The organism is Agromyces atrinae, from assembly GCF_013407835.1.
Taxonomy (GTDB): domain Bacteria; phylum Actinomycetota; class Actinomycetes; order Actinomycetales; family Microbacteriaceae; genus Agromyces; species Agromyces atrinae.
In genome coordinates this window covers 2,346,240-2,797,947 of sequence record NZ_JACCBI010000001.1, presented here as the reverse complement: position 1 = coordinate 2,797,947, position 451,708 = coordinate 2,346,240, and the positions used below count along the sequence as shown (strand labels likewise).

Sequence of the window (451,708 nt, the reverse complement as noted above, 5' to 3'; positions counted from 1 at the left end):
GGCGTCGGTCGGGCCGACCTCGACGATGCGACCGAAGTACATGACGGCGATGCGATCGGCGATGACGCGGAGGCCCGAGAGGTCGTGCGAGATCATGAGCAGCGCGACGCCCTGGGCCGTCGCCGTCTCCGAGAGGAGGCCGGCGACCTGCAGGCGCGTCGAGGCGTCGAGCGCCGAGACGGGTTCGTCGGCGACGATGACGCGCGGCTCCGACGCGAGGGCCCGCGCGATCGCGATGCGCTGGCGCTGGCCGCCCGAGAACTGGTGCGGGAAGCGCGCGGCGGCCGATGCCGGCAGGCCGACCGATTCGAGCAGTTCGGCGACGCGCGCCGCCCCGCCGCGACCGGCGATCGCGTCCTGGATCTGACGCCCCACCCGACGGCGCGGGTTGAGCGAGGAGTACGGGTCCTGGAAGACCATCTGCACGGCGCGATCGGCGACGGGGCGTGCGCGGCGACCGAGCGGCGAGATCGGGCGGCCGTCGATGAGCACGCGGCCCGAGTCGAGCGGGTTGAGACCGACGATCGCACGGCCGAGCGACGACTTTCCGCAGCCCGATTCGCCGACGAGGCCGACGACCTCGCCCGCGGCGACCGTGAGCGAGACGCCCGCGACGGCGCGCACGCTCGGCTTTCCGGGCACGCGGTACTCGACCACGGCGTCCTCGACCTCGAGCGGATTCATGCCGAGACCTCCGTATCGGGCAGCGCGTCGACGAGCGAGCGCGTGTACTCGTGCTGCGGGTCGGCGAGCACGTCGCGCGTCGCGCCCGACTCGACGACCTTGCCCGTCTTCATGACGTAGAGCCGGTCGGAGACGACGTTCATGACGGCGAGGTCGTGGGTGATGAAGAGCATCGCCATGCCGAGTTCGGTGCGCAGACCGTCGAGGAGGCGGAGGATGCCGGCCTGCACCGTCACGTCGAGGGCCGTCGTGACCTCGTCGGCGATGAGCAGCTCGGGCTCGCACGCGAGGGCCGAGGCGATCGCGATGCGCTGACGCATGCCGCCCGAGAACCGGTGCGGGTACGAGCGGATCGCGAGGTGCGGGTCGGGGATGCGCACGCGGTCGAGCAGTTCGATCGCGCGTTCCTTGGCCTGCTTCTTGGTGAGCGACCGGTGCACGCGCTGGTGTTCGGTGAGCTGGCGTTCGATCGTGAGCATGGGGTGCAGCGCCGTCATCGGGTCCTGGAAGACGACGGCGACGCGGTCGCCGCGGAGCGCGCGCAGGTCGCGGGACGAGAGGTCGAGCACGTTCCGCCCGTCGAAGAGCACCTCGCCCGTCGCCGTCGCGCCGCTCGGCACGAAGCCGAGCGCGGTGAGGGCCGAGAGCGTCTTGCCGCTGCCGCTCTCACCCGCGAGGCCGACGACCTCGCCCGGGGCGACGGTGATGTCGACGCCGTCGACGAGGTTGCGCCCGCCGAGAGCGAGACGCAGGTCACGGATGTCGAGGAGGTTCGTCATCAGAGCTCCATCGCCTGCACGGCACGCGAGGTGCGCGGGTCGAGGGCGTCGCGCAGCGAGTCGCCGATGAAGTTGAAGGCGAGCACGACGCTCAGGATCGCGAGACCCGGGAAGAGCGCGACCCAGTAGTTGTAGAACACGCGCGAGCCCTCCGAGACCATGGCGCCCCACTCCGGCGTCGGCGGCACGGCGCCGAGTCCGAGGTAGCTGAGGCCGCTGAGCAGGAGGATCGCGTTGCCGAGTTCGAGCGTCGAGATGACCGCGATCGGGCCGAGGATGTTGGGCGCGATGTCACGCCCGAGCGTGCGCGCCGACGAGGCACCGATAAGGCGCGACGCGGCGATGAAGTTCGCGTCGCGGAGGCCGAGCACGAGCGATCTCGTGACGCGCGCGTACGCCGGCCACGACACGACGACGATCGCGAGCACGGCGTTCACGAGCGACGGGCCGAGGGCCGCCGACACGGCCATCGCGAGGATGATCGCGGGGAAGGCGAAGAAGAGGTCGACGATGCGCATGAGCACGGCGTCGACGACGCCGCCGAAGTAGCCGGCGATCGCCCCGACGGTCGCGCCGACGATGAGCGAAAGCACGACGAGCATGACCGCGATGGGAATCGAGATCTGCGCGCCGTAGATGACGCGTGAGAGCACGTCGCGGCCGACGCCGTCCGTACCGAACGGATGGGCGAGCGACGGCGGCAGGAACCGCGCCGAGTCCTGCGCGAGCGGATCGTACGGCGCGAGGAGCGGCGCGAAGACGATGACGAACGCCCAGAAGGCGATGATGATGATGCCGACGACGGCGAGCGGGCGACGCCACGCGGCGGGGAGCCTCCACCGCGGCATCCATCGCCGACCGTCGGCCGCGCTGATCGGATCGACCGTGTCGAGGGCCTTCTCGGTGGTGTTCATGCGCGTCGGATCCTCGGGTCGATGATTCCGTACAGGATGTCGGTGGCGAGGTTCACGAGGATGTAGATGAGGGCGACGAAGATCGTCACGCCCACGATCGCCGAGAGGTCGAGCGTCGACGCCGCGCGATACGCGTACGAACCGATGCCCGGCCACGCGAAGATCTGCTCGACGAGCACCGTGCCGGCGAGGAGCGACGCGAAGGCCGTGCCCACGACGGTGATGACGGGCACGAGGGCGCCGCGCAGCACGTGACCGAAGACGACCGACGGGCCGCTCAGGCCCTTCGCCTCGGCGGCGCGGATGTACTCCTGCCCGAGCACGTCGAGCACCGACGCCCGCGTGAAGCGCATGAGGAGGCCCACCATGGGGGCCGAGAGCACGATCGCGGGGAGGATCAGGTGCCCGACCGCTTCGGCGAAGAGTGGGAGGTTGCCCGCGAGGAGCGAGTCGATCGTGTAAAAACCGGTGACGCGCGGCGGCGGTATCGCTCCCGCGTCGAGGCGGCCCGACGAGGGGAACCACCGCAACTGCGTCGAGAAGATCGCCGTCGCGATGAGCGCGAGCCAGAAGATCGGCACCGAGACGCCGCCGAGGCTCACCGCGCGCAGCACGTTGTCGATGGGGCGGTTGGCGCGGAGGGCCGCGATGATACCGAGACCGCCGCCGACGACGACCGCGATGATCGTCGCCGTGAGCGCGAGCTCCGCCGACGCGGGGCCGAAGAGCTGCAGGTCGGTCAGCACCGCGCGCGACGTCTGCACCGACTGACCGAGGTCGCCCTGGAAGAGGTTGCCGAGGTAGATGGCGAACTGCTCGTAGAGCGGCCGGTCGAGCCCCATGCTCTCGCGCATCGCGGCGACGATCGCGGGGTCGGCCGCGGCACGCTCGCCGAGACGGGCCGTCGCGGCGTCGCCCGGCAGCACCGCGGTGAGCAGGAACGCCACGAGCACCGTGCCGATGACGAGGAGGAGCGCGGCGCCGAGGCGCTTGGCGATGAACAGTGCCACGCGTCATCCTCTCTGTCGGGTCGGTCGGGCGGGGTTCTGCGGAAGCGAAGTGCCGCTCCGGGGAGGGTACCCCTCCCCGGAGCGACTGTCGTGGATCAGCGCCCGATGGCCGCGATGTCGAGCGAGAACACCGGGTCGTAGAGCACCTCGCCGACCGCGGAGGTCGAGACGACGGATGCCGCGGGCTGGAAGAGGGGGATGATGACGCCCGCTTCGTTGTGGAGCTTCTGGAACTCCTGGTAGAGCTCTTCACGCGTGGCGGCGTCGGTCTCGGTCGAGACCTCGGCCATGACCGCTTCGAGCTCGGGGTCGCTACCGGCGGCCCAGCCGGCGCGGAGTCCGACGATCTCGCCGGGTCCGAAGGCGAGGTAGTCGGCGGAGTCCGGGTAGTCCGGGTTCCAGAGCCAGAGGCCCATCTGCTCGGTGCCCGCGCGGTAGCTCTCGAGCGTCGTGGCGATGGGGCCGGGCGTGAGGTTCACCGTGATGCCGACCTCGGCGAGCTGGGCGGCGATGCGCTCGGCGAACGGTCCCATGCTGAGGCCGTTGCTCGAGAAGTCGCTCGCGTACTCGAGGTTGATCGTCGGGTTCGGTCCGAGCTTCGCGGCCGCAGCGGTCGCCCGCTCGACGTCGCGCTCGGTCGCACCGTCGGCGCCGAGGGCTCCGAGGTAGGACGAGGGCACGATGCCGTAGGCGCGCTCGGCGCCCTCACCGGCGAGCTCGAGGATGCCGTCGTAGTCGAGTCCGTACTTGACGGCCTCGCGGAAGTCGGGCGACGACGTGATCTCGGAGACACCCGAGTTGGCGTTCGCGAAGAGGAAGAAGATCGTCGGCGACGAGCTCGTGCTGACGATCGTGTCGCCCGAGAGTCCGGCGATCTGGTCGGAGCCGAGGTCGAGCGCGACGTGCGCCGTTCCGCTCTGGATGTCCATGAGCTGGGCCTCGGCCGTCGTGTTGCGGAGCACGACGCGGTCGTAGACGGGAGCCTCGCCCCAGTACTCGGGGTTCGCGACGAGCACCGTCTCGGTCGTCGTGTCGAACGACTCGAGCATGTACGGGCCGCTGCCGGCCGACGTCTCGTTGAGGAACGCCTCGGCCGTGTCGGAGTCGGCTGCACCCTCGGCATCCGTTCCGCCGTTCTCGGTCACGAGAGCGCTGTTGACGATGCCGAGCGTGGGGCTCGTGACGATCGCGGGCACGGCCGTGTTCGGGGTCTCGGAGGTGATGACGACGGTCGACTCGTCGGGCGAGGCGACCGAGAGGCCGTCGAGCAGGAACGAGCCGTTGCCCTGGATGTTCTTGACGCGGTCGAGCGAGTAGACGACGTCGGCCGCGGTGAGCGGCGTGCCGTCGGAGAACGTGATGCCGTCGCGGATGGTGAAGGTGTACTCGGTCGCGTCGGCGTTCACCTCCCATTCGGAGGCGACGCTCGGGAGCGGCTCCTCGGCGTTGCCGTCGGCGAAGGTGAGGAGGCTGTCGTAGACGGCGTGGAGGACGATGCCGCCCGTCGTCTCGAACATGCGGGCCGGATCGGCCGTCACGAGGTCGAACGACTTGTCGATGACGAGGGATTCGACGGCGGGGGCGTCGGCGTCGTCCGCGGGAGCGGAACAGGCGCTGAAGACGAGTGCGGCTGCGGCAGTGACTGCTGCCGCTCCGACCAACCTGGCAGAGCGCTTCACGGTGGATCCTCTTTCTCGGGGCTGTGTATCGGGGGGATGTGGGTGGTGCGGGTACTACTCGGGCAGGACGTCCTCATGGTTGTGCACCATGAGCCAGCGACCGTCGCGGCGCTGCCAGACACCGGTGTTGCGCACCCGCTCGGGGCGGGCCTCCGGATCGACGAATCGTACGGTGAACGTGTGACGTGCGAGGGCGATGTCGCCCCAGACGTCGACGACCGGATCGGTCGTGACGTCGACACCGGCGACGGAGGCGACGCTCCCCGCCGGTCGGCTGTCGCGCAGGTCGTTGAGACCGGAGAGGCCGTAGACGAGAGGCTCGTGCTCGGTGTCCCAGAGGGTGACGTCGTCGGCGATGTAGCTGTTGGCCCGCTCGCGGTCGGACTCCATGTACGCGTCGTACATGTCGTAGACGGCTTGACGAATCCATGCGGCATCCGTCGTCGACTGATCTACCTCGGCCATCAGGCCTCCTCACTGCGTTGTGTGGAACACTACCGACTGAACGTCACATGAAAAGTCTCAATATGTTACAACCATGTTTTAACAAACTGAGACTGTCTCTGGATTTACATTTGCTATTAAATCCTCACACCACCCTGACAACCGCGCAACCGCCTCCCCTCCCCGCCCCCTCCTGCCGTCTCGGCGTCACGAATGTGCTGTTCGACGTCGCCGAGCAGCACATTCGTGACGCCGAGACGGGGGAAACGGGGGCGGGGCCGGGCCAGGGACGGAGGCGGGCGCGGCGCTAGCGGAAGGAGCGCTCGGGAACCGTGCCGTTCAGCAGATAGTCGCCGATCGCGGCCTTCCGAAAGATCGCCGGGTTGTGCGAGGCGATCGTGCGGGCGTTGCGCCAGTGCCGGTCGAGCCCGCTCTCGGAGAGCACGGCCGACGCACCGCCGACCTCGAAGAGCTCGGTCGTGACCTTCAGGATGTCGGAGACGGCGATCTGCTGCGCCTCGAACTGGCGCACCTGCAGTCGCACGTAGTCGGCCTCGCGTTCCTCCGGCGTCGCGTGCTCCCGGTCGCGCACGTCGGCGTAGTCGCGTGCCACGTCGCGGACGAGCGCGACGACCGAGGAGACACGGCTCGAGAGCTCGCCGATCACCGTCTGCACGCGCGGATCCTCGCGCGGGCTGCTCTCGCCGGGTACTCCGAATGCCCGCGAGCGGGCCCTCACGAAGGCGATCGTGTCGCGGAGCGCCGCGATCCCGATGCCCGCCATCGTCGCCTGCAGCAGGAGGTGCAGGAAGACCCGATAGTCGACGGGGTACCACGCGGGCTCCTCATCGATGCGATACACCTGATCGGCCGCGAGGAGCACGTCGTCGAAGACCGTCGTGCCGCTGCCGGTGAGCTTCTGCCCGAAGCCCGACCAATCATCGATCACCATGACGCCTGCGGCATCCGTCGCGACGAGCGCGCCGTACTTCTCGCCCGTCGCATCGACCGCACCCGTCCAGGTCCACGATCCGTAGAGGGTGCCCGTCGTGTAGAACTTCCGCCCCGTGAGCCGCCAGTCGTCGCCGTCGCGCTCGAGCCTCGTGTCGGTCGCCGTCGCCGCACCCTTCTCGGCCTGCGAGTTGCCGACGAGCGCGCCGTCGACGACACGTCGCAGCCACTCGTGATCGCGGGCGGTGTCGCCGACGAGCAGGCGCTCGACGAGAGCGAAGTGCCCGCGGAGCGCCTGGGGCAGGTTGGCGTCGGCCGCTCCGAGCTCGATGAGCAGGTCGAACACGTCGGGCAGCGTGGCCCCTCCGCCGCCGAACTCGCGCGGTACGCGCACGGCGGTGAAGCCGGCCGCGACGAGCTCGGCGATCTCGTCGGTGAGCAGCGTGCGCTCGCGGTCACGCGCACCCGACCCCTCGGCGATCGTCGCGAAGAGCGCGAGGAAACGCTCGCGGTCGGCGGCGGCGAGAGTCACGCGCCGTCCTCATCGCTGCGGAACGCCCCGCGCCACGCGCGCCCGGGGTGACCGTCGGGAAGCTGATCATGACCGAAGAGCTTCCGCCGCAGCGTGCCCTCGTCGTACTCGCGCTGAGCGAGGCCGCGCTCCTGCAGCACGGGGATCACGTCGTCGACGAACTCCTCGAAGCTGTCGGGGAGGATCCAGTTCATGACGTTGATGCCGGTCACACCGGCATCCCGCCACTCCTCGAGACGGTCCGCGATCTGTTCGGGCGTGCCGACGACGCGCCCGCGGAGCTTCGCGGCCAGGGTCGCCAGATCGCGCACCTTCGGGTCGGGGTCGGGCGAGAGTTCACGCATCCACTGCAGGTGCGAGACGTTCGTGCCGGTCGAGAGCTGGGAGAGCGGCGTATCGGGGTCGAGCGCCTCGCCCGTCTTCGGGTCGAAGCCGAGATTGGAGTGCAGCAGGAATCCGTCGCTTGAGAGGTACTCATCGAGCTCGGCCTCCTTGCGCTTCGCCTCCTCCTCGGTGCCGCCGACGACGAACGACTGACCGAGGAAGAACGACAGGTCGTGCGGGTCTCGCCCGGTCGCCGCGACCTGCGCACGCGTCGACTCGATGAGCGCGCGCGTCTTGTCGAGTCCCGACGTGAGGATGAACTGCCCCTCGGCATGACGTGAGGCGAAGGCCTGCCCCGCGGGCGACGATCCTGCCTGGAAGATCACCGGTGTGCGCTGAGGCGACGGCGCGGAGAGATGGGGGCCGGCGACGTCGTAGCGCGGCCCGTGGTGGTCGATGCGGTGGATGCCGCGGGCGTCGGCGTACACGGATCGCGACGGATCGTTCACGAGCGCGTCGTCGTCCCACGAGCCCTCCCAGAGCTTGTAGACGACTTCGAGGTACTCCTCGGCCCACCGGTAGCGCTCGTCGTGCTCTTCGAGCCCGTCGAAGCCGAAGTTGCGAGCGGCGCTCTCTTGCGCGCTCGTCACGACGTTCCAGCCGACACGGCCGCCCGAGAGGTGGTCGAGCGTCGATACCCGCCGCGCGAACTCGAACGGGTGAGCCTGCAGCACCGACGACGTGAACACGAGCCCGAGGTGCTCCGTCACAGCGGTGAGTGCGCCGAGCAGCACCGACGGGTCGTTGTTCGGGAACTGCAGACCTTCGCGCGCATTGACCGTGTAGTCGCCGTCGCCCGGCCCGTAGAGGCCGAGCACGTCGGCGAAGAAGATCGCGTCGAAGCGCCCTCGCTCGAGTGTCTTCGCGAGGTCGGTCCACAGCGAGAGCGACGTGAACTCGCTCTGGCGAGCCGCCGGGTGCCGCCACAGTCCGTGCTGGATGTGCGAGTTCGTGTTCATCACGAAGGCGGCGAAATGCAGTCGGCGGGGCTCGGAACTCACGACGGGGTTACCTCCTGGTCGGTGTCGGCGGATGTCAGGTGCAGGCGCCGCGCGCCCGGCACGGCGGCGATGAGTGCGCGCACGTACTCGGTCTGCGGAGCGTCGAAGATCTGGGCGGTCTCGCCCTGCTCGACGACGCGGCCGTCCTGCATGACGACGATGCGGTGCGCGATGCGCCGCACGACCGAGAGGTCGTGCGAGATGAAGACGAACGACACGCCGAGCGTGCCCTGCACCCGGGCGAGGAGGTCGATGACGCTCTCCTGGGTGATGACGTCGAGTGCGCTCAGGGCCTCGTCGAGGACGACGACGGACGACTCGGGCGCGAGTGCTCGCGCGATCGCGACGCGCTGCCGCTGCCCGCCCGAGAGAGCGCCCGGGCGCTTCGCCGCGGTGCCGGGCGGGAGCGCGACGGCGTCGAGGACGGCGGCGACGCGGTCCTGGATGCCTCGGCGATCCAGCGCTCCCGCGGTGCGAAGCGGTTCGGCGACGATGCGCTGCACCGTCCAGCGCGGATCGAGTGCGGCATCCGGGTTCTGATAGACCATCTGGACGTCCCGCCAGTAAGCGCGGCGCCGACGCCCCGAGACGGTCGTGACGTCGTCACGCGAGAACAGGACCGAGCCGCCGGTCGGCTCCTCGAGCCGCAGGATCATGCGTGCGGTCGTCGACTTGCCCGAACCCGATTCGCCGACGAGGGCGAGCGTCTCGCCGCGACCGAGCGTGAATGAGACGTCGTCGACGGCGGTGTGCGGCGCCCCTCCACCGGCACCCGCGAAGACCTTCGTGAGGTTCCGCACCTCGAGCAGCGGCTCGCCGTCGTCGACGCGCGGCGCCGCGGTGCTCTCCGTCGCGCGGGCGTGGTGGAGGAGCTCGGCCGTGTACTCCGTCTTCGGCGCCCGGAGCACGTCGTCGACGGGGGCGTCCTCGACGAGCCGGCCGCCTCGCATGACGAGGACGCGGGAGGCGTGGTCGGTGGCGACGGCGAGGTCGTGCGTGACGAAGAGCACGCTCGTGCCGTGATCGGCGGCGAGTCGGTCGAAGGTGCGGAGGATCTGCTTCTGCACCGTGACGTCGAGCGCCGAGGTGGGCTCGTCGGCGACGAGGAGTTCGGGGTTCAGGCCGAACGCGATCGCGATGAGGATGCGTTGCTTGAGGCCGCCCGAGAGCTCGTGCGGGTACTGGTCGAGACGCTGCGGCGCCCGCGATACCTCGGCCGCCTCGAGCAACTCGATCGCCCGAGCCCGGCGCTCGGCTCGGCCGAGGCGCTCGCCGCGGATGGCGGCGATCTCGTCGATCTGGCGACCGATCGTCGTCACCGGCGTGAGGCTCTGGCCGGGGTCTTGCGGGATGAGTCCGACGCGGCGCCCGCGCAACCGGCTCCACGCCCGCTCGCGAAGCGCGGTCGTCTCGATCCCGCTGAGCGCGATCTCGCCGCCCGTGATGCGCGCCTCCGGCGGCAGCAGGCCCGTCACCGCGCCGACGAGCGTCGACTTGCCCGAGCCCGATTCACCCACGACGGCGGCGAACTCGCCACGGCCGATCGTGAACGAGACGTCGTCGAGCGCGGGGACGCGAACGCGATCGACCTGATACTCGACGGCGAGCGAACGGATGACGAGGGGAGCGGTGGTCTGTTCAGACACGCGAGGCCTTCCCGACGTAGCGGCCGAGCACACCGAGCGCGATGACGACGAGCAGGATGAAGATTCCGGGCAGCGTCGTCATCCACCACGCGTTGGCGAGGTAGTTGCGCCCCTCGGCGACGATGAGGCCCCACTCGGGCGTCGGCGGCGGCGTGCCGAAGCCGAGGTAGCCGAGAGCGGAGACGGCGAGCACGGCCGCGCCGAAGTCGACGACGGCGAGCGCCAGCACCGAACCGGAGATGTGGGGCACGATGTGACCGGTGAGCACGCGCCAGTACCCCGCGCCGGCGAGCTGACTGGCCTCGATGAAGTCGAGGGCGCGCACCCGGAGCACCTCGGCGCGGGTGACGCGCGCGAACAGCACGATCGAGCCGATTCCGACGCCGATGCCGAGCGAGAGCGGCCCCGCACCGTAGAGCGAGACGACGAGCAGAGCCACCATGAACGACGGCAGAGCGATGAGCGCATCGACGACGCGCATCGAGACGGCGTCGGCCGCTGGCCCGAGCGTCGCCGACGCGATGCCGACGATCACTCCGAGGACGAGGCCCACGACGACGGCGAGGCCTGCCGTGAGCGCCGTCTGCGTCGTGCCGTAGATGACGCGCGCGAGCACGTCACGGCCGAGGTGGTCGGTTCCGAACGGGTGCGCGAGCTGCGGCGGCTGGAACACCTGCGCGGAGTCGCCCGTGATGGGGCTGTACCCCGTGAAGAGCGAGGGCCAGACGAGCCACGCGAGGACGAGCGCGATGAGCGCCGCCGAGACGATCGTCGCGAGACCGAGGCGCGGCAGGCGCGCCCGCGCGGTGATCGGGGCGGATGACGCGGTCGGAGCGACATCGGTCGCGAGAGCATCATGAGGCAAGGCGAGGCACCCCCGGGCTGAGACGTCCGCGAAGCACCCTCGGGTCGATCACGGGAAGCAGGACGTCGACGATGAGCGAGACGATCACGACGACGAGGGTCGAGAGGAAGACGAGTCCCTGCACGAGCGGGATGTCCTGCGCGACGACGGCCTTCAGCAGCACCGAGCCGAGGCCCGGTCGTGCGAACACGGTCTCGGTGATGACGGCTCCGGCGACGAGCACGCCGATCGCCGTCGACACGACGGTGACGGCCGGGCCGAGCGAGGAGCGCAGCACGTGCGAGCGGAACACCCGACCGGGCGCCGCTCCCTTCGCACGCGCCGTCTTCACGAACGGCAGCTCGGCCGACTGCTCGCCGCTCGTGACGAGGACCTGTGCGATCGGCGCCGACACGGGGATCGCGAGGACGGCGGCGGGGATGACGAGGGAGAGGAACGAGCCGTCGGGGAAGAGCGACAGCACGCGCAACTGGAACGAGAAGAAGCCAAGCGCGATGATTCCGAGCCAGAACACGGGAACCGCCGAGAAGAACGACGGGATGGCGACGATCGTGCCGTGGATGCGGCGCGAACGCAGCAGGTAGGCGCCTGCGGCGATGAGCAGCGAGAAGATGATCGCGATGAGCAGCGCTGTTCCCGCGAGAGCGAGTGTGCTGCCGATGACGTCGCCGATCCGCTCGAGCACGGGCTGCCCGCTCGAGAGCGAGAACCCGAAGTCGCCGCGCAGCAGGTTGCCGAGCTGAACCGCGTACTGCTCGTACCAGGGCCGGTCATAGCCGTAGTAGCTGCGCAGTTGTTCGATGAGCTCGGGGTCGCCGCCGGCGTCGGTCGCCAGGTAGATCGTGACGGGGTCGGAGGGCAGGCTCGCGATCGCGAGGAACACGATCGTGAAGGTCACCCAGAGCACGAGGATCGCTTGCGCGAACCTCAGCACGAGGTATCGGGCGAGCTTCATGCGCGCCTCCCTTCAGTGACCGTACGGTCTACTCGGAAACCCACGACTCCTGAAGAACGGGGGCCGTGCCGCCGTCGACGACGAGGTGCACGCCCGGTGCGACCGCGTGGACCTGGACCTCGTCCCACAGCGGGATGAGGAGGTTGGTGCCGAGCACGAGTCGACGCTGCTCGTCGCCGAGGATCTCGGCGCGCTCGGCGGGATCGGTCGCCGCACGGTCGGCGGCGAAGAGCTCGTTGAGCTCGGGGTCGGTGAAGTACGTGTTCGTGTTGCCCTCGGCGCTGAAAAGCGGGGCAAGACCGCCCAGGTAGAACTGACGCGACCCGACGGCGGGATAGGTGGGCTCACCGAGCGCGGTCGCGAAGATCGTGCTGTCGCCCGCGTTGTTCGTCAGGGCGACGCCGAGCTTGCGCCACTCCGACTCGATGAACTCGAAGGCGGGCTTGATGACGACGCTGCGCGAGCTCGCCGCGACCGAGATCGCCAGCTTCTCGCCGTCCTTCTCGCGGATGCCGTCGGAGCCGACGACCCAGCCCGCTTCGTCGAGGAGCGCCGCGGCCTCGTCGGCGTCGTACGCGATGTCGTCGGACAGGTCGACGAAGCCGGGAGCCGACCGGTTGAGGACCGACCCTGACAGCGGGTAGCTGTCACTCAGCACGGTCGCCTTGAGCGCATCTCGATCGAAGCCGATCTGGAGGGCGCGGCGCACGTTCTGGTCGTCGACGATGGGGGCGTTGCCGCGGAAGGCGAGCCAGTTCGCGGTGAGTTCGGGCGCCTCGGCGACGAGGAGCTCCACGCCCGACGACGCAGCGACGGCTTCATCGGTCGGCTGGATGCCGCGCGCGACATCCGCTTGGCCCGACGCGACCGCGCCGACCCGCAGGCCGACCTCGGGGATGGCGCGGAAGACGATCTCGTCGAGGTAGGCGGCACCCTGGTTCGTCGAGTTCGCCGGCGCCCAGGCGTAGTCGTCGCGCTTCGTGAAGACGAGCTCCTGGTCGGGCACCTGGGACTCGAAGACGAACGGGCCGGAACCGACGACCTTCGAGATGTCGGCCTGACCCGCGTAGTCGAGAGCGAGGGTCGAGAGGCTCACGAGGCTCGAGGTCGCTGCAGCCGTGGCCTTGAGGAAGTCGGCGTTCGGCTGGTCGAGCGTGACGACGACGGTGTCGCCGCCGACGACTTCGGAGGAGACGTAGCCGACGAAGTCACGGTTCTTGACGATCTGCGCGTCGGGCTTTCCGAGACCGAGCTGGTCGAGGTTGGCCTTGACCGCCTCGGCATCGAGCGGCGTGCCGTCGGAGAAGGTGACGTCGGGCCGGATGACGAAGGTGAACTGCGTGTTGTCACCGTTGGCGCTGAACTCGCTCGCGATCCACGGCACGAGCTCGCCCGACGTCGGGTCGAACGCCGTCAGACGGTCGAAGACGTTGCGGAAGACGTTCGACTGCGTGTAGTTGAAGCCCTTCTGCACCTGGAAGTCGGACTGCGTCTCGATGTCGGCGAAGATGAGCGTTCCGCCCTCGACGGGCGACGACGACGTCGCGGTCTCGGCGGCCGGCTGAGCGGCGGCGCATCCCGTGAACGCGATGAGGCCGACGGCTGCGGCTGCGACGCCGATGAGGACTCGGCGGCGAGTGGATGACGAGGTCACGATGCTCCTGCACGTTGAGTGGCGGTGATCGTGACGACGCTAACCACTTCGTTACGAACATCCGAAACGGCCCGTAACCTGACGCCACATCGCTAGAATCGTTGCGACCGCCGGTTGGTTCTGACCGGGCAGGGCGGCTCCGATCTGGGCCGTGGGTCTTCCCACGTTCGCCCTGCCACCGGAGGTTCCATGTTCCGCCGTCGTCTCCTCACGACATCCCTCGCCGCTCTCGGCATCGTCGCCCTCGCCGGCTGCGCCGGATCGCCCGCCGCCGCGCCCTCGCCGACGCCCACCGCTGACGCCGAACCGGCGCGCACGAGCTATCCGCTCACGATCGACAACTGCGGCACCGAGGTGACCTTCGAGTCGGCGCCCGAGCGCGTGCTCACGATCAAGTCGACGACGACCGAGCTGCTGCTGGCACTCGGCCTCTCCGAGAAAATGGTCGGCGCGGCCTTCCTCGACTCGCCGCTGCCCGAGTTCGCGCCACCCGTCGAGATCGTCTCCGACAAGGTGCCCGGCCAGGAGGCGACGCTCGCCCTCGAACCTGACCTCGTCTTCGCCGGTTGGGAGTCGAACCTCACGGCCGAGGGCGCGGGCGACCGCGACCTGCTCGCCTCACTCGGCGTCAACACCTACGTCGCCCCGTCGGCCTGCAAGGAGCCCGGCTACCAGCCCGACCCGCTCACGTTCGAGGCCCTCTTCGAGGAGTTCGACGAGGTCGGCGCCATCTTCGACCTGAGCGACGTCACGAACGTCATCGTCGAGGACCAGCAGGCGATGCTCGACGCGATCACGCCGCTCGAGGGCGCGCCGACCGCGCTCTGGTACAGCTCGGGAACTGACACCCCCTACGTCGGAGCCGGCATCGGCGCCCCGCAGATGATGCTCGACGCCGCGGGCCTCGAGAACATCGCGGCCGACGTCGACGACACGTGGTCGGCCCTCAGCTGGGAGGCCGTCGTCGACGCCGACCCCGACGTCATCGTGCTCATCGATGCCGCCTGGAACACGGCCGACTCGAAGATCGCGCTCCTCGAGTCGAACCCCGCGACCGCGGCCCTGCCCGCCGTGCAGCAGAAGCGCTACATCGTGGTGCCGTTCGCGGCGGGCGAGGCCGGAATCCGCAACGTCGAGGCCGTCCAGTCGATCGTCGATCAGGCGACATCCCTCGGCTTCTGATGCCCACCACCCGGGGCCGCATCGGCGGGCGGGCGTGGGCCATCGGGCTCACGCTCGGCGCCGTGCTCGTCGCGTCGATCGTCGTCGCGATCGCGATCGGGCCGGCGGGGCTCTCCCCCGCCGAGGTGTGGTCGTCGGTGCTCGCGCGCTTCGGCATCGGCGAGTCTCCGCTGTCGCCGCTGCGCGACGGCATCGTGTGGGAGCTCCGGATGCCGCGGGTGCTGACCGCCTCGGCCGTCGGAGCGGGCCTCGCCCTCTGCGGCGCGATCCTCCAGGCGCTCACGCGTAACCCGCTCGCGGACCCCTATCTCTTGGGGCTCTCGGCGGGCGCATCGCTCGGCGCCTCGGCCGTACTCGTGCTCGGCATCGCGATCGCCCTGCCCGTCGCGGCCTTCGCGGGCGGCCTCGCAGCCCTCGTGCTGACGCTCGCCCTCGCCGGGGCGGGCGGTCGCCTGACCCCGACGCGCACGGTTCTCGCGGGTCTCGCCGTCGCTGCGGCGTTCGGAGCGCTGACGAGTCTCGTCATCTTCTGGAGCGCGACGGGCGACAGCTACCGCGAGATCCTCGGCTGGCTGCTCGGCTCGCTCGCGGGCGCCGACTGGCCGGCGGTGCTCCTCGCGGGAGGGGCACTCATCGTCATCGGCCTGCCGCTGCTCGCGAGCGCGCGCACCCTCGACGCCTTCGCGTTCGGCGACACGACGGCGGCGACGCTCGGCGTGCACGTCGGTCGCACGCGTTGGCTGCTGCTCGGCGCAACGGCCCTGCTCACGAGCGCGCTCGTCGCGGTGAGCGGTGCGATCGGCTTCGTCGGCCTGATCCTGCCGCACGCCGTGCGCCTGCTCGTCGGTCCCGGTCACCGCGCACTGCTCCCGCTCTCCGCCCTCGCGGGAGCCGTCTTCCTCGTCTGGGCCGACACCGCGGCGCGTACGGTCTTCGACCCGCGCGAGCTGCCCGTCGGCATCATCACGGCCCTCATCGGGGCCCCCGTCTTCGCCGTCATCCTCTTCAGGAATCGGAGCCTCACATGACCCTCTCGCTCTCTCGCGTGGCGTTCTCGCGCGACGACCGCCTCATCATCGACGGAGTCGACTGCACGGCACCCACGGGCGCCGTCACCGCTCTCGTCGGGCCGAACGGCGCCGGCAAGTCGACGCTCCTGCACCTCATCGCGGGCGTGCTCGGCGGAGAGGGCGACGTCACGTTCGGCCCCGCCGACCTGAAGCGGATGCCGCGTCGAGCGCGAGCACGCACCCTGGCGCTCGTCGAGCAGCAGGCCGACACCGAGCTCGACCTCACCGCGGCCGACGTCGTCGCGCTCGGCCGCACGCCCCACCTCGGAGCCTTCGCCGCCGCGGGCCCGCGCGACGTCAGCATCGTGCGATCGGCCCTCGAGGCCGCGGGCGTCACGGCCCTCGCCGACCGGCGGTTCCGCTCGCTCTCGGGCGGTGAACGCCAACGCGTCGCCCTCGCCCGCGCCCTCGCGCAGGAGCCCGCGCTCCTCCTGCTCGACGAACCCACGAACCACCTCGACGTTCGCGCCCAGCTCGACACCCTCGCCCTCATCAACGAGCTCGCACGGGGAGGCCTCACCGTCATCGCGGCCCTCCACGACCTCGGTCACGCCGCCGCGCACGCCGACCACGTCATCGTGCTCGCCGAGGGCCGCGTCGTCGCGGCGGGCGACCCCGCCGTCGTGCTGACGCCCGAACTCATCGAGACGGTGTACGGCGTGCGCGCCGCGCTCGTGTCGAACCCCCTCACGGGCCGCCCGATCCTCGCATTCGCCGCGGCCCTCCCAGTTCCCTCCCCCGCCCCCGCCAAGGCACACGCATGAGCGCGGCTCCGCACATTGTCGTGCTCTCGGGCGGCGTCGGCGGCGCGCGCTTCACGCGCGGCCTGCTGCACCACCTGCACGCGGCCTACCCCGACGGCGTCGGCGGCACGGCCGCCCGGATGACGGTCATCGCGAACACGGGCGACGACGCGTGGGTCGCGGGCGTGCGCGTCTGCCCCGACCTCGACTCGATCACGTATACGCTCGCGGGAATCTCCGACGACGAGCGCGGCTGGGGCCGTCGCGACGAGTCCGAGCGCGTGAGCGCCGAGCTCGCGGCGTACGGCGTCGGCTGGCCGTGGTTCACGCTCGGCGACCTCGATCTCGGCACGTGCATCGCCCGCGCGGCCTGGCTGCGCGAGGGAGTCGGCCTCGGAGAGATCACCCGCCGCATCACCGACCGCTGGGGCGTCGACATTCAGTTGCTGCCCGCGACCGAGCACGAGGCCGAGACGCTCGTGCGACTCGACGATGACACCGAGATTCACTTCGAGGAGTGGTGGGTGCGCTACCGCGCGAAGCGCCCCGCGCTCGCATTCCGTCAGGAGAATATCGACGAGGCGACGCCCGCCCCGGGCGTGCTCGACGCCATCGCGAACGCCGACACGATCATCATCGCGCCCTCGAACCCCGTCGTCTCCATCGGAACGATCACGGGCTTCAGCGGCCCGGGCGGCAGTGTTCCGGGAATCCCCGGAATCCGCGATGCCGTGCTCGCGTCATCCGCCGCCGTCGTCGGTGTCGCCCCCATCATCGGAGGTGCCGCCGTGCGCGGAATGGCCGAGGCGTGCCTCGCCCCGCTGGGAGTCGAGACGAGCGCGGCCGCCGTCGCACGCGCACACGGTTCGCGGCTGAGCGGCGGTCTGCTCGACGCGTGGCTCGTCGACGATGCGGATGCCGCGTCGGCGGGCGACACCGGCGTGCCGACGCGCGCTCGCCCGCTGTGGTTCACGAGCGTCGACGAGACCGCGGCGATCGCCGCCGACGCGCTCGAACTCGCGGAGTCAGTCCGCCGCTGACGCGCGGAAGACGTGCGCCATCCACCACCAGGTGAACGCGCCGACCGCAGCCGTCACAGCGAGCGAGAGCAATCCCGACAGGGTCGTCACGGCGATCGCGACACCGGGGTCGACCCACGCGACCCAGCCGAACATCGACCCGATGAGTCCGCCGAGCGAGCCGACGATCGACCCCGCGACGAGGGCGATGCCGATGCTCGACCACGTCACGGCGGTCGGCCGGTTCACGCGTCCGCCGCGCAGGATGCCCTGGCTCACGAAGAACCCGACGATGAGCAGGATCGACGCGAGCAGGAACCCGCCGACGATGACCCATCCCACGATCGACCCGTCGATGCCCTCGACCCACTGCACGAACCGCAGCGTGCCGCGATCGACGGGGCCCTGACGCGCGAGGCCCACGACGAAGCTGAAGATCGCGACGAGCACCGTCGCGATCGCGCTGAACGCCAGGAGTGCGAGGCCCCACGAGAATACCGAGAAGCCCACCGCGCCCGCGACGAGCGCACCCGTGCGCTGCGCCCGGGTGAGCGGAGGTCGTTTCGGAGGTGCGGGAGGGACGGCGTACGGCTGCCAGCTCATGCGTTCGAGCCTAGAGCGCTCGCAGTCGGGGTGCGAGGTCGCGCTCGAAGAGCTCGAGGAAGCGGCGCTGGTCGTGTCCGGGGGCGTGGAAGACGAGGTGGTTGAAGCCCGCGTCGACGTACTTCGCGATCTCGGCGACGGTCTCGTCGGGGTCGGTTCCGACGATCCAGCGCTTCGCGATCTGCTCGATCGGCAGGGCGTCGGCCGCCTTCTCCATCTCGACGGGGTCGGTGATGTCGTGCTTCTGCTCCTTCGAGAGCGAGAGCGGCGACCAGAAGCGCGTGTTCTCGAGCGCGGCCTCGGTGGTCTCCTCGTACGAGAGCTTGATCTCGATCATGCGGTCGACCGAGTCGTAGTCGCGCGAGCCCGCTTCGGCGCCGGCCTTCACGGCGGGGATGAGCTGCTCGGTGTAGAGGTCCCAGCCCTTGCCCGACGTGCAGATGAAGCCGTCGCCCGCGCGGCCCGCGTACTTCGCGACGACGGGTCCGCCTGCCGCGATGTAGACCGGCACGCCGCCCTCAGGCACGTCGTAGATCGAGGCGTCGTGCGTCGAGTAGTACTCGCCCTCGAACGAGACGCGCTCGCCCGTCCACAGCTCGCGCATGAGGCGCACCGACTCGCGGAGGCGCGCGAAGCGCTCCTTGAACTCGGGCCAGTCCTGCTCGCCCGCGCCGCGGAAGCCCGTCGCGATCTCGTTGAGCGCCTCACCCGTGCCGAAGCCCGCGATGACGCGCCCCGGGTAGAGGCAGCCGAGCGTTGCGAACGCCTGCGCGAGAACGGCCGGGTTGTAGCGGAACGTCGGCGTCATGACGCTCGTGCCGAGCTTGATGTGCTCGGTGCGCTCGCCCACCGCGGAGATCCACGACAGCGAGAAGGGAGCGTGGCCGCCCTCGTGGCGCCACGGCTGGAAGTGATCAGAGGCGAACGCCGATTCGAAGCCCCGTCGCTCCGCTTCGACGGCGAGTTCGACGAGCTCGCGCGGCCCGAACTGTTCGGCGCTGGCCTTGTATCCGAGTGTCAGAGAAGTCATGGTTCGATCCTTTCATGCGACAGGGGCACGAGGGCCGATGCCAGCCGATTGGTGCTAATTGAGAGCCCGAGCATGGCGGCGTCACGCAGCGCGTCGACGCCGTCGACGTCGCGGCGGGCCCGCGGGGGCGCGTCGCCTGAGATGTCCACGGCCCCGGCCGCGAGGTGCGCCGCGGCCGACGGACCGCCGAACACGGGCACGTAGTCGACCCCGGGCTGCACGGCGAGGGTCGTCGTGCCCTCGCCATCGGCATCGCGAACGAACGCGAGCGGATGACGGTGGGCAGCGGTCAACACGGCATCGAGGTCGTCGCCGCGGAGCGCGGGCAGGTCGCCGAGCAGCACCGCGACAGGAGAGTCGGGGTGCTGCTCGCGCACGACGGCGAGACCGTAGGCGAGCGCGGGGTTGAGCCCGTCGGGCGCGCCGCCGAGCACACGGACGCGCGCGTCAGAGAGAGCGAACTCGTCACTGACGACGTGCACGGCCTCGACGAGCGTCGCCTCGGCGGCGGCACTCACCGTGTCGAGGGCGAAGGCGCGAGCGAGTTGCTCGCGAAGGTCCGGGGCGACGTCGGGGGCGAAGCGCGACTTACCCGCTGCCGCTCGCTTGACGGGAACGATGACGTGCCACTTCTGCACGACCACTCCTCTCACCGCCCCGCACCATTCTGCCGCCTCAGCGTGCGAGCGAGGTGTACAGCTCGGGCCGGCGATCGCGGAGGAACGGTCGGGTGCGACGCGTGCGTGCGACGAGGTCGCCGTCGATGTCGGCGATGGCGATGCCGTCACCGTCATCCACCTGCGCGAGGATCTCGCCGCTCGGGCCGTAGACCGCGCTCGTGCCGAAGTAGTCCTTCGCGACCTCGAGCCCCGAGCGGTTGGCGCACACGACGTACAGTCCGTTCGCGACGGCCTGGGCGCGCAGCTCGAGCTGGAAGACGTCCTTCATCGGCGCGCTCGCGCACGCGACGGGGACCGCGAGCACGGTGCCCCCGTCGAGGGCGACGGCGCGGCCGAGCTCGGGGAAGTGGCGTTCGTAGCAGATGATCGTGCCGACGCGACCGGCGGTCGTGTCGACGGCGCTCGGCGCCTCGTCCCCCGGGCGGAAGTAGAACTTCTCGGGGAACCCGTTCGAGAACGGCAGGTGCGACTTCCGGTAGACCTGCACGAGCTCGCCGTTCGAGAACGTGCACGCCGTGTTGGCGTAGACGCCCGCGACCTCGCGCTCCTCGAAGATCGACGAGACGACCGTGATGCCGCGCCGCTTCGACACCTCGGCGGCCATCGCGTTCGACGGGCCGTCGAGCTTCTCGGCGTACGCGAAGTAGTCGGGGTCGGGCTCGGGCTGCACGAACGGCGCCGCGAAGATCTCGGGCAGTACGACGAGGCCGGCGCCCTCGTCGGCCGCGCGCTCGATGAGCGACAGCGCGAGCGCGATCGCGTCGGCGGGAGCGTGTCCGACCGACAGCTGGACCGCTGCGGCTCGTGTGGTGACCGTCATCGGCCGTCCTTCCTGCGTGCGTCGGCTGCGCCGATGACCTCATCGAGGATGACGAGGGCGAAGTCGATCTCGTCGTCGGTCACGATGAGCGGCGGCGTGAGCCGGAGCACGTTGTTGTTGGCGCTGATGTAGAGACCACGCTGCCACGCGTCGGCGACGATGCGCTGCATCGGTGCCGCGGCGGCGCCGGTGGCGTTGAACGGCACGAGCATCTCCTTCGTCGTGCGGTCGCGCACGAGCTCGACGCCGTAGAAGAGGCCCTTGCCGCGCACGTCTCCGATGATCTCGTAGCTCTCCGCGATACGGCGCAGACCGGCATCCAGTCGCTGACCCTGCCGACGCACGTTGTCGAGGATGTTCTCCTCCTCCATGATGCGGAGCGAGGCGAGTGCGCTCGCGGCGGCGAGCGGGTGGCCGGCGTACGTCTGGCCGCCCCAGAACTTGTTCTCGACGAGCCAGTCGCGCGAACGCTGGCCCACCGTCATCGCGCCGAGCGGCACATAGCCCGAGTTCAGGCCCTTCGCGCTCGTCACGATGTCGGGCACGACGTTCCAGTGGTTCACGGCGTACCACTCGCCCGTGCGGCCGTACCCGGCCATGACCTCGTCGCAGATGAGGAAGATGCCGTACTTGTCGCAGATGTCGCGCACCGACTGCAGGTAGCCGTCCGGCGGCACGAGGATGCCGTTCGTGCCCGTCACGGTCTCGATGATGATCGCGGCGATCGTCGTCGGGTCTTCGTACTGCAGCACGTCCTCGATGTGGGGAGCGCCGAGGCACACGGGGCACTCGTCGGCCGGCCGGCCCGAGGGCGTGCGGTAGACGTAGGGGTCGTGGAAGCGCACGACTCCGGGCACGCCCGGACCGTTGTGGTGGTGACGCGGGTCGCCCGTGAGGCTCAGGGCCGCCGCCGTCGCGCCGTGGTACGAGCGGTAGCGCGCCATGACCTTCGGCCGACCGGTGATGTGCTGCGCGAGACGCAACGCGTTCTCGTTCGCCTCGGCACCGCCCGTCGTGAAGAAGCTCATGTCGAGGTCGCCCGGCGCGAGCTGGGCGATGCGCTCGCCGAGCTCGCCGCGCACGCGCACAGCGAAACCGGGGCCCATGTACGCCATCTGCCGCACCTGGTCGACGATCGCCTCGACGAGCTTCGGATGCTGGTGCCCGAGGTTCAGGTTGACGAGCTGCGACTGGAAGTCGAGGTACTTGCGCCCGTCGGTGTCCCAGAACCAACTGCCCTCGCCGTGCGAGATGGCGGCCTGGGCGGGCTTGCCCTGCTGCGACCACGAGCGGATGACGTAGCGCTGGTCGGCCTCGAGGATGCGTTCGGTGTCCCAGTCATCCGTCGTGACGACGGGATCGACGAGCGTCACTTCGCCACCTCGGCACCGAAGGTCGCGAGGCGTGCGAGCGGGCGGCCGGCGTTGGCCGCGACGCACGCCACGAGGATCTCGCGGGGGCGGGGCGCGTCGGGCACGACGATCGTGATCGTCTGGTGGTGCGAGCGCGTTTTCGAGTCGAGCTTGTGCTTGAGCGGCACGTCGATCGGGCCGCCCGTGATGCCGACCTTCTCGGCAGCGGGGAGGAGCTCGGTACCGCCCGCAGCGTTGCGGAACTCGTTACCGAAGCGGAGGTTGTGGATGAGCGCGGAACCCTGCTCGAGCTCGCCGCCGAGGCCCACGAGGGCGGCCTTGCCGAAGGCCTCGACGGGCTCGCCGAGCAGTTCGACGCACGCGGGGCCGAGGAGCGCCCCGATCTCCTGACCGATCTCGTCGGCGATCGTGACGAGGTCGGCGACGTACCCCTCGGGGTACGGGTTGTCGATGACCGCGGCGACCCACGCGACGACGTGCGTCGTCGGCACGTCCTGCCCGTTCTCGCGCAGCGTCTCTTCCCGGTGCCGGACGATCTTTCGGACGGTGATGCTCATGGTTACCTCACTTGCTCGATGTGTATGCCTCGGGGCGGCGATCGCCGAGAGGACGGTTGAAGGGGTTGTCGGCGCGATCGGTACGGGAGCCGATCGGGTCGATGACCGCGGTGATGATCGCTTCGGTGGCCGGGGCGGGGCCCGCGAGGAGCCAGCCCTCGTGGTCGACGATGACGCTCGAGCCGATGAACGGCTGGCCCCGTTCGACGCCGACGCGGGAGCTCGCGGCGACGTAGACCTGGTTGGAGTGCGCCGCCGACATCGTCATGATCTGGGCGAGCGAGGGGCCGGGCTGCTGGCGCGGGTTCGGCACCCAGTCGCTCGGCGCGAGCACGAGGTCGGCGCCCTGGAGGGCGAGGCTGCGCACGCTCTCGGGGAACCACGCGTCGTAGCAGATCATCATGCCGATGCGCCCGAGCGGGGTGTCGACGACGCCGAAACCGCGGTCGCCGAGCGTGAAGGCGTCGTTCTCGGTGTTCCAGAGGTGCACCTTGCGGTAGACGGAGGCGACGCCCTCCGGACCGATGAGGGCTGCGCTGTTGAAGACGTGATCGCCGTCGATCTCGCCGAAACCTCCGCACACCCAGACTCCGAGCTCGGCGGCGAGCGACGACCAGGCTTCGATCGTCGGTCCGTCGTCGACGCGCTGAGCGGCGCGGCGCGACTCGTCGATGTCGGTGAAGGCCCAGCCTCCGCTCGCGCACTCGGGGAGGACGACGAGCGAGGCGCCGAGACCGGCCGCCTCCCGGATCGCGCTCTCGGTCATCGCGATGTTCGCGTCGATGTCGCCGATCACCGGATCGGTCTGCGCGCACGCGACCGTGAACGCCGTGCTCTCCGTCATCCGTCTCTCCTTATCGATGTCGAGTGAGCCCGGGACCCCGCACTCGGCGGGGCCCCGGGCAGGGGACTACTTGCCGCCCTCGGTGAGCTCGACCGTGGCCGGAGCCCAGTCGGAGCCGAGCGGGTCGACGCCGCGTTCCTCGAGCAGCGCGAGGGCCGCGTCGTTGAGGTCGGTGCGGTAGGCGCCGTCGTCGGGGGCCGAGGTGAGGACCTCACCCTCGATGGCGGACTCGATGGTCGCGTCCCACGCGGAGGCCTCGAGCGTTCCGATGCCGTTGGTCGACGGCCAGATGAGCTTGTTGACCTCGTTCATCATCCAGGCCTGGTGGCTGCGACCGAGCGCGCTGCCCTTCGAGACCACGAGGTCGACGCACGCGTCGGCGTCATCGCGGCACGAGGCCCAGCCTTCGTAGGTCGCCGCGAGGAACCGCGTCGCGATGTCGGCGTTGTCGCCCTCGTCGAGCCACTCGCCGCGCGCGTAGATGCCGTCTTCGAGCGTTCCGAAGCCGAGCTCCTGGAGGTCGAGCACCGAGAAGTCCTCGGGCGTGTAGAGCTCGCCCGTGTCGGGGTTGATCGTCTCGAGCAGCTGGGCGAACTCGTTGTAGGTCTTCGCCTGCACGCTGTCGGCCTCACGGTTCAGCAGCATCGACATGTCGAACGGCTGCTGGACGACGGTGATGTCGGTCGCGGGGTCGACGCCCGACGCACGCAGCGCCGAGTAGAGCGTCAGCTCGTTGCCTCCGCCCCACGAGCCCATCGTCGTGCCGGCGAGATCGCTCAGTTCGCCGATGCCCGAGTCGGCCCACGAGACCTGGAGGTAGGCGCCGCGCTCGAAGACCTGGCCGATGTTGACGATGTCTGCGCCCTCCTGGCGGGAGGCCATGCTCTTGACGACGTGGCTGACGGCGAACTGGGCGTTGCCCGAGGCGAGCACCTGCTGGGGGACGACGTTCGTGCCGCCCTCCTGGATGGTCACGTCGAGGCAGTAGTCGGCGTAGGTTCCGTTGTCGACGGCGGCGTAGTACCCGGCGAACTGCGCCTGGGTGACCCACTGCAGGACGACCGTGACGTCGTCGACGGTCTCACAGTTCTCGTTGACGGCGGCGGGCTCGGTGGCCTCACCCATTCCGCCGCACGCGGTGAGTGAGAGGGCGACGCCGGCTGCTGCGAGGGCTGCGGCCGAGCGGCGCATCGTGAAGTGCTTGTGCATGAGACTCCTCGGGGGGTGATGTGTGGTGAGCAGGGGTGGAGCGTTCAGGAACGAGCGGCGAAGCGCCAGGGCGCCACGATCCGCTCGAGGAGGGTGACGGCGCCGTAGATCGCGAGTCCGAGAAGACTCGCGACGACGACACCAGCCCAGGTGTCGGCGAACTTCGAGAGCGCCGCGGTGTTGGCGATGTACACGCCGAGCGCGTTCGTCGTGCCGCCGAAGTACTCGGAGACGATGACGCCGATGACCGAGAGGGTCGCGCCGATGCGCAGACCATCGAACAGCGAGGGCACGGCGCCGGGTACGCGGAACCAGATCATGAGCTGCACGCGGGAGCCCGAGAGCGACTGCATCAGTTCGCGGTGGAGGGGATCGACCGCGAGGAGGCCGCGCGTGGTGTTCACCATGACAGGGAAGAACACCATGATGCCCGCGACGGCGACCTTCGACGTGAGGTTCGTGCTTCCGAACCACGCGTTGAAGATCGGGGCGAGGGCGACGATCGGTGCACAGCTCAGCACGGCGACGAGGCCGAGCATGACCTGCGCGACGCCTTCGAAGAGGGCGACGACGAAAGCGGCGAGGATGCCGGCGATCCCGCCGAAGATGACGCTGAGCACGACCGCGAGGGCCGTGACCTGGGCGGCCGAGAGGATCGCCGGGGCGCTCTGCACGAGCGCCGCGAGGATCGCCGACGGCGCGGGCAGCAGGTAGCTCTGCACGCCGCCGACCTGCACGACGAGCTCCCACAGCACGATGAAGACGACACCGAACCCGAGGGCGGGGGCGAGCGCACGGACGACGTGGCCGCCCGGGGCGAGGCGCACCGGCGGCAGGGCCGCGACCGGGGGGATCGCTGTCTGCGTCACTGCTGCACCTCGCCCTCGGGCGCGAGCACGGAGTGAAGGATCTCCCTGACTTCGGCCTCTGCACGGTAGAACTCGGGACTGACGCGCGTCTCGTCGACCCGCGGATAGCCGAGGTCGATGGGCACGCGAGCGGCGATGCGGCCGGGTCTCGGCGACATCACGACGACCTCGGTGGAGAGGAAGACGGCTTCGGGAACGCTGTGCGTGACGAAGACGATCGTCGTTCCCGTGCTTCGCCAGATGCGGAGGAGCTCACGCTGCAGGTACTCGCGGTTCATCTCGTCGAGCGCGCCGAGCGGCTCGTCCATGAGGAGGATCTTCGGCTGGATCGCGAGCGCGCGGGCGATGGCGACGCGCTGCTGCATTCCGCCGGAGAGCTGGCGCGGACGGTGGTCGGCGAATGCGGTCAGTCGCACGAGGTCGAGCATCTCGTCGGCGCACTGGCGACGTTCGGCCCGCGGGACGCCGAGTACCTGCATGGGCAGCTCGACGTTGCGGCGGACGGTCCGCCAGTCCATGAGGCCGGGCGCCTGGAACGCCATGCCGTAGTCGCGGGCCTTCCGCGCCTCGGCGGCGGTGCGTCCGCCGACGAGCACCTCGCCGCTCGTCGGCTTGACGAGGTCGCCGATCACGCGGAGCAGGGTCGACTTGCCGCAGCCCGACGGGCCGAGCAGCGACACGAAGCCTCCGGGCTGGATGTCGAGGTCGATGCCGTCGAGGGCGAGCACGGTTCCCGTTCCGGTCTCGAACGCCTTGCTGACGTTCGAGAGCGAGATGGCGGCGGATCCGACGTCGGTGAGAGTGGTCATCGGTTGTTCCTCTTCCTGAGAGCGACCCATTCGAGCGCGGTGATCGCCTGGACGAACAGCACGCCCGCGAGCGAGGCGACGAGAACCGCGGCGAACAGGTTCTCGGGCTGGATGGAGAAGTAGTAGGCGGCGGTGAGGATCGCGCGGCCGATGCCGAGACCCGTTCCCGCCGAGAGTTCACCGACGATGGCGCCGATGACGGATGCCGTGGCTGCAAGGCGCAGGCCCGTGAAGAGGCTCGGCAGCGCGGCGGGCATGCGGACCCGCACGAGCGTGCTCCAGCGCGAGGCGTTGATCGACTGCATGAACTCGATGTGGATCGGGTCGGCCGAGTTGAGGCCCGTGAGCACGTTGACCGTGACGGGGAAGAACGACAGGTAGGCGGCGATGACCGAGACGGCCACCCAGCTCGGGAAGCCGGCGCCGCCGACCCACACGACGATGATCGGCGCGAGGGCGACGAGCGGGATCGTCTGCGAGATGACGAGCCACGGCAGCACACCCCGCATGACGAAGCGCAGCTCCCGCAGCACGACGGCGAGCACGACGCCGATGATCGAGCCGGCGATGAGGCCGTAGGCGGCCTCGCGGAGCGTCACGCTCGTCTGCTCGAGGTAATAGGAGAGGAGCGTCTGGCTGCTCGCGGCGCTCGCGGGTTGGAAGAGCGCCGAGACGATCGTCCAGACGTGCGGCATGGCCGAGTCGGACGTCGAGACCGGCAGGGGGATGTCGGTGAAGGGCCAGACATCGCCCGTCGCCTGACCGAGGGCCTTGTAGCCCTCCCACAGTGCGATGAAGACGACGAGCACGGCGGCGGTGATCCCCGCCACGCGCACGAACGAGACGGTCGAGCGACTGGCGCGTCGGCGGGTCGATGACCGTGGCATGGCGCTCGGCGGTGAGACGCTCCTGCTGACGGTTCCTGAAAGAGCCACGTGTTGCCCTCCTGGTTTGTTGAGTGAACCAGTGTTTCACTCATCGATATGAACATACTCCGCGAAGGGCATTTCGCGGGAGTGCCGGAATTGTTAAAACCGTGTTTCGGGACGAACGGCCCGCACCACGGTCGGTGAAAAAGGGTCGACGAAGCGACCCGTGACGCTTCAGTTCACGCGCTCAGTCGTCAGTGACTGAGGATGCCTGCACCGATCGCGTCGACATCGGCGACTCCGTCTCGGGAGCCGCCCTGCTCGAGCACTCTGCCCAGTCGCGCCGCAGCGTCGCGGAGCTCCGAGGCCGTCTCGAGAACCTGTTCGTCGTTCATGCGATAGCCGGGGCCGCTCACCCAGAGGGCGTACGGCGTTCCGTCGCCGACCCGCACGGGGGCGGCGACAGCGGTGAGCCCGTCTTCGAGCTCGGAGCGCGTCACGGCATAACCGCGCTCACGCACCTCGGCGAGCGAGTCGGCGAACGCCTCGAAGCTCGCGAAGGCCGACACCGGGGGTCGCCCGGCATCGCGTTCGAAATCGGCGCGCACGACTTCGGGGTCACCGAAGGCGAGCAGCGCACGACCGGTCGACGTTCGCCACGCCGACAGACGCCGAGGCACGGGCCGCGGCGCATGACCGATGAGGTGCGGGCCCTGGACCTCGGCGAGCACCATCACCTCCGACTCGGCGAGCCGGTCGATGCCGGCCGTCTCTCGCGTGCTCTGCGTGAGATCACGCAGCACGCGGAAGGTGAAGCGGGCGACCGATCCCTCGGAGATGAGCGACTCCGCCATGAAGACGAGGTCGAGCGAGAGTCGGTAGCGCTTGCCGAGTGGGTCGAGCGCGAGCCATCCCTCTCGTTCGAGCGAACCGAGCACGCGGTGGCACGTCGCCTTCGAGATGTCGACCTCGCGAGCGAGATCGGAGAGCCCGATGCCGTCGGGGTGCGCCGCGACCGCGCGCACGATGGCGACGGTCTTCTGAACCAGGCCGAGATCCCCCGCCATGTCTACCCCTCCGATTTCGTGTCGATGTTAGTGGAACGCTCGGGCGAGCGATTCGATGGTCTCGAGCTTCCGACCGCCGAGCGGGTTGAGCACGGGGACGCGCACCCCCGCCTCGTGGTACTCCTCGAGCTTCTCGACGACATCCGCCGTCGTGCCCGCCGCCGCGACCCGCAGTACAGCCTCGTCGGGAAGCAGCACCATCGCGCGCTTGATGTCGTCGGGTGTCGCGGGCCAGCCCGCGACCTGCTTGATGCGGTCGACGAGCTCGGGCTCGACGCCGCAGTGCTCGGCGATGTGCGGCTGTTGCATGAGGTAGAGCGTGAGGAACGCCTTGCACGCGTCGATCGCGCTGCGCGGGTCGTCGTCGTCGACCGCGACGGCGATCGCCTGGGTGATGTCGATCGAGGTGCGGCCGTCGGCGCGGGCGGCGAGGCCCTTGTCGATCGACGCGCGCGCCGACGTGAGGTAGTCGACGGGCAGCAGGAAGTCGAGGTAGACGCCGTCCATCGTCTCGCCCGCGAGCTGGAGCATGCGGGGGCCCACGGCGCCGGCATAGATGGGGATGTCGACCTCGACATTCTCGGCGTACATGCGGTCGAACCGCACGCCGTCCATGTGAACGAACTCGCCGTCGACCGTGACCTCTTCATTGCGGAAGAACGCCTGCAGCACGCCGACGTACTCGCGCATCGCGACGACGGGCTTCGAGAGCGGCGTTCCGACGCGGCTCGCGAGCGGCTCCCACCACGCGCCGATGCCGAGCACGATGCGGCCGGGCGCGATCTCGTCGAGCGTCTTGAACGTCACGGCCATGAGCGCCGCATTCCTCGACTTGTTGTTGACGACGCCCGAGCCGATGCGCACGGTGTTCGTGCGCTCGGCGAGGAGGGCCATGATGCTGACCGCGTCGCGCGTGAGCCGGCCTTCGGCGACCCACAGCGAATCGAATCCGTGGTTCTCGGCGATCTCGGCCGCCGCCCACGTCTCCTCGAGGGTGAAGCGTTCGCCGAGGTGGATGCCGAGGGGAATACGCACGGTCAGTTGCCCTTTCGTTCGGTGATGGGGAGCGCGGGCAGGGCCTCGCGCTTCCGCCGGAGGTAGGTTCCGCGACCGGCGATGCCGTCGACGGGTTCGCCGTTCTCGGCGATCAGTTCGCCGCGTGAGAAGACGAGCCGGGGTGAGCCCGACACGGTCATCCCCTCGTAGACGCTGTAGTCCGAGCGGCTGTGCGCCGTCGCGACACCGAGGGTGCGCGCGTCGGCCGGGTCCCAGACGAGGATGTCGGCGTCGGCGCCGGGCACGAGCGCGCCCTTCCGGCCCTCGAGGCCGAAGAGGCGCGCGGGGGCCGTCGCGGTGAGCTCGACGAAGCGTTCGGGCGAGAGGCGACCGGATGCCACGCCGGCCTCCCACATGACCATGAGGCGCTCCTCGATACCCGGCACGCCGTTCGGCGCCGCCGTGAAGTTTCCGCGGCCGGAGGCCTTCTGCGGCGGGAGGTCGTCCTGATGCTCGAGCGTGAAGGCCGCGTGGTCGGTGCCGATCGTGTCGATGACGCCGCGCTCGATCGCGTCCCACAGGTCGGCCTGGTTCGAGCGCTCGCGGATCGGCGGCGAGCAGATGTAGCCGACGGCGGGGAAGCCGAGGTCGCGGTAGTCCTCGTAGGCAACCGTGAGGTACTGCGGGCAGGTCTCGGCGAACACGCGGGCGCCGCGGGCGCGGTGCCGGGCGACCTCGCGAGCCGCGGCTCCGGCCGACACGTGCACGATGAAGACGTCGCTGCCGACGCGCTCGGCGAGGAGCACGGCGCGGTTGACCGCCTCCTCCTCGGCGATCGCCGGGTGGGCGGCGAGGTGACGGTGCTCGGCGACGTCGTCGGTGGAGACGAGCTGCTGGATGGCGTCGGCGACGAGGTGGCCGTTCTCGGCGTGCACGATCGGCAGCACGCCCTCTTCACGACCGAGCGCGAAGCCGCGGAGCAGCACGTCGTCGGTGACCATCGAGCCGGGGTAGGCCATGAAGAACTTCCAGCTCGCGACGCCCTCCTCGCGGGCGAGTCGCACGAGCTGGTCGAACGAGTCGTCGTCGGCCGCGGTCGGCGGCACGATCGGGTGGAACGAGAAGTCGACGGCGCTCGCCTCGTCGGCGCGGGCCCGTCGCTCGATGAACGCGTCGTAGATGCCGACACCGGCGGGGGCGCGCACGAAGTCGATGATGCTCGTCGTTCCGCCGCACGCCGCCGCGATCGTGCCCGACTCGAAGTCGTCGGCCGTGCGGGTGTGACCGCTCGCGACGCGGTGCTCGAGGTGGGTGTGGGTGTCGATGCCGCCGGGCAGCAGCAGGCACCCCGTCGCGTCGATGATCTCGGTGTCGGCGAGGTCCCACTCGGCCGAGTCGCCGATCGCGGCGATGACCCCGTCGACGACGAGGATGTCGGCGCGGAAGCGCGCGCTCGCGGTGACGACGTCGCCGTGGAGGAAAGCGCTGCGCATGGGGCCTCGGTTCACTCAATGAACAATTGGTTCACTGAACATACCAGCGTTGCGTTTCGCGCAGGTTTCTTTTTTGCCGGTCGTCCCGGCCGTCATCCCCGCCGGCGGTTCTACGCCTCGGCGCGACCCTCCGAGAAGCCGTCGGCGTACCCCTCGGCATAGCCCGCCTCGCGTCCCTCGGCGATGGCCTCGTCGGTCCCGAGGCGGAACATGTCGCGCTCGGCGGGCCGCACGATGCTCGACGCACCCGGTAGATCGAGCTCCCCGACGATGCGCGCGAGTCCGCGCACGACCGCGACGGGACGACCCGAGGCCTTGCCCTTCACGAGATCGGTCGCGGCCGCGAGCTCGTCGGCGAGGCACGGCTGCGTCACGGCGAGGGGCTTGCCGCTCGCGTCGACCGTGCCGCGCAGGTCGTCGAAGACATGCACTCCCGCGGCGCCGATCGCGACATCCGTCTGCCCCTCGCGCCAGGGCCGGCCGAGGGTGTCGCTCACGATCACGCCGATCTCGCGGCCCGTGAGAGAACGGATGCCGGTCGCGATCTCGCGCGCCGAGGCATCCGGGTCGAGCGGGAGGAGCAGCACGGTGCCCTCGTCGGTGTTCGACGCATCGACGCCCGCCGCGGCGCCCACGACGCCGAGGCGGTTCTCGACGATGCGCGTCACGCCGCCGGGGTACTCGCGGCGCGCGACGAGCCGCACGGTCTCGGCCGTGATCGCGTCCTCGCGATCGGCCGCGGCGACGATGCGCCCCTCGGCCTTCGAGATGATCTTCGACGTGATGACGAGGATGTCGCCGTCGTCGAGCGAGTCGGCGACCGCCGCGCCGATGAGGGCGACGAGATCATCGCCCGCGCGCACCTCGCCGATTCCGTCGAGAGCCCAGATCGAGAGAGTCATCGCACCACCTTCGGAAGCACATCGCGCCCGTACACCTCGATGAACTCACGCTGATTGCGACCCACGTTGTGCACGTGGATGCGATCGACGCCGAGGTCGGCGAAACGCTGCAGATGCGCCCGGTGCGCATCGGGGTCGGACGAGATGAAGACGTTGCCGACGAAGTCGTCGACACGGACCATGCGCGCCATCTGCGCGAAGTCGAAGGGCGAACGGATGTCGGCGGTGGGGAATCGCAGGGCCGCATCGGCACCCTCGGCGAGGGCGTTGCGTGCCGCCTGCTCGTCGGTCTCGGCCCACGACACGGCGACCTGCAACACCTTGGTCCCGGGAGGTCGCCCGGCTTCGCGGCATCCCTCGTCGAAGCGGCGGAAGAGGGCGTCGAGACGTTCGTCGGGGGCCTCGACCGTGACGATGCCGTCGACCGTCTTGCCCGCGCGCTTGGCCGTGACCGGCCCCGACGTCGCGACGAAGAGCGGAGGCGGGGTGGCCGGCATCGTCCACAGGCGTGCCGACTCGAGCGAGAAGTACGGGCCGGCGTGCTTGACGTCGCGGCCCGCGACGCCGCTCGCGAAGAGCTTCTTGATGACGTCGATCGCCTCGAACATGCGCGCGATGCGCTCGGGCGCCTCGGGCCAGTACTGGCCGACGACGTGCTCGTTGATCGCCTCACCGGAGCCGATCGCGAGCCAGTGCCGACCGGGGAACAGTGCGGCGAGCGTCGCCGAGGCCTGAGCGACGACCGCGGGATGCATGCGGTAGCCGGGCGTCGTGATCGCGCCGATGCCGCCCGTCGTCTGGGCGCCGAGGGCTCCGAGCACGCTCCACGCGAACGACGCCTCGCCTTGCGCGGGCACGCGCGGCTGGAAGCGGTCGTTGGCGACGGTGCCGTCGAATCCGTGCTGCTCGGCGAGCACCGCGAGCGCGACCGCTTCGGCCGGGGCGAACTGCTCGAGGCGGGCTGCGTAGCCGATGAAGGGCGTGGTCACCCGTCGATTCTCTCAGCCGTGCGGGTGGGCGCGCCGCCGGATCACCTGAATCACGAGCCCGATGACGATGAGCGCGAAGAACGTCATCGACCCGATGAACACCGCGGGGCTCGGCAGGAAGACGACGGCGAGCGACGCGATCGTGAGCCCGGCGAGCAGACCCACCATCCACCACACCCGACGATTCGACGGGGTGGGCTCAGCTGGTTCGTCGTCCATGTCGCGAGCGTAGCTCCGCGGTGTGACAGGCGGCAGCCCGCGAGATGGGGGTGGCGTCGGCGGTGTCGTCGGTGGTGTCGTCCTAGGCTGGGGCCCATGCGCATCGCCACCTGGAACGTCAACTCGATCCGCACTCGAGTCGGTCGCGTCGTCGACTGGCTCGTCCGCGAGGACATCGACGTGCTCGCCATGCAGGAGATCAAGTGCAAGCCCGAGCAGTTCCCCCTCGAGGCGTTCGAGGAGGCCGGTTACGAGCTCGCGATCCACGGCCTCAACCAGTGGAACGGGGTCGCCATCGCGAGTCGTGAACCGCTCTCCGACATCCAGGTCGACTTCCCCGGCCAGCCCGGATTCCTCAAGGGCCAGGAGGGCCCCGACCTGCCAACCGAGGCGCGCGCGATCGGCGCGACCGCAGGCGGCGTGCGCGTCTGGAGCCTCTACGTGCCGAACGGCCGTGCGCTCGGCGACCCGCATTATGCGTACAAGCTCGACTGGTACCGGGCGCTCACCGACTACACGCGCGCCGAGGTCACCGCGAACCCCGAGCTGCCGTTCGCGCTCGTCGGCGACTTCAACGTCGCGCCGCTCGACGCCGACATGGGCGACCCGAGCTTCGTGCTCGGCGAGTCGACCCACGTGTCGGAGCCCGAGCGCGCGGCGTTCGCCGCCCTCGAAGCGGCTGGCGTCGCGGATGTCGTGCGCCCCCTGGTTCCCGAGGGATACACCTTCTGGGACTACAAGCAGCTGCGCTTCCCCCGCAACGAGGGCATGCGCATCGACTTCGTGCTCGGCTCCCCGGCCTTCGCCGACGCCGTCACCGGGGCGTCCATCCACCGCGAGGAGCGGAAGGGCGATGCGCCGAGCGACCACGTTCCCGTCGTCGTCGACCTCGAGCTCGACGGGGATGACGATGATCGGCCGATGATTTTCTGAGTTGGGTTGCGGCCCCTCTTCCCGAGCTCTCGCCTTCCCTTTCCCTTTCCCCTTCTCCTCCCCTTCCCCTTCCCCTTCCCGTCGGGCAGCCGTGCGCGCGGATGCTGCAGACCGACGCGAACGCCGCGTTTCGCCCGCGACGCGCCGAAGCAGCACTGATTCCGCAGCATCCGTGTACGTGACGGATGTCGATTGAGACCCATCTCCCCCTCAAATCCCCGTGGTTCGGCGAGTTATCCACAGGGGGTCGGCGGGGTCGGTCGGATGTCGGTGGTTCGAACTAGCCTTCTAATGTGATCGAATCGACGGGCGAGGCGGGCGGTGGCCCCGAGGGTGCTGATGGTGCGCTCGATGGCGCCTTGGACAGTGCTTCCGGCGCTCCCGATCATGCGGCTGGCCCGCGGGGCGTGACGATCTCGCAGGCCGAGCTGCTCGACATGGTCATGACCGATGCCGAGCAGTTCGCGTTCGAGACGAACCGCATTGCCGCACGTCGTCTCGCGACGATCGGTCGGGCGATTCGGATGGCGCGGGAGAACCCGAGCATATACGTGCTGCCCGAGTTGCTGTCTCGTGCCGAAGCTCGGGACTGGGCGGTGCGGGCCGCGGCGACCGAGCTGTCGATGCGGTTGCTCATCCCGACAGCGACGGTGTTGAACGAAGCCGCCGAGGCACACACGCTCACGGCACGACTGCCGAAGCTATGGCTCGAGTTCCTCGACGGTGCCACGTCGTACCCGATCGTGCGTGCCGCCGTCGAAGCGATCACCGGGTGGGACGACGACGACGCCGTCGCCCGGTTCGATACCGAGCTCGCCGGAATCGCCGGACGTGTCACCGTCGCATCGTTCCGATCCCGGGCGAAGCGCCTGCGCGACCGCCTCAGCGCCGCAACCCTCGCCGAACGCCACCGGCGTGCGCTCACCGAACGACGGGTCGTGTTCGAGGACGCCCCCGAGGGCATGATGTGGCTCCACGCCCTCATCCCGGCCCTCGACGGAGTCAAGATCCGCACCCGGTTGAACGCGACCGCCAAGCAAGCCTCCCGGGTTACCGGTGAGACCCGCACTCGCGATCAGCTGCGCGCCGACCAGTTCTCCGCCTGGCTCACCGGCGCCGGAACCCCCACTGCCGTGCAGACGCGTGTGCTCGTCACGGTGCCGCTCATCGCGGGACTCCTGGAGAAGCCCGTCCGTGATGCGCGCACCACTCCCACACCGCCACCCACCGCATCAGGTCTGCCCGAGCACCCCTGGCTCGACGTCGCCACGATCGACGGATACGGACCGATCAGCACCGAGACTGCCCGCCAGATCTTCGACACCGCGACCGCGTTCCGTCGCCTCATCGTCGACCCGATCACCGCGGAACCGCTCTACCTCGACCGCACCCAATACCGACCATCACAGGCACAACGCGACTGGCTCACCCTCACCTACCAACGCTGCAGCCGCCCCGGATGCAACAGCTTGGCCGCCACCTCGGATATCGACCACATCCACGACTGGGCTCACGGCGGCAGAACCGACATCGACAACCTGGCACCACTCTGCCCACCCGACCACACGCTCAAACACACCACGTCGCTCGGGCCAGAACAGACACCCGAACCGAGACCCGAACAGGCACCCGAAACGAAGAAGAGCGCCGACGTTCGAGCAACTCTCGAGCACCTCCTCACCTCGAGCGCGCCCCCAGACGGACCCGATTCAGACCGCGCCACCCGCGACTGGCCCGACGAGAACCTCACCCTCGACCCGAAACCGCCCCGCCGCCGCTGGACCAGCCCCACCGGCTACATCAGCGACACCGAACCGCCACCCTTCTGACGCCCGTCGCGCCCGCAGCGCGCCCCCTGCGTACCCACAAGCACGCCGCACCGTTACCAGCGCGTGAACACTCGCACAAGCCCAATCGCGAAATTAGTTAGACGATCTAGTTACTTCTAGTCTCGAAGGGTGCCGACCGCCAGGATGAGAGAGCAGAGAGGCTGACATCCATGAACACTGCAGCGCAGTTCAACACCGACAACGGGTGCTACACCGTGAAGAAGATGAGCGACACCCTCTTCGCCGTCTCTGCCGGAGAGAAGGTGCTCGGCTTCGTCGAGCGCGCGGGCTCCGTCTGGGTCGCCTCGCGCGGACGGTACCTCTCCAAAGCCGTCGAGGTCGCCCAGTCGCCCGACTTCGACCTCGCCTTGCACCGCCTCGAAGCCTGAAGACCAGAAACTCCGAACTCCCGCACCACTCACCTTCCCTCCCCAACGAACGGACCCCCATGACGTCGACCCCCTACCCGCTCGGTGTCACCCTCCGCGAGGACGGCGCGAACGTCGCCGTGTACTCCGAGACGGCAGAGTCGATCACGGTGTGCATCCTCGGCGACGACGGGCAGGAGACCCCGACGGTGCTGCGCCGCCGCACGGGCCACGTGTTCCACGACCACGTGCCGGGTCTCGTTCCGGGCACGCGCTACGGCCTCCGCGTCGACGGCCCGTGGGACCCGGCGAACGGCCTGCGGCACAATCCCGCGAAGCTGCTGCTCGACCCGCACGCGCGTGCGATCACGGGCGAGTACACGTGGGGGCAGGCACCGTTCGCGTACACCCTCGGCGAGCCCGACGAGCGGGATGACACCGACTCCGCGTCATCCGTCGCCCACGCGATCGTGACCGATCCGCACTCCTTCGACTGGGAGGGCGACACGTCGCCCCTCACACCCCTCGCCGACACGATCGTCTACGAGGTGCACGTGAAGGGCTTCTCGCAGCTGAACCCCGACGTGCCCGAGGAGATCCGCGGCACGTACGCGGGGCTCGCGCACCCGGCATCCATCGCCTACCTCAAGGACCTCGGCGTCACGGCGGTCGAGCTGCTGCCCGTGCACCAGTTCGTGCAGGACTCGCACCTCGAGGAGAAGGGCCTCCGCAACTACTGGGGCTACAACTCGATCGGATTCTTCGCGCCCTACGGCCCCTACTCGTCGGCGGGCGACACGGGCGGCCAGGTCGACGAGTTCAAGGCGATGGTCAAGGCGCTCCACGCTGCGGGGCTCGAGGTCATCCTCGACGTCGTCTACAACCACACCGCCGAGGGCAACCACCTCGGCCCCACGCTCTCGTTCAAGGGCATCGACAACGCGTCGTACTACCGTCTCGTCGACGAGGACCGCGAGCACTACTTCGACACGACGGGCACCGGCAACAGCGTCAACGTCGGCCACCCCGCCGCGCTCGGCCTCATCATGGACTCGCTGCGCTACTGGGTCACCGAGATGCACGTCGACGGCTTCCGCTTCGACCTTGCGACGACGCTCACCCGCCAGGACGGCTCGGCCGAGATGCACAGCGCGTTCCTCTCGCTCATCGAGCAGGACCCGACGCTCGCTCCGGTCAAGATGATCGCCGAGCCGTGGGACACCGCGGGCTATCAGGTCGGCGGCTTCCCGGCGAGCTGGTCGGAGTGGAACGGGAAGTTCCGCGACGACGTGCGCGACTTCTGGAACGGCGCCGACAGCGTGCTCGGCACCCTCGCGCAGCGCATCCTCGGCAGCCCCGACGTGTACGAGTCGTCGCGCCGCTCGCCGCTGTCGAGCGTCAACTTCGTCACGGCTCACGACGGGTTCACCCTCGCCGACCTCACCGCCTACTCGCGCAAGCACAACGCCGCGAACGGCGAGGACGGCAACGACGGCGAGAGCGACAACCGCTCGAACAACAACGGCGCCGAAGGGCCGACCGAGGATGCCGCGGTCAACGCCCGACGCGACCGGCAACGTCGCAACCTGCTCGCGAGCCTGCTGCTCTCGGCGGGTGTTCCGATGATCCTCGGCGGCGACGAGATCGCCCGCACCCAGGGCGGCAACAACAACGCCTACTGCCAGGACAACGAGGTGTCGTGGTTCGACTGGGCGAACGCGGATGACGCCCTGCTGGCGTTCACCCGACGGCTGATCGAACTCCGCCGCAGCGAGCGCGCGCTCCGCCCCTCGTGGTTCCGCCAGGGCCCCGAGTCGTCGGCGAAGGCACGCGTCGGTCTCTCGCGCTCCGACGGCGAGGAGTTCGCCGACGAGGACTGGGACAACCCCGACGCCCGCTCGATCGCGTTCGTGTTCGAGCACGACGGGTCGGCCTCGTTCGCGCTGCTCCTCAACGCCGCCGAGAACGGCGTCGAGTTCGCCGTTCCGCCGGCTCCGGGCGAGGCATGGACGTTCGAGCTCTCGAGCGACCCCGAACAGTCGTACGACGAGGCATCGGAGACGACGATCGTGCGCGGGACGTCGTTCACCCTCCTCCGGTCGGCGGCGTGATGGCTGTTCCGACCTCGACCTATCGGCTGCAGATCACGGCCGACTTCACGCTGCACGACGCGGCGGCGACGGTGCCGTACCTCAGCGCACTCGGCGCGGGTGCGGTGTACCTCTCCCCGATCCTCGCGGCGCACGCCGGGTCGACGCACGGGTACGACGTCGTCGACCCGACGCGCATCGACCCCGACCGCGGCGGACCGGAGGGTCTCCGCGCGCTCTCCGAAGCGGCCCACGCGCACGGACTCGCGGTCGTCGTCGACATCGTCCCGAACCACATGGGCGTCGAGGATGCCGGTGAGAACCGTCTCTGGTGGCAGATGCTGCTGCACGGCGAGGGCTCCGATGCCGCGCGCTACTTCGACGTCGAGTGGGATGCCGCCGACGGCCGCATCCGACTGCCCGTCCTCGGCGACGACGACGGGCTCGACGACCTGCGTATCGAGGGCGATGAGCTGCACTACTTCGATCACCGTTTCCCGATCGCTCCGGGCACGGCCGACGACGGAGCCGATGCCCGCACGGTGCACGACCGTCAGCACTACGAGCTCGTCGACTGGCGTCGCGCCGACAGCGAGCTCAACTACCGCCGCTTCTTCGCCGTCACGACGCTCGCCGCACTGCGCGTCGAAGACGAGCACGTGTTCGCCGAGACGCACATCGAGGTCGCGCGCTGGTTCGACGAGGGCCTCGTCGACGCCCTCCGCGTCGACCACCCCGACGGACTCCGCGACCCCGTCGACTACCTCGAACGCCTCCGCACCCTCACGCACGGCGCCCCCGTCTGGATCGAGAAGATCCTCGAACCGGGCGAACGCCTGCCCGTGACCTTCGCGACGGCCGGCACGACGGGCTACGACGCGCTCTCGGCCCTCGACCGCGTCTCGATCGACCCGACCGGGCTCGGCACCCTCGCCGAGGCGACGGGCTCTGCGGCGAGCGCCGACGACTGGCACGAGCAGACGCGCGATTCCCGTCGAGTCGTCGCCTCCGGCATCCTGCGCTCCGAGGTCAATCGACTCGCCCGCCTGCTCCCCGACGAACCGGGCATGACCGAGGCGCTCATTGAGACGCTCGCGTCGTTCGGCGTGTACCGCTCCTACCTCCCGATCGGTGCGCAGTACCTGCGGGCCGCGCTCGAGGCGGCTGCGACGTCGCGCCCCGATCTGACGCGCGCGCTCGGCATCCTCGGCCCGCTCCTCGGCGATGCCGAGCACCCCGCGGCGATCCGCTTCCAGCAGACGTCGGGCATGGTGATGGCGAAGGGCATCGAGGATGCCGCGTTCTACCGTTTCGCCGCGCCCGCCTCACTCGCCGAGGTCGGGGCCGACCCCGCCGACATCGGGGGTGTCGACGCCTTCCACGAGGCGCAGCGCGAGCGCCTGACCTCGTGGCCCGACGCCATGACAACGCTCAGTACCCACGACACGAAGCGCAGCGAAGACGTGCGCGCACGCATCAACGCGCTGAGCGAGAGCCCTGAGATCTGGCTCGATGCCGCGGCATCCCTCGGCACCGAACTCGGCGCGGGCGACGTCACGCTCGCGGCGCTCATCGGCCAGTCGCTGATCGGAGCGTGGCCGCTCTCGCGCACCCGCGCCCAGGACTATGCGCTCAAGGCCGCGCGCGAGGGCGGCGTCGTCACCTCGTGGACCGACGCCGACGAGGCCGCAGAGGCACGCATCTGCGCCGCCGTCGACGCCCTGTTCGACGACGACGCGCACCGCGCCGCGCTCGAGACCGCGGTCGACTCCGTCGTCACGGCCGGCCGCATCACGAGTCTCGTCGCCAAGGCCCTGCAGCTCGCCTCCCCCGGTGTGCCCGACGTCTACCAGGGCAGCGAGCTCTGGGATCTCTCGCTCGTCGACCCCGACAACCGACGACCGGTCGACTTCGCGGCGCGCATCGACCTGCTCGAACGGCTCGATTCCGGCTGGCTTCCGGATGTCTCCGACGACGGTGCGGCGAAGCTGCTCGTCGTCTCGCGACTGCTCCGGCTGCGCCGCGATCGGCCCGAGGCGTTCACGGGCTACGAACCGTTGCACGCCACCGGAAGCGCGGCCGACCACGTCATCGCCTTCTCCCGCGGCGGCGTCACGATCGTCGCGGCGCGGCTTCCGCTCGGGCTTGCCCGACAGGGCGGCTGGGGCGACACCGTCATCGCTCTTCCCGGTGCGGGTCGCGCCGACATCCTCACGGGCGAAGCCGTGCCGGACGGCGAGGTGCTCGTCGCCGACCTGCTCGCGCGCTACCCCGTCGCGGTGATCGCATGAGCGGCGTCTTCTCGGTCTGGGCACCGCACGCGAGCGTCGTCGAGCTCGACCGCGGCGGCGACCGGTCGGTGCTCGCGCGCGACCTGACCCGACCCGGATGGTGGCACGCACCGCACCTCATCGCCGAACACGGCGACGAGTACGCCTTCGTCGTCGACGGGCAGGGTCCGTTCGCCGACCCGCGCTCGCGGCGTCAGCCGCACGGCGTGCACGGTGCGTCTCGCATCGAACGCTCCGAGCCCGCGAGCGACACCGACTGGGCCGGGCGCGATCTCGTCGGAGCCGTCGGCTACGAGCTGCACATCGGCACGTTCACGCCGGGCGGCACGCTCGATTCGGCGATCGAGCGGCTCGACCACCTCGCCGGCCTCGGCGTCGACTATGTCGAGCTCCTTCCCGTCAACGCCTTCAACGGCGATCGCGGCTGGGGCTACGACGGCGTGTTCTGGTTCGCCGTGCACGAGGTCTACGGAGGCCCCGACGCCTACCGGCGCTTCGTCGCCGCGTGCCACGAGCGCGGACTCGCCGTCGTGCAGGACGTCGTCTACAACCACCTCGGCCCGAGCGGCAATGTGCTCGGCCGGTTCGGCCCGTACCTCTCCGACGGCGACGGCCCGTGGGGCTCGGGCGTCAACCTCGACGGGCCCGACTCCGACGAGGTGCGCGCCTACATCATCGACAACGCGCTCCTCTGGATCGAGGAGTACGGGGTCGACGGCCTCCGGCTCGACGCCGTGCACGCACTGCACGACTCGCGCGCCGTGCACCTCCTCGAAGAGCTCGCCGAACGCGTCGACGATGCGGCGTCCCGCCTCGGCCGACCCGTGACCCTCATCGCCGAGTCCGACCTCAACGACCCGCGCATGATCACGGCGCGCGAGCCCGGTGGCCGCGGCGGCCATGGCCTCGGAGCGCAGTGGGACGACGACGTTCACCACGCCCTGCACGTGGCCCTCACCGGTGAGACGAGCGGGTATTACGCCGACTTCGCGAGCCTCGACTCGCTCGCGTACGTGCTCGAGAACGGGTTCTTCCACGACGGCTCGTACTCGAGCTTCCGCGGTCGCCACCACGGCCGACCGATCGATCGATCGACGACCCCGCCCTCACGACTCGTGGTCTCGAGCCAGAACCACGATCAGATCGGCAACCGTGCCGCGGGCGACCGCCTCACTGCGACGGTGTCCGAAGGTCGCCTCGCGATCGCCGCAGCACTGACCCTCCTCGGTCCCTTCTCCCCCCTGCTCTTCATGGGTGAGGAGTGGGCGGCGTCGACACCGTGGCAGTACTTCACGTCGCACCCCGAACCCGACCTCGGCCGCGCGGTCGTCGAGGGGCGCACGAACGAGTTCGCGCGCATGGGGTGGGACCCGGCACTCGTGCCCGACCCGCAAGACCCCGAGACGTTCCGTCGTTCGACGCTCGACTGGTCGGAGCCGGGCGGCGAGAATCACGCCCGCATGCTGGACTGGTACCGCCGACTGACCGCGATCCGTCGCGCCGTGCGCACCGCGCCGGGGTTCCGCGACGACTTCGCGGCCGTGCGGGCGGAAGTCGACGCGTCATCCGGTCTCGTCCGCCTCGAGTTCGGCACCGTGCGCGTGCTCGCCCACCTCGGTGACGACGAACTCGCGATCGGCAGTGAGCCCGCGGCATCCATCGAGGAGTTCTTCGGAGCCCACCGCACGGGCGACACCCTCGTGCTCGGCCCCGACGGAGTCGCGATACTGGTCTCATGACCGACAGCACGCCGCGCCGCGATTCGACCGACCTCGTCGCATCGATCCTGCTGCTCGTGGTGCTCGTCACGGCGGCGCTCATCGCCTCGACGTTCGGCCTCTTCCTCGGCTTCGCGAGCGATGCGTGCGGCACGGGCACGTGCGACTACGCGCTCCTCAACGCGGGCGGCGCGCTCGCCCTGTTCGGGCCGCTCGTCGTCGGTCTCGTGGGCATCATCGTCACGATCGTGCGACTCGTGCGTCGCCGCCGCGCGTACTGGGTGCCGCTCGCCGCGATCATCACGATCGCCGCGGTGTGGGGGAGCGGTTTCGGCGTCGTCGAGCTCGCCGTGCAGGGGTCGGTGAGCTGACTCTCGGTGCGCTGACTCTCAGCGCCCCGTGAAGCGCTCCATCGAGCGGTAGACGCCGAGGCCGTTGCCGACGACGCGATCGAAGACGCGCGTCGGCAAGACGGCGCGCAGCACGCGGGAGAGCCCGACGCTCCAGGGCAGCTGCACGAGCGGGGCACCGCGCAGCATGGCCTTCCAGACGCTGTCGACGACGACGTCGGGGTTCAGGATCGGCGCGAGGAACGGCCCGCGCGCACCCTCGAACATGCCCGTGTCGATGTACGACGGCGTCACCGTCGTGACGCGAACGTTCGTGTGCTCGGCCTGCTCGAGCTCGAGCCGGAGCGACTCGCTCCAGCCGATGAGAGCCGCCTTGGATGCCGCGTAGACGGCCATCCGCGGATTGCCGAGCGTTCCCGCGGCCGAGGCGATGTTGACGATGCGCGCCTCGCGGTAGGCATTCGCGAGCATGCCGGGCAGGAACTCGCGCGTGATGTACATGGGCGCGAGCGCGTTGACCTGCATCGTCGGGCGGGTGTCCTCGCCGTTGTCGGTGGCCCAGAAGTACGCGTTGCCGCGCACGATGCCCGCGTTGTTGACGAGGATGTCGGGGTTGCCCACCTCGCGGCGCACCTTCTGCGCCGACTTCGCGATCGCGCCGAGGTCGGCGACGTCGACGACGAACGAGTGGATGCGGGTGCGACCGCGCGACCGCGATCCGAGCTCCTCGACCGTGCGGCCGAGCGACGCGGCATCCCGATCCCAGAGGATGACAGCCGCAGCGCCCTCGTCGATCGCGCGAATCGCATAGAGACGCCCCATGCCGCTCGCCGCGCCCGTGATGAGGACTCGCGCTCCGCGCACTGTTCTGGTCATCCCTCCATTGTCGCAACTCGCGCCAGTGTTACGCCGTGTATCGCCCCGATGTGATGTGTTACGCGCTGCTCGCTACCGTCGTCGTGACGCCCCTACGCTTTGGAGTTTCCATGTCCTCGACCGCCAGCGCGCACGTCGCCACCGCCGATCAGGCGTTCGGCGTGTCCTTCGACGGCGTCGGCCGGGCGTTCCCGTCGGGCAAGGGCGAGAGCCGCACGGTGCTCCGCGACGTCACGATCGACGTCGAGCCGGGCGAGATCCTCGCGATCCTCGGCACGAGCGGCTGCGGCAAGTCGACGCTCCTCCGCATGGTCGGCGGGCTCGACGCGCCGACGGCGGGCTCCGTGCGCATCGACGGATCCGCCGCGGCGACCTACGACGCGCGCTGCGCCGTCGGCTTCCAGGAGCCGCGCCTGCTGCCGTGGCGGTCGATCGCCGAGAACATCGCCCTCGGCCTTCCGAAGCGCACGCCCGCGTCATCCGCTCGCGACACCGTCGCCCGCCTCATCGATCTCGTCGGCCTCTCCGACTTCGCGGGGCACCGCCCCCGCGAGGTGTCGGGCGGCATGGCGCAGCGCACCTCGCTCGCCCGCGCCCTCGCCCGCAACCCCGGCGTGCTCCTGCTCGACGAACCGTTCGGCGCCCTCGACGCCCTCACGCGCCTCAAGATGCAAGACCTGCTGCTCGACGTGCACGCGGCCGCGCCGACGACGGTGCTGCTCGTCACGCACGACGTCGACGAGGCCCTGCAGCTCGCCGATCGCATCATCCTGCTCGGGCGCGAGGGCGACACGGCGGGCGCGACGATCCGCGAGACCATCGTCGTTCCCGGCCACCGGCCCCGCGACCGCGGCTCGGCCGAACTCGCCGAACTGCGCGGGCGTCTGCTCGCCGGTCTCGGCATCGATCGCCACGGTGAGGCCCGCGGCATCGAGAGCACCCGCACCATTCCGCACTACCCCTACTAGTCCCTCCCACCGAGAGAACCGGATTCCATGTCACGCACAGCATTCACGACGGCGCTCGTCGCCGCGACGGCAGCCGCCACCCTCCTCCTGACCGGTTGCGTCGCCGGCGAGAACGCCGCAGCCCCGGCCGCGACCGAAGGCGCCGGAACCGAGAGCGTCGAGGGCCAGTCGCTCACGCTCGACTTCGCGACCTACAACCCGCTGAGCCTCATCATCAAGGACCAGGGCTGGCTCGAGGATGCCGGCGTCGACGTCACCTGGGTGCAGTCGGCCGGCTCGAACAAGGCCAACGAGGCGCTCCGCGCCGGTGCGATCGACGTCGGCTCGACCGCCGGTTCGGCCGCTCTCCTCGCGCGCTCGAACGGTTCGCCCATCCAGGTCATCGACATCTACTCGCAGCCCGAGTGGGCCGCGATCGTCGTCGGGCCCGACTCGACCACGACCGACGTCGCCGAGCTGAAGGGCAAGAAGGTCGCCGCGACGAAGGGCACCGACCCCTACTTCTTCCTGCTCCAGTCGCTCGAAGAGGCGGGCCTCTCGCCCGAGGACGTCACGGTCGAGAACCTGCAGCACGCCGACGGCTGGTCCGCCCTGCAGAGCGGCGCGGTCGACGCGTGGGCCGGACTCGACCCGATCATGGCCGGTGCCGAAGAAGCGGGCGCGAAGCTCATCTACCGCAACGTCGACTTCAACAGCTACGGCTTCCTGAACGCCCGCGAGGACTTCATCGAGTCGAGCCCCGCGCTCGCGCAGCTCGTCGTCGACGCGTACGAGCACGCTCGCGCCTGGGCCGCCGAGAACCCCGAAGAGACCGCGCAGATCCTCGCGGATGTCGCGGGCCTCGAGCTCCCCGTCGCGCAGAAGGTCATCCTCGAGCGCTCGAACCTCGACGTCGACCCGGTTCCCGGCCAGGCGCAGATCGACGTGCTCACGACCATCGGCCCGATCTTCGTCGAGCTCGGTGACGTGCAGACGCAGGAGCAGGTCGACGAAGCCCTCGCGACGATCGTCAACGACTCGTTCGTGACGCAGGCCGACCCGAGCCGCTTCAACTAGCAATCGAGAATCGCCGTTTGTGCTGAGAATCGCCGCTCTACCGGACGATCTCGACACGAACGGCGATTCTCGCCGACACACCGTACGAAAGTGAGTGGTTCACGTGACTGATGGGGATGGCACCGCTGGCCTGCCCGACGGCAGCGTCGACGGTTCGTTCGCGGCTCCCGTCGTCGGGGGTGGGCGGGCCGTCGCCGTGGCGGGCTCGTACGGCCCGTCCGGCATCGGCCCCCTCACCTCACGCCGCTGGTTCCGCATCCTCGGCGGACTCGTCATCCCCGTCATCCTGCTCGTCGTCTGGCAGATCGCCTCGACGAGCGGCGCTGTCCCCATCTCGCAACTGCCGTCGCCCGAGATGGTGTGGCTGTCGGCCGTCGACCTCGCCGAGCGCGGACTGCTCGGCCTCTACATCGCGATCTCGACGCAGCGCGTGCTCATCGGCTTCGCGTTCGGCGCCGTGATCGGTCTCGCGATGGGTGCGATCGTGGGGCTCTCGAAGCTCGGCGACATCTTCTTCTCGCCCATCCTCGGCGGCATCCGCGCCGTTCCGTCGCTCGCGTGGGTGCCGCTCCTGCTGCTCTGGATCGGCATCGGCGAAGACTCGAAGGTCACGCTCATCGCGATCGGCGCGTTCTTCCCCGTCTACACGGTCGTCGCCGCCGCGCTCCGGCACGTCGACCAGCACCTGCTCGAGGCGGGCCGCGCGTTCGGCTACCACGGCCTCTCGCTCTTCACCCGTGTGCAGCTGCCGGCCGTCGTGCCCTCGGTCATCTCGGCCCTCCGCCTCGCCCTCGCGCAGGCGTGGCTCTTCCTCGTCGCCGCCGAGCTCCTCGCCTCGTCGATGGGTCTCGGCTTCCTCCTCCTCGACTCCGGCCAGAACGGCCGCATCGACCGCATCTTCCTCGCGATCATCCTGCTCGCCATCCTCGGCAAGCTGACCGACGCGATCCTCGGACTCTTCGAACGGTGGGCCATCAAGAAATGGGCGTGAACGACTTCGCGAACGACGGAACGATCGCGTCGCTCTCCGACGAGCTGCGGCGCTACCCGGCACCGGCGGGCTTCGACGGCAACGTCGACGCCGACGAGTACGGCATCGCCGCGGCCGACCCCGTCGCCTTCTGGGAGCGTCAGGCCGAGCGCCTCGACTGGGCCGAGCCGTGGCACACGGCCCACACGTGGGAGCCGACGGATGCCGACGGCTCGCGGGTTCCGCGCGCCGAGTGGTTCTCGGGCGGGCGCCTGAACGTCGCCGTCAACTGCGTCGACCGGCACGTGGACGCCGGCCGCGGCGAGAAGGTCGCCTTCCACTTCGAGGGAGAACGGGGCGACCGTCAGAGCCTCACGTACGCCGAACTGCAGCGCGAGGTGTCGAAGGCCGCGAACGCCCTCACGGCCCTCGGCATCGAGGCCGGCGACCGCGTCGTCATCTACCTGCCCGTGCTGCTCGAGACCGTCATCGCGACCCTCGCCGTCGCGCGCATCGGCGCCGTGCACTCCCTCGTCTTCGGCGGCTTCTCTGCTGAGGCGCTGCGCTTCCGCGTCGAAGACACGCGCGCCAAGCTGCTGATCACGACCGACGGGCAGTTCCGCCGCGGCGCAGCCGTCGCCGTGAAAGAAGCGGCCGACGCCGCCGTCGACGGTGTGCCCTCGATCGAGCACGTGCTCGTCATCCGCCGTACGGGTGACGAGACCCCCGACATCCCCTGGACCGACGGTCGCGACGTCTGGTGGCACGACGTCGTCGACACCGCGAGCGACGTCCACACGCCGGAGTACTTCGACGCCGAGCATCCCCTCTTCATCATCTACACGAGCGGCACGACCGGTAAGCCGAAAGGGCTCGTGCACTCGAGCGGCGGCTACCTCACGCACACGTCGTGGAGCCACTGGGCCGTGTTCGACGCGAAGCAGGACGACGTCTACTGGTGCACCGCCGACCTCGCGTGGGTCACGGCGCACTCGTACGTGCTCTACGGACCGCTGTCCAACGGCATCACGAGCGTCATCTACGAGGGCACGCCGAACACCCCGCACGCCGGCCGGCACTTCGAGATCATCGAGCGTTACGGCGTCTCGACGTACTACACGGCGCCGACGCTCATCCGCTCGCTCATGACGTGGTTCCCCGCGGGCGTGCCGTCCGAATACGACCTGTCGAGCATCCGCCTGCTCGGTTCGGTGGGCGAGGCGATCAACCCCGAGGCGTGGGTGTGGTTCCACGAGCAGATCGGCGGGGGCCGCGCCCCGATCGTCGACACGTGGTGGCAGTCGGAGACCGGCGCCGCCGTCATGGCCCCGCTGCCCGGCGTCTCGACCCTCAAGCCCGGCTCGTCGCTCACCGCGCTCCCCGGCCTCCGCACGCGTGTCGTCGACGACAGTGGGCGCCAGGTGCCGCGCGGCTCGGGCGGTTACCTCGTCATCGACGGAACCTGGCCGGGCATGGCGCGCACCGTGTGGGGCAACCCCGAGCGCTACCGCGACTCGTACTGGGCGAAGTTCGCGGCGCAGGGATACTTCTTCTCGGGCGACGGCGCGAAGTACGACGCCGACGGCGACATCTGGCTGCTCGGCCGGGTGGACGACGTCATCAACGTCGCCGGCCACCGCCTGTCGACCATCGAGATCGAATCGGCCCTCGTGTCGCACCCCGCGGTCGGCGAGGCCGGAGTCGTCGGAGTGTCCGACGCGACGACGGGCGAAGCGGTCGCGGCGTTCGTCGTGCTCTCGTCGGAGCCCGACGAGTCGACCATCGCGGCACTCCGCGATCACGTCGCTCACGCGATCGGGCCCATCGCGAAGCCCAAGCGCATCGTGCTCGTGCCCGACCTGCCGAAGACCCGCTCGGGCAAGATCATGCGGCGCCTGCTCGTCGACCTCGCCGAGGGACGCCCGCTCGGCGACACGACTTCCCTGCAGGACGAGTCCGTCCCCGGCCGCATCGCAGAGCTGCTCGTCTAGATCCGCTTGCACCCCGTAGTCTCGGCGTGTGCTGCGGGCACGCGGCGGATGACGCGTGTGCACGGATGACGCGTGTGCGCCGTTGCTGCGAAATGCGCGGCGCGTCGGCGTGTCGAGGCGCTGACGCGGCGTGGCGCGTGGATCTGCAGCATCCGTGTACGCGCGGAGGCCCCGGGCTGCGCGGCGGATAAGGAGATCTCGGGCGACACGCCGGTGCGCGGGTGTCGACACGCCGCTCGGGGCGGGAGATCTCCTCATCCGCCAGCGTCGATCACGGGATGACGCGTGCGTGGGGGTCAGGCCTTGGGGGTGGAGGGGTCCTGGGTGGGGGCGTCAGCGTCGGGCTCGTCTACTGCGGGCTCGGCCACGACGGGGGCGGGGGCGATCGCCTCGGCAACGGCGGGGCGCTCAGCAGTGCGCTCCGCAGGCTTCTCGACCGGCTTCTCAGCGGGCTGCTCGACCGGCTTCTCCGCGAGTTCCTCGTCGAGGTCGTCGACGTCGTCGATGAGGTCGAGCTCATCGAAGACGAACTCCTCCTGCACGGGGGCGCGGAAACCGCCGACACCGGCGAGCACGCCGATCGCGGCGAGGGCGACGATGACTCCGAGGATTCCGGCACCGAGCACGGCGGCGTAGACGACGATGATCGACTGTCCTCCGTAGACGTCGGTCGCCGTCGCGGTGCCCGCGTCGAGTGCGGCGTTGAGCGAGGTCACCGCGGCCGACGTCGAGGTGGCGCCGTAGATCAACGCTCCGAGCGCGACGACGAGCGTGACGAGCGGAACGATGAGCTTCGCGACGGAAATCGGACGGGACGGGCGTGCAGCCATGGAAGGACCTCAATATCTCGTGATTCAGGGACCTCGTCACTGTAGGAACGAACCCTATGGACCAGCCCTGTGCGCACTGTGCAGGCTCTGAGTGAGCGGGTGGACGCTGTCGAGGGATGTCGATAGCGTCGAACGATGATGTTCTACGACTACACCTGGACTCTGCTCATCGTCTTCTATGCGCTGATCCTCGCCGCAGCCGTGGTGGTCGTCGTCATCCTCGTGCGGCTCGCCCTCGCCGGCACGCGTGCGCTCAACGCCTACACCGAGCGCACGAAGATCGAGACGGCGATGATGCTCGCCTTCGACGGGGACGACGCCGAGTCGGGTGACAACGCCGAGCCGGGCGCGACGCCCACCGCCTGACTCAGCGCGGCCCGTGCGTCACGCGGCCGCCGGGCGCCGCCCCGCCGAAGAGCCCCGACACGCTCGCGAAGTCGAACCCGCGACCGCGGAGCCCCGTGATGATCTCGGGCACGGCGGCGACGGTCGACTCGTGGGTGTCGTGCATGAGCACGATGCTGCCCCGGTCGGGGCCGCCGACGGCGCGCTCGACGAGGAGCGCTCGACCGGGATCGGCCCAGTCCTTCGTGTCGATGTCCCATGTGACGAGCGGCATGCCGACGAGAGCGACGATGCGGTCGTCGTAGTCGCCGTAGGGCGGGCGCATCGTCGTCGGCACGACGCCCGAGGCCGCGGCGATGGCCGCCTGAGTGCGCGCGATCTGGTCGACGACGTCGGGGTCGGGCAGGGTCGTGAGCGCGGGGTGCGCCCACGTGTGGTTGCCGAGCTCGTGCCCGAGCTGAGCGGTGCGCAGCACGGTCGCCGGGCGGTTCTCGACGTATCCGCCCTGCAGGTAGAACGTCGCGCGCACGTTCGCGGCGCCGAGCGTGTCGAGCAGGCCGTCGGTGAGGCCCGTCGGCCCGTCGTCGAAGGTGAGCGCGACGCACGCGACGAATCCGCAGTCGACCGCCGTGAGGCCCGCCGTCTGCGGGGCGAGCACAGCGTCGGCGTCGAGGGCCGCGACGATGCGCTCACCGAGATCGCTCAGGATGTCGGCCTCGGCGTCGATCAGGACGGGAACCGCTCGCGTGCCGCGGCCATCGGCGCCCGGTGCGGTCGGCGCGTGCACGAGCAGGTCGCCCGAGGCGAGCACGACGGCATCCGCGAGCAGCACCCCGCGGTTCTCGGGGAGCACCGCGACGAACGGCCCCGTCGGTGCGGTCGGCGCCGGTTCGGGCAGCGGAGTCGGCGCGGCGGATGTCGCGGTCGGGCGTGATCCGCGAGGCACCTTGCCGATCGGCGGCCCGGGCGTCTTCTCGGCATCGACGATCGCCTGGGCGACGAGCATGAGTGCATAGGCCCGCCGACTCGGGTCGATGAGCGCCGTGCCATCGCCGATGACGTTGCCTGCGGCATCCGCGTAGATCGCCGTACGCGTCACGGGCTCGGGCTCGGCGGGCTCGGTGACCGTCCGCACCCCGACGAGGTCGCCGTGCGCGAGCACGAGTTCGCACCCGACCGTGCGCGGAGCCGACGCGATGCTCGGGCACGCTGCTCCCGTGCCGCCCGGTGCGACGTCGACCCCCGGCGCCCATGCGGCTCCGAGCGACGCCGCGAAGGCGTCGGCCGCGGCCCGCGCCCGTGAGGCGAGGAGAGCATTGAGGGCGTTCTCGCCCGGAAGCGTCGCCCAGCGCACGGCGATCGAGGCGTCGCCGACCTTCATCGCGGCAAGGCGCGACTGCAGCACGGCACGCGACGCGTCGGAGATCGCGGGCGCGACGGCCTTCCGGTCGACGCGCGCGGGCAGCGGCGGAGGCGGCGGCTCAACGGTGGGTGTCGACGTGGGCGGGGCGGTGCTCGCCGCGACGGGGTCGAGCGGGTCGAGCCCTCCCCCGTCGGCCCAGAACGGCGGGCCGGAGCACGCCGTCAGGGCGAGCACGACGGAGGCCATCACGAGCGCGCACACAGCACGCTCCCTCCCCCGACTTCCCATGGCGCCAGACTAGGCGAGACGTCCGACGAGACGGCGGCGATGCAGATTTTCGGCGGGTCACCGCGAATGCACGCAAAAAAGCCGCGCACGGCCACAACACATCATCGAGACTGCGCGCATAGCCTGGGATCGACGCCCGACCGGGCGTCACCGCACACGCGGTCGACCCCGGGGACGGAGGTTCCGATGTCACAGATCACTGCACACGCAATCGTGGGAGAACCCGAGGTCCTCGAAGACGAGCTGCACCCCGCGTGGCTCGAGCTGAAGGCCGCCGCGACCGCGATCCAGCCGCTCCAGGCGAAGGACGGCTCGGTGTCCGAGGTCGACCGGCCCGCGGCATCCGCTCTCGTCGACACCATCGTCGGTGCGATCGAATCCCTCGCCCCGCGCTTCCCGCACGACGCCGAGTACCTCGAGGCGCTCGTCGTCGACTTCCGGCGCTGGCAGGATGACGGCCTCGGCGTACCCGACTTCCTCGACTCGCTCATCGCCTTCCAGCCGCAGCGGCACCGGGTCGACGGCCTCCGCCACCTCGTCGTCTTCCCCATGTACACGCAGAACGGCTCGAGTGACCGCCACGTCGAGGCCCTCCTCGTCGAGGTCATCTGGCCCGAGTTCATCGCGGCGCTCGAGGCCGGCGACTACGGCAACACGCTCTTCGTGAGCCTCCGCCTCGTCGACTTCACCCCCGGCTACGACACGAACTCGGCCGTGCTCTTCCCCGAGACGGTCGCGATGCGCGAGATCCCGACGTTCACGTGGGGCGCGATCTTCCAGGACCGCGAGGCGGCGCGCTACCGTCGCGTCGTGCGCACGGCCGCCGCGATCACGAAGCTCGACCTGCCGCCGGCGGCCGCCGCGCTGCTCGACGACCAGGCGCTCGCGGAGCGCACGTTCGTCATGTGGGACATCATCCACGACCGCACCCACATGCGCGGCGACCTGCCCTTCGATCCGTTCATGATCAAGCAGCGCATGCCCTTCTTCCTCTACTCGCTCGAAGAGCTGCGCTGCGACCTCACCGCCTTCCGCGAGTCGGTGAGGATCGAGCGAGCGCTCCGCGCCCGAGCGGATGACGGTGACGAGCTCACTCCGATCGAGGCCGAGACCCTCGACCAGGCGGGGCTCGTGCAGTACGCCGTGATCTTCGACCGCATCTTCCGGTTCGCGATCACGGGCACGCGCGTGCGCAACTACGACGGGCTCGGCGGTCAGCTGCTGTTCGCGTGGCTGCACCAGCGCGGCGTGCTGCACTGGACCGACACGCAGCTCGCCTTCGACTGGGAGGCCGTGCCCGACGCGGTCGTCGCCCTCGGCGACACGATCGACGACCTGTACTGGAAGTCGATCGATCGCCCGAAGACGGCGCACTGGCTCGCCGCGTACGAGCTCGTCGCCTCCGTACTCGCCCCCAACCCGGCATCCGTCTGGGCCGAGGGTCTGCCGCGCGAGGTGCTCGCGGGACCGCCGAAGGGCTACACCGACCTCGTCATGGACGACGAGTTCCCGCTCTCGATGTTCTACGAGGCTCTCGACAAGAAGATGAAGGACGTCATCGCGTCGACCGTCGGCATCGTCGGCTCCGATGACTGACGTCACGGGTCGCACCGTCCTCATCGCCGGGGCGACGAGCAGCGCGGGCCGTGCGGTGGCCCGCGCCCTCGCCGCCGCCGGCGCGCAAGTCGTCTCGGTCGGCTCCAACTCCGAGCGGCTCGCCGAACTCGAAGCCGACGTCCCGGGCATCCTCACCGAGCGGTGCGACCTCACCGACGAGAGCGACGTCGCCGAGCTCGCGCTGCGCGTGCGTGCTCGGGTCGGGCACCTCGACGGCCTCGTGCACCTCGTCGGCGGCTGGCGCGGAGGCGGCGGAATCGCGGGGCAGACCGAGGACGACTTCCGGTTCCTCGAGGGCTCGCTCACGGCGCTCCGCCACGCGACGCGGTTCTTCGTCGACGACCTCGCGGCGTCGGACGCGGGCCGGCTGCTCATCGTCTCGTCGACGAGCGTCGCCCGGCCGACCGCGAGCAACGCCAACTACACGGCGGTCAAGGCCGCGAGCGAAGCGTGGACGCTCGCCGTCGCGCAGGCGTTCTCCGCGAACGAATCGGGCGATGCCGCCGCCGCGATCGTACGGGTGCGCGCCCTCGACGGACTTGAGGACGCCCTCGCCGAGCACGTCGTCGGCCTGTGGTCGACGCCCGCGGCCGACGTCAACGGGCGCATCGCGACGCTCAGCGCGTGAGCGCGTAGCGCGGCGCAGCTCCCCCGTTTCCCCTCGAAAGGTCAATCCCTCGGGGTCCCGCGCGTCGCGGACCCCCTCGGATTGACCTTTCGGCGTGGGGCGGGGCGCCCGGCATCCGTCGTGAGGCGGATGACCGCCCGCACCGCCCCGGGTACCGTGAGGGGATGACCGCAGCGAGCCTCGACGACACCGAATGGGTGCGCCCGAAGCCGGGCCGGGCCGGGTATCGCCACGACGCGATCCTCGCGCTCGTGCTCGCGGTGTGCGCGACGGGCAGCCTCGTGCTGTACCGCACGACGGGCCTCTTCGACGAGTCACCGTTCTGGCACTCGCTCATCTGGGTCGTCGCGATGACGCTGCCGCTCGCGTTCCGGCGACGGTGGCCCGAGATCGCCGGCGTGACGGTGGCTGCGGCCTTCATCGTCGGAGCCGAGCTCGGCATCATGGAGCTGCTCTTCAGCAACATCGCGCTCTTCATCGCCATGTACTCCATCGGCGCATGGAGTCGCAGTCGCCGGCTGGCCACCATCGTGCGCTCGCTCATCGTCGGCGTGATGTTCGCCTGGCTGTTCTGGTCGACGATCGTGCTCTCGAACGTGCAGATCGAGGCGACAGGATTCTCGGCCGACGGCCCGTTCTCGGAGTACGTCGCGTACAGCCTCATCAACGTCATCACGGACCTGCTCTACTTCGGCGGGGCCTGGTTCTTCGGCAGTTCGGCGTACCGCTCGGCGAAGTCCCGTGCCCAGCTCGAGCAGCGCACGGCAGAGCTCGCCGCCGAGCGTGAGCGCACGAAGGCGCAGGCCGTCGCGCTCGAACGCGTGCGCATCGCCCGGGAGCTCCACGACGTCGTCGCCCACCACGTCTCGGTCATGGGCGTGCAGGCCGGTGCCGCCCGCCGCGTGCTGAGCCGCGATCCCGCCGCTGCGGCCGACTCGCTCTCGGCGATCGAGTCGAGCGCGCGCGAGGCCGTCGACGAGCTGCATCGCCTGCTCGGCACCCTGCGATCCGAGAACGGTGAGGATGCCGGTGCCGACGCCCCGGCGGCCGAGGGTGCTTCCACGCGCGGGGTCGCACGACTGCCCGATCTCGCCGCCGACGCGGGGCTGCCCGTCTCGTTCGAGGTCATCGGCGCCGAGCGCACCATCCCGCCGCTCGTGAGCGTGAGTCTCTACCGCATCACGCAGGAGTCCCTCACGAATGTGCGGAAGCACGCGGGTGCCGCGGCGCAGGCCGACATCCGGCTGCGTTACCTCGACTCCGCCGTCGAGCTCGAGGTCACGAACACCGGGTCGGTTCCGGGCACCGCGCGCTCCGGCGGGCTCGGCGTCATCGGCATGCGCGAACGCGTCGCCGCCGTCGGTGGCACGATCGAGATCGGGCCGCGCCCGCGCGGCGGTTTCCGAGTGCGAGCGACGTTCCCGACCTCCCGCGCCGAAGGGGCAGCATGAGCACCAGCACCGACATCCGTGTCCTCGTCGTCGACGACCAAGATCTGGTTCGCGCCGGATTCCGCACCATCCTCGCCTCGGAGCCCGGGATCGTCGTGGTCGGCGAGGCATCCGATGGCGCAGCGGCCGTCACGGCGGCGCGCGACCTCCGCCCCGACGTCGTCTGCATGGACGTGCAGATGCCCGGCATGGACGGCCTCGAGGCGACGCGACTGCTCACGGCCGACCCGTCCGTCGACGCCGCGGTGCTCGTGCTCACGACCTTCAACCGCGAGGACTACCTCTTCACCGCGCTGCAGGCCGGGGCGAGCGGGTTCCTGCTGAAGAACTCGTCACCCGAGAAGCTCATCGAGGCCGTGCAGATCGTCGCGCGCGGCGATGCGCTGCTGTCGCCCGACGTCACGCGACACGTCATCTCCGCGGTCGCCGCGACCCGCGGGCAGGGTGCGGCGAGCGCTCCCCCCGCCGCGCAGAACCCCGAGCTCGACTCGCTCACCGAGCGCGAGCGCGAGGTTCTCGAACTGCTCGCCGAGGGTCTCTCGAACGCCGAGATCGCCGCGCGCATCTACGTCGGCGAGGCGACCGTCAAGACCCACGTGTCGAAGGTGCTCATGAAGCTGGGCTTGCGCGACCGCATCCACGCGGTCGTCTACGCCTACGAGAACGGCGTGGTGCTGCCCGGGGCGTGATCCCCGTCAGGCGACCGCGAAGGGCGGACGTTCGAGCTCGGCGATGAGTACCTCGGCGGCATCCGTGCCTGTCGCGACGATGCGGTTCGACTCGTCGACGTGCACGATGCTCGGCCGGAACGAGCGCGCCTCGGCCTCGTCGAGCTGCGCGTACGAGATGACGATCACGAGGTCGCCCGTGCCGATGAGGTGCGCGGCCGCACCGTTCACGCCGATGACGCCCGACCCGCGCTCGCCCTCGATGACGTAGGTCTCGAGGCGGGCGCCGTTCGTCACGTCGACGACGGCGACCTGTTCGCCCGGCAGCAGGTCGGCGGCGTCCATGAGGTCACGGTCGACCGTCAGCGAGCCGACGTAGTGGAGGTCGGCGTGGGTGACCGTCGCACGGTGGATCTTGCCTTTGAGCATCGTTCGCAGCACCGCACCAGCGTAGCCGGGCGTCCGCCTCGCGGCGGAGAGCGAGGCCGAGAACCAGCCGCACGGCGGATACCGCGCGGCACACGTCGGCAATAGCGTGAAACCATGCTCGAACTCAACGGAATCGACAAGTCGTACGGCACACGAAAAGTGCTCGACGGGGTCACGTTCACGGTCGGAGACGGCCGCATGACCGGCTTCGTCGGCGGTAACGGCGCCGGAAAGACCACGACGATGCGCATCATCCTCGGCGTGCTCTCCTCCGACGCGGGAACCGTCACCCTGCAAGGCTCCCCCATCACCGCGGCCGACCGCCGTCGCTTCGGCTACATGCCCGAAGAGCGTGGCCTGTACCCGAAGATGAAGGTGCTCGAGCAGATCGTCTACTTCGCCCGGCTGCACGGGTGGAAGGCGGATGCCGCGAAGAAGAACGCCACCGAGCTGCTCGAACGCCTCGGCCTCGGCGAGCGCCTGAACGACACCGTCGAGAGCCTCTCGCTCGGCAACCAGCAGCGCGCGCAGATCGCCGCGGCCCTCGTGCACCGCCCCGAGGTGCTCGTGCTCGACGAGCCGTTCTCGGGCCTCGACCCGATCGCCGTCGAGACGGTGCAGTCAGTGCTCACCGACTACGCCGCCGGCGGTGCCCCCGTGCTCTTCTCGTCGCACCAGCTCGACATCGTCGAACGCCTCTGCGACGACCTCGTCATCATCGCGGGCGGCCAGATCCGCGCCTCCGGCTCGCGCGACGAGCTGCGCGACGCGCATGGTTCGACGCGCTACGAGCTGCTTCTCAACGGCGACGCCGGCTGGCTCCGCGAGCAGCCCGGCATCACCGTCATCGACTTCGACGGCGGCTACGCGGTCTTCGAGGCCGACTCCGCCGAGGCGCGCCAGCAGGTGCTGCGCGCCGCCGTCGCCCACGGTGACGTCGTGAGCTTCGGCCGCGAACGCACCACCCTCGCCGAAATCTTCAAGGAGGTCGTCCGATGAGCACCACTGCCCCCGAGCGCCGCACCCCGCGCTTCGCCGACAGCGTCGGACTCGTCGCGGGACGCGAGATCGTCACGCGCGTGCGGTCGAAGTCGTTCATCATCTCGACGATCATCCTCATGGTCGCCGTACTCGCCTCGATCATCCTCGGCAGTGTGCTGAGCGGCACCGGCGAGAGTGCGCCCAAGGTCGCCGCGATCGGGTCGAGCGCGTCATCCGTCGCCGAGAAGGCGGGCTTCGAGCTCGAGACGGCGAGCGATCAGGCCGCCGCCGAGACGATGCTGCGCGACGGCGACATCGACGCGATCATCGTCGACGCGCCGAGCGACCCGACCGGGGTCAGCGTTATCGGCCTCGACTCGACGCCCTCGAACGTCGTGCAGTCGCTCGCGATCGTGCCGAGCGTCGAGCTGCTGAACCCCGACGCTCCGAACCCGTTCCTCATCTACATCGTCGCGCTCGGCTTCGGCATCGTGTTCTTCATGTCGGCGATCACCTTCGGTGGCACGATCGCCCAGTCGGTCGTCGAAGAGAAGCAGACGCGCGTCGTCGAGATCCTGCTGTCGACCGTCTCGGCGCGTTCGCTCCTCACCGGCAAGGTGCTCGGCAACTCGGCGATGGCGTTCGGTCAGATCGTCGCGATCGCGGGTCTCGCTCTCGTCGGCCTCGTCGTGACGGGCCAGCGCGTGCTGCTCGGCGGGCTCGGCTCGTCGGTCATCTGGTTCGTCGTGTTCTTCGCGATCGGCTTCGTGATGCTCGCGGCACTGTTCGCGGCGACCGCGGCCCTCGTCTCGCGCGCCGAAGACGTGCAGTCGGCGACGTCGCCCGTGACGATGCTCGTCATGGCGCCGTACATCCTCATCATCGTCTTCAACAACAACCCGACGGTGCTCTCGATCATGAGCTATGTGCCGTTCTCTGCTCCGGTCGGCATGCCGATGCGTATCTTCCTCGGCACCGCCGAGTGGTGGGAGCCGCTGCTCTCGCTCGCGATCCTCATCGCCACGACGGCCGTCGTGATCCTCATCGGAGAGCGCATCTACTCGAACTCGCTGCTCCGCATGGGTGCACGGGTGAAGCTCTCCGAGGCGATCAAGGGCTAGTCACGCCAACCGGGGAACGACCCGGGTGATGAGGGCGGCGAGCTCGTCGGATGACGGCGGCTCGTCGCCCTCGGCGTACGCCGACGCGAAGCACTGCCCCTGGTGACGGATGACGGCGGTGAGCACACTCGTGATGAGGGCGGCCTCGGCGGCGTCGCTCTCGCCGAACTGCGTGGCGAGGCGTTCTCCGACGATCTCCTGCAGCTCGCTCTCGAGCAGCGTGAACTTCTCCATCTGCCGTGTGAGCAGGGCCGGGTTCGACGCGATCGCGCGCACGCGGTCGACGAAGAGCCGCTCATGATCGGCGAGCGCCGCCTCGTCGAACGAGACGAGGTGCACGGCCTCGGCCAGCAGCGGGCCGGTCGAGGCGACGAACGCGCGGGCGGCCTCGCGGTCGACGTGCGGCACGGCACTGCCGAGGAGCGCCGCCTCCTTCGTCGCGAAGTAGTTGAAGAAGGTGCGCTGCGAGACCCCCGCCGCGTCGGCGATCATGTCGACGGTGACGTTGTCGTAGCCGTGCTCGAGCACGAGCGAGATCGCGGCGGACTCGAGCGCCGCCGCGGTGCGGGCGCGTCCCTGCTTCATCTCAGCCACGCCCCTATCCTGTCACCGACGGGCGTGCCGACTCGGCGCAGAACGAGGGAGGATGGAGGGGTGAACACTCTGCATGACATCGATTCCCGCGGCTTCGCCTCCGACAACTACAGCGGAGTGCACCCCGACGTGCTCGCTGCTCTCGGGGCGGCGAACGGCGGCCACCAGGTCGCGTACGGCGGGGATGTCTACACGGAACGCCTGCAGGAGGTCATGAAGTCGCACTTCGGCGATGCCGCCGAGGCGTTCCCCGTCTTCAACGGAACGGGTGCGAACGTCACGGCGCTGCAGTCGATGCTGCCGCGCTGGGGCGCCGTCGTCGCGGCGTCGACCGCTCACATCAACGTCGACGAGGGCGGCGCGCCCGAGAAGGTCGGCGGGCTCAAGATCCTGAACGTGCCGACGACCGACGGCAAGCTCACCCCCGAACTCATCGACCGCGAGGCCTGGGGCTGGGGCGACGAGCACCGCGCGCAGCCGCTCGTCGTCTCGATCACGCAATCGACCGAACTCGGCACGGTGTACTCGATCGACGAGATCCGGGCGATCGCCGACCACGCCCACGCGAAGGGCATGCGCCTGCACGTCGACGGGGCCCGCCTCTCGAACGCGGCGGCCGCCCTCGACGCCCCCTTGCGGGCATTCACGACGGATGCCGGCGTCGACGTCGTCTCGTTCGGCGGCACCAAGAACGGGCTCATCTTCGGCGAGTCGATCGTCGTGCTCGACCCCGCGGCGGCCGACGGCCTCGTCTACCTCCGCAAGCTCAACATGCAACTCGCGTCGAAGATGCGCTTCGTCTCGGCGCAGATCATCGCGCTCCTCGAGGGCGACCTGTGGCTCGAGAACGCCCGCCACGCGAACGCCATGGCGACGCGTCTGCGCTCGGGCCTCGAGGCGGGCATCGCCGACGGCGGCTTCCCGGGCCTCGGGTTCACGCAGCCCACGCAGGCCAACGCCGTGTTCGCGACCCTGCCCGCCGGTGTCGCCGATCGCGTCCGCGAGCACGTGCGCTTCTACGACTGGGACGCCGCAGCCGGCGAGGTGCGCTGGATGTGCGGCTTCGACACGACGGCAGATGACGTCGACGCGTTCATCAGCGTCATCCGCCGCGAGCTCGGGGAATAGACCGCACGCCGCGACGTTGACTCCCACGGGTCATCGTTGCCCCGCCTCCCTCTGAAATCCTCGAGAAAGCCGCCACGATGACGCTCATCACCGACATCACCTCACGCCGCGCCGAGACCGACGCCGCCCTCATCCCCGCGCTCGTCGAGCGCTTCAGCCCGCGCGCGTACGACCCCGACGCCGTCATCTCCGACGAGACCGTCGCGACGATCCTCGAGGCCGCGCGCTGGGCTCCGTCGGCGAGCAACACGCAGCCGTGGCGCTTCGTCGTCGCACGCCGCGGCACGCCCGAGTTCACCACCGTGCACGACGGACTGCTCGGCTTCAACCAGGCATGGGCCGATTCGGCAGCCCTCCTCATCGTCAACATCATCCAGACGACCGACGCGAACGGCGCCGAGCTGCGCTGGGCCGAGTACGACCTCGGCCAGGCAGTCGCGCACCTCTCGGTGCAGGCTCAGCACGAGGGGCTGCACACCCACCAGATGGGCGGCATCGACGGCGACAAGCTGCGTGCGGCGTTCGGACTCGACGACAGCTTCCGCGTCGTCTCGGTCTCGGCGATCGGCGTGCTCGGCGACATCGACGCGCTCCCCGAGAAGCTGCGCGAGCGCGAGTCCGCGCCGCGCACGCGCCTCTCGCTCGACGAGATCGTCATCGCGGGCGCGTAGCGCTCGGCGCACCCCCAGACACGCGGATGCCGCGGGCGAATGAATCGCCCGCGGCATCCGTTCTCTGTTGCGGTTCTAGCTCTTCGTCTCTCGCGGCAGTGCCGGGACGATGGCCCGGAGCGCCCAGCCGAAGAGGAGGAAGAGGGCTCCGACGCCCGCGGCGAAGACCGCGATGCCGTAGGAGACGACGGACGTGAAGAGGGATGCCCGCAGGAAGGACGCGTTCATCACGGTCGCGCGCACGGGGTCTTCGCGGTCGAGCTCGGCGTAGGTCTTGCCGCCGCTCATCTCGAGCGCGTGGTGGTTGATGATGTCGGCCTGCACATACGCGGTGAGCGGGTCGCCGACGATCTGGCCCTGGAAGGCGATCGCGTCGTCGGGGATGACGATCTCCTCCGCTCGCAGCTGCGACGTGATGGCGATCCAGACGACGAGACCCGTGATGATGAGGAGCACCCCTCCGATGAGACCGGCGAGGCCGACGAGCCTGATCGCCTTCACCTGCCCGCCGCGGAGCACTGCAGTGCCGGTCTCGAATGTCGCGTTGTTCATGGTCGCCAACCCCTTATCTGGATAACTCCTGTGAGAGTTACTCTACAGCGTGTAGAGGAAGTTTCGCTACCACCGTCACCCCGGCACGACGAATCTCACGACCCCCAGGACGGCGCTGCGGGGAACGGCTCCGCCGCCCTCCGACGAGAGCTCGGTGCGCGAATCGTGCGACGCCGCACGGTTGTCGCCGACGAGCCAGAGCGACGAGTCCGGCACCGTGAGGTCGAACGGAATGGACCCGCCCGGGCGCTCGGCGTCGAACACGTAGTCCTCGTCGACCGGCTCCCCGTTGACGAGAAGGCGCAGCGTGCCGACCTCGCAGCACACCACGCGATCGCCGCCCACGGCGATGACGCGCTTCACGAGGTTCGCATCCGACGTCGTCGACCAGTCGGACGGGTCGGCCACGACGACGACATCCCCGCGCTGGGCGGGGAGCAGACGGTCGAAGACGACGGTGTCGCCCGACTCGAGCGTCGGCCGCATCGACTCGTGGTCCACGCGGCCCGTGCCGAACGAGAGGATGACGGCGAGGGCGATGACGGGCGGCGAGAGCGCGGCGATCAGACGCCCGACCCTCACTCGAGAGTCCCCGCGCTCAGGTCGTCGAGCATCGAGCGCATGGCCGTGATCTCGCGGTCCTGCTCGATCATGACGTGCTTGGCCGACGCTCTCGTGAAGAGGTTGTCGCCCTCCCGGACGACGAGCTCGGCCATCTCGAGCGCACCCTCGTGGTGCACGATCATGAGGTCGAGGAAGAGTCTCTGGGCGGCATCCCCCTCGGCGGCGCGCAGCTCGTCGAGCTGCTCGGGGGTGGCCATGCCCTTCATCGCGGAGTGGTCGGCGTGCGAGTCGCAGCCCGTGGGCGCATCGACCGTGACCGTCGTGGTCGACGTGCCGTGACCGGCGTGCGAGCCGGAACCCGCGGCCGGGACGGTGATCGTGCGGTCGGCGGCGACCCATGCGTCGCGCCACGCGAGCATCGCCGTGATCTCGCGCTCCTGGTCGACGATGATGAAGTCGGCGAGCGCGCGGAGGCGATCGCTCACGGCGGGCTCCTCGAGGATGATCTCGCTGAGCAGGAGCGCCTGTTCGTGGTGGGGCACCATGGCGTCGACGTAGCAGTAGTCGGCAGCGGCCGGGAAGGCGGGCGTCGACGCGACCGTACCGGCGCCCGAGGCCTGGACCGACGAGACATCCGGTCCGCCGATCATCGCGCGACCCACGACGACGGCGCTCAGGGCGGCGATCGAGAGGGCGATGACGGCTGCTGCGGCGGCGAGTCGGGGGCGTCGTGCCATGGTGTGCTCCGAGTTCGAAGAAGAGGGGATGCCGCGGGCGGGCGTGGCGGGGGAGGCCACGACCGCCCGCGGCGGATTCATCAGGCGGAGACGGTGGGGCTGTCTGCCTGGCGGCGACGCAGTCCCGCGAAGCCGAGGCCGGCTCCGGCGAGGAGCAGCAGAGCCGCGATCGACGCGAGGATGTTCGCGTTGGTACCCGTGGTGCTGAGCGATCCGATCACTCCCGCGACGGTCGCGCCGACGACGGTGAAGCTGCCCTCGGCGACCGTCGATGACGTCTGACCCGTGAGCACGAGCGAGTGCGAACCGGTCTCGAGCGAGGCGGGAACGACGAACTGGAACACCACGTCGCCGTCTTCATCGGCGATGTAGGTGCCGACGTCGATCGGGTCGGAGTGGAGCACGGCGCTCACCGACTCGCCGGGCGTGAAGCCCGATGCGGTGACCGACTGCGTTCCACCCGCGGTGACCTCCGACTGGCCGAACGAGACGGTTCCGGTCGGCGCGGGCGGCGTCGTCGGAGTGCCGGTGGGCGGCGTCGTCGGGTTGGTCGGGGTGGTCGGACCGCCGGTCGGCGGCGTCGTCGGGGTGTCCGTCGGCGGGGTCGTCGGCGTGCCCGTGGGCGGCGTCGTCGGCTCGGTCGTCGGGGTCGGCGTCGGGGTCGCGGTCGGCGTCGGGGTGACGACGGGGATGTTCGGGTTCGGAACACCACGCATGTCGCCGTTGACCCACTTGCGGCCCTCGGGAACGAGCGGGTTCTGAGCCGTCACGTCACGCGGGTAGAGCTTGAATCCCTGCCAGTGGATCGGCATGGGGCTCTGGTCCTCATCGCGGTTGATGTGGTGGAAGCCCACGTTGACCCAGGCGACGGGCTTCTCGAGGGTCTCGCCATCGGCGATGTAGTCGGTGACGCTCTGGTTCGCCTTCTGGGGAACCAGGTTGTACGACGCGTGGACCTCGTCGGGCTTCGCGCTCGTGAACGCGATGTCGTAGTCGGTCTCCGGGTTCAGGTTGTAGGCCTGGTCGCGGTTCATGATGATCTCGTACGAGCGCTCGTGGCCGTCGGCGTTGAGGCTCGACGGGTTCACGACGCGGTACGTCTCACGGTTCGCGACGAAGACCTTGCCCTCGGTCTCGACGGGGGTGACCGTCGTGTCGAGGATCGGGGTCTTGCCCGTGTCACCCGTCGTTCCGTACTCGCCGGTGAAGTTCGTGGCGAACTTCTCGACACGGTGCGACTCGGCGTTGTCGACGGCGAACTGCACGCGCCAGAAGGCGGAGTGGTAGTGGCTCACCGAGTAGTCGGTCGCCCCTTCGCCGATCGGCCAACCCTGGTTGACGACGTTCGTGTAGTCGTTCGGCGAGAGGTCACCCGTCGCGCCGAGACGCACGTCGATCTCGCCGTCGTCGTGGAAGCGGTACTCGGTGATGTACTCGTACCAGCCGATGCGCGACGTCGAGTGCAGCACGAGATCGGTGCCCTGAGCCGCGTAGAGCGCGTCGTTCGTGATGTTCGAGCGGTACGCGATGCCCGAGTCCTCTTCGCTGATGCAGACGGCGGGGATGACGCCGCGGTTGGCGTCGACCCACGAGGTGCGGATCTCACCGGTGGGGCAGTCGACCTGCTGAAGGGCCTGCAGGCGACGACCGCCGACCTGGTAGGTCGTGACGTCGTTGTACTCGGTGACACCCGTGTCGTAGGGCACGTTGAGCTGTCCGAGCGTGATCGAGTCGAGCACCATCATGGGTGCCGACTCGTCGCGGGGCTGGTAGGCCACCTTGTCGAGGACGAGTCCACGGTAGGTGTCGATGCGCCAGCACATCTCCCACGCGGAGCCGGCGACGAGGGTCTTCTTGACGAGGGAGCCGCCGGAGCACGATGCCTCGGTGACGGTTTGCGCGCTCGCGGCCGTCGGCACCATCAGCAAGCCTGCTGCGGCGACGACGGTCGCCGTGGCGAGCGTGGCGAAACGTTTGATCATTGATGTCTCCTGGGTCATCGGACGGGAAGAACGGTCTGGGTGGACAGGTTGACGACGAACATGCTCGTCGTCAGGTACGGACCGCCGGTCACCTGAGCGAGCACCTGGACGCAGCGGTCGACACCGCACGTCTCGGCGCCGAACGAGGCGGCGTCGGTCGTGAAGGAGTGCGCGGTCAGCTCGACGGCACCGGGGACGTTCGTGAGGGGCGTGCCGGTGACGGCCTCGTACTCGCCACCGAGAGCGGCGGCCGCTTCGGCGTCGGCGAGCATGAGCTCCCACGCGAGGTTCGTCTCGGCGTCGGTCGGAGCGGGCTGCGAGTTCGACCCGCGCTGCACCTCCTCGACCGTTCCGGCCGTGACGTTGACGACGAAGTTGACGAGTTCGTTCGTCGCGTAGTCGTAGTACAGCAGCGTGAGTCGGCGCTGGCCGTCGGAGTAGAACGTCGGGTCGGCGACATCCGTCGAGAGGTACTGGAGGCCCGCTCCACCGAAGACGTCGGCGCCCTCGGTGAAGTCGGTCGTGAGGCTCACGAGGTGACGGACGTACGAGACCTCGTCGCCCGACAGCTGGTCGTAGGCGGCGGGGATCGCGGCGGGGGCCGCGACGCTCTCGACCTTCTCGGGGGCGTTCTCGTCGGTCGACTCGGCGGCGATGACACCCGTGGGTGAACCCTGCCCCGAGTCGCCGGTCGCCTGGACGGCGACCTGCGTGGCGACGGCGAGGATGATGACGGCGCCGGCGGCCGAAGCGGCCGAGGCGATGCCGAGTCCCTTGGCGGTCAATCGCGATCGCGATCGACCCTCGGCCGTTTCGGCGGCCTCGGAACCGGGCGGGGGTTGCTGTGTTCTTCTCACACGGCATCCTTTCGGTGTGGTGCGGGTGGGCGACCGGAAGACCCGGCGATGTGAGGCCCACTCAATCGACGGCGTGTTTCAGGCCGATTGCCGAGCCGGAAAGTTCGTGAACGATTCTGTGGACGCCGTGAGACGAACGGCCGTTCGGTGTATCACCCCGCGTCACACGGCCGAAATACGGGCGACGTGGCACGGCAACGACCTCTCCCTAAGGTGTGGGAACGAGAGAGGAGGGACGCGTGACGGCACTCGAACGGGCCATCGCCGAGCGCACCCCGCTCCCGGGTCTCGCGACCACCTCTCCGCTGCACGGTCTGCGCCGGCGATCCGTCGGGTCGTGGGACGTCGTCGCGCAGTCGGTCGCCGCTGTCGCCCCCGCGGGCGTCGTGCTCGTCAGCCCGGCATCCCTCGGTCAGACCGCCGGCTCGTTCGCCTTCCTCGATCTCGCCGTCACGGTCGTCATCATCGTGCTGCTCGCCGCGACGATCTCGGTCTTCGCGAGGCGCATGGCGAGCACGGGCTCGCTCTACACCTTCGTCTCGCGCGGCCTCGGACCGACGCTCGGCATCATCGCGGGCACGGCCCTCGCGCTCGGCTATGCGGCCATCGCCATCTCGACGCTCGTCGGGGCGTCTCGGCGCACCGTGGGCCTCATCGGTCGAGCGACCGGCGACGCCCCACCGACGTGGATCCTCCCCGTCGTCATCGCCGTCTTCGCGATCCTCATCGGCTCGGTGATCGTGTGCGGTCTGCGCCCCTCGACCCGCATCATGCTCGTCATCGAGATCGCCGCGGTCGCCACGATCCTCGCCCTCTCGATCGTCGTCTTCATCAGTACGGGCTGGAACGTCGGTGCCCTCGTGCCCGACGTGAGCGAACCGTTCAGCGTCAGCACGGTTCTCTCCGGCGTCGGTATCGCCCTCATCGCCTTCGTCGGCTTCGAGAGCGGCACGGCACTCGGCCCCGAGAGCAAGCGCCCGCTCGCGACCATCCCGCGTGCGCTCATGTGGACGGTCATCGCCGTCGGCGTCGTCTATCTCGTCGGCGCCGCGGCCCAGATCTCGGGCGATGCGGCGATCGAGGGTTCGGGGGCCGAGGGCGAACTGCCCCTCGCGCGCCTCGTCGAGTCCGCCGGCTTCGCGGGCGCCGCTCCCCTCATCGACCTCATCATCGCCCTGTCGTTCCTCGCGTGCTCGCTCGCGACGACGACGGCGCTCGTCCGCCTCTGCTTCGCGCTCAGCCGCGAGGGTCTCCTGCCCGACGTCTTCGGTCGCACGTCGATGCGGTTCGGCACACCGGCTCCCGGTGCCGTCATCCTCACGACGGGTGTCGCCGCCGTTCCGCTCGTCTGGATCGTCGTGTCGGGCAGCGCCGACGGCATCCGTTCGTTCACGACTCCCTCGGCGATCGTCGGGTACGTCGGCGCCTACGTGCTCGTGTGCATCGCGACGCCGGTCTTCCTCGTGAAGATCGGTGAGTTCACGTGGCGCGCGGCCCTCCCCGCGATCCTCGCGGGCACGGCTCTCGGTGCGGCCCTCGTCCACGACGTGGCGACGAAGATGACGACGGATGCCACGGGCGCGGTCATCGGTCTGGCCATCGCGATCGTGACGGCGACGATCTGTCTCGTGCGCGTGCGACGCCGCCCCGAGCTGCGTGCCCACCTCGGCCTGTACGACAGCCCCGTGGCCTCGGACTCGATCGGCGGCGTCCCCGCCGCGCCGAAGAAGTGAGCCGGTGATGCCTGCGATCGAGTCCGACAACGCCGCCCCGACGCTTCCCCGCGCAAACAACATCGCCCTCGCGCTCGAGATCCTGGAGCAAGTCGCCCGCTCACGCACGGGGGTATCGGCGAACGACATCTCCCGCGCCCTGTCGGTGCCGCGCGCGACCGTCTACCGCGTCGTCAACTCGCTCGTGCAGGACGAGTTCCTGCTGCGCCGCCCTGATCTGCAGGGGTTCATCCTCGGTGCGCGGGTCGTCGAACTCGCGCACCTCGTGACCGTGCCGACGCAGCCGTCGCGGCGCGAGAGCGTCATCTCCGACCTGCGGCGCACGACGGGCGAGACGATCCACGTCGCGCGTTTCGACGACACCCGCATCCGCATCGTCGACGAAGACCCGGCGCGGCCGCTCTCCGACTCCGAACGCGTCGCGAGCGAGCCCGGCGTCTCGGCCATCGGACACCTCCTCCTCGCCGAGCTCCCCCGTCGCCGTGCGGCGACGCTCGGCCGCCTGCCCGCCGACGAGATCGACGAGATCGCCGCGGCTCTCGCCGTGCGCGACTACACGCAGCAGATCGGCCTGCTCGCCCCCGATCGCGCGTGCATGGCCGTCGCCGTGCGCGAGGGCGACGGCACCCTCATCGGGGCGATCGCCCTCTCGACGAGCGTCGCCCGCATCTCGACCGCCGTACGTCACCTCGCCGCGCTGCGTCAGGCCGCGGCATCCCTCGCGGAGTCCGTGCCGAGTCGGTGAGGCGGGCACGCCATCGTTCTTCATACAGTCTCCGGCGCACGGCGACATGGCTATGCTGTGGAGGATTTCCTACTCCGCCGCAGGGATGTTCGTGCGGCCTTCGCCTGAAAGGTCCCGACGGATGCCTCGATCACGCGCGCTGAGAGTCACGCTGCTCACCGGAACTCTGGCCGCGTTGCTCGTCGCCACAGGCCTGATGCCGATCGCGCCGAGCCCCGCAGAAGCCTCCACGGGCGGGCTCACCATCAGCGGACGCATCGTGGCAGCGCCGTCATCAACGCAGGCCGTCGAGCACTATGACTTCTCTGTCAGCCTGAGAGGTGGCGGCACGGACGAGTACGTCGCGTACGAGCAATTCCGCGGCGCCGACTTCTCGATCAACGCGCCAAGGGCCGGAACATACACTCTCAGAATCGGCTCAGTCTCGACCGACGAACCGTCGCCGTGGGTCGGCGCGTGGTTCGGTGACACCCCGTTCTCCTGGCACGCCACCGCGATCACCGTCGACGGTACGACGCCGGTCACGGGCCTCGTCGTCACCGTCGCCCAGGCGTCGTCGGTGAGCGGCGAGATCACCGCGCCCCCGGCGGGCCTCAACTACGGCCTTACGGCCTCCGCGTACCTGCACGACCCGGTGACAGGCGGATATGAGTTCGTCACCATGGCTCAGCGGGACTTCAACGGCCCCTACACGATCCACGGCCTACCTCGAGGAAAGTACCTGATCCACTTCAGTCACTCCGGCGAGGGAGGTGCCAGCGGTCAGCGGACAGCGTATCCCTCGGAGTTCTACCCCGGGTCGCGGTATCTGGACAAGGCCCGACTCGTCGACGTGGGTGCCGCGAGCGACGTCACGGGCATCGACGGCGCACTCGACTACTGGTCGTTCGATGTCGGGCGCACGGCTGGTGCGACTCGCTACGAGACCGCGGTCCGACTGTCAGCAGCAGAGTTCACACCGGGGGTCGCCGCCGTCTACCTCGCCAGCGGCACCGCCTGGGCCGATGCCCTGAGCGCGGCCCCGGCGGCGGCGCACCGCGACAGCCCTCTTCTCCTGACCGCACCGAACGGTGTGCCGACCGTCGTCCTGTCGGAGCTCGCCCGCCTGAGGCCCGCAGAAGTCGTCGTCGCGGGAGGACCGGGCGCGGTGTCGAACTCGGTGGTGACCTCTCTCCGAGCGGAAGGCTTCGCCGTGCGCCGTGTCGCGGGCGCGGATCGCTATGAGACGTCTCGCAGGCTCGCGGCGGACGCGTTCGCGAACGCGCCGAAGGGCCGGCAGGTGTGGCTCGCGACCGGCCGTGGTTTCGCGGATGCGCTCAGTGCAGCCGCCGATGCCGGCCGTCGTGGCGGCCCACTGGTCCTCGTCGACGGAGAGTCACGGGCCATCGACGCGGCGACGCTGAGCACGCTCACCGATCTCCGCGTCGCCGAGTTGTCGATCGCGGGAGGACCGGCTGCGATCAGCGAGAGATATGCGGCGTCTCTGCCGCCCGCATTCCGCGGTGTATCGGTGCATCGTTACGGAGGCTCGGACCGGTACGAGACGAGCCGCCTCATCGCCGATCAGTCCTTCTCGTCGACCTTCTCGTCTCCCGGGCGCGCGTTCCTCGCCATGGGAACCGACTTCGCTGACGCACTCGCCGCAGCTCCGATCGCGGGTTCGTCGGGCTCGCGTCTCGTGTTGGTTCCCGGAAGCTGCATTCCCGCCGCCACCCGCACGACCCTGATCGAGCGCGGCTCCTACAACATCCGACTCGTCGGCGGCCCGGGCGTCCTGGGCGAGGGCGTGCAGAACATGAGCACGTGCTGAACCGATAGGAGCGAGGGGCGCGTCGTCGGCTCAGCGACCCGCACGACGGCGGCGCGCTCGCGCGGCGAAGGCGTCGAGCGCGGTGAGGATCTCGCTCGCCTGCCAGATGCGGTTGCGGCGCCCGGCGCTCGTCTGAGACAGCACGCCTGCCTCGACGAGTCGCCCGATCGCCGTGTCGGCTGCCTGCTCGCTCACGCCCAACTCGCGCGCGACCCGGCCGACCGTGACGACAGGCTGGCGCAGCAGGAGCCGCTTGAGGCCGTGCGCGGACGAGTCCGCGCGGGCTCGGACGACGGCATCCCAACGCTCGGCGATCGCCGTGATGTCCTTCTCGAGCGCCCGCCCGTTGCCGACCGCCGCGAATGCCGCATCCGAGAGCGCTTCGACGATCGGCGCGGCGTCACCGGCTCGATACGACGTCAGCGCGCCGAAGTACCCCTCGGTATCACCCAACAGGCCCGCCGAGACGGGCACCGTGACGTTCGTCGTCACTCCGGTCGCGCGCAGCATGCCCTGCACGAGCGCACGACCGGTGCGGCCGTTGCCGTCGGGGAACGGATGGATGGTCTCGAACTGAGCGTGCGCGATCGCGATCTGAGCGATGACGGGCAGATCGGCGCGTCGTGCGAACTGCATCACGTCGTCCATCAGAGGCGGAACCCGATCGTGATGCGGAGGGACGAAGACGGCGCCGTGCGGTGAGACGGCGCCGCCGCCGATCCACACCTGCTCGTCTCGCCACCGCCCGACGATCTCGGGTCGGGAGCGTTCGAGCAGCGCTCGGTGCATCGTGAGCACGGCCTGGGTGTCGAGGTCATCCGCGAGCGCGATCGCAGCCTCCATGGCGGCCACGTTGTCGACGACGAGGTTCGCGTTGATCGACGTCGAACCACCGATCTCGGCGAGGGCGACCTGCTTGGCGCTCGAGGTCAGGTTCTCGACCTCGGAGCTCGAGGCGCTCTCACTCCGGAGCAGGATCGGCGCGAACGCTGCGAGCATGGTTCCCGCCTCGGCGTCGAAGCGGGTCAGTTCCCGGCCAGCGTCCTCCGATGCGGCGAGGAGATCAGCGGGCAGCGCAAAGCTGCGCTCGGCGATGAGGGGTGGCACTGCGGCATCGTATGGGCCGGATGCCGCGCGCAACCGCCGACGGGAAGCGACCTCGTCACCGGATCGTTCCCAGGGGCGCGGTTCATACGTGGTCACCGGCCATTCGACGCGCATCTCCGAACGATCAACGTTGTCCATGACTCCTCCATACCCAAGGTTAGCGCTTTATCCTTGGGTATGGACGAGCGGCGGCACCGCTTCGGTGCCGCCGCCCGCGCAGATCACGTGTACCAGGTGGGCTCCGGAACCTCGTTGAGCAACGTGTAGACACCGACCTCGCGCCGCTTGTACGGCAGCGGGTCGTGCAGGCTGTGCGTGCGCAGGTTGCGCCAGTGGATGTCGAGGCCGACGGCGTTCGCCGACGCACGAGCACCCGTCAGTTCGAAGACCTTCGTCGCGAGTTCGAGGCCGTCCTCGATGATGCGCGCCTTCGCCGCGGCGATGCGCACCGCGACATCCCCTCGAGCACGCGCCGTGAGCTCTTCGCGCGGGGCGTGCAGGAGCGCCGAGATCTCGTCGCCGACCTGGTCGATGAGCGCGGCATCGGCCCACAGCTTCGACTGCAGCTGACCGTAGCCCTCGAGGATGTACCACTCGTCGGTCGCGCGCGCCTTGTCGTCGCCGCCGTACGGCCACGCCCGCGTGTTCTCGCGGGTGTACGACGCCGCCCGCTCGAGCGCACCCTCGGCGATGCCCAGGTAGAAGTTCGTGAAGACGAGTTGGATCGCCGGCACGTTGAGCGTGTTGTAGACGAGCGGCTGGAAGACGCGGTCGACGAACCCGGCCGCCGCCTCCCACGGCACGCGCACGCCGCGGATCTCGACCGAGCCCGACTCGGTGAGGCGCTGGCCGAGGCTGTCCCAGTCGTGCCCGAAGACGATGCCCGGCTGATCGGTCGGCACGATCGCGAACACATGCGTCTCGGTGCCGTCGAGCACGCCCTCGAGCACGGTCAGGTCGCTCACCACACCGCCCGTCGAGAACGACTTCGACCCCGTGAAGACGAGCTCGTCGCCGTCTTCGGTGATCACGAGGTCGGAGTCGCGCGGGTTCACCGCGCCGCCGAAGAGCAGGTTCTGCTCGGTGTAGAGCTGCTCGACGGCGCTGATCTGCGCGTCGGTCGCGACGAGCCGCGCGGCCCACGCCCACAGGTAGTGGTACCCGAGCAGCTGCCCGATCGATCCATCGCCGCGCGCGACGATGCGGATGACGCGGTACGCCGTCGCCCAGTCCTGCCCGCCTCCGCCGTGCTCGGTGGGCCCGAGCAGCGTAACGAGACCCGAGGCCTTGAGCAGAGCGACCTCGGCGTGCGGCGGAGCCCCCGCACGGTCGCGCTCGACGGCGTCGGCGGCGAGGATGTCGGAGACCTCCTCCGCGCGCAGGATCCAGCCCGCGCTATCCTGTGGGCGGGTTGCGTCTCGCCAACGGTCGGTGACCGTCTCGGATGTCGCTGATGTCAGAGTCATGATGTTCCTTTCGGTGTCGCTGGCGGGTGATGCTGTCGTCTCGACGGGTCCAGCCGTCGAGCGGGTTCGGTTCTCGCTCACACGGAAGCGGGGCGCAGCCCTTCTCCCGTGCGATCGAGTTCGGCGTCGAGCTCGGCTTCGAGCTCGCGCACGATCGGGATGACGTCGGTGCCGAAGCGCTCCACCTCTTCGATGAAGTGCAGGAATCCGAGGAGGAAGAGGTCGACGCCGCGCTTCTTGTACTCGATGATCCGACGAGCGACCTGCTCGGGGTCGCCGATGAGCTGGGTGCGGAATCCGTCGTTGTACTGCACGAGGTCTTCGAAGGTCGAGTCGGCCCACATGCCCTTCTTGTCGGCCGTCGCCGGCCCGGCCTGCTGCACCGACTTCCGGAACCCTTCGACGGATGCCTCGTCGGCCTGGGCGATGATCTCACGCAGCTGTTCGCGCGCCTCGGCCTCGGAGTCGCGCACGATGGCGAAGCCGTTGAGACCGAACCGGACCGTGCGGCCGTGCTCGGCGGCGACGCTCGTGACGTCGTCGTACTGCTCGGTGAACCCGTCGAAGTCCTTGCCGTTCGAGAAGTACCAGTCGGAATGCGCGCCGCCGTTGAAGCGTGCGGCGGTCGAGTTGCCGCCCTGGAAGATCTCGGGGTGCGGACGACCCTCGACGGAGTAGGGGCCGGGGCGCAGGCTGAAGTCGTTGACGCGGTAGAAGTCGCCGGCGAACTCGAAGTTCTCCTGCGTCCAGAGGCCGCGCAGCACCTCGATGAACTCGGCCGACCGACGGTAGCGCTCGTCGTGCTCGAGCCACGGCAGGCCGAGCTTCGTGTACTCGTCCTTGAACCAGCCCGACACGACGTTGACGGCGGCCCGGCCCTTCGAGAACTGGTCGGCGGTGAGGATGAACTTCGCGAGCACGGCCGGCTCCCACAGGCCGGGGTGCACGGCGGCGATGACCTTGAGCTTCTCGGTCGCGAGCAGCAGGGCGAGGCTGATCGACGTCGACTCGTGCTGCTGGGCGGCACCGTAGCTCGAGAGGTACCGCACCTGGCTGAGGGCGTACTCGAAGCCGACGCGCTCGGCGGTCTGCGCGAGCTTCACGTTGTAGTCGTAGTCCCACGACGTGCGCTGCTCGATGTTCGAGACGACGAGGCCGCCCGAGACATTGGGGACCCAGTAGGCGAACTTCAGGGGTTCGCGCGAGATGCGCGAGGTGGGCGAATCGGACATGAGAGCTCCTCAGGACGAACGACAGTGAGCATCAGCATGAGCGAACGCGCATCGGATCGGAACAGTCGTTACGCGCCATGACTTCTTGTTGCGCGCAACCGCCCGTTCGGGGGCATGACGAGGCGTTCTGCGCGCCAGTACTCTGAAACGTTCTATGCGCCATGGAGGCGTCGTGAGCACATGATTCGGGGAGGAATCCATGGAGTTCTGGAGCGCCGCGGTACTCGCGGCCGGGCTCGCGATAGCGCCGATCGGCGCTGCGCACGACGCCCCCGCAGCAGTAGCCGCAGCCGCCGAGGCCAGCGCGTCGATCGCCGTCACCGCACCCGCGGGCACGACCGAAGCCTGGATCGACATCGACGACACGGCCCTCACCCTGAGCGACGTGCGTCTCGAGGTCACCGACGGTTCGGGCTGGCGCAGTGTGCCGCTCTCGGCGACGGCCTTCGGCGTCGGCGCCGTGACCGGTGCCGCCGAGGGCTCCTTCGAAGCGCGCGTCACGAGCACCGTCGCGACCGACGCCGACGTGGCGATCAGCTTCGCGGCAGCCGGCGAACTGCTCGACGAGTCGAGCGTCCGCCTCGACCTCGTGCCCGGCGAGATCGCCCCGAGCCCGACGCCCGTCGCCCCGGCTGACCCGGATGACTCGGCCACGGCCGGTTCCTCGCGCGATGCGCTCACGAACACCGGCATCCCCGCGCTCTCGATCGCGGCCCTCGCCCTCCTGGTCGCCGCGGCCGGAGCCATCCTCGTCGCCGTTCGTCGTCAGGCGGTGAAGCGATGAGGGCCGCACTCGGCGCCGCCGTCGGCCTCGCCACGACCACGGCTCTCGTCATCGGGCTCGCGTCGCCCGTCGCCGCCGAGCCCGAACCCGGCTTCATCGTCGACATCCCGGATGCCGCGGAGACGAGCATCTCGGTCGGCGGGCTTCCCGAGATCGAGTCGCAGCTCGGCATCGGCGCAGCACTCGGAACCGATCCCGCCGCCGGTCTCGCCGTGCCGGGACTCGACGATGCGACCGCCGCCCTCGTGCGGGTCTCGGTGCTGAGCGCACCGGCCGACCTCACGCTCCTCGCCGCCGGCGCCCCCGCGCTCACGGTCGCCGCGGGCGGTTCGGGATCGACGACCCTGCCGCTGCGGGTCTACTCGGGCCGTCTCGCCCTCGCCGCGACGACGGCGGCGCCCGTGCGCATCGAGGTCCTCGCCGAACTCGAGGGCGACGTCGACGTGCCGGGTTCCGTCGTCGTGCTCGACGAGGTCATCGCCCGTGCCGACACCGCGATCGGCCTCGCCGGACCGACGCTCACCCCGGGCGACGAGCGCCGCATCGGCGTCGTCGGCGGCACCGTCGGCGTGCACGAGCAGGGCCACGACGAGCAGGTCGTCGCGGTCGGCGTTCGTGCGGCGTTCGTGACCGCGACCGTGGACACCGACACCGCGACCGTGCTGCACCTCGACGACCAGACCCTGCCGGTCCCGGCGGGCAGCACGAGCATCACGACGGTCGTCACCCCGTCGGTCGACGGCGACATCGTCGCGTCGCTCCAGGACGGATCGGGCGACCTCCGCCTCGACATCCGCGCCTGGGTGCCCGAGGCGCCCGCGAACGCCGAGTCGACGACGGTCGACGGTGCGTTCGTGCCCCTCTCCCAGGAGGTCGAGCCGCACGCCGTCGCCGTGAGCGACGACACGCGGCCCTCGGCCCCGGTGTCGACGACGGCGGATGCCGAGTACAGCCTCACACTCGTCGATGCACGTCCCACGGGCGAGACGACGGTCATCGACGTCGGCCCCGGCCACGACGGCCGCGGACGCGGAGCCGTCATCGACGCCGAGCGCGGTGCTCAGCCGCAGCTCATGCTGACGGCCGTCGACGGGTCGGAGGCCGTGCTGCAGCTGCGCCGCGGCGAGACGACCGCGCACGTTCAGCCCGTGGGCGACTTCGTCGCCGCGGCGAGCGCCGACGCCCGCTTCTCGGCCTCGGCGGTCGACGACGCGGCCGCGCCGACGATCGACTCCGACGAGGCCTCGGCCGAGATCGCTCTCGACTCGACGGGCACGTTCACCCTCACGGGAACGGCGACGACGCCCGACGTCATGATCGATCGCATCGAGATCCGGGCTCGCGGCGAGAAGTCCGGCGACCAGGGCGTCGTCGGCACCGCGACCGCGCGCTTCGGCGAAGACGGACTGACGTGGGAGTGGGTGTCGAGCGCCCCCGAGAGCGACGACTACACCTTCGAGATCACCCTCGTCGACCTCGCGGGCGCGAAAGCGACGACGATCGTCGAGCGCCGCATCACCCTCGCCGAGGTCGACGACGTGCTCGTGCACGCCGACACCTGGGTCGTCAGCGACCAGGGCTTCGTGCGCGCCTTCGACTCGAGCGTCGTACCCGGCTCCGCCGACACGATCGTCTCGATCGACGCTCGCACCGTCATCCTCGCCGTCCAGCCGCCCTTCGCCCCCGGCGACCTCGTCGTCGTCGATGCCACCGCGGATGCCCCGGAGGGCTTCATCGGACGCGTCGACTCGATCGATCGCGTCGGCGACACGTGGCGTGTGCAGACGATCGACGCCAAGCTCACCGACATCCTGCAGCAAGCCGACATCGACGAGACGCTCACGCTCGACGAGGCTCCGGGGACCGAGGTTCCGGATGCGGCCCCGTCGGCCGAGGACACGGTCGCACCGGGCGAGGGCGACGAGCCGACGGCGACGTTCGTGCCGCTCGACAGCGTCGACCTCTCACCCGTCGACGACGACATCATCGAGGTCATCGACGGCGTCGTGGTCGACGGCATCGACGAGACGTCGGGCGAGCGCCGCGCCGAGACGGCCGTCGCGGTCGGCCCCCGCCCCGCCGCGAGCCGCAGCGAGAGCGTCATGAAGACGTCGAACCTGTACGGCTTCGACTGGGGCTACAAGCAGCAGGAGATCACCGACTCCCCCGGCTTCGAGGACCACTCGGCGAAGAGCGAGCCCGCGAAGAAGGAGTTCCTGCAGAAGGTGGGCGTCGGCGGAGGATTCGCCCTCGCCATCGACTCGGAGATCCGCACCGTCGTCGATGTCGACATCGACGTCGACATCCGCTGGCGGTGGACCGGCCCGCGCATCGTCGTCGAGAAGATGGACCAGATCGTCACGACGACGTCGAAGACGACGAAGAAGTTCACCGTCGGAATGAAGGTCGCCGCGAAGGAGATCCGGGAGAAGAAGCTCTCGAAGACCCTGTACGAGTTCAAGAAGGTGTGGGCGTTCGCCGCCGGCCCGATTCCCGTCGTCATCACCTTCGGGGTCGAGATCGAGGCGAAGGCGAACCTCAGCCTCTCGGGCAGCTTCACGGCCGAGTACCGCACGCAGAACGTCACCGTCCGCGGATACACCTACCGCGAGAACGAGGGGTTCCGCTGGGTCGACCGCTCGACCTCGACCGTCGATACGTCGAAGCTCGGCGCCGGTGACGGCTGGACGGGGGACTCGATCTCGTTCCAGGCGAGCCTCAAGGCCTCGGCCGGCCTGGGACTCGAACTGTCGCTGCTGCTCTACGACGCGGCCGGCGTCGTCGCCGAGGTCAGCCTCAAGCTCGCCTCGGGCCTCACGCGCACGTGGGACGGCGTCGCCCGCGTGAGCAAGTGGAAGGGCAGCCTCGACATCGTGATCGCTGCGGGCATCTCGGCGAAGCTCCGCATCCCCATCATCGGCATGGAGCTCGCGAGCCACGAGATCATCGGGGATGAGAAGAAGGTGCCGCTCTGGAGCGGCGAACACGTCACCCCGTGGGACGACCCCGTGACGACGATCGGCGAGAGGCGCCGCGACGCGGTCATCCTCGCGTGAGGCGAGCGGGCGCGGTCAGGGACGCAGCAGCACCTTGACCGCGCGGCGCTCGTCCATCGCGGCGTAGGCCTCGGCGACCTCCGCGAGAGGAAGTTCGAGGTCGAAGACGGCACCGGGCTCGATCGCGCCCGAGAGCACGTCGGGCAGGAGCTCGGCGATGTAGCCGCGCACGGGGGCGACGCCGCCGTTGACGCCGACGTTGCGGCCGAAGAGAGCGCGCACGGGAAGCTCGGGGCCGCCGTTCGGAACACCGACGTAGCCGACCATGCCGCCGGGGCGCGCCGAGCGGATCGCCTGGTCCATCGATTCCTTCGTGCCGACGCACTCGAGCACGCGGTCGGCACCGATGCCTCCGGTGAGCGCCTGCACGGCCTCGACGCCCTCGTCGCCGCGCTCGGCGACGATGTGGGTCGCGCCGAAACGGCGTGCGAGCTCCTGACGGTCGGCGTGACGCGACATCGCGATGATCGTCGTCGCACCGAGGCGCTTCGCGGCGATCACGGCGCAGAGGCCCACGGCGCCATCACCCACGACGACGACCGAGTCGCCCGGGCCGACACCTGCCGAGACGGCGGCGTGGTGACCGGTGCCCATGACGTCGGAGAGCGTGAGGAGTCCGGGGACGAGTGCATCGTCGACCGGTCCGGGAACGACGAAGAGCGTGCCGTCGGCGAGGGGCACGCGCACACGCTCGCCCTGACCGCCGTCGGCGAAACCGCCCTCACGGTCATCCGCTCCCCACCACCCACCGGTGAGGCACGACGTGCTCACGCCGTTCAGGCAGTTCGCGCACGTGCCGTCGCACACGTAGAACGGCGCGATGACGAAGTCGCCCACGGCGACCTTCTCGACACGATCGCCGACCGCCTCGACGACGCCGACGAACTCGTGCCCGATGCGGTGCGCCTGCTCCGTCTCCGTGACGCCGCGGTACGGCCACAGGTCGGAGCCGCAGACGCACGCCGCGACGACGCGGACGACCGCGTCGACGCCCGACGAGATCACCGGGTCGGCGACCTCCTCGAGTCGGATGTCACGTTCTCCATGGATGACCGTTGCACGCATGCACCGAGCCTACGCTCGCTCGACCGTGAGGCTCTCTCCGTCATCCGCGAGGGCCACCATCACCGTGTCGCCGTCGTGCACGCGACCGCCGAGGATCGCGCGGGCGAGCCGGTCGTCGATCTCGTGCTGCATGAGGCGACGCAGCGGCCGGGCTCCGTAGATCGGGTCGTAGCCGCGCTCGGCGAGCCAGGCGCGCGCGTCGGGCGTGACGCCGAGGTCGAGCCGACGTTCGGCGAGGCGCGCCCCGAGACGATCGATGTAGAGGTTCACGATCTCGCCGAGCTCGTTCTGCGAGAGCGCCGAGAACACGACGATGTCGTCGAGACGGTTGACGAACTCGGGCTTGAACGCCTGCCGCACGGTCGCGAGCACCGCCTGCTCCTTCTCGTCGGCCGAGAGCTTCGGATCGACGAGGTACGCCGAACCGAGGTTCGACGTGAGGATCAGGATGACGTTGCGGAAGTCGACCGTGCGCCCCTGACCGTCGGTCAGCCGACCGTCGTCGAGCACCTGCAGCAGCACGTCGAACACCTCGGGGTGCGCCTTCTCGACCTCGTCGAGGAGGATCACCGAGTACGGCCGGCGACGTACGGCCTCGGTCAGCTGACCGCCCTGCTCGAAGCCGATGTAGCCGGGAGGGGCACCGACGAGACGGGACACCGTGTGCTTCTCGCCGTACTCGGACATGTCGATGCGCACCATGGCGCGCTCGTCGTCGAAGAGGAACTCGGCGAGAGCCTTCGCGAGCTCGGTCTTGCCGACACCCGTCGGGCCGAGGAAGAGGAACGATCCCGTCGGCCGATTCGGGTCGGAGATGCCCGCGCGCGAGCGCCGCACCGAATCGGCGACGGCCGCGACGGCCTTCTTCTGACCGATGAGGCGTCGGCCGAGCTCCGACTCGAGGTGCAGGAGCTTCTCGGTCTCGCCCTGGAGGAGTCGACCGACGGGGATGCCGGTCCACGCGGCGATCACCGCGGCGATGTCTTCGTCGGTGACCTGCTCGTTGACCATGCGGGGCTCATCGGACGTCGCTTCGGCCTGCTCGGCCTCGACGAGGTCGCGCTGCAGCCGGGCGATCGTCTCGTACTCGAGCTTCGACGCCTTCGCGTAGTCGGCCTCGCGCATGGCACGGTCGCGAGCGGTCTTGGCCTCGTCGAGCTGCTTCTTCAGATCGCCGACGCGGGTGAGGCTCTGCCGCTCGCGCTCCCAGCGCACCTGCAGGTCGGCGAGCTCGCGCTCGCGCTCGACGAGGGTCTCGCGGAGCGTGGCGAGTCGCGCCTTCGACGCGTCATCCTTCTCCTTCTTGAGCGCGAGCTCTTCGAGCTTCATGCGGTCGACGGCTCGCTTGAGCTCGTCGATCTCGACGGGCGACGAGTCGATCTCCATCTTGAGGCGACTCATCGCCTCGTCGATCAGGTCGATCGCCTTGTCGGGCAGCTGACGGTTCGAGATGTAGCGATTCGAGAGGGATGCCGCCGAGACGAGCGCCTGGTCGGTGATCGTCACTCCGTGGTGGGCCTCGTAGCGCCCCTTGAGCCCGCGCAGGATCGCGATCGTGTCTTCGACCGACGGCTCGCCGACGTACACCTGCTGGAAGCGGCGTTCGAGGGCGGCATCCTTCTCGATGTACTCGCGGTACTCGTCGAGCGTCGTCGCACCGATGAGGCGCAGTTCGCCGCGCGCGAGCATGGGCTTCAGCATGTTGGAGGCCGCGACCGACCCCTCGCCGCCGCCCGCGCCCATGAGCAGGTGCAGCTCGTCGACGAACGTGATGATCTCGCCCTCGGCCTCGTTGATCTCTTTCAGGACGGCCTTGAGGCGTTCCTCGAACTGGCCGCGGTACATCGCGCCGGCGACGAGGGCCGAGATGTCGAGCGAGACGAGCTGCTTGTTCTTGAGGGACTCGGCGACATCGCCCGCGACGATGCGCTGGGCGAGGCCTTCGACGACGGCGGTCTTTCCGACGCCGGGCTCGCCGATGAGTACGGGGTTGTTCTTGGTGCGGCGCGTGAGCACCTGGCTGACGCGGCGGATTTCGGCGTCGCGGCCGATGACCGGGTCGAGCTTGCCCGCACGGGCGATCTCGGTGAGGTTGACACCGTATTGTTCGAGCGCCGACTTCTGCTCTTCGGTGGAGTTCGGCGCCCCCTGCATGTTGGCCATGGGGGTTCCTTTCAAAGTTGAGTCTATGTAACTCAACTTTACTGCACGCACCCCACTCGCACCATCCCCCACCGCCCCCAAAAACCCGTCTCGGCGTCACGTTTGTGCTGTTCAGCGCGAGCGAACAGCACAAACGTGACGCCGAGACTCGAGACGGAAGAGAAGGGGGCGCGCGGTCAGGTTAGGGGGTCGAAGGTGGAGCGCTTGTTCGAGAAGGCCTCGAGACGCTCGGCGGGAGTCATCCGCTCGAGCACGACACGGGCCGACTCGGGGAAGACCGAGACCTCGGGCGCATCGACGAGCGGCACGGTCGAGTGCACGAGCCGATCGGCGTAGACGTGCACGAGGTCGAACGACTGACCGCCGTCGACGCCCGAGAGCAGGCGGCCCGGCGCCGCGAGGTCGAGCGTGTAGCACGACGCCGACGCGACCGACACGGGAACGCCCGCGAACGTCGAGTGGGTCGAGTAGTGCAGGTGCCCACCGAGGATGCCGCGCACGTCGGTTCCCCGGATGACATCGGCGAGCCGCTCCTGCTCCTGCAGCTCGAGGATCGCCATCGCTTCGAGCAGGGGCGTCGGGATTGGCGGGTGGTGCATCGCGAGGAGCGTGCCATGCGGCGCCTGAGTCTGCAGCTCGTCGGCGAGCCACGCGAGCTGAGCGTCGGAGAACTCGCCGTGGTGGTAGCCCGGCACGGTCGAGTCGAGCGCGATGATGCGGAGCCCGTCGAACTCGTGCACGCGGTCCTGAGGCGCGTCGAGATCGCCGTCGGCGTCGAGCAGCAGTTCGGCGAACGGCGCGCGCTCGTCGTGATTGCCCATGACCCAGACGACCTCGGCGCCGAGCCGACTCGCGACGGGCTCGACGGTCTCGCGCAGACGCACGTACGCGTCGGGCTCACCGAGGTCGGTCAGATCGCCCGTGAAGACGATCGCGGCGGGCCTCACCCCCGTCGCCTCGAGTGTCGCGAGGGTGCGATCGAGGTTGGCGTACTGGTCGACGGCGCCATGCAGCGGCCGCGAGCCGCCGAGGAAATGCGGGTCGCTCAGATGCGCGATGACGTGCGATGCCGGAGGGTGCTGACCGAAGGGGCTCACACGCCCAGCCTAAAGAGCCGCGGTACCCCCCGAAAGTGTGGTTTTCTTGGACGGGGAAGGGAGCAACATGCCACTGGAAGGCGAGTACGCACCGAGCACATCCGAATGGGCTCGTGAGCAGGCTGAAACGTTCGAGGCGACGAACGGTCAAGAGGCCAACACCATGCGCGGTGTGCCGATCATCGTGCTGACGAGCGTCGGCGCCGCGACCGGCAAGCTGCGCAAGACCGCTCTCATGCGTGTCGAGCACGAGGGCCAGTACGTGGTCGTCGCTTCCAAGGGCGGCGCCCCCGAGAACCCCGCGTGGTACCCCAACATCACGAAGAACCCGCACGTCGAGCTGCAGGACGGCGCGGTCAAGCGCGACTACCACGCCCGTGAGCTCGAGGGCGAGGAGCGCGCCCTGTGGCTGGAGCGCGCGGTCGCCGTCTGGCCCGACTACGCGAACTACCAGAAGAAGACCGACCGTCTCATTCCCCTGTTCCTCCTGACTCCGTTCGAGTGAGCTCCGAGCTCCTGCCGTTCCAGGTCGACCTGCGCGGCGTCGTCGATCTGCTGAGCCGACACATCTACTCGAGCCCTCGCGTGTTCCTGCGCGAACTCCTGCAGAACGGTCGCGACGCCCTCACGGCACGCGCCGAGTTCGACGGGGGAGACTCCGCCCGCGGCATCCGGATCACCCCGCTCGACGCGGGTGACGGCGAGTTCGTGCTGCGGGATGACGGCATCGGCCTCACCGCGAGCGAGATGACCGAACTGCTGTCGACGGTCGGCCGCTCGTCGAAGCGCGACATCTTCGACCTGCCGCGCAGCGACTACCTCGGTCAGTTCGGCATCGGCCTGCTCAGCTGCTTCATGGTCGCCGACCGCATCGTCATCCGTTCGCGGAGCGCGCGCGGAGGCGCCGCGGTCGAGTGGGTCGGCCTCGGCGACGGCACGTTCAGCGTGCGCGAGGTGACCGACGAGCTACCGATCGGCACGAGCGTGCACCTGACGCCCCGGTTCGACCAGTCCGATCTGCTGACGACCGCCTCGGTGCTGTCGCTCGCGACGACGTTCGGCGAGTTCCTGCCCGTTCCCGTGCGCGTCGACCTGCCGGGCGGCGGGGTCGAGGTCATCACGCGCGACGCCCCGTTCCTCGGCGGATCGCCCGACGACACGCTCGCGTACGGTCGCGACCTGCTCGGCGCCGAGCCGTTCGACGCGATCGAGATCGATGTGCCGGCGACGGGGACGCGCGGATACGCGTATGTGCTGCCCTTCTCTCCCCCGCCCGGTGCACGGCAGGCGAGCCGCGTCTATCTCGGGCGCATGCTCCTCGGTGAGCGCATCGACGACGTGCTGCCCGAGTGGGCGTTCTTCGTGCGCACCGTGATCGACTCGACGGGCCTCAGCCCCACCGCGAGCCGTGAGTCGCTCGTCGACGACGAATCGCTCGAGTACACGCGCGCCGAGATCGGAGCGACGCTCCGCCGCTGGGTCATGGAGCTCGGCCTGCAGGCCCCGCACCTGCTCTCGCAGTTCGTCGCGACGCACGACATCGCCCTCAAGGCGCTCGTCCTGCACGACGACGAGCTCGCGCGGTTCATCACGAAGTGGCTCTCGGTCGAGACGAGCGCGGGACGCATGACGATCGACACTCTCGTGCGCCGCTTCCCCGAAGTGCGCTACGCCGAGACGGTCGACGAGTTCCGGCAGCTCGCGAGCTTCGCCCGCTCGGACCGACCGATCGTCAACGGCGGCTACGTCTACGACAGCGAGATCGCCCGCCTCCTCCCCACCCTGTTCGAGGGCGTCACCGCGCAGCGCGTGGATGTCGCCGACGAACTCGACCGCCTCGCCGAGCCTCCCCTCGCCGAACGCGACGCCGCCGTCCGGCTCGAAGACCGCGCGACGCTCGCCCTCGCGTCCGTCGAGTGCCGCGCCGTCGTCCGCGGGTACGAGCCGCACGACCTGCCTGCGCTCTACGTCGCCGACGACGCCGTGTTCCGTCGCATCGACCGCTCGCGGGCGCGCGGCGCGAGCAGCGGCCTGTGGGGCGGCGTGCTCAGCCAGGTCGACGACTTCGTGAACGCGTCGCGCGCGGCCGAGAACCGACCCGACGCCGTCGCACGCCTCTGCCTCAACTGGAACACGCCCGTCGTGCGCCAGCTCGCGGCCGTCGACGACGACGCCGTGTTCGCGCGTTCCGTTCACCTCCTCTATGTGCAGGCGCTCCTCGCCGGGCACCGCCCCCTCGCCGTCGCCGACCGCGCCCTCATGACGACGGCGCTCGGCGATCTCATCCAACTGAGCGTGGGCCTCACCGAGCCCGCGCCGTCCCCCGATACAGACAGGCCAGCATGAGCAAGACGACCCGCCGCATCAAAGAGCTCTTCGAGGAGATCGACCAGACGCCGTTCGGCCCTGCCGAGCGCGCCCTCGTCGACGAGGCCATCGCCCTCGCGGTCGAGGCGGGCGACGAGAAGCTCGAGTACCGCGCGCGCATGCGCCTCACGGGCTCGGCAAACCAATCGGGCGACACCGATGCGATGCTCGCGTCGTTCGCGTGGTGCCTCGCGAAGCACGACTCCGATCCCGAGCGGTTCCCCCTCGACATCGGCAACGGCGGCGCCGACCTGCTGTGGCAGTACAAGTGGATGGCGGGCACCCTCGGCGCGTCGCCGATCTTCTCGCGCGAGCAGATCGATGCCGTGCTCCACGACATGCACGAGCACTACTCGCGCGCCGGCGTGAGCCAGAGCGGCGTGATCATGTCGCGCTTCGAGGACGCGTGGGTCAACGGCCGCATCGACGAGGCCGAGAAGTGGCGCGTCGAACTCGCCGGAATGCCGCGCGACGAGTACAGCCACTGCGACGCGTGCGTGCGCAGCCAGTCGAGCGGCTTCTTCATCGAGACGAACCGCGACGCCGAGGCGATCACCCTCGTCGAGGAGATGATCGAGGGCGACTTCAGCTGCGGCGACGAGCCCGAGCACGCCCTCTCGCGCGCGATGCTGCCGTACCTGCGCGCGGGCCGCGATGCCGATGCCAAGCAGGCGCACGTGCGCAGCTACCGACTCGCGCGCGACAACCCCGACAAGCTCGACATCGTCGCGAACCACCTCGTCTTCTGCGCCGTCACGGGCAACGAGGCCCGCGGACTGGCCCTGCTCGAGCGCCACATCGGGTGGCTCGCCCACGACGGACTGAACGCCGCAGGCCACTTCTCGGCGCTCGTCGCGATCGGCGTCCTGCTCGATGCTGTCGAGCGGGCGGGCCACGGCGATGCCGTCGTTCGCGGCGCCGACGCTCCGGGCCTCGTCGCCTTCTTCGGCGAACACGACGGCACGTGGACGGCCGCCGATCTCGGCGTCGCCGCGTGGGCAGCCGCCGCACGGCTCGCTGACGCGTTCGACGCCCGCAACGGCAACGACTACTTCGCCGGGCGCATCTCGGCCGCGAAGGCGCTCGCCGAGACGACCTACGACGTGCCGATCAACACCGACACCTTCCTTCCCGCCCCCGTCTCGCGCCCCGAACCGACGGATGCCGCGGGCTGGACCGATCGCGCCCGCGACCTCGCCATGGCGGGCCTCGGTGTGCCCGCGATCGAGGCCGCTCGCCGTGCACTCGAGGGTGCGACGGGCCGCGACCGCGACGAGATGCACTCGCTCACGATCGGGTACCTCGTGAACTCGGGCGACCTGGAGGCCGCCGAAGCGGCTCTGCCCGCCCGCATCGCGTCACTCCGCGACAACGGGCGCGAGCACCAGGCGGCACTCGAGGAGCGCGTCGGCCTCGCCGTCTTTGGCCGCACCGAGCCGAGTGACCGTGCCGCGCTCGAACACGAACTGGCGAACATCGCACCCGAGACTCCGCCCGACGTCGTCGCCGACATCCGTCTGAGCCTCGCCATGCTCCTCGTCTCGACGGGCGAGCCCGACGGAGCCAAGCGTCTCGCCGGGGCCGCGGCCGACGGGTTCTTCGCGGGCGAGTCGCCGCGTGGCGTGCGCGCCTCCCTGCACTTCCTCGCGCGCTGCGAGGTCGCCGACGACGACATCGAGGCCGCACTCGCGACCCTCGACCAGCTCGATGCGCTCGAGCCGGGCGACGGCGAGCGCGGCCTCTCGCTGCTCACGCGTGCCCGCATCCTCGGCGGCTCGGGCGACTTCGCGTCGGGCGCTCGCGCGGCCGATTCGGCGACGCGCATCTTCACCGAACTCGACATCCGCCCCGCCGTCGTCGACGCGACGGCCCTCGCCGCTGCCCTCTGGACCGATGCCGGCGAGCCCGACGAGGCCGTCAACCGCTTCCGTTTCGCGGTGCGCCAGTCGGAGCTGCTCGACCAGCCGGCGACCGGTCTCGGTTTCGCATTCGGCCGCTCGCTGCTCGGCGCGGGTCACGCGGCCGAGTCGATCGAGGTGCTGCAGGACGTCTACGAGCAGGAGACCGAGGCCGGCATCGAGGCCGCGTCGCGCGGCGAGACGCTGCTGTGGCTCGGTCAGGCGCTGCACGCCGATGAGCAGTACGGCAACGCCGTCGGCGCCTGGGGCGCTGCGGTCGAGCTCTTCACCGAGGGCGGTGATTCACGCGGGGCGGCGCGCGCCGGCGCGATGCAGGGGCGACTGCTCGGCCGCTTCGGCGAGACGGATGACGCGCTCGAATCGCTCTCGGCCGCGGCCACCGCCGCGCGTGAGACGCCCGAGGACGCAGGACTCCTCACCGACGTGCTGCACGGCTACGGCATCGCGCAGGCGAGTGCGGGGCAGGAGGCCGCGCTCGAGACGTTCGACGAGATCGAGCGGATCGCCGCCGAGCACGAGGCGCACTGGCTCATCGCCGACGTGACCGACTCGCGTGCGCGCGCACTCAGTTCGCTCGGCCGCGTCGACGAGGCGATCCCGGTCGCGCTCACCGCGGCCGACCGGTACGCGCAGGCGGGCGACCCGGCGAGTGCGGCGGGCGCCGAGCTCACGGCGGCCCGCATGCTCGCGCAGTCCGATCGCGTCGCCGACGCCGTGCCGATCTACCGTGCGGCGCTCGAGCGCGAGGAGGCGATTCCCGAGTTGCGCGGCGTCGCCGCCCTCGAGCTCGGCGATGCACTCGAGTCGCTCGGTCGCCTCGACGAGGCCGCCGAGGCCCGCGCGATCGCCGAGCAGGCCTGACACGCACCCCTCGCATCGAGAATCGCCGTTCGCGTCGAGATGACCCGATAGAGCGGCGACTCTCGACACGAACGGCGATTCTCGGTGGAGCGACGTACGCTCAGCGATCGTCGAGCAGGCCTGAGCTCTCGGCTCAGCCGAGCAGACGTGCCTTGGCCGCGGCGAACTCCGCGTCATCCAAGAGGCCCTGCTGGTGCAGGGCGCCGAGCTTCTGGAGTTCGGCGACGATGTCGACTCCCCCGGCAGCCGGGGCGGCAGCGGCAGGCGCGGGCGCCTGCGCATACTGCTGCTGCTCGTACGCGGCGGCCTCGGCCTGCTCGGCCGCTCGGCTCTGCTGGCGACGGGCCATGCCGCCCGAGACGGCGGTCGCCGTTCCCGCGACGACGGCGGTGCGGGCCGCGAGGCCGATGAGTCCGGGGCGTCCTACCCTGCGGAAAAGCGGCATCTCAGTCCTCCTGCTCGGCGTCGCTCGCCTCGGCGAGGACGGCGTTGACGATGGGCGCGGGGATGCGCTCGGTGCTCAGCACGACGGCGCCGGACGCGGCGAGCGTCGAGGCGAGCTGCTTCGCCCACACGAGCTCGAGCGCGACGATGGCCGCCGACGATCCCGGTTCGATGAGCGGGGCGACCTCGTCGATGTCCTCCTCGCCGACGAGACCGCCGGCTTCGAGTTCGAGCACCTCGATGTCGACCTCGTCGCCGAGGTCTTCGATCTCGACGACGGTGACGTCGCCCTCCGCGCTCTTGGAGACGATCACGAGATCGAGGAGGCGCACGAGGTCGCCGTCGATGAGGCGTGCCAGCTCGGCGAACGTCGCATCGTCGGGTCTCTCCCCCTCCGTGGCGATGACGTAGATCTCAACAGGTCCGTACTCGAAGTCGGCCATCAGTCGTCCGTTCTCGTGGTGGGGCTCGGGGTCTCTGCGTCGGACGCTAGCACCGGCGGGGCTGGAGCGACAGGGTCGGGCGGGTGAACGTCGACGCGGTCGCCCGACAGCCAGCGCAACCAGCGGGCGTCGGGATCGCCCTCGAGCACGAGCGCGCGCACGAAGAGCGTGAGCGGAATCGAGAGGATGGCGCCGAGCGGGCCGATCACGAACGTCCAGAAGATGACCGAGAAGAAGCTCAGTGTGAGGCTGAGGTTCACGGCGTCGCTCACGAACTTCGGCTGCACGAGGACCTGCAGCACAACGTTCACGACGCAGTAGATCGCGATGACGGCGAGGGCGAGCGGCCACCCGCCGACGACGAGGGCGAGGATGACGGGAGGAACGAGACCCAGCACGAAGCCGATGTTCGGGATGAAGTTGGTGACGAATGCGAGCACGGCCCACACGGCGGGTGCAGGCACACCGATCGCCCAGAGCGCGAGTCCGTCGATGATCGCCACGACGGCGCCGAACGAGGCGTTGACGACGAAGTAGCGGCGTACGCCCGAGTTGAACCGGCCGAAGCGCTCGAGCGTCGGGCGGCGCTCCTCACCGAAGACCTCGCTCGCGCGGTCGTAGCGCGCACCGTCGGCGGCCATGAAGATGACGTAGGCGAGCACGAAGAAGAAGGCCGTCGCGACGGCGAGCACGGCACCGCTGATCGAACTCGCGAGGCCGAGCAGCGTCGAGGGTTGCAACCAGGATGCCGCGGCGTCAGCCCCCTGCTGATCGAAGCCGATCGTCGCGAGCCACGCGATGACGTCGTCGGCGAGACGCTGCAGGTCGTCGACGTAGTCGGCGACGAGGCGGGCGAACTGGAATCCGGCGAAGGCGAGCAGGGCGGCGAGCGCGGCGAGGATGACGTAGGCGACGACGATGACGGCCGTCGTGGCGGCCCAGCGCGGCCAGCCCCGTCGCTCGAGAGGGCGCCGCACGGGGTGCACGATGATGACGATGACCGCGGCGAGCGCGAGCGGCCCGACCACGTCGCGCGCGACGTGCAGACCCGCGAGCGCAACGACCGCGGCCGCGAGGCCGAGCAGGGTGCGGAGCGTCGGCGAGATCAGAAGCTCCCGATGCCCTTGCCGATGACGACGACGCCGATGACGAGCAGCAGCACCGACATCACGGTCGCGTTGTTGTGCACGAGCCAGCCGCGGAGCGACTCGAGGGGCGCCGCCATCTTCTGCGCGGCGACGAGGTAGGCGATGACGGGCAGGGCGACTGAGCTCGCCGCGATGAGCGTGAAGATGACGATCGCCACGGTCGACGCGCCCGCGCTCTCGCCCGCCGACCCGATGACGATGCCCGCCGACGCCGCCATCAGGAGGTTCTTCGGGTTGACCGCCGCGAGGAGGAACGCCAGCAGGAACGCCCGCACCGCCGTCATCGAATCGATCGCCGACATCCATTTCGGAAGGGCGGGTTCGCTGTCACCGTGAGGCCGCGAACGCCACTGCTTGAGCGCGAGGAGCAGGAGGAGGAGACCGAGCACGATCTTGATCGCCCCCGCGATGGGCTTCGACGCGTCGTCGTCGGTCGCGGGGAGGATCGCTCCGAGGAGCGTGAAGACGACGATCGCGACGACGATGCCGATGACCCAGCCGGCGAGGAACCCGACGCTCGTTCCGCGCGCCTTCGGCGAGAGCAGCATGAGGATCGCTGCGATGATCGGGATCGGACTGATCGCGATGCCGAGCGCGAGCGGCAGGATGTCGCCGATGATCGATCCCATGACGTGCCCCCTACGCCGCAAGCGCCGCGAGTGCGGCCCGGTTGGTGTCGTACACGCGTGCGTCACCGCGTAGCCCCAGACTATCGAGACGAGCGAGGGCCTCCGGGCGGACACGGCTGAACGCGAGCGAGATCTGCTGATCGGTGAGCCACCGCGTGAGCGACTCGAACGCCTCGGCACCCGTCACGTCGATGTCGGTGACCGCCTCCATGTCGATGACGAGGTGGTGCACCTGGCCCGCGGGAGCGGCGCCGATCGCGGTCTTCACCGCATCGGAGAAGACCGATCCGTTGGCGAAGAACAGCGGAGCGGCAAGGCGCACGACGATGACGCCGGGTGCCGTCGTCTCACCCGTGGGCGCCTGCTCGAGCAGGGAGTCGCCCGGTTCGCCGTCGCCGCGCAGCACGTCGATCGCGGGGTTCGCCGCGCGCTTCGCGAGGTTGATGAGAGCGAGCACGAACGCGACGACGATGCCGGGGATCGAGCCGACGAAGAGCGTGACGAGGAAGCACACGGCGCCGATCGCGAACTCGAACCGGTCGACGCGCCACAGCATCGCGAAGTCGCGGATTCCGAGGAGCGGCAGGATCGCGACGCCGACGATCGCCCCGATGGCGGGCGAGGGGATGTCGGCGAGGAGCGCCGTTCCGAAGAGCAGGAGCAGCAACGTGCCGACGGCGAGCACGAGCGAGGGCAGCTGCGTGCGGGAGCCCGCCTGGTCCATCGCGGCAGTACGTGAGGTCGACGAGCCGACGGCGAACGAACCGCTCGCACCCGCCGCGATGTTGCCGAGCCCGAAGGCGAAGAGGTCACGATTGGGGCTCGTGGGGTAGCCGCGCTTCTCGCCGTACGACCGCGAGACGAGGAGGCCCTCGGCGGTCGTCACGAGCGTGAGCGCGATCGCCGACGGGATGAGCAGCAGCCACGTCGCCCAGTCGATGACGGGCCACGTGAGTGCGGGCGGGCCGGCGGGTACTTCTCCGAGAACGGAGACGCCCGCGTCATCCAGATCGGCGAGGACGACCGCGATCGTCGCCGCGACGAGCACGACGAGCGCCCACGGGATCGCCCGCGCGAACCGCTTGCCGAGGAGGAGGATGACGACGGCGACGACGGAGATCGCGAGCGAGATGAGGTTGGTCGTGCCGAGGCCCGTGACGAGCCCCACGACCTTGTCGACGAACTCGCCCCCCGAGTCGATCTTCACCCCGAGCATCTTCGCGATCTGGCTGACGAGGATGTCGAGGGCGAGGCCGCCGACGAAGCCGACGAGGATCGGCTTCGAGAGGAAGTTCGCGAGGAAGCCGAGCTTGAAGAACGCGAGGAGCAGGAACATCGCGCCGCAGAGGATCGCCTGCGCGAGCGCGAGGGTCGCGTAGTCGGCGCTGCCCGCGGCGGCGAGGCCACCGATCGACGACGCGACGAGAGCCGCGGCCGCGGCATCCGGCGATGCGACCACCTGACGCGACGAGACCACGAGGGCGTAGACGATCGTCGGAACGATAAGGGCGTAGAGGCCCGCCGTCGGGGGCAGCCCGGCGATCTGGGCGTACCCGATGTTCAGAGGTATAGCGATCGCGAGGAGAGTGACCCCGGCCGTGAGTTCACGGCCCACGTTCTTCCGTGTCAGACCCGCGAGTGGCTTCTGCACCAGGTCCCCTCCTTCAGCTGGCTCGAGTGACTGTCGGCGGGTCAGGGCGTCATGATCGCGAACGAGGGGTCGCCGGGCTCGAGCACGCCGAACAGGGTCGGCAGCACGGTCGCGTCGCCGGTGATGTCGACACCCGGGGATGTCACGTCGCCGCCCAGCAGCGCGAGCAGACGCCCCTTGGTCGTGCGCACCGTCGCCTCGGCGCCGTCACTCGCGGGCTTCTCGATCGCGATGAGCACGCCGTTCTTCAGGGTCACGCGGTAGTTCACGTCGAGGTCGGTGAACGAGACGTCGAGCGCGAGGTCGAGATGCCAGGCCGCGGGTCCGTTCACCGAGATCGCGAGCGAATCCCACAGCTGATCGGCGGTCAGCTGAGCGAGGATCGTGGGAGCGGAGGTCGACGTCGGCGTTCCGAAATTCTCGCCGCGGAGTTCGGTCGCACCCGACAGGAAGAAGTTGCGCCACGTGCCGTTCTCGGCGCCGTACGCGAGCTGCTCGAGGGCCTCCGCGTAGAGGTGCCGCACCTCGTCGCTGTCGAAGCCCGCGAAGACCGCGTGGTCGAGCAAGGTCGCGGCCCAGCGGAAGTCACCGCTCTCGACCGCGGCGCGGGCGATCTCGACGACGCGGTCGATGCCGCCGATGGCGTCGACGTAGCGCGTCGCGAGCGCTTCAGGCGGATGCGGCCAGAGTCGTGCCGGGTTGCCGTCGAACCAGCCCATGTAGCGCTGATAGATGGCCTTGACGTTGTGACTGATCGAGCCGTAGTAGCCGCGAGCGTTCCACGCATTCTCGATCGCGGGAGGCAGTTCGATGAGTTCGGCGATCTCGGCGCCCGTGTACCCGCGGTTGAGATAGCGGAGAGTCTGATCGTGGAGGTAGGCGTAGAGGTCTCGCTGCGTCGAGAGGAAGCGCACGATGTCGTCGGCGCCCCACGTCGGCCAATGGTGCGACGCGAACACCGTGTCGGTGCGACCGGCGAAGGTCTCGATCGCCTCCGTCAGGTACGTCGACCAGATGTGCGGATCGCGCACGAGCGCGCCGCGCAGCGTGAGCAGGTTGTGGAGTGTGTGAGTCGCGTTCTCGGCCATGCAGAGGGCGCGATACCGCGGGAAGTAGAAGTGCATCTCGGCGGGCGCCTCGGTTCCGGGCGCCATCTGGAACTCGATCTCGACTCCGTCGATCGTGTGGCGTTCGCCCGTCGTCGTGATGTCGAGGGTCGGGACGATGAGTCCCACTTCGCCCGTGGACGTCGTCTGCCCGAGCCCGGCGCCCACCGCGCCGCGTGGTCCTCTCTCGAGTGCCGCACCGTACATGTACCCCGCACGTCGGGCCATCGCGGTGCCGGCGTAGACGTTCTCGGCGACGGCGTGCTCGACGAATCCCTCGGGCGCGACGATGAGCACGCGACCGGCGTCGACATCGGCCTGGGTCGTCACCCCGAACACCCCGCCGAAGTGATCGATGTGGCTGTGGGTGTAGATGACGGCGACGACCGCGCGATCGCCGCGATGCTCCCGGTAGAGCGCCAAGGCAGCGGCCGCCGTCTCGGTCGAGATCAGGGGGTCGATGACGATGACACCCGAATCGCCCTCGACGAAGGTGATGTTCGAGAGGTCGAGACCACGCACCTGATAGATGCCCTCGACGACCTCGTAGAGCCCCTGCCGAGCGACGAGCTGAGACTGCCGCCAGAGACTCGGATGCACGGTCGTCGGCGCGGGCGCATCGAGGAAGCCGTAGCTGTCGTTGTCCCAGACGACGCGGCCGTCGGCCGCGCGCACGACCCCGGGCACGAGAGCCCCGAGGAAGCCGCGATCCGCGGCGGCGACATCGCCGTCGTCGTCGAAGGGGAGGGAGTCGAGGAGCGCTTCGTGCGCCTTCTCGACCGAATGCGATGCCGATGTGCTGTTCATGACGCCCCCGTCTGAGTGCATGTGTCGTTCGCTACGAACGACTATGGCCCTCGGCGGCGGCGCTGGCAAGGATTACGAGATCGCGCTCTCATGAAGCGATGCGCGGTCGGCATCCGTCTTCGGGTTGTCGGAGGCCATCGCGCTCGACGTGCGGATGAAGACGATGATCCAGCTGAAGATGAGCACGGCCGCGACGAGTTCGACCGCAGTCAGGTTGTAATAGCCGACGGCGAAGAAGACGCCGAGCACGGCGATCGTGACCATGAAGGCCCAGCCGAGGATCACGAACGGGCGCGGAACGGAGGGCAGGATCCACGGCAGCGCGATGACGAGCGCGGCGAACACGACCGCCATCCCCGTCGCCACCGTGTTGTGGATGAGGAAGAACTCGCTCACGGGGAAGATGCCGACGCACGCGAGGCAGATGCCGATGATGACAAGGGCGATCCGCACCAGTCGGATGCCGCGCACCTCCGCACGATCGACTCGCTCGAGGTCGGCCGTGGCGTAGCGCGCGATCGTCGTGACGATGGCGCCGCCGACGATGAGCGTGATGTTGAACGCGAACGCCGAGAGGTCGTTCGTGATGCCGAGGGCGGAGAGGTTCTCCTTCCACCAGAACGGGTCCTGCGCCGTGAGCATGCTCGCGAAGGCGCCGACGACGAGGAAGACCGCGAGCACGGCCGAGAGCATGAGCGGGTTGAGGTTCACCGACGAGAGGAAGACGAAGTACGCCGACAGTGCGGCGGCGACGCCCGCGAGCACGATCGCGGGGAGCGCGTAGACGACCGCTCCCTGGAAGGCCCGCTCGAGCGCATCGGCGACGACGACCCACAGCAGCAGGCAGATGATGGCGTGCGCGAAGGCGACGGCGGCGAGGTCGAGCAGACGGAGCGCCCAGTGCCGCTTCGCTCCCCGGATGCCGGGGATGAAGTCATCCTTCAGCGAGAACTGCCGCCCGAAGACGAACGCGACGACGGCGGCCGCCGCGCTCGCATAGGCGACGAACTGACCGAGCGAGCCGGGGCCCGCGATGGGCATGTCTGTGAAGCCGACGTAGAAGAGAGCGATGACCCCGACGACGATGAACGCCCCCGTGCCCACGTAGAGTGCAACGTTCTCGACCGATGTCGCACTCGAATCGAGGCGTTGACGGAAGCGCGAGAGGGTGGCCGACAGTGACATGTACGCTCCTCCGTAGGAACTGCCCGGGGTCGCAGGTGAGCCCGGTGCCCGAACTCTATCGGAAGGCAGAACGATGACCGTGGAACACGACCTCGCCGCAGAGGCCTACGTCTACTACTTCCCGCTCGTGTTCGATCTGGGAGAGGTCGAGCGCTCGGTCACCGTCGGTTTCGGCGCCCTCGCCGCAGCACCGTTCAACACGTTCGCGCACGGCGACCGCCTCTCGACCGACAACGAGAAGTTCGTCTCGGTCAACAACGACACGATCTACTCGATCGCGCAGCTCGACCTCTCGAACGGGCCGCTCCTGCTCTCGGTCCCGCCCACGGGAGACCGGTACTTCGTCCTGCAGTTCGTCGACGCATGGACCAACAACTTCGCCTACGTCGGCACCCGCGCGACGGGCAACCAGGGCGGGGACTTCCTCATCGTGCCTCCCGGAGCGGGCGGAGAGACGGATGACGGCGGCCCGCGCCGCATCGAAGCACCGACGACGATCGTGTCGATCGTCGGTCGCTTCGCGTGCGACGGCACCGACGACATCCCGGCCGTTCGCGCGCTGCAGGAGCAGCTCACCGTGACGCCCGTGCTGCGCTCGCTCGTTCCGCCGCGCGGCGTCGTGGAGCCGGCCGCCGTCGACGCCGACCTCGCCTTCTGGGAGAAGGCCCGCGCGTTCTCCCTCGCCTATCCGCCCGCGGAACGCGACGTCCAGTACGCCGCGCGCTTCGCCGAACTCGGCCTCACCGACGCGGAGTCACCGTTCGTCGAGGCATCCTCCGACCTCCGCGAGCGCCTCGTCGCCGGAACCGCCGGGGGCGAAGCCCTCATCGCCGCGGCGAGCCGAGCGGGCGCGCCGGGCGAGAGCTGGTCGAGCCTGCCGCACGCGTTCGACTACAACGTCGACTTCTTCGGCGTCGGCACGATCGACTCCCCCGAGTGGACGATCACCGACCCGACCCGGCGATTCCTGACTCGGGCCTTCGCCGCGAAGGTGGGTCTCTGGGGCAACCACGGCTACGAGGCGACCTACGCGCAGACCTTCCTCGACGCCGACGGCGACGCGCTCGACGGCACGAAGGCCTACACGATCCGCTTCGACACCCCTCCGCCCGTCGACGCCTTCTGGTCGATCACGATGTACGACCTGCCCGACTACTACCTCGTCGCGAACCCGATCGGCCGCTACTCGGTCGGCGACCGCACGCCGGGAATCGTTCGCGCGGCCGACGGCTCGATCACACTCACCCTGTCGCACGACGAGCCGACCGACGCCGATGCTCGCGCGAACTGGCTGCCGGCGCCCGCCGCGCCGTTCCGGCCGATGATCCGCCTCTACTCGCCGCGCGAGTCCGTGCTCGACGGAACGTACCGACTGCCGTCGATCGAGAAGGCCTGAACCTGCTCAGACGGCTTCGAGCACCTCGAGCATCGATCCCTGGATGAAGCCGGCCCACTCGTAGGCGCCGAGGAGGGCATCTTCGGGGTCGTCGGCCTGCGAGTTGCCCGACTCGTCGAACTCGAGACGCTCGGCGAGGATGAGGCGGAGGTCGGTGAGGAAGCGCAGCCACACCCACGCGTCGTCGCCGACGAGGTCGATCGTGAGGGGGTCGTCCTGCTCGTCGTCGATCGACGAGGCGTCGCGCACGGCCCGTGCCGCACGTCGCTTCGACTCGACGATGCCCTCGCGTGTGTACCGCGAGAACTCGCGTGACGCCGAGACGTCGTCGCGGTAGGCGTCGGGCAGCAGCCGGTCGAGCGCGGGGTCGCCGTCGGTGATGAGAACCGTGTCGACCTGTTCGGCGAGTGTCGCGAGCATCATCGCCTCGACGGGTTCGACCGTCAGCCGCACCCCACCGTCGTTCTCGGCGACGATCATGAATCGGCCTTCGCGAGCGACGCCTGCAGGCCGTAGCCGTGCATCGCCTCGACGTGGAGCTCCATCTGTTCGCGGTTGCCCGTCGCAACGACGGCGCGCCCCTCGGTGTGCACCTGCATCATGAGGCGCTCGGCCTCGGGCTTCGAGAACCCGAAGTACGTGCGGAAGACGTGGGTGACGTAGGTCATGAGGTTGACCGGGTCGTCCCACACGATCGTGATCCAGGGCGTCGCGAGCGAGGCCGCCTGCGCGGTCTCGACTGATTCGAGCGTCTGGGTCACACCTCAAGCCTCTCACGCCTCTCCGACACGGTCACGGTGAACTTCGTGTTCCGAGCGACTTGCCGGGTAGGACCGACGAGGTCGTTGAGTGCGGCGCGATACCCCATCGGCGTGTTCCACACGGCCCACAGCTGACCGCCGGGAGCGAGCACGCGCCCGGCCTCGGCGAAGAGCTTCGGAGCGATCTCACCGGTCACCGCGGCGCCCACGTGGAAGGGCGGGTTGAGCACGATGAACGACTCGCTCGCGTCGGCAAGGAGAGAGAGCCCGTCGTCGCGCTCGACCGTCATCCGCCCCTCGAGGCCGTTGGCCGCGACGGTCGCGCGAGCCGACACGACGGCGGCGGCCGACTGGTCGCTCGCGACGACGACGAGAGATGGATGCCGCAGGGCGAGCGCCGCACCGATCACTCCCGTACCGCACGCGAAGTCGACCGCCCGGTCGCCCGGGATCGTCGTCGGCAGGTTCTCGAGGAGGAAGCGCGTGCCGATGTCGATCGAATCGCCCGCGAAGACCCCACCGACGGCGCACACCTCGACGGGGCCGAGCGGAGAGTCATGGTGCGCCGTTCGCACACGCTCGTAGGGGTCGAGTTCACGCGGCTCCCGGGCAATGAGCACGCGCGACTTCTGCCGTGCGAGCGAGACGTCGAGTCGACCGAACGAGCGCTCGAGCACCTCGTTCATGGCGATCGTCATGTGCTTGAGGCGACCGCCCGCGATCACGACGACACCGGGTGCCGCGTGCCGCGCGATGAGATCGGCGATGTCGGCGAGCGCGTCGAGCGAGCGCGGCAACCGCACGAGGACGACCTCGGCCCCCGCGACGAGCTCGGGCACGAGGTCGAACGATCGATACCGGTCGTCGAGGTCGGCGGCGTACGCGTTGGCGTCGAGGGCGCCCTCGCCCGAGAGCGCGTCCTGGTGCACGCGGATGCCGGTCGCACCGTCATCCGCCGCCCCCAGCGTCAGCGCGCCGTACGAATCGCCGATGATCGCGAGCGCTCCGTCACCGAGCCCGGCTCGGAACGGCGCCGATTCGTCGAGGATGAGGCGGTCGGCGGCATCGCTCGCGAGGAGGTCGGGCGCCTCGACGTCGGGCCACCGGCGCAGGCTGTCGAAGTCGAGGGGCATGTGTCGATGCTAGGCGGATCGGTCGCCGGGCGTTCACGCCCGCGTCACCCGCCGGCCCTACGGTGACCGGATGCGCGCACTCGTGTGGGGGTTCATCGGGCTGCATGCGGTCTACGCGATCGCTCTGCTTCCGCTCATCCTCGCGGGCGGGGTGGAAGGCGACCTTCCTCTCTACCGCGAGTGGGCGATGCGCGCGCTCGAACACGACGTGTGGATCGGGCTCGACGCCCCGTGGGTGTACCCGCTTCTCGCGCTCTTGCCGATCGTCGTGCCCGCCCTCCTCGGCCCGTACCTCTATCAAGCGGTGTGGCTCGCGATGCTCACGGCAGCGAACGGCGCGGCCCTTTGGGTGCTGACCGAGGGCGGTCGGCGACGGTCCGCGTACCCCGCGGCGTGGTTCTGGCTCGCGACAGTGTTCCTCCTCGCACCGGTCTCACTGCTGCGGCTCGAAGGCGTCACGGGCCCGCTCGTCGTCGCGGCCTTCGCGCTCCTGATGCGGAAGCCCGCCGTCGCGGGAGTGCTGCTCGCGGTCGCCACATGGATCAAGGTGTGGCCCGCGGCCGTCATCGCGGCAGCCCTCGTCGTGCTCGCGCGCGCCCGATCGGTGCTCGCCGCGGGCGCGGCCGTCACGGTCGTCATCCTCGCCGTCGCGGCGTCGCTCGGCGGGCTCCGCCAGATCGCGACGTTCCTCACCATCCAGGGCGACCGAGCACTGCAGGTCGAGGCACCCATCGCGACGCCGTGGCTGTGGATGGCGATCCTCGGGGTTCCCGGTGCGTCGGTCTATCAGAACGAGGCGCTCGCGACGCGTGAGGTCGTCGGTCCGGGCGCGCATCTCGCCGTCGCCGCGTCGACGCCCGCGCTCGTCGTCGCGTTCGTGATCGTCGCCGTGCTGCTCGTGCTCGCCCGGCGCCGTGTCGCCTCGGAGACCGAGCGCGCGCATCTCGTCGCCCTCGGAGCGTTCGCCCTCGTCGGCGCGCTCATCGTCTTCAACAAGGTGGGATCGCCGCAGTACCTCTTGTGGCTCGCGCCGGTCGTCGTCGGCGGGCTGCTCGTCGCGCGGGATCGGTGGATGCGCGTCGCGATCGCTCTCGCGGTGGCCGAGCTGCTCACGACGATCGTGTTCCCGATCCTCTACCTGCCGCTCGTCGACCTCGAGCCGGTCCCCGCCGTCGTGCTGCTCGCGCGGAACGCCATGCTCGTGGCGCTCTTCGCATGGTCGGTGCTCGCGCTCGCCCGGATCGCGTTCGCCCGGGTCGCGGCCGAGGTCAGGCCGCGCGGCGGAGCGCCGCGCGCGACTCGTGCACCGGAGCCGTCACCTCGGGCTCGCTGACCTCGACGGTCGGCGCAGCGAGCTTCATGACGAGGTCGCCCTTGAGGTGCCCGACGGGCAGGAAGCCGAGGCGTCGCGCGAGGGCGATCGAACGGTCGTTCCGCACATCCATGACGGCGCTGACCCAGCGGGCGCCGAGCTGATCGAAGGCGACATCGAGCAGGGCGTTCGCCGCTTCCGTCGCGAGACCCCTGCCCGCGACATCCGGGCTCACGACCCAGCCGATCTCGGCCGAGCGCTCGTCGCTCGCGACATCACGCAGGTGGAGCGAGACGTCGCCGATGAGGCGGCCCTGGTACTCGACCGCGAGGGCGAGGAAGTCGTTGGTCTGCAGCAGACGCGTGTGGCGCGTGCGGTCTCGGAGGTGACGGCGCGACTGAGCCTTGGTGCGCTCGGGCCAGTCGAGGTACTGCGTCACGGCGCGGTCGGACTGCAGGGCGAACCAGGCGGCGGCGTCGGCGCGACGGTGGGGTCGCAGCACGAGGCGGTCGGTCGTGATGACGCGAGCCACGACGGCGCGTTCGATGCGGGGCCCGCGGAGGAACCGCGGTCGGCGGAAGCGGCCGCCGAGCGTCACGGCGGAGCGCAGGGCCGTGCGCAGAGCGTCGCTGATGCTCTCAGAAGACGGAGCCACGATGTGCGATCGTGTTCCGAGTCGTGCCGAAGTCGTGGTCATCGTCGGCTCACCGCGCCTCGTCCCCCGACCGATGCATCAATGAGCGGTACGGCGTGGTTCCCGTTCATGAAGGAGACCATACGCACACCCCACATGTGTGGGATAAGAGAACATGTGAGTCTCTTATGAGAGTGGCTCTGAGCTATACGGAATAGGGGTGTGACCGGGATAATACCCCAGTGGACATTCCCGATCTGGTCGCGGACTCCGGCCGGCGACGGGCGGTCCTCGCCAAACTACCCCGCATTCACCGGCCCGACGGCTCGCCCGTCAAGGTCCTCCTCGTCGACGACGAACCGGCTCTCACGAACCTCGTGAGCCTCGCACTCGGCTACGAGGGCTGGCTCGTCGACACCGCCGCGACCGGCCGTGAGGCGATCGAGCGGTACCGTGCCGACCGCCCCGACGTCGTCGTGCTCGACGTCATGCTGCCCGACACCGACGGCCTGAGCGTGCTGCGCACGCTGCGCCAGTACGACGACGGCACGCCCGTGCTCTTCCTCACCGCCCGCGACTCGGTCGACGACCGCATCATCGGCCTCACGGCCGGCGGCGACGACTACATGACGAAGCCGTTCAACCTCGAAGAGCTCGTCGCCCGCCTCCGCGGCCTCTTGCGACGCCTCGCCAACACCGCGGAGGAGAGCGACGAGAGGCTCGTCGTCGGCGACCTGTGGCTCGACGAGTCGAGCTACGAGGTGCAGCGCGGCGGCGAGGTCATCAACCTCACCTCGACCGAGTTCGAGCTGCTGCGCCACTTCATGCGGAACCCCCGCCGCGTGCTCACGCGCGCTCAGATCCTCGATCGGGTGTGGAACTACGACTTCGCCGGCAAGGCGAGCATCGTCGACCTCTACGTCTCGTACCTGCGGAAGAAGATCGACGCCGACCGGCCCCCGATGATCCACACGGTGCGCGGCGTCGGCTACCTGCTGCGATCGAGCGACGGATGACGGGCACGCGCGCTCCCTGGACGCTGCGCCGTCGCATCGTCGTCGGCACGACGACTCTCGTCGCCGCGGTGCTCGTCGCCGTCGGCGCCATCTCGGTCGTCACCCTCGGCGCGAGCCTGACGAAGGTCGTCGACACGCAACTGACGGGCTCGATGAACGCACTCGACTACTCGGTCGAGAAGTACATGCCCATCGTTCCCGACCCGAACGCGAAGTACCCGAAGAAGGAGCTCGCCGACTTCATCGGGCACGCCCCGAACACGATCATCGCGCTCATGCAGGATTGCGAGATCGTCGACTCCGCGCGCTTCACCGATGGCGGCGCCTCACCGCTCCGCGGCGAGGTCGTCACCCAGCTCGAGACCACCGTGCTCGACTCGGGGCCTGCGATCTCCGGCCGCACCACCGTCGAACTGCCCGACCTCGGCCCGTACCGGGTGCAGACGACGATCAACGAGTCGGGGCAGGTGCTCATCGCCGGTGTCTCGCTCGCGACCGTGCGTCAGGCCGTCTTCGACGAGACCGTGCTCATCTCGATCCTCTCGGTGCTCGCCCTCGCGATCACCGTCGCGGGAGTCATCCTCGTCGTCCGGCTCGCCCTGCGCCCGCTCTCGCGCGTCGCCGTCGTCGCCGCCGACGTCGCGAAGCTGCCGCTCGAGCGCGGCGAGGTCGTCATCACCGACCGCGTCGACCCCGCCGACACCGACCCGCGCACCGAGGTCGGCCAGGTGGGCGAAGCGCTCAACCACCTGCTGCACCACGTCGACCGCGCGCTCGCCGTGCGCGCCGCGAGCGACAAGCGCATGCGCCGCTTCGTCACCGATGCGAGCCACGAGCTGCGCACGCCCCTCGCCTCGATCCAGGGGTACGCCGAGCTGACGCGGCAGGAGGCCGCGCAGCTGCCCGACATGACCGAGCACTCGCTCGCGCGCATCGAGTCGGAGGCGCGCCGCATGAGCTCGCTCGTCGACGACCTGCTGCTGCTCGCGCGCCTCGACGAGGGCCAGGACCTGCACATCGACGACGTCGACCTGTGCGAACTCGTCATCAACGCCGTGAGCGATGCGCGAGCCGCCGACGGCACCCACACGTGGCTCGCCGACGTGCCCGACGACTGCCGCCCGATCGTCGGCGACCGCGAGCGACTGCACCAGCTCGTCGCGAACCTGCTCGCGAACGCGCGCGTGCACACCCCGAGCGGCTCGTCGGTGACCGCCCGGCTCACGCCGGGCCGCGGCACGACGGTGCTCGAGGTCATCGACGACGGGCCCGGGATCGACCCCGAACTCGTGCCCGAACTCTTCGAGCGCTTCGCGCGGGGGGATGCCTCGCGCTCACGCCACTCGGGCAGCACGGGCCTCGGCCTCGCGATCGCCGCCTCGATCGTCGAAGCCCACGAGGGCCGGATCTCGGTCGACTCGCGGCCGGGTCGCACGGTGTTCCGCATCGAGCTGCCGAACGAACTCGCCGCACCGTCATCCGTCGCCGAGCCGCGCGGCGCACCCGTGCCTCCCGTGCAGTCGTCGCAGAAGACGCACTGACGGAACCCAGGCAGCGGTGTTAGCCTCTCTGCCGCATGCGGAACGCACCCTCCACCACACCGCGGCGACGACCGGCTCGCGCCCTCGTCGCCCTCGCCGTGGCTGCCCTCGTCGGCAGCCTCACGGTCGCGCCCGTGCTTCCGCCCCTGTCGACGTACGCGAACGGCGAGGTCGCTGAGGCGCCCACGACCGATCTGCAGTCGATCTCGGTGTCGTCGGAGCTGACCGATCCGACGGTCTCGCGCGACAGCTACGCGGCGTCGACCGGGCCCGAGACGCTCATCGCGGGCGGCACGAACCACGACTGGGCTCGGCTCGTGCTGTTCTTCGGCGACTGGCCGACGACCGACGAGAACGTCAACGTCGTGCTGCGCTGGATGCGGCAGGAGAACGGCCCCGACAACTGGTGGAACCGCAACAACCCGCTCAACAACGGCTACGGATCGGGCGGCGGCAGCGGTCTCGGCAGCTACGACAGCCTCGTCACGGCGGCGAAGTACGCGGCCGACAACCTGAAGGCCCGCTCGTTCTACACCGACATCGTCGCCGGTCTCGAGGCGGGCACGTCGGCGGATGCCACGGCGCGAGCGATCTGGGCCTCGCCGTGGGCGTCGAGCCACTACGGCAACGGCACGCACTGGAGCACGTCGCCCGTGCCCGTCATCGAGGCGCCGGCCGACTCCTGGTGATTGTTCGTAATTCAGGCTGGCGCGCGCGTCGCACCCTTCTCTCGCCACTCAAGAACCCGACACGCCGCACCGCAACCTGAATTGCGAACAGTGTCGGCACGCATCACTCAGGTAGGTGGGGCGGAGTAGTCACTCGCTGTCGAGGGGACGCCAGACGACGACGGCCGTCTCGCGGCGCACGCGCGTGCCCGAGCGGAGCGAGATGACCTCGCCCTCGGAGCCCGCGGCGAAGACGCGGCGGCCCGGGCGGTTGAGCATCTCGTCGGCGAGCGCGCCCTCGAGTTCGCGCACGCGCGCTTCGAGCGTCGTCACGCGGTTCTCGAGCTGCAGTACGCGGCGGATGCCCTCGAGGCTCACGCCCTCGGCCGACAGCACGGCGATCTCGCGCAGCTGCACGACGTCGCGCATCGAATAGCGGCGCGACTTGCCCGCCGTGCGGTCGGGCGAGACGAGGCCGAGGCGGTCGTACTGCCGCAGGGTCTGCGGGTGCATGCCCGCGAGCTCGGCGGCGACGGAGATCACGAAGATCGGGCTCTTCTCGTCCATGGGTCGCCTCAGTCGCGTGCGGCGCGCAGCAGCTCACTGCGCGGGTTCTCGTCGGGCAGCTTCGCGGCGAATGCCTCCAGCGCTTCCTGGGCATCCTTCGAGAGGTGGGCGGGAACGGCGATCTGCACGACGGCGAGGAGGTCGCCCGTGCCCTTCGACGTCGTGACGCCGCGACCCTTGACGCGCAGCACGCGGCCGCTCGGTGTGCCGGGGGCGACACGGAGTTTGACCGGTGCGCCGCCGAGGGTCGGAACCTCGATCGTGGCGCCGAGCGCGGCTTCGGCGAAGGTCACGGGAACGGTGACGCGCAGGTTCAGGCCATCGCGCTCGAAGACGGGGTGCTTCCGCACCGAGACAGTGAGCACGATGTCGCCGGGCTCGCCGCCGTCGGGCGAAGGCTGGCCCTTGCCGCGCAACTTGATCTTCTGCCCGTCGGAGACGCCCGCGGGGATGCGCACCGTGATCGGCTTGCCCTCGGAGGTCTGCAGGGTGATCTGGTCGCCCTGCGTCGCCGTGATGAAGTCGAGGGTCGTCGAGGCGGTCACGTCGCGGCCGCGGGTCGGCCCGCCGTAGCCGCGGAAGCCGCCGGTCGTCTGACCGAAGCGCCCGCCGCCGAAGAGCCCGCCGAGCAGGTCGTCGTAGTCGGCGCCGCCCTGCTGGTAGCTCGTGCGCTGGCCGGCACCGCCGCCACCGAACATGCCGCCGAAGACGTCCTCGAAGCCGCCGGTGCCCTGCCCGCCGCCGGGGGCGGTGAAGCGAGCGCCCGAACCCATCGCGCGGATCTGGTCGTACTCCTTGCGCTGCTCGGGGTCGGAGAGCACCGAGTGGGCCTCGCTGATCTCCTTGAACTTCGCCTCGGACGCCGCATCGCCGGGGTTCGAGTCGGGGTGGTACTTACGGGCGAGCTTGCGGTACGTCTTCTTGAGCTCGGCCTCGGAGACGTCCTTGGAGACGCCGAGGACCTTGTAGAAGTCCTTGTCGAACCAATCCTGGCTGGCCATGGACGCCTCCCTCCTGTGGTGCATCGAAAAGTGAATGGGGATGACGCGGGCCGGACCCTCGAGGATCCGGCCCGCATCGTGCGCGTTACGCGGGTGTCTGGACGACGACCTTCGCCGCGCGCAGCTGGGTCGATCCGAGCGTGTACCCCGTCTCGACGACGTCAGCGACGGTGTCGACCTCGACGTCGGGCGAGGGCTGCTGGAAGATCGCCTCGTGTCGCTGCGGATCGAAGGCTTCGCCCACGGCACCGAACGGCTCGAGGCCGAGCTTCGCGATCGAGCCGCGGAGCTTGGCCGCGATGGCCGCGAAGGGCGTCTCGGCGACGAGGTCGCCGTGCTTCTCAGCACGGTCGAGGTCGTCGAGCACCGGCAGGAGCACGGCGACGGCTGAGCCGATCGCGCGCTCGCGCTCGACCTCGCGGTTGGCCTCGGTGCGCTTGCGGTAGTTCGCGTACTCGGCGGTCACCCGCTTGAGGTCGGCGAGGTGCTCGCTCGACGGATCGTCGATCTCGGCGTTCGCCGCGTTCAGGATGTCGTCGACCGTGAGTTCGTCGTCGACATCGATGACCTCGGCGTCGATGGCCTCCTCGGGGGCATCGGCCTGGGGCGAGTCGGTCGACTCGGCCTCGGGCGTCACCTCGTCGGCGTCATCCGGCTTCTGGTTCTCGTCAGTCATGACTACTTCTTCTCGTCGTCCTCGTCGATGACCTCGGCGTCGACGACGTCCTCGTCGGTGGAGGCCTGCTCGCCCGTGGGCGCCTGGTCTTCACCGGCCGCGGCGTCGGCCGCCTGGCCCTGGGCGTAGATGGCCTCGCCGAGCTTGCCCTGCGACTGCGAGAGCTTCTCGAACGCGGTCTTCACGGCCTCGTCGTCGTCACCCGCGAGGGCCGACTTGAGCGCGTCGACGTCGCCCTGAACCTCGGACTTGACGTCAGCGGGGAGCTTCTCGTCGTTGTCCTTGATGAGCTTCTCGATCGAGTAGACGAGCTGCTCGGCGGAGTTGCGCACCTCGGCCGACTCGCGACGCTTCTTGTCTTCGGCGGCGTTCTCCTCGGCCTCGCGCACCATGCGCTCGATGTCTTCCTTCGGAAGCGACGAGCCGCCGGTGATCGTCATCGACTGCTCCTTGCCGGTGCCCTTGTCCTTCGCGGACACGTGCACGATGCCGTTGGCGTCGATGTCGAAGGTCACCTCGACCTGCGGGATGCCACGAGGGGCCGGGGCGATTCCGGTGAGCTCGAAGGTGCCGAGCGGCTTGTTGTCGCGGGTGAACTCGCGCTCGCCCTGGAAGACCTGGATGGCGACCGACGGCTGGTTGTCGTCGGCGGTCGTGAAGGTCTCGCTGCGCTTCGTGGGGATGGCGGTGTTGCGCTCGATGAGCTTCGTCATGATGCCGCCCTTGGTCTCGATACCGAGCGACAGCGGGGTGACGTCGATGAGGAGGACGTCCTTGCGCTCGCCGCGCAGCACGCCGGCCTGGAGTGCGGCGCCGACGGCGACGACCTCATCGGGGTTGACGCCCTTGTTCGGCTCCTGACCGGTCTCGCGCTTGATGAGCTCGCCCACGGCGGGCATACGGGTCGATCCACCGACGAGCACGACGTGTGCGACATCGGCGATCTTCACGCCGGCCTCACGCATGACGTCGTCGAAGGGCTTCTTCGTGCGGTCGAGCAGGTCGCTCGTCATGTTCTCGAACTGGGCGCGCGTGAGCGTCTCGTCGAGGTTGGCGGGGCCGTTCTCGGTGAGCGAGAGGTAGGGCAGCTGGATCGACGTCGAGGTCGAGCTCGAGAGCTCCTTCTTCGCCTGCTCCGCGGCCTCCTTGAGGCGCTGCTGAGCGATCTTGTCCTTCGAGACGTCGACACCCGTCGACTCCTTGAAGCGCTTGGTGAGCCACTCGACGACACGGGCGTCCCAGTCGTCACCACCGAGGCGGTTGTCACCCGAGGTGGCGCGCACCTGGATGGTCGAGAAGTCGTCGTCCTTGCCCACTTCGAGGAGCGAGACGTCGAACGTTCCACCACCGAGGTCGAAGACGAGGATGAGCTCGTCTTCCTTGCCCTTGTCGAGGCCGTACGCGAGAGCGGCGGCAGTCGGCTCGTTGATGATGCGCAGCACGTTGAGGCCCGCGATCTCGCCGGCTTCCTTCGTGGCCTGGCGCTCGGCGTCGTTGAAGTACGCGGGAACGGTGATGACGGCGTCGGTGACGGTGTCGCCGAGGTACTGCTCGGCGTCGCGCTTGAGCTTGCCGAGGATGCGTGCCGAGATCTCCTGCGGCGTGTACTTCTTGCCGTCGATCTCCTGCGTCCAGTCGGTGCCGATGTGGCGCTTGACGCTCGAGATCGTGCGGTCGACGTTGGTCACGGCCTGGCGCTTGGCGGTCTCGCCGACGAGCACCTCGCCGTCCTTGGTGAAGGCGACGACCGACGGGGTCGTGCGGAAGCCTTCGGCGTTCGCGATGACGGTGGGCTCGCCACCCTCGAGAACGCTGACCACCGAGTTGGTGGTTCCGAGGTCGATTCCTACTGCACGGGACATATCTTGTTCTCTCCTTGATGGTGTGGCTGACGATGGTGCAGCCGATCGGTGCCGGCTGAAGTCGTTATGTCAAGACTTGAGTCCTGACGAATCAAGTTTCCCGCGCCGACGGAATGGTGTCAAGTTCAGATCACCAAAGTTGAGCGTCATCCACTCAACTCTCAGTTTCGACCGCCCGAACCGGCTCGTCGCGGATGACGCGAGAGAGGATCCATCGCTCGCCGAGCGTCCACGTCACGGTCGTCAGGAGGTACAGCGATGCCGCGAGCGGCACGAACGCCGCGATGACCGCGGTGATGAACGGGGCGAATGACAGCACCCCCGTCATCCGTTGGAGGGCGGGCGGCGCGTCGGCCGCAGCCACCGCCGGGTCGCCCATCAGCTTGAGCTGGAGCATGCGCGAGAACCACGCGATGATGCCGATGCCCACGATGATGAGCCCGAAGACGAGGAGCGACGCCCCGCTCACCGACGCCGTGACGAGACCGTGCGCGAACGACGACCCGAGCGGCACTCCGGCGAGGCTGAAGTCGAGCAGCGCGTTCGCGTGGCCGTTGATCGTCGGCAGGAGGAAGATGCCGTACACGAGCGAGATGACGGGTGCCTGGAGGAGAAGCGGCAGGCAGCCCGCGAGGGGATTCGCACCCTCTTCCGAATAGAGCTCCATCGTCTTCCGCTGCAGCACCTCGGGCTTCTTCTCGTACCGGCGGCGCAACTCGGCGAGCTTCGGGGCGAGACGCTTGCGCATGCGTTGCGCCTTCGCCTGCGAGATGCCGACGGGCACGAGCAGCACGCGCACTCCGAGGGTGAGAAGGATGACGGCGAGCGCCGCCGCGGCACCGCCGGCGACGGGCTCGATGAGATCGGTCAGTGCCATGACGAGCGAGTACGCGCCGTCCAGCAGGGCCGCGATGGGCCCGAATTCATAGGGGTTCACGAAAGACGTCCTTGTGGGTCAGAGGAGGAAGGGTTCTCTTCTGGCCACACGTCGCGCACGCGACGAGGAGGTCGCCTAGGCGAGGGTGCGCACGGTGGCCACGAGGGCCGAACCGGGCGCGCGAGATCTCGGCTTGCCGGGCGCTTCGGGGTCGCTCACGACCGAGCGCGGCGGGGCGTCGATGCGTCGTTCGACGGCGGCGCGCGCCGAGATCGGGGCGTTCGCGGCCTGCGCGACGGCGATGGTGCGCACCGCGGCGAGCGCGACGCCTCCGACGAGGAGGGCGACACCGGCGATGAGCACGATCCCGCTCGCGCCGTCGACCGCGGTCGAGGCGCCGAGAAGGCCGGTGACGAGCGCAAGTGGTGCGAACACGCCGACCCTCCTTCTCTCCGGAATCCCCTCCCACCTTAGACCGAGCGGTTCGTGACTCGTTGATGTCGTTGCGCTCGAGCGCGGGGCGGGGGCTTAGCGTGGAGGCATGAGCACCTCCACGAGACTCGCCCGAGCGGCCGCCGTGGCCGCCATCGCCGCCCTCGCCCTCGCGGGGTGCACGCCCGCCGACGAGCCCGCGCCGTCGCCGACCGCGACGCGCACGCCCTCACCCACCGCGACAGCTACGCCCACCGAGACCGCGGAACCCACGCCGACCGAGACGCCCGTGCCGACCGCCGAGGCGACGACGTGCGAGAACGTGCTGGATGACGAGACGAACGCCTCACTCGCGGCCGACGGCGTCACGCTCGGCGACGAGGTCGTGTCGTACTGGCCCGCGCTCGACCGGATCATGACCGAGGGCGGCTTCGCCTGCCAGTGGAACAGTCCGAACGGCGACGTGTCGGTCTGGTACGGGCAGCTCGACCTCGATAGCGCCGGTTGGGGCACCGAGCGCGATGCACTCCTCGCCGAGGGGTACACGCAGACCGACGACCCGTTCCCGGGAACGCTGCAGGCGCCCGACACCGACCCGAACTACATGCCCTCGATCGCCTACGTCGACGGCACGATGTACTTCGCGACGTACGCGGCGTTCTTCAGCTCGGTGCGTTCGCTCCCGTAGGCGGCGTCGTGCTCGCGCGCACGTGCATGCGTTCGCCGTGGGTGCCGAAGAGGCTCAGCACCTCGACCGGTTCGCCGTCGGCGCTGCCGAACGCGTGGGGAACACGCGTGTCGAACTCGGCCGCCTCGCCGGGTGAGAGCACGAGGTCGTGCTCGCCGAGCAGCAGGCGCAGCCGCCCGCTCAGCACGTAGATCCAGTCGAACCCCTCGTGGGTCTTCTGGGTCCACGTCGACGCGTCGCTCCGCGTGATGATCTGCTTGAACGCCTGCAGACCGCCGTGCGGCTTGCCGAGGGGGACGATCGTCGACCCGGACTGCGTGAAGGGGCGCTGGATGACGCGCGGATCGGCCGTTGCCGGAGCATGCACGAGCTCGTCGAGGCTCACTTCGTAGTACCCGGCGAGCGCCAGCAGCATGTCGAGCGTCGCCTTCCGCCCGCCCGACTCGAGCCGCGAGAGCGTGCTCTCGGAGATGCCGATCGCGGCCGAGAGCTGCGCCTGCGTCACGTCGCGGCTGAGTCGCAGGGCGCGGAGTCGCGCACCGAGTTGGGCGGCGGGTGAGGGCGTCATGACCCCATCTTGCCAGATCGGCATGATTTCTTGCTGATCACTCTCGCCGACGTCATCCTCGATCTCATGACCCTCACACACGACGTCCTCATCATCGGCGGCGGCACCGCCGGCCAGAGCGCCGCCCTCATGCTCACCCGCGCGGGCCGCCGCGTCGCGATCATCGACGCGGGCGAACCGCGGAACGGCGTGGTGGAACACATGCACGCCGTGCTCGGCCACGACGGCGTGAAGCCGACCGACCTGCTCGCCCGCGGCCGCCGCGACATCGAGGGATACGGCGGCGAGTTCGTCGACGGCCGCGCGGTCACGGCGGCGCCCGTCGACGGCGGATTCGCCGCGACCCTCGACGGCGGCGACACCCTCACCGCGCGGCGCCTCATCGTGACGACCGGACTCCGCGACGAGCTCCCGGCGATCCCGGGCCTCCGCGAGCAGTGGGGCCGCGGCGTCGTCACGTGCCCGTACTGCGACGGCTACGAGGTGCGCGGTCGGCGCATCGGCGTGCTCGCGACGAGCGCGGGCGGGGTGCACCAGGCTCAGCTGCTGCGCCAGTGGTCGCCGCAGGTCACGTACTTCGAGAACGCCACGGGGATGCCGGAGGCCGAGGTCGCCGCAGGATTCGCGGCCCGCGGCGTGACCGTCGAGCCGGGCCCGGTCGCCGAGGTGATCTCCACCGACGGTGTGCTCACCGCGGTCGTGCTCGCCGACGGCCGGAGCGTCGCGATCGACTCGATCTTCACCGCGCCGACGCTCGTGCCGAACGGCACCCTGCTCGCCGACCTCGGCGCCGAGCTCACCGAGTCGCCGATCGGCACGGTCGTCGCCGTCGATGCCTTCGGCGCGACGAGCGTGCCGGGTGTCTGGGCAGCCGGCAACGTCGTCAACCCGATGGCCAACGTTCCCGTCTCGATGGGCGCGGGATCGATGGCGGGCGCCGCGGTCAACGCGAACCTCGTGCAGGACGACATCGCGCGCGCCGTCGCGTCGGGACACCCGCCGTTCACCACTCAGGGCTAGCCTGAACCCATGAGCGAGCCCGAAGGCGAAGGCGCCCCGCGCAACTTCCCGCCCACACCCCTGACCCGGGCGGATGGCGCGGCAGCGACCATCGGCATCGACACCGCTCAGGTCGAGGCCGTCGCGGCGCAAGGCGCGCGCAAGGGCAGGATCGTCGCGTGGGGTCTGTGGGACTGGGGCTCCGCCGCGTTCAACGCCGTCGTCACGACGTTCGTCTTCACCGTCTACCTGACGAGTTCCGGATTCGGGAACCCCGAGGAGTCGAACATCGCGCTGAGCATCGCGATCGCCGGTGCGGGCATCATCGTCGCCGTGCTCGCACCGGTGATCGGGCAGCGCAGCGACACGTCGGGGCACCGCAAGCGCTGGCTCGCGGTCAACACGTTCATCGTCGTCGTCGCGATCGCGCTCATGTACTTCGTGTACCCGGCGCCCGAGTTCCTGTGGTTCGGCCTCGGGCTGCTCGCCGTCGGCACCGTCTTCTTCGAGCTCGCGAGCGTCAACTACAACGCGATGCTCGCCCAGGTCTCGACGCCGCGCTCGATCGGACGCGTCAGCGGCCTCGGCTGGGGACTCGGCTACGTCGGCGGCATCGTGCTGCTGCTCATCGTCTACTTCGGCCTCATCCAGCCGGATGTCGGCGAGGACGGCTTCGCGGTGCGCATGTCGATGCTCATCGCGGCGGTCTGGTTCGCCCTCTTCGCGCTTCCCGTGCTGTTCGCCGTGCCCGAGTTCACGCCCCCGCCCAGCGCGGCTCGTGAGCGCGTGGGGATCGTCGATTCGTATCGTCGCCTCTTCCGCGACATCCGTCGTCTCTGGAAGGACAGCCGCCAGACGGTCTGGTTCCTGCTCGCGAGCGCGGTGTTCCGCGACGGCCTCACCGGTGTCTTCACCTTCGGCGGCGTGCTCGCCGGCACGGTCTTCGGCTTCACGCCCGGCGAGGTCATCATCTTCGCGATCGCCGCGAACGTCGTCGCGGGTATCTCGACGATCACCGTCGGCCTCCTCGACGACAAGCTCGGCGCGAAGCCCGTGATCATCACGGCCCTCATCGGCCTCATCATCTCGGGCATGCTCGTCTTCCTGCTGCACGACGGCGGCCAGATCGTGTTCTGGACGGCGGGCCTCGCGCTCTGCATCTTCGTCGGCCCCGCCCAGTCGGCGAGCCGCACGTTCCTCGCGCGCCTCATCCCGGCCGGGCGCGAGGGCGAGGTGTTCGGCCTCTACGCGACCACGGGTCGCGCGGCGGTGTGGATGTCGCCCACGATGTACGGCCTCTTCATCGCGATCTTCGGCGGCGCGCACTTCGGCATTCTCGGCATCGTGCTCGTGCTCGTCGTGGGCCTCGCGCTGCTCATCCCGGTGCAGGCGAAGCAGGCGCAGCTGCGCTGATCTCCTACGCTTCGGCGCGGCCCGCGGCGAAGCGCGCGAGGAGGTCGGCGAACTGCTCGGCCTCGGCGGGGGTGAAGCCCGCGAGTCCGTTGCGCACGGCCCCGCGTCGCGACTCGCGTGATTCGTCGAGCGCCCTCTCGCCGGCGGCGGTCAGTTGGATGACGCTGCGACGCGCATCACGCGGATCGACCGTGCGCCGCACGAGCCCCTCGCGCTGAGCGCCCTGCACGAGGCGGCTCGCACGCGGCTGATCGACGCCGATGAGCGCCGCGAGTTCGCTGATCGAGGGGGCCGGAGCGTCGGTGGCGCCGCGCGCGTCGAGCACCTCGAGCAGCCGGATGCGCGCCATGTGGCGGAAGGCCGCAGGGCCCCGGCCGTGATGCTCGTGCGCGTGGTTCGCGTGGTCGTGCGACGTGTCGCCGCCGTCGGCTTCGCCGTGTTCGTGCTCGCCGCGGCCACGGCCGAACCCGGGACCCCACGCTCCGCCCCGGGGGCCCGCGCCGCGCATCCCGAAGCCGCCGGGTCCGCCGAAGCCCGGCCCGCCGAATCCGGGGCCGCCGAACCCGCCCGGGCCACCGCGTCGACGGTCGTGCCGGAGCGCGATGAGCGCCTGCTCGATGCGCGCGATGGTCTCGGCGGGGATGCCCTCACCTGGGAGCCCGCCGTGAGCGGCTTGACGTTCGTCCGACATACATGTCATCCTACATATACATGTAACAGTGCATGCAATCGATCGATGGGATCGATCACGAACTCACAAAGGACTCCCTCACCATGAACACCACCGACAACACACCTGACACCCCCTCCTCCGACCGCCCGCTCGGCTACTGGCTCCGCGCCGTCGACCGCTCGCTCGAGCGTGCGATGAACGAGCTGTTCGCCGCCGAAGACCTCACCCGACGCGACTGGCGTCGACTCTCGATCGTCGAACGCGGCGCCGAGCACCCGCTCGCCGCTCGTCTCGACGCCCGCCCGGGCAAGCTCAGCCACCTCATCGACCTCGGATGGGTCGAGGGTGAGCCCGGGGCCTGGGTCCTCACGGAGACCGGTCGAGCCGGTCACGACGCCCTGCTCGAACGTGTCACCGCGCTGCGCACCCGCGTCGCCGGCGCCGTCTCGCCCGAGGACTTCGCGACGACCGTCGCCTCCCTCGAGGCGATCGCCCACGAACTCGGCTTCGACGAGAACGAACGGATGCCGCGCGGCAAGCGCCGCGGTCACGGCTTCGGTCACGGACGAGGCTTCGGTCATGGACGCGGATTCGGTCACGGGCGCGGCGGATTCGGTTTCGGCCCCCGCCCCGGCTTCGACCCGCGATCGGACTTCGGACTCGACTTCGACCCGCGCGAGGCGCACGAACACCCGCACGACAGCGAGAAGGGCCACCCTCACGGGCACCGCGGCTTCGGGCCTGGCTTCGGCCCTGAATTCGGCCCCGGCCACGGCTTCGGCCCCGAGCGCGGACACCGCCGAGGCTTCGGCCGACGCGCGGCCTTCGCGCAGGGCTTCGCCTACGGCCGAGGTTTCGAGCAGGGTCGCGCGGCTGAAGCTCGCGGCATCCACCCCGACGCCGCCTGACGCACACTCTGCGTCATCCCACCCGACCCCGCAGAGCCCGCCGTCATCGTGACGGCGGGCTCTGCGCCATGTCGGCACTCACGCGGCGCGCGGCCCGACCGTCACGACGGGCGCACGTCGCCCGGCGAGTTCGCGGCGCACTCCGCGCACGAGTTCGATGAGCGCGAGAACGGCGACCAGGATGAGCGCGAGGCGCGTGACGCCGTCGGCATCCGCGTTGACGAACACCGGGCCGGAGGCGACCCACCACACGCACACCACGATCCAGGCGGCGTCGATCACCAGGGCGATGCGCCGGGTCGTGCGACTCCAGCGCCCTGCGGCGAGCACGACGATGCTGAGCGCGAGAAGTGCGAGCCACAGCGGCAGCACCCACACGGCACGCCAGGCGAGGAACTCCGCGTCGAACGCGAACACGTCGATCACCGGCTGCGGCAACCAGGTCGCCCAGACGGCGAGCCACGGCAGCGAGATCACGATGCTCGCACCGACCACGCCGAGGGCGATGTAGAGCACGTACAACCCGCGATTCACGCGGTCACGGTCGACGACGCGCGGCGACCAGACTCGCTCACCCCGTTGCGAGCCGACCCACCCAGCAATGAGCGTCATCGTCACGAGGAAGCCGGGCCACCAGAACGCACCGAGCCCCCACGACAGCCACCAGGCGGCGAGGCGTCCCCACGGTTCATCCGCTCCGATGAACACGCCGGGCAACGTCAGCGCCCACTGCGCGGCGACGCCGATGAGGGCGATCCAGGCGAACGCCGGGGCGTCGGCGGGGCGGATGACGGTGAAGCCGGCCGGCCGGTAGCGATCAGCCACCTCGTCAGGTGCTCCGAACGACCGGAGGAGGTCGAGCACCATGGCCTCGTCGGCCGGTCGGCCCGAGTCGGCAGCCCGGCCCTCGAGCTCGTCGCGCAGAAGCGAGCGCAGCTCGGCCGCGACGTCGGAGCGCTGCCGCCGCGGAAGACGCCCCGCGACGTCATCCGCGTAGGTGTCGATGATCTCGAACGGGTTCATATCAGTCGTCCTCCTGCAGCCGCACAGTAAGGCAAGAACGAATCAGCGCACGCGTCGCCGGTACAGCAGCGTCGCGATCGAACTGGCGGCGATGAGGATGCCGACGAGCCACGCGAGGGCCACCCCAATCTCTCCCCCGTCGGGCTGCCCCGCGAACAGCGCGCGGATCGTGTCGACGATCGACGTCACCGGCTGGTTCTCGGCGAACCATGCGACGGGCGCGGGCATCGACTCGGTCGGCACGAACGCCGAACTGATGAACGGCAGGAAGATGAGCGGATAGCTGAACGCACTCGCGCCGTCGACGGTCTTCGCCGAGAGTCCGGCGATCACCGCGACCCACGTGAGAGCGAGGGTGAAGAGCACGAGGATGCCGGCGACGGCGAGCCACGCGGCGATCGATGCACCCGTGCGGAACCCCATGAGCAGGGCGACGCCCGTGACGAGAGCGATCGAGGCGAGGTTCGCCGCGAGCGACGTGAGCACGTGCGCCCACAGCACGCTCGACCGCGCGATCGGCATCGACTGGAATCGTTCGACGATGCCGCCCTGCAGATCGAGGAAGAGGCGGTACGACGTGTACGCGACGCCCGACGCGATCGTGATGAGCAGGATGCCGGGCAGCAGGTAGTCGACGTACGAGACGCCGGCGCCCGTATCGATCGCCCCGCCGAGCACGAAGACGAAGAGCAGCAGGAGCGCGATCGGCGTGACCGCCGTCGTGATGATCGTGTCGGGGCTCCGCAGGATGTGCCGGAGCGATCGGCCCGTGAGAATCCGGGTCTCCCCGAGGGCGTGCAGACTCATGATCTGTCCTCCTTCGTCGATTCGTCGACGGATGACGCGGGCGAACGACCCACGAGAGAGAGGAAGACCTCTTCGAGCGAGGGCTTCCGTTCGACGTACTCGACCCTCGCGGGCGGCAGCAGGGCGATGAGCTCGGCGAGCGTGCCGTTCTGGATGATGACGCCCTCGTGCAGGATCGCGATGCGATCGGCGAGCTGTTCCGCCTCGTCGAGGTACTGGGTCGTGAGGAGCACGGTCGTGCCGTGCGAGGCGAGCTCGCGCACCGTCTGCCACACCTCGATGCGCGCCTCGGGGTCGAGGCCCGTGGTCGGCTCGTCGAGGAAGATGACCGCCGGGTCGCCGACGAGGCTCATGGCGATGTCGAGACGTCGGCGCATGCCGCCCGAGTACGTCGCGACGCGGCGCCCTCCGGCTTCGGTGAGCTCGAAACGGGCGAGCAGGGCGTCGGCGATCGTGCCCGGATCGTCGAGGTGACGGAGGCGCGCGACGAGCACGAGGTTCTCGCGACCGCTCAGCACGTCGTCGACGGCCGCGAACTGACCCGTCAGGCTGATCGCGCGGCGTACCTCATCGGCATCCGTCGCCGTATCGAACCCGACGACCGTCGCCGCACCACCGTCGGCGGGCAGGAGGGTCGAGAGGATGCGCACGAGCGTCGTCTTGCCCGCGCCGTTCGAGCCGAGGAGAGCGAAGATGCTGCCAGCAGCGACATCGAAGTCGACCCCGCGCAGCACGTCGACCTCACCGAACGACTTCGCGATGCCGCGCACGCTGATGGCGGGCCCGGTCTCGATCGTCATGACGGTTCGCCTCCCGAGGCATCCCCGACGGCCGCGTCGATGGCAGCGGTCAGGCGGGCGCGTTCCTTGTCGATCCACTGCGCGCCGGCGTATGCTCGCGCGAACGACTCGGCGAACTCGACGGGATCGTCAGCGACGATGTCGCGGACGGGGGTCTCGTCGACGGCCGCGCGCTCCCACAGGTCGGCGTGATCGAGGAACATCGTCACGATCGTGTCGCCGTCGGTCACACCGCCGTAGTACATGAGGTAGCGGTTGAGCGCCTTCGCGGTCTCGCGGTAGGGCGTGGGGAGGGCCTCGATGCGGGCGACGGCCTGCTTGTACTGCTTCTTCTGCTCGAGCGATCCGGTGAGCGCTTCGATCCATTTCGCTGCCATGGTCATTCTCCTTCTGTCTCGGTGGCTGCGACCTCGCCGCGGAGGTGTTCGATGCGGTCGGCGAGGAACGCCCAGGTCTTCCAGAACTCGTCGAGGTACTCGGCGCCCGCCGCGTTGAGCGAGTAGACCTTGCGGGGCGGGCCCTTCTCGGAGGGGACCTTCTCGACGTCGACGAGCCCGCGCTGCTCGATGCGGATGAGGAGCGCGTAGACGGTGCCCTCGACGATGTCGGTGAAGCCCTGGTCGCGCAGCCGCGCGGTGATGTCGTACCCGTAGGCCGGCTTCGTCGCGAGGATCGCGAGCACGACGCCCTCAAGGGTTCCCTTGAGCATCTCGGTCATCTGTTTCGCCACGACGCCTCTTTCACTATTCGGTGTTACTGACTACCGGTAGATAGTAACGCCGAGTACCGGTAGATAGCAAGACTGAATAGTGGATGTCGCGGGCGTGCGCCACTTCATCGCGTTTGCGCCAGCCGGAGTGGCGCAAACGCGCAGGAAGTGGCGCAGGCGTGGGCAGGGTGCTGGGGTGCGGACAGGGTGCCGCGGGTGCGAGCGCGGGTCAGCGCAGGCGGGTCGCCTCGACGTGGTCGGTGTGCACCCACGTGCGGCCGTCGTCGTGCGAGACCCAGCCGTCCCACGTGTAGGTGTCGTCGGTGATGCCGCTGAAGTTCCAACGGATCGGCAGGCCGTCGGTGCGCGTTCCGTCTTGGCGGATTCCGTCGCGGTACGACGTCGCGACGAGGGTGCAGTACTCCCCCGTCTCGGGTGAGAAGAAGCTCACTCGCCAGGCGCCGGCCTCGGGGTCGTAGACACGCACGGCCGTCGCGATCGATCGGCGCGCGTCATCCGTCGTGATCTCGAGGTCTTGAACCGCGCGCCCCTCGAGCACGTACTCGACGACCCACTCGAACGTGCGCTCACGCCACTCGCCGGAGCCCTCGTCGAGGCGTCGCCCGCGGGCATCCCACCGGCCCACGAGTCGGGCGAACTCGCGCATGCGCACCGGGTATTCGCTCGTCGGCCCGGCGGCGATGAGCGCTTCGGCGAATCGGTCGGTCATGCGGGGATGGTAGCCGACGCAGGTTTCGGCGGTGAGTCCTGTCAGCCGACCGGGTCGAAATGCCCGACCGCGAACGAACGGATCTCGGCGGCGACGAGTTGCGGAGTCTGCCAGGCCGAGAAGTGGCCGCCTGTGGGAAGATCGGCCCACTGACGGATGTCGGTGTACGTGCGTTCCGCGTAGCTGCGGGGGAACCCGCGTTCGCCGTGCTGCACCGCGACGGCGACCGGCACTGAGACGAGCGGAAGCTCGGGCTGCAGTCGATAATCGCGGTACGCCGCGAACGACGAGCCGATACTGCCCGTGAACCAGTAGAGGGATGCCGTGGTCAGAAGCTCGTCATCGGACCACCAGTCGCCCGGGCCCGACCACGCGAGGAGTTTCTCGATGATCCACGCGGCGAGGCCCGCCGGTGAATCCGAGAGTGCGACGGCGAGCGTCTCGGGCCGTGTCGATTGGAGCGCCGCATACGCCGATGCGCGCTTCCATTCACCGTCGTGCCAGTCGACCCACCGTTGCTCGACGGGCGTGAGGTCGTTTGCGCGCGACGGCGGAGGGAACGCCGCGTGGGTCGCGATGAGCCCGGCCACGGATTCGGGGTGGAGCGCAGCGAGGAAGTCGCTCGTCGTCGAGCCCACGTCTTCGCCGTAGGAGAGGTACCGCGAGTAGCCGAGTACATCGGTCATGAGCGAGTGCATAAGCTCGGCGACGACGGGCCCGGTGAACGGCGCCCCGTCGAGCGCTGCGGAGGGCCCGTAGCCGGGGAGCGAAGGCACGACGACGTCGAAGACGACGCCATCGACCTCAGTGCCGGCGAGCTCGATGGCCAGCGGCAGCATCTCGATGAACGAGTACGGCCAGCCGTGGAACACGATGATCGGAACGCGCCGGGCACGAGGGGTACCGACACCCTCGATGCGAGCGAAGTGAATGAGCTGCCCGTCGATCACCGTGGTGAACTGAGGCACCTCGTTCAGGCGCCCCTCGACCGCTCTCCAGTCGAAGTCGCCGCCCCAGCGCGCGACGAGCGCTTCGAGCCGATCGAGCGTAAGCCCGCTCTCGGCCGCCGCATCACCGATCGGCCGAGGGAACCGAGCCTCGCGGGCGCGTCGCCTCAGCTCGTCGAGGTCGGCCTCGCCGACCTCCCATCGAAACTGCTCCATGCCGGGAGCGTAACGACGACAGCCGACACTAGCGGCCGGGCGATCCCGCTTCGGTCGTCGAGACATCCGTGCGGTGGAAGTTCTGGAACGAACGCGATGCCGTCGGCCCGCGCTGCGCCTGGTAGCGCGAGCCGTACGCGGCCGAGCCGTACGGGTTCTCGCTCGGCGACGTGAGGCGGAAGAAGCACAGCTGACCGATCTTCATGCCCGGCCACAGCTTGATCGGGAGGGTCGCGACGTTCGAGAGCTCGAGCGTGACGTGCCCCGTGAAGCCGGGATCGATGAAGCCCGCGGTCGAGTGCGTCAGCAGCCCGAGCCGGCCGAGCGACGACTTGCCCTCGAGGCGCGCGGCGACGTCGTCGGGCAGGCTGACCGCTTCGAACGTCGAGCCGAGCACGAACTCCCCCGGGTGCAGGATGAACGGCTCGTCAGGCTTGACCTCGATGAGGTGCGTGAGGTCGGGCTGGTCCTCCGCCGGGTCGATGAAGGGGTACTTGTGGTTGTCGAACAGCCGGAAGTACCGGTCGAGGCGCACGTCGATCGACGACGGCTGGATCATCGCCGGGTCATACGGCTCCAGCTGGATGCGCTGCTGATCGAGTTCGGCACTGATGTCGCGGTCGGAGAGAAGCACGCTGTCATCGTAGTGCGGAGGGGCCTTGCTAAGCTGGCCGAATCGGCGCCGGTTACGCCCCGGGATGCCGCATGCGGATGTAGTTCAATGGTAGAACTTCAGCTTCCCAAGCTGATAGCGCGGGTTCGATTCCCGTCATCCGCTCTGGAATGTCGACGAGGAGCGGACGCCTCGAGCCCGCGTCAGCGCTCGAGGAGGCCGACGCGGATCTTCTCGGCGACGGCTTCGCGGAGGGGCCGGACGGAGTCCACATCCCAGGCCTCCGGGTTCGGGAACGACCAGTGGAGCACTTCTCCGCGCGGGACGGCCGGCAACGGCAGACCGGGCTTCATGAGCACGACGATGTCGGCTCCTTCGAGGTCTGCAGTGGTCACGGATCGCGGGACGCGGCCGGAGATGTCGACGCCGAGCTCGGCGACCGTGGCGGCGACGGCCGGGTTGACGACCTCGGCGGGGTCGAATCCGGCCGAGGTGACGGAGAACCGATCGGCGGCGAGGTGTTCGAGCAGCGCTGCGCCGAGCTGGGAGCGCCCGGCATTGTGCTGACAGAGGAACAGGACGACGGGCTTCGTCTCGATCATGGCGTGTTCGGCTTTCTGGTCAGGAGGCGAGGAGTCGCGGAGCGAGACCGGCGATGCGGCGCTCCAGGTCGGTGAATGCGGCGTCGAAGGCGTCATCCGTGCCGATACGCACCGGATCGGGGATCGACCAGTGCAGATCGCCTCGCACGCCCAGCTCTTCATGGGCGTTGTCGCACACCGTGATCACGAAGTCATCGTCGTTCAGGACATCGGCGAGCGCGGTCGGGACTGATCCGGGCAGGGTGATCTCATGTCGGGCGGCGGCGGCGATCATGCCGGGTGCGACCTGCGCCGCCGGGCGCGTGCCACCCGATGCCGCGGGAATGGTGCTCTGCCGCTGCCACAGCGCCACCGCGAGCTGCGATCGCGCGGAGTTCGCCGAGCACGCGAACACGACACGGCTCGCGGTGCGCACGGCGCCCGGCACCAGATCGGTGAAGGCACCCGGCGCGAGGTGCACGTAGCTGCGACGCTTGTCGCCTTCCGATGCGGAACGGGTCACCAGACCGACGGATTCCAGCACGTTGAGGTGGTGGGTGACGAGGTTCGCCGGGGCCCCGAGGGATACACGGATCTCGGTGGGCGAGAGGTCGCCGAGCGTGAGCAGGTCGATGATGTGCAGGCGTGCGGGCTCGCCGAGCGCCGCGTGTCTCGCGGCCCGCGCTACGACACCCTCATGATGTTCAGTGTTCATTGGTTCAATCTTGACTGAACTTGTTTCGTGAGTCAAGATGGCCCCGAACTCTTCGAAAGGGCACCATGCACCTCGCAGTCATCGGCGGAAGCGACGCCGGCATCTCCGCAGCTCTCCGAGCCCGTGAACTCGACCCGTCGGTCGACGTGACGGTCGTCGTCGCCGACGCCTACCCGAACTTCTCGATCTGCGGAATCCCCTACTACTTCTCGCGCGACGTCCACCCCTGGCAATCGCTCGCTCACCGCACCCACGCCGACCTCGAGGCGACAGGTATGCGTCTGCGCCTCGACACTCTCGCCACCGGCATCGATGTCGCCGGGCGGAAGCTCACCGTCGTCGACGAGCGAGGCACCGAGTCGACGATCGCCTACGACGAACTCATGGTCGGCACCGGAGCCTCGCCATCGACCGCCGGCATCGCAGGTCTCGACGCACTCGGCGCCGCCGACGGAGTACACCTGCTGCACTCGATGGGTGACACCTTCGCTCTCGAGGAGTACCTCGATGCGCGACAGCCCGACACCGCGGTCATCGTCGGCGCCGGCTACGTCGGGCTCGAGATGGCCGAGGCACTGACCACCCGAGGCATTCGGGTCACGCAGGTGCAACGCGGCCCCGAGGTGCTCTCCACTCTCGACCCGGAGCTCGGCAGCCTCGTGCACGACGAACTCACCCGGCATGGGGTCGACGTCGTGACCGGCACCCGCGTAGAACGCGTGTCGAAGACAGGCGGGACTCTCACCGTCTTGGGACTGCGCGACGGGGCCACTTTCGAGCGCACCGCAGACCTGGTGCTCGTCGTCGTCGGCGTCCGACCCAATACGAGCCTCCTGACCGACGCGGGCGCTCGGACCGGAGCCGGCGGAGCCGCCGTCGTCGACGAGCAGATGCGCACCGGACTGCCCCATATCTGGGCGGCCGGCGACGGAATCGTCACCCACCACCGGTTACTCGGCGTGACCTACCTTCCGCTCGGCACGACCTCGCACAAGCAGGGCCGCGTCGCCGGCGAGAACGCCATCGGCGGAGATGCCCGATTCACCGGGAGCCTCGGCACCCAGGTCGTGAAGGTCTTCGATCTCGTCGCCGCGCGTACCGGTCTGCGCGACAGCGAAGCGCGTGCCGCGGGGTACGCGCCGCGCAGCAATACGGCCGTCGCCGATGACCACAAGGCGTACTACCCGGGGGCGACGCCCATCAGCATCCGCATCACGGGCAATACCGACAACGGCGTGCTGCTCGGCGCACAACTCGTGGGCTCTCGCGGGGCCGAGGTCGCGAAGCGTGTCGACACCTACGCCACCGCCCTGCACCACGGCATGACCGTCGACGCGATGAGCGATCTCGACCTCTCGTACACCCCGCCGCTCGGCTCGCCCTGGGACGCCGTGCAGGTCGCCGCGCAGTCCTGGGTGCGGAGCACGGCATGACCGACAGGATGACGGCCGCACGGCTCAGCACCACCGACCGGTTCCTTCCCGTCTGGATCGTGATCGCCATGGGTGCCGGGCTGCTCCTTGCCGCCTTCGTCCCCGCGGTCGGTGAAGCGCTGCACGCGTTCCAGATCGGCTCCGTCAGCGTGCCCGTGGCGATCGGCCTCCTCGTCATGATGTACCCGGTGCTGGCGAAGGTGCGGTACTCCGACGCCCGTGCGGTCGCCGGCGATCGAAGACTCCTCGTCTCATCGCTCGTCATGAACTGGCTCGTCGGCCCGGCACTCATGTTCGCGCTCGCCTGGCTGCTGCTTCCCGATCTGCCCGAGTACCGCACCGGACTGATCATCGTCGGACTCGCCCGCTGCATCGCCATGGTGCTCATCTGGAACGACCTCGCGTGCGGTGACCGCGAGGCGGCCGCGTTCCTCGTCGCCGTGAACTCGGTCTTCCAGGTCATCGCATTCGGTGCGCTCGGCTGGTTCTACCTGCAGATCCTCCCCGGATGGCTCGGACTCCCCACGACGAGCGCCGACTTCTCCTTCTGGGCGATCACCGTCTCCGTGCTGGTCTTCCTCGGCATCCCCCTGCTCGCCGGGTACCTCTCGCGACGGATCGGCGAAGCGACCCAGGGGCGCACCTGGTACGAGGAGCGCTTCCTGCCGAGAGTCGGACCGTTCGCCCTGTATGGCCTGCTCTTCACGATCGTCATGCTCTTCGCCCTGCAAGGCCAGCAGGTCATCGATCGACCACTCGACGTCGCTCGCATCGCATTGCCGCTCCTGATCTACTTCGTGGTCACGTTCCTGCTCGGATTCGGACTGGGAAGAGCCATCTCGCTCGGCTACGAACGGACGGCGACACTGGCGTTCACAGCGGCAGGCAACAACTTCGAGCTCGCGATCGCCGTCGCCATCGGAACGTTCGGAGCGACATCCGGCCAGGCCCTCGCTGGCATCGTCGGGCCTCTCATCGAGGTGCCCGTGCTGGTTGCCCTGGTCTACGTGGCGCTCTGGCTGCGGCCGCGGCTCTTCCCTTCCGAACGCGACCCCCTCGACGCCCAGCGACGCCCGTGACCGGGCTCCACTCAGGCTCATCGGCTAAAATGAGCGGATGACTTTCGGATGCTCGACGACTGCTGAGGGCTTCACGCCCACTCGGTGGCTTCCGTCGCACCCGGGCACGAATGGCTACGTCTCGACGTGGGGCGCCATTCTGGCAGGCTCATCGCCCTGCACGATCGACGCATAGGCGTCGGTCCGAGCTCTTCTCGCGCGTAGCGCAGCTGAGCGTTCTCGCGATCGGTTCGACGCCCTCACTCGTCGATTCGATCCGAAAGTGGACTGATGCTGCTTCTCTGCATCGCACTCGTCGCGGGCGCCTGCCTCGCGGCCATTGCGCTTGGCCGATATCTCGGCCGTGATCTCGGTTTCCTGCTCGCCGCGCCGCTTCTCGCGGCCGCCGCGATGCTCGTCGTCGCCTCCTCGACGAGCGCCACCGAGGAGTCGTGGGCGTGGATCCCGTCGCTCGGAGTGAACCTCGCCCTCCGCCTCGACGGCCTGGGGCTCGTGTTCGGGCTTCTCGTCACCGTGATCGGTGCGGGCGTGCTCCTCTATTCGACCCGCTACCTCGCACGGGCTCGGCAAACGTCGTTCTACGTCCTGATGACGCTCTTCGCCCTCGCGATGCTCACTCTCGTCCTCGCCGACGACGTGATCCTGCTCTTCGTCGCGTGGGAACTCACGACGCTCTGCTCGTTCTTCCTCATCGCCCGCTCGGGCCCGGCTGCGCGAGAGCCGGCCATTCGCACACTCCTCGTCACCGCCCTCGGCGGGCTGGCCCTCCTCGCCGCGGTCGTCGCGATGTCGGTCGCCGCAGGAACGACGCGATTGAGCGTCATCCTCGACGCCCCGTTCTGGACGACGGACGCCGCGGCGACGACGGGGATCGCCGTGCTGCTCGCGGTCGCAGCGTTCACGAAGTCGGCGCAGTTCCCCTTCCACGCATGGCTGCCCGACTCGATGGCAGCGATCACGCCGGTGAGCGCCTACCTGCACGCTGCGGCGATGGTGAAGGCCGGTATCTACCTGATGCTGCGGTTCTCCCCCGTACTGCACGATCACGCGGTGTGGTCGACGCTGCTCATCGCGGCGGGTGCGACGACAGCACTACTCGGGGCCGCAGCCGCGATCCGCCGTACCGACCTCAAGGAACTGCTCGCCTACTCGACGATCAGTCAACTCGGACTCATCACCGTACTCATCGGTGTCGGCACGCCCGAAGCGCTCACCGCTGCGGTGGTGCACACGATCGCGCACGCACTCTTCAAGGCGACACTCTTCATGGTGGTCGGCATCATCGACATCCGGGCCGGCACGCGCGACATACGCGAACTCGCCGGCCGTCGCGTGCGCCTGCCCGTCACCCTGACCGCTGCCGTACTCGGCGCCCTATCGATGGCCGGCGTGCCCCCTCTGCTCGGCTTCGTCAGCAAGGAGGGGATGTTCGCCTCACTCATCGAGGCACCGGGCCCGGTCGGACTCACGGTTCTCGTGGCGACTGCCGTCGCGCTGACGACGGTACTGACCTTCGCCTACTCGGGACGCTTCCTGATCGGAGCATTCGGGGGCCGTGCAGGCCCGAGCGTCACGGAGGGAAGTGCCCCGTTCTGGGTGGTGCCGGCAGCCCTCGCCCTCGGCGGCCTCATGCTCGGCGCACTCCCGTTCCTCCTCGACGGACTGGTGGGCGCGGCGAGCACGAGCGCCGTCGGCGCGACGGTCGACGCCCACCTCGAGCTGTGGCACGGCGTCACCCCCGCACTGATCGTGTCGGTCATCGTGCTCTCACTCGGTACAGCACTCGTCGCGCTGCGCCGCCGCACCGACTCACTGGTCGCTCGCATGCGCTTCCCGTTCTCCGCGCTCGCACTCGTCGATGCGATCCGGCTCGGCGTCGTCCGTCTCGGCGCACTGACCGGCAGGATGACGGCAACCGATGCACCTCGTCGGCACCTCCTCGTTCCGATCCTCTGCCTCCTCGTGCTCGCCGCGGTGAGCGCGCCGCACCTCACCAATCTTCCGCCCATCGTGGGTGATCCGACGCGACCGCTCGATGGGGTGCTTGTCGCGTTGATCCTGGCGGGAACCATCGCGGCCGTGCTGGCGCACACGCGCGTCGCCGCGATCGTCGTCATGGGGATGATCGGCTTCGCGATGACACTGTGGTTCTTCTGGCTCGGCGCGGCGGATGTCGCACTGACGCAGCTTCTCGTCGAGATCCTCACCGTGTGCGTGCTGGTCCTCGTGCTGCGCCACCTGCCTCGACGGTTCCACCGCGACCGGATGTCGCGACGGGTACTGTCGGCGACGGTCGCGGTCGCGGCGGGCGTGGCGACCACCGCCGCTGTGCTCGCCCTCACCGGGCGGCGCGAGCTCTCGTCGGCGGCGGGCTACTTCCTCGGGAACGCCGAGGAGGAAACCGGCGGCGCGAACATCGTGAACACGATCCTCGTCGACTTCCGTGCCCTCGACACCCTCGGGGAACTCACGGTGCTCGGCATCGCCGGGGTGGCGATGGCCGTGCTCCTCTCGGCGCGACGCGTGACGTCGCTCGCCGAGGACGACTCGCCGTACCGGACGACGTCACCGCTCGCCGACGCGCGCGCCAACGCCGTCTTCACCCGCACGCTGACGCGATGGGCCGTGCCGGTCATCATCGTGCTCTCGCTCACTCTCCTGCTGCGCGGACACCAGGAGCCGGGCGGCGGGTTCATCGCCGCCCTCGTCGGTGCCGCCGGTTTCGCGCTGCTCTACCTCGCGGCACCGAGTGACCGCGAATCGCGCATCCGGTGGCCGTACCTCGCCCTCATCGGCCTCGGTATCGCGATCGCCACCGTGACCGGGCTGGCGGGCTACGGCGACGGATCCTTCCTGCGGCCGCTGCATGTCGACGTCCTCGGCGTGAAGCTGACGACGGCGCTCGTCTTCGACGTCGGCGTCTACCTCACCGTCGTCGGCGTCGTGCTGGCCGCCCTCAACCTGCTCGGCGTCGACCGTCGCTCGCCCGCCGTGCCCGCCCTGACAGAGAGGAGCGCGCGATGACCGTCGCGATCTCAGCCGGAATCCTCGTGTGCGGCGCCGTCTATCTGCTGCAGCGACGTGAACTGCTGCGCGTCATCCTCGGGTTCATCCTGCTCGGCAACGCCGTGAACCTCATCCTGATGGCGGCGGGCGGCACGTCGGATCGAACGCCGCCGTTCGGCACGCAGGATGACACGACCGGCTACGCCGACCCGCTGCCCCAAGCCTTCGTACTCACCGCAATCGTCATCGCCTTCTCGATCACGATGTTCCTCCTCGCGCTGGCGGTCACCGGGCGACGCGACGATGACACCCTCGACGAGGCATCCGACGACTCACCGGCCGAGACGGAGGGCGCCGCATGAGCGCCGCCCCGCTCCTGCCGCTGTTCGTGGCCGGTCCGCTCCTGCTCGCGAGTCTGCTGCTCGCCCTCGGGGGCCGCCCTCGCATCCGATCCGGTCTCCTCCTCGCTGCCTCGCTCGCGACGACCGGAGGTGGCGCGGCGCTCGTCGCCGTGGTGCTCGATGACGGACCGGTCGCGCACGGCGTGGGCCTCTGGCCCGCAGGCATCGCGATCCCGTTCGCCGCCGACATGCTGACGGCGCTCATGGTGACGGCGACGGGCCTTCTGACGACGGTGTGCTCGATGTTCGCGATCGCCGCGGGCGCGGCCGCGAACCGCTTCTTCGCACCTCTCGTGCTCGTGCTCATGGCGGGAGTGAGCGGCGCCCTGCTGACTGCCGATCTCTTCAACCTCTTCGTCTTCATCGAGGTCATGCTCCTCCCCTCCTACGCTCTGCTCGTACTCGCGCCGCCGGGTGGCGGCGGGGTCGAGCAGGTGCGCGGGGCTCGTCTCCACGTGACGGTGAACCTGCTGACGTCGACGGTGTTCCTCGCGGGCGTCGCCTTCGTCTACGGAACGACGGGCACGGTCAACCTCGCCGAACTCTCGGGAGCCGCACACGAGTCGACAGAGGTCGCCGTCGCGGCGGGAATCTGCCTCTTCGCGCTCATGATCAAAGCCGCCGTCGTACCGGTCTACGGGTGGCTCGCCCGCACCTACCCGTCGACCTCCGTCGCAGTGACGGCGCTCTTCTCCGGCCTGCACACGAAGGTCGCGATCTACGCGATCTACCGCATCTACGCGCAGCTCTTCGACGGCGATGACCGGTTCCTCCTCGTGGGGATCATCGTCTTCAGCATCACGATGGTCGTCGGGGTCTTCGCGGCGGCCGGCGAGACCACGACACGGTCGATCCTGTCGTTCCACATGGTGAGCCAGATCGGCTACATCCTCATCGGCGTCGCACTCTTCACCGTCGCGGGCCTCGCCGCGGGCATCTTCTATCTGATCCACCACATGATCGTGAAGGCGGCGCTGTTCCTCAGCACCGGTGCCATCGAGGTGCGCTACGGCACAGGTGCACTCTCACGGCTCGGCGGGATGGCGCGGCGCGAGCCGGTCATCGCGGGCGCGTTCCTCGTCGCCGCGTTCTCGATGGCCGGGCTCCCGCCGTTCTCGGGGTTCGTCGCGAAGCTCGCCCTCGTCATGGCCGCCCTCGAGGTCGGCCAGGTCGTGCTCGTCGTCGTCATGCTCGTCGTCTCGCTCATCACGCTCCTCTCGATGCTGAAGATCTGGTCGGGCGTCTTCTGGGGCGAGATGCCGGGCGAGAACACCTCCGTGGCGTCCTCCGGCGGATCGATCGCGCTCGCCGCCCCGCCGCGGTCGCGCGTCGGCATCGCACTCGCCGCGCCGGCCGTGATCCTCGCGGCGCTCACCCTCGCGCTCGGCATCGGGGCGGAAGGGCTGCTGAGCCTCGCCGACATCGCGGCCGCGGGGCTCATCGATACCGCGGCCTATACCGAGGCGGTGATCGGCTCATGACCTGGTTGACGTGGCCGCTTCGGCTCGCGGCCTTCATACTCTGGTTCGCGCGGGAGATCGTCATCTCTAACGTCGCCATCCTGCGCGACAATCTCACCGCAGGGCAGGACTCCACCCCCGGCATCGCGCGCTTCCGTTCTCGCTGCCGCACCGACGCCGAGATCACGGCGCTCGCCTCGTTCGTGACGCTCACCCCGGGAACACTCACTCTGGGCACGATTCGCGTCGACGCTGAGCAGGATGACAGCGACGATGCCGAACCGTGGGCGCTCATCGTGCACGGCATGTATGCGGCTGACGCCGATGATCTGCGAGCGGCCCTCGCCGACATGGAGACGCGGATGCTCCGCGCATTCCGCAGGAAGGGACTCAGCACATGATCGGTCTCGACATCGGCATCATCATCATTGCGATCTCCTGCCTCGCGGCGTCCTACCGGATCCTCAGGGGCCCGAGTGAAGCCGACCGCGCGATTGCGGGCGACCTCCTGCTCTTCGGGATGGTCGGCCTCGTCGCCCTCTTCGGCGTTCGCGCGGCGATGACGGCGACCTTCGATCTCGTGCTCGTCGCCGCCCTGCTCGGCTTCCTCAGCGCACTCTCCCTCGCCCGTGTCCTCACGAGAGGAAAGCGATGACCTTCGCCTTCGACATCATCGGAAACGCACTGATCGTGGTCGGCGCGCTCATCTTCGCATCGGCAGCCCTCGGCGTACTCCGGTTCCCCGATGCCTACACGCGCATTTCGGCCGTCGGCACTGCGGGCGGCCTGGGCATGGTGTTCGTCGTGATCGGAGCGCTCGCTCTGCAGCCGAACATCCTGGACGCGGTGAAGGTCGTGCTCATCGTGGCGCTGCAGCTCGCGACATCCGCCATCGGCAGCATTGCGATCGCGCGCTCCGCCTCACTCACCGGGGCGCCGATGCGCCGCGCCCGGTACGACGAGCTCGAGGACGGCACGTGAGGGGCCGCCATCCGACCGCGCACGTGCGCCGGTGGGCGCGGTGGATGGTGGATGGGCGCTACCGCTGGGGCTACGCGGTCGCTCGCACCGGTCGATACGGCACGCAGTCGATCGGCGTGCACATCTTCGCTCCCGGCACGTCTCGGGCGTTGCGGCGCTGCGCCCACCTCGCCCGCATGTGGACTCCCGTCTCGGCGGCCGGCACCGTCGCGACGGCGCCGGTCGTCGTGGCCGTGGCGGACGTGTCAGTCGCGATCGCCGGCGGCGGCCCGCTCGCACTGTTCATCGCGACCGGGATCGCACTGCGGCGAGCGTCTGCGCCGGCGCGCTCACACGCCGTCTCAGCGCACGCGCGGCGACGCGTGTCCGCCGCGCCGACGCTGGCAGATGCTCGCTTCGACGAGATCACTCGCACGATTGAGCGACTACATGACGCAGAAGAGCGGCGGGATGACGGCAGCCTGAGCGACCGCGACTACCTGGCCCAGTGGAACATCGAGTTCGAGCGCCTCGAGAAGTAAGAGCGCGGCATGCGCTCCGCGCACACGCTCGGGCAGTACGGGAGCAACGGACCGTTCGGTCGCCTCACTAGGCTTGGAACTGGTGCGAGCGTGCGACGGCACGGCACGCATGGAACAGGCCTGAGATGTCGCATCTCATTCTGAAGAGTCGACGCCGCAGGGGGTGACGGTGAGCAGCACGATGCCCTGGACGACGCGACGGATCTACTTGCCGGGCGGCGTACGCGCGATCCTGCTGCTCGCGCCGATGCTCGCGGCGGTGTTCATTCCCCGCGAGTTCGCGGATCCTGACGGCAACCCGTGGCTACTGGTTCTCGTCTTCGTCGTCATGATGATCTGCATGTGGCCCCTGTCGTGGGCCTGCCACCGGGTCGACGGTCAGGCCGACGGGCTGAGGCTCAGATACTGGCCGTTCCTGACGAGACGCATTCGATACGCCGACCTCGCGTCGGTGGAGTTCCGCGAGAGTGCTTCGCCCGCGGAGTTCGCCGGCGTCGGTCTTCGGCTCGCACCGGGCGGCGTCCTGGCGTTCGTGAATCGTCGGGGTCCCGGCATCGGCCTGCGCACGACCGAGGGCCGGGCATACTTCGTGATCCTCGCGGATGCCGACGAGCTGACGATGGTTCGAGACCATGTCGCCGGCGCGCGGCCGGATCTGGCGCAGCGCATCGACGTCTCCGAGTAGCTGAGGAGTCGCCCTCGCCCTACGGCAGTACGGGGCCGATGGCGAACATCGCACACATGATGAGCACGACCCACAGCGAGTAACGGAAGTTGCCTCGTGCCCACTGTGCGTCATCCGTCGCGCGGAGGCCGCGGATCGCGATGACGATCCAGACGAGGCTGACGATGCCCATGACGACGGTGTAGGTGATGCCGACGCCGCCGAAGAGCGGCAGCGCGAGGGCGCTCGCGGCGAAGAGCACGGTGTAGAGCAGGATCTGGCGCTTCGTGTGCTCGATGCCGCGCGAGACCGAGATGACGGGAACGCCGGCGGCCTTGTACTCGTCGCGGCGGTAGATGGCGATCGAGTAGAACTCGGGCTCCTGCCAGAGGAACATCATGAGGAAGGCGATGAGCGCCGTCCCATCGAACGCACCCGTCACGGCGACGTAGCCCGCGAGCACGGGGATCGCCCCCGAGATGCTGCCGACGAGGGTGCCGTGCACCGACATGCGCTTCGTCCACATGCCGTAGAGCACGACGTAGACGAGGAACCCGGCGACACCGATCGCGGCGACGAGCGGGCTCGACAGGAAGAGGAGCACGAGAAGGCCGGAGACGCCGAGAAGGATGGCGAAGATCGTCGCCGCCCGAGCGGAGATCGCCCCCGTGACCGAGACGCGCTTCTTCGTGCGCGCCATCGACTGATCGATGTCGCGGTCGAGGATGTTGTTGACGACGCACGCCGCGGCGATCACGAGCGTGGTACCGAGCGTGACCCAGCCGAGCGCGGCGAAATCGAAGACACCCGCGCTCGCGAGCGCGAAGCCCGCGATGGTGGTGAGCACGTTGCCCGCGAGAACGCGCGGCTTCGTGAGCGAGATGTAGCGCGCCACGTTGTTCAGCGGCCCGGCGCCCTGCGCGCGCACGGCGATTGCGACATCGGTGCCGTCGAGGGGAGACGGCTCAAGGGAAGACAAGTGGCAGCTTTCGCGACGGGATGTATGGAGTGATGAGAACACTCACTTTCGATTGTATCCGCCGGCATGTCGCTCCATCGACTCGCCCGCGCACGCCACGTACACGGGATACCCGTGCAAATACGGGTACCCCCCGAACGGGGCTCTTCGTACTCTCGAAATCACCAACAGGTGCGCCCGACCCGCGGCGCAAAGAGAGTGGAGACGACTATGTCTGTGTCGATTCGTGGACTCGCAATCAAGTCGGCAGCGGCCATCGGCCTCGCCGGCGGACTCACGCTCGGGGCCGCCAGCATGGCGTCCGCCGACGTCGTCATCGTGGATGACGGCACCCAGTGCACCGCCGTCTGGCAGAACGCCGACGGCAGCTACACGAACTGGTGGAACCAGTACAACACGTGGGTCGCTCGCTGATCCCTCGCGCACGACGAGAGCCCGCCGGAGTGATCCGGCGGGCTCTCGTCGTTGATGAATGAACCTACGGCGACTCAAGCTGACGCGGCTCAGCGTCATCCGCCGGCCCCGCGTCATCCGCCGCATCGCCACCGTCATCCACCGAGTGGATGCGGTAGACGATCGGCTCGGCGGGGGCCGCTGACGCCGTTCCTGCTTCGCCGCCGATCGCGCGATCGGCGGGGCGCGTGGAGCCGCCCACTGCGATCCGGCTTGCCGCGCCGGGCAGACCTCGCGATCCGCCCCACCGGGCGAGAGAGAGATACCCGTCGAGGCTCTCGTCTTCGAGCTCCTCGTCGGTGAAGGGCTTCGTCGCGTCCTTGCGTGCGCGTTCGTTCGCACGCTCCTGCTCACGCGGGTCGTCGATGTTCAGACGCCGGTACTCACGACGCGCGCCGAGACCGAATGCCACGAACCCGATGACGGCGAAGATCGGCCACTGCACCGCGTAGGAGTAGTGCATCGCCGCGTCTTCGCGGGGAGCCTCGGTCTGGATGGGCGTGAGCCCCGCGTCGCCGGGCGGCTGCTGCGTGTCGAGGAGGCCGTAGGCACCCGTGTAGAGCTCGCCGTCGACGGTCTCCCCGATCGTCGAGAGGGTGATGGAGCTGACCGTGCTGCCCGCGGAGACCGCCGATCCCCGCGGAGCCTCCGTCGGCCGCAGGCGTACGACGACGTCGACCTCACCCCGGGGCGCGGCCGGAATCGCCTCGGGTGTCGTGTCGTCCGCCGCCGACGCGGCGACCCACCCACGGTTGACGATGAGTGTGGTGCCGTCGCTCAGATCGAGCGGGGTGATCACCTCGAATCCCTTGTTGCCTTCGTGGAACCGGTTGCGAACGAGGAGTTCATCGCCAGAGCGATACACACCCGTCGCCTCGACGCGCTGCCAGTTCACGGTGGCGTCGTAGGAGTCGAGCTCGGGCAGAGCTTCGTCGATCGCCACCGGAGTCGCGTCGAAGTTGGCCGAGGCGATGGCGTTGTCGGTCGAGACCTGCTGGCCGCGGCTGAACTGCCAGTTCGCGAGGAACATGCAGATCACGGCGAAGAGGATCGCTGCGGCGAGGTAGGCGATCCAGCGCCCGGTGCGCAGGAACCGCCAGCCCGTCATCCCCTCGGTGACCGTGTCGTAGACGGCCGCCGGTCGGGGTTGTTGCGCGAGCGGCGTGACGAGCTCCCCGCGCCGTTTCGGCTCGAGGTCTGCTCCCGGAGATGCGACGCCAGTCGCAGTTCCTTCGGTCATCGCCCTCTATCGCTCTCTATGAATCGCACGCCAGTCGACTCCCTGCATAGGGTACCGAGTTCGCCTGGGAACCGCGGGGTCTCCATTAGCCAGTTGTGCACAATATGATTGCGTGCAATGCTTGTGATCATGGCCGACAACCCGCTCGACGACATGCTGTGCTTCTCGCTCTACGCGGCATCCCGTTCGGTCTCGCAGGCGTACCGCGCGGTGCTCGCCGAGCACGACATCACCTACCCGCAGTTCCTCGTGCTCGTCTCCTTGCACCAGTCGGGCGAGGCGAGCGTGGGCGAGCTGGGCGCCATGATGCACCTCGACTCGGGCACGCTCTCACCGCTCCTGCAGCGACTCGAATCCCGCGGCTACCTCACGCGCGAGCGGCGCCCCGGCAACGAACGCGTCGTCGTCGTCGCGCTGACGCCCGAGGGGGTAACCCTCCGCCGCGAGGTCATCGCCGCCGTCGATTGCCTCGCTGCGGCGTACGGCATCGAGCCCGGCGAACTCGGGGCGCTTCTCGCGACCCTCCAGCGCATCACGACCAACATGACCGAACTCACCGCAACACGAAAGGCAGTTTCATGACCATCCTCTACACCGCCGAAGCACTCTCCACGGGCGGCGGCCGCGACGGCCACGTCTCCACGACGTCGGGCCGCGTCGACCTCGACATGACTCCCCCGAAGGAACTCGGCGGAGCGGGCACCGGCTCGAACCCCGAAGAGCTCTTCGCAGCCGGCTACGCCGCGTGCTTCCACTCGGCGCTTCAGGCCGCAGCCCGCGCGAAGAAGGTCGCGATCGCGAACACGTCGGTCGGCAGCCAGGTGCACATCGGCCCGAACGGCGAGGGCGGCTTCGTGCTCTCGGTCGACCTCGAGGTCGTCATCCCCGAGCTCGACCCCGAGACGGCCCAGCAGCTGGCGGATGACGCACACCAGCTCTGCCCGTACTCGAACGCCACGCGCGGCAACATCGTCGTGAACGTCACGGTCTCCGACGACTAACCCTGTCCCACTGGGGGCGTCAGGGGTCAGTAGATCCGGGTAAGCAGCTGCTTTTCCCGTATCTACTGACCCCTCACCGCGTGGATGGGTGCAGTGGGGCGTCCTGCATGATCAGCAGGCCGGATCCGACGGGCTGACCCCGGGTGCGATCTCGACCGTGTCGATCGTGAACCCCGACCCCTCTTCCTGCAGCACGACGGTGCCGATCCGGGCACCGTCGACACCGACGGCTTCGACCGTGACCGTCTCTCCCCGATGCGTGTCGAGTCGACTGACCTCTCCTGCTCCGCTGCCGTCGAGAGCATCGAGCGCAGCTCCAGTCATCTCGAGTTCGGGCGCTCTGCTCGGTGAATCCTGGCGCTCGGGCTCGCGACTCTCGTTCGCGACGACACCTGTCAACCAGTCGAGGCGACGCGCCAACGCCTCCTCCGCGGACGGAAGACCCGAGGTGCCATCCGGTTCGTAGATGATCGTCGCTCCACACTCGGGCCACAACTGAGTGCTCTGCACGTACGACACCGATTCGGAAGAAGCCGCCGGCGCACACCGGCGAGTGACGCGGCGATCACGACGAACAGCACCCGCGGTACCTCGACCATGCGATCACCCTTCTTCACAGACTGTGTCGCGTGTCGACGCATTCATTCAAGCGCGCGACCCCACCAACCCTGGTGCACCCGCCGACTCGCCGCGCTCGACGGCCACGACTACTCGTTCGAGTTCAGCGCTGACGCCGGGCGAGCGTCGCGCTGAAGGCCCGCCCGACGCCTCGAACATCAGGAAGCATGAGTATCAGCCGTGAAAGATCCTCACGAGGCATCCGTCGTTCATCGCGACCCTGTACAAAGAGAGAGTGATCCTTCTCAGCGCTGACGCCGACTCCGACCACCATAAACAGACCTGCGGGTTCTCCGATCGAGGGGGCTCGCAGGCGTGATACCCGCATTGCTCACTCTTCTCGTGGGCATTCTGCTCACGCTGGCCATCATCGTCGCGTGCGGATTCTTCGTCGCGCAAGAGTTCGCCTACATGTCGGTCGACCGATCGCGCATCGCGGCTCAAGCCGAGAAGGGCGACGCGCAGGCGAAGCGCGTCCAGGCCATCACGAGGCGCACGTCGTTCATGCTGTCGGGCGCCCAGCTCGGCATCACGGTGACGGGCCTCCTCATCGGTTACGTCGCCGAGCCGCTCATCGGTCAGTCGCTCGGCACGCTGCTCGGCGGCACGGGGCTCGACCCGGCCGTGAGCGTCTTCATCGGAACGGCCGGCGCGCTCATCCTCGCGACGATCGTCACGATGATCTTCGGCGAGCTGTACCCGAAGAACCTCGCCATCGCGAGCCCCGAGCCGCTCGCGCGCGCGCTCGCCCTGCCGACGCGCCTCTACCTGCTCGCCTTCGGCTGGCTCATCACGGTCTTCGACAAGGCGGCGAACGCCCTGCTGCGACTCCTCCGCATCGAGCCGCTCGAAGACGTGGATGCCAGTGCGACCGCCCGAGACCTCGAGGCAATCGTCGAAGAGTCGCGCGCGAGCGGCGACCTGCCCGACGAGCTCTCGCTCATGATCGACCGCATCCTCGACTTCCCCCAGCGCGACGTCGAGCACGCGATGGTGCCGCGTTCGCGCGTCGACTCGGTCACGCCCGAGACGACGATCGGCGAGGTCCGCGCGCTCATGGCCTCGGCCCACACGCGCTACCCGATCGTCGGGCCCGAGGACTCCCCCGTGGGCGTCGTCGAGCTCATCGACCTGCTGCGCGGCCCGCACCCCGACGACGAACCCGTCTCGGCGATCATGCGCGACGCCGTCGTCATCCCCACGTCGATGCCGCTGCCCGAAGCGCTCGCGCGCATGCAGCGCACCCGCAACGAGCTCGCGTGCGTCGTCGACGAGTACGGCAATTTCGACGGCATCCTGACCCTCGAAGACCTCTCGGAAGAGGTCATCGGCGAGATCTCCGACGAGCACGATCTCGACATCCACGAGGCCGTGAGCGTCGGCGATAACCAGTGGACGCTCCCGGGCGACATCCACCTCGACGAGGTCGAGCGCCTTATCGGCTTCGACCTGCCGTTCGACGACGCCGAGACGATCGCCGGGCTCGTGATCAGCCTGCACGGCGACCTGCCCGCCGAGGGCACGACGATCCGCGCCGACCTTCCCGCGAAGCCGTCCGAGACGATCCAGGGCCTCGAGATCGAGCGCTGGCTCGAGATCGTCGTCGAGACGGTCGAGCGGCACGTGCCCTCGCAGCTCATCGTGCGCCTCTGCACGAGCGAACCCGAGACGGATGACGATGCCGACCCCGCGCACGACATCGAACGAGACGAGGTGAACCGATGAACGGTTGGTGGGTTGCCCTCATCACGACGGCCCTGATCGTCGCGAGCGCCTTCTTCGTCATCGTCGAGTTCGCGCTGCTCGCGGCGCGGCGCCACCGCCTGGAGGAAGAAGCCGAGAACAGCGCGTCTGCGCGCGCGGCGCTCCGCGGCATGAACGAGCTCACGATCATGCTCGCCGGTGCGCAGCTCGGCATCACGGTGTGCACGTTCCTGCTCGGTGCGGTCACGAAGCCGGCGATCGACTACGCGCTGTCGCCCGTGTTCGAGCAGTGGGGCCTGCCCTACGTGCTCGCCGACGTCATCGCGTTCATGATCGCGCTCATCGTCGTCACGTTCCTGCACCTCGTCATCGGCGAGATGGCCCCGAAATCGTGGGCGATCGCGCACCCCGAGGTCGCGGCGAAGGCCGTGGCTATCCCCGCGCGCGCATTCACGTGGCTGCTGCGCCCGTTCCTGTTGTGGATCAACCACATCGCGAACCGACTCGTCGCGGCATCCGGCGTCGAGCCCGTCGAGAAGGCTGCCGCCGGCGGACAGGACGTCGACACGATCCGCGAGCTCGTCGCGCACTCCCGTGCCGCGGGCGTGCTCGAGCCGCAGTTCTCGGCGCCGATCTCGAGTGCGATCGAGCTCAGCACCCTGACCGTCGGCGACATCGTGAATCGCGACGAGGTCCCGACGTCGGTTCCGACCGACGCCACGGCGGCCGATGTGCAGAGCGCTGCGGCCGAGTCGGGTCACCTGCGCATCCTCGTCGGATCCTCCACGGACTGCCAGGTCGTGCACGTGCGCGACACTCTGCTCATCGATGCGTCGACACCCGCGGTCGACATCGCCCGCGACATCCTCATGGTCTCGCCCGCCTCGTCGGTCTACGACACCCTGACGCGCATGCGGAACGAACGCATGCACCTCGCGGCCGTCGTCGAGGATGACGCGCTCGTCGGCGTCGTGTCGCTGAGCGAACTGCTCGGCGAGGTGCTGCCCGGCCCCGCCGACCCGATCACGGTGGGTGCTCCGGCCTGAGCCTCATCACCCTTCGCCTCGAGGCAATAGCCTGGAAGGCTGGTCACTCGGCCTGCGCACACACCCACGTGGAGAGACACCATGACGACCATTCGTCGCGCTCACGACGACGACGTGACACCGGCGGCGGCCGTGCTCGCGGCCGCATTCGATGAATATCCGTGGACCCGCTGGTCGATTCCGACGGAAGACTACGCCGACCGCCTCGAGCGCCTGCAGGAGCTCTACCTCGGCCACGCCCTGCGCACTGGCCTCGTCGTCGTCGACGACTCGGTGAGCGCCGTCGCGGCGTTCTTGCCGCCCGGAGCGCCCGACCCCGACGCTGACATCCAGTCGGAGATCATCCGACTTCACGGCTCTCGCATCGACGCGCTCGGGGCGCTCACACTGCCGCCGACCGATCCCGCCGCGTGGAGCTTGGCCACCGTCGGTGTCCACCCATCGCGACACGGTCTCGGACTCGGTACGCGGATCATCGCGGCGGGACTCGACATGATCGGTGCCGCGCCGGTCGCCCTCGAGACGTCGAGCGATCGCAACGTCACCTTCTACGAACGGCTCGGCTTCACGACGATTGAGGTGACGCGCCTACCCGACGGCCCGACCGTCCACTCCATGCTGCGTCGCGCGCAGCCGTGAGGGGTCAGTAGATGCGCTTCTGCAGCGCGGATAGCCGTGTTTACTGACCCTTCACCGACCAGGGGTAGCGTTCTCCGCATGAGCCAGAAACCCGTCGTCCTCTTCGTATGCATTCACAACGCCGGCCGCTCGCAGATGGCCGCGGGGTACATGCGCGCTCTGTCGGGCGGCGCCGTCGAGGTGCGCTCCGGCGGATCGGAGCCGGGAACCGAGATCAATCCGATCGCGATCCAGGCGATGGCCGAAGAGGGCATCGACATCTCGCAGGCCGTGCCGCAGCTCATGACGACCGAACAGGTGCAGGCTTCCGACGCCGTCATCACGATGGGCTGCGGCGACGTCTGCCCGATCTTCCCCGGCAAGCGTTACGAGGACTGGGACCTCGTCGACCCGCGAGGCAAGTCGATCGACGAGGTGCGCCCTATCCGCGACGACATCAAGGCTCGCGTGCAGGCGTTGCTCGCCGACATCCTGCCGGGGTCGCAGCCCTAGGGAGATCCTCCGCGGGAGGTACGCGGATGCGCCTCGAGACTGACGACGCGGCCGAAGCCGCGAACCTAGCGTCGAGGGATGCCCCGCCTTTCGCTGCACCGCACCGCGACCGCACCCCTGCTGGCTCTCGGCGCTCTCGCTCTCCTCGTCCTGCTGCTGCCGTTCCCCGGCAGCCTGAGCGTCGTCGCGACGCGCACGATCATGGCGGGAGGTCTCGCGATTCCCGGCATCCCCGTCGCCTCGGAGGTCGCACTCGTCGCACTCGCGATCACCACAGTGGCGGCGATCGCGATCACGTGGTTCCGCGAGCCGGCACGGCGCACCACCCTCGTCGGAGCGGTGGCGGGCGTCGCGGTCGCCTACGCACTCAGCGAACTGACCAAGCTGCTCGTCGGTCAGGCGCGCCCGTGCTCACGCTGGGCGTCCGCGGATGACTGCCCTCCCCTCGGTGACTGGTCGTTCCCGTCGAATCACGCCGTACTGGCCGGAGGTGCGGCGATCGTCATCGCCGTCGCCGCGGATCGGGCGTGGTTGGTCTGGGCGGCCGCGATCACCGCTCTCGTGGTCGCCGCCGGCCGGGTGGCACAGGGCGTGCACTACGTGCACGACGTCGCGGCGGGTCTCCTGCTGGGCTTCGGTGTGACGATCGCACTCGCGTTCTTCGCTGCCCGGTTCCGCTCGAGCTACGAGCGCGGCGCCCGGCGATAGCTCTCGATCGCGCTGCCGCCCGCCGCGACCGCCCCGAACAGCACCGCCCCGATGGGCCAAACGATCCACGAGATGCTCCAGGCGTTTCCGATGAAGCTCCACGCCAAGAAGACGGCCGTCAGGAGGGGCCAGTAGATCGAGGCGATCACGCTCACGATGCTGCGCTCGTCGTCACTCGCGTCAGCGCTGTCGCCGCTCCCGATCTCGTCTGCAACGGTGCGCGCCCAGTTCTGAGGCAGGAAGATTCCGAGACCACCCGCGACGAAGACGAGCACGAGCACGACTCCGATACCGACCCGCACCTCGGCCTGCGGTGAGCCGTCGGAGAACAGGGCGAATGCGATGAGCGGCACGGGGGCCAGGATCCAGAGACCGATAGCGACCTGCAGTGCGCGCGTGCGCACGCGTTCCTGCGAATCGGCGAGCGCCTCGGCCCATCGCACGGTGTCGGGATCCGCGGTGAAACGGTTCTCGGTGATCCGGGTGAATCGAGCGGTCTCTCGCGTCGCAGAGAGCACGAGCATCACGCCACTCGCGACGAAGACGAACAGCACGAGGAGACCGACGAAGACGGCGGCCGAGTCGGCGACCATCACAGCACCGGCGCTCGCGGCCATCGGCAGGACGATCAGCACGGCGGGCGAGAGCACGAACATCACGACCGCGATGCTGAAGCGGAAGCGGACGCGACGCAGCGCGTCGGCGTAGGCGCGTGCATCGTCGAGGGTGACCACGGGCGGCAATGGGGATGCGGCGACCGGACTCGGCGATGCTCCTTCCGCGGCCGGCTCCGGCGCGATGTCGGAACTGATGCCGAGTAGCGGAGCCACTTCGTCGAGATTGCCGAAATCGCGAATGACCTGGCCGACCGCCTCGTTCTCAGAGCGACCCGCTGCGATGAGCGCCGAGTAGGCGTCCTCCATCATCCCCTGCAGTTCGACCTTTGCCTCGAGCAGGCGCGGGGTCTGCGGGTAGGGGCTGAACATGGTGTCGAGATAGCTGATGATGACGTTCACGGTGCGACTCCTTCGATGAATCTATCGACGACGGACTTCGTGCTGCGCCATTCCTCGACCTTGAGGTCGAAGTAGGCGCGGCCGGCGTCCTCGATGCGGTAGTAGGTGCGGGCCTTACCCGAGTCGGACACGCCGGCAAAGGAGCTGACGAGCCCGCTGCCTTCGAGGCGCTTCACGGCCGAGTACAGGGTGGTTTGTTTGATCGCGTAGTCGTCGCCGCTGATGGCCGTGATGCGCTGGGCGAGCTCGTAGGCGTAGGACGGCGCTTCACGGAGGAGCGAGAGCACCATGAGGTCGACGTATCCGCGAATGGCGTCTGCACTGATCACGATTGACCTTCCTCTCCTCGCGCAAACTAATACTACGTCAGACATACTATGCCAGACAAAACTACCGCGTGAGGGGGCAGTAACTCGGCGAATGGCGGCCCGATAAGCCGAACTGCTGCCCCCTCACGGACGTCGTGGGGAGGAAGACAGGGGCAGGGGCAGGGCAGGGATGCCGCGAGCGGCCGCCGCACTCAGGCCGGCGCGGGCCCCGTCGAGGCGCGCCGCGTGAGCTGAGGCGTGGAGTCGAGGTGCGCCGCGGGCGGCTCGCCGTCGACGAGGTCGAAGAGACGCCGGGCGACGTGCGATCCGAAGCCGATGACGTCGTGCGAGAGCGCGGTGAGCGCAGGGAACGTGTGCTCGCAGAGCACCGAGTCGTCCCACGCGATGATCGACAGGTCGTCGGGCACCCGCAGGCCGAGCTCGAGGGCGACGGTGAGGCCAGCGACGGCCATGATGTCGTTGTCGTAGATGAGGGCCGTCGGCCGGTCGGGGCCCGAGAGCACGGCGCGCGTGGCATCCGCTCCCGCCTTCGGCGTGTAGTCGGTGCGCTCGAGGACCGTCTCGAGCCCCCGCGCGTTCATCTCGTCGACGAACGCATCGTCGCGGATCTTCGTGTGCGCGAGCGACCCGGGCCCCGAGATGCGGCCGATGCGACGGTGCCCGAGCTCGGCGAGGTGGCTGACCGCCGCGCGCACCGAGCTCGCGTCGTCGGTCCACACCGTCATGAGCCCGTCGGCGATGCTCGGGTCGCCGACGACGACCGTCGGCAACGCTCCTTCGCGCGACGCGAACTCGATGCGCGGGTCGCCGACGACGAGGTCGACGAGCACGATGCCGTCGACGCGCGAGGCCCGCCGCCATTTCGTGAGCGTCGCGAGTTCGTCCGCCGGGGTCGGCACGACCTGCAGCAGCAGACCGTACGACCGACTCGAGAGCCCGAACTCGAGACCCGCGAGGAACTGCATGTAGAACGACTCGACTCCGAGCGTTCGCGGGTCGCGCGCGAGCACGAGCCCGAACGTCTGCGTCTTCGATTCGGCGAGCGACCGGGCGGATGCCGCGGGTGCCCAGCCGAGCTCGTCGGCGACGCTCAGCACTCGCGCGCGGGTCTCGTCCGAGACGCCCTTCCGCCCGTTGAGCGCGAACGACACGGCACCGATCGAGACCCCGGCGTGCAGAGCGATGTCACTGATCGTGATGCGGCTGCGGGGCGTGGGGCTCACACCCAAACTCTATTCCCGCACCGATGCGCGCCAGTCCGCATACGCGGAACGCAGGTACTCGCCCGCGGGCTTGCCGTACGGGCAGTAGTCGTCGTTGCCCGCGGCATCCTCGAGCGCGTAGAGATCGGCCGGCCAGTCCCACAGCATGAGACCGCCGACCCACGGGCGTTCGCGGCACGCGTCGAGCATGACCTCGTAGTACCGCAACTGCTCGGCGCCCGAGGGCTCGCCCGGCAGTGCCCAGTCGTTCGGCAGGTCGGCCGAGCCGGTGCGCGACGGGCAGCCGGCCTCCATGAAGAAGAACGGCTTGCCCGAGGCGACCACGACCTTCTCGATGCGGTCGAGGTGCTGCTGCCACGTGTCGATCGGGTAGTAGCCGCTCGACGAGATGACGTCGACGGCGTCCCACCACGTGACGTGGTCCTCCTGGTACTTGTCGCAGTTGTACGTGACGAGGCCCGAATAGACCTCGCGCACGCGCTCGATGAGCCGTCGCCAGTGCGCCTCCTGCCCGTCGGCGCGCACCATCTCGCAGCCGATGCAGAGCATCTCGCAGCCCTCGGCCTCGGCGAGCGCGGCGGCGTGCAGGATGAACGCCGTGTAGGAGGCGAACCAGTCCGACCAGCTCGGCTCGTTCGGCACATCCCAGTCGAAGAAGCCGATGTGCGCGCGCCAGGTGCCGTCGGCGCAGTTGACGACGGGCTTCAGCACGACCTTCATGCCGAGCGCCTTCGCCGAGCGGATCGCCCCGACGATCTCGTCGTCGGTCACCGTGGGCGACTGATCGAAGGGGATGTCGGTCGAGAACGCCGTCGCTTGCTCGGCCGCATACGCGATCGCCGTCCACGTCACCGCGTGATCGGCCATGGCTTCCATCGAGGCTTGAGCCTCGGGCGTCGCCCACGTCCCGCGCGTGCCGACCCAGCCCCACGTCATGCCGCACACGGGTTCGCCGAGCAGGTCGATGAGCGTCACGTCGTCACCGGCTCGCGCACCGAGACGAGCTCGTTCGCCGTGCGCGCGATACGCGCGAGCGCCGCGGCATCCACCCCCGACAGTCCCGAGACGTGCACCGTGCGGCTCTCGCCCGGAAGCAGGAACAGCAGCGCCTCGGTCGCGACCGCCTCGGGGGCGAGCTTGTCGACGAGGAACGTCAGGTCGCGGACGAGCGATCGTGCGGTCACCGTCACGTCGACCCCGTCCCCTGCGTCGGCGACGTCGAGGTCGAACTCCGCGGCGGGTAGGGCGCTGTCACGCGGCTCGGTGAAGAACCACGTGCCGCGCACACCGGTGAGATCGGCGACGAGCAGCTCGCCGCCCGCGTCATCCGCCGCCCCCACTCCCGCGTCGACGGGCACCTCGAGCGTGCCGCGCGCCGCGAGGTCGATCGAGACGCTCTGCGACGCGATCGCGACGCCGTCGAATGCGCGACGCGTGACGGTGAGCTCACCCGACCACGGCTCGGGCGAGTCGTTGACGAGCACTGCGGCGAGCGCGGCCCCCCGCGGCTGGATCGTCACGAGCCGCGGCGCGAAGGCGTTGCGCATCGCGTAGAGCAGCGGCTTCGGCCGTTCGTCGCCGTCGACGGCGGCCCACGACGTGACCGGCCAGCAGTCGTTCAACTGCCAGACGATCGCCCCCATCGTGTGCGGCGAGTGCGAGCGGAAGTGCTCGAGCGCGACCGTGATGGCGTTCGCCTGGTTGAGCTGCATCGCCCAGTGCCACGACTCCATCTCCTCGGGCATCCGGTAGTGCGGGATGAGGCCGTTCGTGAGCTTCTTGTTGCCCTCCATCGCCTTCTGGTGCACGATCATGCCGGGCGATTCGGGGGTCAGCGGGTCGTCGCTGATCGACCGCGTGAGCGTCGACCACGCGGGCGGCCCCTGCCAGCCGAACTCGGCGACGAAGCGCGGCCGATAGTCGCGGTAGTGCGGGTAGTCCTTGTCGTTCCAGAGATCCCAGATGTGCATCGTGCCGTGGTGCTCGTCGTTCGGGTGCTCGCCCCCGGGGCTGAACGGGCTGCCCGGCGCATACGGCACGTGCGGCGCGAGCTCCTCGATGAGGGCGGGGAACAGCTCGTAGTAGTAGTACGCGCCCCACGTCTTGCCGTCGAGGCGCAGCTTCCAGCCCCAGTCCTCGTAGCCCCAGAGGTTCTCGTTGTTGCCCGTGAGCAGCACGAGCGACGCGTGGTGCGCGAGACGCACGATGTTCTCGCGCGCCTCGGCCTCGATCTCTCCGCGCAGCGGCTCCTCCTCGGCGTACGCCGCGCACGCGAACAGGAAGTCCTGCCACGTGAGCAGCCCCTTCTCGTCGCACAGTTCGAAGAAGTCGTCGCTCTCGTAGATGCCGCCGCCCCAGACCCGGATGAGGTTGAGGTTCGCGTCGAGCGCCTGGTCGAGCCGGCGCGCGTATCGGGCGCGGTCGACGCGTACGGGGAACGCGTCGTCGGGAATCCAGTTGGCGCCCTTGACGAAGACGGGCACGCCGTTGACGTGCAGCGTGAAGGGGGTGCCCTCGGCGTCGGGCCGCGTGTCCCACGTGATGGTGCGGAAGCCGACGCGGCGCTCGACCGAGTCGAGCACGGCACCGGATGACTCGAGCGAGACGGTCACGTCATACAGGGGCTGCTCGCCATAGCCGGCGGGCCACCACAGTTCGGCGTCGGGCACCTCGACCGAGACGTGCCCCGAACTCGCGCCCGCGGCGACATCGACGCTCGACGACCGGCCCGCGACGTCGACGCGCACGGTGAGAGGCGTCTCGGCCGCGCGTTCGAGGTCGACGACGACATCCACCGACCCGCCGCCGCCCTCGGTGACCGACGCGACGACGCGCGTCTCGGCGAGCCGCGCGGTCGACCAGCTCTCGAGGGCGACCGGGCGCCAGATGCCGCTCGTCGTGGTCTTGATGCCCCAGTCCCATCCGAAGCTCGACGCCGACTTCCGCATCGCCTCGTAGGGGAAGGGGTACGGGCGCTGCCGCACACCGAGGGCGACGCTCTGCTCGTTGGCGTACTTCACGGGGCTCGCGAAGCTCACGACGAGGTCGTTGTCGCCCGCGACGAGGCGCGAGGAGACGTCGATGCGATAGCCGCGGTGCTGGTTGGCGGTCTCGGCGACGACCTCGCCGTTGAGCGACACGGTCGCGACGGTGTCGAGGCCCTCGAACACGAGGTCGTGGCGCTCGGCCGCGGCGAGCTCACCGGCATCCACCACGAGGGTCGTACGGTACTCCCAGTCGACGAGCCCGATCCACGCGAGCGCCGACTCGTTGTCGTCGAGGTAGGGGTCGGGGATCGCGCCGACCCGCATCAGGTCGAGGTGCACGCACCCGGGCACGACGGCCGCGACGGGCCCCGCGCCGATCGGGGCGTCCGAGAGAGCGCGCACGCTCCAGCCGTCGGTGAGTGCGCGGGAGGAGAGAGAGGTCACTTGACGGCTCCAGTGGTCAGTCCGCTGTAGATGAATCGCTGCAGCAGGAGGAAGGCGACGAGGGTGGGCACGATGACGAGGATCGTTCCGGCGGCGATGGTCTCCCAGTGCGCGCCGTACGGACCCTTGAACGCGAACAACGACGTCGAGATCAGCGGGTTGGACGGTGAATAGAGGAACGGGAGGTAGAACTCGTTGTAGATCGCGATGCCCTTGATGATCACGACCGTGGCGATCGCGGGCTTCAGGAGCGGCAACACGATGCGCCAGTAGATCGACCACCGGTTCGCGCCGTCGATCATCGCGGCCTCGTCGAGCGAGATCGGGATCGACTGCATGAACTGGATGAAGATGTAGATCGAGATGATGTCGGTGCCCATGAAGAGCAGGATGAGCGCCCACATCGAGTCGTAGAGTCCGAGGCCGTTGATGATCTGGAACGTCGCGACCTGGCTCGTGACGCCGGGGATGAGGGTCGCGACGAGGAACAGCCCGACGACGAGGGTCTTGCCGCGGAACGTGAACCGGTCGAGGGCGTAGGCCGCCATCGTGCCGATCGCGATCGTTCCGGTGAGCGAGATGACGAGTACGATCGTCGTGTTGAGGAAGCCCTCGACCATGCCCCCCTTCTCGAACGCGGTGATGTAGTTCTCGAGGTTGAACCAGTTCTCGGGGGCGACGAACGGGCCCGTCGAACCGAACTCGGCGCTCGTCTTGAAGCTCGCGAAGAACACGACGGCGAGCGGCAGCAGCGTCGCGACGCAGCCGATGATGAGCGATGTGTACTTCGCCGTGGCCGAGACGTTGCCGGCGGCGCGGGCACGCGCGGGGGAGATGGTGGTCATGTCAGGTCGACCTTCTCGTCGGGGAATACCTTGCGTTGCACCCACGTCACGATGAGCACGATCGCGAGCAGTACGACGGCCATCGCCGAGGCGAGTCCGACCTGCCGGAAGTTGAATGCGGTCTGCAGCGTCTGGATGACGAAGGTGCTCGTTCCGTTCGCACCGCCCGTCATGATAAACGGGATCTCGAACACCGAGAGGCTGCCGGCGATGGCGAGGATGAACGAGAGACCGATGATGCGACGGATGCCGGGGAAGATGATGCTCCAGAACTGCTGCCAGCGGTTCGCACCGTCGATGTCGGCGGCTTCGTAGAGCTCCTTCGGGATCGACTGGATCGCCCCGAGGAAGAGCACGAAGTTGAGGCCCGTGTAGCGCCAGACCGAGGTGCCCGCGAGCGAGAAGTTCGCGACGGTCGGGTCGCCGAGCCACTGCCGCTGGAGCGACTCGAGGTTGAAGAAGGACAGCAGCGAGTCGAGAGTTCCGCCCGGCTGGAAGAGGTAGAGGAACACGAAGCCGATCGCGACGCCGTTGATCAGGTAGGGGAAGAACAGGATGCCGCGGAAGAGGTTCGAGAACCGCGTCGAGAAGCTCAGCAGGGCGGCGAAGTAGAGCGCGATCGCCATCTGCATGAACGACGCGGCGAAGTAGTAGAGGCTCACCCCGAACACCGAGAAGATGCGCGGGTTCGTGAAGACCTCGATGTAGTTGCCGAGCCCGATGAAGTTCTTGTCCTTGTCGAGGCCGTCCCAGTCGGTGACCGAGTACCACAGCATGTTCGCCGCGGGCAGGTAGGTCAGGAGCAGCAGCAGCGCGACGGCCACGACGATGAAGAGGTACGGCGTCAACTTCTGCGAGAACCTCTGGCCGGCGGGGCCGCCGGCGGGCAGCGGGGCGCGGCGCTTCGAGCGTCGCCGTCCCCCGCCGGAGGCGGCGGGCGCCTCCGGCACGGTGGTGAGCGGACCGGGCACGCCTGTCGGCTGCGGCCCCGCTGTCGAGATCGACATCAGTGTCTCCTTAGGGCAGTGCCCGGTCGCTCAGTCAGCCGACCGACGCGATGGCGTCAGCCCACTGGGTGTTCAGCTGGTCGAAGTACGAGGCCTCGTCGCCGTCGGCGGCACCGCGAGCGATGTCGACGAGCTTCTGGCGGTAGATGTTGCCCCAGATGTCGATCTGCGCGGTGTCGGCGATGTTGTTGACGAGCGACTCCTTGCCGGCCTCGGCGGGGTTGAGCTCGATGAGCTCGACGCCCGCGTCACTCAGCCCGGCGAGGTTCGTCGGCAGCTCGCTCGAGGCGAGCGACGAGACCATGCCCTGCGTGTCGGTGAAGCCCGAGTCCTCGATGAGGTAGTCGATCCACGCCTTCGCGGCGGCCTTGACCTTCGAGTGCACGTTGATGCCGAGCGAGTAGTCGCCGCCGATGACCGCGTACTGCTTGCCATCGGGCGCCGTGGCGGGGAATGCCATGTAGCCGACGTCGTCGGGCGAGGTGCCGGCATCCGTCGCCGCTCCCTGGAACTGCGAGATCGCCCACGAGCCGAGCGCCATGACGCCGATCTTGCCCGTCGCGAAGTCGACCTTCGACTGCTCCCAGTTGGTCGTCAGCGGGTCGGGCTCGGTGAGGCCCTCGCTCACGGCGTCGTACACGAGCGCGTCGATGGCCTCGATGTCGGTGCCCTCCGTCCAGGGAGCGTCATCCGTCGCCATCTTGTTGACCGCGTCGGGGTCGCCGCTGATCGCGCCGAGGTTGCCCGTCCACTGGCTGAGCGGCCAGCCGTCCTTGTAGTTCGTGTACAGCGGGATCGCGTCGGTCTTCTCGTCGACCTGCTTGAGCGCGTCGATGAACTCGTCGTGCGAGGTGGGCAGCTCGGTGATGCCCGCGTCGGCGAAGACCTTCTTGTTGTAGACGAGGCCGTTGGCGTTGCCGCCGAGGGCGAGGCCGTACTGGGTGCCCTCGAAGCTGCGCGGGGCGAGGAAGCGGTAGTCGGATTCGAGGTCGGCGGTCTCGCCGAGCGGCTCGAAGAAGTCGGCGAGCTGGTCGGGCTGGACGGAGTTCGGCACGCCGAGCACGTCGCCGTAGTTGGTGGTGCTGAGGCGGGTCTTGAGCTCGCCCTCGTAGTCGGTGATGCCCTGGAACTTCACGGATGCCTCGGGGTACTTCTTCGTGAACTCGGCGGCGTACTCGTCGAACGTTCCGTCGGTGATGAGATCGGTGCGCCAGGTCACGAAGGTGACCTCGCCCTTCACGTCACCGTCGATGCCTTCGTCACTGCCCGTGTCGCCTCCGGCGCAGCCCGCGAGAAGAAGGGCCGAGACTGCCGCGAGGCTCACCGCGACCACTGCGTTGCGTGATGCCATGTGATTCTCCTTGTGTCGTTCACCCTTGAACTCGACGGACTCCTCTGCCCGCGACACCGGGGGTGGTGTGATGACGGTACACACAGCTATAGCGCTTTAGCAATAGGTGTTTGTCAGCGCTGTCTCGCGTGTCACGCTCGTTCTGCCCGCCGATAAATCGGTGTGATCGGGCATTTGTGCACCGTGAAGTGTGCCCGATGTCCACTCCGAGACATTTCATGTCCCACGTGGTCATTGACAGACTTCGCTCGCGAACGTGCATACTTGACCCTCATCGGGGCCCACATCGATCGAGAGGAGTCCGCCATGACGATCCAGCAACGCGCGACCCTCGACGACGTCGCGCGCCTCGCCGGGGTGAGCGCGAAGACCGTCTCGCGCGTCTTCACGATGCGCGACAAGGTCGCCCCCGACACCGTCAAGCGCGTGCTCTCGGCCGCCACACGCCTGCGCTTCCGGCCCAACACGGTCGCCCGAAGCCTCCGCCGCGGAGGCGCGACGAACGCCGCGGGCTTCATCATGGGCGAGCTGAGCAACCCGTTCTACTACAAGGTCGCCTCGGGCATCGAGCGCACGCTCGCCGCGCGCGGCATGAGCCTCGTCGTCGCGACGACCGACGACTCCCCCGCCGCCGAGGAGCGCGTCGCCGACGCCCTGCTCGCCCAGCGCGTCGGCGTGCTGCTGCTCATCCCCGTCGCCGGCGACCAGTCGTACCTCGAGGGCGAGCGCCAGCTCGGTACGCCCGTCATCGCGCTCGACCGCCCCGCGCAGAACCTCGTCGCCGACTCGGTCGTGCTCGCCAATCGCGAGGGCGCCTACCGTGCGACCCGGCACCTGCTCGACCATGGACACCGCCGCATCGGGTACGTCTGCAATCCGGCATCCGTCTACACGCAGGCCGAGCGCGTCGGCGGCTACCGCGCAGCCATGGCCGAGGCCGGCATCAGCGACACGTCCGCGCTCGAGAGACTCGAGGACGACCGCACCGTGCCGCCGAGCACGACCGTCGATCGCCTCCTCGGCGAGAGCGAGCCGCCGACCGCGATCGTCTCGGGCAACAACCGGATGACGATCGGAGCGCTCCGGGCCCTCCGAGCCCGACGCGACGAGACGACCGCGCTCGTCGGCTTCGACGACTTCGACACGGCCGACGTCATCGGCGTCACCGTCGTGAGCTACGACCCCGTCGAACTCGGCCGTCAGGCCGCCGAACTCGCCCTCGAACGCATCTCCGACCCCACGGGCTTCACGCGTGAACTCGTCCTGCCTACGTGGCTCATCGAGCGAGGAACGGGCGAGCGCCGGCCCGGGTAACACCCGCCCGCGTCATCCCCCACTCCCGACACCCCCTCACTCCCGACACCCCCTCACTCCCGACATCCCCACCCCGCAGGAGTGCCGGTGCTGCGCGCGAGTGCCGCCCGACCGGCACTCGGGCGCGCGAACGGCACTCCGACGTGCTCGCTGCATAATGGAAGCGCTTACGAGGGGGGGCAAGCATCGACACACCAGTACGTCATCACACAGGGCCGTCGACCTCGACGGTGATTCTCTCGACCTGCGCCGGCTACCTCGTGGCCATCGCAATCGGTTGCCTGCCCCTGTCCTTGGCCCTTCTGCCGATGTTCGGCAGAGCCTTTCCGACGATCTTCGGATACGCCGGGATAGTCGCATTTCCACTGCTCCTCGTGCTCGGCCTCCCCCTCGGTCTGATTCTCGCCCGGCATCAGAGAGTGGGCACGGTAGCGGCCTACGTCATCCGCGGCTTGCTCGGACCTCTCATCGGCGTGACCGGCTTTACCCTTGAGGCGCTCCTTCCTGCAGAGGCACTCCTGCCGGGGGTGTACGCCTGGGTGGGGGTGTCCGTCGCCGTCGTCAGCGGCGCACTCATCCCGCGTCTTGAACGCGCTTCACGCGCCACACTCATCGCCACCTGCCTCGCGATGTCGATCATCGGAGCAGTGGGGGTCACGCTGTCGCTCGCATGGTGGTGACGAAGCACACGAAGTCGCCGTTCCATCCCCCACTCCCGACATCCCCACTCCGCAGGAGTGCCGGTGCTGCGCGCGAGTGCCGCACGATCGGCACTCGGGCGCGCGAACGGCACTCCTGCGTGAGGGTGCGGGTGTGAGAAAGAGAGGGCGAGGGGATGCCGCGCGCCTACGCCGCGCAGCCGCAGCTCGCGCGCACGACGAGCTTGGTGCCGAGGCGCACGACGGCGGGCTCGGCCGAGGGCGAGCGCGACGAGTCCATGAGCAGTCGCGCGGCGGTGCGACCCATGGCCTCCATGGGCTGACGCACGGTCGTGAGCGACGGCGTCGACAGGCGGCCCGCGAAGATCCCGTCGAAGCCCGTGACCACGACGTCGTCGGGCACGCGCACACCCTCGGCGGCGAACAGATCGAGCAGCGGAAGGGCGAGCTGGTCGCTCGCGCACACGAGCGCGCGCGGCAGCGTTCCCGCCCGCAACGCCTCGATGACGGCGGTGTACCCGAGGTCCTCACCGAGGAGGCTGTCGTCGAGGGGTTCGTCGGGCGCGGCGACGCCCAGGTCGGTGAGCGTCTCGCGGAACGCCTCGAAGCGCTCGCGGTAGTCGGCGACGCGCAGGGCGCCGACGAAGCCGAGGCTCGTGATGCCGTGGTCGGTCACGAGGTGCGTGACGAGCTCGCGCATGCCACCGGCGTTGTCGGCGAGCACGCGGTGGTGGCCGTCTTCGCCGGGCGGGGTGCTGAAGAGCACGATGGGCATCTTAAGCGAGACCTGCGCGAGGGTCGTCGCGGCCGATGGCCCGGGGAAGATCGCGAGACCGTCGACACGGCCGGCCGACTCGGCGACCGACGTCGTCGTACCGCTTCCGCTCGAGAGCATGATCGGCCGCCCGTTGGCGCGGCATTCGAGCTCGAATCCGCGCTGCACCTCGTCGACGTAGAGCGGGAAGGCCCGGGGGTCGGCGAGGAACTCGTCGCCCGCGTCATCCCACGGCACGAACGATGCACCGGGGTCGGGCGCCGCGCCGCCCGCCTCGCCGACGGGGTCGACGGGTTCGCGTGTCTGCGGCCGCTCGATGAGCAGGTCGAACGAGTGCAATCCGAGCGCGCCCGTCTTGCCACGCGCAAGGCCACGGGCCGATGCGCTCGGCATGTATCCGATCTCGCGCGCGATGCCGAGTACACGCTCGCGGGTCGTCGCGCTGATCTGGTCGGGCCGCGTGAAGGCGAACGACACGGTCGCGATCGATACCTTCGCGCGTTCCGCGACGTCGTACACCGTCGGGCGTCGAGCAGTCATAGCCGCCGAGCCTAACGCAGGGCGGCCGGGCCGTGCAGGCTGAGGCCGTAGTGCAACGGGTACACGGGGTTCTCGGTATCGGACGGCGCATCCTCGCGCGACGCACGTACGGCGTCCATCGAGCGGGGGATCTCGACGGGCAGGCTGCCGCGAGGGGGGATGACTCCGGCGAGCGCATCGAGCAGAGCCGCGTCCGAGCTGCCGTAGTCGACGGCGAGCGCCGACACGAACGGCACGAGCGGCGTCATGATCGCGGGCCGGTCGAGGTTCACGACGACGACGAGCGGGCAGTGGTCGGCGATGCGCAGCAGCCGGTGCACGAGACCGGGCGGGAACTCGAGAGACCCCTGGTGGAACCACGCCTCGAGGAAGAGGTCGTCACGCGGTTCGAAGGGCGCGCCGAGGCGCACGATCGCGACGTCGGCGTCGGCCGGGTCGGTGACGCTCGTGCCCCAGGCCGCGAGCGCATCAGCGCCGACGTTCTCGCTGTAGATCGCGACCTTCTCGGGCCCCGCGAAGAGCGGCAGGGTCGGCACGCCGTCGCGCTCGACGTTCTCGAGGATCGTGATCGACTCGGCCTGCGCGCGGTGGCCCTGCTCACGGAAGTCGGCCCGACCGACGAGCGCCTCGGCGGCATCGACGTCGACGTACGGGTCGTCGAAGAGCCCGAGCTGGAACTTCACGAGCAGGATGCGGCGGGCGGACTCGTCGATGCGCTCCTCGGTCACGCGCCCCTCCGCGACGAGATCGAGGAGGATGTCGACGCACTCCTCACCGCCGAACTGATCGGCTCCCGCGTGCAGGATCTTCTCCATGCGCTCGGGCGGCGTGAGCGACTCAACGCCCCACGCCCGGGCCGGGAGTACCTGGTCGCCGACGTGGTTGTCGTTGACGAGCTCCCAGTCGGTGACGACGACGCCGTCGTAGCCGAGTTCGCCGCGCAGCAGGTCGGTGATGATCTGGCGGTTGTAGCCGAAGCCGACCTCCTCGATCGCTTCACCGTCGCGCTCGAGGCCGACGGGCATGCCGTAGTACGGCATGATCGCCGCGGTGCCGCGGCGGATCGCCTCCTCGAAGGGGCGCAGGTGGTAGTCGAACATGCCCGCGGGGTAGACCTGCTCGCGGCCGTACGGGAAGTGCGCGTCCTCGCCGTCCTTCTGCGGACCGCCACCGGGGAAGTGCTTCGTCGTGCACGCGACGCTCGTCGCCCCGAGCACGTCGCCCTGGAACCCCTCGAGATAGGCGGCCGTGAACTCGGCGACACGGTCGGCGTCGTGGCCGAGCGACTGCGCCTGACGGCCCCACCGCGGCTCGGTCGCGAGGTCGATCTGCGGGTGCAGCGCCGCGCGTATGCCGACGGCGACATATTCCTGCCGCGCGATGTCGGCGAAAGCTCGGATCGCGTCGACGTCGTCGATCGCGGCGAGCCCCATCGGCTCGGGCCACTGCGAGAACGGGCCCGCCGAGAACGCGACGCCCGAGTTCTCGACGAACGCGTGCCGGGGGTCGGTGCTGATCGTCACGGGAATCCCGTGCGGCGTCGACTCGGCGAGCTCCTGCAGGTTGTTGTTCCACTCGGCGGCCTGGCGGGCCGTCTGGATGTGGTGCACGTTGAAGTGCGACATGTTCTTGCCCACGACGACCTCGGTCGTGGCCGACTTCGAGATGCGTCCCGGTGCCTCGAGCAGCTCACCGTCATCCCCCACCTCGATGACGGTCTGGAACATCAGACCCACCTTCTCCTCGAGGCTCAACCGGCCGAGCAGGTCGTCGGTGCGTTCCTCGGGCGACAGGCGCGGGTCTTCGTACGGGTCGAGCACGCCGTTGCCGTTCAGGTCGCGGAACGTCGTGCCGTCGGGCGCGGTCAGGAAGGAGCGAGTCATACGTGTCTCTCGGAGTTGCGGCGGACTACTTGAGGCCCGCGGTGGCGATGCCCTGGATGAAGTAGCGCTGGAGCACCACGAACAGGGCGAGGATCGGCGTGATGACGAGCACGGAGCCCGCGAGGAGCAGGCCGTAGTTCGTCGCGTTCTGGCCCGTCGAGTACAGCGACAGGGCGACCGGCAGCGTGTACATCGACTCGGTCTGCGCCGAGACGAGCGGCCAGAGGAAGTTGTTCCATGAGGTGAGGAACGTGAGGATCGCGAGGGTCGCGAGCGGCGGTCCGCAGAGCGGCATGACGACGCGGGCGAAGATGCGCAGTTCACTCGCCCCGTCGATGCGCGCGGCTTCGATGAGCGCCTCGGGGATGCCGAGCATGAACTGCCTCATGAGGAAGACGCCGAGGGGCGCCGTGATGAACGGCAGGATGAGCGCGGCGTAGCTGTTGACGAGGCCGAGCTTCGAGACCATGACGAAGAGCGGCACGAAGGTCACGACGCCGGGCACCATGAGCGTGATCATGACGACGGCGAAGAGGATCTTCTTGCCGGGGAACTCCATCTTCGCGAGGGCGTACCCGACCATCGAGCAGAAGATCAGGTTGCCGAGCACCGTGACGACGGCGACGACGAGGCTGTTCGTGAAGAACGTGCCGAAGTCGAGCGGCCCGAACCACTGGGCGAAGTTGTCGCCCGTCGGGTTCTCGGGCCACCACGTCGGCGGTCGCTGCAGGATCTCGCTCTGCGTCTTGACGGAGCCGAGGGCCATCCAGGCGAACGGCACGAGCCAGACGAGGAGGCCGATGGTGAGGATGATGAACGAGAGCGCGCGGCCCGACAGGCGACGGCGCGGACGCCGGGTCGTCGGAGGCGTACCCGTGGCGGGGCGCACGGCGGTGGTCGATGACATGGTTCTCCTCAGTCCTTCGAGCGCAGCAGTCGGAACTGCAGGAGGCTGATCAGCGCGATCGCGAGGAACAGGACGTAGCTGGCGGCGGAGGCGAGACCGTACTCGCCGAAGCCGAACTGCTGGTACGTGTAATAGGCGACCGAGAGGGTCGAGTCGAGCGGGCCGCCCTTCGTCATGACGAAGGCCTCCTCGAAGAACTGCAGGTAGCCGACCGAGATGAGGATGGCGCCGAGCAGGAGTGTGGGGCGGAGGAGCGGCAGCGTCACCGAGCGCAGGCGTCGGAACGGGCTCGCGCCGTCCATGACGGCGGCCTCCTGCACCTCCTCGGGTACGGCCTGGAGGCCGGCCAGGAAGATGACCATGAGGGTTCCGACGTTCCGCCAGACCGCCATCATGATGAGCGACGGCAGCGCCCAGCTCGGGTCGTTGAGCCAGTTGGGCCCGTCGATGCCGACGACGGCGAGTGCGCTGTTGAGCAGCCCCTCGGGCTGCAGGATGTAGCGCCAGACGACGGCCACGGCGACGATGCTCGTGACGACGGGCGCGTAGAAGCCGACGCGCAGGAACGAGACGAACTTGCCCTTGCTCATGTTGAGCGCGAGGGCGAGACCGAGCGCGACGGCCATCGTGACGGGGATGCCGACGACGACGAAGATCGCGGTGACGCCGAGCGACTTCACGAAGCGCGGGTCGCTGAAGAGGGCGCCGTACTGCTCGAGCCCGGTGAAGTTCACCGAGAAGGGCGAGGGGATGTCGCGGGCGGTGAAGTCCGTGAACGACATCGCGAACGAGCCGACGAGCGGCACGACCATGAAGATTCCGAACACGATGACGAACGGAAGGCAGAAGCCCCACGCGATGAGTGCCTGTCGTCGCTTCTGGCTCGACGGGCCCGTGGAGCGTCGGCCGTTCGAGGGCCGGCCGGCGGGGCCGGGGCGCACGCGCGCCCCGACCTCACTCAGTGCGGGAAGGGCCACGATCAGCCCATTCCGATGGAGTCCGCCTTGGCCTGGAGGTCGGCGAGGGCCTCCTCGACCGTGGCCTGTCCGCGGCGCAGCAGTTCGAGCGCCTGGTCGGCGGCGGCGCCCACCTGAACCCACGTCGTGGTCACGGGCGTGGCCTTCGCGGTCTCGAGCTGGGTTCCGAAGGTCGTCAGGCTCGCGTCATCCGCGATGGACGGGTCCTTCCACGCCGACTGCGCCGAGGGCAGGTCGCCGGAAGCTTCGTACCAGTCGACCTGGGTCTCGGGCTGGCTGAGCCACTGCGCGAGCTTCCACGCCGAGGTCTGGTTGTCGCCGTTGTTGAAAACGACGAGGTTCGCGCCGCCGCTGAACGAGACGGACGATTCCTTCGCGGGGATGACGGCCGTCGCGTACTTCTCGTCGAAGCCGTCGCCACCGAGCGTCGCGAGCTGGCTGCGCATGAACGGTCCGTCGATGAGCATCGGCGTGCTGCCGTCGACGAACGCGGCTTCCTGGGCTCCGGCCGACACGTCGGCGTCGGGGTCCGAGAGCCCCTCGGTGAAGAAGCTCTGGTAGTACTCGTACGCTTCGACCATCTCGGGGGTGTCGAGGGTCCAGGCGTCACCGTCGGTGAGCTCGGCGCCGTTCGACCACGGCATCCAGAGCGTGCCCTGGAACGAGTCGTTGCCGGCGGGCAGACGCATACCGAAGTCGGCTCCGGCCTTCGACTGGTAGTCGGCGGCGAGCTGCTTCAGCTCGTCCCACGTCTCGGGGGCCTTGTCCCAGCCGGCCTGCGCGGCGAGGTCGGTGCGGTAGTAGAGCACGCGGGTGTCGACGTACCACGGCACACCGGCGACGCGGTCGCCGACCTCGTTGGTGCTCATCGAGCCGGGGAAGAAGTCGCTCGTGTCGAGGTCGGTCGGCACCGTGCTGAACGCATCGGTGAAGTCGGCCATCCACGTCGAACCGACCATGGCGATGTCGGGGGTGTTGCCCGCGGCGATCGCCGTCTGGAACTTGTTGTACGCGGCATCCCACGGTATCGCGGTGACTTCGATCGAGACGTCGGGGTTGGCCTCTTCGAAGGCGGCGACGAAGTCGGGCAGGAGCTCGCCTTCGGTTCCCATGGCCCACATGGTGAGCGTTCCGGTGGCGGGGCCGTCACCGATGGTTCCCGCAGCCGCGGGGCCCTCGCCGGTGTCGTCGGCCCGGCCGCAGCCGGTGAGGGCGAGGGTCACGGCGACTAGGCCGGCGACCACGCCGAGACGGGTGGTGTTCTTCACGAGTTCCTCCTCGAACTCGGCTCCGCGGGGGCGGAACCGCTGTGCTGTGTGTCTTATGCGCATAACTTATGCGCATAAGAACGTGACGGCTCGAGTATCACACGCGCCGGGCGCGCAGGCAAGTGTGTCGTTCAGAAGGGAGCGATCACGGCGACGATCGCGCCGGCGATGGCGAGGTACCAGAGCACGACGATCACCGCTCGATTGCGGGCGATGAAGCGCCCGACCCTCCGACCGCTCGCGCCGAGGGCGTCCTGCCCGCCCAGCGCTTCGCCGAGCACCGTCACGACGAGCAGGATCGTCACGGCCCACACGAGCATGCACCACGCGCACAGCGTGCCGATGACGACGATGCTCTGGACCTGCATCCCCGTGATCGCGACGGCGGCGAGCACCATGCCTCCGGCGAGCGCCCGCCAGACCCATGCGGGCAGTCGGACGCGCGAGACGAGGAGCACGCCCAGCGTGAGGATCACGGTGAACGCGACGACACCGATGAGCGCGTTGGGCACGCCGAGCACGCTCGACGCGGGCGACGTCATGACGGGTCCGCACGCGATGAACGGTCCGATGTCGCACGCGAGCACGGTGTCGGGGTCGCGCAGCAGCCGCAGGAGGTCGACGACGAGTACGAACGATGCGACGAGGCCCGCGACGCCGCAGACGACGAACGTCCAGCCGCCGCGCGCGGCGCGCGCCTCAGTCATCCGTCGCGAGGATCGCCTCGACGGCTGCGGTGAGCGCCTCCGCCGAACGGATGTCGGACGCTTCGCCGTTCACGAGCAGGGTCGGTGTCGCGGTGACGCCCTCCGCCGCCGCGACGCGGGTGTTCTGCTCGATCCAGGGCGCGTACCGACCCGACTCGATGCAGTCGAGCGTCGCCTCGTCGGTGACGCCGAGATCGGCGACGAACCCGCGCAGGTCGGAGTACGACCACGCGTCGGAGGCGGCGTCATGGGCTGCGAAGAGCGCCGCGTGCACCGTCATCCAGTTCTCGGGCGAACCGACGGCGACGCACGTCGCCGCACTGCCGGCGCGCGTGCCGAAGTTCGTGACGACGCGCATCGGGTGGTACTCGACGGCGACGTCGCCGCTCGCGATCAGCTCGGGGAGCACGGGCTCGATTGCTGCGTCGAGGTCTTGGCAGTGCAGGCACGAGAAGTCCTCGTAGATCGAGAGCTCGACAGGCGCGTCGGGCTCGCCGATGCGCACCGTCGAACCCTCGACGACGAACGGCACGGCCGCTGTGCCCGCGACCGTGACCGTCGTCCGGATCGACGGTGTGCTCGCCTCACGCGCCTGGCTGGACAGACCCGTGACGGCGAGCACCCCGCCCACGACGATGAGCGCACCGCCGACCACGACACCGATCTGTACGAGAAGGCGCCGTCGCCTTCTCAGAGCCTCGTCTCGGCGTCGTTCCTCGTTCGCGCGGCGTCGGATCGCCTCAGTACGTGTGCGGTCCTTCGTCGTCATGAGGCCCTCCGAGCTACGCGAACGTCACGAGGCTAGATCGGAGGGCGCATCGCCGGTCGGGCCGGACGACGTGAAAAATCGCGAGGCTATCGCGCCGCCGCGCGCTGTGACACGGTGGAGTGATGGGGAAACGACATGGGGTGCTTCGATCGACCGTGCTCGGCGGGCTTCTCGCGGGCAGTCTGCTGATGCTCACGGGGTGCGTCGGCGGTGAGGGCTTCGCGGTGCTCGATCGCGAGGCGACGGCCGACGACGTGATCCGCGAGGCGGTACTCGTCGATTTCGGCGACGATATGGACCCGGACAGCGCCCGCTTCGTCGGAGAGCACAACGGCAACCGGCTCTATGTGCTCAGGGGAGAACCCGATCTGCACTGCATTCTCATCGATCCAGGCGAGCAAGAGGACGGAACCGAGAAGTGGGGCGCCGGCTGCGGAGCGACAGGCCCGATGACGACAGGAACTCGGTCGGGTCAGTACTCCCTCGTCCCCGACAACCACCCCATCCCGAGCGGGGCGACGCAGATCTCCGAGAACGTCTACACGCTTCGGTGATCTGCGCCGCCCGTCGAGTTCGTCCCTACTCGTAGCGCAGCGACTCCACGGGGTCGGCCTTCGCGGCCCGTGCCGCGGGCAACGTTCCGGCGAGGAACGCGATGCCCATGACGACGAGGATGATCGTCGCGATCGACAACGGATCGAACGCGATGAGCGTGAGACCCGGCAGGTCAGCGAGCAGCGCGCCCGAGAGCGCCGAGCTGATGCCCGTTCCCGCGAGGATCGCGAGCACGACGCCGATCGCGCTGCCGAGGAAGCCGATGAACACCGCCTCGAGGCTGAAGAGCCCGAAGACCTTGCCGCTGCCCATGCCCATGGCCTTCATGAGACCGATCTCGCGGGTGCGCTCCTGCACCGACATGAAGAGGGTGTTGACGATGCCGAAGCTCGCCGCGAGCAGGGCGATGACCGCGAACGCGTTCAGCACGAGCACGATCGCGTCGATGATCGTCGTGAAGGCACCGAGCTGATCGGCGACCGTCGTGCCCGTGAACCCGGCGTCGGCCAGTCGGTCCTTGAGCGCCGCGATCTCCTCGTCGCTCGCGTCAGGGTCGAACCACACGCTCGCCGTCGCGTAGCGCTCCTGCTCGGCGGCCGCGAGCCCGCTCGACTGGGTCGTGTACAGCTCGTCCGTCAGCGCGCGGTTCGGCACGAGGCTCGCTCCGGTCGGCGCGGCGATGCTCGTGTCGACGACGCCCACGACGGTCGCCTCGATGAGGTGCTGCACCCGATCGGCATCCGTGATCGCGATCGTGACGGCCTGCCCGATCGCCGCCGCGTCATCCGCGAACCCGAGCGGTTCGACGAACGAGACGGGCAGGGCGACCTCGAGCTCGCTCGAGGAGTCGTCGGGGGCGGCGCCCTCGGCGAGCTGCAGGGTCTGACCCGCGACGAGGTTGCCGACGCTCGCGACGAACTTCGTGCCGTCGCCGGCCACGACGTAGTCGGGCGAGATCGTCTTCGTGGGCTGCACGTCGAGCACACCGTCGATCGCGGCGATCGTGTCGAGGTCGTCGGGGGTGATGGCGACGACCGTCGCCCCGGGAGGGCCGGGCTGCCCGCTCGCGACGGCGTCGGGGTTGTACTCGGTCGGTCCGCTGCTGACACCGAGCGGGGAGTCGGATGTCACGGTGACGGTCATGACGTCCTCGGCGCCGATCGACGTGACGGTGTCGTCGATGTACCGGTTGATGCCGGTGCCGAGGCCGCTCGTCAGGGCGAGCGTGAAGGCGCCGACGAAGATCGCGAGGATCGTCAGGATCGTGCGCGTCTTCGAGCGGAAGGTGTTGGCGACGGCCGAGCCGACGAGGTCGGAGGTCCTCATGCGGCCACCTCCGCCGTCGTGTCGACGAGGAGTCCGTCGCGGATGACGAGTCGCCGGTCGCAGCGCGCGGCCAGTTCGTCGTCGTGCGTGACGACGATGAGCGTGATGCCGTTCTCGCGGTTGAGACCGAAGAGGATGTCTTCGACGACCGCTCCCGTCGCCGAGTCGAGGTTGCCCGTGGGCTCGTCGGCGAAGATGATGCGCGGGTTGTTGACGAGGGCGCGCGCGATGACCGTGCGCTGCTTCTGACCTCCCGAGAGGTTGAGCGCCTTGTTCGACGCCTTGTCGTCGAGTTCGAGCTGCTCGAGGGCGGCGTGGCCGCGGCGCTTGCGCTCGGCGCGGCCCACACCGGCGATCTTGAGCGGCAGGATCACGTTCTCGAGCACCGACGTGTTCGCAGTGAGGAAGAACTGCTGGAAGACGAACCCGAACGTCTTGTTGCGGGTGCGGTTGAGGCGCGCTCCGGTGAGCGTCGTCGTGTCGACGCCTTCGAGCTCGATCGAGCCGCTCGTGGGGGCGTCGAGCAGGGCGAGCACGTGCATGAGGGTCGACTTGCCCGAACCGCTCTTGCCGACGATCGCGACGCTCTCGCCCTCGAAGATGTCGAAGCTCACTCCCTTCAGGGCGTCGAAGCGGTTGGGGCCGCGGCCGTACGACTTGCGCACGTCCTTGACCGAGATGATCGGGGCGTTCATGGGAGCTCCTGAGACGGGATGACGGGGGGACGTTTCCACCCTCGCCGCCCGAGCCCGTGACCGCGTCACCCCCGGGGTGGCACCTCGATACCGCGTCCGCGGTACGGCGTATGCCGCGTGGGGGTGACGCGTCGGAGCGCGGCTCACCGCAGACTGGTGTCATGAACGCCGATCCGATGGCGAATCCCGCCCACCCGCACCCGCGGTTCGCGCCGTGGATCGGCGACCTCGTCGCGGCTGCGCTCATCATCGTCGCGGCGATCGTGCCGTTCCCCGAGGCGGAGTTCCACGCCGAGGGTCTCGCCGAGATCCTCCTCGTGGCGGCCCCGGCCGTGATCCTCCCCTTCCGCCGTCGCTGGCCGATCCCCGTGCTCGCGATCTGCCTCGTGCTCTACGGGATCGCCGCGGCCTGCGTCATCCTCTCGCCGGGCATCGTGCTCGCGACGGCCATCGCGATGTTCGGCGTCGCGAACCGATCGACGCGGCGCGTGACCCTTATCGTCGCGAGTTCGGCGGTCGTCGCGGTGCTCGTGCTCAGCCTGCTCGCGACGATCGGGGCCGTCTTCGACCCGCGCACGTTCCAGTTCGCGGTCGTCATCGCCTTCGCCTCTGCGGCCGGCGATGCGACACGCTCACGCCGCGAGTACATCGTCGCGATCACCGAACGTGCGGTGCGCGCCGAGGAGACCCGCGAGGCGGAGGCGAAGCGCCGCGTGACCGACGAGCGGTTGCGCATCGCGCGCGATCTGCACGACGCCGTCGCGCATCAGATCGCGGTGATCAGCCTGAACGCCGGGGTCGCGTCGTCGGCCGTCGACGCTCGACCCGAGCAGGCTCGAGCGGCGCTCGCGACGATCCGCTCGGCGGCGCGCACGGTGCTCGGCGAGATCGGCGACCTCCTCGAGGTGCTGCGAGCCGAGACGGATGACGGCGAGCGGCCGCGATCTCCGCAACCGGGCCTCGACCGGCTCGACGACCTGGTCCGGCAGTTCGGCGACGCGGGTCTCACCGTCAACGTCCGCGTCGACGGCGACATCGGGCGACTCGACGGGGCGAGCGGTCTCGTCGCGTATCGCGTCATCCAGGAGGGGCTCACGAACGCCCACAAGCACGGCGCCGAGGCGCGCGCACATGTGCTCGTGGATGTCGGCGACGACGCCGCGCTCGTCGTCGTCTCGAACCCCGTGCTGCCCGCTGCCGCGCGACTGAACGCCGCCGAGGCGCGCAGCGGTCACGGCCTGCTCGGCCTGCGGGAGCGCGTCGCCTCCGTGCGGGGCTCGATCGAGACGGGCCTCACCCCGGGCGGCTATCGGCTCGCGGCGACACTGCCGCTCGCGTCATCCGCCCTCGATACCCGCCGGGAGAACCCATGACGACCGTGCTCGTGGTCGACGACCAGTCGCTCATCCGACAGGCGGTGAGTGAGATCCTCACGCACGAATCGGGCATCTCGGTCGTCGGTGAGGCCGTCAACGGACGCGAGGCGATCGCCCTCGCGACGTCGCTGCGGCCCGACATCGTGCTCATGGACATCCGCATGCCGGAGGTCGACGGCATCGAGGCGACGGCCGCGATCTGCGCCGATCCCGACCTGTCCGAGACGCGCGTGCTGATCCTCACGACGTTCGAGGAGGACGAGTACCTCGTCGCGGCGCTCCGAGCCGGGGCGAGCGGCTTCATCGGCAAGGGCGCTGAACCCGACGAGATCGCCCGTGCCGTGCGGTCGGTGCACGCGGGCGATGCGCTGCTCTCCCCCACGGCGACGCGCGCCCTCATCTCGAAGTTCCTGCAGCCGGCGTCGTCGCTGCCGACGCCTCCGGAGCTCGCGATGCTCACCGATCGCGAGCGCGAGGTGCTGCTGCTCGTCGCGCGCGGGCGGTCGAATCAGGAGATCGCCGACGACCTCGTGATCTCGCCGCACACGGCGAAGACGCACGTCAACCGCATCATGTCGAAGCTCTACGCGCACGATCGCGCGCAACTCGTGATCCTCGCCTACGAGAGCGGGCTGCTCGCGCCCGGGGCGTGAGAACGCGCCTCCCACTCCGGACGGAGAATCGACATGACGATCGCATCGATGCGCTCGCCGTCGAAGACGAAGGCGTCACGGCGAGTGCCCTCGACGACGAATCCGCTGCGCTCGTAGACGTGTCGGGCGCGGGGGTTGAAGGCGAAGACCTCGAGCTCGATGCGGTGGAGCGGCAGCGTCGAGAAGGCGTGGTCGAGGAGCAGCGAGGTCGCCTCGGTGCCGAGTCCGCGGCCGCGACCGCGCGGGCCGATGAGCACCCGGAAGTTGCACGACTCGTCGTCGGACGACCAGTCGTTCAGCACGACCTCGCCGACGCACTCGTCGGTCGCGCGATCGATCACGGCGAGGTCGAGGCGGTCGGTCTGGTCCGCGCGCGAGGAGTACCAGTCGCGCGCCTTCTGGTCGAGTTCGGGGCTCGTGCCGAGGGTGTCGGCCGTCGAGTTCGCCGAGCCCGTGAGGCGGATGACCTCGGGGTCGGCGAGCACCGCCCCCATCGCTTCGATGTCGCGCGGAGTGAAGGGGCGCAGGGTGACGGATGCTCCGTGCAGAGTCGGCTTGTCGGCGAAGGTCACGTGGTCGAGTGTAGGGCGGGTGTGGATAACCGGGTAAAGCGGTGTCACTCTTTGGTGCTGATGAGAGGAGGTTTTTGTGCGCAGGCGGCGAGTTATCCCCAGGCTTGTCCTCGGGGCGAGCGGATGTCAGTGGTTCGAACTAGTCTTCTAATGTGATCGATTCGACGGGTGGGGCGGGCGGTATGCCCGAGGGTGCTGATGGTGCGCTCGAGCCTGCTGGCCCGCGGGGCGTGACGATCTCGCAGGCCGAGCTGCTCGACATGGTCATGACCGATGCGGAGCAGTTCGCGTTCGAGACGAACCGCATTGCCGCACGTCGTCTGGCTTCGATCGGGCGGGCGATTCGGATGGCCAGGGAGAATCCCCACATCTACGTCTTGCCCGAACTCATGTCGCGTGCCGAAGCGCGTGACTGGGCCGTGCGTGCCGCGGCGACCGAGCTGTCGATGCGGTTGCTCATTCCAACGGCGACCGTGTTGAACGAAGCGTCCGAGGCCCACACGCTCGCGGCGCGACTGCCGAAGCTGTGGCTCGAGTTCCTCGACGGGGCCACGTCGTACCCGATCGTGCGTGCCGCCGTCGAAGCCATCACCGGGTGGGACGATCACGACGCCGTCGCCCGGTTCGATACCGAACTCGCCGGAATCGCCGGACGCGTCACCGTCGCATCGTTCCGGTCTCGGGCGAAGCGGCTCCGGGACCGTCTCAGTGCTGCGACCCTCGCCGAACGCCACCGGCGTGCGCTCACCGAACGGCGGGTCGTCTTCGAGGATGCACCGGAGGGGATGATGTGGCTCCACGCCCTCATCCCGGCCCTCGACGGGGCCAAGATCCGTGCCCGCTTGAATGCGACCGCCAAGCAAGCCTCCCGGGCGTCGGGCGAGACCCGCACTCGTGATCAACTGCGTGCCGACCAGCTTTCCGACTGGCTCACCGGCGCCGGAACCTCTACCGCGGTGCAGACGCGCGTGCTCGTCACGGTTCCGCTCATCGCGGGACTCCTGGAGAAGCCCGTCCGTGACACACGTGTCGCATCCACCTCGACTTCGACCTCGACCTCGACCCCGACCGATCACCCCACCGCATCAGCTCTCCCCGCGCACCCCTGGCTCGACGTCGCCACCATCGACGGATACGGCCCCATCAGCACCGAGACCGCCCGCCACATCTTCGACACCGCGACCGCATTCCGACGCCTCATCGTCGACCCCATCACGGCCGAACCGCTCTACCTCGACCGCACGCAGTACCGACCATCACAGGCACAACGCGACTGGCTCACCCTCACCTACCAACGCTGCTCCAGACCCGGATGCAACAGCCTCGCCGCCACCGGAGATGTCGACCACATCCACGACTGGGCCCACGGCGGAAGAACCGACATCGACAACCTCGCACCACTCTGCCCACCCGAGCACAAGCTGAAACACGTCACCCTTCTCCGACCCGAGAAGACATCAGAGCAGAGACCCGAACAGCCACCCGAATCGACGAAGAGCGCCGACGTTCGAGCAACTCTCGAGCACCTCCTCACCTCAAGCGCGCCCTCAGACGGACCCGACTCGGACCGCGCCACCCACGACTGGCCCGACGAGAACCTCACCCTCGACCCGAAACCACCCCGCCGGCGCTGGACCAGCCCCACCGGCTACACCAGCGATACCGATCCCCCACCCTTCTAGGCACTGCGGCGAGCGCTGACTCCTTCACCCCACTCCTCCCCGCGCGCGCCCGCGCACCGCTGTCGGAGGCATCATGCAGACTGTTCTCCATGCCCCTCGACCTCGCGCCCCGCTCCGGTGCGCAGTCGACGGTCGCTCCCGCGAGACCCGTCGCGACCTCCCCCATCCCCGCGACCCCCGGCCCCGAGACCCCCGGCCCCGAGACCCCCGCTCAGGTCGCGCGCTTCCCGCGTCTGCGCTACATGGGCTCGAAGTACAAGCTCGTCCCCGCGCTCAACGAGGTCTTCCACGAGATCGGCGGCACCCGAGCGCTCGACGCGTTCAGCGGCTCGGGCGTCGTCTCGTACCTCCTCAAGGCACGCGGTTTCGAGGTGACGAGCAACGACTTCCTGACATTCCCCACGGTCATCGCTCGTGCCACGGTCGCGAACTCGACGACGACGCTCGGCGACGACCTCGTCGAGACGATCTGCGGCCCGGCGGCCGACGACCGCGACTTCATCCAGCAGAAGTTCGACGGCATCTTCCTGAGCGCCGCCGACCGCCGGTTCCTCGATTCGGCGTGGTCGCACATAGATCGCCTCGACGGCTTCCAACGCGACGTCGCGATCTCGGCGCTCGTCCTCTCCGCGGCGCGCAAGCAGCCCCGCGGCGTCTTCACCTTCACGGGCACGCGCTACGACGACGGCCGCCGCGACCTGCACCTGTCCATGGCCGACCACTTCCGCGAGCGCGTCGCCGACTACAACGCGACCGTGTTCGACAACGGTCGCTCGAGCCGAGCCGTCACGGGCGACGTCGCCGATCTGCCTGCCGACGAGTACGACATCGTCTACCTCGACCCGCCCTACGCTCCCCCGCGCGACGACGCCGACTACATGAAGCGGTACCACTTCCTCGAGGGCCTCTCGGTGTACTGGCGCGGCCAGGTCATCATGGAGGAGACGAAGACCAAGAAGATCGCCAAGAAGTTCACGCCCTTCGCCTACAAGCGCACGATCGACGACGCCCTCGCGCGCACGTTCGACCAGTTCCGCGACTCGGGCGCGATCGTGCTCTCCTACTCCTCGAACGCCGTGCCGGGCCGCGAGCGCATCGCCGAGTTGCTCGGGCAGGTGAAGAAGCACGTCGAGGTGCGCGAGTTCACGCACACGTACAGCTTCGGCACGCACGCCACTGCGACGCGCACCGCCGTCTCCGAGTACGTCTTCATCGGTCGCGACTGATGCCGATCCCCACGTTCGACGAGTACGTCGCATCCCTCGGCCAGATGACCCCCCACGTCGATCCGCTCGCCGCGTCTCCGGCGACCGCGAGCCTGAAGTCGGCCGCGGCCAGCCTCGCCGCCCTGCCCGTGGTCGACCGCCCGGCACTCACCGCGTGGATCACCGCGTCTCCCGAGTGGGTTCCCGCCCTCGGCCTCGCCGTCGGCCTCTCGCAGGAGCGACTGAAGAACCAACTGCGTCACGCGCTCGGCAGTTCGGGTTGGGTGTCGCTCGCCCGCGCCGACCCGGCGGGCCTCATCGACTACCTCGACGACACCTTCGCCCTCGTGGCGATGCTCGAGCAGCAGCGGTCGCGCACCTACGACTTCGGCGACCTCCTCGTCGCCCGCGCCGGCACGCGCACCTCGGCGATCCGCGCCGGGGTGTCCGGCCGACGACTCGAAGACGAGATCGAGGCCATCGCGCGCGACCTCGGGCTCGAGTGCGAGACGCGCACCAAGTTCCACGGCCGGCACAATCGGCTGGCGCCGTGCGACCTCGTCATCCCGAGCGGGCGCGACGCCGAGATCGTCGTCGCCGCGAAGGGGTTCGACTCGACGGGCTCGAAGCTCACCGACGCGGTGCGCGAGATCGAGGAGATGGCCGATGTGCGGCTGCCGCGCCAGGTGGTCATCGCCGTGATCGACGGCATCGGCTGGAAGAGCCGGCAGGCCGACCTCAAGCGCATCCACTCGCTGTGGGAGAGCCGCCAGATCGACGGCATGTACACGCTCTCGACCCTCGACCGATTCCGCACCGATCTCGCCGAGGTCGCACATCTCCGCGGTCTCGGCACACGAGCGGCCGACTGAACGACGCCGACTGAACGACAAGGGCACACCGATGACGACACTGCGTCCCGTTCTCGCCGACACGACATCAGGGCGCTTCCGCGGCCGCGACGACGGCACGGTCGCGGTGTGGAAGGGCATGCGCTACGCCCAGGCCCCGACGGGTGACCTGCGCTGGCGCGCCCCCGTCGCCGCATCGGCACCCGCCGACGCCATCGACGCTGCGGCGTTCGGTCCCGTCGCACCGCAGCAGCGCAGCCCCGCGATGCAGCTCGGCCCCGGCGCCGTCATCGACGAGGACTGCCTCTTGCTGAACGTCTGGAAGGCCTCCGACGCCGCGCCCGGGCGACCCGTCATGGTCTGGCTGCACGGCGGCGCCTACACCTTCGGCTCGAGCAGCCAACGGATGTTCGACGCGACGCACCTCGTCACCGAGGGCGACGTCCTCGTCGTGACCGTGAACTACCGGCTCGGCGCCCTCGGCTTCCTCGATCTCAGCTCCTTCTCGAGCGACGAGTCGACCTTCGACTCGAACCTCGCCCTGCGCGATGTGCTGCTCGCCCTCGAATGGGTGCAGCAGAACGCGGCGGCGTTCGGCGGCGACCCCGCCAACGTCACCGTGTTCGGCGAGTCTGCGGGCGGCGGACTCACCACCGCGCTCCTCGCGACACCGAGCGCGAGCGGACTCTTCCACCGCGCGATCATCGAGAGTTCGCCGGCGACGTCGATCTACGACTCGAATCGCGCGCGCCTGGTCGCCGAGCGATTCCTGTCCACCGTCGGAGTCGCCGCGAGCGACGTGGCAACGCTCCGCTCCCTCGACGTCGACACCATCGTGGATGCCGGCACGGAGGTGTACGCGGATGTGCCCTCCGACGCGCCCGGCAACCTCGCGTTCGCGCCCGTCGTCGACGGAGACCTCCTCCCCGAGCATCCGGTCGAGGCCATCCGCAACGGGCGCGGCCTCGCCGTGCCCCTCATCATCGGCACGAACCGCGACGAGGCGACGCTCTTCAAATTCATGAAGTCGCCGCTCATGCCCATCACGGGCCCGGCCATCACGACGATGCTCGAGAACCTCGCCTCCGAGAACCCCGACCTCGACCTGCCCACGCGCGCGCAGGTGCTCGGAGCATACGAAGGCGTCCGCAGCCGCGTGCTCGGCCTCGGGATCGCGACCGACATCGGCTTCCGTATGCCCACCGTCTGGCTCGCCGAGGGGCACTCGGCCGTCGCACCGACCTACCTGTACCGCTTCGACTTCACGACCCGGGCCCTGAGCCTCATCGGTCTCGGCGCGGCGCACGGCACCGAGCTCCCGTACGTCTGGGGCAACCTCGACGGCGGCCCGAAGGACCCGACCTTCAAGCTCGGCGGTCGTCGCGAGGGTCGAGAGCTCTCGCAGCGCATGCGCTCACGGTGGACGGCATTCGCGCACACCGGCATCCCCTCGACCGACGATCTGCCGTGGCCGACCTACGACACCGCCGCGCGCGAGGTGCTCGTCATCGATCGCGCCGATCAGGTCGTCGCCGACCCCGATGCCGCACTCCGGCGCGGCTGGGGCGATTCGGTGCTCGCGTTCCGCTGAGGTTCTGCACAGAGTGCCGTCAACCCCCTGTCGGCCGGGGGCACCCGCGTGCCTAGACTGACCCATGACCGTCACGCTCAGATCCCTCCAGACCGCCGTCCCGTCGACGGTGCTCATCCAAGACGAGGTGCGTGACGTCTTCGCGGCGCAGCCCGGACTCAGCCGCCTCGCGCAGCGCATCGTCGCGACATCCTTCAACGTCTCGGGCATCGAGACGCGTCACACGGTCATCGAAGAACTCACTCTCGCGCCGCACGAGGGCGAGCCGCTGTTCTTCGATCAGGCGAGCGGCGAGCTGCTCTCCCCCGGCACGAAGGCCCGCAACGAGGTCTACGCGCGGGCCGCGACCGAGCTCTTCGTCGAGGCCGCGCGCGCGGCGGTCGACGCGTGCCCCGGCATCGAGGCCTCCGACGTGACGCACGTCGTCACCGTCTCGTGCACCGGTTTCTACGCGCCCGGCCCCGACTTCATGATCGTGCGCGAGCTCGGCCTCCGCCCCGACGTGCAGCGCTACCACCTCGGATTCATGGGCTGCTACGCCTCGATGCCGGCCCTCCGCGCCGCGCGGCAGTACGCCCTCGCCGACGAGAACGCCGTCGTGCTCGTCGTGAGCGCCGAACTCTGCACCCTGCACCTGCGCTCGTCGGACGACCCCGACACGATCGTCGCGTCATCGCTCTTCGCCGACGGCGCCGCCGCCGGCATCGTCTCGCAGCGCCCCCTCGCACCCGGCGAGCGCGCGCTCGACCTCGATCGTTTCGAGACCGTCATCACGCCCGTCGGCGAGGGCGACATGGCCTGGAACATCGGCGACCACGGTTTCGAGATGGTGCTGTCGACGTACGTGCCCAACATCATCGACGAGCACATCGTCGGCGCCCTGCGGCCGCTCTTCCGAGAGGATGACGGTGCGTCCGCCGCGCTCGAGGCCGGAACGATCGGTGACACCGTCGCGCACTGGGCGATCCACCCCGGCGGGCGCAGCATCCTCGACAAGGTCGAGGCGAAGCTCGCACTCACCGAGGCCCAGCTAGTGCCGGCGCGCGACACCCTCCGCGACTTCGGCAACATGTCGAGTGCGACGGTGCTCTTCGTCATCCGCCACATCCTCGACGACGACGCGACCGCCGATGGAGACCGCGTCGCGGCGATGGCGTTCGGCCCCGGCCTGACCGTCGAGACGGGCCTCATGACGGCCCGCATCGGCTGATCCGTGGCGCCCGATCTGCGCCGTCGCGCCACGACGGCGACGGAGCTCATGGATGACCCGAACTGCGACGCCGAACTACTCGATCGCACCTACGCGCAGTTCCCGCTCGTCAACCGTTTCGTCGCGGGCTGGCGGGGGATCTATCGCCGCGACATCCGCCCGCTGCTCTCGGCGGAACGGCCGTCGCGCCTGCTCGACATCGGGGCCGGCGGTGCCGATGTGCCGCGCGCACTCCTCGCGTGGGCCGCGCGCGACGGGTTGCTGCTGCGGGCCGTGGCCGTCGATCCCGACCCGCGCGCTTATGCGTGGGCCTCCGCGCGCCCCACGACGGGGCTGCAGGTGAGCCGCGCACACAGCAGCGAGCTCGTGGCCGACGGCGAGCGCTTCGACGTCGTCATCTCGAACCACGTGCTGCACCATCTCGATGATGCCGAGCTCAGCACGGTGCTCGCCGATTCGGAGGAACTGCTCACGCCCGGCGGCATCGCCGTGCACAGCGACATCGCCCGCAGCCGGTTCGCCTACGCGGCCTTCGCGGCGGGAACCTGGCCGTTCCAGTCGACGCTCCTCCGCCGCTCGTTCATCCGCGCCGATGGGCTCACGTCGATCCGCCGCTCGTTCACGCCGGGCGAACTGCGGAGCGTCGCGCCCGCCGGCTGGGTCGTGCGCACGGGCGTGCCGTCGCGACTCGACCTGTCGTACCGGAGAGCCGCATGACCGATGCCGTCGAACGCGCCGGCGGAGTCGTCGTCGTGGGCGCGGGGCCCGTCGGACTCCTCACCGCGATCCTGCTCGCCCAGCGCGGCGTGACCGTCGACGTCTACGACTCCCGCGACGCGCCCGTCGACTGGTCGCGGGCGATCGGCATCCACCCGCCCGGCCTCACCGCCCTCGCGCGCGCGGGCCTCGCCGAACGCGTGCGTGACGAGGGCGTGCTGCTCGATGCGGGCGTCGTCTCGAGCGCGGGAGTCGATCTCGCTCGTGTGGAGTTCGGCGGCGCGACTCCCGTCGTAACCCTTCCGCAGGCCCGCACCGAGGCGATGCTCACCGAGCGGCTCGCGGCGGTGGCCCCGGGTGCGCTCCACCGCGGCGTGACGGTCGAAGCCGTTCACGATCGCGGCGATTACGTCGAGGTCGCGCTCGGTGCCGCAGGCTCGCGCACCGCGGCACTCGTCATCGCGGCGGATGGCGTGCGCAGCGGCATCCGTTCGGGGCTCGACATCGGGTGGACGGCGCGACCGGGCCGAGCGCGGTATCTCATGGCCGATGTTCCGGGCGGCGACCTCGACCCCGCGACGGCCCTGCTGCACCTCGAGCCGGGCGGCGTCGTCGAGTCGTTCCCCCTGCCCGGCGGACTGCGGCGCTGGGTCGCGTTCACTCCCCCGCCATACCCGGAGGCGACGGCGGGCGCACTCGCGCGCATCGTCGAGGAGCGGCTGGGGGCGACGCTCGATCCCGCGACGGCGAGCGAGACGCGCGCGTTCGAGGCACGACAGCATCTCGCGGAGCGGATGGCGGTCGGCCGGGTACTCCTCGTCGGCGATGCGGCCCACGAGGTGAGCCCGATCGGCGGGCAGGGCATGAACCTCGGCTGGATCGACGCCGTCGCCGCGGTGCGCGTCGTCGAGGCCGCACGTGTCGGCGCGTTCGACGCGGAGGCCGGGCACTACGACCGCACCCGGCGACGCGCGGCTGCGGCGGCGACGCGGCGCGCGCTCTTCAACATGACCATGGGATCGCCGCTCGGACCAGCGCGTGCCTTCGCCCGCGATTCGGCGGTGCGTCTGCTCTCGTATCCGCCGTTCCGCGGCGCGATCACGGGGGCCGTGACGATGCGGGGGCTCTGAGCCCAGCCCCGCGGATGTCAGTGCGGGGCGAACGCGGAGTGGAAGAGCGCCCACGCGCGAGTGGCGACCGTGCGGCGCTCGGAGGCATCGGTGCGCACGAGCATGCTCGCGAGCATCGAGATCGCGAGCAGCACGTCTCCGGCGACGACGTGGGTGCCGATGCGACCCGCCGCCTTCTCGCGGTCGAGGACGCTGCCGATGATGGCGTCCATGCGCGTCTGCAGGTGGAGAAGACGGTCGTCGTGGCGTTCGAGCGTCATCATGTCGATGATCGTCGTCGAGACGAGCGCCTGCTCGATGACGCGCTCGAGCAGGTCGTCGAGCGTCGTCTCGGGCCGCGCGACCTCGACCTCGAGCTCACCGAGGTTCTCGTCGAAGACGGCGACGGCGAGGTCGACGCGCTCGGGGAAGTGGCGGTAGAGACTCCCCTGCCCCACTCCGGCACGCTTCGCGATGGCGCTGAGGGGTGCGGTGACGCCCTCCGTCGCGAAGATCTCGCGCGCGGCGTCGATGAGCGCACGCCGATTGGCGGGGCCGGCACTCGGCCCGCGGTTGGCTTTCGCTGTCGACGGCACGGGTGTAGCGTACTACCGGACAGTGTTGTCCGGTAACCCACGACGAAGGAGACACCATGGCCGCGAACGGCGCACCCCTCACCGGAGACTCATCGGTCGGCACGTGGATCGACGACCCCATCGGCGGGCCGATCATCCGCGAACTGCTCGCGCGCGGCGGCCAGACACCCGATGTCATGCGACCCGTGCGACGCCTCGCCATCAAGCGCCTCGTGAAGCTCAGCAAGGGCTCGTTCTCGGCCGACATGCTCGACGAGCTCGTGCGCCGGGCGGCGGCGGGAGAGGTGCCGGCGGGTGACGATGCAGCGCCCGTCGCGGAGGCCGTGCAGGAGGTCGCGACACCGGTGCGCCCCGAATGGACCGAGCGACTCGACGCCGGCCGCTTCACGGGCTCGACGGTCATCGTCACGGGAGCCGGCTCGGGCATCGGTCGCGCCACGGCATCGCGCGTGGCCCGCGAGGGCGGCCGCGTCATCGCCGTCGACATCTCGCAGGAGCGCCTCGACGACTTCATCAGCGAGACCCCCGGGGCCGAGATCGTCGCCGTGCAGGCCGACATCACCGACGACGCCGCGATCACGCGCATCATCGCGGCCGCGGGCGATCGCATCGACGCCCTCGCCAACGTCGCCGGCATCATGGACGACATGACGCCCGTCGGCGAGGTCACCGACGCCGTCTGGAAGCGCGTCTTCGCGATCAACGTCGACGGAACGATGAAGCTCATGCGGGCCGTCATCCCTACGATGCTCGCCCAGGGCCAGGGATCGATCGTCAACGTCGCCTCCGAGGCCGCGCTCCGCGGATCGGCGGCGGGCGTCGCCTACACCGCGTCGAAGCACGCCGTCGCGGGGCTCACGAAGTCGAGCGCGTTCATGTACGGCCCGAGCGGCATCCGCGTCAACGCCGTCGCCCCCGGCCCGACCATCACGAACATCGAAGCGACGTTCGCCTCGCCCCTCGGCGCCGAGCGCGTGCGCGCCGGCATGGCCGTCATGCCCGAGGCCGTTGAGGGCGATGCCCTCGCCGCGTCGATCACGTTCCTGCTCTCGAACGACGGCGTCAACATCAACGGCGTCATCCTCGCCTCCGACGGAGGCTGGTCCGCCGCCTGAGCGCCAAGTGGGTGCGCGTCGAGCTGCGCGCCATCAACCACGGCGTGATCGTCGCGCGTCACACCGCGACCGTGCCGCCGAACAAGAACTACGGCTGGCGCGTCAAGGTCGCCTTCAACGGATTCGGAGCCAAGTGGCTTGACACCCGCGCGCTGATCGCCCACGCCCCTGCCGCTCGTATGGAAGAGTTGCAGGGGCGTTCGGCGAGAAGAGGCGGTTGACCGATGCGATACCAATCGACACGAGGACACGCGGAGCAGCGCACGTTCTCCGAGATCCTCCTGGCCGGGCTCGCACCCGACGGCGGCCTCTACATGCCCGTCGAGTACCCGCAGATCAGCGCCGACGACCTCGAGTCGTGGCGCGGACTGTCGTACGCGGATGTCGCATTCGAGGTGCTCTCGCGATTCGCCGACGACATCCCCACCGAAACGCTCCGCACGCTGACGCGCGAGACGTACACGGCCGAGCGGTACAGCAACGTGCGCGCGGGCGAGAACGCGGCCGACATCACCCCGCTCCTCCCCCTCGGCGACGAGAACGGCACTCCCCTGTCGATCCTCGCCCTCTCGAACGGCCCGACGCTCGCCTTCAAGGACATGGCGATGCAGCTGCTCGGCGCGCTGTTCGAGTACGCGCTCGCGCGCGACGGCAGCGAGCTCAACATCCTCGGCGCGACGTCGGGCGACACGGGCAGCGCCGCCGAGTACGCGATGCGCGGGCGCCGCGGCATCCGCGTCTTCATGCTCAGCCCGAACGGCAAGATGAGCGCCTTCCAGCGGGCGCAGATGTTCAGTCTCGACGACCCGAACATCGTGAACCTCGCCGTCGAGGGCGTCTTCGACGACTGCCAGGCGATCGTCAAAGCCGTGTCGAGCGACCTCGACTACAAGGCGCACCAGAAGATCGGCACGGTCAACTCGATCAACTGGGCACGCGTCGTCGCGCAGGTCGCGTACTACTTCCACGGCTGGTTGCTCGCGACCGACGGACCGGGCCAGAAGGTCTCGTTCGCGGTGCCGTCGGGCAACTTCGGCAACGTCTGCGCCGGTCACATCGCGCGCATGATGGGGCTGCCGATCGAGAACCTCGTCGTCGCGACGAACGAGAACGACGTGCTCGACGAGTTCTTCCGCACCGGCGTGTACCGCGTACGCGCGGCCGCCGAGACGCACCACACGTCGAGCCCGAGCATGGACATCTCGAAGGCATCGAACTTCGAGCGGTTCCTCTTCGACCTGCTCGGCCGCGACACCGAGCGCGTCGCCGAGGTCTTCCGCGAGATCGACGAGACCGGCGTGCTCGACCTCTCTGGTATGCCCGAGTTCGCGCGCATCCACGAGTTCGGATTCGTCTCGGGGCGCTCGACGCACGCCGATCGCGTCGCGACGATCCGCGAGGTGTCGGAGACGTACGGCGTCGTCATCGATCCGCATACCGCTGACGGCATACACGTCGCTCGGCAGCACCTCTCACCGGGCATCCCGATGCTCGCGCTCGAGACCGCGCTGCCCGCGAAGTTCGCCGAGATCATCCGCGAAGCACTCGGCCGCGACCCCGAACGGCCCGCATCGTTCGAGGGGATCGAAGACCTGCCGCAGCGCGTCGAGGTCGTGCCGGCCGACTATATGCAGATCAAGGAATTGATCGCGGCGCGCACCGGGTTGTAGCGGTCCGCGCGTCGGAGTACCGCTACTGCAGCGGAGTGCCATTCATGCGGTACTCCGGCGCGCGAACGGTACTCCTGCGTGGCGAACGCGAGCAGGACGCCGGCACGTCACACTCTCGACAAGACGTCGCCCCTCCCCCTATGCTCGGACCTGTGTGGATGTTTGCGTAAACATGTTTACGTAAACATTCGCGTTGACCGGATGCCCCTTCGCTGCCGAACGGGCTCGACCCCCTCCAGGACGGACCGATGACGAAGACGTCACCTCGCCTTGCCCGCCCCCTCGCAGCCGGAGCCATCGGCGCGCTTCTCGTCGCAGGACTGCTTCCCCTCGGGGCATCAGCTGCGCACGCGGCGCCCGACGACCCGATTGCGCTCGACTCCCCCGTGAACGCCGTCGCCTACGTCGGCGGCGGCACCACACTGCCCGAGACCGTCGCGGTCGACACCCAGGGCGGCGGCGTGCGTGATGCGGCCGTCGCGTGGGATCTCCGCGACCTCACCTTCGACCAGCACTACCGCACGTTCACCGTGCCGGGTCTCGTCGAGGACTCCCTCCCCGTCGAGGCGCTCGTCGAGACGATCCCCGAGAACCTCCGCTACTTCATCGACGCCGGCCAGACGGGCACGTCACCCGCCGTCGAGGCCGTGCGCGCGCAGGGCGGCCTGCTCAACGACCGGGCCGACCAGGCATCGAGCAACGGCTCGTGGGGCTGGGTCGCGAGCGGTCGCGACGGCACCCGCGCCGGCACGACACCGGCCGACAAGTACTCCAACGGCCAGTACGGCATCAACAACTCGCAGCTCGGCCTCAGCTACCTGTTGCCGGGCCTCACCGCGGGCACCTACACGATCACGGTCGGCGTCACCGAATGGTGGTCGGGCCCCCGCACCGTGCGTCTCGACGCGCGCACCGGGTCGGGCACGGCGACGAAGATCGGCGAGACGGTCACGGTCAACACCACGAACCGCACCGCGATGATCTCGGGCACGTTCACGACCGATGGCTCGGCGCCCGTCACGGTGACGGCCAGCCGGGCATCCGGTTCGGAAGCACCTGTCATCGCGTGGCTCGCGGTCGCCGCGGGCGAGGTCGCCGTCGACACGGCGCCCCTCGTCGTGCAGGCTCCGACCCTCAGCCCCGCCGCGGGTTCGTACGCCGCCGCGCAGACGGTGACGCTCGAGACGGCCACCGCTGGCGCCTCGATCTTCTACACGCTCGACGGCACGACCCCGACCCGCACGGTCGGCACGCGCTACGAGGGTCCGTTCGAGGTCGCGGCGGATGCCACGGTCACGGCCGTCGCCATCAAGAACGGAACCGCGAGCGGCCGCGCATCCGCGGCGTACCGCATCGATCTCGTGCCGACCGAGGGCTACGAATCCGCGCCGCTCGGACGCACCTGGTACGACACCGAGGGCAACTCGATTCAGGCCCACGGCGGCGGATTCCTGCAGCACGACGGCTGGTACTACTGGGTCGGCGAGAACAAGTCGCACGACCGCGCCATCCTCAACGCCGTGAGCCTCTACCGCTCGCAGGACCTCCTCAACTGGGAGCACGTGCACGACATCGTCACGACGGCGACGCCGAAAGTCTGCGTCACCGGCACGTACGCAGGCCCCGAGTGCAAGATCGAGCGCCCGAAGCTCATCTACAACGAGGCCACCGACCGCTTCGTGCTGTGGGGCCACTGGGAGACCGCCGACAGCTACGCGGCGTCGCACCTCATCGTGCTCTCGAGCCCGACGATCGACGGCGACTACGAGGTCGTGCGCAACTATCGCCCCGGCGTGGGCGAGGTCGGCACGACCGAGCAGGACCCGACCTACCCCGGCACCGACGGCCTCGGCGGCTACGGATCGCGCGACTTCACCGTCTGGTCCGACCCCGACAGCGACGCGGCGTACCTCATCTCGGCGCAGGACCACCAGGACATGCGCCTGTACCCGCTGACCGAGGACTACACCGACGTCGACGTCGATGCCTCGTACCCGCTTTTCGTCGGCGGTCACCGCGAAGCTCCCGCCGTCGTCAAGGCCGACGGCAAGTACTTCATCGTCACGTCGGGCCAGTCGGGCTGGTACCCCAACCAGACGCGCTACGCGGTCACGAGCGACATCACCGACCCCGACGGATGGTCGGAGCTGCGTGAACTCGGCAACAACACGACGTACTTCAGCCAGTCGACGAACATCGCGACGGTGCAGCGCGTCGACGGCGGCCGCGACTACCTGTACATGGGCGACCGCTGGAACTCGAAGAAGCTCGGCGACTCGGCGTACGTCTGGCTGCCGCTCGAGATCGAGGACGACTCCCTCACGCTGCCCTTCCGCCCGAACTGGCGGCTGGAGGAGCGTACGGGCGGCATCGTGATCCCGTCGCTCACCGAGATCGTCTCGGAGGGCAAGGACTCGTCGGCGAGCACCGCTGCCGCCGGCCGCGCCCCGGCGTACGCGAACGACGGCGTCGCGGTCAACCTCGCGCTCACCGGCGACAGCTCGAACTACTTCCAGCCGACGACGGTCCCGTTCCACTGGCAGGTCGACCTCGCCGAACCGACCGATCTCTCGCGCGTCGACTTCTCGTGGCGCGCCTGGAACGGCTCGGAGACGTATTCGACGTACACAGTGTCGGGAAGCCTCGACGGAGTCGAGTGGACGCGCCTCGCGACCCGCCTCGACAACCGCACCGTCGGCTTCACGACCGACGCGCTCGCGGGGGAGTGGCGCTACGTCCGCGTCGACGTCGCCGACGTCATCAACGACCACAACGGCAACCAGGCGCACTGGGCCGCCGGCCTCGTCGAGGTGCAGGTGCACAGCGCCGTCGCCGACACGGTCGCGCCGACGCTCTTCGCCGAGGTCAGGGACCGCACGCTCACCGTCTCGGCGGATGACGCGGGCACGGGTCTCGCCGCGGTCGAGTACCGCGTCGACGGCGGCGACTGGGCCGACTACGCCGGACCGGTCGCGATCGACGCGGCCGGCGGCCTGGTCGAGGCTCGGGCGACGGATGCCGCGGGCAACGAGACGCTCTCCGAGCCGATCCCCGTCGTGGGTGCCGTGCTGTCGACCGAGTCGGCGCGCATCGGCTCCCGCGTGACGATCGACGTGCGTCTGCTCGGCGCGGGCAACACGCTCGACGCCGAACTGCGCAGCGACCCCGTCGCGCTCGGCACTCTGACGGGGGATGACGCCGGCGACGCGTCTCTCACCTTCACGGTTCCCGACGTCGAGGTCGGTACGCACACCGTCACGCTGCTCGGCGCGGAGGGCAACATCGAGGTCGCGATCGACCTCGAGGTGCTGCCGGCCGAGGGCGACCCGGGTCAGCCGGGGGAGCCCGGAGAGCCGGGTGAACCTGGAGAACCTGGTGAGCCCGGAGAACCGGGGGAGCCCGGTGAACCCGGAAACCCGACTCAGCCCGGAACTCCGGGAGAGCCCGGAACCGGTGGCCCGGACGACGGCACCGACGGTTCGGACCCCGCGGGAAGCGGTGACGGACTCGCCCTGACCGGCATCCCGGCGGGCCTGCTGCTCGGACTCGGTCTGCTGGTCGCCGCCCTCGGCGTGCTGATCTTCCGCCGATCGCGGAGGACGCAGCAGCAGTAGGCACACGCACGACTGCGCCCCCGCACCGGATTCGTTCATCCGGAGCGGGGGCGCAGCCGCGTGCGCGCGCGATCAGTCGCGCGGGTCGAGCTCGGTGTACGTGACGCGGAAGTCGGCGTCGAGCTCGATCTCGAGCTCGTCGCCGTTGTCGAGCAGCACATCGACGTCGTACGCGTTGCCCGCGTCGTCATCGCGGTCGACGTCGGTCACGCGTCCGCCGTCCGCCTCGGCGAGAGCCGCTGCACTCGCCCGGTCGAACTCGTCCGACGTGAGGGGCACGTCGTCGGAGTCGCGGCTGTCGGTCGCCTGGGGCGCATCCGTCGAGGCGACCTGCTGCACCGCGACGGTGTCGCGGTCGTCGTCGCCGAACTCGTCGAAGGCGTAGGCCGCGCCGGCTCCGCCGAGCAGCACGACGGCGGCGGCACCGACTCCGATGAGCACGCCGCGTCGACGCCAGAGCGGGCGGCGCTCGGCGGGCGCGGCTGCTGCGACGGGTGCGGGGGACTGGGGCTGGGGGGTCGTGTTCTCTTCCATGCCCTCAGCTTCTCGGGGGAGCGCTGAAGCAGACCTGAAGCTCCCTGAAGCAACCTTCAGGAAGCAGGTTCTCAGGACGCGGGAAGACGCACGACGAACCGTGCCCCGCCGAGGGCGGAGTCGTCGACGGCGACGCTTCCCCCGTGGGCGCGCACGATGTCGGCGACGATCGCGAGCCCGAGTCCTGACCCTCCGGCGTCACGCGCTCGGCTCTCGTCGAGACGCACGAACCGGTCGAACACGCGGGAGCGCTCCGGCGCGGGTACGCCCGAGCCGTCATCCTCGACGACGATCGTGACGACCCCGTCGACGTCGGTCGACGCGACCGCGATCTGTGAGTGCGCATGCCGCGCGGCATTGTCGGCGAGATTGCGGATGACGCGTGCGAGCAGCCGCTCGTCGCCTGAGACGCGAGCGGCGGTGATGCCCGAGCCGTCGATCGTGAGCGTCGTCGACGAGCGGAGACGACTGCATTCCGTCAGGAGAATATCGTCGAGATCGACCGGCCTGCGGTCGATCGTCGCGGCGCTCTCGTCGAGCTTCGCGAGGATCAGGAGCGACTCGATGATCGCCTGCAACCGCGCACCCTCGGCGAGCACCGTCGCGGACAGCTCGCTCGCGTCGATGCGGTCGGGGTGCAGCGAGGCGACCTCGGCGTATTGGCGAATCGAAGCGAGGGGTGAGCGGAGTTCATGCGAGGCGTCCGAGACGAAGCGGCGCTGCGCGATGCTCGCACCTTCGAGGCGAGCGAGCATGCCGTTCATCGTCTCGGCGAGGCGGGCGATCTCATCTCCCGACGGAGGCACGGGCACGCGACGATCGAGACCCGACGCCTCGATCGACGCGACCTCGGAGCGGATGCGCTCGACGGGGGCGAGGGAGCGCCCGACGACGATCCACGTCGTCGCACCCACGAGCAGCACGATCAGGGGCACCGCGACACCGAGCAGACCGGTTACCGTCGCGACCGCCTCGTTCGCATCATCGAGCGAACGGCCGGCGAGCAGACGGTAGTCGGTGTCGCCGATCTCGACGTCTTCACTCGCGAAGACAACCTCGTCGCCGTCGACCCGCGCGGTGAAGACGTCGTCATTCGGCACCGGTTCGGGAAGTGCGATGTCCTCGTCGCTCGCCGAGACGACACGACCGCTCTCATCCACGAGCACGAGCAACCGGTCGTCGTCGGGCAGAGTCGTCGATCCGCTGCCCTCGAGACTTGTCGCCGCCGCTTCGGCGTCGAGCGCCGCCGACTCCTCGATGTTCGCGCGCAGAGCGCCCGTAAGCAGCGCGACGAATCCGAACGCACCCACGACGAGGATCACCGCGACCGCGAGTGCCGCACCGAGTGCAGCTCGAAACCTCACCGACCGGTTACGCACGTGCCACGCCCAGCCGGTATCCCGAGCCGCGGAGCGTCTCGATCGAGGTCACTCCGAACGGTCGGTCGATCTTGTTGCGAAGGTGCCGCACGTAGACCTCGACGATGTTCGGGTCGCCGTCGAAGTCGACGTCCCACACGTTGTCGAGCACATCGCGCTTCGAGACGACGGCGCCGGCATTCCGTACGAGGAATTCGAGGACGGCGAACTCACGTGATGTCAGGTCGATCGCGACGTCGCCGCGCGAGACGCGCTTCGCCGCGGGGTCGAGCCGCAGGTCACCGACCTCGATCGCGACCGGGCGTTCGCGCGAGCCCCGGCGCACGAGGGCGCGGATGCGAGCGACGAGCACGGCGAAAGAGAAGGGCTTGCTGAGGAAATCGTCGGCGCCGGTGTCGAGCGCCTCGACCTGGTCCCACTCGCCGTCCTTCGCCGTGAGCATGAGCACGGGAGTCCAATCGCCCGCCGCGCGCAGCTTCTCGCACACGCGGTAGCCGCTCATGCCCGGCATCATGATGTCGAGGATGATCGCGTCGTACGTGTACTCCTCCGCGAACCAGAGCCCGTCGACACCGTTTCCGGCGACATCGACGGCGAATCCCTCGGCCTCAAGGCCGCGTCGCACGCCATCGGCGAGGCGCGCCTCGTCGTCGACAACCAGAATCCTCATGCGTACCTCCGGCTCCAGTGTGTCGCCTCGAGCCTGAAGCTGCGCTGAAGCGCGCGGAACGGGACCTACCCCTCGCCGCCCAGGCGCCCCGAGAGCCGCTCGCGCAACGAGGTGCTCGAGGCGTTCAAGCCGACGACCTCGACCTGGATGCCGTGACGGGCATACTTCGTCGTGATGGCGTCGAGCGAGGCGATCGTCGACGCATCCCACAGGTGCGATCGCGAGAAGTCGATGACGACTCGCTCGGGGTCGCCCGCGTAGTCGAACTGCGTCGTCAGGTCGTTCGACGACGCGAAGAACAACTCGCCGTCGACGATGTAGCGCGCGACGCCGTCATCCACCGTCCTCGTCACCGTCGCGAAGTGCGCGACCCGACGGGCGAAGAGCACCATCGCGACCACCACTCCCGCGATGACACCGATGGCGAGGTTGTGCGTCGCGACGACGATCGCGACGGTCGCCACCATGACGAGCGTCTCGCTCTTCGGCATGCGCTTCAGGGTCGACGGCCGGATGCTGTGCCAGTCGAAGGTTCCCACCGAGACCATCACCATGACGGCGACGAGCGCGGCCATAGGGATGAGCGCGACGATGTCGCCGAACACGACGACGAGGATGAGCAGGAAGACGCCCGCGAGGAACGTCGAGATGCGCGTGCGCGCGCCCGAGACCTTGACGTTGATCATCGTCTGGCCGATCATCGCGCAGCCGCCCATGCCGCCGAAGATTCCCGAGATCATGTTCGAGACGCCCTGACCCCACGCCTCACGGGTCTTGTTCGAGCCCGTGTCGGTGATGTCGTCGACGAGCTTCGCGGTCATAAGCGATTCGAGGAGTCCGACGAGCGCCATCGCGAGGGCGAAGGGAGCGATCGTCGTGAACGTCTCCCACGTGAGCGGCACGTTCGGGATGAAGAGCTCGGGCAGCGTGCTCGGCAGTTCGCCCTGATCGCCGACCGTCGGCACCGCGAGGGCGCCGAACACGGTGATCGCCGTGAGCACGACGATCGCGACGAGGGGCGCGGGCACGACGCGCGTGAGGCGGGGGAGTCCGATGAGGATGACGAGGGCGAGCGCCACGAGCGGATAGACCAGCCACGGCACGCCGATGAGGTGCGGGAACTGCGCCGCGAAGATGAGGATGGCGAGGGCGTTGACGAAGCCGACCATGACGCTGCGCGGAATGAAGCGCATGAGCTTCGCGACACCGAGCACCCCGAGCAGCACCTGGAAGACGCCCGCGAGCAGCACGGTCGCGATGAAGTAGTCCATGCCGTAATCGCGGGCGACGGGCGCGATGACGAGCGCGACGGCTCCGGTCGCCGCCGAGATCATCGCGGGGCGCCCGCCGAGGAACGCGATCGAGACGGCCATGATGAACGACGAGAAGAGGCCGACGCGCGGGTCGACGCCCGCGATGATCGAGAACGAGATCGCCTCGGGGATGAGCGCGAGGGCGACGACGAGACCCGCGAGGACCTCGCGCGTCAGGAGCCGGGGCGACCGCAGTGCCCCGAGCACCGAGTTGTCGACGCGCTGCGTGATCGTCGCCATGCGGGCGCTCCTCGGAATGAATGACCGAGTTGGGTGACCCGGTCGGGTGATCGGCCACCACCGCCGGGCGCCTCGGTAACCCTACACAGGCAGCGCGGTTACCCTCGATGTATGAGCAGAACCGTGTGGGCCGTCATCGGCGTGATCATCGCCGTCATCATCGCGTGGGTGCTCGTCGACGTGCTCTTCAGCGTCGCGCTCTTCGTCGTGAAGCTCGGCTTCGTGCTCGTCGTCGCGGTCGTCGTCTTCTTCGTCATCCGCTCGCTCGTCGGGCGCCGCGACCGCGCGTAGGGCTAGCGGGGGAGTGCCGCCTCGATCGCGGAGACGATCTCGGGCGCGTCGGGCTCGGTCGTCGGTCGGAACCGCTTGATCTTGCCGTTCGGCAGCACGAGGAACTTCTCGAAGTTCCACGTCACGCGGCCGGCCTTACCCGAGCCGTCCTTCGCCTTCTTGAGCTCGGTGTAGAGCGGGTGGGCGTTGCGGCCGTTGACCTTGACGCGGTCGAAGACGGGGAAGGTCACGCCGTACGTCGTGGAGCAGAACTCCTTGATGGCGTCGTTCGACGAGAGCTCCTGGAGGAACTGGTTGCTCGGGAACCCGAGGACCGTGAAGCCGCGCTCACCATAGGTGCGCTGCAGCTCTTCGAGCTTCTCGTACTGCGGTGCGAGGCCGCAGCGCGAGGCGACGTTCACGATGAGGATGACATCGCCCTCGTAGTCGGAGAGGGAGGTCGTGGTTCCCTCCATGGTCTGGATGGGGATCTCGCGAATGCTCATGCTGAACGATAACGCTCGCGCGCTGCGAGCATTCCGTGAAACGTCAGGCCGCGGGCGGCGCGCAGACCTCGAGGGCGCGCATCGCGGCGAGCGCCTGATCGACCGACCACGGCAGTGCGATGAGCGGCGGCTGCCCGCCGGCCTCGGGAGCGACGCGCGCACCGATCGAGGCGAGCGCGAAGGCGAGCTGCTGCACGAATGCCGGGCCGGCCGTCGAGTTGTCGAGTGCGACGACGACGGTGAGTCCGGTCTTCGGCTCGGTGAACGACGCCGACAGCGTGCCCGGAACCTCACCGACCCAGCCGCGGACGGGGCCGTAGACATCGGCGCCGAGCGCACGGTTCTTCCACGACGGAGCATCCGGCCCCATCGCGACGGCCCCGGCCCACTGGTCGGACGCGGTCGACTCGGAGACGAGCACGCCGGACGCGCTCGCCTGCGACCACGTGCGCATGTCGTCGAGCGTCGACACCATGCCCGCCGCGGGCCCGCCGCCCGACGTCGACAGCGTCGACATGTCGTGCATCGCATCGCAGATCGGAGCGCCGTCGGCACCGCGCGCCGCGACCCATCCGCCGAGCGCGACGGGCGGAGTCGATCCCGAAGGAAGGGTGGTGTGGTCCAACTGCAGCGGATCGGCGATGTACTGGTCGACGAGTCGCGCGTAGCTCGTGCCCGTCGCTTGCTCGAGAGCGAGCGCCAGGAGCACGGCATCGGTACGCGACGCCGCGTACCCCTCACCCGGCGCACCCGTCCGCGTGCTCGCGAGCCCGCTCGCGAGCACCTCGCCCTGCGGCCAGTTGCGCGCGGGGTTGTCGACGAGGGTCTGCTTGAGCGCGCCGTAGTAGTCGCCGAGACCCGACGTGTGGTGACAGAGCTGACCGAGGGTGATGCCGTCGAGGCCGGGAACCCGGTCGACGTACTCGACGACGGGATCGGAGAGTTCGACCTTCCCGTCGTCGACGAGAGAGAGGAGTACGGCGCACGCGAAGGACTCCGACTGCGTTCCGATCCGGAACGGGGTGTCGGTCGTGAGAGGCGCTGCACCGTCATCCGTGCCGTCGGTGCCGACCGCGGTCGTCCACTCGCCCGCCCACGGAGCCCACACGCCGGCGATGGCACCGCTCGCCTTCGCAAGGCCCATGGCCTCGGCGAGGATCGCGTCGAGCTGCTCGGTGGTCGCCTCCGGCAATGCGCCGTCGACCTGCTCGTAGGGCAGTGTGGCGACCGACGCCTCGGTCGTGCAGGCGGTCAACGCCACCACGACGGCGATCGAAGCGCCCGCGGCCAACGATCGTCCGACACCTCTGAACAATCCGGTCACGAAGCCCCCTACGTACCTACCGCCCCGAGTCTACCGGCGCACCCCCCGCGGACTCTGGGCAGATACACAACCGCTACCAATCCGATATCAAGCTTCCTCCGAATCCCCTCCCGTCACGGAAACTCCGTGCACGACAAGGAGGCACTCCGATGCGTACTTCACCTAACCGTCTCGTCGGCGTCATCTTCGGCGCCGTCTACCTGCTCGTCGGGCTTCTCGGCTTCGCCGTGACCGGCGGCGTCGACTTCATCGCCACGAAGGGTGGTCTGCTCCTCGGAATCTTCGAGGTCAACCCGCTGCACAACGTGGCCCACCTGCTGATCGGTGCGGCACTGCTCATCGCCGGTCTGTCGAGCGCGCGAGCGGCGAAGACCACCAACGGCATCATCGGAGCGGCGTACCTGCTGCTCGGAATCGTCGGCTTCTTCATCGCGGGCACGGCTCTCAACATCCTCGCGCTGAACACGTTCGACCACTTCCTGCACCTCGCGAGCGCCATCGTGCTCCTCGGAGTCTCGCTCGGCTCCGAGCGCTCCGGCCGACTCGCGACTGCGTGAGCGACGGGGGAACTCGCTCATGACCAGAAGCTGGCCCTCCATCGCAGCATTAGGAGCAGCACTGGTGCATTTCGCCCTCGCCGCCGGGGTGGCCGGCGGCGAGGGTGTTCCCCTGCTCCTCGTCCTCTTCCTCCTCGCCGGGCTCGCCGAGCTCGCGTGGGGAATCCTGTCCCTCCGTGCGGGGCGCGTGATCCTGCCCCGCACGACGCTCGCGGCATCCGCGATCCTTCCGATCCTCGCCGCACTCGCGGCCCTGACGGCGGATGACGGTGTGCCCGTCATCCCTCTGCTCGCGGCATCCGTCTTCAACGTCGTGATCGCGGCGTCGGCGGCTCTCGCCCTGCGGCGCGACCGTTCCGGCGCGACGCGTCGGGAGGTCGGCCCGGGCCGCGCGATCGCGGGCCTCGTGCTCGGCGGCCTCATCGCCTCGGGCATCGCGACCCCGGCGCTCGCACTCACCGAAGCGGGAGGCCTCGCCGTTCCGCACGGTCAGCTGCACGGCGACGTGCACTCCGGACACTGACCTCGCGACTGCCCGTACCCGTCAGGGTGCGGGCAGTTCAGCGATCTCGCGCTCGGCGAGCGACATGAACCTCTCGACGTTCTCGTCGACGATGATGTCGCTCGGCCGCAGCGGCCGCTCGAGGTAGAGGCCCTCGAGCGACGTGAGCCGGCTGAGCGCGACGTACGTCTGGCCCGGGCTGAACACCCGCTGGCCGAGGTCGATGATCGCGGTGTCGTAGCTCGCGCCCTGCGACTTGTGGATCGTGACGGCCCACGCGAGACGCAGCGGATACTGCGTGAACTCGGCGACGATGTCCTTCGTCAGCTTCTTCTGCGCCGAGTTCCACGTGTACTTGTGCTTCTCCCAGGTGGCCGGCTCGACCTCGTGCTCCTCGCCGTCGATCGCGACCTTCACGATGCGGTCGAGGCGCGTGATCTCGCCGATCGTGCCGTTCACCCAGCGGGGCGGCTCGCCGGGGGAGCCCGTGTCGTTCCGCAGGAACATGACCTGGGCGCCGAGCTTGAGCTCGAGCTTCTCGTCGGCCGGGTACGCGCGGCCTCCGAAGTCGCCCGCGATGTCGGCGGGGTTCGACTTCGACTTGCCCGGCAGCCGGCGGAGAGCCGCCGCGTTGATGCGGTTGACCGAGTCGTTGCGCGTCGCGAGCGTGATCGCACCGCTCTCGGGAAGCGGACGGCGACCGCCGACGGCGTTCAGGTGCCCGCCGATCTCGGCCGTGACCTGCCCGTGCCGCACGGCGTTCAGCATGTGCGTGAACGTGCGGTCCTTCTGGCGGTGGATCTGCCCGAGCTCGAAGATGCGGAGGCCCGTCTCGGCCCACACGCGCGCGTCGAAGAACCACATCGAGCGGTACGAATCGGCGAAGTAGGCGCGCTCGGCCTGGTCTCCGGGCACGGGAGCGAGTTGGTACGGATCGCCGAAGAGCACGACCTGCACGCCGCCGAACGGCTCGTTCTTGCGCTGGCGGGCCTGGCGGAGCGACCGGTCGATCGCATCGACGAGGTCGGCGTTGACCATCGACACCTCGTCGATCACGAGGGTGTCCATCGCGTTGAGGATCTTCTTGACCGCGTCGTTCTGCTCGATCTCGTGGTCGGCGATGAGACCGATCGGCAGACGGAAGAGCGAGTGGATCGTCTGGCCGCCGACGTTGAGCGCCGCGACGCCCGTGGGGGCGCAGATGACGATCTGCTTCGACGTGTTCCAGTTGAGGTGGTTCAGGAGCGTCGACTTACCCGTACCGGCGCGGCCGGTCACGAAGACGTGCTCGCGCGTGCCCTCGATGGCCGCGAAGACAGCGGCCTGCTCGGGAGTCAGAGTCACGGAGGTCATCGCTGTCGATTCTACGAGGCCCCCGGGCCGCCGCCTCGGCTCTTCACAGGGCCGTCCGCCTAGAATTGTGGCGTGCAGAGCGGGGAGAGCAGGGTCAAGCGATCACTCGCGCTGCCGATCGTCGGCTGGAGCGCACTCACCCTCGTGCTCGTCGGCGCCTTCATCGCCACGATCGGCGCTCTCAACATGACGGTCTACGGATCGTCGATGTTCGTGCAGCGCTACCTCGAGGCCATCTCACGCGACCAGATCAGCCAGATCCTCGAGATCCCCGGCGTCGCGCTCTCCGACGCCGAGCTCGAGGAGCGCGGCCTGCCCGCCGACACCTCCGTCGCCATGCTGCGCGCGGGTGTCATCTCGACGGGCCCGAAGGACGTCCGCATCGTGAGCGACGTCGCGGAGGAGAACGGCGACCACACCGTCACGGCGAGCTACCGCCTCGGGTCATCGATCACCGAGTCGACCTTCACCGTGAGCCCCCTCGAACGCCTGTGGGGCGTGCTCGACAGCTGGTCGTTCACCGAGAGCCCGCTCAGCGTCATCAACGTCACCGTGCAGCACGGCGCACTCTTCTCAGTCGGATCGCTCGACCTCGACACCCGGGCGACGAAGTCGGGCGATGAACTCAAGGCGTTCTCGCAGTCGGCGCCGTATCTCGTCGTCGCCCCCGCCGAATACGAGCTCGGCTACGAGTCGACGCTGCTCAAGGCCGCACCCGTCGACCTCTCCGTCGCCGTCGGCGAGCCCTCCGAGGCGATCATCGACCTGCAGCCGACCACCGAGTTCGTGTCGCAGGTGCAGTCCGAGATCGACGAGTACCTCGCGCAGTGCACGACGCAGCAGGTTCTGCAGCCCGCCGGGTGCCCGTTCGGCATCGCGATCGACGACCGCATCCGCAGCGAACCCGTCTGGACGATCGTCACCAACCCCGTCGTAACCCTCACCCCCGGCGAGGACGCCTTCGTCATGCCCGCGACCGAGGGCACCGCCCACATCTCTGTCGAGGTGCAGTCGCTCTTCGACGGCGACATCGAGCAGCTCGAGGAAGACCGCCCCATCGTCATGGGTCTCACCGTGCGCATCAAGCCCGACGGCGTCTCCCTCGCCATCGAGATCACCTAGCCACCGGCATCCGGGGCTGTGCGCCCTCGCCGCACCCTCGCGCCGCACCCTCGCGCCGCACCCCGGCGCTGCCCCCGCGCCGCACCCCACTCCCGGTCGCCACCCCAGCGTTTGTAGGCTTTCGGCCGCTGTGTAGGCGATTCGAAGCGGCGTGGGCCTACACACGACCCGTTCCCCTACGAAGGCCGGCACTTCCCGCGGGATGTCTGGGGGTGGGGGATGCCTGGGGCCGGTGGAACACGGCGCACAGCGAAGCGGGGACCGCGCCGCCGAAGCATGCGCGATCCCCGCTCAGGGAGTGCCGGGTGTCAGTCGGTGGTCGACGTGCGGCGGCGACGCAGCAGCACGAGGAGACCTCCGGCGAGCAGGGCGAGGAGTGCAGCACCGAGGTACGGCATCACCTCGGCACCCGCGGTCGCGAGCGGCGAACCGGGCTGCGATCCGCCGGGCGTCGTTCCGCCGTCGTTCGGCTGACCGGGCTGACCCGGGCCGGGCGTGCCGGGCTCGCCGGGCTCGCTCGGTTCACCGGGTTCACCGGGTTCACCGGGCTCGCCGGGCTCGCCGGGCTCGCCAGGTTCTCCGGGCTCACCGGGCTCACCGGGCTCGGCCGCGACGATCTCGAACGCGGCACGCGCGATCTCGCCGCTCGCGGCACCGGTGGCGACGAGCTCGGTCGCTCCGAGCACGGCGTCGGCAGGAATCGCGAGCGTGAGCTCGAACGAGCCCGCGTCATCCGCGGTCGTCGTCGCTGCGGCGGCCGCGGCGACGCGTGCCTCGTCGGCGGTCGCGATCGCGACGGTGACCTCATCGCCCGGGCGTGCGCCCGTTCCCGTGACGGTCACGTCGGAGCCGGCCGCGGCGCTCTCGGGCGACACGGTGAGGCTCGCCGCGCCGAGCACGGTGACGACGACGGGAGCGCTCTCGACCGAGCCGAAGGCGTTCGTCGCGACGGCGCGCAGGTGCACGACGTCTCCGGCCTCACCGATCGCCGAGAGGTCGAGCGTCACGTCGGTCGCGTCGGCGATGTCGGTCCACGACTCACCATCGGCCGAACGCTGCCACTGCACGGTCGGTGCGGGTGCACCGGCGACGGTCGCCGTGGCCGCAGCCTCGGCACCCGCGACGACGAACTCCGGTGCCTCGACGGTCGCGGTCGGGGCCACGGGGGCCGCCACCACGGTGAGCGTCACGGGCTCGGTCGCTGCCGTGCCCGACGAGTTCGCCGCGACGGCACGGAACTGCGCACCCGAATCGGCGAGGGTCACGGCGTCGAGAGCGAGACGATCGGTGCGGATGACGGTCGTCGAGCCACCCCAGCGCTCAGCACTCACGGGCTGCCACTCATCGTCGACGAGACGCTGCCACTCGACGGCGGGAACGTCGTTGCCGCTGAAGTTCGCCAGGAACGCGGCGACGTCACCCTCGGTGACGGTCACGTCGACCGGTGCACGCGTCACGGCCGGAGCCGAGTCGGCACGCGTCAGGGTGAGGTTGTCGAGGTGCGCCTCGGCGCCACCCGACAGACCCGCCTGCGTGATGAGGATGGACACGGCGTCGACGTCGGCCGGCATCGTGAAGCGTTCGTCGAGTGCGACGAGGTCGCCGCCCGCGACGGTGAACTCCTCGAACGGAGCGTTGACCACGACGTTGTCGACGAACGGGCGGAGCGTCACCGTCACCGGAGCGGAGACATCGGCACCGCGAACCCACGCGGAGATGCGGTACTCGCCGCCCGCCTGCACGGGGATGTTGTCCTGCGCGAGACGCGGCTCGGCGGCCGTGACACGGGCACCGAGGGTGCCGGCGGCGACCGTCGTCGTGGTGCGCAGCTCGGCGACCTGACGGTTGCGCTGGTTCTGCGTGCCACTCCACGGGCTCGCCCAGCTGTTCCACGGGTCGAGGTACCAGGGCGAGTTCTTCTTCGACTCGAACGAGCCGTCGATCATGTCGTCGCTCGCGTCGGTGACCGAGACGCCCTCGCAGCCGGCGTCGCACTGCACGGTGAGCACGGGTGCGGCATCCGTCGAGGTGCGCACGATGGCCGAGACCGTTCCGTCGCCGTCATCCGTCGCGACGTGGGCGAGGCCCGCGGCGTTCGTGACCGAGAGGGTTCCGGTCGTCGTGCCCGAGACGCGGAGCGTCGCGTTGGCGCGGACGGGGATCTCGACGGCGTCGCCGGCGGGAACGACGCGGTCGTTCCACGCGGCGGCGCAGTCGTCGCCCGCGCCTGAGAACTGGAACGCTCCGATGTCGGGGGCGCAGCTCGAGACGACCGGGTTGCCCTGGATGTCGTACGTGCCGGCCGGGGCGATGATCTGCCCCGCGTTCGCGAGCGTCTCCGCCGTCGAACGGAAGGCCTCGAGGGTGCTCTCGCCACCGACATCCGTCAGCAGCTGCTCACCCACCTCGACGTTGCCGGTTCCCGCGGGCCAGTTCGAGGCGGGCCCCGAGAAGGCGTTGTTGAGCCACGTGAGCACGTTCGTCGCCGAGTCGTAGGTGTCGGGAGCGATCTCCTTCGACGTGACGAAGAGGTTGTTCGCGAGCAGCAGTCCGTTGCCGGTGTCGTTCGTGCCGTTGAGCTTGTACTGGCCCTCGCGCGCGGCCGTCGGGATGACGATCGTGTTGTTGTACGACGACGAGTCGGTCACGCCCGAGAGGAACTGGAAGCGCTCGGTGTTGACGTTGCCGGGGATGTTCGCGAGCTCGGCCGCGATGCCGTCACCGACGGAGATGTTGTAGCGGTAGGTCGCGTCGGTCGCGAAGCCGAGACCTTCGATCTTCCAGTTGCCGCAGCCGCAGTAGAACATGCCGCCACCGGCGTTGTCGTAGCTCAGGTTGTACTGGAAGACGGTGTTGCGGGAGCCGTAGTCGGCGTCCCACGCGGTGCCGTCGTTCTGGTTGATCTTCTGCGAGTTCGTGACGACGTTGTACTGGAAGAGCGTGTTGTCGGAGTTCCACACCCAGATGCCGGCGTTGTGCGAGTTGTCGCGGTTGGAGCCGTCTTCGAGGTAGTTCGACTCGACGATCGCGCCGTCGTTCATCTGCACGACGATGCCGTCGCCGCCGACGCCGCTGAGCGAGTTGCCGCGGATCATGAGGCCGGTCGACGGGGTGAAGGGGCGGGCGCTCGGCTGGCGCGGGTCGCAGGGCGAGTCCCAGGCCATCTCGGCGCGGCACTTCCACACAGTCGACATGTTGATGCCCGAGCGGTTGACGTTCTCGATGCGGTTGTTCGAGATGACGACGTCGTCGAACCACGAGCGGGTCGAGCCGTCGAGGGTGTCGACCTCGAGCTGGATCGCGCCGGAGCCGCCCAGGTCCTTCTTGCCCTCGCCGTAGACGTCGTGGATGTAGAGGTTCTCGAGACGGATGTGGCTGAGCTGACCCTGGTCGACGTTCAGCACGGTGACGCCGCGACGGGCCTGCGTGTAGGGGTTCGACGTGTCGGTGTTGGTGATCTCGAGGTTGCGGATCTCCCAGTGCTGCTGGTTCTTCAGCAGGATGGTGTCGCGCACGCCGCCGCCCGCGATGACGGGGAGGCCGGCCTCGATGTCGCCGTAGGCGTCGATGACAATGGGCGCGTCGGCGGTGCCGCTGCCCGTGGTGGTGAGCGCGCCACGGCACGTCGATCCACGCTGGAAGAGGATGCGATCGCCCGGCTCGAAGCCGTGGTTCGCGACGGCGGTGAGCGAATTCCACGGAGCATCGATGCTTCCGTCGCCGCCACCCGGTGCCGCGCAGTCCACGAAGTGGTACGCCGCGTTCGCGTCTGAAACGGCCGGCTCGGCGAATGCCGGAGCTGCTCCGGCCCACGATGCCGCTCCCGCGAGCATCACTATCGCCCCTGCCAGTGCGGCGAGTTTGACTCGCCCGGCCGCACGCGGCGACCGATCCGTTCGCAGGCGTTCCCTGTCCATGTAGACCTCCACATCGAGTTCTTCGTCATCGCGTCGGCGTTCGAGCGCCGTCTCTGTACACGTGTACAGTCGTGAGCCAGAGACTAACACAGGTGCGCGAAACGCACTGCCGTAGACTCTGGCCGCTAGCCTCACGAAAGCCGGAGAGATGACGACACCGAACCCCAAACGCCGCGCCACCGTGCACGACGTCGCCCGGGTCGCCGGTATCTCGCACGCGACCGTCTCGCGCTATCTGAACAAGCGCGCCTACGTGTCACAGGCCTCGGCGGAAGCCATCGAGGCCGCCATCCGCTCGGTCAACTACACGCCTAACCGCACGGCCCGCTCGCTCGTCACGCAGTCGACGCGTGCCGTCGCGTTCGTCGTGCGCGAGTACAGCGAGTTCTTCTTCGCCGACTCGAACCTGAGCGCGATGGCCGCCGCCGCGAACAAGACCCTCTCGGCCGAGGGGTACCAGATGCTCCTCGTCATCATCGAGAGCGACGAGGCCGCCGAGCGCATCGTCGATCTCATCATCGGGGGCTTCGTCGACGGCGCCCTGCTCGTCGCCATGCGCGACGACGACCCCGTCGCCGAGGCGATCGCCCGCTCGACCATTCCCGCGATCACCGCGAGCGCACCCGAGCTGCCGGTCGGTCTGCCCTCGGTCGACACCGACAACGCCGGCGGCAGCAGGGCGATCACACGCCTGCTCGCCGACAGCGGCCGCACCCGCCTCGCCGAGATCGCCGGGCCCGCGCCCATGCCCGCCGCCCGCCTCCGTCACGGCGGCTTCGTGGACGCCCGCGGGGCCGCCTACGACCCCCGCCTCTCGATCGCCGCCGCTGAGTGGTCGGTCGAGGCGGGAACCGCCGCGATGCGTGAACTCCTCGAGCGGGGCGAGCCGATCGACGGTGTCGTCGCCGCGTCCGACGCCCTCGCGGCCGGAGCGATCGACGCGATCCACGCCGCGGGCCTCACGGTTCCCGCCGACATCGCCGTCGTCGGTTTCGACGATTCACCCTGGGCGACCCGCATCCGCCCGACCCTCACGACCGTGCGTCAAGACCCCGGCGCGACGGGGCGACGCATGGCCGAGCGCATGATGGCGCACCTCGGGGGCGAAGCCCTGGATGACGTCGCCGAAGTCATCCCGAACGTCATCGTCGAACGCGAGTCGACGGCGCCCAGCTCTTAGCGCCGGTCGCGGTCGGAGATCGCCTGCAGGCGCGCGTTGTATTCCTCGAGCTCGGCCTCGCCCGTGCGATCGGCGTGCCGGTCGCGGCGGCGCGACTCCTTCTCGTCGCTCCGCGACCACTGGATCGCCACCGTGATCGCGAGCGCGACCGTCGGGATCTCACCGACCGACCACGCGATACCGCCGCCGAACTGCTGATCGGCGAGCGCGTCGATGCCCCAGCCCATCGCGCCGTACCAGTCGGAGAGCAGGAGGCCCGTGCCGACCATGATCGCGAGGCCGAAGAACGCGTGGAAAGCCATCGTGCCGAGCAGCAGCACGAGTCGGAACGGGAACGGCAGCCGGTACGGCACGGGGTCGATGCCGATGAGCGACTGAACGAACAGGTAGCCGACGATGAGGAAGTGCGCGATCATCCACTCGTGCCCGATGTGGTCGGTCATCGTCCAGCGGAAGAGCGGCGTGTAGTAGAAGATCCAGAGCGACGCGGCGAAGAGGCCGGCGGCGACGAGCGGATTCGCGATGATCGACGCGAACTTCGAGTGCACGGCGAGCAGGATCCACTCGCGGCCGCCGCGGCTGCCGTCCTTCCGCGCCTTGATCGCGCGCATCGCGAGCGTCACGGGCGCTCCGGGCACGAGCAGCACGGGCACGGCCATCGTGAGGCCCATGTGGCCGAGCATGTGCGCCGAGAAGAGGTACTTCTCGTAGACGTTCACGCCGCCGTTGGTCAGGTAGAACAGCACGACGAGGCCGAGCACCCAGAGCACCGTGCGGTAGATCGGCCAGGTGTCGCCGCGACGACGCAGACGCCAGACGCCCGCGAGATAGAAGAAGATGCCGAAGGCGCACGCGAACAGCCAGATGAGGTCGATGTTCCACTGCGTGAAGTAGTTGATCGCCTCGGGCGCGGGCGGCAGCGGCTCACCCGTGAGGATCTCGGCGGGCGTGAGCACCGACGTGTCGACCGTTTCGTCGACGGGCGTGGCCGTGCGGGCGAGCGCCGCCGCGACGCCCGAGGCGATGCCCATGAACGCGAGCTCCGACACGACGAGCAGCCAGAAGAAGCGGGAGCCGGCGGATGACGCGGCCGGGCCCTTCTCGGTCTTCGCGACGAGTCGGCTGATGATCCAGCGGCGCTGCACGGCGCCGAAGAGACCGAGGGCGACGAGGGCCACGACCTTCACGATGACGAGGATGCCGTAGGGGCTGCCGAGTTCGTCGAGGGTGCCGATGCGGAGCGCCGCGTTGGCGTAGCCCGAGATCGCGACGACGATGAACGAGATGAGCGCGACGCTCGAGTAGCGTGCGAGCACGATGCCCAGGCGGTCGCCGTCGAGGCGCGACTTCAGCAGCACGATCGTGAGCAGACCGCCGAGCCAGACGGCCGCGAAGACGAGGTGCAGGCCGAGCGACGTGATGGCCGCGTCGTGCCCCGCCGCACCGGCCGAGTGACCCTGCTGCGCCATGGGCACGAGCGCGAGCACGGCGAGCACGGTCACGAAGACGAGGGCCGTGTGGTTGCGCACCGCGAAGCACAGCACCGTGACGGCCGCGGCGACGAGCGTCGTGATGAGCCACGCGCGACCCGGTTCGATCTGCGTGAGGAACTGACCGAGCGACGCGCCGAAGGCGTCGTCGAACGTGAGCGGCCGGCCCGTGATGAGCTGGAACGAGAAGAAGCCCGTGACCGCCGACGAGACGGTGAGCAGCGCCGCGGATGCCGCAGCGACGTCGAGCGCGAGATCGAACTCCCGCTTCTTCGGGGTGAGCGCGAAGCACGCGAGCACGAGGGCGCCGATCGTGCCGGCGGCCGACACGTTGACGATGAGCTTCGAGAGCGGCAGACCCCAGCGGATGAGGGCGCCCGGGTCACGCAGGGCCTGCGCTTCGGCACCGCCTCCGAAGCTGAGGGCGGCGATGGCCGCGACGACGGCGAAGACCAGCAGAATGCTGGGCCCGAACACCCGTACCGACCGATTCACCTCACAAGCTTAACCGGGCGTGAGCGGCCGGAATGCCCGCGTCGCGTCACGGCTCAGCGCGCGCCCCACTTCGCGGCGATGCGCTCCTCGGTGCGGCGACCGCGCTCGGCGGTGGTCTGGATCACACGGGCAGCGTCGGCGAGCACGTCGCCGAGTTCGGCGAGCGCCTCCTCCCACTCGGCGTGCGCCCGCGCGTAGGCGTCGGTCGCGTCGCCCGTCCACGCCCCGCGCAGCTCGGAGACGCGCGCGTCGAGCTCGTCGAGAGCGGTGCGGATGTCGGAGTGCGACGTGTCGAGCAGAGTGACGAGGCCGTCGAGCTGGCCGAAGCGGCGCACGAGTCGCTGGCTCATGATGTTCCTTCCGTGTCGGAGACCGGCGGCTCGGTGAGGCGCACGATCATGCGTGTCTCGGCCGCGCCGGGCAAAGCCGTGAATCGCACCGGCTCGCCGGTCGTATCGGAGGCGAGGGCCGGGTCGACCGTGATGTCGACGATGGTCGCCGGGTCGATCAGCAGGTCGACGTCGTAGACGCCGGGGTAGACGAGATAGGTGCGATCGAGGCCGAACACCGGCTCGCCGGACTCGTCGGGTGCGACGACGCCGCCGATCTCAAAGGGCAGGGCGTAGTCGCTCGGCGACTGCACACCGCCCGTGACGGAGAAGGCCGAGGCGAGCCCCTCGTCGATGACCCACGCGTCGTCCTGCCACACGAAGCCGATCTCGGCCGTGTGCTGTTCACCGTCGAGGGTGAAGCGCACGGTCGCCGTCGCCGCGTCGCCCGCGTACTGGTATCCCTCGACGGATGCCTCGGTGATGCGTTCCGCGGAGCCGAGCGCGTCGTCCGAGAGGAACGGCTCGTCGGCCGAATCGTGCCCGTCGAGCCGGGCCGCCTCGGTCGCATCGCCGTTCGCGAGGGCGGTGACGTAGCGCTCGGCGAGCGGCACGGGTGAGGGGCGCTCCGAGCTGAGCGAGGCGATGAGGCTGATGGCGACGATGACGGCTGCCGCGAGAAGCACGGCGAGCACGACGACGACACCGATCGCGGTGCGTTGCCGCCCCGTGAGCGAGGTCATACGCCCGGCGACGGCCACGTCTCCGTCTGTCCGCTGTTGACGCCCGAACCCTCGAGGGCGGAGATCTGGTTGTTGACGCTCTGGAAGGTGCCGAGGGTCATGCTCGCGAGGGCGAGGATCGCGCTCACCGCCCCGAGCAGAGCGGTGATCGAGCCGATGATCGCCATCGGCAGACCCGCGATCGCGCCACCGCCCGTGAAGCACAGCGCGACGCCGGTGATCGCCCCGACGAGGCCGACGTAGGCCGTCGTGCCGCCGACCGCGACGAGCGCCGCCTCGACGTAGAACTTCTCGATGGCGTCAGCCATGGCCCCGAGTGCCGCCGCGAGCGTCGTGGCGAAGTCGTCGACGCGCAGCACGGCGCCCGGCTGCGGCTCGAAGGCCGCCTCGTAGCCCCAGCTGTTCGCCCAGTTGGCCGGGTCCATTCCGGGCAGGTTCTGCTTCGTGACCTCGGCGGCGAGGTTGCGGGCGTCGCCGCCGACCGTGCTGAGGGCCTCGGCGGTGGCGCGCAGCGTGTCGGGGCTGCCGAGCATGTCGGCACCCCGGATGAACGCGTGGTTCAGCTGCTCGCTGAAGCGGAGGTAGTCGTAGACCTGGGGAAGCAGGAGGTTGACCATCTGATCGATGAGCAGCTGGTCGGCCGGCGGCGGCACCCGCCAGATCGTGACGAGCGCCTCGACGGCGCGACGCACGTTCGCCGGGGCGTTCTGCTTCATGCGCCGCAGCTCGTTGAGCGCCTCGGTGCACGACTCCTGGATGGCGTTCTGGGCATCGTCGACGTAGCTCATTCGAGACCCGCTCTCTGCCGGAACGCCGCGATCTCGGCTTCGGACACTCCCTCGTCTTCGAGGTACTCGACGCACGTCTCGTCGATCATGTCGTAGAACCTCTGGAAGGCCACCGCGCCCTCGCCGATGTACGTGCGGAGGCGCTCGGCCGCCCGCGCGTAGGCCGCGGCCACATCGCCGGCTCCCGGTATGAGCGAGAAGTCGTTGGCGGGCGGATCGACGGGGATCGCCTCACCGATCTGGGTCAGGCGATCGCGCCAGGGCGCCCACCGCCCCGTGGCATCCGCCGCGAGAATCTCGACGTCGACATCGGTATCGCTCATGTCAGTGCCCCTCCCCGGCATCGGACGCGTTCGTATGACCGCGGTTGCGCTCCGCCGCGATGCGCGCCACGCGCGCGATCTCGTCGCCGACGCGACCGAGCGGTGTCTGGCTCACCCAGTTCTCGTCGAGCTCGACGGCCCCGACCTCTCCCATGAAGACGAGCGCGGTCACGGTCGACAGGTCGTTGCTGATGCGCTGGGGCTCGAGTGCCTCGCCGCGCGCGAGCGACCCGATGAACATCGAGAGGTCGAACGCGGGCGGCAGCTCGACGGGGAAAGCCGCGCCCCTCGCTTCCAGTAGACGCGCACGACGCGCGCAGCTCGCGGTCGACACGGCGATGTTGATCGCCCCGACGAGTGCGTCGTGATCGACATCCTTCGCCTCGTCGCCGATCGTGACGGCCGTGATGATGCCCTCGTCGTCCAGCTCGACGGCGACATCGACGGCAGGCGCAGGAATGAGGGCGGCGAACTGCTCGGCGACCTGCCGTGAACGCTCCTCGAGAGCGCGACCCTCGTCGGCCAGAGCCTCGAGGTCGGCCACCCAGCGATCCCGCTCGGTCACGAACTCCCCCTTCGCCTGCGGCCCCCGCCGCACCCCCGTTCAGGGTTCACGATCACCCTATCGAAACGATGAGCCCGGAAACCACGAACGGGCGCCGGCCGAAGCCGGCGCCCGTGGCGCGAGTTGTGCGAAGACTACTTGGCGGCAGCCTTGAGCTTCGAACCAGCCGAGACCTTGACCGAGTAGCCGGCGGGGATCTCGATGGTGGCGCCGGTCTGGGGGTTGCGGCCCGTGCGGGCAGCGCGGTGCGTGCGCTCGACAGCGAGCCAGCCCGGGATCGAGACCTTGGTGCCAGCGGCAACCGACTCGGAGAGCGCCTCGAAGAGACCGCCGATGACGGCGTCGACGGTGGCCTGGCTCTGGCCGGTCGATGCGGCGATCTTCGCGACGAGCTCGGTCTTGTTAAGCGACTTGTCAGCCATTGAGTGTCCTCCTCGGACCATCACTGTTTGATACAGCTTTTCTTGGGTGTCCGGAGCGCCACATCGTGAGCTCCGGGTGGCCTGATCGACCGCCTTGAATGTAGCAGAGTTCCCCGGAAACACGCGGATTTACGGGCTTTTCGAGCCCTTTCACACCGGCGTGTCACGCCAGATGACGCCCCGAACGGGGGCGGCGGGGCGAAAAACGGCCGGTAGAGACACGAAAAGGGGGACCTCCCGAAGGAGATCCCCCTGATCAGAACTGATTTACCAGCTCGACTTCGTGATGCCGGGCAGCTCGCCGCGGTGAGCCATCTCACGGAAGCGGACGCGCGAGACGCCGAACTTCGTGAGGACACCACGGGGGCGGCCGTCGATGGCGTCGCGCGAGCGGACGCGGATCGGCGAGGCGTTGCGGGGGAGCTTCTGCAGCCCCTTGCGCGCTGCCTCACGCGACTCGTCGGTGCCGTTCGGGTCGATGAGAGCCTTCTTCAGCTCCAGTCGCTTGGCGGCGTAGCGGTCGACGACCACCTTGCGCTGCTCGTTACGGGCGATCTTGCTCTTCTTAGCCATGTGTTTAGCGCTCCTCTCGGAAGTCGACGTGCTTGCGCACAACGGGGTCGTACTTCTTGAGCACGAGACGGTCAGGGTCGTTGCGACGGTTCTTGCGGGTCACGTAGGTGTACCCGGTTCCCGCCGTCGAACGGAGCTTGATGATGGGACGAATGTCCTGCTGCTTAGCCATTAGAGCTTCACCCCACGAGCCTGGATTGACTTGACGACTGCTTCGATTCCGCGAGCGTCGATCACCTTGATGCCCTTGGCGGACACGTTGAGGGTGATGTTACGACGCAGCGAGGGCACGTAGTAGGTCTTCTTCTGCACGTTCGGGTCGAAGCGGCGCTTCGTACGACGGTGCGAGTGCGAAATGTTGTGCCCGAAGCCGGGAACGGCGCCGGTCACTTGGCAGACTGCTGCCATGGTTCTCCTCCAATACCGAGAGGCGGAATTGCCTCTCCCAAGATCTCTTGTCGGCAGACATGACGCCGCTCATTCGTGAGAAGGAGGGGATCATGTCAACGGCTCGAGCGGTGGACGCGCTCAGCCAAACGTCGAGTCTACGTCATCCCCGGCGTGTCGCCAAACACGCGACTCACGCGCGCCATCCGGTCGCGGCTCGGTGACGAATACCCTGCATGGCCGAGTCCTCTTACATGCCGTTCCCCGTCTCGACGGATGCCGCCGAGTTCGGCCTCGCGACGCACGCCGTTCCGACGAGCCTCGGCCGCGTGAGCGTGCACTACCGGCGCGAGCGTCTCGCGCGTGATCGGGGCACCGCCGTCATCCTCTTGCACGGGGCCGCCGGCTCGTGGACGACGTGGACCCCGCTGCTCGCGGCCGATCGCGAGCGACGCGCGGCCGGCAGGACGAGCCTGCTCGGCGACGTCGTCATCCCCGACCTGCCGGGCTGGGGCGCGACGCCGCGGCCCGTCGGCCGCGAGTTCACCGTCGATGCGCTCGTGCGCGTCGTCGCCGAGATCGCCCGGGCCCTCGGGTACGAGCGCTGGATCGTCGTCGGCCACTCGTCGGGCGGGTTCATCGGGCTGCAGCTCGCGGCCCGCGAGACCTCGGCCACGCGCGGCGTCGTCGCCGTCTCGCCGACGACGCACGCCGTGATCGAGGGCGTGCGCCGCCCGCTGCGGGGCCTCCGCCTCGTGCCCGCGTTCACGGGACTGCTCGCGGTCATGCGCGTGCTCGCGCGGAACGAACGCGGCGGTCGCCGCTTCGTGCGGGTGCTCGACCGGCTCGGCCTCCTTCGCCTCGCGGTGTCACCGCTCTTCCGTCATCCGCTGCGGGTCGATGCGAGCGCGGTGCGCGCCATCGCGACCGACGTGCGCCCCACGAGCTTCGTGCTCGGCGCCGCCGACGCCGCCCACGCGAGCGGCGACTACTGGCGCTCCATCACGTGCGCGGTCGAGTCGCTGCACGGGCGACGCGACGTGTTCCTGCACGCGAGCGACGACGTGCGTCTCGCCGCCGAGATCCCCCGGTTCCGCGCGACCGTGCTCGACGAGGCCGGCCACTTCGCGCCGATCGAGCAGCCCGTCGCCGTGCTCGACGCCCTCGCGCGCGTCGCCGCCCCCGGCAACAGACAACGGATGCCGCGTGCGAGTGAATCGCACGCGGCATCCGTTCGTTCAGGCGTCAGCCTTACGAGGTGAGGGAGTCGACCCACTCCTGGTTGTCGGCGATCCAGTCGGCGACGATCGGGGCGTAGTCGCTGCCCTCGTACTCGACGAACATGGCGTTCTCGAGCGAGTAGAGCGTGTCGAGGTCCATCTTAAAGTTCGACAGCCACTCGGCCGCCTGCGGCGAGTTCTCGACGAACTGCGTGCTGCCGTAGCTCGAGATGGTCTCGGTGCCGCCGAGCGCGCCCTCGGGGTCTTCGAGGTTCTTGATGGGGAAGGCGCCGTAGGCCCAGTGCGGCTCCCACAGCGTGACGACGATGTTCTCGCCGGCGTCGGTCGCGGCGGTCAGCTCGGTGAGCATCGCGGCGGTCGACGACGTGAGGAACTCCATGCCCTCGAGGCCGTAGTCGGGGATGACAGCGTTCTCGACGGCGCCCGTGAGGCCCGCGCCCGGCTCGATGCCGACGATGCGGTTGTTGAAGAGGTCGGCGTTGGCCGCGAGCTCGTCGAGCGAGTCGATGGGAGCGTCTTCGTTCACGGCGATCGTGAGCTTCGACTCGTCGTTCCAGGCGCCGAGCTCTTCGATCTCGTCGCCGTAGGTTTCGAGGTACTCCTTGTGGGTGCCCGGCAGCCAGATGTCGGTCGTGAAGTCGTAGTCGCCCGAGGAGAGACCCTCGAACACGGGCGCGACGTCGGCGAATTCGAGCTCGACCGAGTAGCCCTTCTCTTCGAGGATGGCCTTCCAGAGCCAGCTCGTGGCGATGCCTTCGTCCCAGCCGTTGAACACGGCGAGGGTGATGTCCATCTTCTCGCCGCCCTCGGCGTTGTCGCCTCCGGCGTTGCCGTCGCTCGCGCATCCGGCGAGTCCGAGCGTTGCTGCCATCGCGATCGCGGCGATGGAGAGTGTGCTGCGCTTCTTCATTGTTTCCTCTCGGTGGTGTCGATTGGATGTTCGCGGGCAGGGTCGTTCCCCGCCCGACGTCGTGGGGTTCTGCCTGCCTAGACGGCGGCGGGGGCGCGGCGCGGTCCGGCCGCGATCACCTCGTCGGCCTCGGCAGCGGGGTCGGCCGCCTTCTTCGCGGGCTTTCGGCGCTGCGAACGCTGGCCGAGCGAGGCCGTGAGGCGGTCGAGCAGGATCGCGAGGATGACGACCGAGAGGCCGGCCTCGAATCCGAGCCCGATGTCGATGCGGTTGAGGCTCGCGACGACCTGGCCGCCGAGTCCGCCGGCGCCGACCATGCCCGCGATGACGACCATCGAGAGCGAGAGCATGATGACCTGGTTGATACCGGCCATGATGCTCGGCAGGGCGAGCGGCAGCTGGATCTGACGCAGGATGCGCCACGGCGACGAGCCGAAGGCCTGACCGGCCTCGACGACCTCTTTGTCCACTCCGCGGATGCCGAGTTCGGTGAGGCGCACGCCGGGAGCCATCGCGAACACGATGGTCGCGACGATGCCGGGCACGACGCCCACGCGGAAGAGGATGAGGGCAGGGATCAGGTAGACGAAGGCGGGCATCGTCTGCATGAAGTCGAGGATCGGGCGGATGATCTTCGACGCGAGGTCGGAGCGAGCGGCGAGGATGCCGACGGGAACCGAGATGAGCACCGCGAGGAAGCTCGCGACGAGCACGAGCGCCAGGGTGTCCATCGCGTTGGCCCACTGGTCGACCGCGACGATCACGAGGAGGCTCAGGATCGCTCCGACCGCGAGCTTCCATCCCTTCGCGAGGAAGGCGAGGATCGCGATGACGATGATGACGGCCCAGAAGGGCGGCGTCGCGAGGATCCAGTCGACCGCGTCGTACATGCCCGCGAAGATCGAACGGATGACGGCGAAGAAGCCCGAGAGGGTGTCGGTGAGCAGGTCGACGAAGTCCTTGACCCAGGCACCGAGGGGCAGACGGAAGTCGGTCATGCGAGGCTCCTCTCGCTCGCGGCATCCGATTCGGGCGCGCTGGTGGGCTCCATCGAGTCGTGCAGCGTCTGCGTGATGATCTCCATCGAGATCGTCGCGGGCGGCTCGACGACGGGCAGCTCACCGGTCGTGTTCGGCACGTTGCCGAGGGCGGCGAGCAGTGTGACACGGGGGATCGCGCCGAGCAGTCGGCCCGCGTCATCCACCACGGCCAGGGGGAGGTCGGTCTCGACCGAGCTCTCGAGGAGGTCGGCGATGACGACGTCGGGGTGCACGCGGGGCGCGTCGGTGCGGAGGGCCGCGTCGAGCGTGCGGTCGCCGCGGCGCACGAGGCGGAGGACGTCGCGGTCGTGCACGACGCCTTCGAGCCGACGCCCGTCGCCGACGACGTAGACCATCGACGTGTGCAGGTCGCGCATGGTGCGGAGGGCGACGCGCGGGCCGGCCGAGCGGCCGACGAGGGCGCGCGGGGCGTCCATGACGTTCGCGGCGGTGAGCACGCGGGCGCGGTCGACGTCCTGCACGAACTGGGCGATGTAGTCGTCGGCCGGGTCGGTGAGGATCTCTTCGGCCGTGCCGAGCTGGGCGATGCGGCCGTCGCGCATGACCGCGATGCGGTCGCCGAGGAACATGGCTTCGTTGAGGTCGTGCGTGATGAACACGATCGTCTTGCCGAGCTCGCGCTGCAGTTCAACGAGCTGCTCCTGCATCTCGCGGCGGATGAGCGGGTCGAGCGCCGAGAAGGCCTCGTCCATGAGCAGGATGTCGGTGTCTGCGGCGAGCGCACGGGCGAGACCCACACGCTGCTGCATGCCGCCCGACAGCTCGGAGGGCAGCGAGTCGGCCCAGCCGTCGAGGCCGACGCGGCCGAGCACCTTGCGGGCGCGCTCGTGGCGTTCGGTCGCTCCGACGCCCTGCACCTCGAGGCCGTAGGCCGCGTTCTCGAGCACCGTGCGGTGCGGGAAGAGCGCGAAGTGCTGGAAGACCATCGAGATGCGGCGGCGGCGCACGTCGCGCAGCTTCTTGCCGTCGAGGCCCGTGATGGGCTCGCCGAAGACCTTGATCGTTCCCTCGGTGGGCTCGAGCAACCCGTTGAGAGTGCGGATCAGGGTCGACTTGCCCGAACCCGAGAGGCCCATGACGACGAAGATCTCACCGGGATTGACCGTGAAGGACGCGTCGATGACGGCGGCCGTTCCCGAGATCTTGTCGCGCGTGGTGCCCTTTTTGAGTGCCGCTACGCCCTCACTGGGGCGTCGTCCGAAGACTTTGTAGAGTTCCTGCACGTCGAGTGCGGGTATTTCAGTCACGTTGTGCTCCGGAGTGCGCGGGCAACTCGAACCGGGGGAGCGGTGCGGGCGCACTCGTACTGACGGCCGGGTTGGAAGTCGCAGTCGGCGTATTCGCCAGGGCGGGGCCATGGGGCCACACGCAGCACTTCCGAACCGTACGCCCCCCGTGCTGTCGAATGGTTCGATACGGGGGCCGCGGACTAGGCGTGGTGGCCCGAAGGCCGTCTAACACGGTATCGAGGTCGCCGTTGGGCCACAAATCGACAGGTGTCGTTTTGGGATGTTTCGTGTCGGTATTTAGGGGGACACGCCCGGGGGATGCCTGTGATGGCGGGGTGGGGCATTGTTACTTGGTTGTTACCGGCCTCTAGGCGTAAGTCCGGCGGCGGTGCACAGCTACTCTCTGAACGGGTCCATGATCACGTGCACACCATGAACCGAACAAGTAAACGAAACTCGAAGGCTACCTCCGAGACTGAACACCTCGGGCGGACAATCAGCGCCACACTCTGGGCAAGTTCGATAGGCCTCACTGGGATCAGTCACGAATGACATCAGCGGCACCAGCCTGCGAGTAGATAGTTGAGGTTTGGAATGCAGCGCTCTTGGCCATTCATCGCCAAGCAGCTTACTTCCGGACCAACCGATCTCGGTGAAGCTTCTGTTCGCGACTTCTGTCATGTCGTTTTCGCGGGAACTCTACGCAGATAGCTGACTCACAAGTCGGGAGAGGGACCTCATTCGGGTATTGGGAACGTTCCCCTTCGAGCTTCGAGCGCAAGCCGTACTCCGACGGTGGCTCTTGCTTCGTAACTGCTGCGGTAGGTGCAGCGCTTCAGGCCGTCCATGGACGTACGGACGAGCAGAGTTACCCGAGGTTACTTAGAACAGAGTCGGAACATCGACAACAGAATCCGCGGAGCGCACCTCGTCGAATGAGTCTCGCAGCTGTCGGGGCGAGCTAACTGCCCTAGCGCCCTTCTCGATGAGGATGCGATTTCCAGCAGGAGTTTCTTCGCCGAAGCCGACCGTCAATACAGTACGACCGAGCCGCAGAGCACCTTCTCCAGCCGCAAGCGTCCCCCCCGTCTCCCCGGCTTCGACGACTAAGAGCGCCTTCGGCAGGCTAAAAATGATTCCGTTCCTCGCCATCGCAGCATGGGCTCGCCAAGGCTGCGATGGCGCAAACTGGGACAAGAGTAGAATCCGTTTCCAATCGAACACATCCGCAAAGTCGCGTTTGATGCGAAAGTGGTCTATCCCTTCCGCGAGCACAATCACGGTGCTTCCTCCATCGCGCAGTGCTGCTAGGTGAGTCGCGGTATCGACCCCTGCGGCATAGCCCGAGACAACGGTCAAGCCTTTCTGAGTCGCTAGGGAACCGCAGCGAGAAGCCGCTTCCAACCCTCTTGCACTTGCATGCCGCGATCCACACATGCCGATGCCATCCCGGTAGAACAGATCCTTATTTCCTCGGAAGAAAACTATCGGTGCAACTGGGCGCTGATCTGCCAACATACTGCTCGGGAAGTCGGGCATCGTAAACATGACGACACCGATACCAACCCGCCGCATCTCATTCGCCTTATGGTCCACGTCGCCACGAATCTCGACAGGCAATCCTTCGTACTCGCGGCGAAGCGCATCTAAACCACCGTGGCGAAGCGCAGCTGCGATTCGCCCTGGCGTCCGCAGGGTCTCAAAAGCCGACAGGGCGAGCTCGAGCTGATCAATCAATCGATCACCTTCTCAACGTCCTTGCGGCTGTGAGAGCGAAGACATGGCTAGCTCCGGCCCGGCGCGCCGCACGTGCGGCCGACTCCATGGTGACGCCAGTGTGAAACACGTCGTCGATCAGGAGCAGGGGACCACGGACCACCTCTGTTAGGGAAAAGTCATTACGCACTTCCCTAGCCACTTCTTCCTTCTGCTGCGCCCTGGGGGGTCCGCTCATTGGAACGAAGGGTCGACCAGCCCGCTCCGCAATCTCGCGACCAAGGATTTCGCCAAAGCTGGTTCCATCGCCATTGCTTCCGGGAGGAGTCGAGATCACGTCAGCAGCTGCCAACATTGGGTGAGTGTCGACCGCGCGGACCATGGCGTTGAGAAGCTCACGTCGTGCCTGCCGGGAGCTGCTCCACGTCGGCTCCTTTGCATACTTCGTCCGATAGATAAGCTCGCCCGTCGGAGTATGAACAAGTTCGCCTTCATCATCGGGCTGTTTGTACCAATCAAGGCTCAGCGACAAATCGAGGTCGGCTCGGTTAGGGATCGAGAGCCAATTCGTCAGGATCTCGCAAAGGTCCTCGATCTCTTGAGGCACGCCCTCAGGAAAGTGGAGTGCGTGTGTCCATTTCAACCTCCCCTTATCGTCAAGTTGTCTGTCGACACATGTATCGCCGGCGACAGCAATGATCTGAGCGGCCACTTCATCCGGACCGCACAGCTTCAGTTCGGAGCCCGAGTCGTCATCGTCGCAGATTTCGTACTTCGTTAGTTTGTTCCCGCGACCATCAGCCGCGAAGGGCGGAAAAAGAAGCAAGATGCCCATGCGCGGGCCCCCTTACGCGTCTTCCGGGCCTGCAGCCAAGCCGTAGCTGTCAAGATCCTCGGGTGTAATCTCGCGCGACGGCACGAGCTTGTAGTGAGCCTCGCGTCGAATGACAACCCTGTCATCTTGAACAGTTAGCTCGAACAGCGCTATTAGCCCCTGGCCCGCAAACTGGACAGAGATGTTCCTGCAAATCATGTCGGGCCACTTTTCAGCGCACGCCGCCATATCCTGCTCAGTCTGAGTGATGCCAAGTCTGTCCGATCCGCCCTTCGCCTGTACCGGAAGAATGAACTGGCGACCATGGCGATCAACTGCAACGTAGATCTCATCTACCTCGACTTGTCCGATTTCTATCGCCGTCGTGCGCAGATGGTTTTGAAGGGAGTAAGACGCCACTCCCAGAAACACATCGATGAGGCGGTTGTAGCGAACCTTTGCGAGGAGCGCCTGTTCGTCGCCGAGCGCCGACGACGCAATGATCTCCGGTGTAGCGTCAGGAATCTTGGTAACCGCCAGTGACCGATTCGGCACGATGGGAATCTGCGCTGGGATCAAGTCAAATCTGTACTTCGCGATACCCGCTCCGCGAATAATCCACTCCTTACCGGCGGGGGCGGTCGCGTTGATTGCAGCCGGCATATCTCTACGAAATCGATACGAGTAAACGAGGTCGCCAAGATTCTTTACTCGACTGACTCCCAGCTCGTCGGCAGCCTCGTTCAGAGCCTCACGAATCCACTCGACGCGCTCGTCACCGTCATTGTGGTGGATCTCAAACACACGACAGAGGATCTGCTCGTAGACGCTAGTCCTCTTTGTCCCGGCCACGCTCAACCCACCTTTCGATCGCGTTGCGGAATCACACGTTCGGTGAGGCCAAAGTAATCGTGAGCCTGTCCGGCGGTCATATATAGAAGCTCCGTTGCGCCGAGCTTCACAGGCTTCCCCTTGATTGGCGTCACTTCGTCGGCCGCAAGAATGGCTGCGCCGACTGCGCGGCCCAAGCGAGCGGGGACAGAGTTGCCGATCTCACGAAATCCATTCCACTTAGTTACATGGAACCTGTACCAATCTGGATAGCCATGCAGTCGAGCCGCCTCGCGGACCGTGATGACGCGGGGGTGTACGGGGTGAATGGGACGAGGGGCGGTGAATGCTCCCCGATCCGACGCGGTACCCGCGCGAAGTGTGTTGCACAGGCCATCTGGATGCAACCGGAGGAACCGGCTGACGCTCTCGGTTGTTCCTGGCGCGGCGTCCTTGAACCTGTCAATCGACTTCTTCGTGTGCACAGTCCTTGTCGATGACGTCAACTCGTTGGGCAGTTGCGGGCGGGGGTGCGAATAATCGGTCGGGTCTAGCTTCGAACCACGAAGCCGCGCCGCGTACTCGCTCGCTTCGCCGTACTCGACAGAATTGATGTTGTCGTCGTGCAGAAGCTCGTCGAAAAGATCGGCGTCTGGAAGATCACCGAGTGCATCGGACACGCTCGGCCCAAGCGGCAGCTTGGCGGCTGTAGGAACGGCCCCCCGAATAGTGCGAGGCGTATGCGTCGCTTCGGGATACTCAGGGAGTGCGACGTCGTTACGCGCCCCTAACAGGAATACGCGTCGCCTCGACTGGGGAGCGCCGTACTCTGCCGCCTGGAGTACTTTGATCGGCGTTCGAACACGATACTTTCCACTGGCCTCCACGATTTCGACGACTTCGTCGATCAGCTGGCGATGGCCACCGACCATCAGCCCCGCAACGTTCTCCATTAGGAAATAGCGCGGCTGCAACTCCAGCACAACCCGGATAAATTCCTTCAGGAGAGTGTTTCTTGGGTCGTCGATGGCGCGACGTCCGATCATCGAGATTCCCTGGCAGGGCGGTCCGCCAGCGACGAGATGAATCTCTCGATCTCCGATATCAGAGTCCTCGCGGATCTTTGCACCAGTGATTTTTGATACGTCGTCCGCAAAAGTCTTGCCATATGGAAAGTTGAACTCGTGAACGGCAGCGTGGATGGGGTCATACTCTACGGCTGCGGCGATCTCGTATCCGGCCTGTTCTAAGCCTAGGGAAAGACCTCCAGCACCAGCAAAGAGGTCAACGGCAAGCGGGCGGCGAACATCGATCGACATAGGTCCGAGACTATCTGTGTCGATCGATGTTCGCCCAAGCCGGTGTGACTCGCGCGTGTCATATCTGGGCACTTGCGACCGCTAATCCTGGCTCGAGCAGCCCTATTTGCCTACCCGCCAGTGACAATTTTCGATGCACCACTTCAACCGCGCGGGCTTTGCATGGGCGATAGGCGGAGCGCCAACACGATGCGGCCTGGAGCCCAGGTACATGAAGTCGAGGCGTCAGCGAAGAGTTGCCCGCCTACTCGCGCGCATCCCCCAACATCAGCATGATGCGACGGGCGTAGCCGTGAAAACGCAGGGTATTCGGAGGCTAAGCGTTCTTTGCGATCACTGATCGCACGAGACGCTGGGTGTCCATCCACGTGTCCAAATCACCCAGAGCGTCATTTGGAAGGGCCCAGTCGCTAGGCATCGCGACGAATGAACGTGCTGCGTAGACGGTGCGCTGGTTCACACTCTGAGCCGCAAGGTACTTTCGTTCGGAGCCGTGGTGAAGGTGGAGCGCAAGATTCGGCGTGAGCGGGATTGTAAATGATTCGGCTTGGTACTGCGGAACACCAACCCCATGCTTCGACCAGTTCTTCAAAGTCCGACTGTAGGCATCGGAATACTGAGGAGCAATACCGTACTGTGCCGCGAAACCGTCCGACACCACCAGGCGAGGCTTCCTGTACCGAAGGACGTCCCATCTCATGTTTGACAGCACGGCCACCATCGGGTCCCAACGATCTTGCGGGCTCGCATACTCGTCTTTCGATGACTCCCACGCGCCCAGGACGCCACGTGCAGTGACGTCAAGAATCGCGGTCTGAATCTCAAGGTCGGACCCAACTGTCGATTCGGCTTCCAATCTGGACTTCAGATAGCCCATCAGTGCGCGGCTTCTATTGTGTTGAAGGCTTGCCAGCCAGGGAAGCGACGGATAGTCCTCGACGTTGATCGTAAGCTCTTTCGACGCCGCTAAAGCAGCAATCTCGGCAGCCGCCGCACCTTCGAGGCTTGACATCCATCTCTCTAGAAACTCTCGATCTACAGTTCCGTCGGGTAAGACGCGATTGTGGCCTCCCTTGACTTGTCCGATGCTGAGCGTCCTCGACCTATAGACAACATCTCTATCAATTCCGAACACGAGAAGATTTCCGTCGGCAGCCGCGAAGTTTCGTAGCAGCATCTGAGGAACGAAATGATGTCTCTTAGGTGCCGGCATGTATCAAGTATCGATTGGATTCAGCATCGCTCGATCCGCACGCAGGCGAGGGGCGGAGTGCATCGATGAGCGCCTGCGAAACTTCATCACGCGTTCACGTCGAGAGTAGTCAGAACGGCGCGTTGCGCAGGCGCCATTTGATGGAGCCCTCTGGTCGACAATGATCGCGTGCCAGCGGCGAGAGAGAAGCAGTGCTCCGCTATGTCCGACATAACGGAGCACTGCATCTAGACAGTCGGACTATTCAGCTTGCCGCCGCGCGCGGCCCCGAACCACCAGGAACAGCCCCCCTCCGAGGAGTAGCGCGAGCGCGCCGATCCAAAGCGGAGACGCCTGAACACCCGTGCTCGCGAGCTGTTCGCCCGTGACCGTCGAGGTCGGCTCGCCGCTCGGAGCAACCGGCGCGACCGGGCCGACGGGGTCGACAGGGTCAACCGGATCAACCGGGTTCACGGGCTCCACAGGGTCCACAGGATCCACAGGGTCCACAGGGTCCACAGGGTCCACAGGGTCCACAGGGTCCACAGGATCCACAGGATCAACAGGATCAACCGGCACCTCCGCCGCCGAAACCGTCACCACAGCTACCTCAGTCACCACGACCCCGCGCCGGTTCGTGAACTCCGCGCGCAGCGAGTACTCACCCTCCACCAGTTCGGTGATCTCGAGCGACGGAGTAACCGCACCCGCGACATCCACCCACTCGTCGCCGTTCAAGCGCTGCCAGACGACTCGCGGCGCGGGGTATCCCGACGCCGCCGCGGTCAGCACGACCGTGTCGCCCGCGACAGCCGAGACGGAAGCAGGCTGCGTCGTCACGACAGGCGCCGCATCCGCGAACTGGTACACGCCATCGCCGAGCGGGTCGATCGCCGAGATGACCGCGCCTTCGCCACTAGCCGCATCGGCCGTCACGCGAGCGGTGCCCGCGATCGGGTTCATCGGCTTCTCGCTGTTGCGGTTGCCCGTCGCGAGGAACCACGGGCGCAGCTCGGGGTGCATGTAGTCGAGGAACGAGGGCGGGAAGCTGCTCTCGTACTCGCGCGCATCGCTCAGCTCGGGAGCGACGTACGGGCGGTCATCCCACTCGGGCGTTCCCGCGAACGTGAGCGTCTCGCCGTCGATCGCAGCGGTCGCGTCGACGAACGTCGCGATGACGACGCGCTCGAATCCGCCGCTGTTCCCGACCTCGCCGCTGCCTCCCATGCCGCCGCCGTTGTTCCAGAACACATCGGCCGTGAGGGCCGCGCGTCCGTCGGCGCCGATCGCGAGGTACGGGTGGCTGAACGTCACGTTCAGACCGTTCATGCCTCCGTACGGCTTGTAGACGGCGTTGCCATCCCACACGATCTGCGTCTCGCCGGTCTCGGCCGAGGTCCAGCCGGTTCCCGCCGAGAACGTGAAGCCGTTCGGGTCACCGAGGCTCACGTTGTCGCCGAAGGTGGCGCGCGCCCACTCGTGTGAGTAGGTGTTGAGGTCGAGTGTGAACGCGGCATCCGTCACGACGACCGCACCCGCGGGCGCGGCGCCGATCGCCGGCACGTCGGCGCTGACGACGGTCAGGCGCGCGGGCTGCGACTCCGCCGTGTCCGCACCGTTCGCGGCGACGGCGCGCACGAGGGCGCCGTCCTCCGCGAGGCCGGCGGTCAGCTCGAGGGTCGAGCCTTCGGCACCGACGGGCTCCCACTCGCCCCCGGCGCGCGAGATCTGCCAGGTGACGGTCGGCGCGGGCTCACCGACGGCCTCGACCGTGAAGTGCGCGGACTGACCGAAGTTGACGGTCGTCGCCGACGGATGACGCGTGAAGCGCACACTCGTATCGGCCTCGCCGTTCGAGATCGACACGGCCTTCGGCTCCGATGCAGCGCTTCCGAGCGAGCTCGTCACGCGCACGCGCCACAGCCCGTCGTAGCTCGCCTCGGGGAGGGTCACGTTGTACGCCGTCGCCGAGAGGTTGAACGGCGCGATGATGCCGTCGGACGCGACATCCTGCCGCAGGTACGGAGCGCGACCGTCGAGAGGAGCGGGCAGCTCGGGCCGCGGCGCGGTGAACGAACCCGCGTCGGGAACCGCCTGGTCCCAGCCCTGCGAGCGCTCGGCCCATGACGCTCCACCGTCGAGGCTGTACTCCCACGCGTACGAGACATCCGGCCCCGAACCCTTGGAACTGAACGAGAGATCGACACCCGCGCCCCGCTCAGAGGCGGCGAGGTCGCCGACGAACATCACCTCGTACCGCGAGAGGTAGTTCACGCGGTACCGGTAGCTCGCGCCATCGGCCGCGGCGGTCAGCACGTGGGTCATGTTGTAACCGGTCGTCGCGCTGAGCGAGCCCGCCTGCACGTCGAGGCCCGGCAGGTCGATCGTCGCTCGGGGCGTGCCGTCGGTGCCGTAGCGCCAGATCGTGTCGCCCGAAGCCGAGACCGCGAGCACCTCCGAGAGGCCCGGGTTGAGTTCGATGCTCGAAGCTGCGCCCGGAAGCGCGAACGTCGACGTCACCGAGCGACCGAATGTGTCGATGACCGCGACGTTGCCCGCGTCATCCGCTGCGATCGCCTGACCCTGCGACGGCTCGATGGTCGTGACGAGGCCGAGCCCGGGAAGCTCGATGCGGTTGAGCTCGGTCGGCGAGAAGAGCGACACCTGCTCGATCGCGCCGTCCTTCGCGGCGTACATATCGGCGTAGCTCGAGTCGTAGAAGAGCTCGGGCGATCCCTCGAACGGCAGCGTGACGGGCGGGCGCGAGCCGACGGGCTCGAACCCGTAGGTGAGGCGCTGCGCGATGTACTCACCCGCACTGTTTTCGTGAACGGCGAGCAGACCGCTCGACGCGGCACCGATGAGGCGAAGGGATGCCGCGTCGACGACCGGTCCGCCCACGGGAGTGATCGTCGCGCCGGCGAGGGAGTTGCCGGTCGTCGAGGTCACCACGGCGACGGCACGCGCTCCGGCCGACTCGCCGACGACGATCACGCGCAGCAGGTTGCCCGCGTCGTAGTCGTGGAAGAGCGACGCCGACTCGACCGACGTGAACGTGCCCGACAGGTCGAACGCGTCGACGCGCTGGCCGCCGAAGCGATCGAGCAGCTCGAGTGCGGTGGCGCCGGCATCGGGGTCGTTCACGACCTGGAGGGTGCGGTCGGCGTAGGCGAGGGGGTTCGACGAACCGACCGGAACCTGGATGAAGGTGGCCGAAGCGCTGCGCTCCGACGCCTCGACGGGGGATGACTCAATGAAGGCCGCAGGCGGATCGGCGGCAGGGGCTGCGAATGACGCCGTCGCGGTTCCCGAGACGAGCGCTCCGATGAGCACTCCTCCCCAGACCAGTGACGTCACCCGACGTGCAGAAATGGGCATGACGAAATGAACTCTTCTTCTGAGTGGAGGGTAGGAAAACGGCAGAGTCGACCGGCGCTAGTCGCTCCGCGAACTTAAGTAAGCCTAACCTAATTAAGTGTGGCGCTGAAGCGATTCATTGTTGGCTACCTCCGCGAGGCACTCCCGCACGTCGCCCCGGCGCGCACCCGCCTTCTTGCCGAAGGGTCAATCGCACGGGGTCGCGCGGCGCCCGCACCCCCACGAATCGACCTCTCGGCAACTCGTAAAGCGCCCACACCCCCGCGAATTGACCTCTCGCCGACAGCAACCCGGCGCGCAGTCATCCGCCGTCCGTTTCGGCGTCACGAATGTGCTGCTCACGCCCCACGAACAGCACATTCGTGACGCCGAGACGGCGGGAGGCGTCAGTGAGCGGCAGCGCGGGCCGAGCAGTCGGCGCACAGGCCGAAGACGTCGACGACGTGAGCGGCCTCGGTGAAGCCGTGCTCGGCGGCGACGCGCTTCGCCCACGATTCGACCTCGTGCGCCTCGATCTCGACGGTGAGTCCGCAGTTGCGGCAGATCAGGTGGTGGTGGTGACCCTCGGTCGAGCATGCACGGTAGAGCGCTTCGCCCTCGGGCGACTGCAGCGAGTCGGCTTCGCCCTGCGATGCGAGGTCGGAGAGCGCGCGGTACACGGTCGCGAGTCCGATGGGCGAGCCGTTCTGGTGCAGCGTCTGGTGCAACGACTGGGCGCTGATGAATCCGCCCGTGCCGTCGAGTGCTTCGCGCACCGCTTCGCGCTGCCAGGTGTTGCGCTTGAGAGTCATGTCGTCCGTGCTTCCTCGGCCGTCTCCGTGGGCACGGCCGCCATCCTCCACGGTACCGCGCGCAGACGGCTGAGGAGCAGGGCGAGCACGAAGAATGCACACGCCGTGAGCGCAATCGACGGCCCCGCGGCGATCGAGAAGGTGCGCGAGAGGATGACGCCGATGACGCCCGACGCGGCACCGATGAGCGGCGATGCGATGACGATCGCGAGCGGGCCACGGGCGACGAGCCGCGCGGCCGACGCGGGAGCCGCGATGAGCGCGATCGCGAGGATCGCCCCGACCGCGGGAAGCGCCGCCACGACGGCCGCCGCCATGAGCGCGAGCACGAGCCCTTCGACGGGCCACGTGCGATGCCCCGTCGCCCGGTACCCGTCGGGGTCGACCGTCGAGAACAGCACCTGCTTGCCGAAGAACACGAGAGCCACGATCGTGACGACGAACACCGCACCGGCGAGCGCGATGTCGCCGTCACTCGTGGTGAGGATCGAGCCGACGAGGAACGAATCGACACGAACCGGCAGCCCCGGGATGACGGCCTGCAGCGTCATCCCCAGCGCGAATCCCGCGGTGAGTACGATGCCGGCGGCGACCTGCTCGCCCTGCCGGCGCACGCGGCCGATGAGCAGCATGACGCCGACGATGAGAACGGATGCCACGGCGGCACCGAGCGGCACGCTGATGCCGAGCGCGGCAGCGGCGACGGCGCCCGGGAAGGTCGCGTGAGTGAGGGCCTGGGCGAAGAACACGCGGCGCCGCAGCACGACGAGGGCGCCGACGAGGCCGGCCATGCCTCCGATGATGACGGCGGCGAGAAGGGCGCGGGCGAAGTAGTCCATCAGCGCGCCGCCGCCCGAGACGGTGTTCGAGCCGCGGTGAGGCGATCGCCGACGACCCGCACGAGCAGCACGACCGCGTAAATGACGACGAAGACGATGACGACCATCGCGCTCGCGGGCACGTCGAGGCCGCCCGAGACCGAGACGCCGAAGCCCGCGGCGAGGCCGAGCCACGAGCCGATGGCAGCGAAGGCGACCGCGACGGGCATGAGCGCGCCGAGGCGACCGGTCACGAGGCGCGCGACGGCCCCGGGCACGATGAGGAGGGCGAGCACGAGCAGCGTTCCGACGGCGGTCGACGCAGCGACGACGACGAGGGCGATCGCCGCATTGAGGGCGAGGTCGACGACGAGCATCCGGCCGCCCGCCGCGCGGAAGCCGACCGGGTCGACGGCGCGCGAGAGCTGCGCGCGACCCGTGATCGCGACGATGAGCAGCGCGACGGCGCAGACGATGACGAGGGGCAGCGCGTCGCCGAGCGTGAGGATGCGCCCGAACAGCAACGCCTCGAGCTCGCCCGCATAGTCGCGCTCACGCGAGACGACGATGACACCGATCGAGAACGCGCCCGTGAGCACGATCGCGATCGACGCGTCGGAGGCGACGCCGCTGCGCTCGAGCAAGGTCAGCACGATCGAGGCGATGAGGGCCGCGATCGTAGCACCGATGAGCAGGCCGTCGCGGCCGCCCACGACGAAACCGATCGCGAGGCCGGGGAAGACCGCGTGCGTCAGGCCGTCGCTGATGAACTCGAGGCCGCGCAGGTTGACGAAGACTCCGACGACTCCGGCCGTCACCGCGAGGGCGAGCAGGGCGAGGAGCGCGTTCGCCATGAACGGCAGGGCGAAGGCGCCGAAGAGCGCGTCGAACACGTCAGTGTCCTTCGTGGCCGGGCACGACGAGGGTGTGCTCGTCGATCTCGACGCCGACCTCGGCGAAGCACTCCTGCACGTTCTGGAGCGTGAGCACGTCGTCGAGCGGACCGGCCGCGACGGGGCGACCGTTCAGCAGCAGCACGCTGTCGCACACCTCGCGCGCGAGGTCGAGGTCGTGGGTCGAGACGATGATCGCGACGCCGCGTCGACGCAGCTCCTGCAGAGTCGAGACGAGCGACTCGCGGTTGGCCTGGTCGAGCCCGTTGAACGGCTCATCGAGAAGAAGCAGCGACGGCCCGGCGGCGAGCGCGCGGGCGAGGATGCCGCGTTGCCGCTGACCACCCGAGAGCGAACCGAAGCGTTCCTTGGCGCGGTGGGCGAGACCGACCGTCTCGAGCGCCGAGCGCACGGCATCGCGGTCGGCGCGGCTCGGCCAGCGCCACCACGGCAGCGCCGGGTAACGGCCGAGCATGACAATCTGCTCGAGGCTGATGGGGAACTCAGGGTCGATCGTGTCGCTCTGCGGCAGGTATCCGACCGCCGAGCGATCGACGTCGAGCGACCCGCTCGCGAGGGGGAGAAGCCCGAGGATGCCGCGGAGGAACGTCGACTTGCCCGAGCCGTTCGGCCCGATGAGCGCGAGCGCCTCGCCGGGTGCCACATCGATGTCGACGTCGCTCAGCGCGATGCGCCCGTCGTAGGCGAAAGTCGCGCCGCGCGCCGAGAGCACGGGTCGCACGTCGACTTCGCTCATCCGGTTATTCTCGCAGGTCGGCGGGCAGCTCCGTCGGCGTGACTCCCCACGATTCGAGCAGCAGGCGCACGTTGTGCTCGGTCGCGCTCAGGTACGTCGCGCCGTCGCTGCCCTCGGGGCCGAGCGAGTCGGCGTAGAGAGCGTCGTCGCCCGAGTAGACGGTGATGCCGGCTTCGCTCGCGATCGTCTCGGCGGCCTTCGGCGAGAGCGACGCCTCGGAGAAGATCGCCTTCGCACCCGTCTCGCGGATCGCCGCGACGAGCGCGTCGATGTCGGCGGCACTCGGCTCGGCGTTGTCGTCGAAGCTCGGGATGACGCTGCCGACGAACGTGATGTCGTAGGCGTCGACGAAGTAGGTGAAGGCGTCGTGGTTCGACACGAGCAGGCGCTCGGCGGCGGGAACCGTCTCGATGTTGTCGTGGATCCACGTGTCGAGGGACTCGAGCTTCGCGAGGTACGCGGTCTCGTTGGCCTTCACCGTGTCGGCGAGGTCGGGCAGTGCCTCTTCGAGGCCGTGCGCGACGTTCTCGACCATCTGCTCGGCGTGGTGCGGGTCGGTCCAGATGTGCGGGTCACCCGAGGCGTGCTCGTGATCGTGGTCGTCCGCGGCATCCTTCACCTCGGTCGTCGTGTCGTCGGCCTCGCCGCCCTGATCCGACCCCTCGGTCGCGTGCTCGTCGGCGTGCTCCTCGCCCTCGTGAGCGTGGTCGTCGCCCTCGGCGTGGTCGTCGTGCGTGTGCTCGCCCTCGAGGTCGATGCCCTCGCTCGCGTCGATGAGCGTGCCGTCGAAGCCCGACGACGAGACAGCGTCGTCGATCCACTCTTCGAGGCCGGCGCCGTTGATGACGAGCACGTCGGCGTTGCCGATCGCGAGAAGCTGCGCGGCCGACGGATCGAAGCTGTGCGCGCTCTGGTTCGGCTGGATGAGCTGGGTGACCTCGGCGTCGTCGCCGACGAGCTCACGCGTGAAGTCGCCGAGCTGGGTCGTCGTGACGACGATCGACGGCGTGCCGTCTCCGGTCGCAGCGGCGTCGGTGCCGGCGCAACCGGCGAGGACGAGAGCCGACACAGCGAGGGCTGCGGGCACGACGAACATTCGGGTCTTCATACGCCCACGCTACGTCTATTGATAATGATTGTCAAAACCATCACATGTCGATCTATGGCGGTGGATGACAGTCGTAACGAGCACGTCTCGCCCGTGTCATCCGTGCATGAGAGAGTGAGGCCCGTGACTCAGACGACCGAGGAGCTGACGCTCCGCCCCTTCACGACCGAGCAGGCGCGCCGCGTGCTTGCGGGCGAGCACCGCGCCGACGACCGGTGGGAGGGCGGCTACCTCTTCGCCGACGAGAATGAACTCGTGCGTGAGTTCCTGCGCGTCGTCGACGAGCAGGGCGACCCTGCGCCGTTCGGTCCGTACCTCATCCGCCGCGGCGCCGACGGCCCCGCGATCGGCGGCGTCGTCTTCTTCGGCCCGCCCGACATCGACGGCATCGTCGAGTTCGCGTTCGCCCTCGTGCCGACTGTACGCGGCAACGGCTTCGCGACCGAGGCCGTGCGCGCGGCCCTCTCGATCGCCGAGAGCGGCGGCGCCTTCTTCGCGCGCGCCGAGGCCGACATCGACAACGTCCCCGCCCAGCGCGTGCTGCTGCGCGCGGGCCTCATCGAGATCGCCCGCACGGGCGACACCGTGCTCTTCGAGACGGAGCTCCCCGCCGCCTGAGGTCGCGGCGCCCGGCGGCCAGCGGCCTCCCGCGTCATCCGCGCGCGCCCGACCCCGGGCGACCGCGCCCGGGCGACCGCGCCTCCGCACGCCCGAGCGCCCGCGGCAGCTCGTTTGTAGGCTTTTCGCCGCTCCGTAGGTCGAAACGGCCCGAAATCTCCGACATTCCGCCCGATCCCCTACATACCTTCGAGTCAGTGCTCACGAGGAAGGTGCGGCCGAGCCCTACTCGAGCAGCAGCGCCGGCTCTTCGAGGATCGACGCGATGTCTGCGACGAAGCGCGAGGCGACGTCTCCGTCGACCACGCGGTGATCGAACGAGGCGCCGATCGTCGTGACGAAGCGCGGGCGCACCTCACCGTCGACGACCCACGGCTTCTGCTTGATCGTGCCGAGGGCGACGATGCCGACCTCGCCCGGGTTGAGGATGGGCGTGCCGGTGTCCATGCCGAAGACACCGATGTTCGTCACGGTGATCGTTCCGCCCTGCATGTCGGACGGCTGCGTCTTGCCGTCGCGCGCGGTGATCGTGAGCTTCTCGAGCGCGGTCGCGAGCTCGACGAGGCTCATCTCCTGCGCCTCCTTGACGTTCGGCACGAGGAGGCCGCGCGGGGTGGCCGCGGCGACGCCGAGGTTCACGTAGTGCTTCACGATGATCTCGTCGTCGGTCCACTGCGCGTTGACCGTCGGGTTGCGGCGCACGGCCCACACCATCGCCTTCGCCATGATGAGGAGCGGCGACACCTTGACACCCGCGAAGTCGGTCGACGCCTTGAGGCGCTTCACGAACTCCATCGTGCGGGTCGCATCGACGTCGACGAAGAGGCTCACGTGCGGCGCCGAGTAGGCGCTCTGCACCATGGCCTGCGCGATCGCCTTGCGCACGCCCTTCACGGGAACGCGGTACTCGCGCTCCTCGGGGTACTCGGGCGTCTGGATGTTGCGGAACACACTCGTCTGGCTCGCCTCACGCACGATGTCGTCGCGCGTCACCTCACCGAGCGGGCCGGTGGGCGTGACGTTCGCGAGCGAGACGCCGAGGTCCTTCGCGAGCTTGCGGATGGGAGGCTTCGCGAGCACGGGCAGTCGCGGGTCGCGCTCACCCGTGGCGTGCGGGGTCACGACGACCTCGGTCGCCGCAGCGCGCGGCTGCTTGGGGGCGAGTGTCTCGTGCGCCCCACCGGGTGCGGGATGACGCGTGCGACGGCTCTTCGCGGGGCCGGTGCTGCCATGACCGACGAGCACGGCCCCGCCCGACTCGGCCTCAGCGACAGGCCGGGGCCCTTCCGACGAGACGCTCCCGGCGGTGTCGGCGACGAGGTCGGCGGCATCCGTCTCGGCGGCGGTCGGTGCGGGAGCGGATGACGCCGCCCCACCGTCATCCGTCGTGATGACGAGGATCGCGGTGCCGACGTCGACCGTCGAACCCTCCTCCACGAGGAGGGACGATACGACGCCTTCGACGGGGCTCGGAAGCTCGACGAGGGACTTGGCCGTCTCGATCTCGACGAACACCTGGTCGAGTTCGACGCGGTCGCCGGGGGCGACGCGCCACTGCACGATCTCGGCCTCGGTCAGGCCTTCGCCGACGTCGGGGAGGGGAAATCTCAACTCGCTCATGACACTCCGAACTAGTACGCCAGGGCGCGGTCGACGGCTTCGAGCACCCGGTCGGGGCTCGGCAGGAACTCCGTCTCGAGCGCCGCAGGCGGGAAGGGGGTGTCGAAGGACGACACCCGGAGCACGGGGGCTTCGAGCGAATAGAACGCGCGCTCGGCGACCGTCGCGGCGATCTCGCTGCCGAGGCTCGCGAAGCCCTGGGCCTCTTGTGCGACGACGAGGCGACCCGTCTTCTCGACCGACTCGATGAGGGGGCCGTAGTCGATGGGGGAGAGCGAACGCAGGTCGACGATCTCGATGCTCGTGCCCTCGTTCGAGGCGACGTCGGCCGCCTGCAGCAGTGTCGAGATCATCGCGCCGTGACCCACGACGGTGACGTCGGTTCCGCGACGGATGATGCGGCTCGCGTGCAGCGGGAGGTCGGTGCGATCGAGGTCGACCGGGCCCTTCGGCCAGTAGCGGCTCTTCGGCTCGAAGAACATGACCGGGTCGTTCGACCGGATTGCTTCCTGGATCATCCAGTAGGCGTCGTGCGGATTCGACGGGCTCACGACGCGGATGCCCGGGGTGTGCGCGAAGTACGCCTCGGGGCTCTCCTGGTGGTGCTCGATCGATCCGATGTGGCCGCCGTAGGGCACACGGATGACGACGGGCATCGACAACGAACCGGCGTGACGCAGCGTCTGGCGCGAGAGCTGCGTCGTGATCTGGTCGAATGCGGGGAAGATGAAGCCGTCGAACTGGATCTCGATGACGGGCCGGTAGCCGCGCATCGCGAGGCCGATGGCCGTGCCGACGATGCCCGACTCGGCGAGCGGCGTGTCGAGCACGCGCTTGTCGCCGAACTCGGCGTGCAGGCCCTCGGTCACGCGGAAGACGCCGCCGAGCGGGCCGATGTCCTCACCCATGAGCAGGACCTTGGGGTCGTCCTGCATCGCACGGCGGAGGCCCGCGGTGATCGCCTTGCCGAGCGGGAGGGTCTGAACGCCCTTGCCGACGGTCTCGGTGTCGGTCGTCATGCCACTCCGTCTTCGAACGAGTTCTCGTAGTTGTCGAGCCAGGCGAACTGCTCCGTCATGAGCGGGTGCGGCTCGCTGTAGACGTGCTCGAACATGACCGAACGGTCGGGGGCCTCGAGGGCGAGGGCGCGCTTGCGCACATCAGACGAGATGTCGGCGGCCTCGGCGTCGACGCCGTCGAACCACTCGGCCGAGACGCCGCGCGACTCGAGGTAAGCGCGGTAGCGCGTGATCGGATCGCGCGCGATCCAGTAGTCGACCTCGTCCTGCGTGCGGTACTTCGTGGGGTCGTCGGCCGTCGTGTGCGCGCCGATGCGGTACGTCAGCGCTTCGATGAGGGTCGGGCCGCCGCCGGCGCGGGCGTTCTCGAGGCCCTCGCGGGTGACCGCGTAGGACGCGAGCACGTCGTTGCCGTCGATGCGGTGCCCCGGCATTCCGAAGCCGCCGCCGCGACGCGACAGCGGCGAGCGCGACTGACGCTCGACCGGCACCGAGATGGCCCACTGGTTGTTCTGGATGAAGAAGACCTCGGGCGTCTGGTAGCTCGACGCGAACACGAGCGCCTCGCTCGCGTCGCCCTGCGAGGTCGAGCCGTCGCCGTAGTAGACCATGACGGCGGCATCCTTCTCGGGGTCGCCCGTCGCGGTCGCGCCGTCGAACTGCAGGCCCATCGCGTAGCCCGTGGCGTGCAGCGTCTGCGAGGCGAGCACGAGCGTGTAAAGGTGGAAGTTGCCGTTCTCCTCGGGGTTCCAGCCGCCGAGCGTCACGCCGCGCAGCAGCGCGAGGATGCGCACGAGGTCGAGCCCGCGGATCATGCCGACGACGTGCTCGCGGTACGAGGGGAAGATGTGGTCCTGCGGGCGGGCCGCGTACGCCGAACCGACCTGCGCGCCCTCCTGCCCGTGACTCGGCACCCAGAGCGCGAGCTGACCCTGGCGCTGCAGGTTCGAGGCATCGCGGTCGATGCGCCTCGCCACGGCCATGTCGCGGTAGAAACGCCCCAACATCTCGTCGTCGAGCGCCTCGACGAGCGGGAGGTACCGATCGGCGTGCTCACTCGGTTCGATGACACCCTCGGGCGTCAGCAACTGGATCGTCGGAACGGACCAGTCGCCATTCTGCTCGTCAGTTCTCGGCTCAGCCACCGTTCTACGCTACCCGCTACTTCGAGGCCGGTTCTTGTGGGTTCTGAACAATGTCCCCCAGAATTCGGAGGAGTTCATCGACAGACTCCGCTTCACCGATCGAGATACGGATGCCTTCGGGCGGGAACGCGCGCGCCACGATTCCCGCATCGAACAGACGCTCAGCGACGGCGGCCGTGGCCTCGCCGGTCGGCAGCCAGACGAAGTTGCCCTGCGGGCGCGGCACCGCCCAGCCCTGCGCGACGAGCGCCTCGAACAGGGCGTCGCGGCGAGCGGCGATGTCGGTGACGCGAGCGAGCAGTTCGGGCTCGGCCTCGAGCGAGGCGAGCGCTCCCGCGACGGCGGGCGCCGTCACCGAGAGCGGGATCGCCGTCGCGCGGGCCGCGTCGAGCACGGCGAGCGGGCCGACGGCGTAACCGATGCGGAGGCCCGCGAGCCCGTACGCCTTCGAGAAGGTGCGGAGGACGACGACATTCGGATGACGGAGGGGCAGGCCGCGCACCGCATCGGCATCGGTCACGAACTCGCCGTAGGCCTCGTCGAGCACGACGAGCACATCGGAGGGAACGCGCGAGAGGAAGGTCTCGAAGTCGTCGGCGGTGACGATCGTGCCGGTCGGGTTGTTGGGCGAGCAGACGATGATGAGGCGCGTGCGGTCGGTGACGGCGTCGGCCATGGCGTCGAGGTCGTGCGAGTGGTCGTCGCGGTTCGGCACGCGCACGCTCGTCGCGCCCGAGACCGTGACGAGTCCGGGGTAGGCCTCGAACGAGCGCCAGGCGTACACGACCTCGTCGCCCGGGCCCGAGGTGGCGAGCACGAGCTGGGCGAGGATCGAGACGGAGCCGGCACCGACGTGCACCTCGTCGGCCGAGACGCCGTGACGCTCGGCGAGCACCTCGCGCAGGTCGGCTGCGGTCGCATCGGGGTAGCGGTTGAAGTCACTCGCGGCGGCGACGGCCGCGGCGACTCCGGCGAGCGGCTCGAACGGGTTCTCGTTGCTCGACAGCTTGAACCCGTCGGCGGGAGCAGGCCTGCCCTGCCGGTACGGCGGGAGGGCGGCGATCTCCGGACGGAGGCGGATCGGGGCGCGCACGGTGTCGTCGGTGGTCACGCGAACACGCTACTCTCCTCGACCCGCCGATCCGCTCTGTCTCGCGGCGCGCGAGCCTGGAATAGTGGGGTCATGCGATTCCTGCTCAGTCTCATCGTCAACGCCTTCGCCCTGTGGCTCACCACGTTGATCGTCGCGGGCGTCTCCGTGCGGCCGTACGCCGATACCGAGATCGGCACGATCCTCACGTACCTGCTCGTGGCCTTCATCTTCGGCCTCGTCAACAGCATCATCGGCACCGTCGTGCGCGTCGTCGCCTTCCCGCTGTACATCCTGACCCTCGGTCTCATCTCGTTCATCATCAACGGCCTTCTGCTGCTTCTCGTCGCGTGGTTCAGCAGCCTGCTGGGCTTCGGTCTCGAGATCGAGGGCTTCTGGTGGGGCGTGCTCGGCGCGATCGTGCTCGGCATCATCAGCTGGCTCCTCAACCTCATCCTCGGGACGAAGAAGGACCGCTGACCCGCGAAGCCTCCCACTCGGTAGCCTCACCCGGCCGCCCGCCCGTGACCTCGGCAATAGCCGTGCGCACGACGCGGGCGGCCGCTCCGTTCTCGGCGTCGAGCGTGCGCGCCGTCTCGCCGTAGCGATCGAGCGAGTGCGCCGCGAGCACGCCCGGCGCACCGTCGCCCTCGGCCAACGCCCGCGGCGCCCGAACGAACACCGAGGGATCGTCGGGCACCACCCCGCCGAGCGCCGGTATCGGATCGTCGGTGTGCTCGAGCGAGACGACGACTCCGCCGCCCATCGGTGCCGCGGGCGACGGCCCGCCCGCGTTGACGGCGAGCGGCACGCGGTAGTCGGAGCCCTCGCCGAGCGACGTCGCGACGAGACCGCCCTGCGAGTGACCGACGGCGATGACGGCATCGCCCGGCCGCGCACCCGCCGCGGCGAGCGCCTCACGCAGCGCCGCCTCGCTCGCGCCGTCGCCTCCGCCCAGGGCCGTGACGTTCGCCGTCATGTCGAACGGGTCGCCCGCAGGCGTGAGCCCCGCATCACTCGTGCCCGGCACGTACACGATGTAGCCGGCGCCCTCGCCCGGAAGGCCGTACCTCTCGACACGGATGACCGATCGCTCACGAGGGATGCGCTCGAGCATCTCCTCCACCCCGCGCGGCGGACGAGCGACCGACGGCGGGCGAGCCGTCTCGATGCGCACGGGCGTCTCGCGCAGCGCCGCGTTGCCGACGAGACCGGCGATGCCCGCGAGAGCGACGAGTCCCGCGGCCGAGTCGCGCACGCCCACGCTCGACACCGCTCCGGCGAACGCGGCCGGCAGGCCGACGAGACCCGCAGCAGCATCGTCGACCGAGTCGACGAGGTGCCGGAGGACGTCGACGAAACGCGGGTCGCGCAGCAACCCCGGATCACGCTCGATGTCGCGCATCAGTTGCTCAGCGAGAGCCGTCGGGTCGCCCCCGCTCGCGGCGAGGGCGAGACTCGCGACGACTGCGGGCGGACCGAGCTGCAGCAGCGCACCGAACGCGAGCACCGGCGTCGCCGCACCAGCGGCCCAGCCCGCGAACGCCGCCCCGAGCGACCAGAAGCGCGCGATCGCGGCTTCACTGTCGTCGTAGGCCGCCGCGGCGCGGGCGAGCGCCTCGCACAGCTCCCGCGCGAGCGCAGCAGTGCCGCTCGCCCAGTCGGCCGCCTCGGCGAGCGCGATGCCGGGGCCGGGAAAGTCGGTGAGCGACGGCGAGTGGATGCCGGGAACGCAGCCGGCGTCGAGATCGGCCTCTCTCGCGGCCGCCGCCCAGTCGAGCAGTCGCGCCTCGAAGAGGCCGAGCAGGGCGACGTTCTCGAAGATCTCGTCGGTCGAGATCGTCGTCACCCGCGTCACGACGACACCCGGGCGGCCGACCACGCGGCGATCGCCTCGATCTCCCGCTCGATCGCCGCCCGCTCGGTGATCGCGTCGCGATGCGCGGCCGACAGTCTCTCTTCGAGTTCGAGCACCCGGGCGCGCAGCTCGACGAGGCCGCCCGCATACTCGACGCGCGACGGCGAGTGCCACCACGAGCCGTGCACCCCGGGTATCAGTGCCGTGCCCTGAGTGCGCACGTCATCGAGCAGCCGCGCGATCGCGGGGATCACCCGTTCATCGAGAGCCGCTTGCCGCCGCGGCAGCAGGTCGAGTTGCGCGGCGAGCCCGCCGCCGTCATCCGTCATCATGATCGCCATCACGACAGCCTCGGCCTCCGCGCGGGCCGTCGCGCGCCCTGGCCCGCGAACCGGGGTCGCACGGATTGCGACAGGGGGCTGTGCAGGAGGAGTCACGGCGTCCACAATGAGAGGCATGAGCGCCGAGTCCGCCCGAGACGACGTGCAGCCCTTCCGGATCTCGTTCGTGTGCACCGGCAACATCTGCCGGTCGCCCATGGCGGAGGTCGTGCTGCGGACGCTCGCCGAGCGCTCGGGCCTCTCTGAACGCATGAGCGTCGAGTCAGCGGCGACGGGCGACTGGCACGTCGGCGAACAGGCCGATCGGCGCACGATCGCGGCCCTCACGCGCCGTGGGTACGACGGCAGGCACCACCGCGCGCGGCAGTTCGACGCCTCGGAGTTCGGCACGCTCGATCTCGTCGTCGTCTTCGACCGCAGCCAGGAGCGCATCGTGCGCAGTTGGGCGCCCGACGAGACGTCACGCGGCAAGGTGCAGATGATGCTGAGCTTCGATTCCGAACTCGCGCCGCTCGGCGACGTGCCCGACCCGTACTACTCCGACGAGTCGATGTTCGATCACGTGCTCGAGCTCATCGAGCGCTCGGGCAACGCGCTCTTCCGTCAGCTCGCGCCCGCGCTCCGGGCGTCCTGAGCCTCGGGCAGCAACTGTGCGAGTGCGTGCGCCCCGATGCGGGCGATCGGCCCGTCTCCCGACGTCGTCGCGATGATGGATGACGCCATCGACACCGCCCATCCGCGTGCGCGGCGCCAGGCGGCCTCGTCGGCGTGATCGCCGATCGCCCGGCGGAACTCGCGGCGCCCGTCGGCGTCGAAGACCATCCATGCCGCGGCGAGGTCGGTCGCGGGGTCGCCCGCCGACAGGTCGCCGAAGTCGACGACGGCCGTGAGCCTGCCGCCCGCCGTGACGAGGTTGGCGGGGTGCAGGTCGCCGTGCACCCAGAGCGGTGGGCCGGCCCACGCGGGCGCCGCGACGGCGTCGCGCCACAGCACCGCGAGGTCGGCTCCGTGCTCGAGACCGGTCAGCCGCTCGGAGACCACGGCGTCGCGCTCGGCGAGCGGCACGGCGCGCACCGGGTTGTACGGCGCCTCGGCCGGTGCTGGCTTGCCGAGTTCGACGACGAACGCCGCGAGCTCCGCGGCGAGCGCACCACGCTCGGCGACGGGCAGTTCGGCGACCGACGTACCCGCGAACCACGGCACGATCGACCACGGCAGGGGGAACGCCTCGCTCGCTGCTCCCACCCGCACCGCGACGGGGATCGGCACCGAGACCGCGGCGGCGAGGCCCGGCAACCACCGCTGCTCGTTCTCGATCAGAGCGACGGCGATGGCACGACGCGGCATCCTCACCGCGAGGTCGTCGCCGAGGCGGAAGACGGCGTTGTCCCATCCGTTCGCAACGAGCCGCACGGGCCCCGCGAGGTCGGGATGCTGCTCGGAGACGAGACGCCGGACGAGCGCCTCATCGGCGTCGAACTCGGCGTGTGGGGCGTCCATCGTCATCCTTCCGTCGACCGCGCAGGCTACTGGGATACTAGGAGGGTCCGCGTCATCTGCACCGAAGGATTCCGATGAGCCCCCTCGCCCCTCAGCCGCTCAGCCCTCTCGATGGCCGCTACCAGGCCGCCGTCACCGGGCTCGGTGAGCACCTCTCCGAGGCGGGCCTCAACCGCGCGCGCATCCACGTCGAGGTCGAGTGGCTCATCGCCCTCACCGACCGCGGCTTCGCCGGTTCGTCGGCACTCTCCGACGCCGACAAGGCGGGTCTCCGCGCCATCGTCACCGACTTCGACGAGCAGTCGATCGCCGAACTCGGTGAGCTCGAGGCCGTCACCCGCCACGACGTCAAGGCCGTCGAGTACTTCGTGCGCGCCCGGCTCTCCGAGCTCGGGCTCGACCGCGTCGCCGAGCTCACGCACTTCGCGTGCACGAGCGAAGACATCAACAACCTCTCGTACGCCCTCACCGTGCGCGACGCCGTGCGGGGTGTCTGGCGCCCCAAGTTCGACGAGGTCATCGACCGCCTCACGCGCCTCGCCCGCGAGTACCGCGCCGTGCCGATGCTCTCGCGCACCCACGGCCAGCCCGCGACGCCGACGACGATGGGCAAGGAGCTCGCCGTCTTCGCGTACCGCCTCACGCGCATCGCAAAGCAGATCGACGCCAACGACTACCTCGGCAAGTTCTCGGGTGCGACGGGCACGTTCGCGTCGCACGTCGTCGCCGACCCGGATGCCTCGTGGACGACGATCTCGCAGGAGTTCGTCGAGTCGCTCGGGCTGACGTGGAACCCACTCACGACGCAGATCGAATCGCACGACTGGCAGGCCGAGCTCTACGGCAAGGTCTCGCACGCCAACCGCGTGCTCCACAACCTCGCGACCGACATCTGGACCTACATCTCGCTCGGCTACTTCCGTCAGATCCCCCAGGCGGGCGCGACCGGTTCGTCGACGATGCCGCACAAGATCAACCCGATCCGCTTCGAGAACGCCGAGGCGAACCTCGAGCTCTCGAGCGCCGTGCTCGACTCGCTCGCCGCGACGCTCGTCACGAGCCGCCTGCAGCGCGACCTCACCGACTCGAGCGCGCAGCGCAACATCGGCGTCGGCTTCGGCCACTCGCTCCTCGCGCTCGACAACATCCTGCGCGGCCTCGGCGAGATCGACCTCGCGCCCGAGGTGCTCGCGGCCGACCTCGACGGCAACTGGGAGGTTCTCGGCGAGGCGATCCAGACCGTCATCCGTGCCGAGGTCGTCGCCGGCCGCTCGACGATCAGCGACCCGTACGCGCTCCTCAAGGAGCTCACGCGCGGCAAGCGCGTCAACGGCGAGGGCCTCGCGGCATTCGTCGAGACGCTCGAGATCGGCGACGAGGCGAAGGCCCGACTGCTCGCCCTCACGCCCGGCAGCTACATCGGCCTCGCCGACGAGCTGCTCGACCGGCTCTAGCGAGCCTCTCGGGCGCTAGCGGCGCGGCCGCCGGCCGTCGAGAGGCGGCTTGCGGCGGCGTATCGCGACGATTCCGACAGTGAGTATGCCGGCGGCGATCACGACTCCCGCAATCGTGGCGAGATGCTCGGCCTCGAAACCGGTGACGGGAATCTGCCCGCCCGGCGTCGGCGGGGTGTCGCCCCGCAGTGTCAGGCGCACGTCGAACGCGACGCGCACCTCGCCGTCGCGCGTGTTGCCCGTCGTCACGTCGGCGGGAAACTCGAAGGGCACGCTGACGCGCACCACCTCGCCGCGCTCGATCGTGCGCGTCTCGATGAGGGTGTCGCGCTCGTAGAGGTCGATGACGGGCTGACCGGCAAGCAGGAAGTCGGCGTAGAACGGATCGGCGGGGTCGCGGGCGAGCTCGACGTCGACGACCTCGACCGTGAGCTGCCCGGCCGACGGCCCGTCGTTCCGCACGAGGAACGAGCTGTCGCCCGTGTCGCCGGGCACCGCGACCGGACTGGGGTAGAGGGGCCCGACGAGTTCGCTCGCGAAGCTCGAACCCGTCCAGCTGAGGGCGATCGCGTCGTCGTACTCGGCTGCCGCCGCAGCGGTCGGGAGGGCGAGGGCAGACAGCACGAGTAGAGCGGCCGCCGCGATGCGACGCTTCACGAGGCGACCTTGTCAGTGCTGTCCGCGGCACCGCGGCGGCGCTTCCGGCGATCGATCCCCGCCGCGATGAACGCACCAAGCGAGACGACGACGAGGCCGCCGCCGACGATCAGCACGAGTTCGGTGCGGTTGCCCCCGAGAACCTGCGCGACGAAGCCGAGCTTCGGCACGGTGTAGATGTGCCGTCCGCGAATCTGCTCGCCCGTGATCGGCTCGTCGTCGGTGCCGTTCGCATCGCCCCGCGTGACGAACATCGTCTCGCCCGAGGTGAAGGTCTTCGCGACGACACGGTGGGTGATCACCGTCGGGTCGTCGGAGATGGGCTGGAAGGTGACGATGTCACCGATCTGCACCTCGTCGAAGGCGACCGGCTTCACCACGATGAGGTCGCCCGGCTGGATCGTCGGTCGCATCGAACCCGTGAGCACGGTGAGAGACACGCCCCCGATGACGCGGGGGACGACGACGGATGCCGCGAGAGCAGCGATCACGACGGCGAGTAGCACCCACGTGAATACGGTGCCGATGCCCCGCCAGACGCTGTCGGGCCGCTCCGGATCAGACCTCGGTTCAGCGACCTCGCCGGTCACGTCTGCGCTGCCGCTCACGGTGCGCCCCCGGGTCGGAAGGTCGCGGCGGTGAACGCCACCTTCACGTCGACGACGTAAGCACTCGCGGGCGGGAGGAGTTTCGCGTTCCACGTGTCGGTGTCGGTCGCCGTTACGCCGCCGTTCTGACCGGTCACCGTGGCGGTGTTCGAGTAGGTGCCTGACCAGGCGGGCACGGTGAATGCGAGGCACCGGTAGGCGGTCACGGGTGCAGTGAACGGCGTCGTGCTGTAGGTAGCGGTGACGAGAGTCGTGGGGGCGAGAGTCAGACCCGCGAGCGGGCCCGAATACAGGGGCGACGGCGCTGCGGCGACGGCACTCGCCGTGCAGGCCGCCGGGTTCGCGACCGAGATCGCCTTCACCGTGAGGCCCTGCGCCAGCACCCCTCCGTTGACCGTGACGCCGCCCGATGGCACTTGCCACGACAGGCCTCGATTGCCCTGCGACGTGCCGTCGATCTGCACGACCGCGACCGCGGTATCGCCGGGCGCGAGGTAGGGCTTTCCCGCCGTGCCATCGCCCAAGAGGTCGGTCGGCAGGGTCCACGTCGATCCCGAGGTCGGGGTGATCGTCGTCGGAGCGCCGACAGCGAAATTCACGTACCCCGACTGGATGACCGGGACGACACTCTCGGACTCGCTCCACAACGCGGCAGTGCCCCCGCCGGCGAGAAGGCCGAGAGCGAGGGCGGCAACGGGATAGGGCCAGAGGACTCTGCGGCGCGTCATGGGCGCACCTGCCGCAGGTCGATCTCGACGGCGTCGAGCTGGGCGATATCGGTGACACGGATGCGGTCGGCCGAGCCCGGTTGCCACTCGAAGACGATCCGCAGCGTGTAGGCGGCCGAGCCGTCATCCGCCCCGGTCAGTTCGAAGGTCGACGGCGTGCCGGCCGCGATGTCGTCGATCGTGCCGACGACGCCGCCGTCGGCATCGAGGAGTGTGTAGGTGACGTCGATGTCGGAAGCGAGCGTGCCCGCGACATCCGTGAGCGACGGCACGTCGACGTCGATCTCGGCGCGCATGTTGTCGCCCGTCGTCGTGACGGAGAACGGCTGCTCGAAGGCGATCGTGTCGCCCGGAACGGTGAGGAAGTCGGAGTCGACCTCGAGGGGAGTGCCGGCGACGTCGCCGCTCAGGTCCCACCAGGTCGAGGTCGCGTCGAGGGTGAGGTCGATGTCGCCCGTGGCGATGACGGCGGTCGATACCGGGTCGTCGTCGTTCCACAGGGCCCAGGCGACTCCGCCCGAGAGAAGGCCGACGATGAGCATGGCTCCGCTGACGACGATCGTCGTGAACGTGCGTGTCATGGTCGACCTCCTCTCGGGGTAGAGACGCCGGTGGTGCGGATGGAGCGATGTTACGGGCGAACCTGCGTGAGCGTGATCGGCACCGTCGTGAAGTCGATCGTGCTGAGCACGCCCTCACGGTCGGCCGCTGCGCCGTCGAAGCCGATGCGCACCTTGACGGTGTACTCGGCGACCTGCGACGGCTCGTTGTTCGTGTCGGGAACCTCGAACTCGAGCTCGGTCGTCGTCGACGAACCGAGGAGCACGTCGTCCTCGTCGAAGACCGCGATGCCGACGGTCACGTACGGCTGGAGGGCCGCGGGAACGACGGCGTCGATCGCGGTGGGGTCGATCGAGACGTTCGCGACGATGTTGTCACCGGTCGCGGTGAGGTTGAACGCCTGCGCGTACTCAACGAGGTCGCCGGGCACGAGGCCGAACTGGTTCGGGAAGACGACGGCGCCGGCACCCGCGGTCGGCGCGGGGTCGAAGACGGTGTCCGCCGTGACCCAGCCGGTCGCGGTCGCGGGCGAGAAGTCGTACCAGGCGTCGGTTCCGCTGGCTTCGATCAGGAGGTTACCCGTCGTGATCTCGCCGCCGTCGAGCTCGGCCTGGTCCGACCAGAGGGCGAGGGTGGTGCCACCGGCGAGAAGGCTGACGCCGAGCACTCCGGCGACGATTCCGACTGTTCTCTTCTTCATGATTTCTGTTCCTTAGCTTGTTGTGGTGCGAATGATGTTCGAGTGATGCTCTGTAGGGGGAGTGGGTCACGTCATCAGGGAGAGGCGCCTCCCGTGGGGTTCACGATCGCCGTGGCGCGGCAGTACATGGATGCCCCGACCGCGAGGGTCGTGGCGGGGCACGCGACGGTGACGGCGGCGCCGTCCTCGTCGACATCGGTGACGACGACGGATGACAGCGGAAGCTGACCCGTGTTGACGACGTGGAAGGCCCAGGTGACCGAGGTTCCCGCGCGAACGGTCGGCACATCGGCATCGCCGGGGGCGTTCGCGTCGGCGCCCGGATCGACGATCTGGAAGTAGCCGGCGTTGCCCACGGTGTCGGAGGCGAACGTCGCCGGGCCGGTCTTCACGATCGAGACGGTCGGCGTGTTCGGCACCGTGAGGTTCGCGATGGCCGTGTCGTTGACCGAGTTGTTGTCACGCGGGCCACCGTTGGGGTTCACGGCCACCCGCGCGGTGTTGGGGATCGCGACTCCGCGAGGAGCCGAGGCGAGCACGGTTCCCGACACGGTGACCGTGACGGTGTTCGCGGTACCGGCGGGAGCGATCCAGTAGAGCGGGGCGGCTGATGTGATAGCGCCCGTGCCCGTCGCCGTCGTCGCAAACGTCGTGCCCGTCTTCGAGACGCGCGCAGCACCCGCCACAGTCGCACTCCACGTCACCGTCGCCGGGTCGAGCGGTAGACCCGACAATCCATCCACGAGAGTGGCGGGGAAGTCGGTCGTGATGTCGTCGGGCCCGAGGTTCTGCGCGGTGAGCGTGTAGGTCGCCGTCGCTCCTGGTGCGACCGTCGCACTCGCGGCGCCGTTGATGCGCTTCGTCACCGCGAGGTCGGCCTCCGTCGAGACGAGCAGGTTGCGGATCTGGTGGTTGTTGACGGCGAAGCCCGTCGACGCGGCGAAGCCGAGCTTGAACTGCGCGGGCAGCGCGGCCTGGAACGAGTTGGTGTTGAGGTTCGTCGAATACACGAATGCGTAGGCCGGCGTGGTCGCCGGATTCGAGACCCACCGTGTGCATGGCGTCGTGCCCGATGCGCAGATATCCTTGCCGACCTCGACGGCCGGCGTCATGTAGACCCGCAGCGTGCGAGCGCCGTTCGTCTCAGGAGTGATCGAGATGCGCACCTTGCGGTAGCGGCTGCCGTCGCCGTAGTTGTTGTCGATCGTGTTCGCCGGCCGCGTTCCGCTTCCGCCGATCCAGCGGTAGCCGCCGCTCGTCGGATTGAGGTCCGTGTTCATGCCGTACCAGTAGTTCAAGTCGCGCTGGTTCGTCGGCTGTGTACACGTCGCTCCCGTCGTCGTGTGCCGCACACCCGACCCGCGCACGCCAATGGCCTGCGGTACGCGCTGCTGGGAGGCTCCTCCCGATACGGAATTGGGTCGCGTGGAGACCGCCGTCGTGTCGGAGCGGGCATAATTGCCGTAGACATCGAACCCGATACCGAAATAGCCGCCCGCGATGCCCTGTTGGTTGGGGCACCACGACGAGCTGCTGTTCGAGATACTCGAGTAGCCGAGTCCGCCACCGAAACCGCCCGGCTCGTCGGTTGTCGTGTCGACACTCGTGCCCGACGCCGCACTGATGTTCGCGTCGACGAGGAAGACAGAGAGTCCGTCTCCGGCCCCGTCAGCATCGTTGTTCGCCATACCGTTGTTGGTGCGATAGATGCGCTGGTCGTACTCGACGACGACACCTTTATTCGAGTCGAAGACCGTGTTGTTCAGGGCGAAACCCGAAGAACCAGCTCCGCCATAGGCGTCATCGTTGGTGAGCTGCAACCAGCGCCCACCGCCCGCGTTGTTGTTAGTTGGAGCCACGATGCTCGGCGGAGTGGTACCCGCTCGGCCCGAGAAGAGCCACCCCGAGGGGAGAGTGGCACCCTGGAACGACTCGTTGATGTAGATGCTGTTTCCGGCGGCGCTCGCGACGACGTCGTCGCGAGCAGCGGAGGCGACGAGAAGACCGGCGACGAGCGCGGGCACACCGAGGAGCACGATGCCCCACCGCACGCTTCCACGCCCCACTCGCCCGCTGCGCGATCGCACGCGCGCTGCGGCCCCCCGAACCATCACGCTAACCCCATCATTGGAAACGTTTACTGTTTCCGACAGTAGCGGTTGGAAGCGTTACCGACTACCTCTATTCACCCCCAAAGCGAGGGCAACTCGGCTTTCGGGCGCGACGAAGCGACGACGAGGGCAGTGCCCGCGTCGGAGAGGGGCGCGACTAGTGCGCGGAGGAGTCGTCGGGTCGGTTCTGCGCGTCGAGGTCGGCGAGCTCGTCGTCGTCGGGCTTGAACGCGAGCACGAACATCGCGAGCGCGACGAGCACGATGATGAAGACACCGCCCGTGGCGATGCCCGAAACCACGAGGTCGCGCGTCACCATGAGGGTGATGAGACCGACGAAGACGGCGGCGATGAACGAGCCGCCGAGGAGCTCGAGCGGGCGCAGGACATCGCGTCGGCTCGGCTGAGGCAGCTTCTTTCCGGGATCGTTGCTCACGCGGCATCCACCCCCGTGCCCTGACGCGACGGCGCCCATTTGAGCGAGAACGCGGCGATCGCCGCGAAGACGGCGAGGATGATCCAGTACGCGCCGAGGATGCCGACGGAGACGACGACGTTCGGCGGAAGGAGGAGGAAGACGAGCGCGAGGACGGCCGTGAACCCGCCGAACATGAGCCAGTCGCGAGCCGCAGCCGAACGGCCGCGCGCGCGGTAGCCCGCGTAGAGCTCGAGGAACCCGGTGATCGCGGCCCAGGCGCTCACGATGACGAGCAGGAACGCGAGGCCCCCGCCGACGGTGAGGGCGAGGATGCCGGCCACGGCGGTGACGACGGCCTGGATGACGCCGAGCAGGCGTGTGAGTCGGTCAGCTTCGAAACGCAGCTGGAGGGCGCCGATGAGGAGACCGGCGGCGAGCGCCCAGGCGCCGAAGACGGCGAGTCCGAACGGGGCCGAGTGGTCTTGCGCGAACGTCACCACGATGCCCGCGGCGAGCGCGAGTGCGGCTCGCACGAGGGGGATGATGAAGGCGCGCACGTCTCCGCCTGTGTGACCCGACACGACCGACCTTCCTCAGAACTACCTGTCCAGTCTACGCGGCACCCGCCGGAGCGCCGTGCGAGCCAGGTCGACCGAGGAGAGCGAGGATGCCGGAGTCGGGCGAGATCGAGAGATCGATCAGCTCACCCGCGGCATACCGATCGAAGACCTCCGGGTCGATGTAGCTCGTGCGCGCGACCGTCGGAGTGTTGCCGAGCTCGTCGGCGACGGCCTGCACCGCGCGGCGGATGCACGCCGAGCGCTCACGCTCCGTCGACGCGAGCCCTTGCTTCGCGAGCGACCGGGCCGCCGTGATGGTTCCGTGGAGGGTGCGGAAGTCCTTGGCCGTGAAGTCGCCGAGTGTGCGCTCGCGCACGTAGGCGTTCAGGTCGATCGTGGTGATGGGAACGCGCTTCGAGCCGTCCTTCCACGCGAGCAGTCGCGTGCGCGGCGAGCGTCGAGCCTCACCGAGACACCGGGCGAGATCGTCGTCGACGACCTCGACCTCAGCGGCGACGCCCGACTTCGCGGGGAAGCGCAGCTGCACCGTCGACCCGGAGATGGAGACGTGGCGCCCGAGAAGAGTGGTGAGACCGTGCGTGCCGTTCTCGGCGAGGTACGACTCGCCGCCCGCACGGATGGCGACGGTGTCGAGCAGTCGGAAGGCCGCGGCCAGCACACGGTCGCGGGTCAGCTCATCTCCGCGGAGAGCGCGCGTCACTCCCGTGCGTGCGCCCGGAAGCGACTCGGCGAGCCTGCGCGCTCGCTCGAACTTCTCGCCGTCGCGCACGCGCCGCCACTCGGGGTGGTAGATGTATTGACGCCGGCCCGCGGCATCCACCCCCACCGCAAGGATGTGCGCGTTGGCGCGATCCGAGATCCACACCTTGTTCCACGCCGGCGGGATCGCGAGCTCGATGACGCGGCGGCGCTCATCGGCGTCGACGGGCTTCCCATCCGCATCGCGGTAGCGGAAACGCTCGCCATCGCGCCGCCGCGTGTACCCGCTCGAGCTGTAGGGCTGCACCCTCTTGAGTCGCACGTCAGTGCTCTCGGAGCATCGCGATGAGCTCACTCTTCCGCTTGTCGGAATAGCCCGTCAGACCGAGCTCCTTCGCGCGGGCGCGGAGCTCGGGCACCGTGCGCTCGTCGTAGTCTTCGGCCTCGCCGCCGCGCCGCCCCAGTTCGGACCGGCCGTCTCGACCTGCCGCGTTCGAGATGCGCGCGGCCTTCTCCTTCGACGCACCATCGGCACGGAGCTTCTCGTACAGCTCCGGATCCTTCAGGTGCGAGTTCTTCCCTCGAGGCATGATCTCCCCTCCGTCGACACGGGCCGCAACGCGGAATCCGCTCAGCGTAGGCGCGAGGCGGGCCCGAGCGCAGGGGGTTGACAGGGGCGCGGGGCGCGCACGCGTCATCCGATCAATTGGCGGGGTGGTCGCGCCTCTTCATGCTGTTGTCGTGCGCGCGCACGACCCCTTCGCCCTCGTGGCCCGGCTCCTCGCCGAGGACGAGGCCCTGCGTGCTGCCGGCCGCGATCGACATCTCTTCGAGCCATTCCATGTTGAGCACGGGCTGCTTGCCGCCGCTGTAGCGGAAGTACAGGGGGATGGCCGAGTCGATCCACGCCGCGCTGCGACCGTCGCCGACCGACGGGTCGTCGCGCCAGACGAACATGAACGACTCGCGACGCCGCATCTTGGCGGTGAACACCACCTGCAGATGCGCGAGAACGCGGTCGTCGAAGTCGAACTCACTGCCCTGGAGGCCGTAAACGAGTGTTCCGATGATGACTCCTCGGTCGTGCCGTCGAGGCCGATAGAGCTGTCGGCCCTCGTGGTCGAGCGTATCGGTCGCGCGCATGCTCTCGCGGGTTATCACAGGGATCTGGCGCTGGCAACCCCCTTGTCCCCCATTGTGGGGAGTGGTTGTGTAGTCCAGCGGCCACCCCGCACGGAAGGAGCTGGCGCCGTGAGCGAATCGACAGAAAACGCGCACGGACCTGAGCGAACGGAACTCGAAGAGTATCTCGAAGCCGTCCGCGCCTCCGGGGGCGACGTCAGCGGTTACGAAGCATCGCGAGATGGTTCGGACCCCGCCGACGAGTCGGAATCACCGGAACTCGGTGCCCGATCACGCCCAACCAACATTTAGGAGCTGAACTATGAACATCCTTCTCGTCGTTATCGCCGTGATTGCCATCGTCTTGCTGTTCACCGGCGGATTCGTTTCGTCGCTGAACTTCCTTCTCTGGGTCGGAGCGGTACTTCTCGTACTCGCGATCATCGTGTGGCTCGTCCGCATGATCAGCGGCCGCAAGAGCCCGGTGTAGCCTCAGCGCACACCCACAGACAGAAGAGCAGCCGCGCCGGGGAGGGCACGGCTGCTCTTCTTTTGTGTGTCTGTAGGCGGGAAAGTCTCGCGCTAGGAAGCCTCGACGACTTCCTCGGGGAGGGCGTCGGCCGCCGCCGCGGACTGGCGAGCATTCCGCACCGCGCGGGCGGTGCGGGGCTGGGCCGCGTTGGGGGTGGATGACGAGGGCTCCGGCACGTGCTCGATGACGACGCCATGGGATGACGCGGCCGCGAGAGCCAGCTCTTCGAGCCACTCCTTGTTGAGGGTGTGGTGCTCGTCGGTCTCGAACTCGAACTCGAGGGGAATCGCCGCCTCGAACCACAGGGCGCGGCGCTGCGGCACGCCCTTCGAGCGGTCGACGACCGAGAGCATGAACGACTCCTGCCGTCGCAGCTTGCTGCCGAACACGACCTGCAGGTGGGCAAGCAGGCGGTCATCCAGGGGGAGATAGCGATCGCCCCCGCCGTAGAGGAGTCGTCCCAACGTGGTGCCCTTCGTGCGCGCCACGTCGGAGTTCGATCCGACGGATCGACGAGTGGCTCGAATTGATGGTATCTCGCGTTGTGCCGCGCGGCGAGCGTCGGTGGCGGGTATACGCTCCTGCGCGGTAGTACGCGGGATTCAGGCGCGCATGAGGCTCTGCCCGCTCAGTCGTCCGCGACGTCGTCCGCAGGCAGGCTGTGCCAGATGTGGAACGCGACCGACGCCGCCTTCTGCGCGTCGCCGGACGCCAGGAGCGCGATCAGTTCGTCGTGCAACTCGATCGAGGCGTGGGCGTCGCCGCTGAAGCGCAGCCGTTCCGTGCGACGCACGAGAGGCTCGAACTGGTCGAGTACGGCCTCGAGCGCCTGATTGCCCAGGGCGGCGACGGGAATCCGGTGGAGTTCCTCGTCGGCGTCGAGTGCCGCGCCGACATCGTCGGCAGCGACCGCCGCAGCGAAGCGACGGTTCGCGTCCGTCATCCGCTCGATGTCATCGTCGCTCAGTCGACCCGTGATCTGGCGTGCGACCAGCTCGTGCATCGCCGCGATGACGTCCCGTGCATCCCGCACCGCTCGCTCGTCGATGATGCTCACGGTCGTCGAGCGTCCCGGCAAGGCCACCACGAGTCCGCTCGTCGCGAGTCGCAGGAGGGCTTCCCGCACCGGAGTACGACTCACCCCCAGCCACTCGGCCAGCTCGCCGTCCTTGAGCTGCTCTCCGGGCATGAAGGTGCCGTCGACAATGGCATCTCGAAGACGTCGATAGACGTCGTCTCGGAGGAGTGAGCGGTCAACTGCGGCAGTGCCGGACGGAATGGGCATGCAATATATTGCGCACATCGATTGCAGGGAGGCAAATCGAGCGACCCCTTGCGCACGGTTCTAGCATGCAATATATTGCACATCAGGAACGGCGCTCGTCGGTTCCAGAGGACTCGCTTCGGGCACCCGGAGCGAACAGCGGAAGGGCAATGCAATGAACACCACAGGCCGAGGAATCACCAACGTCGTGCTCGCGCACGGCGCGTTCGCCGACGGATCGGGTTGGCGCGGCGTGTACGACAACCTCACCGCCCGGGGCTACCGGGTCAGCGTCGTGCAGAACCCGCTCACCTCCCTGGTCGACGACGTCGCGGCGACCACACGAGTCCTCGACCTCCAGGACGGACCGACGATCCTCGTCGGCCACTCGTGGGGCGGAACAGTCATCACCGAGGCGGGTACCCACCCGAACGTCGCAGGACTCGTCTACGTGTCGGCCCTCGTGCCCGACTCCGGCGAGAGCAGCGCCCAGCAATACGAGGGATTCGCCGCGACACCCAACTTCGTGCTCGACATCGGCGACGACGGCTACGGCTTCATCAATCGGGAGAAGTTCGCGATCGGATTCGCTGCAGACGCGAGCGACGCCGACGCCGCCTTCCTCCGCGACTCTCAGGTGCCGATCAACATGTCGGTCTTCTCGACGCCCGTGACGGACGCGGCCTGGCGCGAGAAGCCCAGCTGGGCGGTCATCGCCACCGAGGACCAGGCGTTCGACCAGGCCATGCTCCTGCATATGGCGAAGCGGGCCGGCGCGGAGATCACCACCGTCTCTGCGAGTCACGCCCTGTTCATGACGCAGCCGGGCGTCGTCTCGGACGTCATCGTCACCGCCGCTCAGAGCGCGACCCGCACTGCCGCCTGAGCGACATCCGCCACGACCGTCGCCCGTGGGCCGGCTCGACGAGCGAGCCGGCCCACATCGGGAGAGGAGATCGAATGTCCGTCACCGTGTTCCAGGTCGACCTGTGGATCGAGCTCCTCGCTGCCGGGCTCGGCGGCCTTCAAGGAGCTCTGTTCGCGGCAGGCCAGCACCACCGGCGCATCGATGTACTCGGCGTCGTCGTCATCGGCCTCACCGTCGCGCTCGGAGGCGGACTCCTCCGCGATATCGTGCTCGATCAGCCGCCCGTGGTCATCTGGATGAACTGGTACCTGCCTGTCGCGGCGGCAGGCGCGATCCTCGGCATGGCGATCCGGCCGATCCTTCGCCGCGCCGACGGGGTGATCACGGTGCTCGATGCCGTCGTCATGGGACTCTTCGGCGCGATCGGGGCGTCGAAGGCGCTGTCCCTCGGCGTCGGCGAAGCCGGGGCGCTCGTCGTCGGAGTCATCGGCGCGATCGGTGGTGGAATGCTGCGGGACGTCATCCTGAACCTGCCGATCTCCTTCCTCCACGTCGGCACCCTCTACGCCGTCGCGGCCGGCGCCGGCACGGGCACGCTCATCGTGCTCGCCGGGTTCGGTGTTCCGATCCCGATCGCGGGACTGGTCGGCGTCGCGGTGACCACCGTGGTGAGACTCGCAGCCGTGCTCTTCGACTGGAGGTTCCCCGAGCAGCGATCGGTGATCCATCGGCGCGCGAAGCCGCTGATCCCGTGAAGTCGGGCTTCACCACCACACGTCAGGTCGACTGGCGATACGGGGATCGCTCGCCCCTACACCTGCACCATGTCGGCGAAGCGCGAGAAGTGGCCGTGGAAGGCCACGGTGACGGTACGGGTGGGGCCGTTACGGTGCTTGGCCACGATGAGGTCGGCCTCGCCCGCGCGGGGGCTGTCGCGCTCGTAGGCGGCCTCACGGTGCAGGAGAACGACCATGTCGGCGTCCTGCTCGATCGAGCCCGACTCACGGAGGTCGGAGAGCGCCGGCATCTTGTCGGAACGCTGCTCGGCACCACGGTTGAGCTGCGAGAGCGCGAGTACGGGTACCTGGAGCTCCTTGGCGAGGAGCTTCAAGGCACGCGAGAACTCCGAGACCTCCTGCTGGCGGCTCTCGACGCGCTTACCGCTCGTCATGAGCTGCAGGTAGTCGATGACGACCATCTTGAGACCCACACGCTGCTTGAGGCGGCGACACTTGGCGCGGATCTCGACGAGGGTCATGTTGGGGCTGTCGTCGATGTAGAGCGGAGCGTCGTTGATGCGGCCGCGGGTCGACGCGATCGTCGTCCAGTCGCGGGCGTCGACCGTTCCCTTACGCATGTTCTGGAGGGGGACCGATGCCTCGGCCGAGAGCAGACGCATGGCGATCTCGGATCGTCCCATCTCGAGCGAGAAGAAGATCGTCGGCATGTTGTGCGTGATCGCCGCCGAGCGGGCGAAGTCGAGCGCGAGCGTCGACTTACCCATGGCGGGGCGCGCCGCGACGATGATCATCTGACCCGGGTGGAAGCCGTTGGTGAGGTCGTCGAGGTCGGCGAAGCCCGTCGGAACGCCGGTGAACTTGCCGTCGGTGTGCTTCGCGGCCTCGATCTCGTCGATCGCGACGGTGACGGCCTCGGTGAGCGGCACGTAGTCTTCGGCCTCGCTCGAACCGGTGACCGAGTAGATCTCGGCCTGGGCGTTGTTGACGATCTCGGTCGTCTCGCCCTCGCCGGCGTAGCCCATCTGCACGATGCGCGTGCCGGCCTCGACGAGACGACGCAGCAGTGCACGCTCGGCGACGATCGTGGCGTAGAAGCCCGCGTTCGCCGCGGTCGGCACGAGGCTCGTGAGTGTGTGCAGGTACTCGGCGCCGCCGGCGCGTGACAGGTCGCCCGTCTTCACGAGCTCGTCACTCACGGCGATGACATCGGTGGGCTCACCCTGCGAGTAGAGCGACAGGATCGCGTTGAAGATGACCTCGTGCTTCGGCACGTAGAAGTCGGGGCCTCGGAGCGTCTCGATGACGTCGGCGACGGCATCCTTCGACAGCATCATGCCGCCGAGCGCGCTCTGCTCGGCGAGGAGGTCGTGCGGGGGAGAGCGATCGGGTCGCCGCGACTCGCCGCCCTCATAGGGTTCGGCGATTCCGAGGTGGGCGATCGACACTCACTCCTCCTTCAGGATGGACTTCTGGGCGCGATGTGCGCGTGCGCAACGGCCGTGATCACCGTTCTACCGGCGACCACTGACACGGTGCGTGGGTATCGCGCCCACCCCCGGCGAGCAGCGACTGACTCACGATAGGCAGCACACGGCCGGGCCACAACTCACCCTGTGGATAACTGTGTGGAGAATCTGCACGAAACGCCGACAAGCATGTGTACTGCCTGTGGGGGAACCTGTGGAAACTCAAGAGATTCTGACAAATTAATGTCTTTTGACCAGCTATAAAGAGTTTCCACGTCTGTGTGAACAGAAATACTCTAGACCGACGGTTGAGGGTTGCCGGGCTGTGGGTGAAACTGTGAACAAATGCGCCGAGATAGGTCATCTGAGCTTGTGAGACGGTGCATCAGTGGTGTACGCCCCTCCCCCTCCGGCGGGGGTCACGGAGCTTAAACGACGATGAACCGGCAGGTCCGAAGACCTGCCGGTTCATGGATTCGTGCGACGCCTACTTGGCGGCGACCACCTGAAGGGTGATCGTGGCCGAGAGCTCGTCGTGAAGACGAACCGTAGCCTCGTGCTCGCCCGTCGACTTGATCGGGCTCGTGAACTCGATCTTGCGCTTGTCGACCTCGCCGAGACCGGCAGCCGAAACGGCAGCAGCCACGTCAGCGGTCTTGACCGAGCCGAAGAGACGTCCTTCGGAGCCGGCCTTGACGGACAGCTTGACCTTCGTCGACTCGAGAGCCTTCTTGAGTGCCTGTGCGTCCTCGAGCGAGTGCAGCTCGCGAGCGACACGAGCCGCCTTGATCTGCTCGACCTGCTTCTGGCCGCCACGGCTCCACGACACGGCGAAGCCCTGGGGAACCAGGTAGTTGCGTGCGTAGCCGCTCTTGACCTCGACCACGTCGCCGGCAGCGCCGAGGCCAGTGACCTCGTGCGTCAGGATTACCTTTGCCATCGTCTTGCTCCTTAGCGGCCCGAGCCAGCGTACGGAAGCAGAGCCATCTCACGTGCGTTCTTCACGGCACGTGCGATGAGGCGCTGCTCCTGGACGGAGACACCAGTGATTCGGCGGGCGCGGATCTTTCCACGCTCCGAGATGAACTTGCGGAGGGTCGCGACATCCTTGTAGTCGATGACGCCGACCTTGACCGACTTCGCGGGAGCGGCGTTCTTGCCGCCCTTGGCTCCGCGGGCCGGCTTGCGGCGGTCGCCGCTGCTCTTTCCAGCCATTGTCTTTCCTTGTCTGTAGAAAATCGTTCCGGGAGACGCCTCCTACGAGGCATCCTCGGGTTTAGAAGGGGGTCTCGTCGCCGTAGCCGGTGCCGGGCGTGTTCCAGACATCTCCGCCGCCACCCTGCTGAGGGGACGATGCGGGAGTGCTGGGAGCCCAGGGCTCGTCGACGGCACCCTGCTGCGGTGCGGAGTATCCTCCGCCACCACCGCCACGGTTTCCGCCGCCACCCGACGACTGCGCTCGCGTGATGGAGGCAGTGGCGTAGCGCAGGCTCGGGCCGATCTCATCGATCTCGAGCTCGATGGCCGTGCGCTTCTCCCCTTCCTTCGTCTCGTAAGAACGCTGCTTGAGACGCCCGGAAGCGATGACGCGTGTTCCCTTGGTCAGTGATCCAGCGACGTGCTCGGCGAATTCACGCCAGCAGCTCGCGCGCAGGAACAGCGCTTCACCGTCTTTCCACTCGTTCGACTGACGGTCGAACGTACGAGGAGTGGAGGCGATGGTGAAGTTGGCAACCGCGAGTCCGTTCGGCGTGTAACGCAGTTCGGGGTCTGCGGTGAGGTTGCCCACCACGGTGATGATCGTCTCGCCGGCCATGAGGACTAGGCGTCCTTCGCGGCGGGCTTCGCAGCTGCCTTGGCGGCAGCCTTGGCAGCCTTGGCCTCAGCGGCCTTGGCAGCGGCGGCGACCTGAGCGATGCCTTCCTCGGCGCGGAGCACCTTGGTACGCATGACCGCTTCGCTGAGGTTCAGCTGGCGGTCGAGCTCGTTGGTCGTAGCCGACTCGGCGGTGAAGTCGACGACAGCGTAGATGCCTTCGGTCTTCTTGTTGATCTCGTAAGCCAGACGACGCTTGCCCCAGATGTCGACCTTCTCGATGGATCCACCATCGTTACGGATGACATTGAGGAACTTGTCAAGGCTGGGAGCAACGGTGCGCTCGTCGATCTCGGGATCGAGGATGACCATCAACTCGTACTGATGCATGACTAACCCACCTCCTTCGGACTGAACGGCTGCAGTATCTCTGCAACAGGAGGGTTGTGCATACGTCACCCGAGGAGGCCGCGAATGCGGCACACGGGCAACCTTGCAAGTGTAACGTATCCGCCCACAACTCGCGCACCCCGCTCTCCCCTCCCGCTCGGCCAGCCCCACATCTCGTCGAGAATCGCCGTTCGTGTCGAGAGTCGCTGCTCTACCGGCGATTCTCGACACGAACGGCGACACTCGGCGCGGGACGCGGGACGGAGCGGGGCGGATGACGGGTCAGCGGGTGGGGTGGATGCCGTGGGCGATCAGGTGCTCGCGGAGCAGACGCGGAGAGAGCGCGATGCGCCAGTCCCAGCGCACCGCGTGCGAGCGGTGACGGCGGATGCGGTCCTCGCGCCGTTTCTCGTCGAGCACGACGTCAGCCGTCGAGCGCCCTCGGGTGAACTCCTCACGGATGTACTTGCCGACACCGTCGAACTCGCCGAACCGATCGAGCTCGGGCCAGTCGAAGTCGGAGACGTCGTCGCCCGAGCCGTCTGCGCGGGGGAACCGTGCCTGCAGCACGGGCGCCGGGAAGTGCATCACGTGCATGTGCGCTCGGCTGACCGATTCACCCGGCGATTCCGCAGCCGGATCCGCGAATGCAGCGGCCGCGCGAGCCCCGCGGACGCCGCGGCGGGATGCGCCTACGACGAGTTCGTACACGAATCGATCTTGATCGATCCCGCGGTCACGGGTGCCGTCGGGCAGTTCGATCCAGTCACGGAAGACATGGTCGAGCACGGCGACCGCCGAAGCGAACGGGAGCATGCACGCGACGTCGCGCACCGTGCGTTCGAGTGACGTCACCAGGACTCCGCGACGCTCGACGACGTCATCCGTCGTGATCGCATCGTGGTACCACACGACGCCGTTCTTCGAGTGGACGCCACGACGACCGTCCGCGGCGAGATGGACGTGCTGAAGGTGCGGGCCGACGATGGGCAGACCCCACTCGATCGCCGCCGAGACGTGCGAGAAGACCGGCTCGTGATGACGCGTCGCTGCGACAGCGCGCATGCGCGTCGCGTACCGCGCAACGAAACCCGCATCCGCCCACTCCTCCGCATCGACGCGCACACCTCGGCGCACCCGGTGCATGGTCGGTTGCGGCTCGCCGACTCATCTCGCCGAGAATCGCCTGTGGCATCGAAAGTCGCCGCTCTACCGGCGATTCTCGACACAAACGGCGACACTCGACGGGCAGAGACCCGCGGATGTCAGTCGCGAGCGGCCCACCACGCGAGGAGGCGCTCGCGCGCGACATCCGGGTCGAGGGGGCCCTCGTCGAGACGCAGCTCGAGCAGGAACCGGTAGGCCTCGCCGATCACGGGGCCGGGGCCCACGCCGAGCAGCTCCATGATCTGCTGCCCGTCGAGGTCGGGGCGCACCGCGGCGAGCTCCTCCTCCTCGGCGAGCACGGCGATGCGCGCCTCGAGGTCGTCGTACGCGAAGCCGAGGCGGTCGGCCTTCCGGCGGTTGCGCGTCGTGACGTCGGAGCGGGTGAGGATGTGCAGCCGTTCGAGCTGATCGCCCGCGTCGCGCACGTAGCGGCGCACGGCCGAATCGCTCCACGCGCCGTCGGTGTACCCGAAGAACCGCAGGTGCAGCTCGATGAGGCGCGCGACGGCGGCGATCGTGTCGTTGTCGAACCGCAGGGCGCGCAGGCGCTTCTTCGCGAGCTTGGCTCCGACCACGTCGTGGTGGTGGAACGAGACGACCCCGCCTGGTTCGAGGCGCCGCGTGGCGGGCTTGCCGATGTCGTGGAGCAGCGCCGCGAGGCGCATGACGAGGTCGGGGGAGTCGAGCGTGCCGCGCGACTTCTCGTAGCCGATGGCCTGATCGAGCACGGTCAACGAGTGCTCGTAGACGTCCTTGTGGTGGTGGTGCTCGTCGACCTCGAGCCGGAGCGCGGGCAGTTCGGGCAGCACCCGCGCGGCGATGCCCGACGAGACGAGCACCTCGAGGCCCGCGCGCGGCGACTCGGTGAGCAGCAGCTTCGAGAGCTCGTCGCGCACCCGCTCGGCCGAGATGCGGTCGATCTCGGGGGCGAGCTCGTCGAGAGCGTCAAGGGCGTCGGTGTCGATCGTGAAACCGAGCTGCGAGGCGAAGCGCGCCGCACGCATCATCCGCAGCGGGTCGTCGCCGAACGACTGCGTCGCCGGAGAGGGGGTGCGAAGGATGCCGGCGAGCAGGTCGTCGATGCCGCCCGACGGGTCCACGAGTGCGAGCTGCGGCAGCCGCAGGGCGAGGGCGTTGACGGTGAAGTCACGCCGCACGAGGTCGCCCTCGAGGCTGTCGCCGAACTCGACGGCAGGCTTCCGGCTCTCGCCGTCGTAGCTGTCGGTGCGGTAGGTCGTGATCTCGACGACGTCGTCGCCGAGGCGCGCGCCGATCGTGCCGAACTGCCGCCCGATGTCCCACACCGCGTCGGCGATGGGCTCGACGACCGACAGGATCTCGTCGGGGTTCGCGTCGGTCGTGAAGTCGAGATCGTTGATGGGTCGCCCGAGGAAGGCGTCACGCACGGGGCCTCCGACGAGTGCGAGCTCGTGGCCCGCCTCGGCGAAAGCGGCGGCAAGACGCGCGACTCCACGCGACGAGGCGAGTTCGCCGAGCCGCTCGAGGGCTGCTGCGACACTCTGCATGCCGCCTATTTTAGGGGCCGCGAAGCACGCGACGCGGGCGGCGCTCAGAGTTCTCGGGGCCTTCGCGCCGTAGACTCGCCGTCATGGTGGCCGAGTCGATTCCCGCGCGCCGCCGCGGGCGACTCCTCTTCACTCTCCTCGCGGCCGCGCTCGCGACCGCTCTGGCGGCTCCCGGCACGTCGATCGCCGCCGAAGAAGACGAAGCCGCGGGAACCGTCTCTCTCGTCGTGGCCGTCTCCTCGACGCCGATCGTGAACCCCGGCCAGCCGCTCTCGCTCGGCGTCACCGTGTCGAACGACACCGACACCTCGATCGCCGCGGGTGAGATCGCCGTCTCCGTCGACAGCGGCGTCATCGAATCGCGCAGCGACCTCGCCGCCTGGATCGACGAGGGCGCCGGCGACGCGGGCTCGATCGTCGGTCGCACGCCGTCGCCGTCCATCCCCGCGGGCGGCACCGCGACGATCACCCTCACGGTCCCCGCCGAAGCGACGCTCCTCACCGATTCCCCGGCCGGCGTGCACCGCGTGAGCGCGACCCTCGAGGGCAGCGACGCCGAGGCGAGCGGCCGCACGACGCTCACCTACGACGACGGCACCCTCGGCGGCGCCGTCGACCTCGCCCTCGCAACCCCGCTGACGGTTCCGCCGCAGTCGCGCGGCCTCATCTCCGCCGATGACCTCGCCACCTGGACCGACGGCTTCGGGCTACTCTCGCGCCAGCTCGACGCGGTCTACGGCCGACCGGTCGCCATCGCGATCGACCCGATGATCCTCGCCTCGATCCGCGTGCTCGGCGATGAGGCGCCCGAGTCGGCGGTCGCCTGGCTCGAACGTCTCGCGTCGGCGCCGAACGAGATCTTCCCGCTCTCCTACGCCGACGCCGACATCGCGGTTCAGTCGCAGGCCGGCATCCCCACCCCTCTCGCTCCGTCGACGTTCGAGGACGTGCTGAATCCCGACCGCTTCTCGGATCCCCTGCCGGGCGGCGGGGCCACCCCCGAGCCCACGGCGACCCCCGCACCCGAGGATGACGGCGCCGAGGCCACCGTGCCGACGACCGAGGAGCTCGTCGCGTGGGACTACACACGCACCGATCTCGTCTGGCCCGGAGCGGGAACCGTCGCCCTCCCCGATCTCGACTACTTCGACCGCGCGGGTCTCACGACGGCGATCCTCGGCAGCGCCAACGTCGAACCCGTCGACGGCCCCACGCCGAACGCCGCATCATCGCTCGGCGGATCGACCGCGGTCGTCACCGACGCCGCCGTCACAGCGGCTCTGCAGCGCGCTCAGGAGGCGACCAACGAGACGGACTGGGCCGCCGCCAACGCCCGCCTCGTCGCCGAACTCGGCCTCATAGCCACCGAGGGTCGCGCCCCCACCGTGCTCGGTCTCTTCGCCCGATCGACGACGCCGACGCCGAACCGCGTCGAGGCCACCCTCGCGATCATCGACGGCATGGCCACCAACCGCCCCGCGACGCTCTCGCAGGCGATCGGAGCCCCGCCCGAGACGCGCACGTTCATCGACGCGGGCGAGAGCACCGAGCGCGTCGCCGCGGTCAGCCGCCTCATATCGATGGGCGAGTCGCTCACCGAGTTCTCGAGCGCGCTCACGAACCCCGTCCTGCTCACCGCACCCGAGAGCCGCTCGACGCTCGCCCTGCTCGGCGTCGGTTGGCTGAACGACACCGAGGGCTGGAACACGGCGATGAGCGCGCACGAGTCGTCGTCGCGCGCGACCCTCAGTTCGGTCCAGGTGCTTCCGAGCAGCCAGATCAACGTGTGGGCATCGCAGACCGAGATCCCCGTGACCGTCGAGAACACCTCGCCCTACGACGTCGCCGTCGTCATCGATCTGAACCCGTCGAACCCGCGTCTCGTCGTCGACGACACTGTCACGGCGTCCGTGGGCCCGAAGTCGCGCACCGTCGTGAAAGTGCCGGTCGAGGCGCGAATCGGCAACGGCGACGTGATCCTCGACACGTCGCTCACCTCGCCGACGGGCGTGCCCATCGGCACGACCGTGCGGATCCCCGCAAACGTCCAGGCCGAGTGGGAGGGCATCGGCGCCGTCGTCATCGCGAGCATCGTGTTCATCGTGTTCGGACTCGGCGTGTGGCGCACGATCCGTCGCCGTCGCCGCGAACGCGACGCCCCCGACGAGAGCGCGACCGAGACGGATGACGCGGAGAACGACACTCCTCGCGTCGACACGACCGATGTCTGAGCGCGGCATCGGCCGCGCGAGCTTCTTCCTCGCGTCGGGCACCATCGTGTCGCGCGTGCTGGGCTTCGTGAAGGCCATCGTGCTCGTCGCGGCGATCGGCCAGACGGGCGGCGGTCCGAACGCGTTCGCGATCGCCAACGGCCTGCCGAACGCCATCTACGTCATCGTCGCCGGCGGCGTGCTGAGCGCCGTGCTCGTGCCCCAGATCGTGCGCGCGGGGGTCAACCCCGACGGCGGAGCGGCCTACATCAACAAGCTCCTGACGCTCGCCCTCACCATCCTCGCCGCGACGACGGTCGTCGCGCTCGCCCTCGCGCCCGCGCTCGTCTTCGTCTACGGGCCCCAGCTCGACGAGGCGTCCCGTCACCTGGCGATCGCCTTCGCCCTGTGGTGTCTGCCGCAGATCTTCTTCTACGGCCTCTACACACTGCTCGGCGAAGTGCTCAACGCGCGGAAGTCGTTCGGTCCGTTCACGTGGGCTCCCGTCATCAACAACGTCATCGCGATCGCCGGCCTCGTCGCCGTCATGGTCATCTACGGCGACACGCCTCTCGGCCTCCCGCCGGCCGACTGGAGCGCGGGCCTCATCACGATCCTCGCGGGCAGCGCGACGCTCGGCATCGTCGCCCAGGCGCTCATCCTCTTCTACTTCTGGCACCGTATCGGGCTGCGCTACCGGCCCGACTTCCGCTGGCGCGGCGTGGGCCTCGGCGCAGCAGGCAAAATGGCGAGCTGGACCTTCGGCATGCTGCTGCTCACGACCGTGGCGGGCATCGTCTCGTCGGCGGTGCTCAGCTCTACCGCCGACCTGCCGGGCGTCGCCTCGGTCGCGACGCTCGACTACGCGTGGCTCATCTTCATGCTGCCGCACTCGGTCATCACGGTGTCGATCGCGACCGCGTACTTCACACGCATGAGCGAGCACGCCCACCGCGGCGACACCGACTCGCTCCGCTCCGACGTGTCGGCGGCGATCCGCGGTATCGGACTCATCATCGTGCTCGCGGCGGCCGGCCTCGTGCTCGTCTCGTCGTCGTTCGCCGCCGTGTTCCAGCCCGGCCTCGAGGGCGCCGAGATCATGGGCCCGGTCATCGTCGTCTACGTGATCGGCCTCATCCCGTTCAGCATCCTGTTCGTCGTGCAGCGTGCGTTCTACGCTCTCGGCGACACGCGCACGCCCTTCTTCTTCACGCTCTTCCAGGTCGTGCTCTTCATCGGCGGCGCCGTGCTGTGCCTCGGTGTGCGCGCTGAGTGGATCGGCATCGGCATCGCCCTGTCGACGACGTTCGCCGGCATCGCCCAGCTCATCCTCGCGATCATCCTGCTGCGCCGCCGCCTCGGCGGCATGGACCTGCCCGGAATCCTCGCGAGCTACCTGCGCTACCTGCTCGCCGTCATCCTGCCGGTCATCGCCGGATTCATCATCTTCGTCGCGTTCGGAGGCCTCACCGAAGACTCGTTCGCGCTCGAGAGCCGCCCGAGCGCGATCATCACGATGATCGTCATCGGCAGCGCCATGAGCCTCCTCTACGTGCTCGGACTCTGGCTCGTCAGATCGCCCGAATTCCGAGGATTCGCCGAACCCGTCATCCGTCGTCTGCGGCGCCGATGACGAGGAATACGCATCGCCTACACTGTGTTTACCCTGCTGTGAGCCGTCATTCCGACGGCCTCGAACGTCCCTAGGAGTCTTCGTGCGCGACGTCATCATCATCGGTTCCGGCCCCGCCGGTTTCACGGCTGCGGTCTACGCTGCACGTGCCGAGCTGAAGCCCCTGCTCATCGCGAGTTCGGTGCAGGTCGGCGGCGAGCTCATGAACACCACCGAGGTCGAGAACTACCCCGGCTTCGACGAGGGCATCATGGGCCCCGAGCTCATGGCGAAGATGCAGGCCCAGGCCGAGAAGTTCGGCACCGAGGTCGTCTACGACGACGTCACCTCGCTCGAGCTCGAGGGCGACGTCAAGCGCGTCACGCTCGGCAGCGGTGAGGTCCACGAGGCCCGCTCGGTCATCTATGCGACCGGCTCGGCGTACCGCAAGCTCGGCCTGCCCGAAGAAGAGGTGCTGTCGGGTTACGGCGTCTCGTGGTGCGCGACCTGCGACGGCTTCTTCTTCAAGGAGAAGGTCATCGCCGTCGTCGGCGGCGGCGACTCGGCCATGGAGGAGGCGACCTTCCTCACGCGCTTCGCGTCGAAGGTGTACATCATCCACCGCCGCGACAGCCTCAAGGCCTCGAAGATCATGCAGCAGCGCGCGTTCGACGACCCGAAGATCGAGTTCATCTGGAACGCCGAGATCGCCGCGATCCACGGCACCGGCCAGGTCACGGGCGTCACCCTGCGCGACACCGTCACCGGCACCGAGAGCGGCCTCGACCTGCAGGGTCTGTTCGTCGCGATCGGCAACGACCCCCGCACGCACCTCGTGCATGGCCAGCTCGACCTCACGGCCGAGGGCACCATCGCCGTCGCCGGTCGTTCGTCGAAGACCAACCTCCCCGGAGTGTTCGCCGCGGGCGACGTCATCGACCCGACCTACCGCCAGGCGGTGACCGCGGCCGGTTCGGGCACGGTCGCAGCACTCGACGCCGAGCACTACCTCGCCGCTCTTCCCGCCGTCGACGCCGAGCTCGCCTCGGCCACCCGCTGACGCCCACCGCGTCGGCCCATCAGCCCCCAGTAAGGAGAAACACATGTCTGCACGTGCAGTGACCGAAGCCACCTTCGACGCCGAGGTTCTCAACAACGAGAAGACCGTTCTCGTCGACTTCTGGGCCGAGTGGTGTGGCCCGTGCCGCGCCGTGAGCCCCATCCTCGACCAGATCGCGACCGAGAACGCCGACAAGCTCGACATCGTCAAGGTCAACGTCGACGAGAACCCGCAGCTCGCGATGAAGTACCAGATCACCTCGATCCCGGCCATGAAGGTCTACCAGGGCGGAGAGGTCGTCAAGACCGTCATCGGCGCCAAGCCGAAGCCCGCCCTCGAAGCCGACCTCGCCGCCTACCTCGCGTAGTCGGCCCGTCGAATCGAACCTCGACCCGCCCGGCTCACGCCGGGCGGGTCGAGTCGTTTAACGGCGACGGATGACGGGAATGGGCTCACTCCTCCGGAGAGGAACCCCGCTCAGTGTCATCCACCCCACCACATAGCATGAAGGTCTGATCAGAACGGAAAGACAGTGACCTCAGAGGGCATCGCACGCACCGGAAACAACCTCGACCCGTGGTACTCCAACTACGCCGAGCGAGCCGGTGGCCTGGCCGCCAGCGAGGTGCGCGCCCTCTTCGCCGTCGCGAGTCGACCCGAGGTCGTCTCGCTCGCGGGAGGCATGCCGTTCGTGTCGGCGCTGCCCCAGGAACTCATCATGTCGTCGATGGAGACGGTCATGCGCGAGCAGGGCCCGACGGCTCTGCAGTATGGCGGGGGAGCAGGGATCCCGAAGCTCCGGGAGCAGATCCTCGACGTCATGGCGATCGAAGGAATCCGAGGTACGGTCGACAATGTGGTCACGACGACGGGGTCGCAGCAGGCCCTCGACCTCGTCACGAAACTGTTCATCGATCCGGGTGACGTGATCCTCGCCGAAGCCCCGAGCTACGTCGGCGCGATCGGGGTGTTCCGCTCGTATCAGGCCAGTGTCGTCCACGTCGCGATGGACGAGAACGGCCTCATTCCCGAGGCTCTGCGCCAGACGATCGCCCACCTGCGGGGTCAGGGTCGACGCATCAAGTTCCTCTACACGATCCCGAACTTCCACAACCCGGCGGGCGTGACGCTCTCGGCCGAACGTCGCCCCGAGATCCTCGACATCTGTCGGGCGAACGAGATTCTGATCCTCGAAGACAACCCCTACGGTCTGCTGCACTTCGACGAGCCGGCACCGAATGCGCTGCGATCGCTCGATGAAGAGGGCGTCATCTATCTCGGATCGTTCTCGAAGACCCTCGCGCCGGGATTCCGCGTCGGGTGGGCTCTCGCGCCGCACGCCATCCGCGAGAAGCTCATCCTCGCCGCCGAAGCCGCCGTGCTCTCGCCGAGTTCGTTCAGCCAGATGGTCGTCTCGCAGTACCTGTCGCAATCGGATTGGCGCGGTCAGATCGATACCTTCCGCGGCGTCTACCGCGAACGCAAGGACGCGATGATCGATGCGCTCACCGAGTACCTGCCGGGTCTGTCGTGGACGAACCCGAACGGAGGGTTCTACGTCTGGGTGACCATGCCCGACGTACTCGACTCGAAGCAGATGCTGCCGCGCGCGGTGAAGGAACTCGTGGCCTACACGCCCGGCACCGCCTTCTTCGCCGACGGCCGCGGTCGCCATGCGATGCGGCTCTCGTTCTGCTACCCCACACCCGAGGCGATCCGCCTCGGAGTGCGTCGTCTCGCGAGCGTCGTGAACGGTGAACTCGACCTGCTCGATACGTTCGCCGGCACCGGATCGTTGTCTGTCAGAGCGTCCGATCGCTACGACGAAGCCCCGCCCGCAGATCTGAAGTGACGGAGAAGAACCTGATCATGGCCGATTCGCTCAACATCGTCGTCCTCGCCGGCGGAATCTCTCACGAACGCGACGTCTCACTGAGATCGGGGCGGAGAGCAGCTGACGCCCTCTCCGCAGCGGGCCATTCGGTGACGCTGCGCGACCCCGATGCATCCCTGCTTCCGTTCCTCACCGAGACCCGACCCGACGTCGTCTTCCTCGCTCTGCACGGTTCGAGCGGAGAGGACGGCGCACTGATCGACCTCTTGGAAGCCGCCGGGATCCCGTTCGTCGGGTCGCCCTCCGAGGCCGCGCGCCTCGCGTGGTCGAAGCCGGTCGCCGCATCGCTCGTTCGCCGAGCGGGCCTCGCTGTTCCGGAGCAGATCGTGCTCTCGCACGAAGCATTCCGTGAGCTCGGCGCGGCGAGCGTGCTGCGTGTCGTCGCCGACTCCTTCGACGGCGACGTCGTGATCAAGCCCGGTTCGGGCGGATCGGCTCAGGGCGTATCGATCGTCAGCGACGACGGCTCACTGCCTCGAGCGATGGTCGACGCCTTCACCTACTCCGATGTCGCGATCATCGAGCAGCGCATCGTCGGCACCGAGATCGCCGTCGCGATCATCGAGGTCGACGGTGAACCGATCACCCTTCCCGCGGTCGAGATCGAACCCGTCTCGGGTGTCTACAGTTTCGAGGCTCGGTACAACGCGGGGGAGACGACGTTCTATGCGCCGTCGCGACTCTCCGACGAGGATGCCGCTCGTGCCTCCGATGCCGCTCTGGCTGTGCACTCGCTGCTCGGGCTCCGCGATCTCTCGCGCGTCGACTTCATCGTCGACGACGAGGGGGTGCCGTGGTTCCTCGAGGTGAACGTGCTTCCCGGACTGACGGAGACGTCGTCGCTTCCTCTCGCGCTCGACGCCGACTCACGATCGGCGGCCGAGGTCTACTCGGCCCTCGCGAATGCCGCGGCGGCCCGAAAAGCCCGGTGAGGAATCCTCGCAGAGTTCGTCAGGAACGATTCTGAGCGATTTTCGCCGAGCTCAGGATTCGGAATCCTCGCCGATCTCCGCGAGGATGCGTCGCAAGTCCTGGACGGTAGCAAAATCGATCGTGATCTGGCCTTTTCTCGCACCGAGCGTGACCTTCACACGGGTGTCGAGCCGGTCGCCCAGTCGATCGGCCACCTCGGCGAGGTAATCCTGCCGTTTTCCGGCTGACGGCTTCGCCTTGGCCGGTTTCGGCGATGGCGACGTCGCGGCGGCCTCGGCGGCGCGCACCGAGAGGTCTTCATTCACGATCTTGTCGGCGAGGCGCTGCATCGCATCGGCATCGCCGGTCGAGAGGATCGCTCGGGCATGGCCCGCGCTCAGGACGCCGGCGGCCACGCGCAGCTGAACCGGCTCGGGCAGCTTGAGAAGTCGGATGGTGTTCGAGATCTGCGGACGCGATCGTCCGATTCGCGTCGCGAGCTCATCATGCGTGATGCCGAAGTCCTGCAGCAGCTGCTGGTACGCGGACGCCTCTTCGAGCGGATTGAGTTGCGAGCGGTGCAGGTTTTCGAGCAGAGCATCGCGCAGCATGTCGTCGTTGGAGGTGTCGCGGACGACGGCCGGGATCGACGTGCGCCCCGATGCCTTCGTCGCACGAAGGCGACGCTCGCCCATGACGAGTTCGTACTTGCCCTCGAGCTCGGGGTGCGGGCGAACCACGATGGGCTGCAGCACACCGAACTCGGTGACGCTGTGCACGAGCTCGGCGAGGTCGTCAGGGTCGAAGACGGATCGCGGCTGGTGCGCGTTCGGCACGATGTCGTCGGGGTTCAGCTGCGCCAGGCGTGCGCCGGGAACAGCCACGAGGTCATCGACGGACGCCTGAGTATCGACCGTCGGCGCGACCGCGGGGGAGGCCCCACCCGGGAAGAACACGTCGACGGGGCGGCTCGCTGCACGGTTCGCATCGTCGCTGGTGGGGATGAGGGCGCCGATTCCGCGGCCCAATCCCGTTCTCTTCGTCGCCATTACGACCTCTTTCCGGGCTGGGGGGCGCCGCGGAGTGCGATCTCGGCGGCGGCTTCTCGATACGACAGGGATCCGCTCGACGAGAAGTCGTAGCTGATCACGCTTTGCCCGTAACTCGGCGCTTCGGAGACGCGAACCGAGCGGGGAATGATGGTCTTGAGCACCTCGGCGGGGAAGTGATCGCGCACGTCTTGAGCGACCTGCTGCGCGAGATTCGTGCGCGAGTCGTACATCGTGAGCAGGATCGTCGACACCCGCAGATCGGGGTTGAGGTGACGCTCGATGAGTTCGATGTTGCGGAGCAGCTGCGACAGGCCCTCGAGTGCGTAGTACTCGCACTGGATCGGAATGAGCACCTCACGGGCCGCGACGAAGGCGTTGATGGTCAGTAGACCCAGCGACGGCGGGCAGTCGATGAGCACGTAGTCGTACGGTCGCTCCATCGATTCGAGGTGTCGATCGAGCGCTCTGCGCAGCCGCTGCTCGCGGGCCACGAGGGAGACGAGCTCGATCTCGGCTCCCGCGAGGTGGATCGTCGCGGGAACGCAGTCGAGACGCTCGTTCTCGGGGGAGCGCTGAATGACATCGCCCAGTTCCATCTCGCCGACCAGAACGTCGTAGACACTCTGACGCTCGGCACGGTGATCAATTCCGAGAGCCGTAGAGGCGTTTCCCTGTGGGTCGAGGTCGACGACGAGTACGTGCGCACCGGTTCGAGCGAGAGCTGCAGCCAGGTTGACCGTCGTCGTGGTCTTTCCGACTCCGCCCTTCTGGTTCGACACGGTGAACACGCGCGTCGACACCGGCAGGGGGAGGTCCGACTGCTCGAGAACCGCGCGTCGACGCGCTTCGTCGGCGACCAAGTTGGCGAGGGGAGTGTCGAACTCGACGGATGCCGACGTCGATGTTTCACGTGAAACTGACGCTTCTGGTTCGGGGGTAGGAGCATCATCGGGCTCCGCGCCCTGCACCGGCGCGGCGACGTTGTCTTCGGTGAGAGCGGCGGCCGTGGCCGCGTCCCAATCGACCCGAGCGGGAGCAGCTTCCGGTGTGGGTTCCTGCGTTACGTCGGGAGTTTCAATCGCCTGCTCGCGCGCTGCGCGCTCTTCCGAAGACGACCTCATTCCGAACCATCCCCGGCCCGCGCCCTGCGCCATTCTGCCAACTTCCATCTCGTACCGTTCGACCCACGAGATGCGCGAATCGTCCGATTCTCCACACTAGTCGGACGCACTGACGACGACACCTTTCAGCGACGACTTGGTGGAAGAAGTGCAGTATCGAGCCCATCAACGCGGGGTAGCGGCGCTCGATGGGCGATGTTTCACGTGAAACGTCGATGGTATGACCGTGTCGAACGCCAGCGGCGGGAGTGACGTGTCGCGCATCACCACATCTCTGCTCACGGGATCTTCACGGAGCTGTTTCACGTGAAACATCGCGTTGAGAAGGGAACTGCTGACTGGGGGAGGTGCTTGCCCAATGAGCGGCGCAACTCGGCGCTCACACGGGTTCCACCAGAACGTTTCACGTGAAACATGCGCCGCGGCGGCGAGTATCTGCGCTGCTTCAGATGAGCGTGGGGGAGTGGCACGAGCTTCGGACCGTCCACTGCGCGCAGGATGACCCGCAGCCAGTGCTCCAAGCACACACGTCTCAGCCTGCTGGCCCCGTACCCCTGTGCCGGGGGTGCGTCCCTGTGGATTCCAGGCGTTCGATTCGATGATCATCGTTCCGTGGAGCCCTCAGCTGCCAGCGCCCGCCAAGGTTCGCGACGTGATGGGTCCATGCTTCCGTGTCCCACGTCACCGACCTCCGATCGTCGTTCCGTGAGACCCGTAGCCGCGGGGTCCTCGAAGTAGGCGTCGCAACACGTCCGGCCGCCGAGTCCCCGTTCACCGACCTCCGATATTCAACCTCCGACGTCCGGCTGAGGGGGGGGGTTGGAATCCACGCGTGAGAAATCTGCGCTCCGTGAGATCTCCAGATGGTCGTGCCCTCCGATCCCCGGAACGCCGTGTCTCCAACTCCCGAGCGCAGCGCTGTGCCGACTCGTCGCTTTATAGGTGAACACAGAATCACAGTCCCGCAGTCCCGCAGTCCCGCAGTGCCGACGTAACGACGCCTCGAGACAACACGGTGGCTCCATCCATGCCACTCAGCAAGACGACCGCCTCGTCACGCAATGAATCGCCAGACCGGCATCCGGCGCGTAACATCAGGCACGGTGCATGGCGTCGACGCATCGTCGCCTGAGCGAGCGAGCGCCCCATGGGTCATCCCATAGCCACGGCAGAGCCGATGATTCTGGCCCTTCGCACTCTCCAGCCGCTCGACGCGCATGCCGACACTTCCCGAATCGCAGAGGACCACCACCTCCCAGCGCAATCACGGAGTTCGCCCTGGCACATGCCCACATCGTCCCATTCGTGGAGCAACTCATCAGTCGACCCGACCGAAGCGCCCTGCCCGCTCGCACATTCAGCCCGTCAGGGTCACCGCGTTGATTCGATGTTCCACGTGAAACATCGATGCGCAGCCGCGGGATCGCCGACGGACGGGCGGCGCTCGGTCACTGGACTACCGGCGCGACTCGAACCAGCACGCGGGCGGCATTCTGCTGCTGACCATCGTCACGGTCATGGCGTCCGCGTTGGCAGTGATGAAGAGCACGGGCATTGTCGCGGTCGCAGCCACAACTACACCGACACCGACAGCGACAGCGACAGCGACAGCAACAGCAACAGCAACAGCAACAGCAACAGCAGCAGCAGCAGCAGCAAGGGTCTCGCTTTCCTGGACCAACTACGCCGCTGCCCAGCGCAGGGCAGCGGAGCAATTGACTGACCATGAAAGTTGGGGAGACGGGCAACGGGAGACGGGCGACGGCAGATGGGGGACGGGGAGTCGGGATTGGGGAGTGGGGATTGGGCTGAGACGGGAGAGGGACAGGGACAGGGACAGGGACAGGGACAGGGAGGCCTCGGCAACGGCAATACAGACAGGTCCTACTGAGCTGTGACCAGTCGCCCAGGCCAGTGCGGTCCTGTGCAGCGCAGCGCTGCGCTGTGCGTACCCGGTGAGTCGGAGAGCGGACCCGACCATCACCCGGCTTCGTCCACCGAATCACACACGCAATGACTCGCACCACCGCGCTCAGCCCACACCCCGTCCGCCCACACCCCGCACCGGCCCTCCCTCCACCCCAACGCGTCCCAACACGACCCGCCCAACTCGAGCGTGCCTTCCCCAGCCATGGCCGGCCCGGTCCAGCCCAACCTGGCGCCGTCCGGACCGGACCGGACCGAGCCGGCACGTTTCACGTGAAACATACCGCGGTGACGCATCCTCGACGATCGCGGTTTCACGTGAAACATAACGCTCAAGTGAAAGGAGATCTCACGCTGAGACTGAGCTCTTATGGTGGTTCGGAACTCCGCGCCATCCGAATAGTCACCGGAACCGTCTCAACGCCTCGGTGCCTCGGTGCCTCGCAAGTCCAGAGTGTGACGACGACCTCACACAACCCGCGGCAGACGTCGACACTCGAGCTGCCGGTCATTGCGTCTCGAAGGAAGACACCGTCGAGAGACCGGGGGAGTGGTTCGCGTCCATCGTCGACCTGCACGACCGGACGATCCCACGAGCCCACGAGCCCACGAGCCCACGAGCCCGCTCCCCGCTCTGAGCGCTGCGCCGTGCGTCGTGCGCCGTGCGCCGTGCGTGAGATTCGCAGACGATGAACCGCGAGACACACAACACGATGTCATTCCCCACCTACGCAAACCAACCCTGCCGCTCGGCAAGCACAAGGTCCACAATCCTGCGACCAACACGCGTGCGCGAGCACATCGACGATTCGAGGGGTCCCCGACCTACGAGCTCCGGCACACGGCGCACGGCGCACGGTCCCATGAACAAGGGAGCTCGCGAGTGAGAAGCCGACTGAGGGATCCCGCTCGACGCGTCCGCACGTCAGCCGCGGCCATAACGAACCCTCGCGAAGGAAGACCACTCGGGCGACCGAACCGCACGACAACAGGACACGCGCTTCCTCAGACACCGGACAATGAACCAGGCGTCACCCAGATCCAGAAACGCATCATCCTCGGTAGTTGCGATCCGAGGTGAGCACCGCCACCGGGGGAGTGGGCGCCGAAACAACACGAACTCCGCTCAACGACCGACCATCGAGGATGCCCCTGTCATGTTTCACGTGAAACGAGCAACCCACACCCGAGAGCGGTGAAGGCGCATCACCTAACCTTCCGCCACCAGCTCCGCCTTGAAGCCGTCCGCACTCTCGAGCCACCCCGCATAGTGCTCGCTACCTCCCGCGTGGGGATACCGGTCGGCCTAGAGCGGGCGCCATCCGTGCGACGAGGCCTCGGCCATGGCGGAATCCACGGCGCCGGCGTCATCCAGACGGAAAGCGAGATGGTTGAGGCCCGCGCGGCGACGGTCGTGTGTGGGCTCGGTCAGATTCGGTGACTCCGTGAGCGTGAGGTACGAGCCGCCGGCCGTCCATGATTGCCCGGTGGGCCACTCACTCGCCAGCGTGAAGCCGACACGATCGAGCAGCCACGACCACTCGGCGTGGACGGATCCGAGATCAGCGATCCAGAGTTCGATGTGATGAAAGCCCGGCATGCCTCGAGTCTGTCATCCGTGCGAAGCGGACAGAGAGCTTCAGCCGACCCGAGCGCGAACGACCCGCGTGGTCTCACTCAGAACGCCGACTCCGAGCTCGACGACTTCGACGCCCGACAGCTTGAACTTACGAATCGGCTTCTCGGCCGCCTCGATCTCACGCTCGGCACCCGCGCCCTTCATCAGCACGAGTTCACCGCCCTCGCGAACCAGGGGAGCGGTGAGGGGAATGAGAGTGCGAAGCGCGCTCACGGCGCGAGCGGTCACCTGATCGAGGGCTCGATACATGCGAGCATCCTCTGCTCGGGCACGAACGACCTCGACGTTCGACAATTCGAGCTCGGCCGCCTGGTCGACGAGCCACGCGACTCGACGCTCCATCGGTTCGATCAAGACGAACTCGACGTCGGGGCGCGCGATCGCCAGAACGATGCCGGGCAGACCGGCTCCACTACCCACATCTCCAACGCGACCAGGCTTTAAGAGCGGTGCAACGAGCGCGGAGTTCAGTACGTGCCGGGTCCACAGGCGGGGGAGTTCCAACGGACCGATGAGTCCGAGCTCCTCGCCGCGCGCAGCTAGGTTCGCCGTGAAGCGACGAGTTAACTCGAGACGATCACCCAGAATCGTCGCTGCGGCGGCGGGCTCGACCTCGAGCTCGCCGGCCGCGTCCGCGATCGGCTCAGGCACCACGCGTGATGACCGTGTGACGGTCCTTGCCCTCGCCACGCGAGTCGGAGACGAATCCGCGCTCAGCGACGAGGTCGTGCACGAGCTTGCGTTCGTACGACGACATCGGGGGGAGTGCAGCTTCAGCCGCCCCGCCCTCGATGCGCTCGACGGCACGCTCGACGAGCACGGCGAGCTCCGACTGACGAGCGTCACGGGATCCACCGATGTCGAGGATCAGACGCGAGAACGAACCCGTCTTGCTCTGCACGGCGAGACGGGTGAGCTCCTGAAGAGCCGACACGGTCTCGGGCTTCGAGAGAACGCGGAGGTTGGCGCCATCGCCGGCGTTGACCGACAGGTAGGCGCGTCCGTTTGCTGCATCGATGTCGATGTCGCCGTCGAGGTCGCAGATGTCGAGAAGCTCTTCGATGTAGTCCGCGGCGATATCGCCCTCTTCTTCGAGCTGCGCGGTCGTGCGCACGTCGGGGGTGGTCTGAACGTCGGTCATGGCGCTCCTACTTCTTGTTGCCGTTGGTGCCGGGGTTGCCACCGGGCTTCTTCTTCGCCCGGTTCTTGCCGACGGGCTGCTGACGCTGAGTCGTGGTCTTGGGTGCTTCGACTTCGGCGGCGGGCTTCTCTTCGATGACGAGCTTGCCCTTCTTCGCCAGGCGGGCTTCGCGGTTCTTGGCCGCATCGCTACCGGGGGTCGGCATGTTGCGGATGACGAGGAACTGCTGACCCATCGTCCAGAAGTTCGAGACGAGCCAGTAGAACATGACGCCGAGGGGGAAGGCCACACCGGAGAACGCGAAAACGAGGGGGAGCAGGTAGAGGAGCACGCGCTGCTGGCGGAACATCGGGCTCGCCTTGGTCTCCGGCGACATGTTCTTCGAGACGATCTGCAGCTGCGTGATGAACTGCGACGCCGTCATGAGGATGATCATCGTGACGGCGATGACGATGACCTGCCACGGTCCACCCGCGTTCCAGGCGTTGATGAAGGTCGCCTTAAGCGGTGCACCGAGGAACTCGGCATTCGCGAACGAGTTCGCGAGCTCCTGCGTGAAGACGCCGACGCCGGCCTTGTCGTGCTGGGCGTCGTTGAGCACCGAGAACAGACCGAAGAAGATCGGCATCTGCAGGAGCAGGGGGAGGCACGAGGAGAGCGGGTTGGTGCCGGTCTTCTTGTAGAGCTCCATGGTCTCGCGCGACATGGCCTCGCGGGAGAACTGGTCCTTCTTGCCCTTGTACTTGTCCTGGATCTTCTTCAGCTGCGGCGCGACTTCCATCATGCGCCGCTGGTTCTTGATCTGGCGGACGAAGATGGGGATGAGAGCGGCACGGACGACGATCACGAGACCGACGATCGACAGGACCCAGGTGACTCCGGCATCGGGGTCGAGGCCCACGATGTCCCACAGCGAGTGGAACGCGACGAGGATCAGCTCGATGACCCACTTAATGGGCCACAGAATCGTGCCGAGGATGTCCATTGCGGAGAATCAGTCCTTTCCAGGGGCTGCCGCGACGACGAAACCGAAGCGGGTCGTGCGATAGCGTCGCACACGTTTCTGGGGAACATCATCGATGCCGCCCTGCGACCACGGGTTGCAGCGAAGGATCCGCCACGCTGCGAGTGCTGAGCCCGCGACGAGCCCGTGTTCCTGAACCGCGCCGAGAGCGTACGTCGAGCACGAGGGGTGGTACCGGCACACATTGCCGTAGAGCGGCGAGATGGCCGCGCGGTACCCACGAAGGAGAAGGACTCCGACGTTGCGGGGGAAGAGCAGAACTGCGGATGCCGCGGTGTTCACGATCGGGCTCCTGCCCGTCGCACTGCTCGCGCGACATCGCTCTGCAGGGTGCTGAAATCGGCGTCGGCGGATGACGGCAGTGCGCGGATCACGAGATCGAAACCCTGTGCTCCGTCGACGACCAATTGTCGGCACGCCGCCTTCAGCCGGCGACGAACCCGATTGCGGCGAACCGCTGTGCCCACCTTCTTCGACACGATGAAGCCGAAGCGCGCATCGTCGGTGCCCCCACCCGTGCGCACATAGCTCACGGTCTGGGCACCGACGATCTTCGCTCCACGGCGAACGACGCTGCGATAGTCATCGCCGCTCGTGATGCGATTGGTGGAGGCGAGCACCGGTTCTTACGCGGAGAGTTCGGTGCGACCCTTGCGACGACGCGCCGCGAGGATCGAGCGACCCGCGCGCGTGCGCATGCGCAGACGGAAGCCGTGCACCTTGGCGCGACGGCGGTTGTTCGGCTGGAAAGTACGCTTGCTCATTCTTAGCTCCGACTGGTTCGTGCTCCGGGCTCTCGGCGCACGAATGCACGGAACCGGGAAAGCTGGGTGCCCACAAGGGCTGCGGTCAACTGATTAAACCTACGGCTTCGCCTGAACGAGGTCAAACCGAACCGACCGCGAACGGACGATTCTCCACGATTCCTCAGCTTGCGTGACGAGCGACACGCGGCGATTCTCGGCTTTCCCGATTCGGAATTTGTCGCCGACGAGCCGATCGGAGTACCGTGTGGAACCACGTTATCCCCAGCCCGAAGTGCAGAATTCCGGGAATTCCACAGCAGTTGCGCACAGGTGGTGGATAACTTTTCCACCACATCGATAGCGGGGACCATGGCCGACGCGGAAACGCCCATCTCAGAAATCTGGGCGATCGTGCTCGATCGACTCTCGAACGACGACTCGATCACGCCGATGCTGCAGGGCTTCCTCAATCTCGTCGAGCCGAAGGGCATCGCGGCCGGAACCTTCTACCTCGAAGTGCCGAACGACTTCACCGCGAGCATGCTGAACCAGCGCATGCGGATCCCGATGCTGGCTGCGATGAGCGAGCTCGAGTCGGCATCCCCCGTCACGTCGTTCTACGTCGTCGTCAACCCGGAGCTCGAGCAGGAAGCGCGCATCTCACCGGAGCCCATTGCTCCGGTCATCGACAGCGCCCCGGCTCCCGTCATGCCGATCAACCCGCACTCGGTCTTCGAGCAGCCGGCCCCCGATCGGCCGGGCGACACCCGCCTCAACGCCAAATACAGCTTCGACAACTTCGTCATCGGTCAGTCCAACCGTTTCGCGCACGCTGCAGCGGTCGCCGTCGCCGAGGCGCCGGCCAAGGCCTACAACCCGCTCTTCATCTACGGGGAGTCGGGCCTCGGCAAGACCCACCTCCTGCACGCCATCGGTCACTACGCGATGAGCCTGTACCCGGGAGTGCGCGTGAGGTACGTGAGCTCGGAGGAGTTCACCAACGACTTCATCAACTCGATCGCGAACAACCGCGGCTCGTTGTTCCAGCAGCGGTATCGCAACATCGACATCCTCCTCATCGACGACATCCAGTTCCTGCAGGGCAAGGCCGAGACGCAAGAGGCCTTCTTCCACACGTTCAACACCCTGCACGACCACAACAAGCAGGTCGTCATCACGAGCGACCTGCCGCCGAAGCACCTGACGGGCTTCGAGGACCGCATGCGCAGCCGCTTCGAGTGGGGTCTCATCACCGACGTGCAGGCGCCCGACCTCGAGACCCGCATAGCGATCCTCCGTAAGAAGGCCCAGAGCGACCGGCTTCAGGTTCCCGACGACATCCTCGAATACATCGCGACCAAGGTCTCGTCGAACATCCGCGAACTCGAGGGAACCCTCATCCGCGTCACGGCCTTCTCGAGCCTCAACCGCACTCCCGTCGACATGCAGCTCGTGCAGACGGTGCTGAAGGACCTCATCACCCTCGACGAAGACAACGTCATCGCGCCGGTCGACATCATCCAGAACACGGCCGACTACTTCAAGCTCACGGTCGACGACCTCTACGGCTCGAGTCGCTCGCAGGCCGTCGCGACGGCACGACAGATCGCCATGTATCTCTGCCGCGAGCTCACGAACCTCTCGCTCCCTAAGATCGGTCAATTGTTCGGCAACCGCGACCACACCACGGTCATGTACGCCAACAAGAAGATCTCGGAGCTCATGAAGGAACGTCGCTCGATCTACAACCAGGTCACCGAGCTCACCGCTCGAATCAAGCAGACGAACCGCTACCGCTGAGTTCACGAACCCACATGTGGATAACGTGTGGAATGTTAATGAGCAAGATCCTCATTAACGTGGAAACTCCGCTGCTTCTTGTGAAAACTCCCGTATTTTCGGGGCAGACGCCATGACCTCGATCGAACAAGTTGCACAGCTCACTCACAAGTCACACGTCTGTAGTTCCCTCTCGATGAGCGGGATCCACCGAGTTATCCACAGTTTCCACAGCGGTTAACGAGGTTAAAGAAATTTCTCTATCTCTCCACGTCCGACAACCTTGACGCGGTGGGGCACTCCCAGAGAACCCGGCTCACGAATGACAAGAGTGTGTGGATAGCATGGGAGCCGTTAGCGATCCATCCACTGAGGGAGTACGCGTGAAGTTCCAGGTCAACCGCGACGTCTTCAGCGAAGCCGTGTCATTCGCGGTCAAGCTGCTCCCGCAGCGAACCACCCTCCCGATCCTGTCGGGCGTTCTCATCGAAGCGACGGATGCCGGTCTGCTGCTGTCATCCTTCGACTACGAGGTCTCCTCGCAGACGCAGATCGACGCCGACGTCGAAGAGCCCGGCACGATCCTCGTCTCCGGACGACTCCTCGCCGAGATCGCCAGCCGACTCCCCAACGCGCCGGTTCGTTTCTCGACCGACGAGGGCCGCATCTCGGTCTCGTGCGGATCCGCGAGCTTCACGCTGCTGTCGATGCCCGTCGAGGAATATCCGAGCATCCCGCAGATCGGCGACGATTCGGGCCTCGTGCCCGGCGAAGAGTTCGCAGCCGCCGTCGCTCAGGTCGCCGTTGCGGCGAGCCGCGACGACGTCACCCCCGTCATCACCGGTGTGCAGCTCGAGATCACCGAGAACAACCTGAGCCTCGTCGCGACCGACCGCTACCGCGTCGCCGTGCGCGAGATCGAGTGGGACGGCGGATCCCAGGCCTCCACCGAGACTCTCACCGCGCTCGTGCCCGCCCGCACCCTGCAGGAGGTCGGCAAGACCTTCGGCCACTCGGGCAACATCAGCGTGTCGATCGAGAGCCGTGACGACCGCGAGCTCATCGCGTTCACCGCCGGCACGAAGACCGTGACGAGCCTGCTCATCAAGGGCAACTTCCCGCCCGTCCGCCGTCTCTTCCCCGAGACGGTCGACAACTACGCGGTGCTCAACACCGCCGAGCTCATCGAAGCGACCCGTCGCGTCTCGCTCGTGCTCGAGCGTGAGGCCGCCCTGCGCTTCACGTTCACGGCCGACGGAGTCACCCTCGAGGCGATCGGCAGCGAGCAGGCGCAGGCATCCGAGACCATCGACGTCGTGCTCACGGGCACCGACATCGTCGTGTCGCTCAAGCCCCAGTTCCTGCTCGACGGCCTCGGCGCCGTGCACTCGGAGTTCGTGCGCATCTCGTTCACGAAGACCGAGAACCCGAACAAGCCGGGACCGGTTCTCATCACCAGCCAGACGTCGCGCGACCAGCCCGGCGCCGACAGCTATCGCTACCTCCTGCAGCCGAACCTTCTGCTGCGCTGATCGGAGCATCAATGCACCTCGGACTCATCGGCCTCGGCAAGATGGGCGCCAACATGCGCGCCCGTCTGCGTGAGCACGGAATCGACGTCACCGGCTACGACCGCAACCCGGCCGTGTCGGATGTCGCCGACCTCGCCGCGCTCAAGGCCGCGCTTCCCGCGCCGCGCGCCGTCTGGGTCATGGTGCCCGCCGGTGAGATCACCGACTCCGTCGTGACCGAGTTGGCCGACCTGCTCGACGAGGGCGACCTCGTCATCGACGGCGGCAACTCGCGCTTCACCGAAGACTTCGCCCACGCCGAAGTGCTCGCCGCTCGAGGCATCCGCTTCGTCGACGCCGGTGTGTCCGGCGGCGTCTGGGGCGAGGAGTTCGGCTACGGCCTCATGGTCGGCGGCGCCGATGACGACATCGCCGAACTCATGCCCGTCTTCGACGCACTGCGTCCGGAAGGACCGCGCGAAGAGGGCTTCGTGCACGTCGGCCCCGTCGGCGCCGGCCACTACGCGAAGATGGTGCACAACGGCATCGAGTACGCGCTCATGCAGGCATACGCCGAGGGGTATGAACTCCTCGCGAAGCGAACCGATCTGATCTCCGACGTTCCCGCGACCTTCAAGGCGTGGCAGCGCGGCACCGTCGTGCGCTCTTGGTTGCTCGAACTCCTCGTGGATGCCCTCGAGAAGGATCCCCAGATGGATGACATCGAAGGCTATGTCGAAGACTCGGGCGAGGGTCGCTGGACCGTCGAAGAGGCGATCGCCAACGCGGTTCCCGTTCCGACGATCAGCGCATCGATCTTCGCCCGCTTCGTCTCGCGCCAGGACGACTCGCCCGCGATGCGCGCCGTCGCCGCTCTCCGCAACGAGTTCGGTGGCCACTCCGTGAAGAAGGCACCGGCAGGCGAGTAGTCGTGCATGTCACGCACCTCTCGCTGACGGATTACCGCAACTACGCCACGGCCGAGATCGACCTCTCGGCCGGGGCCACCCTGCTCGTCGGGCGAAACGGGCAGGGCAAGACGAACCTCGTCGAGGCGATCGGATACCTGAGCACGCTCGGATCCCACCGGGTGTCGAGCGACCAGGCGCTCATCCGTGCCGGTGCCGAGGCTGCGATCATTCGCGCTCGACTCCAGCACGCCGGCCGCGAGCTGCTCGTCGAGGTGCAGCTCAACCGCGGTGCGGCGAACCGGGCCCAGGTCAATCGTTCGCCGATCAAGACCCGCGAGCTTCCGCGCTACTGCCACAGCGTGCTCTTCGCTCCCGAAGATCTCGCGCTCGTGCGCGGCGAGCCGGGAGTCCGTCGGCGATTCCTCGATGAACTCCTCGTCCAGCAGACGCCGCGTCTCGCCGGCGTCATGTCGGACTACGACCGTGTGCTCCGCCAGCGCAACACGCTCCTGAAATCGGCGCGCTCGAGCGGCTTGCGCGAGGCCCAGCTGTCGACCCTCGAGATCTGGGACGAGCGCCTCGTCACGTTGGGTTCCGAGATCATCGACGAACGCAGCGCACTCGTCGCCGAACTCGCCGAACCGCTGCGCGTCGCCTACCGCGGCATCGTCGACGCCGATCACGGGCCTGCTCTCGTTCCCCTGCTCTCCATCGACGGCCGTGAGAGCGCCGACGTCCCCGTGGTGAGCGAGATCCCCGCCATCCCGACGGCCGACCGCTTCCGCGCAGCTCTCGCGAATCAGCGCCGTGCCGAACTCGACCGCGGCGTCACGCTCGCCGGCCCCCACCGCGACGACGTCCTCCTCGAACTGAACGGTCTTCCGGCGAAGGGCTACGCGAGCCACGGTGAGTCGTGGTCGTTCGCGTTGGCGCTCAAGCTGGCATCCGCCGAGCTCCTTCGCCGCGATTCCGCGGGAGGCGACCCGGTCCTCATCCTCGACGATGTGTTCGCCGAGCTCGATCGGCGCCGGCGCGAGAGCCTCGCCGCGGCGATCACGGGGTACGAGCAGGTGCTCATCACGGCCGCGGTGCTCGAAGACGTGCCCGACGCTCTCGCCGAACGCGTCGTGCACATCCACCGTGGTGAGATCGTCGACGGGCCGCGCGATGAGTAGCGAAGCCGCGCGCGTCTACGCGCACATGCGCGAGATCTTCGGCGGTGCCCGCCGGTACACGCGGCAGGAGCGGAAGGTCACGCCCGCCGACAGCGTTCCCTTCGGTTCCGGCCGGGATCCGAAGGGCCTCGGCGACGCGCTCACGTCTCTCACCGCACAGCTCGGCTGGAACTCGCCCCTCGCGCAGCACGAACTGCTCGATTCGTGGGGGGATGTCGCGGGCGAGGAGACGGCGAAGCACTCGGAACCCCTGTCGATCACCGACGGTGTGCTCATCGTGCGCTGCGAGTCGACGGCGTGGGCGACGCAGTTGCGGATGATGCGCGCCGACATCGTCACGCGCATCGTCGAACGGTTCCCTCACGCGGGCATCGAATCGATCCGCTTTCAAGGCCCGGACGCCCCATCGTGGAAAAGGGGCCCCAGATCGATTCCAGGGCGTGGTCCTCGCGATACTTACGGTTGACAAGACAAATTCGGTCACGCGCCCAAGAAAAGCCCGTCAGCGAGGCGCGTAACGGCTCGCGGGTGGCGCAGGTTTGATAGGCTGAAGAGTCGCCCTCATTACCGTAGGAGCCCCTTTACACATGACAGCCGAGCCGAATCAGACCCCCGATCGAAAGCCCGAATACGGCGCCGATGACATCCAGGTTCTCGAGGGTCTCGAGGCGGTACGCAAGAGGCCCGGTATGTACATCGGGTCCACGGGGCCCCGCGGTCTCCACCACCTCGTGTACGAGATCGTCGACAACTCCGTCGACGAAGCGCTCGCGGGCTACTGCGACGAGATCGACGTCACGATCCTCCCGGACGGCGCCGTCCGCGTGGTCGACAACGGTCGAGGCATCCCCGTCGACATCCACAAGACCGAAGGTCGCTCGACCGTCGAGGTCGTCCTGACCGTCCTGCACGCCGGTGGAAAGTTCGGCGGCGGCGGATATGCCGTCTCCGGCGGTCTGCACGGCGTCGGTTCGTCGGTCGTGAACGCGCTGTCGACGAAGCTCGACGTCGAGGTGCGCCGCCAGGAGCACGTGTGGCGCCAGTCGTTCAGCATCGGTGTTCCCGACGCTCCGCTCGCGAAGGGCGAGTCGACCGACATCACGGGCACGACCATCACGTTCTGGCCGAGCCCCGAGATCTTCGAGACGATCGAGTTCGACTACGAGACGCTGCGCACTCGCTTCCAGCAGATGGCGTTCCTCAACAAGGGCCTCCGCATCAACCTCACCGACCTGCGCGAGATCTCGCAGATCACCGATGCCGATGAAGACGCCGAGGGCCACCGCCACGACAGCTTCTTCTACGAGCGCGGACTCGTCGACTACGTCGAGTACCTCAACCGCTCGAAGAAGTCCGACCTCGTCAACGAAGAGGTCATCTCGTTCGAGTCGGAGGACACCGAGCGCCACATCGCCCTCGAGGTCGCGATGCAGTGGACGACGGCGTACACCGAATCGGTGCACACCTACGCGAACACCATCAACACGCACGAGGGCGGCACGCACGAAGAGGGCTTCCGCGCCGCGCTGACGACTCTCGTCAACAAGTACGCGCGCGACAAGGGCCTCCTCAAAGAGAAGGACGCGAACTTCTCGGGCGAAGACGTGCGCGAGGGTCTCACCGCGGTCATCTCGGTCAAGCTCTCCGAGCCGCAGTTCGAGGGTCAGACGAAGACGAAGCTCGGCAACACCGAGGCCAAGTCGTTCGTGCAGCGTGTTGCGAGCGAGCAGCTGAACGACTGGTTCGACCGCAACCCGAACGTCGCGAAAGACATCATCCGCAAGGCGCTGCAGGCGGCGACCGCTCGTCTCGCCGCGCGCAAGGCGCGCGAGGCGACGCGACGCAAGGGCCTCCTCGAGTCGGGCGGCATGCCCGGCAAGCTCAAGGACTGCCAGTCGAAGGATCCCTCGATCTCCGAGATCTTCATCGTCGAGGGCGACTCGGCCGGCGGCTCCGCCGGAACCGGTCGCGACCCCGAGACGCAGGCGATCCTCCCGATCCGAGGCAAGATCCTCAACGTCGAGAAGGCGCGACTCGACCGGGCTCTCGGCAACGCCGAGGTCCAGGCCATGATCTCGGCGTTCGGCGCCGGCCTCGGCGAGGACTTCGACCCCGAGAAGGTCCGGTACCACAAGATCGTGCTGATGGCCGATGCCGACGTCGACGGCCAGCACATCACGACCCTCCTCCTCACCCTGCTCTTCCGCTACATGCGGCCGCTCATCGAGCTCGGCTACGTGTACCTCGCGCAGCCGCCGCTCTACCGCATCAAGTGGACGAACTCGGATGACGAGTACGTGTACTCCGACCGCGAGCGCGACGCACTTCTCGCCGACGGCATCGCCCAGGGCAAGCGTGTCCCGAAAGACAACGGCGTGCAGCGCTACAAGGGTCTCGGCGAGATGAACCACCAGGAGCTCTGGGAGACCACGATGAACCCCCAGACCCGCACCCTCCTGCAGGTCACCATGGACGATGCGGCGGCAGCCGACGAGATCTTCTCCACCCTGATGGGCGACGACGTCGAGTCGCGCCGTAACTTCATCCAGAAGAACGCGAAGGACGTGCGTTTCCTTGACATCTGACACCACCGAACCGGGCGGCCCCGCCGACGATCACGGCGTCCACGGACGGATCGACCAGGTCGACCTCCAGCTCGAGATGCAGCGGTCGTACCTCGACTACGCGATGAGCGTCATCGTCGGGCGCGCTCTGCCCGACGTCCGTGACGGCCTGAAGCCCGTCCACCGTCGCGTGATCTACGCGATGTACGACGGCGGCTACCGCCCCGAGAAGGCGTTCTCGAAGTGCGCGCGCGTCGTCGGCGACGTCATGGGTCAGTTCCACCCGCACGGCGACTCGGCGATCTACGACGCCCTCGTGCGTCTCGTGCAGCCGTGGAGCCTCCGCTACCCGCTCGCACTCGGGCAGGGCAACTTCGGCTCGCCGGGTAACGACGGTGCTGCGGCCCCCCGATACACCGAGACTAAGATGGCTCCGCTCGCCATGGAGATGGTCCGCGACATCGACGAGAACACCGTCGACTTCCAGGACAACTACGACGGCCGCACGCAGGAGCCCGCGATCCTGCCGTCGCGCTTCCCGAACCTGCTCGTCAACGGATCCGTCGGCATCGCGGTCGGCATGGCGACGAACATCCCGCCGCACAACCTCCGCGAGGTCGCCTCGGGTGCGCAGTGGTACCTCGAGAACCCGGATGCCACGCGCGAAGAGCTCCAGGAAGCCCTGATGCAGCGCATCAAGGGCCCGGACTTCCCGACCGGCGCCCAGATCCTCGGCGTCAAGGGCATCCAGGACGCGTACCGCACGGGCCGCGGATCGATCACGATGCGCGCCGTCGTCACGGTCGAAGAGATCCAGAACCGTACGTGCCTCGTCATCACCGAGCTGCCGTACCAGGTCAACCCCGACAACCTCGCGATCAAGATCGCCGACCTCGTCAAGGAAGGCCGCGTCGGCGGTATCGCCGACATCCGCGACGAGTCCTCGGGCCGTACGGGTCAGCGACTCGTCATCGTGCTGAAGCGCGACGCGGTCGCGAAGGTCGTGCTCAACAACCTCTACAAGCACACGCCGCTGCAGGACAACTTCGGCGCCAACATGCTCGCGATCGTCGACGGCGTGCCCCGCACCCTCTCGATCGACGGCTTCATCGCGCACTGGGTCGACCACCAGATCGAAGTGATCGTCCGTCGCACGCAGTTCCGTCTCGACAAGGCGGAGGCCGACGCTCACATCCAGCGCGGTTACGTCAAGGCGCTCGACGCCCTCGACGAGGTCATCGCCCTCATCCGTCGCTCACCCGACGTCGACGAGGCGCGCACGGGCCTCATGGAGCTCCTCGACGTCGACCGACTCCAGGCCGACGCGATCCTCGCCATGCAGCTGCGTCGTCTCGCGGCCCTCGAGCGTCAGAAGATCATCGACGAGCTCGAGCGGCTCGAGCTCATCATCGCCGAGTTCAAGAAGATCCTCGCGAGCGAAGAGCTGCAGCGTCAGATCGTCTCCGACGAGCTCGCCGAGATCACGTCGAAGTACGGCGACGACCGCCGCACCGAGATCATGTTCGGTTTCGACGGCGACATGTCGGTCGAAGACCTCATCCCCGAAGAAGAGATGGTCGTCACGGTCACGCGCGGTGGCTACGTCAAGCGCACGCGCAGCGACAACTACCGGTCGCAGCACCGAGGCGGCAAGGGTGTCAAGGGCGCGCAGCTGCGGGCGGATGACGTCGTCGACCACTTCTTCGTCACGACGACGCACCACTGGCTGTTGTTCTTCACGAACAAGGGCCGCGTGTACCGCGCGAAGGCGTACGAGATCCAGGAGGCCGGCCGCGACGCGAAGGGCCAGCACGTCGCGAACCTGCTCGAGATGGCTCCCGACGAGGAGATCGCCGAGATCCTCGACATCCGCGACTACGCGGTCGCGCAGTACCTCGTGCTCGCGACCCGCGACGGTCTCGTCAAGAAGACCGAGCTCTCGGCCTACGACACGAACCGCTCGCGCGGCATCATCGCGATCAACCTCCGCGACGACGACGAGCTCGTCTCGGCGATGCTCGCCGACGACACCGACGAGATCCTCCTCGTCTCGAAGAAGGGCATGTCGCTGCGCTTCGAGGCCAACGACGAGGCGCTCCGACCGATGGGCCGTTCCACGTCGGGCGTCAAGGGAATGAGTTTCCGCGGCGACGACCGTCTACTCGGAGCCTCGATCGTCGGATCCTCCGAGACGATCGCCATCGAGACCGGCGACGACGTCGTGATCGATGAGACCACGCCCGGTGCATCCGGTCGATTTGTCTTCGTCGTGACCGAGGGCGGCTACGCCAAGCGCACCGCGGTCGAGCAGTACCGCGTGCAGCAGCGCGGCGGTCTCGGCATCAAGGTCGCGAAGTTGAGCGACGATCGCGGCGATCTCGCCGGCTCGCTCATCGTCGGAACCGAGGACGAAGTCCTTGTGGTTCTTGCCAGCGGCAAGGTGATACGCTCTGACGTCGCTGAAGTGCCCGCCAAGGGGCGCGACACGATGGGCGTCGTCTTCGCGAAGTTTGCGGAGTCAGACCGCATCATTGCAGTAGCGAAGAATTCCGAGCGCAACCTCGTGGCCGATGAGCCCGCGGTGGATGAGACCACTGAGGAGAACGCGCCCGTCGAAGGAGAAGTCGTAGATGAGTAACGTCGCCGAGAAGCTGGCCAAGAAGTCGAATAGACGCACCACGTCGAAGCAGGTACGCCTGCGTCTCGTGTACGTGGACTTCTGGTCGGCCGTGAAGTTGTCGTTCCTCATCGCGGTCTGCTTCGCGATCGTCACCGTCGTCGCGACGTTCCTCATCTACACGGTGCTGAACTCGACCGACATCTTCACCAAGGTGAACGACGTCGTGAAGGACATCGCCGGAACCGGCGGCGACCTGACGGCCATCCTCTCCCTCGGCAACGTCATGGGCTTCGCGATCATCGTCGCGCTCGTGAACGTCGTCGTGACGACCGCCCTCGGCGCCGTCGCGGCTCTGCTGTACAACATGTCGGTGAAGATCACGGGCGGCGTGCTCGTCGGTTTCACCAACAACTGACCTTCTGAACGGCCCCGGCGGCCGCCGATTCGGAGAATCGGCAGCCGTCGGGTAGTCTTTCACTCGGTCAATTCGGGGCTATAGCTCAGGCGGTTAGAGCGCTTCGCTGATAACGAAGAGGTCCCAGGTTCAAGTCCTGGTAGCCCCACTGTGTAGCTGGTTCTACACACACCCGTGTTGATCACCGGCTGGTCTCGATCAGCCGGTGCGACACATCGGGGCCTTAGCTCAGTTGGTAGAGCGCCTGCTTTGCAAGCAGGATGTCGGGAGTTCGATTCTCCCAGGCTCCACATATGGATGGCGACACGGTCGGACGAATCATCGTCGGTCTCGTGATGATCGCGGCGGGTGTTCTCGTCATCGGGTTGGCGCGCGCGACGGCCTCGGGTCGCGTGGGGCGCAACGACATCGCCGGCATCCGCACGCCGAGCACCATGGCGTCGGATGAGGCGTGGCTGGCCGCGCACGTGCGGGCGAAGCGGCCGACGATCTTCGCGGGCGTCGCCTCGCTCGTCACGGGAGCCGCCGCATTGCTGCCGCTCCCGACCCCCGTCGTCGGAATCGGTGTCGTCGCGGGTGCCGGCGTGATGATCGCGTTCGTGATCCACGGCTCGGTCGTCGGAACCGCCGCTGCGCGTGAGGTGCTCGCGCGCGACGATGCCTGAACCGAGGTCACTCGTCCGTCGCGGCTCCGTGCGCGAGCAGGTAGTCCCTCAGTACGCGGGCATGGTTGACCTTCGGGTCGCGGGCGCCGTAGAGCAGCGTCACGACGTCGTGGTCGCGCACGATCTGCAGCAGTTCGCCGACCGCCGGGTTCTCGTCGAGCTCGGCCTCGTACCGAGTGGAGAAATCGTCGAGACGATCAGGGTCGTGATTCCACCAGGTGCGAAGCGCGGGGCTCGGTGCGATCTCCTTCAGCCAGACATCCGCCGCCGCCCGTTCGTGGGTCTCGCCTCGCGGCCACAACCGATCGACGAGCACCCGGTACCCATCGGTGGGTTTCGGCTCGTCGTACACGCGCTTGATATTCAGGGATCCCACGACTGCTCCTCCTGCTCGACCGGCCCGTCCTTTCGATTCTGGCACGCACCCCGTGGAGCGGTCAGCGCATGATCGCGGTGACGATGTCCTCGATGATCGAGTAGGCGCCGAAGAGGAACAGCACTCCCATGAGGATGATGCCGATCCAGCCCGTGCGCTGCGAGAGACGTCGACCCGAGCTGGCCACTCCGCGCGGCGGACGGATGATCTGCGGGATCCCGCGTTTGTCGTCGGCGACGTACGTGTTACCGAGGCGGGCATCGCGCCAGCGCTGCCACCGATCGATCTTCTCGCTGAGCGCCGCGATCGTCGTCGTGAGCCACACCCAGGTCGCGGGGTCGATCGTCGACAGGTCGCGCTTCGAGTAGAGGTACATGCGGTCGTCGATGATCTCGACGTCGAGCTCGGCCGCGTGGTCGATGAATCGGGCCATGATGTCGGGGGTGAAGAGGTAGAGCGCATCGCTCTCGTAGCCGCGCGGGCAGTAGAGCGTGAAGTGCTTCGAGAAGTCGCCCTCGAGTTCGAGGCGCTGATCGCGGCTGAAGCCGACAGGCAGGTTCGAGCCGCCGAACAACGAATTGTTGCCCGTCGCATCGAGCACGATGTGCGGCAGGCTCGTGCCGAGCGCGATCGAGGCGAACCCCCAGCGGAAGCTCCGCTGGCTCTTGCCCGAACCCGTCGAATAGGCGTAGTTGCCGACGACGGTGCTGCCGTCGGCGCCCGTGATCACATCGAGCGACTCGATGCTGTGGCCGACGCGGAAGATCATGCCCGGGTAGAGGAGCATGCCGCCGACGGGCTGGTGGCTGAGCCCGTTGGCCTCCGCGAAGCGGTGCAGCCGGTAGGTGCGGCTGATGCGTCGGCGCCGGATCGCGCGGAAGACGATGACGGCCCCGAGGATGACGGGCGCGAGGTAGACGCCGAAGTAGAGCAGCCTGCGTGCGTCGTCCTGCGGCGAGTACCCGATCTGATCGATGCCGATGATCACGGCGCCGAGTGTGACGAAGGCGAGCAGCGCGGCGTAGAACAGCAGGACGCCGACGATGTTCGGGGCCGAGTTCGACCGCAGGTTCTTCGGGAGCGTGTCGCGGAACGCGGCGAGGTCTGCGCGATCGATGCGATCGGTGAGTGGGCGGGTGTCGATCGGGGTCGGGACGAATCGGCTCGCAGTCACCTGGTCAACCTACCGGCGCGCGTCGGCGCGGTGGCGCAGGCAGCCAGGGGCATGTGCGCCGACAGACTCATCGCAGTAGCCACGACACGACGTCCTCCAGCATCGAGTAGAGGCCGAGGAGCAAGAATGCGACCATCAGCACGGCGCTCACCCACGCGGTGCGCTTCGTCAGGCGGCGCCCGGTCGCTGCTACGCCACGCGGTGGGCGCACGATCCGAGGCATCCCGCTATCGCCCTCAACGACCGCGACGTCGCCCAGCCGCGAATCCCGCCAACGCTGCCAGCGGTCGACCTTCTCGCCGAGCGCGTCGAGCGTCGTGACGAGCCACTCCCAGGTCGCGGGATCGAGTGTCGATAGGTCGCGTTTGGAGTAGAGGTACAGGCGGTCGTCGATGATCTCGACATCGAGTTCGGCAGCATGGTCGATGAAGCGGGCCATGATGTCGGGGGTGAAGAGGTAGAGAGCATCGCTCTCATAGCCGCGCGGGCAGTAGAGCGTGAAGTGCTTCGAGAAGTCACCCTCGAGCTCGAGCCGTTGGTCGCGACGGAATCCCTCCGGCAGGTTCGAGCCGCCGAACAGTGAGTTGTTGCCGGTCGCGTCGAGCACGATGTGCGGCAGGGAGGTACCGAGCTGGATCGATGCGAATCCCCAACGGTGCCGGCTCTGGTTCTTGCCCGACCCGACGGTGTACTGGTAGTTGCCGATCACCGTCGACCCCGTCGATTGCCGCATGATGTCACGGCCCAACGCACTGTGCCCCGCTGTGAAGATCATGCCCGGGAAGAGGAGCGGCACACTGCTCGGCGTATAGAGCAGACGGTTGTCGCGAGCGAAGCGATCGAGGCGAAACTGACGTGTTCCGCGCCTGACCCAGAGCCCCCGAACGATGAGGACGACGGCGAGGATCGGCATCGCGAGATAGATGAACCCGATGAGGCCCCGCATGAGGTGGTCATTCGCCGACGTGCCGAGATCGTTCACGCCGATGACGAGTGACCAGAAGCTGATGAGGAAGATGGACGCGACGAAGAGGATCGCCGCGGGAACGACGGTCGCCTTGAGGCCTGGCCGTAGGTCGGACGGCAGGGTTTCGCGGTAGACGCGAAGCGCCGCCTTATCGATGGGCCCTGTCAAAGCCGAGGTGTCGAGGGCTGCGGCGAGGGTGGGGCGAGAAGGCACACCTCGAACCTATCGACGGGTCAGCACCGCATGGCGGCCGGCATTCAGCGTGGCGCGGCTAGGGTGTGCAGATGGACATCCGCATCGCCGCTTACGCCGTCATCATCGACGACGGCCGCATCCTGCTCTCGCACTGGAACGAGCACGGCCGTGACGGGTGGACGCTCCCCGGCGGCGGTATCGAGGGCGAGGAGCATCCCGCGGTCGCTGCGGTCCGCGAGATCTCGGAGGAGACGGGCTACGAGGCCGAGATCGATCGGCTGCTCGGCATCGACACGATCACCGTGCCCGCCGAACGTCGCTTCTCGGGTGACGTACCGCTGTACGCGATGCGGGTCGTCTACCGCGCCCACGTCACCGGCGGTGCGTTGCGCAACGAGATCGACGGGTCGAGCGACGAAGCCCGCTGGGTTCCGCTCGACGAGGTCGCCGGGCTCAAGCGCGTGAGCCTGCTCGACGTCGCCCTGCGCCTGAACGACGCCGAGCCCGCCGACGGAGTTCCGCCCCTCGCGTGAGAGTCGGATCCCCGTCGACGGTGGCGGGTGAGGTGTTCATCGCGGGCCGCAGAGCAGGTAGCCGGAATTCCGCGCCGCTTCGTAGCGACGCGTGAGCTCCGCATCGTGCTGCAGCTGGCGGCGGTGTGCTTCGCGGTCGTAGGCCTCATGGCGCCGGCGACGGCTCCACGAGACGAGGAGGAGGCCGAGGCGGAGCGCGGCGCGCTCCACGGGGCTCGGCGGGTGGGCAGTGAGGACGTGCGTGTTCACGGTGGTGATTCCTTCAGGAGATCGGAGAGGTGACCGTCGTCTCCGGGCGTGCCAGTGAGACGCACCCGACGGGATGCCGCTGGCGAGCGACGATCAGAGGGGATGACGAGAGACAGGGCTCTCGAGAGGAGGCAGAGGTCTCGTGTCGAGACGGTGCATCACAGGCAGAATGCGGCGATCAGCGCTGCGACTCAGGCAGCGGGGTGATCGACGAGCGTTAGTGGGAGCTGACTCCGAAGGAGGTCACTCCGTGCACGACGGCCATTCCTGCGATGAACGGTTCCTGACGAATAAACATGAAGCTCCTCCTTTCGATTGCTAGACCCAGACGGGTACTGACGTTAGCGGCCCGAGTCGGTGCGCCGCAACCCCGGGTACGACGAAGCGCCCGCCCTGATCACAGGGCGGGCGCTTCGATACGTCGAGTGCGGTTAGACCGCAGCAGCCTCGGAGGGCGTCTCGGGCTCGTCGTCGGAAACCCAGAGCTCGTCGTCGGCGCGGAACGTCTGCCACACGGCATACGCGACGGCACCGGCGGCCACGACACCCGCGCCGATGGCGAGGTAGGTGCCGAATCCGGACTTCTTCTTCTGCGGGACGAGAGCGGGGCTCACTCGCGAGAGGGCCTTGCGCACGCGCGTGTCGTTGGCGATGTCGCCGATGGCGAGCACCGAACCGATCGCGCTGCCGACGGCGGGAAGCACCGTGCGGTCGACGACCTTGCCGGCACCGCGGGCGAATGCACGCGTCGCGTCGACGCCGGGCTGAACGTAGGACTGGTAACCGTCGCGCACGCGGGGCGCGACTTCCTCGCGAGTGAGAGCGCCGAGCTGGCGGCTCGCCTCACGGGCAACGCTGTTCGCGTGGTCGAGGACGTGCTGCTGGTTGCCCCACAACTCTTCCGCACTCGAGCGCAACCGCTTGAGTTCCTTCTTGCGCTTGCGTGACAGGCTCATGGTCTCGACCTCCATCGTGTGAGAAGCAACTCCCCCATCTTGCCACTGTTGCGCCTGCGAAGGCGGTGGGAGTCCGAATGCGACCGGAGGGGTTCCCAGGATGCGAGAATGTTTGCTATGGCTCTTCCCACCGCAGTAGCGACCATCAACACCACCCTCGGCCCGATCAAGGTCGACCTCTACGGCCACCAGGCTCCGAAGACCGTGAAGAACTTCACGGGTCTCGCGACCGGCGAGATCGAGTGGACCCACCCCGAGACCGGCGTGAAGTCGACCGCCCCGCTCTACGACGGCGTCATCTTCCACCGCATCATCCCCGGCTTCATGATCCAGGGCGGCGACCCGCTCGGTAAGGGCTTCGGCGGCCCCGGCTACCAGTTCGACGACGAGATCACCTCCGAGCTCGACTTCACCGAGCCCTACGTCTTCGCCATGGCCAACGCCGGCATCCAGAACGGACGCGGCACGAACGGTTCGCAGTTCTTCATCACGGTCGCTCCGACGACGTGGCTGCAGGGCAAGCACTCGATCTTCGGTCGCGTGACGGATGCCGACAGCCAGGCCATCGTCGAGAAGCTCGCCGCGGTGCCGACCGACGGGCGCGACAAGCCGCTCGACGACGTCGTCATCGAGAGCATCTCCGTCGAGAACCTCTAACCCTCGATGAGTCAGGCGCCCACCGACGCCGCGAACTACTGCTACCGGCATCCGTCGAGGCAGAGTTTCATCCTGTGCCAGAGGTGCGGCCGCACGGTCTGCCCCGAGTGCCAGACACAGGCGGCGGTGGGCGTCATCTGCCCCGAGTGCATGAAGGAGCAGCGGCAGAACGCTCCGCGCACGAAGCCCGCGGCGTTCACGCGCATCCGAGCGGCCGGCCGCAACGGCGCGCCCGTCGTGACGTACTCGATCATCGCCCTCACGGCGCTCGTGTACGTACTGCAGTGGATCCCGGGGCTCGGCGTCACGGACGCCCTCTTCTTCAACCCGGTGTTCCTCACCGAGATCCAGTTCGAGCCGTGGCGCATGCTCACGTCGGTCTTCCTGCACTCGACGGGGCTGATCTTCCACATCCTGCTCAACATGTACACGCTGTGGATCTTCGGGCAGCTGCTCGAGGGCATGCTCGGGCGATGGCGATTCCTGTCGCTTTATCTGATCGCCGGCCTCGCGGGATCCGTCGGCGTCGTCATCCTCGCTCCCGTCAACTCGGGAGTGCTCGGTGCGTCGGGCGCGATCTTCGGTCTCATGGGCGCCTTCGTCGTCATCCAGCGGCGACTCGGCGGCAACCTGACCCAGCTCTACGTGCTGCTCGGCATCAACCTCGTCATCGGCTTCATCCCCGGCATGAACATTTCGTGGCAGGCGCACCTCGGCGGCCTCGTCGGCGGTGCGCTCGTGGGCCTCGTCTACTTCGAGACGCGGAAGCGTTCGCAGAAGGGCCTGCAGATCGGTCTGCTCATCGGCATCGCCGTGCTCCTCGTCGCCGTCGGCATCATCGTCGCGCGCTGGAAGGTCGGGGCTCTCTGACCCGTCGACTCCGGGCCGGGAGTTATCCACAGGTTTATTAACACCTGGGGAGAGTTACACCGGTGTGATTCGCTTAACCGGAGATAAACGAAAGGGGACGATCACGTGACGTGATCGCCCCCGAAGGCACTGAGTTCTGTGGTCGCTATCGCCAGCGAGTGGTCATGAGGAAGCCGATGAAGGCGATTCCGAAGCCGATGAGGATGTTCCACGAGTCGAGGCTCGGGATCGGCAGCGTGCCCTGGCTCACGTAGAAGACGATGATCCAGGCGAGACCGACGAGCATGAACCCGAACATGACGGGCTTGAACCACACCGGGTTCGGGAGGTCTTCACCGCTCGGCTGTTCCGCGCGCGCGGGCTTCTGAGTCTTCGTGCGTGCCATGCCCACGATTCTAGCCTGAAGACGGCCTCCGTTCCGTCGACCTCTTCACCCGGGTGAGGGAACTAGAATCCAGGTTATGTCCGAGGCCTCTGAGACCCTTCGCGCGCGCCCGCGTCGAAAGCGCGCGCGAGTGAGCTTCTTCGGCGTGCTCGGCGAGCTCCTCCTGACCGCCGGCGTCGTCATCCTGCTCTTCCTCGCGTGGCAGCTGTGGTGGAACGACGCCATCATGGCCGGCCAGCAGTCGAGCGCGGCGAGCGACCTCAGCCGCGAGTGGATGACGGAGGCCCCGCCGACCACGACGCCGTCGGAGACCGCCGAACCCGTCGATCCCGGGGACCCGGTCGTCGGCACGGCGACGTACAGCGACGGGCAGCCGATCGGCATCATGTACGTTCCGCGGTTCGGCGAGGGATCGCAGCGCACGATCGCCGAAGGCGTTGGCCTCAACGTCTTGAACAGCGAGACGCTCGGAGTCGGGCACTACCCCGAGACGCAGCGCCCCGGCGAGGTCGGCAACTTCGTGATCGCGTCGCACCGTAGCGCCTACGGCGGAGGCATGCACGAGATCGAGCAGCTGCAGCTCGGCGACGGCATCTTCATCCAGACGCCCGACGGCTGGTACACCTACCGGTTCCGCGACCTCGAGTACGTCACGCCGCAGACCGTCGAGGTGCTCGCCGCCGTTCCGCACCAGCCGGAGATGCCGCCCGTCGATCGCATCATCACGCTCACGAGCTGCAACCCGTTGCTCTCGACCGCCGAGCGCATCATCGCGTACGGCGTGCTCGAGTCCTGGATACCCGCATCCGAGAACCGGGTGCCCGACGAGATCGCGGCCGACGTCGCCGCTTGGGGGCAGTAGACCATGTACGCGGGACTCTTCCGGATCCTCCCGGGGCCCATCTGGCTCCGCATCATCCTCTTCCTCGGCATCCTCGCCCTCGCGGTGTGGGCGCTCTTCACGTTTGCCTTTCCCTGGGTCGACCAGATCGTCAACCCCATTGAAGTGACGGTGACCGAATGACCCGCGTTCTCGTGATCGACAACTACGACAGCTTCGTCTACACGCTCAACGGCTACCTGCAGGAACTCGGGGCCGAGACCGAGGTCGTGCGGAACGACGACATCGAGCCGGGCGACCTCCGTGCGCGCCTCGCCGAGTACGACGCCGTCCTCATCTCTCCCGGGCCGGGCAAGCCGTCCGACGCCGGCGTCTCGATCGCGACCGTCGAGGCCGCTCTCGAGTCGGGCCAGCCGCTCCTCGGGGTGTGCCTCGGCCACCAGGCCATCGCCGAAGCGCTCGGCGCCGTCGTCACGAACGCCGAAGAGCTCATGCACGGCAAGACGTCGCTCGTCACGCACGACGAGAGCGACTTCTACGACGGCGTGCCGCAGCCCTTCACGGCGACGAGGTACCACTCGCTCGCCGTCGTCGACGGCACTCAGCCCGACGCCCTCATCGTGACGAGCCGCACCGCCGGCGGCGTCATCATGGGTGTGCGTCACGAGAGCCGACCGATCTACGGCGTACAGTTCCACCCCGAGTCGGTGCTCACCGAGGGCGGCTACCGCATGCTCGGCAACTGGCTCGAAGACGCCGGTCTCGCCGGTGCGCGCGAACGCGCCGAAGGGCTCAGCCCGCTCGTCCGTCTCGCCTGAGCAGGGTCAGCCCGACCGGGCTCAGCCCGTGCAGTACGTGAGCTCGACGTCGGACTTCTGCGGAACGTCGCCCGGCGCCAACGACTGCTGAGTGACCGGCTGGCCGTCTTCGGCCTCGCACGAGTCATCCGGTCGGGGAATCGGGTTGAGCTGACGTTCGTCGGCCGTGACAATCTCAGTCGCTTCGGCTAGCGGCATCCCAAGAACGTCGACCATGAGGACGAGTCCGTTCGACACGACGAAGTCGACCGTCGACCCGAGGTTGACCGTCGTGCCGCTCGCGGGCGTCGTCGACAGCACGACGTCGGCCGCCACCGTGGGCGAGTTCTGACGCGTGATCGAGCCGCCGACGAGACCGAGATCGGTGACGGCCTGCTGGGCCTCGGCGATGGGCCTGTTCGCGAGGTCGGGGAGCCCGACCGTCTCCTGACCGGTCGAGACGTACACGGTGATGACGTCGCCGGGCGCCACGATGGTGCCGGCCGGCGGGTTCGTGCGCGTCACCAGTTCGGCGTCGACCGAATCGCTCGCCTCGGTCAGCATCGTCGCGGGCAGCCCGAGCTCCTGGAGCTTCGTGACGGCGACCTCGTAGGTGTCTCCCGTGAGGGTCGGCACCTCGCGCGACGTCGACGGGAGGTCGTTGTTCGGCTGCAGCGTCAGCGCCCAGTACATGACCGAGATGACGATGACGATGACGGCGATGACGCCCGACCAGATCCAGATGGCGGGAGGACGGCGCTGCGTGCGCGTCATCGTCTCGTCTTCGGTCAGCTGGCGGAGCGCGAGCTCGGAGGTCGTGAGAGACGTCGTCGGTGCTCCGAAGAGCTGACTTGCGGCATCCGGAACGCGGTGGACGGGCACCCGACCCGACGCGGCGATGTCGACGTCGGTGCGGAACTCGGCCGCCGTCTGGAAGCGGGCGTCGCGGTTCTTCTCGAGCGCGTGCAGCACGACCGTGTCGAGCGCCGGCGAGACGCGCGGGTTGATCGTGCTCGGCTTGGCCGGCGGCTCGCTGACGTGCTGGTACGCGACGGCGACGGGGGTGTCGCCGCGGAACGGCGGGCGACCCGTGAGCATCTCGAAGAGCACGACGCCCGTCGAGTAGAGGTCGGTGCGTGCGTCGACGACCTCGCCCTTGGCCTGCTCGGGCGAGAAGTACGCCGCCGTGCCGAGGATCGCCGTGGTCTGAGCGACGGTCGAGGTCGAGTCGGAGATGGCCCGGGCGATGCCGAAGTCCATGACCTTCACCTGGCCGGTCTTCGTGACCATGATGTTGCCGGGCTTGATGTCGCGGTGCACGACACCGGCGCGGTGCGAGTACTCGAGGGCCGTGAGGACGCCGTCGATGATGCGGACGGCTTCGCTCGACTCGAGCGGTCCCTCGCGGATGATGTCGCGCAGCAGTCGACCCTCGACGTACTCCATGACGATGAAGGGGAGCTGCTGCTCGTTGCCCTCGTCGTCGGTGACCGTCTCCTCGCCCGCGTCGAACACGCGGACGATCGTCGGGTGGGCCATGCGGGCGGCCGACTGGGCCTCCTGACGGAAACGCGTGCGGAATGCAGGGTCGGTCGCGAGCTGCGGCTTCAGCAGCTTGATCGCGACGGTACGGCCGAGGCGCGAGTCGGTGCCGACATGCACGTCGGACATCCCGCCTCGCCCGACGCGCTCGCCCACCCGGTATCGACCGGCGAGCACGCGTCCCTCGTCTGTCACTCCTGCACTCCTACTCGTCGGCGCCGGGGTCTTCGGTCGGCGCCGGCTGCTCGGAGAGCGTGATGAGGCCGGTGTCGGACCACTCGGAGTCGATCTGACCGCAGAAGTAGCGGAAGCTCATCGAGAAGTCGCTGCTGCCGACCGTGACCGTCGCCTGCGTGGTGCCGCCGGGGATCACCGACTGGTTCGGGATCGAGGCGCCGCCGCTGTCGACACGGAGCTCGTAGCCCGCGAGCGACTGACCGGCGGGGCACGACTGCGCGGGCCAACCGACCTGCGTGTTCTCGCCCGCGACGACCGTCGAGGGGTCGACGGCGCTCACGGTGCCCGAGGGCTTACCAGGAGCGACGATGTCGGCGTAGAACGTGATCGTGATCGTCGAACCCTTCGCGACCGGTCCGGTCGGGTTGACGTCGTAGACCGTGTTCACCTGGCCGGGCTCGGTCGCCGCGTTGCCCGCGACGGCGTTCGCGACCATGCCGAGCTCGTCGAGCTTCTGGCGGGCCTCGTCGACGCTGAGTCCGGTGAAGTCGCTCGCGGCGATCTGCACCGTCTCGGTGGCGGGGGGCGCGCTCGTCGTCGGCGGAGCGGACGTCGTCGCGGGAGGCGTCGAGGTCGTCGCCGGAGGGGGCGTGTCGCCGCCGTTCTGCGTGAGGGCGAAGATCGACCCGCCGAGCACGATCACGAGGATCGCGATGAGCACGATGAGCGGCCACGTCCACGGGCTGCGCTTCTTCTTCGGCTCCTCCTCCTCGCCGTCGGCGAGGCCCGCAGCGGATGCCGGGGAGTTGAGGATCGCCGTGGCGGCGGTCGCGCCGCCCCCGGCCTTGGGGAGCAGCATCGTGGCGCCCGCGGTGCCCGCTGCGGCGCCGAGCACGGCGGGAACGGATGCCGCAGCAGCCTGCACGTCGCCGCGGCGGAGAGCCGTGGCGGCGCGCGCGAGGGCAGCGCCCGATGCCGGGCGGTCGGCCGGGTTCTTCGCGATGCACGCGAAGACGAGGTTGCGCACGGGCTCGGAGACCGTGACGGGAAGCTCGGGCGGAGCCTCGTTGATCTGGGCCATCGCGATCGCGACCTGCGACTCGCCCGTGAAGGGGCGGCGGCCGGCGAGGGCCTCGTACGCGACGATGCCGAGCGAGTACACGTCGGTCGTGGGAGATGCCGCGTGACCCGACGCCTGCTCGGGCGAGAGGTACTGCACCGTGCCCATGACCTGGCCGGTGGCCGTGAGGGGAACCTGGTCGGCGATGCGCGCGATACCGAAGTCGGTGATCTTGACGCGCCCGTCGGGCGTGATGAGCAGGTTTCCGGGCTTGATGTCGCGGTGGACGAGACCGGCGGCGTGAGCGGCGTGGAGCGCCTGAGCCGTCTGGGCGACGATGTCGAGCACCTTGTCGGTCGACAACACGTGCTCGCGCTCGAGGATCGTCGAGAGCGCCTCACCGGGGACGAGCTCCATGACGAGGAACGCGCTGCCGTCCTCCTCGCCGTAGTCGAAGACGTTGGCGATGCCCTCGTGGTTCACGAGAGCGGCGTGACGTGCCTCGGCGCGGAAACGCTCGAGGAAGCCCGGGTCGCCCAGGTACTCGTCTTTCAAGATCTTGATCGCGACCTGCCGGCCGATGATGAGGTCAGTCGCCTGCCACACCTCGCCCATGCCGCCGATCGCGATCCGCGACTGCAACTCGTAGCGACCCCCGAAGGTGATCCCTGCGCTCGGTCTCATCTGTTCAGCACCGCCTCTAGTACCTGTTTCGCCACCGGTGCGGCAAGGAGATTGCCGTACCCCGTCTGACCCAGCCCCCCGCCGTCTTCGATCAGAACGGTTATCGCCACCTGCGGGTCGTCTGCGGGCGCGAATCCGGTGAACCACAGAGTGTAGGGATCGTCGTCGCCGTTCTCTGCAGTGCCGGTCTTTCCGGCCACACTGACGCCGTCTATTCTTGCATTACTCGCGGCTCCGTCCTGGACTCCGTTGACCATCATCTGGGTCATCGTCGTCGCCGTCGCCGAGCTGATCGCACGCGAGAACTCAGTCGGCTCGAAGGTCTGCAGGGGGCTCAGGTTCGGCGCGGTGATCGCGTCGACGAGGTTCGGTGCCATGACGACCCCGTCGTTGGCGATCGCTGCCGACACCATCGCCATCTGGAGCGGCGTCGAGCGCACGTTCCCCTGGCCGAATGCGCTGAGCGCGGTCTGGGGAGCGTCGAGTCCGCGCGGGTAGACGCTCACCTCGGTGGGGTTCGGGATCTCGTACTCGAGGTTGAAGCCGAACTTCTCGGCCTGCTCGCGGATCGCGTCGTCGCCGAGGGCGAGACCGAGCTCGGCGAAGGGGATGTTGCACGACAGTGAGAGCGCGAGGGCGAGGGTCACGGTCTCGCCGCCGCCGCACGTTCCGCCGCCCGAGTTGCGCACGACCGAGGTGGTCTGCGGCAGCTGGAAGGTGGCCGGGTTCGGGAACGTCGATTCGGGAGTGTAGTCGCCCGACTCGAGGGCGGCCGCCGTGACGACGAGCTTGAAGACCGAGCCCGGGGGGTTCATGTTGCCGCCCGTGGCGCGGTTGTACAGGGGGTCGGCGGGGTCGGCGACGAGGGCCTCGAAGGTCTCGTCGACGGCAGCACCGTCGTGGACGACGAGCTGGTTCGGGTCGTAGGTCGGCTTCGTGACCATGGCGATGATGCGCCCGGTCTTCGGCTCGGTCACGACGACCGCTCCCGTGTAGTCGCCGAGCGCGTCCCATGCGGCCTGCTGGATCGCGCCGTCGATCGTCGTGTCGACTGCCGCGCCCTGCGGGTCCTGACCCGAGATGATGCGATCGATCGACTCGAAGAACTGCGAGTTCGAGCGGCCGCTGAGATACGAGTTGAGCGAGCGCTCGAGGCCGGTCGCCTCGCCGTTGACGGGGATGTAGCCCGTGATCGGCGCGTACAGCGGCCCGTTGGCGTAGACGCGCTGGAAGCGGTAGTTGTCGCCCGAGGGCTGCGAGGACGCGATGGGGCTGCCGTCGACGAGGATCGGCCCGCGCTCGACGGAGTAGCTCGCGTAGAGCGTGCGCGAGTTGCGTGAGTCGTCGCCGAGTGCCTGCGCCTGGAACACCTGGATGATCGACGACGAGACGAGCAGAGTCACGAACATCAGCAGGACGACGAACGAGACGCGCTTCAGTTCACGGTTCACGAGTCGACCACCAGCCTCGGATGATTGCGCACGGTGTCGGAGAGGCGGAGCAGCAACGCGACGATGATCCAGTTCGCGACGAGCGACGAACCACCCGCGGCGAGGAACGGCGTGGTGAGGCCCGTCAGGGGGATGACGCGGGTGACGCCGCCCACGACGATGAAGACCTGCAGGGCGACGACGAACGCGAGGCCCACACCGAGGAGCTTGCCGAAGTCATCCTGCCCCGCGAAGCCGATGCGGAAACCGCGCGCGACGAAGAGGATGTACAGCGCGAGGATCGCGAAGATGCCGGCGAGGCCGAGCTCTTCGCCGAGGCTCGCGATGATGTAGTCGCTCTGCGCGACGGGCGTGATGTCGGGTCGGCCGCGGCCGAGACCCGTGCCGATGAGCCCGCCGTTCGCGAGACCGAAGAGCCCCTGGACGAGCTGGAAACTGCCGCCCGGATCCTGATCGAACTGCGACTGCGAGAACGGATCGAGCCAGTTGCGGAACCGGTTGCCGACGTAGTCGAGCGTCTGGCTCGCGATGAGCGCGCCGCCGACGAAGAGCGTGAGGCCGAGCAGGACCCACGAGATGCGGCCCGTCGCGACGTAGAGCATGACGAGGAAGAGGCCGAAGTACAGGAGGGCCGTTCCGAGGTCGCGCTGGAAGACGATGACCGACATCGACAACAGCCACACGACGATGAGCGGTCCGAGATCGCGCATGCGCGGGAACCGCATGCCGAGGAAGGTCGTGCCGACCATCGAGAGCGAGTCGCGGTTGCGCACGAGGTAGCCCGCGAAGAAGACGGCGAGGGCGATCTTCGCGATCTCACCGGGCTGGAACGTCGCGAAGTCGCCGAGGCCGATCCAGACGCGTGCGCCGCTGACCTCGCGCCCGATACCGGGGAGGAGCGGGAGGAGCAGCAGGATGATCGCGACGAGGCCCGACAGGTAGGTGTACCGGAAGAGTGTGCGGTGGTTGCGGATGACGACCATGACGACGATCGCGCACACGATGGCGATCGCACTCCACGCGATCTGGCGGACGGCGGCGCTCTCCCAGCCCGACTCGTCGTTGGCGATGTCGATCCGGTAGATCATCGCGATGCCGAGACCGTTCAGCACGGTCGCGATCGGCAGGATGAAGGGGTCGGCGTCGCGCGCGACGAAGCGCATCGCGATGTGGAGCGCGAGCACGAGAGCCGAGAGGCCCGCGCCGAGCAGCACGAGCTGGGTGTCGATCGTGCCGATGGCGCCGAGCTGCACGAGCACGATCGCACTCGCGTTGATGGCGCACGCGACGATGAGCAGTGCGAGCTCGAGGTTGCGGAGCTTCTGCGGCAGTCGGATGCGTCGGATCGACGCGGTCTTCGTGGCGGTCTCAGTCAAGGGACGCCTCCAACCGTTCGATGATCGCGCGGGCCTCGTCGAGCGACGTCGCGCTGATCGTGCGCTCGACCGTCATCTGGTCGTAGGTGCGGAGGTCGGCGACGTCGATGTTCGTCTCGCGGTACACCTCGTGGAGCGAGAGGGGCCCGAGGTCTTGTTGGATGCCCTGGAAGATCGCGACGCGGCCGTTCGACTCGCCCACGAAGTACCGCGTCTGCGTCCACTGGTAGGACAGCACGCACGCGACGACGATGCCGGCGACGATGAGGAGCGACCCGACGAGCCACGCGACGCGGCGTCGCGTGGCTCGACGACGGTCTTCCTCGATGAGCTCGTCGTAGTAGTCCTCGGAGTCGGGCTCGAAGTGGGCCTCCTGCACGGGGTGCAGACGGAAGGGTGCGAGGAGGATCGAGCGCGGGCGCACCGGCTCGGGGGTTCCGAAGGCGAGGGGGATCGCCGCGGAGCCGACGATGACGGGAGGCGTCTCGGGCGCGGGCGGCTCACCGATGTCGACGATGACGACGGTCACGTTGTCGGGGGCGCCGCCGTCGAGCGATGCCTTGACGAGCTTGTCGGCCGCGGCCTTCGCACCGGCATCCGTCGCCATGATCTCGGCGATCTCGGAGAACGACGCGACGCCGGAGAGGCCGTCGGAGCAGATCATCCATCGGTCGCCCTCGCGGGTGTCGAGGATCATCGAGTCGATCTCGGGCGACGACTCGACGTCGCCGAGCACGCGCATGAGCACCGAGCGACGCGGGTGCACCATCGCCTCTTCCTCGGTGATGCGGCCCGAGTCGACGAGGCGCTGCACGAATGTGTGGTCGGTCGTGATCTGGCTGAGTTCGCCGGCGCGCATGAGGTAGATGCGCGAGTCGCCGATGTGGGCGATGACGACCTGGTCGCCGTAGAGGGCGACGGCGCTGACCGTCGTGCCCATGCCCGTGAGCTCGGCGTGCTCGAAGACCGTCTCGGCGAGCTCCTGGTTGGCCGAGATCAGGGCTTCCTGCAGTGCTCCCGACGCGTCGAGGGCCGAGAAGTAATCGGTGTCGGCTTCGGCGATGCGTCGAGTCGCGATCGCGCTCGCGACGTCGCCACCCGCGTGGCCGCCCATGCCGTCGGCGACGAGGAAGAGGGAGCGCCCGGCGTATCCCGAATCCTGGTTATTCGAGCGGATCTTGCCGACGTGGGAAACCGCGGCGCTCGCCTTGACCGTCGCCATAGGCCTACCGCCGCAGTTCGAACGTCGTCGCGCCGACCTTGATGGTCGCCCCGAGATCGATCGGGGTCGGCACGGTCACGCGCGAGCCGCTGAGGGTGGTTCCATTCGTCGAATCGAGGTCCTGGATCATCCAGCGACCGTTCCAGAGCATGAGGCGAGCGTGGTGCGTCGACGTGTAGTCGTCGCGGATGATGATGGCCGAGTCGCTCGAACGGCCGATCGTGATCTCGTCGGTGCCGAGAGGGAACTCGCTCCCGGCCTTCGCGCCCGAGGTGATGACGAGGACGCGGGCCGTCTCGTTCGTGGCCGGGCCGACGTTCGACCCGCCAGCCGAGCCGCCCGTGCTCGCGGCCGCGACGGGCGACGACGCCGCGCCCGCCGCAGCGGGGACGGGGGTGTCGATGCGCGGGGACTTCGCCGCGGCGTCCGCCGGCTGGAGCTTGCGGACGCGCTGACCGAAGAGGTCGCTGCGGAGCGCATAGACGATGACGAAGATGAAGACCCAGAGCAGCAGGAGGAAGCCGAACTGGAGGGCGACGAGGGTGAGTTCACTGGGCGTGTTCACTGCGCGGGCCCCCAGAATCCGCCCATGTCGTGGCGCTCGGTCGCGGGCTCGGTGCGCGACGGGCTCGGTGCGCTCGCCTGAGCGAGGACGCGGAAGACGATGCGGGTGCGACCGATCGTGATGACCGAGTCGGGTTCGAGGATCGACTCCTTGACGGGCTGACCGTCGAGCTGGGTGCCGTTCGTCGAGCCGAGGTCGCGCACGCGCGCCCGGCGGCCGTCCCACTGCACCTCGACGTGCTTGCGGCTCGTACCCGTGTCGTCCACGGTGATGTCGGCGTCGCTGCCGCGACCGATGACGGTGCGCCCCTTGAGGATCGGGTGGCGTGCGCCGTTGATCTCGAGGACCGGGGTCCAGGCGACGTCGCCCTTCACGTTGGCCGAGTCGACCTGCAGCATGCCCTCGCTGAGGCTCTCGTCGGCGCGCAGCGTGATCGAGATACCGCCCGCGAACTGGAAGTGCTGGCTCGCCGCGTGCTTCTGCACGAGATCGGTCAGCTCGTCGACGAGGGTCGGGCCGAGCGCGCTCATGCGCGAGTAGTCGGCGGGGCTCATGCGCACCGTGAACGTGTTCGGCACGAGAACGCGGTCGCGTGAGACGACGGCTGCTTTCGTATCGATCTCACGCTTCAGGGCAGACGTGATCTCGACCGGTTGCAGGCCGGACTTGAAGGTCTTCGCGAAGGCGCCGTTGACGGCGCGCTCGAGACCTTTCTCGAAGTTGTCCAGTAGGCCCACGGGTCTCCCGATCCGGTTTCGTGACTGAGTGCATGCTAGTCGGAACTGCTGTGAAGGCGTCCGAAGGCCCGGATCAGTCGCCTGTCAGGGCCGCATCCGGGGCGTCGAGGTCGAGCGCGATCGTCGGGATCGACGCCGTGAGGAGCGTGCCGTCGGCACGACGAGTGCCGCGGATGTCGCGCATCGTCGGTGCTCCCTCGAGGCGCGGGCCGCGCGGGTCGAGCTCGACCGTGACGGGCTTGCCGTTCGCGACGTAGAGCTCGAGTCCGCGCACCGAGACGTGCACCGACTCGCCCTCCTCGATCGTGAAGACGATGGATGACGGCGTGAGGTCGACGCGCACACGGGAGTCGCGGATCGTCAGACGGAAGGTGAGGTGCTCCCAGCCATCCGGAAGGCGCGGATCGAACGTGTAGGTGCCGCGATGGTCGCGGAAACCACCGAAGCCGTAGACGATCGCCTGCCACACGCCACCGGTCGACGCGACGTGCACGCCGTCGGCGGCGTTGTGGTGCAGATCGGCGAGGTCGACGAAGAGCGCCGAGCGGAAGTACTTGAGCGCGAGCGCGTGGTACCCGACCTCGGCCGCGATGATCGACTGCACGACGGCCGACAGGGTCGAGTCGCCCGTCGTCAGCGGGTCGTAGTAGTCGAAGTTCGCGAGCTTCTCCTCGGGCGTGAACTGATCGCCCTGGAGGAACAGTCCGAGCACGACATCCGCCTGCTTCAAGACCTGGAAGCGGTAGATGACGAGCGGGTGGAAGTGCAGGAGGAGCGGGCGATTGCCGGGCGGGGTGTTCTCGAGGTCCCAGATCTCCTTCTCGAGGAAGGCCGAGTCCTGCGGGTGCACACCGAGCTGCTCGTCGAACGGGATGTGCATGTGCTTCGCGGCCCGACGCCACTCGTCGACCTCGTCGGGAGCGAGAGAGAGTCGCGCGGCGAGCCGGGCGTGCGCGGCGGGGTCTCCGGAGTGGAGCTCGTCGACGGCATCCGCCGCATCGCGCAGGTTCGCCCGCGCCATGACGTTCGTGTACAGGTTGTCGTTGACGACCGTCGTGTACTCGTCGGGGCCGGTGACGCCGTGGATGTGGAAGACGTCTTCGCCGTTCTCGCGCCAGAAGCCGAGGTCGGCCCACATGCGCGCCGTCTCGACGAGGATGTCGACGGCGCCGCGAGCGAGGAAGTCGACGTCGCCCGAGGCGGCGATGTACTGGCTCAGCGCGAAGGAGATGTCGGCGTCGATGTGGTATTGCGCGGTGCCCGCGGCGTAGTACGCCGAGCTCTCGTGACCGTTGATCGTGCGCCACGGGAAGAGCGCGCCGCGCTGGTTGAGCTCGACGGCGCGCGCACGAGCGTGATCGAGCATCTTCTCGCGGAACCGCAGCACGTTGCGGGCGACGACGGGTGCCGTGTACGTGAGGAACGGGAGGACGTAGACCTCGCTGTCCCAGAAGTAGTGACCTCCGTAGCCCGAGCCCGACACGCCCTTCGCCGCGACGCCGCCACCGTCGGTGCGCGCACTCGCCTGGGCGAGCTGGAAGAGGTTCCACCGGGTCGCCTGCTGGATCGGCGCCTGACCCGAGATGACGACGTCGGAACGCGTCCAGAAGTCATCCAGCCACTCGCGCTGCTGCGCGAGGATCCCTTCGGCACCGAGCTCGCGGCCGCGAGCGAGCGTGCGCTCGCAGCGGTCGGCGAGTTCGCGCACGGGCACGGATGACGCCGTGTGATAGCTCACGACCTTCGAGAGCTTGATGGGAACACCCTGCTGGCCCTCGACGCGGTAGACGATCTTCGCGAGGTCGTCTTCGACCGTCGGGTTCGACGACCAGGGGCTCTCGGTCTCGAGACGGTGATCCGCGCCCGCGACGATCGACATGCCCGAGTTCGTGGTACGGAAGCCGAGGAGCATGCGGCCCTCGCGCTCGCGCTGCAGGCGCGGCTGGAGCACGCGCTCGATGAACTGCTCGGCCTTGCGGGGGTCGAAGCCGGCCGACTCCTCCTGCACCTTCGACCGGTACTCGTCGCGGCCGTCCTGGCGGTTGAGGATCTGGCTCGAGATGAGGATCGCCGCATCGGAATCGAGGAGCGTGACCTCGTAGTCGATGAAGGCGAGGTGACGGTCGGTGAACGACGTCAGGCGGCGCGACGTGATGAGCACGCGCTTGCCCGACGGTGTGCGCCACTGCATCGTGCGCGTCAGCACGCCCTCGCGGAAGTCGAGGCGACGCTCGTACGAGAGCAGGTCGGCCTCGGTGAGCACGAGCGGCTCGTCGTCGACATAGAGACGGATGACCTTGGCATCGGGGGCATTGACGATCGTCTGACCGACGCGCGCGAAGCCGAACGCCTCTTCGGCGTGACGGATCGGCCAGGTCTCGTGGAATCCGTTGATGAACGTTCCGTGAACATGCCCGTCGCGGCCCTCTTCGACGTTGCCGCGGAGGCCGAGGTAGCCGTTGCCGACCGCGAAGAGCGTCTCGGTCGTGCCGAAGTCGGAGGCCTCGAATTCGGTCTCGACGAGCGCCCATTCATCGATGGGGAAGCGTGTGCGGTCGAGGGGATCGTCGCCGACGAACCTCATACGGGTTCTCCGTTCTGCGGGAGGAGGGGGATCAACTCATCGAGCTCGTCGACCACGAGGTCGGCACCGAGACGGTCGAGAGTATCGCGACCGACGCCGCGATCGACACCGATGACGACTCCGAAGTCGCCGGCTGCGCCGGCTTCGACTCCGGATTCGGCGTCTTCGATGACGGCTGACTGTTGCGTGGGAATTCCCAGAACGGATGCCGCGTGCTCGTATGTCGCGGGGGAGGGCTTGCCCGGAATGCCGAGATCGGTGGCCACCTGGCCGTCGATGACGACGGTGAAACGGTCGGCGAGGCCGGCGGCGCGCAGTACGAGAGGAGCGTTCTTCGAGCTCGAGACGACGGCGACGGCATCCCCTCGTCTCTGCACCTCGTCGAGGAACGCGACGCTCGCGGGGTAGGCGACGACGCCCTCGGACGCGAGGGTCTCGTTGAACGCGGCGTTCTTGCGGTTTCCGAGGCCCGCGACCGTCGGGGCGTCGGGGGAGTCGCTCGCATCGCCGTCGGGCAGCGTGATTCCGCGGCTCTCGAGCAGGGAGCGCACGCCGTCGTAGCGCGGTTTGCCGTCAATGTAGGCGAAGTAGTCGTCGTCGCTGTAGGGCAGCGCGCCGTGCTCCTCCAAGAAGGGGGTGAAGAGTCTCGACCAGGCCCGCATGTGTACCTCGGCCGTCGGCGTCAGAACGCCGTCGAGGTCGAACAGCCAGGCTCGAATGCCGGCCAGGGGGGTTGTCGTGTCATCGTTCGTCGCCACGTGGTGCCTCTCATTTCGGTGGGGAGCGCCTGCGAACGGCCGTTGTCCGGACTCCACGATGCTACGGGGTGAAGGTGTCAGGGTCGAGACGAAGGTGTTGCGTTGCCTCGAATGGCGACGGGACGCGCGAGGTGTTAGTCTCGCTGAGTTGGAGCGCCTCCGGGCGTCCACGCGTGCGCGAGTGGCGGAATTGGCAGACGCGCTGGCTTCAGGTGCCAGTACTCGCAAGGGTGTGGGGGTTCAAGTCCCCCCTCGCGCACCACAGGTGGTTCAGGGAATCATCGCTTCTTCGGTCGAGTGATCGCTATGCCGCCGACCTGCAGGTCGATCGAGAGCCCCGGTGCGTCGTCGGGCGTGGTCGGCCAGACATCCATCGCCTCACGGTGCTTGAGCACGACCGCGGTCTGCGCCGTCGGAGTCTCGCGCCAGTCGACCTTCTGCAGGCCGAAGCCCTTCCAATCACGTTCGACGATGCGCTCGTCGAGGCGGAGAGCCGGGCCGTCGGATGCCATGTGCGGCGAGACGCCGGTGCCGGCGACGAGGGCGTCGGCACGCCCCCACGCGTCGGCGGGAACTCGACCGAGAAGAGTGGCGAGAAGGTCGAGGCGCGCATCGACGGCCGCGACGTCGAGCGATTCGGCGCCGTAGGTGAGGATGACGCCGTCACGGATGACGACCGGAGTGCGTTCGGGTGCCGTCTCGAGTGCCGCGACGAAGCCCGGCGTCAGCAGATCGCGAGCGAAGTCCGGGATGAACCCCTCGACACTCCACCGCTCGCTGGGCCCGGCGGGGGAGCGGTCGAGCGGCGGGAGGCGCACGCCGGCGTCGGCGCGATCGGGCAGAGTGGCGTCGCCGAATCGGATCTCGGGCAGCGACTGGGGCAGTCGCAGCCAGACGAGGTTCGTCTCGACGCGGCGACCCAGCGGAGTTCCGGTGTTCGTGGTCGTGAACTCGTAGCCGACGAGCCGTGCGGCGGTCGCGGCGTAGCCGTGTGCGGTGCCGGAGGCCACTTCGCTCATGCCGGTGGGCCAGATCGCCCGGTGCCCGCGGCGCGCCCTCATCGCAGCCTCGCTGATCTCCATGTCGGGCGGAGGCGCGGCATCCTCCCACCGCCAGCCGCGGGCGACGAAGGTCTCACGCGTCGACTGCCGCTCGCGGGCCTGCGCGGCGCGGCGCCTCTTTCCGAACAGCATGCGGTCAGCCTAGCCAGCGGCGGAGTCGGCCCGGCGGTGTACCGGGCCGACTCACGATCACCGCCCGAGCGCCGCGTCGAGCGCCCGGTCGAGGTCTTCGAGGGCGGTGAGTTCGAGCCGTTCGTCGTTCACGAAGAACGTCGGCGTGCCGCGGACGCCGAGCGCGACCCCGTCGTCGAGGTCGGAACGCACCCGCGCGAGTGTCGTCGGATCCGCGATGGCCTCGTCATAGGCATCCATGTCGAGGCCGAGCTCGACGGCGAACGAGCGGAAGAGCGGGGCTTCCGACTCCTGCTTCTCGCCCCACTCGATCTGCGTCTCGAACATGCGCGAGTACATCGGCTCGAGCTGGCCCTGTCGTGCCGCCGCTTCGACGGCAACCGCGGCGTTCTCGGAGTTCTTGTGGCCCGGCAACGGGAAGTAACGGATCGCGAAGGTGACGTCGCCCGCGTACTTCTCGCGAAGCTGCTCGATGTAGGGGTAGGTCGCGCCGCACGCCTCGCACTCGAAGTCGAGGAACTCGACGAGCGTGACGTCGGCCGTTCCCGGCTCGCCGAGGATGCGCGTGTCGGCGCGAACCGTCGGCGCCGGGTCGGCCTCGGCCGACTCCTCGGTGGGTGAGCTCGGTCGCAGCGCGAGCACGACGATCACGGCGACGATGATGAAAGCCGCGATCGCGCCGAGGTTGATCCAGAGCACGCGACGGCTCTTCCTCTGCTCGCCGGACGGGGTGGGACGGGTCGTGCGTGTGTTCATGGGGAGGTTCCGTTCTCTCTGCCGACATCGACGGTCGGCCCTGCAGGGGTGTCAGACGATCGCGGGCGGGCCCGCGACGCCTCACACCCGCAGGATGCAGAGAGCGGAGAAGACGACCGTCGACCGAGGGGGTCGGCGGGAGGGAAGAAGAGAGACGGATGACGCGGCGAGGAGTTCTCCGAGGGCTCGCGCCGGGTGTCGCCTCATGACGAGCAGCACGAGCAGCACGGCGAGAGCGCATGCGGCTCCGAGCGTGAGGCACAGGGCGGCGGTCTCGCTGAAGGGGAGAGGAGTGTCGCCCGTCGCGACCACGGGATCGGCGACGAGTTCCGAGCTCACGGCGGCGACCGGGTGGTGTTCACCGGAATTCGCGTGAGCGAGCAGGAGGGCGCACGACGCCCCGACCACGAGGATGACCGCGATGACCACGGTGAGGAACCGGCGGTGTGCCGGAATCGTCTCCCTCGGGGTCATACGTGCATTGTGCCAGGCCGAACCGCGCGCTGACGGTGTGCGCCTCCCGCACCCTCACGCCAGATCGGTGATGACCACCCGGGCGACCGACGGATCCTTGAGCGACGCGTAGCCCTCGTTGACCTCGGAGAGTGAGATCTCTTTCGAGACGAGGGAGTCGAGCTCGAAGCGGCCCTCGAGGTAGAGGCGCGCATAGAGAGGGATGTCGCGCTTCGCGGTCGTGCCTCCCATGTAGACGCCTTCGACGCGCCGCTTCATCGAGAGCAGTTCGACCGGTGAGACGGTGAGGGTCGCCGTCGGGTCGAGCACTCCGATGAGGTAGAGGCCGCCGCCGGGGGCGACCATCTGCAGCGCCTGCTGCGTCACGGGGCCGAGCCCGACGAAGTCGAAGACGGCGTCCGCCCCGACGCCGGTGATGGCGAGCACCGCCGCGACCGGATCCTCGGTGGCGGAATTGATGACGTGCGTCGCGCCAAAGGAGCGTGCTCGCTCGAGCTTCTCGTCGGCGATGTCGATCGCGATGATCGTCGCGACGCCCGCGGTCACAGCACCGTTGAGGGCGTTGAGACCCACACCGCCCGTGCCGATGATGACGACGGTGTCGGAGGCCTGTGCGTCGGCGATGTTGAGCACCGCACCGGCACCCGTGACGACTCCGCAGCCGAGGAGCGCCGCTTGCGGCCACGGCACCTCGTCGGGCACGACGGCGAGCTGGTGCTCGTGCACGAGCACCTGCTGCGCGAATCCGCCGAGCCCCATGCCCTGGGCCACGGCGACACCGTTCTCTGAGAGACGAGGCGCCTCGTCGCTGCTCCGCTCGGTGAACGACGGGTTCAGGCAGAGCGTCTGCTTGCCCTCGAGGCAGCGGCGACACGTGCCGCAGTACTGAACGAGACACCCGACGACATGGTCGCCGACCGAGACCTGCGTGACGTCGGGTCCGACGGCCGAGACGACGCCGGCGACCTCGTGGCCGAGCACCATGGGCGGGTTGTAGCCGAGGGGATGCGTGGCGGCGAGCTCGTCGGAGTGGCAGAGGCCCGAGGCTCGCACGTCGACGAGCACCTCCCTCCCGACGGGCGCGTCGATGTCGATGTCGGCGACGGAGAAACCGCCCCCGAACTCGCGGACGATGGATGCCTTCATGGCGTTCCCTTTCTCGTGTTCCTCGGGTCGTCTACGTCGACGACCCGTTCGGGTGCTCATGCATCCAGGTGGGCATGAGCGCGTAGAGGTGCTGGGCGATCGTCTCCGGGTCGGCATCGACCCGATCGAGCACCCAGTCCGACAGCAGATGGATGACGGCCCCGGCGACATAGCGAGAGACGAGGTCGACGTCGAGACCGTCGGGGGCTCCGACGACGTCGATGTGCACCGCAATGGGCACACGCATGGCATCGCGCATCGCGGTCATGAGCCCGTCTCCGGGAAGTCGGAACGCGGCGCGGTAGAGGGCGCGATCACCGTCGACGTGCGCGACGAGACGGGTCTGCGCGGAGCGCATCGCGCGGTGCGGATCCTGCAGGCGCTCCTCGGCCGCCGTCTGGGCGATCTCGTCGATGACGGGCTCGATCATGCGGAGTGCGAGCTCACCGACATCCGCGAAGTGCGTGTAGAAGACGGACCGGCTCACGCCCGCCTGCCGCACGAGTGCGCTGACCGAGACGTCGTCGCCCGTCGCGCTGAGTGCCTCGGCGGCCTCGAACAGTCGCTGGCGCGTGCGCTCGGCCCGCGGATCGGAGGAGTCGCGGAGTGCTCGGCGAACGTCGTCCGATACTCCCGCGACGTCGCTCACACGACCGAGCCTAGATCACTTCTGGACACCTGTCCATGAGTGTGTCCAGTGGCGCGCCGCGACCCGGGCATACAGTGAGACCGTGATTCCGTGGCACGAGGGTGGACCGCCCGTCGATGACGACGCACTCCGATCGGTCGAGCTGAGACTCGGTATGGTCCTGCCTGCGGCACTGCGAGACTTCTACCTCCGGCACAACGGCGGGTGGGCGGATGACGACGAGATCCATCCCCTCGGAGTGCACGGCTACTTCCCGATCGATGACAGCGACACGTCCGTCGTCGGCATGGCCATCGCGCTGTCCGCGCAGTCCGACCGTCTCGCCGGCTCGATCCCCTTCGCCTACGACGCCGGCGGGAACACCTACCTCGTTCCCGGAGCCCTCGTTCCCGGAACGGGCAGCGGGGCAGAGAGCGACGGGCGAGTGAGGGTCTGGCTGCAGGATGACGACGAGGTCGTGCTCCTCGACAACGCGCTGGAGGACTTCCTGCCTCGGGAGTGATCGCGCCCCGCGAGCCGGAGTGATCACGCGAAACGCGACCGTCACAGCTGTCTGCGAGGATGGAGCCATGCGGCGTTCGAGAGCTCCTCAGATCCTCCGGGGTCTGGTTGCCGCGTCGTTCGCGACATTCGTCGCCCTCTTCTCGCACGTGGCCGCGGGCGGTGCCCCGCCCTCGATCCTGGGAATCGGCGCGCCGCTCCTGCTGTCGTTCGCGGCGTGCGCCCTGCTCGCCGGTCGGCGTCTCTCGCTCGTGCGCCTCACGATCTCGGTGGGCGTCAGCCAGTTCCTCTTCCACTCGCTCTTCGGTCTCGGAGTACCCGCCGCTCTGCCGACGGGCCATGCACACCACGCCGCCGATACCGTCGCAACCCTCGCCGCCCCCGCGTCGCACGCCGCGCACTCGGGTGCCTCCATGTGGGTCGCGCACCTCATCGCCGGCGCGATCACGATCGCTGCCCTGTACTTCGCCGAGTCGATCCTCACGGCGCTCGCCGAAGCGCGCCGCTTCGTCGTCCGCCGCGTCGCGGCCGCCCTCACGCTTCCCGTCGTCGTGCGGCCCGCTGCGCCCCGACCGGCATCCGTCATCGCATCGACGGTACCCACGAAGCTCTCCGTCTTCCCCGCGACGTTCGCCCACCGCGGGCCGCCTCTCCTTCCCGCCTCCTAGCTCTTCGACGCGCGCACCGGCCTCTCAGCCGTGCGCACGCGTCGACCGCTCTCGGCGGTGAGCGCGGGCTGCGTCGGCGATCGCTGACGTTCCGCGCGTCGACCCGTCGCGTTCGGCAGCGCTCGCGCTGCCCGGGAAGGAACCACGCTCGTGGTCGCACCCTCGCCGACAGGCGACAGAACCGATGACACCCTCCGCACCACTCCGCTGATCCAGCCGCTGCGCCCCGTCGCGGTCACGCTCGTGCTCTGCGTGCCCCTCGCCGTGGGAGCGACGATCGCCGGACTCGCCTTCACCGGAGTCCTCGACGAGCGCCTGCTCGTCGACCCCGGCCCCCTCGTCACGCGCGGTCTGCCGATCGCCCGCACCCTGCACGACCTGTCGGCATCGCTGACGATCGGGCTGCTCATCGCCGCGACGTTCCTGCTGCCCGGTCAGAAGATCGTGCCGGGTCTCGCCTCGTTCTCACAGGCGAAGGCCGTGCGCTGGGCGACGTGGTCGGCCAGCGCCTGGCTGGCCGCGGCCATCAGCGTGCTCGTGCTCACCGCAGCCAACTCGATCGGCGTGCCGTTCACCTCGCCGATCTTCGCCACGCAGTTCGTCTTCTTCACGACCGATCTCGAACTCGGACAGACGCTGCTCGCCTCGATCGTCTGCATCGCGGTGGCCCTCGTGATGATCGCCGTCACCCGCCGCCTCGGATGGGTCGCCGCGGCGACCGCTCTCTCGGTGTTCGCGCTCCTGCCGCTCTCGCTCTCGGGCCATGCCGCGGGATCCGACGAGCATGCGAACGCCGTCAACAGCCTCGCCATGCACCTCGTCGGTGTCACCGCCTGGATGGGCGGCCTCGTCGCCGTCATCCTGCTGCGTCGCACGGTCGGTGATCACCTCGGCGTCGTCGCCGCACGCTATTCGACGCTCGCGGGCTGGGCGTTCGCCGCGGTCGCCTTCTCGGGAATCGTGAACGCGTCGCTCCGGCTCGCCTCCCCGGCCGACCTGCTCGAGCCCTACGGGCTCCTCCTCGTGGCCAAGACCGTCGCGCTCGTCGCCCTCGGCATCGCCGGAGCGATCCACCGCCGCCGCCTGCTGCCCGCGTTGCTGGCCGAACCGCGCAGCCGGACGCCGTTCGTGCGGCTGGCCGTTGGCGAGGTCGTCGTGATGGCGGTCGCGATGGGGCTCTCGGTCGCGCTCTCGCGCAGTTCGCCTCCTGTCTCGCAGGAGCCGCTCATCGGTGATGCCCGGCATTCGCTCCTCGGGTTTCCCTACCCGCCCGAGCTCGAGGGTCTGCGCCTGCTCACCGAGTGGCACATCGACTGGGTGTGGGCGGCCGCGGCCGTCGTCGGTGCCGCCCTGTACGTGAGCGCCGTGCTGAAGCTGCGCCGCCGCGGCGACCGCTGGCCCGTCGGTCGCACCATCGCGTGGGTCGCGGGCTGCGCGGCACTGCTCTACACGACGAGCGGCGGCCCGGGCGTCTACGGGCAGGTGCACTTCAGCACGCACATGCTCCAGCACATGCTGCTCATGATGGTCGTGCCGCCGCTGCTCGTACTCGGTGGCCCGGTGCTGCTCGCTCTGCGCACCCTTCCGGTGCGGGATGACGGCGGCCGAGGTCTTCGCGAGTGGATCCTCACACTCGTGCACTCGCGCTACCTCGGGCTGCTCTCGCGTCCGGCCGTCGCGGCGGTCATCTTCGCGGGGAGTCTCGTCGTCTTCTACTACACGGGCTGGTTCGAGTGGGCGATGTACAGCCACCAGGGGCACGTGCTCATGACCGTGCACTTCCTTGCGAGCGGCTACCTCTTCTTCTGGGTGCTCATCGGCGTCGACCCGGGCCCGGCGCGAACGAACCACGCGTTCCGACTCCTGATCCTGCTGGCCACTCTCGCGTTCCACGCGTTCTTCGGGCTCGCGATCATGTCGCAGTCGACGGTGCTCGCCGAATCGTGGTGGATCGCCATGGGCTACACCGACACCGATGCGCTGCTCGCCGACCAGGGCGTCGGCGGTGGAATCGCGTGGAGCGTGGGCGAGGTTCCCGCCGTGCTCGTCGCAATGATCGTCGTCACCCAGTGGATGCGGAGCGACGAGCGCGCTGCGAAGCGCTACGACCGCCGGGCCGACCGCGACGGAGAAGCCGAGCTCGACGCCTATAACTCCGGGCTCGCCCGGCTCAATCGCCGAACGAAGGACACACCATGACGAAACGAATCCTCCGCAGGTCGGGCGGCGCCCTCGCCGTCTCGCTCCTGCTCGCCGCAGCGCTGAGCGTCGGGGTCGCGACTCCGGCGTTCGCCCACGACCAGCTGCTCGACAGTTCGCCCGCCGTCGACGAGAACCTCGACGCGGCTCCCGCCGACGTCGCGCTCACGTTCTCGGACGACGTACTGACGATCGGTGCGCTCGTGCTCGTGGTGGATGACGCGGGCAACGACTGGGTGAGCGGCGAGACGCGACTCGACGGCGATGTGGTCACGGCACCCCTCGCCACGGGCGCTCCCGACGGCGTCTACGAAGTGCGCTGGCGCGTCGTGTCGGCCGACGGTCATCCGATCAGCGGTGTCATCCCCTTCTCGATCGGCGACGTCGCGCCGGCGCCCGTCGCTACGGCGGAGCCGAGCCCCGCCGCAGCCGACGAAGCCGCACCCGACGAATCCGCCTCCGACGATTCGTTCGCCGTGCTCCGCCCCGTGCTCCTCGGTCTCGGCGGCGCCGCGCTCGCACTCGGTGTGTGGTGGGCGCTCGCGCGCGTCATCCGTCGCCGTCCCCGTTCCTGAATCACCGCACCATCCCTACAGAAAGGCACCACTCATGAATGCACGTCTCCGCCTCACCGCAGCCCTCTCCGGCGGCATCCTCGCCCTCGCGCTCGCCGGGTGCTCGTCGCCCGAGCCGGCTTCGGTGTCGACGACGACCGCCGCCGAGGCGGTCACCATCGACGACGCGTGGGTGAAGACCGCCGAGTCGGGCATGTCGGCCGCGTTCGGCGAGATCGAGAACACGGGCGACGCTGACATCACGGTCGTCTCGGCGACGTCGGCCGCCTCGCCGATGCTCGAACTGCACGAGACCGTCGAGAACGAATCGGGCGAGATGGTCATGCGCGAGAAGACGGGAGGCTTCACGATCGCCGCGGGCGAGATCCTCGAGCTCACGCCGGGTGGCAACCACATCATGCTCATGGGCCTCGAGGCTCCCGTCGTGGCCGGTGACGAGGTCGCGTTCACCCTCACCTTCGACGACGGATCGACCTTCGAGTTCACCGCTCCCGCGAAGGACTACTCGGGCGCGAACGAGAACTACGTCGGCGACGGCGAGATGGACATGGACATGGGCGGCGAGGGCGAATGACCGACCCTCAAGCCGAACAGCCCGCTGCCGGTGGGCTGACCCGGCGACGGCTCCTCTTCGGAGGTGCCGTCGCCGGCCTCGGCGCCGCAGCGGCGATCGGGGCGGATGCCGTTCTCGCGCGCCCCCGAGCGGATGACGCGGTCGCCGAACCGCTCAACGGCTCCCTCACGGTGCCCTTCTACGGCGCTCACCAGGCGGGTGTGACCGTCGCCCCGCAGGCGCACACGACACTCATCGCGCTCGATCTGCACCCCGACACCGACCGCGACGCGATCCGGCGCATGCTGCGCGTGCTGACCGATGACGCCGCGCGCCTGACCCAGGGTGTCGCCGCGCTCGCCGACTCCGAGCCCGAGCTCGCCGTCGTGCCGGCCCGGCTCACCGTCACGGTCGGGTTCGGTGCCGAGCTCGTCTCGCGCGCCGCGGGCACTGAGGCGCGCCCCGCGTGGCTCGGCGCCCTCCCCGCGTTCGGCATCGATCGGCTCGAGGATGCCTGGAGCGGAGGCGACCTGCTCCTCCAGGTCGCCGCCGACGACGCCTTCACCGTGGCGCATGCCGTGCGCATGCTGCTGAAAGACACGCGGAGCTTCGCCGCCGTGCGGTGGACGCAGACGGGGTTCCGGCGCGCGTACGGGTCGGAGAACAACGGCACCACGATGCGCAACCTCTTCGGTCAGGTCGACGGAACCGTGAATCCTGCGCCGAGCGATGACGACTTCGGCGACCTGGTGTGGTGCCGCGAGGGATGGCTCGCGGGCGGCACGAGTGTCGTCGTCCGCCGCATCCACATGGACCTCGACAAGTGGGACCGACTCGACCGCGGCGGCCGGGAGCAGTCGGTCGGCCGATACCTCTCGAACGGGGCTCCGCTCACGGGCACGGCCGAGCACGACGAGCCCGACTTCGAGGCGACGACGGCGATCGGCTTCCCTGTCATCCCCGAGTTCTCGCACGTTCGCCGGTCGCGGTCGGAGAACACCGCCGAGCGCATCTACCGCCGGGGGTACAACTACGACGACGCGCCGACGGGCGGTGGCATCTCGAATTCGGGGCTTCTCTTCGTCTCGCACCAAGCCGATGTGACGCGTCAGTTCGTGCCGATCCAGAAGCGCCTCGACGAGCTCGACCTCCTCAACGAATGGACCGTGCCGATCGGTTCGGCCGTCTTCGCTCTCCCGCCCGGGTGCGCCGAGGGCGGCTACATCGGCGACACCCTGCTCTGACCCCTCACCTCGATCGGAACCCCATGACCTCGACGCTCGACAAACCGGCTCCCGCGCCGATCCCTCCCGTGAACCGGAAGGGCTGGATGGCGCAACTGCTGCTCCGCCTGCACTTCTACGCCGCGATCCTCGTCGGCCCGTTCATCCTCGTCGCCGCGACGAGCGGCGCGCTCTACGCGCTCGCTCCGCAGATCGAGCAGGTCGTCTACGCCGACGAGCTCCGCGCGCCCGTCGCCGACACCTCCCTGCCTCTCGCCGACCAGATCGCGGCGGCCGACGCCTACGTCGGCGAGGGCGAGACGATCGCCGCCGTGCGGCCGGCGCCGAACCCCGGCGACACGACGCGTGTGATGTACGCCGACGCGTCGCTCGGCGAGAGCGAGACCCGCGCAGTGTTCGTCGACCCGGCGACCGCCGATATCCGGGGCGAGCTCACGGCGTACGGCACGAGCGGCGCACTGCCGCTGCGCACGTGGATCAGCCAGTTGCACCGCAACCTGCACCTCGGTGAGGTCGGCCGGCTGTACAGCGAGCTCGCGGCATCCTGGCTCGGCGTCATCACCCTCGCGGGAGTCGCGCTCTGGGTCGTGCGTGTGCGGAAGTCGCGCGCGAAGAAGGACTTCGTGCGTCCGAACCGCACCGCGAAGGGATACCGCGCGATACTCAGCTGGCACACGTCGACGGGCATCTGGCTCGCGATCGGGGCACTCTTCCTCGCCGCGACGGGCATCACGTGGTCGGCGTACGGCGGCACGAACGTCGCCGATCTGCGGGCCGCGGCGAACTGGTCGACACCGTCTCTCAACACCGACCTGTCGGGAGGTGCTGAGGTCGCCCACGACGATCACGCGCACCACGGCGGCTCGGGCGGAGGGGAGTCGACCACGGGCGACGTGAGCCCGGCGGCGTTCGATTCGGTGCTGTCGATCGCTGAGGAGGTCAACGTCAACACCGGTCTCGTCGAGATCCGCCCGCCCGCGGGTGCCGAGACGGCGTGGGTCGTGCAAGAGATCCAGCGCAGTTTCCCGACCGAGGTCGACGCCGTCGCGATCGACGGTCAGACGCTCGAGGTCACCGACCGCGTCGACTTCGCCGACTACCCGTTCGCGGCGAAGCTCGCGCGCTGGGGCATCGACACGCACCAGGGAACGATGTTCGGGCTGCCCAACCAGATCGGGCTCTTCATCACGGCGCTCGGGATCGTCGCGATGGTCGTGTGGGGCTACGTCATGTGGTGGCAGCGTCGGCCTACACGCGAGCCGCGCGCGATCGTCGGCCGGGCACCGGCCCGCGGGGCGATCGCTCGCGCACCGTGGTGGGGAACGGCCTCCGTGCTCGTCGTGGCCGTCGCGATCGGCGTGTTCCTGCCGCTCCTCGGCTGGAGCCTCGCGGCATTCGTCGCGGTCGACCTCGTGCTCGGTGCCGTGCAGCGCCGACGGGCAGGGGTGCGATCGCGATGACGCCCCCAGGGCAGGACGACGCGCTTCGCGTGCTCGGCTCGGGTTCGTCCCGGTCGGCGGCGGAGCGCGTCGTCCTGCTCGCCGGGTGGCGCCTCGACCGGCATGCGGCGGTCATCGTCGAGGTGCAGGGCGAAGCGGATGACGCGCGCTGGGTCATCCGCGGGGCTTCGTACGCCCTCGGGATGACGGGCGCGGGCCTCGACTCGCTCGAGCGGTTACTGCGTGCTCTCGGCAGGCAGCCGGAAGGCGAATCGATCGGCGGGTGACCAGATGTGCTCGTCGTCGCAGGCGTAGCCGCGCAACCACGACTGCCCATCGACGACGCGCAGGTAGAAGCCACGCGGGTAGTCGACGTCGTCGCTCAGGGCTCGGGTCGCGACGGTGAGGGATCCGGTGGGTGCGCGGCCTGAACTGAGCACCGAGTCGGGTGCCGATTGCTGCTCATCCATTGCGAGACGCAGGTACGGGCCCGTGGTGGGAGGGCAGAGCGCGAGGCCCTGTGCCTCGGCGGCCGCGAGGATGCGGGAGAGCGGAGCGCCCTCCGCGAAACCGAGGTCGCCCACGGAGCGCTCGACGATCGAGACGACCTCCGGCTCGGTCACGCCGTCGAACTCCGGCGCCGCGAGAAGCGTCTCGGCGTGCGCGTTGAGGAGGATGCCGCGCGAGCGCAGCTCAGCCGAGAGCTCTGTTCGTGGAAGTCCGCCGACCCGGAGGGTGACGCTCAACCCGCGGCGGTCGTGACGAGCGCGCGGAGCTTCTTCTCGACGGCCTCGTCGATCTCGAGCACCGCGAACGACGTCGGCCAGAAGACGCCGTCGTCGAGCAGGGCGTCTTCGTTGAAGCCGATCGATCCGTAGCGGGTGTCGAACTTCGAGGCCGGCTGGTAGAAGACGACGACCTTGCCGTCGCGCGCGTACGAGGGGAATCCGTACCAGGTCTTCGGGTCGAGGTGCGGTGCCTCTTCGGTGACGATCGCGTGCAGACGCTCGGCGATCTGACGGTCGGCGCCCTCGAGCGCGGCGATGGCCTCGACGCACGCCTCGGCTTCACGCTTCTTCTTGGCCGACCCCGTGCCGCCCTTGCCCTGTGCGCGCAGCTCGGCCGCGCGCTGCTTCATCGCCGCGCGTTCGGCGTCGGTGAAGCCGCTCTCTTCGGTGTCGTTCGAAGCCATTGCCGGGGTCCTTTCGCGGGGTGGATGCGGGTGTGTCGCGAGAGTAGCACCGTGGGGTCACGCGGTCATGCCTGAGGCTCTGCGGACGACACCGCCCAGCTCGCCAGCACCTTCAATCGGTCCTCGTTCGGGGTGCCGGGCTCGGCCGTGTAGACGTTGAGGGTGCGGGCAGCGTTGCTCGGGTCGCCGAGCTCGGCGGTGCGGTACGTCAGCTCGATGAAGCCGACGATGGGGTGCTGCAGCGGCTTGATCCCTTCGTGTCGCGTGCGTACGTCATGCGCGGCCCACAGCGTCGTGAACTCCCGGCTGTGAGTCGAGAGTTCGCCGATGAGTTCGCGCAGCGCGCGGTCAGCGGGGCGTCGCCCGGCCTCGCCGCGCAAGAGCGCGACGGTCGCCGAGGCTCCGCCCTCCCAGTCGACGAAGAAGTCGCGCGCGACCGGGTCGAGGAAGTGGAAGCGAGCGAAGTTCGCTTGGCCGCCGACGGCGGTCGGGCTCTCGAACATGGGGGCGTGAAGCGCCCGCGCGAGGTGGTTCGTCGCGATGACGTCGAGCCGCCCGTTGCGGAGGAATGCCGCCGACATCGTGATCGAGTCCATGAGCCACTGCACGGGCGAGTCGATGCTCCGTTCCTTCGGCGGAGCTGCCGGGCGGAGGGTCGGGCGCGCGGCCTTCGCGAGATCGAAGAGGTAGTCGCGCTCGTCGTCGCTCAGTCGCAGCGCGCGGGCCACGGCGCCGAGCACGTCCTCCGACACCCCTGAGATGTGCCCCTTCTCGAGCCGGGTGTACCACTCGGTGCTGACGCCCGAGAGCACCGCGACTTCTTCCCGACGAAGCCCCGGCACACGACGGCGGCTCCCCGCGGGCAGACCAACCGCCTCAGGGCTGAGGCGCGCTCGCCGGGTGGCGAGGAAGTCGCGGATGTCGTCGCGATTGTCAGCCGGAGTGTCCATGAGTTTCACGCTAGACCCGCCCGGCGCGCGAAGAGGGGGTGAGTCTCTCCCCCCGATAGACGGGACCTCCCGCCCGCGAGCGACTGCGGCTGTGATGGATGACGGCCCAATCGACATCCGCGCGTGAAGGAGTCTCATGACGACGCATACGACCGACGCTCCGGTTCCTGTTTCGGCCGGCACCCCCGCCCGTTTGCCGCTCGTCGTCTTCGTGCTCGCCGCGGGCACCTTCCTCATGCTCACGACGGAGTTCGTCATCGCCGGCATCCTGCCCCAGGTCGCTGGCGACCTCGGGCTCTCGCTCGCCGAGGCGGGTTCGCTCATCACCGTTTTCGCCGCGGGCATGATCGTCGGAGCACCGACGATGGCGTTGCTCACGATGCGCATGTCGAAGAAGCTCACACTCGTTCTCGCGCTCGTGGTGTTCGTCGTCGGCCACGTCGTCGTCGCGCTGAGCGCTGATCTCACGGTCCTCCTGATCGCCCGGTTTGTCACAGCTGTCGCGACCGGGGCGTTCTGGGCCGTCGCCGCGGTCGTCGCGACGCGTGCCGCCGGCCCCGCCCTCGGCTCGCGCGCCATGGGAATCGTGAGTGCGGGTGGTGCGCTCGCGACGGTCATCGGAGTTCCGATCGGTGCCTTCATCGCCCAGATGTCGGGGTGGCGCAGTACCTTCTGGGTGCTCGGGGCGGCCGCCGTCGTCGCGGTCGTACTCGTCGCCCGCCTGGTGCCCGGCGACGACACGACTGCCGCTGCGAGCACCGTGCGTGCGCAACTCGCCGGTCTGCGGTCAGGTCGCCTGTGGCTCGCCCTGCTCGCGTGCGCGACGACGACGGGTGGCGTTCTCGCCGCCTACTCGTTCATCGCGCCGATCTTGACCGAGCAGGCTGGCGTGCCTGTCGCTCTCGTGCCTCTCGTCTTGACCGGGTTCGGGGTCGGCTCGTTCGTCGGTGCGATCCTCGGCGGTCGCTTCGGCGACGCGCACCCCGGCGTCGTGACGATCCTCGTGCCCGCAGTGACCGCGGTCGTGCTCGTCGCGATCAGTCTCTCGGTCGGGGCGCCGTGGCTCATGACGGCACTCGTCGTCGTACTCGGTCTCTTCGGACTCAGCGCGAACGGCGTGCTCATCCTGCTCGCCGTGCGCTTCTCGGGAGAGGCCGCCACGCTCGGCTCCGCTCTCGCCGTCTCGGCGTTCAACGCCGGTACCGCGATCGGCACGACCGTCGCGGGCGTGGCACTCGCCACTCCGCTCGGCCTTCAGGGGCCTGCGATGATCGGCGCCGCCATCGTCACGACGACCCTCATCCCGACGATCATCTCGCGCGCCTTCGCCGAACAACATCTGATGTTTAAACGCCTGGGAATTCAGGCAGAGGATGCCGGCCGCTAGGAGCCTGCGCGGGTGAGCGTGCCGATGCGCGAGCCGTCGGTATCGAACACGGCGAGTGCATCTCCGTCGACGCTCGCAGTCGAGATATCACGCAGCCAGGTGTCGACGCCCACACAAGCTTTGAGTGTGCTGAAGCCGAGTTCGACGGTGATCGTGCCGTCGGAATCGGTATAGGTTCCGCCGATACCGTTGCAGCCGTCCGAACCGGACAGGGTGCCGTCCTCAAGAAATTCCAGGTAGGGCGAGCCTTTTGTGTCCTCGCCCCACATTCCGACGGGGCTGCCGCCGGTCTCGGAGTCACCGCCTCCCGCACTGGGCGTCGCGCATCCGGCAAGGAGGAGGGCTCCCGCAATAGCGAGAGGGGCAATAAGTCGATTCATACGCATAGGACTCCTTGACTGTTGTATTACGCACGAAGTTCGCACGTCGTTCACATTGATTTGCCAGATAGGCGTCACTCGTTCTAGGGTAAGCGGGAATGTCGTTCGGGGGAACACGACTACTCGACTCTCCTGGGCGTTCACCATGATCTCACCCCAAGGAGACAAGAAACGTATGACCTCACGATCTAGGCGCGTTGCCGCAGCCGGAGTCACCTCCGCACTTGCGCTCACGCTCAGCGGAGTGTTCGCCCCGGCGGCCTTCGCAACCGAGGGCGACACGGTCGCTCCCACGTCCGGTGCAGAATTCGACGCTACGGCGCAGGCTCTCATCTCGACCGACGGCGTCGAAGCCGTCGCCTCCGACGCCGACGGCAACGTCGTCCTCTTCGTCACCGAAGCCGAGGACGAGCTCGATGCTCAGGCGCAGTCCTTCATCGACGGAACGTCCAACGTCGAGATCCGCGTCCTCGACGCGCCGTTCGCGGCTCGCGCCGCGAACGATGTCGTCGGTGGTGCCGGATACCTCTCTGTCGAGAATCCTGGCGACCGAGGCGGCTTCCTGTGCTCGATCGGCTTCAGCGCGTGGTCGGCGGCGGGTGACCCCGCTGTCGTCACGGCAGGTCACTGCAACGACGACGGTGCGACTCCGTACAGCGGGCTCACGCTTCCCACCAGCGACACTGCTGGTGGCGGCACGGGCTCCGTCATCGTCTACGAGGACTTGGGCGAACTCGCCTTCTCGCAGTACGGCGGTACGGGCAACTCGACCGGCGCCGCCGGCGACCCCAACTCGATCGACTTCGCCGTCATCGATGTGCTGAACGACGACCTGAACCTCAAGCCCGAGGTCACCGACTGGACCACGACGTCTGATCTCTCCGAGTCGACGATCCCCGTGACTTCCGTCGGTACGGCCACTGCAGGCGCTGAGATCGCTCGCTCGGGTCGCACGACTGGCTTCCACACCGGCACCGTAGATGCAGTCGGCGGATGGGCGAACGTCGACGGACGGTATGTCTACGGCTTCAGTGCCTTCGCGGTGAGCGACGAGGGTGACTCCGGCGGAGCCATCATCCAGGGCAACACCGCGGTTGGCGTGCTTTCGGGCGGAACGACTCTGACCGACGGAACCAACCTCATCTGGGGCGCCGACCTTCAGGCCGGTCTGGCACTGGCGGGCGGCTACACCGTCGCGCTGCACATCGATGCTCCTGCACTCGTCTCGCCCGTCAACGGCGGCAACGTCGAGACCGGCGCTGCGATCACGGGTACCGCTCCTGCTGACTCGGTCGTCACCATCGACCCTGCTGAGGGCGACAGCTTCGACGTGAACGCCGACGCTTCGGGCAACTTCAGCTTCGCGGCTCCCGACGAGGTCGGCACCTACGCATTCTCGGCGTTCGCCACGAAGGGCTTCGACGTCTCCGACTCCGCTTCGTTCTCGATCGACGTCGTTGCAGCTCCGCTGTACGCACCGGTCATCACGAACCCGGCGAACGGCGCACAGGTCGTCACCGAGCTCACCGCCGTCACCGGTACCGGTGAAGCCGGCGCGACCGTCACCCTCGAGGGCGACGTCGAAGGCACCGCGGTCGTGGCTGCCGACGGCACCTGGTCGATCCCGGCCGACCTCGGCTACGGCTCCTACGAGATCGTCGCTACGCAGACGCGTGACGACATCGTCTCCGACCCGGCCGCCTCGGCGTTCTCGGTCGTCCCGGCCGCTCCGGCCATCACCGACCCGGCCAACGGCACGACCTTCGCACACGGCTTCGCGCCCACGAAGGTCTCCGGCACCGGCATCGACGGCGCCACGGTGACCGTCGGAATCGGCACGGGCAACTCGGGTGAGGTCCTCGGCGACGTCGTCGTCGAGAACGGCACCTGGTCGATCGCGATCCCCTCGGCTCTCGCCGCTGGTGACTACATCGCCTTCGCCGAGCAGACCATCGACGGACAGACGAGCGCCGGCGCAACGTCGGCCTTCGCCGTCGCTGCTCCCGCTCCCGCGCCCGCCGGCAACGGCGGCGGTGACGGCCTCGCCAACACCGGTGTCGGACCGTACCTGCCCTACCTCGGTGGTTCCGCGATCCTGCTCCTCCTCCTCGGTGGCGCATTCGTGATCACGCGCCGCAAGGCAGCGAACGCGAGCTAACACTCGTTCCATCGGCCGGGGGTCGTGCGCGAAAGCGCACGGCCCCCGTTCGTGTCTCCGGCACCGGTAGCCTGCTGATGTGAGCAACCTTGGTCATCAGCCGGCCCTCCTCGTCGACGTCGCTGCAGAAGCGGGCGTCAGCGTGTCGACGGTCTCGCGGGTGCTCTCGGGTCGTGTGCCGGTCAGCAAGAGCCTGCACGAGCGCGTCACGAGCGCCGTGCAGCGGCTCGGGTACCGACCGAACGCTGCCGCGCAGGCGCTCGTGAGTGGTCGCCGCTCCACCGTCGCCGTGCTGGCCCGCAACACCCTGCGGTACGGCTACGCTGCCACGCTGCAGGGCGTGGAGGAGGCGGCGCGGGCCGCCGGCTTCGTCGTGTCGATCGCCGTCGTCGAGTCGGATGACGCGGGCGAGATCTCTCGCGCTGTCGACACCGTCCTGTCTCAACCGATCGCCGGGGCCATCGTGATCGAGTTCGACAGCGTCGGGGTGCAGATCGTCGATGCGTTGCCCCAGGACGTTCGCGTCGTGGCCGCTGCCGGTGCCCGGCGTCGAGGTGCACCTCGACCGCACGCCTTCCTCGACGACTACGCGGGCGGCTTCGAGGCCACCGAGTATCTGCTCTCCCTCGGCCACTCGACGGTGCACCACATCGCCATCCCCTCGACCCGCGCTCGCAGCGGTCGTGCGTGGGGCTGGCGCCGTGCGCTCGAGAAAGCGGGTGCCCCGGTGCCGCCCATGATCCAAGCGGCCTACCACCCGTCGTCGGGCCACGATGCGGCGATCGAATTGGTGGATGACGCCGACGTGACGGCGATCCTCTGCGGAAACGACGAGATCGCGATCGGTGTCGCGCGGGCCTATCAGGAAGCGGGTCGCGAGATTCCTCGCGACATCAGCATCATGGGGTTCGACGACCAGCCGTTCGCGGCCATGTGGTACCCCGCTCTGTCGACCGTCTCGCAAGACTTCGTCGAGCTCGGCCGGCGCACCTTCGGGCTCCTGCACGGGTGGGTCGAGTCGGGCACGCAGCCGAGCGATTCATCGAGCACACCGACGCTCATCGTGCGCGAGAGCACCGCCGCCCCGCGCCCCGCAGCGCTCTGATTCGCGCTTCCCGCGCGAGGAGATCCGCGGAATCGCGCGCTTCTCGATGTGATTTCTGACCAACGTTTGCAGAAATTCCGGATCTGCCGTAGATTCTGACCAACGTTTGCAGAACCAATGGGGTTTCGACAGAAGGCAGTGGTGCACGAGTGACGATCACAACTCTCGACGAGTTGCTTCGCGACGAGAAGAACGGCGACTCGACCACCTATGTGTCGCTCAACGCAGCAGGCGTCGCGTGCGTCCTCGCAGTCAGCTCCGACACCGGCGCGCGCATCGTGCACTGGGGCGCCGACACCGGAGCCCGTACCCCCGCCGAGCTTCAGCAGCTCGACCTGTCGGTCGCGCCGCCCCTCGCCACGAACGGTGTCGACGAGCGCGTCATCGCATCGATCCTGCCCGAGGGGCGCACCGGCTGGACGGGAGCTCCCGGCATCGCTGGTCACCGCCTCGACGGCGGCGCGTGGACGCCGTACCTCGTGCCGACCGCGCTGCGCGTCGATGAGCGAGCAGACGGAACGACCGTCATCGTCGACGCCGCTGACCTCGAGAACGGCCTCGCCGTTCGACTCGACGTCGAGATGGATGCCGCAGGAGTGATGCGACTGCGCGCCGAACTCACCAACACGGGCGAGACGCCGTACGCCCTCGACGCGCTCGAACTCGCCCTCCCCGTGCCGACGCTCGCCGACGACATCCTCGACTTCGCGGGTCGCTGGGCCAACGAGCGCACTCCGCAGCGTCAGGACTTCGTCGTCGGCTCGCACGTCCGTGAAGGCCGCCACGGCCGCACGGGCGCCGATGCCGCGACCGTGCTCTCGGTGGGAGCGCGAGACTTCAGCTTCGACTCCGGCGAGATCTGGTCGATGCACGTCGGCTTCAGCGGCAACCACCGCGTCGCCGCCGAGCGCACGTTCGACGGAACGCGACTGCTGCGCGGTGGCGAGTTGCTGCTGCCCGGCGAGATCGTGCTCGCCGCGGGCGAGAGCTACGAGTCGCCGTGGGTGTACGCCGTGCACGGTGTCGGCCTCGACGCGGTCGCTGCGCGATTCCACACCCACCTCCGCGCCCGTGCGGCGCACCCGACGAGCGCTCGACCCGTCGTCATGAACGTCTGGGAGGCCGTCTACTTCAACCACGACCTCGACGAGATCACCCAGCTCGCCGACCTCGCCGCCGAGGCCGGTGTCGAACGCTTCGTACTCGACGACGGCTGGTTCGGAGCGCGCCGTGACGACACCGCGGGCCTCGGCGACTGGGTCATCGCCGACGACGTCTGGGGCGACGGCCGATTCGGTCGGCTCGTCGACCACGTCAACGGTCTCGGCATGGAATTCGGGCTGTGGTTCGAGCCCGAGATGGTCAACCTCGACTCCGACCTCGCTCGTGCGCATCCCGAATGGCTGCTGCAGGCGCCCGGCCGCATCCCCGTACCCGCGCGCAACCAGCAGGTGCTCGACCTCACCCACCCGGGCGCGTACGCGCATGTGCGCGATCAGATCTCCGCGCTCGTCCGCGGGTACGGCATCGGCTTCATCAAGTGGGACCACAATCGCGACCTCGTCGACGCCGGCTCCACGCGAACGGGGCGCGCGGGGGTGCACGCGCAGACCCTCGCCGTGTACCGGCTGCTCGCCGAACTGCGCGAGACCTTCCCCGCGCTCGAGATCGAATCCTGCTCGTCGGGCGGTGCCCGCGTCGACCTCGGGATCCTCCAGCACACCGATCGCGTGTGGGCCTCGGACTGCATCGATGCCCACGAGCGGCAGCAGATCCAGCGCTGGACGGCGCAGCTCATCCCGCTCGAACTCATCGGCAGCCACGTCGGCGAGGAGCGCGCGCACACCACCGGCCGCCGCCTCGACCTGTCGTTCCGCGCGGCGAGCGCGGTCTTCGGGCACTTCGGAATCGAGTGGGACCTCCGCACGGCCTCTGCCGATGAACTCGCCGAACTGCGTGAGTGGGTCGCCTTCTACAAGAACATGCGCCCCCTGCTGCACACCGGCACGCTCGTGCGTCGCGACCTCGAAGACGGAGCCCTGTGGATGCAGGGCGTCGTGTCACCCGAACTCGACCGGGCGATCTTCGCCATCTCGCTCCGCGACCGGCCGGCCACGTGGCCCGCGGGAAGCGTGCGTCTGCCGGGTCTCGACGCCACGCGCACCTACCGCGTGAGCGCGGCGGGTCCCGGCGCGCTGCGCACGGTCGACCCGCGCATCGTGCCGGCCTGGTGGACCGAGGGCCTCGTGCTCTCGGGTGCGAGTCTCGCCGCCGCCGGCGTGCAGATCCCCGCCCTCCAGCCCGACCACACGGCGCTGCTCCTCGTCGACGAGGTGCGAGCATGACGACCCAGTACACGCCCACCCAGAGCATCGTGACCCCGCCGAAGCAGCGCGGGCGCATCCGCTCGCGGCGGCGGAGCGACCTTCCGGCGGCCCTCCTCTTCATCCTCCCCGCCGCCATCGGCTTCGTGATCTTCTACCTCGTGCCCGCGATCCGCGGCGTGGGGTTCAGCCTCACCGACCAGAACCTGGTCGGGTCGGGCGAGTTCATCGGCGTCGACAACTACACGCGGATGGCGGGTGATCCGCTGTTCTGGAACGCGCTCGTCGTGACGTTCTGGTACGTGCTCATCAACATCAGCGTGCAGACCGTGCTCGCCCTCGCCGTCGCCGTCCTGTTGCACCGGCTCACCCGGGCGGTCGCGATCCGCGGCATCGTGCTGCTGCCCTACCTCGTGTCGAACGTCGTCGTCGCGCTCGTGTGGTTCTGGATGATGGACTACTCGACCGGCATCATCAACGTCGTCATCGACGGTCTCGGCCTCGACCGCATGGCCTTCTTCGGCGACGAGATGCTCGCGATCCCGACGATCGCCCTCATCAACGTCTGGCGCTTCCTCGGGTACACGGCGCTGCTGATCTTCGCCGGTCTGCAGACGATCCCCGGCGAGTACTACGAAGCGGCGTCGCTCGACGGGGCGTCCGAGTGGCGCATGTTCCGCAGCATCACCCTGCCGCTGCTGCGTCCCGTCATGGCGCTCGTGCTCGTCATCACGATCGTCGGCTCGTTCCAGATCTTCGACACCGTCGCCGTCACGACGACGGGCGGCCCGGTCAACTCGACGCGCGTCATCTACTACTACATCTACCAACAGGCGTTCGAGAGGTTCGATCTCGGCTACGCCAGCGCGATGGCCGTCGTCCTCGCCATCCTGCTCGCCGCCGTCGCCTACTTCCAGCTGAAGATCATGCGATCCAACAGTTCGGACCTGTCATGAGGAGCTCACGATGAACGTTCTGATGCAGGAACGGCCGACCGAGGCATCCGCTTCGACCCCCGCGCCCGCGCGCTCGGGCTCCCCACGCCGACGAATCCGGTGGGGCCGCGTCTTCGCGTGGATCGCGCTCATCGCGATCATGCTCGTCACGCTCTTCCCCTTCTACTGGATGATCCGCACCGCGCTCTCGACGAACAGTGCGCTCTACCTGCAGCCGGGCAACCTGCTGCCCGTGGAGTTCAGCTGGGGCGGGTTCCGCCGCGTGTTCGGTCTCGCGAGCCCCGAGGAGGCCCTCGCCGAGGGCGGCACGACCGGGTCTATGCAGTTCTGGCTCTACCTCCGGAACTCGGTCATCGTGTCGACGGCCATCACGGTCGGCCAGGTGCTGTTCTCGTCGATGGCGGCCTACGCCTTCGCACGGCTGCAGTGGCGGGGTCGGGAAGCCGTGTTCTTCCTCTTCCTCACCGCGCTCATGATCCCGCCGATCTTCGTGCAGCTGCCGAACTTCATCCTCATGCGCGACCTCGGGCTGCTCAACACGCTCGCCGGCGTCGCCCTGCCGTACATGTTCATGACGCCGTTCGCGGTGTTCTTCATGCGCCAGTTCTTCCTCGGTATCAGCCGCGAGATCGAAGAGGCCGCGATGATCGACGGCGCAGGGCATGGCCGCATGTTCTTCGGCATCATCATGCCGATGTCGGCGACGCCGATCGTGACGCTCTCGATCCTCACCTACATCACCGCGTGGGGCGAGTACTTCTGGCCCCTCCTCGTCGGTCGCGCCGACGAATCGCGCGTGCTCACCGTCGCGCTCGGCATCTTCCGGGCGCAGACGCCGCAGACCGGTCCGGACTGGGCCGGCCTCATGGCGGGAACGCTCGTCGCCGCCATCCCCGTGCTCATCCTGTTCCTCGTCTTCGGAAAGAAGCTCATCAACAACCTCGGCTACTCGGGCATCAAGTGATCCCCGGGTCGCGTCACTGAGTCGCGCGGCATCCCCTCGCGCGCTCCCCACCCCCACACAAAAGGAAGAATCGCAATGCCGCAGTTCAGAAACCACATGCGTTCCGCGGGTGTCGTCACCGCCATTGCCGTCGCCGGTATGACTCTCGCCGGCTGCGCGAGCAGCTCCGAATCGACCGAGGCGGGGGGTGAGAAGATCACCTACTGGCTGTGGGACACGAACCAGCAGCCCGCCTACACGCAGTGCGCGACGGCCTTCACCGAGAAGACCGGCATCGACGTCACGATCGAGCAGTACGGCTGGGCCGACTACTGGCAGGGTCTCACGACCGGCTTCGCCGCCGGAACGGCCCCCGACGTGTTCGCCGACCACCTCTCGTACTACCCGCAGTTCGTCTCGCAGGGTCAGCTCCTCGACATCTCCGACCGCATCGACGCGGACGGCATCGACCTGTCGATCTACCAGGACGGCCTCGCCGACCTGTGGGTCGACCAGGAGGGCGGCCGATACGGCCTCCCCAAGGACTTCGACACGGTCGCGCTCTTCTACAACGAGACCATGGTGACGGATGCCGGCATCGACCCCGCCGCACTCAGCGAGGCCGCCTGGAACCCGACCGACGGCGGCACCTTCGAGCAGGCCGTCGCTGCGCTGACCGTCGATGAGAACGGCGTGCGCGGCACCGAGGCGGGCTTCGACAAGAACAACGTCGCCGTCTACGGCCTCGCCCTCAGCGGCAACGGCCTCAACGCATCGGGTCAGCAGACCTGGGCGCCGTACGCCCTCGGCAATGACTGGTACTTCGGCGACACGACACCGTGGACGACCGAGTGGAACTTCGACGCCCCCGAGTTCACCGACACCCTCGCCTGGTACAAGAGCCTGCAGGACAAGGGCTACATGCCGACGATCGACATCGCCCTCAGCGAGCAGGACCCGCTGAACGGCTACCTCGCCGGTCGCTACGCGCTCGTCACCGACGGCAGCTGGATGAACTCGTCGTACCTCGGCCAGTCGGACGTCCCGACGAAGGTCGCCCCCACCCCCGTCGGGCCGTCGGGTGAGCGCGCGAGCGTCTTCAACGGTCTCTCGGACGGCATCTGGGCCGGCACCAAGAACCCGGATGCCGCGTGGGAGTGGGTCTCCTACCTGGCGTCGACCGACTGCCAGGACGTCGTCGCCGATGCCGCCGTCGTCTTCCCCGCCATCAAGACCTCGACCGAGAAGGCTACCGAGGCCTTCGCTGCGAAGGGCTGGGACGTGAGCGGCTTCGCGGTGCAGGTCGATGAGGGAACGACGGCGCTCCTGCCGATCGCCGACCACTGGTCAGAGATCAACGACCTCGTCACGGCCAACTCGCAGGCCTTCCTCAAGGGCAGCGTCGACGCCGAGAGCTTCACGGGTGTCAACGACCAGGTGAACGCCCTCTTCCAGTAGACCCTTCCGAATCCACCACCCCGGGGCAGCGACCCCACCCAGCACGAAGGAGTGCAGAATGTCACTGCCCCGTATCGATCAACGACGCGTGAGCAAGGGGGTGCGCCGTTCCCTCGGAGCGGCCACCGCCTTCGCTTTCGCCCTGACAGGAGCGGTCGCCATCGCGACACCAGCCAGCGCCGCCGACGCCGAGGTCATCGCCGTCGACTTCCAGACGAGCACGGGCGCGTTCCAGGGCGGCGCCTCGGGAATGCTCTACGGATTGAGCGACGACGGTGTGCCCACCGACCCGATCATCGCCGGCGCCAACCCGCGCAACGTCACCCAGAAGGCGCCGCACGGCGAGCAGCACCCGAACGGCGACCCGCTCGAGGTCGAGCGGGCGTTCTTCGAGAACGGCGGCGAGTACATCCTGACCAACATCCAGGACTACTACCCCGACTGGCCCTACAACGGCAGCAAGCGACCCGAGGACTTCTCGACCTACCTCGACATCGTGCGCACCGTCGTCACGAGCATCGTCGAGGAGTCGGCATACCCCGAGCGCTACATCTTCACGCCGTTCAACGAGCCCGACGGCGGCAACTGGTACAACAACTGGTCGACGATGAAGCAGGTCTACCTCGACGACTGGAAGGCCGTCTACGAGACCATCAAGGAGGTCTACCCCGAGGCGCAGATCGCGGGCATGGGCGACACCGGCTGGCAGCCGACGCGCACCCGCGACATCCTCGAGTTCGCGAAGGCGAACGACGTCCTGCCCGACATGTTCACCTGGCACGAGCTCGGCATCGACAACCTCCGGACCTACCGCGGTCACTACGCCGAGTACCGTCAGATCGAGAAGGACCTCGGCATCGGGCCGCTCCCGATCAACATCACCGAGTACGCGATGCGTCGCGACATGTCGGTTCCCGGCCAGCTCGTGCAGTGGCTCGCGATGTTCGAGGACACGAAGGTCGACGCGCAGACCGCGTACTGGACGTACGCGGGCAACCTCAACGACAACATGGCCAAGAACAACTCGGCCAACGCCGCGTGGTGGCTGCTCAAGTGGTACGGCGACCTGTCGGGCGACACCGTCGCCCTCACGCCTCCGCGCCTCAACGTCGCCGACACCCTGCAGGGGCTCGCGAGCCTCGACACCGACGCCAAGCTCGCGACCGTCGTCTTCGGTGGCGGCTCGGAGGACGTCCGACTCGACCTGTCGGGCCTCGACGCCGACGTGTTCGGCGGCACCGTCGACATCCAGGTGCGCGAAGCCCGCTGGAGCGGCCAGGAGGGCGAGGCGGCGACGCCTCCCGTCGTCGTCGCCCAGCGCGCCGAGCTCACGGGCGACACCGTCTCGGTGTCGGTTCCGAACAGCGATCGCCTGTCGGCGTATCAGCTCGTCGTCACGCCGGCCCTCGGCGCGGCGCCCACCGTCGACTCGACGTGGCGCGCCTCGATCGAGGCCGAGGACACCGCGCTCCGCGATGTCACGGCGTACAACCAGCCGATGAGCGATGCGTGGATCTTCGCGGCATCCGGTCAGCGCGACGTCGGAAGCACGAACCGTGTCACGTCGTCGCTCACGTGGAGCGTCGAGGTTCCCGAAGACGGCGACTACCTCTTCAGCGCGATCGCGGGCGTCAACGGCTCGGCCATCGGCCCGGGCCAGCACGCGCTCTTCGTCGACGGCGTCCAGGCCGCGATCATCGACTACGAGGCCGGCTTCGGCTGGAACTACCGCGGCCGCGGCGAGGTCGTCGTGCCGCTCACGGCAGGGGCACGCGAGCTCTCGGTGCGCATGAGCGCCGACGGATCGACGCTGCTGCCCGGCTCGGACATCTCGCTCGACCGCTTCGACCTCGTGCGCTTCGACGGCGCCGAGACCGAGACGTACCCGGCGGTGCTGTCGCGTCACGGCGACGCGGCCGTCGACTACTCGGCCGGCACGTCGGGTCGGGTGGACGTCTCGCAGAACGAGGCCGTCTTCTACCCGTCGGTGCGTGAGACGGGCTACTACGACCTCGCTGTCGGCTACCGGTCGGAAGGCGCCGCGGCGCTCGCCGTGAGCATCAACGATCGCGAGATCGCGGGCCTCGGCTCGGATGACGCGGGCACCTGGACCTCGACGGTCCGCGTGCACCTCGCGAAGGGCATCTCCGAGGTACGCATCGGCGGAGCCGTCGCTCTCGACGGGTTCACCACGACGCGGGCGGTCGACGACTCCACCGTGCGCATCGAGGCCGAGGATGCGACGCAGGTCGCGCTCAGCGGCGAGGCGCGCACCGAGAACGTCGCGGGCCCGACGAACGTCTCAGGTCAGCAGGTCAGCTGGCTCGGCGGTTCGCCCGACAACGCGATGACGGTCTCGCGACCCGACGGCTCGACGGCCGGTCAGTACAACCTCTCGGTGCGCTACGCCAACGCCGAGAAGAACACCGGTCACGACTACAACACCGACGTCATCACGCGATTCCTCGACGTGACGGAGGCCGACGGCGAGACCGCTCGCGGAGCCTTCCGCCACAACTACTCGTGGAAGGGGTTCTGGACGCACACAATGCCCCTCGACCTCTCGACCGAGTCGGGTGCGCTGCGCATGGGCAACGCCGAGGGCAATGCGCCGAACATCGACTGGATCGAACTCTCGCCGCTCACGACCTCGGTCGAGAACGAGCGTGCGATCCCTGCCGATGCGACCGTCACCGCGACGGTGACGGCCGAGGTGCCCGGTGAGAACGGCTGGAACCGCTCGGCGGTCGACGTCGCGCTCGAGGCCAGCACCTCCGAGGTCGCCGTGCAGCACCGTCTCGGCTCGGGCGACTGGGTCGACGGCGCGGCCGTGCGTGTCGAGGAGCAGGGGTCGACGACCGTCGGCTTCCGCGCCCTCTTCGCGGGCGAGGAGATCGCCGGAAGCGTCGGCGAGGTCGATGTGAAGATCGACTCCTTCGCGCCGACGACGACGGCGACGGCCTCGCGTGACGACGACGGCCGACTGGTCGCGTTCGTCGCGACGGATGAAGAGTCGGGCGTCGCCCGCACCGAGTTCCGCATCGGCGAGTCCGAGTGGGCCGACGCGGTCGACGGCATCGCCCGAGTGAGCGGCGCCGAAACGGTCACCGTCACGTACCGGTCGATCGACGTCGCCGGCAACGTCGAGGAGGAGCGCTCGATCGAGGTCACCGACGAGGTCGTTCCGTCGCCCGAGCCGACGGCCCCGCCCGAGCCCGGCGAGGGTGAGCCCGGCACCGGTGAGCCCGGCACGGGTGGCCCTGGCCAGGGTGAGACGCCCGACGGCGCTCTCGCGTCGACCGGTGTGACGATCCTCGCCGGCGCGCTGAGTGCCGCCGTCATCCTGTTCGCTCTAGGTCTCGCCTTCCTCATCGTGAGGCGGCGCCAGCAGCAGGTCTGATCGACAGCAGTGAGAACGTGGTGCCCTCGGCTCGTGAGTCGGGGGCACCACGCGTCACTCGAAAGGCCAGTACGCCCTCAGTTCGATGCGGCCGAACCGCGCCATGGGGTGCTTCGAGGCGACCTCGATCGCCTCGGCGAGGTCGGTGCATTCGAGGATGTCGAAGCCGGCGATCTGCGCTGTCTCGGCGTTCGCCGGCCCCTCGGTGACGACGCGCTCGCCGTCGCGCATACGCACCGTCGTCGCGTCCTCGATGGGCCGCAGCCGACTGCCGTCGACCCACACGCCGCGGGCGCCGACCTCGGCACCCCATTCCGCGATGTTGTCCTCGTCGGCGGAGTACGGCTCGGCATCGGGGTCGTTCGCTACGAACATCATGAATCTCATCGGAACCTCCTGGCCGAGAGGCTAGGGACAGCCGCCGACATCCGCGACTGATTCCGGTCAACCGGCTGTGAATCGATTGACATTCGATAGATAGACGACGAAAGTCGATGCATGTCGAAACTGGATGCCGCGATCATCCCCCTCCGAGTCCTCCTCGTCCTGCTCTTCACGGGTCTGTTCGTCGCGCAGGTCTTCAGCCTGCCGGGCATGTTCGCCCACCAGGCGGCGACCTCGCCCGACCTCGGGCCGATCCCCGGCATCCTGCTCACCCTCGGTGTGCTCGAGTTCGTCTGCGTGCAGATCGTGATCGTGTGCATCTGGAAGCTGCTCTCGCTCGTGAAGACCGATCGCATCTTCAGCGCGAGGGCGTTCACGTGGGTAGACGGGATCCTCTGGACCCTGGTCGCCGCCTGGGTGCTGCTCGCGTCGGCCGCGATCTCCCTCGTCGCCGTCATCTACGTCACGCCCGAGCTCCGCGACCCCGGCGTTCCCATCCTGCTCTTCGGGGCCGTGCTCGTCGGCGGTGTGCTCGTACTCGTCTTCGTCGTGATGCGCGCGCTGCTCCGCCAGGCGGCAACCCTGCGATCCGACCTCGACGAGGTGATCTGATGCCGATCATCGTGCGCATCGACGTCGAACTCGCGAAGCGCAAGATGAGCGTGGGGGAGTTCGCAGAACGTGTCGGACTCACCCCGGCGAACGTCGCGGTGCTCAAGAACGGCCGCGCGAAGGCCGTGCGGTTCAGCACCCTCGACGCGATGTGCGAGGTGCTCGAATGCCAGCCGGGCGATCTGCTCGAGTGGGTCGAGAGCGACGAGGCCGAGTGACCGACCGCGAGTTCACAGCCGTCGAGCGGCGCATCGACGCGTGGGCTCACGGCGTTCTCGATCGTGCGCCGGCCTCGCGCGCCCGCGCCTTCCTCATCGAGTTCGTCGTCTTCACGCTCAAGCAGGCATGGGCGTGCATCTTCGGAGCCGTGCTGCTCGTCATCATCGTGACCGCCCGGCTCGTCTACCCCGACGAGGCGTTCATCGCTCGGAACGACGCCCTCACGATCGCGGCGATCGTCGTGCAGATCGTCATGGTCGCCGCTCGTCTCGAGACGCTCCGCGAGCTGCGGGTGATCGTCATGTTCCACATCGTCGGCACCATCATGGAGCTCTTCAAGACGGATGTCGGCTCGTGGGTCTACGACGCCGACGGCATCCTCCGCATCGCCGGCGTGCCGCTCTTCTCGGGGTTCATGTACGCGGCCGTCGGCTCCTACATGGTGCGCGTCTTCCGACTCTTCGATCTGCGCTTCGATCGCTATCCGCGGCGCTGGCTCACCGGCATCCTCGCGGCCGCGATCTATCTCAACTTCTTCACGCACCACTACTGGTGGGACGCCCGCTGGGTGCTGCTCGCACTCGTCGTGCTGCTGTGGGCGCGGTGCGTCATGCACGCGCGCATCTTCCGCGTTCGCCTCCGCATACCCGTCGTGCTGGCGTTCGCGGGGGTCGCGCTCTTCATCTGGATCGCGGAGAACATCGCGACGTGGGCGGGCGCGTGGGCCTACCCCGACCAGGTGGATGTCTGGCAGCCGGTTTCGGCGACGAAGCTCGTCTCGTGGTTCCTCCTGATGATCATCTCGGTCGTGCTCGTCGCGTGGGTCTACAAGCCGCGACCGCCGGATGCCGTTAACCGACCGTGACACCCTCGTCGATGTGCGTCGCCGCCCACGAGGCCCGGTTCGCTCGGCAGCTCCATCGCGACGCGCCGGGGAGGCCCTGCGAGTACCTGGCTGCGGTTCGGCGCGGGCAGCTCAGCGCAGGATGCCGCGTTCGCGCGCCGCGGAGACGGCGGCCGTGCGCGACGAGACGTCGAGCTTCGAGAAGATGTGCGCGAGGTGCGACTTCACCGTCGTCTCGCTGACGAAGAGCAGGGTCGAGACCTCGGCGTTCGAGCGCCCGGCGGCGACGAGTTCGAGCACCTCCATCTCGCGCTGGCTGAGGCTCGCCTGCGGAGCGCGCATACGTGTGAGCAACCGCGACGCGATGACGGGCGCGAGCGCGCTCTCGCCCGCGGCGGCCGCCCGCACGGCCGCGATGAGCTCGTGGGGCGGGGCGTCCTTCAGCAGGTACCCGCTCGCCCCGGCCTCGACGGCCCCGAGGATGTCCGCGTCGGAGTCGTAGTTCGTGAGCACGAGCACGTACGGCGCGGCATCGAGGGCGCGGATGCGCCGGGTCGCGTCGGCGCCCGTCGGCGTTCCCCGAGCGCCGAACTGCAGGTCGATGAGCACGACATCGGGGTTCTCGAGCGCGGCGGCGCGCACCGCGTCATACGCCGTCGAGGCCTCGGCGACCACCTCGATGTCGGGCTCGAGTGCGAAGAGGGCGAGGAGGCCCGCACGCACGATCGGATGATCGTCGGCGATGACGAGGCGGATCACGAGGCGACTCCCGTCAGCGCGAGCTCGACCGCGAGGCGGGTGCCCCGGCCGGGCGCCGAGTCGACGGTGAGCGCGCCGCCGAGCTGCTGAACGCGTTCCCGGGTCGCGTGCAGGCCGAACGAGTCGGACCGCGCCGCCGAGTCGTCGGTCGCCGCGGTGGTGTCGAACCCGACGCCGTCGTCGACGATCGTGAAGAGCACGCTCGACGCGTCGACGGCGAGGGTGATCGTCGCGGTCCGAGCATCGGCGTGCTGGATGACGTTCGCGATCGCTCCCTGCGCGATTCGGAGGAGCGCCGTCTGCACGTGCATCGGCAGGGCGAGGGCGTCGGAGACCCGTACCTGCACGTCGAGCCCCTGCGTGGCCCACTGCGTCGCGGCGAGACGGCGCAGCACTCCGCCGAGGCCGTGGTCGTCGAGGTCGGGCGGGGTCAGTTCGCGGATGAAGCGCCGCGTCTCGACGAGGTTCGCGGCCGCCGTCTCGCGGGCGAGGCGGATGTGCTCGACGCCCAGGCGGCCCGGGTCGGCGCGTTCGGCGGCGTGCAGCAGCATCTGGATGCTCGACAACCCCTGCGCGACGGTGTCGTGGATCTCGCGCGCGAGTCGGGCCCGCTCGGCGATGACGCCCGATTCGTGCTCGGTCGCCGCGAGTTGGTCGCGCGTCGCGACGAGTTCGGCCATGAGCGCCTCACGCTCCTCGGCCTCGCGCGCGAGCGCTTGGTAGCCGAGGCCGATGAGCAGGGCGACGCCCGCACCGACGAGGGGGCCGACGACGCCGCCGACGCTCCACCCGCCGTGCAGACCGAGCGTGACGATCGCGAGGGCCGTCATGGCGATGATCGCGAGCGATCCCCAGCGCCGACCGAGCAGATGCAGATCGAGGAAGAAGAGCGGGAAGACGAGGTAGGCCGCTTCGGGGGTGAGCCCGAGCAGCGCCGCCCAGAGGATGACGAGCAGCGCGAGCCACACGATGCCGCCCGCGCGACCGCGATCTCGGCCGCGCTTCGCGACGAGCGCGCCCGCGCCGTAGACGCCGAGCAGTACGACGGACAATCCGATGACGAGGCCGCTCGTCTCGGTCGGAGCGACCACGGCGCGCACGATGACGAGCACCGTCAGACCGACGAACACGAGGTGCAGCCCCGACCGGAGCGCCACGAAGACCGGGGTCAGTCTGCGGTGGGCCATGGGCTGAACTTTACGCCGCGCGGTCGGCCCGCCCATCCTCCGAAAGGACGACCGCGAGCCGTGCCCGTGACGGATGACGGCCTCGATGTCTCGCGGAAGAGTCGAGTGTGCCGCCGGTTTCGGCGTGCAGACAGGAGTTCGTCATGTTCGTCGCGCTACGCGACCTGCGATTCGCTCGGGGCCGGTTCATCCTCATCGGTTCCGTCGTCGCCCTCATCACCGTTCTCGTCGGGTTCCTCAGCGGGCTGACGGGCGGTCTCGCGACGCAGAACGTCTCGGCCGTGCTCTCGCTACCGGCCGACCGCATCGTCTTCTCGGCTCCGGCCGACGGCTCGAGCGCGAGTTTCGCCGACTCGGCCGTCACGGCCGATCAGGCCGACGCGTGGTCCGCGGCGCCGGGCGCGAGCGATGTGCAGCCCCTCGGCATCAGCCAGACCCGCGCCGAGTTCGGCGACGTGCGCGCCGCGGTCGCACTCTTCGGTGCCGCGCCCGGGTTCGACGCGAACTCGCCGACCGGTGACGGTCTCGTCGGGGTGTCGTCGCCCGCGGCATCCGAACTCGGGGTCGGAATCGGCGACGAGATCGCCATCGCGGGCATGTCGTTCACCGTCGAATCGATCGGCGGTGACGACTGGTACAGCCACACCCCGGTCATCCGTCTGACTCTCGCCGACTGGCAGGGGTACGCGGCGGCGACGGGCTCGCCCGACGCCTTCGCGACGGTGCTCGCGGTCTCGGGCGACCCGGACGCGGCGCCGGTCGAGGCGGCGACCGCGACCGTGTCGGAGTCCGTTCCGATGTCGCTCATGGCGCTCAGCGCGTTCCGCTCCGAGATCGGGTCGCTCCTGCTCATGGTCGCGATGCTCTTCGGCATCTCGGGTCTCGTGATCGGCGCGTTCTTCACGGTGTGGACGATGCAGCGCGCGGCCGACGTCGCCGTGCTGAAGGCGCTCGGAGCGAGCACGCGCTCGCTCGTCGGCGACGCCCTCGGTCAGGCCCTCATCGTGCTCGCCGCGGGCATCGGGCTGGGCCTCGCGATCGTGGTCTCGCTCGGCCTCGCCGTCGGCGGAGCGTTGCCCTTCCTGCTCAGCCCGCTCACGACCCTCGTGCCGGGAGCGCTCATGATCGTGCTCGGTCTCGGCGGCGCCGCTTTCGCGATCCGATCCATCACCTCAGCCGACCCCCTCACCGCCCTCGGGAGCAACCGATGATCCAGCTCGACAACGTCACCCTCACCTTCCCCGACGGCGCCTCGCGCGTCACGGCGGTCGACCGAGTCTCACTGACCGCTCGCCCGGGCACGGTGACCGCGATCACCGGTCCGAGCGGAAGCGGAAAGTCGAGCCTCCTCGCGCTCGCCGCGACCCTCGTGCGGCCCGACTCGGGTCGGGTCGAGATCGACGGGGTGGATGCCTCGGGGCTCGACCCTCGTCAGGCGAGCGAACTCCGTCGCACGCGCATCGGCATCGTGTTCCAGCAGTCGAACCTGCTGGCGTCGCTCACCGCCCGCGAGCAACTGCTCGTCATGAACGAGCTCGGCGGTCGGCGGGCGCGGCACCCGCGGGCCGCCGCGGCCGCGCGCGCCGACGCGTTGCTCGACGAGGTGGGTCTCGCCGCACACCGCGACAAGCGCCCGCACGAACTCTCGGGCGGGCAGCGTCAGCGGGTCAACATCGCGCGGGCCCTCATGAACGAACCGTCGGCGCTCCTCGTCGACGAGCCGACGAGTGCACTCGATCAGGAACGCGGCGCGGCGATCATCGATCTCGTCGTGCACCTCACCGACGAGTGGAACACCTCGACGCTGCTCGTCACCCACGACGTCGTGCACCTCCCGCGCATGCACGCGGTCGTGAACCTCGTCGACGGGGCGATCACGGCTTCTCTGCCGGCAGCTCTATCGCGCTGACCCCCGGCAGCCCGAACCACGCACGGCCGTCGGCGGAGACGAACACGCCGAGCACGTCGTCGCACGTGGGGCACCGCATGACGCGGCCCATCGGGCTCGCGTAGACGATTGCGGTCGCGATCTCACCGGCGCGGCCGCACCCGGCGCAGCGTGCGAGCGCCGTCGTGAGGTCGACCTGAAAGAGGTCGGCGAGGTCGCCCGCGAGGGCGTTGCCATCGAGTCGCGTCATCACGAACCTCCGAAGCGCTCGGTACGGATCGACCCCGGCGAGTGTCCGAGGTCGGTGAGCCACGACGCGACCGCCTCGACGAACGGCGTCGGGCCGCAGATGAAGACGAGCGGGTCGTCGGCCGCCGGCACGACGAGTGCCTCGAGCTGCTCGCGCGTGAGCCGCCCGGGCGGGGTCGGCCAGCCCGGCGGAGCCTGCCGCGTGTAGGCCCAGTCGATCTCGAGGGAGGGGCTCGCACCGTCATCCGCCAGCGCCTCGAGCTCACGCGCGAAGAAGGCATCCTCGGGGGTGCGCACCGAATAGAGCAGCCGGAACGGGCTCGCGTCGCTCGAGGCGGCGTGAGCGGTGGCCATCGCGACGAGCGGAACGACGCCCGAGCCGCCGCCGATGAGCTGTACGGGCCTCGGCGTCTCGCTCGGTCGCCACACGAAGAAGGCGCCGAGCGGGCCGTGCACCTCGACTTCGTCGCCCGCGCGCAGCTCGTGCACGAGGAACGGCGAGACCTCGCCCGTCGGCACCTCGGCGACGGCGATGCTCACGCGCGTGCCCTCACCCGCCGAGGCGATGGAGTAGGAGCGGGTGGCCTGGTAGCCGTCGGGTGCGGTGAGGCGCACGTCGAGGTGCGAGCCGGCGTCGTTGCCCGGCCAGGTAGGGATGTCGAAGACGATGAGACGGGCATTCTGCGCTTCGGGCGTCGATTCGACGACCGTCGCCGTGTGCCACGCCGCGGGGCGCCGGCCGATCACCAGTAACGCTCCTCCTGCCAGGGGTCGCCGTGCAGGTGGTAGCCGTTCTGCTCCCAGAACCCGGGGTCGTCGCTCGGCATCATGACGAGGCCGCGCACCCACTTGGCGCTCTTCCAGAAGTAGAGGTGCGGCACGAGCAGTCGCGCGGGACCCCCGTGCTCGGGGTCGAGCGGTTCGCCGTCGGCCTCGAAGGCGATCCACGCCTGCCCGTCGAGCAGCTCGTCGAGCGGAACGTTCGTCGTGTACCCGCCGTAGCTGTGGGCCATGACGTAGTCGTACTGCGTCTCGACGTTCTCGAAGATCTTGTCGAGCGAGACCCCGCGCCACGACATACCGAGCTTCGACCAGTGGGTGACGCAATGGATGTCGGTCTCGATGTCTTCGAGACCGAGTGCGCGCAGTTCGTCCCACGACCACGTGTGGTCGCCGGCCTCGGTGCGGATCGTGAACTCCCAGTCATCCGTCTCGACGCGGGGGGTGGGGCCCGCCGAGAGCACGGGCCAGTCCTCGACGAGCGATTGGCCGGGCGGCAGGCGGTCGTCGCGGCTCTGGCCGCGACCGGAGAAACCTCGAGTGATGAAGGACATCGTCATTTCCTTCCGACGTGCTCACCCTAGCCAGTGTCGGTGACGCCCGATAGCTTCGCTTTCATGGCGAAAGTAGAGCACTTCGAGATTCCCGCAGACGACATCGAGCGCGCCGCCGGCTTCTACAAGGCGGTCTTCGACTTCACGTACCAGTCGTGGGGCGACGAGATGGGCGTCATCACCGCTTCCGACGACGGCGGCATCAACGGCGACCTGCACAAGCGCAGTACCGTCACCCACCCCACGGTCGTCTTCACCGTCGATCGTCTGGAAGACACGATCGCCGCGGTCGTGGCCAACGGCGACGAGGTCGTCGGCGAGATCCAGCAGCTCGATGAGACGTCGCGCTGGGTGTACCTCCGCGACAGCGAGGGCAACATCGTCGGCGCGTACGACGAGCAGAAGTAGCGCTCAGCCCGCGCTCGTGTCGGGTGCCGTGATGCGGTGCACGGCGCGGCGAACGCGCGCCTCGTCGAACGGCTCGGTCGACAGGTACGAGTGGCGGATGAGTCCGTCGATGAGGGCGTCGATCCCGGGCGCTGCCTCGTCGCCGAAGAGCGGTGCGAGTGCGGTGCGACTCGCCTCCATCCAGCGCTGCGTGAGCGTGCGGTACTCGGGGCGGCGGATCGCGAGGGCGTAGAGCTCGGTCGAGAGGAGCATGTCGCGGTGATACTCCGATTGCTCCGATGCGATGAGACGCACGACGGCTTCGCGCGGGTCCGGCTCGTCGATCGCGGCCGCCATCATCTCGTCGAATCGACGCTGGGCGACCGACACCATCTTCTCGAAGGCGAGATAGAGCAGCTCGTCGAGGCTCGCGAAGTGGTACGTCATCGAGCCGAGCGGAACGTCGGCGACCTCGGCGATGCGCCGGTGGGTCGTGCCGACGACGCCGTGCACCTCGACGACGTCGAGCGTCGCCTCGATGATCCGATCCCGACGGTCGGGATCGAATCTGCGTCGTCGCGCCTCCGCCACTCAGAGCACCCGAGCGAGGCTCTCGAGCGCGGCGAAGCGGTCGGCGCCCACCGGCAGCAGCACGACGCTGTGAGCGCCGGCGTCGTGCAGTTCGGAGAGACGCGCACGTGCGTCATCCGGTGTTCCGACGACGGCGAGCTCGTCGACCCACTCGTCGGGCAGGTCGCGGACGAATGCCTCCCGGCTCTCGGCCGCCGCGCGGAAGGCGCGGAACTCGTCGGCGTAGGGGAGGGGCGCGATGTGCGGTTCCCAGTCGGGCTCGCCGATCCACTCGAGGCCTGGGCGGGCGAGGTCGCGGGCGGCGGCCGCGTCGTCGTCGACCGAGCCGATATTGAAGGCGACGATGCGGTGCGGGGTGCCGGTTCCTTCCGTGCCGATCGCGGCGCGTGCCGCGGCGATGTACTCGGGGGTGACGGGTTCGGCGAGCACGGTGCCGTCGGCGACCTCGCCCGAGACCGCGAGCGACTTGACGCCGCGCACACCCGCGAGAAGCGGCGGTGTGACGGGCGCGGGGCTCTCGAGGTGCACGTCGCGCACCGTCACGTAGCGGCCTTCGGTCTCGACGTGTTCGCCGGCGAGCAGCCCGCGGATCGCATCGAACTGCTCGCGCAGCATCGTGAGCGGGCTCGCGGGCCACGCGGCGAGCTGCCGCATCCACACCGGCATGCCGTGGCCGATGCCGACGTCGACCCGGCCGGGGAAGAGCTCGGCAAGGGTGTTGATCTCCATCGCGGCGAAGGCGGCGTTGCGCGCCGCGGCGGGCAGGATGCCGATGCCCACACGGATGCGCTCGGTCGCCGCGAGGACGGCGGATGCCTGTGCGACACCACCACGGAATCCGAGGTCTTCGACAACCCAGAGCTCGTCGAAACCGAGCGCGTCGGCGCGGCGTGCGAACTCGATGACGCGGTCGGCGGCGAGGTCGCGGGGGAGCATGACGCCGACGGCGCGGGTCGACGATCGAGGCGCGGGAGAGTTCATGCACGTCACACTAGCGGAAGTGTGTACATTTGTACGCATGACTGAACCGATTCATGGATCGCGCACTCCGCGCACCCGCCCCGCACCGATGTCGGCGGCGCTGCGTCGCCGTAAGTGGGCGATCTTCGTGTTCATGCTCATCGTCGGCATCTCGTTCGCCTCGTGGGTCGTGCGGACACCCGCCGTGCGCGACGCGATCGACGCCTCGACTGCGCAGATGGGCCTCGTGCTCTTCGGTCTCTCGATCGGATCCATGACCGGCCTGCTCTCGTCGGCGACGATCATCCGTGCGCTCGGCGCGCGCTGGACCGTGCTCATCGGCGGCTCGTCGCTGCTGCTCGGCGTGTTCCTCATGGGAACCATGGCGGGCGCCTCGTCGGCGATCGGCGTCTTCTTCGGCCTGCTGTTCTTCGGAATCGGCATGGGCATGGCCGAGATCGCGATCAACATCGAGGGCGCCCGCATCGAGCAGCTCTCGGGTCATTCCGTCATGCCGACCCTGCATGGCTGCTTCAGTCTCGGCACCGTCATCGGTGCGACGATCGGCATCGCGCTCAACGCGATCGCCTTCCCCGTCATCCTTCACCTCGTGCTCGCCGGTGCGGTCGGAGTCGCTGCCCTCCTGTGGGCGATCCCGGGGATCGCCGCCGACACGGGGCGCGAGGACCGCTCGATCGAGCGGCCGAAGCGCACGTGGGGCAGCCGTCTCTCGGTGTGGCGCGACAGCCGACTCGTGCTGCTCGGCGTCATCCTTCTCGCCCTCGCGCTCGCCGAGGGGTCGGCGAGCGACTGGCTCCCGCTGCTCATGGTCGACGGCCACGGCGTCTCGGCGACGTTCGGATCGGTCATCTTCACCGCGTTCGCCGTTGCCATGACGATCGGCCGTTTCTCGGGCGGACCGCTGCTCGCGCGCTTCGGACCGGTCGTCGTGCTGCGGGCGAGCGCCGTCGTCGCGGGAATCGGCATCGCGCTCGTGGTCTTCGCCGACAACGCGTTCGTCGCCGGCGCCGCGGTGCTGCTGTGGGGCCTCGGGGCTGCGCTCGGGTTCCCGATCTGCCTCTCGGCTGCGGCCGACTCCGAGGACTCGACCGCGAGCGTCGCGGCCGTCGCGACCGCGGGGTACATCGCGTTCCTCGTCGGCCCGCCGCTGCTCGGATTCGTCGGCGAGCACATCGGGCTCCGCCTCGCGATGCTCGTCGTGCTCGCGATGGTCGCGATCGCGGTGTTCCTCGCGCCGGCCGCGCGGCCGCGGGAGAAGGTCGCGGCCTAGGCGCTCGTCGTCTCGCCGTCGGCCGGGATGCCGCCGGGCTCGATCGTCCACGGGAGTCCGAGGGCGAAGGTGGGGCGCGAGAGGTCCTGACGCTGGATGTGCAGGTGCGGCTCGGTCGAGTTGCCCGAGTTGCCGCACTCGGCGAGGGGCTGGCCGGTCGCGACGCGCTCTCCGCGCTCGACGGTGATGCTGCCCCGGCGCAGGTGCGCGAGCACCATGTGGCTGCCGTCGGCGAGGCGGATGACGATGTGGTTGCCGAGCATCGCGCGCGGGCCGAAGATCTCGCGGATCGCGCTCTCGACGTAGAAGTAGGCGAGTGCGGAGCCACTCGCGCGGCTGAGGTGGTCGCGAGCGGTTCGCGTGACGCGCACGACCGTGCCGTCGGCGGGCGAGAGGATCGGGCGACCGAACGAGGGGTACTCCTCCGGGGCCGTGAACCCCGCTGACGGCCGGTCGTCAGAGCCCTCGCCCGCATAGAGCAGATCGACCGCGAACGCCTGGCCGAGACCGTGGGTGCCGTGGCTCGGAACCTTCGTCGTCGGTGAGTTGACCGCGAGCCACGGTCCGGTCACGGGGGAGGCGAGCGTGGCGGGTTCGCCGCCCGCCGTCGGTGCCCAGACGGTGGCGACGAAGCCGACGGCGATGAGGACGAGGCCGAACGGTAACGCCACGAGGATGAGCGCCGCAGGGGCATCGTCGTCGATCAGTCCCCAGGCGGTGGAGATCAGGATGAGCGCGACGCCCACGATGGTGAGCGGAACACGTGTTCGTGCGAGCAGTCGGGCGATCATGTCAGCGAGTCTAGGAGGGGTGAGAAACTTGCTCTGGTGGTTACATGTAAAAAGGCTGGTTGACGGTGTGTTCGGTGCTCGCTCGGGTTGGTCGCCGGGAGTTATCCACAGGTGGTCGGCGGGCTCGGTCGGATGTCGGTGGTTCGAACTAGTCTTCTAATGTGATCGATTCGACGGGTGAGGCGGGCAGTGGCCCCGAGGGTGCCGAGGGTGCCGATGGTGCTGCTGGCCCGCGCGGGGTGACGATCTCGCAGGCCGAGTTGCTCGACAGGGTAATGACGGACGCCGAGCAGTTTGCGTTCGAGGCGAACCGTGTTGCGGCACGTCGCCTGGCGACGATCGGTCGGGCGATTCGGATGGCTCGGGAGAACCCGCACATCTACGTGCTGCCGGAACTCATGACCCGTGCCGAAGCTCGGGACTGGGCGGTGCGTGCCGCGGCGACCGAACTGTCGATGCGGCTCCTCATTCCGACAGCGACCGTCTTGAACGAAGCCGCCGAAGCACACACGCTCGCCGCTCGGTTGCCGAAGCTGTGGCTGGAGTTCCTCGACGGGGCGACGTCGTACCCGATCGTGCGTGCCGCCGTCGAAGCCATCACCGGGTGGGGCGACGATGACGCGGTCGCGCGGTTCGATTCCGAGCTCGCCGGAATCGCCGGACGCGTCACCGTCGCATCGTTCCGGTCTCGCGCGAAGCGTCTGCGCGACCGCCTCAGTGCCGCGACCCTCGCCGAACGCCACCGGCGTGCGCTCACCGAACGACGGGTCGTGTTCGAGGACGCCCCCGAGGGCATGATGTGGCTCCACGCGCTGGTGCCCGCACTCGACGGGGCCAAGATTCGCACCCGGTTGAACGCGACCGCCAAGCAAGCCTCACGGGTTACCGGTGAGACCCGCACCCGGGACCAACTCCGTGCCGACCAGCTCTCCGACTGGCTCACCGGCGCCGGAACCCCGACCGCGGTCCAGACGCGCGTGCTCGTCACGGTGCCGCTCATGGCGGGACTCCTCGAGAAGCCCGTGCGTGATGCGCGCACCACTCCCACACCGCTATCCACAGCACCAAGGCTGCCCGCGCACCCCTGGCTCGACGTCGCCACGATCGACGGATACGGACCGATCAGCACCGAGACCGCCCGCCAGATCTTCGACACCGCGACCGCATTCCGTCGCCTCATCGTCGACCCCATCACCGCCGAACCGCTCTACCTCGACCGCACGCAGTACCGACCATCACAGGCACAACGCGACTGGTTGACCCTCACCTACCAACGCTGCTCGAGACCCGGGTGTAACAGCCTCGCCGCCACATCCGACATCGACCACATCCACGACTGGGCCCACGGCGGCAGAACCGACATCGACAACCTGGCACCACTCTGCCCACCCGACCACACGCTCAAACACACCACGTGGCTCGGTCCCGAACAGCCATCGCAACTGCAACCGCAACCGCAACCAGCAGCGTCACCGCCACCGTCGCCATCACCGGAAGACACGGCCGCCGAGCAGCTCACGCTCGATCCGAGACCGCCCCGCCGACGCTGGACCAGCCCGACGGGTTACACGAGCGACTCCGACATTCCGCCCTTCTGACGGGCCGAACTACGCGATGTCCGGGCGCCCGAGGTGCAATCCTGGCGCGATGTTCCACGTGGAACGGCGTGCCCGGAACGTCAGTGCACCGCGAGCGTCACAGACCTAGAACGTCAGGACTTCACGAGCGCGACAGCCGCCGCGATCATGCCGACCGAACCGACGAAACCGATGAGGGCGATGACGCTCCAGAGGATGATTTCCATACGTCCAGTGTGCCTGCTCGTCTCGCTCGCGCGAAAACGGGGCTCAGCCGAAGACGTGCATACCGGCGGCGAGACCGACGCCGAGGCCGATCGAACCGACGGAGACGGTGGCGATGATGGTCCAGAACCCCACGGCCGAGAGACCGGCGCGGTCACCTCCGTCACGCGGGGCGCGCTCCCGTCGACGCGGTGCTCGGGGTGCCGACGCCCGAAGGGCGCGACGCGTCCGGCGGCGACCGCGCTTGTCCATGATCATCGAGCGGATGAGGTCGCGCATCGTCGCAGCCACGTCGTGCGCGGTCGGACGATCGTCGGGTTCGCGCTCGGTCATCGCGGTGAGGAGATCGTGCCAGTCATCCGGAAGATCGCCGGGGATGTCGGGGGAGCGGCTCAGCCGCGCGAGCGCGGCCTCGACGGGAGTTCCGGTGAACTCGCGTTCGCCGGTGATCGCTTCGAGGAGCACGAGTCCGAGTGAGTACACATCGCTCGCGGTGCCCACGTCGGTGCCGCGGGCTTGTTCGGGAGAGATGTAGTTGGCCGTGCCCAGGATCGTATTCTGATCGGTGAAGCGCGCCGCCTCGACGAAGTGCGCGATACCGAAGTCGGCGAGCTTGGCGGTGATCGTGTATCCGAGCGACGCCGCATCCGACAGCAGCACATTGTCGGGCTTCACGTCACGGTGCACGATTCCGCGAGCATGGATGTACGCGAGAGCGTCGGCGATCTGAGCTCCAACGTCGGCCACCTGGCGCCGCGTCAGCGCCACACGCTTCTCGAGGCGGCTCGAGAGGGCTCCGCCATCGACGTACTCCATGACGACGAAGCGTCGCGAGACGTCGCCGTCGAGGAAGACCCCGGCGTCGTAGACCTCGACGAGTCCGGGGTGCTGCAGCGAGCCGAGCAGACGAATCTCGCGCTCGTGACGCACCTCGTCGTGAGGGGTCTCGGGCAGACGGAAGATCTTGATCGCGACCGACCGGCCGATCTCACGGTCGCGGGCCAGGTAGATGTCGGCCATACCCCCCGAGCCCACGTGCTCCGACAACTCGTACCGTGAACCGGTTCGTTGTCCGAATCCGCGTGAGCGCGTGCTCGAAGAGTCCAGCACAGGCGCCTCCGCCCTCAGGCCGCCTGCTCACGGACGCTAATCGTCCAGCCACACAGCGGGTCACGTTCACTCTACATTCCGTGATCTGCCCAAATGAGGGCTTGACTTATGGCTGCGGCAACCGTTCGATCCAGGCGAAGAGTTCATCGAGTGCCCGAAGGGCGATGAGTCCGTGCCCTGTCTTCGGGATCTGTTCGAACTCGACCGTGACTCCGGCCTTCCGTGCAGCGTCGACGAATCCCTCCGTCACCTCGGGCTTCACGAGCTCGTCGATGTCGCCCTGCGCGACGAACATCGGTACGTCGATCGTCGACGGGTCGACACTGTTCTCGGCGAGCATCGTCGCCCAGGGCTCGACCTTCGTCGGGTCGCCCGAGAGGAATCCGCCGATGAGCGGCGTGGCGATCTCGTGCAGTTCCTTGTTCTGCCCGAGGAGGCACAGCTCGTTCATCTTCGGCACGGCCTCGACGGCGACGGGGGTGAGGATCGTGCTGAGCTCGCTGCCCGGCGTCGAGGCGTAGACCTCCGAGAACGCGGTGAACGCGTACGACCCGATCGTGACGCCCGAAACGTCGCCGATGTCAGCCGAGAGCAGCCCGCCGAGTTCCGTCGCCGGAGCGGCGACGGCGACGCCGTGCACGCTCAGTTCGGGCGCGTAGTCCGACGCCTCGCCGGCGGCGAAGAGCACGGCCTGACCGCCCTGCGAGTGACCCCACAGGATGACGTCGTCGTTCGCCTTCGTCTCCGGGATCGACCGCGCAGCCCGCGCGATGTCGAGCACGTTCCGGCCCTCGGTCGTGCCGATCAGGTACGAGTCGGGCCCCGCGGCGCCCATTCCCGAGTAGTCGGTCGCGGTCACGACGTAGCCCTTGTTCAGGAAGTCGTAGAGACCCTCGACCCAGTCATCCGGGTCGATGCCGAGCGAGGGAGCGCACCGCTCGGCGGCCCCCGTCGTCGGGTGCCCCCACGACATCACGGGGCGGCCGCCGGCGGGTGCGTCGCCCGTCGGCGAGATCACGATGCCCGAGACGAGGATGTCGGTGCCGTGCACGTCCTGCGAGTGGTAGAGCACGCGCCATCCGATCGACCCGTCGGGGGCGGAGTGCAGGCGTTCCGTGCGCACCACGGTTCCCGGTTCGCCCGCGGGGATCGGGTCGGGCAGTACGTAGAACGGATGCTCCGAGAGCTCGTCGAGCGCGCCGCCGACGACCCGGCGATCGACCTCGGGCGAACACGCAGCCAGTGCCAGCACGGCTGCGGCCGCGACGAGGACGATCGCCGAGCGCATCGATCTACGCCGTGAAGTCGCGTGCCAGGCCGAGGAGGGTGCGGGCGCCGAAGCCCGTCGCACCCTTCGAGCGCCACGCGTCGTCGGAGTCGGACTGCATCGTTCCCGCGATGTCGAGGTGAGCCCACGGGGTCTCGCCGACGAAGTCGTTGAGGAACAGCGCGGCCGTCGTCGCTCCCGCGTACCGCGAACCGCCGATGTTCGAGATGTCGGCGATGTCGGAGTCGAGTTGCTTGCGGTACTTCTTCTCGAGCGGAAGCTGCCACACCTGCTCGTCGACGCCGGATGCCGCCGTCTTGACCTTCTCGACGAGCTCCTGGTTGTTGCCGAAGAGTGCCGCCGTGAGCTGGCCGAGTGCCATGAGCGCCGCGCCCGTGAGGGTCGCGATGTCGACGACGGCGTCGACGCCGTCCTCCGTCGCGAGCACGAGGGCGTCCATCATGACGAGGCGGCCCTCGGCGTCGGTGTTCTTCACCTCGACGGTCGTGCCGCCGCGCGCCGTGAGCACGTCGCCGAGCTGCATCGCGCTGCCCGACGGCATGTTGTCGGTGCACATGAGCCAGCCGGTGACCTTCGCCGTCGCACCGAGGTCGCGCAGAGCACTGAATGCTCCGAGCACGGCCGCCGCGCCACCCATGTCCATCTTCATGAGCAGGTGCATGGGGTCGGACGGCTTGAGGCTGATTCCGCCCGAGTCGTACATGATGCCCTTGCCGACGAGACCGAGGTGCCCGGTCGCGTCGCCCTCGGGCGTGTACGTGAGCTTGATCATGCGCGGCTCTTCCGCGCTGCCCGCGTTGACGCCGAGCAGGCCGCCCGTGCCGAGCTCGATGAGCGCGGCCTTGTCGAAGACCTCGACGGCGAAGCCGAAGCGCTCGCCGAGTACCGTCGCGGCGTCCGCGAAGTCGGTCGCGGTGAGGTGGCCGGGGGGCGTGTTGCAGAGGTCGCGCGCGATCGTCGCGGCCCGCGCCGAGACGACGCCTTCGGCGACGGCGGATGACGCCGAGCCATCGATCCCGTCGATGAGCAGTTCGAGACGCTCGAGGTTCTTCTCGGGGCGCTTCTTCTTGAGCTCCGTGAAGCGGTAACGCGCGAGCACGGCACCCTCGACGAGTGCCCGCACGGCGGCCGCCTCATCGACGTCGCCGAGCGATCCGACCTGGAAGCCGATCGACGCGAAACGGCTCGTCGCGCGCGAGAACGCCGCGACGGCGTCGCGCAGGCTCGCGTCGGTCTGCTCGTCGCGAGCGCCGCCACCCACGACGACGAAGAGCGGGCCGGAGGCGAGGGGCAGCACGAGCGTCTGGCCCGCCTTGCCCTCGAAGCCGGCGCGCGCGAGCGACTCGCGGTCGAGGTCGAGCCCCGCGGGCAGGTCGCCGTCGGCGTGTACGAGCACGCCGAGAGCGTCGACGGAGCCGATCTCACCGACGACCTCGATCACGGTCTCGACGTCGAGCGACGGAGTGGCCGTGAAATCGTCGGGGATCAGCTTGTTGGGGGTTCGAGTCATGAGACGTCCTTCGTGATCGTTGCGTTCTCGCCGGCATCCGCCTTCTCGTCGACCGAGTCGTCGATGGCGTCGAGATCATCAGGTTCCAGCTTCTCAGGAAGATCGCCCGAGCGGCGCCCGGGCATGCGGCCGGCCGGCACGATCGCGAGGAGCGACAGGGCGGCGAGGCCGAGGAGGGAGATCTGCAGGGCACGCAGGCGCGCCTCGGCGTTGATCTCGATGGCGAGGTCGAGCTCCGGCCCCGTCGCCCGGTCGGCGAGCACCGCCGCGAGCTGGTCGTCGGTGAGGAAGTCGGCCTCGGTGAAGTTCACCTGCGAGATGAGCTCGTCCGACACCTCGGGGTGCTCCTGCGCGCTCGCGTAGAGGATCGTGCCGAGGGTGCCGACCGCGAACGCCGTCGCGACGGCGATACCCACGCTGCCCGACAGGTTGTGCACGAGGCCACGCCACGCACCGACATCCCCCGCCAGTTCCTTTGGCGCCGCTGAGAGCAGCGTGTTGAAGACGAGCGCCACGATCGCGCCCTGACCGAGTCCGAGCAGGATGAGCCCCGCGACGACGAAGAACTGGCCCCACTCGCCGCGGATCGTGAACGCCAGGAGCGTGAGTGCGCTCGCGACGACGATGAAGCCCGAGCGTGCGATGACGCGCGGCGCGAACTTCGCGTAGAGGAAGGCGACGAACGTCGACGCGAGGAAGATCGAGAGCGTGTACGGAATGATCGAGAACGACGTCTCGATGCCCGAGAGCCCCTGCACGACCTGCATGTAGAGCGGGATGAGGAAGTTCGCGGCGGTTCCGACGAAGAGCATGGTCGCCATGCACGCGGTGACGGCGAGCTCCGATCTCGTCGCGAGCACGCGCAGGTCGAAGATGCGCGACCGCTTCGCCGTCTGGCGTCGACGCACCCACGTGAAGAAGATCTGGCCGCCGATGAGGCCGAGCACGATGAGGATCGGTGCGGGCGAGAGGCCGAGCACGTCGAACGGAGCCTGATCGGTCGCGAGCCACGTGCCCCACGAGGCGAGACCGCTGAAGCCGAAGCTCAGGAGGATGATCGAGCCGGCGGCGATGAAGGCGCCCGTCCAGTCGATCGAGAGCTCGGGCTGCGGAGGCACGACCTTGAGGCGGAAGCTCAGCAGAAGGTTGACGGCGCCGAGCGCGACCACGAGGGCGAACGACCAGCGCCAGCCGATCGTCGTCGCGAACGTTCCCGCGATGAGGAGGGCGAGGACGCCGGCCGCGGGGATCGCGGCGGCGAGCAGACCGATCGCGCGGGCCTGCTGATCACCGCGGTAGTTCGTCGCGATGAAGACCGTGAGCGCCGGGGCGATGAGGGCGATGACCGCGCCCGACGACGCCTGCGCGATGAAGAGCATCGCGGGGCTCTGGCTGAGCGCCACACCCGCCATCGCGAGGGCGTGCACGGCGACCGCGATCTGGAACACGCGACGCGTGCCGAACCGGGAACCGAGCTTCGCTCCGAGCAGGATGAACGCCGCCATCGCGAACGTGCCCGCCGTGATCGCCGTGCCGACGCTTGTCGCCGGGGTGTCGAGGTCGGTCGTGATGCCGGCCATCGAGACCGTGAGCGCATTGACCGCGAAGGACGCCTGGATCTGCGTGAGCACGACGACGATGAGGGGGAGCCACGACGCTTTCGCTGTGGGTGCCGCGGCGGGGGAGGAGGCCATGGGTGTCCGATCGACGGTGTGGATGGTGCGCACAGCGTACCGCTGGCGATAACCGCGAGGGATAGAGTCCGAGCATGGATCCCATCGCGACGACACTCGTCATCCTCGGGCTCGCGATCGTCGCCTTCCTCTCCAACCGCGTCTCGATCGGTGTCGTCGCCCTCGGGGTCGCCGTCGCGCTGTGGGCGACGGGCGTGTTGACCCTCGGTGAGGCGTTCGCGGGGTTCGGCGATCCGACCGTCATCTTCATCGCCGCCCTCTTCGTGGTGAGCGAGGCGCTGGATGCCACGGGCGTGACGACCTGGGTGGCGCAGAAGGTGCTCGGTGGGGCCGGGACGAGCAAGGCGAAACTGCTGCTGTTCCTCATGATCCTCGTCGCGGGGCTCACCGCGCTCATCAGCGTCAACGGCGCCGTCGCCGCGCTCGTGCCCGTCGTCGTGGTCGTCGCGACCCGCTCGGGCCTGTCGCCGTCGAAGCTCCTGCTGCCCCTCGCCTTCGCGGCCCACGCGGGATCGATGCTCGCCCTGACCGGCACGCCCGTCAACATCCTCGTGTCGGCAGGGGCACGGGATGCCGGTGAGCGGCCCTTCGGCTTCTTCGAGTTCGCCCTCGTCGGTGTGCCCCTCGTCGTCGGCACGCTCCTCATCACGATGCTCTTCGGTGAGCGGCTGCTGCCGAAGCGCACGCCCTCGGTGCTCGGCACCGACCTGAGCGACCACGCGAGCACGCTGCGCGAGACGTATGACCTCGCGACGAGCTCGATCCCCGTGATCGGTGCGGAGAGGGGTGTCAGCGAAGTCGTCATCCCACCGCGTTCGCCGCTCATCGGCCTCGACGTCTTCCCCGGCATGTGCACGCCGAGCGGCGACCTCGTGATCCTCGCCGCCCGGCGCGCGGGCGAACCCGTCGATGGCAAGAGCCTGCAGGCGGGCGACTCGCTGCTGCTGCAGGGCACGTGGAGCGACCTCGAACGGCACACCCTCGGGCACGACGTGCTCGTCGTCGACGCCCCCGACGCCGTGCGCCGCACCGTTCCGCTCGGCCACGGCGCGAAGCGCGCGATCGGCATCCTCGTCGTGATGGTCGCGCTCCTCGCGACGGGGCTCGTGCCCGCGGCCGTCGCGGCGCTCCTCGCCGCCATGGCGATCGTGGTCTCCGGAGTGCTGAAGCCCGCGCAGGTGTATCGCGCGATCTCGTGGCAGACCGTCGTGCTCGTCGCCGGCATGATCCCGCTCTCGACGGCGTTCATGACGACCGGTGCGGCCGACCTCATCGCCGACGGACTGCTCGACGCGATCGGCGACTCGGGCCCGCAGCTCGCCCTGCTCGCGATCTGCGTGCTGACGATGATCCTCGGTCAGATGATCAGCAACACGGCGACGGTGCTCATCATGATCCCCGTCGCACTCTCGGTCGCCGCGACCTACGAGGTGTCGGCGCTGCCCTTCATGATGGCGCTCACGGTCGCCGGCGCCGCCGCCTTCCTCACGCCCATCGCGACGCCCGCCAACACGATGGTCTTCGCGCCGGGCGGCTACCGCTTCGGCGACTACTGGAAGCTCGGGCTTCCGCTCCTTCTCTTCTTCCTCGTCATCGCGGTCTTCTACGTGCCGCTCATCTGGCCGTTCTGAGAGGGGACGACATGGACTACCGAACACTCGCCGAGGGCCAGCGCTGCCAGATCTTCATCGCTGGCGTCGACGGCGGTGAACCGCGACTCCTCCTCGAGACGACCGAGATCCTGCTCGAGGCCCCGAACTGGACGCTCGACGGTCGGGCGCTCATCCTCAACGGGCACGGCGATCTGTGGCGTCTCGACGTCGAGACGGCCGAGCTCACGCAGATTCCGCTCGAGGGCATCCCCGCTCTCAACAACGACCACGTGCTCGCGCCCGACGGCGAGACGATCTACCTCTCGGCCAACGACTGGCACATCTACCGGGCGCCCCTCGCGGGCGGCCACGCCGAGCGCATCACGAACGACGGCGTGCCCGAGTACCACTTCCTGCACGGCGTGAGCCCCGACGGGGCGACGCTCGCCTACATCGGCCTCGAGCCGGTCGACGGCAACCCCTGGGCGCGGGCGAACGTCTTCACGATCCCCTCGGCGGGTGGGGATGACACGAAGCTGACCGACACCGATTCGCCCGCCGATGGAAGCGAGTACTCGCCCGACGGGCAGTGGATCTATTTCAACACCGAGCAGTTCAGCGAGACGCCGGGGCACGCGCAGATCGCGCGCATGCGCCCCGACGGCTCGGATGTCGAGCAGCTCACGTTCGACGGCGTCGTCAACTGGTTCCCGCACTGGTCGCCCGACGGCGCGCTCGCCGTGTACCTGAGCTTCCCCGCGGGGACGGAGGGGCACCCCGCCGACCTTCCCGTCGAACTCAAGCTGGTGGAGGATGGGGCATGGACCGAGCCCACGGTCGCCGTGCGCCTCTTCGGCGGCCAGGGCACGATCAACGTCAACAGCTGGTCGCCCACGAGCGACCGGTTCGCCTACGTCGCCTACCCGCTCGACTGATCGGAGACACATGACCCGGCACTGGACACCCCTGGCCGTGGTCTACGTGCTCATCGCGATCGGCGGGCTCGTCGTGACGTGGTCGTTCAACGCCCTCGCGATCATCCAGATGCGCGACTACCTCGGCGACCTGTTCACGAGCGGCCCCGCGGTCTCGTCGATCGGTTTCGACCTGCTCTTCGTGGCGGCGGCGGGAAGCATCTTCATCATCGTCGAGGCGCGCCGGCTCGGCATGCGTTTCGGGTGGCTGTACGTCGTCGCCTCGGGGCTCACGGCGTTCGCGTTCACCTTCCCGTTGTTCCTCGCGATGCGTCAGAGAACGCTCACGGCGCGACGTTCTGTGAACGAGCACAGAGAGGGTGGAGAAGCGTCTCTCGATCGGTAGTCTGTCGAGGTGATCCAGTACCTCCGCGCCTCCGGCGTCAGCCTCGTCATCGATGCCCGACCGGGCACCACGCCCGCCGTCCTGCACTGGGGCCGCGACCTCGGTGACCTCGACGAGACGGCGCTCGCCGCCTTCGCCGACTCGGTCGCCGCGAGCGTGCCGCCGAGCGCGATCGACGAGCCGCTGCGGCTCACGCTGCTCCCGTCGTTCGCCGACGGCTGGTCGGGTCGACCGGCGATCGAGTACTCGGCCCCGACCGGATGGGCGCGCACCGGCGACGTCGCCGAGGGCGCCGTCGAGTTCGGCCCGCTCGACGCGGCGACCGACATCGAGCTCACGCCCGAGGGCGTGCTGCGGGTGCGGCACCGACTGCAGAACCGCTCGGATGTCTCGGTGGGCCTGCACGCGGCATCCATCGTTCTGCCGGTGCCCTCGCGTGCCCGCGAACTGCTCGACTTCTCGGGCCTCTGGGCGCACGAGCGCCGGCCCCAGCGCATCACGCCCGGCCACGGCGTCTGGTCGCGCGAGTCGCGTCACGGCCGACCGGGCCACGACGACCCGTACCTCGTCGTCGCGGGCACGCCCGGATTCGGCTTCGAGTCGGGCGAGGTCTGGGCGACCCACATCGCCTGGAGCGGCGACCGCGTGCAGTGGTTCGAGCGCTCGTCGCTCGGCCCGACGACGCTCGGCGGCGGCGAACTCCTCGCGCCGGGCGAGCTCACGCTCGAGCCCGGCGACGAGTACACGTCGCCGTGGGTCGTCGGCGTCTGGTCGGACGCGGGCCTCGACGGAGTCTCCGACCGACTGCACCCGTGGATCCGCTCGTGGTCGACGATCGACCGCCCCCGCCCGCTCATGCTCAACACGTGGGAGGCCGTCTACTTCGAGCACTCCCTCGAGGGGCTGCAGCCGCTCATCGACGCCGCCGCGCGCGTCGGCGTCGAGCGATTCGTGCTCGACGACGGCTGGTTCGTCGGGCGCAATAACGACCGCACCTCGCTCGGCGACTGGTTCGTCGACGAGACGAAGTGGCCAGGCGGTCTCAGCCCGCTCATCGAGAAGGTGCACGCGGGCGGTATGGAGTTCGGCCTGTGGTTCGAGCCCGAGATGGTGAGCCCCGAGTCGGAGCTCGCCCGCACCCACCCCGACTGGATCCTGAGCGACGTCCGCGCCTCGACGTGGCGTCACCAGCACGTGCTCGACCTCGCGAACCCCGATGTCTTCGACTACATCTTCGGCCGTCTCGACGCACTCCTCGGCGAGTACGCGATCGCCTACGTGAAGTGGGACCACAACCGCGACGTGCTCGCCCCGGGTGCGCACGCGCAGACCGCGGCGCTCTACCGGCTCATCGACGCGGTGCGTGCCGCCCACCCCGGTGTCGAGATCGAGTCGTGCGCGTCGGGCGGGGGGCGCATCGACCTCGGCATCCTGCCGCGCACCGACCGGGTGTGGACGAGTGACACGAACGACCCGCTCGAGCGCCAGCTCATCCAGCGCTACTCATCGCTCCTCGTGCCGCCGGAGTACCTCGGCGGTCACCTCGGAGACGCGCGAGCGCACACGACGGGCCGCACGTCGAGCCTCGCGTTCCGCCTCGCGACGGCGTTCTTCGGCAGTGCAGGCATCGAGTGGGACCTCACCGAGGCGACCGACGCCGAGCTCGACGTCATCACCGCGTGGGCGACCGCCTACCGCGAGCGTCGCGCCCTCCTGCACTCGGGTCGCGTCGTTCGAGCGGATGCCGCGGACGAGGCGACGCTCGTGCACGGCGTCGTCGCGCCCGACCGTTCGACCGGGCTCTTCGCCTCGGTGCTGCTCGCGGCCCCCGAGGCCGCCCTGCCGCCCGCCGTGCGCCTGCCCGGTCTCGACCCCGAGCGCACGTACCGCGTCAGCGTTCTCGAGTTCGGCGCGGAGACGCCCCGCATCGACAACTCGCAGCCGACGTGGTTCACCGAGGGCGTCACGCTCCGCGGCTCGGTGCTCGGCGAGGTCGGTCTGCCGCCGCTCCTCATGGCGCCCGAGAACGCCGTGCTCCTCGAAGCCGTCGCCATCGACGCGTAGGCTGGGCATTTCGTTCGAGGGGAGACGACGATGACTGACACCGCTGCACCCGGGTGGTACCCGGACCCGGCCGGCACCGGCGGAACGCGCTGGTGGGACGGCACGGCATGGGCGGGCGAGGCCTCGGCACCCGTCGCGGCCCCGGCGCGCGCGACGGTTCCGGAGGGCACGCCTGTCGACACCGTCTGGATCTGGCTCGTCGTCGGCCTGCCGCTCGTGAGCGCATTCTCGATCTTCCTGCTCGACGTGCCCGCGTTCATCCGGGCGACGATCGAGAACCCCGCGACGTCGTCGTTCGCGCTCATCTTCAGCGCCTCGTACGTCGCGATCCTCGCCCTCGGCTGGGTGATCTACGGCCTGCTCGTGCTGTTCGCCTACCTCGACTACCGCGAGCTCGGTCGCCGCGGTTTCCCGCGCCGATTCCACTGCGCCTGGGCGTTCCTGAGCAGCATGGTCTACAGCATCGGCCGCCCCATCGTCGTGAAGCAGCAGGCCGGCCGAGGGTCTGCCCCGATCTGGGGGACGATCGCGGTCTTCGTGCTCACTATCGTGGTCGTCACGGTGTGGACGATCTGGTTGATCGTCGAGACGATCGACACGATCGGCGCCTACACCGGAACGTACTCGTACTGATCGTTCGAAGGGGAGCCTCATGAGACGTCCATTCGCCGCGGTGGCCGCGGTCTTCCTGCTCGGTGTGGCCCTCACGGGCTGCGCGACCTCGACGCCCGGAGAGGACGGCGACGTGCTCCCTCCCGTCACGGTTCAGATCAGCGACCTCGAAGGCACGACCGTCGAGGTTCCCGAGGGCGGCGTCATCAACCTCAGCGGTGACGAAGCCGACGTCGAGGGCTGGACGGCGAAGGTGAGCGACGACTCGATCGTGTCGTTCGTCGAGGGACGCGACGACGGCAGCGCCGTCTACAACCCGGGCCTCGAAGCGAAGAAGGTCGGCTCGACCGAGGTGCTGCTCGCCAACCCGGATGCCGGTGAGAGCGTCAGCTTCACCGTCGAGGTCACGCCGAAGTCGTAGTCACCAGCGGTTGTGCACCTGTTCGGTCCAACCGTAGAGACTCGCGAACTCGATGAGCTCGCCGTCGACGTCGATGCTCCCGCTGAACTCGCCGAAGAGTTGATGCGTGCTCGAGGCGACGACGAAGAGGCTCGTCTTCGATGACCGCTCGTGCACCGGGCGGAACCTGATGTCGAGGCCGGGCCCCGTGATGCGCCACGGCGACATGAGGTCGCTCGCGTCGTAGGTCCACTCGAGTTCGTACGGGAGCTTCGTGACCACCCCGTCGATCGAGACGCCGTTCTCCGTCATCCCTGTGCCGACGGTCCAGCCGCCCCCGAGCATGAGGCCGACGACGCGGGCGCCGACGTAGCCCGAGGCGCCGCCCCAGTTCCAGTTCATGGCGTACGGCCACCGCCCGCGGCCGTGGTCGAGCATGGCCCATGATTCTCCGAGCGGCAGCCTCGTCGTCACGCCGTCGATCTCGATCGCGCCGCGCACGGGTCGGCTGACATCTTTCGCGGCGTACTGGAAGAGCCGCGTCGACCACGGCACGACGACGGCGAGCATCTCGTGCCCGCTCGGACGCAGAGCGATGACGTCGAGATGGAGGCGGTCGGTCTCGGCTGTGATGCGGGTGCCGCCGTCGATCTCGCTCATCGAGATCTCGAGCCGTGGAGACCGCGCCGTCGTGGGCTTCGTGCCGAGCGTGCCGGCGAGAGAGACGCCACGCGAGAAGACGGAGACGACGGTCTCGTCGATCGTCGTGAGTGTCGCTCGATCGAGGAACCAGATCTGGCTGAAGTTGCCGTAGTCGCCCGCCGAGACCGTGACTCCGATGACGTGATCGGGCGTCGTGATGGCCCAGTGGTCCCAGCGCTTGTTGCGGCCCCACGCGAAGAGTCCTCGGCCGATGCGATCGGTGTTGTGCAACGGAGTGCGGGTCCACCCGACCGCGTCGGGGTTCAGCCGACCATCGCGCAGGCAGAGATCAACCGGAGCTACGATCTCGCGCTCGACTCGCGCGGCAGGTTCAGCCACGACTCTCCTCATTGATAGACGTCAGCCTAGAAGCTGAGCCTACCGGGACATGCCCCCCGATCAGGGGTATTAGCCGAGGAGCAGGGTGCGCAGCTGGTCGGCCGAATGCACGACCGCCATCGCCTGTTCGGCCTCGGCCGGGCTGCCGTAACCCCACTCGACGAGGATCGTCGGAACGCCGTTGACCGCGGCGCCGAGGGTGTCGTAGCTGCGGTCGCCGACCATGACGGCGTGCTCGGTGTCGACACCGGCCTCCTGCAGGCGGCGGAGGGCCTCGGCGACGACGTCGGCCTTCGCGCTCCGCACCTCGTCGTCGGTCGCGCCGCAGATGACCTGGAAGTACTCGGCGAGACCGGCGTGCTCGAGGATCGGCACCGCCATCGACTCGGGCTTCGACGTCGCGAGGGCGAGGGGGATGCCGGCGGCGTGGACCTGCGCGAGAACACCGGCGACACCCGGGAAGACGGGGGCGTTGACCGAGTGTCCGACGTAGTTCTCGCGGTAGATCGCGAGTGCCGCGAGTGCCTGCTCCTCGTTGAAGCCCGCGAGGGCGCGGAGCGTGTCGAGCAGCGGCGGACCGACGTAGCGCAGCAGCTCGGACTCGCCCGGCACGGGCAGCTCGAGCGTGCGGAACATGTGGGCGAGCGAATCGGTGATCGCGGGCGCCGAGTCGGTGATCGTTCCGTCGAGGTCGAAGAGTACGGCCGACCAGGTGCGCTGCAGAGTGTGGTTCACGAAGTCATCCTTGGGGAGAGGAGGAGCGGGGGGAGGGTCAGAACAGGCGTGTGTGCGAATCGTCGATGCCGCGCATCGCGTCGTAGTCGAGCACGACGCAGCGGATTCCGCGGTCTTCCGCGAGGGTGCGAGCCTGCGGCTTGATCTCCTGCGCGGCGAAGACGCCGGCGACGGGAGCGAGTCGCGGGTCGCGGTTCATCAGTTCGAGGTAGCGCGTCAACTGCTCGACACCGTCGATGTCGCCGCGACGCTTGATCTCGACGGCGACCGATGCGCCCGCGGCATCCGTCGCGAGGATATCGACGGGGCCGATCGCGGTCATGTACTCGCGGCGGATGAGGCGGTGCCCCTCGCCGAGCACCTCGATCTGCTCCGCGAGGAGCTTCTGCAGGTGAGCCTCGACGCCGTCCTTCTGGAGGCCGGGGTCGATACCGAGCTCGTGGTCGGAGTCGTGGAGGATCTCGTAGATCGACACGACGAGGGTGTCGGCCGTCTTCGTGTGGGTGACGCGCCAGGTCTCGACGATGCCGGCTTCGCGCTGCTCGTCGTCGGGCTCGCTCGACTGCAGGGTGCAGGGCGGACTCATCCAGTTGAGGGGCTTGTACGACAGCGAGTCCGAGTGGACGAGGACGCTGCCGTCGGCCTTCACGACGAGGAGTCGCGTGGCGAGAGGCAGGTGTGCCTGGAGTCGCCCGGCGTAGTCGACGGAACACTTCGCAATGACAAGACGCACCCGTCGAGCCTAGAGCCTAGGAGTCGGACTCGTCGGCGCCGGGCTCGTCGTCGACGGCGGGCAGGCGCGACTGCAGTTCCCGCAGCTCGTCGGGGTCGAGCGACATCCACGGACCGCCGGGATTGATGACGAGGCCGGCGAACGGCTCGGTGAGCGCGTCGCTCACGACGCGGTTCACGTCGATCGCGGCGACCGCGGCCCGAGGGTCGCGAGCGAGCACCTCGGCCGCCGAGGTGAAGGCGAGGTAGACGGGCTCGCCCGCCGGGTTCGTCGACGTCGCCACCTCGACGCGGCCGTCGTCGTGCTCGGTGACCGCGTAGAGCAGCGTGCCGCCGAGTGCGAGGGCCTCGATCACGGCCTCGCGCGAGCCCATGGGCTGCACGATCGCGGCGGCGACGGCGTCGTTGTGGGCGTTCCGCAGCACGAAGTGCAGGTGGGCGACCTCGAGCGCACACGTCGGGCCCGCGGGATCGATGTAGAGCCATGCGAAGCCCTGGCTCACCGCAAGTTCGAGCGTCGCGATCGCGGTCTGTCCGATGGTCTGCACGCTGTCGCGGTCGTCGGGGTGCAGGTCGCCGACCTTCTCCTGGCTGGTGAAGGCGAACATCGCGCGCCCTCCGTCGGGCGCCTCGCCTTCGCGGAAGACGATCCGCGAGCCGGCCGCGATCGACGTGCCGTCCTCGGTGTAGGTGATGCTCGAGCCCGTGGCATCCATGAGGAGCTCGCCGTGCAGGCTCGCGCGCAGGACATCGAAGTACGTCGCCTGGTCGGGCGCTGCGGCGAAGGCGGCTACCGCCGCGCGAAGGAGGGTGTTGTCGACGAGCTCGGCCATGCCCTCGAGTCTGTCACGCCGACGATCAGGGGGCTTCGGGCGGGACCGCCTCGTGGTGCCGGGCTCCGTGCGTGCGCCGGTCTTCCTTCATCTCGGCCTCGAAGAGGTGGCGCTTGCCGTCGACGAGCTCATCGCGCGCGGCCTGCTCGGCCGACTTCGCGGCCGCGTAGTAGCCCGCGTCGTACTCCTCGACGATCTGGAACGTCCACCGGCCCTCGATGACATTGCGGCCGACGATCTCGGTCTCGATGCGGTCGGCGATCGCCCCGTGCCCGGCGTCGCGCAGCAGGTCGACGGCCTCGCCGATCGCGAGGTCGGCCTTGCCCGCCAGGCGGTGGAAGCGGTACAGCGAGCCGCGGGCGTCCTCGATCACCTCGAGCGCTTCCGAGAGCTTGCCGAGCGCCTCGACCGTCTGGTCGTCGACACCCTGCGGTCGGACGTGCTCGGGGCGCGGTCGTTCTCTGGATTCGGTCATGCCTTGATTCTCGCGCGTTCCCGCGCGGCAGGGGCGGCGAGTCCGGCGACGACGAGAAGTCCGAGGAGCACGAGCAGGGCGTTCAGGATGCCGAGGTTCTCGCCGAGGAAGCCGAGCAGCGGCGGGCCCGCGAGGAACGCGCAGTAGCCGATGATCGCGACGGCGCTCACCCGTGCGGCGGAATTCTTCGCGTCATCCGCCGCCGCCGACATCCCGACCGGGAAGCCGAGGGCGCAACCGAGGCCCCACAGCGCCGTGCCGACGAAGAGCATCCAGGGCTCGCCGCCCCAGATGAAGAGGCTGAGGCCGACGATGCCGAGTGCGGCCGAGACGCGCAGCACGGGCACGCGGCCGAAGCGGTCGAGCACGGGGCCGCCGATGATGCGCGCGATCGTCATCGCGGTGACGAAGGTGCCGAACATGAGAGCGCCGGTCGTGTTCGAGAGGCCGTGGCCGTCGACCGTCGCGAGGGCGAGCCAGTCGTTCGCGGCGCCCTCGTTGAACGACATGCCGAGCATGACGACGCCGATGAGCAGGAGGCGCACGTCGGCCCAGACTCGGAGGCTCTCGGCGAAGCGCTCGCGCCACGGCCGACGCGGCGCGGTCGAGCCCGCGGGGCGGGTGTCGTCGCCGACGGCCTCGCGCAACGGGATGAAGCGCACGGTGACGAGGACCGCGATCGCGATGAGCGCGGAGATCGCGACGAGGTGCCAGAGCACGGGGATGCCGACGGCCGAGGCGAGCGCGCCGAGGCCCGCACCCGTGACCGTGCCGAAGCTGAAGAAGGCGTGCATGAGCGGCATGAGCGTCTTGCCGATCTCGCGCTCGGCCTCGGCGCCCTCGACGTTCATGACGACGTCGACGCAACCGTTGCCGAGACCGAAGAGCGCCATGCCGACGATGAGCACCGGGACCGACCCGAAGACCGTCGAGCCGATGCCGATGATGACGAGTCCGACCGAGACGAGCAGGAGGCACCCGATCATGGCGCGGCGGGCGCCGACGCGGGCGAGCAGCCAGGGGGCGAGCACGAGGCCCACGACGGAGCCGGCCGACATGCCGAGGATGACGAGGCCGACGACGTCGAGGGCGATGCCGGCGTCGTCGCGCACGGCCGGTACGCGTGACACCCACGACGCGAGGCTGAGGCCCGAGAGGAAGAAGATGGCGAACACGGCGTTCCGCCACGAGGTCAGGGATCGCGGCTGCTGCGCGGTGCGGGGGGAGGTCTGTTGTGACATGGTCTCTCGTCATCGAATCGATTCGATCGAATCGATTCGAATAGACTAGAGGCGGCCACAGACACTGTCAACGCGGGGAGATCATGACCGGAGCACCGCACGCCCGACCGACGCTCGCCGATGTCGCAGCGCACGCGGGCGTGTCCGCCTCCACGGCATCGATCGCCTTCAGCGGCTCCGGCCCCGTCTCCGACGCGACGAAAGAGAAGGTGCGCGCCGCGGCCGAGGAGCTCGGTTACGCCGGGCCCGACCCCCGCGCCCGGTCGCTCCGCCGCGGCCGCTCCGGCATCGTCGGCGTCGTGCTCGAGGAGCGCGTGCGCGCGGCATTCCTCGACCCCGTGAAGATCCAGATGCTCGACGGCCTCAGCGAGGGCATCGCCCCGCTCGGCGCCGGGTTGCTCCTGCTCACCGACGCCGGCTCGGGCGCGGGCACCGCCGTGAGCGTCGACGATGCACCGGTCGACGCCGTCGTGCTCATCGGCTGCAGCCCCCGCTTCGACGAAGCGCTCGACACCTTCCGCCGCCGCGGGATCCCCGTCGTCGCGATCGAGGGCTTCGCGCCCGCCGGCGTCGTCGCCCACATCGGCATCGACAACCGCGACGCATCACGCCGCGGCGCCGAGCACCTCCGAGAGCTCGGCCACGAACACGTCGCCGTCGTGAGCCTGCCCTTCGAGAGCACGCGCGCCCGCGGCATCCTCACCCCCGAGATCGAGGCGCGGGCGAGCGTCGACACGTCGATCGAGCGCCTCGCCGGTGCGCGCGACGTGTTCCCCGACGTCGTCGTGAGCGTCGCGGGCGGCAGCCTCATCGAAGAGGGGCAGGATGCCGCGCGGCTCCTGCTCACGGCCGAGAACCCGCCGACCGCGATCATCGCGCAGAGCGACCTGCTCGCCGCCGGCGTCATCCGTGCCGCCGAAGAGCTCGGCATCGCCGTGCCGGGAGACCTCAGCGTGCTCGGCTTCGACGGGATCCGCGTCGACGGGCTGCCGTACGACCTCACGACGCTCGTGCAGCCCTCGGTCGCGAAGGGTCGAGCCGCCGGTGAAGCCGTCGTCGCGATGCTCGCGGGAGAGCAACCCGCCTCCGTCAGCTTCACGAGCACCCTGCACGTCGGCGCGACGACGGCGCCGCCGCGCACCTCTTGACGCTGCGCTCGCCTGCACCCGCTGACCCTCCCTGCACCCTCCTTGCGTCGCCGCGCTGTTCGTAATTCAGGTACGCACCGGCGTGTCGCGGCACTCGAGTGGGCACGCGACCCGGCGACACGTGTGCCGGCCTGAATTGCGAACAGGGATGCGGGAGTGGGGGATGTGGGCGGCTGAGCTCAGACGCCGGTGCGCATCCAGCGCGTGCCGCGGGCGCGCAGTGAGAGCGTGACCGCGCGGGCGCCGAGGTAGCCGAGCGCGAACGCCGCCATGAGCCACGCGAGGCCCGCCGCGCCGGCAGGCCCGAAGGCGAGCACGAGCCCGACGAGGGGCGCGAACGCCGCGAGGTTCACGAGGCCCGTCCACGCGAGGTAGCGCGCATCGCCCGCACCGATGAGCACGCCGTCGAGCACGAAGACGACTCCGCCGAGCGGCACCGACAGCGCGAGCACGAGGAGCGTCGGCGGCAGGATGTCGGAGACCGAGGCCGAACTCGTGAACAGCGGCCCGATGACCCCCGAGAGCGCCGCGAGCACGAGACCGAGCACCGCACCGCCGCCGGCACCCCACACGAGGCACCGTCGCAGCACGGAGCGCACGCCCGCGACATCCCCCGCCCCGAGCCCTTTGCCGACGAGCGCCTGCGCGGCGATCGCGAGGGCGTCGAGAGCGAAGGCGAGCGTCGAGAAGATCGTCATCGCGATCTGGAACGCGGCGAGTTCGGCCGACCCCGCACTCGTCGCGGCGAACGTCGCGAGCAGCAGCGCCGCACGCAGGCTCAGCGTGCGGAGGAAGAGCCAACCGCCCGACCGTGCGCCGCTCACGACGCCGAGGCCGCGCGGCAGGAGCCCTGCGCCCACGCGACGGGCGTGCCGCGCGGCGACGACGAGGTAGACCGCGACCATGCTCCATTGCGCGATGACCGTGCCGATCGCCGACCCTGCGATGCCCCAGCCGAGCCCGTAGATGAGGAGCGCATTGAGGGCGACGTTGGCCGCGAAGCCCGCGCCCGCGACGATGAGCGGCGTGCGCGTGTCCTGCAGACCGCGGAGCAGGCCCGTCGCGGCGAACACGACGAGCATCGCCGGCAGGCCCAGCATCGAGATCGTCAGATAGACGGATGCCTCGTGCGCGACATCCGCCGCGGGGCCGAACGCACCGATGAGGGCGGGCGCCGCGAACCAGCCGGCGACCGCGAGCACGATGCCGATGCCGGCCGCGAGCCAGAGTCCGTCGATGCCCGCGGCGACTCCGCCGCGCTCGTCGCCCGCACCGAAGCGCCGGGCGACCGCCGGCGTCGTCGCGTAGGCGAGGAAGACCATGAGGCCGATGATCGTCTGCAGGATCGCGGCGGCGAGGCCGAGGCCCGCGAGCGGGGTCTCGCCGAGATGGCCGATCATGGCCGTGTCGGCGAGCAGGAAGAGCGGTTCGGCGATGAGCGCGCCGAGCGCGGGGAAGGCGAGGGCGGCGATCCGTCGATCGGTCGCGCGCCGGGAGTCGTTAGACGTCGACGATCTCCTTGCCGAGAGGGGCGAGCGAGACGGGGATCATCTTGAAGTCGGCGATGCCGAGCGGGATGCCGATGATCGTGATGCAGAGCGCGACGCCCGAGACGACGTGGCCGATCGCGAGCCAGAGACCGGCGACGATGAACCAGATGACGTTGCCGATGAACGAGAAGGCGCCCGATGTGGGCCGCTGCACGACGCGCTTGCCGAACGGCCACAGGGCGTAGCGGGCGATGCGGAAGGACGCGAGGCCGAACGGGATCGTGATGATGAGGATGCAGCAGATGATGCCGGCGAGCGTGTAACCGAGGAACAGCCAGAAGCCCGAGAGCACGAGCCAGATGATGTTCAACAGAGTCTTCATGGTGGGTACATCAAAGCACGGGCCTCTGTCAGAGTCCGCCCGTAAGGTGGAGTGCATGACTGACGCGCTGCCCGCCGGTATCGATCGCTCCGAACTCGACGAGTCCGTCCGCCCTCAGGACGACCTGTTCCGCCACGTCAACGGTCGCTGGATCGAACGCACCGAGATCCCGTCCGACAAGGCGCGCTACGGCTCGTTCTATCTGCTCCATGAAGAGGCGGAGAAGGCGGTGCGCGACATCATCATCGAGTCGCAGGACGCCGAGCCGGGCACCGAGGCCCGCAAGGTCGGCGACCTCTTCGCGAGCTTCATGGACACCGAGCGCGTCGAAGCGCTCGGCGCGACGCCCATCGCGGGTCAGCTCGCCGACGCGGCATCCGTCTCATCGATCTCGACCCTCCTCACGACCCTCGGTCGCCTCGAGCACCAGGGCGTGAGCGGTTTCTACCAGCTCTACGTCGACAACGACCCGGGCGACCCCGAGCGCTACCTCGTCTTCGTCGAGCAGGGCGGCATCGGCCTGCCCGACGAGTCGTACTTCCGCGAAGAGCGCTTCGCCTCGGTGCGCGACGCCTACCGCGCCCACCTCGCGCGCATGCTCGGCCTCGCCGGTCTCGACGACACGGCCGCACGCGCCGACCGTATCTTCGAGCTCGAGACGGCGATCGCCGCCGTGCACTGGTCGAACGTCGACAGCCGCGACAGCGAGAAGACGTACAACCTCTTCTCGTGGTCCGATGCGGCTCTGCTCGTGAGCGGCGGGGCGACGGATGCCGTCGGCGGCGCCTCTGCAGCCGACCTGGCTTTCTGGCGCGACGCGATGGGCGTGCCGAGCGGCGCGTTCAACGAGATCGTGCTGCGTCAGCCGAGCTTCAGCGAAGGCCTCGGCGCTCTCCTCACCGACGAGCACCTCGACGCGTGGAAGGACTGGCTCGCGTGGCAGATCGTCCGCTCGTCGGCCGCCTACCTCTCTGACGACTTCGTCCAGGCCAACTTCGACTTCTACGGCCGCACGCTCACGGGTACGCCCGAGCTGCGCGAACGGTGGAAGCGCGGAGTCTCGCTCGTCGAGGGCGCACTCGGCGAGGCCGTCGGCCACATCTACGTCGAGCGGCACTTCCCGCCCGCGGCGAAGACCGCGATGGACGAGCTCGTCGCGAACCTCGTCGAGGCCTACCGTCAGTCGATCTCGACCCTCGACTGGATGAGCCCCGAGACGCGCGACCGTGCGCTCGACAAGCTCGAGAAGTTCACCCCGAAGATCGGTTTCCCCGCGAAGTGGCGCGACTACTCGGCTCTCGAGATCGACGCCGACGACCTCGTCGGCAACGTCCGCGAGACGGCCGAGTTCGAGTTCAACCGCGAGCTCGGCAAGATCGGACAGCCGCTCGATCGCGACGAGTGGTTCATGACCCCGCAGACGATCAACGCGTACTACAACCCCGGCTTCAACGAGATCGTGTTCCCCGCGGCGATCCTGCAGTTCCCGTTCTTCGACGAGGGCCGCGACGCCGCCGCGAACTACGGCGCGATCGGTGCCGTCATCGGCCACGAGATCGGTCACGGCTTCGACGATCAGGGCTCGAAGTACGACGGCGACGGACGCCTCACCGACTGGTGGACGGAAGCCGACCGCGCAGCCTTCGAGGAGCGCACCGCATCGCTCATCGAGCAGTACGACGCCCTCGCGCCCGCGCAGGTGCCCGAGCACCACGTCAACGGTGCCCTCACGATCGGTGAGAACATCGGCGACCTCGGTGGTCTCGCGATCGCCTGGAAGGCCTACCTGATCTCGCTCGGCGGCGCCGAACCCGAGGTCATCGACGGTCTCACCGGAGCGCAGCGCTTCTTCCTCAGCTGGGCGCAAGCCTGGCAGTTGAAGGCGCGCGATGAAGAGGTCATCCGTCTGCTCGCGATCGACCCGCACTCGCCCAACGAGTTCCGGTGCAACCAGATCGTGCGCAACATCGACGAGTTCTACACGACCTTCGACGTGACCGAGGGCGACGCCCTCTGGCTCGCTCCGGCCGACCGCGTCTCCATCTGGTAGCCGTGGGCCAGGCCGAGCTGCCCACCCGTCGGGTTCGACACGCTCTCGAACGCCGTGGCCGTCGGCGAGCCGCCGAGCCCGCGGCGACGTTCGATCGAACCTTCACCGCGCTCGGCGAGCTCGCGCTCTCGGGCGTGCAGGTCTCGGCGCGCGCCGTCGACCTCGCGAGCGGTGCCGAGCTCTTCTCGATCGACGACCACGTCGTCATGCCGACGGCGTCGATCGGCAAGGTGCTGCTGCTCATCGAGGTCGCCGCGCGACTCGAGGCCCCCGGTGCCGAGGGCATCGAGATGCTCGACCGCACGAGTGCCGACGTCGTCGCCGATTCCGGTCTCTGGCAGTACCTCCTCGTGCCGTCGCTGCCGACACCCGACCTCGCGGCCCTCGTCGGAGCGACGAGCGACAACCTCGCGACGAACGTGCTCGTGCGCCGCATAGGGCTCGAGGCCGTACGCGCTCGCACCGAATCGCTCGGTCTCTCGCGGTCGGCGCTGCTCGACATCGTGCGCGATCACCGCGGCCCCGACGACGCTCCGCAGCTCTCGATCGGTTCGGCGAAGGAGCTCACGTGGCTGTTCACCTCGCTCGTGCGCGGCGAGGTCGTGAGCCCCGCGGTCTCGAACCGCGTCGTCGGCTGGCTCTCGCTCGGCAGTGACCTCTCGATGGTCGCGTCGGCGTTCGGCCTCGACCCGCTCGCGCACCGCGAACCCGCCCACGGCGTGCTCGTCGTCAACAAGACCGGAACCGACGCCGGCGTGCGTGCCGAGGTCGGCGTGCTGCGCGGCCCGCGCGGCGGCGTCGCCTACGCCGTCGCGACGTCGTTCGCCGACACGCAGCTCTCGGCCCGCCTCGCGGTGCTCGACGGCATGCGCCGCGTCGGCCTCGACCTGCTGGAGTACGTGCACTAGCGGCATCCGTTCGCCCCGACGCCGGGGGTGCCCCGATCGTGGGGGCGTCGCGAAGCGGTGCGCGCCGGTAGATTCGGCGGATGACCTCACGCCGACGACTCGCCGCCCCACTCGTGGCCGTCGTCGTGGTCGGACTGCTCGCGGGATGCTCACCGTTCGACGTCGCTGCACGCCTCGGTGACGCGGTGCGCCCGAGCGCGCCGGCCTCCGATTCGGCGGAGGGGCTGAACGACGAGATCGAACGGATTCCGGGCGTCGGGCGAGCGTCGGCACGCGTGAACGACGATGGCGTGCTCGAACTGACGGTCGCCCTCGAGGTCGGTTCCGCACCGGCATCCCTCGTCAGCGACATCGTCGACGACGTCGAAGAGCTCGTCGATGCGAGCCCGCTCGCTGAGCTGCCGCAGATCCGCACGATGCGCGCCCTCTCCGACTGGGGCGGACACGTCGCGGCCTGGGGTGTCGACGCGTGGGCCGCCGAGTCGCACGCGGACGAGCTCGACTCGTGGGTCGACCTCATCGCCTCGGGCCAGTACATCTCAAGCCGTATCGACTTCGTGGACGGTCAGCTCGCCGCGTCGATCGACAACTATGCGTCGCGCGACGGGCTCACGATCACGGCCGCGCGCGAGTTCCTCGAGAGCGGATTCCCGGCCATCGCTGCCGACGAGATGGACGTCGATGTCGAGTCGATCGTCTACACGGCCGACTCGGCGTCGTACAACACGTTCGTCGCGCTGCGTGAGTCGTTGCTCGATGAAGGACTTCTCGACGCGGTGGGCATCGACGTCTACGACGATCTGTCGTTCGGAGTGTTCGTCGTGCCGCTCACGACCGCCGCCGGCGCACCGGGCACGCTGACCGCGGCCGACGTCGAACGGCTTCGCGGCGTCATCGCAGCGTCGGACGCGGTGCGCGACGGCCACGAGTTCATCGACATCGTGGTCATCGGCGAGGTCGCGGAGGCGCAGGCGCTCTGAGGGGCGTCATCCGGGCGCGCCGTTGCCCTCCCCGTCGCCCGGTTTGTAGGCGATTCGGCGCTGTATAGGCCCGCAGGGGCCGCGTGGGCCTACCAACCGGCAGAAGCCCTACATACCGTCGCCGCGCACGTCGGTACGCGTGAGCACACCGAGCCCCGTGAGCACCGCCTCGTGCGTCGCCCGGGCGCCCAGGATGCGGAAGTGACCGGCGACGGGCACCTCGATGTTCGTCGCGCCGTCGAGGGTGCTGCCGTCGGGCACGTGCGGGTCGAAGGTGCCGAACACCGACACGATGCGACCGTTGACGGCCGTCGACGAGCCGAGCATGACGATCGTCTCGTCGGTCGGCAGCAGCGCGCGTACGCGCCGATCGGTGAACAGCCGCGCGAGACGTGCCCCGCCGAACGGCGTGCAGACGGCGACGAGCCCGACGACGCCGCGCGTGCCGTCGACGAGCACCTGCTTGCCGATGAGGCCGCCCTTCGAGTGGGCGACGATGATCCGGCCGGCGGCAGCGGGTCGCACCCGGTCGAGTGCGCGCGAGATCGCCTCGCCGCTCTCGCGCACGCCGCCGAGGTTCAGCCCCAGCCCATGGATGACGGTCACGCGGTACCCCGCAGCGTTGAGCGCATCGCCGAGGGGCACGAGGAACCGCCAGTTCTCGTAGATGCCGGGAACGAGCACGAGGGTGGGGCGCCCCGAGTCGCCGTGGGCCCAGCGCGCGGGCGGGCGGCGGTGAGCGAGGCCCGCGAGCTGCCGCCACACGGCGTACACGTAGTCGAGCGCCCACCACGCGAGCTTCACGCCGCGAACTCCGCGATGAGTCGCGCGACCTGTTCGCCGGCCGTGATCATCGTCTCGTGCCCGCGGCCGCGTACCTCCACGAGTCGCGCGTGCGGGATGAGGCGCACGACCTCGTCGGCCCAGTCGCGCGGAACGAGGCGGTCCTTCTCGCCACGGATCACGAGGGTCTCGTCGACGATGCGCGGCATGGTCTCTTCGACGTGATGCGCGAGCATCGTGCGGAGCTTCTTGATGTACCAGCGCGGCCCGGCCTTCAGGTAGTAGAAGGCTCCGATGGCGAAGACCCTCGGCTGCGACAGCGACGCGTCCTGCAGCATGCGCAGCGCCTGCTTCGCCGCGGTGCGCTCGTGCGGGTTGACGGTGGGCGCGATGAGCACGAGGCGCTCGACGAGGTGGGGATGACGCGCCGCGGCCTCGACCGCGACCTGCGAACCCATCGAGTGGCCGACGAGCACGACGTTCTCGAGCTTCTCCTCCGAGATCATGTGCGCGACGAAGTCGCCCGAGGCGGCCATGTCGAGGGGTTCGGGCGGCTCGGGGGCGTCGCCGAAGCCCGGCAGGTCGAGCGCGTAGACGCGGCCCGTCTCGGCGAGGCGGTCGGCGAGTTCCGACCAGTAGCGCTGGCCCATGCCGAGGCCGTGCAGCAGCACGAACGAGGGCCCGTCGACGTCGCCCGTCTCGGTGATGATCATCGTGCGGTCGCCGGAGCTGAAGCTGCGTGTCGTGCTCATCGGGCGAGCCCCAGCCGTGGCGCGAGCGTCTCGAGCCCGAACGCGAGGCCGCGTTCGATGACGCTCACCCCGTGGTCGGTACCGGGAAGCACGCGGATCTCGGTGCGCATGCCGGCGTCGCGCGCCGCCGCCGCGAGGATCTTCGTGTCGGGGATGTAGCCCGGGTCGTCGGCGCCGACCGCGAAGACCGCCCACGAGTCGGGGTAGTCGCCCGCGGCGAGGATGTTCGGCGTCTTGACGGCGTCGTACGCGGCCTGGTCGCCGCCGAAGACCGAGTCGAGCACTTCGCCGCGGAAGCTCTCGCCCGCGAACTCCTCGGGTGCGATCGCGATGATGTTGCCGAACGTCTCGGGGTACACGGCCCCGAGGTAGGCCGCGCACTGCCCGCCGTTCGAGTAGCCGCCGACGATCCACCGGGTTCGGTCGGAGGAGACGCCGAGATTCGAGCGGGCCCAGTCGACGACATCCGCCGAGAGGTAGGTCTCGGCGTTGCCGCGCACGGTGTCGAGACACAGAGGGTCGGCGGTCGGTGCGCCGAGCTGGTCGACGACGAGCACGATGGGCGCGAGGCCGTCGTGGCGGGCGGCGAAGTCGTCGAGCGTGCTCGCGAGCACTCGGGCGGACGGTTCGCCGGGCTGTCCCATCATGAAGACGAGGAGCGGCAGCTCGGGCGGCGACGCGACGAGCGCGGCGGGCGGGTAGTAGACCTGCGCCGGGCGGGCATCGAAACCGGAGGCCGCGTTGCCGATCGGCGGGTCGACGACGCCCCACTCGCCCGTCGCCGGCATGTCGGCGGGCGCTTCCCAGCTCTGCCACAGCGGGTCGGGCAGCGCGGTCGCGGGCTGCGTGCTCGGCGCGAGCGGGGTCGTGTCGATGTAGAGGATGTCGCCGATCGTACGCTGGATGCCGTAGGCGCCGACGATCACGAGCCCGGCCGTCAGCGCGAACACCGGAATCGCGATGATCGCCACGACACGGCGCCAGCGCCGGGCGCGCGGCAGCGACACGATCGCGAGGGCGATGCCGGCGCTCGCCGCGGGAACCATGATGCCCGTCGCGAGATTCACCGGCCCGCCGAACGCATCGGCGACGTCGACGACGAACCACAGGGCGAGGAGCCCGAGGCCCGCCCCCGCGACGACGGCGATGAGCGCGGTGACCGCCCACCGCAGGGTCGCCTCGCGCGCGAGGAGAAGGATGACGAGGGCGATCGCCACGACGCAGAGCCCGACGAGCACGGGGCCGGCCGCGACCTCGAGGTCGAGCAGCGCGTTCATTTGGTCAACGTCTTGACGAGCGCGATCGCTTCCTTCGGCGAGACCTCGGGCAGGTACGCGCGGCCGACGGCGATGCCGATGGCGGGCAGCGCGAGCGCGTCGGGGTAGGCCATCGAGATCGTCTCGTACGTCGGGTTGAACTTCGCCTTGAAGCGGAAGAGCGACGAGAAGCCGTACGCCGGCTCGAGGGTCTTCGCGAGGAACTCGGAGAGCCGCGTCATGACGGTCGGCTCGGGAGCCGCCTCGCCGGGCGGGAGGGGCTTCGTCGCGAGGGGTGCCCCCGAGAGCGAGAGCACCTCGGCGCCCGTCTCCTTCATGTGCAGCGCCGCCGAGGCGATCAGGAACTCCATGACGCCGTTCATGCTGTCATCCGTTCGGCGCATGAAGTCGATCGTCCACCCGACGACCTTGCCGTCGCGGTAGCTCGGCAGCCAGCTCGTCACCGCTTGGATGCGTCCGTCGGGGCCGAGGGCGAGCATGAGGGCGACATCCGGGTCCTTCAGCTCCTCCATGCCGCCGAGGGTGAAGCCCATCTCGGGCAGCTCCTTCTCGGCGACCCACTCCTCCGAGATCGCGTTGATCGCGGCGATCGTCGGTCGGGGCAGGTCGTCCCAGCGGGTCCAGACCGTCGTGAGGCCCTCCTTGATGCCGCGGTTGAGCGCCTGCCGCACCTTCTGCCACGGCTTGCCGGTGAGTTCGAGATCGACGGTCGGCACGAGGGTCTCCTCGCCGACCGACATGTGCTGCCAGCCCATCGCCTCGAAGATCGGCAGGTACTGCGGGTGCACGCTGTAGAAGACGGGCACCCAGCTGTTCTTGTCGCAGAACGCGGCGAACTCGTGGATGGTCTGCTCGGCGCGGTCGTCGGTGCAGAGCGGGTCGCTCATCGTGAGGGCGATGCCGTTGATGACGCGGTACGCGACGGCGGCCTCGCCATCGGCGCTGAACCAGTAGACGTTCCCGGGCCAGGTCGCCATGAAGCCGAGCGTTCCGCCGCCGCCGCGCTTCAGGATGGCGCGGATGCGGGCATACTCGGGTGCGCGCACACGCGACTCGGTCGCACGCATGAGCAGCACGGCGCTCACGATGAAGATCACCCAAAAGATCGGGCCGACGGCCTGATACGCGATCTCCGCGATGTCGTGGGTCGTCACGATGATCGGGTCGGTCGCCCCGAGGAAGTGCGGGGGGATGAATCGCTTGAACGTATCGAGCAGCAGATCGAGCGGGTTGGCGGGCGGCGCGTAGTCACCGAGAGTCGCGAGGCCGAAGACGTAGTACGACGTCGCGAGCACGAGGAACGACGTCACGGTCACGGCGACGAAGCGCACGTACGCGGGCCGCGGCGAGGTGAGGGTGAAGTGCCGGCGCGACACGATGAGGATGATGATGACGAGGAGCGGAAGCACGGCGGCCGCGAGGATCCAGACGAGCAGCTCGCCGAGGTCGAAGAGGCTCCAGTCCGAGAGGTCGTCGTCGCCGTCGAGCGTGTCGGTCACGTCGAGCGCGGTGCGGGCGAAGAGGATGACGGCGGCGTTGACTCCGATCGCGAGCCACATCGCGAAGCGACGTCCGCGCGCGAGGCCCCACGCGGCGAGCAGCAGCAGGACGAGCGGGAGGAACGACAGCAGGAGCATGCCGAAGCCCTGACCGCTCAGCAGGGTGAGCTGCCGCAGGCACTCCTCGGAGGTTGTGGTCGTCGGCCCGCCGCACTTCGCGAGCACCGTCGCGGGGTCGACCGCCTCGTCGGCGAAGAGGTACGAGATGTAGGCGAACGGCGTCAGCTCGCTGCCGTTGATGAGGGCGACGAGCGGGCCGATGCCGGTGACGGCGACGATCGTCGCGACGAGGGTGCGCGTCTCGCCGTGCGACGAGCGACGCATCGACAGCGCCGACGGGTCACGCGCGAGCAGCGCGCCGAGCGGGTAGCCGAGGAGGATCGCGATGAGGCGGTAGGCGTTCGACGAGTCGCCGTCGTAGAGCACGAACACGAGGATCGCCGCGAGCGTCACGACGCGGAACCGGCGACGCCACAGCGACCCCATGAACGCCGTCGCCGTGATGAGCGCGCCGAGGATCGCCGTGAGGGGGTCGAGCGTGAGGTCGGCTGCCGTCTCGGTCGACCACCACTCGCCCGCGAGCGAGCCGACCCACTGCAGGGCGACTCCGATCGCGACGCCGAGAGCGCCCGTCACGACGAACGCGACGATCACCCGAGCCGTGCCCATGCGCCGTTCGGCGATACCGAGCAGGGCGAGGGCGGCGAGGACGCCGGCGACGAGCTGGAACGGATCCCACGGGATGACGAGGGCCGTCAGCACGCTCCACCAGTGACCGGCGTCGATCGTCGTGTGCACGCCCGCCGCCCAGGCATCCTGGGTCGCCGTCGATGCCGGGCCGGTGATCGTGCCGGTCGCGATCGCCGCGGCCACGAGCGCGATCGCGACGGTCAGGCTGAAGGGGATGCGGGAGAGGAACGACCGGGCCACCTCGCCCGTCGAACGCAAGCGCCCGGTCACACCCCCGGAGGAATCCGTCGTCTCGGTCGCTTGGCTCACGCGCCCACCATACCGAGGGGGCTGAGCCGCCCACCAGAGAGGCTCTCCGCGACATCGGTAGGATTGGCGAGCACCCCGCATCCCCCCGTTAAGGAGCCCCATGGCAGAGAAGTCGCGTCTCGACGCGGTCATCACGCTTGCCCAGCACCGAGGATTCGTCTTCCCGTCCGGTGACATCTACGGCGGAACGCGGTCGGCCTGGGACTACGGGCCCCTCGGCGTGGAGCTCAAGGAGAACATCAAGCGCCAGTGGTGGAACACCTTCGTGCGCGGTCGCGCCGACATGGTCGGACTCGACTCCGCCGTCATCCTGCCGACCGCCGTGTGGAAGGCCTCGGGCCACGTCAAGGTCTTCAGCGACCCCCTGACCGAGTCGCTCGTGACCCACAAGCGCTATCGCGCCGACCACCTCTTCGAGGCGTACGAGGCCAAGCACGGCCACCCGCCCGAGAACGGTCTCGCCGACATCCCCGACCCCGACCACCCCGACAAGGTCGGCCAGTGGACCGAGATCCGCCAGATGTCGGGTCTTCTGAAGACCTACCTCGGCGTCGTCGACAACGAGGAGGGGCTGCACTACCTGCGCCCCGAGACCGCGCAGGGCATCTTCACCGACTTCCCCGCCGTCGTCCAGGCCGCGCGCAAGAAGCCGCCGTTCGGCATCGGTCAGATCGGCAAGGCGTTCCGCAACGAGATCACGCCGGGAAACTTCATCTTCCGCACGCGTGAGTTCGAGCAGATGGAGATCGAGTTCTTCGTCGAGCCCGGCTCCGACGACGAGTGGCAGCAGACCTGGATGGACCTCTGCTGGGCGTGGTTCATCGACCTCGGCATGACACCCGAGAACATCCGCTGGTTCGAGCACCCGAAGGAGAAGCTCGCCCACTACTCGAAGCGCACCGTCGACATCGAGTACAAGTTCGAGTTCGCGGGCAACGAGTGGGGCGAGCTCATGGGTGTCGCCAACCGCACCGACTACGACCTCAGCGTGCACGCCGAGGCCTCGGGCAAGGACATGTCGTACTTCGACCAGGCGAAGAACGAACGCTACATCCCCTACGTGATCGAGCCGTCGTTCGGCCTCACGCGTGCGCTCATGGCGTTCCTCGTCGACGCGTACCACGAGGAAGAGGTGCCGAACGCGAAGGGCGGCGTCGACAAGCGCACCGTGCTGCGTCTCGACCCGCGCCTCGCGCCCGTCAAGGTCGCCGTGCTGCCGCTCTCGCGGAACGAGGCCCTCTCGCCGCTCGCGCGTTCGGTCGGCGACGAGCTGCGCGCCTCGTGGAACGTCGACTTCGACGACTCGGGCGCCATCGGTCGTCGTTACCGCCGACAGGACGAGATCGGCACGCCGTTCTGCGTCACCGTCGACTTCGACTCGCTCGAGGACAACGCCGTGACCGTGCGCGACCGCGACACGATGAAGCAGGAGCGTGTGCCGCTCGAGACGCTGCACGCGTACCTCGCGGAGCGCCTGCGCGGCGCCTGACCCCTCCACCCGAGTGCCCCTCGCGCGCGGGAGTGCCGTTCGATCGGTACTCCGGCGCGCGAGGGGCACTCGCGCGTTCGGTCAGAGATCGGTGGGTACGCCCGCGTCGACGAGATCGTCGTTCCGCTCGGCACGGATGACGCTCGTCACGGTACGCCCGGAGCGACGAGCGAACTCGGTCTTCAGCTGGACGAAGCGCTGGTGTGACACGACGTGTGCATGGCTTCCGGTGTGCTGAACGGTCATGACTCCATTCTCTACGCCGTGTAGAGCAAGGGCAAGTGCTGAATCATGCCGACCCTCCGGTGATCGTGTACCGCCGCTCGATTCCCTGCGTCAGCCGCCCCCAGTCGCTCGACGCGACCCTCGCCTGGTGGGCCGCGAACGCCTCGTCGGTGTCGAAGTGCTCGTCGACGAGCCACACAAGCGGATCGATCGATTCGCGCACATCGAACGAGAGACACCCTCGCTCGGCGCGTGTGAGAGCGATGTGCTCGGGCACGTGCTGGCGGATGACGCTCGCCTCGCGCTCATTCGCGCAGACGACGAATCCGCTCAGACGCACTCCACTCATGCCTCGACGTTAGCCGCGCGTCAGGAGACCTCGATGAGGGTGACGCCGGGCGACTCGGGCAGGGCGACGAGCGCGGCGGGCGCCTCGGCGAGGGGGATGCGGCGCTCGATGATCGACTCCGGCCGGAGTGCGCCCGACGCGACGAGGTCGAGCAGCTCGGGGTAGTCGGCCGCGGGCATGCCGTGACTGCCGAAGACGTCGAGCTCGCCCGCGATGACGACGCCGAGGGGCACGACGGGGTCGGCGGCGAAGAGCCCGATCTGCACGTGACGCCCGCGCCGCCGGAGCGTTCGCAGTGCGGCATCCGTCGTCGACGCGAGGCCGAGCGCCTCGATCGTGACGTGCGCACCCCCGTCGGTGAGCTCGCGGAGCCGCGCGACGAGGTCGGTCTCCGCCCGCGGATCGACGGCGGCGACGGCACCCGCAGCGAGAGCGGCGGCTCGGGCACCCGCGTCGATGTCGACGGCGACGACGTGTGCGCCGAGGGCCGCGGCGATCATGACGGCGCTCCGGCCCACGCCGCCGCAGCCGAAGACGACGACGTGCTCGCCCCGCACGACATGAGCGCGGTGCACGAGCGCGCGGTACGACGTCGCGAAGCGGCAGCCGAGCAGGGCGGCGGCGCCCGCGTCGAGGTCGTCGGGAACGGTGATGAGGTTGACGTCGGCGTCGTGCAGGGCGACGAACTCGGCGTACGAACCCTCGTGGGTGAAGCCCGGCTGCGTCTGGTTGCGGCACACCTGCCCGTCGCCGGCGATGCACTCGGGGCACCGCCCGCACGCGCACACGAACGGCGTCGTGACGCGGTCGCCGACGGCGAACCGCTCGACCTCCGCGCCGACGGCCGCGATCCGACCGACGAGCTCATGGCCCGGCACGTGCGGCAGACGGATGTCGCTGTCGTGCCCCGACCAGCCGTGCCAATCGCTCCGGCAGAGACCGGTCGCCTCGACGCGCACGACGACGCCACGTGCGCTCGGGGTCGGCGTCGCGATCGAACGGAGCTCGGGGGTCTCGCCGAACGCGTCGTAGACGACGGCGAGCATGGTCGCGGGGAGCGACCCGGTCTCAGGCACGCTCCGCCGTGATCGAACCGGAGTCTGCGGGCTCCTCGTCACCGGGGCGGACGCCGAACACGGCGTGGAGCCCGTCGATCCACATGCGCTGTTCGCCCTGGCGTGCATACTCGCGCGAGCGCACCATCGGGGTGTGCAGGAGCACGCCGGCCATGTGGCGGAGGGCTTCTTCGGTCGATCCGTCGTCATCTCCGCGGCGGCGGGCGCGCTCGATCTCACCGTCGAGCACGTCGAAGATGTGCTTGCGGAGCGCGACGACGGCGGGGGCGACGTCGAGCTCTTCGCCCGCGGCGCCGAACGCTCGCGCGGCGCGGTGCACCATGCCGCGCGCGACGTCGGTCGAGTTGAACTCTTCGAGCGGGGCGTGGATGCGGATCGTCTCGAGGTCGAGCAGCTCGATGCCGTCGACGCCCGTGACGTCGGGGTCGATGTTGCGCGGGAGGCCGAGGTCGATGAGCAGTGCGCGTGCCGCGGGGCGCTCGTCGTCGACGATCTGCAGGTGCCCGTCGGCCACGACGTCGAACTGTGCGCGACCGGCCTGCAGCAGTGCGGCGTCGACGACGTGGTTGTCGCTGTTGGTGCACGTGACGATGACATCGGCGAGGGCGGCTTCACGGGAGAAGTCGCGAGCGTGCACCGATTCCATGGCGTGGCTCGCGGCGAAGCGCTCGCCGCGGCCCGAGGGGGAGTGCACGCGGATCTCGGTCGCACCGCGATCGCGGAGGGCGGCGAGGGAGGCGGCCGCGTAGCGACCCGTGCCGACGAGGAGGACGCGTGTCTGCGACCAGTCGCTCACACGGCTCGACGCGAGTTCGAGGGCGAGGCGCACGAGCGAGCGGCCCTCGGAGCCGATGCCCGTCGAGTTCTTGACGGCACGCGAGGTCTGCGCCGCACGCTGGAAGAGACGCTCGAGCTCGGGGCTCGTCGTTCCCGTGCGGCGGGCTCGCTCGAGGGCGCGGCGCACCTGTCCGGCGATCTCGCCCTCGCCGACGACGACCGATTCGAGGCCGGAGGCCACGGCGAAGAGGTGCTGGGCGACGGCGTTGCCGTGTACGAGGTCGAGGCTCGCACGCAGTTCGGCGGGGTCGACGCCGGCGTCTTCGCCGACGGCCGAGATGGCCTCGGTGATGGCGGGGATGGGCGATGCGCCGTCGGGCTCGTCGAGGTCGATGTACGCCTCGAAGCGGTTGCACGTGGCGACGACGACCGCGCCGCGGATGGCATCGGTCTGCCCGATCATGTGCTGCGCGGAGGCGTCCGCGATCACCGACAGCTTCTCGAGGAGGTCGAAGTCGGTGTTCTTGTGACTCGCGGATAGACAGATGAGCACCGATTGATTCTACGCGCGGTAGTGGAGTACCTCGAATCGGGAAGCGGAGCGCCGCCGTCCGGGAGAGAATGGGGCACGTGGAACTCGACGCCCAGCACCCGCTCACCTCCGGACTCACGAGCGGATCGCGGCTCGTTCGCGCGTATCGCGGCGACCGCCCGCCGGTCACGCCCGTCTGGTTCATGCGTCAGGCCGGCCGCTCGCTGCCCGAGTACCGCGACCTGCGCGTCGGCACGCGCATGCTCGACGCGTGCCTCGACCCGGCCCTCGCGAGCGAGATCACGCTGCAGCCGATCCGACGCCACGGCGTCGACGCGGGCATCTTCTTCAGCGACATCGTCGTGCCGCTCCGTCTCGTCGGCGTCGCGGTCGACATCGTCGCGGGGCGCGGCCCGGTCTTCGACAAGGCCCTGCGAACGGGGGCGGATGTCGCGGAACTGACATCCATCGACCTCGATCGTCTCGACGAGGGGATCGCCCCGATCTCCGAGGCCGTGGGCCTCACCGTCGCCGAACTGAACGAGCGGCCGAACGGCGACAGCCCGGCGACGCCGCTCATCGGCTTCGCGGGCGCTCCGTTCACCCTCGCCGCGTACCTCACCGAGGGCGGCCCCTCGAAGGACCACCTCGCGGCCCGCACGCTCATGCACGCCGACCCCGGGGCATGGGCGGCGCTCATGGAGTGGTGCGCCGATCTCTCCGGCCGCTTCCTCCGCGCCCAGGTGCTCGCCGGCGCGTCAGCCGCTCAGCTCTTCGACTCGTGGGCCGGTGCGCTCTCGCTCGCCGACTACGAGCGGCACGTCGCTCCCGCGTCGCAGCGCGCGCTCTCATGGGTCACGGGCCTCGTGCCGACCGTGCACTTCGGTGTCGGAACGGGCGAACTGCTCGGCGCGATGCACGCCATCGGCGTCAACGCGGTCGGCGTCGACTACCGCATCCCTCTCGACGAGGCCGCGCGCCGCATCGGCGCAGCCGTGCCTCTGCAGGGCAACCTCGACCCCGCTCTTCTCGGCGCCCCGTGGGAGGTGCTCGAGGCCGCCGTGCGTCGCATCGTCGACGAGGGCCGCGCGGCGCCGGCGCACGTGTTCAACCTCGGTCACGGTGTTCCGCCCGAGACCGATCCCGCGGTTCTCACGCGCATCGTCGAGCTGGTGCACTCGCTGTGAGCGAGCCATCCGTCATCGACGTCGTCGTGATCGGCGGCGGTGTCGCCGGTCTCGTCGCGGCGCGTGAGTGCCTCAAGGTCGGCCTCGACACCGTCGTGCTCGAGGCGCGCCCCGAGATCGGCGGATGCATCGCGTCGGCCGAACTCGACGGCCTGCGCGTCGACGTCGGAGCCGAGTCGTTCGCGACCCGCGGCGGACACGTCGCCGAACTCCTCGACGAGCTCGGCCTCGCCGACAGTATCGTCTCGCCCGCGGGCGGCGGCGCATGGCTCGCCCTCGACGGCGGTGACGGCGGCCCGCGCTTCGCCCCGCTGCCGAAGACGGGCGTACTCGGCATCCCCGCCTCGCCGCTCGCGAACGACGTGCGCGCCGTCATCGGCACCCGTGCCGCGATCCGCGCCTACGCCGATCGCCTGCTGCCCGTGCTCACGATCGGACGCGAATCGAACCTCGGCGAGCTCGTCGAGAAGCGCATGGGTCGTGCCGTCCTCGACAATCTCGTCGCGCCCATCGCGACCGGCGTGTACTCGGCCGACCCCCGCCATCTCGACGTCGATGTCGTCGCACCCGGCCTCAATCCGGCGATGACGCGCGCGGGATCGCTCTCCGGAGCAGTTTCACAGCTCGCCGCTTCGCGACCCGCCGGCACGGCCGTGCAGGGACTCCGCGGCGGCATGACGACACTCGTCGACGCGCTGCGAGCGAGCATCGCCCACTTTGCCGGCCGCATCGAGACGGGCGACGCGGTCGACGGGCTCCGTCGCGAGGGTGACCACTGGGTCGTGACGCGAGCTGCGGGGGATGACACTCGCGCGCGTTTCGTGATCATCGCGACGCCGGCCTCCTCGGCGTTGCCGTGGCTGGCGAGCGCGCGACCCGACTGGGCTGCGGCGACGACCGTGCCGTGGCCGGCGGGCCCGCCCGTGGAACTCGTCACTCTCGTCGTCGACGCGCCCGATCTCGGGGCTCCCCGCGGCTCGGGCCTCCTCGTCGTCGAGGGCACCCCCGGCGTCACGGCCAAGGCCATGACGCACGCGAGCGCCAAGTGGGGCTGGTTGGCCGAGGAGGCGGGCGATCGCCACGTCATCCGTCTGTCCTACGGCCGTCTCGGGGCGGCGAACCCGCTCGACGGGCAGGGCGACGCCGCGGTCACGGCGCTCGCGCTCGCCGACGCGTCGGCACTCCTCGGGCGGCACCTCGGCTCGACCGACCTGCGGGCCGTCGAACGCACGCCCTGGCGCGACGCGCTCTCGCACGCGGCGATCGGGCAGCGCGAACGCGTCGACGTGCTCGAGTCGCTCGTGCGCGAAGACCCGTCGATCGCGGTGACCGGAGCGTGGCTCGCCGGCACCGGCCTCGCCTCGGTCGTGCCGCACGCGAAGGAGGCGGCTCTCCGTATCCGTCATAACGCTCTGGGCCTCACGCCGCGTCCATAACGCGAACGGCATATTGCGTCAACCTCCCCTTGCGCATCAGGGGCGGGGGTCTACGCTGGAACAACGTGCACGAACGAAGAGGGGTCACCATGAAGGGCAAACTGTTGTTCGTCGCCGGCCTGGCGACCGGATACGTTCTCGGCACGCGCGCCGGGCGCGAGCGTTACGAGCAGATCGCATCGGCCGCGAGCTCGGTGTGGAACACGGCTCCCGTGCAGAACGGTGTCGAGTCGGCCAAGAGCTTCGCCCTCGCCCGCGTCGGCGATGTCGGCGGGACGGTGCTCGACGGCGCCAAGCGCGTGCTCAACGCCGTCACGAAGGCTGCGGGCTCCGACGCCAAGTCGGCTCAGAAGAGTGCGGCCACGGCGACGTCGAAGGCCGCCGACGCTGCGGCCAAGGCCGTCGATGCCGCCGCATCCGAGGTCGACGCGGTCGTGACCGAGGCCGAGAAGCCGAAGCGCGCCCCGGCTAAGCGCGCCCCGGCCAAGAAGGCCCCCGCGAAGCCGCGCAGCACCACCACGCGTACGACGAAGTCGACGTCCACGTCGACCGATAAGTAAGCCGGAGGCGATCGTGGCCGAATCGAGCGACAACCGCTCTCTGCTGACTCTCCTCGGGCAGATCCCGCAGGTGGTCGGCGACCTCGTCGCCGCCGAGCTCAACCGCCTGAAGGCCGAGATCGCCTTCAAGGCGAAGAACTTCGGGCTCGGTGGAGCGTTCGTGCTCGCCGCAGCGTTCATAGCCGTGTTCCTGCTCGGAACGCTCATCGCGACCGGCATCCTCGCCCTCGCGCTCGTCATGCCGGCCTGGGCCGCAGCACTCTCGGTCTCGGGCGTCCTGCTGCTCATCATCGTCATCTTCGCCCTGCTCGCGCTCCGCGCGTTCAAGCGCGGATCCGAGCCGGTCGAGACGGCCGAGAGCCTCAAGCAAGACCTCAACGCCATCAAGGGAGTCGGAGAGTATGACCGGTGAGAGCCGCGCCGAAGCGCGCCGTGACGTCGAGAATGCCCGCGCCGATCTCGTCGCGACCCTGAACGCCCTCGAAGACCGCCTGAACTTCCCGAAGCGCATCGGTCGTGCCACCCGCCGCGCCCAGGTTCGGGCCCGAGCCTTCTACGCCGAGAACCCCGGCGGCGCCATCGCCGCGGCCGCAGGCGTCGCTGCGACGGTCGGCGGCATCGTGTGGCTCGTCGTCCGTTCGCGCCTCGACGACTGAGCTCGCTGTCGTTTTGGCCCTTGCCCCGAAGCGAGGGAGACTAGGTTCATGACGCTTGACGCGGCCGCTCCGGCCGATACCGAGCCCACGCCCGCCGGTTACACGCTGTTCGCCGTGTTCCGACGGGATCCGCAGCGCCCTGACGACCTCGACGGTCACGATGTGCCGCGCTTCGTCGAAGAACTCGACGGTGTCGCCGCATCGGTCGAGAGCGAAGGGGTCACGATCCGTGGCTTCTACGACGTCTCCGGGCTCCGTGCCGACGCCGATCTGATGATCTGGCTCCACGGCCCCGACGCCGAGGGCCTGCAGTGGGCGCTCCGGCAGCTCCGCCGTGCGCGGTTGCTCCGTGCCCTCCTGCCCACGTGGAACGCGATGGGCGTGCACCGCGACGCGGAGTTCAACCGCTCGCACGTGCCCGGCTTCCTCCGCGGCATCGACCCCAAGGGCTGGATGACGATCTACCCGTTCGTCCGCAGCTACGAGTGGTACCTGCTCGATCCGGGCGAGCGCGGGCGCATGCTCGCCGAGCACGGCCGTCAGGGTGCCGCGTTCACGAACGTCGTCGCCAACACCGTCGCCTCGTTCGCCCTCGGCGACTACGAGTGGCTGCTGCCCCTCGAGAGCGACGAGCTCACCGACCTCGTCGACCTCATGCGCGACCTCCGCGCGACCGATGCCCGTCGCCACGTGCGCGAAGAGGTGCCGTTCTACACCGGTCGTCGTATCTCGACGGCCGAGATCGTCGAGGTGCTGCAGTAATGGCCGCGAAGAACCTCGGTACGAAGCCCCGCCCGGCGACCTCCGCCCCGTGTGCCGCCGGCGCCGTCGTGCCCGGCGCGACGCCCGCAGCGCAGAGCGGTGACGCCCACGTCGAGGTGCCCGTCGCCTACGACGCCATCCTCCTCGCCGGCTTCGGCGGACCGGAAGGGCAGGACGACGTCATCCCCTTCCTCCGCAATGTGACGGCCGGCCGCGGCATCCCCGACGAGCGCCTCGAAGAGGTCGCGCACCACTACCGCCACTTCGGCGGAACGAGCCCCATCAACCAGCAGAACCGTGACCTCAAGGCGGCCCTCGAGGCCGAGCTCGCGTCGCGCGGCATCGACCTGCCCGTGCTGTGGGGCAACCGCAACTGGGACCCGTACCTGAACGACGCGCTGCGTGAGGCGAACGAGGCCGGCCACCGCCGCCTCATCGCGATCGCGACGAGCGCCTACAGCTCGTACTCGAGCTGCCGTCAGTACCGCGAAGACTTCGCCGACGCGCTCGAAGACACGTCGCTCGGCGACGTCATCGAGATCGACAAGGTGCGTCAGTTCTTCGACCACCCCGGCTTCGTCACGCCGTTCATCGAGGGCGTCCGCGATGCTCTCGCCGAGCTCCCCGCCGACATCGACCGGCTCACCGAGGTCGAGGTGCTCTTCGCAACGCACTCGATCCCCTCGACGGATGCCGCGAAGTCGGGCCCCGCCGAGCGCGGCTTCGGTGAGGGCGGCGCCTATGCCGCTCAGCACCGCGCCGTCGCCGAGGTCGTCATGCGCGAGGCCGGCGCGGGCGACGTGCCCTGGCAGCTCGTGTACCAGTCGCGCAGCGGCCCCCCGTCGATGCCGTGGCTCGAGCCCGACATCAACGACGCGATCGAAGAGCTCCCCGCCGCGGGGCGGAAGGCCATCATCATCGTGCCGCTCGGATTCGTGAGCGACCACATGGAGGTCCTGTGGGACCTCGACAACGAAGCTCTCGAGACGGCGGAGGAACACGGCCTCGTCGCCGTGCGCGTTCCGACTCCCGGAACGCACCCCGCCTACGTCGCCGGTCTCGTCGACCTCGTGCTCGAGCGCGTCAACGGCACTCCGGCGGCCGAGCGCCCCGCCGTCACCGAGCTCGGCCCCTGGTACGACGTGTGCCGCCCGGGCTGCTGCGAGAACGTCAGACTCGGGTTCCGGCCCGCTCTCTCGGGGATCGCCCCGTGAGCGTCATCCGTATCGGCACGCGGGGCAGCGCCCTCGCGCTCGCCCAGACCAAGCAGATCGCCGAGCGCATCGGCAAGGCGGCCGACGCCGAGATCGAGATCGTCACCGTGACGACCCAGGGCGACACCGACCGTGCGTCGCTCAGCGAGATCGGCGGCACGGGCGTGTTCGCAGCGGCGCTGCGCGAGGCGCTCGTCGCGGGCGAGTGCGACCTCGTCGTGCACTCGCTCAAGGACCTGCCGACCGGCGACCACCCGTCGCTCCGACTCGGAGCCGTGCCGAAGCGCGTCGATGCTCGCGATGCGCTGTGCGCGCGCGACGGACTGACGCTCGCCGAGTTGCCCGAGGGTGCCCGCGTCGGAACGGGCTCGCCGCGCCGCATCGCGCAGCTGCTCGCGAAGCGGCCCGACCTCGACGTCATCGACATCCGCGGCAACATCGACACGCGCCTCGGCCGGGTGTTCTCCGACGACGTCGCCGACGCCGACCGGCTCGACGCCGTCGTGCTCGCGGCCGCGGGTCTCGCACGCATCGCGCGCGGCGACGCCGTGAGCGAGTACTTCTCCCTGACCTCGTGGCCGACCGCTCCCGGGCAGGGAGCCCTCGCGCTCGAGGTGCGCGACGAGCGCGGATCGCGTGAGCTCGAGAAGGCCCTCGCGGCCGTCGAACACGTCTCGACGCGGGCCGCCGTGACCGCCGAACGCCTCGTGCTCGCGGGTCTCGAGGCCGGCTGCTCGGCGCCCGTCGCGGCGACCGCCTTCCTCGAAGATGAACTTTTCTTCCTTTCGGCGAGCGTGTACAGTTCCGACGGGACGCGCCGAGTGACGAGCGCACACGCCGCCTCTCCCGAGAGCCGCTCGGCTGCACATCTGGCCGAGGCGGCTCACGACGTCGCTGTCCGCGTCGTCGACGAACTCCTCGGCAACGGTGCCGGCGACCTTGCTCCCCTGGAGAGAACACCGTGACCGACAGCGCACCGTACACCGGCGCGGCTTCTGCTCGCCCGTCGGCGAGTGACCTGAAGCCGCTCGCCGGGTGGCGCGTGATCGTTCCCCGCGGTGGGCCCTGGGGCGACGGCGTCGCCGCGACGCTCCGCTCGAAGGGTGCGTCGCCCGTCGTCGCCCCCATGATCAACTTCGCGCCGACGGATGACGCGCCGGCCCTCGAACGCGCCCTCGCGAAGCTCGCCGACGGCGGCTACGACTGGGTCACGATCACGAGCGCGACGACCGTCGATGTTCTGTCGTCGCATCGGGCCGTCATCCCCGCCGGTACGAAGGTCGCCGCCGTGGGCGAGACGACCGCCGCCGCCCTCACCGCAGCCGGCTACCACGCCGACATCGTGCCCTCCGAAGAGAACTCGGCCGTGGGCCTCCTCAAGGAGTGGGAGGAAGCGACCGACGGCACGGTTCCGCTCAGCATCCTCGCGTTGCGTTCCGCGATCGCGAAGCAGGTGCTCTCGGTGGGCCTCACACGCATCGGGCACCACGTTGACGCCGTCGTGGCGTATCGCACGATCGGTGTTCCGGTCGCGCAGAAGGTCATCGATGACGTGCGCGCCGGTGTCGTGAACGCCGTGCTCGTCACGTCGGGCAGCGTCGCCGAGCAGGTGCAGGAGCAGCTCGGCCCGATCCCCGAGTCGATCGTCGTCGCGTGCATCGGCCCGCAGACCGCCCGTGACGCGCGCAGCATCGGCCTCCGTGTCGACGTCGTCGCCGATGCGCGCTCGGCCGAATCCCTCATCGACGCGATCGTCACCGTCGCGAACGCCCGCCGCTAGCGCGCCTCGCGCCTCGCTTCTCGTCTCGTTTCTCGATCGAAAGGTCGATTCGTCGGGGTGCGTCGGCCCGCGCACCCCGTGGGATTGACCTCTCGGTGAGCGCGTGCGCGTGCGCGGGTGCATTCCGCGTGTGCGAGGGGATGCCGCGCGCTCGCCTTTCTCGTGATCGAGAGGTCAATCGGGTGGGGTGTGCCCGTGTGTGCACCGCCGCGGATTGACCTCTCGGTGAGTGTGCGTGGGTGCGAGTGGGTGTGCGCGGGTTCGCGAGTGTGAGGGCACGTGCGGGTACGTGGGAACGCGTGCGCGAGGGGATGCCGCGTGCTCGCGTTTCTCTCGATCGAGAGGTCAATCGGGTGGGGTGTTCCCGTGTGTGCACCCGCGCGGATTGACCTTTCGGTGAGTGTGCGTGGGTGAGGGCGCGGGAGGACGCGGGGCGCGAGGGGAGACTGTCAACCCCCTGACGGAGAGGGGCGCGGCGACGTAGCGTCGAAAGTTCGACGTTGGACCGACGAAAGGGACATGACACATGAGCGACACCGACTACCCCGCTGAGGTTCCGGCAGAAGACCGTCCCGAACGCTTCACGGGCGACCAGGTCGACCCCGACTTCGCGGTCGACAGCGACGGCGAAGCCACTGAGGCCGCTGCCGACGGCGCACAGACCCACGACGCACAGACCGACGGTGCGCAGTCCGACGACGCATCGATCGACGAGTCGTACGCCGACGAGCCGGTCACCGATCAGCGCGACGCCGGCGCTCCCGCGGGCGCGGGCGAAGCCTCCGGTGCCGACGCCGGATCGATGGATGACGCGGGCTCCGAGGCGCCTCCGGCCGACTTCGACCCCGCCGACAACCCCTCGAATCCCGACCTCGTCAACGACTGACGCCTGCGCGGCCGCGGGTGGTAGCGTCACCAGATGCCCCACGAACCGCGGCCGGGCGCCGATGATCCGCGTCTCGCTCTCACGCTGAGCGGCGGAGGCGCGTTCGGCGCAGCCCACGTCGGCGTGCTGCAGGTGCTCGAGGAGCGCGGCGTCCGCCCGGGCATCGTGACGGGCACGAGCTCGGGGGCACTCGTCGGCGCGGCCTACGCGGCTGGCCTCGACGGTGAGGCGATCGAGGAGATCGCCCGTCGCTTCCGCTGGACGCGCATCGCGAAGTGGACCGCCAAACCGCGCTGGGGCGTGCTCGACACGCGCGTCGTCACGGCCGCCCTCGAACGCCTGCTCGGCGAGGACCCCCGCATCGAAGACCTGCCCCGCGTCTTCGGTGCCGTCGCGACCGACCTCCGCACCCGTCGCGCGGTGACGATCCACTCGGGCCCGCTGAGCCTCGCGCTGCGGGCGACGATCGCGGTGCCCGGCATCCTCCCGCCCGTGCGCATCGGCGGGTGCCTGCTCGCCGACGGCGGGATGGTCGACAACGTGCCGCACGCCGCGGCACGCGAGCTCGGCGCCGAGCGGGTCATCGTCGTCAACCTCCACGCCAAGTGGGAGAACGTGCGCATGATGCGCACCAACACGAAGATCGCCGACCTCGCGCGCGACCCGTCGGTCGTGCTCGTCCAGCCCGAGATGGAGCGGATGGCGCAGTGGACGATGCGCGACGTGCCACGCCTCATCGCCGAAGGGCGTCGCGCCGCGACCGCAGCACTCGACGCCTGAGGGCATGAAGAAACCCCGCCCGCGGCATCCGTCACCGAGAAGGTGAGGGCCGCGAACGGGGTCTCGTCGTTCTATTCGCTCGTCGTGACCGTGCCGGCGTTGTCGCCGAGGCGCGAGCCCGCGATGCCGCCGAGCAGCGCCGACAGGTCGAGACCCGTGAGCGACTTGACGACCTCGGTGCCCTCGCCGAGCACCTGACCGACGGTCTTCGTGACGGCGGAGGCGCCGTCGGTCGAGACGACCGTGAGGGTCTTGATGTTCGAGATGGGCTCGGCTGCCGCGCGAACGATCTCGGGCAGGCGCGAGATGATCTCCTGCGCGAGCGCCGCGTCGCCGTACTTCTTGAGCGCTTCGGCCTTGGCGTCGGTCGCGGCGGCCTCGGCGAGACCCTCGGCGCGGATCGCGGTAGCGCGTGCCTCACCCTCGGCGGTGATACCGGCGGCGAGGGCGACCTGGCGGTCACGCTCGGCCTCACCGGCGAAGCGGACGGCGGCGGCGGACGCCTCGGCGTCCTGCACGGCGGCGACCTTGTTCGCCTCGGCGATCTTCGTGCGCTTGAAGGCGTCGGCCTCGGTCGCGGCGTTCGCGGCGTCACGCTGGGCGGTCGCGCGCTGAACCTCGGCGTACGCCTCGGCCTCGGCGGGCTTGCGCACCTCGATGTCGAGGCGCTCCTGCTCGACGAGCGCCTGCTCGGTGAGCGCCTCGCGCTCCTCGACGGCGACGAGGCGGTCTTGGCCGGCCTTCGCGAGCTGACCGGCGGCCTCGGCCTCGGCGTTCGCCTTGTCGGTCTCGGCCTTGATCGTCGCCTGGCGGAGGCTCAGAGCCTTCTGACGCTCGGCGATCTGCTCGGCCGCCTCGATGCGCGCGAACTCACTCGCACGTGCGGCCTCGGCCTCGGAGACCTCGGCGACCTGGCGGGCACGCGCGGCTTCGGCACGACCGAGGTTCGCGAGGTAGTCGCTGCCCGGCGTCGAGATGTCGGAGATGTTGAGGAGGTCGACCTGGAGGCCCTGCTCGACGAGGTCGGTCTTCGTCTCGGCGACGACCCGGTCGGAGAGGCTCTTGCGGTCGGAGATGATCTGCTCGATCGTCATGTCACCGACGATGGAGCGCAGCGAACCCTCGAGCGACTCCTTGATGATGTCGGTGAGAGCGCCCTGCTGCGAGAGGAATCGCTGGGCGGCGCGGCGCACGCCCTCTTCGGTGCCCGAGACCTTGAAGTTGATCGAGGCCTTGATCGCGATCTTGATGCGGTTCTTGTCGACACCCTCGACGGTGATGCCGATCTGGCGCTGCTCGAGCGAGATCGAGAAGCCCTGCTGCAGGATCGGCCAGACGAAGGTGCGGCCGCCGATGACGACGCGCTGTCCGGTCGGTTCACCCGCCGCCTTGCGGCCGGCGCCACGGCCGACGATGACGAGCGCCTCGTTCGGCGGTACGCGGCGAATGCGGCGCGCGATGAACACGACGAGTGCGAGCACCGCGACGATGATCGCCACGATCGCGATCACTTGAATGTAGGGCTGGGATTCCATGCTGTCCTCTCGATGGACTGTTCGGAGCGTGGTCGTGGTCCGGCCGGGGGCCGGTGGATGTCAGGTCCGGCGGTGTCGCGTCGGGGTCAGGCCGGTTCGACCTTGACCCGGGTGCCGGTGTGTTCGATGACGCGGATACGCACACCCTCGGGGATCGGCTGGTCGGAGAACGCGAGGCGGCGCTCGATCTCGTGCGGTCCGTCGAGGCTCACCTCGCCGCCCGCGACGGAGATGTCGGAGCGCGAGATGCCCGTGAGGCCCACGGCGCTCTGCAGCTCTCCATCGGATGACGCGGTGAGGCGCTTCACGAGGAGCAGCGCGACGACGTAGGCGGCGACGGCGAGCACCGCGGCGAGCACATAGGCCCACACGATGTCGAGGTCGGCGCCGGCGGTCAGCACGCCGGCCGCGCCGAAGACCGTGGCGGCGACGCCGAGCGCCGTGCCCGAGATCGCGCCATCACCGATCTCGAAGTGGTCGAAGATGTCTCCGACGACGAGCGAGATGATCAGGATGAGCAGACCGATGCCACCGATGATCAGGAAGGGCGTGAGCATCGAGGCTCCCTCCGGGTCGTGATGCCCGCCCCCGCGGACATCAGATCAAGCCTACCGGCAGCGCGCGCAGGCTGGTTCGGCGAGTGGCCAGCGGTTACAGCCTCTGCGTCAGTGCTTATCGGCCTGTGTGGCTGGTCGACGCTTCGACACCGGATTTGAGGGCCCCTCATTCCAAGCTCGCACGATTGCGTGCAGCGGAATCGCTCGGTGTGAGCGAATCCGCCCCCACTGGAACCGACGTGATGAAGCGCCCGAGAGGGACCAGTTGGGCGCTGCCCGTGCAGCGCCCAACTACATACTGGTTTGTAGAGGATGCTCAGCAGCACGTTTCTAAACTAGCTACTGGATCTGAAAGGGGATCTGTCGGCGAATCTCAGATCTATTCGGTAGGGGCGCTCCGCTGCGACTGAGCTGGCAGGGTCATGCTTCGCTACGCCTTCGATTCATTTTCCTCGAGCTCCCACTCTTCGGTAGGTTCATCGTCCGTCATGGCGTATCGATTTTCTTCAATCTCCCTTTGAACGAGCAGACGGGTTATGAACTCCTTGCCCTGGCTAATGAACGCTGACTCCCAATCGCTAATTGGTGTCCCCTCGGTCTCGTCTGAGGGTTCTCCGAAGTATGCCTTTGCGTATGCGTGCTGGAGTGGTTCATCGAATCGGTAGACACCGGATGACGTCTTACGTATCAGCGAACCGCGCGCCTCTTCTTGCAGCTCCTGAAGGTACTTGGTCGCGTTGCTCGACGGGTAGCTGGGCTTCTCGACACGAATAATCGCAAGAATCTGCCCGACCGTTCCGCCGCTTTCTGGGAGCTGTGTGAGGGCACGGAGGATTATCTCGGTGTTGTCATACATCCGTTTGCGGTGAACTTTGAGAGCGCGGGTGAATCTGGCCTTTACCGCACCCGACCGCGTGCGTACGTAGGCTTGCGCGGCTTCCCGAAAGTCATCTTCAGTGAAGATGACCTTCTCCTTGCCTCCCTGGGTGATGTCTCGCTCGTTACAGCAGGCAAGCGCGAGAGCATGCGCGATACTTGCCGTGCCGACTGCAGTATTCAGAAGGCGGGTGCGGATTCTCGAGAAATCGAGATTCAAAAGATGTTCGCCAACGTCGAGTATCTTGCCTAGGTCATGGTGGTCTAGAGGCGCCACGTGGATATCAACAAGACGGTTCTCGAGGTTGGTGGTGTCAGTCACAAGTTCGTCGTTCGCCGCTGAGCGTGAGTGGCGGCTGATCTCGCCGCTCATGGAGGGTGGTAGCAAGCCAAAGTTCATCCACGTTCCGTGGGCTGCCGGTATCAAGCAGTTCCTCAATTTCGATCTCCTGACTCCGCAGCATCCCGTAATCCGCGATCAAGATCCTGAATCGATCATCGTTGGTGGAATAGACCTTGGAGTTCCTAGCTTTCACGCGCGCCAGGGGTTCCGCACTGTTGTAGGACCAAGCATCGATCCCGATGGAATGTCCGAGGCAATATCCGATCTCACGCCAAAGGAATTCAGCGAGTATCACCAGGTCGAGAGGACTGAGTCGCCGTACAAGTGAGTCAAGTCGGAAACACAAGGCGAGTTCATGTGTGGCACCACCCATCCACAATCGGGAGGTGGTCAGAATCGATCGTTTGCGGCAGCAGCAGTTAGTCGGCGCTCGAAGGCGTGCCGCTATGGTTCGCCGAAACCTCTTATCGGCAGACAGTTTCGGCGTATAGCGGGACAAGTGAGCGCCTTCCGCTGGAGATGTCGTCTTCTCGGCTACTTGGCGATTGCCGCCAGGCCGCTGTCATCAAAGACCAAGATGTCACCGTCGTTCGTGGTCGCGAGCGCTTGCGCGGAGCCATGGGTGACGCCGGCGGGAACCCACTCGGCGTTGGATCCTGTGCTGGCCCAGATCTGCCCGCCGCGGCCGACACCGACCAGCTGTTTGCCGTCAGGCGATACGGCGAGGAGGTAGAGCGCAGGTGCGTCGTTCAGGGGCGCGAAGGTGGCGCCCTCATCAGTGCTGATTTGCAGCCCGTCTGGGGTGGCAGCGATCAGTTGTCCCGCGTTGTCGAGGACGAGGCTGAACGCCAGGATTTCTCCGACCGGCGACCAGGTCTCACCGAGATCGTCGGTGCGGAGGAGCTCCGCGGAGTCCGAGGCGATCCCGTAGAGGGTGTCGTTCTTCCCGGCGGCAAGGACGTGGAAGTCTTTCTCGCCAGTGAACGAGACGGGCGTCCAAGATCTGGCGCTGTCGTCGCTCCGGATGATTCCGAGGTTGGGGGAGCCGAGTTCTGGGGGCGTGGTCGGTCCGGGATGCCCGGACGCGAGGAGAGCGTCACCGACGGTGATGAGGCCCATCGCGTCGAAGTCGGTGGTCTCGATACGGGAGCCGACCTCGCCATCGGATGTGGCCGTGTAGATCCCGTCATGGGCGCCCAGGAGGTACCCGTCCTCTGCGGGGTTGGGCACGATCGCGTGAACGTGGCTGATGGTGGTGGCGTGGTCGTGTCCGGTGGTGGGCTCGGCGGGTGCGGTGCACCCGGCCAGCACGATGCTGGCCGAGATCGTTGTCGCGACCGTCAGTGCCGCACGGCGTCGCGTTCGGAAGGTGGGCAGCATGGACGTCTTGAGGGTTCGCATGATGGTGTGCGCAACAGATCACTGGGTGGGGTGCGGGAGTCCCGCACCCCACCCAATGGATCACAGGGTTGCGAGGATCTCCTTCATGGTGGCGATCTCTTCGGTCTGCGCGTCGATGATCGTCTCAGCGAGTGCGACGGCGTCGCTGTTCTGACCGTTGTCGACTTCTTCCTGTGCCATGTCGACAGCGCCCTCGTGGTGCTGGATCATCTGCTCGAGGAACAGACGCCCCGCATCGGGACCGGTGGCATCTTCGAGGGCCTGCATGTCTTCCTCGGACATCATGCCGTCGCCGTGATCCATGCCCTCCATGCTGTCCATCTCCGCGCCCCAGTCTTCAAGCCACTGATCCATCTTCTGGATCTCCGGCTCCTGAGCGGCCTTGATCTCTTCCGCGAGAGCAACGACGCGTTCATCGACGCCGTCCTTGCTGAGAAGGACGTCGGACATTTCGATGGCCTGCGCGTGGTGCTCCTTCATCATGCTGGCGAACATGATGTCGGCGTCATTCGCGTCGGCTGTGTCGGCGGGTGCGGACGAGCTTCCGCCGTGGTCCATGCCTTCCATGCCGTCGCCGGAACCGGTGTTTCCGGCGCAGCCGGTGAGAGCGAGCAGAGCTGTGAGGGTGAGTGCGGCGATCGCCGCGGGTCGAATCTTCATGAGTGTTCTCCAAGGGTCGGTGATGAGGCCCGGCTACTGCCGGTGCCAGGGGTGCGTGCCCGCAGAGCGGGCTAGCGCGCCATCACGTGCGACTGATGCAGAGGACCGTGAGAGAGGGGGGTGGCGGGAGGGCGTGAGCGCGGGCGGGCCAGCGCGTCGTCGCGGCCGTGAGCATTTCGATCAGTGTCGAGTGCCGCCAGCCGAGCCCGATCCGTCCGAGCAGGATTGTGGCGACCAGGAGCGCGAGGACGCACGCCATCCACGTCATCGAGTCCGTGCCCCCGCACGTCGCGCATCCCGCGTCCACTTGCGGTGAGTCCGGCAAGACGGCGGAAGCGGACGCATCGCGATGATGGTCGGACGCTCCGGCTTGAGTGCTGACAGCGACGGTGTCGTGGTGGCCGGCAGTTGTCGCGTGCGAGTTGAAGGAGTGCATCGCCAGCAGGCCGGCGATGATGCCCACGGCGACCGCGATGACGGCCAAGACGGTGTGAGTGAGCGTGCGCGGTCCCCGCACCTGTTGTGCGACGTTGATCAGCGACATACTCACCTCCCGTTCCTCTCAGCCTACGTCCGTCGTCCCGACTGTTTCTTGCTACTTGCTGGCCACTGCGTCGGGGCGCAGGTCCAGCCGGCGCAGCAGCTGCGCGTTGAGCGCGACGACGATGGTCGACAACGACATCAGCACGGCACCCACGGACATCGGGAGCACGAAACCGATGGGGGCGAGTACGCCTGCTGCGAGCGGGACGGAGAGGAGGTTGTAGCCGGCGGCCCACCAGAGGTTCTGCTTCATCTTCCGGTAGCTGGCTCGGGACAGTTCGATCACCGAGAGCACCGACCGGGGGTCGTCGCTGGCGAGGATGACGCCGGCGGAGGCGATCGCGACATCCGTTCCCGCACCGATGGCGATACCGACATCCGCCTGCGCGAGCGCAGGCGCATCGTTCACACCGTCTCCGACCATCGCGACCTTCCGGCCTTCGCCTTGCAGCTCTTTGACCTTCGAGGCCTTGTCCTCCGGTCGCACCCCGGCGAAGTAACGATCGATGCCCAGCTCGCCCGCCACGGAGGCGGCGACCGCATCGGCATCACCGGTGATCATGACCACCTGCACACCGCGCTCATGGAGGGCCTCGACTGCGTGACGCGACTCGGAGCGGATCTCGTCTGCCAGGCGTAGAGCGCCCGCAACCTTGCCGTCGACGAGGACGTGGAGGATGATCGCACCCTCATTGCGCCACTCGTCGGCAACCGGCAGCTCGTGGGCGTTCTCCTGCTCGAGCATGTACGGTCCACCGACTTGCATAACGTGTCCATCGACACGCGCACGAACTCCGACAGCCGGGGACGACTCGAAGTCAGAGGACGCGGGAACGGTGAGGTTCTTCTCCTTGGCCGCGTTCACGATCGCGCGGGCGAGGGGGTGCTCGGAGTCCGCTTCCGCGGCCGCAGCCCACGCCAGCAACTGGTCGGAATCGGTGCCGGAGACGGGGTCGATCGCGGTAACGGCGGGGGTGCCCTTAGTGAGGGTGCCGGTCTTGTCGAACAGGACCGTGTCGACGGTACGCATGCTCTCCAGCGCGAGACGATCCTTGATCAGCACACCCCCACGGGCGGCGCGCTCCGTCGCGATCGACACAACCAGTGGGATCGCCAAGCCGAGAGCGTGCGGGCAGGCGATCACGAGCACGGTGATCGTGCGGATCACCGCGGCGTCGGGCTGGCCGACGACCGTCCACACGATCGCGGTGATCGCGGCAGCGCCGAGCGCGAACCAGAACAACCACCCCGCCGCCTTATCCGCGAGCCGTTGCGCCCGCGACGACGAACTCTGCGCCTCGGTCACTAGCTTCTGAATCCCCGCCAGAGCAGTGTCCTCACCGATCGCAGTGATCTCCACCCGCACACCAGAATCGGTCGCGACCGTGCCGGCGATCACCCGATCGCCGTCGCTACGGCGCACCGGCCGGGACTCGCCAGTGATCATCGACTCGTCCATGCTCGCCGAGCCCTGCACGATCCGCCCGTCCGCGGGGACCCGCCCGCCGGGGCGCACCACCACGACATCCCCCACCAGCAAGTCAGCAGGCGCGACAGTGGTTGTCGTGTCGCCCTCTACCTTCTCCGCCTCATCGGGCAGCAGAGCGGCAAGGGAATCCAGTGCCGAGGTGGTCTGCGCGAGAGAGCGCATCTCGATCCAGTGACCAAGCAGCATGATCACGATCAGCAGGGCCAGCTCCCACCAGAAATCCAACTCGTGGTGCAACAGGCCCAGACTCGCACCCCATGACGCGAGGAACGCCACCGTGATCGCGAGGGCGATCAGCAGCATCATCCCGGGCTTACGGGCGCGAAGCTCACTCACCGCGCCGGTGAGGAACGGGGCACCGCCCCACACATACATGACGGTTCCGAGAACCGGGGAGATCCACCCGACCCAGGCGGTGTCTGGCAGTGGGTATCCGAGCAGCATCGAGAACAGCATCGAGAACCCGACAACCGGGACCGCGAGGATCAGCATGATCCAGAACAACCGCCGGAACTGGCCCACATGATCACCGTGGCCACCATGTCCGCTGTGACCACCATGGCCGCTATGTTCTGGCGAAGTGTCGTGATCGTGGCTCATCGCCGCGTGGTCATGCTCCGTTGTCGGCGCGCTGCCGTGGTTCTCGTGCGCGGCGTGATGGCTATGTTCGTCATGCTGGCTCATCGGAACTCCTTGCTCGGATGCGCCCGGTCGAGCCGGGTGCAGACAGTTAGCGACTCAGGCCTGGCTGGTCGCGAGGGTATAGCCGGCCTCTTCGACCGCAGCCCTCACAGCAGCAGGATCGACCGGTGCTGCGCTGTGGATGGTCACGCGGGAGATGCCGCCGGCGTTCAAGTCGACGTCGACGGACTCGACACCGTCCACAGCCGTCAGTTCGTCACTGACGCTCGACACGCAATGCGAGCACGTCATACCCGCAACCAAAACCTCTTCCGAGGAAGACGAGGCCGCAGTGGGTGTGGATGCCTCGGTGTTCGATGGAACGGCACAGCACGCGCAGCCAGCGTTCTCGTCCTTCAGGCCAAGTTCAATGCGATCAGTCATCGTGTGCTCCTTCAAGTAGACAGACGTGGCGGTTATGAACGGACCAGGCGGGCAATGGCTTCGTTAGCCTCGCGGACCTTCTCTGCCGCGACTTCGCCGCCCTCAGCGCTGGCCTCGGCGACGCAATGACTCAGATGATCGCTCAGCAGCGACAACGCCACCGTTTCGAGCGCTTTCGTCGCTGCAGAAACCTGCGTGAGGATGTCGATGCAGTACTTGTCTTCGTCGACCATCCGTGCGATCCCTCGCACCTGACCCTCGACGCGACTCAACCGCTTACGCAGATCAGCCTTGTTGTCGGTGTACCCGTTCATGATTAAAAAATACCCCCTGGGGGTATCCAACTCAAGGCCAGTCGTGTGCATTCCCGCGTGACTGGTAGCTCTAGGGCGTGTTGATCAAGAAGGTGCGGGGCGGCCAGCCGCCGCGAGTTGCGTGGGAGAATGGGCGTGTGAAGATCCAGGTGCTGCATATCGAGGATTGCCCGAATTGGCAGGAGGCGGGCGATCGAGTACGGCTGGTGCTCGACTCGATCGGACGGGGCGATGTTCCGGTGGAGTTCGTGTTGATCCGCACCGAGGCTGAGGCGGTGAGCTCTGGTTTCGCGGGCTCGCCCACGATTCTTCTAGACGGTCAGGACTTGTTCCCGTCCCAGGGGAACACTGCCGACTTGGCGTGCAGGGTCTATCTGACCGAGCGCGGCTTTGCGGGTGCGCCGACGGTGGGACAGCTTGAGCGCACGCTGCAGGAGCGCGAAGCGCTCAGCGGAGATCGGTCTTGATCCAGATCAGCGCCGCGGCGAGGCTGACGGCGGCTCGGTAGTTGCGGGCGAGTTTGTCCGAGCGCATCGCGATGCCGCGCCACTGCTTGAGACGGTTGAAGCAGCGTTCTACGACGTTGCGTCCCTTGTAGCGTTCCTTCTGCTTGTCGCCGAAAGCGATCGGCCGGCCCGGCTTCTTGCGGCGGTGCGCGATCTGGTCGTCCCGCTCGGGGATGGTCGCCGCGATCCTCCGGTCGCGGAGCCAGGCGCGGTTCGCCCTTGAGGGGTACCCCTTGTCGGCGAGCACCCGGTCGGGGCGGGTGCGGGGGCGGCCCTTCCCGTCGCGGGGAACGCGGATGTTCTCCAGCACCGCGCTCATCATCGTGGTGTCGTTGATGTTCCCGGCGGTGATCATCATGCTCAGCGGCCGGCCGCGGCCGTCGCAGACCAGGTGCAGTTTGGTCGTCAGCCCGCCGCGGGAGCGTCCGATCCCGTGATCAGGCGGCTCGGACCACGGATTCTTGTGATTCGGCACAGCCCCCTGTGTCCCGGGCGAGGGTCGCGCCGTGCTGATGCACGCGCGCGATCGTGGAGTCGATCGAGACGACCCAGTCGATTTCCCCAGCGGCGTCGGCCTGCTTCTGCACCTAGGTGAGCAGCTTCTGCCAGGTGCCGTCCCCGGCCCACCGGTTGAACCGCTTGTAGATCGAGTTCCACTTCCCGAACCGTTCCGGAACGTCACGCCACGGCGCACCGGTCCGGTACTTCCACGCCATCCCCTCGATAGCGAGCCGGTGATCCGTCCACGGCCGCGACCGACCGGTCACCGTCGGCATCAACGGCTCCATCACGGCCCACGCCTCGTCAGAGATTTCCTGTCGCGTCACCGTTCAAGACTCACCCACCGAGGAGCGGAACCTCTTGATCAACACGCCCTAGCGGTGCGAGTCCGACGAGAACTCGTGCGCCTGCCGTAAACGATCGTTTCCGGCAGGCCAGGCGCGCACCTTTCTGACATCGGTGGTTGCGGGCTGCGCCATTCGGAACTGTGGCCTCGGGAGCGCGGTTCACCCTAGTCTTCGAGGTACCAGGGAGCCAGGGAGAATAACTTAATGTCGCAATTCGATCTCAGCAAGGTTGCCGTCGACGCGTACCTGTACGCGTACCCGCTCGTGACGATGGAGTTCACGCGGCGCCAGATGACGAACGTCCCGGACGCGAATACTGCGTTGTTGCGGGCACCGGCAAACCAGTTCGCACACGCCCGGGAATACCCCGCAGCAGAATCCAAGGACGTCGTGCGTTTCAACTTCGACACGCTCTACTCGTTCGCGTGGCTCGATCTCCGAGACGGACCTGTGATTCTGCACACGCCCGATGCGCCTGACCGGTACTACCTCACGCCCATGCTCGACATGTGGACGGACATCTTCGCCGTTCCTGGCAGCCGAAACACCCTCGGTGAAGCTCGCGACTTCCTCATCGCGCCACCCGCGTGGAGCGGCGAAGTCCCCAGAGGACTCGACCTGATCGTCGCACCGACGCCGCACGTCTGGGTCATGGGTCGCACACAGAGCAACGGCCCCGACGATTTCGCGGAAGTTCACCGCATCCAAGGCCAATACCGCATCACCCGTATGGACGCATACGGCCAAGAATCAGGCACGCCTTCTGCGGCACCCGTTGACCCGCGCGTGGATGATGTGACACCGCCTCTAGACCAGGTGAACGCGCTCAACAGCGTTGAGTTCTTCACACTCTTTGCCGAGTTGCTGAAAGAGAACCCTCCGCACGCTAACGACTACCCGATCCTGCACCGGATGCGCGCCATCGGGATCGTGCCAGGCGAGGACTTCAACCCTGCGGTGCTCGACGCTGCTGCCACTGCCGCCGTCTCGGCAGCCCGAGACACGGCCCTGCAGGATCTCGTGAAAGCGATGACCGAAGCCAGCATCGGCATCGTGCGAAACGGGTGGAACTGGGAACAGTCGTTCGGGACGTACGGCACCTCGTATCGCGTGCGCGCTCTTGTCGCAATGGCCGGGCTCGGAGCAAACCTGCCCGAGGACGCGATCTACCCCAACGCCTTCGTCGACGCCGACGGTCAACCGTTCACCGGAGAGCACAACTACGTGCTCCACTTCGACGCCGGCCAACAGCCGGGCGTGGATGCCTTCTGGTCCCTCACGATGTACGACGGCGACGGCTTCCAGGTCCCGAACCCCCTGAACCGTTTCGTGATTCGCGACCGAGACCCACTGATCGTCAACCCTGACGGTTCACTCGACATCTACATTCAGTACGCATCCCCGGGGACCGAGCGCGAAGCGAACTGGCTACCTGCACCACAGGGAGCGTTCGCCCCGATGCTCCGGCTCTACTCGCCCACTACCGAAACCCTTGCCGGAGACTTCACCCCGCCGAAGATCATCAAGAGATAGGCCAACCGAACTACCGTATGGCGCTGGCTCAACGCCGGTTCGCGAGCCGACCGAGAACCCCCGCCGTATCGGGATTCGGGTGAACGTTAACGGACCCCGTTTCGGGACGACAGAACGGATCACGCCGGAAACGATCGTTTCTGACCACCTCGTCTCGAGCGGTCAGAACCCCCGCATTCCGGCGTTCGAAACTCATGGTTCACAGGGCGCAGTCGAAACTCAAGCTGGTCAGCGTTTCGGCGGAGTCACCAGGCTGCGCACCTGTCTTCGATCAACGGGCGCTTGACGTTCTCGCGGCTAGATGATCCGTCTCGTACTCGATCGGAGTGCCACACTCGTAGACGTCTCCGACGAGACGTCCGCCGCGAGCTCCAGTCGATCTGACCCGACTCCGCCTACCGGGAGCGCGCGTAGGCTGGTCGGGTGAGTGACACTCCGATTCCCCGGGTCCGTCCGCGGCGCTTGCGCCAGTCATCCGCTCTGCGTCGGGCCGTGCGCGAAACGCGCCTGCACCCCGCCGACCTGACCCTGCCGCTCTTCGTGCGCGAGGGCGTCGAGGAGGCCATGCCGATCGGCTCGATGCCGGGCGTCGTGCAGCACAGCCTCGACAGCGTGCGACGTGCCGTGACCGAGGCCGCCGAGGCCGGCGTCGGCGGCGTCATGCTCTTCGGTGTTCCCGCCGAGCGCGATGCGCGCGGCTCCGGGGCGACCGACCCGCGCGGCATCCTGAACCTCGCGACGCAGGTCGTGCGCGAGGAGGCCGGCGACGCGATCGTCGTGCAGACCGACCTGTGCCTCGACGAGTTCACCGATCACGGCCACTGCGGCATCCTCGACTCCGACGGCCGCGTCGACAACGATGCGACCCTCGAGCGCTACCAGGCGATGGCGCTCGAGCAGGCCCGCGCCGGCTCGCAGCTGCTCGGCCTCTCGGGAATGATGGACGGCCAGGTCGCCGCCGTGCGCGAGGCGCTCGACGAGGCCGGCCTCGTCGACACCGCGATCCTCGCGTACTCGGCGAAGTACGCCTCCGCTCTCTACGGGCCGTTCCGCGACGCCGTCGAGTCGACCCTCCAGGGCGACCGGCGCGCGTACCAGCTCGACCCCGGCAATGGCCGCGAGGGAGTGCGCGAAGCCGTCATCGACATCGAGGAGGGCGCCGACATCGTCATGGTGAAGCCCGCGAGCTTCTACCTCGATGTGCTGGCGGATGTCGCGGCGACGAGCGACGTGCCCGTCTGGGCCTACCAGGTGTCGGGCGAGTACTCGATGATCGAGGCGGCCGCGATGCACGGCTGGATCGACCGGCGCCGCGCCGTCATCGAGTCGGTCACGGCCATCACGCGCGCCGGCGCCGACGGCGTGCTCACGTACTGGGCGACCGAGCTCGCCGGCTGGCTCAACGACGGGATCGACGCATGACCGACAACACCGCACTCTTCGAACGCGCGCTCGCCGCGATCCCCGGCGGGGTGAACTCGCCCGTGCGCGCCTACGGCTCGGTCGGCGGCACGCCGCGCTTCCTCGTGTCGGCCCAGGGCCCGTACGTGACCGACGCCGAGGGCCGCGAGTACGTCGACCTCGTCGCGAGCTGGGGGCCTGCGATCCTCGGCCACGCGCACCCCGACGTCGTGAAGGCCGTGACGGATGCCGCGGCACGCGGTCTCTCGTTCGGCGCATCGACCCCCGCCGAGACCGAGCTCGCCGAACTCATCGAGGAACGCGTCGCTCCCGTCGAGCGCGTGCGCCTCGTCTCGACGGGCACCGAGGCGACGATGACGGCGATCCGTCTCGCGCGCGGATTCACGGGCCGCGACCTGCTCATCAAGTTCGCCGGTCACTACCACGGTCACTCCGACGGCCTGCTCGCCGCCGCGGGCTCGGGAGTCGCGACGTTCGCCCTGCCCGGCTCGGCCGGCGTGCCCGCCCCCATCGCGGCGCTCACCCTCGTGCTGCCCTACAACGACCTCGATGCTGTGCGCGCGGCGTTCGCCGAACACGGCGACCGCATCGCAGGGCTAATCGTCGAGTCCGCGGCCGCGAACATGGGCGTCGTCGCCCCGGATGCCGGCTTCAACGCCGCGCTCGCCGAGATCGCCCACGCGAACGGGTCGCTGCTCATCGTCGACGAGGTGCTCACCGGGTTCCGGGTCTCGTCCGCGGGTTACTGGGGACTCGACCGGTCGTACACGCCCGATCTCTTCACCTTCGGCAAGGTCATCGGCGGCGGACTGCCCGTCGCGGCCCTCGGCGGTCGCGCCGACGTCATGGAGCACCTCGCACCGCTCGGCCCCGTCTACCAGGCGGGCACTCTCTCGGGTAACCCGGTCGCCGTCGCCGCCGGTCTCGCGACGCTGCGCGGAGCGGATGACGCGGTGTACGCGCACCTCGATCGAACGGCCGCCGCGGTGTCGGCCGAGGTCTCCGCCGCACTCACGGCGGCGGGAGTCGCCCACGCGGTGCAGACGGCGGGCAACCTGTTCAGCTTCGTCTTCGGTGAATCCGTCGCCGGGGGAGTGCGCGACTACGCGGGCGTGCTGAGCCAGGAGTCGTGGCGCTACCCGCCGTTCTTCCACGCGATGCAGGACGCCGGGGTGAACCTGCCGCCGTCGGTCTTCGAGGCGTGGTTCGTCACGGCCGCTCACGACGACGCCGCCCTCGCGCGCATCATCGAGGCGCTGCCGGTCGCGGCGAAGGCGGCGGCTTCGGCGGTGCGCCCGGGCTGACGCCGTGGTCGCGTCGGGTCGACGCCGAGATTGAGCCATGATCTGCCCGGTTTCGCGACAGGTGTCGAATTGAATCCGCGAGTTTCTGCCGTGCGGCCCCGTCTTCGGAGGGCGGGCGGATGAAAACCGGGTGATGCCACTGATGACGCGTCATCGTCGTGCGCCACTATAGGAAGAAAATATCCCGCTGCCCGGGTGTGTCCGACGAAAGGTGCTCATGCGCGATCAGGTCTCCCGCCCGGCCGTTCGGGTGACTCTCGCCGCTCTTCTCACCCTCGCCGTCGCCGCCGGCGGCGCAGCGTGTGCGACGAGCGACGTCGCGAGCACCGAGCAGGCGGCCGTCTACCGGATGCCGATCACCGACCCGGCGAGTGAGATCGACCCGCTGACGGCGGCCGACCAGAGCGCCATGGCGATCACGGGCCTCGTGACCGAGCCGCTCGTGAGTCTCACCCGTGACGGCGAGCTCATGCCCCGTCTCGCGGTCGACTGGACGGCATCCGACGACGGGCTCGTCTGGACGATCGAGCTGCGCCCCGACGCCCGGTTCAACGATGGCTCCCCCGTGACGGCCGCCGACGTCGTCTCGACCTTCGATGCGCTCATCGCCGATGACAGCGTGTCGCCCGGCCACGGCGCCTTCGTCGGCATCGTCGAGTCCGTCGCGGTGGGCGACGAGGACTCGGTCGAGTTCACCCTCTCCCGGCCGTTCTCCGATCTGCCGATCCTGTTCACGGGAACGAACACCGGGATCCTGCCCGCCGACTACGAGGTCGGCTCCTGGCTCGAGAACCCGATCGGTGCCGGCCAGTTCCTTCTCGAGGACTACACGATCGGCGTGGGCGCGACGTACGTCGCGAACCCCGACTACTGGAATGCCGACGCGATCGAGCTCGATGGAGTGGAGCTGAAGATCTACGACGACTTCGCCGCGTCGGTGCTCGCCTTCCAGGCCGATGAGATCGACCGCATCGGGCTGACCGTCGAGAGCGCGTCGACGATCGATGTGTCGCAGTACGAGACCATCTCGTCGGGCTACAACAGGTTCGACGGCATCTTCCTCGATGTGACCGCTCCGCCCTTCGATGACGTCGCCGTGCGCGAAGCGCTCGCCTGGGCGATCGATCGCGAAGCTCTCGTCGCGAACGTCTACGAGGGCAACGCCGACGTCGCGAACGATACGACCTTCTTCCCCGACTACAGCCCGCAGCCGAGCGGCCTCGTGCAGCGCGAGCAGGACCTCGAGATGGTGGCGGAGCTGCTCGGTGGCCGGACGCCCTCGTTTACCCTGACGACCGCCAACCAGTTGCTCGGTGAGGTCCTGCAGCAGCAACTCAACGCCGTGCCGGGGTTCGAGGTCGGCCTCGAGGTCCTGAGCACCGAGCAGTACTTCGCCGACGGCGAGGCGTCGCCCTGGCTGACCGCACCGGTAACCGTGACGAACTGGGCGAAGCGCGTGCCGTCGCAGTACGTCTCGCTCGTCTACGGGGCCGGCGCTCCCTGGAACGCCTCGCACTATGCCAACCCCGCCCTTGAGGAGCTCACTGCGCAGTTCGATGCGACGACCGATGCCGTCGCACGTCAGGAACTCGCCGATCGGATCGCCCACGTGCAGTGGAGTGACGTTCCCGTCGTCATCCCCGCCTACTCGAAGTCGCAGGCGCTGCAGAACCCGCGTGTGAAGGGCGAGTTCATCGGGGCGATCGACTTCTACACGGGCTACAACTTCGCGGGAATCTCGATCGAGCCATGACGTCACGAGGGCACGCCGGATCGGTGAGATTCATTGCGCAGCGAGTCGCGCAGATACCGATCGTCGTGCTCGCCGCTTCCGCCCTGATCTTCGTGTTCGTGCAGGTGCTGCCGGGCAACCCGGGCCGCAACGCGCTCGGCCCCGCGGCGACCGTGGAGCAGGTCGCGGCGTGGAACGTCGCACACGGCGTCGACGCGGGGGTGTTGGAACGTTACATCGCGTGGCTCGCGGGATTCGTGACGGGCGACTGGGGCACGAGCATCGTGTACGCGACACCCACGTTCGACCTCGTGCTCGGGCGTCTCGGCAACTCGATGGCCCTCGGCCTGCTGGCGTTCGCACTGCTCATGCCCGTCGCGATCGGCATCGGCATCCTTCAGGCACTGTGCGCGGGCTCGCGGCGGGACCGCGCGTCTACCGTCATCCTCCTGGCGCTCGCCGCCGTGCCCGAGTTCGTGATCGGAGTCGTGCTCCTCATCGTCTTCGCCGTGGCGATCCCCGTCTTCCCCGTGCAGTCCGGCGCGGCATTCGGCGACGGGGCAGTGCCGGAACTCCGAGCTCTGATCCTGCCGGCTCTCACCCTCGCCATCGGCTCCCTCGCCGTCATCGCCCGCACGACACGCTCGGGCATCATCGACGTCACGCGCTCGCCGCACTATCGCACGGCCGTCGTCTCGGGACTCGGCGCCGGGGCGATCGTGCGAGGCCACGTCGCTCGCAACGCCCTCATCCCCACGGTGTCGATACTCGGGGTCTACCTCGGCTCGCTGCTCGTCGGCAGTGCGGTCGTCGAGACGCTGTTCGGCTATCCCGGCCTCGGTGAACTGCTCGTCACGGCGACACAGAGGAAGGACGCCTCGGTGCTCGCTGCCGGAGTCACGATCGCGGCGACGGTGGGAGTGCTCGCCGTGCTCCTCGCCGACGTCGCCTTCACCCTCATCGACCCGCGGGTCCGCTTCAGAGGTCAGAGCCGATGATCGCCGACATCGTGAACGCGGACAGCGCGAGAGTGGCCGGACGGCGCCCGATGTGGTCGATGCTCGTGCGGCGACCCGCTTTCGTGATCAGCGCGGTCGTCGTGCTCGCCTGGGTCATCGTGGCCGTCGGATGGCGCTCGTTCGGCGTCGAGCCGTTCGCCGACAGCGGTGTTCGCCTCGCACCCCCCGGCGCCGAGCACTGGTTCGGTACCGATCGCATCGGGCGGGATGTCTTCGCCCGTGTTCTCGCCGGCGCCGAGTCGGCCCTCCTCGTCGGCCCCCTCGGTACGGCGCTCGCCGCTGCGCTCGGCACGGTGCTCGGCCTCATCGCGGGCTACCACCGAGGGTGGCTCGATCAACTCATCACGCGCGCCTTCGACGCCTTCGTCGCGATCCCTGCCGTGATCTTCCTGATCGTCATCGTCGGAGCCTTCGGCAGTCGACCCGGCGTCCTGATCCTCGCGATCGGCGTGCTCTTCACTCCGGGGATCGCCCGCGTCGTCCGGGCCGAGGTGCTCGTCGAGATGGGCAAGGACTACGTCACGAGTGCTGAGGTGCAGGGCGAGCGGAGCGCGCGCGTGCTGTGGGCCGAGATCCTCCCGAACGTGTGGCCCCAGGTCGTCGTGCAGGCGACACTCAGCCTCGGAGCGGCCGTCTTCGTCGCGGCATCCCTCTCGTTCCTCGGGCTCGCCGCGGCGCCACCCTCGGCGGACTGGGGTCTCGCGGTGAACGAGAACCGCGCCTACCTGCAGGGTGCCCCCTGGACTCTCGCGTTCCCGGCGCTCGCGCTCGCCTCGCTCGTCGTCTCGGTCGCCCTCATCGGAGATGCCCTCACGGAGGTCGTCCGCCGATGAGTGCACTCGTGAGCATCGAGGGGCTCTCGATCGACTACAGGATCGACGGGGGAGTGCTCCCCGTCGTGCGGAGCATCGACCTCCGGATCGACGAGGGTGAGCGTCACGGACTCGTCGGAGAATCCGGATCGGGGAAGAGCTCGATCGCGCTCACCCTGACGCGATTCCTGCCGCGCGGGGCGAGCGTTCGCAGTCGGCGCCTTGAGGTGGCGGGACGCGACCTCCGATCGCTCGGCGGCGCGGCCCTTCGCGACTACAGACGACGTGACATCGGGGTCGTCTACCAGGACCCGGCACGGGCTCTCGACCCCACGGCCCGGATCGGGGCGCAGCTCGCCGAGGTGCACCGCATGAACGGACGTGTGGCGCGTGCCGCGGTGCGAGCCGCCGACGAGTCGCTCGACGACGTCGGCCTGCCCCCCGACCTCATGGCGAGGCGATACCCCCACGAGCTCTCGGGCGGGCAGCAGCAGCGAGCGATGATCGCTCTCGCCCTCGCGGGTCGGCCGCGACTCCTCATCCTCGATGAGCCGACAACGGCGCAGAGCGGTGCGATGCGGATCGAAATCCTCGACATGATCGAGCGCCGTCGCCGCGAGCAGGGGTTCGCGAGCCTCTTCATCAGCCATGATCTCGCTACCGTCGCATCGTGGTGCGAGCGCGCGACGGCACTCGCTCCCGGCGGCGAGACGCACACGGTGAGTACCGAGCAGCTGCTCGCCGATCATCCCCGACGAGACGCACCCGTGAGGCCGCCGGCGACGTCGTCCGGCCGGCCGCCGGTACTCGTCGCCTCCCGCCTCACGGTCGACCACGGGTCGCGGCGAGTGATCGACGGTGTCGATCTGCACCTCTCTCGAGGCGAGACTCTCGCCGTCGTCGGTGAATCGGGCAGCGGGAAGACCACGCTCGGCCGAGCGCTCGCCGGGGTCGCCCCGCACGGCGGATCGGTCACCGTCGATGCCCCTGCGTCGCCGCGACCGGTGCAGATGGTCTTCCAGAGCCCTGAGTCATCCCTGAACCCGCGGCGGACCGTACGCCGCACGCTCGCGCGTGCGATCTCACTGCTCGCCGGTGATGAGACACCCGATCAGCTCGCCGCTCGCGTCGGGCTTCCTCGTAACCTCCTCGACCGGTTGCCGCACGAATTGTCGGGCGGGCAGAAGCAACGCGTCGCGATCGCCCGGGCATTCGCCGGGACCGCACCGATCATCGTGTGCGACGAACCCACCTCAGCCCTCGACGCGGCCGCAGCCTCCGACATCCTCGACCTGCTCATCGATCTGCAGGACCGGACCGGTGCCACCTACGTCTTCATCTCTCACGACGTCGCCGCCGTGCGGCGAATCGCTCACCGTGTCGCAGTGATGCGGCAGGGACACATCGAGGAGACCGTATCCGCGGACTCCTTCTTCCGCGGATCCCCGAACCCGCACTCTCTCCCGGTGCGAACAGCGCACCGGCGCGCGTGGATAGGGGTAGACGAGTGAATCTGAACCAGCCCGACGTGGCACGCGACGAACTCATCCGCGCCGTGGAGTCCGGGCAGCCCGAGACGATCGCGCGTGTCGCGATGTTCAACGTGTGGCCGCTCCTCACCTCCCACACCGAGCTGCTCATCACCTCCGTCGCGACGCTTCACGACAGCGTGCTCGATCGCTACCCCGCGCTCCGACTGGTGCACCCGATGACGGCCGTGCTGTCGCGAACGTCGCGCGCGTTCAAGCCGCGCGTCGACTCGGGGGCGGCGCGGTCGATGACGCCCGAGGAAGTCGACTTCGTCGTGCTCTCCCAGCTGATCGCCTTCCGGGCGAGCGGCGACATCGAGTCGGCGCTCGTCTACGCCGGCCGCCTCCTCGACCGTGTGCAGAGTGTACGCATCGCCTCCCGTGACCGGATCGACGGCCCGCTCTGGTTCTTCCACCATCAGATCGGATCGACGTTCCTCGCGGCCGGCGACTCGGCGGGAGCACTTCGCGAACTCGCGATGGCGCGTCAGCTCGGCAAGCTGTCTGCGCAGTTCGATGCCGAGCGCACGGCCCTCGGTCGCATCGCCCTCGCGCACGCCTTCAGGGGCGCCCTCGTCGACGCCGAGCTCGCCCTCGGCGAGGCTCGGATGCTCGATACGCTCACGCCCGCACACGCCACGTCGTGCATCAGCACAGAGAACACGACCGACGCGCTCATCGCCGTCGATCGGATGTCGGATGACGTCGATGAGCGCATCGCCGCGCTCGCCCCGTACGACTCGACGGATCTCACGTGGCCGTTCGCGCTTCTCGCCCGCACGCGCGCCCTGCTCTTCCGGCAGCACCCCGACGACGCCCTCGAAGCCATTCGACTGGCCCGTGAGTCGCACTCCCTCCAGCCCGGGTGCTTCGCGAGTGACGTCGTCGACTCCGGTTCGATAGATGCGCTCGTGCTGGCCGGTGATGTCAGCCGCGCTCGCGCTATCGTCGCGTCGATCGCGGAGCCGGGAGTCCTCACGCGCCTCGCGGCAGTGCGCCTCGCGCTCCGGCAAGGAGCCTCGGATGATGCCGCTCTCTACCTGCGAGTGCTCGGAAGCGACCAGAGCCTCGGCCCCGCCCAGCGGGGCGAGAGCGTCGTACTCGCCGGCTGGCTCGAGTTCGTTCGATCGGGTGACCTCGATCGCGATACCGCGCTCCGCATGCACCGGGTCATTCGGAAGCCGGAGAACCGGCGGATCATCGCCCTCATGCCGCGTCAGCTCGTCGCGTGCGTTCGCGCACGTCTCGACGCCGACATGGCGGACGAGTTCGACGTCGCCACCGCGGGCGTCGAGCACTTCGAGATGAACGCGCGGCCGGTCCTCACGGCGGGCGAGTTGCGCGTGCTGCATGCGCTTCGCGATCGCGCATCGACGGCGACCATGGCTCAGGCGTTCGAGGTCTCTCCGAACACCATCAAGTCGCAACTGCGATCGATCTACACGAAGCTCGGCTGCTCCACTCGTGAGGACGCGCTCCGTATCGCCGAGCACCTGCACATCCTCACCCTCGATGAGGGATGAGGCCCCGCGTGTCGCTGTGACCCCAGTGCGGGGGGCGTGCGAATGTCCCTCGCGGGCGAATCCGGGGTACGGCCCGGGTGGTGACCGGGTGATGGTGAGGGTGATGTGCTCGGGGCGGGGTGCTACGCGCCGCGGAAGTCCGATAGACAGAAGGCGGAGGCGGGGTCAGAGAAGCCCCCGCGGCCGGCTGGATTTGGGGAGATTCGGATGAGTATGGTCACGTGTACAGCAGCTGTCGGATGCCGCGCGAGCGGGCGATCGGAGGCGGAATGAACCTCAACGACTCCCGCCGAGCGAGCGACGAACTCACCCGAGCTCTCGGCTCCGGCAATGCCGAGACGATCGCTCGCGCTGCATCCACGAACATCTGGCCGCTCTACAGCGACCACACCGACATGCTCACGATGGCCATCGCCGCACTCCCGAGCCCGGTGCTCGAGCGGCACCCGATGCTGCGCGTGCTGCACCCGATGACCCCCGTGCTGGCGCGCACGTCGCGACCCTTCAAGCCCGTCGTCTACGCTGACGACGCGCGCTCGATGAGCCCGGAAGAACTCGACTTCGTCTACCTGGCCCACATGATCGCCTTCCGACTCTCCGGCGATACAGCAGCCTCGGTCAGTTACGCACGACGACTCGAGGACCGCTTGCTGCAGACGCGCGTCGAGTCGCGCGACCGCATGGACGGACCGCTCTGGTTCTTCCACCACCAGATCGGATCGACCCTGCTGTCGGCGGGCGACACGAGCGGGGCGCTGCTCGAGTTCGCCACCTCGCGTCAGCTCGGCAAGTTCTCGCTGCAGACCGATGCCGAGCGGATGGCGCTCGGGCGAACCGCACTCGCGCACGCGGTGCGCGGCTCGCTCGGTGAGGCAGACCGTGCGCTCGCCGATGCGCAGCAGTTGCCCGAGCCGACGCACGGCCACCTCTGTGCGGTCACCACGTCGGAGGCGGCTGCGGCGGGTCTCCTCGCCGTCGACCGCATGACGGATGACGTCGATGAGCTGCTCTCCGCGATGGAACCCTACGACAGCATCGAGGTGAGCTGGCCGTTCGCCCTCCTCGCGCGGTGTCGTTCATTCCTCGCCCGCGAACAGCCGGAAGATGCACTCGAGGCGATCCACCTCGCCGCCGATGCGCACATCGTGCAGGACGGCTCCTTCGCCTCCGACGTGATCGCCGCGAAATCGATCCAGGCCTTCCTCGCGACCGGCGACATCGCCTGGGCGCATCGCGTTGCCGAAGACAAGGGCGCGAGCGGGGTACTCACCAGGCTCGCTGTCGTGCGGCTCTCGCTGCAGGACGGCCGCTTCGACGCCGCGGCGCACGACCTCCGCCTTCTCGCCGCCGATCACAGCCTCGGGCCCGCACAGCGTTCGGAAGTCGTGCTGCTCGCGGGGTGGCTCGAGTTCGGGCGCACGGGTGAGATCACGCGCGACATGGCGTTGCAGATCTCACGCACGGCGAGGCGCGACGACAGCCGCCGTCAGTTCGCCGCGCTGCCGAAGCAACTGATCGAGCACGCGAGCACGCTGCTCTCGGGAGAGTCGGGGGTCGAGTTCGACGCCCTGACCGCGGGGCTCGCCACGTTCGAGATCGCCCGGCGCCCCACGCTCACCGCCGGTGAGCAGCGGATTCTGAATGCCCTCGCCGTGCACTCGTCGACCGCATCGATGGCCTCGGCGTTCCACGTGTCGCCCAACACCGTGAAGTCGCAGCTGAGAACCCTCTACCGCAAGCTCGGCTGCTCGTCACGCGCGGAAGCCGTCAGGATCGCCACGCGCCTGCACTTGCTTGCCGGAGAAGTCGCGACCTGATCGGACTCGCCCGGCACCGGTCCGTCACACCTTCGCGTCCTGCTTCGGCACGAGTATCTGCTTGATGATGAGAAGCACCGACGCCGTCACGGGGATGGCGATGAGAGCCCCGAGCAGACCGAGCAGTGTGCCGCCGACGAGGGCGCCGATGACGACGAGAGCGCCGGGAACCGAGATCGCGCGGCTCATCACTCTGGGTGTCAAGACGTATGCCTCGAGCTGCATGTAGAGGAGGTAGACGGCGGCGAAAATGAGTGCCGCGAGCGGCCCGGTGAAGAGCGCGATGACCGTCGCGAGCCCCCAGTAGAGCACCGAACCGACGAGCGGGATGAGAGTGATGCAGAAGGCGATGACCGCCATGAGCAGGGGGAACGGCAGTGCAAGCGCGAGGTGCAGGACGAGCGCGACGATCGCATTGCAGAACGCGAGCACGACCATCCCGCCGAGGTAGCTGCCGACCGATGACGTGATCTCTTCGGTCATGGCGGCGGCCTTCGGGCGGTTGCGGGCCGGCAGCAGGCGCGTGAATCCCGTCGTGATGGCCGGTAGCGAAGCGAGGAAGTAGAGGCTGAGCACCAGCACGATGATGATTCCCGACAGTGTCGCAGCGATCGTGCCGCCGACCTGAAGCACTCCGCGGCCGAGTGTCGCGACGCGATCGGGGTGCACGAGGTACGCCTCGATCTCGGAGACGACGCTGCTGACGTCGGTGCCGAACGTCTTCTGCAGCCAGGCGAACGTGCTCGAGTTCTGGAAGCTCGCGATGAGGTGGGGGATGTCGGTGGCGAACTGCGTGATCTGCCCGACGAGCGTCGGGAGCACGAGCATCAGGACCCCTGCGACGAGGAGGGCGAGCGCGGTGAAGACGATCGTGATCGACCAGCCACGGCCGACGCCGCGCTTCACGAGCGACTGGACGACGGGGTCGAGGCCGAGCGCGACGAAGAGGGCGAAGGCGATCGAGATGAGTACCGTCGACAGGCTCGAGACGGCCACACCGAGACCGATCGCCGTCAGACCGCCGAGCGTCAGGATGAATCCCGTCGCGAAGGGTCGGCTCAGCCCGGCGAGGATTCCGCGTGTGGGTTGTTCGACTGTCATCCGTCTGTCCGTCCTCGTGTTCGTGTCTGTCTCCACTCGCGACCGATCGCGCTCACGTCGCGGCTGAGCCCGGCGCCGAGCACCATGCCGATCGCGATGGCCGTGAGCGACCCGAAGGTGCGGAGGATCGTGCCCGACGCACCCGCCGTTCCCGCCGCCGCTTCGCTCAGACCGATGAAGCCCATCGCGCCCGGCACGAGCAGCCAGTACGCGCACGTCAGCATGACGGACGTCGAGGGAGAGCCCTTCACCCGCCCGGCGAGCATGATCGCGGGGATGACGACGAGGGCGCCGATGAGCCCCGAGAGTTCGGGGCCGACGAGCAGGTTGCCGAGCAATTGCGCCGAGTAGGCCACGACGAGTGCATAGAGGATCCAGAGGAGCGAGCGGCGCGGCGCCACCGAGTAGAGGTAGTAGCCGACGCTCACGAGGGCGATGCCGACCCACGGGGCCCATGCGCCGAGTTGGGTGGGTGCGCTCGTCGGCGCGGGAGGCTCGCCTGCGACCGTGATGCCCGCGTAGACGCCGAAGGCCAAGAGTCCGAGTCGCGCGATGCCGTAGACGAGCCGACTCGCCCCCGCCATCACCTGCCCGGAGGTGAGCTCGACGGCCGCGATCGTGAGCGTGAGACCCGGTAACAGTGAGACGAGTGAGGGCGCAACGAGGCGCAGTACGTCGTCGTGCACCCAGGGCCGCACGAGGAGCGAGATGAGGAGCGTGACCGAGAACGCGGTGAGCACGGGAAGGATGAGGGAGAGAGTTGCGACACGATTGCCGACGAGCATGATCGAGCCGACGATGACGCCGAGCACGACGTAGACCGGAAGAGCCGTGACCGTCGGGTTCAGCACCATCCCGAAACCCACGGTGAGCAGCATGTAGCCGGTCACCGTGAGCACGGAGCCGAACCGTGGTCGCATGGCACGAATGGTGCTGAGCGAGGCGACCACCTCTGCAGGTGGCGTGGTCCGTTCCCTGGCGTGCCGCACGAGCCGCTCGACCTCGCCGGCTTGGTCGAGGCGTAGGGCGTATTGACCTGCCGCGAAGATGGCGGTCTGCGCGGGCGACGTGCTCGGGTCTTCGACGAGCACGATCGTCGGGAGGACGAACACACGGAGATCGGCGCGTCCGTACTGCGCTGCGAGCGTATTGAGAGTGTCCTCCACGTCGCTCGTCGCGAGCGACGAATCGAGGAGCGAAGCGCCGAGTTCGCCGAGCATCGAGAGGATGCCTGTTTCGTCGTCACCGATCGTGTCGGGTGTCGCACGGGGTCGAAGCGCCTGCAGCGCGTCACGGGCGCGATCGATGAAGCCCGCCGCGGGGGTCCCCTCGCCCTCGGTCGATGACATCAGGTCGCCTCGTTCTCGACGGCGAGCAGGTGCAGCCTCGACGCGATCATGATCGCGTCTTCGCGCGTCGAGCAGCCGAGCTTGCGGTACACCGCGCGCAACTGCGTCTTGATCGTGTTCGGCGACACATGGAGGCTCGAGGCGATCTCTGCGGTCGTCGCCATCGCCGACAGCGAGTTGAGTACGCGCAGCTCTCGCGGTGTGAGCCGCGGGTTCGGGGGGCGGTCGGTCGAGGAGATACCGTGCATCGCCGTCTCGAACTCGGCGGCCTCGGCGTCGGAGAGGCCCTCACGGATGTGCTCGATCACCCGCAGCGGAAGCGTCGCGAGCACGCGGCGGAGGCCGCGGGATTGTGTCAGTCGTGCCACGTGTCGAGCCTCCTGCGGGTCGATCGTGTCGGTCGCGGCCGAGTGCAACCACGCCGAGAGGAGCACGAGCTCGGCACGCTGCCCCGGGCCGAGGAGATGGTCGGTCGACGCGCGTCGAATGCCCTGCTCGGCGACGTCGAAACGCGACTCGAGCAGGGCGTGACGGATGATCGCGACGTGGGTGAGCTGGCCGTGACGGCCGGACGACTCGACCAGGCGGTGCGCCGCCGTCGTCGCCCCCGCTGCCCACAGAGCGTCGATGGAGGCCGAGTTGATGACGTCGGAGGCGAAGGAGCCGTGCTGGTCGGGGTGCGAGTCGCTCGCGAGACGGATCGCTTCGAGGGCCTCATCGGCGCGGTGGTGGGCGATGAGGAAGCGAGTTCGTGCGAGAAGGGCGAACGGCCACGTGAGCTGGATGCTGTCGTACGGTTCGAGGCGAGCCACGAGGTCTGCGGCACCCGGCTCCATGCGCTCGACGTCGATGAGCGCGCGCGTCGTCTGCTCGGTGAGGAGGATGGCGCTCGCATGAGGCGGCGACGGGCGCGGATGCGCATGAGCCTCGGTGAGAGCGCGTTCGGCGTCGTCGAGCCCGCCGCGAACGGCGTGCGCGAGCGCGTTGCGGCTGAGCGCCATCCGCTCAGCATCGGTCTGCTGCGAGAGCTGCCCGAGCTGCCGCGAGATCGAGAACTGTCGCATCGCCTCGGAGGTCAGACCCGCGGCGAGCAACGTCGATCCGATCTGCTGGTGGTAGTACCAGAGCGGCCCATCGATGCGCTCTCGCGACGCCGAGGGGGTCTGCGTGATGCGCGAGTCGAGACGCCGGGCATAGATCAACGCCGCCGCGACGTCGCCGCTGAAACGGAACCCGATGATCTGCACCAGGGTGAGGATGTCGAGCTCGTCCGGGGTCATCGTGCGTGCGTCATCCGGGTGCACGAGGGGCTTGAACGGTCGCACATTCCGGGCGAGCACGGGCGTCATGCGGTGCAGGATGCGGAGCACGGGGTAGCGCTCCAGGACCGACGACGGCAGCGCCTCGACGATCGGCAGCAGCTCATCGACGTGCGAGCTGTAGAGCGGCCAGACGTTCGCCATCGCGGCGTGCGCTATCGTGTCGGGCCGCCCCGTCGCGACGGCGTGGCGGAGCTCTCGGACGGCGAGGTCGTCATCGGTGAGGTTCACGTCATCGTCACGGTCGGCGCAGGTCGCTCAGCGAGAGGAAGCGCAATGCACCCTGCTCCTCGAAGCGACCCGTGACGTTGCCCGCCAGGCCGCCCTCGACGGCGAGACTGCTCGCGAGGTCGAGCTTCAGCTGCGGCGCGCCCTCGCTGAAGTCGGCGTCGGCGAGGTCGATCCAGACGATGTTCGGGCGCGTCGTCGACTCGAAGACGTAGCGGCGTCGGGTGAGGTCGATGACGACCTGCCAGATCGTCTGCGACGAGTCGGGGCGGCCGGCGTCGGGCAGCCGGAACGGCTGAGCGGCGTTGCGGATGACGCTGAACATCGACGCGATCGCTGCGAGCTGCGACTCGGGCTGAGGCAGTCGCTGCACGTAGTGCGCGGCGCGTGCGAAGCGATCGGTCGCGAGAGTCGTACCCGGGAGTGGCCTCTCGCCGCCGAAGCCCTCGATCTCGGCGAGAAGCGCGAGCTGCTCGTCGTACTTCGGCGAATTGGTCATGACCCGGTACTCGCGACTGTGATGCACCTCGAGCGCGCCGTCGATGTACTCGATGATCGCGGAGTCACCGGTCGCATCGTCGAGGGCGAGGTGGATCGCCGGAACCTCGCCGCTTGCGGGGTCGCTCAATTGCACGACCTGCACGCGCGTCGACTCGATCCAGTCCACGGCCTCGGCGACGGTCGCGAAGTTGTCGAGGAAGTACTGCAGCCAGACAGCCTGGCTGAGTGCGGGCCGTGCGGGGTCGAGTTCGCCGTACGACGACTCGGCGAGCCAGAGCACGTGTCCGGCGAGCCCGGCCTCGTTCAGGCCGTCGACCGAGATCATGTCGAAGGCGGTCGCGACGATGCTGCCGAAACGTGCCGTCCACATGAGCGCGCCGTGCACACCGTCATCCCGACGGACGCCGCGGGGGAGTAACCAGAGATTGGTGCCGAGGTCGCGGTGATAGTCCATGTTGCGACCGACGATCACGGCGCCGTCGGCGTCGTCCCACACCACTCGGGTGCACATCGGGGCGCCTCTACTTCTTCCGCGGGCGGAACCACGGGAAGAGCGATCCGATGACGACGCCCGCGACGAGTACGGCGAGGAACCAGCCCCATGCGGGCATCGTGAACTGGAGGAAGAGGAACTTGAGCGTGGCGGGGGCCACGTTCGAGAAGACGAAGGCGAGCGCGACGACGGCGATAATGATTGCGACGACCACCTTGCCGTTCGACGTCTTCTGGGCTGTAGTTTCCTTTTCCGGCATATGTCTACTCCTCGCGCTGGAACGCCGATACGAGCGGTGCGCCGATCCGTTCGCGGGCTGCTCAGAAACGAACACTACTCACACTTGCCGCCTGCCCAACAGGATGAACTGGGGGTGAGGGACGGGTGATGGCCGGCGTCATCACGCGGATGAGCGGTGGGGCGAAATCTCACCCCGTCGCGCCATGCCGGTGAGGTGGCGGCATAGTCTCGCCGCCATGGCGACAGGGACACATGCACCTCAGAGAATGATAATTCGCAACGTCCGCGTGTTCGATGGAATCAACGACGCGACCCAAGACAACGCCGACGTGCTGATCGAGGGCACGCACATCGTCGCTGTCTCCTCGTCTCCCGTCGCCGGTGATGCCTCCGACGGCGTCATCGAGATCGACGGCAAGGGGCGCTTCCTCATGCCGGGCCTCTCGGACGCTCACGTGCACCTCATGGGCAACGCGAACACCATGGTCGACTTCCTGCAGGGACCCACAGGCTCCCTCTACGGCAACACCATCGCCGAGGCGAAGCGCATGCTTCTCCGCGGCTTCACGACGGTGCGCGACATGGGCGGTGACACCGCCCCCATCAAGGGCCTCATCGACCGCGGCACGTTCGAAGGGCCGCGCATCTTCCCCAGCCAGGCGATGATCTCGCAGACGTCCGGTCACGCCGACTTCTCGTTCGTCTACGACGTGCCCGAGGAGTTCGGCGGCAAGCCCGCCCGCACCGAGGACATCCACTTCACGCGCATCGCCGACGGAGTGCCCCGTGTGCTCGCCGCGGTGCGCGAGCAGCTCCGTCAGGGGGCGAGCCAGATCAAGCTCACTCTGGGCGGCGGCGCGGCATCGATGTACGACCCGCTCGCCACGCTGCAGTACACGCCCGATGAGATCACGGCCGCCGTCGAGGCCGCATCGGACTACGGCACCTACGTCGCCACCCACGTCTACACCCCCGCGGGCATCTCCCGTGCGATCGACGCGGGCGTCAGGTCGATCGAACACGGTCACCTCGCCGACGAAGCGACGATCCGCCGCATCGGTGAGACCGAGACGTGGCTCTCGATGCAGCCCTTCGCCGAAGACGACCACCACTACCCTGATCCTGTGCGCGCCGGCAAGAACGCCGAGATCTGCCACGGCACCGAGCAGGTATACGAGTGGGCGAAGCAGTACGGCGTGAAGACCGCGTGGGGCACCGATCTGCTGCTCGAGCCGCAGTCGGCCGCACGTCAGAGCGTCATGGCCGCGCGCCTCAGCGAGTTCTACAGCAACGTCGACGCGCTCAAGATGCTCACTTCGGGCAACGCCGCGCTGTTCGAGCTCGCCGGCGAACGCAACACGTACCGTGGCGGCAAGATCGGCGTGCTCGCCGAGGGTGCATGGGCCGACGTCATCCTCGTCGAAGGCGACCCGATCGCTGACCTCTCGCTCATCGCCGACCCCGACGTGAACTTCAAGCTCATCGTCAAGAACGGGCAGGTCGTCAAGAACACGCTGTGAAATCTCGACTCGACATCCACACCACCATCCGCGCCAACCTTCAGGAGCGACAGTGACCACCAACAACAGCAATGCCCGCCAAAGCACCAACATCGACCCCAACGTCAGCATCAACCCGGTCTTCGTGCGGCCCGGTGAGGCGACAGAGTTCGACAAGTTCACCCTTCCGAAGAGCCCGAGCCTGCCCTCGACGGCCTACCAGATCGTCCACGACGAGGCGATCCTCGACGGCAACTCGCGGCTGAACCTCGCGACCTTCGTGTCGACGTGGATGGACGACGAGGCTAAGAAGCTCTACCTCGAAGCCGCCGACAAGAACATGATCGACAAGGACGAGTACCCGGCGACGGCGGCGATCGAGGACCGCTGTTGGCGCATCCTCGCCGATCTGTGGAACGTGCCGGACGTCTCCGACACCATCGGCACCTCGACGATCGGTTCGTCGGAGGCCTGCATGCTCGGCGGTCTGGCGCTCAAGCGACTGTGGCAGGAGAAGCGCCGCGCCGAGGGCAAGTCGACCGAGAAGCCGAACCTCATCATGTCGGCGGCCGTGCAGGTCGTCTGGGAGAAGTTCTGCAACTACTGGGACATCGAGGCGCGGTACGTGCCGGTGAGCCCCGACCACATCATCCTCGACGGCTACAACCTCGAGGACTACGTCGACGAGAACACGATCGGTGTCGTCGCGATCCTCGGCCAGACCTTCACGGGCCTCTACGACGACGCCGTCGCGATCTCGAAGAAGCTCGACGAGATCCAGGAGAAGACCGGGCTCGATGTGAAGATCCACATCGACGGCGCATCGGGTGCGATGGTCGCCCCGTTCTGCCAGCCCGACCTCGTGTGGGACTTCCAGCTCGATCGCGTCAACTCGATCTCGACGTCGGGCCACAAGTACGGTCTCGTGTACCCCGGCGTGGGCTGGGTCGTCTGGCGCAACACCGCGGTACTGCCCGAGAGCATGATCTTCCACGTCAGCTACCTCGGCGGCGACATGCCGACCCTCGCGCTGAACTTCTCGCGCCCGGGCGCGCAGGTGCTGCTGCAGTACTACCAGTTCCTCCGTCTCGGCTTCGAGGGCTACCGCGAGGTGCAGCAGAACTCGATCGACGTCGCCACGTACCTCTCGAGCGAGATCGCGAAGATCGGTCCGTTCGAGCTCGTGAGCAAGGGCGACACGATCCCCGTGTTCGCGTGGGTGCTGAAGGACGGCTACACCCAGACGTGGAGCCTCTACGACCTCGCCGACCGCCTGCGCATGAAGGGTTGGCTCGTGCCGGCGTACCCGATGGCCGACGACATGTCCGATGTCATCCTGCAGCGCATCGTCGTCAAGGTCGGGCTCAGCCGTGACCTCGCTTCGGCACTGCTGTCTGACATCAAGGGTGAGGTCGAGTACCTGAACGCGCTCACGACGCCGCTGCCCGACGTCGCGCACTCGCACTTCCACCACTGATCGTTCACTGCGGGGAGGGCGTCGTGCTCGACGTCCTCCCCGCAGCGTCCCACCGGCACGCACCGAGAGAGCGAGACCATGACCGCCGCCACGACCACCATCGACCCGCCGCGGAGGCTGTTCGTCCCGACCGTGACGAAGCAGTGCTGGGGCTTCATGATCGGCTCCGCGTTCTTCGCGCTCGGTTCGGCTCCGGGGCTCAGTGAGGCACTTGGTTCGAGCGGATCGAACCTGCTCTTCTTCATCGGCGCGTGGTTCTTCACGACCGCCGGTCTCATCCAGTTGTTCCTCAGCGGAGCCATCTCGGTGCCGGTGTCGTACCCGCCGGGGCGGATGGTCCGGGCCGAATGGCTCACCGCGGCGACGCAGTCGTTCGGCACGATCATGTTCAACGTGAGCACGACGGGCGCACTGCACGCGAAGACCATCACGAGTGAAGAACGCTTCGTCTGGAACCCGGATGCCGGCGGCTCCGTCGCGTTCCTCGTGAGCGGCTTCGTCGCGTTCATCGCCTACGCCCACGTCGCGAAGCTCTGGGATCTCGGCCGTCGCGCCTGGTGGTCGGTCTTCATCAACTTCGTCGGATGCGTCGCGTTCGGGATCTCGGCGGTCGGCGCATTCATTCTGCCGAGCGGCGATGCGCTCAGCGGTTCGCTCGCGAACAACGGCACCTTCATCGGCGCCATCTGCTTCCTCCTCGCATCGCTCATCGTGCTGCCCTTCTGGGACCGCAACCGGCCGGTCGCTCCGTGAGCACCTCGATCGCCCGAGCCTCGCGCCCGGCGCTCGACGACGAGTCGTTCGCTCTCGCTGTCGGCGCCTTCGCCTTCGCGGCCACGGCGCTCGTCGCCGTGTTCGTCTTCTGGGGGCGAGAACTCCCGATCGACGGTCGTCGTTCGCTCGGTGACTTCACCGCCATCGCGGGCGCGATCGCGGCCGCCGTCGGCTTCGCGGTGTCGCGCCTCCTTCCCCGACGCGCCGCCGATGTCGATCCGGATGACACTGATGCCGCGCGCTATCGCTGGTTCGACCTCATCGCCCTCTCGGCCGCTCACGGTGCGATCGCGCTCCTCGGCTGGATCGGTCTCGCGACGATCCTCGACCGTAGCTTCGTCGGAGCGACCGTGTACGCGTCGCCGGCTGTCGTGCTCGCGGCGACCGCGGCGGCGCTCAGCGCCTACCTCGCCTTCGTGAGCGGCGCGAGCCTCTCGCCTCGCCACCTCTCGCTCGTGCTCGCCATCTTCCTCGTGGTCGGCATGGTCGCGGCGATGCTGAGCTCGACCGACCCGCAGTGGTGGCAGATGAACCTGTCCGCCCTCGGTATCACGCACGACGTGTCGGCGCTGACCTTCAATCTCACTCTCGTCGTGTCGGGAGTGCTGATCACGACCATCGCACGCTTCGGCACCGCGGCGCTGCCCGCCGCGACGACGACCGATCGTCGCCGTCGTGCGATCGTGCGCGCACTGTTCGTGCTGCTCGGCGTGCTGCTCGCGTGCGTCGGCGTCTTCCCCGTCGACCGTTTCTTCCTGCTTCACAACACGGTCGCGACAGGCATGGGCGTCGCCTTCGCCGCCCTCGTCATCGGTCTGCCGTGGTTCATCCCCTCGATGCCCAAGGTCTTCGTGGCGCTCGGCTTCGTCTACGTCGGAGTGATCATCGTGCTCGCCGTACTCTTCGCCACGGGCATCTACAACCTCACTGCCGTCGAGCTCGTCTCCGCCGTGCTCATCTTCAGCTGGATCATCCTGTTCCTCCGCAACGTCCACAATGCCGGTCGAGCGCGCAGCGTCACGCCCTAGGAGTGCACCCATGACTGCTACGCCGGATATCGAAACGCTCACGGTTCGGCTGAAGGCCGTTGAGGCCGAGAATGCCGCCCTCGCTCGGCGCATCGGCGTGGACGAGAGGCCCCGGGGCGGTTGGTGGCGCTCGGTGGCGTCCACGCTGATCATCGTGATCGCCACGATCCTCGTGCCCGTGTCGATCGTCGGCGCATGGACGCGTGCGCAGCTCGTCGAGGAGGAGGCATTCGTCTCGACTCTGGCTCCGATCGTCGACGACCCCGCGGTGCAGCAGGTCATCATCGACGAGACCATGACGGCTGTGCGTTCGCAGGTCGACTTCGTCGAAGTGACGGATGCCGTGTTCGACGGCATCATCGAACTCGGAATGGATGACCGGGCGGCGGCCGCGCTCGGCCTCCTGCGCCAGCCGGCGGCTGCGGGCATGGAGAACATCGTCTCGTCGTCGGTGGCCGCCGTCATCGAATCCGAAGCGTTCTCGGACGTGTTCGAGATGACCCTGCGCGGCGCGCACCGGGCCCTCACCCTCGCCTCGACGTCGGATGGCGGCGGGGTCGTCGTACTCACGCCCGACAACCGACTCGGCATCGCCGTGGGCCCGCTTGTCGAGGGTGTGAAGACGAACCTCACCGAGCAGGGCATCGGAGTCGCATCCCTCATTCCGGTGATCGATCGCACCATCATCGTTGGCAGCGGCGAGAGCCTCATCGCCATCCGTACCGGCTACGCGGTCGCCGACGCCGTGGGTTGGTGGCTGCCGGTCGTCACCCTCGTGCTGTTCGGGTTGGGTATCGCCCTTGCGCGGCGGCGGAGTGTCGCCGTGCTCGGCAGTGGTCTCGGAATCGGACTCGGCGCGGCTTCCCTCGGCGCGACCCTCGGCATCGGCTCGCTCCTCGTGGCATCGGTCGCCTCGCAGCTCGCCCTCTCGCCGAGCGCGATCGACGTCATCTACACGCAGCTCATCGATGACATGCGCCAGACCGCGTGGATCTTCGCACTCGTGGGGCTCATCATCGCCCTCGTCGGCTGGGTGACCGGCCGCTCGCGCGCCGCCGGGCGCCTGCGCCGCGTGACCGACTCGCTGACCGGGTCTGCGCGCCGTTCGCTCGCGACCCGGGGGCTGCAGACCGGGGCGTTCGGTCGGTGGCTCGGCCGGTACCGCGTGGGGGTGCGCATCGGCCTCGGCGTGCTCGCGGTCGTTGTGCTCTTCGCGATGCGTCCCCTGACAGTCGGGCACGTCATCGGCACCCTCATCGTCGCGCTGCTGGTTCTGCTCGTCGCCGAATTGCTGCAGCGCCGACCCGACGACGTCGCGCCGTCGGCCGCGCCCGCCGAGGGTGACGGATGATCGTTGTTCTCGCCGACCTGCTGACACTGGGCATCGCGATCGCGATCAGTCCGCTCTCGATCGTCGCGGTCATCTTGATGGCCACCGCCGGCAACGGCCGCACCAACGGCACGGCCTTCATCGCCGGGTGTTACACCTTCGCCATCGGTCTTGTGGCGTCACTGGTACTCATCGGCCGGTCTGCGGGAGCCGACGATCCCGACTCGGGTCCGCACATCACGATCGACGTCATCGAGATCGTGCTCGGTCTCGGGCTCCTCGTCCTCGCCGTGCTGCAGTGGCGCAATCGCGGGTCGCACGAGACGCCGAAGTGGATGGCCCGCCTCGACGGGCTGGGCCTCGGCGGCGCGTTCCTCGTGGGCGTCATCATCTCGGGCCCGCTCTCGCCGAAAGACCTGCCGCTGCTCATCGCCGCGGGTGGTCGTATCTCGCAGGCGTCACTCCCCGTGCACGAGATCGTCGCCGTCATCCTCATCTTCGGGTTGATCGGTGTCATCGGTGTCGCGATTCCCTGGGTCATCAGCGTCGTCGCCCCGTCGAAGGTGGAAGGGCTGCTCACGGGCGCACGCACGTGGCTCGTCTCGAACCACGCGGTCATCATGACGGTGCTCTTCGTCATCCTCGGCTTCAAGCTCATCGGTGCCGGTATCGCCGACCTGGCGGGGTGACGACGCGTGGAAGCGGTCCTCTTCCTCGTGCCTCTGATGGCACTGCTCGCGCCCCTCGTCGTTCGCGGCCTCTCGCCGTGGGTGCGCATCCCCATCGTCGTCTTCGAACTCCTCCTCGGTATCGTCATCGGCCCGAGCGTGCTCGGGTGGGCCGGCCCGTCGGCGTTCATGGCGACGCTCGCCTCGATCGGTCTCGCGATGCTGTTCTTCATCGCGGGAAGCGAGATCGACTTCGCTGCCTTTCGCGGGCGGACGGGGCGAAACGCTGTTGGCGGCTGGCTGATCAGCATTGCGGTCGGGCTCGGAATCGGGATGGTGCTCGACCCGGGCGGGGCCGCCGTCATCATCGGCATCGCGCTCTGTTCGACGGCACTCGGCACGCTCCTGCCTATCCTCCGGGATGCCGGCGAGCTCCGATCTCCCTTCGGGCTCGCCGTCGGCGCGATCGGTGCCGTCGGCGAGTTCGGTCCGCTGCTCGCGATCTCGGTCTTCCTCGGTTCACGCTCGCCCGGTCCCTCGACCGTGGTGCTCGTGATCTTCGCGCTCGTCGCGGCCGCGGCGATCTGGCTGTCGGTCTCGCTCCCGCACGGAGCGATGTACCGGTTCGTCAATACGACGCTGCACACCTCGGGGCAGTTCGCGATCCGCGCGGTCTTCGTGATGCTCACGGCCCTCGTCGCCCTCAGTATCGCGCTCGACATCGACATGCTGCTCGGCGCGTTCACCGCGGGCATCGTCTGGCGCCTCGTCATGCGCGACGCGAGCGAACCCGACCGCGATGCCGTCGAGAGCAAGATCGAGGGCGTCGCATTCGGCTTCCTCGTTCCCGTCTTCTTCGTCTACACGGGCGTCACGTTCGACCTCGCCGCGCTTCTCGAGACCCCGATCCTCATCGCATTCGTGCCGGTGACCCTCGTCGTCTTCCTCGTCGTGCGCGGCATCCCCTCGATGCTCGCCGCCCCTGCGGGCGCCTCGTGGCGCGAGCGCATCGCCGTCGGCCTCATGGGTGCGACGGGCCTGCCGATCATCGTCGCGGTGACCGCGATCGGCGTCTCGAGTGGCGTCCTGCCGCCCGCAGCCGCCTCGGTGCTCGTCGCCGCGGGCATGCTCTCCATCCTCATCCTCCCCGCGACCGCCATGGCGATTCGCCGAAAGGTGCACTGATGTCGATCGACCTCGCCATCATCGTGGTCATCGCCGCGATCCTCATCGTGGTGTTCTCCCACTCGCTCTCGAGCCGTACCGGGGTGGCCGGCCCGCTCATCCTCGTCGCCGTCGGGGTGTGCATCAGTTTCATCCCGGCCGTACCCGCCGTCGAGGTGCCACCCGACGTCATCCTCATCGCGGTCCTGCCACCCCTGCTCTTCTCGGCCGCCGTCTCAGCCCCGGCCATCGAGTTCCGCCGCGACTTCGCGGCGATCGGGGGCCTCAGCGTGCTGCTCGTCGTCGTGAGCTCACTCGTGCTCGGACTGTTCTTCTTCTGGGCGATCCCCGGCCTCGGCTTCCCGCTGGCCGTCGCGCTCGGCGCGATCCTCAGCCCCACGGATGCCGTCGCGACGACGATCGTGCAGAAGCTCGGCGTTCCCCGCCGCGTCGTGACGGTGCTGCAGGGCGAGTCGCTGCTGAACGATGCGACGGCCCTCGTTCTCCTGCGCACAGCGATCGTCGCCGGCGCCGCCGGGTTCTCGTTCCTGACGACTCTTGGCTCGTTCGCGTGGGCGGTTCTCTCGGCGATCCTCATCGGCGCGCTCGCGGGCGCCATCGCGTTGCGGTTGCGCGCATGGACGACGAGCGCGACGGCGAACACGGCCCTCGGCCTGACGATCCCCTACCTCGCCTACCTGCCGACCGACGCCCTCGGCGGTTCGGGACTCGTCGCGGCCGTCGTCGCGGGAGTGGTGTGCGGGCAGGGCTCGGTGCGTTGGCTGACCCCCGAGCAGCGCATCTCCGACAAGTTGAACTGGCGCACGATCGCGTTCCTGCTCGAGGGCGTGGTGTTCCTCATCATGGGTCTCGAACTGTGGGGCATCGTCGAGAGCAATCTCTCGTCGGACGACGGGCTCATGATGGGCGTCGGCGTCGCTGCTCTCGCCTTCGTGATTCTCATGCTGGTGCGCGCCGCCTATGTCTTCCCCATGCTGCGGGTGCACACCGTGCGTGTGAAGAAAGCGGTGCGGAGCCGCATCTCGGCGCGCGACGACGGAGCCCATGACCCGCGCGTCGGTCGTATGCGCGCCGACATCGACTACTTCGAGTCGTCGCCCCTGACGTGGAAGCACAACACGATCATCGTGTGGGCGGGCATGCGCGGTGCCGTGACCTTGGCTGCGGCGCAGACCTTGCCGCGCGACACCCCCGACCGCGACCTCTTGGTGTTCATCGCGTTCCTCGTCGCGGCCGGGAGCCTCCTGCTGCAGGGACTCACGCTGCCCGTGCTCGCGCGCCTGCTCGGGCTGCGCCGGGCGGGCGAGAGCGGGCCGCCGCGCGAGGAGATCCGCGAGATCGATGCCCGGCTGCGGTCATCCGCGCTCGAGGCGATCGACGGCGGGCGCGTACATCGGAGCGACCGGAGGCCGTTCTCGCCCGAGGTCTACGCGCTGCCGGCATCGAGGTTCATCGCGGGACTCGATTCGGCCGGCGACGCGGTGACCCCCGAGGCGCTCGAGTTCGAACTCGCGCTGCTCGCCGTGATGCGCGAGCGACTGCACGAACTCGGCCGCTCCGGGCGCCACAGCACGAGCGCCCTGCGATACGTCCTCGACGAGCTCGACGCGTACGAGATCAGCGTGAAGCTCCATCTGGAAAGCGAGAGATGACCGTGGAACCGAGCTCGGCACCCCTGATCGGAATCGCACTCGCCGTCACCTCGGCCGCGGCCCTCGCCGTCGGCAACCTCTTGCAGGCTCGAGGCGTCCGCTCGATGGAAGCGGGAGTGGCGAGTGGCGCCTCCGGTTCGAAGGCCGTGAACCTCGTCCGCAACCGCTTCTGGCTCATCGGCGGGGTCATGCTCGGTGTCGCCATCGTGCTGCAAATGGGCAGCCTCGCCTTCGCACCGCTCATGGTCGTGCAGCCCATCGGTGTCGTCGCTCTCGTGTTCACCGTGCTCCTCACGGCTCTCTTCGCCCACCAGATGCCGTCGCGCGCGGTACTGATCTCGATCGCCACGTGCGTCGTCGGTGTCGCCGGTTTCGTCACCGTCGCCGCCCTCGTCAGCACGCAGCACGCGATCACCGACGTGCAGCTCATCGCGATCCTCGTCGTGCTCGGTTTCGTCCTCGTGACGACTGCCGCCGTCTGGTACCTCGGCCGCCACCGCCGCACGCCGCCCGTCATGTGGGTACTGCTCGGCGGCATCTACTCCGCCTTCGTCGCGACGCTCGGCAAGACCGTCATTCTGCGCGTGCAGACCGCATTGCACTCGGGCGGTCTGACGTGGAATGTCGAGAACACGCTCACCCTCGTCTGCATCGCGGGCATCGGAATCGCGGGAGGCCTCTCGGTCTACTTCGTGCAGCGAGCCCACGCGGCGAACCGTCCCGATGTCGTCGTCGCGGGCCTCACGGTCGTCGACCCGGCCGTCGCGGTGACGCTCGGCATCGTCATCCTCGGGGAGGCGAGCAGTGCCGCGCCGTGGGCGTTCGTCGTGTTCGCGGTGGCCGGCGCGATCGCCATCGTCGGCGTCTTCGCCCTGTCGCGAGCGGAGAGTCGCGCCGAATGAGCCGGATCGCCCACGCTGTCGAGGAGTCGAAAGCGTGGATGCGTGCGCTCACTCGTTCTCAGCGGGCGCCGATTCCGTGGGACAGGGTCGCACTCACCGCCGTGGGCATCACGGCGCCCGTCGGTCTCGCCCTGTTGTTCGCGCCCACGAACGACGCGGTGATCGGTGCGGGGGCGCTCGCGTCGATGGGAGCCCTCGTGGCGTCGGCCATGGACCTCGGTTCCGCCGGCATCGAGCGCGTGCACCGTATGGCCCTCGCATCGATGATGGCGACGATCGGGTTCGGAATCGGAACCGCGGTGCACGGGCACGTCGTGGCGACGCTCGTCGCGGTGATCGTGGCTGCACTGCTCTCGGGAATCTCGGGTGCGATCAGCGCGACGGCATCGAAATCGGCCGTGTACTTCCTCATGTACACGGTGACGGCGGCCAACGCCGATTTCGGCCTCTCCTCGCCGTGGATGGCTCCTCTCATCTTCTTCGCCGGGGCTGCGTGGCGACTGCTCCTGACGATGGCAGCTGCGGCGTACGAGGGCCGGGAGTTCGCGCCCGAGCGTCGCGCCGTCGCGCGTGTCTACGACGCGATCGTCGCCCAGCTGTCGGCCGGCAGCGCAGCGGGCCGCACAGCGGCGGGCGACGCTCTGACGGGCGCTCTCAACGACGCCTACGACGTGCTCGTCGCCGCCCGCACCGAGCTCGCCGCCCACGATCGGCGGTGGCAGACGCTCGTCGCCGTGCTGAACGCGTCGGCTCCGGTCGTGGATGCCGCGATCGCCGCCGCCGAGGACGAACGGGATGTCGATGCTGAGGTGCTCGACTATCTGCGAGGCGTCGCGGCGTGGGTCTCGAACCCTGCTCGTCCGGCACCGAGTGCGCCGCACGCGAGCGGGGGCGACCCGGCGCTCGCCACGTCGATCGCGCATGTGGCCCACGTCGTCTCCGGCGTGAGTGCGCGGGCGAGCGGCCCGGTGGGCGATGGCACCGATCTCGCGCTGCCGCAGGCGCCCACCGTCATCGGTCGCCTCCGCGGCGCCGGCCGCGCCCTCACCTCGGGTACCGAACTGTGGAACTCGATCCTGCGGCTCGTGCTCTGCATCGCCGTCGCCCAAGCGCTGTGCGCCGCGTGGCAGCTCGAACGCCCCTACCTCGTCATGCTGACGGTCGCACAGGTCATGAAGCCCGACTTCGGTTCGATCTTCGGTCGCGCCGTGCAGCGCGGAGTGGGAACCCTCATCGGCGTCGCGATCGGCGCACTCGCGGTCGCCGTCATTCCGCGGGACGGCTGGCAGATCCTCGTCATCCTGATCCTCGCCGCGAGTATGCCCATCGTCATGCCGCGGAACTACGGGCTGTACTCGATCGTGACGACGCCGCTCGCGGTACTGCTCGTCGAACTGCACGTGAGCGACAGCTCGAGCCTCGTCGAGGCCCGCCTGCTCGACACGCTTCTCGGGTGCGCGATCGTGCTCGTCCTCGGCTACCTGCCGTGGCCGCAGACGTGGCATGCGCCGCGCCACCTCGCCGTGCCCGTGGCGGCGCTCGCGCACGCGATCAGTGTCTACGCGCGCGTCGCGCTGAGCCAGCCCGACGACCCGGATCGCTCGACGCTGCGGCGCGGTGTCTACCGCCGTATCTCCGACCTGCGGACGACCGTGGCGAAAGCGCTCGCTGAGCCGCCGGCGATCAGCGCCGCCTCGGCGTCGTGGCTTCCCGAGGTGGCGGCACTCGAGCGCGTGACGGATGCCGTGACGGCGGCCGCGACAGAGGCGGAGGCGTCAGGGGCGGCGCAGGATGCTGAAGCGGTCGACGCGGTCGCTTCGGCCCTCGACGATCTGGCGGACGCCATCACGGCGCGCCGTAGGCCGGTCGACGTCGAGCTGCCGGGCGGAGTGCTCCCCGCGGTCGCGGGCGATCTTGCGACCGCCCGCTCCGCGCTCATCGCACAGCAGGTCGGTGCCGAGAGACGGGTGAAGGGCGGGTGAAGCGAGAGATGGCGCAGAGGCGGCGAAGAGGGTGAAACCTCGGCTCCTCGCCGGTCGCCGCGGGAACGCCGGGCTAGGGTCGGGGCGTCACCGGGAGGTTCGATGTTCGAGGCCATAGCCACTGTCCTACTCGGGGCAGTCTTCTCCGTCAGTGCGGCCTGGGTCGCCCAGCACGTCCTCGGAACCGCCATCGGCTGGGCCCGAGCGATCGTGTTCGTCGCGGTCGTCTACGCGGTCTCGGTGCCTCTCGTGCGCGCGGCTCTCGAAGCGGGCGACGTCATGGTCGACGGTCAGTTCATCGTCTCGAGCCCCATGGGCGTCATCTTCATCGCGGTTGCGCTCGGCTGGCAGTTCGCCGTCGCCGTCGTCGTCATCATGCTCTCCGAGCTGTTCTGGCCCTCGGGACGTGGCTGGCACCCGATCCGCACGGTCAAGGGCATCATCCGCCGACGGAAGCGCATGCGCCGCTACGTGCAGACCCTCCGCATCGCCTCCAAGCACGGCTTCAGTCTCTACGGCAGCCACCGCCGCGGTGAAGATCAGGACGTGCCCGCTGCGCTCGTCTCGGCGATGAACGAGGCGGGCGTCACATTCGTCAAGGTCGGGCAGGTGCTCTCGACACGGGACGACATCCTGCCGAGCGAGTTCACGACGGCCTTCGCGACTCTGCAGATGCAGACCACACCGCTGCCGTGGGACGACGTCAGGACGGCGATCGAGCTTGAGCTCGGTGGGCCGATCGCCGACTCGTTCGCATGGATCGACGAGAAGCCGCTTGCCGCGGCATCCCTCGCCCAAGTGCACTCGGCGCGCCTCCACCCCGGCCCGGAGGAGACCGAGGGTGCGCTCGTCGTCGTCAAGGTGCAGCGGCCCGATGCTCGAGCGTCGGTGCTCATCGACTCCGACATCATCGTGCGACTCGCCGCCCAGGCCGAGCGTCGCGCATCGTGGGCGCGAGCCTACGGGCTGAACGCGCTCGCCGGAGAGTTCGTGCGCTCACTCGCGGAGGAACTCGACTACCGCATCGAGCTCGCGAACACCGAGCTGTTGCGCGGCACGCTCGCGAAGTCGAGCGGGTCGACGGTGCACGTGCCCGTCGTCTATCCCGATCTCTGCACCGAACGCATGATGGTGCAGGAGCACGTGCAGGGCATCCCCTTCTCGAACCTCCACGGCGATGTGCCGTGGGCCGGAGCGGCGCCCATGGTGCAGACCGATGCTCGAGCGATCGAGGCGGGTGGCGTCACCGTCGCGGCGGCCGTCACGAGCGAGAAGCCGCTGCCGACCGCGCGCGACGTCGCCGACACGCTCGTCGACTCGGTCTTCGAGCAGGTCACCGTGCGGGGCGTCTTCCACGCCGACCTGCACCCGGGCAACATCATCCTCCGGCCCGACGGCGAGATCTCGCTCATCGACTTCGGTTCGATCGGCATCCTCGAACGGAGCCTCCGCCGCGTGCTCGTTGCGATGATGTCGGCGATCGCTGCCGAAGACGACATCGCGCTCACCGACCTCCTGCTCATGGTCGTCGGCCAGCCGTCCGATGGTGCCGAGCTCGACCGGGCAGCGCTGCAGCACCAGATCGGCGTCATCCTCACGCGCATCCAGAACGGGCGCACCGACTCGGCGATCTTCCAGGAGGTCATCGACGTGCTGCGCGATCACGAGCTCTCGATGCCGCCCGCGCTCGTGCTCGTCTTCCGAACGATCTCGTCGCTCGAAGGAACTCTGAGACAGCTCGTGCCCGACTACGACATGGTCGGTCAGGCGCTCTCGCGCACCCCGCACTTCGCGCGTCAGATGGTGAGCGTGCACGGCATGGTCGCCGATGCGCAGACGCAGCTCCAGGTGATCGGCGAACAGCTGCGACGTCTGCCCCGTCGGATCGAGGCGATCGGCTCGCAGCTCGAGAACGGCACATTCGGCATGAGCCTCAGGATGTTCCGCGACCTGCCCGAGCGCAACTGGATCGGCGGTCTCGTCGGCCAGCTGACCACGACCCTCGTCGGTGTCGCGCTCATCATCACGTCGGTGCTCCTGATGGTGTCGGGTGGGGGCCCGCAGCTGACTCCCGATGTCTCGCTGTTCCCGTTCCTCGGGACGATCGTCGGCCTCGCCGGCATGCTTCTCGTCCTCCGGTCGCTCCGCTCGTCCTTGATGCGGGCCCCGCGCTAGTTCCGACGATCAGGCCGTTCGGCGCCCGTAGGAGATGGCGCGGACGATGTTGATCACGCCGAGGATGAGGAGCGAGAGCCCGAGGAGCCACCACAGCGTGCTCGCCCCCCACGCCGGTGCGAAGAGCAGAATGATGCCGGCCACGATGCTGAAAGCCGCGAACAGCACCGACCAGCCCTTCGACGCCGCGTCGCGCAAGGTCGACAGTGCGGTGATCCCCTCCACGATCCACATCACGCCGACGAGGATGCCGAGGAAGACCGCGAGGCCGGCGGTCGTCTGTGACAGGTTGGCGAACGCCACGATGCCGGCAGCGATGAACAGCACGCCGAGCACGATGAGTCCGACGCGCGCCCACCCGCCGCGGGTCTTGCTGACGATGCCGCCCGTCGCGTAGACGATGCCGGCGATGATGGCGTAGATAGCGATGATGGCCGTCACGACCATCGCCGTCTTCGCGGGCCAGAGGAGTACGAGCGCGCCGACCACGATCGCCAGCACACCGCCGAACCCCAGGGCGAAACGGATGCCGCTGCCGGCGTCTCCTCGAACGGTGATGGTCTGTGTCATGCGTGGGGTCCTTTCGTCGAGCGAGGGCGATGCGTCCGCCCGAGGTGAAGGATGCCGCGGGCGTGCGCGTCATGTGGTGCCAGCCTGCCGACGACCGAGGGACACGTGCCCCGGTACCCGGAAAGATCACCCGATCGCTCACCCCTGCTCTCGCCCTCGCTCCCTCCTGCCCCACCCTGTTCGCAATTCAGGTCGGCGCACGGCGCGTCGCACTTCTGAGTGGGCTGCAGCCGGGTCGACACGGGTGCCCGCCTGAATTGCGGACAGGGGTCAGAGTTTGTGCGAAGCACACATACTCTCTGGAGACTCACTCGGGCAGGATGGATGAATGGCGAACCTGCGTGTGCACCCCGACCGACTCGAGATCCAGCTGACGACCGCCGAGAAGGCCCTCGCGGTGCGATCGAGCGACGTCGTGGTGGCCCGCAGCGACATCCGTTCGGCGACGATCACCGATGATCCGTGGATCTGGATCCGCGGCATCCGTACCCGCGGAACGCACGTGCCCCTCACCGTGGCCGTCGGCGCGTGGAAGAACCACGGGGGGCGCGACTTCGTCGTCGTCAAGGGCAAGCGTCAGGCGGTCGTGCTCGACCTCTCGGGCGGCGAGTTCAGCCGCCTGATCCTCAGCACGAACCACGCCGCGCACCTCGTCGCGAAGCTCGCGAGCGAGGGCGTCGCCGTCAAGGAGGAGTCGTTCCCGACCGACGACTGAGCGAGCGGCTCAGACGAACAGGAACAGCACGAAGCCGATGAGCGGCAGCGTGCCCTGCGTGGCCGCGGCGCGCGCCTTCGTCGAATCGGCCGTGACGAGCACGAGCGCGGCGACGAACATCGACGCGAGCGAGAACAGCACGAGCGCACGGCCCGCCTCGGGCTCGCCGACGGCGAGCAGGACGAAACCGATGACGACGCCGATCGCGAGGAACAGGTTGTAGAAGCCCTGGTTGTACGCGAGAGGCTTCGTGATCTCGGCGACCTCGGCGCTCGTAATGCCGAAGGTCTTCCGCGTACGCGGCTTGGTCCACCACAGGCTCTCCATCAGGAAGATGTAGACGTGGAGGAGCGCGGCCAGGGCGGCGAAGATACTCGCGACGACGATCATGTCGCGATCCTACGCCCGCCCCGGCCCGCGCCGTGGATCAGGTGACGTCGCGGCGCCAGCTCGTGAAGTAGCCGAGCTTCGTGATGACGACCGCGATGCCGAGAAGCACGAGGCCGCCGGCCCACCACTCGAGGGTCGCGCCGTCGCCGCTGCCGCCCATGACCGAGTAGAAGCTCGCGCCGACGAGGGCGTCGCTCGCCGCCCCCGGCAGGAACTTGCCGATCTCGCGCGTGACGTCGGAGAGCATCGCGACGGTGCGCAGGATCGGCTCGACGAACTGGGTGAACGCGATGACGATGACGATCGATGCGACCTGGCTCGGAACGAGGGCTCCGAGACCCACGCCGATGCCGGCCCACAACGCCATCGCGAGGATGCCGCGTCCGATGAGCGCCCACGTGTCGGACGAGTCGAGCCCGGTTCCGAGATCGAACGCCGAGAGCGCGACGGCGCCCGCGCCGACGGATGCCGCGAAGGCGAGCACTCCGTAGAAGGCACCGATGAGGAGGAGGGCCGCGAACTTCGCCCACAGCACGACCGCGCGGTGCGGGTTGGCGAGGAACGTCGGCGTGAGCGTCTGGTGACGGAACTCGCCCGTCGTCGCGAGCGCACCGAGCAGCACGGGGAACACGTACCCGATCGACGACGCGAAGCTGTAGATGAGCGGCGAGAGGTTCGTGCCCGGGGGCACCGCTCCGCCCTGGGCGGCGATGTCGGGATCGTTCGTCGACCAGCCGAAGAACGCGGCGAGGCCGCCCGAGACGGCGCCGACGTAGACGACGAGGATGATCGCGAGGATCCACCAGGTGCGGGTGGTGAGCACCTTCTGGAACTCGGCGGCGAGAGCGCGGAAGCCGTTCACGCGGCGTCACCTCCTCCGACGAGCGCGAGGAAGGAGTCTTCGAGGCCCGACTTCTGACGGTGCAGAGCGCTCACCTCGACTCCGGCGACGAAGGCGATGTGACCGATACGGCCGGTGTCGCCGTCGGCGACGATGAAGCCCGTGCGGCCCTCGGTGAAGGCGAGGCCCGCGGCCTGCAGAGCGGATGCCAGCGCGGGGCGATCCGGCGAGTCGACGACGACGGAGTGCCCGGCGTCGGTGTCGACGCTCGCGAGGCTGCCCGTGTGCACGAGCTTGCCGCGCGCGATGATGATGACCTCGTCGACCGACTGCTGCACCTCGGAGAGCAGGTGCGAGCTCACGAGGACGGTGCGCCCGTCGGCGGCGAGGCTGCGGAGGAACCCGCGGATCCACTTGATGCCCTCGGGGTCGAGACCGTTGATCGGCTCGTCGAGCACGAGCACGCCGGGGTCGCCGAGGAGCGTGTAGGCGAGGCCGAGGCGCTGGCGCATGCCGAGCGAGTAGCCGCCGACACGGCGGTCGGCGTACTGCGCGATGCCGACCTGTTCGAGCACGGCCTGCACGCGTGCTTTCGGAAGGCCCGCCGCCGTCGCGTACACGGCGAGGTGGTTGCGCGCCGTGCGCCCGGGGTGGAAGCTCGCGGCCTCGAGGGCCGCGCCGACGGTCGCGAGCGGCTGCGTGAGATCGCGGTACGCGGTGCCGCCGAAGGTCGCGGTGCCCTCGGTCGGCCGGACGAGACCGAGCAGAGAGCGGAGGGTCGTCGTCTTGCCTGCGCCGTTCGGCCCGAGGAAGCCGGTGACCCGGCCGGGCTCGACGGTGAAGCTCAGATCGTCGACGGCGGTCACCCCGCCGAATCGTTTGGTGAGGCCGGTGACTTCAATCGGTACGCCGGTCGGCATGGGGGTCCTCTCGGTGGCAGCGCGTGCGGGGCCGGGCGGGTTCGCCACCAGGCTATCGAGAGAGTGCACCCTGCGTCATCCATCGTGCGGGGGAGAGCACGTCACCCCCGCACGACGGACGACGGTCGATCAGTTGAGAGCGGGCAGGTCTTCCGGCAGCTTTCCGCCGCGGTAGAGGTGGAGTGCGGCGTCCTGCAGGGCCTGGAGAGCGACGCGCTGGGTGAGCGGGCCATACGAGAGGCGCGCGACGCCGAGCGACTGGAGGCGCTCGGGCGCGGGGATCTCGGGGAAGCCGATGAGGCTCACGCGGCGCTCGCCGATGCCGGCGACGAGGTCGGAGACGACCGCTTCGCCGAAGTTGCCGGGCACGAAGATGCAGGTTGCACCGGCGTCGAGGTAGGCCTTGCCGCGCTCGATCGCGTCGGCGACGCTCTCGGAGACGGGGCGGTCGCCGCCGCGCACGAACGCGTCGGTACGGGCGTTGAGCGCGAAGCCCGTGCCCTCGGCCTCGCCCGCGGCGATGATCGCGCGCACGACGGCGACCGACTCGTCGAGGGGCTTCAGGCGGTCTTCGACGTTCGCGCCGACGATGCCGACCCCGATGGCCTGGCGCACGGTCTCGCCCGCGTCGGCGTAGCCGTCGTCGAGGTCGGCGGTGACGGGCAGGTCGGTCGCGGCGGCGATGCGCCCGACGGCCGCGATCATGAGTTCGACGGGGATCCGGCCGTCGTCGTAGCCGTGCGACGCGGCGATCGAGTGACCCGCGGTCGCGATCGCCTTCGTGTCGGGCAGCTCGGCGATCGCACGGGCGCTGATCGCGTCCCACACGTTCACGACCTGCAGGAGCGCTTCGTCGGTGTGGAGTTGGCGCAGTACATCAACCTTGTTCGTCATGACCCCAGCCTAGGAACCCCGGATGCCAGAGGCCAGCGCAGCGCGCATTTCTCACGGCCTGTCCCTCGACAAGGGCACGCTACTTAGGTTAGCCTTTCCATGGTTACGCCCGGCCGGCTGCCCCTCCGTCGCACTGCGACACCCATCCCCACGCATTGGAGCACCTGTCGTGAAGTCTGCCCTCCGTCCGTCCCTCAGCGCCCTGACGATCGCCGTCGTCGGCGTGCTCGCCCTCGCCTCGTGCGCGTCGACCGAGGCCGCCGAGCCCGCGGCGACGACCGCCTCGACCGTCACCATCGAGGACAACCACGGCTCGATCGAGGTTCCCGTGAACCCCGAGCGTCTCGTCGCGCTCGACAACACCACGTTCCAGACGCTGAGCGATTGGGGCGTCGAGGTCGTCGCGGCCCCGAAGCCGCTCATGTACGACCTGTGGCCGTCGCTCGTCGGCGACGACGTGCTCGACGTGGGCCTCCACCGCGAGCCCGACATCGAGGCGATCGTCGAGGCCGACCCCGATCTCATCATCGGCGGCTACCGCTTCAGCGAGATCTACGCCGACCTCACGGCCATCCAGCCCGCGACGATCGAGATCAACGCGCGCGACGGCGAAGACCACGCGAGCGAGCTCAAGCGCCAGGTCGCGATCCTCGGGCAGATCTTCGACCGCGACGACGAGGCGCAGCAGATCGCCGACGACTTCGACGCGGCCATCGCCGACGCGAAGGCGGCCTACAACGGCACCGACTCGGTCATCGGACTCATCACGTCGGGCGGCGAGATCGCCTACGCCGCTCCCGGCGACGGACGCGGCGTCGGAACGCTCTTCCCGACCCTCGACCTCGTGCCCGCGATCGAGCAGGCCGCCGAGGACACCTCGCACGGCGACGACATCAGCGTCGAGGCCATCGCCGCGGCGAACCCCGAGTGGCTCGTCGTGCTCGACCGCGACGGCGCATTCAACGAAGAGGGCTACGTGCCCGCGAAGGAGCTCATCGAAGGCTCCGAGGCGCTCGCCAACGTGCCGGCCGTGCAGAAGGGGCAGGTCGTCTACCTCGACCCGAACTTCTACCTCGACGAGTCGATCCAGGCGTACACCGCGCTCTACGCGGCCGTCGCCGAGGCGTTCGGCGCAGCGAAGTAGCACGACCCATCAGCACGGTCGCGACGAGGAGCGCCCGGCGGCACAGCCGCTGGGCGCTTCCGTGCGCCTTCGTGCTCGTCGCGGGCCTCGTCGTCGCGTCGCTCTTCGTCGGCGTCTACGACCTCGGCCGTGATGAGTTCGGCGGCGAGATCTTCTGGATCTCGCGCGTACCGCGCACGATCGCCCTCGTGCTCGCGGGCTGTGCGATGAGCGTCTCGGGGCTCATCATGCAGTTGCTCGTGCAGAACCGCTTCGTCGAGCCGAGCACGACGGGCACGGCCGAGTGGGCGGCCCTCGGTCTGCTGCTCACCGTCATCCTCGCGCCGAACGTCGGCCTCACCGGCAAGATGATCGTCGCGAGCATCTTCGCGTTCCTCGGGACCCTCGTGTTCCTCGGCGTGCTCCGCCGCGTCGCGCTGCGGTCGTCGCTCATCGTGCCCCTCATCGGCATCATGCTCGGCGCGGTCGTCTCGGCCTTCACGACCTACCTCGCGGTCTCGACGAACCTGCTGCAGATGCTCGGCACGTGGTTCATGGGCAGCTTCACGAGCGTCGTGCGCGGGCGGTACGAGGTGCTGTGGGTCGTCGGCGTCATCGTCGTGATCGCCTACATCGTCGCCGATCGCTTTACCGTCGCTGGCCTCGGCAAGGATGTCGCGACGAGCGTGGGTGTGCACTACGACCGCGTCATCCTCGTCGGTACGTCGCTCGTCGCCGTCGCGACCGGGGTCACGACGGTCGTCGTCGGTTTCCTGCCCTTCCTCGGGCTCGTCGTGCCGAACCTCGTCTCGATGATCCGCGGCGACAACCTGCGCTCGAACATCCCGTGGGTGTGCCTCGGCGGCGTCGCGATCATCATCGTGTGCGACATCATCGGCCGCGTCATCCGTGCGCCCTTCGAGATCCCCGTGTCGATGATCCTCGGCATCGTCGGATCGGCCGTGTTCATCACCCTCCTCCTCCGGCAGCGCAGTCGTGGCTGAGCGCGTCCTCGCCCCCGTGCGCACGCCCCGCCGGCGTCTGCGGCTCGCGATCCTCCTCGGGATCGCGGCTCTCGCCGCCCTCGCCGTGCTCACCTACGGCATCGGCCCCGAGCCGGGAAGTCGGGGCTTCGGCATCATCGTCGGGCGGCGCTTCGTGACCGTCGCGACGATCGTCGTCGTCGCCGCGTGCCAGGCCGTCGCGACCGTGCTCTTCCACACGGCGACGGGCAACCGCATCCTCACGCCGTCGATCATGGGGTTCGACGCGCTCTACGTCGTCATGCAGACGGGGCTCGTGTTCTTCTTCGGCGCCCAGTCGCTCGCCGCGACCGACGGCCTGCTGAAGGTCGCGCTGCAGAGCATCCTCATGGTGGGCTTCGCGACGCTGCTGTACTCGTGGCTGTTCTCGGGGCGACTCGGCAACCTGCACATCATGCTGCTCGTCGGCATCGTGCTCGGCATCGGCTTCAGTTCGCTGTCGACGTTCATGCAACGGCTGCTGACGCCGAGCGAGTTCGACATCCTCTCGGCGAGGCTCTTCGGCAACATCAGCAACTCGAACGTCGAGTACCTGCCGTGGGCCGCGATCGTCATCGCGATCGTGCTCGTCGTCGTGTGGCGAGGCCGCTTCCGCCTCGACGTGCTCGCGCTCGGCCGCGACACCTCGGTCAACCTCGGTCTCCGCTACAAGCGCGAGGTCACGCTGCTCCTCATCCTCACCGCCGTGCTCATCTCGATCTCGACGACGATGGTCGGCCCGCTGACGTTCTTCGGTTTCATCGTCGCGACCCTCGCGTACCAGCTCACGGGCTCGGCCGAGCATCGGCACGTGCTGCCCTTCGCGTTCCTGCTCGGTGTCGTCACGCTGCTCGTCGGCTACTTCGTGCTCAACCACGTCTTCTACGCGGCGGGCATGCTCTCGGTCATCATCGAGTTCGGCGGCGGCCTCTTCTTCATCATCTACCTCCTGCGAAAGGGCGCCCTGTGATCTCGCTCACCGACGTCTCGAAGAGCTACGGCTCGAGCACCGTGCTCGGCCCCGTCGACCTCGAGATCCCCGCGGGCGGCATCACCGCGCTCGTCGGCCCGAACGGTGCGGGCAAGTCGACGCTCCTCACGATCGTCGGGCGGCTGACCGACCCGACGACGGGTCGCGTGAGCGTGGGCGGGCTGGATGTCGCGCGGGCACCCAGCCGCGAGCTGGCGCGCACCCTGTCGATCCTGCGTCAGGAGAACCACTTCATCACGCGTCTCACGGTGCGCGAGCTCGTCGGCTTCGGGCGCTTCCCGCACTCGCAGGGTCGGCTCACCGCCGACGACGTGCGCCACATCGACCACGCGATCGACTTCCTCGACCTCGGCGGCCTCGAAGGACGCGTGCTCGACGAGCTCTCGGGCGGTCAGCGACAGCGGGCGTACGTCGCGATGGTGCTCGCTCAGGACACCGACTACGTGCTGCTCGATGAACCGCTCAACAACCTCGACATGAGCCACTCGGTCGCGATGATGAAGCAGTTGCGAAAGGCCGCCGACGAACTCGGAAAGACGTTCATCGTCGTCATCCACGACATCAACTTCGCCGCCGCCTACGCCGATCGCATCATCGCGCTCGCCGAGGGTCGCGTCGTGCACAACGGCACTCCGGCCGAGATCATGACGCCCGCGACGCTCGAGTCGATCTTCCACACACCGATCGAGGTGCGCACCGACGGCGAGTACCCCGTGGCGGTGTACTTCCGGTGAGGTGACGCCGCTCAGGCGAGAACGGTGCCGAGGTACCGACCCGTGACGCTCTCGGCGTGTGCGGCGATCTGCTCGGGCGTGCCGATCGCGACGATCCGTCCGCCGGCCGTGCCGCCGCCGGGTCCCAGGTCGATGACGTGGTCGGCGTTCGCGATGACATCGAGGTCGTGCTCGATCACGATGACGGTCGCACCCGTCGCGAGCAGGCGGTCGAGCACTCCGAGGAGCACGCGCGTGTCGAGCGGATGCAGGCCGACCGAGGGTTCGTCGAAGACGAAGAGGGTTCCCGTGTGCGTTCGCCCGAGTTCCGTCGCGAGCTTCAATCGTTGAGCCTCGCCTCCCGAGAGCGCCGGGGTGTCCTCGCCCAGTGTGAGGTACCCGAGGCCGAGTTCGACGAGGGTCTGCAGTTTCTTCCGCGGGCGCGGCAGGTCGGCGAGCAGGTCGACGGCCTCGGCGACGGTCACCGCGAGAAGTTCGGGGAGCGACCGTTCACCGCCCGACACGGGCAGCCGGAACTCCGCGGCCGCCGGACCGTATCGGCTGCCCCCGCAGTCGGGGCAGGCGATGTCGACGTCGGGAAGGAACTGCACGTCGAGCACGACCTGGCCGGTGCCCTCGCATCGCGGGCATCGAAGTGAGCCCGTGTTGTAGGAGAAGTCACCGGCTTTCGTTCCGCGCTCCTGTGCTGCGGGGAGGGCTGCGAACGCGCGGCGCAGATCGTCGAGCACGCCGCTGTAGGTCGCGACGGTCGAGCGCACGTTCGTGCCGATCGGAGTCGCATCGACGAGGTCGGCTCGGGTCACGCCCGCAGCATCGAGCGATGTGACGTGCGCAGGAAGCGGCTCGTCGGCGTGGGCCGCGGCGAGGGCCGGCACGAGGCTTTCGAGCACGAGCGTCGTCTTGCCGGAGCCCGACATGCCCGTGACCGCGGTGAGGCGACCAGTCGGGAAGGCCGCGTCGAGACCGTGCACCGTGTGGATCGGACTCGTGCGCAGTCGGATGGAGCCGTTCGCGAAGACCTCCGTCTCCGCTGCGCGATCGCGCACACGGATCGGTTCGCTCTCGACGAGGAAGCCGCCGATCAGGGAGCGCGGGTTGGCCGCGATCTCGGCGATCGTGCCCTGCCCGATGACGGTGCCGCCGGCGGCGCCCGAGCCCGGTCCGATCTCGATCATCCAGTCGGCCTCGCGCAGCACCTGCACATCGTGGTCGACAAGCACGACGGAGTTGCCGCCCGCGAGCAGGTCGCGCATGATGCCGGCGAGTCCGTCGATGTTGGCCGGGTGCAGCCCGATCGACGGTTCGTCGAGCACGTATAGCACTCCTGTGGTCTCGTTCCGCACGGCGCGCGCCAACTGCACGCGCTGCCGTTCACCGGTCGAGAGCGTCGAGCTCGCACGATCGAGTGCGAGGTAGCCGAGTCCGAGCTGCACGAGGCGTCGACCCATCTCTGCGAACTGGCTGCCGATCAGGTCGGCCATCGAACGCATGTCGGCGGGGAGTGTCGGTGGCAGCCCCGCCACCCAGTCGAGGACCTCGTCGAGGGTCTTCGACGACGCAGCAGCGAGATCGATGCCGTCGACGTGGGTGCTGCGCGCGGCCTCGGAGAGCCGCGAGCCGTGGCAGCTGGGGCACGTCTGGCTCGTGATGAAGCGACCGACGCGGGCGAGCCCCTTCTCGCTCGTCGCCCCCTTCATCGCCTCGCTCACCGCTTGGCGTGCGCTGCGGTAGGTGAAGTTCAGGTCGAAGAGCTTGCCCGTCTTCGACGGCACACGGATCTCGCGCTTCTCGGGCGGCCCATCGAGCACGATGTGCCGCTCGTCCTCCGTGAGATCGCGGTAGGGGATGTCGGTGCGCACGCCGAACTCGGCGACGACCTGCGGCATGACCGAGAGTCCGAACAGACCCCAGGGCGCGACGGCCCCGTCGTCGATCGATTTCGACGGGTCGGGCACGAGCGACGCGTCATCGATGTCGCGCACGATCCCGGTACCCGAACACGTCGGGCACGCTCCGTCGGAGTTGAAGGCGAGCGACTCGGCGCCCGGCGGGGTGAACACGGCACCGCATACGGGGCACGTGAGGTCGAGGTCGGCCGCGACGTCGATCGTGGGGTCGAGCCGGTGGCCGTTCGGGCAGACGTGCGAGCCGAGGCGCGAGTAGAGCACGCGCAGTACGTTCAGCAGTTCGGTCGAGGTGCCGAGCGTGGAGCGCACGCTCGGCACACCGGGTCGCTGTCGAAGCGCGAGGGCGGCGGGCACGTGTCGCACCGAGCCGACGGCGGCGCGCGTCGCGTGAGACATCCGTCGGCGCGTGTAGGTCGAGAGGGCCTCGATGTATCGGCGCGACCCCTCGGCGTAGAGCACTCCCATCGCGAGCGACGACTTGCCCGAACCCGAGACGCCGGCGATGGCGACGAGCCGGCCGAGCGGCACGTCGACGTCGATGTCTCTGAGGTTGTGCACGCGCGCGCCGCGCACCTCGATTGCGCCGGGAGCGACGATGGGCTCGAGCCTCGACTCGGTCATGGAATCCTCGATCCTGTCACGGTGGGATGGGTTCAGCCGCGCGGGCGGCTGAACCCATCATGCTCCCGCAAGTGTGTGATTAGGCCTGTCCCCAGAAGGCGTCTTCGGCGGGCCCGTCTTCGGAGAAGAGGTGCACCTCGACGATCTTGCCCTGGCGAACCGTCAGGAGGTCGACGCCCGACATATCCATGGACGCGCCCTCACGCTGACCAGCGAAGCGCACGGGGATCGCGACGAGTTCTCCGTTGCTCATCGCGGGGCCAGCAACGGTCAGGCTGAAGCTGCCGGCGCTCGCCTCCATCATGCCGCCGAGGAGTGCGCCGACGCCGGGCACGCCCGCGTGGTCGCCCGAGAAGCGGTTGGCGCCGGGCTGGTGCCAGACGACGTCGTCGGCGAGCAGGGCCATCGCCGCAGGCACGTCGCCACGGCCCAGTGCCTCGAAGTAGGTGGATGCCACGGATGCGGGGGTCTGTTCGGTCATCGGTTCATTCCTTCGGTCGGTGGATGATCACCTCTATAGTTACAAATAGTGACTTGTTACCTCAACGTAACTAAAGGAAGAATCGTGGAAGCTCTGCCGGCATGGGATGTCATGGTCGCGACCTGCCCCTCGCGCACGTCCCTCGCACGCATCGCCAACAAGTGGACCGCGATGATCGTCATCGCACTCAGCACCGGGCCGCTGCGCTTCGGCGAAGTGCGCGAGGCTGTCAACGGAATCAGCGGCAAGGTGCTCGCCGACACCCTGCGCGACCTCGAACGCGACGGCATCATCACGCGCACCGCCTACGACCAGATGCCGCCCCGCGTCGACTACGAGCTCACGCCGCTCGGGCGCACACTGCGCGAACCCCTCACCGCCCTGGCGCGGTGGGCGGAGAGTCACATCGAGGAAGTCATCACCGCTCGCGATCAGTACGACAGCGCGAGATAGCGCGGCTGTCGCAGTCAAGCTCGTCGCGTCTCACACGGGCCGCGCGTCGAAGCGGCGCCGATAGTTCGACGGCGTGCTGCCGAACGCCGCGGAAAAGTTCTGGCGCAGTGTGACGGGGTTGCCGAAGCCGCAGCTCGCGGCGATCTGATCGATCGAGAGATTCGAGGTCTCCAGAAGTCGGCGGGCCTCATCGAGACGGCGGGATCTGACCCACGCAGCAGGCGTCACACCCATCGAGTTGCGGAACGTTCGCACGAACGTGCGGCGGCTCATGTGCGCGGCCGAAGCGAGACTCTCGATCGTGAGCTCGGCTCCGAGGTTCTGCAGCGCCCAGGTCGTGGCCACGGCGATCGGATCGTCGGTCGCGCGCGGTGCAACGGCGCGCTCGATGTACTGCGCCTGGCCTCCCTCGCGATGCGGCGCGACGACGAGGCTTCTCGCGACCGTGTTCGCGGCTTCGGCGCCGAGCCGCGTGCGCACGATGTGGAGGCACGCGTCGATACCCGATGCGGTTCCCGCCGAGGTCAGCACGTCGCCGTGATCCAGATAGAGGACGTCCGCATCGACGTCGACGCCCGGGTGTTTCCTCGCGAGCTCATCGACGGAGTGCCAGTGCGTCACTGCGCTTCGACCGTCGAGGAGGCCGATATCGGCGACAACGATCGCCCCCAGGCAGAGACCGACGATCGTCACACCCCGCGCGTGGGCGGCCAGGAGTGCCCGGCGCAGTGCAGGGCGAGGCTCGCGACCGTCCGCGATCCATGAGGGGATGACGATGAGGTCGGCATCCTCGGTGGCGGCGATGCCCTCGACGCGACTGAGCACGTATCCCTCGTCGGTGCGAACCGACCCCCCGCGGTCGGAGAAGAGCACCGTCTTCCACGAGGCGAGGCCGAGGCGATCCACTTCATCGAAGACCATCTGTGGCACGGCGAGATGGAACATCGTCACAGCATCGAAGGCATAGACGGCGATCTTCACGACAGCTCCCAACGTTGGCCTAATCTCATCGTAACGTTGCACCCGTGCCAATGGGAATCATGACCGAATCGGGCGAGGCTGAGAACCTCAGCCATCCCTTCAGCTCAGGAGCATCGCCATGACGACCCCCCACCGCGCCCTTGTCCTCGTCGACATCCAGCAGGAGTACTTCAGCGGACCGATGGAGATCCAGTACCCGGCGCCCTCCGACTCGATCCAGAAGATCGCCTCGGCAATCGACGCAGCTACTGCCCACGGCATCCCGATCGTCGTCGTCCAGCACTCGGCCGGCACTGAGGCTCCGGTCTTCAACCCCACCCTGCCCGGGTACGCGCTGCACCCCGACATCGAAGAACGTCGCACCTCGGAGTGGAAGGCGATCACGAAGCAGTACGGGTCTGTCTTCGCCGGCACCGATCTTCTCGACTGGCTGCACGAGAACGCGATCGACACCATCACCCTCGTCGGCTACATGACGAACAACTGCATCCTCGCCTCCGCCGCCGACGCCGAGACCCACGCCATGGGGGCCGAAGTGCTCTCTGACGCGACCGGAGCAATCAGCATCGGCAACGATGCAGGCTACGCCGATGCCCCGACGGTCCACAGAACCCTCATGGCCGTGCTGAACTCCAACTTCGCCGCGGTCGAGCCCACCGCCACCTGGATCGCCGCTCTTTCCGCGGGCCACGCGCTGTCGAAGGACAACCTTCCGACTTCGGCGATGGCGGGGGCAGCGCTCTTCTCGAAGTAGCGCGCATTCGCGATCACCCCCCACTCTGGAGCAACCCATGTCACTCCGAGCGCGACGACTGTCGCTGTTCGCCCTCTTCGCCCTGCCCGGCCTCACCATTGCCTCGTGGGTCACCAGAACACCGGCAATCCGAGACCTTCTCGGCGCCTCAACCGCCGAGATGGGAGTCGTGCTACTCGGCCTCTCGGCTGGTTCGATGCTCGGCATTCTGCTGTCGGGGCCTGCCGTGACTCGTCTCGGCGCGAAGCCCGTGATGATCACCGGCTCTCTCGGCGTGATTCTCAGCATGCCCATGATCGGCCTCGGAGCGGCTTCGGGTTCCATCCCCACCGTCGTCATCGGGCTCTTCCTGTTCGGCCTGGGCATGGGCGGCGGCGAGGTCGCCACGAACGTCGAGGGCGCCGATATCGAGAGGCTCTCGAAACGGCCCGTCCTGCCTCAACTGCATGGATCCTTCAGCCTGGGGACATTCATCGGGGCATCGGCCGGGATCCTCTTCACCGCGCTCGCCGTACCGGTCGAATGGCATCTCGTCGTCGTCGGAATCATCGCTCTCGGAGTACTTGCCGCCGCTGCGCCGCGCATCATCAGTTCCACCGGACGGGCACCGTTGTCGGGTCGGCAAGACAACGCACGACCGGCGACACCGGTGTGGAAGGACTCACGCCTCATCCTCATCGCCCTTCTCGTGCTCGTGATGGCGTTGATCGAGGGAACGGCGAGCGACTGGCTCCCCTTGGTCATGGTCGATGGTCATGGTGTGACTGCGACGCTCGGATCGGCCGTCTACGCCGCATTCGCTGCGGCTATGACGATCGGACGTTTCGCGGGAGGCGCTGCCGTGGCGAGGTTCGGCCGCGCACCGGTACTGCGCATCGGCATCATCAGCGCTGCCGCGGGTATGGCGCTCGTCGTGTTCGTCGACAACCAGATCGTCGCCGCCCTCGGTGTCATCCTCTGGGGGCTCGGCGCTTCGCTCGGTTTCCCCCTCGCACTCTCCGCAGCAGGAGAGGGGAGTGGCGAATCGGCCCGACGGGTCGCATTCGCCGCGACCATCGGATACGCGGCTCTCTTGGTCGGACCTCCGCTCATCGGCTTCATCGGTGAGCACTCGAGTCTGCGCATCGCGCTCATCGTGCCTCTTCTGCTGGTCGTGGGTGCCATCTTCCTAGCGCCCGTCGTGCGCCCGTCGAACGGCACGACCGAACCTTCCGAGATGGATCAGTACCCGCCCACGCTGCTCGACGCGAGCTCGTCGACGAGAGCGAGCGCTCCATCGGCCGTCGCGGGGGCCCGGCGCTGAAGCGAAGGGGTCAAACGGCATCGGCAATGAGGTCGGTCCTGTCGACGAGGTGGCCAGATATCGCGGGGTGTACTCATTCGCTCGGACGACTCTGTTCGGCCGACCGACGGACGCGATGCGATCGCCCTGGCGGTTGTTGGGATCACCTCGTCGACGAGGAAGCGCAGATCGCGCGTTGCTCTCGAGGCGATAGCAGTGTCGATGTTCGTGGCTGCGATTCTGCTCGAAGGCCTGCGTTGGCAGGTCGTAGCACTCGCCTTGTCAGGTCTCATCATCGTGGCCCTTTCCCGCGGGGCTTCGAGGAGGCGACGGACTCCGCGGAGTCTCCTCAGTGCTCATTGCGAACGACGCAGATGTCGTCATCGAGGGCTTGGCGGGCCAGTACGGCTTGCCGCGGTGGCTCTTCTCCGAACTTGCAGATGCTCGCGGACGCGCAACACCGAGCGCTACTTTTCACGCCGGGTCGTTTCCCGTCGTGCTCTTCTCCCCAGGGCTCGGCAGCAGTAGGTGGTTGGCGTCGACCTGGGCAACCGAACTTGCTAGTCACGGTGCTATCGTCGTCGCCCTTGACCATCCCTTCGACGCGGCGGCCACCCGCATCTTGGACGGCGCCATCGCTATGAGTGGGCTCGTCGCAACGGGCGACGCTACCGAAGACAATCGAAACGCGGCCAGCTGGACGGAGACTCGGGCGAAGGATTTGTCTGCCCTTCTCGACGCGCTCGTCGCCGCGAAGCAACACAATCCTGTCCTCGCTGGGGCCGATATGGATCGCGTGGTGGTGGTCGGCCATTCACTGGGCGGCGCGGCCGCCCTTCTCGCGGGAGGCACAGATCTTCGCGTGGACGGCGTGGCAGATATCGATGGGATGCCGCGTTTCTCCGGTGAGTAGCCAGCGCATCCCGACGGCGATCATCGTCGCGGGTGATATGGACAGCAACCCGCCCTATGAGCGATCGGTCGCTGCTTTCGTGGCCGCGGGAGCGGTCCGAGTGACTGTGGCGGGCATTGCGCATCTGGGTTTCACCGATGTGTCTCACATCATCGCCCCGATACCGGGCGTGACGGGCAGTCAAGCACGCAGCGGCCCCGCCATGGCGGCGAAGGTGACGCTGGTCGTCGTCACCGCAATCAGCAATAAGGCCGACGTGAGCAGCAGCTCTTTTGCATCGCTAGGTACACACGACGTCACCGCCTTGCAACTCGATGATTGGCTGGCGGGCTCACCATAGGTAGCGAGCGGCTGCACGACCGGGGGCACCTGCGCCTTCCGGCTGGATCGTCGCGTTGCCTGACGGTGAACACCTCAACCGCCCACAATCCGGTGAGGTGACCCTCCTCAGGCGCTGAGTGCTGCGACGGTGCGGAACTCGCGGTTCCACCGCACGAGGGGTGCGCTCTCGGCGTGACCGCTGCCGCGGGCGACCTGGCCGACGAGCAGCACTTGGTCGTTGACGGGGGTCGTGCTGTGTGTCGTGCACCACAGGGTCACGAGGGCGTCGGGCAGCCAGAGCGGCCCCTCGGGTGAGCGCTCGGCGCCGGCCGCGCCGAGTGCGTCGAGTCGTTCGTCGCGCGTCGTGCGCGCGGTCAGCCGGCGCACGAGCGGCACGTGCGGTTCGGCGAGCACGGAGACGGCCCATGTCGCCCCGTCGACGATCGCCGGCAGCGCGTCGCGGTCGCGACCGACCGAGATCGCGAGCGTGAACGGATCGACGGAACTCGTGAGCACGGAGGCGGCGATGAAGAACCGGTCGTCGTCGCCGTCGCGCACGGTGACGAGGGTGACCCCGCTGCCGTAGAGGCCGAAGCTCTCGTAGAGGGAGGGGATGTCGGTGGTCATGCGCTCAGGCCGTTCTGCTGTGCGGTGGCGACCGACGAGCCGTCGGCCGCCACCGGGGGAGGGGTGGGAGTCAGCGAGCAACGGCGGCGAAGCGCGTGCTCACGTCGGCCCAGTTCGCGATCTCCCAGAACGCCTTCACGTAGTCGGCGCGCACGTTCTTGTAGTCGAGGTAGTACGCGTGCTCCCAGACGTCGAGCTGCAGGAGCGGGGTGACGCCGAGCGGCACGTTCGACTGCTGGTCGAACATCTGGAAGATGACGGGGCGCGCGCCCACGCCGTCCCAGCCGAGCACGGCCCAGCCCGATCCCTGCACGCCGAGCGCGGTCGCCGTGAAGTGCGCGCGGAACGCATCGAACGATCCGAACGAGTCGTCGATCGCTGCAGCGAGTTCGCCCTCGGGGGCTCCGCCGCCGTCGGGCGAGAGGTTCTGCCAGAACGTGCTGTGGTTGATGTGGCCGCCGAGGTTGAAGGCGAGGTCCTTCTCGAGCTTGTTGACGTTCGCGAAGTCGCCCGCGGCGCGCGCCTCGGCGAGCTGCTCGAGCGCGGCGTTGGCGCCGGTCACGTAGGCCTGGTGGTGCTTGGAGTGGTGCAGCTCCATGATCGTGCCCGAGATGTGGGGCTCGAGTGCGGAGTAGTCGTAGGGGAGTTCGGGGAGTGAGTAGACCGTCACGGTGGGGTCCTTTCGAGGGCGGGTGATCTCCCCGAAGGCTAGAACCTCAAGTTCGCTTGAGGTCAAACCGTCACTGCTCGGATGACGCCGCGTGACGGTTCTCGTCGTCCTCGAGTCGTCGAGGTCCGGCTCCGGTCGCCGCCAACGCGTCATCCGGATTCAGGAGGGCGCACGCCTTCATCGACAGGCAGCCGCAGCCGATGCACCCCGTGAGTTCGCTCTCGAGTCGTTCGAGGCCCCGGCGGCGCTCTTCGAGCTGCTTCTTCCAGTCGCGCGAGGCGTGCTGCCATTCGGCGTGGCTCGGCATGCGGTCGAGCGGTACCGACGCGAAGGCGTGCTGCACGTCGCTGAGGGGGATGCCGAGGCGCTTGGCGACGGTGACGAGCGAGACGCGGCGCAGCATGTGCCGGGCGTAGCGCCGCTGGTTGCCGGACGTGCGCACCGAGGCGATGAGGCCGAGCTCCTCGTAGAACCGCAGCGCCGACGGTGCGACTCCCGTGCGCGAACTCATCTCACCGATCGTGAGCAGTTCGTCGGGATCGGGGTTCTCTGACATGACCGCCCTCCTCCGGCATCCGTTTGACTTCAAGCTAACTTGAGATTCTATCGTGGCCGGATGACTTCGAGAGCTGACGCATGACCTACGTGATCGCGCTGCCCTGCGTCGACGTGAAAGACAAGGCCTGCATCGACGAGTGCCCCGTCGACTGCATCTACGAGGGCGAGCGCTCGCTCTACATCCACCCCGACGAGTGCGTCGACTGCGGGGCGTGCGAACCGGTCTGCCCCGTCGAGGCCATCTACTACGAGGACGACCTGCCCGACCAGTGGGCCGACTACTACAAGGCCAACGTCGAGTTCTTCGACACCGTCGGTTCGCCCGGAGGCGCCGCTCGCACGGGCGCCCTGTCGTTCGACCACCCGCTCATCGCTGCCCTGCCGCCCCAGGCGAGCTGAGCGCGGGACGGTTCTGAGGGGGTCACTGCCGGTACCCCTACAGAGTCAGCCTCCCTCGGCGGAGCGCGGAGTCATTGACTGGGGGCATCCCCTCACTCGTCGAAAGGTCGTCCATGACTGACTCCTCCGTCTGGTTCGTCACCGGTGCCGCGCGCGGCATGGGCGTCGACATCGCCCGTGCCGCCCTCGCCGCCGGCCACTCCGTCGTCGCCACGGCGCGCGACGCCGATCGCGTGCGCGCCGCCCTCGGCGAGCACGACAACCTCCTCGCGCTCTCCCTCGACATCACCGACGAGCAGGCGGCGCAGGCCGCTGTGGATGCCGCTGTCGAGCGATTCGGCTCGATCGGTGTTCTCGTCAACAACGCCGGCAACTTCTACGCCGGATCGTTCGAGGTCATCAGCCCGGCGCAGTTCCGTGCGCAGATGGAGACGAACTTCTTCGGCCCGCTGAACGTCACTCGAGCCGTGCTGCCCGTCATGCGCGCACAGCGGAGCGGTCACGTCATCACGATCTCGTCGACCGCCGGTCTCGAAGGGCTCGACTTCTGCTCGGCCTACGCGTCGTCGAAGTTCGCCCTCGAGGGCTGGATGGAGTCACTCCGCTACGACGTCGCCCCCTTCGGAATCTCGACCACGATCGTCGACCCCGGCTTCTTCCGCACCGAACTGCTCGTCACGGGCGCCTCGTCGATCTGGCCCGAACTCGTCATCGACGATTACGACGAGCGCACGCGCGCGACCGTCGAGGCGTGGAAGGACATGAACGGCACGCAGGGCGGAGACCCGGCCAAGCTCGCCGCCGCGCTCGTCACGATCGCTGCTCTCGACGAGCCGCCGCTGCGATTCCTCGCGGGAGCGGATGCCGTCGACGCCGCCGAGCGGAAGGCGAACCTGCTCCTCGCGCAGGCCGACGCGCACCGTGCGCTCTCGTCGTCGCTCGGCTTCGACGGGTCTGCGGCATGAGCGCCGCCCTCGCGTCATCCGTCGCCCTCATCACCGGGGCGAGCAGTGGCATCGGCCGAGCCGCGGCCCTCCGACTCGCGAGCGAGGGTGCGTCGGTCGCCGTCGTCGCCCGCCGCGGCGACCGACTCGACACTCTCGTCGCCGAGATCGAGGCGGCGGGCGGGGTCGCCCTCGCCGTCGTCGCCGACATCACGGTGCGCGCCGAGGCCGAAGCCGCCGTGCAGCGCGTCGTCGACCGCTTCGGCCGCCTCGACGTGCTCGTCAACAACGCCGGCGTGATGCTGCTCGGCCCGGTCGTCGGCGCGGACGTCGACGAGTGGGAGCGGATGCTCGCCGTCAACGTCAACGGACTCCTCTACGTCACGCGCGCCGCGCTTCCTCACCTGCTCGAGGCGGGGAATCGGGGTCGCGCCGAGTCGCCGACATCGTCAACATCAGCTCGATCGCCGGCCGTGTGGCGTGGAACGGGTACGGGGTCTACAACCTCACGAAGTTCGGCGTCAACGGCTTCACCGAGTCGTTGCGACAGGAGGTCACGCAGAGGCACGTGCGCGTCGGCGTGCTCGAGCCCGGCGGCGTCGCGACCGAACTCGCGTCGCACAATCGCGCCGAGATCCAAGAGGCGATGACGACGCCGTTCTTCGAGCAGGTCGAGGTGCTCCAACCGGAAGACATCGCCGACGGCATCGCCTTCATGGTCACCCGCCCGCGCCACGCCTCGATCGGCGAACTCTGGATCATGCCGACCGACCAGGCGTAGGACGCGCCTATGGGCAGATGATCAGGGCGCTGAGTGTGCCCGATGCCTCGACGGCGTCTTCGGGCGAGAGGGTGCCGCTCGTCTCGCCTTCCCAGTACGACACGTCGCCGGTGATGTTCTGCAGCCAGTACGAACCGTCGCTCTCGGGGGTCGCGCTGACTCCCGTCGCGACGAACTGCGTGGTGCCGGTGTCGTCGACGACCGAGACCTGCAGGCGCCCCGAGGAGTCGAGCGCGAGCGTGCCGGGGTGCGGCTGAACGCCGGTCGCCGTCACACGGCTGTCGCACGAGACGTCGCTCGGCTCGAAGGTCGCTGTGTGTGAGATGCCGTCACCGGTGAAACGAACGCTCACGCCTGTGACCGTCGGGTCGGAGGTGGCTTCAGGCTGAGCGGTCGGCACGGCGACGGGCGCGTCACACTCGATCGAGCCGGAGATCGTCGCCGGGTAGCGGTCGGCATCCTCGGGTTCGACGTTCGCGTCATCCCCCGGCTTCCAGTCGGCGACGACGGCGACTTCGCCCTCGGACTCGCCGACGGTAAGTACGTTGCCCGATGCCGACAACTGCAGGTCGGTTCCCTCGAAGAGTACGAGCCCGTCGTCGCCGCCGGCGCCGACCGAGCCGCGGCGCTGGCCGCCGATGTCGATCGAGAAGCGGCCCTGCGGGTCGTTCGAGATCGCGAGCCCGTGCACGCGGTCATCCGTGCACGTGATCTGGTCGGGCGAGAACGTGAGGGTGCGCTCGGCGCCGTCGATCTCGTACGTGACCTGCACGCTGTTCGAGGGGCCCGTGGAGCACGCGGTGAGACCGAGTGCGAGGCCGACGGTCACGAGGAGCGCCGACGCGCGCAATCGCCTCATCGGTGCCAGGCCCCCGCGCGGCCGCGGTCGAAGGCATCCACACGCTCGACGGACTGCTGGGCGACGCGGTTCGCTTCACGCCCGATGCGACGCATGCGCTCGATCGACTCGTTCCAGTCGCGCACGGCCACCGACATTGCTTCGCGCGCGTCGCCGTCCCACTGCGACTCGAGGGTCGATACCGCGACCTGCAGGGCATCGAGTGCTCGCTCGATCTCGTCGATGCCCCCGTTGATGCTCGCGATGGCGCCGAGCGCTGGTGCGGTCTTCAGGCCGATCTTCATGACGTCTCCTCGTTCGCTTCGAGGATAAGCCTCAGATCTTTGGGCATTTCTGTGGGCGGCTCCGGCAGCACGCCGCTCGAGAAGATCGACGAGAGCGAAGCGCGCCCGTCGAGTACGCCGGTGAGTGCCTCGCGCAGCTTCGGGTCGTCGGTGCTGTCGCGCAGGCTTCGCATCTCGCGGCTCAGCTGAATCAGCACGGGAGCGCTCGCGGCCACGGTCGGCAGTGAGAAGGGCGCGCGTTCGTCGCTGACGCGACCGGCGAACGCCGCATCCGGGTCGAGTTGTTCGTCGGCCGACGTCATGAGGTCTGCTCCATGGAGGGGACGGGAAGGGTTGCGGCGAAGTTCGAGAGGTCGCCCGTGAGGTTGTCGAGCGCATCGAGGATCGAGAACAGTGAACTGATGTTCTGCAGCACGTCGTTCACATCGGCGAGCTTCTTGAGCGCCCAGAGAAGCGAGACGCCGGCTGTGCCGTAACCGATGATCCCGCCGCCGCCCGTCCAGACGGTTCCCGTACCGAATGCTGCAGCACCGGCCGCGATGAGCACGGCGTCGTAGAAGCCGTAGATCGCGCCGGCGATCTCTTCCGCTGCCTGGATGACGCCCGTGCAGTAGTCGGAGAAGACCGTACCGGCATCGGAGAGAGCGACCTGGGCGTCGGACAGGGCGTTCAACAGGTCTGCGAAGTACGCCTGCGCACTATTGGACGCGTAGCCCTGCCACTGCACACCGGCGTAGGCGACGGCGCTCGCGAGGTGCCCGCGCATGTCGTCGATGAGGGCGGCGAGGCCCGTGATCGTGTCGGCGAACTGCGCCATGTCGCCCCACCGGCCGCCGAACGTCTCGAGAACGCGCTCGGGCAGCGTCTGTGCGCCGAGCCAGCCGAGCACGGTGTCGACCCACTCGCTCGGGCTCAAGAGGTCGCCGGGGATGAGGTTGGTGCCCATCTGGTTCAGCTCGTCGTAGCTGCCGAGGTCGCAGAAGAACGCGGCGCCTCCTGTCGGCGGGCCCCAGACGGGCAGCGAATCGTCGGTGCGGTCATAGCTCGGGGCGATCTCACCCTGACCGCCGCCGGGCGACTGCGTGTTGCCGTTGTAGACGTCGGGGTCGGTCGCATCGATGAGAGCGGCCTGCTCCATGTCGATGTTCTCGCCGTCGTCGGCGACGGCGATGAGCTCGGTCGCTGCTCCGTCGAGTACCTGCTCGAGGTGATCGAACCAGTCGATGAGTGAGGAACGGATCTCGATCGCGGCGTTCGCCACGCGCGTGTACGCGTCGTACGGGGCATCCGTGATGGTCAGGTTCGTGAGCCAGGACTTCGCGCTCGCGGCCTGGTCGGCGTACATGGTGAAGGCGGTCGCCTGCTCGCGCAGGCCGTCGGCGTTCAGCCAGAAGTCGGTGTCACTCAGTTCGATTCCCCCCGGATCCGTGAGGGTTCAGTTTCCCACACCCGGGAGGGGCATCAGCCGAGTTGAGCGGCGAGACCCTCGATCGCACGGTCCACGTCATCCGTCGTCGAGTAGGGCGCGAGCCCGAGACGCAGGCCGCCGGCATCGCCGAGGCCGAGACGCCGACTGGCTTCGAGGGCGTAGAAGTTGTCGGAGGGCGCGAGCACACGACGTTCGGCGAGCCCCGCCGAGAGGGCCGCGGTGTCGGCGCCGTCGACGGTGACGAGCAGGGTCGGCGTGCGGCGCGCGGCTCGTGACCAGATCGTCGCGCCGGGCAGCTCGCGGAGACCGGCCTCGAGTCGCTCGAGCAGAGCCGACTCGTGCGCGTGCATCGCGGCGAACGACGTCGTCAGCTGTTCCCGTCGCGATCCCGCGGCCTCATCGTCGAGCCCCGCGAGCAGGTCGATCGCCGCCGTCACACCCGCGAGCTGCTCGTACGGCAGTGTTCCGAACTCGAACCGCTCGGGCACACGGTTCGTCGATGGCAGCAGCTTGTCGGGTTCGATCGTCTCGAGCAGCGCGGGGTCGGCCGCGAGGATTCCGCAGTGCGGTCCGAGGAACTTGTAGGGCGAGCACACGAACAGGTCGGCGCCGAGAGAACGGATGTCGGGCAGCTCGTGAGCCGTGAAGTGCACGCCATCGACATAGACGAGGGCGCCCACCGCGTGAGCCGCGTCGGCGATGCCGCGCACGTCGGGCTTCGTGCCGATGAGATTCGATGCCGCGGTCACCGCGACGAGTCGCGTCGCCGAGGTCACGGCCTTCGCGGCATCCACGAGCTCGCCCGTCTCGGGGTCGAGGTCGATCCAGCGCACGGTGGCCCCCGCCCGCTCGGCGGCCTGCACCCACGGCCGCACGTTCGAGTCGTGGTCGAGCCTCGTGACGACGATCTCGTCGCCCGGACTCCAGCGCTGGGCGAGGTGGCGGGAGAAGTCGTAGGCGAGCTGCGTCGCGCTCCGCCCGTGCACGATCCCGGCGGGGTCGGCGCCGAGCAGGTCGGCGGCCGCGAGACGGAACTCGGTCACGGCGTCGTCGGCGTTCTGCTCGGAGGGAGCGCTCGTTCCGCGGTTCGAGAGCGGGCGCAGGAGCGTCGACTGGATCGCATCGCCGACGGCGCGCGGCGTCTGCGTGCCGCCCGGGCCGTCGAAGTGCGCCCAGCCGGTCGTGAGGGAAGGGAACATCGAGCGAATACGGGCGATGTCGTAGGCCATGGCGTCAGCATAGGGGTGCATCGCTACGCTGGGGTCATGTCGGAGGGGACGCGGTCACGGCGCTACTCGTTCACCGCGCTCGCCGACGGATTCTTCTTCGTCTTCGCGGGTCTCGCGGCCATCTGGCTCGCTTACCTCGTGCTCACCGAGTCGTTCCAGTTCGGCTGGTGGGGCGTGCTCGTCTTCGTCGCGTTCTGGGTGTTGCTCGCGTACCTCGTGCTGCCGCGGCTGCACCGCATCCTGACGACCATCTACGTTCCCGATTACTTCATCGGGCGCGCCCGCACGAGCGACGGTCTGCTCGGCGACCCCGTCAACCTCGCCCTGCTCGGAAGCGAAGCCGACCTGCATGCGGCGCTCGACACGGCCGGGTGGACGCGCGCCGACGACGTCACCTTCGCGTCGAGCTGGCGCATCGTCACGTCGACCATCACGCGGAAGAGCTACAACGAGGCGCCGGTGAGCCCCCTCTTCCTCTTCGGCAGGCAGCAGGACTTCGCGTACCAGCAGGAGGTCGCCGGCAATCCCGCGAAGCGCCACCACGTGCGCTTCTGGCGGTGCCCCGACGGATGGCTCCTGCCCGGTGGCCATCGCGTCGAGTGGCTCGCCGCGGGCACCTTCGACCGGGCCGTCGGCTTCTCGGTCTTCACTCTGCAGATCACGCACAAGATCGACGCCGACACCGACGTCGAACGCGACCACATCGTGCAGACTCTTCAGAGTGCGAACCCGGCGATCTCGGTCGACGTCATCCGCGACTTCTCGACGGGCTATCACTCGCGGAACGGCGGCGGCGACTCGATCCGCACCGACGGCGACCTTCCCATCGTGGATGTCACGGGCGTCGCGACACCGGCGGCTTCGGCCGCGTCCGTCGAGGGGGCGGATGCCTCGTGAGTGACAAGCGACGCGCCTTCGAATCACCCGCCGACCTCGCGCGGCCGATCACCCAGCCCGTGCTGCGGCGACCCGCGGCGACGACGATGGGCGCCGTGCTCGTCGTGCTGCGCGTGCTCGCGGGAGTGTGGTGGCTGCTCGCCCTGACCTTCTCGTGGAACGATGTGCTGCTCGACGACCTCGGCCTCGGCGACGAGCCCGACTTCCAGGCGCTCGGCAACGACGTGAAGGAAGCGATCTCGAGCGGCATCCTCAACACCGTCTTGATCGTCGGCGGCATCGTGCTCGTGATCGAACTGCTCTTCGCCCTGCTCGTCTTCCGCGGCGTGAACTGGGCGCGCGTCGTCGTGATGGTGTTCGCGACGCTCAGCATCATCGGTTCGTTCGTCGGCTGGTGGCTCGGCGGGCAGGAGATCACGGTTCACACCACACTCGTGACGCTCGCCCTCGACATCCTCGTGCTGCTCGCGCTGTCGAGCCAGGGAGCCCGGGCGTACGCGCGCAGGCCGCGCGAGCGCCGGGCTCGGGGGTCGGTCGCCTAGGCGGAGTGCTCGGCGCAGTGCGCGGGCTCGCGCTCCTGGCACGCGTCGCAGACGACGAGCAGTTCGCGGCACGAGGCATCCGCGCAGTTCTCGATGCGTTTCGTCGCCTCTCCGCAGCGGTGGCAGTGCCCGATCACGGCCGGGTTCGCGCTGAAGTCGATCGAGCCGCGCTTGTCGAAGACGTAGAGCGAGCCGTTCCAGTGGCCGGAGTCGCCGAAGCGCTCGCCGTAGCGCACGATGCCGCCGTCGAGCTGGTAGACCTCGTCGAAACCGCGCGCCTTCATGAGGCCCGAGAGCACCTCGCAACGGATGCCGCCCGTGCAGTACGTGACGACGGGCTTGTCCTTGAGGTGGTCGTAGCGGCCCGATTCGAGTTCGTCGATGAACTCGCGCGTCGTCGCGACATCGGGCACGACGGCGCCGTCGAAGCGTCCGATCTCGGCCTCGATGCGGTTGCGGCCGTCGAAGAAGACGACGTCGTCGCGTTCGGCGAGCAGACCGTGGAGTTCGTCGGGGGAGAGCTTGATGCCGCCGCCGATGACACCGCTCGAGTCGACCTGCAGCTCGCCCGGGGCGCCGAAGCTCACGATCTCGTCGCGCACCTTGACGCTGAGCTTCGGGAAGTCGAGGCTCGCGCCGTCGTCATCGAGCCCGCGGCCTTCGCTCCACTTCATCTCGACGCCCGCGAACGGCCCGTACGAGTGGAACTTGCGGACGTAGCGCTTGAGCGCGCCGAGCTCGCCGCCGACCGTGCCGTTGATGCCGTGCTCCGAGATCAGGATGCGCCCGCGCAGCCCCAGACCCTCGCACAGGTCGCGCTGCCACACGCGCACGGCCTCGGGGTCGGCGAGCGGCGTGAAGACGTAGTACAGCAGGACTTTCGCGACGGGCACCCGAGAATCTTAGACGTGCGCGCCCCGTGCCGAGATCACGGGCGGCGGTAGGGTGCGGGGGTGACGGATGACGACCTCGACGCCTTCCGCGCGGCGTGGGTCTCACTGCCGAGCGGGCAGACGGGCCTGCGCTACATCGAGGCCCTCGTCGCCGACGGCGCGCTCGATGAGGCGCTCATCGTCTGTGCCGAGGTGTGGGCGCTCGGCTACCCGATCGGACTGACCGAAGCGGCCTGGGTGCACAGCGAGCTCGGCGACATGAGATCGGCGATCGCGTCGATGACGGCGGCGATCGATGTGCTCGACGGTGACGAGCGACTCGCGGCCGTCGGCACCGTCGGGTGTTGGCGGTGGCAGCACTTCGCCGAGGTGGAGGCCGAGTCGCAGTTGCGCGAGGGCATGTACCACTACGGCTCGGCGTGGGCCGATCTCGGCAACCTCCTCCGGGTGACGGGTCGCGTCGACGAGGGCACGCGCGTATTGAGAGAGGGAGCGGAAGCAGAAGAGCTCATGTGCATGCTTCCGTATGCGAACATCCTGTCGCGCTGCGGTGACCTCGCTGGAGCCGAGCTGGTCTATCGCCGAGCGTATGAGCTCGGCGATGCGCATGCGGCATGGAACCTGTCACTCGACTTGCTTGCCGAGGGGCGCGACGACGAGGCATCCGAGTGGAGATGGAAAGCCGCCGCGGGAGGCGACGAGGTCGCGATCGCCTCGCTCGCCGACGCAGAGCCGCGCCTACCCGACTGACACATGTCCCGCCGCCGAGAATCGCCGTTTGCGTCGAGTCGACCCGGTAGACCGGCGATTCTCGACACGAACGGCGACTCTCAAGGGGCGCGGCCGCCGCTCAGTGCTTGTTGCCGCTGACGGCGAGCACGCCGCCGAGGCCGATCATCATGACGCCGCCCGCGGCCGACAGGTGCTCGATGCGCTTCGGCGAGCGGCCGAACCACGACCGGGCCGCGCCCGCCGCGAACACCCAGACGCTGTCGAACGCGAGGGCGAGCACGATGAAGGCGACGCCGAGCTCGGCGAGCTGCAGAGGGATCGCCCCCGCCGGGAACGACACGAACTGCGGAAGCACGGCGACGAAGAACGCGATCGTCTTCGGGTTCGTGACACCCACGACGAAGCCCTCGGCGAGCAGCCGCCACGGCGATCGCGGTGCGACGTCACTCGTCGCCGCGGCATCCCGTCGGTGCCTGATCGCCTGCACGCCGAGCCAGACGAGGTAGAGCGCACCGGCGATCTTCACGATGGTGAAGAGGACGACCGACTGCGCGACGAGCGCACCGACACCGAGCGCGACGGCGGCGACGAGCGGCAGCATGCCGAGGGCGTTGCCGAGCACGCTCAGCAGTCCGCCCGTGCGACCCAGGGCGAGGGTGCGGCCGATGACGAAGAGCACGCTCGGCCCCGGCATGACGACGAGCACAGCGGATGCCACGATGAAACCGATCAGGTTCTCGACGGGGACCATGCCGTGATCGTATCCCTGCCGCGATACCGTGAGGGGATGAGTGTTCTCGCGAGCGTGTCCGACGGAGTCGGGCATCTCACCCTCGATCGGCCCGATGCGCTCAACGCGCTCACGCTCGACATGGTGCGCGAGCTCACCGCTTCTCTCGACGACTGGCGCTCCGACGCCGAGGTCGCGCTCGTCGTGCTCGACGGCGCGGGCGACCGCGGGTTCTGCGCGGGCGGCGACATCCGCAACCTCTACGGCCTCGTCTCGACGGGTCAGGGCGGCGAGGCGGTGCACTTCTTCGAAGAGGAGTACCGGCTGGATGCCGCGATCCACGAGTTCCCGAAGCCCGTCGTCGCGCTCATGGACGGCGTGACCATGGGCGGCGGGGTCGGTCTCGCGGGGCACGCGTCGATCCGCATCGTCACGGAGCGCTCGCGCGTCGCGATGCCCGAGACCCGCATCGGATTCACCCCGGATGTCGGCGGCTCGTGGTTGCTCGGTCGCGCACCCGGTCGCATCGGAGAGTTCCTCGCGCTCACCTCGTCGACCATGACCGGCGCCGACGCCATCTACGCGGGCTTCGCCGACTACTTCCTCGAGAGCGACCGGCTGCCGCACCTCCGTCGCGCGCTGGCCGAACGCGCCGACCCGGGTTCGCCGTCCGAGATCGTGCTGCTCTTCGACGACACCCCGGGCCCGTCGGAACTCGAAGCGAACCGTTCGTGGATCGACGAGGCCTTCTCGGGTGACACCGTCGCCGACATCCTCGACCGGCTGCGCGCGCTCGGAACCGAGGCCGCGCTCGCCGCCCTCGCCGAGATCGAGAAGAACTCGCCGACGGCACTCGTCGTCTCCCTCGCGTCGGTGCGTGCCGCGCGCGAACTGCCCGACCTGCGCGCGGCGCTCGAACAGGAACTGCGCCTCGTGACGTGGTTCTTCGAGCAGCCCGACCTCACCGAGGGCATCCGCGCTCAGGTCATCGATAAGGACCGCACCCCGCGCTGGAACCCGGCGACCCTCGCCGAGGTCGCGCCGACCACCGCAGACTCCGCACTCCACCACGACGTACCCACGGCACTCTGGCCGTAGCCTGAACCAGGCGCCCGAAAGGAAACACCCATGCACCAGCACCGCGTACGCACCCACCGCAGCGACGAGAACCTCGCCCGCGAGGGCCAGCTCGCCTGGAAGCTCGCCGAGGTCGCGACCGATCCCGTCGAGGTCGACGCCGATGTCACCGAGATGATCGTCAACCGCGTCATCGACAACGCGGCGGTCGCCGCAGCCTCGCTCGTGCGCGGCCCGATCGTCTCGGCCCGCGGGCAGGCGCTCAGCCACCCCGTCTCGATCGGCGGCGAAGGCGCGACCGTGTTCGGCGTCGACTCGGCTCGGCGCACCTCGCCCGAGTGGGCCGCCTGGGCGAACGGCGTGGCCGTGCGCGAGCTCGACTACCACGACACGTTCCTCGCCGCCGAGTACTCGCACCCCGGCGACAACATCCCCCCGATCCTCGCTGTCGCCCAGCACCTGGCATCCGTTCGGGGCCTCACCGGCCGCGATGTCGTCCGCGGAATCGCGACCGGATACGAAGTGCAGATCGACCTCGTCAAGGGCATCTCACTGCACAAGCACAAGATCGACCACGTCGCGCACCTCGGCCCCAGCGCCGCGGCCGGCATCGGAACCCTGCTCGGACTCGACACCGAGACGATCTTCCAGGCCATCGGCCAGGGCCTCCACACGACGACCGCCACGCGCCAGTCGCGGAAGGGCGAGATCTCGACGTGGAAGGCGCACGCCCCGGCCTTCGCCGGCAAGATGGCGGTCGAGGCCGTCGACCGCGCGATGCGCGGGCAGACGAGCCCCGTCCCTATCTACGAGGGCGAAGACGGAGTGATCGCGTGGCTGCTCGACGGCCCCGACGGCTCGTACGAGGTGCCGGTTCCGGATGCCGGTGAGGCCAAGCGCGCCATCCTCGACTCGTACACGAAGGAGCACTCGGCGGAGTACCAGGCGCAGGCCTGGATCGACCTCGCGCGGCGCCTGCACGAGGCGTACCCGCTCATCCTCGACGACCCCGACCGCATCGAGTCGATCGTGCTTCACACGTCGCACCACACGCACTACGTCATCGGCTCGGGCGCGAACGACCCGCAGAAGTACGACCCGAGCGCGAGCCGCGAGACGCTCGATCACTCGATCCCGTACATCTTCACCGTCGCACTGCAGGACGGCTCGTGGCACCACGTCGACTCGTACACCCCCGAGCGCGCCAACCGCCCCGACACCGTCGCCCTGTGGAACAAGGTCACGACGCGTGAGGACGAGGAGTGGACGCGCCGCTACCACTCGCTCGACATCAGCGAGAAGGCCTTCGGCGGACGTGTCGTCATCACCCTCGCCGACGGCGGCGAGATCGTCGACGAGATCGCCGTCGCCGATGCGCATCCGCTCGGTGCCCGACCGTTCGCCCGCGCCGACTACGTGCAGAAGTTCCGCACGCTCGCCGGCCCCGTGCTCGAGCCTGCCGAGATCGAGCGCTTCCTCTCGGTCGCGGAGCGTCTGCCCGACCTCGCCCCGCACGAGCTCGGCGGCCTCACGTTCGTCGCCGCACCGGGCGTACTGACCTCGGTCGAGACCCCGAAGGGACTGTTCTGATGCTGTACTCGCAGAAGAGGCCGGCCGACAAGCGCGCCGACTTCCGGGCGGCGCTCGCGAGCGGTGAGCTGCAGCGCTTCCCGGGCGCGTTCAACCCGCTCTCGGCACGCCTCATCGAGCAGAAGGGCTTCGACGGCGTCTACATCTCGGGCGCCGTGCTCTCGGCCGACCTCGGCCTCCCCGACATCGGACTCACGACGCTCACCGAGGTCGCGACTCGCGCCAAGCAGATCGCGCGCATGACCGATCTGCCCGCGATCGTCGACGCCGACACGGGCTTCGGCGAGGCGATGAACGTCGCGCGCACCGTGCAGGAGATGGAGGATGCCGGACTCGCGGGCCTCCACATCGAGGACCAGGTCAACCCCAAGCGCTGCGGTCACCTCGACGGCAAGCAGGTCGTCGACGAGAACACGGCGCTCCAGCGCGTGCGTGCGGCCGTCGATGCGCGCCGCGACCCCAACTTCCTGATCATGGCGCGCACCGACATCCGTGCCGTCGATGGTCTCGCGGCCGCCGTCGACCGCGCGAAGAAGCTCGTGGATGCCGGTGCCGACGCGATCTTCCCCGAAGCGATGGCCTCGCTTGACGAGTTCGCGGCGATCCGCGCCGCGGTCGACGTGCCGCTGCTCGCCAACATGACCGAGTTCGGCAAGAGCGAGCTGTTCACCGTGCAGCAGCTCGCCGACGTGGGCATGAACCTCGTGATCTGGCCCGTCTCACTCCTGCGCCTCGCGATGGGCGCCGCCTCGCGCGGCCTCGACGAGCTCGAGAACGCCGGCCGCCTCACGGGCCTGCTCGATCAGATGCAGCACCGCGCCGACCTCTACGACCTCATCGACTACGAGGGCTACGGCCGCTTCGACGACTCCGTCTTCACCTTCACCGTCGAGCGCTGATTATTTCTGCGAGTTGCCACGATTGCCCCGTGCAGAGCGCCTCGCACGGGGCAATCGTGGCAACTCGTCATGAGGCGAGGACCCGGCGGATGCGGGTGATGAGCGCGGAGGGCCGGATAAGGTCGGCCTGAGTGACCTCGATAACCGTGTAGCCGAGCGACTCGAGCTCGGCCCGGCGCGTGATGTCACGCCTCCATTGAGTCCGGTCGGTGCGGTGCTGGTCGCCCTGATACTCGACGACGACACGCTCATCGCGGAACAGCAGATCCACGCGCGCCACGAACCGAGTGCCATCGTAGATCGACGGATTCACTTCGGGGGTCGGTAAGCCCGCCTCGTGCAGGATCATCCTGAGCTCGCTCTCCTTCGGCGACTCGGCGCGCGGAT

General features: G+C 68.6%; 448 protein-coding genes, 4 tRNA genes and 1 pseudogene (2 of these 453 only partly in view). 201 read left to right on the top strand and 252 right to left on the bottom strand.

From position 1 onward, the window contains the following. The 12 genes from BJ972_RS13105 to BJ972_RS13050 all read right to left on the bottom strand — a co-directional run. Positions 1-684 carry the 5' portion of an ABC transporter ATP-binding protein gene (locus tag BJ972_RS13105; RefSeq protein WP_129172037.1) on the bottom strand. The gene continues 189 nt to the left of window position 1, outside the view, so 684 of the gene's 873 nt are visible here — the first part of the coding sequence; its start codon is at positions 682-684; its stop codon lies off the left edge, out of view. Continuing rightward, entirely contained in the window at positions 681-1,463 is a 783-nt protein-coding gene (locus BJ972_RS13100) for an ABC transporter ATP-binding protein (RefSeq protein ID WP_129172038.1), read from the bottom strand. The genes BJ972_RS13105 and BJ972_RS13100 overlap by 4 nt, the downstream gene beginning before the upstream one ends. After that, positions 1,463-2,377 carry an ABC transporter permease gene (locus BJ972_RS13095; protein ID WP_206736452.1) on the bottom strand — a complete coding sequence of 305 codons (915 nt, stop codon included), beginning with the start codon at positions 2,375-2,377 and terminating at the stop codon, positions 1,463-1,465. Before BJ972_RS13095 ends, BJ972_RS13100 begins: the two co-directional genes overlap by 1 nt. Further along, complete coding sequence (locus tag BJ972_RS13090) at positions 2,374-3,387, bottom strand: ABC transporter permease (protein WP_129172039.1); 1,014 nt, start codon at positions 3,385-3,387, stop codon at positions 2,374-2,376. Before BJ972_RS13090 ends, BJ972_RS13095 begins: the two co-directional genes overlap by 4 nt. Positions 3,388-3,482: 95 nt before the next feature. Continuing rightward, on the bottom strand, positions 3,483-5,066 hold the full coding sequence (locus tag BJ972_RS13085; protein ID WP_129172040.1) for an ABC transporter substrate-binding protein: 1,584 nt from the start codon (positions 5,064-5,066) through the stop codon (positions 3,483-3,485). 54 nt (positions 5,067-5,120) lie between these two features. Next, positions 5,121-5,531, bottom strand: a complete 411-nt coding sequence (locus tag BJ972_RS13080; protein WP_129172041.1) for a YybH family protein — start codon at positions 5,529-5,531, stop codon at positions 5,121-5,123. Positions 5,532-5,817: 286 nt separating this feature from the next. Continuing rightward, positions 5,818-6,993 carry an acyl-CoA dehydrogenase family protein gene (locus BJ972_RS17735; protein WP_129172042.1) on the bottom strand — a complete coding sequence of 392 codons (1,176 nt, stop codon included), beginning with the start codon at positions 6,991-6,993 and terminating at the stop codon, positions 5,818-5,820. Beyond that, positions 6,990-8,336 (bottom strand): LLM class flavin-dependent oxidoreductase, encoded by a 1,347-nt coding sequence (locus tag BJ972_RS13070; RefSeq protein ID WP_129172621.1) that lies wholly within the window; start codon positions 8,334-8,336, stop codon positions 6,990-6,992. The genes BJ972_RS17735 and BJ972_RS13070 overlap by 4 nt, the downstream gene beginning before the upstream one ends. A 38-nt stretch (positions 8,337-8,374) precedes the next feature. Then, complete coding sequence (locus tag BJ972_RS17730; RefSeq protein WP_129172043.1) at positions 8,375-10,024, bottom strand: ABC transporter ATP-binding protein; 1,650 nt, start codon at positions 10,022-10,024, stop codon at positions 8,375-8,377. Then, on the bottom strand, positions 10,017-10,889 hold the full coding sequence (locus BJ972_RS13060) for an ABC transporter permease (protein ID WP_206736453.1): 873 nt from the start codon (positions 10,887-10,889) through the stop codon (positions 10,017-10,019). Before BJ972_RS13060 ends, BJ972_RS17730 begins: the two co-directional genes overlap by 8 nt. After that, entirely contained in the window at positions 10,879-11,844 is a 966-nt protein-coding gene (locus BJ972_RS13055; protein ID WP_129172044.1) for an ABC transporter permease, read from the bottom strand. Before BJ972_RS13055 ends, BJ972_RS13060 begins: the two co-directional genes overlap by 11 nt. 28 nt (positions 11,845-11,872) lie before the next feature. Beyond that, complete coding sequence (locus BJ972_RS13050; protein ID WP_164989835.1) at positions 11,873-13,498, bottom strand: ABC transporter substrate-binding protein; 1,626 nt, start codon at positions 13,496-13,498, stop codon at positions 11,873-11,875. 189 nt (positions 13,499-13,687) lie between these two features. Between BJ972_RS13050 and BJ972_RS13045 the strand changes: the two genes are divergently transcribed. The 4 genes from BJ972_RS13045 to cofD are packed head-to-tail and all read left to right on the top strand — an operon-like array spanning position 13,688 to position 17,533. After that, a complete protein-coding gene (locus BJ972_RS13045; RefSeq protein ID WP_129172046.1) occupies positions 13,688-14,680 on the top strand; it encodes a putative F420-0 ABC transporter substrate-binding protein in 993 nt (330 codons plus the stop codon). Beyond that, positions 14,680-15,708, top strand: coding sequence for a putative F420-0 ABC transporter permease subunit (locus BJ972_RS13040; protein ID WP_129172047.1), 1,029 nt, complete (start codon positions 14,680-14,682; stop codon positions 15,706-15,708). The genes BJ972_RS13045 and BJ972_RS13040 overlap by 1 nt, the downstream gene beginning before the upstream one ends. Continuing rightward, positions 15,705-16,514, top strand: coding sequence for an ABC transporter ATP-binding protein (locus BJ972_RS13035; protein ID WP_129172048.1), 810 nt, complete (start codon positions 15,705-15,707; stop codon positions 16,512-16,514). Before BJ972_RS13040 ends, BJ972_RS13035 begins: the two co-directional genes overlap by 4 nt. Continuing rightward, positions 16,511-17,533, top strand: a complete 1,023-nt coding sequence (gene cofD / locus BJ972_RS13030) for a 2-phospho-L-lactate transferase (protein ID WP_129172049.1) — start codon at positions 16,511-16,513, stop codon at positions 17,531-17,533. Before BJ972_RS13035 ends, cofD begins: the two co-directional genes overlap by 4 nt. On the opposite strand, the gene BJ972_RS13025 is transcribed toward cofD, so the two are convergent. The 17 genes from BJ972_RS13025 to BJ972_RS12945 all read right to left on the bottom strand — a co-directional run bounded on the left by BJ972_RS13025 (position 17,519) and on the right by BJ972_RS12945 (position 32,841). Next, positions 17,519-18,115, bottom strand: coding sequence for a hypothetical protein (locus BJ972_RS13025; protein WP_129172050.1), 597 nt, complete (start codon positions 18,113-18,115; stop codon positions 17,519-17,521). The genes cofD and BJ972_RS13025 overlap by 15 nt on opposite strands. Before the next feature lie 10 nt (positions 18,116-18,125). After that, positions 18,126-19,145, bottom strand: coding sequence for a glucose-6-phosphate dehydrogenase (coenzyme-F420) (gene fgd / locus BJ972_RS13020; protein ID WP_129172051.1), 1,020 nt, complete (start codon positions 19,143-19,145; stop codon positions 18,126-18,128). Beyond that, complete coding sequence (gene cofC / locus BJ972_RS13015; protein WP_206736454.1) at positions 19,142-19,783, bottom strand: 2-phospho-L-lactate guanylyltransferase; 642 nt, start codon at positions 19,781-19,783, stop codon at positions 19,142-19,144. Before cofC ends, fgd begins: the two co-directional genes overlap by 4 nt. Positions 19,784-19,820: 37 nt before the next feature. Further along, positions 19,821-20,645 (bottom strand): carbon-nitrogen hydrolase family protein, encoded by an 825-nt coding sequence (locus tag BJ972_RS13010; RefSeq protein ID WP_129172053.1) that lies wholly within the window; start codon positions 20,643-20,645, stop codon positions 19,821-19,823. Beyond that, complete coding sequence (locus tag BJ972_RS13005) at positions 20,642-22,018, bottom strand: aminotransferase class III-fold pyridoxal phosphate-dependent enzyme (RefSeq protein ID WP_129172054.1); 1,377 nt, start codon at positions 22,016-22,018, stop codon at positions 20,642-20,644. Before BJ972_RS13005 ends, BJ972_RS13010 begins: the two co-directional genes overlap by 4 nt. Then, entirely contained in the window at positions 22,015-22,575 is a 561-nt protein-coding gene (locus BJ972_RS13000; protein ID WP_129172055.1) for an amino acid synthesis family protein, read from the bottom strand. The genes BJ972_RS13005 and BJ972_RS13000 overlap by 4 nt, the downstream gene beginning before the upstream one ends. Before the next feature lie 7 nt (positions 22,576-22,582). Next, positions 22,583-23,419 carry a nitrilase family protein gene (locus BJ972_RS12995; RefSeq protein WP_129172056.1) on the bottom strand — a complete coding sequence of 279 codons (837 nt, stop codon included), beginning with the start codon at positions 23,417-23,419 and terminating at the stop codon, positions 22,583-22,585. A 66-nt stretch (positions 23,420-23,485) separates the two neighbouring features. Continuing rightward, a complete protein-coding gene (locus BJ972_RS12990; RefSeq protein ID WP_129172057.1) occupies positions 23,486-24,628 on the bottom strand; it encodes an ABC transporter substrate-binding protein in 1,143 nt (380 codons plus the stop codon). 44 nt (positions 24,629-24,672) lie between these two features. Further along, positions 24,673-25,497, bottom strand: a complete 825-nt coding sequence (locus BJ972_RS12985) for an ABC transporter permease (RefSeq protein ID WP_129172058.1) — start codon at positions 25,495-25,497, stop codon at positions 24,673-24,675. After that, positions 25,494-26,306 carry an ABC transporter ATP-binding protein gene (locus BJ972_RS12980; protein ID WP_241830663.1) on the bottom strand — a complete coding sequence of 271 codons (813 nt, stop codon included), beginning with the start codon at positions 26,304-26,306 and terminating at the stop codon, positions 25,494-25,496. The genes BJ972_RS12985 and BJ972_RS12980 overlap by 4 nt, the downstream gene beginning before the upstream one ends. Continuing rightward, positions 26,303-27,136, bottom strand: coding sequence for an ABC transporter permease (locus BJ972_RS12975; protein ID WP_164989836.1), 834 nt, complete (start codon positions 27,134-27,136; stop codon positions 26,303-26,305). The genes BJ972_RS12980 and BJ972_RS12975 overlap by 4 nt, the downstream gene beginning before the upstream one ends. 293 nt (positions 27,137-27,429) lie before the next feature. Beyond that, positions 27,430-28,242, bottom strand: coding sequence for an IclR family transcriptional regulator (locus tag BJ972_RS12970; RefSeq protein ID WP_129172061.1), 813 nt, complete (start codon positions 28,240-28,242; stop codon positions 27,430-27,432). A gap of 27 nt (positions 28,243-28,269) precedes the next feature. Beyond that, positions 28,270-29,277 carry an LLM class flavin-dependent oxidoreductase gene (locus tag BJ972_RS12965; RefSeq protein WP_129172062.1) on the bottom strand — a complete coding sequence of 336 codons (1,008 nt, stop codon included), beginning with the start codon at positions 29,275-29,277 and terminating at the stop codon, positions 28,270-28,272. Positions 29,278-29,279: 2 nt separating this feature from the next. Then, the gene (gene hydA, locus BJ972_RS12960; protein ID WP_129172063.1) at positions 29,280-30,731 is read right to left on the bottom strand and encodes a dihydropyrimidinase; all 1,452 of its coding nucleotides are present in this window, start codon (positions 30,729-30,731) and stop codon (positions 29,280-29,282) included. Between the two features lie 110 nt (positions 30,732-30,841). After that, positions 30,842-31,633, bottom strand: a complete 792-nt coding sequence (locus BJ972_RS12955; RefSeq protein WP_129172064.1) for a coenzyme F420-0:L-glutamate ligase — start codon at positions 31,631-31,633, stop codon at positions 30,842-30,844. Beyond that, positions 31,630-32,622: a TIGR03557 family F420-dependent LLM class oxidoreductase gene (locus BJ972_RS12950; protein WP_129172065.1), complete on the bottom strand. Its 993-nt coding sequence runs from the start codon at positions 32,620-32,622 to the stop codon at positions 31,630-31,632. The genes BJ972_RS12955 and BJ972_RS12950 overlap by 4 nt, the downstream gene beginning before the upstream one ends. A gap of 12 nt (positions 32,623-32,634) precedes the next feature. Next, on the bottom strand, positions 32,635-32,841 hold the full coding sequence (locus BJ972_RS12945; RefSeq protein WP_129172066.1) for a hypothetical protein: 207 nt from the start codon (positions 32,839-32,841) through the stop codon (positions 32,635-32,637). Between the two features lie 96 nt (positions 32,842-32,937). Here BJ972_RS12945 and BJ972_RS12940 point away from each other — a divergent pair, with 96 nt between their 5' ends. The 7 genes from BJ972_RS12940 (at position 32,938) to BJ972_RS12910 (ending at position 42,441) form a co-directional block, all read left to right on the top strand. Then, positions 32,938-33,774 (top strand): exodeoxyribonuclease III, encoded by an 837-nt coding sequence (locus tag BJ972_RS12940; RefSeq protein ID WP_129172067.1) that lies wholly within the window; start codon positions 32,938-32,940, stop codon positions 33,772-33,774. 293 nt (positions 33,775-34,067) lie between these two features. Then, on the top strand, positions 34,068-35,603 hold the full coding sequence (locus BJ972_RS12935) for an HNH endonuclease signature motif containing protein (protein ID WP_129172068.1): 1,536 nt from the start codon (positions 34,068-34,070) through the stop codon (positions 35,601-35,603). A gap of 170 nt (positions 35,604-35,773) precedes the next feature. Next, positions 35,774-35,992 carry a hypothetical protein gene (locus tag BJ972_RS12930; RefSeq protein ID WP_129172069.1) on the top strand — a complete coding sequence of 73 codons (219 nt, stop codon included), beginning with the start codon at positions 35,774-35,776 and terminating at the stop codon, positions 35,990-35,992. Positions 35,993-36,051: 59 nt separating this feature from the next. Beyond that, positions 36,052-38,082 carry a glycogen debranching protein GlgX gene (glgX, locus tag BJ972_RS12925; RefSeq protein ID WP_129172070.1) on the top strand — a complete coding sequence of 677 codons (2,031 nt, stop codon included), beginning with the start codon at positions 36,052-36,054 and terminating at the stop codon, positions 38,080-38,082. Beyond that, entirely contained in the window at positions 38,082-40,352 is a 2,271-nt protein-coding gene (treY, locus tag BJ972_RS12920) for a malto-oligosyltrehalose synthase (RefSeq protein ID WP_129172071.1), read from the top strand. Before glgX ends, treY begins: the two co-directional genes overlap by 1 nt. Then, complete coding sequence (gene treZ / locus BJ972_RS12915) at positions 40,349-42,091, top strand: malto-oligosyltrehalose trehalohydrolase (RefSeq protein WP_129172072.1); 1,743 nt, start codon at positions 40,349-40,351, stop codon at positions 42,089-42,091. The genes treY and treZ overlap by 4 nt, the downstream gene beginning before the upstream one ends. Beyond that, positions 42,088-42,441, top strand: coding sequence for a hypothetical protein (locus BJ972_RS12910; RefSeq protein WP_129172073.1), 354 nt, complete (start codon positions 42,088-42,090; stop codon positions 42,439-42,441). Before treZ ends, BJ972_RS12910 begins: the two co-directional genes overlap by 4 nt. 18 nt (positions 42,442-42,459) lie before the next feature. Here the strand turns inward: BJ972_RS12910 and BJ972_RS12905 are convergent, their stop codons facing one another. Then, on the bottom strand, positions 42,460-43,296 hold the full coding sequence (locus BJ972_RS12905; RefSeq protein WP_129172074.1) for an SDR family oxidoreductase: 837 nt from the start codon (positions 43,294-43,296) through the stop codon (positions 42,460-42,462). Between the two features lie 110 nt (positions 43,297-43,406). On the opposite strand from BJ972_RS12905, the gene BJ972_RS12900 reads away from it, so the two are divergent. The 4 genes from BJ972_RS12900 to acs all read left to right on the top strand — a co-directional run bounded on the left by BJ972_RS12900 (position 43,407) and on the right by acs (position 48,281). Continuing rightward, positions 43,407-44,264: an ABC transporter ATP-binding protein gene (locus BJ972_RS12900; RefSeq protein WP_129172075.1), complete on the top strand. Its 858-nt coding sequence runs from the start codon at positions 43,407-43,409 to the stop codon at positions 44,262-44,264. Positions 44,265-44,291: 27 nt separating this feature from the next. Then, positions 44,292-45,320: an aliphatic sulfonate ABC transporter substrate-binding protein gene (locus BJ972_RS12895; protein ID WP_129172076.1), complete on the top strand. Its 1,029-nt coding sequence runs from the start codon at positions 44,292-44,294 to the stop codon at positions 45,318-45,320. A 103-nt stretch (positions 45,321-45,423) separates the two neighbouring features. Further along, the gene (locus tag BJ972_RS12890) at positions 45,424-46,311 is read left to right on the top strand and encodes an ABC transporter permease (protein WP_373366828.1); all 888 of its coding nucleotides are present in this window, start codon (positions 45,424-45,426) and stop codon (positions 46,309-46,311) included. Beyond that, positions 46,302-48,281 carry an acetate--CoA ligase gene (gene acs, locus BJ972_RS12885; RefSeq protein ID WP_129172624.1) on the top strand — a complete coding sequence of 660 codons (1,980 nt, stop codon included), beginning with the start codon at positions 46,302-46,304 and terminating at the stop codon, positions 48,279-48,281. Before BJ972_RS12890 ends, acs begins: the two co-directional genes overlap by 10 nt. 296 nt (positions 48,282-48,577) lie before the next feature. On the opposite strand, the gene BJ972_RS12880 is transcribed toward acs, so the two are convergent. Then, positions 48,578-49,111: a hypothetical protein gene (locus BJ972_RS12880; RefSeq protein ID WP_164989837.1), complete on the bottom strand. Its 534-nt coding sequence runs from the start codon at positions 49,109-49,111 to the stop codon at positions 48,578-48,580. Positions 49,112-49,246: 135 nt separating this feature from the next. On the opposite strand from BJ972_RS12880, the gene BJ972_RS12875 reads away from it, so the two are divergent. Then, entirely contained in the window at positions 49,247-49,477 is a 231-nt protein-coding gene (locus BJ972_RS12875) for a hypothetical protein (protein ID WP_129172077.1), read from the top strand. Between the two features lies 1 nt (position 49,478). On the opposite strand, the gene BJ972_RS17725 is transcribed toward BJ972_RS12875, so the two are convergent. Further along, on the bottom strand, positions 49,479-51,080 hold the full coding sequence (locus tag BJ972_RS17725; protein ID WP_129172078.1) for a polysaccharide deacetylase family protein: 1,602 nt from the start codon (positions 51,078-51,080) through the stop codon (positions 49,479-49,481). A gap of 213 nt (positions 51,081-51,293) precedes the next feature. On the opposite strand from BJ972_RS17725, the gene BJ972_RS12865 reads away from it, so the two are divergent. From BJ972_RS12865 to BJ972_RS12850, 4 genes are all read left to right on the top strand, one after another. Beyond that, positions 51,294-52,703 (top strand): DUF6421 family protein, encoded by a 1,410-nt coding sequence (locus BJ972_RS12865; RefSeq protein ID WP_129172079.1) that lies wholly within the window; start codon positions 51,294-51,296, stop codon positions 52,701-52,703. Further along, positions 52,696-53,352, top strand: a complete 657-nt coding sequence (locus tag BJ972_RS12860) for an SDR family NAD(P)-dependent oxidoreductase (protein WP_129172080.1) — start codon at positions 52,696-52,698, stop codon at positions 53,350-53,352. The genes BJ972_RS12865 and BJ972_RS12860 overlap by 8 nt, the downstream gene beginning before the upstream one ends. 164 nt (positions 53,353-53,516) lie before the next feature. Further along, the gene (locus BJ972_RS12855) at positions 53,517-54,803 is read left to right on the top strand and encodes a sensor histidine kinase (RefSeq protein ID WP_129172081.1); all 1,287 of its coding nucleotides are present in this window, start codon (positions 53,517-53,519) and stop codon (positions 54,801-54,803) included. After that, positions 54,800-55,492 (top strand): response regulator, encoded by a 693-nt coding sequence (locus BJ972_RS12850; RefSeq protein WP_129172082.1) that lies wholly within the window; start codon positions 54,800-54,802, stop codon positions 55,490-55,492. Before BJ972_RS12855 ends, BJ972_RS12850 begins: the two co-directional genes overlap by 4 nt. A 6-nt stretch (positions 55,493-55,498) precedes the next feature. On the opposite strand, the gene panD is transcribed toward BJ972_RS12850, so the two are convergent. Next, a complete protein-coding gene (gene panD, locus BJ972_RS12845; RefSeq protein ID WP_129172083.1) occupies positions 55,499-55,912 on the bottom strand; it encodes an aspartate 1-decarboxylase in 414 nt (137 codons plus the stop codon). Between the two features lie 102 nt (positions 55,913-56,014). Here panD and BJ972_RS12840 point away from each other — a divergent pair, with 102 nt between their 5' ends. Together BJ972_RS12840 and BJ972_RS12835 are read left to right on the top strand one after the other, a co-directional pair. Next, positions 56,015-56,899 (top strand): ABC transporter ATP-binding protein, encoded by an 885-nt coding sequence (locus BJ972_RS12840; RefSeq protein WP_129172084.1) that lies wholly within the window; start codon positions 56,015-56,017, stop codon positions 56,897-56,899. Further along, positions 56,896-58,002, top strand: coding sequence for an ABC transporter permease (locus BJ972_RS12835; protein WP_129172085.1), 1,107 nt, complete (start codon positions 56,896-56,898; stop codon positions 58,000-58,002). Before BJ972_RS12840 ends, BJ972_RS12835 begins: the two co-directional genes overlap by 4 nt. Here the strand turns inward: BJ972_RS12835 and BJ972_RS12830 are convergent, their stop codons facing one another. Then, on the bottom strand, positions 58,003-58,587 hold the full coding sequence (locus tag BJ972_RS12830) for a TetR/AcrR family transcriptional regulator (RefSeq protein ID WP_129172625.1): 585 nt from the start codon (positions 58,585-58,587) through the stop codon (positions 58,003-58,005). Positions 58,588-58,656: 69 nt separating this feature from the next. Between BJ972_RS12830 and BJ972_RS12825 the strand changes: the two genes are divergently transcribed. Both BJ972_RS12825 and BJ972_RS12820 read left to right on the top strand, forming a co-directional pair. Next, positions 58,657-59,724, top strand: coding sequence for a threonine aldolase family protein (locus BJ972_RS12825; protein ID WP_129172086.1), 1,068 nt, complete (start codon positions 58,657-58,659; stop codon positions 59,722-59,724). A gap of 77 nt (positions 59,725-59,801) precedes the next feature. Next, positions 59,802-60,395 carry a nitroreductase family protein gene (locus BJ972_RS12820; protein ID WP_129172087.1) on the top strand — a complete coding sequence of 198 codons (594 nt, stop codon included), beginning with the start codon at positions 59,802-59,804 and terminating at the stop codon, positions 60,393-60,395. Between the two features lie 75 nt (positions 60,396-60,470). Here the strand turns inward: BJ972_RS12820 and BJ972_RS12815 are convergent, their stop codons facing one another. The 5 genes from BJ972_RS12815 to BJ972_RS12795 all read right to left on the bottom strand — a co-directional run bounded on the left by BJ972_RS12815 (position 60,471) and on the right by BJ972_RS12795 (position 65,015). Next, positions 60,471-60,947, bottom strand: coding sequence for an aromatic ring-opening dioxygenase LigA (locus BJ972_RS12815; protein ID WP_129172088.1), 477 nt, complete (start codon positions 60,945-60,947; stop codon positions 60,471-60,473). A gap of 75 nt (positions 60,948-61,022) precedes the next feature. After that, positions 61,023-61,529, bottom strand: coding sequence for a signal peptidase I (lepB, locus tag BJ972_RS12810; RefSeq protein ID WP_129172089.1), 507 nt, complete (start codon positions 61,527-61,529; stop codon positions 61,023-61,025). After that, positions 61,526-62,248, bottom strand: coding sequence for a DUF305 domain-containing protein (locus BJ972_RS12805; protein WP_129172090.1), 723 nt, complete (start codon positions 62,246-62,248; stop codon positions 61,526-61,528). The genes lepB and BJ972_RS12805 overlap by 4 nt, the downstream gene beginning before the upstream one ends. A gap of 80 nt (positions 62,249-62,328) precedes the next feature. Beyond that, positions 62,329-64,230: a copper amine oxidase gene (locus BJ972_RS12800; RefSeq protein WP_164989838.1), complete on the bottom strand. Its 1,902-nt coding sequence runs from the start codon at positions 64,228-64,230 to the stop codon at positions 62,329-62,331. A gap of 14 nt (positions 64,231-64,244) precedes the next feature. Next, positions 64,245-65,015 carry a hypothetical protein gene (locus BJ972_RS12795; RefSeq protein WP_129172092.1) on the bottom strand — a complete coding sequence of 257 codons (771 nt, stop codon included), beginning with the start codon at positions 65,013-65,015 and terminating at the stop codon, positions 64,245-64,247. Between the two features lie 311 nt (positions 65,016-65,326). On the opposite strand from BJ972_RS12795, the gene BJ972_RS12790 reads away from it, so the two are divergent. From BJ972_RS12790 to BJ972_RS12780, 3 genes are all read left to right on the top strand, one after another. Beyond that, positions 65,327-66,820, top strand: a complete 1,494-nt coding sequence (locus BJ972_RS12790; RefSeq protein ID WP_164989839.1) for an APC family permease — start codon at positions 65,327-65,329, stop codon at positions 66,818-66,820. 7 nt (positions 66,821-66,827) lie between these two features. Then, entirely contained in the window at positions 66,828-67,565 is a 738-nt protein-coding gene (locus tag BJ972_RS12785) for an IclR family transcriptional regulator (RefSeq protein ID WP_129172094.1), read from the top strand. Between the two features lie 121 nt (positions 67,566-67,686). After that, the gene (locus BJ972_RS12780) at positions 67,687-69,375 is read left to right on the top strand and encodes a cell wall-binding repeat-containing protein (protein ID WP_164989841.1); all 1,689 of its coding nucleotides are present in this window, start codon (positions 67,687-67,689) and stop codon (positions 69,373-69,375) included. A 30-nt stretch (positions 69,376-69,405) separates the two neighbouring features. Here the strand turns inward: BJ972_RS12780 and BJ972_RS12775 are convergent, their stop codons facing one another. The 3 genes from BJ972_RS12775 to sfnG all read right to left on the bottom strand — a co-directional run bounded on the left by BJ972_RS12775 (position 69,406) and on the right by sfnG (position 73,180). After that, complete coding sequence (locus BJ972_RS12775) at positions 69,406-70,482, bottom strand: Fic family protein (RefSeq protein WP_241830664.1); 1,077 nt, start codon at positions 70,480-70,482, stop codon at positions 69,406-69,408. 221 nt (positions 70,483-70,703) lie between these two features. Continuing rightward, complete coding sequence (locus tag BJ972_RS12770) at positions 70,704-71,948, bottom strand: acyl-CoA dehydrogenase family protein (protein WP_129172097.1); 1,245 nt, start codon at positions 71,946-71,948, stop codon at positions 70,704-70,706. A gap of 77 nt (positions 71,949-72,025) precedes the next feature. Next, complete coding sequence (gene sfnG, locus BJ972_RS12765) at positions 72,026-73,180, bottom strand: dimethylsulfone monooxygenase SfnG (RefSeq protein ID WP_129172098.1); 1,155 nt, start codon at positions 73,178-73,180, stop codon at positions 72,026-72,028. A gap of 199 nt (positions 73,181-73,379) precedes the next feature. Between sfnG and BJ972_RS12760 the strand changes: the two genes are divergently transcribed. Further along, positions 73,380-73,964: a hypothetical protein gene (locus BJ972_RS12760; protein WP_129172099.1), complete on the top strand. Its 585-nt coding sequence runs from the start codon at positions 73,380-73,382 to the stop codon at positions 73,962-73,964. Then, a complete protein-coding gene (locus BJ972_RS12755) occupies positions 73,961-77,020 on the top strand; it encodes a hypothetical protein (RefSeq protein ID WP_164989842.1) in 3,060 nt (1,019 codons plus the stop codon). The genes BJ972_RS12760 and BJ972_RS12755 overlap by 4 nt, the downstream gene beginning before the upstream one ends. Before the next feature lie 15 nt (positions 77,021-77,035). On the opposite strand, the gene BJ972_RS12750 is transcribed toward BJ972_RS12755, so the two are convergent. The 3 genes from BJ972_RS12750 to BJ972_RS12740 form a co-directional block, all read right to left on the bottom strand. Beyond that, positions 77,036-78,085: a zinc-dependent alcohol dehydrogenase family protein gene (locus tag BJ972_RS12750; RefSeq protein ID WP_129172100.1), complete on the bottom strand. Its 1,050-nt coding sequence runs from the start codon at positions 78,083-78,085 to the stop codon at positions 77,036-77,038. Positions 78,086-78,094: 9 nt separating this feature from the next. Further along, complete coding sequence (locus BJ972_RS12745; RefSeq protein WP_129172101.1) at positions 78,095-80,248, bottom strand: ATP-dependent Clp protease ATP-binding subunit; 2,154 nt, start codon at positions 80,246-80,248, stop codon at positions 78,095-78,097. A gap of 176 nt (positions 80,249-80,424) precedes the next feature. Next, entirely contained in the window at positions 80,425-81,345 is a 921-nt protein-coding gene (locus tag BJ972_RS12740) for a metallophosphoesterase (RefSeq protein WP_129172102.1), read from the bottom strand. A gap of 67 nt (positions 81,346-81,412) precedes the next feature. Between BJ972_RS12740 and BJ972_RS12735 the strand changes: the two genes are divergently transcribed. From BJ972_RS12735 to BJ972_RS12725, 3 genes are read left to right on the top strand one after another with little or no spacing between them, the layout of a single operon-like run. Continuing rightward, entirely contained in the window at positions 81,413-81,850 is a 438-nt protein-coding gene (locus BJ972_RS12735) for a nitroreductase family deazaflavin-dependent oxidoreductase (protein ID WP_129172103.1), read from the top strand. After that, positions 81,847-83,691 (top strand): HSP90 family protein, encoded by a 1,845-nt coding sequence (locus BJ972_RS12730; RefSeq protein WP_129172104.1) that lies wholly within the window; start codon positions 81,847-81,849, stop codon positions 83,689-83,691. The genes BJ972_RS12735 and BJ972_RS12730 overlap by 4 nt, the downstream gene beginning before the upstream one ends. Next, positions 83,688-86,492: a hypothetical protein gene (locus BJ972_RS12725; RefSeq protein ID WP_129172105.1), complete on the top strand. Its 2,805-nt coding sequence runs from the start codon at positions 83,688-83,690 to the stop codon at positions 86,490-86,492. Before BJ972_RS12730 ends, BJ972_RS12725 begins: the two co-directional genes overlap by 4 nt. 133 nt (positions 86,493-86,625) lie before the next feature. On the opposite strand, the gene BJ972_RS12720 is transcribed toward BJ972_RS12725, so the two are convergent. The 7 genes from BJ972_RS12720 to BJ972_RS12690 all read right to left on the bottom strand — a co-directional run bounded on the left by BJ972_RS12720 (position 86,626) and on the right by BJ972_RS12690 (position 93,905). Beyond that, complete coding sequence (locus BJ972_RS12720) at positions 86,626-86,937, bottom strand: SHOCT domain-containing protein (protein WP_129172106.1); 312 nt, start codon at positions 86,935-86,937, stop codon at positions 86,626-86,628. 1 nt (position 86,938) lies between these two features. Continuing rightward, positions 86,939-87,379, bottom strand: coding sequence for a DUF6325 family protein (locus tag BJ972_RS12715; RefSeq protein ID WP_129172107.1), 441 nt, complete (start codon positions 87,377-87,379; stop codon positions 86,939-86,941). Then, positions 87,379-88,464 carry an AI-2E family transporter gene (locus BJ972_RS12710; protein ID WP_257022938.1) on the bottom strand — a complete coding sequence of 362 codons (1,086 nt, stop codon included), beginning with the start codon at positions 88,462-88,464 and terminating at the stop codon, positions 87,379-87,381. Before BJ972_RS12710 ends, BJ972_RS12715 begins: the two co-directional genes overlap by 1 nt. A gap of 20 nt (positions 88,465-88,484) precedes the next feature. After that, positions 88,485-89,156: a GAP family protein gene (locus BJ972_RS12705; protein WP_129172108.1), complete on the bottom strand. Its 672-nt coding sequence runs from the start codon at positions 89,154-89,156 to the stop codon at positions 88,485-88,487. A 10-nt stretch (positions 89,157-89,166) separates the two neighbouring features. Continuing rightward, the gene (locus tag BJ972_RS12700) at positions 89,167-90,807 is read right to left on the bottom strand and encodes a SulP family inorganic anion transporter (RefSeq protein ID WP_129172109.1); all 1,641 of its coding nucleotides are present in this window, start codon (positions 90,805-90,807) and stop codon (positions 89,167-89,169) included. Between the two features lie 41 nt (positions 90,808-90,848). Next, the gene (locus BJ972_RS12695) at positions 90,849-92,720 is read right to left on the bottom strand and encodes an alkyl/aryl-sulfatase (RefSeq protein ID WP_129172110.1); all 1,872 of its coding nucleotides are present in this window, start codon (positions 92,718-92,720) and stop codon (positions 90,849-90,851) included. Between the two features lie 72 nt (positions 92,721-92,792). After that, the gene (locus tag BJ972_RS12690) at positions 92,793-93,905 is read right to left on the bottom strand and encodes a hypothetical protein (RefSeq protein WP_129172111.1); all 1,113 of its coding nucleotides are present in this window, start codon (positions 93,903-93,905) and stop codon (positions 92,793-92,795) included. 73 nt (positions 93,906-93,978) lie between these two features. On the opposite strand from BJ972_RS12690, the gene BJ972_RS12685 reads away from it, so the two are divergent. Next, a complete protein-coding gene (locus tag BJ972_RS12685; RefSeq protein WP_129172112.1) occupies positions 93,979-95,301 on the top strand; it encodes a DUF1254 domain-containing protein in 1,323 nt (440 codons plus the stop codon). 6 nt (positions 95,302-95,307) lie between these two features. On the opposite strand, the gene BJ972_RS12680 is transcribed toward BJ972_RS12685, so the two are convergent. From BJ972_RS12680 to BJ972_RS12670, 3 genes are read right to left on the bottom strand one after another with little or no spacing between them, the layout of a single operon-like run. Next, on the bottom strand, positions 95,308-95,781 hold the full coding sequence (locus tag BJ972_RS12680; RefSeq protein WP_129172113.1) for a DUF2017 family protein: 474 nt from the start codon (positions 95,779-95,781) through the stop codon (positions 95,308-95,310). Beyond that, positions 95,778-96,062 (bottom strand): ATP-dependent Clp protease adapter ClpS, encoded by a 285-nt coding sequence (gene clpS, locus BJ972_RS12675; protein WP_241830666.1) that lies wholly within the window; start codon positions 96,060-96,062, stop codon positions 95,778-95,780. Before clpS ends, BJ972_RS12680 begins: the two co-directional genes overlap by 4 nt. Beyond that, entirely contained in the window at positions 96,059-97,195 is a 1,137-nt protein-coding gene (locus tag BJ972_RS12670; protein WP_129172114.1) for a class I SAM-dependent methyltransferase, read from the bottom strand. The genes clpS and BJ972_RS12670 overlap by 4 nt, the downstream gene beginning before the upstream one ends. A gap of 70 nt (positions 97,196-97,265) precedes the next feature. Here BJ972_RS12670 and BJ972_RS12665 point away from each other — a divergent pair, with 70 nt between their 5' ends. Further along, the gene (locus tag BJ972_RS12665; protein ID WP_129172115.1) at positions 97,266-98,528 is read left to right on the top strand and encodes a glycosyltransferase 87 family protein; all 1,263 of its coding nucleotides are present in this window, start codon (positions 97,266-97,268) and stop codon (positions 98,526-98,528) included. Here the strand turns inward: BJ972_RS12665 and BJ972_RS12660 are convergent. After that, positions 98,464-99,162, bottom strand: coding sequence for a GNAT family N-acetyltransferase (locus BJ972_RS12660; RefSeq protein WP_241830667.1), 699 nt, complete (start codon positions 99,160-99,162; stop codon positions 98,464-98,466). The two genes, BJ972_RS12665 and BJ972_RS12660, sit on opposite strands and share 65 nt — an antisense overlap. Before the next feature lie 227 nt (positions 99,163-99,389). On the opposite strand from BJ972_RS12660, the gene BJ972_RS12655 reads away from it, so the two are divergent. From BJ972_RS12655 to BJ972_RS12645, 3 genes are read left to right on the top strand one after another with little or no spacing between them, the layout of a single operon-like run. Next, positions 99,390-100,157, top strand: a complete 768-nt coding sequence (locus BJ972_RS12655; RefSeq protein ID WP_129172628.1) for a response regulator transcription factor — start codon at positions 99,390-99,392, stop codon at positions 100,155-100,157. After that, positions 100,154-101,698 carry a sensor histidine kinase gene (locus BJ972_RS12650; protein WP_129172117.1) on the top strand — a complete coding sequence of 515 codons (1,545 nt, stop codon included), beginning with the start codon at positions 100,154-100,156 and terminating at the stop codon, positions 101,696-101,698. The genes BJ972_RS12655 and BJ972_RS12650 overlap by 4 nt, the downstream gene beginning before the upstream one ends. 35 nt (positions 101,699-101,733) lie before the next feature. Further along, positions 101,734-102,387 (top strand): hypothetical protein, encoded by a 654-nt coding sequence (locus BJ972_RS12645; protein WP_129172118.1) that lies wholly within the window; start codon positions 101,734-101,736, stop codon positions 102,385-102,387. A 129-nt stretch (positions 102,388-102,516) separates the two neighbouring features. Here BJ972_RS12645 and BJ972_RS12640 read toward each other — a convergent pair whose 3' ends face one another. The 6 genes from BJ972_RS12640 to BJ972_RS17720 form a co-directional block, all read right to left on the bottom strand. Further along, positions 102,517-102,933, bottom strand: coding sequence for a heat shock protein transcriptional repressor HspR (locus BJ972_RS12640; protein WP_129172119.1), 417 nt, complete (start codon positions 102,931-102,933; stop codon positions 102,517-102,519). A gap of 8 nt (positions 102,934-102,941) precedes the next feature. Further along, entirely contained in the window at positions 102,942-103,934 is a 993-nt protein-coding gene (locus BJ972_RS12635) for a DnaJ C-terminal domain-containing protein (RefSeq protein WP_129172120.1), read from the bottom strand. An 85-nt stretch (positions 103,935-104,019) separates the two neighbouring features. Next, a complete protein-coding gene (locus BJ972_RS12630; RefSeq protein WP_129172121.1) occupies positions 104,020-104,610 on the bottom strand; it encodes a nucleotide exchange factor GrpE in 591 nt (196 codons plus the stop codon). Between the two features lie 2 nt (positions 104,611-104,612). Beyond that, on the bottom strand, positions 104,613-106,472 hold the full coding sequence (dnaK, locus tag BJ972_RS12625) for a molecular chaperone DnaK (protein ID WP_129172122.1): 1,860 nt from the start codon (positions 106,470-106,472) through the stop codon (positions 104,613-104,615). A 154-nt stretch (positions 106,473-106,626) separates the two neighbouring features. Beyond that, on the bottom strand, positions 106,627-107,409 hold the full coding sequence (locus BJ972_RS12620) for a YidC/Oxa1 family membrane protein insertase (RefSeq protein ID WP_164989843.1): 783 nt from the start codon (positions 107,407-107,409) through the stop codon (positions 106,627-106,629). Between the two features lie 75 nt (positions 107,410-107,484). After that, positions 107,485-107,784 (bottom strand): DUF6412 domain-containing protein, encoded by a 300-nt coding sequence (locus BJ972_RS17720; protein WP_129172123.1) that lies wholly within the window; start codon positions 107,782-107,784, stop codon positions 107,485-107,487. A 106-nt stretch (positions 107,785-107,890) separates the two neighbouring features. Between BJ972_RS17720 and BJ972_RS12610 the strand changes: the two genes are divergently transcribed. After that, a complete protein-coding gene (locus BJ972_RS12610) occupies positions 107,891-108,469 on the top strand; it encodes a hypothetical protein (RefSeq protein WP_129172124.1) in 579 nt (192 codons plus the stop codon). On the opposite strand, the gene BJ972_RS12605 is transcribed toward BJ972_RS12610, so the two are convergent. After that, complete coding sequence (locus BJ972_RS12605) at positions 108,444-109,037, bottom strand: helix-turn-helix domain-containing protein (RefSeq protein ID WP_206736455.1); 594 nt, start codon at positions 109,035-109,037, stop codon at positions 108,444-108,446. The genes BJ972_RS12610 and BJ972_RS12605 overlap by 26 nt on opposite strands. 66 nt (positions 109,038-109,103) lie before the next feature. On the opposite strand from BJ972_RS12605, the gene BJ972_RS12600 reads away from it, so the two are divergent. Together BJ972_RS12600 and BJ972_RS12595 are read left to right on the top strand one after the other, a co-directional pair. After that, a complete protein-coding gene (locus BJ972_RS12600) occupies positions 109,104-110,057 on the top strand; it encodes an NAD(P)/FAD-dependent oxidoreductase (protein WP_129172126.1) in 954 nt (317 codons plus the stop codon). Between the two features lie 9 nt (positions 110,058-110,066). Next, on the top strand, positions 110,067-111,449 hold the full coding sequence (locus BJ972_RS12595; protein ID WP_129172127.1) for an MFS transporter: 1,383 nt from the start codon (positions 110,067-110,069) through the stop codon (positions 111,447-111,449). 4 nt (positions 111,450-111,453) lie between these two features. Here the strand turns inward: BJ972_RS12595 and BJ972_RS17360 are convergent, their stop codons facing one another. Further along, positions 111,454-112,140, bottom strand: a complete 687-nt coding sequence (locus BJ972_RS17360; protein ID WP_241830668.1) for a MarR family winged helix-turn-helix transcriptional regulator — start codon at positions 112,138-112,140, stop codon at positions 111,454-111,456. Positions 112,141-112,223: 83 nt separating this feature from the next. Between BJ972_RS17360 and BJ972_RS17355 the strand changes: the two genes are divergently transcribed. After that, positions 112,224-113,030 (top strand): MarR family winged helix-turn-helix transcriptional regulator, encoded by an 807-nt coding sequence (locus BJ972_RS17355; RefSeq protein ID WP_129172128.1) that lies wholly within the window; start codon positions 112,224-112,226, stop codon positions 113,028-113,030. 78 nt (positions 113,031-113,108) lie between these two features. Here the strand turns inward: BJ972_RS17355 and BJ972_RS12580 are convergent, their stop codons facing one another. The 8 genes from BJ972_RS12580 to dcd all read right to left on the bottom strand — a co-directional run bounded on the left by BJ972_RS12580 (position 113,109) and on the right by dcd (position 118,896). Then, a complete protein-coding gene (locus tag BJ972_RS12580) occupies positions 113,109-114,053 on the bottom strand; it encodes a hypothetical protein (RefSeq protein ID WP_129172129.1) in 945 nt (314 codons plus the stop codon). 42 nt (positions 114,054-114,095) lie between these two features. After that, positions 114,096-114,860, bottom strand: a complete 765-nt coding sequence (locus BJ972_RS12575) for an ABC transporter permease (protein WP_129172130.1) — start codon at positions 114,858-114,860, stop codon at positions 114,096-114,098. Then, positions 114,857-115,660 (bottom strand): ABC transporter ATP-binding protein, encoded by an 804-nt coding sequence (locus BJ972_RS12570; RefSeq protein WP_129172131.1) that lies wholly within the window; start codon positions 115,658-115,660, stop codon positions 114,857-114,859. Before BJ972_RS12570 ends, BJ972_RS12575 begins: the two co-directional genes overlap by 4 nt. Further along, positions 115,657-116,037, bottom strand: coding sequence for a DUF1048 domain-containing protein (locus BJ972_RS12565; RefSeq protein ID WP_129172132.1), 381 nt, complete (start codon positions 116,035-116,037; stop codon positions 115,657-115,659). Before BJ972_RS12565 ends, BJ972_RS12570 begins: the two co-directional genes overlap by 4 nt. A gap of 2 nt (positions 116,038-116,039) precedes the next feature. After that, complete coding sequence (locus tag BJ972_RS12560; protein ID WP_129172133.1) at positions 116,040-116,390, bottom strand: PadR family transcriptional regulator; 351 nt, start codon at positions 116,388-116,390, stop codon at positions 116,040-116,042. A gap of 208 nt (positions 116,391-116,598) precedes the next feature. After that, entirely contained in the window at positions 116,599-117,099 is a 501-nt protein-coding gene (locus tag BJ972_RS12555) for a hypothetical protein (protein ID WP_129172134.1), read from the bottom strand. 41 nt (positions 117,100-117,140) lie between these two features. Continuing rightward, on the bottom strand, positions 117,141-118,262 hold the full coding sequence (locus tag BJ972_RS12550; protein WP_164989844.1) for an epoxide hydrolase family protein: 1,122 nt from the start codon (positions 118,260-118,262) through the stop codon (positions 117,141-117,143). Between the two features lie 28 nt (positions 118,263-118,290). After that, complete coding sequence (gene dcd, locus BJ972_RS12545; RefSeq protein WP_129172136.1) at positions 118,291-118,896, bottom strand: dCTP deaminase; 606 nt, start codon at positions 118,894-118,896, stop codon at positions 118,291-118,293. A gap of 73 nt (positions 118,897-118,969) precedes the next feature. On the opposite strand from dcd, the gene BJ972_RS12540 reads away from it, so the two are divergent. Further along, positions 118,970-119,040 (top strand) — tRNA-Gly (locus tag BJ972_RS12540). Positions 119,041-119,078: 38 nt separating this feature from the next. Here BJ972_RS12540 and BJ972_RS12535 read toward each other — a convergent pair. Together BJ972_RS12535 and BJ972_RS12530 are read right to left on the bottom strand one after the other, a co-directional pair. Then, positions 119,079-119,477: an arsenate-mycothiol transferase ArsC gene (locus tag BJ972_RS12535; protein ID WP_129172137.1), complete on the bottom strand. Its 399-nt coding sequence runs from the start codon at positions 119,475-119,477 to the stop codon at positions 119,079-119,081. A gap of 19 nt (positions 119,478-119,496) precedes the next feature. Then, positions 119,497-120,171 carry an arsenate reductase/protein-tyrosine-phosphatase family protein gene (locus BJ972_RS12530; protein ID WP_129172138.1) on the bottom strand — a complete coding sequence of 225 codons (675 nt, stop codon included), beginning with the start codon at positions 120,169-120,171 and terminating at the stop codon, positions 119,497-119,499. A 65-nt stretch (positions 120,172-120,236) separates the two neighbouring features. Here BJ972_RS12530 and BJ972_RS12525 point away from each other — a divergent pair, with 65 nt between their 5' ends. The 10 genes from BJ972_RS12525 to BJ972_RS12480 all read left to right on the top strand — a co-directional run bounded on the left by BJ972_RS12525 (position 120,237) and on the right by BJ972_RS12480 (position 129,737). Further along, the gene (locus tag BJ972_RS12525; RefSeq protein ID WP_129172139.1) at positions 120,237-121,604 is read left to right on the top strand and encodes an FAD-dependent oxidoreductase; all 1,368 of its coding nucleotides are present in this window, start codon (positions 120,237-120,239) and stop codon (positions 121,602-121,604) included. Beyond that, positions 121,601-122,683: an ACR3 family arsenite efflux transporter gene (arsB, locus tag BJ972_RS12520; protein WP_129172140.1), complete on the top strand. Its 1,083-nt coding sequence runs from the start codon at positions 121,601-121,603 to the stop codon at positions 122,681-122,683. The genes BJ972_RS12525 and arsB overlap by 4 nt, the downstream gene beginning before the upstream one ends. A gap of 270 nt (positions 122,684-122,953) precedes the next feature. Continuing rightward, positions 122,954-125,707, top strand: coding sequence for a DUF4040 family protein (locus BJ972_RS12515; protein ID WP_129172141.1), 2,754 nt, complete (start codon positions 122,954-122,956; stop codon positions 125,705-125,707). After that, on the top strand, positions 125,704-126,051 hold the full coding sequence (locus BJ972_RS12510) for a cation:proton antiporter subunit C (RefSeq protein WP_129172142.1): 348 nt from the start codon (positions 125,704-125,706) through the stop codon (positions 126,049-126,051). Before BJ972_RS12515 ends, BJ972_RS12510 begins: the two co-directional genes overlap by 4 nt. Next, positions 126,048-127,571 carry a monovalent cation/H+ antiporter subunit D family protein gene (locus BJ972_RS12505; protein ID WP_129172143.1) on the top strand — a complete coding sequence of 508 codons (1,524 nt, stop codon included), beginning with the start codon at positions 126,048-126,050 and terminating at the stop codon, positions 127,569-127,571. Before BJ972_RS12510 ends, BJ972_RS12505 begins: the two co-directional genes overlap by 4 nt. Next, positions 127,568-127,951 carry a Na+/H+ antiporter subunit E gene (locus BJ972_RS12500; protein ID WP_129172144.1) on the top strand — a complete coding sequence of 128 codons (384 nt, stop codon included), beginning with the start codon at positions 127,568-127,570 and terminating at the stop codon, positions 127,949-127,951. Before BJ972_RS12505 ends, BJ972_RS12500 begins: the two co-directional genes overlap by 4 nt. After that, positions 127,948-128,205 (top strand): MrpF/PhaF family protein, encoded by a 258-nt coding sequence (locus tag BJ972_RS12495; protein ID WP_129172145.1) that lies wholly within the window; start codon positions 127,948-127,950, stop codon positions 128,203-128,205. Before BJ972_RS12500 ends, BJ972_RS12495 begins: the two co-directional genes overlap by 4 nt. Further along, positions 128,202-128,531, top strand: coding sequence for a cation:proton antiporter (locus BJ972_RS12490; protein WP_129172146.1), 330 nt, complete (start codon positions 128,202-128,204; stop codon positions 128,529-128,531). Before BJ972_RS12495 ends, BJ972_RS12490 begins: the two co-directional genes overlap by 4 nt. Further along, on the top strand, positions 128,528-129,052 hold the full coding sequence (locus BJ972_RS12485; RefSeq protein ID WP_129172147.1) for a DUF6611 family protein: 525 nt from the start codon (positions 128,528-128,530) through the stop codon (positions 129,050-129,052). Before BJ972_RS12490 ends, BJ972_RS12485 begins: the two co-directional genes overlap by 4 nt. A 169-nt stretch (positions 129,053-129,221) precedes the next feature. Then, the gene (locus BJ972_RS12480; RefSeq protein WP_129172148.1) at positions 129,222-129,737 is read left to right on the top strand and encodes a hypothetical protein; all 516 of its coding nucleotides are present in this window, start codon (positions 129,222-129,224) and stop codon (positions 129,735-129,737) included. Between the two features lie 19 nt (positions 129,738-129,756). Here the strand turns inward: BJ972_RS12480 and cyoE are convergent, their stop codons facing one another. Next, the gene (gene cyoE / locus BJ972_RS12475; protein WP_164989845.1) at positions 129,757-130,695 is read right to left on the bottom strand and encodes a heme o synthase; all 939 of its coding nucleotides are present in this window, start codon (positions 130,693-130,695) and stop codon (positions 129,757-129,759) included. A 210-nt stretch (positions 130,696-130,905) separates the two neighbouring features. On the opposite strand from cyoE, the gene BJ972_RS12470 reads away from it, so the two are divergent. After that, entirely contained in the window at positions 130,906-131,109 is a 204-nt protein-coding gene (locus tag BJ972_RS12470) for a hypothetical protein (protein WP_129172150.1), read from the top strand. Positions 131,110-131,173: 64 nt separating this feature from the next. Here BJ972_RS12470 and BJ972_RS12465 read toward each other — a convergent pair whose 3' ends face one another. Continuing rightward, positions 131,174-132,388, bottom strand: coding sequence for an SURF1 family cytochrome oxidase biogenesis protein (locus tag BJ972_RS12465; RefSeq protein WP_129172151.1), 1,215 nt, complete (start codon positions 132,386-132,388; stop codon positions 131,174-131,176). Between the two features lie 117 nt (positions 132,389-132,505). Here BJ972_RS12465 and BJ972_RS12460 point away from each other — a divergent pair, with 117 nt between their 5' ends. Both BJ972_RS12460 and BJ972_RS12455 read left to right on the top strand, forming a co-directional pair. Further along, on the top strand, positions 132,506-132,970 hold the full coding sequence (locus BJ972_RS12460) for a MarR family winged helix-turn-helix transcriptional regulator (RefSeq protein WP_241830669.1): 465 nt from the start codon (positions 132,506-132,508) through the stop codon (positions 132,968-132,970). Further along, positions 132,967-133,389, top strand: coding sequence for an organic hydroperoxide resistance protein (locus BJ972_RS12455; protein ID WP_129172152.1), 423 nt, complete (start codon positions 132,967-132,969; stop codon positions 133,387-133,389). Before BJ972_RS12460 ends, BJ972_RS12455 begins: the two co-directional genes overlap by 4 nt. A gap of 111 nt (positions 133,390-133,500) precedes the next feature. Here BJ972_RS12455 and BJ972_RS12450 read toward each other — a convergent pair whose 3' ends face one another. Further along, on the bottom strand, positions 133,501-133,899 hold the full coding sequence (locus BJ972_RS12450; RefSeq protein WP_129172153.1) for a hypothetical protein: 399 nt from the start codon (positions 133,897-133,899) through the stop codon (positions 133,501-133,503). 423 nt (positions 133,900-134,322) lie between these two features. On the opposite strand from BJ972_RS12450, the gene BJ972_RS12445 reads away from it, so the two are divergent. The 5 genes from BJ972_RS12445 to BJ972_RS12425 all read left to right on the top strand — a co-directional run bounded on the left by BJ972_RS12445 (position 134,323) and on the right by BJ972_RS12425 (position 138,596). Continuing rightward, positions 134,323-135,732: a hemolysin family protein gene (locus BJ972_RS12445; RefSeq protein ID WP_129172154.1), complete on the top strand. Its 1,410-nt coding sequence runs from the start codon at positions 134,323-134,325 to the stop codon at positions 135,730-135,732. Continuing rightward, entirely contained in the window at positions 135,729-136,757 is a 1,029-nt protein-coding gene (locus BJ972_RS12440; protein WP_129172155.1) for a hemolysin family protein, read from the top strand. The genes BJ972_RS12445 and BJ972_RS12440 overlap by 4 nt, the downstream gene beginning before the upstream one ends. An 81-nt stretch (positions 136,758-136,838) precedes the next feature. Next, positions 136,839-137,396, top strand: a complete 558-nt coding sequence (locus BJ972_RS12435) for a GNAT family N-acetyltransferase (protein ID WP_129172156.1) — start codon at positions 136,839-136,841, stop codon at positions 137,394-137,396. A gap of 78 nt (positions 137,397-137,474) precedes the next feature. Then, entirely contained in the window at positions 137,475-137,888 is a 414-nt protein-coding gene (locus BJ972_RS12430) for an arsenate reductase ArsC (RefSeq protein ID WP_129172157.1), read from the top strand. 78 nt (positions 137,889-137,966) lie between these two features. Further along, the gene (locus tag BJ972_RS12425) at positions 137,967-138,596 is read left to right on the top strand and encodes a phosphatase PAP2 family protein (protein ID WP_129172158.1); all 630 of its coding nucleotides are present in this window, start codon (positions 137,967-137,969) and stop codon (positions 138,594-138,596) included. Here the strand turns inward: BJ972_RS12425 and BJ972_RS12420 are convergent. The 8 genes from BJ972_RS12420 to BJ972_RS12385 all read right to left on the bottom strand — a co-directional run bounded on the left by BJ972_RS12420 (position 138,572) and on the right by BJ972_RS12385 (position 147,798). Beyond that, positions 138,572-139,612 carry a permease prefix domain 1-containing protein gene (locus BJ972_RS12420; protein WP_129172159.1) on the bottom strand — a complete coding sequence of 347 codons (1,041 nt, stop codon included), beginning with the start codon at positions 139,610-139,612 and terminating at the stop codon, positions 138,572-138,574. The genes BJ972_RS12425 and BJ972_RS12420 overlap by 25 nt on opposite strands. After that, a complete protein-coding gene (locus BJ972_RS12415) occupies positions 139,609-139,941 on the bottom strand; it encodes a PadR family transcriptional regulator (protein ID WP_129172160.1) in 333 nt (110 codons plus the stop codon). Before BJ972_RS12415 ends, BJ972_RS12420 begins: the two co-directional genes overlap by 4 nt. A 191-nt stretch (positions 139,942-140,132) precedes the next feature. Continuing rightward, entirely contained in the window at positions 140,133-141,164 is a 1,032-nt protein-coding gene (locus BJ972_RS12410) for a LacI family DNA-binding transcriptional regulator (RefSeq protein WP_241830670.1), read from the bottom strand. Between the two features lie 9 nt (positions 141,165-141,173). Beyond that, positions 141,174-142,139 (bottom strand): glycoside hydrolase family 113, encoded by a 966-nt coding sequence (locus BJ972_RS12405; RefSeq protein WP_422386675.1) that lies wholly within the window; start codon positions 142,137-142,139, stop codon positions 141,174-141,176. Beyond that, complete coding sequence (locus tag BJ972_RS12400) at positions 142,136-144,595, bottom strand: glycoside hydrolase family 2 protein (protein WP_129172161.1); 2,460 nt, start codon at positions 144,593-144,595, stop codon at positions 142,136-142,138. Before BJ972_RS12400 ends, BJ972_RS12405 begins: the two co-directional genes overlap by 4 nt. Next, positions 144,592-145,440, bottom strand: coding sequence for a carbohydrate ABC transporter permease (locus BJ972_RS12395; protein ID WP_179419950.1), 849 nt, complete (start codon positions 145,438-145,440; stop codon positions 144,592-144,594). Before BJ972_RS12395 ends, BJ972_RS12400 begins: the two co-directional genes overlap by 4 nt. After that, positions 145,437-146,447: a carbohydrate ABC transporter permease gene (locus BJ972_RS12390; protein WP_129172162.1), complete on the bottom strand. Its 1,011-nt coding sequence runs from the start codon at positions 146,445-146,447 to the stop codon at positions 145,437-145,439. Before BJ972_RS12390 ends, BJ972_RS12395 begins: the two co-directional genes overlap by 4 nt. A 34-nt stretch (positions 146,448-146,481) precedes the next feature. After that, positions 146,482-147,798, bottom strand: a complete 1,317-nt coding sequence (locus BJ972_RS12385; protein WP_129172163.1) for an ABC transporter substrate-binding protein — start codon at positions 147,796-147,798, stop codon at positions 146,482-146,484. A gap of 306 nt (positions 147,799-148,104) precedes the next feature. On the opposite strand from BJ972_RS12385, the gene BJ972_RS12380 reads away from it, so the two are divergent. Together BJ972_RS12380 and BJ972_RS12375 are read left to right on the top strand one after the other, a co-directional pair. After that, positions 148,105-149,112, top strand: a complete 1,008-nt coding sequence (locus BJ972_RS12380; RefSeq protein ID WP_129172164.1) for a LacI family DNA-binding transcriptional regulator — start codon at positions 148,105-148,107, stop codon at positions 149,110-149,112. A 230-nt stretch (positions 149,113-149,342) separates the two neighbouring features. Then, positions 149,343-149,792: a hypothetical protein gene (locus tag BJ972_RS12375; protein ID WP_129172165.1), complete on the top strand. Its 450-nt coding sequence runs from the start codon at positions 149,343-149,345 to the stop codon at positions 149,790-149,792. Between the two features lie 166 nt (positions 149,793-149,958). On the opposite strand, the gene BJ972_RS12370 is transcribed toward BJ972_RS12375, so the two are convergent. The 7 genes from BJ972_RS12370 to BJ972_RS12340 all read right to left on the bottom strand — a co-directional run bounded on the left by BJ972_RS12370 (position 149,959) and on the right by BJ972_RS12340 (position 157,597). Further along, on the bottom strand, positions 149,959-151,086 hold the full coding sequence (locus BJ972_RS12370; protein WP_129172166.1) for a LacI family DNA-binding transcriptional regulator: 1,128 nt from the start codon (positions 151,084-151,086) through the stop codon (positions 149,959-149,961). Between the two features lie 11 nt (positions 151,087-151,097). After that, positions 151,098-152,969 carry a glycoside hydrolase family 3 protein gene (locus BJ972_RS12365; protein ID WP_129172167.1) on the bottom strand — a complete coding sequence of 624 codons (1,872 nt, stop codon included), beginning with the start codon at positions 152,967-152,969 and terminating at the stop codon, positions 151,098-151,100. Between the two features lie 25 nt (positions 152,970-152,994). Further along, positions 152,995-153,876, bottom strand: coding sequence for a carbohydrate ABC transporter permease (locus BJ972_RS12360; RefSeq protein ID WP_129172168.1), 882 nt, complete (start codon positions 153,874-153,876; stop codon positions 152,995-152,997). A gap of 8 nt (positions 153,877-153,884) precedes the next feature. Continuing rightward, positions 153,885-154,817: a carbohydrate ABC transporter permease gene (locus BJ972_RS12355; RefSeq protein WP_179419980.1), complete on the bottom strand. Its 933-nt coding sequence runs from the start codon at positions 154,815-154,817 to the stop codon at positions 153,885-153,887. Positions 154,818-154,855: 38 nt separating this feature from the next. Next, positions 154,856-156,121, bottom strand: coding sequence for an extracellular solute-binding protein (locus BJ972_RS12350; protein WP_241830671.1), 1,266 nt, complete (start codon positions 156,119-156,121; stop codon positions 154,856-154,858). Between the two features lie 131 nt (positions 156,122-156,252). Further along, positions 156,253-156,828, bottom strand: coding sequence for a vitamin K epoxide reductase family protein (locus tag BJ972_RS12345; RefSeq protein ID WP_129172170.1), 576 nt, complete (start codon positions 156,826-156,828; stop codon positions 156,253-156,255). Then, positions 156,821-157,597 carry a thioredoxin domain-containing protein gene (locus tag BJ972_RS12340; RefSeq protein WP_129172171.1) on the bottom strand — a complete coding sequence of 259 codons (777 nt, stop codon included), beginning with the start codon at positions 157,595-157,597 and terminating at the stop codon, positions 156,821-156,823. The genes BJ972_RS12345 and BJ972_RS12340 overlap by 8 nt, the downstream gene beginning before the upstream one ends. 140 nt (positions 157,598-157,737) lie before the next feature. On the opposite strand from BJ972_RS12340, the gene BJ972_RS12335 reads away from it, so the two are divergent. Beyond that, on the top strand, positions 157,738-158,151 hold the full coding sequence (locus BJ972_RS12335) for a hypothetical protein (protein ID WP_129172172.1): 414 nt from the start codon (positions 157,738-157,740) through the stop codon (positions 158,149-158,151). Between the two features lie 25 nt (positions 158,152-158,176). Here BJ972_RS12335 and BJ972_RS12330 read toward each other — a convergent pair whose 3' ends face one another. Both BJ972_RS12330 and BJ972_RS12325 read right to left on the bottom strand, forming a co-directional pair. Next, positions 158,177-159,478 (bottom strand): ABC transporter permease, encoded by a 1,302-nt coding sequence (locus BJ972_RS12330; protein WP_129172173.1) that lies wholly within the window; start codon positions 159,476-159,478, stop codon positions 158,177-158,179. Beyond that, positions 159,475-160,173 (bottom strand): ABC transporter ATP-binding protein, encoded by a 699-nt coding sequence (locus BJ972_RS12325; RefSeq protein WP_129172174.1) that lies wholly within the window; start codon positions 160,171-160,173, stop codon positions 159,475-159,477. The genes BJ972_RS12330 and BJ972_RS12325 overlap by 4 nt, the downstream gene beginning before the upstream one ends. A 161-nt stretch (positions 160,174-160,334) precedes the next feature. On the opposite strand from BJ972_RS12325, the gene BJ972_RS12320 reads away from it, so the two are divergent. Both BJ972_RS12320 and BJ972_RS12315 read left to right on the top strand, forming a co-directional pair. After that, entirely contained in the window at positions 160,335-161,546 is a 1,212-nt protein-coding gene (locus BJ972_RS12320) for a sensor histidine kinase (RefSeq protein ID WP_129172175.1), read from the top strand. Beyond that, positions 161,543-162,202, top strand: coding sequence for a response regulator (locus tag BJ972_RS12315; protein WP_129172176.1), 660 nt, complete (start codon positions 161,543-161,545; stop codon positions 162,200-162,202). The genes BJ972_RS12320 and BJ972_RS12315 overlap by 4 nt, the downstream gene beginning before the upstream one ends. Here the strand turns inward: BJ972_RS12315 and BJ972_RS12310 are convergent. After that, positions 162,169-162,774 (bottom strand): GNAT family N-acetyltransferase, encoded by a 606-nt coding sequence (locus BJ972_RS12310; protein WP_241830672.1) that lies wholly within the window; start codon positions 162,772-162,774, stop codon positions 162,169-162,171. The genes BJ972_RS12315 and BJ972_RS12310 overlap by 34 nt on opposite strands. 152 nt (positions 162,775-162,926) lie before the next feature. Between BJ972_RS12310 and BJ972_RS12305 the strand changes: the two genes are divergently transcribed. The 7 genes from BJ972_RS12305 (at position 162,927) to BJ972_RS12275 (ending at position 171,160) form a co-directional block, all read left to right on the top strand. Further along, entirely contained in the window at positions 162,927-164,456 is a 1,530-nt protein-coding gene (locus BJ972_RS12305) for an HNH endonuclease signature motif containing protein (RefSeq protein ID WP_129172177.1), read from the top strand. 89 nt (positions 164,457-164,545) lie between these two features. Further along, a complete protein-coding gene (locus BJ972_RS12300; protein WP_241830673.1) occupies positions 164,546-165,682 on the top strand; it encodes a DNA adenine methylase in 1,137 nt (378 codons plus the stop codon). Continuing rightward, a complete protein-coding gene (locus tag BJ972_RS12295; protein ID WP_129172178.1) occupies positions 165,682-166,533 on the top strand; it encodes a hypothetical protein in 852 nt (283 codons plus the stop codon). The genes BJ972_RS12300 and BJ972_RS12295 overlap by 1 nt, the downstream gene beginning before the upstream one ends. Positions 166,534-166,564: 31 nt before the next feature. After that, the gene (locus BJ972_RS12290) at positions 166,565-168,103 is read left to right on the top strand and encodes a carboxylesterase/lipase family protein (protein ID WP_129172179.1); all 1,539 of its coding nucleotides are present in this window, start codon (positions 166,565-166,567) and stop codon (positions 168,101-168,103) included. A 64-nt stretch (positions 168,104-168,167) separates the two neighbouring features. Then, a complete protein-coding gene (locus BJ972_RS12285) occupies positions 168,168-169,313 on the top strand; it encodes a type III polyketide synthase (RefSeq protein ID WP_129172180.1) in 1,146 nt (381 codons plus the stop codon). A gap of 3 nt (positions 169,314-169,316) precedes the next feature. Further along, the gene (locus BJ972_RS12280) at positions 169,317-170,030 is read left to right on the top strand and encodes a class I SAM-dependent methyltransferase (RefSeq protein WP_129172181.1); all 714 of its coding nucleotides are present in this window, start codon (positions 169,317-169,319) and stop codon (positions 170,028-170,030) included. Next, positions 170,027-171,160, top strand: a complete 1,134-nt coding sequence (locus BJ972_RS12275; protein WP_129172182.1) for an FAD-dependent oxidoreductase — start codon at positions 170,027-170,029, stop codon at positions 171,158-171,160. Before BJ972_RS12280 ends, BJ972_RS12275 begins: the two co-directional genes overlap by 4 nt. Positions 171,161-171,177: 17 nt before the next feature. Here BJ972_RS12275 and BJ972_RS12270 read toward each other — a convergent pair whose 3' ends face one another. Continuing rightward, complete coding sequence (locus BJ972_RS12270) at positions 171,178-171,735, bottom strand: TetR/AcrR family transcriptional regulator (RefSeq protein ID WP_129172183.1); 558 nt, start codon at positions 171,733-171,735, stop codon at positions 171,178-171,180. Positions 171,736-171,791: 56 nt separating this feature from the next. Between BJ972_RS12270 and BJ972_RS12265 the strand changes: the two genes are divergently transcribed. From BJ972_RS12265 to BJ972_RS12250, 4 genes are all read left to right on the top strand, one after another. Beyond that, entirely contained in the window at positions 171,792-172,850 is a 1,059-nt protein-coding gene (locus BJ972_RS12265; RefSeq protein ID WP_129172184.1) for an SDR family NAD(P)-dependent oxidoreductase, read from the top strand. Positions 172,851-172,861: 11 nt separating this feature from the next. Then, positions 172,862-173,071, top strand: coding sequence for a hypothetical protein (locus tag BJ972_RS12260; RefSeq protein WP_129172185.1), 210 nt, complete (start codon positions 172,862-172,864; stop codon positions 173,069-173,071). Between the two features lie 3 nt (positions 173,072-173,074). Continuing rightward, positions 173,075-174,520: a threonine synthase gene (thrC, locus tag BJ972_RS12255; protein ID WP_129172186.1), complete on the top strand. Its 1,446-nt coding sequence runs from the start codon at positions 173,075-173,077 to the stop codon at positions 174,518-174,520. A 248-nt stretch (positions 174,521-174,768) separates the two neighbouring features. Further along, positions 174,769-178,134, top strand: a complete 3,366-nt coding sequence (locus BJ972_RS12250; RefSeq protein ID WP_164989846.1) for a chitobiase/beta-hexosaminidase C-terminal domain-containing protein — start codon at positions 174,769-174,771, stop codon at positions 178,132-178,134. Positions 178,135-178,206: 72 nt separating this feature from the next. On the opposite strand, the gene BJ972_RS12245 is transcribed toward BJ972_RS12250, so the two are convergent. From BJ972_RS12245 to BJ972_RS12230, 4 genes are all read right to left on the bottom strand, one after another. Beyond that, positions 178,207-178,668, bottom strand: a complete 462-nt coding sequence (locus tag BJ972_RS12245) for a PepSY domain-containing protein (RefSeq protein WP_129172187.1) — start codon at positions 178,666-178,668, stop codon at positions 178,207-178,209. Positions 178,669-178,739: 71 nt separating this feature from the next. Beyond that, complete coding sequence (locus BJ972_RS12240; protein ID WP_129172188.1) at positions 178,740-180,032, bottom strand: sensor histidine kinase; 1,293 nt, start codon at positions 180,030-180,032, stop codon at positions 178,740-178,742. Positions 180,033-180,039: 7 nt separating this feature from the next. Further along, positions 180,040-180,717, bottom strand: a complete 678-nt coding sequence (locus BJ972_RS12235) for a response regulator transcription factor (protein ID WP_129172189.1) — start codon at positions 180,715-180,717, stop codon at positions 180,040-180,042. A 65-nt stretch (positions 180,718-180,782) separates the two neighbouring features. Then, positions 180,783-182,270, bottom strand: a complete 1,488-nt coding sequence (locus BJ972_RS12230) for a SulP family inorganic anion transporter (RefSeq protein WP_129172190.1) — start codon at positions 182,268-182,270, stop codon at positions 180,783-180,785. Between the two features lie 111 nt (positions 182,271-182,381). Between BJ972_RS12230 and BJ972_RS12225 the strand changes: the two genes are divergently transcribed. Then, positions 182,382-182,561, top strand: coding sequence for a hypothetical protein (locus BJ972_RS12225; protein ID WP_129172191.1), 180 nt, complete (start codon positions 182,382-182,384; stop codon positions 182,559-182,561). Positions 182,562-182,563: 2 nt separating this feature from the next. Here BJ972_RS12225 and BJ972_RS12220 read toward each other — a convergent pair whose 3' ends face one another. Together BJ972_RS12220 and BJ972_RS12215 are read right to left on the bottom strand one after the other, a co-directional pair. Next, the gene (locus BJ972_RS12220) at positions 182,564-183,046 is read right to left on the bottom strand and encodes a glutathione peroxidase (protein WP_129172192.1); all 483 of its coding nucleotides are present in this window, start codon (positions 183,044-183,046) and stop codon (positions 182,564-182,566) included. A 43-nt stretch (positions 183,047-183,089) separates the two neighbouring features. Next, positions 183,090-184,370, bottom strand: coding sequence for a serine hydrolase domain-containing protein (locus BJ972_RS12215; protein WP_129172193.1), 1,281 nt, complete (start codon positions 184,368-184,370; stop codon positions 183,090-183,092). 149 nt (positions 184,371-184,519) lie between these two features. Between BJ972_RS12215 and BJ972_RS12210 the strand changes: the two genes are divergently transcribed. Next, positions 184,520-184,927, top strand: a complete 408-nt coding sequence (locus tag BJ972_RS12210) for a DUF4383 domain-containing protein (RefSeq protein ID WP_129172194.1) — start codon at positions 184,520-184,522, stop codon at positions 184,925-184,927. 64 nt (positions 184,928-184,991) lie between these two features. Continuing rightward, positions 184,992-185,450, top strand: a complete 459-nt coding sequence (locus tag BJ972_RS12205) for a hypothetical protein (protein ID WP_129172195.1) — start codon at positions 184,992-184,994, stop codon at positions 185,448-185,450. A gap of 21 nt (positions 185,451-185,471) precedes the next feature. Here BJ972_RS12205 and BJ972_RS12200 read toward each other — a convergent pair whose 3' ends face one another. Next, entirely contained in the window at positions 185,472-186,782 is a 1,311-nt protein-coding gene (locus BJ972_RS12200; protein WP_129172196.1) for an ATP-dependent DNA helicase, read from the bottom strand. A gap of 72 nt (positions 186,783-186,854) precedes the next feature. On the opposite strand from BJ972_RS12200, the gene BJ972_RS12195 reads away from it, so the two are divergent. Beyond that, entirely contained in the window at positions 186,855-187,904 is a 1,050-nt protein-coding gene (locus BJ972_RS12195) for a hypothetical protein (protein WP_129172197.1), read from the top strand. 308 nt (positions 187,905-188,212) lie between these two features. Here BJ972_RS12195 and BJ972_RS12190 read toward each other — a convergent pair whose 3' ends face one another. Beyond that, a complete protein-coding gene (locus BJ972_RS12190) occupies positions 188,213-191,737 on the bottom strand; it encodes a right-handed parallel beta-helix repeat-containing protein (protein WP_241830711.1) in 3,525 nt (1,174 codons plus the stop codon). A 232-nt stretch (positions 191,738-191,969) separates the two neighbouring features. Between BJ972_RS12190 and BJ972_RS12185 the strand changes: the two genes are divergently transcribed. After that, complete coding sequence (locus BJ972_RS12185; protein WP_129172199.1) at positions 191,970-193,001, top strand: LacI family DNA-binding transcriptional regulator; 1,032 nt, start codon at positions 191,970-191,972, stop codon at positions 192,999-193,001. Here the strand turns inward: BJ972_RS12185 and BJ972_RS12180 are convergent. From BJ972_RS12180 to rpmB, 10 genes are all read right to left on the bottom strand, one after another. Further along, the gene (locus BJ972_RS12180) at positions 192,998-194,986 is read right to left on the bottom strand and encodes a bifunctional copper resistance protein CopD/cytochrome c oxidase assembly protein (RefSeq protein ID WP_179419949.1); all 1,989 of its coding nucleotides are present in this window, start codon (positions 194,984-194,986) and stop codon (positions 192,998-193,000) included. The two genes, BJ972_RS12185 and BJ972_RS12180, sit on opposite strands and share 4 nt — an antisense overlap. Before the next feature lie 53 nt (positions 194,987-195,039). Beyond that, a complete protein-coding gene (locus BJ972_RS12175; protein WP_129172200.1) occupies positions 195,040-195,336 on the bottom strand; it encodes a WXG100 family type VII secretion target in 297 nt (98 codons plus the stop codon). Next, complete coding sequence (locus tag BJ972_RS12170; RefSeq protein WP_164989847.1) at positions 195,333-196,058, bottom strand: Rv0361 family membrane protein; 726 nt, start codon at positions 196,056-196,058, stop codon at positions 195,333-195,335. Before BJ972_RS12170 ends, BJ972_RS12175 begins: the two co-directional genes overlap by 4 nt. After that, positions 196,055-196,846 (bottom strand): hypothetical protein, encoded by a 792-nt coding sequence (locus tag BJ972_RS12165; RefSeq protein WP_129172202.1) that lies wholly within the window; start codon positions 196,844-196,846, stop codon positions 196,055-196,057. Before BJ972_RS12165 ends, BJ972_RS12170 begins: the two co-directional genes overlap by 4 nt. Next, a complete protein-coding gene (locus tag BJ972_RS12160) occupies positions 196,843-197,169 on the bottom strand; it encodes a hypothetical protein (RefSeq protein WP_129172203.1) in 327 nt (108 codons plus the stop codon). The genes BJ972_RS12165 and BJ972_RS12160 overlap by 4 nt, the downstream gene beginning before the upstream one ends. Before the next feature lies 1 nt (position 197,170). Next, the gene (locus BJ972_RS12155) at positions 197,171-197,734 is read right to left on the bottom strand and encodes a hypothetical protein (protein WP_129172204.1); all 564 of its coding nucleotides are present in this window, start codon (positions 197,732-197,734) and stop codon (positions 197,171-197,173) included. Positions 197,735-197,868: 134 nt separating this feature from the next. Beyond that, the gene (locus tag BJ972_RS12150) at positions 197,869-198,156 is read right to left on the bottom strand and encodes an HU family DNA-binding protein (RefSeq protein WP_129172205.1); all 288 of its coding nucleotides are present in this window, start codon (positions 198,154-198,156) and stop codon (positions 197,869-197,871) included. A gap of 267 nt (positions 198,157-198,423) precedes the next feature. After that, positions 198,424-198,729 (bottom strand): 30S ribosomal protein S14, encoded by a 306-nt coding sequence (rpsN, locus tag BJ972_RS12145; protein ID WP_129172206.1) that lies wholly within the window; start codon positions 198,727-198,729, stop codon positions 198,424-198,426. A gap of 4 nt (positions 198,730-198,733) precedes the next feature. Then, positions 198,734-198,901 (bottom strand): 50S ribosomal protein L33, encoded by a 168-nt coding sequence (gene rpmG / locus BJ972_RS12140; protein ID WP_089916186.1) that lies wholly within the window; start codon positions 198,899-198,901, stop codon positions 198,734-198,736. Further along, entirely contained in the window at positions 198,901-199,137 is a 237-nt protein-coding gene (rpmB, locus tag BJ972_RS12135) for a 50S ribosomal protein L28 (protein WP_129172207.1), read from the bottom strand. The genes rpmG and rpmB overlap by 1 nt, the downstream gene beginning before the upstream one ends. A 215-nt stretch (positions 199,138-199,352) precedes the next feature. Here rpmB and BJ972_RS12130 point away from each other — a divergent pair, with 215 nt between their 5' ends. Continuing rightward, on the top strand, positions 199,353-200,378 hold the full coding sequence (locus tag BJ972_RS12130) for an alpha/beta fold hydrolase (protein WP_129172208.1): 1,026 nt from the start codon (positions 199,353-199,355) through the stop codon (positions 200,376-200,378). On the opposite strand, the gene BJ972_RS12125 is transcribed toward BJ972_RS12130, so the two are convergent. The 14 genes from BJ972_RS12125 to BJ972_RS12060 form a co-directional block, all read right to left on the bottom strand. Beyond that, positions 200,368-201,267, bottom strand: coding sequence for a glycine betaine ABC transporter substrate-binding protein (locus BJ972_RS12125; RefSeq protein ID WP_129172209.1), 900 nt, complete (start codon positions 201,265-201,267; stop codon positions 200,368-200,370). The two genes, BJ972_RS12130 and BJ972_RS12125, sit on opposite strands and share 11 nt — an antisense overlap. 77 nt (positions 201,268-201,344) lie before the next feature. Beyond that, on the bottom strand, positions 201,345-202,265 hold the full coding sequence (locus tag BJ972_RS12120) for an ABC transporter permease (RefSeq protein ID WP_129172210.1): 921 nt from the start codon (positions 202,263-202,265) through the stop codon (positions 201,345-201,347). Further along, positions 202,262-203,575: a quaternary amine ABC transporter ATP-binding protein gene (locus tag BJ972_RS12115; RefSeq protein ID WP_241830674.1), complete on the bottom strand. Its 1,314-nt coding sequence runs from the start codon at positions 203,573-203,575 to the stop codon at positions 202,262-202,264. Before BJ972_RS12115 ends, BJ972_RS12120 begins: the two co-directional genes overlap by 4 nt. An 864-nt stretch (positions 203,576-204,439) precedes the next feature. Next, positions 204,440-205,294: a DNA-processing protein DprA gene (locus BJ972_RS12110; protein WP_129172212.1), complete on the bottom strand. Its 855-nt coding sequence runs from the start codon at positions 205,292-205,294 to the stop codon at positions 204,440-204,442. Positions 205,295-205,298: 4 nt separating this feature from the next. After that, positions 205,299-206,108, bottom strand: coding sequence for a hypothetical protein (locus BJ972_RS12105; RefSeq protein ID WP_129172213.1), 810 nt, complete (start codon positions 206,106-206,108; stop codon positions 205,299-205,301). Between the two features lie 12 nt (positions 206,109-206,120). Then, positions 206,121-206,891 carry an endonuclease gene (locus BJ972_RS12100; protein WP_241830675.1) on the bottom strand — a complete coding sequence of 257 codons (771 nt, stop codon included), beginning with the start codon at positions 206,889-206,891 and terminating at the stop codon, positions 206,121-206,123. 50 nt (positions 206,892-206,941) lie between these two features. Then, on the bottom strand, positions 206,942-208,237 hold the full coding sequence (locus tag BJ972_RS12095) for a DNA cytosine methyltransferase (protein ID WP_129172215.1): 1,296 nt from the start codon (positions 208,235-208,237) through the stop codon (positions 206,942-206,944). Between the two features lie 316 nt (positions 208,238-208,553). Then, positions 208,554-209,450, bottom strand: a complete 897-nt coding sequence (locus tag BJ972_RS12090; protein WP_129172216.1) for a DUF4238 domain-containing protein — start codon at positions 209,448-209,450, stop codon at positions 208,554-208,556. Positions 209,451-209,690: 240 nt separating this feature from the next. Further along, complete coding sequence (locus BJ972_RS12085; RefSeq protein WP_129172217.1) at positions 209,691-212,786, bottom strand: immunoglobulin domain-containing protein; 3,096 nt, start codon at positions 212,784-212,786, stop codon at positions 209,691-209,693. A gap of 407 nt (positions 212,787-213,193) precedes the next feature. Then, entirely contained in the window at positions 213,194-213,598 is a 405-nt protein-coding gene (locus BJ972_RS12080; protein ID WP_129172218.1) for a Fur family transcriptional regulator, read from the bottom strand. Continuing rightward, positions 213,595-214,437 carry a metal ABC transporter permease gene (locus BJ972_RS12075; RefSeq protein WP_129172219.1) on the bottom strand — a complete coding sequence of 281 codons (843 nt, stop codon included), beginning with the start codon at positions 214,435-214,437 and terminating at the stop codon, positions 213,595-213,597. Before BJ972_RS12075 ends, BJ972_RS12080 begins: the two co-directional genes overlap by 4 nt. Then, positions 214,437-215,309, bottom strand: a complete 873-nt coding sequence (locus BJ972_RS12070) for a metal ABC transporter permease (RefSeq protein ID WP_129172220.1) — start codon at positions 215,307-215,309, stop codon at positions 214,437-214,439. Before BJ972_RS12070 ends, BJ972_RS12075 begins: the two co-directional genes overlap by 1 nt. Position 215,310: 1 nt before the next feature. Continuing rightward, on the bottom strand, positions 215,311-216,066 hold the full coding sequence (locus BJ972_RS12065; RefSeq protein WP_129172221.1) for a metal ABC transporter ATP-binding protein: 756 nt from the start codon (positions 216,064-216,066) through the stop codon (positions 215,311-215,313). Positions 216,067-216,070: 4 nt separating this feature from the next. Continuing rightward, positions 216,071-217,174, bottom strand: a complete 1,104-nt coding sequence (locus tag BJ972_RS12060; protein ID WP_129172222.1) for a metal ABC transporter substrate-binding protein — start codon at positions 217,172-217,174, stop codon at positions 216,071-216,073. 123 nt (positions 217,175-217,297) lie between these two features. On the opposite strand from BJ972_RS12060, the gene BJ972_RS12055 reads away from it, so the two are divergent. Further along, positions 217,298-217,792 carry a GNAT family N-acetyltransferase gene (locus tag BJ972_RS12055; RefSeq protein ID WP_164989848.1) on the top strand — a complete coding sequence of 165 codons (495 nt, stop codon included), beginning with the start codon at positions 217,298-217,300 and terminating at the stop codon, positions 217,790-217,792. A 225-nt stretch (positions 217,793-218,017) separates the two neighbouring features. On the opposite strand, the gene BJ972_RS12050 is transcribed toward BJ972_RS12055, so the two are convergent. The 4 genes from BJ972_RS12050 to BJ972_RS12035 form a co-directional block, all read right to left on the bottom strand. Next, a complete protein-coding gene (locus BJ972_RS12050) occupies positions 218,018-219,412 on the bottom strand; it encodes a dihydrolipoamide acetyltransferase family protein (RefSeq protein WP_129172224.1) in 1,395 nt (464 codons plus the stop codon). A gap of 11 nt (positions 219,413-219,423) precedes the next feature. After that, on the bottom strand, positions 219,424-220,431 hold the full coding sequence (locus tag BJ972_RS12045) for an alpha-ketoacid dehydrogenase subunit beta (protein ID WP_129172225.1): 1,008 nt from the start codon (positions 220,429-220,431) through the stop codon (positions 219,424-219,426). Continuing rightward, complete coding sequence (locus BJ972_RS12040; protein ID WP_373366839.1) at positions 220,428-221,525, bottom strand: thiamine pyrophosphate-dependent dehydrogenase E1 component subunit alpha; 1,098 nt, start codon at positions 221,523-221,525, stop codon at positions 220,428-220,430. The genes BJ972_RS12045 and BJ972_RS12040 overlap by 4 nt, the downstream gene beginning before the upstream one ends. Before the next feature lie 67 nt (positions 221,526-221,592). Continuing rightward, positions 221,593-222,687: a histidinol-phosphate transaminase gene (locus BJ972_RS12035; protein ID WP_241830677.1), complete on the bottom strand. Its 1,095-nt coding sequence runs from the start codon at positions 222,685-222,687 to the stop codon at positions 221,593-221,595. 72 nt (positions 222,688-222,759) lie between these two features. Here BJ972_RS12035 and BJ972_RS12030 point away from each other — a divergent pair, with 72 nt between their 5' ends. Beyond that, positions 222,760-223,146, top strand: coding sequence for a phage holin family protein (locus BJ972_RS12030; RefSeq protein WP_129172226.1), 387 nt, complete (start codon positions 222,760-222,762; stop codon positions 223,144-223,146). Here the strand turns inward: BJ972_RS12030 and BJ972_RS12025 are convergent. Both BJ972_RS12025 and BJ972_RS12020 read right to left on the bottom strand, forming a co-directional pair. Beyond that, a complete protein-coding gene (locus BJ972_RS12025) occupies positions 223,118-224,548 on the bottom strand; it encodes a hypothetical protein (protein ID WP_129172227.1) in 1,431 nt (476 codons plus the stop codon). The two genes, BJ972_RS12030 and BJ972_RS12025, sit on opposite strands and share 29 nt — an antisense overlap. Further along, positions 224,521-224,865 carry a hypothetical protein gene (locus BJ972_RS12020; RefSeq protein ID WP_129172228.1) on the bottom strand — a complete coding sequence of 115 codons (345 nt, stop codon included), beginning with the start codon at positions 224,863-224,865 and terminating at the stop codon, positions 224,521-224,523. Before BJ972_RS12020 ends, BJ972_RS12025 begins: the two co-directional genes overlap by 28 nt. A gap of 115 nt (positions 224,866-224,980) precedes the next feature. On the opposite strand from BJ972_RS12020, the gene BJ972_RS12015 reads away from it, so the two are divergent. After that, positions 224,981-225,499, top strand: a complete 519-nt coding sequence (locus BJ972_RS12015) for a low molecular weight protein-tyrosine-phosphatase (RefSeq protein WP_129172229.1) — start codon at positions 224,981-224,983, stop codon at positions 225,497-225,499. Here BJ972_RS12015 and BJ972_RS12010 read toward each other — a convergent pair. Then, the gene (locus BJ972_RS12010; RefSeq protein ID WP_129172230.1) at positions 225,469-226,365 is read right to left on the bottom strand and encodes an aminoglycoside phosphotransferase family protein; all 897 of its coding nucleotides are present in this window, start codon (positions 226,363-226,365) and stop codon (positions 225,469-225,471) included. The genes BJ972_RS12015 and BJ972_RS12010 overlap by 31 nt on opposite strands. A gap of 74 nt (positions 226,366-226,439) precedes the next feature. On the opposite strand from BJ972_RS12010, the gene purB reads away from it, so the two are divergent. After that, positions 226,440-227,819 carry an adenylosuccinate lyase gene (purB, locus tag BJ972_RS12005; RefSeq protein ID WP_129172231.1) on the top strand — a complete coding sequence of 460 codons (1,380 nt, stop codon included), beginning with the start codon at positions 226,440-226,442 and terminating at the stop codon, positions 227,817-227,819. Positions 227,820-227,834: 15 nt separating this feature from the next. On the opposite strand, the gene BJ972_RS12000 is transcribed toward purB, so the two are convergent. The 11 genes from BJ972_RS12000 to BJ972_RS17350 form a co-directional block, all read right to left on the bottom strand. Then, positions 227,835-228,476 (bottom strand): hypothetical protein, encoded by a 642-nt coding sequence (locus BJ972_RS12000; RefSeq protein ID WP_129172232.1) that lies wholly within the window; start codon positions 228,474-228,476, stop codon positions 227,835-227,837. Then, positions 228,473-229,084, bottom strand: a complete 612-nt coding sequence (locus BJ972_RS11995) for a signal peptidase I (RefSeq protein WP_164989849.1) — start codon at positions 229,082-229,084, stop codon at positions 228,473-228,475. The genes BJ972_RS12000 and BJ972_RS11995 overlap by 4 nt, the downstream gene beginning before the upstream one ends. Continuing rightward, positions 229,081-229,812 (bottom strand): SipW-dependent-type signal peptide-containing protein, encoded by a 732-nt coding sequence (locus BJ972_RS11990; protein ID WP_164989850.1) that lies wholly within the window; start codon positions 229,810-229,812, stop codon positions 229,081-229,083. Before BJ972_RS11990 ends, BJ972_RS11995 begins: the two co-directional genes overlap by 4 nt. Then, a complete protein-coding gene (locus BJ972_RS11985; RefSeq protein ID WP_129172233.1) occupies positions 229,809-230,393 on the bottom strand; it encodes an alternate-type signal peptide domain-containing protein in 585 nt (194 codons plus the stop codon). Before BJ972_RS11985 ends, BJ972_RS11990 begins: the two co-directional genes overlap by 4 nt. 50 nt (positions 230,394-230,443) lie before the next feature. Next, positions 230,444-231,073, bottom strand: coding sequence for an alternate-type signal peptide domain-containing protein (locus BJ972_RS11980; protein WP_129172234.1), 630 nt, complete (start codon positions 231,071-231,073; stop codon positions 230,444-230,446). Between the two features lie 74 nt (positions 231,074-231,147). After that, positions 231,148-233,124, bottom strand: coding sequence for a CLIPPER-2 domain-containing protein (locus BJ972_RS11975; RefSeq protein WP_129172235.1), 1,977 nt, complete (start codon positions 233,122-233,124; stop codon positions 231,148-231,150). 217 nt (positions 233,125-233,341) lie between these two features. Further along, positions 233,342-233,620 (bottom strand): hypothetical protein, encoded by a 279-nt coding sequence (locus tag BJ972_RS11970; RefSeq protein WP_241830678.1) that lies wholly within the window; start codon positions 233,618-233,620, stop codon positions 233,342-233,344. Next, complete coding sequence (locus BJ972_RS11965) at positions 233,617-234,183, bottom strand: hypothetical protein (RefSeq protein ID WP_129172236.1); 567 nt, start codon at positions 234,181-234,183, stop codon at positions 233,617-233,619. The genes BJ972_RS11970 and BJ972_RS11965 overlap by 4 nt, the downstream gene beginning before the upstream one ends. A 31-nt stretch (positions 234,184-234,214) precedes the next feature. Beyond that, on the bottom strand, positions 234,215-235,204 hold the full coding sequence (locus BJ972_RS11960) for a DNA topoisomerase IB (RefSeq protein WP_129172237.1): 990 nt from the start codon (positions 235,202-235,204) through the stop codon (positions 234,215-234,217). 1 nt (position 235,205) lies between these two features. Further along, complete coding sequence (locus BJ972_RS11955; protein WP_129172238.1) at positions 235,206-235,472, bottom strand: DUF7218 family protein; 267 nt, start codon at positions 235,470-235,472, stop codon at positions 235,206-235,208. A 112-nt stretch (positions 235,473-235,584) separates the two neighbouring features. After that, positions 235,585-236,025, bottom strand: a complete 441-nt coding sequence (locus BJ972_RS17350) for a DUF7882 family protein (protein WP_241830679.1) — start codon at positions 236,023-236,025, stop codon at positions 235,585-235,587. A 301-nt stretch (positions 236,026-236,326) separates the two neighbouring features. Between BJ972_RS17350 and BJ972_RS11945 the strand changes: the two genes are divergently transcribed. Beyond that, positions 236,327-236,494, top strand: a complete 168-nt coding sequence (locus tag BJ972_RS11945; protein WP_164989851.1) for a hypothetical protein — start codon at positions 236,327-236,329, stop codon at positions 236,492-236,494. 92 nt (positions 236,495-236,586) lie between these two features. Here BJ972_RS11945 and BJ972_RS11940 read toward each other — a convergent pair whose 3' ends face one another. Further along, entirely contained in the window at positions 236,587-237,024 is a 438-nt protein-coding gene (locus BJ972_RS11940) for a DUF7882 family protein (protein ID WP_129172239.1), read from the bottom strand. A gap of 140 nt (positions 237,025-237,164) precedes the next feature. Next, on the bottom strand, positions 237,165-237,821 hold the full coding sequence (locus tag BJ972_RS11935) for a GntR family transcriptional regulator (RefSeq protein WP_129172240.1): 657 nt from the start codon (positions 237,819-237,821) through the stop codon (positions 237,165-237,167). Positions 237,822-237,975: 154 nt separating this feature from the next. Here BJ972_RS11935 and BJ972_RS11930 point away from each other — a divergent pair, with 154 nt between their 5' ends. Together BJ972_RS11930 and BJ972_RS11925 are read left to right on the top strand one after the other, a co-directional pair. Further along, the gene (locus BJ972_RS11930) at positions 237,976-238,686 is read left to right on the top strand and encodes an alpha/beta fold hydrolase (protein WP_129172241.1); all 711 of its coding nucleotides are present in this window, start codon (positions 237,976-237,978) and stop codon (positions 238,684-238,686) included. A 74-nt stretch (positions 238,687-238,760) separates the two neighbouring features. Then, positions 238,761-239,423, top strand: coding sequence for a trimeric intracellular cation channel family protein (locus BJ972_RS11925; protein WP_129172242.1), 663 nt, complete (start codon positions 238,761-238,763; stop codon positions 239,421-239,423). A 56-nt stretch (positions 239,424-239,479) separates the two neighbouring features. Here the strand turns inward: BJ972_RS11925 and dnaB are convergent, their stop codons facing one another. The 7 genes from dnaB to BJ972_RS11890 form a co-directional block, all read right to left on the bottom strand. Further along, the gene (dnaB, locus tag BJ972_RS11920; RefSeq protein ID WP_129172243.1) at positions 239,480-240,853 is read right to left on the bottom strand and encodes a replicative DNA helicase; all 1,374 of its coding nucleotides are present in this window, start codon (positions 240,851-240,853) and stop codon (positions 239,480-239,482) included. 508 nt (positions 240,854-241,361) lie between these two features. Continuing rightward, positions 241,362-241,814, bottom strand: a complete 453-nt coding sequence (rplI, locus tag BJ972_RS11915; RefSeq protein ID WP_129172244.1) for a 50S ribosomal protein L9 — start codon at positions 241,812-241,814, stop codon at positions 241,362-241,364. Between the two features lie 11 nt (positions 241,815-241,825). Then, positions 241,826-242,089: a 30S ribosomal protein S18 gene (rpsR, locus tag BJ972_RS11910; protein ID WP_129172245.1), complete on the bottom strand. Its 264-nt coding sequence runs from the start codon at positions 242,087-242,089 to the stop codon at positions 241,826-241,828. A 61-nt stretch (positions 242,090-242,150) separates the two neighbouring features. Beyond that, positions 242,151-242,690: a single-stranded DNA-binding protein gene (locus tag BJ972_RS11905; protein ID WP_129172246.1), complete on the bottom strand. Its 540-nt coding sequence runs from the start codon at positions 242,688-242,690 to the stop codon at positions 242,151-242,153. A gap of 5 nt (positions 242,691-242,695) precedes the next feature. Beyond that, the gene (gene rpsF / locus BJ972_RS11900) at positions 242,696-243,079 is read right to left on the bottom strand and encodes a 30S ribosomal protein S6 (protein ID WP_129172247.1); all 384 of its coding nucleotides are present in this window, start codon (positions 243,077-243,079) and stop codon (positions 242,696-242,698) included. Between the two features lie 282 nt (positions 243,080-243,361). Continuing rightward, entirely contained in the window at positions 243,362-244,144 is a 783-nt protein-coding gene (locus BJ972_RS11895) for a hypothetical protein (RefSeq protein ID WP_129172248.1), read from the bottom strand. Positions 244,145-244,344: 200 nt separating this feature from the next. After that, entirely contained in the window at positions 244,345-245,772 is a 1,428-nt protein-coding gene (locus BJ972_RS11890) for a CCA tRNA nucleotidyltransferase (RefSeq protein WP_129172249.1), read from the bottom strand. Between the two features lie 83 nt (positions 245,773-245,855). On the opposite strand from BJ972_RS11890, the gene BJ972_RS11885 reads away from it, so the two are divergent. The 6 genes from BJ972_RS11885 (at position 245,856) to BJ972_RS11860 (ending at position 253,480) form a co-directional block, all read left to right on the top strand. Next, positions 245,856-248,003, top strand: a complete 2,148-nt coding sequence (locus BJ972_RS11885) for a DUF6049 family protein (protein WP_164989852.1) — start codon at positions 245,856-245,858, stop codon at positions 248,001-248,003. Next, a complete protein-coding gene (murJ, locus tag BJ972_RS11880; protein WP_129172250.1) occupies positions 247,996-249,615 on the top strand; it encodes a murein biosynthesis integral membrane protein MurJ in 1,620 nt (539 codons plus the stop codon). The genes BJ972_RS11885 and murJ overlap by 8 nt, the downstream gene beginning before the upstream one ends. Before the next feature lie 82 nt (positions 249,616-249,697). Then, positions 249,698-250,654 carry a thioredoxin-disulfide reductase gene (gene trxB / locus BJ972_RS11875; RefSeq protein ID WP_129172251.1) on the top strand — a complete coding sequence of 319 codons (957 nt, stop codon included), beginning with the start codon at positions 249,698-249,700 and terminating at the stop codon, positions 250,652-250,654. Between the two features lie 43 nt (positions 250,655-250,697). Further along, positions 250,698-251,021, top strand: a complete 324-nt coding sequence (trxA, locus tag BJ972_RS11870) for a thioredoxin (RefSeq protein WP_129172252.1) — start codon at positions 250,698-250,700, stop codon at positions 251,019-251,021. Positions 251,022-251,186: 165 nt separating this feature from the next. After that, positions 251,187-252,506 (top strand): aminotransferase-like domain-containing protein, encoded by a 1,320-nt coding sequence (locus BJ972_RS11865; RefSeq protein ID WP_129172253.1) that lies wholly within the window; start codon positions 251,187-251,189, stop codon positions 252,504-252,506. A 17-nt stretch (positions 252,507-252,523) separates the two neighbouring features. Beyond that, positions 252,524-253,480: a D-alanine--D-alanine ligase family protein gene (locus tag BJ972_RS11860; RefSeq protein ID WP_129172254.1), complete on the top strand. Its 957-nt coding sequence runs from the start codon at positions 252,524-252,526 to the stop codon at positions 253,478-253,480. A gap of 51 nt (positions 253,481-253,531) precedes the next feature. Here the strand turns inward: BJ972_RS11860 and BJ972_RS11855 are convergent, their stop codons facing one another. The 9 genes from BJ972_RS11855 to rpmH form a co-directional block, all read right to left on the bottom strand. Beyond that, positions 253,532-254,509, bottom strand: coding sequence for a ParB/RepB/Spo0J family partition protein (locus BJ972_RS11855; protein ID WP_129172255.1), 978 nt, complete (start codon positions 254,507-254,509; stop codon positions 253,532-253,534). After that, positions 254,509-255,372 carry a ParA family protein gene (locus BJ972_RS11850; RefSeq protein ID WP_277871216.1) on the bottom strand — a complete coding sequence of 288 codons (864 nt, stop codon included), beginning with the start codon at positions 255,370-255,372 and terminating at the stop codon, positions 254,509-254,511. The genes BJ972_RS11855 and BJ972_RS11850 overlap by 1 nt, the downstream gene beginning before the upstream one ends. A 3,493-nt stretch (positions 255,373-258,865) precedes the next feature. After that, positions 258,866-259,159 (bottom strand): VOC family protein, encoded by a 294-nt coding sequence (locus tag BJ972_RS11845; protein WP_373366822.1) that lies wholly within the window; start codon positions 259,157-259,159, stop codon positions 258,866-258,868. A 39-nt stretch (positions 259,160-259,198) separates the two neighbouring features. Beyond that, positions 259,199-259,849 carry a 16S rRNA (guanine(527)-N(7))-methyltransferase RsmG gene (rsmG, locus tag BJ972_RS11840; RefSeq protein WP_241830680.1) on the bottom strand — a complete coding sequence of 217 codons (651 nt, stop codon included), beginning with the start codon at positions 259,847-259,849 and terminating at the stop codon, positions 259,199-259,201. Continuing rightward, positions 259,842-260,339, bottom strand: a complete 498-nt coding sequence (locus BJ972_RS11835; protein ID WP_129172257.1) for a Jag family protein — start codon at positions 260,337-260,339, stop codon at positions 259,842-259,844. The genes rsmG and BJ972_RS11835 overlap by 8 nt, the downstream gene beginning before the upstream one ends. Before the next feature lie 7 nt (positions 260,340-260,346). Beyond that, positions 260,347-261,324: a membrane protein insertase YidC gene (yidC, locus tag BJ972_RS11830; protein ID WP_129172258.1), complete on the bottom strand. Its 978-nt coding sequence runs from the start codon at positions 261,322-261,324 to the stop codon at positions 260,347-260,349. 9 nt (positions 261,325-261,333) lie between these two features. After that, positions 261,334-261,645 carry a membrane protein insertion efficiency factor YidD gene (yidD, locus tag BJ972_RS11825; protein WP_129172259.1) on the bottom strand — a complete coding sequence of 104 codons (312 nt, stop codon included), beginning with the start codon at positions 261,643-261,645 and terminating at the stop codon, positions 261,334-261,336. Further along, the gene (gene rnpA, locus BJ972_RS11820) at positions 261,642-261,983 is read right to left on the bottom strand and encodes a ribonuclease P protein component (RefSeq protein WP_129172260.1); all 342 of its coding nucleotides are present in this window, start codon (positions 261,981-261,983) and stop codon (positions 261,642-261,644) included. The genes yidD and rnpA overlap by 4 nt, the downstream gene beginning before the upstream one ends. Positions 261,984-261,989: 6 nt before the next feature. Next, entirely contained in the window at positions 261,990-262,127 is a 138-nt protein-coding gene (gene rpmH, locus BJ972_RS11815; protein WP_055823896.1) for a 50S ribosomal protein L34, read from the bottom strand. Positions 262,128-262,478: 351 nt separating this feature from the next. On the opposite strand from rpmH, the gene dnaA reads away from it, so the two are divergent. The 11 genes from dnaA to BJ972_RS11760 all read left to right on the top strand — a co-directional run bounded on the left by dnaA (position 262,479) and on the right by BJ972_RS11760 (position 273,749). Then, positions 262,479-263,909 carry a chromosomal replication initiator protein DnaA gene (gene dnaA, locus BJ972_RS11810; RefSeq protein ID WP_129172261.1) on the top strand — a complete coding sequence of 477 codons (1,431 nt, stop codon included), beginning with the start codon at positions 262,479-262,481 and terminating at the stop codon, positions 263,907-263,909. 362 nt (positions 263,910-264,271) lie between these two features. After that, positions 264,272-265,420 (top strand): DNA polymerase III subunit beta, encoded by a 1,149-nt coding sequence (gene dnaN, locus BJ972_RS11805; protein ID WP_129172262.1) that lies wholly within the window; start codon positions 264,272-264,274, stop codon positions 265,418-265,420. Positions 265,421-265,431: 11 nt separating this feature from the next. Beyond that, positions 265,432-266,328, top strand: coding sequence for a phosphogluconate dehydrogenase (NAD(+)-dependent, decarboxylating) (gene gnd / locus BJ972_RS11800; RefSeq protein WP_129172263.1), 897 nt, complete (start codon positions 265,432-265,434; stop codon positions 266,326-266,328). A 2-nt stretch (positions 266,329-266,330) separates the two neighbouring features. Further along, complete coding sequence (gene recF, locus BJ972_RS11795) at positions 266,331-267,485, top strand: DNA replication/repair protein RecF (protein WP_129172264.1); 1,155 nt, start codon at positions 266,331-266,333, stop codon at positions 267,483-267,485. Continuing rightward, a complete protein-coding gene (locus tag BJ972_RS11790; protein WP_129172265.1) occupies positions 267,478-267,951 on the top strand; it encodes a DciA family protein in 474 nt (157 codons plus the stop codon). The genes recF and BJ972_RS11790 overlap by 8 nt, the downstream gene beginning before the upstream one ends. A 121-nt stretch (positions 267,952-268,072) precedes the next feature. Further along, entirely contained in the window at positions 268,073-270,070 is a 1,998-nt protein-coding gene (gene gyrB, locus BJ972_RS11785) for a DNA topoisomerase (ATP-hydrolyzing) subunit B (RefSeq protein WP_129172266.1), read from the top strand. Between the two features lie 76 nt (positions 270,071-270,146). Further along, the gene (gene gyrA / locus BJ972_RS11780; RefSeq protein WP_373366838.1) at positions 270,147-272,687 is read left to right on the top strand and encodes a DNA gyrase subunit A; all 2,541 of its coding nucleotides are present in this window, start codon (positions 270,147-270,149) and stop codon (positions 272,685-272,687) included. Further along, on the top strand, positions 272,680-273,084 hold the full coding sequence (locus BJ972_RS11775; protein ID WP_129172268.1) for a DUF3566 domain-containing protein: 405 nt from the start codon (positions 272,680-272,682) through the stop codon (positions 273,082-273,084). The genes gyrA and BJ972_RS11775 overlap by 8 nt, the downstream gene beginning before the upstream one ends. Positions 273,085-273,158: 74 nt before the next feature. Next, a tRNA-Ile gene (locus BJ972_RS11770) sits at positions 273,159-273,232 on the top strand. A gap of 69 nt (positions 273,233-273,301) precedes the next feature. Then, positions 273,302-273,374 (top strand) — tRNA-Ala (locus BJ972_RS11765). A 3-nt stretch (positions 273,375-273,377) separates the two neighbouring features. Further along, positions 273,378-273,749 (top strand): SdpI family protein, encoded by a 372-nt coding sequence (locus tag BJ972_RS11760; RefSeq protein WP_164989853.1) that lies wholly within the window; start codon positions 273,378-273,380, stop codon positions 273,747-273,749. A gap of 7 nt (positions 273,750-273,756) precedes the next feature. On the opposite strand, the gene BJ972_RS17345 is transcribed toward BJ972_RS11760, so the two are convergent. From BJ972_RS17345 to BJ972_RS11750, 3 genes are all read right to left on the bottom strand, one after another. Next, the gene (locus BJ972_RS17345; protein WP_241830681.1) at positions 273,757-274,125 is read right to left on the bottom strand and encodes a DUF488 domain-containing protein; all 369 of its coding nucleotides are present in this window, start codon (positions 274,123-274,125) and stop codon (positions 273,757-273,759) included. A gap of 61 nt (positions 274,126-274,186) precedes the next feature. Then, positions 274,187-275,299, bottom strand: a complete 1,113-nt coding sequence (locus tag BJ972_RS17340) for a hypothetical protein (RefSeq protein WP_241830682.1) — start codon at positions 275,297-275,299, stop codon at positions 274,187-274,189. A 67-nt stretch (positions 275,300-275,366) separates the two neighbouring features. Beyond that, positions 275,367-276,479 carry a hypothetical protein gene (locus tag BJ972_RS11750; protein WP_241830683.1) on the bottom strand — a complete coding sequence of 371 codons (1,113 nt, stop codon included), beginning with the start codon at positions 276,477-276,479 and terminating at the stop codon, positions 275,367-275,369. A 71-nt stretch (positions 276,480-276,550) separates the two neighbouring features. Here BJ972_RS11750 and BJ972_RS11745 point away from each other — a divergent pair, with 71 nt between their 5' ends. Further along, complete coding sequence (locus BJ972_RS11745) at positions 276,551-276,994, top strand: NUDIX hydrolase (protein ID WP_129172271.1); 444 nt, start codon at positions 276,551-276,553, stop codon at positions 276,992-276,994. Positions 276,995-277,030: 36 nt separating this feature from the next. Here the strand turns inward: BJ972_RS11745 and BJ972_RS11740 are convergent, their stop codons facing one another. Then, entirely contained in the window at positions 277,031-277,243 is a 213-nt protein-coding gene (locus BJ972_RS11740; protein ID WP_129172272.1) for a hypothetical protein, read from the bottom strand. Positions 277,244-277,674: 431 nt separating this feature from the next. After that, on the bottom strand, positions 277,675-278,199 hold the full coding sequence (locus tag BJ972_RS11735) for a hypothetical protein (RefSeq protein WP_129172273.1): 525 nt from the start codon (positions 278,197-278,199) through the stop codon (positions 277,675-277,677). A 117-nt stretch (positions 278,200-278,316) separates the two neighbouring features. Between BJ972_RS11735 and BJ972_RS11730 the strand changes: the two genes are divergently transcribed. Both BJ972_RS11730 and BJ972_RS11725 read left to right on the top strand, forming a co-directional pair. Then, positions 278,317-278,856: a peptidylprolyl isomerase gene (locus tag BJ972_RS11730; protein WP_129172274.1), complete on the top strand. Its 540-nt coding sequence runs from the start codon at positions 278,317-278,319 to the stop codon at positions 278,854-278,856. Positions 278,857-278,982: 126 nt separating this feature from the next. Next, on the top strand, positions 278,983-279,726 hold the full coding sequence (locus tag BJ972_RS11725; RefSeq protein ID WP_308790475.1) for a rhomboid family intramembrane serine protease: 744 nt from the start codon (positions 278,983-278,985) through the stop codon (positions 279,724-279,726). A gap of 145 nt (positions 279,727-279,871) precedes the next feature. On the opposite strand, the gene BJ972_RS11720 is transcribed toward BJ972_RS11725, so the two are convergent. Beyond that, positions 279,872-280,111, bottom strand: coding sequence for a cell division protein CrgA (locus BJ972_RS11720; protein WP_129172276.1), 240 nt, complete (start codon positions 280,109-280,111; stop codon positions 279,872-279,874). A 76-nt stretch (positions 280,112-280,187) separates the two neighbouring features. Between BJ972_RS11720 and BJ972_RS11715 the strand changes: the two genes are divergently transcribed. From BJ972_RS11715 to BJ972_RS11705, 3 genes are read left to right on the top strand one after another with little or no spacing between them, the layout of a single operon-like run. Continuing rightward, positions 280,188-280,973: a class E sortase gene (locus tag BJ972_RS11715; RefSeq protein WP_129172277.1), complete on the top strand. Its 786-nt coding sequence runs from the start codon at positions 280,188-280,190 to the stop codon at positions 280,971-280,973. A gap of 3 nt (positions 280,974-280,976) precedes the next feature. Beyond that, complete coding sequence (locus BJ972_RS11710) at positions 280,977-281,135, top strand: DUF4175 domain-containing protein (RefSeq protein WP_164989854.1); 159 nt, start codon at positions 280,977-280,979, stop codon at positions 281,133-281,135. Then, positions 281,132-281,770 (top strand): anthranilate synthase component II, encoded by a 639-nt coding sequence (locus BJ972_RS11705; RefSeq protein ID WP_129172278.1) that lies wholly within the window; start codon positions 281,132-281,134, stop codon positions 281,768-281,770. Before BJ972_RS11710 ends, BJ972_RS11705 begins: the two co-directional genes overlap by 4 nt. 21 nt (positions 281,771-281,791) lie before the next feature. Here BJ972_RS11705 and pknB read toward each other — a convergent pair whose 3' ends face one another. The 9 genes from pknB to BJ972_RS11660 form a co-directional block, all read right to left on the bottom strand. Further along, positions 281,792-283,486 carry a Stk1 family PASTA domain-containing Ser/Thr kinase gene (pknB, locus tag BJ972_RS11700; protein WP_129172279.1) on the bottom strand — a complete coding sequence of 565 codons (1,695 nt, stop codon included), beginning with the start codon at positions 283,484-283,486 and terminating at the stop codon, positions 281,792-281,794. A gap of 10 nt (positions 283,487-283,496) precedes the next feature. Next, positions 283,497-285,212 carry a protein kinase domain-containing protein gene (locus BJ972_RS11695; RefSeq protein WP_129172280.1) on the bottom strand — a complete coding sequence of 572 codons (1,716 nt, stop codon included), beginning with the start codon at positions 285,210-285,212 and terminating at the stop codon, positions 283,497-283,499. Then, complete coding sequence (locus tag BJ972_RS11690; protein ID WP_129172281.1) at positions 285,209-286,663, bottom strand: peptidoglycan D,D-transpeptidase FtsI family protein; 1,455 nt, start codon at positions 286,661-286,663, stop codon at positions 285,209-285,211. Before BJ972_RS11690 ends, BJ972_RS11695 begins: the two co-directional genes overlap by 4 nt. After that, the gene (locus BJ972_RS11685) at positions 286,660-288,039 is read right to left on the bottom strand and encodes an FtsW/RodA/SpoVE family cell cycle protein (RefSeq protein ID WP_241830684.1); all 1,380 of its coding nucleotides are present in this window, start codon (positions 288,037-288,039) and stop codon (positions 286,660-286,662) included. Before BJ972_RS11685 ends, BJ972_RS11690 begins: the two co-directional genes overlap by 4 nt. Further along, a complete protein-coding gene (locus BJ972_RS11680; protein WP_129172282.1) occupies positions 288,032-289,261 on the bottom strand; it encodes a PP2C family protein-serine/threonine phosphatase in 1,230 nt (409 codons plus the stop codon). The genes BJ972_RS11685 and BJ972_RS11680 overlap by 8 nt, the downstream gene beginning before the upstream one ends. Before the next feature lie 4 nt (positions 289,262-289,265). Then, the gene (locus BJ972_RS11675) at positions 289,266-289,826 is read right to left on the bottom strand and encodes an FHA domain-containing protein FhaB/FipA (protein WP_129172283.1); all 561 of its coding nucleotides are present in this window, start codon (positions 289,824-289,826) and stop codon (positions 289,266-289,268) included. Beyond that, entirely contained in the window at positions 289,823-290,563 is a 741-nt protein-coding gene (locus BJ972_RS11670) for an FHA domain-containing protein (RefSeq protein ID WP_129172284.1), read from the bottom strand. Before BJ972_RS11670 ends, BJ972_RS11675 begins: the two co-directional genes overlap by 4 nt. Positions 290,564-290,636: 73 nt before the next feature. Then, positions 290,637-293,147 carry a glycoside hydrolase family 65 protein gene (locus BJ972_RS11665; RefSeq protein ID WP_129172285.1) on the bottom strand — a complete coding sequence of 837 codons (2,511 nt, stop codon included), beginning with the start codon at positions 293,145-293,147 and terminating at the stop codon, positions 290,637-290,639. Next, positions 293,144-293,905, bottom strand: coding sequence for an HAD family hydrolase (locus BJ972_RS11660; protein ID WP_129172286.1), 762 nt, complete (start codon positions 293,903-293,905; stop codon positions 293,144-293,146). The genes BJ972_RS11665 and BJ972_RS11660 overlap by 4 nt, the downstream gene beginning before the upstream one ends. A 175-nt stretch (positions 293,906-294,080) precedes the next feature. On the opposite strand from BJ972_RS11660, the gene BJ972_RS11655 reads away from it, so the two are divergent. Further along, a tRNA-Leu gene (locus BJ972_RS11655) sits at positions 294,081-294,167 on the top strand. Positions 294,168-294,183: 16 nt separating this feature from the next. On the opposite strand, the gene BJ972_RS11650 is transcribed toward BJ972_RS11655, so the two are convergent. The 5 genes from BJ972_RS11650 to BJ972_RS17715 form a co-directional block, all read right to left on the bottom strand. Further along, positions 294,184-295,098, bottom strand: a complete 915-nt coding sequence (locus tag BJ972_RS11650; protein WP_129172287.1) for a hypothetical protein — start codon at positions 295,096-295,098, stop codon at positions 294,184-294,186. A gap of 57 nt (positions 295,099-295,155) precedes the next feature. Continuing rightward, positions 295,156-295,854: a DsbA family protein gene (locus BJ972_RS11645; protein ID WP_129172288.1), complete on the bottom strand. Its 699-nt coding sequence runs from the start codon at positions 295,852-295,854 to the stop codon at positions 295,156-295,158. An 81-nt stretch (positions 295,855-295,935) separates the two neighbouring features. After that, entirely contained in the window at positions 295,936-296,328 is a 393-nt protein-coding gene (locus tag BJ972_RS11640; RefSeq protein ID WP_129172289.1) for a hypothetical protein, read from the bottom strand. A 54-nt stretch (positions 296,329-296,382) separates the two neighbouring features. Continuing rightward, complete coding sequence (locus BJ972_RS11635; RefSeq protein WP_129172290.1) at positions 296,383-297,474, bottom strand: zinc-binding dehydrogenase; 1,092 nt, start codon at positions 297,472-297,474, stop codon at positions 296,383-296,385. Between the two features lie 31 nt (positions 297,475-297,505). Next, positions 297,506-298,123: a TetR/AcrR family transcriptional regulator gene (locus tag BJ972_RS17715; RefSeq protein WP_129172291.1), complete on the bottom strand. Its 618-nt coding sequence runs from the start codon at positions 298,121-298,123 to the stop codon at positions 297,506-297,508. A gap of 82 nt (positions 298,124-298,205) precedes the next feature. On the opposite strand from BJ972_RS17715, the gene BJ972_RS11625 reads away from it, so the two are divergent. The 8 genes from BJ972_RS11625 to BJ972_RS11590 all read left to right on the top strand — a co-directional run bounded on the left by BJ972_RS11625 (position 298,206) and on the right by BJ972_RS11590 (position 305,589). Continuing rightward, positions 298,206-298,625: an SMI1/KNR4 family protein gene (locus tag BJ972_RS11625; RefSeq protein WP_129172292.1), complete on the top strand. Its 420-nt coding sequence runs from the start codon at positions 298,206-298,208 to the stop codon at positions 298,623-298,625. Between the two features lie 67 nt (positions 298,626-298,692). Next, complete coding sequence (locus BJ972_RS11620; RefSeq protein ID WP_129172293.1) at positions 298,693-299,292, top strand: hypothetical protein; 600 nt, start codon at positions 298,693-298,695, stop codon at positions 299,290-299,292. A 150-nt stretch (positions 299,293-299,442) separates the two neighbouring features. Further along, positions 299,443-301,491: a bifunctional copper resistance protein CopD/cytochrome c oxidase assembly protein gene (locus BJ972_RS11615; protein WP_129172294.1), complete on the top strand. Its 2,049-nt coding sequence runs from the start codon at positions 299,443-299,445 to the stop codon at positions 301,489-301,491. Next, a complete protein-coding gene (locus tag BJ972_RS11610; RefSeq protein ID WP_241830685.1) occupies positions 301,488-302,066 on the top strand; it encodes a copper resistance CopC family protein in 579 nt (192 codons plus the stop codon). The genes BJ972_RS11615 and BJ972_RS11610 overlap by 4 nt, the downstream gene beginning before the upstream one ends. A 34-nt stretch (positions 302,067-302,100) precedes the next feature. After that, complete coding sequence (locus BJ972_RS11605) at positions 302,101-302,640, top strand: copper chaperone PCu(A)C (protein ID WP_129172295.1); 540 nt, start codon at positions 302,101-302,103, stop codon at positions 302,638-302,640. Continuing rightward, the gene (locus BJ972_RS11600) at positions 302,637-303,863 is read left to right on the top strand and encodes a Dyp-type peroxidase (protein ID WP_129172296.1); all 1,227 of its coding nucleotides are present in this window, start codon (positions 302,637-302,639) and stop codon (positions 303,861-303,863) included. The genes BJ972_RS11605 and BJ972_RS11600 overlap by 4 nt, the downstream gene beginning before the upstream one ends. A 23-nt stretch (positions 303,864-303,886) precedes the next feature. Continuing rightward, positions 303,887-305,323 carry a PepSY-associated TM helix domain-containing protein gene (locus BJ972_RS11595; RefSeq protein ID WP_129172297.1) on the top strand — a complete coding sequence of 479 codons (1,437 nt, stop codon included), beginning with the start codon at positions 303,887-303,889 and terminating at the stop codon, positions 305,321-305,323. Then, on the top strand, positions 305,320-305,589 hold the full coding sequence (locus tag BJ972_RS11590) for a hypothetical protein (protein ID WP_129172298.1): 270 nt from the start codon (positions 305,320-305,322) through the stop codon (positions 305,587-305,589). Before BJ972_RS11595 ends, BJ972_RS11590 begins: the two co-directional genes overlap by 4 nt. On the opposite strand, the gene BJ972_RS11585 is transcribed toward BJ972_RS11590, so the two are convergent. The 3 genes from BJ972_RS11585 to BJ972_RS11575 form a co-directional block, all read right to left on the bottom strand. Further along, a complete protein-coding gene (locus BJ972_RS11585) occupies positions 305,539-306,048 on the bottom strand; it encodes a hypothetical protein (RefSeq protein ID WP_129172299.1) in 510 nt (169 codons plus the stop codon). The two genes, BJ972_RS11590 and BJ972_RS11585, sit on opposite strands and share 51 nt — an antisense overlap. Beyond that, positions 306,045-306,494: an iron chaperone gene (locus BJ972_RS11580; protein WP_129172300.1), complete on the bottom strand. Its 450-nt coding sequence runs from the start codon at positions 306,492-306,494 to the stop codon at positions 306,045-306,047. Before BJ972_RS11580 ends, BJ972_RS11585 begins: the two co-directional genes overlap by 4 nt. A gap of 65 nt (positions 306,495-306,559) precedes the next feature. Continuing rightward, positions 306,560-307,444 carry a helix-turn-helix transcriptional regulator gene (locus BJ972_RS11575; protein WP_129172301.1) on the bottom strand — a complete coding sequence of 295 codons (885 nt, stop codon included), beginning with the start codon at positions 307,442-307,444 and terminating at the stop codon, positions 306,560-306,562. 136 nt (positions 307,445-307,580) lie between these two features. Here BJ972_RS11575 and BJ972_RS11570 point away from each other — a divergent pair, with 136 nt between their 5' ends. Beyond that, complete coding sequence (locus BJ972_RS11570; RefSeq protein ID WP_129172302.1) at positions 307,581-308,831, top strand: MFS transporter; 1,251 nt, start codon at positions 307,581-307,583, stop codon at positions 308,829-308,831. Here BJ972_RS11570 and BJ972_RS11565 read toward each other — a convergent pair. Next, complete coding sequence (locus tag BJ972_RS11565; protein ID WP_129172303.1) at positions 308,828-309,211, bottom strand: META domain-containing protein; 384 nt, start codon at positions 309,209-309,211, stop codon at positions 308,828-308,830. The genes BJ972_RS11570 and BJ972_RS11565 overlap by 4 nt on opposite strands. A 175-nt stretch (positions 309,212-309,386) precedes the next feature. Here BJ972_RS11565 and BJ972_RS11560 point away from each other — a divergent pair, with 175 nt between their 5' ends. The 7 genes from BJ972_RS11560 (at position 309,387) to BJ972_RS11530 (ending at position 321,555) form a co-directional block, all read left to right on the top strand. Continuing rightward, positions 309,387-311,369, top strand: coding sequence for a hypothetical protein (locus BJ972_RS11560; protein ID WP_129172304.1), 1,983 nt, complete (start codon positions 309,387-309,389; stop codon positions 311,367-311,369). 79 nt (positions 311,370-311,448) lie between these two features. Next, entirely contained in the window at positions 311,449-312,474 is a 1,026-nt protein-coding gene (locus BJ972_RS11555; RefSeq protein ID WP_129172305.1) for a LacI family DNA-binding transcriptional regulator, read from the top strand. A 149-nt stretch (positions 312,475-312,623) separates the two neighbouring features. Further along, entirely contained in the window at positions 312,624-314,819 is a 2,196-nt protein-coding gene (locus BJ972_RS11550) for an alpha-galactosidase (RefSeq protein WP_308790474.1), read from the top strand. Continuing rightward, positions 314,816-315,754: a carbohydrate ABC transporter permease gene (locus BJ972_RS11545; protein ID WP_129172306.1), complete on the top strand. Its 939-nt coding sequence runs from the start codon at positions 314,816-314,818 to the stop codon at positions 315,752-315,754. Before BJ972_RS11550 ends, BJ972_RS11545 begins: the two co-directional genes overlap by 4 nt. A gap of 10 nt (positions 315,755-315,764) precedes the next feature. Then, on the top strand, positions 315,765-316,718 hold the full coding sequence (locus BJ972_RS11540) for a carbohydrate ABC transporter permease (protein ID WP_241830686.1): 954 nt from the start codon (positions 315,765-315,767) through the stop codon (positions 316,716-316,718). Positions 316,719-316,793: 75 nt separating this feature from the next. Then, the gene (locus BJ972_RS11535; protein ID WP_129172307.1) at positions 316,794-318,155 is read left to right on the top strand and encodes an ABC transporter substrate-binding protein; all 1,362 of its coding nucleotides are present in this window, start codon (positions 316,794-316,796) and stop codon (positions 318,153-318,155) included. A 58-nt stretch (positions 318,156-318,213) separates the two neighbouring features. Next, a complete protein-coding gene (locus BJ972_RS11530) occupies positions 318,214-321,555 on the top strand; it encodes an OmpL47-type beta-barrel domain-containing protein (RefSeq protein WP_179419948.1) in 3,342 nt (1,113 codons plus the stop codon). A 54-nt stretch (positions 321,556-321,609) separates the two neighbouring features. Here the strand turns inward: BJ972_RS11530 and BJ972_RS11525 are convergent, their stop codons facing one another. Next, entirely contained in the window at positions 321,610-321,933 is a 324-nt protein-coding gene (locus BJ972_RS11525) for a YciI family protein (RefSeq protein WP_257022741.1), read from the bottom strand. A gap of 120 nt (positions 321,934-322,053) precedes the next feature. Between BJ972_RS11525 and BJ972_RS11520 the strand changes: the two genes are divergently transcribed. Genes BJ972_RS11520 through BJ972_RS11510 form a run of 3 tightly spaced genes read left to right on the top strand, consistent with a single transcriptional unit; the run spans position 322,054 to position 323,635 of the window. Then, entirely contained in the window at positions 322,054-322,551 is a 498-nt protein-coding gene (locus BJ972_RS11520) for a DUF2975 domain-containing protein (protein ID WP_129172309.1), read from the top strand. Continuing rightward, positions 322,551-322,769 carry a helix-turn-helix domain-containing protein gene (locus BJ972_RS11515; RefSeq protein WP_129172310.1) on the top strand — a complete coding sequence of 73 codons (219 nt, stop codon included), beginning with the start codon at positions 322,551-322,553 and terminating at the stop codon, positions 322,767-322,769. The genes BJ972_RS11520 and BJ972_RS11515 overlap by 1 nt, the downstream gene beginning before the upstream one ends. Further along, positions 322,766-323,635: a DUF817 domain-containing protein gene (locus BJ972_RS11510; protein WP_241830687.1), complete on the top strand. Its 870-nt coding sequence runs from the start codon at positions 322,766-322,768 to the stop codon at positions 323,633-323,635. Before BJ972_RS11515 ends, BJ972_RS11510 begins: the two co-directional genes overlap by 4 nt. 111 nt (positions 323,636-323,746) lie before the next feature. Here BJ972_RS11510 and BJ972_RS11505 read toward each other — a convergent pair whose 3' ends face one another. Further along, on the bottom strand, positions 323,747-324,373 hold the full coding sequence (locus BJ972_RS11505; protein ID WP_129172312.1) for a response regulator transcription factor: 627 nt from the start codon (positions 324,371-324,373) through the stop codon (positions 323,747-323,749). Further along, complete coding sequence (locus BJ972_RS11500; protein ID WP_129172313.1) at positions 324,370-325,560, bottom strand: sensor histidine kinase; 1,191 nt, start codon at positions 325,558-325,560, stop codon at positions 324,370-324,372. The genes BJ972_RS11505 and BJ972_RS11500 overlap by 4 nt, the downstream gene beginning before the upstream one ends. A gap of 143 nt (positions 325,561-325,703) precedes the next feature. On the opposite strand from BJ972_RS11500, the gene BJ972_RS11495 reads away from it, so the two are divergent. Further along, positions 325,704-326,771, top strand: a complete 1,068-nt coding sequence (locus BJ972_RS11495) for an ABC transporter permease (protein ID WP_129172314.1) — start codon at positions 325,704-325,706, stop codon at positions 326,769-326,771. Further along, entirely contained in the window at positions 326,768-327,469 is a 702-nt protein-coding gene (locus BJ972_RS11490; RefSeq protein ID WP_129172315.1) for an ABC transporter ATP-binding protein, read from the top strand. Before BJ972_RS11495 ends, BJ972_RS11490 begins: the two co-directional genes overlap by 4 nt. On the opposite strand, the gene BJ972_RS11485 is transcribed toward BJ972_RS11490, so the two are convergent. Genes BJ972_RS11485 through BJ972_RS11475 form a run of 3 tightly spaced genes read right to left on the bottom strand, consistent with a single transcriptional unit; the run spans position 327,435 to position 329,031 of the window. After that, positions 327,435-327,698, bottom strand: coding sequence for a DUF6510 family protein (locus BJ972_RS11485; protein WP_206736457.1), 264 nt, complete (start codon positions 327,696-327,698; stop codon positions 327,435-327,437). The two genes, BJ972_RS11490 and BJ972_RS11485, sit on opposite strands and share 35 nt — an antisense overlap. Beyond that, on the bottom strand, positions 327,698-328,444 hold the full coding sequence (locus tag BJ972_RS11480; RefSeq protein ID WP_129172317.1) for an FAD-binding oxidoreductase: 747 nt from the start codon (positions 328,442-328,444) through the stop codon (positions 327,698-327,700). The genes BJ972_RS11485 and BJ972_RS11480 overlap by 1 nt, the downstream gene beginning before the upstream one ends. Next, positions 328,441-329,031 carry a molybdopterin-dependent oxidoreductase gene (locus tag BJ972_RS11475; RefSeq protein WP_129172318.1) on the bottom strand — a complete coding sequence of 197 codons (591 nt, stop codon included), beginning with the start codon at positions 329,029-329,031 and terminating at the stop codon, positions 328,441-328,443. The genes BJ972_RS11480 and BJ972_RS11475 overlap by 4 nt, the downstream gene beginning before the upstream one ends. Positions 329,032-329,094: 63 nt before the next feature. Here BJ972_RS11475 and BJ972_RS11470 point away from each other — a divergent pair, with 63 nt between their 5' ends. Then, positions 329,095-329,439 carry a VOC family protein gene (locus BJ972_RS11470; RefSeq protein WP_129172319.1) on the top strand — a complete coding sequence of 115 codons (345 nt, stop codon included), beginning with the start codon at positions 329,095-329,097 and terminating at the stop codon, positions 329,437-329,439. Between the two features lie 3 nt (positions 329,440-329,442). Here BJ972_RS11470 and BJ972_RS17710 read toward each other — a convergent pair whose 3' ends face one another. Both BJ972_RS17710 and BJ972_RS11460 read right to left on the bottom strand, forming a co-directional pair. Next, entirely contained in the window at positions 329,443-330,009 is a 567-nt protein-coding gene (locus BJ972_RS17710) for a TetR/AcrR family transcriptional regulator (RefSeq protein WP_129172320.1), read from the bottom strand. Next, on the bottom strand, positions 330,010-330,990 hold the full coding sequence (locus BJ972_RS11460; protein ID WP_129172321.1) for an LLM class flavin-dependent oxidoreductase: 981 nt from the start codon (positions 330,988-330,990) through the stop codon (positions 330,010-330,012). A 37-nt stretch (positions 330,991-331,027) separates the two neighbouring features. Here BJ972_RS11460 and BJ972_RS11455 point away from each other — a divergent pair, with 37 nt between their 5' ends. Then, positions 331,028-332,260, top strand: coding sequence for an MFS transporter (locus BJ972_RS11455; protein ID WP_129172322.1), 1,233 nt, complete (start codon positions 331,028-331,030; stop codon positions 332,258-332,260). Here BJ972_RS11455 and BJ972_RS11450 read toward each other — a convergent pair. Then, positions 332,257-333,051, bottom strand: a complete 795-nt coding sequence (locus BJ972_RS11450) for a M23 family metallopeptidase (protein ID WP_129172323.1) — start codon at positions 333,049-333,051, stop codon at positions 332,257-332,259. The two genes, BJ972_RS11455 and BJ972_RS11450, sit on opposite strands and share 4 nt — an antisense overlap. A gap of 161 nt (positions 333,052-333,212) precedes the next feature. Between BJ972_RS11450 and BJ972_RS11445 the strand changes: the two genes are divergently transcribed. After that, positions 333,213-334,649: an HNH endonuclease signature motif containing protein gene (locus BJ972_RS11445; RefSeq protein WP_129172324.1), complete on the top strand. Its 1,437-nt coding sequence runs from the start codon at positions 333,213-333,215 to the stop codon at positions 334,647-334,649. Positions 334,650-334,898: 249 nt separating this feature from the next. Here the strand turns inward: BJ972_RS11445 and BJ972_RS11440 are convergent, their stop codons facing one another. The 4 genes from BJ972_RS11440 to BJ972_RS11425 form a co-directional block, all read right to left on the bottom strand. Next, positions 334,899-335,963: a serine/threonine-protein kinase gene (locus BJ972_RS11440; protein WP_277871217.1), complete on the bottom strand. Its 1,065-nt coding sequence runs from the start codon at positions 335,961-335,963 to the stop codon at positions 334,899-334,901. Positions 335,964-336,069: 106 nt separating this feature from the next. Beyond that, complete coding sequence (locus tag BJ972_RS11435; protein ID WP_129172326.1) at positions 336,070-337,251, bottom strand: alpha/beta fold hydrolase; 1,182 nt, start codon at positions 337,249-337,251, stop codon at positions 336,070-336,072. Positions 337,252-337,255: 4 nt separating this feature from the next. Beyond that, entirely contained in the window at positions 337,256-338,761 is a 1,506-nt protein-coding gene (locus BJ972_RS11430; RefSeq protein ID WP_129172327.1) for a leucyl aminopeptidase, read from the bottom strand. Next, positions 338,758-340,455, bottom strand: coding sequence for an MFS transporter (locus tag BJ972_RS11425; RefSeq protein WP_129172328.1), 1,698 nt, complete (start codon positions 340,453-340,455; stop codon positions 338,758-338,760). The genes BJ972_RS11430 and BJ972_RS11425 overlap by 4 nt, the downstream gene beginning before the upstream one ends. A 74-nt stretch (positions 340,456-340,529) precedes the next feature. Between BJ972_RS11425 and BJ972_RS11420 the strand changes: the two genes are divergently transcribed. Genes BJ972_RS11420 through BJ972_RS11395 form a run of 6 tightly spaced genes read left to right on the top strand, consistent with a single transcriptional unit; the run spans position 340,530 to position 346,464 of the window. Then, a complete protein-coding gene (locus BJ972_RS11420) occupies positions 340,530-342,086 on the top strand; it encodes an SLC13 family permease (RefSeq protein WP_129172329.1) in 1,557 nt (518 codons plus the stop codon). Positions 342,087-342,097: 11 nt separating this feature from the next. Continuing rightward, entirely contained in the window at positions 342,098-342,982 is an 885-nt protein-coding gene (locus tag BJ972_RS11415; protein WP_129172330.1) for a TolB family protein, read from the top strand. A 10-nt stretch (positions 342,983-342,992) separates the two neighbouring features. After that, positions 342,993-343,367, top strand: coding sequence for a DUF2834 domain-containing protein (locus BJ972_RS11410; protein WP_129172331.1), 375 nt, complete (start codon positions 342,993-342,995; stop codon positions 343,365-343,367). A 9-nt stretch (positions 343,368-343,376) separates the two neighbouring features. Next, complete coding sequence (locus tag BJ972_RS11405; RefSeq protein ID WP_129172332.1) at positions 343,377-345,431, top strand: alpha-galactosidase; 2,055 nt, start codon at positions 343,377-343,379, stop codon at positions 345,429-345,431. Positions 345,432-345,461: 30 nt separating this feature from the next. Further along, the gene (locus BJ972_RS11400; protein ID WP_129172333.1) at positions 345,462-346,064 is read left to right on the top strand and encodes a DUF2510 domain-containing protein; all 603 of its coding nucleotides are present in this window, start codon (positions 345,462-345,464) and stop codon (positions 346,062-346,064) included. A gap of 19 nt (positions 346,065-346,083) precedes the next feature. Beyond that, a complete protein-coding gene (locus tag BJ972_RS11395) occupies positions 346,084-346,464 on the top strand; it encodes a type II and III secretion system protein family protein (protein WP_129172334.1) in 381 nt (126 codons plus the stop codon). Here the strand turns inward: BJ972_RS11395 and BJ972_RS11390 are convergent, their stop codons facing one another. From BJ972_RS11390 to BJ972_RS11365, 6 genes are all read right to left on the bottom strand, one after another. Further along, entirely contained in the window at positions 346,465-347,484 is a 1,020-nt protein-coding gene (locus BJ972_RS11390) for a DUF2804 domain-containing protein (RefSeq protein ID WP_206736458.1), read from the bottom strand. Positions 347,485-347,553: 69 nt separating this feature from the next. After that, positions 347,554-348,219 (bottom strand): HAD hydrolase-like protein, encoded by a 666-nt coding sequence (locus BJ972_RS11385; RefSeq protein ID WP_241830688.1) that lies wholly within the window; start codon positions 348,217-348,219, stop codon positions 347,554-347,556. A gap of 37 nt (positions 348,220-348,256) precedes the next feature. After that, complete coding sequence (gene nucS / locus BJ972_RS11380) at positions 348,257-348,952, bottom strand: endonuclease NucS (protein WP_129172336.1); 696 nt, start codon at positions 348,950-348,952, stop codon at positions 348,257-348,259. A 16-nt stretch (positions 348,953-348,968) separates the two neighbouring features. Beyond that, positions 348,969-349,784: an SseB family protein gene (locus tag BJ972_RS11375; protein WP_129172337.1), complete on the bottom strand. Its 816-nt coding sequence runs from the start codon at positions 349,782-349,784 to the stop codon at positions 348,969-348,971. A gap of 25 nt (positions 349,785-349,809) precedes the next feature. Further along, on the bottom strand, positions 349,810-350,259 hold the full coding sequence (locus BJ972_RS11370) for a hypothetical protein (RefSeq protein WP_129172338.1): 450 nt from the start codon (positions 350,257-350,259) through the stop codon (positions 349,810-349,812). Continuing rightward, a complete protein-coding gene (locus BJ972_RS11365) occupies positions 350,256-351,500 on the bottom strand; it encodes an MFS transporter (RefSeq protein WP_129172339.1) in 1,245 nt (414 codons plus the stop codon). Before BJ972_RS11365 ends, BJ972_RS11370 begins: the two co-directional genes overlap by 4 nt. Positions 351,501-351,583: 83 nt before the next feature. On the opposite strand from BJ972_RS11365, the gene BJ972_RS11360 reads away from it, so the two are divergent. Beyond that, complete coding sequence (locus BJ972_RS11360; protein WP_129172340.1) at positions 351,584-352,648, top strand: LacI family DNA-binding transcriptional regulator; 1,065 nt, start codon at positions 351,584-351,586, stop codon at positions 352,646-352,648. A 179-nt stretch (positions 352,649-352,827) separates the two neighbouring features. On the opposite strand, the gene BJ972_RS11355 is transcribed toward BJ972_RS11360, so the two are convergent. Both BJ972_RS11355 and BJ972_RS11350 read right to left on the bottom strand, forming a co-directional pair. After that, complete coding sequence (locus tag BJ972_RS11355) at positions 352,828-354,120, bottom strand: MATE family efflux transporter (protein ID WP_129172341.1); 1,293 nt, start codon at positions 354,118-354,120, stop codon at positions 352,828-352,830. A gap of 28 nt (positions 354,121-354,148) precedes the next feature. Then, positions 354,149-354,520 (bottom strand): YccF domain-containing protein, encoded by a 372-nt coding sequence (locus tag BJ972_RS11350; RefSeq protein ID WP_129172342.1) that lies wholly within the window; start codon positions 354,518-354,520, stop codon positions 354,149-354,151. Positions 354,521-354,575: 55 nt separating this feature from the next. On the opposite strand from BJ972_RS11350, the gene BJ972_RS11345 reads away from it, so the two are divergent. The 3 genes from BJ972_RS11345 to BJ972_RS11335 all read left to right on the top strand — a co-directional run bounded on the left by BJ972_RS11345 (position 354,576) and on the right by BJ972_RS11335 (position 358,458). Next, entirely contained in the window at positions 354,576-356,570 is a 1,995-nt protein-coding gene (locus BJ972_RS11345; RefSeq protein ID WP_129172343.1) for a M13 family metallopeptidase, read from the top strand. Then, on the top strand, positions 356,564-357,478 hold the full coding sequence (locus tag BJ972_RS11340) for a serine hydrolase (RefSeq protein WP_218851329.1): 915 nt from the start codon (positions 356,564-356,566) through the stop codon (positions 357,476-357,478). The genes BJ972_RS11345 and BJ972_RS11340 overlap by 7 nt, the downstream gene beginning before the upstream one ends. 80 nt (positions 357,479-357,558) lie before the next feature. Continuing rightward, on the top strand, positions 357,559-358,458 hold the full coding sequence (locus BJ972_RS11335; RefSeq protein ID WP_129172345.1) for a hypothetical protein: 900 nt from the start codon (positions 357,559-357,561) through the stop codon (positions 358,456-358,458). Positions 358,459-358,566: 108 nt separating this feature from the next. On the opposite strand, the gene BJ972_RS11330 is transcribed toward BJ972_RS11335, so the two are convergent. The 4 genes from BJ972_RS11330 to BJ972_RS17705 are packed head-to-tail and all read right to left on the bottom strand — an operon-like array spanning position 358,567 to position 363,828. Then, entirely contained in the window at positions 358,567-359,262 is a 696-nt protein-coding gene (locus tag BJ972_RS11330; protein ID WP_129172346.1) for an esterase/lipase family protein, read from the bottom strand. Next, positions 359,259-359,993 carry an alpha/beta fold hydrolase gene (locus BJ972_RS11325; protein WP_129172347.1) on the bottom strand — a complete coding sequence of 245 codons (735 nt, stop codon included), beginning with the start codon at positions 359,991-359,993 and terminating at the stop codon, positions 359,259-359,261. Before BJ972_RS11325 ends, BJ972_RS11330 begins: the two co-directional genes overlap by 4 nt. Then, positions 359,990-361,270: an alpha/beta hydrolase gene (locus BJ972_RS11320; protein ID WP_129172348.1), complete on the bottom strand. Its 1,281-nt coding sequence runs from the start codon at positions 361,268-361,270 to the stop codon at positions 359,990-359,992. The genes BJ972_RS11325 and BJ972_RS11320 overlap by 4 nt, the downstream gene beginning before the upstream one ends. After that, positions 361,267-363,828 (bottom strand): bifunctional lysylphosphatidylglycerol flippase/synthetase MprF, encoded by a 2,562-nt coding sequence (locus BJ972_RS17705; protein ID WP_164989855.1) that lies wholly within the window; start codon positions 363,826-363,828, stop codon positions 361,267-361,269. The genes BJ972_RS11320 and BJ972_RS17705 overlap by 4 nt, the downstream gene beginning before the upstream one ends. A gap of 100 nt (positions 363,829-363,928) precedes the next feature. Here BJ972_RS17705 and BJ972_RS11310 point away from each other — a divergent pair, with 100 nt between their 5' ends. Beyond that, positions 363,929-365,317 (top strand): glycine--tRNA ligase, encoded by a 1,389-nt coding sequence (locus BJ972_RS11310; RefSeq protein ID WP_129172350.1) that lies wholly within the window; start codon positions 363,929-363,931, stop codon positions 365,315-365,317. An 81-nt stretch (positions 365,318-365,398) separates the two neighbouring features. Here BJ972_RS11310 and BJ972_RS11305 read toward each other — a convergent pair whose 3' ends face one another. From BJ972_RS11305 to BJ972_RS11290, 4 genes are read right to left on the bottom strand one after another with little or no spacing between them, the layout of a single operon-like run. Beyond that, positions 365,399-365,563, bottom strand: coding sequence for a hypothetical protein (locus BJ972_RS11305; protein WP_164989856.1), 165 nt, complete (start codon positions 365,561-365,563; stop codon positions 365,399-365,401). Between the two features lie 43 nt (positions 365,564-365,606). Beyond that, positions 365,607-365,891, bottom strand: a complete 285-nt coding sequence (locus BJ972_RS11300; RefSeq protein WP_129172351.1) for a putative quinol monooxygenase — start codon at positions 365,889-365,891, stop codon at positions 365,607-365,609. 20 nt (positions 365,892-365,911) lie between these two features. Further along, on the bottom strand, positions 365,912-366,937 hold the full coding sequence (locus tag BJ972_RS11295) for a zinc-binding dehydrogenase (protein ID WP_129172649.1): 1,026 nt from the start codon (positions 366,935-366,937) through the stop codon (positions 365,912-365,914). A 22-nt stretch (positions 366,938-366,959) separates the two neighbouring features. Beyond that, positions 366,960-368,297, bottom strand: coding sequence for a glutamyl-tRNA reductase (locus BJ972_RS11290; RefSeq protein ID WP_129172352.1), 1,338 nt, complete (start codon positions 368,295-368,297; stop codon positions 366,960-366,962). Positions 368,298-368,365: 68 nt separating this feature from the next. Between BJ972_RS11290 and hemE the strand changes: the two genes are divergently transcribed. The 11 genes from hemE (at position 368,366) to BJ972_RS11235 (ending at position 377,537) form a co-directional block, all read left to right on the top strand. Next, positions 368,366-369,463, top strand: coding sequence for a uroporphyrinogen decarboxylase (gene hemE / locus BJ972_RS11285; protein WP_129172353.1), 1,098 nt, complete (start codon positions 368,366-368,368; stop codon positions 369,461-369,463). Next, complete coding sequence (hemG, locus tag BJ972_RS11280; protein WP_129172354.1) at positions 369,460-370,899, top strand: protoporphyrinogen oxidase; 1,440 nt, start codon at positions 369,460-369,462, stop codon at positions 370,897-370,899. Before hemE ends, hemG begins: the two co-directional genes overlap by 4 nt. Positions 370,900-370,988: 89 nt before the next feature. After that, on the top strand, positions 370,989-371,459 hold the full coding sequence (locus BJ972_RS11275) for a hypothetical protein (RefSeq protein WP_179419947.1): 471 nt from the start codon (positions 370,989-370,991) through the stop codon (positions 371,457-371,459). Between the two features lie 13 nt (positions 371,460-371,472). Beyond that, entirely contained in the window at positions 371,473-371,871 is a 399-nt protein-coding gene (locus BJ972_RS11270) for a phage holin family protein (RefSeq protein WP_164989857.1), read from the top strand. Further along, positions 371,861-372,115 (top strand): DUF3618 domain-containing protein, encoded by a 255-nt coding sequence (locus BJ972_RS11265; protein ID WP_129172356.1) that lies wholly within the window; start codon positions 371,861-371,863, stop codon positions 372,113-372,115. The genes BJ972_RS11270 and BJ972_RS11265 overlap by 11 nt, the downstream gene beginning before the upstream one ends. A 48-nt stretch (positions 372,116-372,163) precedes the next feature. Then, positions 372,164-372,877 (top strand): hydrogen peroxide-dependent heme synthase, encoded by a 714-nt coding sequence (gene hemQ / locus BJ972_RS11260; protein ID WP_129172357.1) that lies wholly within the window; start codon positions 372,164-372,166, stop codon positions 372,875-372,877. After that, complete coding sequence (locus BJ972_RS11255) at positions 372,877-374,091, top strand: ferrochelatase (RefSeq protein WP_129172358.1); 1,215 nt, start codon at positions 372,877-372,879, stop codon at positions 374,089-374,091. The genes hemQ and BJ972_RS11255 overlap by 1 nt, the downstream gene beginning before the upstream one ends. After that, the gene (hemC, locus tag BJ972_RS11250; RefSeq protein ID WP_129172359.1) at positions 374,088-375,056 is read left to right on the top strand and encodes a hydroxymethylbilane synthase; all 969 of its coding nucleotides are present in this window, start codon (positions 374,088-374,090) and stop codon (positions 375,054-375,056) included. The genes BJ972_RS11255 and hemC overlap by 4 nt, the downstream gene beginning before the upstream one ends. Further along, positions 375,053-375,871 (top strand): uroporphyrinogen-III synthase, encoded by an 819-nt coding sequence (locus tag BJ972_RS11245; RefSeq protein WP_129172360.1) that lies wholly within the window; start codon positions 375,053-375,055, stop codon positions 375,869-375,871. Before hemC ends, BJ972_RS11245 begins: the two co-directional genes overlap by 4 nt. 526 nt (positions 375,872-376,397) lie before the next feature. Continuing rightward, positions 376,398-376,757 carry a hypothetical protein gene (locus tag BJ972_RS11240; protein WP_129172361.1) on the top strand — a complete coding sequence of 120 codons (360 nt, stop codon included), beginning with the start codon at positions 376,398-376,400 and terminating at the stop codon, positions 376,755-376,757. Between the two features lie 33 nt (positions 376,758-376,790). Continuing rightward, positions 376,791-377,537 (top strand): patatin-like phospholipase family protein, encoded by a 747-nt coding sequence (locus tag BJ972_RS11235; protein ID WP_129172362.1) that lies wholly within the window; start codon positions 376,791-376,793, stop codon positions 377,535-377,537. Between the two features lie 71 nt (positions 377,538-377,608). Here the strand turns inward: BJ972_RS11235 and BJ972_RS11230 are convergent, their stop codons facing one another. From BJ972_RS11230 to BJ972_RS11220, 3 genes are all read right to left on the bottom strand, one after another. Next, on the bottom strand, positions 377,609-379,072 hold the full coding sequence (locus tag BJ972_RS11230; protein ID WP_129172363.1) for a flotillin family protein: 1,464 nt from the start codon (positions 379,070-379,072) through the stop codon (positions 377,609-377,611). An 86-nt stretch (positions 379,073-379,158) separates the two neighbouring features. After that, complete coding sequence (locus BJ972_RS11225) at positions 379,159-379,629, bottom strand: NfeD family protein (RefSeq protein ID WP_129172364.1); 471 nt, start codon at positions 379,627-379,629, stop codon at positions 379,159-379,161. 430 nt (positions 379,630-380,059) lie between these two features. Further along, the gene (locus tag BJ972_RS11220; RefSeq protein WP_129172365.1) at positions 380,060-380,827 is read right to left on the bottom strand and encodes a hypothetical protein; all 768 of its coding nucleotides are present in this window, start codon (positions 380,825-380,827) and stop codon (positions 380,060-380,062) included. On the opposite strand from BJ972_RS11220, the gene BJ972_RS11215 reads away from it, so the two are divergent. Beyond that, entirely contained in the window at positions 380,817-381,176 is a 360-nt protein-coding gene (locus BJ972_RS11215) for a hypothetical protein (RefSeq protein ID WP_129172366.1), read from the top strand. The two genes, BJ972_RS11220 and BJ972_RS11215, sit on opposite strands and share 11 nt — an antisense overlap. A gap of 206 nt (positions 381,177-381,382) precedes the next feature. Here the strand turns inward: BJ972_RS11215 and BJ972_RS11210 are convergent, their stop codons facing one another. From BJ972_RS11210 to BJ972_RS11185, 6 genes are all read right to left on the bottom strand, one after another. After that, positions 381,383-382,228, bottom strand: coding sequence for a F510_1955 family glycosylhydrolase (locus BJ972_RS11210; protein ID WP_129172367.1), 846 nt, complete (start codon positions 382,226-382,228; stop codon positions 381,383-381,385). A gap of 81 nt (positions 382,229-382,309) precedes the next feature. Further along, the gene (locus tag BJ972_RS11205) at positions 382,310-382,909 is read right to left on the bottom strand and encodes a DUF305 domain-containing protein (RefSeq protein WP_129172368.1); all 600 of its coding nucleotides are present in this window, start codon (positions 382,907-382,909) and stop codon (positions 382,310-382,312) included. Between the two features lie 82 nt (positions 382,910-382,991). Further along, positions 382,992-383,453 (bottom strand): DUF6153 family protein, encoded by a 462-nt coding sequence (locus BJ972_RS11200; RefSeq protein ID WP_129172369.1) that lies wholly within the window; start codon positions 383,451-383,453, stop codon positions 382,992-382,994. A gap of 51 nt (positions 383,454-383,504) precedes the next feature. Beyond that, positions 383,505-385,625: a heavy metal translocating P-type ATPase gene (locus tag BJ972_RS11195; protein WP_129172370.1), complete on the bottom strand. Its 2,121-nt coding sequence runs from the start codon at positions 385,623-385,625 to the stop codon at positions 383,505-383,507. Between the two features lie 54 nt (positions 385,626-385,679). Next, complete coding sequence (locus BJ972_RS11190) at positions 385,680-386,006, bottom strand: heavy-metal-associated domain-containing protein (protein ID WP_129172371.1); 327 nt, start codon at positions 386,004-386,006, stop codon at positions 385,680-385,682. A gap of 32 nt (positions 386,007-386,038) precedes the next feature. After that, on the bottom strand, positions 386,039-386,320 hold the full coding sequence (locus BJ972_RS11185; RefSeq protein ID WP_129172372.1) for a metal-sensitive transcriptional regulator: 282 nt from the start codon (positions 386,318-386,320) through the stop codon (positions 386,039-386,041). 137 nt (positions 386,321-386,457) lie between these two features. Here BJ972_RS11185 and BJ972_RS11180 point away from each other — a divergent pair, with 137 nt between their 5' ends. Then, on the top strand, positions 386,458-386,787 hold the full coding sequence (locus tag BJ972_RS11180) for a hypothetical protein (protein ID WP_026095586.1): 330 nt from the start codon (positions 386,458-386,460) through the stop codon (positions 386,785-386,787). On the opposite strand, the gene BJ972_RS17795 is transcribed toward BJ972_RS11180, so the two are convergent. Continuing rightward, positions 386,768-387,301, bottom strand: coding sequence for an IS5 family transposase (locus BJ972_RS17795; protein ID WP_048809523.1), 534 nt, complete (start codon positions 387,299-387,301; stop codon positions 386,768-386,770). The genes BJ972_RS11180 and BJ972_RS17795 overlap by 20 nt on opposite strands. A gap of 112 nt (positions 387,302-387,413) precedes the next feature. Further along, a complete protein-coding gene (locus BJ972_RS17790; protein WP_373366821.1) occupies positions 387,414-387,653 on the bottom strand; it encodes a transposase in 240 nt (79 codons plus the stop codon). Between the two features lie 225 nt (positions 387,654-387,878). Between BJ972_RS17790 and BJ972_RS11170 the strand changes: the two genes are divergently transcribed. The 9 genes from BJ972_RS11170 (at position 387,879) to BJ972_RS11130 (ending at position 400,365) form a co-directional block, all read left to right on the top strand. Next, positions 387,879-389,207: a DUF1254 domain-containing protein gene (locus BJ972_RS11170; protein WP_129172373.1), complete on the top strand. Its 1,329-nt coding sequence runs from the start codon at positions 387,879-387,881 to the stop codon at positions 389,205-389,207. Positions 389,208-389,630: 423 nt separating this feature from the next. Further along, the gene (gene hemB / locus BJ972_RS11165) at positions 389,631-390,629 is read left to right on the top strand and encodes a porphobilinogen synthase (RefSeq protein ID WP_241830692.1); all 999 of its coding nucleotides are present in this window, start codon (positions 389,631-389,633) and stop codon (positions 390,627-390,629) included. Further along, positions 390,626-391,933: a glutamate-1-semialdehyde 2,1-aminomutase gene (gene hemL, locus BJ972_RS11160; RefSeq protein ID WP_129172374.1), complete on the top strand. Its 1,308-nt coding sequence runs from the start codon at positions 390,626-390,628 to the stop codon at positions 391,931-391,933. Before hemB ends, hemL begins: the two co-directional genes overlap by 4 nt. A gap of 217 nt (positions 391,934-392,150) precedes the next feature. Beyond that, positions 392,151-393,686: an ABC transporter substrate-binding protein gene (locus BJ972_RS11155; protein ID WP_129172375.1), complete on the top strand. Its 1,536-nt coding sequence runs from the start codon at positions 392,151-392,153 to the stop codon at positions 393,684-393,686. Positions 393,687-393,709: 23 nt separating this feature from the next. Next, positions 393,710-394,663, top strand: a complete 954-nt coding sequence (locus BJ972_RS11150) for an ABC transporter permease (RefSeq protein ID WP_241830693.1) — start codon at positions 393,710-393,712, stop codon at positions 394,661-394,663. A gap of 32 nt (positions 394,664-394,695) precedes the next feature. Beyond that, positions 394,696-395,517: an ABC transporter permease gene (locus BJ972_RS11145; RefSeq protein WP_241830694.1), complete on the top strand. Its 822-nt coding sequence runs from the start codon at positions 394,696-394,698 to the stop codon at positions 395,515-395,517. Further along, a complete protein-coding gene (locus BJ972_RS11140) occupies positions 395,514-397,007 on the top strand; it encodes an ABC transporter ATP-binding protein (protein ID WP_129172378.1) in 1,494 nt (497 codons plus the stop codon). Before BJ972_RS11145 ends, BJ972_RS11140 begins: the two co-directional genes overlap by 4 nt. Continuing rightward, entirely contained in the window at positions 397,004-398,548 is a 1,545-nt protein-coding gene (locus BJ972_RS11135) for a helix-turn-helix transcriptional regulator (RefSeq protein ID WP_129172379.1), read from the top strand. Before BJ972_RS11140 ends, BJ972_RS11135 begins: the two co-directional genes overlap by 4 nt. A gap of 269 nt (positions 398,549-398,817) precedes the next feature. Beyond that, positions 398,818-400,365 carry a helix-turn-helix transcriptional regulator gene (locus tag BJ972_RS11130; RefSeq protein ID WP_164989859.1) on the top strand — a complete coding sequence of 516 codons (1,548 nt, stop codon included), beginning with the start codon at positions 398,818-398,820 and terminating at the stop codon, positions 400,363-400,365. Positions 400,366-400,389: 24 nt separating this feature from the next. Here the strand turns inward: BJ972_RS11130 and BJ972_RS11125 are convergent, their stop codons facing one another. From BJ972_RS11125 to BJ972_RS11105, 5 genes are read right to left on the bottom strand one after another with little or no spacing between them, the layout of a single operon-like run. Next, positions 400,390-401,466 (bottom strand): AI-2E family transporter, encoded by a 1,077-nt coding sequence (locus BJ972_RS11125; RefSeq protein ID WP_129172381.1) that lies wholly within the window; start codon positions 401,464-401,466, stop codon positions 400,390-400,392. Then, positions 401,463-402,815 (bottom strand): threonine/serine exporter family protein, encoded by a 1,353-nt coding sequence (locus BJ972_RS11120; RefSeq protein WP_129172382.1) that lies wholly within the window; start codon positions 402,813-402,815, stop codon positions 401,463-401,465. Before BJ972_RS11120 ends, BJ972_RS11125 begins: the two co-directional genes overlap by 4 nt. After that, entirely contained in the window at positions 402,815-404,365 is a 1,551-nt protein-coding gene (locus BJ972_RS17700; RefSeq protein WP_129172383.1) for a LuxR family transcriptional regulator, read from the bottom strand. Before BJ972_RS17700 ends, BJ972_RS11120 begins: the two co-directional genes overlap by 1 nt. A gap of 7 nt (positions 404,366-404,372) precedes the next feature. After that, the gene (locus tag BJ972_RS11110; protein ID WP_129172384.1) at positions 404,373-405,374 is read right to left on the bottom strand and encodes a linear amide C-N hydrolase; all 1,002 of its coding nucleotides are present in this window, start codon (positions 405,372-405,374) and stop codon (positions 404,373-404,375) included. A 10-nt stretch (positions 405,375-405,384) separates the two neighbouring features. After that, positions 405,385-405,615: a LapA family protein gene (locus tag BJ972_RS11105; RefSeq protein WP_129172385.1), complete on the bottom strand. Its 231-nt coding sequence runs from the start codon at positions 405,613-405,615 to the stop codon at positions 405,385-405,387. Positions 405,616-405,883: 268 nt separating this feature from the next. Here BJ972_RS11105 and BJ972_RS11100 point away from each other — a divergent pair, with 268 nt between their 5' ends. The 11 genes from BJ972_RS11100 to BJ972_RS11050 all read left to right on the top strand — a co-directional run bounded on the left by BJ972_RS11100 (position 405,884) and on the right by BJ972_RS11050 (position 420,268). After that, positions 405,884-407,116, top strand: coding sequence for a metal-dependent hydrolase family protein (locus tag BJ972_RS11100; RefSeq protein WP_206736459.1), 1,233 nt, complete (start codon positions 405,884-405,886; stop codon positions 407,114-407,116). Positions 407,117-407,168: 52 nt separating this feature from the next. Beyond that, complete coding sequence (gad, locus tag BJ972_RS11095; protein WP_129172387.1) at positions 407,169-408,572, top strand: glutamate decarboxylase; 1,404 nt, start codon at positions 407,169-407,171, stop codon at positions 408,570-408,572. A gap of 78 nt (positions 408,573-408,650) precedes the next feature. Further along, on the top strand, positions 408,651-409,325 hold the full coding sequence (locus BJ972_RS11090; RefSeq protein WP_129172388.1) for a hypothetical protein: 675 nt from the start codon (positions 408,651-408,653) through the stop codon (positions 409,323-409,325). After that, positions 409,322-410,374 (top strand): DUF998 domain-containing protein, encoded by a 1,053-nt coding sequence (locus BJ972_RS11085; RefSeq protein ID WP_129172389.1) that lies wholly within the window; start codon positions 409,322-409,324, stop codon positions 410,372-410,374. The genes BJ972_RS11090 and BJ972_RS11085 overlap by 4 nt, the downstream gene beginning before the upstream one ends. 10 nt (positions 410,375-410,384) lie before the next feature. Beyond that, complete coding sequence (locus tag BJ972_RS11080; protein ID WP_129172390.1) at positions 410,385-411,725, top strand: hypothetical protein; 1,341 nt, start codon at positions 410,385-410,387, stop codon at positions 411,723-411,725. Further along, positions 411,722-412,393: a GAP family protein gene (locus tag BJ972_RS11075; protein ID WP_129172391.1), complete on the top strand. Its 672-nt coding sequence runs from the start codon at positions 411,722-411,724 to the stop codon at positions 412,391-412,393. Before BJ972_RS11080 ends, BJ972_RS11075 begins: the two co-directional genes overlap by 4 nt. Positions 412,394-412,399: 6 nt before the next feature. After that, entirely contained in the window at positions 412,400-413,557 is a 1,158-nt protein-coding gene (locus BJ972_RS11070) for a cation:proton antiporter (protein WP_241830695.1), read from the top strand. After that, positions 413,557-415,209, top strand: coding sequence for a cation:proton antiporter (locus BJ972_RS11065; protein WP_218851010.1), 1,653 nt, complete (start codon positions 413,557-413,559; stop codon positions 415,207-415,209). Before BJ972_RS11070 ends, BJ972_RS11065 begins: the two co-directional genes overlap by 1 nt. Next, the gene (locus BJ972_RS11060; protein ID WP_129172392.1) at positions 415,206-416,111 is read left to right on the top strand and encodes a DMT family protein; all 906 of its coding nucleotides are present in this window, start codon (positions 415,206-415,208) and stop codon (positions 416,109-416,111) included. The genes BJ972_RS11065 and BJ972_RS11060 overlap by 4 nt, the downstream gene beginning before the upstream one ends. A 38-nt stretch (positions 416,112-416,149) precedes the next feature. Beyond that, positions 416,150-418,093, top strand: a complete 1,944-nt coding sequence (locus BJ972_RS11055) for an FUSC family protein (protein WP_164989860.1) — start codon at positions 416,150-416,152, stop codon at positions 418,091-418,093. A gap of 102 nt (positions 418,094-418,195) precedes the next feature. Further along, entirely contained in the window at positions 418,196-420,268 is a 2,073-nt protein-coding gene (locus tag BJ972_RS11050; RefSeq protein ID WP_129172394.1) for an ABC1 kinase family protein, read from the top strand. A gap of 9 nt (positions 420,269-420,277) precedes the next feature. Here BJ972_RS11050 and BJ972_RS11045 read toward each other — a convergent pair whose 3' ends face one another. Beyond that, on the bottom strand, positions 420,278-420,838 hold the full coding sequence (locus BJ972_RS11045; RefSeq protein WP_129172395.1) for a DUF308 domain-containing protein: 561 nt from the start codon (positions 420,836-420,838) through the stop codon (positions 420,278-420,280). Between the two features lie 328 nt (positions 420,839-421,166). On the opposite strand from BJ972_RS11045, the gene BJ972_RS11040 reads away from it, so the two are divergent. Next, positions 421,167-421,553 carry a hypothetical protein gene (locus BJ972_RS11040; RefSeq protein WP_129172396.1) on the top strand — a complete coding sequence of 129 codons (387 nt, stop codon included), beginning with the start codon at positions 421,167-421,169 and terminating at the stop codon, positions 421,551-421,553. A 9-nt stretch (positions 421,554-421,562) separates the two neighbouring features. Here the strand turns inward: BJ972_RS11040 and BJ972_RS11035 are convergent, their stop codons facing one another. The 4 genes from BJ972_RS11035 to BJ972_RS11020 form a co-directional block, all read right to left on the bottom strand. After that, entirely contained in the window at positions 421,563-421,943 is a 381-nt protein-coding gene (locus BJ972_RS11035) for a DUF1304 domain-containing protein (protein ID WP_129172397.1), read from the bottom strand. A 37-nt stretch (positions 421,944-421,980) separates the two neighbouring features. After that, a complete protein-coding gene (locus BJ972_RS11030; RefSeq protein WP_129172398.1) occupies positions 421,981-422,805 on the bottom strand; it encodes an ABC transporter permease in 825 nt (274 codons plus the stop codon). Next, a complete protein-coding gene (locus tag BJ972_RS11025; RefSeq protein ID WP_129172399.1) occupies positions 422,802-423,704 on the bottom strand; it encodes an ABC transporter ATP-binding protein in 903 nt (300 codons plus the stop codon). Before BJ972_RS11025 ends, BJ972_RS11030 begins: the two co-directional genes overlap by 4 nt. A gap of 129 nt (positions 423,705-423,833) precedes the next feature. Next, positions 423,834-424,598 carry an isocitrate lyase/PEP mutase family protein gene (locus BJ972_RS11020; RefSeq protein ID WP_129172400.1) on the bottom strand — a complete coding sequence of 255 codons (765 nt, stop codon included), beginning with the start codon at positions 424,596-424,598 and terminating at the stop codon, positions 423,834-423,836. A 169-nt stretch (positions 424,599-424,767) separates the two neighbouring features. Here BJ972_RS11020 and BJ972_RS11015 point away from each other — a divergent pair, with 169 nt between their 5' ends. From BJ972_RS11015 to BJ972_RS11000, 4 genes are read left to right on the top strand one after another with little or no spacing between them, the layout of a single operon-like run. After that, on the top strand, positions 424,768-425,742 hold the full coding sequence (locus tag BJ972_RS11015; protein ID WP_241830696.1) for a siderophore ABC transporter substrate-binding protein: 975 nt from the start codon (positions 424,768-424,770) through the stop codon (positions 425,740-425,742). An 8-nt stretch (positions 425,743-425,750) separates the two neighbouring features. After that, positions 425,751-426,725, top strand: coding sequence for an ABC transporter permease (locus BJ972_RS11010; RefSeq protein WP_129172653.1), 975 nt, complete (start codon positions 425,751-425,753; stop codon positions 426,723-426,725). Beyond that, entirely contained in the window at positions 426,718-427,713 is a 996-nt protein-coding gene (locus tag BJ972_RS11005) for an iron chelate uptake ABC transporter family permease subunit (protein ID WP_206736460.1), read from the top strand. Before BJ972_RS11010 ends, BJ972_RS11005 begins: the two co-directional genes overlap by 8 nt. Next, complete coding sequence (locus tag BJ972_RS11000) at positions 427,710-428,468, top strand: iron ABC transporter ATP-binding protein (protein ID WP_129172402.1); 759 nt, start codon at positions 427,710-427,712, stop codon at positions 428,466-428,468. Before BJ972_RS11005 ends, BJ972_RS11000 begins: the two co-directional genes overlap by 4 nt. 11 nt (positions 428,469-428,479) lie before the next feature. Here BJ972_RS11000 and BJ972_RS10995 read toward each other — a convergent pair whose 3' ends face one another. Together BJ972_RS10995 and BJ972_RS10990 are read right to left on the bottom strand one after the other, a co-directional pair. Continuing rightward, positions 428,480-430,996: an excinuclease ABC subunit UvrA gene (locus BJ972_RS10995; protein ID WP_129172403.1), complete on the bottom strand. Its 2,517-nt coding sequence runs from the start codon at positions 430,994-430,996 to the stop codon at positions 428,480-428,482. A gap of 79 nt (positions 430,997-431,075) precedes the next feature. After that, positions 431,076-431,477 (bottom strand): nuclear transport factor 2 family protein, encoded by a 402-nt coding sequence (locus BJ972_RS10990; protein WP_129172404.1) that lies wholly within the window; start codon positions 431,475-431,477, stop codon positions 431,076-431,078. 84 nt (positions 431,478-431,561) lie between these two features. Here BJ972_RS10990 and BJ972_RS10985 point away from each other — a divergent pair, with 84 nt between their 5' ends. Continuing rightward, a complete protein-coding gene (locus BJ972_RS10985; RefSeq protein ID WP_241830697.1) occupies positions 431,562-431,930 on the top strand; it encodes a winged helix-turn-helix transcriptional regulator in 369 nt (122 codons plus the stop codon). Between the two features lie 30 nt (positions 431,931-431,960). Here the strand turns inward: BJ972_RS10985 and BJ972_RS10980 are convergent, their stop codons facing one another. Continuing rightward, entirely contained in the window at positions 431,961-432,911 is a 951-nt protein-coding gene (locus BJ972_RS10980; RefSeq protein ID WP_129172405.1) for a GlxA family transcriptional regulator, read from the bottom strand. A 118-nt stretch (positions 432,912-433,029) separates the two neighbouring features. On the opposite strand from BJ972_RS10980, the gene BJ972_RS10975 reads away from it, so the two are divergent. From BJ972_RS10975 to BJ972_RS10960, 4 genes are all read left to right on the top strand, one after another. After that, complete coding sequence (locus BJ972_RS10975; RefSeq protein ID WP_129172406.1) at positions 433,030-433,665, top strand: isochorismatase family protein; 636 nt, start codon at positions 433,030-433,032, stop codon at positions 433,663-433,665. Positions 433,666-433,702: 37 nt separating this feature from the next. After that, entirely contained in the window at positions 433,703-434,968 is a 1,266-nt protein-coding gene (locus BJ972_RS10970; RefSeq protein WP_129172407.1) for an MFS transporter, read from the top strand. 331 nt (positions 434,969-435,299) lie between these two features. Continuing rightward, on the top strand, positions 435,300-435,860 hold the full coding sequence (locus BJ972_RS10965; RefSeq protein ID WP_129172408.1) for an alpha/beta hydrolase family protein: 561 nt from the start codon (positions 435,300-435,302) through the stop codon (positions 435,858-435,860). Next, the gene (locus BJ972_RS10960; protein ID WP_129172409.1) at positions 435,853-436,200 is read left to right on the top strand and encodes a hypothetical protein; all 348 of its coding nucleotides are present in this window, start codon (positions 435,853-435,855) and stop codon (positions 436,198-436,200) included. Before BJ972_RS10965 ends, BJ972_RS10960 begins: the two co-directional genes overlap by 8 nt. 107 nt (positions 436,201-436,307) lie before the next feature. Here BJ972_RS10960 and BJ972_RS10955 read toward each other — a convergent pair whose 3' ends face one another. The 3 genes from BJ972_RS10955 to soxR form a co-directional block, all read right to left on the bottom strand. Next, positions 436,308-436,808 carry a flavin reductase family protein gene (locus tag BJ972_RS10955; protein ID WP_129172410.1) on the bottom strand — a complete coding sequence of 167 codons (501 nt, stop codon included), beginning with the start codon at positions 436,806-436,808 and terminating at the stop codon, positions 436,308-436,310. Positions 436,809-436,878: 70 nt separating this feature from the next. Then, positions 436,879-437,478 (bottom strand): superoxide dismutase, encoded by a 600-nt coding sequence (locus tag BJ972_RS10950; protein ID WP_129172411.1) that lies wholly within the window; start codon positions 437,476-437,478, stop codon positions 436,879-436,881. 70 nt (positions 437,479-437,548) lie between these two features. Then, complete coding sequence (gene soxR, locus BJ972_RS10945) at positions 437,549-438,034, bottom strand: redox-sensitive transcriptional activator SoxR (protein ID WP_129172412.1); 486 nt, start codon at positions 438,032-438,034, stop codon at positions 437,549-437,551. A gap of 80 nt (positions 438,035-438,114) precedes the next feature. Here soxR and fdxA point away from each other — a divergent pair, with 80 nt between their 5' ends. The 4 genes and pseudogenes from fdxA (at position 438,115) to BJ972_RS17305 (ending at position 440,160) form a co-directional block, all read left to right on the top strand. Continuing rightward, entirely contained in the window at positions 438,115-438,435 is a 321-nt protein-coding gene (gene fdxA, locus BJ972_RS10940) for a ferredoxin (RefSeq protein WP_129172413.1), read from the top strand. Between the two features lie 113 nt (positions 438,436-438,548). Beyond that, on the top strand, positions 438,549-439,400 hold the full coding sequence (locus BJ972_RS10935; protein ID WP_129172414.1) for an SDR family oxidoreductase: 852 nt from the start codon (positions 438,549-438,551) through the stop codon (positions 439,398-439,400). Next, positions 439,397-439,750, top strand: a pseudogene (locus BJ972_RS17310) (SDR family oxidoreductase); the annotation flags it as partial. The gene BJ972_RS10935 and the pseudogene BJ972_RS17310, both read left to right, overlap by 4 nt. 104 nt (positions 439,751-439,854) lie before the next feature. After that, positions 439,855-440,160: an SDR family NAD(P)-dependent oxidoreductase gene (locus BJ972_RS17305; protein ID WP_277871219.1), complete on the top strand. Its 306-nt coding sequence runs from the start codon at positions 439,855-439,857 to the stop codon at positions 440,158-440,160. Positions 440,161-440,167: 7 nt separating this feature from the next. Here the strand turns inward: BJ972_RS17305 and BJ972_RS10925 are convergent, their stop codons facing one another. From BJ972_RS10925 to BJ972_RS10905, 5 genes are all read right to left on the bottom strand, one after another. Further along, positions 440,168-441,019: a hypothetical protein gene (locus BJ972_RS10925; RefSeq protein WP_129172415.1), complete on the bottom strand. Its 852-nt coding sequence runs from the start codon at positions 441,017-441,019 to the stop codon at positions 440,168-440,170. After that, the gene (locus BJ972_RS10920; RefSeq protein ID WP_164989861.1) at positions 441,016-441,303 is read right to left on the bottom strand and encodes a WXG100 family type VII secretion target; all 288 of its coding nucleotides are present in this window, start codon (positions 441,301-441,303) and stop codon (positions 441,016-441,018) included. The genes BJ972_RS10925 and BJ972_RS10920 overlap by 4 nt, the downstream gene beginning before the upstream one ends. Further along, the gene (locus tag BJ972_RS10915; protein WP_164989862.1) at positions 441,300-441,605 is read right to left on the bottom strand and encodes a hypothetical protein; all 306 of its coding nucleotides are present in this window, start codon (positions 441,603-441,605) and stop codon (positions 441,300-441,302) included. The genes BJ972_RS10920 and BJ972_RS10915 overlap by 4 nt, the downstream gene beginning before the upstream one ends. Continuing rightward, on the bottom strand, positions 441,602-442,648 hold the full coding sequence (locus BJ972_RS10910) for a hypothetical protein (protein WP_129172417.1): 1,047 nt from the start codon (positions 442,646-442,648) through the stop codon (positions 441,602-441,604). Before BJ972_RS10910 ends, BJ972_RS10915 begins: the two co-directional genes overlap by 4 nt. 116 nt (positions 442,649-442,764) lie before the next feature. Continuing rightward, the gene (locus BJ972_RS10905; RefSeq protein ID WP_129172418.1) at positions 442,765-443,961 is read right to left on the bottom strand and encodes a cysteine desulfurase-like protein; all 1,197 of its coding nucleotides are present in this window, start codon (positions 443,959-443,961) and stop codon (positions 442,765-442,767) included. Between the two features lie 36 nt (positions 443,962-443,997). Between BJ972_RS10905 and BJ972_RS10900 the strand changes: the two genes are divergently transcribed. Then, positions 443,998-444,858 carry an LssY C-terminal domain-containing protein gene (locus tag BJ972_RS10900; protein ID WP_129172419.1) on the top strand — a complete coding sequence of 287 codons (861 nt, stop codon included), beginning with the start codon at positions 443,998-444,000 and terminating at the stop codon, positions 444,856-444,858. After that, a complete protein-coding gene (locus tag BJ972_RS10895) occupies positions 444,855-445,400 on the top strand; it encodes a hypothetical protein (protein WP_129172420.1) in 546 nt (181 codons plus the stop codon). Before BJ972_RS10900 ends, BJ972_RS10895 begins: the two co-directional genes overlap by 4 nt. On the opposite strand, the gene trhO is transcribed toward BJ972_RS10895, so the two are convergent. Continuing rightward, entirely contained in the window at positions 445,397-446,293 is an 897-nt protein-coding gene (gene trhO / locus BJ972_RS10890) for an oxygen-dependent tRNA uridine(34) hydroxylase TrhO (RefSeq protein ID WP_129172421.1), read from the bottom strand. The genes BJ972_RS10895 and trhO overlap by 4 nt on opposite strands. Positions 446,294-446,353: 60 nt before the next feature. Between trhO and BJ972_RS10885 the strand changes: the two genes are divergently transcribed. Beyond that, on the top strand, positions 446,354-447,043 hold the full coding sequence (locus tag BJ972_RS10885) for a tetratricopeptide repeat protein (RefSeq protein ID WP_129172422.1): 690 nt from the start codon (positions 446,354-446,356) through the stop codon (positions 447,041-447,043). Positions 447,044-447,143: 100 nt separating this feature from the next. Here the strand turns inward: BJ972_RS10885 and BJ972_RS10880 are convergent, their stop codons facing one another. After that, positions 447,144-447,776, bottom strand: coding sequence for a LysE family translocator (locus BJ972_RS10880; RefSeq protein ID WP_129172423.1), 633 nt, complete (start codon positions 447,774-447,776; stop codon positions 447,144-447,146). Between the two features lie 36 nt (positions 447,777-447,812). On the opposite strand from BJ972_RS10880, the gene BJ972_RS10875 reads away from it, so the two are divergent. The 3 genes from BJ972_RS10875 to prpB are packed head-to-tail and all read left to right on the top strand — an operon-like array spanning position 447,813 to position 451,321. Continuing rightward, a complete protein-coding gene (locus BJ972_RS10875; RefSeq protein ID WP_129172424.1) occupies positions 447,813-448,853 on the top strand; it encodes an enoyl-CoA hydratase/isomerase family protein in 1,041 nt (346 codons plus the stop codon). A 30-nt stretch (positions 448,854-448,883) separates the two neighbouring features. Next, positions 448,884-450,422, top strand: coding sequence for an MmgE/PrpD family protein (locus tag BJ972_RS10870; protein WP_129172425.1), 1,539 nt, complete (start codon positions 448,884-448,886; stop codon positions 450,420-450,422). Further along, a complete protein-coding gene (gene prpB / locus BJ972_RS10865; RefSeq protein WP_129172426.1) occupies positions 450,422-451,321 on the top strand; it encodes a methylisocitrate lyase in 900 nt (299 codons plus the stop codon). Before BJ972_RS10870 ends, prpB begins: the two co-directional genes overlap by 1 nt. A 67-nt stretch (positions 451,322-451,388) precedes the next feature. Here the strand turns inward: prpB and BJ972_RS10860 are convergent, their stop codons facing one another. Then, positions 451,389-451,708, bottom strand: partial view of a DUF559 domain-containing protein gene (locus BJ972_RS10860; RefSeq protein ID WP_129172427.1) — the end only. The gene runs 568 nt beyond the window's last position; 320 of the gene's 888 nt are visible here — the last part of the coding sequence; its start codon lies beyond the right edge, outside the window — the gene reads right to left on this strand; the stop codon is at positions 451,389-451,391.

Bases quoted from the DNA above. Each gene is read 5' to 3' on its own strand.
- BJ972_RS13100 (WP_129172038.1), bottom strand. From the start codon at position 1,463: ATGACGAACCTCCTCGACATCCGTGACCTGCGTCTCGCTCTCGGCGGG.
- BJ972_RS13095 (WP_206736452.1), bottom strand. From the start codon at position 2,377: ATGAACACCACCGAGAAGGCCCTCGACACGGTCGATCCGATCAGCGCG.
- BJ972_RS13080 (WP_129172041.1), bottom strand. From the start codon at position 5,531: ATGGCCGAGGTAGATCAGTCGACGACGGATGCCGCATGGATTCGTCAA.
- BJ972_RS13070 (WP_129172621.1), bottom strand. From the start codon at position 8,336: ATGAACACGAACTCGCACATCCAGCACGGACTGTGGCGGCACCCGGCG.
- BJ972_RS13055 (WP_129172044.1), bottom strand. From the start codon at position 11,844: ATGAAGCTCGCCCGATACCTCGTGCTGAGGTTCGCGCAAGCGATCCTC.
- BJ972_RS13045 (WP_129172046.1), top strand. From the start codon at position 13,688: ATGTTCCGCCGTCGTCTCCTCACGACATCCCTCGCCGCTCTCGGCATC.
- BJ972_RS13040 (WP_129172047.1), top strand. From the start codon at position 14,680: ATGCCCACCACCCGGGGCCGCATCGGCGGGCGGGCGTGGGCCATCGGG.
- BJ972_RS13035 (WP_129172048.1), top strand. From the start codon at position 15,705: ATGACCCTCTCGCTCTCTCGCGTGGCGTTCTCGCGCGACGACCGCCTC.
- cofD (WP_129172049.1), top strand. From the start codon at position 16,511: ATGAGCGCGGCTCCGCACATTGTCGTGCTCTCGGGCGGCGTCGGCGGC.
- BJ972_RS13025 (WP_129172050.1), bottom strand. From the start codon at position 18,115: ATGAGCTGGCAGCCGTACGCCGTCCCTCCCGCACCTCCGAAACGACCT.
- fgd (WP_129172051.1), bottom strand. From the start codon at position 19,145: ATGACTTCTCTGACACTCGGATACAAGGCCAGCGCCGAACAGTTCGGG.
- BJ972_RS13010 (WP_129172053.1), bottom strand. From the start codon at position 20,645: ATGACGGTCACCACACGAGCCGCAGCGGTCCAGCTGTCGGTCGGACAC.
- BJ972_RS13000 (WP_129172055.1), bottom strand. From the start codon at position 22,575: ATGAGCATCACCGTCCGAAAGATCGTCCGGCACCGGGAAGAGACGCTG.
- BJ972_RS12995 (WP_129172056.1), bottom strand. From the start codon at position 23,419: ATGACGGAGAGCACGGCGTTCACGGTCGCGTGCGCGCAGACCGATCCG.
- BJ972_RS12990 (WP_129172057.1), bottom strand. From the start codon at position 24,628: ATGCACAAGCACTTCACGATGCGCCGCTCGGCCGCAGCCCTCGCAGCA.
- BJ972_RS12980 (WP_241830663.1), bottom strand. From the start codon at position 26,306: ATGACCACTCTCACCGACGTCGGATCCGCCGCCATCTCGCTCTCGAAC.
- BJ972_RS12970 (WP_129172061.1), bottom strand. From the start codon at position 28,242: ATGGCGGGGGATCTCGGCCTGGTTCAGAAGACCGTCGCCATCGTGCGC.
- hydA (WP_129172063.1), bottom strand. From the start codon at position 30,731: ATGCGCAGCGCTTTCCTCCACGGCGACGTCGTCACCGCGAGCGCGCGC.
- BJ972_RS12955 (WP_129172064.1), bottom strand. From the start codon at position 31,633: ATGACTCTCTCGATCTGGGCTCTCGACGGAATCGGCGAGGTGCGCGCG.
- BJ972_RS12945 (WP_129172066.1), bottom strand. From the start codon at position 32,841: ATGGACGACGAACCAGCTGAGCCCACCCCGTCGAATCGTCGGGTGTGG.
- BJ972_RS12940 (WP_129172067.1), top strand. From the start codon at position 32,938: ATGCGCATCGCCACCTGGAACGTCAACTCGATCCGCACTCGAGTCGGT.
- BJ972_RS12930 (WP_129172069.1), top strand. From the start codon at position 35,774: ATGAACACTGCAGCGCAGTTCAACACCGACAACGGGTGCTACACCGTG.
- glgX (WP_129172070.1), top strand. From the start codon at position 36,052: ATGACGTCGACCCCCTACCCGCTCGGTGTCACCCTCCGCGAGGACGGC.
- treY (WP_129172071.1), top strand. From the start codon at position 38,082: ATGGCTGTTCCGACCTCGACCTATCGGCTGCAGATCACGGCCGACTTC.
- treZ (WP_129172072.1), top strand. From the start codon at position 40,349: ATGAGCGGCGTCTTCTCGGTCTGGGCACCGCACGCGAGCGTCGTCGAG.
- BJ972_RS12910 (WP_129172073.1), top strand. From the start codon at position 42,088: ATGACCGACAGCACGCCGCGCCGCGATTCGACCGACCTCGTCGCATCG.
- BJ972_RS12905 (WP_129172074.1), bottom strand. From the start codon at position 43,296: ATGACCAGAACAGTGCGCGGAGCGCGAGTCCTCATCACGGGCGCGGCG.
- BJ972_RS12900 (WP_129172075.1), top strand. From the start codon at position 43,407: ATGTCCTCGACCGCCAGCGCGCACGTCGCCACCGCCGATCAGGCGTTC.
- BJ972_RS12895 (WP_129172076.1), top strand. From the start codon at position 44,292: ATGTCACGCACAGCATTCACGACGGCGCTCGTCGCCGCGACGGCAGCC.
- acs (WP_129172624.1), top strand. From the start codon at position 46,302: ATGGGCGTGAACGACTTCGCGAACGACGGAACGATCGCGTCGCTCTCC.
- BJ972_RS12880 (WP_164989837.1), bottom strand. From the start codon at position 49,111: ATGGCTGCACGCCCGTCCCGTCCGATTTCCGTCGCGAAGCTCATCGTT.
- BJ972_RS12875 (WP_129172077.1), top strand. From the start codon at position 49,247: ATGATGTTCTACGACTACACCTGGACTCTGCTCATCGTCTTCTATGCG.
- BJ972_RS12865 (WP_129172079.1), top strand. From the start codon at position 51,294: ATGTCACAGATCACTGCACACGCAATCGTGGGAGAACCCGAGGTCCTC.
- BJ972_RS12860 (WP_129172080.1), top strand. From the start codon at position 52,696: ATGACTGACGTCACGGGTCGCACCGTCCTCATCGCCGGGGCGACGAGC.
- BJ972_RS12855 (WP_129172081.1), top strand. From the start codon at position 53,517: ATGACCGCAGCGAGCCTCGACGACACCGAATGGGTGCGCCCGAAGCCG.
- BJ972_RS12850 (WP_129172082.1), top strand. From the start codon at position 54,800: ATGAGCACCAGCACCGACATCCGTGTCCTCGTCGTCGACGACCAAGAT.
- BJ972_RS12840 (WP_129172084.1), top strand. From the start codon at position 56,015: ATGCTCGAACTCAACGGAATCGACAAGTCGTACGGCACACGAAAAGTG.
- BJ972_RS12835 (WP_129172085.1), top strand. From the start codon at position 56,896: ATGAGCACCACTGCCCCCGAGCGCCGCACCCCGCGCTTCGCCGACAGC.
- BJ972_RS12830 (WP_129172625.1), bottom strand. From the start codon at position 58,587: ATGAAGCAGGGACGCGCCCGCACCGCGGCGGCGCTCGAGTCCGCCGCG.
- BJ972_RS12820 (WP_129172087.1), top strand. From the start codon at position 59,802: ATGACGCTCATCACCGACATCACCTCACGCCGCGCCGAGACCGACGCC.
- BJ972_RS12815 (WP_129172088.1), bottom strand. From the start codon at position 60,947: ATGAACAACGCGACATTCGAGACCGGCACTGCAGTGCTCCGCGGCGGG.
- BJ972_RS12805 (WP_129172090.1), bottom strand. From the start codon at position 62,248: ATGGCACGACGCCCCCGACTCGCCGCCGCAGCAGCCGTCATCGCCCTC.
- BJ972_RS12800 (WP_164989838.1), bottom strand. From the start codon at position 64,230: ATGATCAAACGTTTCGCCACGCTCGCCACGGCGACCGTCGTCGCCGCA.
- BJ972_RS12785 (WP_129172094.1), top strand. From the start codon at position 66,828: ATGCCTGCGATCGAGTCCGACAACGCCGCCCCGACGCTTCCCCGCGCA.
- BJ972_RS12780 (WP_164989841.1), top strand. From the start codon at position 67,687: ATGCCTCGATCACGCGCGCTGAGAGTCACGCTGCTCACCGGAACTCTG.
- BJ972_RS12770 (WP_129172097.1), bottom strand. From the start codon at position 71,948: ATGACTCTGACATCAGCGACATCCGAGACGGTCACCGACCGTTGGCGA.
- sfnG (WP_129172098.1), bottom strand. From the start codon at position 73,180: ATGTCCGATTCGCCCACCTCGCGCATCTCGCGCGAACCCCTGAAGTTC.
- BJ972_RS12760 (WP_129172099.1), top strand. From the start codon at position 73,380: ATGGAGTTCTGGAGCGCCGCGGTACTCGCGGCCGGGCTCGCGATAGCG.
- BJ972_RS12755 (WP_164989842.1), top strand. From the start codon at position 73,961: ATGAGGGCCGCACTCGGCGCCGCCGTCGGCCTCGCCACGACCACGGCT.
- BJ972_RS12750 (WP_129172100.1), bottom strand. From the start codon at position 78,085: ATGCGTGCAACGGTCATCCATGGAGAACGTGACATCCGACTCGAGGAG.
- BJ972_RS12745 (WP_129172101.1), bottom strand. From the start codon at position 80,248: ATGGCCAACATGCAGGGGGCGCCGAACTCCACCGAAGAGCAGAAGTCG.
- BJ972_RS12735 (WP_129172103.1), top strand. From the start codon at position 81,413: ATGCCACTGGAAGGCGAGTACGCACCGAGCACATCCGAATGGGCTCGT.
- BJ972_RS12725 (WP_129172105.1), top strand. From the start codon at position 83,688: ATGAGCAAGACGACCCGCCGCATCAAAGAGCTCTTCGAGGAGATCGAC.
- BJ972_RS12720 (WP_129172106.1), bottom strand. From the start codon at position 86,937: ATGCCGCTTTTCCGCAGGGTAGGACGCCCCGGACTCATCGGCCTCGCG.
- BJ972_RS12715 (WP_129172107.1), bottom strand. From the start codon at position 87,379: ATGGCCGACTTCGAGTACGGACCTGTTGAGATCTACGTCATCGCCACG.
- BJ972_RS12705 (WP_129172108.1), bottom strand. From the start codon at position 89,156: ATGGGATCGATCATCGGCGACATCCTGCCGCTCGCGCTCGGCATCGCG.
- BJ972_RS12695 (WP_129172110.1), bottom strand. From the start codon at position 92,720: ATGAACAGCACATCGGCATCGCATTCGGTCGAGAAGGCGCACGAAGCG.
- BJ972_RS12690 (WP_129172111.1), bottom strand. From the start codon at position 93,905: ATGTCACTGTCGGCCACCCTCTCGCGCTTCCGTCAACGCCTCGATTCG.
- BJ972_RS12685 (WP_129172112.1), top strand. From the start codon at position 93,979: ATGACCGTGGAACACGACCTCGCCGCAGAGGCCTACGTCTACTACTTC.
- BJ972_RS12680 (WP_129172113.1), bottom strand. From the start codon at position 95,781: ATGATCGTCGCCGAGAACGACGGTGGGGTGCGGCTGACGGTCGAACCC.
- BJ972_RS12670 (WP_129172114.1), bottom strand. From the start codon at position 97,195: ATGCCCCTCGACTTCGACAGCCTGCGCCGGTGGCCCGACGTCGAGGCG.
- BJ972_RS12665 (WP_129172115.1), top strand. From the start codon at position 97,266: ATGCGCGCACTCGTGTGGGGGTTCATCGGGCTGCATGCGGTCTACGCG.
- BJ972_RS12650 (WP_129172117.1), top strand. From the start codon at position 100,154: ATGACGGGCACGCGCGCTCCCTGGACGCTGCGCCGTCGCATCGTCGTC.
- BJ972_RS12645 (WP_129172118.1), top strand. From the start codon at position 101,734: ATGCGGAACGCACCCTCCACCACACCGCGGCGACGACCGGCTCGCGCC.
- BJ972_RS12640 (WP_129172119.1), bottom strand. From the start codon at position 102,933: ATGGACGAGAAGAGCCCGATCTTCGTGATCTCCGTCGCCGCCGAGCTC.
- BJ972_RS12635 (WP_129172120.1), bottom strand. From the start codon at position 103,934: ATGGCCAGCCAGGATTGGTTCGACAAGGACTTCTACAAGGTCCTCGGC.
- BJ972_RS12630 (WP_129172121.1), bottom strand. From the start codon at position 104,610: ATGACTGACGAGAACCAGAAGCCGGATGACGCCGACGAGGTGACGCCC.
- dnaK (WP_129172122.1), bottom strand. From the start codon at position 106,472: ATGTCCCGTGCAGTAGGAATCGACCTCGGAACCACCAACTCGGTGGTC.
- BJ972_RS12610 (WP_129172124.1), top strand. From the start codon at position 107,891: ATGAGCACCTCCACGAGACTCGCCCGAGCGGCCGCCGTGGCCGCCATC.
- BJ972_RS12605 (WP_206736455.1), bottom strand. From the start codon at position 109,037: ATGACGCCCTCACCCGCCGCCCAACTCGGTGCGCGACTCCGCGCCCTG.
- BJ972_RS12600 (WP_129172126.1), top strand. From the start codon at position 109,104: ATGACCCTCACACACGACGTCCTCATCATCGGCGGCGGCACCGCCGGC.
- BJ972_RS12595 (WP_129172127.1), top strand. From the start codon at position 110,067: ATGAGCGAGCCCGAAGGCGAAGGCGCCCCGCGCAACTTCCCGCCCACA.
- BJ972_RS17360 (WP_241830668.1), bottom strand. From the start codon at position 112,140: ATGTCGGACGAACGTCAAGCCGCTCACGGCGGGCTCCCAGGTGAGGGC.
- BJ972_RS17355 (WP_129172128.1), top strand. From the start codon at position 112,224: ATGAACACCACCGACAACACACCTGACACCCCCTCCTCCGACCGCCCG.
- BJ972_RS12580 (WP_129172129.1), bottom strand. From the start codon at position 114,053: ATGAACCCGTTCGAGATCATCGACACCTACGCGGATGACGTCGCGGGG.
- BJ972_RS12575 (WP_129172130.1), bottom strand. From the start codon at position 114,860: ATGAGTCTGCACGCCCTCGGGGAGACCCGGATTCTCACGGGCCGATCG.
- BJ972_RS12570 (WP_129172131.1), bottom strand. From the start codon at position 115,660: ATGACGATCGAGACCGGGCCCGCCATCAGCGTGCGCGGCATCGCGAAG.
- BJ972_RS12565 (WP_129172132.1), bottom strand. From the start codon at position 116,037: ATGGCAGCGAAATGGATCGAAGCGCTCACCGGATCGCTCGAGCAGAAG.
- BJ972_RS12555 (WP_129172134.1), bottom strand. From the start codon at position 117,099: ATGACCGACCGATTCGCCGAAGCGCTCATCGCCGCCGGGCCGACGAGC.
- BJ972_RS12550 (WP_164989844.1), bottom strand. From the start codon at position 118,262: ATGGAGCAGTTTCGATGGGAGGTCGGCGAGGCCGACCTCGACGAGCTG.
- BJ972_RS12535 (WP_129172137.1), bottom strand. From the start codon at position 119,477: ATGATCGAGACGAAGCCCGTCGTCCTGTTCCTCTGTCAGCACAATGCC.
- BJ972_RS12530 (WP_129172138.1), bottom strand. From the start codon at position 120,171: ATGAACACTGAACATCATGAGGGTGTCGTAGCGCGGGCCGCGAGACAC.
- BJ972_RS12525 (WP_129172139.1), top strand. From the start codon at position 120,237: ATGCACCTCGCAGTCATCGGCGGAAGCGACGCCGGCATCTCCGCAGCT.
- arsB (WP_129172140.1), top strand. From the start codon at position 121,601: ATGACCGACAGGATGACGGCCGCACGGCTCAGCACCACCGACCGGTTC.
- BJ972_RS12515 (WP_129172141.1), top strand. From the start codon at position 122,954: ATGCTGCTTCTCTGCATCGCACTCGTCGCGGGCGCCTGCCTCGCGGCC.
- BJ972_RS12510 (WP_129172142.1), top strand. From the start codon at position 125,704: ATGACCGTCGCGATCTCAGCCGGAATCCTCGTGTGCGGCGCCGTCTAT.
- BJ972_RS12505 (WP_129172143.1), top strand. From the start codon at position 126,048: ATGAGCGCCGCCCCGCTCCTGCCGCTGTTCGTGGCCGGTCCGCTCCTG.
- BJ972_RS12500 (WP_129172144.1), top strand. From the start codon at position 127,568: ATGACCTGGTTGACGTGGCCGCTTCGGCTCGCGGCCTTCATACTCTGG.
- BJ972_RS12495 (WP_129172145.1), top strand. From the start codon at position 127,948: ATGATCGGTCTCGACATCGGCATCATCATCATTGCGATCTCCTGCCTC.
- BJ972_RS12490 (WP_129172146.1), top strand. From the start codon at position 128,202: ATGACCTTCGCCTTCGACATCATCGGAAACGCACTGATCGTGGTCGGC.
- BJ972_RS12470 (WP_129172150.1), top strand. From the start codon at position 130,906: ATGTCTGTGTCGATTCGTGGACTCGCAATCAAGTCGGCAGCGGCCATC.
- BJ972_RS12465 (WP_129172151.1), bottom strand. From the start codon at position 132,388: ATGACCGAAGGAACTGCGACTGGCGTCGCATCTCCGGGAGCAGACCTC.
- BJ972_RS12460 (WP_241830669.1), top strand. From the start codon at position 132,506: ATGCTTGTGATCATGGCCGACAACCCGCTCGACGACATGCTGTGCTTC.
- BJ972_RS12455 (WP_129172152.1), top strand. From the start codon at position 132,967: ATGACCATCCTCTACACCGCCGAAGCACTCTCCACGGGCGGCGGCCGC.
- BJ972_RS12440 (WP_129172155.1), top strand. From the start codon at position 135,729: ATGAACGGTTGGTGGGTTGCCCTCATCACGACGGCCCTGATCGTCGCG.
- BJ972_RS12435 (WP_129172156.1), top strand. From the start codon at position 136,839: ATGACGACCATTCGTCGCGCTCACGACGACGACGTGACACCGGCGGCG.
- BJ972_RS12430 (WP_129172157.1), top strand. From the start codon at position 137,475: ATGAGCCAGAAACCCGTCGTCCTCTTCGTATGCATTCACAACGCCGGC.
- BJ972_RS12425 (WP_129172158.1), top strand. From the start codon at position 137,967: ATGCCCCGCCTTTCGCTGCACCGCACCGCGACCGCACCCCTGCTGGCT.
- BJ972_RS12395 (WP_179419950.1), bottom strand. From the start codon at position 145,440: ATGACCACCATCTCCCCCGCGCGTGCCCGCGCCGCCGGCAACGTCTCG.
- BJ972_RS12390 (WP_129172162.1), bottom strand. From the start codon at position 146,447: ATGTCGATCTCGACAGCGGGGCCGCAGCCGACAGGCGTGCCCGGTCCG.
- BJ972_RS12385 (WP_129172163.1), bottom strand. From the start codon at position 147,798: ATGGCATCACGCAACGCAGTGGTCGCGGTGAGCCTCGCGGCAGTCTCG.
- BJ972_RS12380 (WP_129172164.1), top strand. From the start codon at position 148,105: ATGACGATCCAGCAACGCGCGACCCTCGACGACGTCGCGCGCCTCGCC.
- BJ972_RS12370 (WP_129172166.1), bottom strand. From the start codon at position 151,086: ATGACTGCTCGACGCCCGACGGTGTACGACGTCGCGGAACGCGCGAAG.
- BJ972_RS12365 (WP_129172167.1), bottom strand. From the start codon at position 152,969: ATGACTCGCTCCTTCCTGACCGCGCCCGACGGCACGACGTTCCGCGAC.
- BJ972_RS12360 (WP_129172168.1), bottom strand. From the start codon at position 153,876: ATGTCATCGACCACCGCCGTGCGCCCCGCCACGGGTACGCCTCCGACG.
- BJ972_RS12345 (WP_129172170.1), bottom strand. From the start codon at position 156,828: ATGACTGAGGCGCGCGCCGCGCGCGGCGGCTGGACGTTCGTCGTCTGC.
- BJ972_RS12340 (WP_129172171.1), bottom strand. From the start codon at position 157,597: ATGACGACGAAGGACCGCACACGTACTGAGGCGATCCGACGCCGCGCG.
- BJ972_RS12330 (WP_129172173.1), bottom strand. From the start codon at position 159,478: ATGAGGACCTCCGACCTCGTCGGCTCGGCCGTCGCCAACACCTTCCGC.
- BJ972_RS12325 (WP_129172174.1), bottom strand. From the start codon at position 160,173: ATGAACGCCCCGATCATCTCGGTCAAGGACGTGCGCAAGTCGTACGGC.
- BJ972_RS12320 (WP_129172175.1), top strand. From the start codon at position 160,335: ATGAACGCCGATCCGATGGCGAATCCCGCCCACCCGCACCCGCGGTTC.
- BJ972_RS12315 (WP_129172176.1), top strand. From the start codon at position 161,543: ATGACGACCGTGCTCGTGGTCGACGACCAGTCGCTCATCCGACAGGCG.
- BJ972_RS12300 (WP_241830673.1), top strand. From the start codon at position 164,546: ATGCCCCTCGACCTCGCGCCCCGCTCCGGTGCGCAGTCGACGGTCGCT.
- BJ972_RS12295 (WP_129172178.1), top strand. From the start codon at position 165,682: ATGCCGATCCCCACGTTCGACGAGTACGTCGCATCCCTCGGCCAGATG.
- BJ972_RS12290 (WP_129172179.1), top strand. From the start codon at position 166,565: ATGACGACACTGCGTCCCGTTCTCGCCGACACGACATCAGGGCGCTTC.
- BJ972_RS12285 (WP_129172180.1), top strand. From the start codon at position 168,168: ATGACCGTCACGCTCAGATCCCTCCAGACCGCCGTCCCGTCGACGGTG.
- BJ972_RS12275 (WP_129172182.1), top strand. From the start codon at position 170,027: ATGACCGATGCCGTCGAACGCGCCGGCGGAGTCGTCGTCGTGGGCGCG.
- BJ972_RS12265 (WP_129172184.1), top strand. From the start codon at position 171,792: ATGGCCGCGAACGGCGCACCCCTCACCGGAGACTCATCGGTCGGCACG.
- thrC (WP_129172186.1), top strand. From the start codon at position 173,075: ATGCGATACCAATCGACACGAGGACACGCGGAGCAGCGCACGTTCTCC.
- BJ972_RS12250 (WP_164989846.1), top strand. From the start codon at position 174,769: ATGACGAAGACGTCACCTCGCCTTGCCCGCCCCCTCGCAGCCGGAGCC.
- BJ972_RS12245 (WP_129172187.1), bottom strand. From the start codon at position 178,668: ATGGAAGAGAACACGACCCCCCAGCCCCAGTCCCCCGCACCCGTCGCA.
- BJ972_RS12235 (WP_129172189.1), bottom strand. From the start codon at position 180,717: ATGAGGATTCTGGTTGTCGACGACGAGGCGCGCCTCGCCGATGGCGTG.
- BJ972_RS12230 (WP_129172190.1), bottom strand. From the start codon at position 182,270: ATGGCGACGATCACGCAGCGCGTCGACAACTCGGTGCTCGGGGCACTG.
- BJ972_RS12225 (WP_129172191.1), top strand. From the start codon at position 182,382: ATGAGCAGAACCGTGTGGGCCGTCATCGGCGTGATCATCGCCGTCATC.
- BJ972_RS12220 (WP_129172192.1), bottom strand. From the start codon at position 183,046: ATGAGCATTCGCGAGATCCCCATCCAGACCATGGAGGGAACCACGACC.
- BJ972_RS12210 (WP_129172194.1), top strand. From the start codon at position 184,520: ATGCGTACTTCACCTAACCGTCTCGTCGGCGTCATCTTCGGCGCCGTC.
- BJ972_RS12200 (WP_129172196.1), bottom strand. From the start codon at position 186,782: ATGACCTCCGTGACTCTGACTCCCGAGCAGGCCGCTGTCTTCGCGGCC.
- BJ972_RS12190 (WP_241830711.1), bottom strand. From the start codon at position 191,737: ATGCTCGCGGGAGCGGCATCGTGGGCCGGAGCAGCTCCGGCATTCGCC.
- BJ972_RS12185 (WP_129172199.1), top strand. From the start codon at position 191,970: ATGACGACACCGAACCCCAAACGCCGCGCCACCGTGCACGACGTCGCC.
- BJ972_RS12175 (WP_129172200.1), bottom strand. From the start codon at position 195,336: ATGAGCCAGCGACTCGTGCGCCGCTTCGGCCAGCTCGACGGCCTCGTC.
- BJ972_RS12170 (WP_164989847.1), bottom strand. From the start codon at position 196,058: ATGACCTCGCTCACGGGGCGGCAACGCACCGCGATCGGTGTCGTCGTC.
- BJ972_RS12165 (WP_129172202.1), bottom strand. From the start codon at position 196,846: ATGAGCTACGTCGACGATGCCCAGAACGCCATCCAGGAGTCGTGCACC.
- BJ972_RS12160 (WP_129172203.1), bottom strand. From the start codon at position 197,169: ATGAGCGATACCGATGTCGACGTCGAGATTCTCGCGGCGGATGCCACG.
- BJ972_RS12150 (WP_129172205.1), bottom strand. From the start codon at position 198,156: ATGGCTGACAAGTCGCTTAACAAGACCGAGCTCGTCGCGAAGATCGCC.
- rpsN (WP_129172206.1), bottom strand. From the start codon at position 198,729: ATGGCTAAGAAGAGCAAGATCGCCCGTAACGAGCAGCGCAAGGTGGTC.
- rpmG (WP_089916186.1), bottom strand. From the start codon at position 198,901: ATGGCTAAGCAGCAGGACATTCGTCCCATCATCAAGCTCCGTTCGACG.
- rpmB (WP_129172207.1), bottom strand. From the start codon at position 199,137: ATGGCAGCAGTCTGCCAAGTGACCGGCGCCGTTCCCGGCTTCGGGCAC.
- BJ972_RS12130 (WP_129172208.1), top strand. From the start codon at position 199,353: ATGGCCGAGTCCTCTTACATGCCGTTCCCCGTCTCGACGGATGCCGCC.
- BJ972_RS12125 (WP_129172209.1), bottom strand. From the start codon at position 201,267: ATGAAGAAGCGCAGCACACTCTCCATCGCCGCGATCGCGATGGCAGCA.
- BJ972_RS12120 (WP_129172210.1), bottom strand. From the start codon at position 202,265: ATGACCGACTTCCGTCTGCCCCTCGGTGCCTGGGTCAAGGACTTCGTC.
- BJ972_RS12105 (WP_129172213.1), bottom strand. From the start codon at position 206,108: ATGGGCATCTTGCTTCTTTTTCCGCCCTTCGCGGCTGATGGTCGCGGG.
- BJ972_RS12095 (WP_129172215.1), bottom strand. From the start codon at position 208,237: ATGTCGATCGATGTTCGCCGCCCGCTTGCCGTTGACCTCTTTGCTGGT.
- BJ972_RS12090 (WP_129172216.1), bottom strand. From the start codon at position 209,450: ATGCCGGCACCTAAGAGACATCATTTCGTTCCTCAGATGCTGCTACGA.
- BJ972_RS12080 (WP_129172218.1), bottom strand. From the start codon at position 213,598: ATGACTCTCAAGCGCAACACCTGGCAGCGCGAAGCGGTGCGCGAAGCA.
- BJ972_RS12075 (WP_129172219.1), bottom strand. From the start codon at position 214,437: ATGGACTACTTCGCCCGCGCCCTTCTCGCCGCCGTCATCATCGGAGGC.
- BJ972_RS12065 (WP_129172221.1), bottom strand. From the start codon at position 216,066: ATGAGCGAAGTCGACGTGCGACCCGTGCTCTCGGCGCGCGGCGCGACT.
- BJ972_RS12060 (WP_129172222.1), bottom strand. From the start codon at position 217,174: ATGAAGACCCGAATGTTCGTCGTGCCCGCAGCCCTCGCTGTGTCGGCT.
- BJ972_RS12050 (WP_129172224.1), bottom strand. From the start codon at position 219,412: ATGAGCGAGTTGAGATTTCCCCTCCCCGACGTCGGCGAAGGCCTGACC.
- BJ972_RS12045 (WP_129172225.1), bottom strand. From the start codon at position 220,431: ATGACGACCGACACCGAGACCGTCGGCAAGGGCGTTCAGACCCTCCCG.
- BJ972_RS12030 (WP_129172226.1), top strand. From the start codon at position 222,760: ATGCGATTCCTGCTCAGTCTCATCGTCAACGCCTTCGCCCTGTGGCTC.
- BJ972_RS12020 (WP_129172228.1), bottom strand. From the start codon at position 224,865: ATGGCGATCATGATGACGGATGACGGCGGCGGGCTCGCCGCGCAACTC.
- BJ972_RS12015 (WP_129172229.1), top strand. From the start codon at position 224,981: ATGAGCGCCGAGTCCGCCCGAGACGACGTGCAGCCCTTCCGGATCTCG.
- BJ972_RS12010 (WP_129172230.1), bottom strand. From the start codon at position 226,365: ATGGACGCCCCACACGCCGAGTTCGACGCCGATGAGGCGCTCGTCCGG.
- purB (WP_129172231.1), top strand. From the start codon at position 226,440: ATGAGCCCCCTCGCCCCTCAGCCGCTCAGCCCTCTCGATGGCCGCTAC.
- BJ972_RS11990 (WP_164989850.1), bottom strand. From the start codon at position 229,812: ATGACGCGCCGCAGAGTCCTCTGGCCCTATCCCGTTGCCGCCCTCGCT.
- BJ972_RS11985 (WP_129172233.1), bottom strand. From the start codon at position 230,393: ATGACACGCACGTTCACGACGATCGTCGTCAGCGGAGCCATGCTCATC.
- BJ972_RS11980 (WP_129172234.1), bottom strand. From the start codon at position 231,073: ATGAAGAAGAGAACAGTCGGAATCGTCGCCGGAGTGCTCGGCGTCAGC.
- BJ972_RS11955 (WP_129172238.1), bottom strand. From the start codon at position 235,472: ATGCCTCGAGGGAAGAACTCGCACCTGAAGGATCCGGAGCTGTACGAG.
- BJ972_RS17350 (WP_241830679.1), bottom strand. From the start codon at position 236,025: ATGCGCGCGACCGATACGCTCGACCACGAGGGCCGACAGCTCTATCGG.
- BJ972_RS11945 (WP_164989851.1), top strand. From the start codon at position 236,327: ATGAACATCCTTCTCGTCGTTATCGCCGTGATTGCCATCGTCTTGCTG.
- BJ972_RS11935 (WP_129172240.1), bottom strand. From the start codon at position 237,821: ATGCCCATTCCGTCCGGCACTGCCGCAGTTGACCGCTCACTCCTCCGA.
- BJ972_RS11930 (WP_129172241.1), top strand. From the start codon at position 237,976: ATGAACACCACAGGCCGAGGAATCACCAACGTCGTGCTCGCGCACGGC.
- BJ972_RS11925 (WP_129172242.1), top strand. From the start codon at position 238,761: ATGTCCGTCACCGTGTTCCAGGTCGACCTGTGGATCGAGCTCCTCGCT.
- rplI (WP_129172244.1), bottom strand. From the start codon at position 241,814: ATGGCAAAGGTAATCCTGACGCACGAGGTCACTGGCCTCGGCGCTGCC.
- rpsR (WP_129172245.1), bottom strand. From the start codon at position 242,089: ATGGCTGGAAAGAGCAGCGGCGACCGCCGCAAGCCGGCCCGCGGAGCC.
- BJ972_RS11905 (WP_129172246.1), bottom strand. From the start codon at position 242,690: ATGGCCGGCGAGACGATCATCACCGTGGTGGGCAACCTCACCGCAGAC.
- rpsF (WP_129172247.1), bottom strand. From the start codon at position 243,079: ATGCATCAGTACGAGTTGATGGTCATCCTCGATCCCGAGATCGACGAG.
- BJ972_RS11895 (WP_129172248.1), bottom strand. From the start codon at position 244,144: ATGCGCGCTGTCGCAGCGACGCGTCATCACGAGCCGGTCTTCTCGCAC.
- BJ972_RS11890 (WP_129172249.1), bottom strand. From the start codon at position 245,772: ATGCAGAGTGTCGCAGCAGCCCTCGAGCGGCTCGGCGAACTCGCCTCG.
- BJ972_RS11885 (WP_164989852.1), top strand. From the start codon at position 245,856: ATGGTGGCCGAGTCGATTCCCGCGCGCCGCCGCGGGCGACTCCTCTTC.
- murJ (WP_129172250.1), top strand. From the start codon at position 247,996: ATGTCTGAGCGCGGCATCGGCCGCGCGAGCTTCTTCCTCGCGTCGGGC.
- trxA (WP_129172252.1), top strand. From the start codon at position 250,698: ATGTCTGCACGTGCAGTGACCGAAGCCACCTTCGACGCCGAGGTTCTC.
- BJ972_RS11860 (WP_129172254.1), top strand. From the start codon at position 252,524: ATGGCCGATTCGCTCAACATCGTCGTCCTCGCCGGCGGAATCTCTCAC.
- BJ972_RS11855 (WP_129172255.1), bottom strand. From the start codon at position 254,509: ATGGCGACGAAGAGAACGGGATTGGGCCGCGGAATCGGCGCCCTCATC.
- BJ972_RS11845 (WP_373366822.1), bottom strand. From the start codon at position 259,159: ATGCCGGGCTTTCATCACATCGAACTCTGGATCGCTGATCTCGGATCC.
- BJ972_RS11835 (WP_129172257.1), bottom strand. From the start codon at position 260,339: ATGACCGACGTTCAGACCACCCCCGACGTGCGCACGACCGCGCAGCTC.
- yidC (WP_129172258.1), bottom strand. From the start codon at position 261,324: ATGGACATCCTCGGCACGATTCTGTGGCCCATTAAGTGGGTCATCGAG.
- rpmH (WP_055823896.1), bottom strand. From the start codon at position 262,127: ATGAGCAAGCGTACTTTCCAGCCGAACAACCGCCGTCGCGCCAAGGTG.
- dnaA (WP_129172261.1), top strand. From the start codon at position 262,479: ATGGCCGACGCGGAAACGCCCATCTCAGAAATCTGGGCGATCGTGCTC.
- gnd (WP_129172263.1), top strand. From the start codon at position 265,432: ATGCACCTCGGACTCATCGGCCTCGGCAAGATGGGCGCCAACATGCGC.
- BJ972_RS11790 (WP_129172265.1), top strand. From the start codon at position 267,478: ATGAGTAGCGAAGCCGCGCGCGTCTACGCGCACATGCGCGAGATCTTC.
- gyrB (WP_129172266.1), top strand. From the start codon at position 268,073: ATGACAGCCGAGCCGAATCAGACCCCCGATCGAAAGCCCGAATACGGC.
- gyrA (WP_373366838.1), top strand. From the start codon at position 270,147: ATGCAGCGGTCGTACCTCGACTACGCGATGAGCGTCATCGTCGGGCGC.
- BJ972_RS11775 (WP_129172268.1), top strand. From the start codon at position 272,680: ATGAGTAACGTCGCCGAGAAGCTGGCCAAGAAGTCGAATAGACGCACC.
- BJ972_RS11760 (WP_164989853.1), top strand. From the start codon at position 273,378: ATGGATGGCGACACGGTCGGACGAATCATCGTCGGTCTCGTGATGATC.
- BJ972_RS11745 (WP_129172271.1), top strand. From the start codon at position 276,551: ATGGACATCCGCATCGCCGCTTACGCCGTCATCATCGACGACGGCCGC.
- BJ972_RS11735 (WP_129172273.1), bottom strand. From the start codon at position 278,199: ATGAGCCTGTCACGCAAGCGCAAGAAGGAACTCAAGCGGTTGCGCTCG.
- BJ972_RS11730 (WP_129172274.1), top strand. From the start codon at position 278,317: ATGGCTCTTCCCACCGCAGTAGCGACCATCAACACCACCCTCGGCCCG.
- BJ972_RS11720 (WP_129172276.1), bottom strand. From the start codon at position 280,111: ATGGCACGCACGAAGACTCAGAAGCCCGCGCGCGCGGAACAGCCGAGC.
- BJ972_RS11715 (WP_129172277.1), top strand. From the start codon at position 280,188: ATGTCCGAGGCCTCTGAGACCCTTCGCGCGCGCCCGCGTCGAAAGCGC.
- BJ972_RS11710 (WP_164989854.1), top strand. From the start codon at position 280,977: ATGTACGCGGGACTCTTCCGGATCCTCCCGGGGCCCATCTGGCTCCGC.
- BJ972_RS11705 (WP_129172278.1), top strand. From the start codon at position 281,132: ATGACCCGCGTTCTCGTGATCGACAACTACGACAGCTTCGTCTACACG.
- BJ972_RS11695 (WP_129172280.1), bottom strand. From the start codon at position 285,212: ATGAGACCGAGCGCAGGGATCACCTTCGGGGGTCGCTACGAGTTGCAG.
- BJ972_RS11680 (WP_129172282.1), bottom strand. From the start codon at position 289,261: ATGGCGACGGTCAAGGCGAGCGCCGCGGTTTCCCACGTCGGCAAGATC.
- BJ972_RS11665 (WP_129172285.1), bottom strand. From the start codon at position 293,147: ATGAGGTTCGTCGGCGACGATCCCCTCGACCGCACACGCTTCCCCATC.
- BJ972_RS11650 (WP_129172287.1), bottom strand. From the start codon at position 295,098: ATGCTGTTCGGAAAGAGGCGCCGCGCCGCGCAGGCCCGCGAGCGGCAG.
- BJ972_RS11645 (WP_129172288.1), bottom strand. From the start codon at position 295,854: ATGAACACACGCACGACCCGTCCCACCCCGTCCGGCGAGCAGAGGAAG.
- BJ972_RS11640 (WP_129172289.1), bottom strand. From the start codon at position 296,328: ATGACCCCGAGGGAGACGATTCCGGCACACCGCCGGTTCCTCACCGTG.
- BJ972_RS11635 (WP_129172290.1), bottom strand. From the start codon at position 297,474: ATGAAGGCATCCATCGTCCGCGAGTTCGGGGGCGGTTTCTCCGTCGCC.
- BJ972_RS11620 (WP_129172293.1), top strand. From the start codon at position 298,693: ATGCGGCGTTCGAGAGCTCCTCAGATCCTCCGGGGTCTGGTTGCCGCG.
- BJ972_RS11610 (WP_241830685.1), top strand. From the start codon at position 301,488: ATGACGAAACGAATCCTCCGCAGGTCGGGCGGCGCCCTCGCCGTCTCG.
- BJ972_RS11605 (WP_129172295.1), top strand. From the start codon at position 302,101: ATGAATGCACGTCTCCGCCTCACCGCAGCCCTCTCCGGCGGCATCCTC.
- BJ972_RS11600 (WP_129172296.1), top strand. From the start codon at position 302,637: ATGACCGACCCTCAAGCCGAACAGCCCGCTGCCGGTGGGCTGACCCGG.
- BJ972_RS11595 (WP_129172297.1), top strand. From the start codon at position 303,887: ATGACCTCGACGCTCGACAAACCGGCTCCCGCGCCGATCCCTCCCGTG.
- BJ972_RS11590 (WP_129172298.1), top strand. From the start codon at position 305,320: ATGACGCCCCCAGGGCAGGACGACGCGCTTCGCGTGCTCGGCTCGGGT.
- BJ972_RS11580 (WP_129172300.1), bottom strand. From the start codon at position 306,494: ATGGCTTCGAACGACACCGAAGAGAGCGGCTTCACCGACGCCGAACGC.
- BJ972_RS11575 (WP_129172301.1), bottom strand. From the start codon at position 307,444: ATGGACACTCCGGCTGACAATCGCGACGACATCCGCGACTTCCTCGCC.
- BJ972_RS11570 (WP_129172302.1), top strand. From the start codon at position 307,581: ATGACGACGCATACGACCGACGCTCCGGTTCCTGTTTCGGCCGGCACC.
- BJ972_RS11565 (WP_129172303.1), bottom strand. From the start codon at position 309,211: ATGAATCGACTTATTGCCCCTCTCGCTATTGCGGGAGCCCTCCTCCTT.
- BJ972_RS11560 (WP_129172304.1), top strand. From the start codon at position 309,387: ATGACCTCACGATCTAGGCGCGTTGCCGCAGCCGGAGTCACCTCCGCA.
- BJ972_RS11545 (WP_129172306.1), top strand. From the start codon at position 314,816: ATGACGACCCAGTACACGCCCACCCAGAGCATCGTGACCCCGCCGAAG.
- BJ972_RS11540 (WP_241830686.1), top strand. From the start codon at position 315,765: ATGAACGTTCTGATGCAGGAACGGCCGACCGAGGCATCCGCTTCGACC.
- BJ972_RS11535 (WP_129172307.1), top strand. From the start codon at position 316,794: ATGCCGCAGTTCAGAAACCACATGCGTTCCGCGGGTGTCGTCACCGCC.
- BJ972_RS11530 (WP_179419948.1), top strand. From the start codon at position 318,214: ATGTCACTGCCCCGTATCGATCAACGACGCGTGAGCAAGGGGGTGCGC.
- BJ972_RS11525 (WP_257022741.1), bottom strand. From the start codon at position 321,933: ATGATGTTCGTAGCGAACGACCCCGATGCCGAGCCGTACTCCGCCGAC.
- BJ972_RS11520 (WP_129172309.1), top strand. From the start codon at position 322,054: ATGTCGAAACTGGATGCCGCGATCATCCCCCTCCGAGTCCTCCTCGTC.
- BJ972_RS11515 (WP_129172310.1), top strand. From the start codon at position 322,551: ATGCCGATCATCGTGCGCATCGACGTCGAACTCGCGAAGCGCAAGATG.
- BJ972_RS11500 (WP_129172313.1), bottom strand. From the start codon at position 325,560: ATGGCCCACCGCAGACTGACCCCGGTCTTCGTGGCGCTCCGGTCGGGG.
- BJ972_RS11495 (WP_129172314.1), top strand. From the start codon at position 325,704: ATGTTCGTCGCGCTACGCGACCTGCGATTCGCTCGGGGCCGGTTCATC.
- BJ972_RS11490 (WP_129172315.1), top strand. From the start codon at position 326,768: ATGATCCAGCTCGACAACGTCACCCTCACCTTCCCCGACGGCGCCTCG.
- BJ972_RS11485 (WP_206736457.1), bottom strand. From the start codon at position 327,698: ATGACGCGACTCGATGGCAACGCCCTCGCGGGCGACCTCGCCGACCTC.
- BJ972_RS11475 (WP_129172318.1), bottom strand. From the start codon at position 329,031: ATGTCCTTCATCACTCGAGGTTTCTCCGGTCGCGGCCAGAGCCGCGAC.
- BJ972_RS11470 (WP_129172319.1), top strand. From the start codon at position 329,095: ATGGCGAAAGTAGAGCACTTCGAGATTCCCGCAGACGACATCGAGCGC.
- BJ972_RS11460 (WP_129172321.1), bottom strand. From the start codon at position 330,990: ATGAACTCTCCCGCGCCTCGATCGTCGACCCGCGCCGTCGGCGTCATG.
- BJ972_RS11455 (WP_129172322.1), top strand. From the start codon at position 331,028: ATGACTGAACCGATTCATGGATCGCGCACTCCGCGCACCCGCCCCGCA.
- BJ972_RS11450 (WP_129172323.1), bottom strand. From the start codon at position 333,051: ATGATCGCCCGACTGCTCGCACGAACACGTGTTCCGCTCACCATCGTG.
- BJ972_RS11435 (WP_129172326.1), bottom strand. From the start codon at position 337,251: ATGCGCTCGGCGATCGTCCTCGTCGCGGCCGCAGCCGTGCTGGCACTG.
- BJ972_RS11430 (WP_129172327.1), bottom strand. From the start codon at position 338,761: ATGACTCGAACCCCCAACAAGCTGATCCCCGACGATTTCACGGCCACT.
- BJ972_RS11425 (WP_129172328.1), bottom strand. From the start codon at position 340,455: ATGGCCTCCTCCCCCGCCGCGGCACCCACAGCGAAAGCGTCGTGGCTC.
- BJ972_RS11420 (WP_129172329.1), top strand. From the start codon at position 340,530: ATGGATCCCATCGCGACGACACTCGTCATCCTCGGGCTCGCGATCGTC.
- BJ972_RS11415 (WP_129172330.1), top strand. From the start codon at position 342,098: ATGGACTACCGAACACTCGCCGAGGGCCAGCGCTGCCAGATCTTCATC.
- BJ972_RS11410 (WP_129172331.1), top strand. From the start codon at position 342,993: ATGACCCGGCACTGGACACCCCTGGCCGTGGTCTACGTGCTCATCGCG.
- BJ972_RS11400 (WP_129172333.1), top strand. From the start codon at position 345,462: ATGACTGACACCGCTGCACCCGGGTGGTACCCGGACCCGGCCGGCACC.
- BJ972_RS11395 (WP_129172334.1), top strand. From the start codon at position 346,084: ATGAGACGTCCATTCGCCGCGGTGGCCGCGGTCTTCCTGCTCGGTGTG.
- BJ972_RS11375 (WP_129172337.1), bottom strand. From the start codon at position 349,784: ATGGCCGAGCTCGTCGACAACACCCTCCTTCGCGCGGCGGTAGCCGCC.
- BJ972_RS11370 (WP_129172338.1), bottom strand. From the start codon at position 350,259: ATGACCGAATCCAGAGAACGACCGCGCCCCGAGCACGTCCGACCGCAG.
- BJ972_RS11365 (WP_129172339.1), bottom strand. From the start codon at position 351,500: ATGTCACAACAGACCTCCCCCCGCACCGCGCAGCAGCCGCGATCCCTG.
- BJ972_RS11360 (WP_129172340.1), top strand. From the start codon at position 351,584: ATGACCGGAGCACCGCACGCCCGACCGACGCTCGCCGATGTCGCAGCG.
- BJ972_RS11350 (WP_129172342.1), bottom strand. From the start codon at position 354,520: ATGAAGACTCTGTTGAACATCATCTGGCTCGTGCTCTCGGGCTTCTGG.
- BJ972_RS11345 (WP_129172343.1), top strand. From the start codon at position 354,576: ATGACTGACGCGCTGCCCGCCGGTATCGATCGCTCCGAACTCGACGAG.
- BJ972_RS11335 (WP_129172345.1), top strand. From the start codon at position 357,559: ATGACCTCACGCCGACGACTCGCCGCCCCACTCGTGGCCGTCGTCGTG.
- BJ972_RS11325 (WP_129172347.1), bottom strand. From the start codon at position 359,993: ATGAGCACGACACGCAGCTTCAGCTCCGGCGACCGCACGATGATCATC.
- BJ972_RS11320 (WP_129172348.1), bottom strand. From the start codon at position 361,270: ATGAACGCGCTGCTCGACCTCGAGGTCGCGGCCGGCCCCGTGCTCGTC.
- BJ972_RS11310 (WP_129172350.1), top strand. From the start codon at position 363,929: ATGGCAGAGAAGTCGCGTCTCGACGCGGTCATCACGCTTGCCCAGCAC.
- BJ972_RS11305 (WP_164989856.1), bottom strand. From the start codon at position 365,563: ATGACCGTTCAGCACACCGGAAGCCATGCACACGTCGTGTCACACCAG.
- BJ972_RS11300 (WP_129172351.1), bottom strand. From the start codon at position 365,891: ATGAGTGGAGTGCGTCTGAGCGGATTCGTCGTCTGCGCGAATGAGCGC.
- BJ972_RS11295 (WP_129172649.1), bottom strand. From the start codon at position 366,937: ATGCTCGCCGTCGTCTACGACGCGTTCGGCGAGACCCCCGAGCTCCGT.
- hemE (WP_129172353.1), top strand. From the start codon at position 368,366: ATGGGGCACGTGGAACTCGACGCCCAGCACCCGCTCACCTCCGGACTC.
- BJ972_RS11275 (WP_179419947.1), top strand. From the start codon at position 370,989: ATGAAGGGCAAACTGTTGTTCGTCGCCGGCCTGGCGACCGGATACGTT.
- BJ972_RS11265 (WP_129172356.1), top strand. From the start codon at position 371,861: ATGACCGGTGAGAGCCGCGCCGAAGCGCGCCGTGACGTCGAGAATGCC.
- hemQ (WP_129172357.1), top strand. From the start codon at position 372,164: ATGACGCTTGACGCGGCCGCTCCGGCCGATACCGAGCCCACGCCCGCC.
- BJ972_RS11255 (WP_129172358.1), top strand. From the start codon at position 372,877: ATGGCCGCGAAGAACCTCGGTACGAAGCCCCGCCCGGCGACCTCCGCC.
- BJ972_RS11240 (WP_129172361.1), top strand. From the start codon at position 376,398: ATGAGCGACACCGACTACCCCGCTGAGGTTCCGGCAGAAGACCGTCCC.
- BJ972_RS11235 (WP_129172362.1), top strand. From the start codon at position 376,791: ATGCCCCACGAACCGCGGCCGGGCGCCGATGATCCGCGTCTCGCTCTC.
- BJ972_RS11230 (WP_129172363.1), bottom strand. From the start codon at position 379,072: ATGGAATCCCAGCCCTACATTCAAGTGATCGCGATCGTGGCGATCATC.
- BJ972_RS11225 (WP_129172364.1), bottom strand. From the start codon at position 379,629: ATGCTCACGCCCTTCCTGATCATCGGTGGCATCGGTCTGCTCATCCTG.
- BJ972_RS11210 (WP_129172367.1), bottom strand. From the start codon at position 382,228: ATGCTGCCCACCTTCCGAACGCGACGCCGTGCGGCACTGACGGTCGCG.
- BJ972_RS11205 (WP_129172368.1), bottom strand. From the start codon at position 382,909: ATGAAGATTCGACCCGCGGCGATCGCCGCACTCACCCTCACAGCTCTG.
- BJ972_RS11200 (WP_129172369.1), bottom strand. From the start codon at position 383,453: ATGTCGCTGATCAACGTCGCACAACAGGTGCGGGGACCGCGCACGCTC.
- BJ972_RS11195 (WP_129172370.1), bottom strand. From the start codon at position 385,625: ATGAGCCAGCATGACGAACATAGCCATCACGCCGCGCACGAGAACCAC.
- BJ972_RS11190 (WP_129172371.1), bottom strand. From the start codon at position 386,006: ATGACTGATCGCATTGAACTTGGCCTGAAGGACGAGAACGCTGGCTGC.
- BJ972_RS11185 (WP_129172372.1), bottom strand. From the start codon at position 386,320: ATGAACGGGTACACCGACAACAAGGCTGATCTGCGTAAGCGGTTGAGT.
- BJ972_RS11170 (WP_129172373.1), top strand. From the start codon at position 387,879: ATGTCGCAATTCGATCTCAGCAAGGTTGCCGTCGACGCGTACCTGTAC.
- hemL (WP_129172374.1), top strand. From the start codon at position 390,626: ATGACCGACAACACCGCACTCTTCGAACGCGCGCTCGCCGCGATCCCC.
- BJ972_RS11155 (WP_129172375.1), top strand. From the start codon at position 392,151: ATGCGCGATCAGGTCTCCCGCCCGGCCGTTCGGGTGACTCTCGCCGCT.
- BJ972_RS11140 (WP_129172378.1), top strand. From the start codon at position 395,514: ATGAGTGCACTCGTGAGCATCGAGGGGCTCTCGATCGACTACAGGATC.
- BJ972_RS11130 (WP_164989859.1), top strand. From the start codon at position 398,818: ATGAACCTCAACGACTCCCGCCGAGCGAGCGACGAACTCACCCGAGCT.
- BJ972_RS11125 (WP_129172381.1), bottom strand. From the start codon at position 401,466: ATGACAGTCGAACAACCCACACGCGGAATCCTCGCCGGGCTGAGCCGA.
- BJ972_RS11120 (WP_129172382.1), bottom strand. From the start codon at position 402,815: ATGTCATCGACCGAGGGCGAGGGGACCCCCGCGGCGGGCTTCATCGAT.
- BJ972_RS11110 (WP_129172384.1), bottom strand. From the start codon at position 405,374: ATGTGCACCCGAGTGGTGTGGGACGACGCCGACGGCGCCGTGATCGTC.
- BJ972_RS11105 (WP_129172385.1), bottom strand. From the start codon at position 405,615: ATGCCGGAAAAGGAAACTACAGCCCAGAAGACGTCGAACGGCAAGGTG.
- BJ972_RS11090 (WP_129172388.1), top strand. From the start codon at position 408,651: ATGACCGCCGCCACGACCACCATCGACCCGCCGCGGAGGCTGTTCGTC.
- BJ972_RS11080 (WP_129172390.1), top strand. From the start codon at position 410,385: ATGACTGCTACGCCGGATATCGAAACGCTCACGGTTCGGCTGAAGGCC.
- BJ972_RS11075 (WP_129172391.1), top strand. From the start codon at position 411,722: ATGATCGTTGTTCTCGCCGACCTGCTGACACTGGGCATCGCGATCGCG.
- BJ972_RS11065 (WP_218851010.1), top strand. From the start codon at position 413,557: ATGTCGATCGACCTCGCCATCATCGTGGTCATCGCCGCGATCCTCATC.
- BJ972_RS11060 (WP_129172392.1), top strand. From the start codon at position 415,206: ATGACCGTGGAACCGAGCTCGGCACCCCTGATCGGAATCGCACTCGCC.
- BJ972_RS11055 (WP_164989860.1), top strand. From the start codon at position 416,150: ATGCGTGCGCTCACTCGTTCTCAGCGGGCGCCGATTCCGTGGGACAGG.
- BJ972_RS11050 (WP_129172394.1), top strand. From the start codon at position 418,196: ATGTTCGAGGCCATAGCCACTGTCCTACTCGGGGCAGTCTTCTCCGTC.
- BJ972_RS11045 (WP_129172395.1), bottom strand. From the start codon at position 420,838: ATGACACAGACCATCACCGTTCGAGGAGACGCCGGCAGCGGCATCCGT.
- BJ972_RS11040 (WP_129172396.1), top strand. From the start codon at position 421,167: ATGGCGAACCTGCGTGTGCACCCCGACCGACTCGAGATCCAGCTGACG.
- BJ972_RS11035 (WP_129172397.1), bottom strand. From the start codon at position 421,943: ATGATCGTCGTCGCGAGTATCTTCGCCGCCCTGGCCGCGCTCCTCCAC.
- BJ972_RS11025 (WP_129172399.1), bottom strand. From the start codon at position 423,704: ATGCCGACCGGCGTACCGATTGAAGTCACCGGCCTCACCAAACGATTC.
- BJ972_RS11020 (WP_129172400.1), bottom strand. From the start codon at position 424,598: ATGACGAACAAGGTTGATGTACTGCGCCAACTCCACACCGACGAAGCG.
- BJ972_RS10995 (WP_129172403.1), bottom strand. From the start codon at position 430,996: ATGACCGAGTCGAGGCTCGAGCCCATCGTCGCTCCCGGCGCAATCGAG.
- BJ972_RS10990 (WP_129172404.1), bottom strand. From the start codon at position 431,477: ATGACCGAACAGACCCCCGCATCCGTGGCATCCACCTACTTCGAGGCA.
- BJ972_RS10975 (WP_129172406.1), top strand. From the start codon at position 433,030: ATGACGACCCCCCACCGCGCCCTTGTCCTCGTCGACATCCAGCAGGAG.
- BJ972_RS10970 (WP_129172407.1), top strand. From the start codon at position 433,703: ATGTCACTCCGAGCGCGACGACTGTCGCTGTTCGCCCTCTTCGCCCTG.
- BJ972_RS10955 (WP_129172410.1), bottom strand. From the start codon at position 436,808: ATGACCACCGACATCCCCTCCCTCTACGAGAGCTTCGGCCTCTACGGC.
- soxR (WP_129172412.1), bottom strand. From the start codon at position 438,034: ATGTCAGAGAACCCCGATCCCGACGAACTGCTCACGATCGGTGAGATG.
- fdxA (WP_129172413.1), top strand. From the start codon at position 438,115: ATGACCTACGTGATCGCGCTGCCCTGCGTCGACGTGAAAGACAAGGCC.
- BJ972_RS10935 (WP_129172414.1), top strand. From the start codon at position 438,549: ATGACTGACTCCTCCGTCTGGTTCGTCACCGGTGCCGCGCGCGGCATG.
- BJ972_RS10925 (WP_129172415.1), bottom strand. From the start codon at position 441,019: ATGAGGCGATTGCGCGCGTCGGCGCTCCTCGTGACCGTCGGCCTCGCA.
- BJ972_RS10920 (WP_164989861.1), bottom strand. From the start codon at position 441,303: ATGAAGATCGGCCTGAAGACCGCACCAGCGCTCGGCGCCATCGCGAGC.
- BJ972_RS10915 (WP_164989862.1), bottom strand. From the start codon at position 441,605: ATGACGTCGGCCGACGAACAACTCGACCCGGATGCGGCGTTCGCCGGT.
- BJ972_RS10910 (WP_129172417.1), bottom strand. From the start codon at position 442,648: ATGTACGCCGACCAGGCCGCGAGCGCGAAGTCCTGGCTCACGAACCTG.
- BJ972_RS10905 (WP_129172418.1), bottom strand. From the start codon at position 443,961: ATGGCCTACGACATCGCCCGTATTCGCTCGATGTTCCCTTCCCTCACG.
- BJ972_RS10900 (WP_129172419.1), top strand. From the start codon at position 443,998: ATGTCGGAGGGGACGCGGTCACGGCGCTACTCGTTCACCGCGCTCGCC.
- BJ972_RS10880 (WP_129172423.1), bottom strand. From the start codon at position 447,776: ATGGTCCCCGTCGAGAACCTGATCGGTTTCATCGTGGCATCCGCTGTG.
- BJ972_RS10875 (WP_129172424.1), top strand. From the start codon at position 447,813: ATGAGTGTTCTCGCGAGCGTGTCCGACGGAGTCGGGCATCTCACCCTC.
- BJ972_RS10870 (WP_129172425.1), top strand. From the start codon at position 448,884: ATGCACCAGCACCGCGTACGCACCCACCGCAGCGACGAGAACCTCGCC.
- prpB (WP_129172426.1), top strand. From the start codon at position 450,422: ATGCTGTACTCGCAGAAGAGGCCGGCCGACAAGCGCGCCGACTTCCGG.